At 60.6% G+C, this 451,096-nt stretch carries 436 protein-coding genes, 4 tRNA genes and 5 pseudogenes (2 of these 445 running past the window's edge); 214 read left to right on the forward strand and 231 right to left on the reverse strand.

Annotated features, from left to right (window positions below; genetic code table 11):
• Positions 1–1,321: the 3' portion of a SulP family inorganic anion transporter gene (locus RXV86_RS01905; protein WP_316297107.1), read on the forward strand. The gene continues 305 nt to the left of window position 1, outside the view; 1,321 of the gene's 1,626 nt are visible here — the last part of the coding sequence; its start codon lies off the left edge, out of view; its stop codon occupies positions 1,319–1,321.
• Between the two features lie 120 nt (positions 1,322–1,441).
• Here the strand turns inward: RXV86_RS01905 and RXV86_RS01910 are convergent, their stop codons facing one another.
• The 5 genes from RXV86_RS01910 to RXV86_RS01930 form a co-directional block, all read right to left on the reverse strand.
• Positions 1,442–2,368 (reverse strand): sterol desaturase family protein, encoded by a 927-nt coding sequence (locus tag RXV86_RS01910; RefSeq protein WP_316297108.1) that lies wholly within the window; start codon positions 2,366–2,368, stop codon positions 1,442–1,444.
• Complete coding sequence (locus RXV86_RS01915) at positions 2,365–2,760, reverse strand: hypothetical protein (RefSeq protein ID WP_316297109.1); 396 nt, start codon at positions 2,758–2,760, stop codon at positions 2,365–2,367. The genes RXV86_RS01910 and RXV86_RS01915 overlap by 4 nt, the downstream gene beginning before the upstream one ends.
• A gap of 248 nt (positions 2,761–3,008) precedes the next feature.
• Positions 3,009–3,464, reverse strand: a complete 456-nt coding sequence (locus RXV86_RS01920) for a hypothetical protein (protein ID WP_316297110.1) — start codon at positions 3,462–3,464, stop codon at positions 3,009–3,011.
• Positions 3,465–3,823: 359 nt separating this feature from the next.
• Complete coding sequence (locus tag RXV86_RS01925; RefSeq protein WP_316297111.1) at positions 3,824–4,207, reverse strand: hypothetical protein; 384 nt, start codon at positions 4,205–4,207, stop codon at positions 3,824–3,826.
• Between the two features lie 139 nt (positions 4,208–4,346).
• Positions 4,347–4,805 (reverse strand): TlpA disulfide reductase family protein, encoded by a 459-nt coding sequence (locus RXV86_RS01930; RefSeq protein WP_316298409.1) that lies wholly within the window; start codon positions 4,803–4,805, stop codon positions 4,347–4,349.
• Positions 4,806–4,979: 174 nt separating this feature from the next.
• Here RXV86_RS01930 and argH point away from each other — a divergent pair, with 174 nt between their 5' ends.
• From argH to RXV86_RS01950, 4 genes are all read left to right on the forward strand, one after another.
• Positions 4,980–6,389, forward strand: coding sequence for an argininosuccinate lyase (gene argH / locus RXV86_RS01935; protein WP_316297112.1), 1,410 nt, complete (start codon positions 4,980–4,982; stop codon positions 6,387–6,389).
• 4 nt (positions 6,390–6,393) lie between these two features.
• The gene (locus RXV86_RS01940) at positions 6,394–6,567 is read left to right on the forward strand and encodes a hypothetical protein (protein ID WP_316297113.1); all 174 of its coding nucleotides are present in this window, start codon (positions 6,394–6,396) and stop codon (positions 6,565–6,567) included.
• A gap of 132 nt (positions 6,568–6,699) precedes the next feature.
• On the forward strand, positions 6,700–7,965 hold the full coding sequence (lysA, locus tag RXV86_RS01945; RefSeq protein WP_316297114.1) for a diaminopimelate decarboxylase: 1,266 nt from the start codon (positions 6,700–6,702) through the stop codon (positions 7,963–7,965).
• A 36-nt stretch (positions 7,966–8,001) separates the two neighbouring features.
• Positions 8,002–10,611, forward strand: coding sequence for a TIGR02302 family protein (locus RXV86_RS01950; protein ID WP_316298410.1), 2,610 nt, complete (start codon positions 8,002–8,004; stop codon positions 10,609–10,611).
• 421 nt (positions 10,612–11,032) lie between these two features.
• Here RXV86_RS01950 and RXV86_RS01955 read toward each other — a convergent pair whose 3' ends face one another.
• Complete coding sequence (locus RXV86_RS01955; protein WP_316297115.1) at positions 11,033–11,947, reverse strand: zinc-ribbon domain-containing protein; 915 nt, start codon at positions 11,945–11,947, stop codon at positions 11,033–11,035.
• Positions 11,948–12,113: 166 nt separating this feature from the next.
• Between RXV86_RS01955 and RXV86_RS01960 the strand changes: the two genes are divergently transcribed.
• The 4 genes from RXV86_RS01960 (at position 12,114) to RXV86_RS01975 (ending at position 14,963) form a co-directional block, all read left to right on the forward strand.
• Positions 12,114–12,791: an ATP-binding cassette domain-containing protein gene (locus RXV86_RS01960; protein ID WP_316298412.1), complete on the forward strand. Its 678-nt coding sequence runs from the start codon at positions 12,114–12,116 to the stop codon at positions 12,789–12,791.
• 2 nt (positions 12,792–12,793) lie between these two features.
• Positions 12,794–13,693, forward strand: a complete 900-nt coding sequence (locus RXV86_RS01965; RefSeq protein ID WP_316298413.1) for an FtsX-like permease family protein — start codon at positions 12,794–12,796, stop codon at positions 13,691–13,693.
• Positions 13,693–14,457: a lysophospholipid acyltransferase family protein gene (locus RXV86_RS01970; RefSeq protein WP_316297116.1), complete on the forward strand. Its 765-nt coding sequence runs from the start codon at positions 13,693–13,695 to the stop codon at positions 14,455–14,457. The genes RXV86_RS01965 and RXV86_RS01970 overlap by 1 nt, the downstream gene beginning before the upstream one ends.
• A gap of 266 nt (positions 14,458–14,723) precedes the next feature.
• Positions 14,724–14,963, forward strand: coding sequence for a hypothetical protein (locus RXV86_RS01975; protein ID WP_316297117.1), 240 nt, complete (start codon positions 14,724–14,726; stop codon positions 14,961–14,963).
• 60 nt (positions 14,964–15,023) lie between these two features.
• Here RXV86_RS01975 and lpdA read toward each other — a convergent pair whose 3' ends face one another.
• The 8 genes from lpdA to sucC form a co-directional block, all read right to left on the reverse strand.
• The gene (gene lpdA, locus RXV86_RS01980) at positions 15,024–16,415 is read right to left on the reverse strand and encodes a dihydrolipoyl dehydrogenase (RefSeq protein ID WP_316297118.1); all 1,392 of its coding nucleotides are present in this window, start codon (positions 16,413–16,415) and stop codon (positions 15,024–15,026) included.
• A gap of 36 nt (positions 16,416–16,451) precedes the next feature.
• Positions 16,452–16,694: a hypothetical protein gene (locus RXV86_RS01985; protein WP_316297119.1), complete on the reverse strand. Its 243-nt coding sequence runs from the start codon at positions 16,692–16,694 to the stop codon at positions 16,452–16,454.
• A gap of 3 nt (positions 16,695–16,697) precedes the next feature.
• A complete protein-coding gene (odhB, locus tag RXV86_RS01990) occupies positions 16,698–18,206 on the reverse strand; it encodes a 2-oxoglutarate dehydrogenase complex dihydrolipoyllysine-residue succinyltransferase (RefSeq protein ID WP_316297120.1) in 1,509 nt (502 codons plus the stop codon).
• Positions 18,207–18,219: 13 nt separating this feature from the next.
• Entirely contained in the window at positions 18,220–21,189 is a 2,970-nt protein-coding gene (locus tag RXV86_RS01995; protein ID WP_316297121.1) for a 2-oxoglutarate dehydrogenase E1 component, read from the reverse strand.
• Entirely contained in the window at positions 21,186–21,689 is a 504-nt protein-coding gene (locus tag RXV86_RS02000) for a DUF805 domain-containing protein (protein WP_316297122.1), read from the reverse strand. Before RXV86_RS02000 ends, RXV86_RS01995 begins: the two co-directional genes overlap by 4 nt.
• Before the next feature lie 121 nt (positions 21,690–21,810).
• Positions 21,811–22,692 carry a succinate--CoA ligase subunit alpha gene (gene sucD / locus RXV86_RS02005; protein WP_316297123.1) on the reverse strand — a complete coding sequence of 294 codons (882 nt, stop codon included), beginning with the start codon at positions 22,690–22,692 and terminating at the stop codon, positions 21,811–21,813.
• Positions 22,693–22,701: 9 nt separating this feature from the next.
• The gene (locus RXV86_RS02010; RefSeq protein ID WP_316297124.1) at positions 22,702–23,766 is read right to left on the reverse strand and encodes a hypothetical protein; all 1,065 of its coding nucleotides are present in this window, start codon (positions 23,764–23,766) and stop codon (positions 22,702–22,704) included.
• Positions 23,767–23,857: 91 nt separating this feature from the next.
• A complete protein-coding gene (gene sucC, locus RXV86_RS02015) occupies positions 23,858–25,051 on the reverse strand; it encodes an ADP-forming succinate--CoA ligase subunit beta (RefSeq protein WP_316297125.1) in 1,194 nt (397 codons plus the stop codon).
• A gap of 270 nt (positions 25,052–25,321) precedes the next feature.
• On the opposite strand from sucC, the gene RXV86_RS02020 reads away from it, so the two are divergent.
• Complete coding sequence (locus RXV86_RS02020) at positions 25,322–25,933, forward strand: sulfotransferase family 2 domain-containing protein (RefSeq protein WP_316297126.1); 612 nt, start codon at positions 25,322–25,324, stop codon at positions 25,931–25,933.
• Positions 25,934–25,984: 51 nt separating this feature from the next.
• Here the strand turns inward: RXV86_RS02020 and mdh are convergent, their stop codons facing one another.
• Entirely contained in the window at positions 25,985–26,947 is a 963-nt protein-coding gene (gene mdh, locus RXV86_RS02025; RefSeq protein ID WP_316297127.1) for a malate dehydrogenase, read from the reverse strand.
• Positions 26,948–27,111: 164 nt separating this feature from the next.
• Here mdh and RXV86_RS02030 point away from each other — a divergent pair, with 164 nt between their 5' ends.
• Entirely contained in the window at positions 27,112–27,867 is a 756-nt protein-coding gene (locus RXV86_RS02030; protein WP_316298414.1) for a sulfite exporter TauE/SafE family protein, read from the forward strand.
• Positions 27,868–27,970: 103 nt separating this feature from the next.
• On the opposite strand, the pseudogene RXV86_RS02035 reads toward RXV86_RS02030, so the two are convergent.
• Positions 27,971–28,248, reverse strand: a pseudogene (locus tag RXV86_RS02035) (hypothetical protein).
• A gap of 316 nt (positions 28,249–28,564) precedes the next feature.
• Here RXV86_RS02035 and RXV86_RS02040 point away from each other — a divergent pair.
• The 11 genes from RXV86_RS02040 (at position 28,565) to RXV86_RS02090 (ending at position 39,743) form a co-directional block, all read left to right on the forward strand.
• Positions 28,565–29,410: a CoA ester lyase gene (locus tag RXV86_RS02040; RefSeq protein WP_316297128.1), complete on the forward strand. Its 846-nt coding sequence runs from the start codon at positions 28,565–28,567 to the stop codon at positions 29,408–29,410.
• Between the two features lie 42 nt (positions 29,411–29,452).
• Entirely contained in the window at positions 29,453–29,998 is a 546-nt protein-coding gene (locus RXV86_RS02045; RefSeq protein WP_316297129.1) for an NnrU family protein, read from the forward strand.
• A gap of 27 nt (positions 29,999–30,025) precedes the next feature.
• Positions 30,026–31,057: a MaoC family dehydratase gene (locus RXV86_RS02050; RefSeq protein WP_316297130.1), complete on the forward strand. Its 1,032-nt coding sequence runs from the start codon at positions 30,026–30,028 to the stop codon at positions 31,055–31,057.
• A 345-nt stretch (positions 31,058–31,402) separates the two neighbouring features.
• Complete coding sequence (sdhC, locus tag RXV86_RS02055; RefSeq protein WP_316297131.1) at positions 31,403–31,786, forward strand: succinate dehydrogenase, cytochrome b556 subunit; 384 nt, start codon at positions 31,403–31,405, stop codon at positions 31,784–31,786.
• Positions 31,787–31,797: 11 nt separating this feature from the next.
• Complete coding sequence (gene sdhD, locus RXV86_RS02060; protein ID WP_316297132.1) at positions 31,798–32,169, forward strand: succinate dehydrogenase, hydrophobic membrane anchor protein; 372 nt, start codon at positions 31,798–31,800, stop codon at positions 32,167–32,169.
• A 10-nt stretch (positions 32,170–32,179) separates the two neighbouring features.
• Positions 32,180–33,985: a succinate dehydrogenase flavoprotein subunit gene (gene sdhA, locus RXV86_RS02065; protein ID WP_316297133.1), complete on the forward strand. Its 1,806-nt coding sequence runs from the start codon at positions 32,180–32,182 to the stop codon at positions 33,983–33,985.
• Positions 33,985–34,305 carry a succinate dehydrogenase gene (locus tag RXV86_RS02070; protein ID WP_316297134.1) on the forward strand — a complete coding sequence of 107 codons (321 nt, stop codon included), beginning with the start codon at positions 33,985–33,987 and terminating at the stop codon, positions 34,303–34,305. The genes sdhA and RXV86_RS02070 overlap by 1 nt, the downstream gene beginning before the upstream one ends.
• Before the next feature lie 16 nt (positions 34,306–34,321).
• The gene (locus tag RXV86_RS02075; RefSeq protein WP_316297135.1) at positions 34,322–35,101 is read left to right on the forward strand and encodes a succinate dehydrogenase iron-sulfur subunit; all 780 of its coding nucleotides are present in this window, start codon (positions 34,322–34,324) and stop codon (positions 35,099–35,101) included.
• 175 nt (positions 35,102–35,276) lie between these two features.
• Positions 35,277–36,497, forward strand: a complete 1,221-nt coding sequence (locus tag RXV86_RS02080) for a pyridoxal phosphate-dependent aminotransferase (protein WP_316297136.1) — start codon at positions 35,277–35,279, stop codon at positions 36,495–36,497.
• Positions 36,498–36,528: 31 nt separating this feature from the next.
• A complete protein-coding gene (locus tag RXV86_RS02085) occupies positions 36,529–38,712 on the forward strand; it encodes a thiamine pyrophosphate-dependent enzyme (RefSeq protein WP_316297137.1) in 2,184 nt (727 codons plus the stop codon).
• Entirely contained in the window at positions 38,709–39,743 is a 1,035-nt protein-coding gene (locus RXV86_RS02090; protein ID WP_316297138.1) for an ACP S-malonyltransferase, read from the forward strand. Before RXV86_RS02085 ends, RXV86_RS02090 begins: the two co-directional genes overlap by 4 nt.
• A 4-nt stretch (positions 39,744–39,747) precedes the next feature.
• On the opposite strand, the gene RXV86_RS02095 is transcribed toward RXV86_RS02090, so the two are convergent.
• Genes RXV86_RS02095 through RXV86_RS02105 form a run of 3 tightly spaced genes read right to left on the reverse strand, consistent with a single transcriptional unit; the run spans position 39,748 to position 42,906 of the window.
• The gene (locus tag RXV86_RS02095) at positions 39,748–40,638 is read right to left on the reverse strand and encodes a LysR substrate-binding domain-containing protein (protein ID WP_316297139.1); all 891 of its coding nucleotides are present in this window, start codon (positions 40,636–40,638) and stop codon (positions 39,748–39,750) included.
• A 43-nt stretch (positions 40,639–40,681) separates the two neighbouring features.
• On the reverse strand, positions 40,682–41,707 hold the full coding sequence (gene tdh, locus RXV86_RS02100) for an L-threonine 3-dehydrogenase (RefSeq protein ID WP_316298415.1): 1,026 nt from the start codon (positions 41,705–41,707) through the stop codon (positions 40,682–40,684).
• A gap of 8 nt (positions 41,708–41,715) precedes the next feature.
• A complete protein-coding gene (locus RXV86_RS02105) occupies positions 41,716–42,906 on the reverse strand; it encodes a glycine C-acetyltransferase (RefSeq protein WP_316297140.1) in 1,191 nt (396 codons plus the stop codon).
• A gap of 93 nt (positions 42,907–42,999) precedes the next feature.
• On the opposite strand from RXV86_RS02105, the pseudogene RXV86_RS02110 reads away from it, so the two are divergent.
• A pseudogene (locus RXV86_RS02110) lies at positions 43,000–43,146 on the forward strand (IS3 family transposase); the annotation flags it as partial.
• Between the two features lie 82 nt (positions 43,147–43,228).
• Here the strand turns inward: RXV86_RS02110 and RXV86_RS02115 are convergent.
• The 12 genes and pseudogenes from RXV86_RS02115 to RXV86_RS02170 form a co-directional block, all read right to left on the reverse strand.
• Positions 43,229–44,206 (reverse strand): annotated as a pseudogene (locus RXV86_RS02115) (2-dehydropantoate 2-reductase).
• 17 nt (positions 44,207–44,223) lie between these two features.
• Positions 44,224–44,553: a hypothetical protein gene (locus RXV86_RS02120; RefSeq protein WP_316297141.1), complete on the reverse strand. Its 330-nt coding sequence runs from the start codon at positions 44,551–44,553 to the stop codon at positions 44,224–44,226.
• Between the two features lie 180 nt (positions 44,554–44,733).
• Positions 44,734–45,282: an AMP-binding protein gene (locus tag RXV86_RS02125; protein ID WP_316297142.1), complete on the reverse strand. Its 549-nt coding sequence runs from the start codon at positions 45,280–45,282 to the stop codon at positions 44,734–44,736.
• Positions 45,279–45,830 carry an AMP-binding protein gene (locus tag RXV86_RS02130; protein ID WP_316297143.1) on the reverse strand — a complete coding sequence of 184 codons (552 nt, stop codon included), beginning with the start codon at positions 45,828–45,830 and terminating at the stop codon, positions 45,279–45,281. Before RXV86_RS02130 ends, RXV86_RS02125 begins: the two co-directional genes overlap by 4 nt.
• Positions 45,793–47,376 carry a gamma-glutamyltransferase gene (locus RXV86_RS02135; protein ID WP_316297144.1) on the reverse strand — a complete coding sequence of 528 codons (1,584 nt, stop codon included), beginning with the start codon at positions 47,374–47,376 and terminating at the stop codon, positions 45,793–45,795. The genes RXV86_RS02130 and RXV86_RS02135 overlap by 38 nt, the downstream gene beginning before the upstream one ends.
• 139 nt (positions 47,377–47,515) lie before the next feature.
• Positions 47,516–48,499, reverse strand: coding sequence for a Gfo/Idh/MocA family oxidoreductase (locus RXV86_RS02140; protein WP_316297145.1), 984 nt, complete (start codon positions 48,497–48,499; stop codon positions 47,516–47,518).
• Complete coding sequence (locus RXV86_RS02145) at positions 48,489–49,439, reverse strand: acetamidase/formamidase family protein (protein WP_316297146.1); 951 nt, start codon at positions 49,437–49,439, stop codon at positions 48,489–48,491. The genes RXV86_RS02140 and RXV86_RS02145 overlap by 11 nt, the downstream gene beginning before the upstream one ends.
• Before the next feature lie 100 nt (positions 49,440–49,539).
• On the reverse strand, positions 49,540–51,135 hold the full coding sequence (locus RXV86_RS02150) for a gamma-glutamyltransferase family protein (protein ID WP_316297147.1): 1,596 nt from the start codon (positions 51,133–51,135) through the stop codon (positions 49,540–49,542).
• A gap of 470 nt (positions 51,136–51,605) precedes the next feature.
• Positions 51,606–53,168 (reverse strand): sulfatase-like hydrolase/transferase, encoded by a 1,563-nt coding sequence (locus tag RXV86_RS02155; protein ID WP_316297148.1) that lies wholly within the window; start codon positions 53,166–53,168, stop codon positions 51,606–51,608.
• 25 nt (positions 53,169–53,193) lie between these two features.
• Positions 53,194–55,530: a TRAP transporter fused permease subunit gene (locus tag RXV86_RS02160; protein ID WP_316297149.1), complete on the reverse strand. Its 2,337-nt coding sequence runs from the start codon at positions 55,528–55,530 to the stop codon at positions 53,194–53,196.
• Positions 55,531–55,614: 84 nt separating this feature from the next.
• The gene (locus tag RXV86_RS02165) at positions 55,615–56,661 is read right to left on the reverse strand and encodes a TAXI family TRAP transporter solute-binding subunit (protein WP_316297150.1); all 1,047 of its coding nucleotides are present in this window, start codon (positions 56,659–56,661) and stop codon (positions 55,615–55,617) included.
• Between the two features lie 83 nt (positions 56,662–56,744).
• A complete protein-coding gene (locus tag RXV86_RS02170; RefSeq protein WP_316297151.1) occupies positions 56,745–57,269 on the reverse strand; it encodes a MarR family transcriptional regulator in 525 nt (174 codons plus the stop codon).
• 160 nt (positions 57,270–57,429) lie between these two features.
• On the opposite strand from RXV86_RS02170, the gene RXV86_RS02175 reads away from it, so the two are divergent.
• From RXV86_RS02175 to RXV86_RS02190, 4 genes are read left to right on the forward strand one after another with little or no spacing between them, the layout of a single operon-like run.
• Positions 57,430–58,899 (forward strand): sulfatase-like hydrolase/transferase, encoded by a 1,470-nt coding sequence (locus tag RXV86_RS02175; RefSeq protein ID WP_316297152.1) that lies wholly within the window; start codon positions 57,430–57,432, stop codon positions 58,897–58,899.
• Positions 58,900–58,959: 60 nt separating this feature from the next.
• A complete protein-coding gene (locus tag RXV86_RS02180) occupies positions 58,960–59,709 on the forward strand; it encodes an SDR family oxidoreductase (protein WP_316297153.1) in 750 nt (249 codons plus the stop codon).
• 3 nt (positions 59,710–59,712) lie between these two features.
• Complete coding sequence (locus RXV86_RS02185) at positions 59,713–60,975, forward strand: alkyl/aryl-sulfatase (protein ID WP_316297154.1); 1,263 nt, start codon at positions 59,713–59,715, stop codon at positions 60,973–60,975.
• A 15-nt stretch (positions 60,976–60,990) separates the two neighbouring features.
• Complete coding sequence (locus tag RXV86_RS02190) at positions 60,991–61,290, forward strand: hypothetical protein (protein ID WP_316297155.1); 300 nt, start codon at positions 60,991–60,993, stop codon at positions 61,288–61,290.
• Between the two features lie 25 nt (positions 61,291–61,315).
• On the opposite strand, the gene RXV86_RS02195 is transcribed toward RXV86_RS02190, so the two are convergent.
• The 6 genes from RXV86_RS02195 to RXV86_RS02220 all read right to left on the reverse strand — a co-directional run bounded on the left by RXV86_RS02195 (position 61,316) and on the right by RXV86_RS02220 (position 66,499).
• Positions 61,316–61,405, reverse strand: a tRNA-Ser gene (locus RXV86_RS02195).
• Positions 61,406–61,533: 128 nt separating this feature from the next.
• Positions 61,534–63,078 carry an acetolactate synthase large subunit gene (locus tag RXV86_RS02200; protein ID WP_316297156.1) on the reverse strand — a complete coding sequence of 515 codons (1,545 nt, stop codon included), beginning with the start codon at positions 63,076–63,078 and terminating at the stop codon, positions 61,534–61,536.
• 376 nt (positions 63,079–63,454) lie between these two features.
• Positions 63,455–64,891: a siroheme synthase CysG gene (gene cysG, locus RXV86_RS02205; protein WP_316297157.1), complete on the reverse strand. Its 1,437-nt coding sequence runs from the start codon at positions 64,889–64,891 to the stop codon at positions 63,455–63,457.
• A gap of 225 nt (positions 64,892–65,116) precedes the next feature.
• Positions 65,117–65,335, reverse strand: coding sequence for a hypothetical protein (locus RXV86_RS02210; protein WP_316297158.1), 219 nt, complete (start codon positions 65,333–65,335; stop codon positions 65,117–65,119).
• Entirely contained in the window at positions 65,328–65,525 is a 198-nt protein-coding gene (locus RXV86_RS02215) for a hypothetical protein (protein ID WP_316297159.1), read from the reverse strand. Before RXV86_RS02215 ends, RXV86_RS02210 begins: the two co-directional genes overlap by 8 nt.
• Positions 65,525–66,499 (reverse strand): TauD/TfdA family dioxygenase, encoded by a 975-nt coding sequence (locus RXV86_RS02220; RefSeq protein ID WP_316297160.1) that lies wholly within the window; start codon positions 66,497–66,499, stop codon positions 65,525–65,527. The genes RXV86_RS02215 and RXV86_RS02220 overlap by 1 nt, the downstream gene beginning before the upstream one ends.
• Positions 66,500–66,703: 204 nt before the next feature.
• On the opposite strand from RXV86_RS02220, the gene dsrA reads away from it, so the two are divergent.
• From dsrA to RXV86_RS02295, 15 genes are all read left to right on the forward strand, one after another.
• Positions 66,704–68,002, forward strand: coding sequence for a dissimilatory-type sulfite reductase subunit alpha (gene dsrA / locus RXV86_RS02225; RefSeq protein WP_316297161.1), 1,299 nt, complete (start codon positions 66,704–66,706; stop codon positions 68,000–68,002).
• 75 nt (positions 68,003–68,077) lie between these two features.
• Positions 68,078–69,163, forward strand: a complete 1,086-nt coding sequence (gene dsrB, locus RXV86_RS02230) for a dissimilatory-type sulfite reductase subunit beta (protein WP_316297162.1) — start codon at positions 68,078–68,080, stop codon at positions 69,161–69,163.
• A 16-nt stretch (positions 69,164–69,179) separates the two neighbouring features.
• Entirely contained in the window at positions 69,180–69,572 is a 393-nt protein-coding gene (gene tusD, locus RXV86_RS02235) for a sulfurtransferase complex subunit TusD (RefSeq protein WP_316297163.1), read from the forward strand.
• A 12-nt stretch (positions 69,573–69,584) separates the two neighbouring features.
• Positions 69,585–69,992 carry a sulfurtransferase complex subunit TusC gene (gene tusC, locus RXV86_RS02240; protein WP_316297164.1) on the forward strand — a complete coding sequence of 136 codons (408 nt, stop codon included), beginning with the start codon at positions 69,585–69,587 and terminating at the stop codon, positions 69,990–69,992.
• Positions 69,993–70,003: 11 nt separating this feature from the next.
• On the forward strand, positions 70,004–70,312 hold the full coding sequence (gene tusB, locus RXV86_RS02245; RefSeq protein ID WP_316297165.1) for a sulfurtransferase complex subunit TusB: 309 nt from the start codon (positions 70,004–70,006) through the stop codon (positions 70,310–70,312).
• A 43-nt stretch (positions 70,313–70,355) separates the two neighbouring features.
• Positions 70,356–70,688, forward strand: coding sequence for a TusE/DsrC/DsvC family sulfur relay protein (locus tag RXV86_RS02250; RefSeq protein WP_316297166.1), 333 nt, complete (start codon positions 70,356–70,358; stop codon positions 70,686–70,688).
• A 97-nt stretch (positions 70,689–70,785) separates the two neighbouring features.
• Positions 70,786–71,508 (forward strand): respiratory nitrate reductase subunit gamma, encoded by a 723-nt coding sequence (locus RXV86_RS02255; RefSeq protein WP_316297167.1) that lies wholly within the window; start codon positions 70,786–70,788, stop codon positions 71,506–71,508.
• A 3-nt stretch (positions 71,509–71,511) separates the two neighbouring features.
• Positions 71,512–73,047, forward strand: a complete 1,536-nt coding sequence (gene dsrK, locus RXV86_RS02260; protein WP_316297168.1) for a sulfate reduction electron transfer complex DsrMKJOP subunit DsrK — start codon at positions 71,512–71,514, stop codon at positions 73,045–73,047.
• Positions 73,048–73,059: 12 nt separating this feature from the next.
• On the forward strand, positions 73,060–75,012 hold the full coding sequence (locus RXV86_RS02265) for an NAD(P)-binding protein (protein ID WP_316297169.1): 1,953 nt from the start codon (positions 73,060–73,062) through the stop codon (positions 75,010–75,012).
• A 45-nt stretch (positions 75,013–75,057) separates the two neighbouring features.
• Entirely contained in the window at positions 75,058–76,995 is a 1,938-nt protein-coding gene (locus RXV86_RS02270) for an NAD(P)-binding protein (RefSeq protein ID WP_316297170.1), read from the forward strand.
• 1 nt (position 76,996) lies between these two features.
• On the forward strand, positions 76,997–77,488 hold the full coding sequence (locus tag RXV86_RS02275; protein ID WP_316297171.1) for a hypothetical protein: 492 nt from the start codon (positions 76,997–76,999) through the stop codon (positions 77,486–77,488).
• Positions 77,485–78,297, forward strand: coding sequence for a sulfate reduction electron transfer complex DsrMKJOP subunit DsrO (gene dsrO, locus RXV86_RS02280; RefSeq protein WP_316297172.1), 813 nt, complete (start codon positions 77,485–77,487; stop codon positions 78,295–78,297). Before RXV86_RS02275 ends, dsrO begins: the two co-directional genes overlap by 4 nt.
• A gap of 13 nt (positions 78,298–78,310) precedes the next feature.
• A complete protein-coding gene (gene nrfD / locus RXV86_RS02285; protein WP_316297173.1) occupies positions 78,311–79,516 on the forward strand; it encodes an NrfD/PsrC family molybdoenzyme membrane anchor subunit in 1,206 nt (401 codons plus the stop codon).
• A gap of 75 nt (positions 79,517–79,591) precedes the next feature.
• Positions 79,592–80,605, forward strand: a complete 1,014-nt coding sequence (locus RXV86_RS02290; protein WP_316297174.1) for a glycosyl transferase family protein — start codon at positions 79,592–79,594, stop codon at positions 80,603–80,605.
• Positions 80,602–81,972: a cobyrinate a,c-diamide synthase gene (locus tag RXV86_RS02295; RefSeq protein WP_316297175.1), complete on the forward strand. Its 1,371-nt coding sequence runs from the start codon at positions 80,602–80,604 to the stop codon at positions 81,970–81,972. Before RXV86_RS02290 ends, RXV86_RS02295 begins: the two co-directional genes overlap by 4 nt.
• Before the next feature lie 116 nt (positions 81,973–82,088).
• Here the strand turns inward: RXV86_RS02295 and RXV86_RS02300 are convergent, their stop codons facing one another.
• The 3 genes from RXV86_RS02300 to RXV86_RS02310 form a co-directional block, all read right to left on the reverse strand.
• Positions 82,089–82,778, reverse strand: a complete 690-nt coding sequence (locus tag RXV86_RS02300; protein WP_316297176.1) for an SH3 domain-containing protein — start codon at positions 82,776–82,778, stop codon at positions 82,089–82,091.
• 250 nt (positions 82,779–83,028) lie between these two features.
• Positions 83,029–83,253, reverse strand: coding sequence for a sulfurtransferase TusA family protein (locus RXV86_RS02305; RefSeq protein WP_316297177.1), 225 nt, complete (start codon positions 83,251–83,253; stop codon positions 83,029–83,031).
• A 116-nt stretch (positions 83,254–83,369) separates the two neighbouring features.
• A complete protein-coding gene (locus RXV86_RS02310; RefSeq protein ID WP_316297178.1) occupies positions 83,370–83,873 on the reverse strand; it encodes a DsrE/DsrF/DrsH-like family protein in 504 nt (167 codons plus the stop codon).
• 179 nt (positions 83,874–84,052) lie between these two features.
• Here RXV86_RS02310 and RXV86_RS02315 point away from each other — a divergent pair, with 179 nt between their 5' ends.
• Positions 84,053–84,349 carry a metalloregulator ArsR/SmtB family transcription factor gene (locus RXV86_RS02315; protein ID WP_316297179.1) on the forward strand — a complete coding sequence of 99 codons (297 nt, stop codon included), beginning with the start codon at positions 84,053–84,055 and terminating at the stop codon, positions 84,347–84,349.
• A 140-nt stretch (positions 84,350–84,489) separates the two neighbouring features.
• Positions 84,490–85,581, forward strand: a complete 1,092-nt coding sequence (locus tag RXV86_RS02320) for a YeeE/YedE family protein (RefSeq protein ID WP_316297180.1) — start codon at positions 84,490–84,492, stop codon at positions 85,579–85,581.
• Positions 85,582–85,888: 307 nt separating this feature from the next.
• Here the strand turns inward: RXV86_RS02320 and RXV86_RS02325 are convergent, their stop codons facing one another.
• The 4 genes from RXV86_RS02325 to RXV86_RS02340 form a co-directional block, all read right to left on the reverse strand.
• Positions 85,889–87,049, reverse strand: coding sequence for an Mrp/NBP35 family ATP-binding protein (locus tag RXV86_RS02325; RefSeq protein ID WP_316297181.1), 1,161 nt, complete (start codon positions 87,047–87,049; stop codon positions 85,889–85,891).
• A gap of 74 nt (positions 87,050–87,123) precedes the next feature.
• Entirely contained in the window at positions 87,124–87,999 is an 876-nt protein-coding gene (locus RXV86_RS02330) for a DmsC/YnfH family molybdoenzyme membrane anchor subunit (RefSeq protein ID WP_316297182.1), read from the reverse strand.
• On the reverse strand, positions 87,999–88,730 hold the full coding sequence (locus tag RXV86_RS02335; protein WP_316297183.1) for a 4Fe-4S dicluster domain-containing protein: 732 nt from the start codon (positions 88,728–88,730) through the stop codon (positions 87,999–88,001). The genes RXV86_RS02330 and RXV86_RS02335 overlap by 1 nt, the downstream gene beginning before the upstream one ends.
• The gene (locus RXV86_RS02340) at positions 88,730–91,564 is read right to left on the reverse strand and encodes a molybdopterin oxidoreductase family protein (protein ID WP_316297184.1); all 2,835 of its coding nucleotides are present in this window, start codon (positions 91,562–91,564) and stop codon (positions 88,730–88,732) included. Before RXV86_RS02340 ends, RXV86_RS02335 begins: the two co-directional genes overlap by 1 nt.
• Positions 91,565–92,656: 1,092 nt before the next feature.
• Between RXV86_RS02340 and RXV86_RS02345 the strand changes: the two genes are divergently transcribed.
• Entirely contained in the window at positions 92,657–93,295 is a 639-nt protein-coding gene (locus RXV86_RS02345; protein ID WP_316298416.1) for a sugar transferase, read from the forward strand.
• A 14-nt stretch (positions 93,296–93,309) separates the two neighbouring features.
• On the opposite strand, the gene RXV86_RS02350 is transcribed toward RXV86_RS02345, so the two are convergent.
• Complete coding sequence (locus RXV86_RS02350; protein WP_316297185.1) at positions 93,310–94,485, reverse strand: glycosyltransferase family 4 protein; 1,176 nt, start codon at positions 94,483–94,485, stop codon at positions 93,310–93,312.
• A gap of 176 nt (positions 94,486–94,661) precedes the next feature.
• Here RXV86_RS02350 and RXV86_RS02355 point away from each other — a divergent pair, with 176 nt between their 5' ends.
• Positions 94,662–96,053 (forward strand): hypothetical protein, encoded by a 1,392-nt coding sequence (locus tag RXV86_RS02355; protein WP_316297186.1) that lies wholly within the window; start codon positions 94,662–94,664, stop codon positions 96,051–96,053.
• The gene (locus RXV86_RS02360; protein ID WP_316297187.1) at positions 96,053–97,336 is read left to right on the forward strand and encodes a glycosyltransferase family 4 protein; all 1,284 of its coding nucleotides are present in this window, start codon (positions 96,053–96,055) and stop codon (positions 97,334–97,336) included. Before RXV86_RS02355 ends, RXV86_RS02360 begins: the two co-directional genes overlap by 1 nt.
• A gap of 36 nt (positions 97,337–97,372) precedes the next feature.
• Here the strand turns inward: RXV86_RS02360 and RXV86_RS02365 are convergent, their stop codons facing one another.
• A complete protein-coding gene (locus RXV86_RS02365; RefSeq protein ID WP_316297188.1) occupies positions 97,373–97,885 on the reverse strand; it encodes a serine acetyltransferase in 513 nt (170 codons plus the stop codon).
• Between the two features lie 131 nt (positions 97,886–98,016).
• Here RXV86_RS02365 and RXV86_RS02370 point away from each other — a divergent pair, with 131 nt between their 5' ends.
• Entirely contained in the window at positions 98,017–100,245 is a 2,229-nt protein-coding gene (locus tag RXV86_RS02370; protein WP_316297189.1) for a calcium-binding protein, read from the forward strand.
• Positions 100,246–100,325: 80 nt separating this feature from the next.
• Here RXV86_RS02370 and epsE read toward each other — a convergent pair whose 3' ends face one another.
• Positions 100,326–101,582 carry an exopolysaccharide biosynthesis GT4 family glycosyltransferase EpsE gene (epsE, locus tag RXV86_RS02375; RefSeq protein ID WP_316297190.1) on the reverse strand — a complete coding sequence of 419 codons (1,257 nt, stop codon included), beginning with the start codon at positions 101,580–101,582 and terminating at the stop codon, positions 100,326–100,328.
• A gap of 160 nt (positions 101,583–101,742) precedes the next feature.
• Here epsE and RXV86_RS02380 point away from each other — a divergent pair, with 160 nt between their 5' ends.
• The 7 genes from RXV86_RS02380 (at position 101,743) to RXV86_RS02410 (ending at position 118,305) form a co-directional block, all read left to right on the forward strand.
• On the forward strand, positions 101,743–102,591 hold the full coding sequence (locus tag RXV86_RS02380; RefSeq protein ID WP_316297191.1) for a glycosyltransferase family 2 protein: 849 nt from the start codon (positions 101,743–101,745) through the stop codon (positions 102,589–102,591).
• On the forward strand, positions 102,588–103,952 hold the full coding sequence (locus RXV86_RS02385) for an oligosaccharide flippase family protein (RefSeq protein WP_316297192.1): 1,365 nt from the start codon (positions 102,588–102,590) through the stop codon (positions 103,950–103,952). Before RXV86_RS02380 ends, RXV86_RS02385 begins: the two co-directional genes overlap by 4 nt.
• A gap of 138 nt (positions 103,953–104,090) precedes the next feature.
• Positions 104,091–110,519 carry an SDR family NAD(P)-dependent oxidoreductase gene (locus tag RXV86_RS02390; protein ID WP_316297193.1) on the forward strand — a complete coding sequence of 2,143 codons (6,429 nt, stop codon included), beginning with the start codon at positions 104,091–104,093 and terminating at the stop codon, positions 110,517–110,519.
• A 1-nt stretch (position 110,520) separates the two neighbouring features.
• Entirely contained in the window at positions 110,521–111,525 is a 1,005-nt protein-coding gene (locus RXV86_RS02395) for a glycosyltransferase family 2 protein (protein WP_316297194.1), read from the forward strand.
• 1 nt (position 111,526) lies between these two features.
• The gene (locus RXV86_RS02400) at positions 111,527–116,023 is read left to right on the forward strand and encodes a MupA/Atu3671 family FMN-dependent luciferase-like monooxygenase (RefSeq protein ID WP_316297195.1); all 4,497 of its coding nucleotides are present in this window, start codon (positions 111,527–111,529) and stop codon (positions 116,021–116,023) included.
• 4 nt (positions 116,024–116,027) lie between these two features.
• Positions 116,028–116,738, forward strand: coding sequence for a 4'-phosphopantetheinyl transferase superfamily protein (locus tag RXV86_RS02405; protein WP_316297196.1), 711 nt, complete (start codon positions 116,028–116,030; stop codon positions 116,736–116,738).
• 250 nt (positions 116,739–116,988) lie between these two features.
• On the forward strand, positions 116,989–118,305 hold the full coding sequence (locus RXV86_RS02410) for a chain-length determining protein (RefSeq protein ID WP_316297197.1): 1,317 nt from the start codon (positions 116,989–116,991) through the stop codon (positions 118,303–118,305).
• A 289-nt stretch (positions 118,306–118,594) separates the two neighbouring features.
• Here RXV86_RS02410 and RXV86_RS02415 read toward each other — a convergent pair whose 3' ends face one another.
• The 6 genes from RXV86_RS02415 to RXV86_RS02440 form a co-directional block, all read right to left on the reverse strand.
• Entirely contained in the window at positions 118,595–119,749 is a 1,155-nt protein-coding gene (locus RXV86_RS02415; protein ID WP_316297198.1) for a CpsD/CapB family tyrosine-protein kinase, read from the reverse strand.
• A gap of 214 nt (positions 119,750–119,963) precedes the next feature.
• Positions 119,964–122,051 carry an NAD-dependent epimerase/dehydratase family protein gene (locus RXV86_RS02420; protein ID WP_316297199.1) on the reverse strand — a complete coding sequence of 696 codons (2,088 nt, stop codon included), beginning with the start codon at positions 122,049–122,051 and terminating at the stop codon, positions 119,964–119,966.
• A 14-nt stretch (positions 122,052–122,065) separates the two neighbouring features.
• Positions 122,066–123,043 carry a glycosyltransferase gene (locus RXV86_RS02425; RefSeq protein ID WP_316297200.1) on the reverse strand — a complete coding sequence of 326 codons (978 nt, stop codon included), beginning with the start codon at positions 123,041–123,043 and terminating at the stop codon, positions 122,066–122,068.
• Complete coding sequence (locus tag RXV86_RS02430) at positions 123,040–124,275, reverse strand: glycosyltransferase (RefSeq protein WP_316297201.1); 1,236 nt, start codon at positions 124,273–124,275, stop codon at positions 123,040–123,042. The genes RXV86_RS02425 and RXV86_RS02430 overlap by 4 nt, the downstream gene beginning before the upstream one ends.
• Positions 124,272–125,201, reverse strand: coding sequence for an NAD(P)-dependent oxidoreductase (locus tag RXV86_RS02435; protein ID WP_316297202.1), 930 nt, complete (start codon positions 125,199–125,201; stop codon positions 124,272–124,274). Before RXV86_RS02435 ends, RXV86_RS02430 begins: the two co-directional genes overlap by 4 nt.
• On the reverse strand, positions 125,192–126,307 hold the full coding sequence (locus RXV86_RS02440) for a Gfo/Idh/MocA family oxidoreductase (protein ID WP_316297203.1): 1,116 nt from the start codon (positions 126,305–126,307) through the stop codon (positions 125,192–125,194). The genes RXV86_RS02435 and RXV86_RS02440 overlap by 10 nt, the downstream gene beginning before the upstream one ends.
• A 217-nt stretch (positions 126,308–126,524) precedes the next feature.
• On the opposite strand from RXV86_RS02440, the gene RXV86_RS02445 reads away from it, so the two are divergent.
• Positions 126,525–127,280 (forward strand): WecB/TagA/CpsF family glycosyltransferase, encoded by a 756-nt coding sequence (locus tag RXV86_RS02445; RefSeq protein ID WP_316297204.1) that lies wholly within the window; start codon positions 126,525–126,527, stop codon positions 127,278–127,280.
• 36 nt (positions 127,281–127,316) lie between these two features.
• Here RXV86_RS02445 and RXV86_RS02450 read toward each other — a convergent pair whose 3' ends face one another.
• From RXV86_RS02450 to RXV86_RS02460, 3 genes are all read right to left on the reverse strand, one after another.
• The gene (locus tag RXV86_RS02450; protein ID WP_316297205.1) at positions 127,317–128,291 is read right to left on the reverse strand and encodes a hypothetical protein; all 975 of its coding nucleotides are present in this window, start codon (positions 128,289–128,291) and stop codon (positions 127,317–127,319) included.
• A complete protein-coding gene (locus tag RXV86_RS02455) occupies positions 128,285–129,100 on the reverse strand; it encodes a hypothetical protein (protein ID WP_316297206.1) in 816 nt (271 codons plus the stop codon). The genes RXV86_RS02450 and RXV86_RS02455 overlap by 7 nt, the downstream gene beginning before the upstream one ends.
• A 286-nt stretch (positions 129,101–129,386) precedes the next feature.
• Entirely contained in the window at positions 129,387–130,904 is a 1,518-nt protein-coding gene (locus RXV86_RS02460) for a calcium-binding protein (RefSeq protein WP_316297207.1), read from the reverse strand.
• A 326-nt stretch (positions 130,905–131,230) separates the two neighbouring features.
• Between RXV86_RS02460 and RXV86_RS02465 the strand changes: the two genes are divergently transcribed.
• The 8 genes from RXV86_RS02465 (at position 131,231) to RXV86_RS02500 (ending at position 137,839) form a co-directional block, all read left to right on the forward strand.
• Complete coding sequence (locus RXV86_RS02465; RefSeq protein ID WP_316297208.1) at positions 131,231–132,022, forward strand: crotonase/enoyl-CoA hydratase family protein; 792 nt, start codon at positions 131,231–131,233, stop codon at positions 132,020–132,022.
• A gap of 94 nt (positions 132,023–132,116) precedes the next feature.
• On the forward strand, positions 132,117–133,367 hold the full coding sequence (pcaF, locus tag RXV86_RS02470; RefSeq protein ID WP_316297209.1) for a 3-oxoadipyl-CoA thiolase: 1,251 nt from the start codon (positions 132,117–132,119) through the stop codon (positions 133,365–133,367).
• Between the two features lie 15 nt (positions 133,368–133,382).
• A complete protein-coding gene (gene paaA / locus RXV86_RS02475; protein WP_316297210.1) occupies positions 133,383–134,375 on the forward strand; it encodes a 1,2-phenylacetyl-CoA epoxidase subunit PaaA in 993 nt (330 codons plus the stop codon).
• Between the two features lie 94 nt (positions 134,376–134,469).
• A complete protein-coding gene (gene paaB, locus RXV86_RS02480) occupies positions 134,470–134,754 on the forward strand; it encodes a 1,2-phenylacetyl-CoA epoxidase subunit PaaB (RefSeq protein ID WP_316297211.1) in 285 nt (94 codons plus the stop codon).
• Entirely contained in the window at positions 134,754–135,521 is a 768-nt protein-coding gene (paaC, locus tag RXV86_RS02485) for a 1,2-phenylacetyl-CoA epoxidase subunit PaaC (RefSeq protein ID WP_316297212.1), read from the forward strand. The genes paaB and paaC overlap by 1 nt, the downstream gene beginning before the upstream one ends.
• A 6-nt stretch (positions 135,522–135,527) precedes the next feature.
• A complete protein-coding gene (paaD, locus tag RXV86_RS02490; protein ID WP_316298417.1) occupies positions 135,528–135,995 on the forward strand; it encodes a 1,2-phenylacetyl-CoA epoxidase subunit PaaD in 468 nt (155 codons plus the stop codon).
• Positions 135,996–136,008: 13 nt separating this feature from the next.
• Positions 136,009–137,076: a 2Fe-2S iron-sulfur cluster-binding protein gene (locus RXV86_RS02495; protein WP_316297213.1), complete on the forward strand. Its 1,068-nt coding sequence runs from the start codon at positions 136,009–136,011 to the stop codon at positions 137,074–137,076.
• A gap of 13 nt (positions 137,077–137,089) precedes the next feature.
• A complete protein-coding gene (locus RXV86_RS02500; protein WP_316297214.1) occupies positions 137,090–137,839 on the forward strand; it encodes a Phenylacetic acid catabolic protein in 750 nt (249 codons plus the stop codon).
• A gap of 87 nt (positions 137,840–137,926) precedes the next feature.
• On the opposite strand, the gene RXV86_RS02505 is transcribed toward RXV86_RS02500, so the two are convergent.
• From RXV86_RS02505 to paaG, 6 genes are all read right to left on the reverse strand, one after another.
• Positions 137,927–138,328: a hypothetical protein gene (locus tag RXV86_RS02505; protein WP_316297215.1), complete on the reverse strand. Its 402-nt coding sequence runs from the start codon at positions 138,326–138,328 to the stop codon at positions 137,927–137,929.
• A gap of 174 nt (positions 138,329–138,502) precedes the next feature.
• Positions 138,503–138,853: a hypothetical protein gene (locus RXV86_RS02510; RefSeq protein ID WP_316297216.1), complete on the reverse strand. Its 351-nt coding sequence runs from the start codon at positions 138,851–138,853 to the stop codon at positions 138,503–138,505.
• A gap of 226 nt (positions 138,854–139,079) precedes the next feature.
• A complete protein-coding gene (locus tag RXV86_RS02515) occupies positions 139,080–139,676 on the reverse strand; it encodes a TetR/AcrR family transcriptional regulator (RefSeq protein ID WP_316297217.1) in 597 nt (198 codons plus the stop codon).
• Positions 139,677–139,680: 4 nt separating this feature from the next.
• On the reverse strand, positions 139,681–140,991 hold the full coding sequence (paaK, locus tag RXV86_RS02520) for a phenylacetate--CoA ligase PaaK (RefSeq protein WP_316297218.1): 1,311 nt from the start codon (positions 140,989–140,991) through the stop codon (positions 139,681–139,683).
• A gap of 3 nt (positions 140,992–140,994) precedes the next feature.
• Positions 140,995–141,429: a hydroxyphenylacetyl-CoA thioesterase PaaI gene (paaI, locus tag RXV86_RS02525; protein WP_316298419.1), complete on the reverse strand. Its 435-nt coding sequence runs from the start codon at positions 141,427–141,429 to the stop codon at positions 140,995–140,997.
• A gap of 2 nt (positions 141,430–141,431) precedes the next feature.
• Complete coding sequence (gene paaG, locus RXV86_RS02530; RefSeq protein ID WP_316297219.1) at positions 141,432–142,217, reverse strand: 2-(1,2-epoxy-1,2-dihydrophenyl)acetyl-CoA isomerase PaaG; 786 nt, start codon at positions 142,215–142,217, stop codon at positions 141,432–141,434.
• Positions 142,218–142,391: 174 nt separating this feature from the next.
• On the opposite strand from paaG, the gene paaZ reads away from it, so the two are divergent.
• Together paaZ and RXV86_RS02540 are read left to right on the forward strand one after the other, a co-directional pair.
• A complete protein-coding gene (paaZ, locus tag RXV86_RS02535; protein ID WP_316297220.1) occupies positions 142,392–144,407 on the forward strand; it encodes a phenylacetic acid degradation bifunctional protein PaaZ in 2,016 nt (671 codons plus the stop codon).
• A gap of 61 nt (positions 144,408–144,468) precedes the next feature.
• Positions 144,469–145,242: a hypothetical protein gene (locus RXV86_RS02540; RefSeq protein ID WP_316297221.1), complete on the forward strand. Its 774-nt coding sequence runs from the start codon at positions 144,469–144,471 to the stop codon at positions 145,240–145,242.
• Between the two features lie 6 nt (positions 145,243–145,248).
• Here RXV86_RS02540 and RXV86_RS02545 read toward each other — a convergent pair whose 3' ends face one another.
• Positions 145,249–145,704 (reverse strand): Lrp/AsnC family transcriptional regulator, encoded by a 456-nt coding sequence (locus RXV86_RS02545; protein WP_316298420.1) that lies wholly within the window; start codon positions 145,702–145,704, stop codon positions 145,249–145,251.
• A 146-nt stretch (positions 145,705–145,850) separates the two neighbouring features.
• Here RXV86_RS02545 and RXV86_RS02550 point away from each other — a divergent pair, with 146 nt between their 5' ends.
• Complete coding sequence (locus RXV86_RS02550; RefSeq protein ID WP_316297222.1) at positions 145,851–145,994, forward strand: hypothetical protein; 144 nt, start codon at positions 145,851–145,853, stop codon at positions 145,992–145,994.
• A 49-nt stretch (positions 145,995–146,043) separates the two neighbouring features.
• On the opposite strand, the gene RXV86_RS02555 is transcribed toward RXV86_RS02550, so the two are convergent.
• The 6 genes from RXV86_RS02555 to RXV86_RS02580 form a co-directional block, all read right to left on the reverse strand.
• Positions 146,044–147,363: an FAD-dependent oxidoreductase gene (locus tag RXV86_RS02555; protein WP_316297223.1), complete on the reverse strand. Its 1,320-nt coding sequence runs from the start codon at positions 147,361–147,363 to the stop codon at positions 146,044–146,046.
• On the reverse strand, positions 147,356–150,187 hold the full coding sequence (locus RXV86_RS02560; RefSeq protein ID WP_316297224.1) for a hypothetical protein: 2,832 nt from the start codon (positions 150,185–150,187) through the stop codon (positions 147,356–147,358). The genes RXV86_RS02555 and RXV86_RS02560 overlap by 8 nt, the downstream gene beginning before the upstream one ends.
• Before the next feature lie 208 nt (positions 150,188–150,395).
• Positions 150,396–151,676 (reverse strand): O-acetylhomoserine aminocarboxypropyltransferase/cysteine synthase family protein, encoded by a 1,281-nt coding sequence (locus RXV86_RS02565; protein WP_316297225.1) that lies wholly within the window; start codon positions 151,674–151,676, stop codon positions 150,396–150,398.
• Between the two features lie 327 nt (positions 151,677–152,003).
• Positions 152,004–153,650, reverse strand: coding sequence for a U32 family peptidase C-terminal domain-containing protein (locus RXV86_RS02570; protein ID WP_316297226.1), 1,647 nt, complete (start codon positions 153,648–153,650; stop codon positions 152,004–152,006).
• Positions 153,651–153,882: 232 nt separating this feature from the next.
• A complete protein-coding gene (locus tag RXV86_RS02575) occupies positions 153,883–154,536 on the reverse strand; it encodes an AAA family ATPase (protein WP_316297227.1) in 654 nt (217 codons plus the stop codon).
• Positions 154,537–154,625: 89 nt separating this feature from the next.
• Positions 154,626–155,630: a hypothetical protein gene (locus RXV86_RS02580; protein ID WP_316297228.1), complete on the reverse strand. Its 1,005-nt coding sequence runs from the start codon at positions 155,628–155,630 to the stop codon at positions 154,626–154,628.
• Positions 155,631–155,731: 101 nt separating this feature from the next.
• Here RXV86_RS02580 and RXV86_RS02585 point away from each other — a divergent pair, with 101 nt between their 5' ends.
• Entirely contained in the window at positions 155,732–156,280 is a 549-nt protein-coding gene (locus RXV86_RS02585) for a hypothetical protein (RefSeq protein ID WP_316297229.1), read from the forward strand.
• On the opposite strand, the gene RXV86_RS02590 is transcribed toward RXV86_RS02585, so the two are convergent.
• Both RXV86_RS02590 and RXV86_RS02595 read right to left on the reverse strand, forming a co-directional pair.
• Positions 156,262–156,606, reverse strand: a complete 345-nt coding sequence (locus RXV86_RS02590) for a hypothetical protein (RefSeq protein WP_316297230.1) — start codon at positions 156,604–156,606, stop codon at positions 156,262–156,264. The genes RXV86_RS02585 and RXV86_RS02590 overlap by 19 nt on opposite strands.
• Positions 156,607–156,688: 82 nt before the next feature.
• On the reverse strand, positions 156,689–157,132 hold the full coding sequence (locus RXV86_RS02595; protein ID WP_316297231.1) for a DMT family transporter: 444 nt from the start codon (positions 157,130–157,132) through the stop codon (positions 156,689–156,691).
• Positions 157,133–157,434: 302 nt separating this feature from the next.
• Between RXV86_RS02595 and RXV86_RS02600 the strand changes: the two genes are divergently transcribed.
• The 5 genes from RXV86_RS02600 (at position 157,435) to RXV86_RS02620 (ending at position 162,114) form a co-directional block, all read left to right on the forward strand.
• Positions 157,435–157,608, forward strand: coding sequence for a ParB N-terminal domain-containing protein (locus RXV86_RS02600; RefSeq protein WP_316298422.1), 174 nt, complete (start codon positions 157,435–157,437; stop codon positions 157,606–157,608).
• Complete coding sequence (locus RXV86_RS02605; protein WP_316297232.1) at positions 157,605–158,705, forward strand: DNA modification methylase; 1,101 nt, start codon at positions 157,605–157,607, stop codon at positions 158,703–158,705. The genes RXV86_RS02600 and RXV86_RS02605 overlap by 4 nt, the downstream gene beginning before the upstream one ends.
• Positions 158,702–159,412 (forward strand): DUF5681 domain-containing protein, encoded by a 711-nt coding sequence (locus RXV86_RS02610; protein ID WP_316297233.1) that lies wholly within the window; start codon positions 158,702–158,704, stop codon positions 159,410–159,412. The genes RXV86_RS02605 and RXV86_RS02610 overlap by 4 nt, the downstream gene beginning before the upstream one ends.
• Positions 159,413–159,824: 412 nt before the next feature.
• On the forward strand, positions 159,825–161,465 hold the full coding sequence (locus RXV86_RS02615; protein ID WP_316297234.1) for a hypothetical protein: 1,641 nt from the start codon (positions 159,825–159,827) through the stop codon (positions 161,463–161,465).
• Entirely contained in the window at positions 161,452–162,114 is a 663-nt protein-coding gene (locus RXV86_RS02620; protein ID WP_316297235.1) for a hypothetical protein, read from the forward strand. Before RXV86_RS02615 ends, RXV86_RS02620 begins: the two co-directional genes overlap by 14 nt.
• A gap of 289 nt (positions 162,115–162,403) precedes the next feature.
• Here RXV86_RS02620 and RXV86_RS02625 read toward each other — a convergent pair whose 3' ends face one another.
• The gene (locus tag RXV86_RS02625) at positions 162,404–162,733 is read right to left on the reverse strand and encodes a multidrug efflux SMR transporter (protein ID WP_316297236.1); all 330 of its coding nucleotides are present in this window, start codon (positions 162,731–162,733) and stop codon (positions 162,404–162,406) included.
• A 431-nt stretch (positions 162,734–163,164) separates the two neighbouring features.
• Between RXV86_RS02625 and RXV86_RS02630 the strand changes: the two genes are divergently transcribed.
• The 3 genes from RXV86_RS02630 to RXV86_RS02640 all read left to right on the forward strand — a co-directional run bounded on the left by RXV86_RS02630 (position 163,165) and on the right by RXV86_RS02640 (position 164,999).
• The gene (locus RXV86_RS02630; protein ID WP_316297237.1) at positions 163,165–163,443 is read left to right on the forward strand and encodes a 2TM domain-containing protein; all 279 of its coding nucleotides are present in this window, start codon (positions 163,165–163,167) and stop codon (positions 163,441–163,443) included.
• 95 nt (positions 163,444–163,538) lie between these two features.
• A complete protein-coding gene (locus RXV86_RS02635) occupies positions 163,539–164,345 on the forward strand; it encodes a nitroreductase family protein (RefSeq protein ID WP_316297238.1) in 807 nt (268 codons plus the stop codon).
• A 144-nt stretch (positions 164,346–164,489) separates the two neighbouring features.
• Positions 164,490–164,999, forward strand: coding sequence for a hypothetical protein (locus tag RXV86_RS02640; RefSeq protein ID WP_316297239.1), 510 nt, complete (start codon positions 164,490–164,492; stop codon positions 164,997–164,999).
• 503 nt (positions 165,000–165,502) lie between these two features.
• On the opposite strand, the gene RXV86_RS02645 is transcribed toward RXV86_RS02640, so the two are convergent.
• From RXV86_RS02645 to RXV86_RS02660, 4 genes are all read right to left on the reverse strand, one after another.
• Positions 165,503–166,597, reverse strand: coding sequence for an isocitrate/isopropylmalate family dehydrogenase (locus tag RXV86_RS02645; RefSeq protein WP_316297240.1), 1,095 nt, complete (start codon positions 166,595–166,597; stop codon positions 165,503–165,505).
• 18 nt (positions 166,598–166,615) lie between these two features.
• Positions 166,616–167,632 carry a Gfo/Idh/MocA family oxidoreductase gene (locus RXV86_RS02650; RefSeq protein ID WP_316297242.1) on the reverse strand — a complete coding sequence of 339 codons (1,017 nt, stop codon included), beginning with the start codon at positions 167,630–167,632 and terminating at the stop codon, positions 166,616–166,618.
• On the reverse strand, positions 167,629–168,621 hold the full coding sequence (locus tag RXV86_RS02655; protein WP_316297243.1) for an SMP-30/gluconolactonase/LRE family protein: 993 nt from the start codon (positions 168,619–168,621) through the stop codon (positions 167,629–167,631). The genes RXV86_RS02650 and RXV86_RS02655 overlap by 4 nt, the downstream gene beginning before the upstream one ends.
• 258 nt (positions 168,622–168,879) lie before the next feature.
• The gene (locus RXV86_RS02660) at positions 168,880–169,764 is read right to left on the reverse strand and encodes a redoxin domain-containing protein (RefSeq protein ID WP_316297245.1); all 885 of its coding nucleotides are present in this window, start codon (positions 169,762–169,764) and stop codon (positions 168,880–168,882) included.
• 118 nt (positions 169,765–169,882) lie between these two features.
• Between RXV86_RS02660 and RXV86_RS02665 the strand changes: the two genes are divergently transcribed.
• From RXV86_RS02665 to RXV86_RS02695, 7 genes are all read left to right on the forward strand, one after another.
• Positions 169,883–170,434, forward strand: a complete 552-nt coding sequence (locus RXV86_RS02665; RefSeq protein ID WP_316297247.1) for a DUF302 domain-containing protein — start codon at positions 169,883–169,885, stop codon at positions 170,432–170,434.
• 52 nt (positions 170,435–170,486) lie between these two features.
• Positions 170,487–172,106 (forward strand): tetrathionate reductase family octaheme c-type cytochrome, encoded by a 1,620-nt coding sequence (locus RXV86_RS02670; protein WP_316297249.1) that lies wholly within the window; start codon positions 170,487–170,489, stop codon positions 172,104–172,106.
• A gap of 3 nt (positions 172,107–172,109) precedes the next feature.
• Complete coding sequence (locus RXV86_RS02675; protein ID WP_316297250.1) at positions 172,110–172,706, forward strand: cytochrome b/b6 domain-containing protein; 597 nt, start codon at positions 172,110–172,112, stop codon at positions 172,704–172,706.
• Between the two features lie 342 nt (positions 172,707–173,048).
• The gene (locus RXV86_RS02680; RefSeq protein ID WP_316297252.1) at positions 173,049–173,681 is read left to right on the forward strand and encodes a tyrosine-type recombinase/integrase; all 633 of its coding nucleotides are present in this window, start codon (positions 173,049–173,051) and stop codon (positions 173,679–173,681) included.
• Positions 173,682–173,874: 193 nt separating this feature from the next.
• Positions 173,875–174,144, forward strand: coding sequence for a DUF3489 domain-containing protein (locus RXV86_RS02685; protein WP_316297254.1), 270 nt, complete (start codon positions 173,875–173,877; stop codon positions 174,142–174,144).
• Positions 174,141–174,596, forward strand: coding sequence for a DUF2924 domain-containing protein (locus RXV86_RS02690; protein ID WP_316297256.1), 456 nt, complete (start codon positions 174,141–174,143; stop codon positions 174,594–174,596). Before RXV86_RS02685 ends, RXV86_RS02690 begins: the two co-directional genes overlap by 4 nt.
• Positions 174,597–174,771: 175 nt before the next feature.
• Positions 174,772–176,280: a recombinase family protein gene (locus RXV86_RS02695; protein WP_316297257.1), complete on the forward strand. Its 1,509-nt coding sequence runs from the start codon at positions 174,772–174,774 to the stop codon at positions 176,278–176,280.
• A 186-nt stretch (positions 176,281–176,466) separates the two neighbouring features.
• Here the strand turns inward: RXV86_RS02695 and RXV86_RS02700 are convergent.
• Positions 176,467–176,550 (reverse strand) — tRNA-Tyr (locus tag RXV86_RS02700).
• A 91-nt stretch (positions 176,551–176,641) separates the two neighbouring features.
• Here RXV86_RS02700 and rlmB point away from each other — a divergent pair.
• The 3 genes from rlmB (at position 176,642) to RXV86_RS02715 (ending at position 178,642) form a co-directional block, all read left to right on the forward strand.
• Positions 176,642–177,424, forward strand: coding sequence for a 23S rRNA (guanosine(2251)-2'-O)-methyltransferase RlmB (gene rlmB, locus RXV86_RS02705; RefSeq protein ID WP_316298424.1), 783 nt, complete (start codon positions 176,642–176,644; stop codon positions 177,422–177,424).
• Positions 177,425–177,519: 95 nt separating this feature from the next.
• Positions 177,520–177,987 carry a YHS domain-containing (seleno)protein gene (locus RXV86_RS02710; protein WP_316297259.1) on the forward strand — a complete coding sequence of 156 codons (468 nt, stop codon included), beginning with the start codon at positions 177,520–177,522 and terminating at the stop codon, positions 177,985–177,987.
• 181 nt (positions 177,988–178,168) lie between these two features.
• Complete coding sequence (locus tag RXV86_RS02715) at positions 178,169–178,642, forward strand: CoA-binding protein (RefSeq protein ID WP_316297260.1); 474 nt, start codon at positions 178,169–178,171, stop codon at positions 178,640–178,642.
• A 188-nt stretch (positions 178,643–178,830) separates the two neighbouring features.
• Here the strand turns inward: RXV86_RS02715 and RXV86_RS02720 are convergent, their stop codons facing one another.
• From RXV86_RS02720 to hisA, 5 genes are all read right to left on the reverse strand, one after another.
• Positions 178,831–179,142, reverse strand: coding sequence for a phosphoribosyl-ATP diphosphatase (locus RXV86_RS02720; protein WP_316297262.1), 312 nt, complete (start codon positions 179,140–179,142; stop codon positions 178,831–178,833).
• Positions 179,142–179,921 carry an imidazole glycerol phosphate synthase subunit HisF gene (gene hisF, locus RXV86_RS02725; protein ID WP_316297264.1) on the reverse strand — a complete coding sequence of 260 codons (780 nt, stop codon included), beginning with the start codon at positions 179,919–179,921 and terminating at the stop codon, positions 179,142–179,144. The genes RXV86_RS02720 and hisF overlap by 1 nt, the downstream gene beginning before the upstream one ends.
• A 75-nt stretch (positions 179,922–179,996) precedes the next feature.
• A complete protein-coding gene (locus RXV86_RS02730; RefSeq protein ID WP_316297266.1) occupies positions 179,997–180,338 on the reverse strand; it encodes a hypothetical protein in 342 nt (113 codons plus the stop codon).
• Positions 180,339–180,412: 74 nt separating this feature from the next.
• Positions 180,413–180,748 carry a hypothetical protein gene (locus RXV86_RS02735; protein WP_316297268.1) on the reverse strand — a complete coding sequence of 112 codons (336 nt, stop codon included), beginning with the start codon at positions 180,746–180,748 and terminating at the stop codon, positions 180,413–180,415.
• A gap of 15 nt (positions 180,749–180,763) precedes the next feature.
• Positions 180,764–181,486 (reverse strand): 1-(5-phosphoribosyl)-5-[(5-phosphoribosylamino)methylideneamino]imidazole-4-carboxamide isomerase, encoded by a 723-nt coding sequence (gene hisA, locus RXV86_RS02740; RefSeq protein WP_316297270.1) that lies wholly within the window; start codon positions 181,484–181,486, stop codon positions 180,764–180,766.
• 135 nt (positions 181,487–181,621) lie between these two features.
• On the opposite strand from hisA, the gene RXV86_RS02745 reads away from it, so the two are divergent.
• Both RXV86_RS02745 and RXV86_RS02750 read left to right on the forward strand, forming a co-directional pair.
• Positions 181,622–182,008 carry a DUF2147 domain-containing protein gene (locus RXV86_RS02745; protein ID WP_316297272.1) on the forward strand — a complete coding sequence of 129 codons (387 nt, stop codon included), beginning with the start codon at positions 181,622–181,624 and terminating at the stop codon, positions 182,006–182,008.
• Between the two features lie 146 nt (positions 182,009–182,154).
• Positions 182,155–182,535 carry a DUF2147 domain-containing protein gene (locus RXV86_RS02750; protein WP_316297274.1) on the forward strand — a complete coding sequence of 127 codons (381 nt, stop codon included), beginning with the start codon at positions 182,155–182,157 and terminating at the stop codon, positions 182,533–182,535.
• On the opposite strand, the gene hisH is transcribed toward RXV86_RS02750, so the two are convergent.
• Entirely contained in the window at positions 182,536–183,174 is a 639-nt protein-coding gene (gene hisH, locus RXV86_RS02755) for an imidazole glycerol phosphate synthase subunit HisH (RefSeq protein ID WP_316297276.1), read from the reverse strand.
• Positions 183,175–183,179: 5 nt separating this feature from the next.
• Complete coding sequence (gene hisB, locus RXV86_RS02760; protein WP_316297278.1) at positions 183,180–183,767, reverse strand: imidazoleglycerol-phosphate dehydratase HisB; 588 nt, start codon at positions 183,765–183,767, stop codon at positions 183,180–183,182.
• 262 nt (positions 183,768–184,029) lie between these two features.
• Between hisB and RXV86_RS02765 the strand changes: the two genes are divergently transcribed.
• Positions 184,030–185,841, forward strand: coding sequence for a hypothetical protein (locus tag RXV86_RS02765; protein ID WP_316297280.1), 1,812 nt, complete (start codon positions 184,030–184,032; stop codon positions 185,839–185,841).
• A 70-nt stretch (positions 185,842–185,911) separates the two neighbouring features.
• Positions 185,912–186,151, forward strand: a complete 240-nt coding sequence (locus tag RXV86_RS02770; protein WP_316297282.1) for an Lrp/AsnC ligand binding domain-containing protein — start codon at positions 185,912–185,914, stop codon at positions 186,149–186,151.
• Positions 186,152–186,248: 97 nt separating this feature from the next.
• Here the strand turns inward: RXV86_RS02770 and RXV86_RS02775 are convergent, their stop codons facing one another.
• The 5 genes from RXV86_RS02775 to RXV86_RS02795 all read right to left on the reverse strand — a co-directional run bounded on the left by RXV86_RS02775 (position 186,249) and on the right by RXV86_RS02795 (position 192,812).
• Entirely contained in the window at positions 186,249–187,133 is an 885-nt protein-coding gene (locus RXV86_RS02775; protein ID WP_316297284.1) for a metallophosphoesterase, read from the reverse strand.
• Between the two features lie 168 nt (positions 187,134–187,301).
• A tRNA-Gly gene (locus RXV86_RS02780) sits at positions 187,302–187,376 on the reverse strand.
• Between the two features lie 120 nt (positions 187,377–187,496).
• Complete coding sequence (locus RXV86_RS02785; protein WP_316297286.1) at positions 187,497–187,886, reverse strand: MAPEG family protein; 390 nt, start codon at positions 187,884–187,886, stop codon at positions 187,497–187,499.
• 80 nt (positions 187,887–187,966) lie between these two features.
• The gene (gene pyc / locus RXV86_RS02790) at positions 187,967–191,407 is read right to left on the reverse strand and encodes a pyruvate carboxylase (RefSeq protein ID WP_316297287.1); all 3,441 of its coding nucleotides are present in this window, start codon (positions 191,405–191,407) and stop codon (positions 187,967–187,969) included.
• Positions 191,408–191,657: 250 nt separating this feature from the next.
• Positions 191,658–192,812: an alpha-hydroxy acid oxidase gene (locus RXV86_RS02795; RefSeq protein ID WP_316297289.1), complete on the reverse strand. Its 1,155-nt coding sequence runs from the start codon at positions 192,810–192,812 to the stop codon at positions 191,658–191,660.
• A gap of 104 nt (positions 192,813–192,916) precedes the next feature.
• Between RXV86_RS02795 and RXV86_RS02800 the strand changes: the two genes are divergently transcribed.
• Positions 192,917–195,262: a UvrD-helicase domain-containing protein gene (locus tag RXV86_RS02800; protein ID WP_316297290.1), complete on the forward strand. Its 2,346-nt coding sequence runs from the start codon at positions 192,917–192,919 to the stop codon at positions 195,260–195,262.
• Positions 195,263–195,620: 358 nt separating this feature from the next.
• Here RXV86_RS02800 and RXV86_RS02805 read toward each other — a convergent pair whose 3' ends face one another.
• Positions 195,621–196,007, reverse strand: a complete 387-nt coding sequence (locus tag RXV86_RS02805) for a DUF1127 domain-containing protein (RefSeq protein ID WP_316297291.1) — start codon at positions 196,005–196,007, stop codon at positions 195,621–195,623.
• 102 nt (positions 196,008–196,109) lie between these two features.
• Here RXV86_RS02805 and RXV86_RS02810 point away from each other — a divergent pair, with 102 nt between their 5' ends.
• On the forward strand, positions 196,110–197,189 hold the full coding sequence (locus RXV86_RS02810; RefSeq protein WP_316297293.1) for an Mrp/NBP35 family ATP-binding protein: 1,080 nt from the start codon (positions 196,110–196,112) through the stop codon (positions 197,187–197,189).
• A 108-nt stretch (positions 197,190–197,297) separates the two neighbouring features.
• On the opposite strand, the pseudogene RXV86_RS22045 reads toward RXV86_RS02810, so the two are convergent.
• Positions 197,298–197,387 (reverse strand): annotated as a pseudogene (locus RXV86_RS22045) (hypothetical protein); the annotation flags it as partial.
• Between the two features lie 12 nt (positions 197,388–197,399).
• Positions 197,400–197,531, reverse strand: coding sequence for a hypothetical protein (locus RXV86_RS02815; RefSeq protein WP_316297294.1), 132 nt, complete (start codon positions 197,529–197,531; stop codon positions 197,400–197,402).
• A 760-nt stretch (positions 197,532–198,291) separates the two neighbouring features.
• Here RXV86_RS02815 and mraZ point away from each other — a divergent pair.
• Genes mraZ through murD form a run of 9 tightly spaced genes read left to right on the forward strand, consistent with a single transcriptional unit; the run spans position 198,292 to position 208,106 of the window.
• On the forward strand, positions 198,292–198,816 hold the full coding sequence (mraZ, locus tag RXV86_RS02820) for a division/cell wall cluster transcriptional repressor MraZ (protein ID WP_316297295.1): 525 nt from the start codon (positions 198,292–198,294) through the stop codon (positions 198,814–198,816).
• Positions 198,816–199,805: a 16S rRNA (cytosine(1402)-N(4))-methyltransferase RsmH gene (rsmH, locus tag RXV86_RS02825; protein ID WP_316298425.1), complete on the forward strand. Its 990-nt coding sequence runs from the start codon at positions 198,816–198,818 to the stop codon at positions 199,803–199,805. Before mraZ ends, rsmH begins: the two co-directional genes overlap by 1 nt.
• Positions 199,802–200,149 (forward strand): cell division protein FtsL, encoded by a 348-nt coding sequence (locus tag RXV86_RS02830; protein WP_316297296.1) that lies wholly within the window; start codon positions 199,802–199,804, stop codon positions 200,147–200,149. The genes rsmH and RXV86_RS02830 overlap by 4 nt, the downstream gene beginning before the upstream one ends.
• The gene (locus RXV86_RS02835) at positions 200,146–201,927 is read left to right on the forward strand and encodes a penicillin-binding protein 2 (RefSeq protein ID WP_316297297.1); all 1,782 of its coding nucleotides are present in this window, start codon (positions 200,146–200,148) and stop codon (positions 201,925–201,927) included. Before RXV86_RS02830 ends, RXV86_RS02835 begins: the two co-directional genes overlap by 4 nt.
• Before the next feature lie 25 nt (positions 201,928–201,952).
• Positions 201,953–203,437 (forward strand): UDP-N-acetylmuramoyl-L-alanyl-D-glutamate--2,6-diaminopimelate ligase, encoded by a 1,485-nt coding sequence (locus RXV86_RS02840; RefSeq protein ID WP_316297298.1) that lies wholly within the window; start codon positions 201,953–201,955, stop codon positions 203,435–203,437.
• Positions 203,434–204,858 (forward strand): UDP-N-acetylmuramoyl-tripeptide--D-alanyl-D-alanine ligase, encoded by a 1,425-nt coding sequence (murF, locus tag RXV86_RS02845; RefSeq protein ID WP_316297301.1) that lies wholly within the window; start codon positions 203,434–203,436, stop codon positions 204,856–204,858. Before RXV86_RS02840 ends, murF begins: the two co-directional genes overlap by 4 nt.
• Before the next feature lie 3 nt (positions 204,859–204,861).
• On the forward strand, positions 204,862–205,944 hold the full coding sequence (mraY, locus tag RXV86_RS02850; RefSeq protein ID WP_316297302.1) for a phospho-N-acetylmuramoyl-pentapeptide-transferase: 1,083 nt from the start codon (positions 204,862–204,864) through the stop codon (positions 205,942–205,944).
• Positions 205,945–206,000: 56 nt separating this feature from the next.
• The gene (locus RXV86_RS02855) at positions 206,001–206,660 is read left to right on the forward strand and encodes an SDR family NAD(P)-dependent oxidoreductase (protein WP_316297304.1); all 660 of its coding nucleotides are present in this window, start codon (positions 206,001–206,003) and stop codon (positions 206,658–206,660) included.
• Between the two features lie 48 nt (positions 206,661–206,708).
• Entirely contained in the window at positions 206,709–208,106 is a 1,398-nt protein-coding gene (murD, locus tag RXV86_RS02860) for a UDP-N-acetylmuramoyl-L-alanine--D-glutamate ligase (RefSeq protein ID WP_316297305.1), read from the forward strand.
• A 30-nt stretch (positions 208,107–208,136) separates the two neighbouring features.
• Here the strand turns inward: murD and RXV86_RS02865 are convergent, their stop codons facing one another.
• The 4 genes from RXV86_RS02865 to RXV86_RS02880 form a co-directional block, all read right to left on the reverse strand.
• Positions 208,137–208,811, reverse strand: coding sequence for a hypothetical protein (locus tag RXV86_RS02865; RefSeq protein ID WP_316297306.1), 675 nt, complete (start codon positions 208,809–208,811; stop codon positions 208,137–208,139).
• Between the two features lie 406 nt (positions 208,812–209,217).
• Positions 209,218–209,973, reverse strand: a complete 756-nt coding sequence (locus RXV86_RS02870) for a hypothetical protein (RefSeq protein ID WP_316297307.1) — start codon at positions 209,971–209,973, stop codon at positions 209,218–209,220.
• Positions 209,966–211,924 carry a DNA topoisomerase IV subunit B gene (gene parE / locus RXV86_RS02875; RefSeq protein ID WP_316297308.1) on the reverse strand — a complete coding sequence of 653 codons (1,959 nt, stop codon included), beginning with the start codon at positions 211,922–211,924 and terminating at the stop codon, positions 209,966–209,968. Before parE ends, RXV86_RS02870 begins: the two co-directional genes overlap by 8 nt.
• A gap of 138 nt (positions 211,925–212,062) precedes the next feature.
• Complete coding sequence (locus RXV86_RS02880) at positions 212,063–212,470, reverse strand: GFA family protein (RefSeq protein ID WP_316297309.1); 408 nt, start codon at positions 212,468–212,470, stop codon at positions 212,063–212,065.
• 356 nt (positions 212,471–212,826) lie between these two features.
• On the opposite strand from RXV86_RS02880, the gene RXV86_RS02885 reads away from it, so the two are divergent.
• The gene (locus tag RXV86_RS02885; protein ID WP_316297310.1) at positions 212,827–213,525 is read left to right on the forward strand and encodes a nitroreductase; all 699 of its coding nucleotides are present in this window, start codon (positions 212,827–212,829) and stop codon (positions 213,523–213,525) included.
• Between the two features lie 304 nt (positions 213,526–213,829).
• Positions 213,830–214,438, forward strand: a complete 609-nt coding sequence (locus tag RXV86_RS02890; RefSeq protein WP_316297312.1) for a peroxidase-related enzyme — start codon at positions 213,830–213,832, stop codon at positions 214,436–214,438.
• A 43-nt stretch (positions 214,439–214,481) separates the two neighbouring features.
• Here the strand turns inward: RXV86_RS02890 and RXV86_RS02895 are convergent, their stop codons facing one another.
• The 3 genes from RXV86_RS02895 to RXV86_RS02905 all read right to left on the reverse strand — a co-directional run bounded on the left by RXV86_RS02895 (position 214,482) and on the right by RXV86_RS02905 (position 216,332).
• Positions 214,482–214,904: a c-type cytochrome gene (locus RXV86_RS02895; protein ID WP_316297314.1), complete on the reverse strand. Its 423-nt coding sequence runs from the start codon at positions 214,902–214,904 to the stop codon at positions 214,482–214,484.
• 106 nt (positions 214,905–215,010) lie between these two features.
• Entirely contained in the window at positions 215,011–215,262 is a 252-nt protein-coding gene (locus RXV86_RS02900) for a hypothetical protein (protein WP_316297316.1), read from the reverse strand.
• A gap of 176 nt (positions 215,263–215,438) precedes the next feature.
• Positions 215,439–216,332 (reverse strand): alpha/beta hydrolase, encoded by an 894-nt coding sequence (locus RXV86_RS02905; RefSeq protein ID WP_316297318.1) that lies wholly within the window; start codon positions 216,330–216,332, stop codon positions 215,439–215,441.
• Between the two features lie 183 nt (positions 216,333–216,515).
• Between RXV86_RS02905 and ppk2 the strand changes: the two genes are divergently transcribed.
• Together ppk2 and RXV86_RS02915 are read left to right on the forward strand one after the other, a co-directional pair.
• Complete coding sequence (gene ppk2, locus RXV86_RS02910; protein ID WP_316297320.1) at positions 216,516–217,496, forward strand: polyphosphate kinase 2; 981 nt, start codon at positions 216,516–216,518, stop codon at positions 217,494–217,496.
• A 214-nt stretch (positions 217,497–217,710) separates the two neighbouring features.
• On the forward strand, positions 217,711–218,295 hold the full coding sequence (locus RXV86_RS02915; RefSeq protein ID WP_316297321.1) for a hypothetical protein: 585 nt from the start codon (positions 217,711–217,713) through the stop codon (positions 218,293–218,295).
• A 16-nt stretch (positions 218,296–218,311) separates the two neighbouring features.
• On the opposite strand, the gene RXV86_RS02920 is transcribed toward RXV86_RS02915, so the two are convergent.
• Positions 218,312–218,947 (reverse strand): TIGR02453 family protein, encoded by a 636-nt coding sequence (locus RXV86_RS02920; RefSeq protein WP_316297323.1) that lies wholly within the window; start codon positions 218,945–218,947, stop codon positions 218,312–218,314.
• Positions 218,948–219,042: 95 nt separating this feature from the next.
• On the opposite strand from RXV86_RS02920, the gene RXV86_RS02925 reads away from it, so the two are divergent.
• The 3 genes from RXV86_RS02925 (at position 219,043) to RXV86_RS02935 (ending at position 222,367) form a co-directional block, all read left to right on the forward strand.
• Entirely contained in the window at positions 219,043–219,684 is a 642-nt protein-coding gene (locus tag RXV86_RS02925) for a DUF1007 family protein (RefSeq protein WP_316298426.1), read from the forward strand.
• Complete coding sequence (locus tag RXV86_RS02930) at positions 219,681–220,604, forward strand: hypothetical protein (RefSeq protein ID WP_316297324.1); 924 nt, start codon at positions 219,681–219,683, stop codon at positions 220,602–220,604. Before RXV86_RS02925 ends, RXV86_RS02930 begins: the two co-directional genes overlap by 4 nt.
• 323 nt (positions 220,605–220,927) lie before the next feature.
• The gene (locus RXV86_RS02935) at positions 220,928–222,367 is read left to right on the forward strand and encodes an MATE family efflux transporter (RefSeq protein WP_316297325.1); all 1,440 of its coding nucleotides are present in this window, start codon (positions 220,928–220,930) and stop codon (positions 222,365–222,367) included.
• A gap of 213 nt (positions 222,368–222,580) precedes the next feature.
• Here the strand turns inward: RXV86_RS02935 and RXV86_RS02940 are convergent, their stop codons facing one another.
• From RXV86_RS02940 to RXV86_RS02960, 5 genes are all read right to left on the reverse strand, one after another.
• On the reverse strand, positions 222,581–223,090 hold the full coding sequence (locus RXV86_RS02940; protein WP_316298428.1) for a winged helix DNA-binding protein: 510 nt from the start codon (positions 223,088–223,090) through the stop codon (positions 222,581–222,583).
• Between the two features lie 190 nt (positions 223,091–223,280).
• Positions 223,281–226,421, reverse strand: coding sequence for an efflux RND transporter permease subunit (locus tag RXV86_RS02945; RefSeq protein WP_316297326.1), 3,141 nt, complete (start codon positions 226,419–226,421; stop codon positions 223,281–223,283).
• Complete coding sequence (locus RXV86_RS02950) at positions 226,421–227,731, reverse strand: HlyD family efflux transporter periplasmic adaptor subunit (protein ID WP_316297327.1); 1,311 nt, start codon at positions 227,729–227,731, stop codon at positions 226,421–226,423. Before RXV86_RS02950 ends, RXV86_RS02945 begins: the two co-directional genes overlap by 1 nt.
• 226 nt (positions 227,732–227,957) lie before the next feature.
• Entirely contained in the window at positions 227,958–228,245 is a 288-nt protein-coding gene (locus tag RXV86_RS02955; protein ID WP_316298430.1) for a succinate dehydrogenase assembly factor 2, read from the reverse strand.
• A gap of 10 nt (positions 228,246–228,255) precedes the next feature.
• Complete coding sequence (locus RXV86_RS02960) at positions 228,256–228,666, reverse strand: helix-turn-helix transcriptional regulator (RefSeq protein ID WP_316297328.1); 411 nt, start codon at positions 228,664–228,666, stop codon at positions 228,256–228,258.
• Between the two features lie 90 nt (positions 228,667–228,756).
• Here RXV86_RS02960 and RXV86_RS02965 point away from each other — a divergent pair, with 90 nt between their 5' ends.
• Positions 228,757–229,959, forward strand: a complete 1,203-nt coding sequence (locus RXV86_RS02965; protein ID WP_316297330.1) for a pyridoxal phosphate-dependent aminotransferase — start codon at positions 228,757–228,759, stop codon at positions 229,957–229,959.
• A gap of 162 nt (positions 229,960–230,121) precedes the next feature.
• Positions 230,122–230,523 carry a hypothetical protein gene (locus RXV86_RS02970; RefSeq protein ID WP_316297332.1) on the forward strand — a complete coding sequence of 134 codons (402 nt, stop codon included), beginning with the start codon at positions 230,122–230,124 and terminating at the stop codon, positions 230,521–230,523.
• Positions 230,524–230,670: 147 nt separating this feature from the next.
• On the opposite strand, the gene RXV86_RS02975 is transcribed toward RXV86_RS02970, so the two are convergent.
• Genes RXV86_RS02975 through RXV86_RS02990 form a run of 4 tightly spaced genes read right to left on the reverse strand, consistent with a single transcriptional unit; the run spans position 230,671 to position 234,001 of the window.
• Positions 230,671–231,354, reverse strand: coding sequence for a DUF1194 domain-containing protein (locus RXV86_RS02975; RefSeq protein ID WP_316297334.1), 684 nt, complete (start codon positions 231,352–231,354; stop codon positions 230,671–230,673).
• Positions 231,351–231,779 (reverse strand): VOC family protein, encoded by a 429-nt coding sequence (locus tag RXV86_RS02980; protein WP_316297336.1) that lies wholly within the window; start codon positions 231,777–231,779, stop codon positions 231,351–231,353. Before RXV86_RS02980 ends, RXV86_RS02975 begins: the two co-directional genes overlap by 4 nt.
• Before the next feature lie 15 nt (positions 231,780–231,794).
• Positions 231,795–233,276, reverse strand: a complete 1,482-nt coding sequence (locus RXV86_RS02985) for a hypothetical protein (RefSeq protein ID WP_316297338.1) — start codon at positions 233,274–233,276, stop codon at positions 231,795–231,797.
• The gene (locus RXV86_RS02990) at positions 233,225–234,001 is read right to left on the reverse strand and encodes a thymidylate synthase (protein WP_316297339.1); all 777 of its coding nucleotides are present in this window, start codon (positions 233,999–234,001) and stop codon (positions 233,225–233,227) included. Before RXV86_RS02990 ends, RXV86_RS02985 begins: the two co-directional genes overlap by 52 nt.
• Before the next feature lie 351 nt (positions 234,002–234,352).
• On the opposite strand from RXV86_RS02990, the gene thyX reads away from it, so the two are divergent.
• The 3 genes from thyX to RXV86_RS03005 all read left to right on the forward strand — a co-directional run bounded on the left by thyX (position 234,353) and on the right by RXV86_RS03005 (position 236,625).
• On the forward strand, positions 234,353–235,258 hold the full coding sequence (gene thyX, locus RXV86_RS02995) for an FAD-dependent thymidylate synthase (protein WP_316297341.1): 906 nt from the start codon (positions 234,353–234,355) through the stop codon (positions 235,256–235,258).
• 183 nt (positions 235,259–235,441) lie between these two features.
• Complete coding sequence (locus RXV86_RS03000) at positions 235,442–235,993, forward strand: nucleotide-binding protein (RefSeq protein WP_316297343.1); 552 nt, start codon at positions 235,442–235,444, stop codon at positions 235,991–235,993.
• Positions 235,994–236,199: 206 nt separating this feature from the next.
• Complete coding sequence (locus RXV86_RS03005; protein ID WP_316297345.1) at positions 236,200–236,625, forward strand: hypothetical protein; 426 nt, start codon at positions 236,200–236,202, stop codon at positions 236,623–236,625.
• 127 nt (positions 236,626–236,752) lie between these two features.
• On the opposite strand, the gene RXV86_RS03010 is transcribed toward RXV86_RS03005, so the two are convergent.
• Positions 236,753–236,959 (reverse strand): cold-shock protein, encoded by a 207-nt coding sequence (locus RXV86_RS03010; protein WP_316297346.1) that lies wholly within the window; start codon positions 236,957–236,959, stop codon positions 236,753–236,755.
• A 231-nt stretch (positions 236,960–237,190) separates the two neighbouring features.
• Here RXV86_RS03010 and RXV86_RS03015 point away from each other — a divergent pair, with 231 nt between their 5' ends.
• Positions 237,191–237,523 (forward strand): ArsC/Spx/MgsR family protein, encoded by a 333-nt coding sequence (locus RXV86_RS03015; RefSeq protein WP_316297347.1) that lies wholly within the window; start codon positions 237,191–237,193, stop codon positions 237,521–237,523.
• 4 nt (positions 237,524–237,527) lie between these two features.
• The gene (locus tag RXV86_RS03020; RefSeq protein ID WP_316297348.1) at positions 237,528–237,896 is read left to right on the forward strand and encodes a hypothetical protein; all 369 of its coding nucleotides are present in this window, start codon (positions 237,528–237,530) and stop codon (positions 237,894–237,896) included.
• A gap of 61 nt (positions 237,897–237,957) precedes the next feature.
• On the opposite strand, the gene RXV86_RS03025 is transcribed toward RXV86_RS03020, so the two are convergent.
• From RXV86_RS03025 to thrS, 5 genes are all read right to left on the reverse strand, one after another.
• Complete coding sequence (locus RXV86_RS03025) at positions 237,958–238,518, reverse strand: DoxX family protein (protein ID WP_316297349.1); 561 nt, start codon at positions 238,516–238,518, stop codon at positions 237,958–237,960.
• Entirely contained in the window at positions 238,515–239,279 is a 765-nt protein-coding gene (locus tag RXV86_RS03030) for a DNA-binding domain-containing protein (protein WP_316297350.1), read from the reverse strand. The genes RXV86_RS03025 and RXV86_RS03030 overlap by 4 nt, the downstream gene beginning before the upstream one ends.
• On the reverse strand, positions 239,276–240,130 hold the full coding sequence (locus RXV86_RS03035; protein ID WP_316297352.1) for a DUF692 domain-containing protein: 855 nt from the start codon (positions 240,128–240,130) through the stop codon (positions 239,276–239,278). The genes RXV86_RS03030 and RXV86_RS03035 overlap by 4 nt, the downstream gene beginning before the upstream one ends.
• Before the next feature lie 180 nt (positions 240,131–240,310).
• Entirely contained in the window at positions 240,311–240,613 is a 303-nt protein-coding gene (locus tag RXV86_RS03040; protein WP_316297354.1) for a DUF2282 domain-containing protein, read from the reverse strand.
• Positions 240,614–241,072: 459 nt separating this feature from the next.
• Positions 241,073–243,052, reverse strand: coding sequence for a threonine--tRNA ligase (gene thrS, locus RXV86_RS03045; RefSeq protein WP_316297355.1), 1,980 nt, complete (start codon positions 243,050–243,052; stop codon positions 241,073–241,075).
• Positions 243,053–243,191: 139 nt separating this feature from the next.
• On the opposite strand from thrS, the gene RXV86_RS03050 reads away from it, so the two are divergent.
• A complete protein-coding gene (locus RXV86_RS03050; protein WP_316297356.1) occupies positions 243,192–243,863 on the forward strand; it encodes a DNA-3-methyladenine glycosylase I in 672 nt (223 codons plus the stop codon).
• 16 nt (positions 243,864–243,879) lie between these two features.
• Here the strand turns inward: RXV86_RS03050 and RXV86_RS03055 are convergent, their stop codons facing one another.
• The gene (locus RXV86_RS03055; RefSeq protein ID WP_316297358.1) at positions 243,880–245,505 is read right to left on the reverse strand and encodes a thiamine pyrophosphate-binding protein; all 1,626 of its coding nucleotides are present in this window, start codon (positions 245,503–245,505) and stop codon (positions 243,880–243,882) included.
• A 306-nt stretch (positions 245,506–245,811) separates the two neighbouring features.
• On the opposite strand from RXV86_RS03055, the gene RXV86_RS03060 reads away from it, so the two are divergent.
• From RXV86_RS03060 to RXV86_RS03100, 9 genes are all read left to right on the forward strand, one after another.
• Positions 245,812–246,633: a creatininase family protein gene (locus RXV86_RS03060; RefSeq protein ID WP_316297360.1), complete on the forward strand. Its 822-nt coding sequence runs from the start codon at positions 245,812–245,814 to the stop codon at positions 246,631–246,633.
• Between the two features lie 54 nt (positions 246,634–246,687).
• On the forward strand, positions 246,688–247,434 hold the full coding sequence (locus tag RXV86_RS03065; RefSeq protein ID WP_316297362.1) for an alpha/beta hydrolase: 747 nt from the start codon (positions 246,688–246,690) through the stop codon (positions 247,432–247,434).
• Between the two features lie 2 nt (positions 247,435–247,436).
• Entirely contained in the window at positions 247,437–248,429 is a 993-nt protein-coding gene (locus RXV86_RS03070; RefSeq protein WP_316297364.1) for an alpha/beta fold hydrolase, read from the forward strand.
• A gap of 1 nt (position 248,430) precedes the next feature.
• Entirely contained in the window at positions 248,431–248,856 is a 426-nt protein-coding gene (locus RXV86_RS03075; protein ID WP_316297365.1) for a VOC family protein, read from the forward strand.
• 116 nt (positions 248,857–248,972) lie between these two features.
• The gene (locus tag RXV86_RS03080) at positions 248,973–249,638 is read left to right on the forward strand and encodes a hypothetical protein (protein WP_316297367.1); all 666 of its coding nucleotides are present in this window, start codon (positions 248,973–248,975) and stop codon (positions 249,636–249,638) included.
• Positions 249,639–249,691: 53 nt separating this feature from the next.
• Positions 249,692–250,303 (forward strand): hypothetical protein, encoded by a 612-nt coding sequence (locus RXV86_RS03085; RefSeq protein WP_316298431.1) that lies wholly within the window; start codon positions 249,692–249,694, stop codon positions 250,301–250,303.
• The gene (locus RXV86_RS03090) at positions 250,300–250,890 is read left to right on the forward strand and encodes a class I SAM-dependent methyltransferase (protein ID WP_316297369.1); all 591 of its coding nucleotides are present in this window, start codon (positions 250,300–250,302) and stop codon (positions 250,888–250,890) included. The genes RXV86_RS03085 and RXV86_RS03090 overlap by 4 nt, the downstream gene beginning before the upstream one ends.
• An 83-nt stretch (positions 250,891–250,973) precedes the next feature.
• Positions 250,974–251,684: an alpha/beta fold hydrolase gene (locus RXV86_RS03095; RefSeq protein ID WP_316298433.1), complete on the forward strand. Its 711-nt coding sequence runs from the start codon at positions 250,974–250,976 to the stop codon at positions 251,682–251,684.
• Positions 251,681–251,905, forward strand: coding sequence for a hypothetical protein (locus RXV86_RS03100; RefSeq protein WP_316297370.1), 225 nt, complete (start codon positions 251,681–251,683; stop codon positions 251,903–251,905). The genes RXV86_RS03095 and RXV86_RS03100 overlap by 4 nt, the downstream gene beginning before the upstream one ends.
• Before the next feature lie 21 nt (positions 251,906–251,926).
• Here the strand turns inward: RXV86_RS03100 and RXV86_RS03105 are convergent, their stop codons facing one another.
• The gene (locus RXV86_RS03105) at positions 251,927–252,493 is read right to left on the reverse strand and encodes a DUF6151 family protein (protein WP_316297371.1); all 567 of its coding nucleotides are present in this window, start codon (positions 252,491–252,493) and stop codon (positions 251,927–251,929) included.
• A gap of 12 nt (positions 252,494–252,505) precedes the next feature.
• Complete coding sequence (gene phaZ, locus RXV86_RS03110; protein WP_316297373.1) at positions 252,506–253,819, reverse strand: polyhydroxyalkanoate depolymerase; 1,314 nt, start codon at positions 253,817–253,819, stop codon at positions 252,506–252,508.
• A gap of 144 nt (positions 253,820–253,963) precedes the next feature.
• On the opposite strand from phaZ, the gene RXV86_RS03115 reads away from it, so the two are divergent.
• The 4 genes from RXV86_RS03115 to RXV86_RS03130 all read left to right on the forward strand — a co-directional run bounded on the left by RXV86_RS03115 (position 253,964) and on the right by RXV86_RS03130 (position 258,062).
• Positions 253,964–255,775, forward strand: a complete 1,812-nt coding sequence (locus RXV86_RS03115) for a class I poly(R)-hydroxyalkanoic acid synthase (protein ID WP_316297375.1) — start codon at positions 253,964–253,966, stop codon at positions 255,773–255,775.
• 132 nt (positions 255,776–255,907) lie between these two features.
• Positions 255,908–256,351, forward strand: coding sequence for a phasin family protein (locus RXV86_RS03120; RefSeq protein ID WP_316297377.1), 444 nt, complete (start codon positions 255,908–255,910; stop codon positions 256,349–256,351).
• Positions 256,352–256,524: 173 nt separating this feature from the next.
• Complete coding sequence (gene phaR / locus RXV86_RS03125) at positions 256,525–257,085, forward strand: polyhydroxyalkanoate synthesis repressor PhaR (protein ID WP_316297379.1); 561 nt, start codon at positions 256,525–256,527, stop codon at positions 257,083–257,085.
• A gap of 8 nt (positions 257,086–257,093) precedes the next feature.
• Entirely contained in the window at positions 257,094–258,062 is a 969-nt protein-coding gene (locus tag RXV86_RS03130) for a LysR family transcriptional regulator (RefSeq protein WP_316297381.1), read from the forward strand.
• Between the two features lie 60 nt (positions 258,063–258,122).
• On the opposite strand, the gene RXV86_RS03135 is transcribed toward RXV86_RS03130, so the two are convergent.
• Together RXV86_RS03135 and RXV86_RS03140 are read right to left on the reverse strand one after the other, a co-directional pair.
• Positions 258,123–259,022 carry an aminotransferase class IV gene (locus tag RXV86_RS03135; protein ID WP_316297383.1) on the reverse strand — a complete coding sequence of 300 codons (900 nt, stop codon included), beginning with the start codon at positions 259,020–259,022 and terminating at the stop codon, positions 258,123–258,125.
• Between the two features lie 85 nt (positions 259,023–259,107).
• Entirely contained in the window at positions 259,108–260,340 is a 1,233-nt protein-coding gene (locus tag RXV86_RS03140) for an aminotransferase class I/II-fold pyridoxal phosphate-dependent enzyme (protein ID WP_316297385.1), read from the reverse strand.
• Between the two features lie 156 nt (positions 260,341–260,496).
• Here RXV86_RS03140 and RXV86_RS03145 point away from each other — a divergent pair, with 156 nt between their 5' ends.
• Positions 260,497–260,754, forward strand: a complete 258-nt coding sequence (locus tag RXV86_RS03145) for a hypothetical protein (RefSeq protein WP_316297387.1) — start codon at positions 260,497–260,499, stop codon at positions 260,752–260,754.
• Positions 260,755–260,781: 27 nt separating this feature from the next.
• Here RXV86_RS03145 and RXV86_RS03150 read toward each other — a convergent pair whose 3' ends face one another.
• Complete coding sequence (locus RXV86_RS03150) at positions 260,782–261,558, reverse strand: HpcH/HpaI aldolase/citrate lyase family protein (protein WP_316297389.1); 777 nt, start codon at positions 261,556–261,558, stop codon at positions 260,782–260,784.
• 4 nt (positions 261,559–261,562) lie between these two features.
• The gene (locus RXV86_RS03155) at positions 261,563–262,981 is read right to left on the reverse strand and encodes a pyridoxal-dependent decarboxylase (protein ID WP_316297390.1); all 1,419 of its coding nucleotides are present in this window, start codon (positions 262,979–262,981) and stop codon (positions 261,563–261,565) included.
• Positions 262,982–263,143: 162 nt separating this feature from the next.
• Here RXV86_RS03155 and RXV86_RS03160 point away from each other — a divergent pair, with 162 nt between their 5' ends.
• Complete coding sequence (locus RXV86_RS03160; RefSeq protein ID WP_316297391.1) at positions 263,144–263,860, forward strand: transporter substrate-binding domain-containing protein; 717 nt, start codon at positions 263,144–263,146, stop codon at positions 263,858–263,860.
• A gap of 72 nt (positions 263,861–263,932) precedes the next feature.
• On the opposite strand, the gene RXV86_RS03165 is transcribed toward RXV86_RS03160, so the two are convergent.
• The 8 genes from RXV86_RS03165 to hmgA all read right to left on the reverse strand — a co-directional run bounded on the left by RXV86_RS03165 (position 263,933) and on the right by hmgA (position 272,389).
• On the reverse strand, positions 263,933–265,927 hold the full coding sequence (locus RXV86_RS03165; protein ID WP_316297394.1) for a cation:proton antiporter: 1,995 nt from the start codon (positions 265,925–265,927) through the stop codon (positions 263,933–263,935).
• 179 nt (positions 265,928–266,106) lie between these two features.
• A complete protein-coding gene (locus RXV86_RS03170; protein WP_316297396.1) occupies positions 266,107–266,301 on the reverse strand; it encodes a DUF2783 domain-containing protein in 195 nt (64 codons plus the stop codon).
• A gap of 5 nt (positions 266,302–266,306) precedes the next feature.
• Positions 266,307–267,929, reverse strand: a complete 1,623-nt coding sequence (locus RXV86_RS03175; protein ID WP_316297398.1) for an FAD-dependent oxidoreductase — start codon at positions 267,927–267,929, stop codon at positions 266,307–266,309.
• 119 nt (positions 267,930–268,048) lie between these two features.
• On the reverse strand, positions 268,049–268,999 hold the full coding sequence (locus tag RXV86_RS03180) for an MBL fold metallo-hydrolase (RefSeq protein WP_316297400.1): 951 nt from the start codon (positions 268,997–268,999) through the stop codon (positions 268,049–268,051).
• Positions 269,000–269,004: 5 nt separating this feature from the next.
• Positions 269,005–269,541: a dihydrofolate reductase family protein gene (locus tag RXV86_RS03185; protein ID WP_316297401.1), complete on the reverse strand. Its 537-nt coding sequence runs from the start codon at positions 269,539–269,541 to the stop codon at positions 269,005–269,007.
• A 4-nt stretch (positions 269,542–269,545) separates the two neighbouring features.
• Positions 269,546–270,802 carry a fumarylacetoacetase gene (fahA, locus tag RXV86_RS03190; RefSeq protein WP_316297404.1) on the reverse strand — a complete coding sequence of 419 codons (1,257 nt, stop codon included), beginning with the start codon at positions 270,800–270,802 and terminating at the stop codon, positions 269,546–269,548.
• Between the two features lie 40 nt (positions 270,803–270,842).
• The gene (locus tag RXV86_RS03195) at positions 270,843–271,034 is read right to left on the reverse strand and encodes a hypothetical protein (protein ID WP_316297406.1); all 192 of its coding nucleotides are present in this window, start codon (positions 271,032–271,034) and stop codon (positions 270,843–270,845) included.
• Positions 271,034–272,389 (reverse strand): homogentisate 1,2-dioxygenase, encoded by a 1,356-nt coding sequence (gene hmgA / locus RXV86_RS03200; RefSeq protein ID WP_316297408.1) that lies wholly within the window; start codon positions 272,387–272,389, stop codon positions 271,034–271,036. Before hmgA ends, RXV86_RS03195 begins: the two co-directional genes overlap by 1 nt.
• Before the next feature lie 151 nt (positions 272,390–272,540).
• On the opposite strand from hmgA, the gene RXV86_RS03205 reads away from it, so the two are divergent.
• Both RXV86_RS03205 and RXV86_RS03210 read left to right on the forward strand, forming a co-directional pair.
• Positions 272,541–273,017: a MarR family transcriptional regulator gene (locus tag RXV86_RS03205; RefSeq protein WP_316297409.1), complete on the forward strand. Its 477-nt coding sequence runs from the start codon at positions 272,541–272,543 to the stop codon at positions 273,015–273,017.
• 63 nt (positions 273,018–273,080) lie between these two features.
• On the forward strand, positions 273,081–273,941 hold the full coding sequence (locus RXV86_RS03210; RefSeq protein WP_316297411.1) for a DMT family transporter: 861 nt from the start codon (positions 273,081–273,083) through the stop codon (positions 273,939–273,941).
• 40 nt (positions 273,942–273,981) lie between these two features.
• On the opposite strand, the gene RXV86_RS03215 is transcribed toward RXV86_RS03210, so the two are convergent.
• Positions 273,982–274,299 carry a hypothetical protein gene (locus tag RXV86_RS03215; RefSeq protein ID WP_316297413.1) on the reverse strand — a complete coding sequence of 106 codons (318 nt, stop codon included), beginning with the start codon at positions 274,297–274,299 and terminating at the stop codon, positions 273,982–273,984.
• Between the two features lie 15 nt (positions 274,300–274,314).
• Positions 274,315–275,124: a division plane positioning ATPase MipZ gene (locus tag RXV86_RS03220; protein WP_316297415.1), complete on the reverse strand. Its 810-nt coding sequence runs from the start codon at positions 275,122–275,124 to the stop codon at positions 274,315–274,317.
• A gap of 235 nt (positions 275,125–275,359) precedes the next feature.
• Here RXV86_RS03220 and RXV86_RS03225 point away from each other — a divergent pair, with 235 nt between their 5' ends.
• Positions 275,360–277,033: an alkaline phosphatase PhoX gene (locus tag RXV86_RS03225; protein WP_316297416.1), complete on the forward strand. Its 1,674-nt coding sequence runs from the start codon at positions 275,360–275,362 to the stop codon at positions 277,031–277,033.
• 121 nt (positions 277,034–277,154) lie between these two features.
• Here RXV86_RS03225 and RXV86_RS03230 read toward each other — a convergent pair whose 3' ends face one another.
• Positions 277,155–278,225, reverse strand: coding sequence for a LysR substrate-binding domain-containing protein (locus RXV86_RS03230; RefSeq protein WP_316297417.1), 1,071 nt, complete (start codon positions 278,223–278,225; stop codon positions 277,155–277,157).
• On the opposite strand from RXV86_RS03230, the gene RXV86_RS03235 reads away from it, so the two are divergent.
• Positions 278,157–278,855 carry an SDR family oxidoreductase gene (locus RXV86_RS03235; RefSeq protein ID WP_316297418.1) on the forward strand — a complete coding sequence of 233 codons (699 nt, stop codon included), beginning with the start codon at positions 278,157–278,159 and terminating at the stop codon, positions 278,853–278,855. The genes RXV86_RS03230 and RXV86_RS03235 overlap by 69 nt on opposite strands.
• Positions 278,856–279,114: 259 nt before the next feature.
• Here RXV86_RS03235 and RXV86_RS03240 read toward each other — a convergent pair whose 3' ends face one another.
• Complete coding sequence (locus RXV86_RS03240) at positions 279,115–280,467, reverse strand: hypothetical protein (RefSeq protein ID WP_316297421.1); 1,353 nt, start codon at positions 280,465–280,467, stop codon at positions 279,115–279,117.
• A 202-nt stretch (positions 280,468–280,669) separates the two neighbouring features.
• Here RXV86_RS03240 and RXV86_RS03245 point away from each other — a divergent pair, with 202 nt between their 5' ends.
• The gene (locus RXV86_RS03245) at positions 280,670–281,392 is read left to right on the forward strand and encodes a transglycosylase SLT domain-containing protein (protein ID WP_316297422.1); all 723 of its coding nucleotides are present in this window, start codon (positions 280,670–280,672) and stop codon (positions 281,390–281,392) included.
• Positions 281,393–281,489: 97 nt separating this feature from the next.
• Positions 281,490–282,812, forward strand: a complete 1,323-nt coding sequence (gltX, locus tag RXV86_RS03250) for a glutamate--tRNA ligase (protein ID WP_316297424.1) — start codon at positions 281,490–281,492, stop codon at positions 282,810–282,812.
• Between the two features lie 72 nt (positions 282,813–282,884).
• On the opposite strand, the gene RXV86_RS03255 is transcribed toward gltX, so the two are convergent.
• Positions 282,885–283,634: a hypothetical protein gene (locus RXV86_RS03255; protein ID WP_316297425.1), complete on the reverse strand. Its 750-nt coding sequence runs from the start codon at positions 283,632–283,634 to the stop codon at positions 282,885–282,887.
• Between the two features lie 221 nt (positions 283,635–283,855).
• Between RXV86_RS03255 and RXV86_RS03260 the strand changes: the two genes are divergently transcribed.
• Together RXV86_RS03260 and RXV86_RS03265 are read left to right on the forward strand one after the other, a co-directional pair.
• Positions 283,856–285,247, forward strand: coding sequence for an MATE family efflux transporter (locus tag RXV86_RS03260; protein WP_316298435.1), 1,392 nt, complete (start codon positions 283,856–283,858; stop codon positions 285,245–285,247).
• Between the two features lie 261 nt (positions 285,248–285,508).
• Positions 285,509–287,434: an ABC transporter ATP-binding protein/permease gene (locus RXV86_RS03265; RefSeq protein WP_316297427.1), complete on the forward strand. Its 1,926-nt coding sequence runs from the start codon at positions 285,509–285,511 to the stop codon at positions 287,432–287,434.
• Positions 287,435–287,505: 71 nt separating this feature from the next.
• On the opposite strand, the gene RXV86_RS03270 is transcribed toward RXV86_RS03265, so the two are convergent.
• Together RXV86_RS03270 and RXV86_RS03275 are read right to left on the reverse strand one after the other, a co-directional pair.
• Positions 287,506–291,492 (reverse strand): efflux RND transporter permease subunit, encoded by a 3,987-nt coding sequence (locus RXV86_RS03270; protein WP_316297428.1) that lies wholly within the window; start codon positions 291,490–291,492, stop codon positions 287,506–287,508.
• A complete protein-coding gene (locus tag RXV86_RS03275; RefSeq protein WP_316297430.1) occupies positions 291,489–293,120 on the reverse strand; it encodes an efflux RND transporter periplasmic adaptor subunit in 1,632 nt (543 codons plus the stop codon). Before RXV86_RS03275 ends, RXV86_RS03270 begins: the two co-directional genes overlap by 4 nt.
• A 400-nt stretch (positions 293,121–293,520) precedes the next feature.
• On the opposite strand from RXV86_RS03275, the gene RXV86_RS03280 reads away from it, so the two are divergent.
• From RXV86_RS03280 to RXV86_RS03295, 4 genes are all read left to right on the forward strand, one after another.
• The gene (locus RXV86_RS03280; RefSeq protein ID WP_316297432.1) at positions 293,521–294,204 is read left to right on the forward strand and encodes a tetratricopeptide repeat protein; all 684 of its coding nucleotides are present in this window, start codon (positions 293,521–293,523) and stop codon (positions 294,202–294,204) included.
• A gap of 35 nt (positions 294,205–294,239) precedes the next feature.
• Entirely contained in the window at positions 294,240–295,625 is a 1,386-nt protein-coding gene (locus RXV86_RS03285) for a PQQ-binding-like beta-propeller repeat protein (RefSeq protein WP_316297434.1), read from the forward strand.
• Between the two features lie 48 nt (positions 295,626–295,673).
• On the forward strand, positions 295,674–297,128 hold the full coding sequence (der, locus tag RXV86_RS03290; protein ID WP_316297435.1) for a ribosome biogenesis GTPase Der: 1,455 nt from the start codon (positions 295,674–295,676) through the stop codon (positions 297,126–297,128).
• Positions 297,129–297,257: 129 nt separating this feature from the next.
• Positions 297,258–298,256, forward strand: coding sequence for a fatty acid desaturase (locus RXV86_RS03295; protein WP_316297437.1), 999 nt, complete (start codon positions 297,258–297,260; stop codon positions 298,254–298,256).
• 57 nt (positions 298,257–298,313) lie between these two features.
• Here RXV86_RS03295 and serS read toward each other — a convergent pair whose 3' ends face one another.
• Entirely contained in the window at positions 298,314–299,744 is a 1,431-nt protein-coding gene (gene serS / locus RXV86_RS03300) for a serine--tRNA ligase (protein WP_316297439.1), read from the reverse strand.
• A 222-nt stretch (positions 299,745–299,966) separates the two neighbouring features.
• Between serS and yajC the strand changes: the two genes are divergently transcribed.
• The 12 genes from yajC to RXV86_RS03360 all read left to right on the forward strand — a co-directional run bounded on the left by yajC (position 299,967) and on the right by RXV86_RS03360 (position 308,606).
• On the forward strand, positions 299,967–300,251 hold the full coding sequence (gene yajC, locus RXV86_RS03305; RefSeq protein WP_316297441.1) for a preprotein translocase subunit YajC: 285 nt from the start codon (positions 299,967–299,969) through the stop codon (positions 300,249–300,251).
• A 10-nt stretch (positions 300,252–300,261) separates the two neighbouring features.
• Complete coding sequence (locus tag RXV86_RS03310) at positions 300,262–300,717, forward strand: hypothetical protein (protein ID WP_316297443.1); 456 nt, start codon at positions 300,262–300,264, stop codon at positions 300,715–300,717.
• Positions 300,718–302,379, forward strand: a complete 1,662-nt coding sequence (gene secD, locus RXV86_RS03315; RefSeq protein ID WP_316297445.1) for a protein translocase subunit SecD — start codon at positions 300,718–300,720, stop codon at positions 302,377–302,379.
• A gap of 3 nt (positions 302,380–302,382) precedes the next feature.
• Positions 302,383–303,351: a protein translocase subunit SecF gene (secF, locus tag RXV86_RS03320; protein WP_316297447.1), complete on the forward strand. Its 969-nt coding sequence runs from the start codon at positions 302,383–302,385 to the stop codon at positions 303,349–303,351.
• The gene (locus RXV86_RS03325) at positions 303,351–304,109 is read left to right on the forward strand and encodes a sulfite exporter TauE/SafE family protein (protein ID WP_316297448.1); all 759 of its coding nucleotides are present in this window, start codon (positions 303,351–303,353) and stop codon (positions 304,107–304,109) included. The genes secF and RXV86_RS03325 overlap by 1 nt, the downstream gene beginning before the upstream one ends.
• A 5-nt stretch (positions 304,110–304,114) precedes the next feature.
• Positions 304,115–304,468 carry an Mth938-like domain-containing protein gene (locus RXV86_RS03330; RefSeq protein WP_316297451.1) on the forward strand — a complete coding sequence of 118 codons (354 nt, stop codon included), beginning with the start codon at positions 304,115–304,117 and terminating at the stop codon, positions 304,466–304,468.
• Positions 304,469–304,537: 69 nt separating this feature from the next.
• Positions 304,538–305,155: a heme ABC exporter ATP-binding protein CcmA gene (ccmA, locus tag RXV86_RS03335; protein ID WP_316297452.1), complete on the forward strand. Its 618-nt coding sequence runs from the start codon at positions 304,538–304,540 to the stop codon at positions 305,153–305,155.
• A complete protein-coding gene (ccmB, locus tag RXV86_RS03340; protein WP_316297453.1) occupies positions 305,152–305,808 on the forward strand; it encodes a heme exporter protein CcmB in 657 nt (218 codons plus the stop codon). The genes ccmA and ccmB overlap by 4 nt, the downstream gene beginning before the upstream one ends.
• A 155-nt stretch (positions 305,809–305,963) precedes the next feature.
• The gene (gene amrS, locus RXV86_RS03345) at positions 305,964–307,049 is read left to right on the forward strand and encodes an AmmeMemoRadiSam system radical SAM enzyme (RefSeq protein ID WP_316297454.1); all 1,086 of its coding nucleotides are present in this window, start codon (positions 305,964–305,966) and stop codon (positions 307,047–307,049) included.
• Between the two features lie 117 nt (positions 307,050–307,166).
• The gene (locus tag RXV86_RS03350; protein WP_316297455.1) at positions 307,167–307,904 is read left to right on the forward strand and encodes a heme ABC transporter permease; all 738 of its coding nucleotides are present in this window, start codon (positions 307,167–307,169) and stop codon (positions 307,902–307,904) included.
• Positions 307,901–308,059, forward strand: a complete 159-nt coding sequence (ccmD, locus tag RXV86_RS03355; protein WP_316297456.1) for a heme exporter protein CcmD — start codon at positions 307,901–307,903, stop codon at positions 308,057–308,059. The genes RXV86_RS03350 and ccmD overlap by 4 nt, the downstream gene beginning before the upstream one ends.
• Positions 308,052–308,606 (forward strand): DsbE family thiol:disulfide interchange protein, encoded by a 555-nt coding sequence (locus RXV86_RS03360; protein ID WP_316297458.1) that lies wholly within the window; start codon positions 308,052–308,054, stop codon positions 308,604–308,606. The genes ccmD and RXV86_RS03360 overlap by 8 nt, the downstream gene beginning before the upstream one ends.
• A gap of 39 nt (positions 308,607–308,645) precedes the next feature.
• On the opposite strand, the gene RXV86_RS03365 is transcribed toward RXV86_RS03360, so the two are convergent.
• From RXV86_RS03365 to RXV86_RS03410, 10 genes are all read right to left on the reverse strand, one after another.
• Positions 308,646–309,452 (reverse strand): ABC transporter permease subunit, encoded by an 807-nt coding sequence (locus RXV86_RS03365; RefSeq protein ID WP_316297459.1) that lies wholly within the window; start codon positions 309,450–309,452, stop codon positions 308,646–308,648.
• Positions 309,449–310,333: an ABC transporter permease subunit gene (locus RXV86_RS03370; RefSeq protein WP_316297460.1), complete on the reverse strand. Its 885-nt coding sequence runs from the start codon at positions 310,331–310,333 to the stop codon at positions 309,449–309,451. Before RXV86_RS03370 ends, RXV86_RS03365 begins: the two co-directional genes overlap by 4 nt.
• Positions 310,334–310,395: 62 nt before the next feature.
• Positions 310,396–311,109, reverse strand: a complete 714-nt coding sequence (locus tag RXV86_RS03375) for a transporter substrate-binding domain-containing protein (RefSeq protein ID WP_316297462.1) — start codon at positions 311,107–311,109, stop codon at positions 310,396–310,398.
• Between the two features lie 36 nt (positions 311,110–311,145).
• Positions 311,146–311,904 (reverse strand): transporter substrate-binding domain-containing protein, encoded by a 759-nt coding sequence (locus tag RXV86_RS03380; RefSeq protein ID WP_316297464.1) that lies wholly within the window; start codon positions 311,902–311,904, stop codon positions 311,146–311,148.
• Positions 311,901–312,689 (reverse strand): ATP-binding cassette domain-containing protein, encoded by a 789-nt coding sequence (locus RXV86_RS03385; protein WP_316297466.1) that lies wholly within the window; start codon positions 312,687–312,689, stop codon positions 311,901–311,903. The genes RXV86_RS03380 and RXV86_RS03385 overlap by 4 nt, the downstream gene beginning before the upstream one ends.
• A 135-nt stretch (positions 312,690–312,824) precedes the next feature.
• The gene (locus RXV86_RS03390; RefSeq protein ID WP_316297467.1) at positions 312,825–313,562 is read right to left on the reverse strand and encodes a PhnD/SsuA/transferrin family substrate-binding protein; all 738 of its coding nucleotides are present in this window, start codon (positions 313,560–313,562) and stop codon (positions 312,825–312,827) included.
• The gene (locus RXV86_RS03395; RefSeq protein WP_316297468.1) at positions 313,559–314,002 is read right to left on the reverse strand and encodes a TerB family tellurite resistance protein; all 444 of its coding nucleotides are present in this window, start codon (positions 314,000–314,002) and stop codon (positions 313,559–313,561) included. Before RXV86_RS03395 ends, RXV86_RS03390 begins: the two co-directional genes overlap by 4 nt.
• 4 nt (positions 314,003–314,006) lie before the next feature.
• Positions 314,007–314,456 carry a TerB family tellurite resistance protein gene (locus RXV86_RS03400; RefSeq protein WP_316297469.1) on the reverse strand — a complete coding sequence of 150 codons (450 nt, stop codon included), beginning with the start codon at positions 314,454–314,456 and terminating at the stop codon, positions 314,007–314,009.
• A 9-nt stretch (positions 314,457–314,465) separates the two neighbouring features.
• Complete coding sequence (locus RXV86_RS03405; protein WP_316297471.1) at positions 314,466–314,759, reverse strand: DUF1330 domain-containing protein; 294 nt, start codon at positions 314,757–314,759, stop codon at positions 314,466–314,468.
• A 62-nt stretch (positions 314,760–314,821) separates the two neighbouring features.
• On the reverse strand, positions 314,822–315,400 hold the full coding sequence (locus RXV86_RS03410; RefSeq protein ID WP_316297473.1) for a hypothetical protein: 579 nt from the start codon (positions 315,398–315,400) through the stop codon (positions 314,822–314,824).
• A 303-nt stretch (positions 315,401–315,703) separates the two neighbouring features.
• Here RXV86_RS03410 and RXV86_RS03415 point away from each other — a divergent pair, with 303 nt between their 5' ends.
• Positions 315,704–316,279, forward strand: coding sequence for a hypothetical protein (locus RXV86_RS03415; protein ID WP_316297475.1), 576 nt, complete (start codon positions 315,704–315,706; stop codon positions 316,277–316,279).
• A 3-nt stretch (positions 316,280–316,282) separates the two neighbouring features.
• Here the strand turns inward: RXV86_RS03415 and RXV86_RS03420 are convergent, their stop codons facing one another.
• From RXV86_RS03420 to RXV86_RS03430, 3 genes are all read right to left on the reverse strand, one after another.
• Positions 316,283–317,926: a CTP synthase gene (locus RXV86_RS03420; protein ID WP_316297476.1), complete on the reverse strand. Its 1,644-nt coding sequence runs from the start codon at positions 317,924–317,926 to the stop codon at positions 316,283–316,285.
• Between the two features lie 263 nt (positions 317,927–318,189).
• Positions 318,190–318,552 carry a preprotein translocase subunit SecG gene (gene secG / locus RXV86_RS03425; RefSeq protein WP_316297478.1) on the reverse strand — a complete coding sequence of 121 codons (363 nt, stop codon included), beginning with the start codon at positions 318,550–318,552 and terminating at the stop codon, positions 318,190–318,192.
• Between the two features lie 77 nt (positions 318,553–318,629).
• On the reverse strand, positions 318,630–319,025 hold the full coding sequence (locus RXV86_RS03430) for a DUF6524 family protein (protein WP_316297480.1): 396 nt from the start codon (positions 319,023–319,025) through the stop codon (positions 318,630–318,632).
• Between the two features lie 144 nt (positions 319,026–319,169).
• Here RXV86_RS03430 and RXV86_RS03435 point away from each other — a divergent pair, with 144 nt between their 5' ends.
• The 10 genes and pseudogenes from RXV86_RS03435 to RXV86_RS03480 form a co-directional block, all read left to right on the forward strand.
• Positions 319,170–320,465 (forward strand): adenylosuccinate synthase, encoded by a 1,296-nt coding sequence (locus tag RXV86_RS03435; RefSeq protein ID WP_316297481.1) that lies wholly within the window; start codon positions 319,170–319,172, stop codon positions 320,463–320,465.
• Positions 320,466–320,522: 57 nt separating this feature from the next.
• On the forward strand, positions 320,523–320,759 hold the full coding sequence (locus tag RXV86_RS03440; protein WP_316297483.1) for a DUF2842 domain-containing protein: 237 nt from the start codon (positions 320,523–320,525) through the stop codon (positions 320,757–320,759).
• 76 nt (positions 320,760–320,835) lie between these two features.
• Positions 320,836–321,918 (forward strand): ABC transporter ATP-binding protein, encoded by a 1,083-nt coding sequence (locus tag RXV86_RS03445; protein WP_316297484.1) that lies wholly within the window; start codon positions 320,836–320,838, stop codon positions 321,916–321,918.
• Positions 321,919–322,038: 120 nt separating this feature from the next.
• Complete coding sequence (locus tag RXV86_RS03450) at positions 322,039–323,082, forward strand: cobalt-precorrin-5B (C(1))-methyltransferase (protein ID WP_316297485.1); 1,044 nt, start codon at positions 322,039–322,041, stop codon at positions 323,080–323,082.
• Positions 323,079–323,810: a cobalt-precorrin-6A reductase gene (locus tag RXV86_RS03455; RefSeq protein ID WP_316297487.1), complete on the forward strand. Its 732-nt coding sequence runs from the start codon at positions 323,079–323,081 to the stop codon at positions 323,808–323,810. The genes RXV86_RS03450 and RXV86_RS03455 overlap by 4 nt, the downstream gene beginning before the upstream one ends.
• Positions 323,807–324,439, forward strand: coding sequence for a DNA-3-methyladenine glycosylase 2 family protein (locus RXV86_RS03460; protein WP_316297489.1), 633 nt, complete (start codon positions 323,807–323,809; stop codon positions 324,437–324,439). Before RXV86_RS03455 ends, RXV86_RS03460 begins: the two co-directional genes overlap by 4 nt.
• Entirely contained in the window at positions 324,436–325,101 is a 666-nt protein-coding gene (locus RXV86_RS03465; protein ID WP_316297491.1) for an alpha/beta fold hydrolase, read from the forward strand. Before RXV86_RS03460 ends, RXV86_RS03465 begins: the two co-directional genes overlap by 4 nt.
• Before the next feature lie 188 nt (positions 325,102–325,289).
• Entirely contained in the window at positions 325,290–325,634 is a 345-nt protein-coding gene (locus RXV86_RS03470) for a hypothetical protein (protein ID WP_316297492.1), read from the forward strand.
• Positions 325,635–325,653: 19 nt separating this feature from the next.
• The gene (locus tag RXV86_RS03475; RefSeq protein WP_316298436.1) at positions 325,654–326,913 is read left to right on the forward strand and encodes a terminase family protein; all 1,260 of its coding nucleotides are present in this window, start codon (positions 325,654–325,656) and stop codon (positions 326,911–326,913) included.
• 118 nt (positions 326,914–327,031) lie between these two features.
• Positions 327,032–327,229: pseudogene (locus RXV86_RS03480) on the forward strand (phage portal protein); the annotation flags it as partial.
• Positions 327,230–327,571: 342 nt separating this feature from the next.
• Here RXV86_RS03480 and RXV86_RS03485 read toward each other — a convergent pair.
• A complete protein-coding gene (locus tag RXV86_RS03485) occupies positions 327,572–327,910 on the reverse strand; it encodes a TraR/DksA C4-type zinc finger protein (RefSeq protein WP_316297493.1) in 339 nt (112 codons plus the stop codon).
• A gap of 85 nt (positions 327,911–327,995) precedes the next feature.
• Here RXV86_RS03485 and cysE point away from each other — a divergent pair, with 85 nt between their 5' ends.
• A complete protein-coding gene (gene cysE, locus RXV86_RS03490) occupies positions 327,996–328,805 on the forward strand; it encodes a serine O-acetyltransferase (RefSeq protein ID WP_316297495.1) in 810 nt (269 codons plus the stop codon).
• Positions 328,806–328,848: 43 nt separating this feature from the next.
• On the opposite strand, the gene RXV86_RS03495 is transcribed toward cysE, so the two are convergent.
• Entirely contained in the window at positions 328,849–330,222 is a 1,374-nt protein-coding gene (locus tag RXV86_RS03495) for a M20/M25/M40 family metallo-hydrolase (RefSeq protein ID WP_316297496.1), read from the reverse strand.
• Positions 330,223–330,481: 259 nt separating this feature from the next.
• Between RXV86_RS03495 and hemA the strand changes: the two genes are divergently transcribed.
• From hemA to ispG, 3 genes are all read left to right on the forward strand, one after another.
• On the forward strand, positions 330,482–331,705 hold the full coding sequence (gene hemA / locus RXV86_RS03500) for a 5-aminolevulinate synthase (protein ID WP_316297498.1): 1,224 nt from the start codon (positions 330,482–330,484) through the stop codon (positions 331,703–331,705).
• Positions 331,706–331,783: 78 nt separating this feature from the next.
• Positions 331,784–333,016, forward strand: coding sequence for a RodZ domain-containing protein (locus tag RXV86_RS03505; RefSeq protein ID WP_316297499.1), 1,233 nt, complete (start codon positions 331,784–331,786; stop codon positions 333,014–333,016).
• Between the two features lie 75 nt (positions 333,017–333,091).
• On the forward strand, positions 333,092–334,219 hold the full coding sequence (ispG, locus tag RXV86_RS03510) for a flavodoxin-dependent (E)-4-hydroxy-3-methylbut-2-enyl-diphosphate synthase (RefSeq protein ID WP_316297501.1): 1,128 nt from the start codon (positions 333,092–333,094) through the stop codon (positions 334,217–334,219).
• Here ispG and RXV86_RS03515 read toward each other — a convergent pair whose 3' ends face one another.
• Genes RXV86_RS03515 through RXV86_RS03525 form a run of 3 tightly spaced genes read right to left on the reverse strand, consistent with a single transcriptional unit; the run spans position 334,220 to position 336,834 of the window.
• Positions 334,220–334,723 (reverse strand): thioredoxin family protein, encoded by a 504-nt coding sequence (locus tag RXV86_RS03515; RefSeq protein ID WP_316297502.1) that lies wholly within the window; start codon positions 334,721–334,723, stop codon positions 334,220–334,222.
• A gap of 23 nt (positions 334,724–334,746) precedes the next feature.
• Positions 334,747–335,496, reverse strand: a complete 750-nt coding sequence (locus tag RXV86_RS03520) for a DsbA family protein (protein WP_316297503.1) — start codon at positions 335,494–335,496, stop codon at positions 334,747–334,749.
• 15 nt (positions 335,497–335,511) lie between these two features.
• Positions 335,512–336,834 (reverse strand): M48 family metalloprotease, encoded by a 1,323-nt coding sequence (locus RXV86_RS03525; protein ID WP_316297505.1) that lies wholly within the window; start codon positions 336,832–336,834, stop codon positions 335,512–335,514.
• Positions 336,835–336,903: 69 nt separating this feature from the next.
• Between RXV86_RS03525 and RXV86_RS03530 the strand changes: the two genes are divergently transcribed.
• The 6 genes from RXV86_RS03530 to RXV86_RS03555 all read left to right on the forward strand — a co-directional run bounded on the left by RXV86_RS03530 (position 336,904) and on the right by RXV86_RS03555 (position 345,507).
• Complete coding sequence (locus tag RXV86_RS03530; RefSeq protein ID WP_316297507.1) at positions 336,904–338,049, forward strand: aminotransferase class I/II-fold pyridoxal phosphate-dependent enzyme; 1,146 nt, start codon at positions 336,904–336,906, stop codon at positions 338,047–338,049.
• Between the two features lie 81 nt (positions 338,050–338,130).
• Positions 338,131–339,345 (forward strand): N-acetylmuramoyl-L-alanine amidase, encoded by a 1,215-nt coding sequence (locus RXV86_RS03535; protein ID WP_316297508.1) that lies wholly within the window; start codon positions 338,131–338,133, stop codon positions 339,343–339,345.
• Positions 339,346–339,450: 105 nt separating this feature from the next.
• The gene (locus tag RXV86_RS03540) at positions 339,451–341,964 is read left to right on the forward strand and encodes a PBP1A family penicillin-binding protein (RefSeq protein WP_316297509.1); all 2,514 of its coding nucleotides are present in this window, start codon (positions 339,451–339,453) and stop codon (positions 341,962–341,964) included.
• 100 nt (positions 341,965–342,064) lie between these two features.
• A complete protein-coding gene (prfB, locus tag RXV86_RS03545) occupies positions 342,065–343,192 on the forward strand; it encodes a peptide chain release factor 2 (protein ID WP_316297510.1) in 1,128 nt (375 codons plus the stop codon).
• Positions 343,193–343,256: 64 nt separating this feature from the next.
• Positions 343,257–344,678, forward strand: coding sequence for an amidase (locus tag RXV86_RS03550; protein WP_316297511.1), 1,422 nt, complete (start codon positions 343,257–343,259; stop codon positions 344,676–344,678).
• Positions 344,679–344,733: 55 nt separating this feature from the next.
• Positions 344,734–345,507, forward strand: a complete 774-nt coding sequence (locus RXV86_RS03555; protein WP_316297513.1) for a DUF2189 domain-containing protein — start codon at positions 344,734–344,736, stop codon at positions 345,505–345,507.
• Positions 345,508–345,513: 6 nt separating this feature from the next.
• Here RXV86_RS03555 and RXV86_RS03560 read toward each other — a convergent pair whose 3' ends face one another.
• Positions 345,514–346,317 carry a helix-turn-helix transcriptional regulator gene (locus RXV86_RS03560; RefSeq protein WP_316297515.1) on the reverse strand — a complete coding sequence of 268 codons (804 nt, stop codon included), beginning with the start codon at positions 346,315–346,317 and terminating at the stop codon, positions 345,514–345,516.
• 249 nt (positions 346,318–346,566) lie between these two features.
• Between RXV86_RS03560 and RXV86_RS03565 the strand changes: the two genes are divergently transcribed.
• On the forward strand, positions 346,567–346,926 hold the full coding sequence (locus RXV86_RS03565; protein ID WP_316297517.1) for a hypothetical protein: 360 nt from the start codon (positions 346,567–346,569) through the stop codon (positions 346,924–346,926).
• A gap of 116 nt (positions 346,927–347,042) precedes the next feature.
• Here the strand turns inward: RXV86_RS03565 and ilvN are convergent, their stop codons facing one another.
• From ilvN to RXV86_RS03610, 9 genes are all read right to left on the reverse strand, one after another.
• Positions 347,043–347,603 carry an acetolactate synthase small subunit gene (gene ilvN, locus RXV86_RS03570; RefSeq protein WP_316297518.1) on the reverse strand — a complete coding sequence of 187 codons (561 nt, stop codon included), beginning with the start codon at positions 347,601–347,603 and terminating at the stop codon, positions 347,043–347,045.
• Between the two features lie 38 nt (positions 347,604–347,641).
• Positions 347,642–349,396 carry an acetolactate synthase 3 large subunit gene (locus tag RXV86_RS03575; protein WP_316297519.1) on the reverse strand — a complete coding sequence of 585 codons (1,755 nt, stop codon included), beginning with the start codon at positions 349,394–349,396 and terminating at the stop codon, positions 347,642–347,644.
• Positions 349,397–349,917: 521 nt separating this feature from the next.
• The gene (locus RXV86_RS03580; RefSeq protein WP_316297520.1) at positions 349,918–350,730 is read right to left on the reverse strand and encodes an arginyltransferase; all 813 of its coding nucleotides are present in this window, start codon (positions 350,728–350,730) and stop codon (positions 349,918–349,920) included.
• Between the two features lie 325 nt (positions 350,731–351,055).
• Complete coding sequence (locus RXV86_RS03585; protein WP_316297521.1) at positions 351,056–351,847, reverse strand: SDR family oxidoreductase; 792 nt, start codon at positions 351,845–351,847, stop codon at positions 351,056–351,058.
• A 22-nt stretch (positions 351,848–351,869) separates the two neighbouring features.
• On the reverse strand, positions 351,870–352,667 hold the full coding sequence (locus RXV86_RS03590; RefSeq protein ID WP_316297522.1) for an SDR family NAD(P)-dependent oxidoreductase: 798 nt from the start codon (positions 352,665–352,667) through the stop codon (positions 351,870–351,872).
• Complete coding sequence (locus RXV86_RS03595) at positions 352,664–353,482, reverse strand: ABC transporter permease (RefSeq protein ID WP_316297523.1); 819 nt, start codon at positions 353,480–353,482, stop codon at positions 352,664–352,666. The genes RXV86_RS03590 and RXV86_RS03595 overlap by 4 nt, the downstream gene beginning before the upstream one ends.
• A gap of 9 nt (positions 353,483–353,491) precedes the next feature.
• Entirely contained in the window at positions 353,492–354,343 is an 852-nt protein-coding gene (locus RXV86_RS03600) for an ABC transporter permease (RefSeq protein WP_316297525.1), read from the reverse strand.
• A 22-nt stretch (positions 354,344–354,365) separates the two neighbouring features.
• Entirely contained in the window at positions 354,366–355,523 is a 1,158-nt protein-coding gene (locus RXV86_RS03605; RefSeq protein ID WP_316297527.1) for a spermidine/putrescine ABC transporter substrate-binding protein, read from the reverse strand.
• Between the two features lie 30 nt (positions 355,524–355,553).
• The gene (locus tag RXV86_RS03610; protein ID WP_316297529.1) at positions 355,554–356,675 is read right to left on the reverse strand and encodes an ABC transporter ATP-binding protein; all 1,122 of its coding nucleotides are present in this window, start codon (positions 356,673–356,675) and stop codon (positions 355,554–355,556) included.
• Between the two features lie 121 nt (positions 356,676–356,796).
• Here RXV86_RS03610 and RXV86_RS03615 point away from each other — a divergent pair, with 121 nt between their 5' ends.
• Complete coding sequence (locus RXV86_RS03615; protein WP_316297531.1) at positions 356,797–357,591, forward strand: helix-turn-helix transcriptional regulator; 795 nt, start codon at positions 356,797–356,799, stop codon at positions 357,589–357,591.
• 167 nt (positions 357,592–357,758) lie between these two features.
• Here the strand turns inward: RXV86_RS03615 and RXV86_RS03620 are convergent, their stop codons facing one another.
• From RXV86_RS03620 to RXV86_RS03630, 3 genes are all read right to left on the reverse strand, one after another.
• Complete coding sequence (locus RXV86_RS03620) at positions 357,759–358,205, reverse strand: RDD family protein (RefSeq protein WP_316297533.1); 447 nt, start codon at positions 358,203–358,205, stop codon at positions 357,759–357,761.
• 92 nt (positions 358,206–358,297) lie between these two features.
• Positions 358,298–358,750, reverse strand: a complete 453-nt coding sequence (locus tag RXV86_RS03625) for a DUF2852 domain-containing protein (RefSeq protein ID WP_316297536.1) — start codon at positions 358,748–358,750, stop codon at positions 358,298–358,300.
• A gap of 181 nt (positions 358,751–358,931) precedes the next feature.
• Entirely contained in the window at positions 358,932–359,393 is a 462-nt protein-coding gene (locus tag RXV86_RS03630) for a YbaK/EbsC family protein (protein WP_316297537.1), read from the reverse strand.
• A 50-nt stretch (positions 359,394–359,443) separates the two neighbouring features.
• On the opposite strand from RXV86_RS03630, the gene RXV86_RS03635 reads away from it, so the two are divergent.
• From RXV86_RS03635 to RXV86_RS03645, 3 genes are all read left to right on the forward strand, one after another.
• Entirely contained in the window at positions 359,444–359,839 is a 396-nt protein-coding gene (locus tag RXV86_RS03635; RefSeq protein ID WP_316297539.1) for a nuclear transport factor 2 family protein, read from the forward strand.
• A 62-nt stretch (positions 359,840–359,901) separates the two neighbouring features.
• Complete coding sequence (locus RXV86_RS03640; RefSeq protein ID WP_316297540.1) at positions 359,902–362,709, forward strand: glutamine-synthetase adenylyltransferase; 2,808 nt, start codon at positions 359,902–359,904, stop codon at positions 362,707–362,709.
• Complete coding sequence (locus RXV86_RS03645) at positions 362,706–362,966, forward strand: hypothetical protein (RefSeq protein WP_316297541.1); 261 nt, start codon at positions 362,706–362,708, stop codon at positions 362,964–362,966. Before RXV86_RS03640 ends, RXV86_RS03645 begins: the two co-directional genes overlap by 4 nt.
• Positions 362,967–363,143: 177 nt before the next feature.
• On the opposite strand, the gene RXV86_RS03650 is transcribed toward RXV86_RS03645, so the two are convergent.
• Positions 363,144–363,788 carry a bifunctional 4-hydroxy-2-oxoglutarate aldolase/2-dehydro-3-deoxy-phosphogluconate aldolase gene (locus RXV86_RS03650; RefSeq protein WP_316297542.1) on the reverse strand — a complete coding sequence of 215 codons (645 nt, stop codon included), beginning with the start codon at positions 363,786–363,788 and terminating at the stop codon, positions 363,144–363,146.
• Positions 363,785–365,605: a phosphogluconate dehydratase gene (gene edd, locus RXV86_RS03655; protein ID WP_316297544.1), complete on the reverse strand. Its 1,821-nt coding sequence runs from the start codon at positions 365,603–365,605 to the stop codon at positions 363,785–363,787. Before edd ends, RXV86_RS03650 begins: the two co-directional genes overlap by 4 nt.
• A gap of 241 nt (positions 365,606–365,846) precedes the next feature.
• Here edd and RXV86_RS03660 point away from each other — a divergent pair, with 241 nt between their 5' ends.
• Genes RXV86_RS03660 through RXV86_RS03670 form a run of 3 tightly spaced genes read left to right on the forward strand, consistent with a single transcriptional unit; the run spans position 365,847 to position 368,332 of the window.
• Positions 365,847–366,536 carry a DUF6778 family protein gene (locus tag RXV86_RS03660; protein WP_316297545.1) on the forward strand — a complete coding sequence of 230 codons (690 nt, stop codon included), beginning with the start codon at positions 365,847–365,849 and terminating at the stop codon, positions 366,534–366,536.
• A gap of 42 nt (positions 366,537–366,578) precedes the next feature.
• Positions 366,579–367,784, forward strand: a complete 1,206-nt coding sequence (locus RXV86_RS03665; protein ID WP_316297547.1) for an RSP_2647 family RNA methyltransferase — start codon at positions 366,579–366,581, stop codon at positions 367,782–367,784.
• Positions 367,781–368,332, forward strand: a complete 552-nt coding sequence (locus RXV86_RS03670; protein ID WP_316297549.1) for an RSP_2648 family PIN domain-containing protein — start codon at positions 367,781–367,783, stop codon at positions 368,330–368,332. The genes RXV86_RS03665 and RXV86_RS03670 overlap by 4 nt, the downstream gene beginning before the upstream one ends.
• Positions 368,333–368,483: 151 nt before the next feature.
• On the opposite strand, the gene RXV86_RS03675 is transcribed toward RXV86_RS03670, so the two are convergent.
• Genes RXV86_RS03675 through RXV86_RS03685 form a run of 3 tightly spaced genes read right to left on the reverse strand, consistent with a single transcriptional unit; the run spans position 368,484 to position 370,141 of the window.
• Positions 368,484–369,164 (reverse strand): M48 family metallopeptidase, encoded by a 681-nt coding sequence (locus RXV86_RS03675; protein WP_316297551.1) that lies wholly within the window; start codon positions 369,162–369,164, stop codon positions 368,484–368,486.
• Between the two features lie 36 nt (positions 369,165–369,200).
• On the reverse strand, positions 369,201–369,815 hold the full coding sequence (locus tag RXV86_RS03680; RefSeq protein ID WP_316297553.1) for a DedA family protein: 615 nt from the start codon (positions 369,813–369,815) through the stop codon (positions 369,201–369,203).
• Complete coding sequence (locus RXV86_RS03685; protein ID WP_316297554.1) at positions 369,812–370,141, reverse strand: hypothetical protein; 330 nt, start codon at positions 370,139–370,141, stop codon at positions 369,812–369,814. Before RXV86_RS03685 ends, RXV86_RS03680 begins: the two co-directional genes overlap by 4 nt.
• A gap of 109 nt (positions 370,142–370,250) precedes the next feature.
• On the opposite strand from RXV86_RS03685, the gene RXV86_RS03690 reads away from it, so the two are divergent.
• Positions 370,251–370,988 carry an Asp/Glu racemase gene (locus tag RXV86_RS03690; protein ID WP_316297556.1) on the forward strand — a complete coding sequence of 246 codons (738 nt, stop codon included), beginning with the start codon at positions 370,251–370,253 and terminating at the stop codon, positions 370,986–370,988.
• 881 nt (positions 370,989–371,869) lie between these two features.
• Here the strand turns inward: RXV86_RS03690 and RXV86_RS03695 are convergent.
• The 8 genes from RXV86_RS03695 to purB all read right to left on the reverse strand — a co-directional run bounded on the left by RXV86_RS03695 (position 371,870) and on the right by purB (position 379,293).
• On the reverse strand, positions 371,870–373,054 hold the full coding sequence (locus RXV86_RS03695; protein WP_316297558.1) for a VWA domain-containing protein: 1,185 nt from the start codon (positions 373,052–373,054) through the stop codon (positions 371,870–371,872).
• Positions 373,055–373,059: 5 nt separating this feature from the next.
• Complete coding sequence (locus tag RXV86_RS03700) at positions 373,060–373,224, reverse strand: hypothetical protein (RefSeq protein ID WP_316297559.1); 165 nt, start codon at positions 373,222–373,224, stop codon at positions 373,060–373,062.
• Between the two features lie 6 nt (positions 373,225–373,230).
• On the reverse strand, positions 373,231–374,601 hold the full coding sequence (locus RXV86_RS03705; RefSeq protein ID WP_316297560.1) for a DUF2927 domain-containing protein: 1,371 nt from the start codon (positions 374,599–374,601) through the stop codon (positions 373,231–373,233).
• A 425-nt stretch (positions 374,602–375,026) separates the two neighbouring features.
• Complete coding sequence (locus tag RXV86_RS03710) at positions 375,027–375,893, reverse strand: DMT family transporter (RefSeq protein ID WP_316297562.1); 867 nt, start codon at positions 375,891–375,893, stop codon at positions 375,027–375,029.
• 147 nt (positions 375,894–376,040) lie between these two features.
• A complete protein-coding gene (locus RXV86_RS03715; protein WP_316297563.1) occupies positions 376,041–377,054 on the reverse strand; it encodes a FliG C-terminal domain-containing protein in 1,014 nt (337 codons plus the stop codon).
• 185 nt (positions 377,055–377,239) lie between these two features.
• The gene (locus RXV86_RS03720; RefSeq protein ID WP_316297564.1) at positions 377,240–377,389 is read right to left on the reverse strand and encodes a hypothetical protein; all 150 of its coding nucleotides are present in this window, start codon (positions 377,387–377,389) and stop codon (positions 377,240–377,242) included.
• Between the two features lie 81 nt (positions 377,390–377,470).
• The gene (locus tag RXV86_RS03725) at positions 377,471–377,893 is read right to left on the reverse strand and encodes a DUF4405 domain-containing protein (RefSeq protein ID WP_316297567.1); all 423 of its coding nucleotides are present in this window, start codon (positions 377,891–377,893) and stop codon (positions 377,471–377,473) included.
• A 95-nt stretch (positions 377,894–377,988) separates the two neighbouring features.
• Positions 377,989–379,293, reverse strand: coding sequence for an adenylosuccinate lyase (gene purB, locus RXV86_RS03730; protein WP_316298437.1), 1,305 nt, complete (start codon positions 379,291–379,293; stop codon positions 377,989–377,991).
• 80 nt (positions 379,294–379,373) lie between these two features.
• Here purB and RXV86_RS03735 point away from each other — a divergent pair, with 80 nt between their 5' ends.
• Positions 379,374–379,724: a hypothetical protein gene (locus RXV86_RS03735; RefSeq protein WP_316297570.1), complete on the forward strand. Its 351-nt coding sequence runs from the start codon at positions 379,374–379,376 to the stop codon at positions 379,722–379,724.
• Between the two features lie 124 nt (positions 379,725–379,848).
• Positions 379,849–380,436, forward strand: coding sequence for a biotin transporter BioY (locus RXV86_RS03740; protein ID WP_316297572.1), 588 nt, complete (start codon positions 379,849–379,851; stop codon positions 380,434–380,436).
• Between the two features lie 79 nt (positions 380,437–380,515).
• On the opposite strand, the gene RXV86_RS03745 is transcribed toward RXV86_RS03740, so the two are convergent.
• The 3 genes from RXV86_RS03745 to dddP form a co-directional block, all read right to left on the reverse strand.
• Entirely contained in the window at positions 380,516–381,256 is a 741-nt protein-coding gene (locus RXV86_RS03745; RefSeq protein WP_316297573.1) for a DUF695 domain-containing protein, read from the reverse strand.
• An 88-nt stretch (positions 381,257–381,344) separates the two neighbouring features.
• Positions 381,345–382,562 (reverse strand): bifunctional alpha/beta hydrolase/OsmC family protein, encoded by a 1,218-nt coding sequence (locus tag RXV86_RS03750; RefSeq protein ID WP_316297575.1) that lies wholly within the window; start codon positions 382,560–382,562, stop codon positions 381,345–381,347.
• A gap of 122 nt (positions 382,563–382,684) precedes the next feature.
• Entirely contained in the window at positions 382,685–384,028 is a 1,344-nt protein-coding gene (dddP, locus tag RXV86_RS03755) for a dimethylsulfonioproprionate lyase DddP (RefSeq protein ID WP_316298438.1), read from the reverse strand.
• Positions 384,029–384,192: 164 nt separating this feature from the next.
• On the opposite strand from dddP, the gene RXV86_RS03760 reads away from it, so the two are divergent.
• A complete protein-coding gene (locus RXV86_RS03760; RefSeq protein ID WP_316297576.1) occupies positions 384,193–384,936 on the forward strand; it encodes a DUF3445 domain-containing protein in 744 nt (247 codons plus the stop codon).
• A 26-nt stretch (positions 384,937–384,962) separates the two neighbouring features.
• Here the strand turns inward: RXV86_RS03760 and RXV86_RS03765 are convergent, their stop codons facing one another.
• The 4 genes from RXV86_RS03765 to RXV86_RS03780 form a co-directional block, all read right to left on the reverse strand.
• Complete coding sequence (locus tag RXV86_RS03765; protein ID WP_316297577.1) at positions 384,963–385,394, reverse strand: glyoxalase superfamily protein; 432 nt, start codon at positions 385,392–385,394, stop codon at positions 384,963–384,965.
• Positions 385,395–385,580: 186 nt separating this feature from the next.
• Entirely contained in the window at positions 385,581–386,432 is an 852-nt protein-coding gene (locus RXV86_RS03770) for a hypothetical protein (protein ID WP_316297580.1), read from the reverse strand.
• A 160-nt stretch (positions 386,433–386,592) separates the two neighbouring features.
• The gene (locus RXV86_RS03775; RefSeq protein ID WP_316297581.1) at positions 386,593–387,399 is read right to left on the reverse strand and encodes a lytic murein transglycosylase; all 807 of its coding nucleotides are present in this window, start codon (positions 387,397–387,399) and stop codon (positions 386,593–386,595) included.
• 96 nt (positions 387,400–387,495) lie between these two features.
• Positions 387,496–388,311: a hypothetical protein gene (locus RXV86_RS03780; RefSeq protein ID WP_316297582.1), complete on the reverse strand. Its 816-nt coding sequence runs from the start codon at positions 388,309–388,311 to the stop codon at positions 387,496–387,498.
• A 317-nt stretch (positions 388,312–388,628) separates the two neighbouring features.
• Here RXV86_RS03780 and RXV86_RS03785 point away from each other — a divergent pair, with 317 nt between their 5' ends.
• Both RXV86_RS03785 and RXV86_RS03790 read left to right on the forward strand, forming a co-directional pair.
• On the forward strand, positions 388,629–389,177 hold the full coding sequence (locus tag RXV86_RS03785; protein ID WP_316297585.1) for a gamma carbonic anhydrase family protein: 549 nt from the start codon (positions 388,629–388,631) through the stop codon (positions 389,175–389,177).
• A 33-nt stretch (positions 389,178–389,210) separates the two neighbouring features.
• Positions 389,211–390,026: a zinc-dependent peptidase gene (locus RXV86_RS03790; RefSeq protein ID WP_316297588.1), complete on the forward strand. Its 816-nt coding sequence runs from the start codon at positions 389,211–389,213 to the stop codon at positions 390,024–390,026.
• 75 nt (positions 390,027–390,101) lie between these two features.
• Here RXV86_RS03790 and glnA read toward each other — a convergent pair whose 3' ends face one another.
• Both glnA and RXV86_RS03800 read right to left on the reverse strand, forming a co-directional pair.
• Positions 390,102–391,508 (reverse strand): type I glutamate--ammonia ligase, encoded by a 1,407-nt coding sequence (gene glnA / locus RXV86_RS03795; RefSeq protein WP_316297590.1) that lies wholly within the window; start codon positions 391,506–391,508, stop codon positions 390,102–390,104.
• Between the two features lie 54 nt (positions 391,509–391,562).
• Positions 391,563–391,901 carry a P-II family nitrogen regulator gene (locus RXV86_RS03800; RefSeq protein WP_316297591.1) on the reverse strand — a complete coding sequence of 113 codons (339 nt, stop codon included), beginning with the start codon at positions 391,899–391,901 and terminating at the stop codon, positions 391,563–391,565.
• A gap of 168 nt (positions 391,902–392,069) precedes the next feature.
• Between RXV86_RS03800 and RXV86_RS03805 the strand changes: the two genes are divergently transcribed.
• The gene (locus RXV86_RS03805) at positions 392,070–393,692 is read left to right on the forward strand and encodes an NAD(P)H-hydrate dehydratase (RefSeq protein ID WP_316297592.1); all 1,623 of its coding nucleotides are present in this window, start codon (positions 392,070–392,072) and stop codon (positions 393,690–393,692) included.
• Positions 393,693–393,724: 32 nt separating this feature from the next.
• On the opposite strand, the gene RXV86_RS03810 is transcribed toward RXV86_RS03805, so the two are convergent.
• Positions 393,725–394,213, reverse strand: a complete 489-nt coding sequence (locus RXV86_RS03810) for a Hint domain-containing protein (protein ID WP_316297593.1) — start codon at positions 394,211–394,213, stop codon at positions 393,725–393,727.
• 124 nt (positions 394,214–394,337) lie between these two features.
• Between RXV86_RS03810 and RXV86_RS03815 the strand changes: the two genes are divergently transcribed.
• Both RXV86_RS03815 and RXV86_RS03820 read left to right on the forward strand, forming a co-directional pair.
• A tRNA-Leu gene (locus tag RXV86_RS03815) sits at positions 394,338–394,422 on the forward strand.
• Between the two features lie 143 nt (positions 394,423–394,565).
• The gene (locus tag RXV86_RS03820) at positions 394,566–394,856 is read left to right on the forward strand and encodes a hypothetical protein (protein ID WP_316297595.1); all 291 of its coding nucleotides are present in this window, start codon (positions 394,566–394,568) and stop codon (positions 394,854–394,856) included.
• Between the two features lie 58 nt (positions 394,857–394,914).
• Here the strand turns inward: RXV86_RS03820 and RXV86_RS03825 are convergent, their stop codons facing one another.
• From RXV86_RS03825 to RXV86_RS03850, 6 genes are all read right to left on the reverse strand, one after another.
• Complete coding sequence (locus RXV86_RS03825; protein ID WP_316297597.1) at positions 394,915–395,598, reverse strand: DUF1045 domain-containing protein; 684 nt, start codon at positions 395,596–395,598, stop codon at positions 394,915–394,917.
• A 31-nt stretch (positions 395,599–395,629) separates the two neighbouring features.
• A complete protein-coding gene (locus RXV86_RS03830; RefSeq protein WP_316297600.1) occupies positions 395,630–396,796 on the reverse strand; it encodes a nucleotide sugar dehydrogenase in 1,167 nt (388 codons plus the stop codon).
• A gap of 120 nt (positions 396,797–396,916) precedes the next feature.
• Positions 396,917–397,726 (reverse strand): fructosamine kinase family protein, encoded by an 810-nt coding sequence (locus RXV86_RS03835; RefSeq protein ID WP_316297601.1) that lies wholly within the window; start codon positions 397,724–397,726, stop codon positions 396,917–396,919.
• Position 397,727: 1 nt separating this feature from the next.
• Positions 397,728–398,165 (reverse strand): type II 3-dehydroquinate dehydratase, encoded by a 438-nt coding sequence (gene aroQ / locus RXV86_RS03840; protein WP_316297602.1) that lies wholly within the window; start codon positions 398,163–398,165, stop codon positions 397,728–397,730.
• Between the two features lie 135 nt (positions 398,166–398,300).
• Positions 398,301–398,462 (reverse strand): hypothetical protein, encoded by a 162-nt coding sequence (locus tag RXV86_RS03845; RefSeq protein ID WP_316297604.1) that lies wholly within the window; start codon positions 398,460–398,462, stop codon positions 398,301–398,303.
• A 113-nt stretch (positions 398,463–398,575) separates the two neighbouring features.
• Positions 398,576–398,971: a carboxymuconolactone decarboxylase family protein gene (locus tag RXV86_RS03850; protein ID WP_316297605.1), complete on the reverse strand. Its 396-nt coding sequence runs from the start codon at positions 398,969–398,971 to the stop codon at positions 398,576–398,578.
• Positions 398,972–399,063: 92 nt separating this feature from the next.
• Here RXV86_RS03850 and RXV86_RS03855 point away from each other — a divergent pair, with 92 nt between their 5' ends.
• The gene (locus RXV86_RS03855; RefSeq protein ID WP_316297607.1) at positions 399,064–399,873 is read left to right on the forward strand and encodes a hypothetical protein; all 810 of its coding nucleotides are present in this window, start codon (positions 399,064–399,066) and stop codon (positions 399,871–399,873) included.
• Positions 399,874–400,005: 132 nt separating this feature from the next.
• On the opposite strand, the gene rpmE is transcribed toward RXV86_RS03855, so the two are convergent.
• From rpmE to RXV86_RS03870, 3 genes are all read right to left on the reverse strand, one after another.
• Positions 400,006–400,227 carry a 50S ribosomal protein L31 gene (gene rpmE / locus RXV86_RS03860; RefSeq protein ID WP_316297608.1) on the reverse strand — a complete coding sequence of 74 codons (222 nt, stop codon included), beginning with the start codon at positions 400,225–400,227 and terminating at the stop codon, positions 400,006–400,008.
• A gap of 11 nt (positions 400,228–400,238) precedes the next feature.
• The gene (gene rplS, locus RXV86_RS03865; protein ID WP_316297610.1) at positions 400,239–400,613 is read right to left on the reverse strand and encodes a 50S ribosomal protein L19; all 375 of its coding nucleotides are present in this window, start codon (positions 400,611–400,613) and stop codon (positions 400,239–400,241) included.
• A gap of 249 nt (positions 400,614–400,862) precedes the next feature.
• The gene (locus tag RXV86_RS03870) at positions 400,863–401,318 is read right to left on the reverse strand and encodes a MarR family winged helix-turn-helix transcriptional regulator (RefSeq protein WP_316297612.1); all 456 of its coding nucleotides are present in this window, start codon (positions 401,316–401,318) and stop codon (positions 400,863–400,865) included.
• Between the two features lie 117 nt (positions 401,319–401,435).
• On the opposite strand from RXV86_RS03870, the gene RXV86_RS03875 reads away from it, so the two are divergent.
• Both RXV86_RS03875 and RXV86_RS03880 read left to right on the forward strand, forming a co-directional pair.
• Positions 401,436–402,029 (forward strand): YceI family protein, encoded by a 594-nt coding sequence (locus RXV86_RS03875; RefSeq protein WP_316297614.1) that lies wholly within the window; start codon positions 401,436–401,438, stop codon positions 402,027–402,029.
• Positions 402,026–402,604 (forward strand): cytochrome b, encoded by a 579-nt coding sequence (locus tag RXV86_RS03880; RefSeq protein WP_316297616.1) that lies wholly within the window; start codon positions 402,026–402,028, stop codon positions 402,602–402,604. The genes RXV86_RS03875 and RXV86_RS03880 overlap by 4 nt, the downstream gene beginning before the upstream one ends.
• Here RXV86_RS03880 and trmD read toward each other — a convergent pair.
• Entirely contained in the window at positions 402,601–403,404 is an 804-nt protein-coding gene (trmD, locus tag RXV86_RS03885; RefSeq protein WP_316297617.1) for a tRNA (guanosine(37)-N1)-methyltransferase TrmD, read from the reverse strand. The genes RXV86_RS03880 and trmD overlap by 4 nt on opposite strands.
• Positions 403,405–403,663: 259 nt before the next feature.
• Positions 403,664–406,348 (reverse strand): aconitate hydratase AcnA, encoded by a 2,685-nt coding sequence (gene acnA / locus RXV86_RS03890; protein ID WP_316297618.1) that lies wholly within the window; start codon positions 406,346–406,348, stop codon positions 403,664–403,666.
• Between the two features lie 171 nt (positions 406,349–406,519).
• Here acnA and RXV86_RS03895 point away from each other — a divergent pair, with 171 nt between their 5' ends.
• From RXV86_RS03895 to RXV86_RS03905, 3 genes are all read left to right on the forward strand, one after another.
• A complete protein-coding gene (locus RXV86_RS03895) occupies positions 406,520–407,521 on the forward strand; it encodes a succinylglutamate desuccinylase/aspartoacylase family protein (RefSeq protein ID WP_316297619.1) in 1,002 nt (333 codons plus the stop codon).
• Complete coding sequence (locus RXV86_RS03900) at positions 407,518–408,708, forward strand: PatB family C-S lyase (RefSeq protein WP_316297621.1); 1,191 nt, start codon at positions 407,518–407,520, stop codon at positions 408,706–408,708. The genes RXV86_RS03895 and RXV86_RS03900 overlap by 4 nt, the downstream gene beginning before the upstream one ends.
• Positions 408,709–408,778: 70 nt before the next feature.
• Positions 408,779–409,474, forward strand: coding sequence for a DUF1223 domain-containing protein (locus tag RXV86_RS03905; protein WP_316297622.1), 696 nt, complete (start codon positions 408,779–408,781; stop codon positions 409,472–409,474).
• A gap of 163 nt (positions 409,475–409,637) precedes the next feature.
• Here the strand turns inward: RXV86_RS03905 and RXV86_RS03910 are convergent, their stop codons facing one another.
• Both RXV86_RS03910 and RXV86_RS03915 read right to left on the reverse strand, forming a co-directional pair.
• Positions 409,638–410,465, reverse strand: a complete 828-nt coding sequence (locus RXV86_RS03910; protein ID WP_316297624.1) for a trypsin-like serine protease — start codon at positions 410,463–410,465, stop codon at positions 409,638–409,640.
• Between the two features lie 92 nt (positions 410,466–410,557).
• Positions 410,558–411,397 carry a MoxR family ATPase gene (locus tag RXV86_RS03915; RefSeq protein WP_316297625.1) on the reverse strand — a complete coding sequence of 280 codons (840 nt, stop codon included), beginning with the start codon at positions 411,395–411,397 and terminating at the stop codon, positions 410,558–410,560.
• Positions 411,398–411,633: 236 nt separating this feature from the next.
• On the opposite strand from RXV86_RS03915, the gene dksA reads away from it, so the two are divergent.
• Together dksA and RXV86_RS03925 are read left to right on the forward strand one after the other, a co-directional pair.
• On the forward strand, positions 411,634–412,056 hold the full coding sequence (gene dksA / locus RXV86_RS03920) for an RNA polymerase-binding protein DksA (protein WP_316298439.1): 423 nt from the start codon (positions 411,634–411,636) through the stop codon (positions 412,054–412,056).
• A 97-nt stretch (positions 412,057–412,153) separates the two neighbouring features.
• Complete coding sequence (locus RXV86_RS03925) at positions 412,154–413,344, forward strand: FAD-dependent monooxygenase (protein ID WP_316297626.1); 1,191 nt, start codon at positions 412,154–412,156, stop codon at positions 413,342–413,344.
• Here RXV86_RS03925 and RXV86_RS03930 read toward each other — a convergent pair.
• The 6 genes from RXV86_RS03930 to eno form a co-directional block, all read right to left on the reverse strand.
• Complete coding sequence (locus tag RXV86_RS03930) at positions 413,341–413,550, reverse strand: hypothetical protein (RefSeq protein ID WP_316297627.1); 210 nt, start codon at positions 413,548–413,550, stop codon at positions 413,341–413,343. The genes RXV86_RS03925 and RXV86_RS03930 overlap by 4 nt on opposite strands.
• Before the next feature lie 93 nt (positions 413,551–413,643).
• Positions 413,644–414,081, reverse strand: coding sequence for a hypothetical protein (locus RXV86_RS03935; protein ID WP_316297629.1), 438 nt, complete (start codon positions 414,079–414,081; stop codon positions 413,644–413,646).
• 38 nt (positions 414,082–414,119) lie between these two features.
• Complete coding sequence (locus RXV86_RS03940) at positions 414,120–414,539, reverse strand: cupin domain-containing protein (RefSeq protein ID WP_316297631.1); 420 nt, start codon at positions 414,537–414,539, stop codon at positions 414,120–414,122.
• 58 nt (positions 414,540–414,597) lie between these two features.
• Positions 414,598–415,266: a haloacid dehalogenase type II gene (locus RXV86_RS03945; RefSeq protein ID WP_316297632.1), complete on the reverse strand. Its 669-nt coding sequence runs from the start codon at positions 415,264–415,266 to the stop codon at positions 414,598–414,600.
• Positions 415,267–415,285: 19 nt separating this feature from the next.
• Positions 415,286–415,984, reverse strand: coding sequence for a hypothetical protein (locus RXV86_RS03950; protein ID WP_316297633.1), 699 nt, complete (start codon positions 415,982–415,984; stop codon positions 415,286–415,288).
• 172 nt (positions 415,985–416,156) lie between these two features.
• Positions 416,157–417,431: a phosphopyruvate hydratase gene (gene eno, locus RXV86_RS03955; protein ID WP_316297634.1), complete on the reverse strand. Its 1,275-nt coding sequence runs from the start codon at positions 417,429–417,431 to the stop codon at positions 416,157–416,159.
• 211 nt (positions 417,432–417,642) lie between these two features.
• Here eno and RXV86_RS03960 point away from each other — a divergent pair, with 211 nt between their 5' ends.
• Positions 417,643–418,950 carry an FAD-binding oxidoreductase gene (locus tag RXV86_RS03960; RefSeq protein WP_316297636.1) on the forward strand — a complete coding sequence of 436 codons (1,308 nt, stop codon included), beginning with the start codon at positions 417,643–417,645 and terminating at the stop codon, positions 418,948–418,950.
• A gap of 242 nt (positions 418,951–419,192) precedes the next feature.
• Here RXV86_RS03960 and RXV86_RS03965 read toward each other — a convergent pair whose 3' ends face one another.
• The 4 genes from RXV86_RS03965 to RXV86_RS03980 all read right to left on the reverse strand — a co-directional run bounded on the left by RXV86_RS03965 (position 419,193) and on the right by RXV86_RS03980 (position 423,223).
• Positions 419,193–420,035 (reverse strand): PhzF family phenazine biosynthesis protein, encoded by an 843-nt coding sequence (locus tag RXV86_RS03965; RefSeq protein WP_316297637.1) that lies wholly within the window; start codon positions 420,033–420,035, stop codon positions 419,193–419,195.
• An 11-nt stretch (positions 420,036–420,046) separates the two neighbouring features.
• Positions 420,047–420,889 (reverse strand): PhzF family phenazine biosynthesis protein, encoded by an 843-nt coding sequence (locus RXV86_RS03970; protein WP_316297639.1) that lies wholly within the window; start codon positions 420,887–420,889, stop codon positions 420,047–420,049.
• A gap of 104 nt (positions 420,890–420,993) precedes the next feature.
• Positions 420,994–422,253: a sodium:proton antiporter gene (locus RXV86_RS03975; protein WP_316297642.1), complete on the reverse strand. Its 1,260-nt coding sequence runs from the start codon at positions 422,251–422,253 to the stop codon at positions 420,994–420,996.
• Between the two features lie 271 nt (positions 422,254–422,524).
• The gene (locus tag RXV86_RS03980; protein WP_316297644.1) at positions 422,525–423,223 is read right to left on the reverse strand and encodes an endonuclease/exonuclease/phosphatase family protein; all 699 of its coding nucleotides are present in this window, start codon (positions 423,221–423,223) and stop codon (positions 422,525–422,527) included.
• A 9-nt stretch (positions 423,224–423,232) separates the two neighbouring features.
• On the opposite strand from RXV86_RS03980, the gene RXV86_RS03985 reads away from it, so the two are divergent.
• Positions 423,233–423,961, forward strand: a complete 729-nt coding sequence (locus tag RXV86_RS03985) for a hypothetical protein (RefSeq protein ID WP_316297646.1) — start codon at positions 423,233–423,235, stop codon at positions 423,959–423,961.
• Positions 423,962–424,007: 46 nt separating this feature from the next.
• Positions 424,008–424,883 (forward strand): DMT family transporter, encoded by an 876-nt coding sequence (locus RXV86_RS03990; RefSeq protein ID WP_316297648.1) that lies wholly within the window; start codon positions 424,008–424,010, stop codon positions 424,881–424,883.
• A gap of 214 nt (positions 424,884–425,097) precedes the next feature.
• On the opposite strand, the gene RXV86_RS03995 is transcribed toward RXV86_RS03990, so the two are convergent.
• The 4 genes from RXV86_RS03995 to RXV86_RS04010 all read right to left on the reverse strand — a co-directional run bounded on the left by RXV86_RS03995 (position 425,098) and on the right by RXV86_RS04010 (position 428,553).
• Positions 425,098–426,516 carry a protein adenylyltransferase SelO family protein gene (locus RXV86_RS03995; RefSeq protein ID WP_316297649.1) on the reverse strand — a complete coding sequence of 473 codons (1,419 nt, stop codon included), beginning with the start codon at positions 426,514–426,516 and terminating at the stop codon, positions 425,098–425,100.
• 140 nt (positions 426,517–426,656) lie between these two features.
• Positions 426,657–427,103: a GNAT family N-acetyltransferase gene (locus tag RXV86_RS04000; protein ID WP_316297651.1), complete on the reverse strand. Its 447-nt coding sequence runs from the start codon at positions 427,101–427,103 to the stop codon at positions 426,657–426,659.
• Positions 427,100–427,618 carry a GrpB family protein gene (locus RXV86_RS04005; RefSeq protein WP_316297652.1) on the reverse strand — a complete coding sequence of 173 codons (519 nt, stop codon included), beginning with the start codon at positions 427,616–427,618 and terminating at the stop codon, positions 427,100–427,102. The genes RXV86_RS04000 and RXV86_RS04005 overlap by 4 nt, the downstream gene beginning before the upstream one ends.
• On the reverse strand, positions 427,618–428,553 hold the full coding sequence (locus RXV86_RS04010; RefSeq protein ID WP_316297654.1) for a nucleoside hydrolase: 936 nt from the start codon (positions 428,551–428,553) through the stop codon (positions 427,618–427,620). The genes RXV86_RS04005 and RXV86_RS04010 overlap by 1 nt, the downstream gene beginning before the upstream one ends.
• Positions 428,554–428,781: 228 nt before the next feature.
• Between RXV86_RS04010 and RXV86_RS04015 the strand changes: the two genes are divergently transcribed.
• Entirely contained in the window at positions 428,782–429,168 is a 387-nt protein-coding gene (locus RXV86_RS04015; RefSeq protein ID WP_316297656.1) for a hypothetical protein, read from the forward strand.
• Positions 429,169–429,192: 24 nt separating this feature from the next.
• Here the strand turns inward: RXV86_RS04015 and RXV86_RS04020 are convergent, their stop codons facing one another.
• The 4 genes from RXV86_RS04020 to mazG form a co-directional block, all read right to left on the reverse strand.
• Positions 429,193–429,633, reverse strand: coding sequence for an adenylyltransferase/cytidyltransferase family protein (locus RXV86_RS04020; protein WP_316297658.1), 441 nt, complete (start codon positions 429,631–429,633; stop codon positions 429,193–429,195).
• On the reverse strand, positions 429,630–430,559 hold the full coding sequence (locus RXV86_RS04025; protein ID WP_316297660.1) for a LicD family protein: 930 nt from the start codon (positions 430,557–430,559) through the stop codon (positions 429,630–429,632). Before RXV86_RS04025 ends, RXV86_RS04020 begins: the two co-directional genes overlap by 4 nt.
• A gap of 207 nt (positions 430,560–430,766) precedes the next feature.
• A complete protein-coding gene (locus RXV86_RS04030; RefSeq protein ID WP_316297661.1) occupies positions 430,767–431,765 on the reverse strand; it encodes a Fe(3+) ABC transporter substrate-binding protein in 999 nt (332 codons plus the stop codon).
• A gap of 171 nt (positions 431,766–431,936) precedes the next feature.
• Positions 431,937–432,758, reverse strand: coding sequence for a nucleoside triphosphate pyrophosphohydrolase (gene mazG, locus RXV86_RS04035; RefSeq protein ID WP_316297663.1), 822 nt, complete (start codon positions 432,756–432,758; stop codon positions 431,937–431,939).
• Between the two features lie 59 nt (positions 432,759–432,817).
• On the opposite strand from mazG, the gene RXV86_RS04040 reads away from it, so the two are divergent.
• The 4 genes from RXV86_RS04040 to RXV86_RS04055 all read left to right on the forward strand — a co-directional run bounded on the left by RXV86_RS04040 (position 432,818) and on the right by RXV86_RS04055 (position 436,789).
• Positions 432,818–433,981 carry a M20 aminoacylase family protein gene (locus RXV86_RS04040; RefSeq protein WP_316297665.1) on the forward strand — a complete coding sequence of 388 codons (1,164 nt, stop codon included), beginning with the start codon at positions 432,818–432,820 and terminating at the stop codon, positions 433,979–433,981.
• Positions 433,982–434,041: 60 nt separating this feature from the next.
• On the forward strand, positions 434,042–435,205 hold the full coding sequence (locus RXV86_RS04045; protein WP_316297667.1) for a M20 aminoacylase family protein: 1,164 nt from the start codon (positions 434,042–434,044) through the stop codon (positions 435,203–435,205).
• Positions 435,206–435,359: 154 nt separating this feature from the next.
• On the forward strand, positions 435,360–436,325 hold the full coding sequence (gene speB, locus RXV86_RS04050; RefSeq protein ID WP_316297670.1) for an agmatinase: 966 nt from the start codon (positions 435,360–435,362) through the stop codon (positions 436,323–436,325).
• A gap of 65 nt (positions 436,326–436,390) precedes the next feature.
• Positions 436,391–436,789 (forward strand): DUF1499 domain-containing protein, encoded by a 399-nt coding sequence (locus RXV86_RS04055; protein ID WP_316298441.1) that lies wholly within the window; start codon positions 436,391–436,393, stop codon positions 436,787–436,789.
• On the opposite strand, the gene RXV86_RS04060 is transcribed toward RXV86_RS04055, so the two are convergent.
• A complete protein-coding gene (locus tag RXV86_RS04060; RefSeq protein ID WP_316297671.1) occupies positions 436,721–437,020 on the reverse strand; it encodes a hypothetical protein in 300 nt (99 codons plus the stop codon). The two genes, RXV86_RS04055 and RXV86_RS04060, sit on opposite strands and share 69 nt — an antisense overlap.
• A gap of 93 nt (positions 437,021–437,113) precedes the next feature.
• Between RXV86_RS04060 and prfA the strand changes: the two genes are divergently transcribed.
• The 3 genes from prfA (at position 437,114) to RXV86_RS04075 (ending at position 439,860) form a co-directional block, all read left to right on the forward strand.
• Positions 437,114–438,163 carry a peptide chain release factor 1 gene (prfA, locus tag RXV86_RS04065; protein ID WP_316297673.1) on the forward strand — a complete coding sequence of 350 codons (1,050 nt, stop codon included), beginning with the start codon at positions 437,114–437,116 and terminating at the stop codon, positions 438,161–438,163.
• Positions 438,160–439,020: a peptide chain release factor N(5)-glutamine methyltransferase gene (gene prmC / locus RXV86_RS04070; RefSeq protein ID WP_316297674.1), complete on the forward strand. Its 861-nt coding sequence runs from the start codon at positions 438,160–438,162 to the stop codon at positions 439,018–439,020. Before prfA ends, prmC begins: the two co-directional genes overlap by 4 nt.
• A gap of 252 nt (positions 439,021–439,272) precedes the next feature.
• A complete protein-coding gene (locus RXV86_RS04075; RefSeq protein WP_316297675.1) occupies positions 439,273–439,860 on the forward strand; it encodes a DUF4167 domain-containing protein in 588 nt (195 codons plus the stop codon).
• Positions 439,861–439,863: 3 nt separating this feature from the next.
• On the opposite strand, the gene rsmA is transcribed toward RXV86_RS04075, so the two are convergent.
• The 6 genes from rsmA to lptF form a co-directional block, all read right to left on the reverse strand.
• Positions 439,864–440,706, reverse strand: coding sequence for a 16S rRNA (adenine(1518)-N(6)/adenine(1519)-N(6))-dimethyltransferase RsmA (gene rsmA / locus RXV86_RS04080; RefSeq protein WP_316298443.1), 843 nt, complete (start codon positions 440,704–440,706; stop codon positions 439,864–439,866).
• Between the two features lie 114 nt (positions 440,707–440,820).
• Entirely contained in the window at positions 440,821–441,804 is a 984-nt protein-coding gene (gene pdxA, locus RXV86_RS04085; protein ID WP_316297676.1) for a 4-hydroxythreonine-4-phosphate dehydrogenase PdxA, read from the reverse strand.
• Positions 441,801–443,030, reverse strand: a complete 1,230-nt coding sequence (locus RXV86_RS04090; protein ID WP_316297677.1) for a peptidylprolyl isomerase — start codon at positions 443,028–443,030, stop codon at positions 441,801–441,803. Before RXV86_RS04090 ends, pdxA begins: the two co-directional genes overlap by 4 nt.
• A gap of 66 nt (positions 443,031–443,096) precedes the next feature.
• The gene (locus RXV86_RS04095) at positions 443,097–445,304 is read right to left on the reverse strand and encodes an LPS assembly protein LptD (RefSeq protein ID WP_316297678.1); all 2,208 of its coding nucleotides are present in this window, start codon (positions 445,302–445,304) and stop codon (positions 443,097–443,099) included.
• Positions 445,301–446,398 (reverse strand): LPS export ABC transporter permease LptG, encoded by a 1,098-nt coding sequence (lptG, locus tag RXV86_RS04100; protein ID WP_316297680.1) that lies wholly within the window; start codon positions 446,396–446,398, stop codon positions 445,301–445,303. Before lptG ends, RXV86_RS04095 begins: the two co-directional genes overlap by 4 nt.
• Positions 446,395–447,540, reverse strand: coding sequence for an LPS export ABC transporter permease LptF (gene lptF, locus RXV86_RS04105; protein ID WP_316297682.1), 1,146 nt, complete (start codon positions 447,538–447,540; stop codon positions 446,395–446,397). Before lptF ends, lptG begins: the two co-directional genes overlap by 4 nt.
• A gap of 287 nt (positions 447,541–447,827) precedes the next feature.
• Here lptF and RXV86_RS04110 point away from each other — a divergent pair, with 287 nt between their 5' ends.
• Both RXV86_RS04110 and RXV86_RS04115 read left to right on the forward strand, forming a co-directional pair.
• Complete coding sequence (locus RXV86_RS04110; RefSeq protein WP_316297684.1) at positions 447,828–449,297, forward strand: leucyl aminopeptidase; 1,470 nt, start codon at positions 447,828–447,830, stop codon at positions 449,295–449,297.
• A gap of 9 nt (positions 449,298–449,306) precedes the next feature.
• Complete coding sequence (locus tag RXV86_RS04115) at positions 449,307–449,771, forward strand: DNA polymerase III subunit chi (RefSeq protein ID WP_316297685.1); 465 nt, start codon at positions 449,307–449,309, stop codon at positions 449,769–449,771.
• Between the two features lie 242 nt (positions 449,772–450,013).
• Here the strand turns inward: RXV86_RS04115 and RXV86_RS04120 are convergent, their stop codons facing one another.
• Positions 450,014–451,096, reverse strand: the 3' portion of a protein-coding gene (locus RXV86_RS04120) for an FAD-binding oxidoreductase (protein ID WP_316297686.1). It continues 228 nt past the right edge of the window; the window shows 1,083 of its 1,311 coding nt (coding positions 229–1,311); the start codon falls outside the window, past its right edge; its stop codon occupies positions 450,014–450,016.

Raw genomic sequence — 451,096 nt, forward strand, 5'->3', positions numbered from 1 at the left:
TGTCGAATACCTGTTTGCGACCGTTGTGTTGATGGGGATCTTGCAGCTCATCGCCGGGGCGATGCACTGGGGCAAGTTCATTCGGCTTGTGCCTCACCCGGTGATGCTGGGCTTTGTCAACGGACTGGCGATCGTGATTTTCCTGGCGCAGATGGGGCAGTTCAAGGTGCCCGGAAGCATGGAAAACACCGGCCATGGCATGGGCGGCGGTGAATGGCTTTCGGGTGGGCCACTGATGATGATGTTGGGCCTCGTGGCGCTGACCATGGCGATCATCTGGGTCATGCCGAAAATCTCCCGCGTCGTGCCTGCGCCGCTGGCCGGGATTGCGGTTGTCGCGGGGGTGGTGATTGCCACCGGGCTCGACGTGCCGCGGGTCGGCGATCTGGCCTCGATCAAGGGCGGTCTGCCTGCGTTCCATATCCCGTCTGTACCGCTTAACTGGGACACCTTCGAGATCATCCTGCCCTATGCGGTGATCCTGGCCGCCATCGGCCTGATTGAATCGCTGCTGACGCTGAACCTTGTGGGCGAGATGACCGGCAAGCGCGGCGGGGCCAGCCAGGAATGCCTGGCCCAAGGCGCGTCGAACGTGGTGACAGGGTTCTTTGGCGGCATGGGTGGTTGCGCGATGATCGGTCAGTCGATGATCAACGTGAAATCCGGTGGTCGGACGCGGATTGCCGGGGTGGCTGCGGCGCTTTTCCTGTTGCTGTTCATTCTTGTCGCCTCACCGCTGATCGAGCAGATCCCACTGGCGGCGCTTGTTGGTGTGATGTTCATGGTGGTGATCGGCACCTTTGCCTGGCATTCGATCAAGATCCTGGCGCGCGTGCCGCTGAACGATGCGTTCGTCACTCTGCTGGTGACGATTGTGACCGTGGCCTATGACCTTGCCATCGCGGTGGTTGTCGGCGTGATTGTCTCGGCGCTCAGCTATGCCTGGAACAATGCGCGGCGCATTCATGCGGATATTTATGAGCAGAAGAACGGGACCAAGGTGTACCGCCTTCAGGGGCCGCTTTTCTTTGGCTCCGCAGAAGGTTTTACCGAACTCTTCAACGTGGCGAATGACCCCGATGAAGTGGTCGTCGATTTTGCCGATAGCCGGGTGGTCGATCAATCCGCGCTGCAGGCCATCGAGGCGATTGCGGGAAAATACGAAGCGGCCGGAAAGCGTCTGCAACTGCGCCATCTGAGCCATGATTGCCACCAGCTTCTGACCAAGGCTGGCCACCTGATCGTTGATAGCGAGGATGACCCGGATTACGCGCTGGCGGTGGATTACGAAGTGCGCACCGGAATTTTGGGCGGGCACTGAAAAAGGCGCCCTCGGGCGTCCTGGCTACCCTCTATGACACCCTCGGGCGCCTTTTGGGGCGCGTGACCCGTGTTGGTTGCGCTTGGGACAAGGCCGGATGCTCTTCAGGATCAACTAAGCTCAGAACCCTGGCGTACCGCGATCCTCAGGGTACTCTGACAGGTGCCGCGCCTTGAGCGCCTCGGTCATCTCGCGCGAACCGTCATGGCTCCACCCGGGTGGGGCGAGGGCATAGGCGAGGCGTTGGCGCAGGGAAAGGCCGGGGCGGGCCATGTCGCGGAACATGGCAAACCATTCGTGGAAGGCGACGCGTAGCGGGTTGAAGGTGCCGAGGTTGTGGACCAGGCCATAATCGACTTTTTCGCCGTCATATTCGGGAACGAAGGTGCCGAACATCCGGTCCCAGATGATGAACACCCCGGCATAATTGGCGTCGAGATAGCGCGCGTTGCGGCCATGATGCACCCGGTGATGCGAGGGCGTGTTCATCACCGCCTCGAACCAGCGCGGCATGCGGGTGATCGCTTCGGTATGGATCCAGAACTGGTAGATCAGGTTGATGCCGCCAACGAAGATCACCATCGCCGGGTGGAACCCCAGAAGGATCAGCGGTGCACGCAACAGCCACATGCCGGTGAAAGTCCCGGTCCAGCTTTGCCGGAGTGCGGTCGAGAGGTTGTAGTGCTGTGAGCTGTGGTGGTTCACATGTTCGGCCCAGACCCAGCGCGAGCGGTGGGCGATGCGGTGATACCAGTAGTAGCGAAGGTCATCGAGCACGAAACACAGCGCCACAACTAACCACCCCGTACCAAGATTGAACAGGCTGTAGTCCCAGAGCCAGACGTAGAACCCATAGGCGACAAAGCCGAGTGCGATACCCGCAGCCACGTTGCCCGCCCCCATCAAAAGCGAGGTCAGGGCGTCGCGGGTTTCATAGCGCCCGCCGCGTCGTTTGATCACGATCCAAGTCAGCTCGACCAGGATGGCGGCAATGAAGAAGGGTACCGCATAATTCACGACATCAGGATAGGCCAGCTGGTCGGTCATGCGATCTCTCCAATTATCGGCTGCCAACGGGCGGCCTCGACCGGTTCGAGTGTCAGGTAGATATGTGGGGCGGTGAAGTCGGGCAGGTCGACGCGCAAACCGCGCGGTGTTCTGGCGACTTGGGCTCCGGCCAGATAGCGCGCGGTCGTGTCGGCTCCCATTGAAAAGACAATACCCTGCCCGCCCGAAGCGGTGCTGATCAGGGCGGCGTGACCGTCATGGCACGTCGTTGCCGAAATCGCGGCGTCATTCCCGAATTCGTCGTTCCAGGCGGCCAGGGCGGTTTGCTCATCGGCAATGATCAACTGGCGGCTGAGGCCGAGAAGGTGCAGCAGAATCACGATGCCCGCGATGCCGCCGACAACAAGTGGTAGCAGAATACTGAGTGGCATGATTACTCCTCCCGCGGCTATTTAATCGGTGCGGAAGGGTGGGTGTCAAAAGGCAACGTAGGGGAAGGCAACGACCTGAACATCCGGCTGCGCGTGCGCTGGTCAGCCTACTGCGTTGCCAAGCAAGCGATTGGCCGACGATCAGGACCAGTTTCGGCCCGTTATTCAAGGGCCTCAATGTGCCTGCAATCCGCAGCATTGGTTATGCTGAGGACGAGTCGGTCTTGCGCACGTTCAGATGGTGGCACCTAGAACTTCAACTCGTTCGCGATGCTTGGTTGCTTTTGAGTGGTCGACTTCTTTTTGGTTGTTTTCTTCTTTGTCGTCTTCTTCGGGGCGGTCTTCTTCCAGTAGAGGATATGGGCTTTGCCGATGCCCTTGTTGCGGACGAAGCGCACCTTCTGACCGTCGAGCGAAACCCACTGGCAATCCTTGTCCGTGGCACCACCGATTTTCATGATCCGACACACGGACCCGTGATTGAGCGCCCATGTGCCGGTCACCTTGCCGTGGACCTTGTGATGGCCGCTGAGGTTGCCGTTGCTATGCAGGCGTATCCAGTTACCGTGATTGTCATAAAGCCGCTTGCCGATGATGATCTTGAAGCTTTCGTATTTCTTGATCCGCTTAAACCCGGCGTCGACCGGTGAGCCGATGAATGAAATCGCAAGAGTCGCAGCTAAAACGAAAGAGAATATGCGCATAATAAATCCCCAGACACAGTGTTCTGCCTTTGGAGGCTAAACCCGGCATTGATTCGGGTCAAATGCGCAAAATAACAAGGAAAAAACGCTCCGTTTCCGGTCTGTGTATCAAGCCCAGAGTCGTACTCGCGGCGATTGCCACTGTGCTGTTGCGGCAGCAATTCCGGATGCGAGGCTGGCTGTCGGCTCGGTCCTGAAACCCGGTTTGCGAGGGGATTCAGGATCTGTCCCTGTACTTTGCCGGTCTGCTCCTCGTTACGCGTGGCAGGCCAGAACCCCTACACACCCTTCCGGGAAGGCCGGGAATTTATGATGGCCTTAACGTATCGGCGGTTGCTGTGCGGTATGAAACCGCAATATCAGAACTTCATCCTATACGTCATCGTATTGCCGCCCTTGGCGGGTTTGCGATGAAGACGGTTGCCGTCGAGCTCCAGCCTGTAGCAGGCACTGATCCGAAGGCTTCCGGCATTGCCCTTGTTGCACCAGGTCTTACCCTGCCAATACCATGTAGCAGTAAGCTTCGCGCCATCGACGGTGCCGGTTAGTTTGCCATTCCGATAGGCGATAAAAGAATCACCGCTTCTGTGTGTGGCTTCGTGGCCGACTACATTTTCCTGGAAATCGTCTTCGGTGAGAATCTGTAGTCGGGCTTTGAGCCCAATTCCGCCACCATCCCCGGAAATCGCGGGCATGGGTACGATCAACAGGGTAACAAAAGCAACTGAAAGAAAACGTCTCATCGATCACTCCTTTCACAAATGCGAGTTGCGCACGCAATTGTAGCACGAAGCTCCGCAAAAAGCAGTGGTTTGCGCGTAGGTATTGTTTGGGATGGCGGCTTGCACGCCCAGATTGCAATGCGTAATGCAGCGCGTTTTATTACATTTGCGGGCCGATCAAAGCCCGGACAATGGCCCGCCCGCTGTCCGAGCCCCAATCCGCGTCACCCACCATGCGGGCGATTTCAGTACCGTCGGGGGCAAGGATCACGGTGACAGGCAGTCCCAGAACGCCCATTTCACGGGCAAGTGCCTGTCTCGGGTCCTGATGCAGTGGCAGGTTGGTTACGCCGATCTCATCAAAGAATTTCTTCATCGCCTGCGGTTTGTTGCGGCCGGTAGCGATGGTTAGCACTTCGAACCTGTCGCCGCCGAACTCGGTCTGCAGCTCGGCCAGGCCGGGCATTTCCTTGCGGCATGGGGCGCACCAGGTGGCCCAGAAATTGACCAGAACATAGCGCCCATTGTGATCGGCGAGGGACGCCTTGCCACCGGTGGCGGTGTCATAGGGGGCGGTGCCTGCGGGTTTCGGGGCCGGGTGAAAGATGAGTTTTTTCATACTGCCCTCACGCAGGCCTTCCAAAGCGCCGTGATCGGCGGCGGCCTGCGGAATCGGCGTGGCCGGGTCGCGGAGGGCGACAAAGGCAACGGCGGCAATTGCGATTGCGGCGACAGCGGTATAAATCAGCGCGGAACGCGACATTTCTCAATCCTCATCCAGGGCCATCAGACCATGACCGATAAATCCTCCAACGCCCAGTCCTCGAACGCCATGTGGGGCGGACGTTTTGCCGCTGGGCCGGACGCGATCATGGAGGCAATCAATGCCTCGATCGGGTTCGATCAGCGTATGGCCAAGCAGGACATTGCCGGATCACGCGCCCATGCAGCCATGCTGGCCGCGACGGGCATCGTGAGTGATAGCGACGCCGAAGCGATGAGGGAAGGGCTGCTCACGGTCTTGTCAGAAATCGAGGGCGGCGCGTTCGAGTTTTCCACGGCACTTGAGGACATCCACATGAACGTGGAATCCCGGCTGAAGGATTTGATTGGTGAACCCGCCGGGCGTCTGCACACCGGGCGGTCGCGTAACGACCAGGTGGCGACAGATTTCAAGCTGTGGGTGCGCGACCAGATGGACGCGGTGATTTCGGGGGTCGAGGCGTTGATTGCGGCGCTGCTGGACCAGGCCGAGGCCGGGGCGGAGTGGGTGATGCCGGGCTTTACCCACCTGCAGACAGCGCAGCCGGTAACGTGGGGTCATCACATGATGGCCTATGTCGAGATGCTGGGCCGGGATCGCTCGCGGTTCACCGACGCGCGCAAGCGGATGAATGAAAGCCCGCTTGGCGCGGCGGCGTTGGCGGGCACGTCCTTTCCGATTGATCGCGAGATGACGGCGCAGGCGCTGGGGTTTGACCGGCCAGCGGCGAACTCTCTGGATGCGGTGTCGGATCGTGATTTTGCCCTGGAATTCTTAAGCTGCGCTTCGATCTGCGCCATGCATCTTAGCCGTTTTGCAGAGGAACTGGTGATCTGGTCTTCGGCGCAGTTCCGGTTCGTGACGCTTTCCGATCGGTTTTCGACCGGCTCGTCGATCATGCCGCAGAAGAAGAACCCGGATGCGGCGGAATTGATCCGGGCCAAGATTGGCCGCATCTTCGGGGCGAATGTCGCCCTGATGACGGTGATGAAAGGGCTGCCCTTGGCCTATTCCAAGGACATGCAGGAAGACAAGGAACAGGTGTTTGACGCTGCCGACAACCTGATGCTTGCGCTGGCGGCGATGGAAGGCATGGTCAAGGACATGTCGGCCAATCGTGCAGAACTGGCCGCGGCAGCAGGCAGCGGGTTTTCGACCGCGACTGACCTGGCCGACTGGTTGGTGCGGGCGCTCAACATGCCGTTCCGTGATGCCCACCACGTCACCGGCAGCCTTGTCGCTATGGCGGAAAGCCGCGGTTGCGATTTGCCGGATCTGACGCTTGCGGATATGCAGGGGGTGCACGGGGCGATCACTGAGGATGTGTTCTCGGTGCTGGGTGTCGAGAATTCGGTGGCCTCGCGCCTGTCTTATGGCGGTACGGCCCCGGCGCAGGTGCGTGCCCAGATTGCTCGTTGGCGCGCCGAAATGCAGGGGTGACGGCATGATCCGGATATTCGCAGTTCTGAACCTGTTGGCGCTGGCAGCCTGCGGCGCTGATGGTGAACCGGTGACACCGTCGATGAACACAACGGTCAGCATCACGTCCAGCGGTGTGGTCACCTCGACCGGAGTGACGGTGCGCAAGGGGCCAGTGACATTGGGCATGTCGCTCTGAAATCTGTTGACGGTCAGGAATGCTGACAGGGCAGAAGCCTCCGGCGGGGATATTTTTTGGCAAAAGGAAGACGCGGGTGCTTTAAAAAGGTGCCCTGTTTCGTTACGACCAGCGCGACAGGAGTGACGCGCCATGGACCATTTTCTTTACCGCGACGGTGAGCTTTACGCCGAGGAAGTCGCCATTGCCGAGATTGCAGCAGAGGTTGGTACGCCGTTCTATTGTTATTCTGCGGCGACGTTGGAGCGGCATTACCGGCTTTTTGACGAGGCGCTTGAAGGGACTGACCACCTAGTTTGCTATGCAATCAAGGCGGCCTCGAACCTCGCCATTCTGAAGCTTCTGGGCGACATGGGAGCCGGTATGGATGTGGTGTCGGGCGGGGAATATGCCCGGGCGCGTGCCGCTGGTGTGCCGGGTGAGCGGATCGTTTTCTCGGGGGTCGGCAAGACGGCAGACGAGATGCGCATGGCGCTGGAGGGCGGCATTCGCCAGTTCAATGTTGAGAGCGAGCCCGAAATGCTGGCGCTGAACGCAGTGGCGCTGGAGCTGGGTGTCAGGGCGCCGATCACCGTGCGGGTCAATCCCGACGTGGATGCCAAGACGCACGCCAAGATCGCCACGGGCAAGAGCGAGAACAAGTTCGGCATTCCGATCAGCAAGGCGCGCGCGGTTTATGCCGAGGCGGCCGGGTTGCCGGGGCTGGAAGTTGTCGGGATCGACGTCCATATCGGCTCGCAACTGACCGACCTAGCGCCGTTCCGCGAGGCTTATGAGAAAGTGGCGCTGCTGACCGAGGAGCTGCGCGAGGATGGCCATGATATCCGCCGTCTCGATCTGGGCGGCGGTTTGGGCATCCCCTACACCAATTCGAACGAGACCCCGCCCTTGCCGCGCGACTATGGCGCGATGATTAAGGAGACGCTGGGCCACCTGAACTGTGAAATCGAGATCGAGCCGGGTCGATTGGTGGCTGGCAATGCCGGGATCATGGTCAGCGGCGTGATCTACGTCAAAGAGGGCGACGGGCGCGATTTCCTGATCCTCGATGCGGCGATGAACGACCTGGTGCGGCCTGCGATGTATGACGCGCATCACGATATCGTGCCTGTAAAAGAGGCCGAGCCGGGGGTTGAGCCTGCGCGCTATGACATTGTCGGCCCTGTCTGTGAGACTGGCGATACCTTTGCCCGCGAGCGCGACATGAGTGTCATTCAGGCCGGCGACCTGGTGGCGTTCCGAAGCGCTGGAGCTTACGGTGCTGTGATGGCCAGCGAATACAATTCACGGCCCTTGATCCCCGAGGTTCTGGTCCGGGGTGATCAATTTGCGGTTATCCGCCGACGTCCGAGCTTGGAAGATATGCTTAACCGCGATAGCATTCCTGAGTGGCTCTGACGCACGCTGTCCGGGCCCTTCGCAACCCGGAGAAGGCTGATCGCCCGCAAGACCCGCCATCCCGTCCTTGATCGCCTGCGCTGGCCCATTGGCCTGACGCGGGCCGGCATGCTGGCCGAACAGGTGACGCGGGGCTTTTGGCCGGTGTGGTCGGTGGTGCTGGCAGTTCTGGGCGCGCTGATGCTGGGCGTGCAGGATCTGGTTGCACCCTGGGTGGTGTGGACGATTGCGGTTCTGGCTGCTCTTGCAGTGCTGGTTTTTGTCTTGCGCGGATTGTGGCGGTTCCATTGGCCGCACAGGGCCGAGGCGATCGAACGGCTCGACCGTACGATGCCTGGGCGGCCAATCCAGGCGGTGCTGGATGATCAGGTGATCGGGGCCGAGGATGCCGCATCACGCACGGTATGGCAGGCGCACCAGATGCGGATGCAAACCCGCGCCAGGATGGCGCGTGCCGTGAGGCCCGATCTGCGGGTGTCGGCGCGCGATCCGTTCGGTTTGCGGTACATGGCATTGCTGACGTTTCTTGTGGCACTGCTGTTCGGGTCGCTTTGGAAAGTGAGTAGCGTGAGTGAGCTGACTCCTGGAGGGGTGGCGCATGCCGCGGCAGGGCCAAGCTGGGAGGGTTGGGTCGAACCACCGTCCTATACAGGGTTGCCGGTGCTCTATCTGGCTGACATTGCCGAGGATGCGTTCGCGGCCCCATCGGGGAGCCGGATCACGTTGCGGCTGTATGGGGAGCCAGGAGCGTTCGACGTATCGGAAAGCCTATCGTCGGCACCGTTGCCGCAAACGAACGAGCCCACATCTGAGGGCTATGACTTCACGCTTGAACAATCGGGTGAGTTGAGCATCGATGGGCAGGGCGGGCGGCGCTGGCAGATAACCATGCTGCCCGACGCCATGCCCGAGATTGATGCAACCGGCCCGGCCGAGACCAGCGCGTTGGGAGCGTTCACCATGCCATTCTCGGCCCGCGACGATTACGAGGTGATGATGGCGCGAGCCACGATCACGCTCGACCTGGATCGGGTGGATCGGCGCTATGGGTTGAGCATGGATCCCGAACCGCGACCGCAGATCGATATCGACCTGCCGCTGCCCGTCGCTCGAAATCGGCAGGATTTCGAGGAGGTTCTGATTGAGGATTTCAGCGAGCATGCCTGGGCCAATCTGCCGGTGACCATCACCCTGAGCGCAGAGGATGCGGCCGGAAACATCGGCACAAGCCCGGCGCACGAGATCGACCTCGCTGCGCGGCATTTCTTTGACCCGATGGCTGCGGCGGTGATCGAACAGCGCCGCGACCTGTTGTGGAACCGCGACAATGCAGGCCGTGTGGCTCAGGTCATGCGCGCGATGACGCACCGGCCTGAGGGGCTGTTCAAGCGCGAAACAAATTACCTGCGTATGCGCTTCATTCTGCGCCGGATAGAGGCGTTGAGCGCTTATGGCGTGACGGATGAACAGCGCGACGAGATCGCCGAGGCGCTGTGGGAGTTGGCGCTGCAACTGGAAGAAGGCACGTTGGCCGATGCGCTGGAGCGGATGCGGCAAGCGCAGGAGCGGTTGAGTGAAGCGATGAAGAACGGGGCATCTGATGCCGAAATTGCCCGGCTGATGGAAGAGCTGCGCCAGGCGACGCGCGATTACATGCAGCAGCTGGAACGTCAGTTTGCCCAGGAAAACCGGGGTAACCAGACCGATCAGCCGGATCAGGGCCAGCGCGACGAAAATACAATGACCATGACCCAGGATGACATCCAGCGGATGATGGATCGTATCCAGGAACTGATGGAACAGGGGCGCATGGCTGAGGCACAACAGGCGTTGGATGAGTTCCAGCAGATGATGGAAAACATGCGCATGACCGAAGGCCAGGGTGGTCAAGGGCAATCGCCGGGCGAACAGGCGATGGAAGGGCTGAACGAGACGTTGCGCGAACAGCAGGGCCTTTCTGACCAAGCCTTCCGCGACCTTCAGGAACAGTTCAATCCCGGGGCCCGCGCGGGCGAAAGCCAGGGCAACGAAGGCCGCTCAGGCGGGCAGGGTCGCGGGCAAAGCCATGAGGGGCAGGGCGGCCAGGGGCAAGGTCAGGACGGCGAGGAGCAGGGCGGCGGCGGGCAGTCCGGCCCAGGGGGGCAGGATCTGGGACAATCGCTCGCTGATCGACAACAGGCGCTCAGACGCCAATTAGAACAGCAGCGCGGCGCACTGCCAGGGGCGGGTACCGAAGAAGGTGATGCCGCTCGAGATGCCCTAGACCGGGCGGGCCGGGCGATGGACGGGGCCGAGGACGCCTTGCGACGCGACGATCTGCCTGGTGCCATCGACAAGCAAGCCGAAGCGATGGAAAACCTGCGCGAAGGTATGCGCAATCTCGGCGAGGCACTGGCCCAGGGCCGGCGCGATCGCAATCAGGGCCAGCAAGGTCAAAACCCCGAGAATTTCGCCGGACAGGGTCAGACCGACCCGCTGGGCCGCAATCTCAAGGGGCAGATCGGAGATGGCGAGAACATGCTGCAAGGCGAAGATGTCTATCGCCGGGCGCGTGACCTTCTGGATGAAATCCGTCGCCGTTCGGGAGAGCAGACCCGCCCCGAGGAAGAGCGCAATTATTTGGAACGGTTGCTGGACCGGTTCTAGGCGGACGCTGCAAGGACCGATCGGTTTTTTACGAAATCTTAAATAGAATCGTGCCGAATGATGCCATGGACCAGCACATGCGCCATTCCCGCCGCCGCACTCTTCACCCCGCCGATGAGTTGGGTGACGTGCGTGACGCACTTCGTCGACTCAGGGCTAGGGAAACCGAATTGCGCCGGCAATTGCTGGAGGCGCCCGAAAGTTCTTCTGGAGACCGTTTCGAAGTGAGCATTCGCAGCCAACGGCGTCGCGTGCTCCCTAAAGAATGGTGGCCGAAAGACATCCTTGATCAGCCTGTCTTGTGGGACACCCGGACGTCCAAGATTGTAATGGTGCGAAAACGCGGCGCCCGCACCGTCGCGTCTAGGAAGCGATGATGCCATGCGGATTGAGCTTTTCTGACCCGGAAAAGCCGTTACTGTCAGTTGCCGCCGCTTTCCGAGGCCAGCCCGTCCAAGTAGCTGGTTAACCTCAACACCTGTTGATCCAGCCACTGTCGCCCATCGTTCACCAACGCCACGTATTGGTCGAGCACGCCCGACAATGTCGGAACCATTTCCGCCAGTTGCGGCGCGAACATGTAGAGCAGCAGGAAGGCCGCAAAGATCAGCAGCACGATGCTGAACCCGCGGGAAAATCCGCGTTTCTGGGTCGGGGCGGCCGCTTCGACGGCGCTTTCCGCCTCGGCTGATGCGACGCGTTCGGAATCCTTGCGCAGGGTCGAGTTGATTTCGTCAATGTCCGGAAGCAGGTCGCGGCGCGAGGCGTGATCGGCCAGCTCGTCCTCGGAGGCAAGCGCCTCTTGCTCCGACAGACCGCGAATGCGCGCCATGCGCACCCGGGCCTCGCGCTCACGGCGGCTGGCCTCGTCGCCCGGATCTTCCAGGCCGAGATCGGGTTGGGTTTCCAGGCCGCCAACTTCGGAAGCGCGGGCCTGCATTTCCTGTTCTGCCTCTTCGCGCAACACGTCGCGGACCTCGGGATCGAGCTCGCGGCGTTGCGGTTCGTGTTCCGATTCCGGGGTGGGTACGGGATCGGTGTCGGGCCAGTTTTGCGGCTCGGGTTCCGGGTCCGGCTCGGGTTCCGGCTCCGGTTCGAGCTCGGGTTCCGGCTGTGGCACGGGTTCCGGTTCGGCGACAGGCCCTTCGGCTTCCTCTTCCCAATGGGCATCATCCAGCGGACGACCCAGATCTTCGGCCAGTTCCCGGTCCTGGCTAGGATGTTTCTGAAACCAGGTGTCGCCGCAATTGGAGCATTGCACATCGCGACCCATCTCCGGGATGACGTCATCCGGGACTTCGTATTGTGCCCCGCAATTCGGACAGATTAACCGCATCGCGCCCTCAATTGCCGCTTTTGCGGCACTACCTTTTGATCATTAACATAGGGTTTAACCGGGTTCAGGGAAAGGTCAAAGAAAATGCGTGGTCTCGGTTGCCGCCGGATTGCAACTTTTCGGTCTCTGGGGCATGACAGGAACAGCGAAAAAGGAGGCTAGGCCTGTGATCGAGCTGGAAGACGTGGCTTACAGCTATGGTGGGGGGGAGCTTCTAAGCGGCATATCGCTTGATCTGCAGCCTGGCTCGTTCCATTTCCTGACCGGGCCGTCCGGGTCGGGCAAGACGACCTTTTTGAAATTGTGTTACGGCGCACTGATCCCGACAGCGGGGCAGGTGCGGCTGTTTGATACCGATGTGCGCAGTCTGAGCCGCGATGATGTGGCGCTTATGCGGCGTCGGATCGGGGTCGTACACCAGGATGTGCAGTTCCTTGATCATTTGCCGATGGCGGACAATGTGGCCTTGCCGCTGAGCGTATCGGGGCGCGGATCGCTGGATGAGGCTGCGAATCTGAAGGAGCTTCTTGGTTGGGTGGGGCTGCGCGCCCGCGCGGATGCCTTGCCGCCGGAACTGTCCGGTGGGGAACGGCAACGCGCGGCGCTGGCCCGGGCGGTGATCATGTCTCCCGATGTGATCCTGGCAGACGAACCGACCGGAAATGTTGATTGGGAGATGTCGCAGCGGTTGTTGCGCCTGCTGATCGAACTGAACCGGATGGGCAAGACGATCATGATCGCCACTCACGACTTGGCCCTGATCCGCGCCGCCAAGAGCCATGTTCAGGCCCGCGTGCTGCGGATTTCCAACCGGCGGCTGCATCTTGCGGGGGCTGATTTGTGAAGATGACCCCGGCAGACATAATCAACCTTGTCGTAGGCGACCCGCAGGCCGACCGGATGGTGCCGCCGACCGGGTTTACCGCCCGGTTAACGCTGTTTTCCGCCGGTGTAATGGCGTTTCTGGCAGTGTTTGCCATGGCGCTGTCGCTGGCCTCGGGGCGGCTGGCGGCGCGCTGGGGGGACGAGCTGGCCCGGTCGGCGACGTTGCGTATTTCCGCGCCCTCCGAGCAAATGGAGGCGCAGACCGCTGCGGCGCTGAAGGTGTTGGAGACCACAGCCGGGGTGGCCTCGGCCAGGGCGCTGACAAGTGACGAACAACGCGCGCTGCTTGAGCCGTGGTTCGGACCCGACATGCCGGTGGACACGCTGCCCATTCCGCAGTTAATCGAGATTACCGAGGATGAGAGGGGCTATGACCCGGCAGGCCTGCGCCACCGGCTGGCGGCGGAAGTACCCGGTGCGGTTCTGGATGACCATACGCGCTGGCGCAAGCCGCTGGTGACTGCGGCCTCGCGGCTGCGGGCGCTGGGCTGGCTGTCGATTGGGCTTATCTTCGCGGCGATGGCCGCGATGATCACACTGGCGGCCAATGCAGCGCTGGCGGCCAATGCCCAGGTGATCGCCGTGCTGCGCATTGTTGGCGCCAAGGATGCCTATATCGCCCAGGCCTTCGTGCGCCGTTATACTCTGCGCGCGCTGACCGGGGCGGCGATTGGCACCGGCGCGGGCTTGTTGGCGATGTTGATGCTGCCGTCGGCGCAGGAGGCGGGCGGGTTCCTGACAGGTTTGGGCTTTGCCGGCTGGCACTGGCTCTGGCCGCTGGTCATTCCTCCACTGGCGGCGATCGTAGCCTTTGCCGCGACACGGGCCGCCGCGCGGAGCACATTGAAAGGGTTGAGCTGATGATCCTCTGGCGCTGGCTGATGTCGATCCTGTTCGTCGTGGTAAACGCGGTGATGATGCTGATTCTGGGCATCCTGTTCTTTCCTTGGGCGGTGGTGTCCCCCAAAGGCGCGCTGACGGCGTGCAAGCTCTACACCTATTGGGTGCGGTTTGCCTGCCGCTGGCTAGTTGGTATTCGTTGGGAGGTCCGCGGCGAGATTCCGACCGAGGAGTGCCTGGTGGTGGCCAAGCACCAGTCCTTCCTGGATATCATCATGATCTTCCAAGCGGTGCCCAAGCCGCGCTTCATCATGAAACGCGAGCTTTTGTGGACCCCGATCATCGGGGTTTATGCTTGGCGGCTGGGCTGTGTGCCGGTGGCGCGCGGCAAGCGGGGTGCGGCGATCAAGAAGATGATGGCCGATATCGGCTCGGGGCGGGTCGCGCCGGGGCAGTTGGTGATCTATCCGCAGGGGACACGGGTCAGGCCGGGTGATTACCGCCCGTTCAAGGTGGGATCTTTCGTACTGTACAAACAACTGGCGCAGGCCTGCGTGCCAACCGCCACCAATGCCGGGCTTTACTGGCGTAAGGGAACGATGCTGCGCCTACCGGGCAGGGCGGTCATCGAGTTCCTGCCAACCATTCAGCCCGGGGTGGAGCAGGCCGATTTCATGGGGCAGCTTGAATACGAGATCGAGACCGGCTCGAACGCACTGATGCGCGAGGTAGGTTATGACGGTAACCTGCCGAAACCGGGGCAGGCGCAGGGTTCGGAGAGCTGACGATACACCTATAGGTTAAAAAGGGTCCGGCTGTGACCGCATTTTAGCCCGCATTTCATAGTTAACCGATCAGGCTATTTGTAATCCGTTGCAGGTTTGATCCTATGAAAAAACTCCTTTTCCTTTTCTTCGGCCTTACTGTGGTCGTGGCTTCCGCCACCACAGCCGACGCCCGCCGCAGTGCCGTTCCGGGCTAATCCGTGCAAGCGCTTGTCTTTGTCGCACCGACGAAAGTCCCTGGGGATGAGCGTACGTTGTCGTTATGCGTGCTGACAGAGACCCGATCGGTGGTTTTCAAAGGCGTGAACTATTGGCGCAGCGCAGAGAAATATGCGCTGGCCGGGAAGAGCTGTAATACCGAAAGCTACTTGGAGTTCGGGGCCGACAAAATGGCATCCACAGCTGACTCTGACCCAACAGACGAGATTGTCAGCCGAATGGTCCAGGACGCGCCGATGGCGGCCCATGACCTGATGATGTACGGCGTGAATCCGCGCAAATGCTGAAATACAAACAGGGCGGCCTTGGTGGGCCGCCCCGGTGTTTAATCCAATTGACTGGCTTTGTCAGCTGTGGATGGCCCCATTGCCACAGGCCAGCGCTGCCTCGCGCACGGCCTCGGAATAGGTCGGGTGGGCGTGGCAGGTGAGCGCAATGTCCTCGGCCGATGCGCCGAACTCCATCGCGACACAGATTTCGTGGATCATGTCACCTGCTGCCGGGCCAATGATAGCCGCGCCCAGAACGCGGTCGGTTTCGGGGTGCACGATCAGTTTGACGAAGCCGTCGCCCTGATGCACCGCCTTGGCGCGGGCGTTACCCATGAACATGAATTTGCCCACCTTGGGTTTTTTCATGCCGGCGGCTTTCAGCTCGGCTTCGGTTTGGCCAACGGTGGCGACCTCGGGGGTGGTGTAGACCACGCCGGGAATCACGCCATAGTTCACGTGACCATGCTTGCCCGCCAGAACCTCGGCCACGGCCATGCCTTCGTCTTCGGCCTTGTGGGCCAGCATTGGACCGGGGGTCACGTCACCGATGGCATAGATGCCGTCGATATTGGTCTTCCAATGGCTGTCGACGGCGATCTGGCCGCGCTCGGTGATCTGCAAGCCAAGAGCGTCAAGGCCCAGGCCGTCGGCGAAGGGTTTGCGCCCTGTTGCCACCAGCACGTAGTCGGCCTCGATGGTGACGTCATCGCCGCCTTTCTTGGGGGCGTAGGTGACTTTTGCCTTGGATTTCAGGGCCTCGGCGGATTTCACCGCTGCGCCAGTGATGATGTTGAGGCCCTGTTTTTCAAGGATGCGTTTGAAGGTGCGTTGCACGTCGGCGTCCATGCCGGGACAGACGGCGTCCATGTATTCGACCACGGTCACTTCTGCGCCCAGACGCTGATAGACTGATCCCAGTTCGAGGCCGATCACACCGGCGCCGATAACGATCATCTTTTTCGGTACCTTGGGCAGGGTCAGCGCGCCGGTCGAGCTGACAATGCGGTTTTCGTCGATTTCAACGCCGGGGATTGAGGCGGGTTCGGAGCCCGAGGCGATTACGATGTTCTTGGTCTCGTGCACGTCGTCGCCGACCTGTACCTTGCCGGGGGCGGGAATGGTGGCCCAGCCCTTGATCCAGTCGATCTTGTTCTTCTTGAACAGGAACTCGATACCACCGGTGTTCTGACCGATCACGTCGTCCTTGTAGGCCTGCATCTGCTTCCAATCGACCGAAGGGCTTTTACCCTTGAGGCCCATGTCGGCGAAATTGTGCTCGGCCTCGTGCAGCATATGGGTGGCATGCAGCAGCGCCTTGGAGGGGATACAGCCGACGTTGAGGCAGGTGCCACCCAACGTTTCGCGGCCTTCGACCACGGCGGTTTTCAGGCCCAGTTGGGCGCAGCGGATGGCCGACACATAGCCGCCGGGGCCTGCGCCGATGATGATCACGTCATAATTTGCCATGGGTCTTGATCCTTTGCAGTTTCGGCGGTTTCGCCGTTAGCTCGCGAGTTGGGAGAGGGTGGTAAATTCGGCCTCGCCGCAGCTTGCGCAACTGAGATAGGTGACGGATTTCCCGTCTTCGTCGCGCCGGGTTTTGGGCCAGCGCGGGGTGTCGGCCATGCTGTAGACCGGGGTTTTGCTGGTCCGCCCGTGCGGCCCGACCGAGGTGTCGGCGAAGGTTACATCCTCCGACGCCCCGCAGTTCGGGCAAGTGATGGTCGCACGGACGGGGATTGCCATCGTTTACAAATCCATCAACAACCGGCGCGGGTCTTCCAGCGCCTCCTTGACGCGGACGAGGAAGGTCACGGCGCCTTTGCCGTCGACGATGCGGTGGTCATAGGAGAGCGCGAGATACATCATCGGGCGGATCTTGATTTCGCCGTTGATCACCATCGGGCGGTCCTGGATCTTGTGCATGCCCAGGATGCCCGATTGCGGCGGGTTGAGGATGGGCGAGGACATCAGCGAGCCATAGACGCCACCATTGGAGATGGTGAAGGTGCCGCCCTGCATTTCGGCCATGGAAAGCTTGCCGTCGCGGGCGCGTTTGCCTTTCTCGGCAATCGACTTCTCGATGGTGGCAAAGGACATGCTGTCGGCGTCGCGAATGACCGGCACGACAAGGCCCTGGGGCGTGCCCGCGGCGATGCCCATGTGGACGAATTGCTTATAGACGATGTCGGTACCGTCGATTTCGGCGTTGACCTCGGGCACCTCTTTCAGCGCGTGGCAGCAGGCCTTGGTGAAGAAGGACATGAAGCCCAGGCGGACGCCGTGTTTCTTCTCGAATTCGGCCTTGTACTGGTTGCGCAGTTCCATCACCGGGCCCATGTCGACCTCGTTATAGGTGGTCAGGATCGCGGCGGTGTTCTGTGCATCCTTGAGGCGGCGGGCGATGGTCTGGCGCAGGCGGGTCATCTTGACCCGTTCCTCGCGGGCCTCATCCTCGGCGGCGACCGGTGCGCGCGGGGCCGCAGCCGGGGCTGCAGGGGCCGCGGGCACGGCGGCTGGGGCCGGAGCGGCGGCGGCCTTGGCCACGTCTTCCTTCATGATGCGACCGTCACGGCCGGTGCCCTGCACGTTGGCGGCGTCAATGCCTTTCTCGGCCATCATCTTTTCGGCCGAGGGCGCGTTGGCCACGTCCTTGGTCGGGGCGGGCGCAACGGTGGTTGAGGGGGCTGCGGGTGCAGGTGTTGCGCCTGCGGCAGCTGCAGCGCCTTGGGTGATCACAGCCAGTTTGGCCGTGGCATCGACGGTGCTGCCTTCCGGTGCGGTGATTTCAGCGAGAACACCAGCGGCAGGGCTGGGGACCTCGACAGAGACCTTGTCGGTTTCGAGTTCGCAGAGCATTTCGTCAGCCGTAACAGTGTCGCCCACGGCCTTGAACCAGGTTGAAACGGTGGCTTCGGTGACGCTTTCGCCCAGGGTGGGGACCATGACGTCAACCGACGCACCCCCTTCTGCCGCGGGCGCGGCGGCGGGTGCAGCAGCCGGTGCGGCCACGGCTTCGCCGCCCTCGGCGATCATTGCCAGCAGGGCATCAGCGCCGACGGTCTCGCCTTCGGCGGCGACGATTTCGCCCAATGTGCCAGCGGCGGGTGAGGGGACTTCGACCGTCACCTTGTCGGTTTCCAGCTCGCAGAGCATTTCATCGACCGCCACGGCTTCGCCGGGCTGTTTGAACCAAGTTGCCACCGTTGCTTCGGTAACGCTTTCGCCCAAAGTGGGGACGCGGACTTCGGTTGCCATGATCGTGGTTTCCTTACTTGATGGTCAGCGCGTCGTTCACGAGCGCTTCTTGTTGTGCTTTGTGCTGAGCGGCGAGGCCGGTTGCAGGCGAGGCCGAGGCCGGGCGACCGGCATAAGTCGGCCGCGTGTGCTTGGCCTTGATGCGTTGCAGCACCCATTCGATATTGGGTTCGATGAAGTTCCAGGCGCCCTGGTTCTTGGGTTCTTCCTGACACCAGACCATTTCGGCCTGCTTGAACCGTTCCAGTTCCTTGACCGCCGAGATCGCGGGGAAGGGATAGAACTGTTCAAAGCGCATCAGGTAGACATCGTCGATACCACGTGCGTCGCGCTCTTCCAGCAGGTCGTAATAGACTTTGCCGGAACACATCACGACGCGCTTGATGTCCTTGTCCTTCTTCAGTTTGGTGTCGGAGTTGCCTTTCTGGGCATCATCCCAGAGCACCCGGTGGAAGCTGGAACCGGTGGTGAAATCCTCGGTCTTCGAGATCGCCATCTTGTGGCGCAGAAGCGATTTCGGCGTCATCAGGACAAGCGGTTTGCGGAAAGACCGGTGCAGCTGCCGGCGCAAGATGTGGAAGTAGTTCGCTGGCGTGGTGCAGTTGGCAACGATCCAGTTGTCACCGCCGCACATCTGCAGGAAGCGTTCGAGGCGGGCCGAGCTGTGTTCCGGACCCTGGCCTTCGAAACCGTGCGGCAGAAGGACGACCAGACCGCTCATCCGCAGCCATTTCGCCTCGCCGGACGAGATGAACTGGTCGAACATGATCTGGGCTCCGTTGGCGAAGTCACCGAACTGGGCCTCCCACAGGGTCAGCGCATTCGGTTCGGCAAGGCTGTAGCCATATTCGAAGCCCAGGACCGCATATTCGCTGAGCATCGAGTCGATGACCTCGTATTGGGCCTGACCCTCGCGGATGTTGTTGAGCGGGTAGTATCGCTCTTCGGTGTCCTGGTCGATGAAGCCCGAGTGGCGCTGCGAGAAGGTGCCGCGGGTGGCGTCCTGCCCCGCAAGACGGACCGGGTAACCTTCGGTCATCAGGGAGCCGAAGGCCAGTGCTTCGCCGGTCGCCCAGTCAAAACCGGTCCCGTTGTCGAACATCGCCTGTTTGGTGTCGAGCAGGCGTTGCACGGTGCGGTGCAGCGGGAAACCTTCGGGCGCGCGGGTCAGGGCTTTGCCGACCTCTTCCATGGTTTCCGGCTTGATGGCGGTCTCGCCGCGCTGGTAGTCCTGATTGTTGCGGTCGAGGTGCGACCAGCGCCCGTCAAGCCAGTCGGCCTTGTTGGGTTTGTAGTCCTTGCCGGCCTCGAATTCGTCGTTGAGATAGGCTTGGAAGGCGGCCTTCATGTCCTCGATCTCGCCCTCGGGGATGAGACCGTCCTGAACAAGACGCTCGGTATAGAGCGACAGCGTGGTCTTGTGCTTCTTGATCCGCTTGTACATCAACGGGTTGGTGAACATCGGTTCGTCGCCTTCGTTGTGACCGAACCGGCGATAGCAGAACATGTCGATGACCACGTCGCGCCCGAATTTCTGGCGGAACTCGGTGGCAACCTTGGCGGCATGCACCACCGCCTCGGGATCGTCGCCGTTGACGTGGAAGATCGGCGCTTCGACCATGAGCGCAATGTCCGTGGGATAGGGCGACGAGCGCGAGAAGTGCGGCGCAGTGGTAAAGCCGATTTGGTTGTTCACAACCACGTGGATCGTGCCGCCGGTCTTGTGCCCCTTGAGCCCCGAGAGACCGAAACACTCGGCCACGACTCCCTGACCGGCGAAGGCCGCATCTCCGTGCAGCAACACCGGGATCACACTGGTGCGTTCGTCATCCTTGAACTGGTCCTGCTTGGCGCGGACCTTGCCGATGACCACCGGGTTCACGGCTTCGAGGTGGCTTGGGTTGGCGGTCAAAGACAGGTGCACCGAGTTGCCGTCGAATTCGCGATCCGAAGAGGCCCCAAGGTGGTATTTCACATCGCCCGAACCATCGACGTCTTCGGGTTTGAAGCTGCCGCCCTGGAATTCGTTGAAGATCGCGCGGTAGGGTTTGGCCATCACGTTGGCCAGCACCGACAGGCGGCCACGGTGGGGCATGCCGATGACGATTTCCTTGGCGCCAAGGCTGCCGCCGCGCTTGATGATCTGTTCCATGGCGGGGATCAGCGCCTCGCCACCATCAAGGCCGAACCGCTTGGTGCCCATGTATTTGACGTGCAGGAACTTCTCAAAGCCTTCGGCCTCGACCAGCTTGTTGAGGATCGCCTTGCGGCCCTCGCGGGTGAACTGGATTTCCTTGCCGTAGCCTTCGATTCGTTCTTTCAGCCACCCGGCTTGCTCAGGGTCTGAGATATGCATGTATTGCAGGGCGAAAGTGCCGCAATAGGTGCGCTTCACGATGTCGATGATCTGCCGCATGGTGGCGAAATCGAGGCCCAGAACCTTGTCGATAAATATCGGACGGTCCATGTCGGCATCCGAGAAGCCGTAGGAAATCGGGTCAAGCTCGGGATGAGCCTTGCCGGCGTTGTGCATGCCCAGCGGGTCGAGATCGGCGGCCAAGTGACCCCGGATACGATAGGCACGGATAATCATCAGAGCGCGAATGCTGTCCAGCACCGCCACGCGGATGGCGTCCTCGGAGGGTTTTGCGCCGGTCTCTTCGGCCTTGGCGCGGATCTTCTTCTCGACCGCCTTAGCATCTTTTTCGGGCGGCGGCGGAGCGGGCCATTCGCCGGTGAGCGCGTGAGTCAGTTCGTCGCTTGGCATCGGCGGCCAGTCGCTGCGCGCCCAGGAGGGCCCTGCGGCCTCGGCCTTCACGTCCGGTTCCTGATCGCCCATCTGGGCAAAGAAGGCCTGCCACGCTTCGTCGACCGCGTTCGGGTCATTGGCATAGCGCGCATACATCTGCTCCAGATACTCGGCATTGTGGCCTTGCATGAAGGAGGATGCGTGGAATTCACTGTTGTTGGATTGTTCGGTCATGGGTTCACCTCATGTGGGTTAGGACCGTATTTGTTGGGGCCGGGTTGGGAAGGTTTGAGGAAAAAGATGTTGAGCAATAGCCAACCGATGAAAAGTGCGATGACCGCCGCAGGCTGACCAATGAGGCCAACCAAAAGCATGTAGTCACCGCCTTGTTCAGAGAAGATTGCGGTGAACGTCATGAAAACAAAAAGAGATGCGACAAACGCGAAGGAGATAACAAGCAACCGGGGTACAGAAAGGTCACCCAAATCGAGGTTTCGTCTTACTCCTGCGGACGAGAAAACGTACAGCAGCCCAGCGTATGCGAACAACAAAACCACAGGGCCAAGTTTGCCGCTAGCCGCGAAGAAGAGATTCGGCCCCCAGAAGTAGGCATAGGTCGTAAAGAATCCGATTAGCAACACAGCACTGAAGCCATAATACTCACGACGAGAAGCCCGTCTAGAAAAGGCACACGTGTTTCGAACTTGATCGAAAAATTTGGGACTGGAAACCATCACAGAACTCCCGCCCGGACGACAGGCCGGGCAGCGCCCGACCCGCCCCATGGGCGGGCGCTTCGCACCCACCCCGGGCCGGGCGCTGCCCTAAGTTCGTATGTCCGGCGTTGCGCCATGTTTAACCAATCGCTTCCATAACAGCCTGGCCCAGATCGGCGGGGCTATCGGCCACAACGATCCCTGCGGCGCGCATGGCTTCGATCTTGTCTTCGGCACCACCTTTGCCACCAGCGACAATCGCGCCCGCGTGGCCCATGCGGCGGCCCGGAGGGGCGGTGCGACCGGCGATGAAGCCTGCAGTGGGCTTCCAGCGGCCCTTCTTTTTCTCGTCGATCAGGAATTGCGCGGCTTCTTCTTCGGCCGAACCACCGATTTCGCCAATCATGATGATCGACTGGGTTTCGTCATCGGCCAGGAACCATTCCAGCACGTCGATATGCTCGGTCCCTTTGATCGGATCGCCACCGATGCCGACAGCCGTGGACTGACCCAGACCCAGATCGGTGGTTTGCTTCACCGCCTCGTAGGTCAATGTGCCCGAGCGGCTGAGAACGCCAACCGAACCGCGCTTGTGGATGTGGCCCGGCATGATGCCGATCTTGCAGGCGTCGGGCGTGATCACACCGGGGCAGTTCGGGCCGACAAGAACGCTGTCGCTGTCCATCAGCGCTCGCTTGACCTTCATCATGTCGAGAACCGGGATGCCCTCGGTGATGCAGACGATCACTTCCATCTCGGCGTCGATCGCTTCGAGGATCGAGTCGGCGGCGAAAGGCGGAGGGACGTAGATCACCGAGGCATTGGCCTCGGTCACGTGCTTGGCCTCGTGTACCGAATTGAAGACCGGCAGGTCGAGATGGGTCATGCCACCCTTGCCTGGCGTCACGCCGCCGACCATCTTGGTGCCGTAGGCGATGGCCTGTTCGGAGTGGAATGTACCCTGAGAGCCGGTGAGGCCCTGACAGATGACTTTGGTGTTTTCGTCGATGAGGACTGCCATGTCGCTTCCCTAGTTTGGTTTTCGTTCGGCACCCGGGAGCCCCGGGGCGTGGAGAGGTTGCAGATTTTGCGCTTGGGTCTTGCCGCCGGGGGTTTTTCCGGGGGGAGTGGCCACGTCGCGCATGTCGAAAAGAGTTTCCCGGTCAGGGAACAGCCATTGCCGCAGTTGTTCGTTGCTGTCGGCGCATTGCGCGAGCACTTGGTCGCGTTGGGCCGGGGTAAGGCTGAGTCCGCGGCCCTGGTTGAGATAGGCATACACGAAACGCCGCGCAGCCCGCGTCATCCTTGCGTGACGGTCCGAACCGCGCTTGGAAACGCTGGTCGCCAGCCCGTTGAGCCGCCGCAGCACCCGCGAAGCCCGAAGCGACAGAGCCTCGTTCATGCGTTCAGGGCGCTTGAGATCGGTTGGGTCGATTCCTGCCACGGCACAGAAATCATCGACCACGTCATGACCCTTCATTACATCACGTTCGAACAGGCGGACCTCGACACGGTCCCGCCCAAGCACATCGACGAGATTGCGGATGTCATGATGATAATCCGGTGCTCCCCTTTTGGTCAGGAACGCCTCAAAGCTGTGTGACATGGCGTTGCGCAGCGTTTCCGAATACATGCTGGCCAGCCATTTGTCCTGACGACGGATATAGAGGACATATGTCACGTCGTCGAAATGCCGCAACATCAGGTCGTGCAAGGCTCTCATCGTGGCCTCAGGCCGCAGGTGGACCCAAATCTGCTCGCTGCTGATAACGAAACTGTCGCATCCCGGGGTACTGGCCTGCTCTGCCAGCCAGTCGTCGAAGCCTTCAACCATCCGGTCGAGTTCCTCGAGCGTGTGAAAGCGATGATGTCGGGCTGCCACCTGGTCTTTGAGCAGGCGCCGCGTTTTGCTCAAGGCATAGCGCATGTATTCGGGCTGTGCCCGGCCGAACGTCCCGGCTTTGAGATAGCGGGTGTAAAGGATGCCCTGGTCGATCAACTGTTGTCGGTTGACATTGAGAAACCGCTGGATCGACGTGGTGCCGGTCTTGGCTGTGCCTATGTGAACCACCGCCTTCATGTCTGCCAATTCCATGCATCACGGCATACGGGCTTCGTCCGGCAGGGCAAGATTGCCCGGCCGAAGTCAGCCCGAAAGCCGTTCACGTTATCGGCAAACGCGATTGTCACCCTTTGACCGCCTTGACGATCTTCTCGGCGCCATCCTTGAGGTCGTCGGCGGCGATCACGTCAACATCGCTGTTGTTGATGATGGCTTTGCCTTCTTCCACATTGGTGCCTTCGAGGCGGACAACCAGCGGAACCTGAAGTCCGACCTCTTTCACCGCGGCAACAACGCCCTCGGCGATCACGTCACAACGCATGATGCCGCCGAAGATGTTCACCAGGATGCCTTTGACCTGCGGGTCGCTGGTGATGATCTTGAACGCCTCGGTGACTTTCTCCTTGGTAGCACCACCGCCGACGTCGAGGAAGTTGGCGGGTTCGCTGCCGTAAAGCTTGATGATGTCCATCGTCGCCATGGCAAGGCCCGCACCGTTCACCATGCAGCCGATCTCACCATCCAGAGCGATGTAGTTGAGGTCGTATTTCGACGCTTCCAGTTCCTTTGGGTCTTCCTCGGTCACGTCGCGCAGTTCGGCCACATCGGGGTGGCGATGCACGGCGTTGCCGTCAAAGCTGACTTTGGCGTCCAGCACCTTGATGTTGCCCTTGTCGGTGATGATCAGCGGGTTGATTTCTAGCATCTCCATGTCCTTCTCGATGAAGGCTTTGTACAGCTGACCCATCAGTTGGACGCACTGCTTGACCTGCCCGCCGGTCAGACCCAGCGAAAAGGCGATGCGACGGCCGTGGAACGGCATGTATCCGGTGGCTGGATCGACGCTGAAGCTGAGGATCTTTTCCGGGGTTTCGGCGGCGACTTCTTCGATGTCCATGCCGCCCTCGGTCGAGCAGACGTAAGAGACGCGGCTGGTCTGGCGGTCCACCAGAAGGGCGAGGTAAAGCTCGCGCTCGATGCCCGAGCCGTCTTCGATATAGATGCGGTTGACCTGTTTGCCGGCCGGGCCGGTTTGGTGGGTCACAAGCGTGCGGCCCAGCATGCGCTTGGCTTCCAGTTCGGCTTCTTCCACCGACTTGGCCAGGCGTACACCGCCTTTTTCACCGGCGTCGGCCTCTTTGAAGGTGCCCTTGCCACGGCCACCGGCGTGAATTTGCGACTTTACCACCCAAAGGGGACCGTCCAGTTCGCCGGCGGCGGTTTTGGCGTCTTCGGCGCGGGTCACGACGCGGCCATCGGAAACCGGGGCCCCATAAGAGCGAAGAAGTGCCTTCGCCTGGTATTCGTGGATGTTCATCAGGCATACCTCAGGATTGCTGCGTTTGCAGCATTACTGTCATATGGTTTCTGTATCGCTAAGCAAAATTCCCCGAAAAACGGTAATTCTCGCGAATTATCCGTATTTGTGATCACGGGTAGAAAAAGCGTGATCACAAAACCCAATCCGCGACAGCCCGCCGCAGGTGGAAGGGGAATCGCCAACACCGGAAATTGGCGACCGAGTCTGAAGCTGGACTTCACCGTGGTCCTCATGCAAGCCTTTCCACGCAAACCGGAGACCCGCCCAATGCCCCTTGCCAGACTTGGCCAGACGCTTGTGTTTTTCGCCCATATACCGAAAACCGGCGGTACCAGCATCGAGACCTACCTTCGCTCCAAGGGGCAGGTGACGATGCACAGCGGGGTTGATTTGGAATGGCTGCCCTGTTCGCCTCAGCACATGCATGTCGAGCTGCATGGGGCACTATTGGAGCCCGGCTTTTGCGATTACACTTTCGCGGTTTTGCGCGACCCAGTGGAGCGGATGAAAAGCGAGTATCGTCATCGCTCCAAGCGTGCCAGCGACCGGGGAAAACATGTGGCCAGCTTTGACGAGTGGGCGCCGCGGGTTCTGAAACTGAGCCGCAACCAGCCCTATCTTTACGACAACCACCTGCGTCCGCAGACAGAATTTGTCACACCGGACATGCGGTTGTTCCGGCTCGAGGGTGGTCTCGACCCGGTCTATGACTGGATTGACACGTTGGGTGGCAACCCGGTGGTGCCGTCGCGGGACTGGAAGCGCAATCTCAGTCATGGCCAAGTCGAGGTGGCGCCCGAGACCGAGACGTTCATCCGGGGCTTCTATGCGATGGATTATGCGCTATTGGCAGACATTTCCGATACTGCCGGGGCATGAAAAAAGGGCGCCCGCGATGGGGCGCCCTTGAATTGCAGGTCGATTGAAGGATCAGGCCAGCGAGCCGTCGATTTCCTGGCAGGCTTTGACCAGACCCTTGACCGCGTCGACCGATTTGTCGAATTGGACGCGCTCGTCCTTGTTGAGCTTGATGTCGATGACTTTCTCGACACCGGCCGCGCCGATCACGGTCGGCACACCAACATAGAGACCATTCAGGCCGTATTCACCGTCACAATGGGCGGCGCAGGGCAGAACGCGTTTCTGGTCTTTCAGGTAGGCCTCGGCCATTTCGATGGCGCTGGTGGCAGGCGCGTAGTAGGCCGATCCGGTTTTTAGCAGTCCAACGATTTCGGCGCCGCCGTCACGGGTGCGCTGCTCGATGGCGTCCATCTTGTCCTGGCTGGTCCAGCCCATGTCGACGAGGTCGGGCAGTGGGATGCCACCGACGGTCGAGTAACGCGCCAGCGGCACCATGGTGTCGCCGTGGCCACCCAGAACGAAGGCGGTGACGTCGCGCATTGAAACGCCGAATTCTTCCGACAGGAAATGGCGATAACGGGCGCTGTCGAGAACGCCGGCCATGCCGCAGACCTTGGCGTGGGGCAGGCCGCTGAACTCACGCAGGGCCCAGACCATCGCGTCAAGCGGGTTGGTGATGCAGATGACGAAAGCGTCGGGGGCGTTGGCGGCAATGCCTTCGCCCACGGATTTCATGACCTTGAGGTTGATGCCGAGAAGGTCATCGCGGCTCATGCCGGGTTTGCGCGGCACACCCGCGGTGACGATGCAGACGTCGGCGCCTACGATGTCGGCATAGTCCTGGGTGCCCTTGAGCGAGGCGTCGAACCCTTCCGAGGGGCCGGATTCCGCAATGTCCAGTGCTTTGCCTTCGGGGATGCCTTCGGCAATGTCGAAGAGGACGATGTCGCCCAGCTCTTTCATTGCTGCCATATGGGCAAGGGTGCCGCCGATCATGCCTGCGCCGATAAGGGCGATTTTGGGTCTGGCCATGGGATCTTTCTCCGCTAGGGTTATTTTGTCGCGCACGGGGTTAGGCGTTTTAAGGCGCGGGCGCAAGGGCGCTGCAACGCAGCGTGGCGAGTTTGCGGGGCTATCGCAGCATGTCCTTTAGCGCTAAACCGGTTGTGAAACCGTTACTTAAGGACATCCGATCCGTGCCGTCGCTTGATCTCAGCTTTTTTGCGCTGGCCATCCCTGCCGTGGTCTTTGCCGGGGTGTCGAAGGGTGGTTTCGGTTCTGGTGCGGCTTTTGCTTCGGGCGCGATTCTGGCTCTGATCATGGAACCGGCAGCGGCCATCGGGCTGATGCTGCCGCTCTTGATGCTGATCGACCTGGCGACGCTGCGGCCGTTCTGGCGGAAATGGAACAGTGGCGAGGCGTGGTTGCTGATTGCCGGGTCGGTGCCGGGGATATTGCTTGGTGCACTGTTCTTTCGCGCGGCCAATGCTGATCACCTCCGGTTATTGATCGGTGGGATCGCGCTTTTGTTCGTGATCTGGCAGATCCTTGGGCGGGCAGGTCTGATCAAGCTCGCCCGGCATCCGTTTTCACGGGTGGGTGGGGCGATTGCCGGGGTCGTGGTTGGTTTCACCAGCTTTGTCGCCCATGCCGGCGGCCCGGCGGCGGCGGTCTACTTGTTGTCGAAGCCCCGTTCCAAGACCGAGTTCCAAGCGACGTCGGTTCTGGTTTTCTGGGTTAACAACCTGCTCAAGGCGGTTCCTTATGGCTGGCTGGGCATGTTCACGCTCGACACGCTTCACGCCGGGCTGTGGCTCGCGCCCTTCGCACTCTTGGGCACATGGCTGGGCGTGCGCGCCCATTTCGCCATCTCCGAACGGGCGTTTTTCGCGCTGACCTACGTGTTGCTGACTGTAACGGGATTGAAGTTGGTTTGGGATGGGCTCACGTAGTTGCGCCTGTCGCGCACTAGCAAGTTTTTTCATCCAACCACAAAGTCCTGGGGCGTGTTCGGGGTTGGCCCCTCACGCCATCGGTTTACCGCCTGCTCTTGGGTCAGGCGTCATTGCCCTTCGTCGGCAGCGCTTCGGCCAGGGTTTCGAAAGCCTGACCCGAAGCCACAAGGCAGGTCATCCCGTTGGGCATGGTCACGGTAATCGTCCAACTGCCACTTTCGTTGCTGGCAAAGGTTTCGACCACCGCATTGTTAGCGCCCAACCCGATCGATTGACGGGTTTCACCATATTTTCGGCCAGGCGGGTCACCACAACTTCGCGGGGTGCGCAATTGCTGCCTTGCGCGGTTGCAGCGGAAGGGCCCCCCGCAGAGGCCATCACACTCGTCAGCAGGGCGGCTTTCATCATCATTTTCATTGCATCAACCTTTCGTTGCGCTCGGCCATTGACAGTCACGCCCGGGTTCTCCGGCGACGATGGCCTTCTCAATCCGCGCTCAAAGCCGATGCATTTCCTGCGGCCATCCTGGGACTTTGACGCGTGTTGAAAAGGGTGGGGGACAGGTCTGAACACGGGGTTAATTTGGCGTGCGATGCCTCAAATGCGCATTTGATTCTGCGATGCAGCACGTTTTGCCTTGAACATTTACGGTCAAAAATGCTCTATCCGCGCAACATAATTACCGGAGAATCCCATGGACACCCCACGCCCTTACCGTTCCGTTCTCTATATCCCTGGCTCGAAAGAGCGGGCTTTGGAGAAAGCCCGTACCCTGCCGGTGGACGCGATCATCTTCGATCTCGAGGACGCTGTGACGCCTGATGCTAAGGTTGAAGCCCGCTCCACGTTGGCGGCCGCTCTGACAGAAGGCGGATATGGTGAGCGTGCGAAAATCGTTCGCATCAATGCGCTTGATACCGAATGGGGTATTGAGGATGCAAAGGCTGTAGCCAAGATGGAAGCCGATGCGGTGCTGCTGCCCAAGGTAAACAATGCGCTCGACGTGCAGGCGCTAGCCGACATCGTGGGCGACATGCCGATCTGGGCGATGATGGAAAGCTGCCATGGCATCTGGAACGCGATGGAAATCGCCGCCCATCCGCAGGTAAAAGGTTTTGTCGCTGGCACCAACGATCTGGCCAAGGAGTTGAACTGCCGCACCCGGGCCGACCGTCTGCCAATGATGACTTCGCTGCAAACGATGCTTTTGGCCGCCCGCGCCCACGGAGTTGTGGCGGTTGATGGCGTTTACAACCAATTCAAGGATGACGAAGGCCTCAAGGCGGAATGCGAACAGGGTCGTGATCTGGGCTTTGACGGCAAGACCCTGATCCACCCGGCGCAGGTCGACGTGACCAACGCGGCGTTTTCACCGTCCGAGGCCGAGATTGATCTGGCCCGCCGCCAGATCGAAGCCTTCGAAGCGGTCGAAGCCTCGGGGCAGGGGGTGGCCGTGGTCGATGGCAAGATCGTCGAGAACCTGCACGTGGAGACCGCCAAAAAAATCCTTGCCATGGCCAGCGCGATCGCGTCGCTGTAGTGTGCGCTTTAGCACACCGCCCCCACAATAGAGGTAGTACCCATGACCCTTCTCATCCTCGGCGTCCTGCTCTGGTTTGCAGCGCACCTGTTCAAACGCATTGCCCCCGGTATCCGTGAGCCGATGGGCGAGAAGGGTAAGGGGCCGGTTGCACTGGCGATCCTGACCTCGATCGTGCTGATGGTGATTGGGTATCGCATGGCAGATGGTCCGGTTTACTGGGGCCGCACGCCGATTCTGGCGGGGATCAACAACCTTTTGGTTCTGTTCTCGATTTACCTCTTCGCGGCCGATGGCATGAAGACTCGCGCCAAGGGTTGGTTTCGTAATCCGCAGCTCAGCGCCTTTACGATTTGGGCCGTTGCGCACCTGATCCCTAATGGCGACACGGAAAGCTTCGTCCTGTTCGGGGGGCTTACGGTCTGGGCCTTGATCAGCATGATCCTCCTCAACCGCGCCAACCCGCGCCCTGCACCGCCGCCCCCTGCGCCCATGGGCAAGGAAATTGGCGCCCTTGTCGGGGCCATCGGGGTCTATGGTGTCGTCGCCCTCATTCACAGCTGGCTGGGGTACAACCCGTTCGGCTGAAACAACATCTAAATGGAGTTCCAAAACATGGCCAAAACCAATCCGGGCCGGTTTTTTGAAGACTACACGCTGGGCCAAGTGATCGAACACGCGGTTCCGCGCACCGTGGGCGAGGGCGAACGTGCGCTCTATCACGCGCTCTACCCGGCACGTCATGCGCTTTACTCGTCGGACATGTTTGCCGCCGACAGTGGGCTCGATGGCAGCCCAATTGACGATCTGGCGGCGTTCCACGTGGTGTTTGGCAAGACGGTGCCGGATATTTCGTTGAATGCGGTCGCGAACCTTGGTTATGCCGAGGGCCGCTGGCTGAAGCCGGTCTACCCGGGTGACACACTGCGGTCCGTGAGCGAAGTTATTGGCCTGAAACAGAATTCCAATGGCAAATCCGGCGTAGTTTACGTCCGCACCCGCGGCCTCAACCAGATGGATGAGGTGGTGATGGAATATGTGCGCTGGGTCATGGTGCGCAAATCCAACCTTGATGCGCCTGCGCCGGAAACGACCATTCCCGAATTGAAGAAAACCCTGGCGGTCGATGATCTGAGCATCCCCGACGGGTTGGACTTCTCGAATTACGATTTCGTTCAGGCAGGTGAGCCGCATCGCTGGGGCGACTACGAGGCCGGCGAGGTGATCGACCATGTCGACGGCGTCACCATTGAGGAAGCTGAGCACATGATTGCCACGCGGCTGTGGCAGAACACCGCCAAAGTGCATTTCGATGCTACGTTCCGCCCCGACGGCCAGCGGCTGATCTATGGCGGCCATGTGATCTCGATGGCCCGCGCGCTCAGCTTCAATGGACTGGCCAATGCGCAGATGATCGTGGGGCTGAATGGTGGCGCCCATGCTAACCCGTGTTTCTCGGGTTTGACCGTGAAGGCATGGTCCGAGGTGCTGGACAAGGCCGAGACATCGGCCCCCGGTGTCGGCGCCATTCGCTTACGTTTGGTCGCGACTTCGGATGGGTCTGTGGGCGAACTGAAGGGTGAAGACGGAAAGTTTCTGCCGGGTGTCCTGTTGGATCTGGACTATTGGGCGTTGATGCCGACTTAAGGTATCGTTTTGTGATCACATAGCGGTGCATTGCGGGTAAGCTGCCTAACGATGGCTTGTTGCATCGCTGTGGCGGGCGATCGCCACGCGTAAGAGGGTACCTGTGCAAGCCGGTTTTCTTAGCTGCAGGCGTTGCATTTTGAAGCGTTTTAGATCGCGATTTCCATATATGTGATCACCGTTATCGCTACCGTGATCACAAATTACCAGAAAGACGAAAAATCTCGGAAAAAATCGTGCTGCAACTGCGAAGAGCACGTGACTCTTGTGGCAAAACCGTTATCAAAGGCGAAAGGGATTGCGCCTAGATAGGGCGCCTACCAATGATGAAAGGGAGAGATGCCCATGGCCCCCCAAAAACCGGTCGAGCGTCCGCTCAGCCCCCATATCCAGATTTACCGCCCGCAGATCACCTCGATCACTTCGATTCTGACCCGGATTACCGGCAACGCCATGATCGTGGCGGTGGCCATGATCGTCTGGTGGCTATTGGCTGCGTCCACGTCGGAGGCCTATTTCGCCACGGCCAACGCTTTCGTGACCTCTTGGTTCGGAAACCTGGTGCTGAGCCTGAGTGTGCTGGGCATCTGGTTTCACTACCTTGCCGGGCTGCGGCATCTCTATTTTGATGCAGGCCACGGGCTTGATATCGAAATGGCCGAGAAGCTGGGCATTGCCTGCATAGCCGGCTCGGTTGTCCTGACCATCATCACCCTTCTGATCGTGTAAGGAGAGAGACCATGCGTTACCTTACCGCCCGCAAACGCGCCGAAGGCAAAGGCGCCTCACATACCGGCACCGAACATCACTGGTACATGACCGTGTCTGCTGTTGGCCTGGCCTTCCTGATTCCGGCGTTCATCATTGTCGTCGGTCGCGCCATTGGCCAGGGGCACGAGGCTGTTCTTGCCACGTTTGCTCGGCCATTTCCGGCCATCCTGACCGGCTTGACGATTTTGGTCGGCATGCAGCACTTCCAGAAAGGTGCAACGATGATGATCGAGGACTACGCCCAGGGATCCACCCGCAAGGCGTTGATCATGCTGGTCATCGTGCTGAGCTGGACCATCACCGCCACCGGCCTTTTCGCGCTGGCCAAGATCGCACTCTGAGGAAAGACCCATGGCTGCATACGAATACGAAACACATGATTATGACGTGGTGGTTGTCGGCGCCGGTGGCGCGGGCCTGCGCGCCACGCTGGGTATGGCCGAACAGGGCCTGCGCACTGCCTGTGTGACAAAGGTGTTCCCGACCCGCTCGCATACGGTTGCGGCGCAGGGTGGTATTGCCGCATCGCTTTCCAACATGGGCCCGGACCACTGGCAGTGGCACATGTATGACACCGTCAAGGGGTCGGACTGGCTGGGCGATACGGATGCGATGGAATACCTTGCCCGTGAAGCGCCCAAGGCGGTTTACGAGCTGGAGCACTATGGTGTGCCATTCTCGCGCACCGAAGCGGGCAAGATTTACCAACGTCCGTTCGGCGGCCACACAACCGAATTCGGCGAAGGCCCTGCCGTGCAGCGGACCTGTGCTGCTGCCGACCGGACCGGCCACGCCATCCTGCACACGCTGTATGGTCAAAGCCTCAAGAACAACGCCGAATTCTATATCGAGTACTTCGCCGTTGACCTGATCATGTCCGAGGATGGTGTTTGTCAGGGTGTGGTCTGCTGGAAGCTTGATGACGGCACAATGCATGTCTTCAACGCCAAGACTGTTGTTCTGGCCACAGGCGGCTATGGACGCGCTTATTTCTCGTGCACGTCGGCCCATACCTGCACCGGCGACGGTGGTGGCATGGTGGCGCGTGCCGGCCTCGCGCTGGAAGACATGGAGTTTGTGCAGTTCCACCCGACTGGCATCTACGGTTCTGGCTGCCTGATCACCGAAGGCGCACGCGGCGAGGGTGGTTATCTGACGAACTCGGAAGGTGAACGGTTCATGGAGCGCTATGCGCCCCAGTACAAGGACCTTGCACCGCGCGACTATGTCAGCCGCTCTATGACCATGGAAATCCGCGAAGGCCGCGGCGTAGGCAAGGACGGTGATCACATTCATCTGAACCTGTCGCATCTTCCGGCCGAGGCGCTGGCCGAACGTCTGCCGGGCATTTCGGAAAGCGCCAAGATATTTGCCGGTGTCGACGTCACCAAGGAGCCGATCCCGGTTTTGCCGACCGTGCACTATAACATGGGCGGTATCCCGACCAACTATTGGGGCGAAGTCATCAACCCGACCAAGAAAGACCCCAACGCGATCGTTCCAGGCCTGATGGCAGTGGGCGAGGCGGGGTGCGCATCCGTTCACGGGGCGAACCGGCTCGGCTCGAACTCGCTGATTGACCTTGTGGTGTTTGGCCGCGCTGCTGCAATTCGCGCCGGACAGGTGGTTGATGCCGATGCGCCTGCCGCTGCTTACAACCAAGTCAGCGTTGACAAGGCGTTCGACCGGTTCGACGGGTTGCGCCACGCGCAAGGAGAAATCGCCACCGCCGACCTGCGGCTGGAGATGCAAAAAGCCATGCAATCGGACGCTGCCGTGTTCCGCACGTCGAAAACCCTGGCCGAGGGCGTCGAGAAGATGACCGCCATTGCCGTCAAGATGGACGACCTGAAGGTGACCGATACCTCGCTGGTATGGAACAGCGACCTGATGGAAACGTTGGAACTCACGAACCTGATGCCCAACGCCATGGCGACCATCGTCGGGGCCGAGGCGCGCAAGGAAAGCCGCGGCGCCCATGCGCACGAGGACTATACCGAGCGTGACGACAAGAAATGGCGCGTCCACACCATCGCCCATGTTGATGGCGCCGATGTGACCCTTTCCTATCGCGATGTGGTAAAGGACCCGCTGTCGACGGAAGAAGAGGGCGGTATCAGCCTCAAGAAGATCGCCCCTAAGGCACGGACGTTCTGATGCGCGCCCTTCTCGCCCTGATCGTATTGGCGGCTTTGCCCGCCTGCGAGGCGGCCCAGCAGGCCGCCGACGATCTGGCGCGGGACCGGGCCAAGACGGCCGTCAACGGCGTGGTTGCGGAGAGATTCCCCGGTTTCGATGCCAGCCCGGTCACCAATTGCGTGATCGAAGCGGCCTCGGCCCAGGAAATTCTGCAAATCGCAGGCAGCGCCGCTGCCGGGGCCAATGGCGAAGTCACCGAAATGGTGCTGCAGATCGCCAAACGCCCTGCCGCCACTCAATGTATTGCTCAGGCCAGCATCGTGCTGGCGCTCAGTTGATCGGAGGACCTGACTAATGGTTCAACTCACCCTCCCCAAGAACTCGAAGATGGTCACCGGCAAGACATGGCCGAAACCGTCCGGGTCCAATGTTCGCAAGTTCCAGATTTATCGCTGGAACCCCGACGATGGTCAGAACCCGCGGGTTGATACCTATTTCGTCGACATGGACGATTGCGGCCCGATGATCCTGGATGCGCTGATCCACATCAAGGACAAGATCGACGCGACGCTGACCTTCCGCCGGTCCTGCCGCGAAGGCATCTGCGGCTCCTGTGCGATGAACATTGACGGCATCAACACGCTGGCCTGTATCTATGGGATGGACGAGGTCAAGGGCGACACGGTCAAGATATACCCGCTGCCGCATATGCCGGTGGTCAAGGACCTGATCCCTGATCTGACCCATTTCTACGCCCAGCATGCCTCGATCATGCCGTGGCTGGAAACCAAGACCAACCGCCCGCAGAAAGAGTGGAAGCAGTCGATTGAAGACCGCAAGAAACTCGATGGCCTGTATGAATGCGTGATGTGTGCGTCGTGCTCGACCTCGTGCCCGTCTTATTGGTGGAACAGCGACCGGTATCTTGGCCCGGCGGCTCTGTTGCATGCTTATCGCTGGATCATCGATTCGCGGGATGAAGCAACGGGTGAGCGGCTGGACGATCTGGAAGATCCGTTCAAGCTTTATCGCTGTCATACCATCATGAACTGCGCCAAGACCTGTCCCAAGGGTTTGAACCCGGCCAAGGCAATTGCCGAGATCAAGCGGATGCAGCTCAACCGGGTCGTCTGACACCAGGATTGATCTTTTTTTTAGGGGTGTTGCCCTTTTCGGAGTCTCTCTGAAAAGGGCAGCCCCCTTTTTCTTTTTTGGGCGAGGGTGGATGAATCGTGACGAAATGGACCTGGTTTATTCCAGTTTAGGAGCTTTTATTCATGAGTAAACCGGGTAGCCTTTGATCAATCGCATGTTCGGAGTTGGGCAGATGCAGCAGGACATTCAAGGTTTTCACCCCTCGGACCGGGCAGCCTCGCTCAGCCTGTCTGAAATCGTCCAGATATCGGAGGCCGCAGCCCGGCTGCGCGCAGAAGGCAAGCCGGTTCTCAGCTTTGGCACCGGAGAGCCGGATTTCCCAACGCCACCCCATGTGATCGAGGCGGCCCACAAGGCGGCGCTCGACGGCAAGACGACCTATCCGGCTACGCAAGGGGTAGGGGAGCTACGCAATGCCATTGCCACGCGGGCCGGTTTCACGTGCGACCCGACCCAGGTGATCGTGTCGACCGGGGCCAAGCAGGTGCTGTCGAACGCCTTTCTGGCCAGCCTGAACCCGGGTGACGAGGTGATCGTCGCAGCGCCCTATTGGACCAGCTACCGCGACATTATTGAGTTCTGTCAGGGCAGGGTGGTTCCGGTTGCCTGTCCAATGGAAACCGGTTTCCTGCTGACGCCTGAGGCGCTGGAAGCAGCCATTACGGACAAGACCCGGTGGCTGCTCCTGAATACACCGGGCAACCCATCAGGGGCGATGTATTCCGAGGCCCAACTTGGGGCGTTGGCGGATGTGCTGCGGCGGCACCCCCATGTCTGGGTGATCGCTGACGAGATTTACCAGCATATCGCCTATCAACCCTTCACCAGCTTTGTGAATGCCGCGCCTGATCTGGCCGCGCGGGTGCTGATCGTGAATGGCGTGTCCAAGGCCCACGCCATGACCGGGTGGCGGCTGGGCTGGGGCATCGGGCCTGCTGACCTGATCCGAACCATGGTCGCGGTGCAGGGGCAGTCAACTTCGGGCGCGTGTTCGATCTCGCAGGCGGCGGCGCTGGCGGCGGTGACAGGCCCGCAAGATCACCTTGCCTCTCGAAATTCCGAGTTTCGCAGGCGCCGTGACTTTGTCGTCAAAGCTCTCAGCGACACACCCGGCCTTGACTGCCCAACGCCTCAGGGCGCGTTCTACGTCTACCCCTCTTGTCGAGGCGTGTTCGGTAAACGCCGACCTGATGGCAGGATGATCGAGGATGACGCGGCGTTCTGCGAATTCCTTTTGACCGAGGCGAACGTGGCGTTGGTGCCCGGCCGCGCTTTTGGTCTGGCGGGGCATTTCCGCCTGTCCTATGCCTATGCGATGGGCGAGTTACAGGAAGGGCTGGCCCGGATTGCGCGGGCTGTTAATACTCTGACCTGACGAGCGCAGGTGACCGATCAAGGAGACCCCGATGGATCGCGCGGATATTGTTGATGAGGCGTTTCGCAGGAAAGTTGCGGACGGGGATTTGCCCGGTGGTAAGCCTGCCTCTGGCCCGCTTGCCGCGCATGAGGCGGTCGAGATTTTCCGTGCGCAATGCCTGAGCCGAAACCTGGATCGCCGATCGCGTAAGATGCAGGCAGAGGGGCAGGGGTTTTACACCATCGGCTCGTCCGGGCACGAGGGGATGGCGGCGGTCGCAGCTGCCTTGCGTGCCGATGACATGGCGTTTCTGCATTACCGGGATGGGGCATTTCAGACCATGCGTGCAACCCAGCTACCGGGTATGACCCCAGCTTGGGATATGCTTTTGTCCTTTGCCACATCGCGCGAAGACCCGATGTCGGGTGGGCGGCACAAGGTGTTGGGTTCCAAGGCGTTGGCGATTCCACCGCAAACCTCAACCATTGCCAGCCACCTGCCTAAAGCGGTGGGCGCGGCCTATTCCGTGGGGCTGGCAAAGCGTCACCGACCCGAGCACCAAGTTATGGCCGATGATGGAATTGTCATGTGTTCCTTTGGCGATGCATCGTCTAACCATTCGACCGCGCAGGGGGCGATCAACACCGCCTGCTGGACCGCGTTCCAGTCGGTGCCGATGCCGTTGCTGTTTGTCTGCGAGGACAATGGCATCGGCATCTCGACCCGTACGCCGAAAGGGTGGGTTGCGGCGAATTACGCTGAAAAGCCGGGGTTAAAATACTTCCATGCCAACGGATTGGACATCTATGATACCTACCGCGTGGCACAGGAGGCCACCGACTATGTCCGGGAACGCCGTAAGCCCGCCTTCCTGCACCTGTCGCTGGTGCGGCTTTACGGGCATGCGGGGTCGGACCTGCAACAGGCCTATCTGAAGAAAGGCATTTTCGAGGGCTGGGAGGCGGATGATCCACTTTTGCATTCCGCGCGATTGTTGATCGACGGCGGGGTTCTGAGCGCCGACGACGTTCTGGCGATTTATCATGGCTGCGAGGATCAATGTTCGCGCGTGGCCGAAGAGGTGATCACCAGGCCACGTTTGAAAACCGCGGAGGAGGTTATGGCTTCGCTGATCCCGCCAGCGCGAGAGTGTGCGCCCAGCAACGGCCCCTCGGCCGAGGCTCGTGAGGCCACCTTTGGAAGTGATTTCAAACAGTTGGAGACGCCACAACCGATGTCTCGGTTGCTGAATTGGGCGCTGACTGATCTGATGCTGGAACATGGTGAAATCGTCATGATGGGCGAGGATGTTGGCACCAAGGGAGGGGTCTATGGTGTCACGCAGAAACTAGTCGACAGGTTCGGAGCGGACCGGATGATTGACACGCTTCTAGACGAGCAATCCATCCTTGGGTTGGCTATCGGCATGGCGCACAACGGTTTTGTTCCGATCCCGGAAATTCAGTTCCTGGCATATTTGCACAATGCCGAGGACCAGCTCAGGGGCGAGGCAGCGACCCTGCCGTTCTTCTCGAACGGACAGTTTACCAACCCAATGGTCCTGCGGATTGCGGGTCTCGGCTATCAAAAAGGTTTCGGCGGACATTTCCATAATGACAATTCATTGGCCGTGCTACGCGATATTCCCGGCGTGATCATTGCTTGTCCCAGCCGGGGCGATGACGGGGCAATGATGATGCGCGAATGCGTGCGGCTGGCGCGCGAGGAAAACCGCGTCGTGGTCGTGGTCGAACCGATTGCGCTTTACCCGATGCGCGACCTGATGGACGACAAGGATGGCGGCTGGATGCGCACCTATCCGTCGCCGGATCAGCGGATCGGTCTGGGTGAGGTAGGGGTTGAGGGCGACGGCCCGCTGGCGATCCTGACCTATGGCAATGGGCGCTATCTTTCGACACAGGCTGCAGCTGATCTGACAGCGGAAGGTATCGATACGCGGATCATCGACATGCGTTGGCTGGCACCGCTGCCGGTGGACGGGATCGTTGGCGCGTTGAAAGGGGCAAAGAAGGTTCTGATCGTTGATGAATGCCGCAGCACCGGCAGCCAGTCCGAGGCGCTGATGGCGATGCTGCAGGAACAGACCATCCTGCCGCATGCCCGCATCGCCGCCGAGGACAGTTTTATCGCCACTGGCCCGGCCTATGCAGCCACCATGCCGTCGCGTGGCAGTATCGTCGAGGCGGCCCGCAATCTGTGGAGCGCCAAATGAAACGGACCGCTGTTGTCGTTGCGCCCGGGCGCGGTACCTATAACCGGGACGGGCTGGGCTATTTCGCGCGCCATCATGCCGACAAATCGGGCCTGATGGTGCAGTTCGACGATTTCCGTCGCGAGGCCGGGCAGGAACCGCTGTCGGCGCTTGACGGCGCCGAGCGGTTTTCCGGGGCCAAATTTACAAGGGGCGACAATGCCTCCGGTCTGATCTATGCCTGTGCCTATGGGGACTTCCTGTCCATCAACCGGGATCGTTACGACATCCTGGCGGTGACTGGCAACTCGATGGGCTGGTATATTGCGCTTGCCTGCGCCGGGGCTCTGGATGCGATGGGTGGTCTCAACGTGGTCAACACCATGGGCAGGCTGATGCATCAGAACATGATCGGCGGGCAGCTTATCTATCCTTTCGCTGATGAAAACTGGGTGCCCATTCCAGGGCGGCGGGCCGAGGTTGAGGCCAAATTGGCCGAGATCAACGCCCGTGCGAACCATGTTCTGGACCTGTCGATTGATTTGGGCGGAATGCTGGTGCTGGCAGGTAATGAAGAGGGGCTGAGCGCTTTCGAGACTGAAATGCCGATGGTTCAGTCGCGCTATCCGATGCGTCTGCCGGGCCACGCGGGGTTCCACACTGCATTGCAGGCCCCCGTGGCCGATGCTGGACAAGCCCGACTAGGCCCCGATTTGTTCAATGGCCCTATCATTCCTTTGATCGACGGGCGTGGTGGTATTTGGCGACCGAAATCGAGCAACCCCAATGCCTTGCGGGAGTATACTCTTGGTCATCAGGTAACACGGGCCTATGATTTCACTGCCGCCATCCGCGTGGCCGCGCGCGAATTCATGCCAGACGTCTTCATCGTGCTTGGCCCCGGCACAACCCTTGGCGGGGCTTGCGCGCAAAGCCTGCTTTTGGCGTCCTGGCGGGGCATGGTGGATAAGGCCAGCTTCAAAGCGGAGCAGGACAACATACCGCGACTGTTTTCGATGGGGATGCCCGAGCAGCGCGCGCTGGTGGTCTAGGCCGTTATTGCCGGGCCGATTGCTTTCGAACCCAAGTTTCAAAGGCTACTATAGGGGGCGAGGCCGGACCCGCCTGGCGAACGAGATAGTAGCTTTTTCCGGTCGTCATCTCGGTGTCGTCCAAGCGGACAAGTTCGCCGCTGGACAGCTCCCTTGCGACCATCTGCACCGGCACGATTGCGGCCCCCAACGAGGCAATGGCGGCAGAAATCACCATCGAATGCTGATCGAAATACCGCCCTTCGAGCGGTGAGGTCTTGTGGATTCCGGCTTTCTCGATCCAGTCGGACCAAGCTCTAGGACGGCTGGTCAGGTGCAGCAAGGGCGCCTGCGAGAGATTGCCCGGATCATTCTCCATCCCATGGGCATAACGGAACTCGGGTGAGCAGACCGGCACGACTTTTTCGCCGAAAAGATGCAGCATCTGCGTTCCAGGCCAGTTTTCGCGGCCATAGTGAAACGCGAGGTCAACCGGTTCGTGGTCGAAATCGAACGGCACTAACCGAGTGGAGAAGGACAGCTCGATCTCGGGATGGCGGGCAAAGAAATCTGGCAGGCGCGGGATCAGCCAGAGATTGGCGAATGTCGGCAGAATACCGATTGAAAGTGCGGTTTTCCGCGCCCCGGCGGCCACCGCCTCTTGCACCGTTTTGCGCAGGCCGTTCAGGTCTGATGCAAGCCGGTCGGCGAAGTTCCGCCCCGCGGCGGTCAGAACCACACCCCGACCAACACGCAGGAAAAGGTCGAAGCCGAGGTCGGTTTCCAGCTCTCTGATCTTCTTGCTGATGGCACTTTGGGTCATGCCCAGTTCTTCTGCCGCTGCCGTGAAGCTTTCGTGGCGTGCGGCGGTTTCGAAACAGCGCAATTGCATCAGCTTGGGAAGACGAGCCGACATTTTTTCTCTCCATCATCCGGTCGCTCCTGACCTACGCTTGTCTCTAGGTCCAGTCCATTACCACCTTGCCTGCATCACCGGAGAGCATGGCGGCAAACCCGCTTTCGAAGTCGTCGATGGAGATGCGGTGGGTGATCAGGTCGGTCAGATCGAGCCCGGATTGCACCAGGGCAATCATCTTGTACCAGGTCTCAAACATTTCGCGACCATAGATGCCTTTGACCGTCAACATCTTGAAGATTATCTCGTTCCAGTCGACGGCGAACGCGGTTGGAGCGATACCCAGAAGCGCGATCTTGCCGCCATTGTTCATGCGCGAGATCATCTGGCGCATGGCGGCAGAGGCACCGGACATCTCCAATCCGACGTCGAAGCCCTCGGTCATGCCGATGTCGTCCATAACGTCGCGCAGCGTGTCTTGGGACACGTCCACCACGTGCTGCACTCCCATTCTGCGCGCCAGCTCAAGCCGGTAGGGTGCAATATCGGTGATCACCACCTTGCGTGCGCCCACCCGTTGCGCGACCAACGCGCCCATAATGCCGATGGGTCCGGCACCGGTGACCAAGACGTCTTCGCCCACCAGGTCAAAGCTAAGGGCGGTGTGAACCGCGTTGCCAAACGGGTCGAAGATGGCGGCGATTTCATCGGGGATGTCATCAGGGATCGGGACAACGTTGTTTTCCGGGATGCATAAGTATTCGGCAAAGGCCCCGGGCCGGTTGACGCCCACCCCTTGGGTGTTGCGGCACAGATGCCCCCGGCCTGCCCGACAATTGCGGCAGATGCCGCAGACGATATGGCCTTCACCCGAGACCCGGTGCCCGATGTTGAACTTGGTGGCTGCCTTGCCGCAATCGACGATCTCGCCGCAGAACTCGTGGCCGACAACCATGGGAACCGGCACAGTTTTGGCCGACCATTCGTCCCATTTCCAGATATGGACATCGGTACCGCAGATTGCCGATTTTCGAACCTTGATCAGCACCTCGTCCGGGCCTGGTTCCGGCACCGGAACGTATTCCATCCAGAGCCCTTCCTCGGGCTTTGCTTTCACCAGCGCTTTCATTTCGTTGCTCATGTCACGATCTCCATGTCGCGACCGACCTCGATGAAGGCGTCGATAGCGCGGTCAAGTTCATGGTGGCTGTGGGCCGCCGACATTTGGGTACGGATACGGTCCTGTCCGCGCGGCACAACCGGGAAGCTGAAAGGTGCAACATAAACGCCCTTTTTATCCAGTCGCACTGCCATCTCCTGTGCCAGTTTCGGATCGCGCAGCATCACCGGGATGATTGGATGTTCGCCGGGAAGCAGGTCAAACCCTGCCGCCGACATTCGGGCGCGAAAAAGGGTGGCGTTCTCCATCAGCCGGTCGCGGCGTTCAGTGCTGGCCTCGAGCATGTCCAGCACGGCAATCGAGGTCTGGGCAATCACCGGCGCCAGCGTGTTTGAGAACAGGTAGGGCCGCGAGCGTTGGCGCAGCCAATCCACCACCTCGGCGCGCGCGCAGGTATAGCCGCCCGAGGCCCCGCCAAGTGCCTTGCCCAGCGTGCCGGTGACGATGTCCACCCGACCCATGACGTCGCAATGCTCGATAGAACCGCGCCCAGTCTTGCCGACAAAGCCGACGGCGTGGCTGTCATCGACCATCACCATGGCATCGTATTTTTCGGCGAGGTCACAGATATGCGCCAGCTTGGCGATGTAGCCATCCATCGAGAAGACACCATCGGTCGCAATCATCCTGAACCGGGCGCCTTGGGCCGCCTGCAACTGGACCTCGAGATCCGCCATGTCGGAATTGGCGTAGCGGAAGCGTTTTGCCTTGCACAGCCGCACTCCGTCGATGATCGAGGCGTGGTTCAGCGCATCCGAAATGATTGCGTCCTCTTCACCCAGAAGAGTTTCGAACAACCCGGTATTGGCGTCAAAACAGCTAGAATAGAGAATGGTGTCTTCGAAACCGAGGAAGCGGGACAGGCGCGCTTCCAGTTCCTTGTGCTCTTCCTGTGTTCCGCAGATGAACCGTACCGAGGACATGCCGTAGCCATAGCGCGCCAGAGCCGCCCGGCCCGCCTCGATCAGCCCAGGATTACCGGAAAGACCCAGGTAGTTGTTGGCACACAGGTTGATCACCTCGCGACCCGTGTCCAGCGTCACGGTTCCCGCCTGTTTCGAGGCGATGACCCGTTCGCCTTTGTAAAGCCCGGCCTCGCGCAAACCATCCAGTTCGCCACGCAAATACTCAGTGAAGTTTACGGTCATGATTTCTCTCCAAAGGATGGGGTCGTCCATGTTTCTCACACCTTGCGTCCGGAACCCGCCATGCACAAGAGTTTGGGTTCGGCCAAGCCGTGTATGAGCCAGCGCGGAACTTGGCACGACAATGCTGTTGCCGAAAGCTTCTTCCAGCCATTGAAGTGGGAAAGGATCTGGGAGCGTGCATACCCAACGCGCTACGACACAAGGCAGGACGTGTTCGACTACATCGAAATGTTCCGCAACCGGATTTGCATGCGTACGAACGACTGAATGCTGCCACCCATTGACCTAAGAACAAGACAGGCAATGCCTTCAGGATCCGACTTCAGTACAACCCCGCCATTTTTGCGCGCAGCTGAACAAGGGCCAATACTGTGTCGATTGTCGGGGTCTCGGTTTTGGTCAACGACCCCAGTTCCTGCACCGCGGTAACAAGCGCATCGATCTCCATTGGGTGCCCGGCATCGAGGTCTTGCCACATCGAGGTTCGGTGCCCGCCAACGGCGGCTCCGTCATCGATCCGCCGTTCCACGTCAATGGGAAACTTCACCCCGAGCTTTTCGGCGACCTCTTATGCCTCGAGCATCATGCCACGTGCTACGGAGCGGGTGCCCGGATCGGTGCACAACACGTCGAGTGTAGCATGGGTGAGGGCCGAGATCGGGTTGAATGACAGGTTGCCCCACAGCTTAACCCAGATTTCGTCATGGATGCGCGGCCGGACGGGAGCCTTGAGCCCGGCCTTGGCCAGAGTCTGAGGCAGCGTCATGGCTCGATCCGACCGCGACCCGTCTGGTTCGCCCAGCAAAAACCGATTGCCCTCGATTTGCTTGATCACTCCTGGTTCGATCACTTCGCCTGCAGGGTATACGACACAACCCAATACGCGGTCGGGACCAAACCCATTCCACTGCGCGTCGCCTGGGTCAACCGAAGCAAGCCGGGTGCCCGCAAAGGGGCTGTCGTATTTGTGAAAATACCACCAAGGCACGCCGTTCACACCGCTGACAATCGTAGTCTGTTCACCAATCAGCGGTTGCATTTTTTCGACTATGGGCGGTACGGAATGCGCTTTTAGCGTGATGAACACATAATCCTGCTTGCCCAGGTCTTCCGGGTTGTCGGAGGCGTCCACTTCGACTGTGCTGCGTTCTCCCCCTTCCGAAACCAAGGTGAGCCCTTTTTTCTTCATCGCGGCCAGATGAGGACCGCGCGCAACGAGACTGACGTCGGCTCCGGCCTGCACCAGTTTTACCGCAAGGTAGCCGCCAATGGCGCCGGCGCCGAATATACCGATCTTCATTGCAGTATCCTCCGTGTTCAGCTGGTCAGGCCGCGTTTCTCAGCCATTCCAATCCGCTGAATCTTGCCGGTTGCGCCCTTGGGAATCTCATCAAGGATCACCACGGAACGCGGGACCTTGAAATTGGCGAGGTGTTGCGACGTGAAGTCACAAATGGCCCTTTCGTCGAGTTCGGAACCCTCTTTCAAGACCACTGCGGCTGCGATGTCTTCGCCCAGCTTGTCATGGGGCACCGCAAAACAGACGACCTGGGCAATCTCGGCATGGCTTAGCATCACGGCGTCGACTTCTAGCGGGCTGATTTTTTCACCACCACGGTTGATGATCTCTTTCAGGCGCCCGGTCAAGTTGAGATAGCCGTCCTCGTCAAACGCGCATTGGTCGCCGGAGCGAAATCATCTCTTTGCCTCGGCCATGATAAAGCCTGTTTCATTGGCCTTTGGATTGCCCTCGTAGCCCGGGGTCACATTGGGGCCGGAAATCACAATCTCGCCCGTGGCATGTTGATCCTGTAGCTTGTCTTCGGCTTAGTGCGCGATGCGCACCTCCGGTCCGGCCGCCACGCCAACCGATCCCGGCTTTTGGGCGCGCGGGGGAAGCGAGTTACAACACATCTGGTGTGTGGCCTCGGTCATGCCGTAGGCTTCGATCACCGGTGCGCCGAACGTGGAGACCAGAGCTTGCATGACAGGGGCTGAAAGCGAAGCCGACGACGATCGCAGGAACCGGAGGTTTGCATTGTCGATGATCTCACGGTTGCGTTCGGCCCGAGTCAGAATGGTCTGATGCAAGGTGGGGACGGCAGTGCACCACGTTGGCTTGACCGCCTCGAGTTGCGCAAAGAAGCGCAGCGCGTTGAAGCCAGGCGTACAGCATACCTGTGACCCGGCTGCAAACGACGCCGAAACTGCAGCTATCAGCCCATGGATATGAAACAGCGGCATAACGTTGAGACAGCGGTCATCCGGCGTCAGATCCTGGGAAGCCATGATGTTGCCAGCAGATGCGTGGATATTGGATTGCAGCAGAGGTACGATTTTCGGCCGCGACGTCGTGCCCGAGGTGTGCAGGATCAACGCAACATCGTCTTCCCCGGCGCGCTGTGGTCACATGGGGCAAGACCACCTGAGAACGAAAGCGTGAACGACCCCGCCGGATCGGCAGTGCTGAAAGATAGTCTTACGACGGCTATTCCGGCCTTGTTCGCCGCCGCAACGGCAGGACCGTCATAATCTTCAGCCACAACCAGCGCTTTGGCCTTCAGGTCTTCGAGGTAGAAATCATATTCTTCTTCACGGTAGGCGGGGTTAAGAGGCGCGGTGGTTGCCACTTGCGCAATGGTAAAAAAACCGGATGCCATTTCGGGCCCGTTTGGCAGAACGATTGCAACGCGGTCCCCGCGTCCGCTCCCGAACCCATGCAGGGTTTTAGTGACCTGCGATGACAGATCGCGCAAACCGCCATAGCTGAGCCACTCGCGGTCTGGTGCGCCGATGGCAAGAGCGGTTGCGTCGCGGTCGATAATCGGGGCGGAAACAGTTCGGCTCGTGTCTTGCTCCTTGGCATTCCTGATTTTCTTTTCAAGCTCAGACGGCATAGGCAAGACCATCTGAGCGTGGGTCATTAGCAGCTTCGATCACCCCGCTCTGGTGGCGAACAATCGCTCCTGCATGCCCCATCAGGCTTGAATATGCTGACAGCATTTCCACCTGGTGACCCGCAGCGCTGAGCTGCTCCACCAGCTCAGGATCGAAATTGGCTTCAAGTTTGAGACTTGTCGTGTCGTCCCCCCAAGTCTTTCCCAAAAGCCACCGAGGAGAGCTAATTGCTTCCTGAAGTGGCATTCCGAACTGTGCATAGCGCGAAAAAACCGCGGCTTGGGTTTGTGGCTGACCTTCGCCCCCCATTGTCCCATAGGACATTACACGCCCGTCGTCCAGCACCGCCAACGCCGGGTTGAGTGTGTGGAACGGCCGCTTGCCCGGAGCGAGTTGGTTTGGTCCTTGGCTCAAGCTGAACCCGGCGCCACGGTTCTGGAACGTGACGCCGGTTTCGGGACAGATCAGCCCGCTGCCGAATTCCCAGAACACGCTCTGAATGAAACTGACGACCGTGCCGTTCTGATCTGCCGCACCCATCCAAATTGTGTCGCCCTGTTTGGCCTCGTGCGGCCAGGCCAGCGCTGCGTCCGGGTCGATTGCCGCCGCCATGCGATCAAGAGTTTTGCCGTCAAGAAACGACTGTGCCGGGGCGCTCATTGTTGCGGGGTCGCCAAGTTCCGAATTGCGCAGGATGAATGCCTGCTTGGTGGCTTCGACTAGCCCATGGATATGAGCAAAGCTCTCACCCCGAGTGATACCCAGACGGTCGAACACTCCGAGAATGGCCAGTGAGGACATGCCCTGCGTCGGTGGACCAATGTTATAAAGTGTTCCCAGCGACGTGGAAATCTTGAGCGGTGCTTGCTGTTCGGCACTGTAGGCATTGAAATCGGCCAGTCTCAGCGGACTGCCCTGAGCTTCGAGAAACTGAGCGTGAGCTGCGGCAATATCGCCATGATAATAGCTTGCGCTATCCTCGCCAATCGCCGCTAAGGTTCCGCCCAGGGCGGCTTGAACCAGGCGATGCCCTGCCTCGGGAGCGCGCGCCTCTACTAGGTACACATCGCCAAATCCTGGAACATCGCGCAGCCCGTCGAGCTTCTCGCCGGTCGTCACCGATTGGTTTCGGGTCACGGCTACGCCTGTTCTGGCCAGATCAATCGCCGGGCTAAGCAATTCCGCCAGCGGCATTCGCCGCGCCGGATCAATCAGCTCCAGTGCCGCCTGCCAGCCGCCTACCGTGCCCGGTACTGTCAGCGCCGCCAACGCGCCGCGCGCTGGTATTGCCTTTTCGTGCCCGCGCTCCGCATACCATTTGGGCGTGGCAAGCCCAGCGGCTTGACCACAGGCCGAAATCGCCACAGGTGCCTTTCCCTTTCGGTGGATCAGCCAAAATCCATCCCCACCGATTCCATTCATGTGTGGGTAAACGACAGCAATCGCCGCCGCTGCGGCCACCATCGCCTCGATGGCGGTTCCTCCGGCATCGAGAACATCCGCACCAATTTTGGTTGCCACGCGATGCGGGGCAGTCATCCCACCTGTCACGCCCAGAGCAGTTTCGATCATCGTTCAATCCGTGTTTTCGCACCTGGACGGGCATGCCTTCGGTGCCGCGATTACGGGCAAGAATGCCCCTTTCTTGCGGTTTTACAAGTGAAGCCTCGTCGCAGGCTATTTGTGAAACACGTCAGGGCTACTGCTGCGGTCAGGGCGTTCCTGCCAGCATCGCCTCAACCAGCTTTTGTATACGCAGCGCCTCTTCGGGTGTGGCCAAACGATTAGGTTTCCCTTCAATGCACAGGCGCAGATCATCAAGCTGCGCCTTCAGGCTGGCCGCTCTCGGATCCTCGGGCCGTTCCCTGACTTCGGTAAACTCGCCTCCATCTGACATGGCATCGACATAAAAATCGGTGATGCGCCTGCTGGCACGCGAGCCCTTGATTGTCAGTTCCTGGCGGTCCGGCTGTGCACCGCCAACACTGGCCATGATCGTCACTGGCCGACCATCCGACGTTTCAAGCCGGGCCTGCATATGGGTTTCGCATAGGGCAGGATCGGCCGGATAGGATGGACGCGCCCAAACAACAGAAAGCGGCCCGAGGATGCGTTCCGAAAAAAACAGGAAGTGCGAAATTACTTCACGGGTCATACCGCCCTCGGCGCGGAACCTCAGCCAATCCGCCGCCTTCTGCCATTCCCGCGGCCAGGCGCCATAGGTGACGACGATATCGACACCGACAAGCTCACCCAGCATCCCACTTTTGGCCGCGTGTGATACATCGGTCATCGCCGCGCCTGCCGCTTGGGTAAAGTTGACAGCAGCGGGAACCCCGAAGGCGGCCAAGCGGGCGACAAGGTCTTCACTTTCACTAACATTCACGCCCAACGGTTTCTCAAGAAACACAGCTTTTCCCGCAGCAGCAGCAGCGAGAGCATAGGCTTTTCGTGGCTCTGGCGGACAGGACAGATACACCAGATCAGCAGCCGCAATCGCACTGTCCGCGTCTTTTGAGATTTCCGCATCAGGGGCCATCCGCAAAGCCAACTCGCAGGCTCGCGGGTCGGGATCCCATAATGCAACAGGTTGATATCCCTCGTGGCGAAGCATGTGTTCAAGCATCCGCCGCCCCATGATCCCCAAGCCAACAACCGCAGTCTTCAAAGCCAATCCCTCCAGATCATTCCACATGTCCAGCCAACAAGTTGGTATCCATCATCATATGTATCCCCTTGTTGCCATTTACTGTTTGCGTCACCCTCAGGTCACCTGCTAGCGAACACAACATGTAAGCGTCTTCGCTCCCAAGTCCGGTGCGCTCGACGATCCATTCGATCATGTCCCTCAATGCCATTTCAACGCAGCGGTCCAGATCTTCGTGCATCCCCATGGTGATCAGGTGCGTCGGGGTTTGGGCCCGGGGGTAACTAAGCTTCATATCATTTCGAACAGTAAGTCGGAACGTCCCTTCCAGAGCGGTTTCGATTGCCGTTACACAGACTTCGCCATCTCCCTGTGCACCATGCCCGTCGCCACACCAGAACATCGCGCCTTCGGTGTGCACCGGCAGGTAAAGCGTCGTGCCCGCGACAAGTTCCTTGTTGTCGATGTTGCCACCATGTGCCCTGGGCTGGATTGTTGAAATGCGACCCCAGTTCGAAGGTGGTGCCACGGCCATCACTCCGAAAAACGGTTTTAGCGGCAGCGCAAGTCCCCAGGACAGCCGGGCCTGCATTTCGTCCCGATCAAGAGGTATCGTAACAACCCGGCTTGTTTGGAAATCGTCCGGTAATGTGCCCGCCAGAGGGCGTATCAGGTTCCAACCCCAATCCTGACGAAGCGCGACGTCAATTATCTGAACTTCCAAAACATCCCCGGGTTTCGCCCCTGCGACTGCCACGGGCCCGGTCAGGATGTGGCCTGGCAGCTGACGGGGTGAACGAGCGTGTATTTCCAAGAGTTCAGGCGGAATATGGAAACCAGCATCCAAAGGAGGGATTTGATCAGGTCCTCCAGATACCGTCTCTATGGTTACCGTGTCTCCGCTTTGAATTTCAATCGCAGGGGCAATGGCCGCATCAAAGTACCCCCATACACAAGTTTCGGGGCTGGCGCATAGTCGATGTGTCATGGAGCCTATCCTGAAGAATTGTGACCCTTACCGTGGCAAGCGCTCACCAGCAGCGCAACAAAATAGTTCACTGGAAATCAGACACTGCGCGCGACTTGGATCAAAATCCGACAGCCGCACCGTCTTTGCGTGGATCAGAGCCGCCGGCATAGCCGCCGCCCGGCAGGCGGTGAACAAGTTGAGCTCCGCCAAACCCAAAGGCGGAATCGGGCTCTTCCATTGCGAGGCGATGCCCTAACCCTTCCAGCTCGTCCAGGGTCTGCGTTGTCATCGTGGTTTCGCAAGCCACACCAAGCCCTTGCGTGAACCGCCAGCGCGGCGCATCTGCAGCCATTTGCGGATCCTGCCCCCAAAGCTGCGTGCGCAATACCATCTGCACGTGCCCCTGGGGCTGCATCGGGCCGCCCATAACGCCAAAACTCATGATTGGACTGGTTTTCCCCATGAGGAAACCGGGGATGATCGTGTGGAACGGACGTTTGCCGGGACCGACTGCATTGGGGCTGGCGCGATCAAGCGAGAATCCCCAACCTCGGTTCTGCAGGTGAATCCCGGTCTCAGGAACAGTCACACCCGAGCCAAACCCGGCATAGTTGGACTGAATGTATGACACCATCATGCCCGACGCATCCGCAGTGCTCAGATAAACCGTACCCCCGCGTTTCGGAGCGCCGGAACCAAAGTCCTGCGCCCTCGACGGATCAATCAGCCTGGCGCGCGCCGCAAGATAGTCATCATCCAGCAGATCATCGGGTGACACAGCTTTCATGTGCGCAATATCCCCCAAATAGCCATGGGTATCAGCCAAGGCCAGTTTCATCGCCTCGATCTGAAGATGAACAGCACGCGGGTCGTCTGCGTCAAGCTCGCGAATATCGGTGTGGCTCAGAATGCCAAGCGCCATCAGCGCCGCAATGCCCTGACCGTTGGGTGGGATTTCGTGCAGCGTGACATCATCAAACCTTTTCGAAATCGTACCGCACCAGTCCGGGCGGTGCGATGCCAGATCCCGAGAAGTCATCACCCCGCCGTGGGCCTTGGAAAACGCAACAATTGCGTCCGCGATTTGGCCTTCGTAAAAGGCCTTGCCCTTGGTTTCAGCAATCAATCTCAAGCTGCGCGCAAGCGCCCGGTTGGTAAACCGTTCTCCGGCAACAGGGGCCTCGCCCTTTGGCAAAAACGTTTCCGCAAATCCCGGCTGATCAGCCAACTGCTCACCACCCCGTGCCCAAAGTTGAGCAATCTTGGGGGACACCGGAAACCCACGCTCGGCGTACCCGATGGCCGGTTCAAACAAGGTTTGGAAGGGCAATGATCCAAATTTCTCGGATATCTCGACCCAAGCGGATACTGCGCCGGGCACTGTTACGCTGTTCCAGCCGTGCATCGGCATTTCATCACGCCCGGCAAATTTTTTAAATGACCAAGCCTCAGGAGCCCGGCCCGAGGCATTCAAGCCGTGTAGGTGCTTGCCATCCCAAAGAATCGCAAACGCGTCGGAACCGACCCCGTTGCCTGTTGGCTCGACTACGGCCAAAGTGATCGCTGTGGCCACGGCCGCGTCCGCAGCGTTGCCTCCGCGGGCAATCATCGAGAGCCCCGCCTGTGCTGCCAGCGGTTGCGAGGTGGCCACTATGTTGTCTGCCAAGACAGCCGAGCGACGTGAATTGTATTGCTGTGAAGAACACAAATGCATCCTTTTGGCCTTTCAGATTGTAGTCATGCGATCGCATTTAACTTTCGAGTGGTTTCTTGTCTCAGATGGCTAACCCGGTCAGATTACCCAAATAGACTTGGAGTTACCCACGCAAATTCTGATCTGACATCCTAGAAAGAACGGCAATGCCAGAACAGCATCGTCACTCCGAAGGTCGCCATCGTCAACGTCTGATTGTCGCGGGTTCCCTAGCCGGACATCGTCTAGTTTCCGCGTGATTTTCGCCAGCTCAATCAGATGCATCATACACCAAAATGCGCTCTGACCGGCCAGTCGTTGCGCCAGGCGTCAATTACAGGCGTGTGGATGGAACAAGGCGATGGCCAAACCGCGGCAACGGATGCAATGGGTCGATACTATTTGAAAGTCGCCATAGGTTACTTGCTTGGAGAGCCAATGTTCCGGCTTGCCAGCACAGAGGCCTTGAATTGGGTTGGGCGATCCAGACGTCACGCTATCCGGTCTGCCTGAGGGCTTTCGTCCATTTGTGCGATCAGATGGTGGATCAGGCGTTCGGACAGATGTGCCTTAACTGTCTGATGTTCGGCACTGTCCCAAAGATTGTTGGTCTCATGCGGATCGTCGACGAGATCATAAAGCTCGCCCCAGGGCTGGTCGTGGTAGACGGTGTATTTCCACGACTTGGTGAGCAGGCTGCGCACCCGCGCAGGAGATTCGAAGCCAAGCCGTTTGCCGCCGTCATTGTATTCGATCAGCGTCTCGTCGCGCGGGCCTTCGGCGCCAGCTATGGCTGACAGGAAGCTTTTTCCCTGATTGCCGTTGAAAGGTTCAAGCCCGGCGCGATCAAGGATGGTGGCGGAGAGGTCGACGGTTGAACACAGGGCATCGCTGACAGCGGCGGTGCGATGTGCGGGGTCACTCCAGATGAATGGCACCTGTGTGATTGCACGGAAGGGCAGAGCGCCTTTCAGGAGCATGTTGAAATCACCCAGATAGTCGCCGTGATCGGAATTGTAACAGATGACAGTGTTGTCGAGCTGACCACTGTCCTCGAGCGCGCCTATGATCTCACCCACCGCGTCGTCGATGAAGGCCATCATGCCGGCGGTTAGGGCCATGGCTTCCTTGATTTGCTGATCGTCCAGCATCATCGCTGTTTGCGGGGTTGTCTGGCCACCATCGCCTTTCCAGTTGTCGTGCAACCACTGCATTGGTGGCGTCGGGTTCTTGTGGGCTTCGTAAGGTAGCGTCACTTCAAAATCCTCGGGTCTGTACATATCCCAGTATTTGCCCGGTGGATTGAACGGGTGATGCGGGTCGGGGAAGCTGACGAAGGCGAAGAACGGGGCGTCTTCGCCGGAGCGCGAAGTGATGTAGTTGATGGCGCTGTCGCGGATATAGGCGGTTGGGTAGAGCTCTTCCGGGATCGGGGTGCGATAGGCCTGCGGACAGGAATAGTTGTGCGATAGCTGGTTGGCATCGTCCTGAAGCGCCCGCCAGTCGGGCGCGGTTTCACGGAACCATTGCTGGTAGTGCCCGCCGCAGCGGTCACCGTGCGAGGTGACCATGTCGACATGGTTGTAGCCATAATAGGGCGTCTTGATTTTGTAGCGGCCGTCGCCATCGTATTGGGCCGGTTCTTCTTCGTAATGGGCGATCGGCGCACGTTTCCAGGCATCGGGTTTGGCCGTGATTTCTTCCCGTGTTTTGCCCATGGGGGGCAGGTTGGTGAAGGGTTGAAGGTGGCTTTTGCCGATCGCAGCGGTGTGATAGCCCGCCCCGGCCAGAAGATCGACGAATGTATTGGCGTTTTCCGGCAGGACGCAGCCGTTGAAGCGCAACCCATGCAGGCTGGGATAGCGTCCGGTCAGAAGCGAGGCTCGGTTTGGCATGCAGACGGGCGAAGCGACGTGGAAATTGTCGAACCGGGTGCCGCGTGCGGCGATGGCGTCGATGTTGGGTGTTTTCAGGACCGGATGGCCATAGCACCCCAACCAGTCGGCGCGCTGTTGATCGGTGATCAGGAACAGGAAGTTGGGGCGTTTTGTCATTGTCGGTCCATGGCCTTATGTTGCATCAGGCCGATAGTTCGCGTTGGGCACTGAAGTGGTGCAGCGCAAGAAGGGCGATGGCAACGGCGATGCCAGCGAAATGGATCAATTCGGGGCGCATCAGCACCGCGACGGCTGTTGTGAGCCGCAGGCCGATCCATAAACTGGAAAGCGGCTTGGCATCATATCCGGCCAGGGCGCTGGCCACCAGGTAGAGCGCCAGAAAAAGCCTGGCCAGCAGCCAAAGGAGCGCGCCGGTTTGGACCCCGTTCTCATACCCGGGCAAGGTGGCACCCGAGGGGCTGGACGGGTCGATCAGGGCCTGATCGATCAACAGCAGTTCCGGGTAGAAGGCAAAGACAAAGGGAATGGCGAACATCACGATGCCCGAGCGCACGGCGCTGAACCCTGTCGCCATCGGTTCGGCCCGGGTGATGGTCGAGGCGGCGAACGCGGCCAGAGCCACCGGCGGGGTGATGGCTGAGGCAACGGCAAAGTAGAAGATGAACATATGCGCCGTGAAGGTTGCGATCCCCAGCCCGATCAGAAGCGGCCCCATCAAAAGCGCGACGTTCACATAGGCGGGCACAGCGGGCATGCCCATCCCGAGCAGAACTGCCAGCAGCATGGTGATCACCAGCGCGATGAACTGGAACATGACCGAGCCGCCACCGCCTAGGTCGAAGGACAAAAGGAAGCGCAGAACGTCGATGGCGACGAATTTCGACAAGCCGGTGAAGTTCAGGCACACGTCGATTACGGTGACGGCCAGGAACATCAAGTAGAGCGTCGAAATGGTGATACCGGATTCTGCCAACGCATCCAGAACCTTGCGGGGCCGTGCGCGAAAATCCTTGTCGAGAAACAGCAGGACCAGCACGAATAGTGCCGCCCACCAGCCTGTTGCGCCCGCGTCCCCGGCAGCGTTCTGGTAGATCTGCAACAGCCAGGGCAGGTAAGTCACGCGGCAGCGCTCGCCTTCGATCACCGCCTCGGCACCCAATAGCCAGCCCATTGTGCCACAACCGACCATGTCCTTAGGCGTCAGCAGTAGTATGAGGATCAGCAAGATCGGCAGCAGGATCTGGCACAGGTGCAGGATGTCTTCGCCGGTGACGCGCATGTCGTCGGTCAGCGTGCCGATGGCCTGGATCCCCTGTTTGCGGGCCTGGAACGAGGCGCTGAGAAACAGGCAGACGAAATACGCGATTGCTGGAAGGGTCGCTGCTACGATCACGTCGCCGTAAGGCACAGCCGTCATCGCCGCGAGGATGAAAGCCGCCACACCCATGACCGGGGGCATGATTGAGCCACCGGAGGAGGCTGCCGCCTCCATCCCGCCTGCGAAGACCTTGGAAAAGCCGCGCTTGATCATCATCGGGATGGTCAGCACGCCAGTCGAGAGCACGTTCACCACCGGTCCGCCCGAGATGGTGCCGAACATGGCCGAGCTGACAATCGCGGCATGGGCGGGGCCGCCGCGCAATTGGCGGGTCCAGCGGAAGGCCAGCTTGATCAGGGTCTGGCCGCCGGCGGATTTTCCGAACAGCGCGCCGAGAATGATATAGGGAAAGACCACGTTCATGATGACATTCATGAACCGCCCCAGAATACCCGAGGCTGTGTTGACCAGCGCATCATGCACATTGGGCACGCCGTCCAGGAAGGTTCTGGGCTCTCCGCCCAGCTTGGTCATCAGGTACTTGTTGATGTCGTCGGGCCCATGGAAGTACCACACCAGCACGGTGCCGATGGTGTAAAGCGCGATGAGGATCGAGACCAGCACCAGCGGCAGGCCCCAGACCTTGATGTTATAGCCCAGGAACACCAGCATCGACGCGCCCATGATCGCCACCAGCCAAACGCCGGTTGTGGCAACGCATTTGGGGTCTTCCACCGTGTCGGGCGCAGGGAGGCCCATGGTTTCGGCAAATTCGATTTCGGCCTTGAGGGTTTCGGCCATGATTCGGGCGCGTTCACCGGTGATGGTGTCGATCAGGCAGACGCTGTCGATTTCGACCAGGTAGGTTAGTGAAATCGCTGCTGCCGAGATGACCAGCGCGATATCCATGAAGGCGCCGAACCAGGCTCGCGACGTGCCCTTCCAGGCCCGCCACATTGAGTGTTTCAGAGCCACAACCAGCATCATGATGAAGAACACGATCGGGTAGAACCATTCGGTCGCAAAGGCCCGGGTCTTGAGTTTTTCGATGCCGGTAAGCGTCTGCCACATTTCGTCCCAGCCGGGGATGACCGGGGTGCTGTTGATGACCCCGAGGATGACAAAGACCAGGGCCAGAACATAAACGGCCCGATTGGGAAAAACCAAGGCTGTTGCCTCGCGTTCCGACGTGTCAGTCATGGTTCACCCGTGTGATGAATCGGCGATGGAGTTTCAGGGCGCCGCCACATAGTGCGGCGCCCAACTGTTCACTTTGGGCGCGGCTTATTCGGCCACCGCGCAATCGTCGAGTTCGTAACCCGCATCACGCCAGGCACGGGCTGCAGCCGGGTGGTACTTGAGCGGGTTTTTCCCGCACATGCCGAGCATCGGGAAGTTGAAATTGGCGGAATTACCGTAAGGTGCCTTGGCGATCAGATCGTCGACAGTGGCGGCATAGGCCGACACCAATTCGTAAACCAAATCACTGTCCATGTCCTTGTGCACGACGTTGCCGCCAATGGTTGCAAAGGCGCGGAACGTGTCATCTTCGGAAACGAAGGTCCAGTCATCACCCATCGTGGCCTGCAGGTCAGCAAGAGGCATTGTGAAGGGGGCGCTGCCCGGGGCGACCATGTATTTTTGCATGGCTTCGCTTTCATAGGCTGCCTTGGGCATTGACCAGCCGGTCATCTTGCCTGCCGCGGTCACGGTTGTCAGACGGCTGCCCGGGAACAGTTCTGGCAGGACCACCGCGTCCGGTTCACCGCTGCTGACAAGGGCGGAACCCTGGCCCCAGTTGGTCTGCATGCCTTCATAACCTTCTCCGTCCTTCAAACCGGTGATGATCTGGATCATGCTACGGGCGTTGGTTAATGCGCCGCCACGGGGCGGACCGTTATAGATCTTGCGCCCCTTGATATCGTCCCAGCCATTGATGCCTTTGGCGTCATAGGCGTAGAGGAAGAAGATCCCGAGCGTGAACGGGTTGATCGCCCGCAGGTTCCCGGCCAGTTCGGCCCCTTTTTCCTTTCCGAGCGAGCCGTACGGCCCGACGCCCCGGCTCATCAGGAAGGGCAGGATGTAGGGCGTGCCGGCAATGTCAGTTTTGCCTTCGGCCACGTTCTGGATTGAATTGGTCAGGGTTTGACCATCGGCAAGCTGAATGTTGGCGATACCCTTGGTCCCGGCGACTTCCGCCATGTGGGCCGGCGACAGGTGGGTTGCGCCACCCGGGCTTGCCGTTTCGGCGGTCAGATTGGCCTGGGCAAAGGCGCCTGTCGCTAGAGTCGTTGCTGCGGCCAGTGCCGCAATCAGTTTCATGGGTTTCATCATTTCCTCCCTGATTGAGAAACCATTTCAAATAGCTTTGTTCTGCGCGGTGTCACACTAGCGCGGTTTTGCTGCGTCTGTTGTTATGCATGCGCCGCCACAGTGTCGTTTTCCTGTGATTTGTCCTTTGTGTCGGGTTTCTGATTTTTTGCATCCGCCAGCGGCCCGGCCACGTCATTGACCAGATCCAGCAGGCGTTTGAGATCGTGGAAATCCTTACGGGTCAGCTGATCGGTAATTTGCTTTATAGCTTGCTGTGCCCGGGGCCAAATCCGCTCGAACAATTCGACCCCGCTGGGGGTGAGGGATATGACCTTGCGGCGCCGGTTGGCAGGGTCGTCGCGCCGTTCGATGTATCCCTTTTTCTCAAGCGCCGTTGCCGCCCGGCTGCCATGGGCCGGATCAATCGAGGTGCGCCGAGTGATAAAGGCAAGGTGGCAACTGCCGAAGCGGGCCACAGAAAACAGCAGACGCCATTCCAGAACCGGCAGGTTTTCGCCCCGCAGCACGTCGCGCGCCACGATGCGCTGAACCTTGCTGGTAAACCCCGTGGCGCGAACGATGATGAAATCGTCAACGTCGTCTTCCGGTATCAGTGCGTCGTGCAAGCGGGCGCCCCTCCAAGAATCGAACCTTCCTCCGACGATATATGGCAAGTGCAATATATGGCAAGTGCAATATTGTTTCTTGATTTGCCAGGGCCGGGCGCTAGTCTGGCTAAGCCTGCCGCATACGGGGGCGCATGGCACCACGCTGAAAGGACCGCCAATGACACGCCCAAATATCCTTTTGTTCATGGCTGATAATCAGCCCGCCGATCTGCTGGGTTGTTATGGCAATGACGAGGTGCACACGCCGCATCTGGATGGGATGGCGCGGCGCGGTGTACGGTTTGACAGCGCCTATTGCGTCAATGCAATGTGTTCACCCTGTCGGGCGTCGGTCCTGACCGGGCTGATGCCAAGCCAGCACGGGATCCATAATTGGCTGGATGACAAGTTATTGGATCACTGGCCGACGAACTGGTCTGCGATCGGAGAGTTTGCCAATATCCCCACAATCATCAAGCAAGCAGGCTATGCCACTGCATTGATAGGCAAATTCCACCTTGGGGTGCCGTTCGTGCCGCAGCTGGCCTTTGATCATTGGGTGACCTTTCCGCACGGCCACACGACCAGTTTTTACGGTAATGAGGTGATCGACCAGGAAGAGCGGTATCGATTCGAGGGGCATACGGTGGATTACTTCACCGACAAGACCATCGAATATCTGGAACATAGAGCAGGGCAGGACGACCCGTTCTTTGCCTTTGTTCCCTACAACGGGCCTTACGGCCATTGGCCGGCGATCAAGGGACGGTCTGAAACCGAGTTTGCTGCGCTTTATGATGACACCGACATGCATTCGGTCCCGCGCGAAGGGCTATCGAGCGACGTGTTGGAACGGTTCGGGCTGCGGGTGGCTGAAGGTGGTGTGCGTGAACAGTTCAAGGGCCCGCTTTTGTTACCCAACAATGTTGAAAGCCTGCGGAACTATTTTGCCCAGGTCAGCCTGATCGATAGCGGGGTTGGGCGCATCCTGGCAACGTTGGAACGGCTCAAACTCGATGACGACACCATCGTGATCTACACTTCGGATCATGGGTTCTCGCTGGGCCATAACGGTGTCTGGGGGCACGGGGCAGCTGCGTTTCCGGCGAGCGCGCATCGGCCATCTTATCATATCCCGCTTATCATTTCGGGCGGCGGTTTGGAGGAGAATATCGTGCATGATGGGTTGGTCAGCCAGATTGATCTGTTTCCGACTCTGGCTGCGCTTGTCGGGGCGGAGAGAGCCCGACCGAGCCTGCAAAGCCCGGCGCGTGATCTGGGACCGGTGTTGCGAGGTGAAGAGGCGGAAGGCGCGGACGCGGTATTTTACGAACAGGAAGAGACGCGCGCGATCCGCACCCGCGAATGGCTGTATGCGATGCGGTTCAAGGGGTCGGAAACATACCCGATGGAAGATGAGATGTATTGTCTGACGGATGATCCGCGGGAGAAAGCCAACCTGATCCGGGCACCCGAATTCGCGGAGAAAGCAGCCGAGTTACGCGACCGGATTACCACGTTTTTCGATGCCTACACCGCACCCGCCTACGATTTGTGGCAGGGCGGTGCCGCGAAATCCAACGTGACCTTTGCCGGACTTTGGCAGGATGCTTGGGGCGAGGGTTGGGCACCGGAGTTTTCGGGATGATGCTGAGTGCAAAGATATGATGTCGACGTCAATCATGGAGGGGTTGGTATGAGGGTTGCATTGACGGGAGGAGCAAGCGGTATAGGTGCGGCGCTGGCTGCGAAGATGAAGGCGCAGGGACATGCCGTTACCAGTTTTGACATCGCCGAGCCCGAGGGTGTTGATGAATGGATCGAGACGGATCTCAGTGATCCGGTATCGATAGAACGCGCGCTGAGGGTGGTGGAGGGGCCGTTTGATGCGCTGATCAACAATGCAGGCCTGCCGCCGCGCGAAGGGCAGGCGGAACTGGTGTTGCGGGTGAATTGGTTTGGCTTCCAACAGTTTCTCGATGGCATGTTGGACAAGCTTGGAGAGGGCGCAGCAATCGTCAACACGGCGTCACGTGCCGGAGCGATGTGGCGCGATAACCTGAAAGAGGTGCAGGCGTTGCGCGCCATTGGGATCGACGGGCTGGCTGATTTCGTCACTGAGTACGCGATTGATGCCACCCGGGCTTATAACCTGTCGAAAGAGGCGGTGATCGTGATGACCTTGGCCCGCGCCGAGGAGATGATCAAACGCGGCTTGCGGATGAACTCGGTCAGCCCCGCCGCCGTGAGCACCGGCATTCTGGATGACTTCGTCAAGGCCTTCGGGCCACGGGTTGCGGCCAATATCGCCCGCGCCGGTCGGGCGGGGACAGCAGAGGAGGTGGCTAATCTCGTGACTTTTCTGGCTTCTCCAGAGTCGGGCTGGATCAAGGGGCAGAACATTGCCATCGACGGCGGCATGAGTGCGATGGCGATAAGCGACACATTGGAGCTGTAGGTTATGGCAAACGAGAAACTGGTTCATCACAACGACACGCAATTTCGTAAGGGCATAGTCGAGCTTTGCCCCGGATTTTTTTCAGCCGTGGGCTATGCCGCTTCGACCCAGCACATGGTTGTGGGCGACAGAACGGTCACGATCATTGATACCTCGGAAAGCACCGGAGCAGCCAAGAACGTACTGGCAGCTTTTCGCAACATCACAGACAAACCGGTTGGCCGGATCATTTATACCCACAGCCACCGCGACCACATCTCGGGCACAACAGTTTTTGCCGAGGATCGCAATGTGCCGATCTATGCCCACCACGGCTTTATTTCGGACCTCGTGGCGCAAAACGCCGAAAGGATCGCCCCGAACAAGGCACTCGGGCGACGTACGATGGCACAGTTCGGCATAGGCCTGACACCTCAGCAACGTATCAGTCTGGGCTGCGGGCCTGGGGATCGCCCTATGGAGGGATTGGGGGCCGGTTTCATTCCGCCAACGCACATGATCACGCAGGCTCAGAGTTTGGATCTGGACGGCATGCAGGCGGAGGTGATTTTTGCGCCGGGTGAGACACCGGACCATATCGCGCTGTGGTTCCCTGAAACGCGGGTGCTGATTCCCGGCGATAACTGGTATCATGCCTTCCCGAACCTTTATGCCATTCGCGGCACGCCGTACCGTGATTTCCAGGATTGGGCCGACACGCTGGCGATGCTGGAACGTCTGGGTGCCGAGGTGATGGCACCGGGTCATACGCAGCCTGTTTTTGGCACCGAAACCATCTCGGAAGTTCTCACGACGACGCGCGCGGCCATTTTGCATGTCATGCAACATACTTCGGACGGTATGGACGCGGGTTTATCGCTAGATGATATCGCGGCCTCGATTGCGCTTCCGCCTGAGATTGCCAACAAACCATGGCTTGGAGAGTTTTACGGTAAAGCCAGCTGGTCCGCCCGGGCTTTTGCGGTCGGAACACTTGGCTGGTACGACGGAAACCCCACCCATCTTGGCACCCTGTCGTCCAAATCGCGGGCAGAGCATATGGCCGCGCTTGCAGGCGGCTCGAAGGCGCTGCTGCGCGCCGCCAAGACCAGCAACGATCCACAATGGACGCTGGAACTTTGCGATCATCTTCTGGCTTTGGGTGAAGATGCAGGTGCCCTGAAGGCTGAGACAATGGAGTCGCTCGCCGAAGACGAAGTGAACGCAACGTCGCGCAACAGCTACCTTTGGGAAGCCAAACGCCTGCGAGAGGGCGACGATTCATGACCGGCGTCAGGCGCATTGGCTGAACTGTTGCCGATGGCTTCGTTCGAGAAGCCCGGCCATGAACGGCAGTTTCTCAAGTTTTGCCAATGCCCTTTTCGCCATCGCCGAGTGACCGCTCTGCACCCATCGCGACAGGTGTCAAAATCCGCGGCAACGGTGAAAGCGCGCTCGGTACAGGCTTCAATTGCACTCGTTGCCAGCATCGGCTTCGCTGAAATTGTGACCATCCTGGGCTTGGATTGGCGTTACGGTGAAAACTCGGTCTTACAGTGGTATCGAGCGTGGTATGCCAAGTTGAACCTGGTTTTTTCTTAAGTATCAGAAGTTAGCTCGAATTTAGTGGCGGAGACGAAGGGATTCGAACCCTCGATACCGTTCCCGGTATACTCCCTTAGCAGGGGAGCGCCTTCGACCACTCGGCCACGTCTCCGTCGACCCGTTTAGCGATCTGAAAAAGGAGGGGCAAGGGCCGATTTTGCATTTCCCTAGTGAAACGTTCGTGAAATTCGAGATAACCGCCGATTTCCGGGTGGTATGGGTTCTGCGGTTCGGGATGGCTCACATGACCGCTTCGATCAGAAAAGGCCCGGGGGTGGCCATGGCCAACGAGATCGCTTTTCTTAGCTCCGTGGCCTCACTCACCTGCCGCGCAGCAACGCCATATCCTTCGGCGAGAGCAACCCAGCCGATTGACGGATTGCCCAGGTCCATCAGCGGGTCGGAGTTTTCGTCCGGCTCGCCAGCGCCGATCTTGGACATTTCGTTCGACAGGATCTTGTAGCGCCGATTCGACAAGATCAGAACGGTGATGTTCATACCGGCGCGCGCCATGGTCCACAGTGCCTGGAGCGTGTAGCTGGCCGATCCGTCGCCGATGACTGCCAGAACAGGGCGGTTGGGGCAGGCGGCGGCGCAGCCGATGGCCAGTGGCATGCCATAGCCGATCGAGCCACCGCGATTGTTGAGCCAGTCATGGGCAGGCGCGGAGGCGCAGGCGGGGTATAGGCTGGTACCATTGGTGACGGATTCGTCGGCAACGATGGCATTTTCGGGCAGGCCATTGGCCACCGCAGCGCCTAGGGCCTCGGGCGTGATCGGGCCGGTTGGGATCGGGGGCAGGGCCAGTTTTTGTGGTTCGGCGATACTGGCGTCCAACTCGTCGGCCAGCACGGAAAGAGCGGTTTCGACATCGGCTTCGGCGGGGCAAAGTGTTGTTATCTCGCATGTTTCTGGCAAGAGGGCGCTGGGGCGTTCGGGGTATGCAAAAAATGCGACCGGTGCACGAGCCCCGGCCAGCACGGCCTGTTTGGCACCTTCTAGTGTGGCAATGGCTGCGTCGATCTGGAACGGGATGCGAGCCAGCCCCGGCAAACCGCCGCCGCGAGAGCAGCGGGCGGTTGCGGCCTCGGCGAGAAGGGTGGCTCCGGTCTTGGCGGCGATGGCCTGAGCCAGCTCCTGCATGCGACGGGTGATATGGGGGGCGCCAAGGAGCAGATAGGCACCGGGAGTTTGCAGAGCCTTGGCCGCCTGGGACACGGCGGCGGGGTCGGGGGCGTCAAGGGAAGGTATTTCGATGGCAGGCTGGTTGTCCGGCGCGGCCTCGGACCAGGCCACGTCATTGGGCATGATCAACGTGCCAATCCCCTTCACCCCGCTCTGGATGTCACGCAGCAGGTCGCCGGTGACCCGGGCAATGTCGGCGGGCTCGGTCAGGGTCGCGACCGTCTTGCTGACCGGCCCGGCCAGCCCGGCAATATCCGAGGTCAGTGGCGCGTCATGAGCGATGTGGGCCACAGCGTGTTCGCCCACGATATTGAGAACCGGCATCGCTGCCTTGCGCGCATTATGCAGGTTTGCCAAGCCGTTAGCGAGACCAGGACCCAGATGCAGCAGGGTTGCGGCAGGGCGTCCCGACATCCGGGCGTAGCCATCGGCGGCCCCGGTGGCGACCCCTTCGAAAAGGCATAGATGATTGGCGATGCGCCCGTCTCGGGTGAGCGCCGCGACAAGGTGCATTTCCGTAGTGCCGGGGTTGGAGAAACAGACTTTGATACCGTTTTCGATCAACACATCGGCCAGGGCGTCGGCGCCGTTGTAAGACATCTGCAAATCCTTTCCCGAAGGGCGTGGTTCCTGCGCAGCCTGACGTAACAGCTTGGCGGGATCAATCGCAAAGCACCGGAGGCGTAGAGGGAGAGGGCGGGCCAATTCTGAATGGGAGCTTTCGTTGCCGTCCGGTCAGGTTAACGCGAGAATTTAACCGAAAAGAAAGGGGCTGGTATCCGTCTGCTTTCTGTCGGCTATCTGTCTGGCGCTCGGTCGGGCAGGGAATCGTCAGGGATTGGGTTAACGCGCCGTTCGCTGCGCGTCACTGCGGCGTCACCAGCGAGTCATGTGGGCAAAGCGAAGCCCCCCGGCGACGCCGAAGGCGGGCGTAAAGCCTCACCCCGGCGTCGCTGTCAGGCGGCACATCCCCTGTTCATATATCCAGCGCGCGGGTCGAGGCGAGGCTCATGTCGTGCAGCCGGTCCTCAAGGCTCGGGTTAAGCGTGTCCCGCAGGGTCACAACCGAGCCGACAATGATCATTGCCGGGCCTTTGAGCTCAGCCTCTTCGACCGCGTCGTCTATTTCGCCAAGCGTACCGGTGACCACCCGCTGCTCAGGGCGGGTACCGTTCTCGACTACCGCCACCGGTGTGGCCATGTCGACGCCGCGATCCTCGAAGCCTTCGACAAGGGCATCCAGTGAGGAAAGCCCCATGTAGATCGCCACGGTCTGCGATGGCCGGGACAGAACATCCCAGTCGAGTCCGAGTACGCCGCCACGGCCATGGGCCGTGATCAGCACGCAGGATTGGGCATGATCGCGATGGGTCAGCGGAATACCGGCATAGGCACCGCAGCCGACGGCAGCGGTGATGCCGGGCACCACCTGGCAGCGAATTCCATTTTCTGCCAGTGCGGCAATTTCTTCGCCGCCACGGCCAAAGACGAAGGGGTCGCCGCCCTTGAGGCGCAGCACCCGGTTGCCCTCTTTCGCCAGCCGCACCATCAGGGCGGAAATGTCTTCCTGTTCCATGGTGTGATTGGACGGGGCCTTGCCGACATAGATGCGTTCGGCGTCACGGCGCACCAGGTTGAGGATGCCGTCACCGATCAGCCGGTCATAAAGCACCACGTCGGCGCGTTGCATCAGGCGCAGGGCGCGGAAGGTCAGCAGGTCCGGATCGCCGGGGCCGGCCCCGACGAGATAGACTTCGCCCATTGCCGGCGCATCGCTGTTGGCAGCCTCGTCGAGATCGGATTCGATCTGGACGCGGGCGCGGTCTTCGTCCCCGGCAAGGTAGAAATCCCCGGCCGGACCTTCGATCATGGTTTCCCAGAAGCGGCGGCGGTCGCGGCCATCGGGCAGGGCGTCGGCGATTTTCTGGCGGAAGCTGCCGGTAAAGCGGGCCAGACGGCCAAAGATCGCCGGGACGCTCGATTCGATCCGGGCGCGCAAGATGCGGCCGATCACCGGTGCGGCGCCGCCGGTGGAGATGGCCACCACGATAGGGGCGCGGTCGACTACCGAGGGTGTGATGAAATCGCACATCGCAGGCACGTCGGCGACGTTGCACAGCACCTTCTCGGCGCGGCTCCAATCCCAGAGGCGCTGGTCGCGCTCTTCCAGTTCCGAGGCACCGTAGACGATGATTGAGCGGGCGACATCCGCTTGCGTGGGCAGGCGGGCATGGTGGGTGACGTTTTCGTGGTCGAACAGCAGCTGCATTTCCGGATGCGGGTCGGGTTCGAACACCTCGACATGGGCCCCGGCGGACAGGGCGCGTTCAACCCGGCGCGCAGCCACGGTTTCGCCGCCATCGACCAGCACGGTCTTGCCTTTGATGCCAAAGAAGATGGGAAGGTTGTCCATTGGTCGTGCCTTCAAGATTCAGTCCGGCGGTGAGTTGTGCCGGGAGATTTCGGTTATCCAGCACGGGCAGCTTCAGCTGACCGGGCCGCGCCCGACCCTCCCCCCTGGAGGGCGCTTTTGCAACCGGGCGTCTGGATGTGCGGTATCTGTTTATATCGACCGGGTGCGTAGTGAAACCGTGACTAAGCGCCCACCCAGGGTCGGTCGCGACCCTCCGTTTCTGAATCAGCCGTCCGTGCTCAAATCCGCCGCCTCAATCAGCGCCGCCGCGAGGTTGCGGGCGGCCTCACCATCGAGGTCGATCTGGGTGATACGTTTGCCTTCGCGCAGGATCAATCGGGTCATTTTCATTCCAGATGGAAAAGTGACCTCGCGAACCTGGGCCTTGCGGGTATAGGGCAGATCAAAGGCGGCAATTTCGCGGAAGACCTCGCCGTCACTCATAGTCGAGCCCCCGGGTGAATGCCGCCTCGAGCTGCCATTCCCATTTGCGCGGGGTGTCGCGGTAATCGGGTTTCAGGTCGAACTCCATGAACACCTCGCCCGAGGCGCCAAGGTGTTGGACCAGTTTTTCCAGTTCGGCAAAGCTGGTGACATCGGGGTGGCCGATGATCAGGTCGCTGAGTTTCGCCATCAGATCTCTCCTACTCGGTTGTGGAACCGGACCCGGAACATCACGCGGGTGAGATCCGTGTCGGCGCCATTTTCAAAAGGTGTGCGCGTGTGCAGCACGTTGTTGTTCAGAACCCCCTGGCCGGGTTGCAGCCGCGCGCGCAAGGCCAAGGGGTCGCCTTTGGCCAGATAGTTGCGCAGCCAGGCCTCGGCTTCAAGCGTGACCGGGTCGTCGCGCCACGAAATCGAGCGGGTGCGGGCAGTGTAGCGCATCTGCATCCGGCCGGTCTGCGGGTCGGGATAGAAGACCGGGCCGACCGAGACCGGGCGAACCGAGCCGTCCTTTTCGACGTTTTCCGGGATGGCCATTGCCTGGGGGTGCATCAGGGCGCGCAGGTATTCGGGATGTGCGTCGCGCAGGCGGATATAGATGATCTCGTGGTCGAGGATGTCATTGGTGCCGCCTTCGGCAGCCTGGACCATGCAATGCAGCACGAAGCCCGAGATCAGGTTGTCGGGTGCATTATAATAGCCGTCGGTGTGCCAGTTGATGCCGCGGCTGGTGTAGGGAATGAAGCCGCGCTGCTCGGGGGTGTCGCTGACTCGCAGGGCGACGATGCCCTGTTCGCCTTCGGAGCGGTGGGCCTCGGCAATGCGCAACCCGAAAGCGTCGGCAAAACCGCGCAATTGGCGCCGCACGGTGGAATCATCTGTTTCTGCTGGGGCCGAATAGACGGCAAAATTGCTCTCCTGACAGCGCCGAATGACTTCTTTTCGCTCGGATTCGGAGGGGTTTGCGAGGTCAGAAAGGGCCACCGGGGCCTCGCTCAGGCATTTTTCTGCCCTGCTCAATTTTGTCGCACGCCACGCCAGATAACCGGCATCCGAGTCCAGGTTCGCCCAGTCAAATTCTTGATTTGCTTTAGTTTTATCTGACATGGGCGCTTCCTTTTTGTTGCATCTTACATGTATTTTTTGTTTCGGATGCTGCGACAAAGTAGTATAAAGGACATCTGGTAGTGCTTTTATTTTTTACATTCGTTTATTGTAATGTATAGATGAAAAGAGCACATGCCATGCTGGCTCGGGTCTGGGAGCTTCCCGGAGACGGCGATCCTTAACCGGATCGCAATCTTTGAGGAAGATTTTCACCAAGCCGAACCCGGCCGGTATAACCGCAGCTAGATCTGGGAGGATGTTGTGAAAGACGGCGACGCGAACAAAACTGTAGACGGTAAGGATGTCCATCCGACGCCCCACCTTGACGCACTGGAAGACGGCCCCTGGCCGAGCTTCGTAACAGGCCTGAAGCGCCTGCGTGACGAGGGCACGGAAAGCAACCGACGCATCATGAATGACCTGATGGGTCAGCTGAACCACTCGTACGAGAAGCGCCTTGGCTTCTGGAAGGGTGGCGCGGTTTCGGTGCTTGGCTATGGCGGCGGTGTAATCCCGCGCTTCTCGGAAGTGGCCGAGCAGTTCCCGGAATCGAAAGAATTCCACACGCTGCGCGTCATGCCGCCGGCGGGTTTCCACTATGACACCAATATCCTGCGTCAGATGTGCGATGTCTGGGAAAAGCACGGCTCGGGCCTGATTGCCTTCCACGGCCAGTCTGGCGACATCATGTTCCAGGGCTGTTCGACCGAGGCAACCCAGACCGCCTTTGATGAGCTCAATGAGATGGGCTTTGACCTTGGCGGCGCCGGCCCGGCCCTGCGGACCGCGATGTCCTGCGTCGGCCACGCCCGTTGCGAGCAGAGCTGCTATGACGAGGTGCGCGCGCACCGTTCGATCATCAACCTGCTTCTGGACGAAATGCACCGTCCGGCATTGCCCTACAAGTTCAAGTTCAAGTTCTCGGGCTGCGCCAACGACTGTGTGAACGCGATCCACCGCGCCGACTTTGCCGTGATCGGCACCTGGCGCGATGAAATCAAGATCAACCAGGACGAAGTCAAGAAGCACATCGAGAAGGTGGGCCGCAAATACACCATCGACACCGTTGTCAGCATGTGCCCGACCCGGGCGATTTCGCTGAACGACGATGACACGATGGAAATCGACAACCCCAGCTGCGTGCGCTGCATGCACTGCATCAACGTCATGACCAAGGCCCTGAGCCCGGGTGATGACCGCGGGATTTCGATCATGATCGGCGGCAAGCGCTCGCTCAAGATCGGCGACCTGATGGGCATCATGGTGGTACCGTTCATGAAGCTGGAAACCGACGAAGACTTTGAGAAGCTTGAAGAATTCGCGGAAAACGTTGTTGAGTTCTTTGCTGACAACGCGCTTGAGCACGAGCGTGTGGGTGAAACCATCGACCGCATCGGTTTGCCGGCCTTCCTTGAGGCGCTGGAGATCGAGGTCGACCCGAACATGGTCAACCACCCGACAACTTCCAGCTATGTGCGGACCGACGATTTCGACGAAGAAGCCGAAAAATGGTTCGAGCGCAAAGCGCAGGAAGCAGGCCTTCAGATCAGCGCCGAGTAATCGGCGCCGACACCTTGGTTTTCTAAATTACACCTGCCGCCCGGGAAAAAACGGCGGCAGGGATGGAGGAGAGACATGACAGACGCAGCAGCAGTAAAACCGCGGATGCCCGATGAAGTAGGGGTCCCCGATCCGTTCCCTTACATGCACCCGGTGATGAAAAAGAACTATGGCAACTGGGACTGGCATGACCGCCCGCGCCCTGGCGTTCTGCACCACGTTTCCAAATCGGGCGACGAGATCTGGACCGTTCGGGCCGGTACTCAGCGTCAGATGGACGTGTTCACCATTCGCAAGCTCTGTGACATCGGTGACGAATATGCCGACGGCCACGTTCGGTTCACCACCCGGTCGAACATCGAGTACCTGCTCGACGACGAAGCCAAGGTAAACCCGCTGATCGAAAAGCTGGGTCAAGAGGGCTTCCCGGTGGGCGGCACCGGCGCGTCCGTGTCGATGGTCAGCCACACCCAGGGCTGGTTGCACTGTGACATTCCCGGCACTGACGCTTCGGGCGTTGTGAAGGGCCTGATGGACCTGCTGCACAAGGACTTTATCGAGGAAAAGATGCCGAACCGCGTTCGCATCACCACCTCGTGCTGCCAGATCAACTGTGGTGGTCAGGGCGATATTGCGATCAACGTGCAATACACCAAGCCGCCGAAAATCAATCACGACCTGGTCGCAAACGTTTGTGAGCGCCCCGCCGTTGTGGCCCGTTGCCCCGTTGCAGCGATCCGCCCCGCGATGGTGAACGGCAAGCCGTCGCTTGAAGTGGACGAAAAGAAATGCGTCTGCTGCGGTGCCTGCTACCCGCCGTGCCCGCCGATGCAGATCAACGGTGACGACTCCACCAAGATCGCCATCTGGGTTGGTGGTAAGCACTCGAACGCACGCAGCAAACCGACGTTCCACAAGCTGGCCGTCGCCAACCTGCCCAACAACGCACCGCACTGGCCGGAAGTGACCGCCGTCGTTCGCAAGATCGTCGACGCCTACAAAGCCGACGCCAAGCATTGGGAGCGTATGGGTGAGTGGATCGAACGTATCGGTTGGAACCGGTTCTTCGAGATGACCGACATGGCGTTCACCAAGCACCACCTCGACACCTGGACCGGTGCGCGTAAATCGATGAACATGTCGGCGCACATCCACTTCTAAGATACGGAGAATACAGGTGAAATTCGGAGTAGTTGTCAGCGAAGGCCCCTATACCCACCAGGCGGTGGATTCGGCTTATCGCTTTGTCACAGCCGCCATCGAGAAGGGGCACGAGGTTCCTCGTGTCTTCTTCTACCACGATGGGGTGAATGTCTCGACCCGCCTGTCGGTTCCGCCGCAGGACGAGCGTAACATCCAGCAAAACTGGAGTGCGCTGGCCAAGGAGCACAACATCGATCTGGTGGTGTGCATCGCGGCGGCCCAACGGCGCGGCATTCTCGATGAGAATGAAGCCAACCGTCAGGGTAAGGACGCCAACAACATTGCCGAGGGGTTCCGGATTTCCGGCCTGGGGCAGCTGATCGAAATGGGTATCCAGACGGACCGTCTGGTGACCTTCGGCGACTAAGGGGGAATTGAAATGTCCGATACAAAGAAATTCCTCTACGTGAACCGCAAGGCGCCCTATGGCACGATCTATGCGCTGGAAGCGCTTGAGGTTGTGCTGATCGGTGCTGCGTTCGAGCAGGATGTGGAACTGGCGTTTCTGGATGACGGTGTTTTCCAGCTGACCAAGGGTCAGAAGACCGACGGCATTGGCATGAAGAACTTTTCCCCGACCTTCCGGGCGCTGGGCGACTATGAGGTCACCAAGCTCTATGTCGAAAAGGAAAGCCTGGACGAGCGCGGCCTGACGGCGGACGATCTACAGGAAATCATGTGGGAAGACGAAGATGATGATTGGGAAGAGAAACCCTCGATCCGCATCGTCAGCCGTGCTGAGATGGCCGACGTGATGGCCAATCAGGACGTGGTTCTGAGCTTCTGAGGGGAAGAGAGATGGCAACGCTACATACAGTCAACAAATCACCCTTCATGACGCAGACTCTGCTGAGCTGCCTCAACCACGCCAAGGACGGCGACGCGATCCTGATGATCGAGGACGGTGTCTATGGTGGCATGGCGGGTACCGGTCTGAGCGACGCGGTTGCGGCGCGAACCGGAGCTGTGAAGATCTGCGTGCTGAGCGAAGACCTCGAAGCACGCGGACTTGCGGCAGAGCGCCTTATGGAAGGTGTCAGCGCAGTAGGATATGATGGGTTTGTAGATCTGGTCGCGGAAAACGACCGGACGCAGAACTGGCTTTAAATGAACAGCCCGTTTGCGGGCAGGATATCTAAGGAGAAATAACATGGCATATGACGTGAACGGCACCGCCGTTGAGCATGACGAGGAAGGCTACATCACCAACCTGAGTGAGTGGAGCAAAGAGCTGGCAGACGTGATCGCCGACGCGGAAAGCATCGAAATGACCGAAGAGCACTGGGCCGTCGTCAACTTCCTGCGGGAATACTATGACGAATACCAGATCGCTCCCGCCGTGCGCGTTCTGATCAAGGCGATCAAGAAGTCGATGGGTCCGGACGTGGGCAACAACAAGTACATGTACGAGCTGTTCCCCTATGGCCCGGCCAAGCAAGCCTGTAAAATTGCTGGCCTGCCCAAGCCGACCGGCTGCGTCTGATCGCACCAGACATTCTTTCCGGCCGGGCAGGGGCCTGGCCGGAATGCAAAAGCTTTAAAATTCAGAAGCTTACGCGAATACTACGGGAGGAGTCCGCGTGATCTCTGCCATCTACGCCATTCTGTTCTATGTCGCGACCATTCTATTGGTTGTCGGTGTGGCAATGAAAATCCGCAAATACGCGCGCACCCCGGCCCCGTTGAAAATCCCGACGACGCCGGCACCGACGACGCGCGGCGGCGTGGTTCTGCGCATGGCGCGCGAAGTCATCTTCTTTGAAAGCCTGTTCAAGTCGAACAAGTGGATCTGGCTGTTTGGCTGGACGTTCCACATGGGCATGTGGCTGGTTCTGATCCGCCACATCCGGTATTTCCAATACGATGTGTCGTGGTGGGTTGGACTTGCGCAACCCTTTGGCACCTATGCCAGTTTTGCCATGCTGTTTGGCCTGCTGGGCCTGTGGGCACGCCGCGTGCTGGTCGAGCGTATTCGTTACATCACCAACCCCAGCGATCATCTAATGCTGGCGCTGTTGGTGGCGATCGTGGGCAGCGGCATGATGATGCGTTTCGTTGTTCACACCGATATCATTCAGGTCAAGGCCTTCATGCTGGGCCTGATGCGGCTGCGCATTGAAACCTTGCCGAGCGATCCGATCTTGCTGGTGCATCTGGGCGCGGTCGCCGTGCTGATGATCATCTTCCCGATCTCGAAACTGCTGCACGCGCCGGGCGTCTTCTTCAGCCCGACCCGCAACCAGGTCGATAACCCGCGCGAAGTGCGCCACATCGCCCCCTGGGCCAAGAAACTGGAGGGTTGAGACATGGCGGCTGATGGTAACGACATCCCCAAGATGGAACACCCGCTGGAAATTCCCAAGCTGAAGTGCGGGGCGATGGAAGGGCTGAAACCGTTCATTGCGGCTCCCGAACACCAGGAGCCGCTGGGTTTCCCCGGGGAGCTGGTCGAGAACTGGAAAGAGGTCGCGTTGGCCAAGATGAAGGACATCGCGGAAAAAAACCGCGCTTTCCAGGTCTATCTTGATACCTGCGTGAAATGTGGCGCCTGCACCGACAAGTGCCACTACTTCCTGGGCACTGGTGACCCGAAAAACATGCCAGTGGCGCGTCAGGACCTGCTGCGCAGTGTCTATCGCCGCTACTTCACCTTCGCGGGCAAATACTTCCCGTCGCTGGTGGGCGCGCGTGACCTGACCGAAGAAGTCCTGCAGGAGTGGTATTCCTATTACCACCAATGCTCCGAATGCCGCCGGTGCAGCGTGTTCTGCCCCTATGGCATCGACACCGCCGAGATAACCATGGCGGCGCGCGATATCCTGGCCGCGGTCGGGATCGGGCAGAAGTATTCCAACGAGATCATCGGCAAGGTCCATGACATCGGCAACAACCTTGGTCTGAACGCCAAGGCGCTGGGCGCGACGCTGGAAGATCTGGAAGAAGAGATTGAAGACGACACCGGCGTGTCGGTGCGCATCCCGCTGGACGAGAAGGGCGCCGATATCCTTCTGATCACGCCAAGCGCGGATTTCTTTGCCGAACCGCATATCGACGGTCTGCTGGGCTATGCCAAGGTGTTCCACGAGGCCGGGGTCAGCTGGACGGTGTCGTCCTATGCTTCGGAAGCGGCCAACTTTGGCATGTTCATCGGTAACTATGAGAACATGCGCGAGATCAGCCTGCGGATCCGCAAGGCGGCGCAGGATCTGGGCGTGAAGCGGATCGTGTTCGGCGAATGCGGTCACGCCTGGCGGGTGGCCTACAGCTTCCTCAACACGCTGGCAGGGCCGTTCGATTTCCTGGATCAGAACTATCCGATCCCGCAGCATATTCTGGAATTCACTTGGGATGAGATCCAGAAGGGCACGCTGACCTTCGACAAGAGCCAGAACGATCACATGAAGCTGACCTATCACGACAGCTGCAACGTGGCGCGTGCGTCCCGCATGGGCACCGAGCCGGGCGGTCAATTCGAAATTCCGCGTAACGTGATCAAGGCTGTGTGTAACAACTATTATGACATGGATCGTCAGACCACTCACGAAAGCACTCTGTGTTGCGGCGGCGGCGGCGGCCTGTTGACCGACGACCTGATGGATCTGCGCAAGAAGGGGGCCAGCCCCCGGATGACCGCGCTGCAACAGGTCACAGAAGAGCATGGCGTAACCCACATGGCGGCTATTTGCGCGATCTGCAAAACGCAGTTCGGCAAGGTGATGCCGGACTATGGTTATGACATGGACAGCATCGTTTCGGTGCACCAACTGGTTTCGAACGCAATCGTCCTGACGGGTCAGGATGGTGCGGAGGAGGACGAAACCGAAGCCGCCGAAGAAACGTAAGGGAGAGAAATCATGGATGGTGAAAAGTCGCTGACATTCCGCCGGTACGAAGAGGGCGAGACCCCGGACGATTGGGACCTCGAGGAAAAGATTTTCCAACAGGACACGACCTACAAGTGCCCGACCTACATCCACCGCACGCCGCCCTGCCAGGGATCGTGCCCGGCGGGTGAGGACATTCGCGGCTGGCTGAACATCGTTCGTGGTATCGAAAAGCCCCCGGTGGATGCCGATGGCAACGAGATGGACTGGAAGGACTATGCCTTTCTGCGCTCCACCGATGCCAACCCGTTCCCGGCGATCATGGGTCGGGTCTGCCCGGCGCCGTGCCAGGATGGCTGTAATCGCAACGAAGTCGAACAGAATGTCGGCATCAACGCGGTTGAGCATTTCATCGGCGACCATGCGCTGGAAACCAATCTGCCGTTGCGGTCCCCTGGGGCCGATACCGGCAAGAGCATTGCCCTGATCGGTGGCGGTATTGCTTCGCTGACCGCCGCTTACCAGCTGCGCCGCATGGGCCACGCGGCCACTATCTTTGAAGCCCACAGCAAGCTGGGCGGGATGATGCGCTATGGCATTCCGGGTTACCGGACGCCGCGCGACGTGCTGGATGGCGAGATTCAGCGGGTTCTGGACATGGGGGTCGAGGTCAAGACCGGTGTGAAGATCGGTGTTGATATCAGCCTTGCCAAACTGGAAGAAGATTACGACGCCGTGTTCGTCGGCATCGGGGCCCAGTCGGGCACGCCGATCCCGATCCCCGGCGCGGACAAGGCCAGCAACTGTATCACCGGTGTCGCCTTTCTTGAGGCGTTCAACGATGGCCGGTTGCAGCATGGCGCGCAGAAGGTTCTGGTCATCGGTGGTGGCGATACCGCGATGGACGTGGCCGCCGTTGCCCGCCGTCTCGGCCATATCGAGCACAGCCACGAGCAGGATCGTCCGGAATTTGTTGTTCTGGGTCACACCGCGCATGACGTGGCCACGGTTGCCAAGCGTGACGGTGCCGACGTGAAGGTGATCTATCGCCGCCCGGTTGACAAGATGCCTGCCACCGAGATGGAAGTGAAACACGTCCGCGAAGAGGGTGTGGAAATTCACGGCTCGCTGGTGCCGGTGGAGGTTGTGCTGGGCGACGATGGTCGCGCCCGCGCGCTGAAGGTTGCCAAGGCCGACTGGTCCTCGGGCAAGATGGAGATGATTGAAGGCAGCGAACACGAGATCGAGGCCGATCTGATCGTGGCCGCCATCGGTCAGGCCGGTGATCTGAAAGGTATGGAAGAGCTGGACAACGGGTGGGGGCTTGTGAATGCCAACGCCAATTACCAGTGGCCGGACCGTGAGAACATCTTTGTTGCCGGTGACATCATCAAGCCGCACTTGCTGACCACCGCTGTGGGGCAGGCGTCGATTGCCGCCAAGGCGATTGATCAGTTCCTCAAGGGGGAGAAGCAGGGCAAGCCGCCCAAGGTCAACGTGCACCACTTCAACCTGTTGGAAAAGCTGAAGGAAACCAATCAGGCACCGACTGAGTATGCGCATGCGCAGACCGACGGCACCGACAGCGCCGAGTGGGCCGTGCACAATTACGAGGATCGCGCCGCGAACCAGATCGTGCCGGCGGACGAGCTGTTCCTGGGTCATTGGGAACATGATGCCCGGTTCGACCGCAAGTCGATCGAGATCGGTCCCGAGGCGGTTCTGGGTCACTTTGGTGAGCGGATCGAAGCCCCCAATGACGAAGAAGCCCGCAAAGAAGCCGACCGCTGCATGAGTTGTGGCATGTGCTTTGAGTGCGACAACTGTGTGATCTACTGCCCGCAGGACGCGGTGCACCGGGTCAAGAAATCCGACCGGACGACCGGCCGCTATGTGGATACCGACTATTCGAAATGTATCGGTTGTCACATCTGTGCCGATGTCTGTCCGAGCGGTTACATCAAGATGGGTCTGGGCGAGTAACACTCGCCCATTCGGCCCCCACGCAACGCGAAAGACTGAACCAACATGACCGAGCAGCCACTCACATTCCGGCGCTTTGAAGAAGGCGAAACCGCCGACGATTGGAATCTGGAAGAAAAGATCTTCAATGCCGACACGTCGCACAAGTGCCCGACCTACGTGCACAAGACGCCGCCGTGCCAGGGGTCGTGCCCGTCAGGCCACGAAATTCGTGGCTGGCTGGCGATTGCGCGCGGCATGGACAAACCACCGGTCGAGGGCATGGAATGGCAGGAATATGCGTTCCAGCGGATGGTCAGTGCCAACCCGTTCCCGGCCACAATGGGCCGGGTATGCCCCGCGCCCTGCGAAGCGGGCTGCAACCGCAACGAGGTCGACGACTATGTCGGCATCAACGCGGTTGAGCAGTATGTCGGCGACTGGGCCAACGAAAACGGCGTCAAGATGGGCGCGCCGGGGGCCTCGACCGGCCGCAAGGTTGCGGTGATCGGCGGCGGGCCTGCCGGTCTGGCGGCGGCCTATTACCTGCGCCTGGATGGTCACGACGTGTCGCTGTTCGAAGCACATGACAAGTTGGGCGGTATGATGCGGTACGGTATTCCGGAATACCGGACACCGCGCGCCATGCTGGACAGCGAAATCGACCGGATCATCGACATGGGCGTGGACGTTCACGTGAACACCCGCGTGGGCACGGACGTGACAGTCGAGAAACTGGAAGATGCGTTTGATGCGATTTTTTGGGCGATGGGTGCCCAGAACGGCCGGCCGTTGCCCATTCCGGGCTGGGAAGGCACCGAAAACTGCATCAACGGGATCGAGTTCCTGGACGCGTTCAACCAGGGCTATGTGCTTGGTACTGCTCAGAAAGTCGTGGTCGTCGGCGGTGGCGATACCTCGATCGACGTCGCCAGCGTGGCGCGGCGCCTGGGGCATATCACCGAAGTGAAGCCGTCGGAACACCCTGACGGAACGCTGATCGACTGGACAGCGCATGACGTGGCCGGGTCGGTGACGCGTGACGGGATGAAGGCGACGCTGACCTCGCTGTTCCCGGTGGAAGAAATGACCGCTGCCGAGCGCGAGCGCGAAGATGCCAAGCGCGAAGGTATCGACATCAAGGGCGGGGTGATGCCGCTTGAGGTGCTGAAGGACGATCAGGGTCGGGCAAGGGCGCTGAAAATGTGCGAATGCACCATGAAGGGCATGGTTCCCGAGCCGGTGGAAGGCACCGAGTTCGAGATCGAATGCGATATAGTCATCGCCGCCATCGGTCAGATGGGCGATTTCACCGGGCTGGACGGCCTGGGCAGCGAACGTGGGTTCATCGACGTTGATGGGGCCTACAAGGTCAAGGGCCGTGACAAGCATTTCGCCGGGGGCGACATCCTGAAGCCGCATCTTCTGACCACGGCGATTGGCCATGGCCGGATCGGGGCCGACGTGATCACCGACTTCCTGGATGATGGGAATATCACCAAGCGGCCCAAGGTTGACGTGCATCATTTCAGCCTGATGGAAGAGCTGCAACAGCGCGGGCGCGAGCCTGGGGTCTATGAAAAGGGTCAGAAGCGCGGAACCGATTCCGCAGCGAACGCGATCCACAACTACGAGGATCGGTCGAGCAATCAGATCGTTCCGCATGACGAGCTTTACAAGGGGCATTTCGAGTTTGTGAAACGCGAAGTGCGCGACGAGGTGCACATCGAGGCCAAGGACGTTCTTGGCAATTTCGAAGAGCGCATCATCGGTCTGAGTGAAGAGCAGGCGCAGAAGGAAGGCGAGCGTTGCATGTCCTGCGGGATGTGTTTCGAATGCGACAACTGCGTGATCTTCTGCCCGCAGGATGCTGTGCATCGGGTCAAGAAATCCGACCGTACCGTCGGCCGCTACGTTTATACCGACTATACCGCCTGTATCGGCTGTCATATCTGCGCGGATGTGTGCCCGACGGGCTATATCAAGATGGGACTGGGGGAATAACATGGCACGTCTGGCCGCTTTTCTGGTTTTTGTCCTGTCGCTTGCCGGGACGGCGCAAGCCGGGTCATTGTTGCCCGAAATTCCGAAAGCGACCGGGGAAGCCCATGCCGAGGGTAATGAGTTTTGGCGCAAGAACCACATGGACATGATGCAGCATGACCGTGATCTGACTCTTCGCATGGGCGAGAGGGACATCGAGGCGAGCCTGAAAGAGTGTTTTGAGTGCCACGCGGTCAAGGACGATCATGGCACGCCGGTAACCTATTCGAATGACAAGCATTTCTGCCGGGTTTGCCATGACTATGCCGCCGTGAAGGTGGATTGCTTCATGTGCCACCGCTCGACCCCGGACGGGGTGGATGAAAATGCCCAAGAGGGCAATTCCCACGCCGGTCTGATGAGCAGGCCGGAAGGGGATGCCGGGGAAGTCGCAGGGTATCTTGAGCGTGTTAAGCGCCCCGCGCGGCGCAACATGATGGAGGCAGGCGAATGAAGTTCCGTATGCCCGCAGAAAAGCCCATGGACAGCAAGCAGCCGCCTGCGGCCCGGGCTCAGGCGAAGAAGACGAACAAGGCCGAGATGACCCGGCGTGACCTGCTGCGCAGCGGTGCCGCCGTGGCGACGGCAACACTGGCCCCCGGCGTGACGCTGATGGCCTTTGGGGGATCGCCCGCCGAGGCCGCCGCTGCGGACGCCGGCAAGCGGTGGGGCCTGTTGATCGACGTCAGCAAATGCCAGGAAGATTGCAACGGCTGCGTCCAGGCCTGTTCCGAGGAAAACGGCTGGGAAAGCACCGGCCATCCTGAAACGGATGCGCAGTGGATCCGCAAGGTCACGCTGAAGAATACGGCCACCGGGCATACGCAAAGCATGCCGATGATGTGCCAGCATTGCGAAAGCCCGCCCTGCGTGGATGTTTGCCCGACAGGTGCCAGCATGAAACGTGCCGACGGGATCGTGTTGGTCGACAAGCACACCTGCATCGGCTGCCGCTACTGCATGATGGCCTGCCCGTTCAAGGCGCGGTCTTTCGTGCATGAGCCGGTGGTGAACCAGAAAAGCCACGCCCCGCGCGGGCAGGGCACGGTGGAAAGCTGCACCCTGTGTGTACACCGGGTGGACAAGGGTGGTACGCCAGCTTGTGTCGAGGCCTGCGCGGCCGCCGGGCACGACGCGATCATCTTTGGCGATCTCAAGGATCCCAACAGCGAAATCTCAAAACGGCTGGCGGAGTATCCGTCGGTAGCGCTGCGCCCCGATCTCAATGTGAACCCCGGGGTTCGTTACAGCAACTTCGGTTAAGGGGGCGTCGATCATGGCAATGGACCGGACTATCTATCGCGAGATCAAGGCCACGGGCGGGGTGTGGAGCCTTGCCATTCTGCTGGGAGCCTTTGTGGCTGCCGCCATGGGCTCGGTCATCTATGTCGAACATCACGGCCATATTGTGACCGGCATGAACAATTCGGTCGTCTGGGGCCTGCCGCATGTGTTTGCGATCTTTTTGATCGTGGCGGCGTCAGGAGCGTTGAACGCCGCCTCGATTGCCTCGGTGTTTGGCCAGGCGCCGTACAAGCCGATTGCGCGGCTCTCAGCGGTTCTGGCGATGTCTCTTCTGGTTGGGGGGCTTGCCGTTCTGGTGCTGGACCTCGGTCGTCCGGATCGCCTGCTGGTGGCGATGACCACCTATAATTTCAAGTCGATCTTCAGCTGGAACATCTACCTCTATACCGGGTTCCTAGCGGTGGTTGCTGCGTATCTGTTCGTGCAGATGAGCCGGATCGATTACAAATACGTCCGCATTGTCGGTACTGCGGCCTTCCTGTGGCGGCTGGCGTTGACCACAGGTACCGGCTCGATCTTTGGCTGGCTGGTGGCGCGCCCGGGTTATGACGCGGCGATCATGGCACCGCTCTTTATCGCCATGTCGTTCAGCTTTGGTCTGGCGATGTTCATCCTGGTTCTGACTATGCTGTTCAAACTGTCGGGCCGTAAATTCGGCAGTGGTCTGCGGTTGCGGATGGGCAATCTGCTGGCGCTGTTTGCGGCGGCTGTTCTCTATTTCACCATCGTGCAGCACCTGACCGCGATGTATGCCGCAGAGCATGCCGGGTTTGAACGGTTCATCCTGCTGGAAGGCGGGCATGTGACCTTCCTGTTCTGGGTGGTGCAGGTGTTGATCGGGGGCATCCTGCCGATTGCGCTGATCTATCTGCCGACCATCCGTGACAGCGATTCCGAACCGGTCTGGGCGTCGGTTTTTGTTGTCATTGGCGGGCTGGCGCAGGTTTATGTGATCGTTGTCGGCGGGCAGCTCTACCCGATGGAGGTCTTCCCGGGTTACGAGGTGACGGCCAGCGCCTTTGGTGATGGCGAGATTGCCAGCTATGCGCCGAAATGGAGCGAGGTTGTTCTGGGCCTTGGCGGTGTTGCAATCTCGCTTCTGGCGGTGGGGGCTGCGGCCAAGTTTTTGCGCATCCTGCCGACGAACCTGACCGAGGTGAACGTACCGCAGGATTGATCCCCCCTTGCGAAAGGGGCGCTTGCGCCCTTATCTGCGGGGGCAAGAAGCGTGACCGGCAATAAGGGACATGTGATGACCGCGCAGACACAGCACCCGTTTTCGAAATTCGTGGCCATCCTGGGCCGCGGCAAGACCAAACAGCGTCATCTGACGCTGGAGGAAAGCCGCGAGGCGATGGAGATGCTCTTGCGCGGCGAGGCGGTGCCGGAGCAGATCGGCGCCTTTCTGATGCTTTTGCGCCTGAAAGAGGAAGCCCCGAGCGAGATTGCGGGGTTCGCCATGGGCACCCAAGCGACGTTCGAATTGCCGGATGATCTTCCTCCGGTCGATATCGACTGGTCGTCTTATGCCGGTAAGCGCATCCAGCTGCCGTGGTACATGCTGAGCGTGCTGGCGATGGTGAACGGCGGGCATAGCGTGCTGATGCATGGCACCGAAGGCCATACGCCGGGACGGGTCTATACCAGCGAGGTGCTTGAGTATCTGGGCCTGCCAATTGCGGGGTCTCTGGATGAAGCGGCAGCGCAAATCCGAGAGAACAAGTTCGCTTATGTGCCGCTGGAAGTTATGAGCCCGACGCTGCGCGACATGATCAACCTGCGCCCGGTCCTGGGCTTGCGCAGCCCGGTGCACTCGTTCTCGCGCATGCTGAACCCGCTCAACGCCAAGACAGTGATGGTGGGGATTTTCCACCGGGGCTTCATGGATATCCATGCTGGCGCGGCGCAGATGATGGGCATGGAGAACATGGGTGTGTTCCGCGGCGAAGGCGGCGAAGTGGAACGCCGGCCGAACAAGCCGACTCAGGTCTGGATGACCCATGGCGACGACGAGCCGGTGGTCGAAACTTGGCCGCAGCTTTTGCCCGACGGTCACCAGCCCCCCGACGAAGAGATGGACCTCAAGCGCCTGGTCGATGTCTGGACCGGCAAGGAAGAAGACTCCTATGCTATGGCATCCATCACGGGCACCATTGCCGTGACCCTGCGCACCATGGGTAAGGCGGGTTCGATGGCGGAAGCCGAAGAGATGGCCCAGACCATCTGGGCTGCACGCGACAAGGGCTTTTTGCCCTTGAAGGCATGAGCAGTTTTCCCAGATTCATGATCTCGGCGGCGCACAAGTCGTCGGGGAAAACCGTGGTCTCGATGGGGCTGTCGGCGGCGTTGCAGGCGGCTGGGGATGATCTGGCGACCTTCAAGAAGGGGCCGGACTATATTGACCCGATGTGGTTGGGCGCGGCCAGCGGGCGGCCCTGTTACAACCTTGATTTCAACGCGATGGAACACGAGGAAATCCGTGGGTTTTTTGCGTCACGCGCGCGGGCGCTGAACCTGATCGAAGCCAACAAGGGGCTCTATGACGGGATGGCGCCGGATGGCTCGGATGCCAACGCGGCTTTGGCGAAACTGCTGGACTTGCCAGTGGTGCTGGTGATCGACACATTGGGCCTGAGCCGTGGGATTGCGCCGCTGTTGATGGGCTACCAGGCGTTTGATCCAGACGTAAACATCGCCGGTGTGATCCTCAACAAAGTGGGCGGAGCGCGCCATGAAGGCAAGCTGCGCCGTGCCGTCGAGACCTATTCCGGTCTGCCGGTGTTGGGCGCAGTGTGGCGCAATGCCGAACTGGAAATTGGCGAGCGGCATCTGGGACTGACCACGCCGAACGAGACCAGCGACCGTGATGCAGTGATCGAGCGGATTGGCCGGGTTGTTGGCAGTTCGGTAGAGCTCGATGGTCTTCGGGATCTGGCCGCGACTGCGTCGGACATGGAAGGCGTCGAGATGCCGAGACCGTCCGTCAGGACCGGAGAGGGGCTGCGTGTGGGTTATGCTCGCGATGCGGCGTTTGGCTTCTATTACCCTGACGACCTTGAAGATTTCGAGGCCGCTGGTGCCGAGATGGTGCCGATCGACATGATCAACGATGCCAAACTACCAGACGTGGACGCCTTGTTTATCGGCGGCGGTTTCCCCGAGATGCGGGCGGCAGAGCTGTCAGCAAATGCGAGCATGCGGGCCTCGGTCAAGGCGGCGCTGGAGGGCGGATTGCCGGCCTATGCCGAGTGCGGCGGGCTGATGTATCTGAGCGAAGGCATCGACTGGGGCGAAGACCGCCACGAGATGGTGGGGTTCATCCCGGGGCGGTCGACCATGCACCGCGTGCCGCAGGGACGGGGGCTGGTGCGCTATGACTGCACCGAGGCCAACCCGTGGGGCAGCGCGGGCCGCGAGATCAGGGCACATGAGTTTCACTATGCCTCGCTTGACGGGGTGCCTGAGGGGCTGACCTGGGCCCGCAAGATCACCCGGGGGCATGGCACGGATGGCAAGCGTGACGCGATTGTGAAGGCCAATACCGTGGCCGGGTTTATCCATCTGCGCAGCACGGGGCAGGTGCCTTGGGTGCCGGGATTCCTCGGGTTTGCGCAGAAGTGCAAAGCCGGGTGAACTTCGCAGACAGTATGCGGTCGCCCTGAGAGCGGGATTGCTTTGCGTGGTCAAATTCTGTTTCGATATGCCCGCATCATGGGGTGATTTCTGTCCAATCAGGTTACCGGTTCGGATCAATCGCCGGCTATGAATACCGTCATTTGCCAGGAACCGTTTTTGTAGGCGAAAAAAGCCCGGTAATCGACGGCTGACCTGAGATAGTCGCCGTGCGTGTAGCCCGTTGTTCCATTGACGAGCCTAACCCTCTGGAACGGTGTACCCTCTCCTTCTTCCAGCAAGGTAACGATGTCATAACTCAGGCGGGTAATGACAGGGCTGGTCAAGGTAGGTTGGCTGCGAAGCGCGACGCGATCACCTGTTACAAAATAGGTTTCAAAAGGATCGGCTGTTTCCGGCAAATCCACTGACCAAGTGTAAGGCGCAACAAAAACTGTCCCGTTTTCCTGGAACCGCCCGCCAAGCCGAAGTGTTTTTTCCAATTCTGCCCAGTTTTCCGCTCGCATTTTTGATGCCAGGTGGCGGTATTCATCTGACAGATTGTCAGGGTTCACGGTTAGTTTTTCCCGCAATGCGTCGCGACCGGCTGTTCCTCCGAAACTGAGGTGGATGTCCTTGCTTGCCTGACGGACGACATACTCCACGTCGCGCCGCTCAATTGCCTTCAAGAGTTGGTCGCGAAAAGCGGAAAAGCTTTGACTTGTCGGCCCTTCATCAACGGGGGGCGCGCGGAGCGACTGCGCCGAAATGATCGTGGATACTGAGGTGGCAAGTGCGAGGACAGTTGCGAAAAGAGTCTTCTTCATGCGCCATGGATACCATGTAGCGCACAATTGCTGCAACGATGACGGAAAAATCACTCGTTGTCGGTCTCCACGCTAACACGGATTTATTACCGCTACAGCATTGGTCGATCAGGGCGCGGATGGAATCTTGGCAAACGTTGATCATTTGTTGACCTTGGTTCACCCCCGGTCAGCGGTGAACTTTGCAAAAAAAAGAAAACCCCGCCGCGAGAGTCGCGCCGGGGCTTTCAATTTCAACAGGTTCGAGCGATCAGGTGCGCTTGATTTCGAACGTGTAGACATCGCCTTCCGAGCCTTGGCTCAGCAGTTCGTTGCCGGTCTGATTGCAGAAGGCTGCGAAGTCGGCAACCGAGCCGGGGTCGGTGGCCTGGATTTCAAGCACCTGGCCGGCGCTCATGCCTTTGAGGGCTTTCTTTGCTTTCAGAATCGGGAGCGGGCAGTTCAGGCCCTTTGCGTCCAGAGTTTGGTCAGCCATGGGAATATCTCCTCCGTATGAGATGGTTGTTTGATGAGGGTTAAGCCCGAACCAGACCTACTGCGCAACTGGTCATAGCAGCGCATGCAGGCGTGACTGGTCAGGACCTGGCCGGTTTAGATGAACAGATTGATGTCCGACTTGAGTGCGGTTTCCATATAGGTGGCCGCGCCGCCGATTTCCATTTCGTCCAGCATGTCGGCACGGTCGTATTCAAACAGATCGAGCGTCATCTGGCAGCCGATCATGCGAATGTCGAGATCGACAGAGGCTTCGCGCAGATCTTCGATCGAGGCGACGCCTTTCTTCTTCATCAGGTTCTTCATCATGCCGCCGGCCATGCTGCCCATGCCGGGAAGCATGCTGAGCATGTTGGGCATCGCCATGTGGCCACCCATCATCGGCATTTCCATCGCGGCGTTGCCGAGCGGGGTGAATTTCAGGTTCAGATCTTTCTTCAACAGCGGCAGGCCATAGAAGGTGAAGAACATGGTCACGTCCACGTCCATTGCCGCCGCAGTGGTGCCAAGGATGAAGGGCGGGTAAGCCCAGTCCAGCGACCCCTTGGTGATGATGATCGACATGCTCTTGGCATTGTCCAGATCGCTGTTATCCAGCATAGCGCTTCCTCCGAGAAAGGTTCCAACATTTGAATATTACAATATTGGGTGAAGAAATCGAGTCAATCTTGTGTATTATTGCTGAAAATCTTGCGTTTTTATGCTTGTTTTCGGCAGTCGTAGGGATTTAGGCTTTTGAAACAGGGTACTTGGCTGCCCTAGAGGAGAGTAGGCGTCACATGGATTTGAGCGTTCTTGAGGAGAATTCCACCAAGGCCAGCGCGCTTTTACGGGTGATGTCGAACGAAAAGCGGCTGATGATCCTTTGCAACCTCTTGGACGGGGAGCGTTCGGTCCAGCAATTGCAGGAAGCAACCGGGCTGGGGCAGTCGACTGTCAGCCAGCAGCTGGCCGTGATGCGGGGCGAGCGGATCGTGAAGCATCGGCGCGAGGCGCAATCCGTATTCTATGAAATCGACAGCCCCGAGGCGGCGGCGCTGCTGGAAACCCTGCACGGCATTTACTGCGGGGCTTGATTACCTCAAACACCAATGAAATGGGGCGCACGGGAGCGAGGTGCTTTGTTGTGTCATCCGAAAAAATCACATATGCTAATTTGTGATTGGGAGGGCCCGGGTGTGCGAACGGCGCGGGCAAATGCATCGAGGGAGAAACGATGATCGACGCATGGAAGGAAGTCGCGGTTGAGAACGCGGCAATGTATATCGGCGTGGGCGGATTGCTGATCGGGTTGGTATTTGGTGCGATCCTGGTGCGGACGAATTTCTGCACCATGGGGTCGCTGTCGGATATTGCGAATTTCGGAGATTGGCGGCGGTTCCGGTCGTGGCTGACGGCGATTGCGGTGGCGATGATCGGGGTGTTCTGGATTGAGCGGACCGGCTTTGCCGACATGACGGCAAGTCTTTACCTGTCACCGAGGCTGATGTGGGGCGGCCATATCGCCGGTGGGCTGGTGTTCGGTATCGGCATGGTTCTGGCCGGTGGCTGCGTGTCGAAAAACCTGGCCCGTGCGGGCGGAGGTGACATACGCTCGCTTATCGTTTTATGGCTGATCGGTGGTACCGCCTATATGACCATCGGCGGGCTTTTCGCCGAAAGCCGGGTGGCATTCATCGATGCCACCAGTACCGACCTGTCTGCACTGGGGGCTCAGGATCAGGCCCTGGATACGATCCTGGCTTCGGCAACCGGGCTATCGGCGAGCATGGCGCAGTTAATCACCGTGGTCGTTCTGGCCGGTGGGATGCTGGTTTATGCCTTCTCAGACAAAGGGTTCCGCAGCTCGCCCACGCATGTGATCGCGGGGATTGGTATCGGGCTCTTGGTGGTTGCAGGCTGGGTTCTTACGGCGTTCACATTTGACGAGTTTGCCGACAACCCGACGCTGGCCTCGCTGAGCTATGTCCGCCCGGCGGGCGACAGTATCGACTATTTCATGCGCTATACCGCCGACAAGATTCCGGGTTTTGCGGTGACCACGACGGTCGGGGCGCTGTTTGGGGCGTTCTTCATGTCGCTGGCGCTGGGCAAGTTTCACCTGGCAACGTTTTCGAACCCCCAGGATACCATTCTCAACCTCGTTGGGGCCGGGATGATGGGGGTTGGCGGTGTGACCGCACTGGGTTGCACAGTTGGGCAGGCCGTGACCGGGTTTTCGACCCTGGCGCTGGGCTCGCTGATCACCTTCCTGGCCATTATCGTTGGCGGGTTGATCGGGCTGAAAGCGATGGAGCGGTTCATCTGAGCGTCACTCTTAACCAAATCTGAACGGAACGCCCCGGAGGGTTAATCACCCTCCGGGGCGGTTTCTTTTGGGCGCTGGCACCTGTCTGCTTTCTGTCCGGCATCTGTCGGGCGTTCGGTGGGGCATGGATTGGTTAGGGAATGGGTTAATGGCGCGTGCGGTGGGGTAAGCTGGGTGTAGTGGTTTCGAATTGGCTGCGCCAATCCGACCGGTTGGGGGGCGCTGCCCCCCAGACCCCCCGGGATATTTCTGGCAAGAGGAAGGGGCGCGCCGGATTCGACTTCGGCCCGCCTTATGTTTTTGATGCTTACTCGTCGTCGGTTTCCGGGAACATCCGGGCCGCCACGTTCAGCGCGATCTTTTTGTAGAGCGCGGTGTGGGTGCTGTCGGGTTGGCTGACCACCACTGGCGTGCCGGCGTCCGAGTTTTCGCGGATGTCCATGTGCAGCGGGATCGCACCGAGGAAGGGTACGCCTAGGCGGCGGGCGTCTTCTTCTGCTCCGCCATGGCCGAAGATGTCCGACGGCTTGCCGCAATGGGGGCAGATGAAGGTGCTCATGTTTTCGATGATGCCATAGATCGGCACGTCGACATTCTTGAACATGTTGAGCCCCTTGCGGGCGTCGATCAGCGCCAGGTCCTGCGGGGTCGAGACGATCACCGCGCCGGTCAACGGCGTTTGTTGCGCCATGGTCAATTGCGCGTCACCGGTGCCCGGGGGCATGTCGAGGACGAGGACGTCGAGCCCGCCCCAGTCGACCTCACGGGTGAACTGCATCAGGGCCGAGACGACCATGGGACCGCGCCAGATGACCGGGTTTTCCTCTTCCATGAAGAAGCCCATCGACATGACCTTGATGCCGTATTTCTCGATCGGGAAGACGCGGTCGCCTTCGATGCGGGGCTGCTCGTGGATGCCCATCAGCTTGGGCGCGGAGGGGCCGTAGATGTCGGCGTCGAGCAGGCCGACGCGGAAGCCCAAGGTGGACAGGGCCAGAGCGATGTTGGTCGAGCAGGTCGATTTACCGACGCCGCCCTTGCCCGAGGCCACGGCGAGGATCGCCTTGATACCGGGGATCGGTTCCATCTCGGGGCGGTTGTCGGGGCCCTTGGCCTCGGTCGGGCGTTTCTTGAGGCGCGGGATCGTGGTCGGGGTGCTGGGGGCTGTTGCAGGCGCGGGCGCGGCGGCGACCTTGCCGGTCTGCGATGCAGGAGCCGCATCGGATTTGTCTGAGGTCAGGACCACTAGCACATGATCGACCCCGTCGAGCGGTTTGATCTTGTCTTCGATCGCCTGCTGGATGGCGGGCAAATCGCCGGAGAAGCCTTCGGGGACGTGCACCGGGATGATGACCTTGCCGTCCTCCATCGCGATTTCGTTTGCGACGATCATACCGGACATCACGAGGTTCGGGTGGACCCCGGCGACGGGGATGGTTTGTAGGCGGGCGAGGATGACTTTTTTCATCGGATAGGTCTCTTTCGTTCGCACGGAAAAACGGAGGCCGGGCGTGAGACCCGGCCTCTTTGATATAGGATTGATTACTTGCCGTAGTAGAGGCGGACCACGTGGGCGGCCTCGGCAAAGAAGAGCCAGCGGGCGGCCAGAAGGCCGATCAGGTGCAGTACGATCATCAACAGGCCCATCATGTGACCCACCGGGAAGGCAAAGATGATCAGCACTGGTATCACCACGGCGCAAAGTAGGGCAATGACACGCAGTTTCAGCGCGTGCTTGCGACCCACGTCATAAGCCATTTCATGTAGCAGGTAGTTCTGCCCGGAATGGGGTGGTTCGAGCAGGCGGGTCTTGCCGATGCGCCCGAGGCCGGTGGCAGTTTCCAGCGTGCTGTCGCCGGTGGCACCCTTGGCGTCACCCTGCATCCAGGCAATGATCTGGAGCGCGCCGAGAGCGATAAGGAATGCCGCAGCGGCCTTGAGCGAGTTGCTGAGCATCGCGCCACCCGCGAGGGCGAAGAGCAGGAAGATGATCGGCGTCAGCGGCGTGTTCCAGCGCGGAACGGTCTTGAGCTGGGTGTAGATCATCGAGGTGGTAAACACCGTGATCAGGGCAAAGATCGCCCCGAGGATGCCAAAGGCCTGAAGTCTCATCGTGTCGAGGAAGACCTGTTCAAAGGCGTAGGGCGCCATGACCAGCAGGGTGAGCACGGCCATGATGCCTTCGCGGCTGAGCCAGCTGGAGCGCCATTGCGAGAAGGCCTTGATCGCGTTCTTCTTGTTGCCGAGGTGGAAGGTTGAGGCGAGCAGACCGCCGACGGCCATGCCATAGCCCAACAGGTAGAAGACGAAAGCCGTCATGCCACCAACGGGCGGCAGGCCAAGGCCGAGAAAAGCCAGAAGCCCGAAGCCGAGACCGGAAAAGGCGGTGAAAAGGATTACAGAGGGTGCCGGATGCATCAGATGGCCTCCAGTGCTTTGTCGAGCCAGGCAAGGAAGCCTTTGGGCTCGGTATTGGTTCCGTTGAGGGGCGCGTCGCCGGGCGTGTCCTTGGGACGCGGCGGCAAGTATTTGTTGACCGGCTTGGTGCCCATTTCGGGCATCAGGTCCATACCACCGCGTTCGGCGCTGAGTTTGCTGACCGTCGAGTTCGGGTCGTTGAAATCGCCAAAGTGCCGGGCCCCGGCGGGGCAGGTGCGCACGCAGGCGGGAACGCGGTCTTCTTCCGGCAGGTTCTCGTTATAGATCCGGTCGACGCAGAGCGTGCATTTCTTCATCACCCCGGCGGCAAGGTCGAGTTCCCGTGCGCCGTAAGGGCAGGCCCAGGCGCAGAGACCGCAGCCCATGCAATCGTTTTCGTTGACCAGAACGATGCCATCCTCGGCCCGCTTGTAGCTGGCCCCGGTGGGGCAGACGGTGACGCAGGGCGCGTCCTCGCAATGCAGGCAGGATTTGGGGAAGTGGACCGTTTGGGAACAGCCGCTTGCGGGCTGTGCCTCGAAGGTGTGCACGCGGTTGAGAAAACTGCCGTGCGGTTCGGCACCATAGGCGTCCTGGTCCGACAGGGGCACACCGTAGTTCGAGGTGTTCCATTCCTTGCAGTTCACCACGCAGGCGTGACAGCCGACGCAGGTATCAAGGTCGATGGCGAGACCGAGCTTTTTCTCGGTCGATGCGGGAAGCGTTGTCATTAGAATTCCTCCCCGTAGGCGACATCTTCGGGGCCTTGACCCACCGGTGACTTATGCGCGGGATGTGCCGGTTCGGACACGTTGGTATCGCCCGGCGGTGCCTTTTCGATCTTGACCCGCAGGTCGAACCAGGCGGCCTGACCCGTGACCGGGTCTGAGTTGGCCCAGCGACGTCCGTCGCCCTTGGGCGGCAGAAGTTCATTGATCAAGTGGTTGAGAAGGAAGCCTTTTGTGGCCTCCTGCGCATCCTCGGACAGGGCCCATGCGCCGCGCTTTTTGCCGATGGCGTTCCACGTCCAGACGGTGTTTTCGTTCAAGGCATCCATCCGGGCGACCTGACATTTGATCTTGCCATGGGTTGAGGTCACATAGGCCCAGTCGTCGTCTTCGCTAAAGCCGTTTTCTTCCCAGATCTTGGTGGGAACATAGAGCTTGTTGACGCCGGTGATCTGGCGCAGCCACGCGTTTTGGCTGCCCCACGAGTGATACATGTGCATCGGACGCTGGGTCAGGGCGTGGATCGGGTATTCATCCTTGTCGACCATGGTCTCTTCGATGGGTTCATACCATTCGGGCAGGGGCGTCATGGTTGCCTTGACCTGCTCGCGCAGGTGTTCCGGCGGCTGGATGTCGCCATGGCCTTCGGCGGCGCGTTGCAGTTTGCGCATCGGTTCAAGGTAAAGGTTGAAGACGTAGGGCGCGGCCTTGTCGAAGAGGCCGATTTCGACCGCCCAATCCTGGTAATGCTGGTTCCACGGTTTGTAGAACTGGGCATTTTCCGGGATGTGGTTGATCCAGAAGCCACCGTTTTCGATGTATTTTTCCAGCTGTTTCGGGTTCGGAGCGCCGCGACCGTTTTGGTCGCCATCTTCGCCACGGAAACCGGCCAGGGGGCCGACGCCGGGGCGACGTTCGTGGCTGACGATATAGTCGGCGTAATCGGCGTATTTCTGGCTGCCGTCATCGTTGACGAAACCGGGCAGGCCAAGACGGCCGCCAAGGTCACACAGCGCCGATTGGAAACCTTTGACGTCGCGGTCGGGTTCGACCACGGGCCAGCGAATGCTGTCGGCGGCGGCTTCGGCCTCGCAGATCGGACGATCCAAGAGCGAGATACAGTCGTGACGTTCCAGGTAAGTGGTGTCGGGCAGAACGAGGTCTGCGAAGGCCACCGTTTCCGAGCTATAGGCGTCGGAATAGATGAAATGCGGGATCACGTAGTCACCGTTTTCGTCCCGATCGGTCAGCATCTTGATGACCTCGGTGGTGTTCATGGTCGAGTTCCATGCCATGTTCGCCATGTACATGAACAGCGTGTCGATCTTGTAAGGATCGCCCGCGTGGGCGTTCGAGATGACCATATGCATGAGGCCGTGGGCGCTGAACGGGTTCTCCCAAGTAAAGGCCTTGTCGATCCGCTTGGCGCTGCCATCTTCGTTAATCAGAAGATCCTCGGGGCCCATCGGGTAGCCCAGGTGCGGACCATCCAGCGGCTTGCCGGGGGTCACGCCTGCGTGGGGCTTGGGGTGGGCCTCGGGCGGCTTGGGGTAGGGCGGTTTGAAGCGGAAGCCGCCGGGAACCTCGACCGAGCCGAGCAGGATCTGCAGCATGTGCAGGGCGCGGGCGGTTTGGAAGCCGTTCGAGTGGGCCGAGATTCCGCGCATCGAGTGGAAGGAGACCGGGCGACCGATCATCTTGGAATGCTTCTCGCCCTTCCAGTCGGTCCATTCGACGTCGAGTTCGATTTCCTCGTCAAAAGCGACGCGGGCCAGTTCGGCGGCGGTGGATTTGATCTTTTCTGCGGTCAGGCCGCATTGCGCAGCGATGTTTTCCGGCGCGTATTGCTCGTCGAGGTATTTCTCGGCCAGAAGCTGGAACGCGGGTTTAAAGGTGATGCCGCCCTTGCGGATGTTGCCAGCAAGGTCGGGCATGACGCCTTTCTTGTCATATTTTGCCGCTTTGCCGGTGGCGCGGTCGATGACCTGCGGGGTGCCGTCCTTGTCGCGCAGGAACAGGCCATAATCGGCGTCTTCGGGGTTGTCGTTCACCAGGAAGCCCGAGTTGGTGTAGCGGCTGAGGTAGTTGAGGTCGACCTTGCCGGCCTTCAGCAGTTCGTGAATCATCGCCATGATGAAGAGGCCATCGGTGCCTGGTGTGATACCGATCCAGTCGTCGGCGATGGCGTTATAGCCCGAGCGGATCGGGTTGACGCCGATGACACGGCCACCGCGGGATTTCAGTTTGCCAAGGCCGATCTTGATCGGGTTGCTGTCGTGGTCTTCGGCGACGCCGAAGATCATGAAGAGCTTGGTACGGTCCCAATCGGGTTGGCCGAACTCCCAGAAGGCGCCGCCCATGGTGTAGATGCCGCCAGCGGCCATGTTGACCGAGCAGAAACCGCCGTGAGCGGCATAGTTCGGGGTGCCGAACGCTTGCGCCCAGAAGGAGGTGAAGCTCTGCGACTGGTCGCGACCGGTGAAGAAGGCCAGTTTCTCGGGGGCCTTTTCACGCAGCGGGGCCAGCCAGCCCTCGGCGATGGTGTAGGCCTCTTCCCAGGAGATTTCCTCGAACTCGCCCGAGCCACGCGGGCCGACACGTTTCAGAGGCGCGCGCAGGCGCGAGGGGGCATAGTGCTGCATGATGCCCGCGCTGCCCTTGGCGCAGAGCACGCCCTGGTTCACCGGGTGATCGCGGTTGCCCTCGATGTATTTGACCTTGCCGTCCTGCATGTGGACGTTGATGCCGCAACGGCAGGCGCACATATAACATGTCGTCTTGCGCACCTCGTCCGAAACCTTGGGAGAGGGGCGCGCCGCCACCTTCGTATCCGTCATGAGAGTCCCTGTCTTGAGCTTTGGTATCTTTATATTTGCATATGACGATACATTAGTCATGTCGTCAAAGATTCACAAAAGGATTAGTTGACGCGGGGGGAGAATTGTAAGGCCAGAGTGCAAAGCCCATCGGGCCAGATGGTAATGCATTGAAAACCAATGGTTTTATTATTGGTGCGCCAGAAATGGCGGTGTCAGGGGCGCGCTGGGAGCGGCAAACTGCCCCATGGAGGGGCGGATGTGGCGATTCGTCGTAATTGTCGGCGAAAACGAATCAAATTCAATGGAACCGTGGGCACAATGGCAAAAATGAGGCGGGTTTTCAGGGCGGTGGGGTTCACGTTTTGCGTGTCGCGGTGAACACGCCGGGCGCGACCCTCCCATGGCGCAACGGGCGGCGGAGGCGGTAGAAAAATCCACATACGTGTGGAGGGAAACTTCGGCAAAAAGCCGCATTTTGGGACTGCGACGAAAAGTTTTTCCAATACATTTCAACGGGTTTTGCGAAATTAATCTTTGGGAATTGTTTCCTGTGCGGGAATGCCCCGGTGATTTTCCTTGCATTGTTTCGCCCGGGTTCACAATTAACGCTCAGGTACTCTGGTGAGGGCTATTCGGACGTACCGTTGGGACCGACCAGGTCCGCGTGTGTTCTCCCGCGTTTTGCCCCGAGATGCGGGATTGCTCTTGACTAGGGGGCCGTGCCGAAAACCGGTTCGGATTCGCCGGGCCTTTACGTGAAGGCCGCTCTCCTAAAAGTTGAAATTTATGGAGAAAATTTGACTTTTAGGCGCGTTGTGCCTTAATTTGAACATATCCAGACGCTGTAGAGCGACAGTTTTACCGACCACCTTTAGGGGCTGAAGGGGCGGGGCGCTACGGGGAACGGAACGTGCAATGTCCATGGACATTCGCGGGCGACAAGCCAACGCAGGCCCTGCTGCCTAGTGGGTTAAAATTGGTGTTAAGCCGTGCCGCGGACGTATCGCGGTACGCGGATGCTTGTCGGATCGTGTGTGTCTGCCACTTGGGGAAGTGATCGTGAACGAAAGGGTGAGTTCCAGACTGGACGTGAGCAGGCTGAAAGGCCTGATGGAGACGTCCGAGCCGAAACGCCGGGGCGCGATTGTCTATCGGCGCGGATTCAAGCGCATGCTTGATGTTCTGATCGTTTTGGCCGCGCTGCCGGCGACGCTGGCACTGCTTGTGCCGCTGATGGCGATCATCGCGCTGGATGGACGTTCGCCGGTCTACATTCAAAAACGGTTGGGTAAGGACGGTCGGGTGTTCCGGATGTTCAAACTGCGGTCGATGGTGGCAGGGGCCGATCAGATCCTTGAAGAGTATCTCGAGCGCAACCCGGAGGCCCGCAAGGAATGGGACCGGACGCAGAAGCTGAAATCCGATCCGCGGATCACCGGATTCGGGACGTTCATTCGCAAGACCTCGCTCGATGAATTGCCGCAGCTTATCAACGTGTTGTTCGGTAGCATGTCGCTGGTCGGGCCGCGCCCGATGATGGTGCAGCAAAAAGAGCTTTACCCCGGCGCCGCCTATTTCGAAATGCGCCCGGGTATTACCGGCTTCTGGCAGGTCAGTGAGCGCAATGAAACCAGCTTTGCCGAGCGGGCCCATTTCGACACAGCCTACTTCCGGCGCATGTCGCTGGTGACGGATGTGAAGGTGTTGGCGCAGACGGTGAAAGTGGTGTTTCGCGCCACCGGCCATTGATAAGAGGATAGGGGTTAAATGTTTGGTATTGCTTTTGTTTTGCTGAGCTTGTGCTCGATCAACGCAATTGTCCTTTGTGCCCAGGCTTGCCAGTTGAGCGTGGAATCAAATGCGGCGCGGGAAGAGGACCGCAGGCGCGCGTAGGCCGCCGGGTCGTCGAGATAACGGATCACCGTTTCGGCAAAATCCGCAGGCCCCGATCCGGAGGGCAACGGATGGCCAGAGACGCCATCCTGAACCGGAACCCCGCCAACATCCAGACAAAGCGATGGCAGGCCATGGGCCGCAGCCTCGCAAAAGGCAAAACCATAGCTTTCGAAACTCGGTTGGATCAGGAAATGTGCGCCTGCCAGCGCGGCATTGAGTTCAGCCACCTGATCCGAGTCGGATTTATCGAGCATTCCTAATGGTGCGACATGCTCGTTCCTGTGAAACTCGGGCGGGGTGGCGCCAATCACGGTGAGCCGTGCGTCGAAGCCGCGCGCGCGCAGGTCTTTCATCGTGTCAAAGGCCAGTGGCCCGCCCTTGGCAAACCAGTCGCGGCCGATCACCAGCAGGTTCAGCGGGTCATTGCGGGAAATGGGCGGCGCAGCAGGTGGCGGACCGGGATCGTCGATATTGGCGCCCCAGGGCAGGACGTAGGCCGCGCCCTCGGGGAGATCATAAAGCGCCTCGGCCTCGCGTTTGAGCCAGGGCGAGGGGCAGAGCATCAAGTCGAGCGCGGAAAAGATGCGCCGTTCGGCCCTGAGCGTCAGCGGGTCGAACAGATGGCGCGAGATCCAGGACGAGCCGAAGCTCTGACCGATTTCCGAGCGTTTATAGACCGTCGGCGTGGCGTCCGAGGTGAAGACCGACACCATGCCGGGCGGCGGGGCGATGCGCGACAGCGACTGAAAGGAATAGGCGCAGAAAACCGCGTCATAGCCGCCTTGCGCCAATTCCCGGTTGATCGGCGCGGAGATGACCCGGGCCAGCGCAAGGTGCATTCGCCAACGCAGGCGCAGCTGGGCCGCATCCGACATGGCATAGATCGCGCGGCGCACCGGTTCGGCCAGACCCCAGCTATGCGGCAGGATCGTCACATCGGCATATTCCGACAAGGCGTTGAAAATGCGGGCATTGCCGCCCGAGTAGGGTAGGGCATGTTCCGGCGAGATGTCGCACAGGTAGGCAATTTTCAGACGCGCCATTCGCAGGGCCCCGTCACAGTTACGTTGTTGATTTCCTAGCCGCGCCAGTGGTCGGAAATGCGCTTGATTGTTGGCCTTTCCATGACAATTGCAATGCAAAGCATGAGACAGCGGCTTTGACGGCTGCTAAACTGCGTCAAACGATCAGGAATAAGACCGGGACAAAGAGCAGTCGCATGGGAGCGCCGAACACACTTGCCTTTCTGGTCCTGGCGGTCTGGCCGCTGGTGTCATTTGCGCTGTTCCGCAAGCTTGATACGGGCCGCGCGATCATCTGGTCGTTGCTTCTGGGCTATCTGTTCCTGCCGCCGCCGCCTGCGGTGTTCGATTTCCCGCTGATGCCGCCTCTGTCGAAACAGACCATGCCACCGGTGATTGCATTTCTGATCGTGTTCTTCATGCGCGGCCGCGAGATGACCCTGTTTCCGCGCTCGAACGTGGCCAAATTGTTGATGCTGGTCTTCGTGATCAGCCCGCTGGCAACGGTACTGACCAATGGCGAGCCGGTTTTCTGGGGCCGTGTGGGGCTTCCGGCGCTCAGGATAATCGAGGCGATTTCGTTGATGGTGCAGCAGGGGATGCTGCTTTTGCCCTTCATCTTGGCGCGCAATTTCCTGAGTGCCCCCGATGATCAGCGCGATTTGCTTTTTGCGCTGGTGGCGGCGGGGCTGGTCTATTCTCTTCCGATGCTGATCGAGGTGCGGCTGAGCCCGCAGCTCAACATCTGGATTTACGGCTATTTCCAACACAGTTTCGATCAGATGGTGCGGTTTGGCGGCTTCCGGCCCATCGTGTTCCTGTATCACGGGCTGTGGGTGGCGTTTTTTGCCCTGACGGTTGTGGCCGCGGCGGCGGCGCTGTGGCGTGGCAGCGAGGGGGGGATGAAGTCGTTCGCCTTCGGCGCCACGGGATACATGTGGGTGGTTCTGGTGCTGTGCAAATCGGTGGCCTCGATCGGCTATTCGCTGGTGCTGGTGCCGCTTGTCGCCTTTGCCGGGCGGACGCTGCAATTCCGGCTGGCCGCAACGCTGGCGCTTTTGGCGTTGGCCTATCCGGCGATGCGGGGGGCGGACCTGGTGCCGACGACATGGCTGGTGGAACAGGCGTCGGCCATCGACACGGACCGCGCGGCGTCGCTGGAGTTTCGCTTTGACAATGAACAGGTTCTGCTGGACCGGGCGCGGGAAAAGCCGGTCTTTGGCTGGGGCAGCTGGGGGCGCAACCATATCCTCGATCCGGTGTCGGGCGAGATCCTGACCGTGACCGACGGGCGCTGGGTGATCACCATCGGGGTTTACGGCTGGGTTGGGTTCCTGGCCGAGTTCGGGCTTCTGGCCTGGCCGCTGCTGCTCTTGGCGGTGCGCAGTCACGGGGTCGAACGCGGCGAGATTTCGCCGTGGCTGGGGCCGTTGGCACTGATCCTGGGGTTCAACCTGTTCGATCTGTTGCCCAATGCGACGATCACTACACTGACCTTCCTGATCTCGGGGATGATGCTGGGCTATATCGAAGGCAAGATGCCGGACCGGGCGCGGAGGCGTGACAGCAAGCTCAGGAGCATGATGTGATGGGGCGGCCCCGCGTTCTGGTGATTGCCGAGGCCGCCAACCCGGAATGGGTGTCGGTGCCCTTGGTCGGCTGGTCGCTGGCCACGGCGCTGCGCGCGGTGGCCGATGTGCATATCGTTACCCATATCCGTAATCGCGAGGCGTTCTTGCGCGCTGGTGAGGTCGAGGGCGAGACATTCACCGCAATCGACAGCGAGGCTGTGGCGCGGCCGTTGTGGAAGCTGGGCGAGAGGCTGCGGATGGGGCAGGGTAAGGGCTGGACCATACTGCAGGCGATTGCGGCGCTGAGCTATCCCTATTTCGAGCGGCTGGTCTGGCGGCAGTTCGGCGATGCGCTAAGGGCGGGGGAATATGACCTCGTGCATCGGGTGACACCGCTGTCGCCGACGGTGACCTCGCCCTTGGCCAGGCGCTGTGCGCGGGTGGGCGTGCCGTTCGTGATCGGGCCGCTGAATGGCGGTGTGCCCTGGCCCAGGGGGTTCGATGCCGAGCGGCGCCGGGAACGCGAGTACCTGTCTTATTTGCGCGGTGCCTACAAGCTGTTGCCGGGACGTGGAGTAACCCTGCGCCATGCCAGTGCCATCGTTGTGGGGTCGCGCCACACCGAGAACGAGATCCCGGCGCGGTATCGCGATAAATGCGTGTATATCCCGGAAAATGCAATTGACCCCAAGCGGTTCTCGCGGCTGGCGGCGCCCGATCCGGGTGTGCTCAGGGCCTGTTTTCTGGGCCGGATGGTGCCTTACAAAGGGCCGGACATGCTGCTTGAGGCGGCGCTGCCTTTGCTTCAGGCAGGGGCCATGCAGATCGACATGGTGGGGGATGGCCCGATGCTGGAGGGGCTGAAAGCCTTTGCCGCCGAGCATGGGATCGAGGCGGCGGTGAGGTTCCATGGCTGGCTGGCACATGAGGCGGTGCAGGACGTGCTGGCCGGCAGTCACATTCTGAGTTTCCCGTCGGTGCGTGAATTCGGTGGTGGTGTTGTTCTCGAGGCGATGGCGCTGGGGGTGGTGCCCCTGATCGTCGACTATGCCGGACCTGGGGAACTGGTGGATGGCGAGGTCGGGGTGAAGGTGCCGATCGGTTCGAGAGACGCGGTCGTTTCGGGGTTCCGCCGGGCGCTTGAACAATTATCCGGCGACCCTGCCGCGCTGGCCCCGATTGCGGCGCGGGCCCGCGTACGGGTGGAGGAGGGCTTTACCTGGGCGCGCAAGGCCGAGCAGATCGGCACGGTCTATGATTGGGTGTTGGACCGGGGCCCGCGACCGGCACCTTTCGGCTGATACGCGCCGCCGCCAGGTGGCGCATAACTGGTAAATTCAGAGCTCTGTCTGAGAAATCACCCGCGCCGGAATGCCGGCGACGGTGGTGCCCGCTGGCACGTCATTTGTCACGACGGCATTGGCCCCAATCCGGGCGTGATCGCCCACGGTAAGCGGGCCGATCAGCTTGGCCCCTGCGCCAATATCGACATGCCCCCCCAAAACCACAGGCCCGGCCAGCGTGACTTGCTGAAAGATCAGGCAGTTCACTCCGATTTGCGCCTCGGGATGGACGATGATGCCCGTTGGATGGGTCAACAGCAGCCCGCCGCCGATCTGGCAGTTGAGGTGCAGCTCGGTTTGCGTCATCAGCGACCAGAACCAATGCGACATCACCCAGTATCTGGCGGCCAGCCCGCCGAGACCCCCGCCGCGTGCCCGTGCTGCCTGATAGCGGCGGATCGAGCGCAACAGTTTGCGCCCCGGGTCCCAGAACCTTTGTACCGTCTCGCGGCTCCAATCCGGGGTCGTGGCCGAGATATTGTCGTCCGGGTTTGGGCGCGCGGTCATGCGTGGGGCTCCGAAAACACTGATATTCCGGGCGGATAACGCGGATTTTCCCGCAATGCCCGGGCGCAGCCTTGCAAGAATTCACCAAAGGCGCAACAGTCTTGCCACCGGTGAAAAGGAAACGCGCTGCAATGGGAAAACGGCTCAGCACCCTTCTGGCGGTCTGGTTGATCGGGGTTTTGGCCGGCAAATACGCGGTTGCCGATATGCGTGCCCCCCGCTTTGTTGAAAATGCGCCGACGCCTCATGTGCGAGCAGGCGGTGAGATGATGGTTTCCCGTTGGATCGCCGGGAGGACCAAGACCGCCCCGGTGGGGACGGTAACGAAAATCGCGGCCAGCTCACCGGAACCTGCGCCGGATAAGCCCGAAACCACCGCGCCTTCGAGCGGAGCCGGCCTCGCGGTCGGTCTGGCTGATCCATCTCTGGCAATGGGCCTGAACGGGATAGCCGACTGGTCGACGCAACAACCCTTCATCGACATCATGAAAACGGCGCGGCCCTGGCTGGGCCACGAGGCGGCAAATTGGGGGGCATGGAACGCCGAACGGCTGCAGGCGGGCGGATTTCTGGACGAACACGGCTGGGTGCGCGCGCTGCCGCCCGGGGTTGACCGGGTCGAGAGCTTTCTTCTGACCGACCAGGACAAGCGGGCCACCGCGATGCAGGGCCGCTACCGGGTGCGCTGGCAGGGCGAAGGCAAGCTGCGCATCGGCGGCCGGGCGCGCAACAGGCGCTATGGTGAAAACGAGGCCTGGTTCGACTATTCCCCCAACGATGGCGAGGTGGTGCTCACCCTCAGCAAGGTAGCCGGCGACGGCAACCATATTCGCGACATCGAGATCATACGCGAAGACCATATCGTGCTGCATGATCTGGGGGTTGTGTTCAACCCGGGATGGATCGAGCGGATTGCCGATTTGCGGATGGTGCGTTTCATGGACTGGATGCTGACCAACGGCTCGCCGGTGACCAGCTGGAACGAGCGCCCGGAAATCAGGGATTTCAGCTATGTCTGGCGTGGGGTGCCGGCCGAGGTGATGATCGATCTTGCCAACCTGATCGGGGCGGACCCCTGGTTTTGCATGCCGCATGCCGCCGACGATGCCTATGTCACCCGTTTTGCCGAGATGGTGCGCGACCGGCTGGACCCGCGCTTGAAGGCGCATGTGGAATATTCCAACGAGGTGTGGAATTTCATTTTCCCCCAGTCACATTGGGCGGCCGAGAAGGCCCGGGCGCGCTGGGGTGACGCCGCGGACGGTGATGGTTGGATGCAATATGCCGGCCTGCGCGGGGCTGAGGTGATGCAGCTCTGGAGCGAGGTTTTCGGTGATTTCGCCGCGGCGCGGCTGGTGCGGGTTGCCGCGGTTCAGACCGGCTGGATGGGATTGGAAGAACCCTTCCTGGAGGCGCCCCTGTGGCAGAAGGAAAAGGGCGGCGAAGCCCCGGTTCGGTATTTCGACGCCTACGCGGTTTCGGGTTATTTCGGTTTTGAGACTGAAAACGATGAATCGGGGCGCTTACCCGAGTTGCGCCAGTGGATGGACATGAGCCGTGAGGCGGCGGAAACCGAGGCCCGGGCCAGCGGGCTGCAACGTCGGGCGCTTGAGGCCGCGGTGGAACCGGTGCAATTCGACCAGGCCGTCCCGCTGGCCGCTCGGGCGCTGAAAGAGGGCGCGCTAGAGGAGTTGAGCGATGTGTTTTGGCCCTATCACGCGCGGGTGGCGCGGCGGCACGGGTTGCAACTGATAATGTATGAAGGTGGCAGTCACATTGTGGCCCACGGCTCAGCGGTAGAGGACGAAGACCTGTCCGCATTCTTCGCGGTGCTGAGCTATTCCCGGGAAGTGGGAGAGTTATACACGGTATTGCTGGAGCGCTGGGCGGCACTGGAGGCCGGTCCGTTCAACGCCTTTGTCGACGTGGCACGCAGCTCGCGGCATGGCAGTTGGGGCGCGTTGCGCCATTTGCAGGATGACAACCCGCGCTGGGCGGCCCTGATGGCGCGCAATGCGGTGCCGCTTCGGGGGGCGGCCACGCGCGATGCGGGAACCTTTCTGCATGGGGTATTGCGTCAGGGCGGCGGTACGGTGGAAGGCACGGTGGAAGAGGATATCCTTGTGGGCGGGCCCGGCGACGATCTGTTGATCAGCCACGGTGGTGCCGATTACATGGATGGCGGCGAAGGGCGTGACATTGCCCGGCTTGTGGGCAGTCGCGATGATTACAGCTTTGCAATGGAGGGCGGACGCTTGCTGGCTGCCGGCCCCGGGGGCGATGTCCGGATGCGGGGGGTCGAGTTGCTGGAATTCGCTGCGAATCCTGGACGGCAATACCGGCTGGATTTGCCCGAGTAGTCGCTTGCGGACGGGGCAGAACGAGTATTTGAACCAAGAAAGAGAGACGGTGCGCCTGGGGTCTCTTGCTTTTCAAAGCTTTACGCCGAGCCTTGGCGGGGCGCGTCCTTTTGCGCGTCAAGTATCCCAGCAATCAGGGTCTGCGCCCCGCGCGTAGAGGAGAACCCGGCCTCGATCCGGGTCCGCCCGGCCTTGGACAGCGCCAGACAGCGGGTGGGATCATTGGCCAAGGCGGCGATGGCATCGGCCAGCAGGTCCGGGCGTTTGGGCGGTACCAGAAGCCCGTCGCGGCCCGAGGTGATCAGCTCTGGCACGCCGCCCGCATCAGTGCCGATGGTGGGCAGACCCATCGACATGGCCTCCATATAGGCCACGCCGAGCGGCTCGTGCCAGCTGGCCAGGACAAAGATATGCGCCGTCTGCAATTTCCCTCGCACCGCGTCACCGTCGATGGCGCCGAGAAGCGTGGCGTGGTCCTGAAGATTGAGGCGGCGCAGTTCTGATTGCAGTTCGGCATGAAATCCCGATCCGCCGGCGTCGTCTTCACCGGCGATTTCGAGACGCGCGTCGATGCCACGGTCGCGAAGGTCGCGGACCGCCTGAAGCAGGTCCTGGTGCCCCTTGACCACGTTGAGCCGCCCGCAGGAGAAAACCCGCAGCGGACCATCAGGGGAGGGCGGTTCATAGGAGGTATCGCGTTGCAGGACCTCGGTATCGACACCCATCGGTTGCAGGTAGAGCCGGGGCGGCAGGTCGTCACCAAGCTCGGCCTCAAGCTCGCGGGTGAGTTTGCGGGTGATGACGGTGCCAAAGGCGGCATTGCGCCATTTGAAGCCCTGGCCGGGGCCATAATCCGACAAAGGTCCGTGCAGGGTCAGCGAATAGTCGAGACCCCAAGTCCGTTTCGCCAGTGCCGTGATCAGCGCGGCCCGGCCGCAGGAATGGGCATGGACATGGGTGATGCCCTGCGCGTGGCAGGCCAGCGCAAGGCGGCGGGCGGCGGGCAGCGAGATCAGCACATCGCGGGCGAAAGCACTGCCCTCGCGTTTCAGGTCACTCCAGAGGGCGCGCAGTGGCAGGCGCGGCAGGGCCAGGGTGGCATTCCCCGGGGACATGTCGCCGAGGTAGGTTGTGCGCGAAATCGCCTCGTCCGACCAGTCATGGGAAATTAATCCGGGTGGTGGTGGTCTGGTGCTAAATAACGTCACACTGACGCCCAATTTCTGTAGTTCAAGAACCTCGCGCCAAAAGAAAATATGGGTCTGCCCCGGGAATTGCGGTATCAGAATGCCGAGCGAATGGGGCGATCGAACAGGGAAGGAAACTGGTTCGGGCACAGGTTCGGACAAGATGCGCGCTTTCGTAGGGAAAGAGAGATTGCGAGCTGAGAGTGGTGACAGAGCAAACTGACGTGGTGCAAACCTGCACCGAGTTGTGGGCCAAGGGCAAGAGCCCGTACGAGCCGGCCCGCACAGAAAGGCAGACAATATGCCGGGGATGAGTGTGGTTATCCCCGCCGCGAACGAGGGTGCGTATATCGGGCGTTGCCTTGACGCGATGTTGGCATCGGACCCGAAGCCGGGCGCCGGATCTGGCTCGATTGCCTTGCCGATGCCGGTCGAGGTGATCGTTGTCGCCAATGGCTGCAGCGATGACACGGCGGCGATCGCCCGGGCACGTGCACCGCATTTCCGTGCCATGGGCTGGGATTTCAAGGTGTTGGAGTTGGGCGCCGTGGGCAAACCCGGGGCGCTGAACGCGGGCGACAGGGCCGCGAAGTTCGGTGCGCGGGTTTACCTGGATGCCGATGTGGTGGTGTCAAAGCCGCTGCTGGACATGGTGGGCCGCGCCCTGCAGACGCGCAGACCGGTGCTGGTGAGCGGGCAGGTGCGGATAGCCACGCCTCAGAAAGCCATTAGCAAGCTTTATGCAAAAACCTATGAACGTGTTCCATTCATGACCTATGGCGTGCCTGCTTGCGGGCTGTTCGCGGTGAACGAACTGGGCCGGCAACGCTGGCGGGATTGGCCCGAGATCATCTCGGACGACACCTTTGCGCGGCTGAACTTCGCCGCGGATGAGAGAATCGGCGTCGGAGCCTGTTACCTGTGGCCAATTGTCGAAGGCTGGGACCGTCTCGTCCGGGTACGCGCACGGCAGAACGCCGGCGTGCGTGAGGTGATGAAGAAGTTCCCCGATCTGAAAAAAAATGACGACAAGCCGCGATTGGGTTTGATTGGGGTGTTGGGCCTGGCATTGCGCAACCCGCCCAGTTTCGCGGTCTATGCCGGGGTGGCACTGGCCACCAAGTTCCGGCGCGGGGACGGGTGGACCCGTGGGCGATGAGCCTGGTTGCCCGCATCACCAAGGGGGAGTCACTTGTGGCCCGCGCGATCAGAAGCGCGGGTTTGACCGTTTTCGGCTTTGGCACAAGTCAGGTGTTGCGGCTGGCGTCGAACCTGATCCTGACGCGAATCCTGTTCCCCGAGGCCTTCGGGATGATGGCGCTGATCACCGTTTTCCTGATGGGGCTGAACATGTTTTCGGACGTGGGTGTGACGCCCGCGATCATGCAGAGCAAGCGTGGCGACGAGGAAGATTTTCTCAACACCGCTTGGACGATCCAGGTGATCCGCGGCTTCAGTCTGTTTGTTGTGGCCTGTTCCATCGCATGGCCGGTGAGCGTGTTTTATGGCGTGCCTGACCTGGCGCTGATGTTGCCGGTGAGTGCACTGACGCTGATCCTAACGGGGTTTAACCCGACAAGGTTGGATAGCGCGCAACGGCATTTGAAGGTTGGGCGGCTGACCATACTCGACATCGTCAACCAGGTGTTCGGCATTGTGGCGGCGGTTGTTTTGGCCCTGATGTGGCAATCGGTCTGGGCGCTGGTGATCTCTGGCGTGATTGGAGCAGCGGTCCAACTAATTGTTTATAATGTGTTTTTGCCGGGGAAGACGAACCGGTTCCGCTGGGAGAAACCCGCCGCGCAGGAGCTGATCAATTTCGGCAAATGGATATTCCTGAGCACGGTGGCGGGGTTTCTGCTGTCCCAGGCTGACAAGCTGATCATCGGGAAATACCTGCCGCTTGATCAGTTCGGGGTCTACAATATCGGGTTCTTTTTGGCCTCCTTCCCGCTGTTGATGGGGGGCGTTTTGGTTCGTCGCGTCCTGATCCCGATTTACCGGGAATGGCCGCCAAACGAGGCACCAGAGAATTTCGCCAAGCTGCGCAAGATGCGTTTTGCGGTGTCTGGCGCGTTGCTGGTGCTGTTGGCCATTCTGGCGCTTGGGGGCGTGTGGATTGTCGAGCTTCTATATGATCCACGCTATGTGATGGCCGGGGCGGTGACGGTGGTGATTGCCTGTATGCAGATCCCGCAGATCATTGCGCTGACCTATGATCAGGCGGCGCTGGCTGCGGGGGATTCAAAACGGTTCTTCGTGCTGGCAGCGTCCAAGGCCGCGATGATGGTGATTTGCCTGATCGTCGGGCTTGAAATGGCCGGTCTGATCGGCGCGCTGGTGGGGCAGGGCGTGGCGATGCTGCTGGTCTACCCGGTGGTGATCTGGCTCAGCCGCAGCACCGGGGCGTGGGATGGGCTGCACGATCTGAGCCTTGCATTGCTGGGCCTGGGCCTGATCGCACTTGCCTTATTTGTTAACGCTGAGGCCATTTCAGAGCTGGCTGTGACCGCAATTTAACGAAAATTGTCTCCAAACTGGAAACAATGGGGAAGAATCCTGCAACATTCACGCTGAATTTTCGCCCGAAGGCCCTAATATAACCATTATCTCGTGGGATGTTTCATTCCAACTGTAGGGACCTGGGACGAATTTTTCATGACGCAAGGCAGCGATCTGTTCGAACCCGCCGAGAGTGATATCGCGATCGTCGGGATGGCGGCGCATCTTCCGGGGGCGTCGAATATCGCGGAATACTGGCGGAACCTGCGCGATGGTGTGGAATCGATCCACCGGTTGAGCGAGGAGGAATTGCGCGCGGCCGGTGTGCCCGAGGCGATGCTGAACCGACCCGACTACGTGCCCGTTGCCGCGCTATTGGATCGGTTCGAGGAATTCGACGGGGATTTCTTTGGCTTTTCGCCGAAGGAAAGCGCCATCCTCGACCCGCAGCACCGGCAATTCCTGGAGATTGCCTGGGAAGGGTTTGAGAATGCTGGGCATATGCCAGAGAATTTCGATGGTCCGATCGGGATTTTCGCGGGCTGCGGCATGGGCAGCTATTTCTACTTCAACATTTGCTCGAACCCGGGGCTTGTGGACGACGTTGGCATGTTCCTTCTGCGCCATACCGGAAATGATAAGGATTTCTTATCAACGCGGGTAAGCCATGTATTTGACCTGAAAGGGCCGTCGATTTCTTTGCAGACGGCCTGTTCGACGTCGCTTGTTGCCACGCATTATGCGGCGCAATCGCTTTTGAACGGTGAATGCGACATGGCCTTGGCGGGGGGCGTGACGATCGAACTGCCTCAGGGACACGGCTATGTCTTCAAGGAAGGCGAAATCCTGTCACCGGACGGGCATTGCCACGCGTTCGATGCGGATGCGCAGGGAACCGTGTTCGGGTCCGGGGCCGGGGTTGTCGTCCTGCGGCGGCTGGAAGATGCGCTCCGTGATGGCGATCATATCCACGCGGTGATCAAAGGCTCGGCGGTCAACAATGATGGTGCGGCCAAGGCCGGATATCTGGCGCCGTCGGTCGACGGGCAGGCGGCGGCAGTGGCCGAGGCGCAGGCGATTGCCGGAGTGTCTGCCGAAACGGTGGATTATGTGGAATGCCATGGCACCGGCACTTATCTGGGTGATCCGATCGAGGTCGCGGCTTTAACCGAAGCATTCCGCAAGACAACGGAAAGGACTGGTTACTGTCGGATTGGCTCGGTCAAGACCAATATCGGCCATCTGGATACGGCGGCGGGCGTTGCCAGCCTGATCAAGGCATCGCTGGCGCTGGAGCATAAACAGATGCCGCCAAGCCTGCATTTCAACGCGCCCAACCCGGCGATTGATTTCGAGTATTCGCCTTTCCTGGTGAATGATCGTCTGACCCGGTGGGAGCGCGGCGACAGCCCGCGCCGGGCCGGGGTGAACTCGCTGGGTGTTGGGGGCACCAATGCCCACGTGATTTTGGAAGAGGCGCCGGAGCGGGAGGAGAGCGAAGAGAGCGACTGGCCGTTCCAGTTGCTGGTTGTGTCGGGGCGGACCAAGGCGGCGCTGGATGACAATGCGCGCGCGTTGGCGGCGCATCTGCGAGAGACTGACGATCCGCTTGCCGACGTGGCCTGGACCCTGAAACAGGGGCGGCGCGCGTTTGAAAAGAGGCGGGTCGTCGTTGCGGATAGTGCAGCGCAAGCGGCTGATTTACTGGAAGAAAACAACCCGCGCCTGGTGTTTGAACATGGGGTGATCGGGGATGACCCCGAGGTGGTCTTCATGTTCCCCGGTGGCGGAGCGCAATATGCCGGGATGGCCCGCGACATTTACGAGACCGAGCCGGTCTTCGCCGAATGGATGGATCGCGGGCTGAAGGTTTTGCAGCCGCGGCTGGACTATGACCTAAAGTCGCTTTGGTTGCCCGAGCCGGGTGACGAGGCGGCGGCGGACGAGGCGCTGAAGAAACCCTCGGTTCAACTGCCGCTGATCATGATCACCGAATACGCGCTGGCGCAGCTCTGGATGAGCTGGGGCGTGAAACCGGATGTGCTGGTTGGCCACTCCATGGGCGAGAACACTGCGGCCTGTCTGGCCGGGGTTATGTCGTTTGAGGATTGTATTGGCCTCGTGCATCTGCGCGGCTCGCTGTTTGATACGGTGCCGGAAGGCGGGATGCTGTCGGTCAGCCTGCCTGCGGAAGAGTTGACGACCTGGTTGGGTGAAGAACTTGACCTGGCTGGCGTGAACGGGCCGGGGCTGAGCGTGGCCAGCGGGCCTCAGGCGGCATTGGATGATCTGCAGAAAAGGCTGGAAGCGGCGGACATCGACTCTCAGCGCATCCAGATCGACATCGCGGCCCATAGCCGGATGCTGGAGCCCATTCTGGGGCGGTTTGGCGATTACCTGCGGGCAATCGATCTCAAACCGCCGGTAATTCCGTTCCTGTCCAATCGCACCGGGCAGGTGATCAGCGATGCCGAGGCCATGGACCCGGACTATTGGGTACGGCATTTGCGCGGCACGGTTCTGTTTGCTGATTGCATTGATACACTCTCGCAGCGGCGCGAAAGAATCTATGTGGAAATGGGTCCGGGTAAAGCCCTGTCGTCCTTGGCCGCACAGCATTCCGAGGTGAAGCGCGATCAGGTGGTTTCGGTCCTGCGCCATCCCGATGAAGACATGCCGGATGACGAGTACTTCATCGCTCAACTTGGCCGCATCTGGGCCATGGGCTGCGATTTCGACTGGTCGCAGATCTGGGGCGAGGCGCGGCGCAATCGAGTTGAGCTGCCGACTTATGCGTTCCAGCGCAAACCCTATTTCATTGAGCCAGGCGAGGCCCGGGCCGAGGCGGTGCCGTCGCATTTGATGCGTCAGGGTGACGTGGAAGATTGGGGTTATGTCCCGGCGTGGAAGCCGGTGGCGGCTGATTGCGATGTCGATGTGGACACGCTGGAAGACGCGCCGAATGAGCGTTGGCTGGTGTTTGTAGATGATACCGGGTTGGGCCGGGCGACTGTGGAGCGTCTGAAAACCGCCGGTCAGGAAGTGAAATGCGTCCGTGCCGGTGATGCCTTTGGCCGCGATGGGGAGGGCGGGTATATCCTGTCGCCCGAGCGTGGTCGCGAGGGCTATGACCAGTTGGTAGGCGATCTGGGCGAGTGGCATCCAACGAGGATCGCGCATTTCTGGCCGGTGACGCGGGGCGAGGATCATCGCCCGGGTTCGAGCTTCTTCCATCGCAACCAGGAGCAGGGGTTCTATGCCCTGATGTTCCTGGCTCAGGCGATGGGCGAGGCGAATTGGCCGGGCTGTCATATTGCCGTGTTCACGACGGGTGCAGCGGATGTGAAGGGCGTGGGCCTGGATTATCCCGAGAAGCTGACCTTGCGGGGGCCGGTCAAGGTGATCCCCAAGGAATTGCCGGGGATGACCGTGTCGACGCTGGATCTGGAGCTGCCCGAAGGCAAGCGTGACGGGCTGGCGCCATTGCTCGAGCGGGTCTTAGAAGAACTCTTTGCGGTGCCCGGGAATGCGGTGGCGGCGCTGCGCGGGGCGCGGCGGTTTGAACAGGTGTTTCGTGGGGCGGCGTTGAAGGCGGACATGCCGGAGGGGATGTTCCGCGAGGATGGTGTTTACCTGATCACCGGCGGGTTTGGCGGCATTGGCCTGACATTGGCCGAGCGTATTATCCACGATCACGGCGCGCGAGTTGTGCTGATGGCGCGGACGTCCTTGCCGTCGCGCGAGAATTGGGACGATCACAAGCGCCGCTTCGGGGCGCACGATGCCACCTCGCAGCGGATCGAAGCCGTTGAGCGGCTGGAAGCGCTGGGCGGGCAGGTTATGGTTGTTTCTGCCGACGTGTCCAACGTGGAAGACATGCGTGGCGCGTTGGAGCAGGTGTCGCTGCGGTTCGGGGCGGTGAATGGGGTGATCCATGCCGCCGGCGTGATCGCCGACGAGCCGCTGATGACCAAGAGCCCGGCTACGGCCGAGGATGTGTTCACACCGAAAATTCATGGCGTGCAAGTGCTGGAACAGCTGTTCCCGGATGGGGCTTTGGACTTCCTTGTGCTGTTTTCGTCATCGTCCACCGTGACGGCTCCGGCGGGGCAGATCGACTATGTCGCGGCCAATGAGTACCTGAATGGCTATGCCAAGGCGCGGGCCGGGGACAAGACCCGTGTGCTGTCGCTGAACTGGGGAATTTGGGCCGAGGTTGGCATGGCGGCGGATGCGTTGGGCGTGACCAAGGCGGAACCGGATCAGAGCGAGGTATCGATCGATCAGCCGCTGTTGGATGTGGCGACATTTGATCGCGATGGGAACCGGATGTTCAAGCGGAATCTATCGACGGCGGATTGGATCATTGGCGAACACCGCACCCGTGAAAACGAAGCATTGATGCCGGGCACCGGTTACATCGAGATCGCCGCACAAGCGCTTGAGGCACAAGGGGAAAGCGGAAGTTTTGAAGTCCGCGATCTGTATTTCCTGCGCCCCCTTGACCTGCATGATGGTGTGAGCCGCGAGATGCGGGTGACGTTGGAACGCAGTGAGCTTGGCTATGATTTGAAAGTGGCGTCAGCGCGCGAGATTGACGACCGGGTCGGCTTTGAGACCAATGCGCAGGGCGAATTGTCGTTGCTGCCGCTGCGTGAGGCTTTGCCGGTTGATTTGGCCGCGTTGGAGGCGCGTTGCGAGACCGTTGAGATTTCTGAAGCCGGGCGCACGCTGCGCTCGCCGCAAGAGGCGCATCTGAATTTCGGTGCGCATTGGCGGGTGCTGCATCGCGTGGCGCTGGGCAACGGTGAAGGCGTGGCACGATTGGCATTGGCGCCGGGGTTGGATGAGGTGGGGTACCTGCTGCATCCGGGGCTTTTGGACTTGGCGACAGGCTGGGCGATGAAACTGATCGACGGCTACGGGGGGCGGCACCTTTGGGCGCCTGTGTCTTACGGCGCCGTCAGGGTTTACCGGGCGCTGCCCCGTGAGATCGTTTCTTGGGTCCGCAATGGCGGCGAAAACCGTGCCGATGCGGGCGCGGCCAGCTTTGATGTGACGATCTGTGACATCGATGGGAATGTCTGTGTCGAGGTTCTGGGGTTCTCGATCCGGCGACTGGAAAGCGAAGGTGTTCTGACCGGAGGGGCGGTGAAAGCGTCCGAACTGGATTTCCCGGATGCGGAGGAAAACCGGCCGCTGTCGCCTGCGGAAGAGCGGTTGCGGCACAACCTTAGCCAAGGGATCAAGCCTGAAGAAGGGGCCGAGGCCTTCATGCGGGTGCTGGCAATGGGCAAACCCCAGGTGGTGGTGTCGTCGCTGTCGCTACCCGATTTGGTGGCGCAGGCCGAAGCGGAAGCGCCGGACGAAGGTGAGCCCCAGACCTTTGGGCGGCCAGATCTTGAGAATGACTATGTCGCGCCGGAAGGGGCGATCGAGGAAAAGCTGGCGCAGTTCTGGAGCGAATTGCTGGGCGTCACCGAAGTGGGTGCCGAGGACAATTTCTTCGATCTTGGTGGGCATTCGCTGATCGCGGTGCGGCTGTTTGCGATGGTCAAGAAACAGTGGGCGGTGGAATTCCCGATCTCGGTCCTGTTCGAGGCGCCAACCATTCGCGCTTGCGCAGAAATGATTGCAGCCGAAGGAGTTAGTGCCGAAAGTTCAAGCGGGGTTGGCGCGATTGCCCCTGCCAAGCAGGAACGTCGCTTTACCCATCTGGTGCCGATGCACCAGGGCGAAGGCGGACCACGGCGGCCGTTCTTCCTGGTTGCCGGCATGTTCGGCAACGTGTTGAACCTGCGCCACCTGGCGCATCTTCTGGGGACGGACCGGCCGTTCTATGGGTTGCAGGCCAAGGGGCTGTTGGGCGACGAGGCCCCGCATGACTCGGTCACCGAAGCGGCGCGCGACTACCTGGCCGAGATTCGGCAGGTGCAGGCAAACGGCCCATACATGTTGGGCGGGTTCTCGGGCGGTGGGATCATCGCATACGAGATGGCCCAACAATTGAAAGCGGCCGGTGAAGAGGTGTCGTGGCTGGTGATGCTGGATACGCCGCTGCCGCAGCGACGTCCGTTGACGGGTCGCGACCGGATGGCGATCCAGTTGCACGAGTTAAAGGCAGGTGGCTTTGCCTATCCATTCAAATGGCTGGCGCGGCGGGTCGCCTGGGAGTTTGCCAAGCGGCGCAAGAGTGACGCAGAAGTGTCTGAGAATGCGGAGGTTTCCTTCCATAACTCGGCAATTGAGCAGGCCTTCCTTGGTGCGGTGGCGCAATATCAGGTCAAGCCCTGGGATGGGCCGCTGGCGCTGTTCCGCCCGCCCTTGGTGGGGAAATGGCAGGTTGCGCCCGAACGCCTGGTCAGCTCGGAACGGGCTTACGTGACCAGCGACAATGATTGGACCCCGTTGGCGCCGCTGATCGAGGTGGTCGAGGTGCCGGGCGATCACGATAGCATGGTGCTGGAGCCCAATGTGCGGGTGCTGGCGGCACGGATGAAACGGGCAATCGAAGATGCCGAGAACCCCGGCCTGCGGGCCGGGCGGGTGGCGGCATTGCCCAAACGGATCGAGGCGGCGGAATAGCATGGCACGAATCCTGACCATTGTTCTCAACTACCGCACACCCGAAATGACACTCGGCGCGGTCGAGGCTGCGCTCAGAGAGATGCAGACGTTGGACGGCGAGATCGTGATCGTCGACAACGACAGCGGCGATGGCTCGCATGAGGCGCTGGTCGCGGGTGTGGCCGAAAAGGGCTGGGATATCCGGGTGCTGCAATCGGGGCGCAATGGTGGGTTTGGTGCGGGCAACAATTTCGGTATCCGCGCCGGGATGAGCGACGGATCAAAACCCGACTATTACTATATCCTCAATTCGGACGCGTTCCCCGATGAAGGTTCGATCTGTATCTTGTTGCAATACCTCGAAAAACACCGCGACGTGGGGTTCGCCGGAAGCTACATCCACGGACCCGAACGCGACACCCATGTGACGGCGTTTCGGTTCCCGTCGATCCAGTCGGAATTCGAAGGATCGGCGCGGTTCGGGCCGGTGACACGGATGCTGGCGGATCACGTGGTGCCTCTACCGGTGCCTGAGCAGGCGCAGGCGGTGGATTGGCTGGCGGGTGCGAGCATGATGATGCGGGCCGAGGTGCTGGAAGAGATCGGGCTCTTTGACGAGACGTTCTTCCTGTATTTCGAGGAAACCGACCTGTGTCGGCGGGCGAAACTGGCTGGGTGGCCGACGCATTATGTGCGCGATAGCCGGGTGACGCATATCGGTTCGGTCAGCACTGGCATGAAGGAATGGAACCGCGTGCCGGAATACTGGTTTGACTCACGCTGGCATTATTTTGTGAAGAACCATGGGTGGTTATACGCCGTACTTGCCACGTTTGCACATCTGACCGGGGGGGTGATCCATCGGGCGCGGGTGCTGTTGCAGCGCAAGGACCTGGGTGATCCGCCGGGGTTTTTGCGTCATTTGCTGGCGCATGATCTGCGGGCGCTGTTGCGGCGCCGGAAGAAGCATTCGAATGAAAATGGAAACGCGCTGAACCGAACCTCTTTCGGGGAAGGAAAGTAACATGTCTCAGGTATTCGTGATCATCGGCAATGAGAGCCTGGCGGTGCAATGCGGCGAGAAGGCGCTTGCCCATGGTGATACGTTGGCGGCGATGGTGACCCGCAATGATGAGGTGGCGAAATGGGCTACGGGCAAGGGCGTGCCGGTCATTACTGCTGGTGACGGGCTGGCCGAACGACTGAGCGGTGTTGCGCATGACTGGCTTTTATCGATTGCCAATCTGGACATGCTGCCGGAAGCCGTGCTGACTCTGCCGAGGCGGGGAGCGGTGAACTTTCACGATGGACCGTTGCCGCGCTATGCCGGGTTGAACGCGCCGGTTTGGGCGATGCTGGAGGGTGAGACCACCCACGGGATCACCTGGCACATGATGGCGGCAGGCGCAGATAAGGGCGCGATCGTTGAGCGGGCTGCGTTTGATATTACGTCAAATGACACGGCGTTGACTCTGAATACCAAGGCCTATGAGGCGGCTATCGGGTCGTTTGACGATCTGCTTGAGAAGCTGACGATGGCCGAAGTTCCTGTGGAGGAACAAGATCTTGCCGGGCGAAGCTATTTTGGCAAACTGAAGCGACCTGCTGCTGCAGGGCGGATTGAATTCGACCAACCTGCTGCCGACGTGGTTCGGAAGGTGCGGGCCTTGGATCATGGGCCTTATTGGAACCCGCTGGTGAAGCCGAAGATCGAGGCCGGCGGGCAGGTGCTTTTGGTTGGATCGGCGGAATTGTCCGGTGATCTGGTGGAAACTGCGCCGGGGACGGTTGTTGATGTCGACGATCAGCGCGTGACAGTGGCCTGCAATGAGGGAGCGGTTGTGCTGTCCGCGGTGACGGCGATCTGCGGCGGCGAGGTTGTTCTGCCTGCGCTGGTGGAGCAGGGCGATGTGCTTACCTCTCCTGACGCAGATGCGCGCCCGGCGTTGGACGATGCGATGGCTTTGGCGGCCAAGGGGGATGCCCATTGGCGGAGGCGGTTGAAGGAGATTGTTCCGGCCGAACTGCCGGGGGCCACGGGTGACGCGGGCGAGGTAAAGAAGATTGCGCTTGGAGCCGAGGTTGCACCCGAACTGGTTTTGGGGATGGTTGCGGCATTGGCCGAGCACGGGGTGGCTGACCTGGCTTTTGGTGGCGGGGAGTCTCGCGCCGAAGGCTATGTAAGCCATTGGGTGCCTGTGCGCGCCGGGGACGACCTGGATATCGCGCGGAAGATGCCCTGCTTTGCATTGGATCTGCAGGCGCGCGATGCGGAGATGGGCCGGGTCGCGATGCCGACTATCGGGTTATCCGAGGCGGGACACGTTCCCGGGACGGCGATGACTATTACACCGGGCGCGCTGAGCTATGACTCTGGTCGTGTGAGCTCGGTGCTGGCTGACCTCTGGGTCAAACGGCTGGAGCATGTGGCGAAGACCGGCGATGTTGACGCCCCGATGCCGGAGAGCGAGCGCGAGTTGGTGCTGAACGGCTGGAATGCGACCGTGGCGCAATATGACGCCGAACTGTGCGTGCATCAGGCGTTCGAGGAGCAGGTTGCCAGAACACCGGAGGCCACGGCGCTGGTGTTCGAGGGCGAAAGTCTGAGCTATGGCGAGTTGAATGCGCGCGCCAACAAGGTTGCGCATGTGCTGCGCCAGATGGGTGTGGAACCGGGCACGCTGGTGGGATTGGCCAGCGAGCGGAGCACGCATATGCTTGTTGGCGCCCTGGGTGTTCTGAAGGCAGGCGGGGCGTATGTGCCGCTTGACCCGAATTACCCGGCGGATCGGATTGCGCTTTATGTCGAGGATAGCGGTGCGCCGGTGATCGTGACGACCGGAGCGACACGGGGCGCTCTTCCGGCCTCTACGGCAGCCTCGCTGGTGCTTGATAGCGACCCGAGGATTGCGGAGGCACCCGAAGGCAATGTCGACAGCGGGGTGACGGGCGAGGACCTTGCCTATCTGATTTATACCAGCGGGTCGACCGGGCGTCCCAAGGGGGTGATGGTCGAACATCGCAACGTGTCGAATTTCTTTACCGGCATGGACGGGCGGATCGCCCATGATGAGGGTGCTGTCTGGCTGGCGGTGACGAGCCTCAGCTTCGATATCTCGGTTCTGGAGCTGTTCTGGACCCTGGCGCGGGGCTTCAAGCTGGTGCTGTCGGGTGATGAAAGCCGCAGCCTGGTCAGTGACGGGCGCATCGCCATGACCGACAAGGGCATGGAGTTCGGCCTGTTCTACTGGGGCAATGATGATGGCCCGGGCAAGCGCAAGTATCACATGTTGCTGGAAGGGGCGAAGTTTGCCGACGCCAACGGGTTCAGTGCGGTTTGGACCCCCGAGCGGCATTTCGCGGCCTTTGGCGGACCCTATCCGAACCCGTCGGTGACCGGGGCGGCGGTGGCCGCCGTGACCAAGAATATCAGCGTGCGATCAGGTTCGGTCGTGGCACCGCTGCACCATCCGCTACGGATTGCAGAGGAATGGTCGGTAATCGATAACCTGACCGAGGGACGCGCGGGGTTGGGCATTGCCAGCGGATGGCAGCCGGATGATTTCGTGCTGCGTCCCGAAAATGCGCCGCCCAACAACAAAGCCGCGATGTTTGACACGATCGAGAAGATCCGCGCGCTGTGGCGCGGCGAAACGGTCGAGTTCGACAACGGCAATGGCAAGGAGTGCGCGACGCTGACCCAGCCGCGGCCGGTGTCGAAGGAACTGCCGGTGTGGCTTACCATCGCTGGCAATCCACAGACCTGGAAAGAGGCGGGCGAGATTGGTGCCAATGTGCTGACCCATCTGTTGGGTCAGTCGATTGACGAGGTGGCGGGCAAGATCGAGATCTACCACCAAGCGCTGCGCGACAATGGTTATGACCCCGAGGATTTCACGGTCACCTTGATGCTGCACACCTACGTGGCCGAGACACGCGAGAAGGCGCGGGAGGTGGCACGGGGTCCGATGAAGGACTACCTCGCAGCAGCTGCGGTGCTGATCAAGCAATATGCCTGGACCTTCCCGGCGTTCAAGCGGCCCAAGGGGGTGGACAACCCGTTCGAGCTCGACCTTGAAGTGCTGACCGAGGAAGACATGGAAGGGATCCTTGAGTTCGCCTTCCTGCGCTATTTCGAGGATTCAGGTTTGTTCGGGACGGTTGAGGATTGTCTGGACCGGGTCGAGCAGTTGAAACGCATCGGGGTAACCGAGATCGGCTGTCTGATTGACTATGGCATCGACAGTCAGATGGTGTTGAATTCGCTGCCGCTCTTGGCCGAGGTACACAAGCGCGCCAACGAAGCGGCGCATGTCGCCGAGGGCGATTACTCGATCGCGGCGCAGATTGTGCGCCATGGGGTGACCCATATGCAATGCACGCCGAGCCTGGCCCGGATGATCGGGATGAACGAAGAGGCGCGCATGGCGCTAGGTCGGGTGAAACACCTGATGATCGGGGGCGAGGCGTTGCCGGGTGCGCTGGTCGAAGAGTTCGCAGCTCTGACGAATGCCAGCGTCGAGAACATGTACGGGCCAACCGAGACAACAATCTGGTCAACGACGGAAACCGCCAGTGTGGGCGAGGGGGTAGTGAATATCGGCAAGCCCATCTCCAATACGCAGGTCTATGTGTTCGACGAGAGTGGCGCGCCCTCTCCGGTCGGCGTTCCCGGTGAGTTGATGATCGGCGGGGCCGGGGTAACGCGGGGCTATTGGCAGCGCGACGACCTGACCGCCGAGCGGTTTGTCGAAAACCCGTATCATGGCGGGCGGATGTACAAGACCGGCGATCTGGTGCGCTGGCGGGCTGATGGGAAACTGGATTTCCTTGGCCGGGCCGATACGCAGGTCAAGCTGCGCGGCTATCGCATCGAGCTTGGCGAGATTGAGACCCGGTTGAATGAACAGCCGGGCGTGAAACAGGCCGTGGTGATGGCGCGCGAAGATTCGCCTGGCGATGTGCGATTGGTGGCCTATCTGCTGGCCGAGCGTGCCCCGGACGAGGCGGCGTTGAAGGCGGACTTGGGGCGTGACCTGCCCGAGTTCATGGTGCCGAGCCATTTCGTGCGGCTGGAAGAACTTCCGCTGACGCCGAACAAGAAGGTGGATCGCAAGGCGCTGCCGGCTCCGATGCGGGTGATGGCACCTGCCGCAGCCTCCGAGAAGAAGCTGCATGAGGCGGGATCCGTCGAAGCACACATCTCGAGCGTTTGGACCCATGTTTTGGGGGTCGATCACATCGGCGCCAAGGACAGTTTCTTTGACCTCGGCGGGCATTCGCTGTTGGCGGTGTCGGCGCATCGGGAAATCCGCGAGCTTTGCGGTGTGCCGCGCCTCGCGATCACCGACATTTTCCGCTTCCCAACGTTGGCTGGATTGGCCCAGCGGGTGCGTGATCTGAGTGAGGGGGCAGAGGCCCCGGAACCGGCAAAGGCCGCTGAAGTCGCGGTGGAGGAGCGCAGCGATACTATGTCCCGCCGTCGTGATATGCGGGCGCGGCGCAGGATGGCAAGGGCCTGACGATATGGCGCTGGATCTCACCAGGATGTCGATGCTCGAGGGCGCGGTGCAAGCCGCGGCGCCCCGGGAGGTGAGCGTGGTGTGTACCGATCCAAGGCTGAGTGTGCCCGACGGCGAGGTGTTCTATTCTGAGGCTGTGTCCATGGCCAGGGCGGTGCCGAAACGGCGGACAGAGTTCTTTGCCGGACGCCTGGCGGCGCATCGGGCGATGGCGCGGCGTGGGTTTCCGGCCAGTCCCGTGCCGATGGGCCGCGACCGAGCCCCGAAATGGCCCACCGATCTTGTTGGGTCGATCTCGCATTGTGACGCGGCCTGCGTTGCGGTGGTGGGCGCGCGCGAGCGCTATCGCTCGCTTGCAGTGGACCTGGAACCGGATGAGCCGCTGCCGGAAGATATACTGCCGATGGTCTGTCTGCCGCGGGAGCGTGAGTGGCTGGCCAGGCTGCCGCAAGACCAGCGCGGCCGCATGGCGAGGGTGATTTTTTCTGCCAAGGAATGTGCCTACAAACTGCAATATCCGATCACGAGAAAGGTGTTGGATTTCAGCGATGTGGAAGTCCAACTTGACCCGGAAGCCGGGCGGTTCGAGATAACTGTCGCGCCAGGCATCAACCCGTTTGGTGACAAAACGCCGCTCTGTGGTCGGTTCGGTCAGGAGGTAGGGGTCATGTTTTGCATGATGTATGCGCTTCAAGATATTGGTAAAATGAAATAAATAATTAAAAACATTCACAGTTTCAAGTTGCCGGGGTGGAAACGATCTGTTTCTGGCAAAATTGTGAAAAAAGTGGCGAAATTTGGGCAGACCGCCTATATTGGCATGGTCCGCCCCAGGGTTTGGCAGTGCTGGCTGCCGATCATGTGACACCCGCGTACGCGGGGCCATGGCAACACGGGGCGGACACGAGATCAGCCTAATTCCTGCGGGGGCAGGGAATTTCGCACGAGACAACGGAGTTTGGACGATGGGCCAGATTCAGTCACTTGCAGATTTCCTGAGCATGGTGCGTCGGCGCATCCTGTTGATTGTGGCTGTCCTGATGATCGGGACCGCCGTCACGATTGCCTGGACATTGGGACAGCCGAAAATCTATGAGGCCATCGCAGTTGCCCAGATCGAAAGCCCGACGGTACGCGATACCGGAAGCTCGACGCCGGGAGCCACAACGAATGGTACTGACCACCGGCTGCGCATTCTCGAACAGAAGCTGATGGCGCGGGACAACCTGGTGGGGCTTGTCGAAAACTATGGCCTCTATGCCAACACCGGATTCTCGACCGGGCTGAAGGTGGCGACGCTGCGCGAGGCGGTGCGCTTGACCCAGATCACTGATCAGACGGCGACATTCGGGGCGTCGCGGGTGCCGACCGGCATGATGATTGCCGTAACCCATTCCGAACCGGTGATCGCTGCCGAGCTGGCCAATGATTTCCTCGATCAGCTTGTCAGCCTGAACCGCGAACGGCGGACCGCGGCGGCGCAGCAGAACCTGACCTTCTTCCAGGCCGAGGCGACACGGGTCGAGGCCGAGATACGCGCGTTGGAGGCGCGGATCGCAAGCTTCAAGGAGCAGAACGCGGCCTATCTGCCCACCGGGATCGCAGCGCAGCGTGACGAGCTGGGCGCGCTGAAAACCACGCTGTTGGAGCTGGAGCAGAAATTCATCGAACTGGACGCCGGCCGGTCGCGTCAACGCGCCGAAGTGATCGAGCGGCAAAGCGCGCTGTTGCGCGAGCAGGAAGCCCTGATCCAGGCACGGATTGACGAGATCAACCGCAATATCGCCGGGGCTCCCGAGGTCGATCGCCAGTTCGGCATCCTGACCCGGGAGATGGAACAGCTGCAAGAGCAGCATAGTGTCATCACCCGCCGCGCGACCGAGGCCGAAATGGGGCAGCAGCTGACCAGTCAGGACCAGTTCGAGCGGATCGAGGTGCTTGAAAGCGCATTGGTGCCTGAAAACCCGGTGTCGGGATCGCGCAAGAAAAAGGCGGCACTGGGGGCGATCCTGAGCGGAGTCCTGGGGGTTGGGCTTGCTTTCCTGCTGGAGATGATGAACCCGGTGATCCGCACGCCGGCGCAATTGGAACGGCAGCTGGACGTCAAAGCGGTGATTGCCATTCCGAAGCTGACGACGAAGAGCGACAGGCGGAGCAAGCGCTTTGTACTGCTGGTGGCGCTGGCGGCTGTGCTGGCAGTGATCTGGACCAGCGCCACGGCGATGCGCAACGGGGCGATGTCGGTGATCGGAATGATTGCCGGGCGGGTCAGCAAGGTTTGAAGTCCGGGATTGCACGGTGGTGAACTGCGGCCTGTTGGCATGCGTTTCTCTATTGCAGACATGGCCTGTGTGGTGCGGCGGGGGCGGCCATTCAAACACCAGGCCAACCTCTTCCTCTTGCCCTAAATATCCCCGGGGGTCTGGGGGGCAGCGCCCCCCAGCCGGTCGGGTTGCGAAGCAATTCGAAAGCCCGCTTGAGGCCAGAAACACCCGTGCTCAATGCTTGGTCGGGAGAGGCCGGGCGAAACAGTTTGAAAAAATCAGAGTCACGGGTTTTGCTCGAAACGCGTTAATAACCGTAGGTATAGCCGGTGCGGCCTTCGTTTTCGGCCTGGTTCAGAACCACGCCTAGGAGCGGCACATCATCACCGATCCGGCGCATTGCCTCGTGGACTTCATCCGCGGTGGTGCTGCCGCCACCAACCACCATCAATACACCGTCGAAGTATTTCTTGAAGGCGATGACATCGTCATAGGCCAGCGCCGGAGGCAGGTCATAGAGCACCACGTCGGGGTCCAGCTCTTGCATCATGCGGGCAAAGGCATCATCCGTGCGCGGATCCTGGAACATCTCTGAGGCATAGGCTTCGACCCGATCATTTAGGCCGACGGCAAGGTTGTTGCCGATGTTCAGGGCATTGCGACCCAGGCGGATGAAATGATCATGTACGCTGCTGGCACCGGAGAGAAAATCGCCCATCGAGCCAGGATTGGCGGCACCAAGCACCGAGGCCACAGATGGGTTGCGCATGTCCATGTCCATCAGCACCGTGCGCATGGATTCGTAGCGAGACAGGGAAATCGCCAGGTTCACCGCGGTGAAGGTCTTGCCACAATCGCGGGTGGGCGAGGTCACAGCGACGCGTTTCCAGTCATTGTCATAAAGCGTCTGCACCAGCCTCGTGCGCAGCACGTCGAAAGCGCCATGGGCCGGATCGTGGCGCCCGGCGGTGATGATCAGGTTGCGTTCCAGATGTGCCGGGTCGACCGGGATCGAGGCAAGGTGGGACCACGTTTCTCCAACCTGTGATTCCGTGAGGGTGTTAGGTTCTGGCTCCGGTTCGGGTTGCGTCTCCGGCTCGGTTTCGGGGTTAGCGTCCATTTCCGACGGTTGATCCATATTCGGAGAATCCGAAGCCGCACCGCCGAACAGCACCTCGTGATCAACCTCGGGGACCTGCTGTTCGATCTGTGTGGCGGCGTCGCTGGTGGCAAAGCTTTCTTCGGCAGCCAGGGTGGCCTCGGTCATCGGGTCGAGTTCGGGATGCCATTCTCCGGATACCTCGGCCATGGGGGCATCCGACGTGACATTCGGAAGATCTAGGATTTCGGGCGCGGCATGCGGAGTGTCACGGTTGGCAATCTCGGCGATGAGACGTTCGCGTTCGGGGCTGCGGGTGCGGCGGCGGGATTTGCGGGTGAAACGGGGGCGATCATCAGACATGGGTGGCCCTCCGGTATTTGCCCGGCGAAACGAACTTGGAAATGACCGGTTTGCTGCCTGTCACGGTATCCACTCGTCTGTTGTGCCTCATGCGGGGGCGTGCCCACCGCGGTGTCGGTTGGTCCCAATATAGGGCCGTCAATTCTAATTGCCTTCAATATGCAAGGAAATCAGGCCAAATTATGCCACATGGGTGGTTTTTTGCAAATCACGATCAGAAGCCGAGCAGGCCTGCCCGGGTGATGGCCCGGTCGATGAAGCGGGCGCGGTCGGCTTCGGGTTGCCAGCCCAGAACCTGTTTGGCACGGGTATTGTCGAAGGGGGAATAATGCGCGCGGCTTTTCCAATCCTTGAGCGAGGGGCGATTGAGGCCCTTACGGCGCAACACCTTGGTCTTCAGGAAAAATTTCACTGCGTCCGAGGCAAAGAAAGGCCAGAACGGGCCAGACGAGACCTTGATCCGCGCGCCCAGCTTGTCGTGGATGGCGTCAAAATAATCGCGGGCAGAGAGCATTGGTTCGCCGGAGAGGTTGAAGCTTTGACCTATGGCTTCGGGGACTTCGATCATCCGCACCAGTGCCTCGGCGGTGTCCTCGATCAGGGCGAAGGGCAGGATATGTTTGCCGTTGCCCCAGATTTTCACCGCGCCGGCGCCGTGCCAGCGCCCGATGCCCCAATGTTGCAGCGGGCCCCCGTGGCCGACGACGATGGCCGGGCGGGCGATGACGAGAGGCAGGCCATCGGCCTTGTGCATCTCCATCAGGCAGCGTTCGCATTCGGCCTTGGAGCGGGCGTAGATGTTGCGGTCTTCGATGTCGCCGAAGGGGGTGTCCTCGGTGATCGTGACCGAGGGGTCGGACATGTCGTAAGAGGCGATGGTGCCGGTATAGACGAGGCGTTCAACACCTGCGGATTGGGCAGCGCGGGCGACGCGCAGGGCGGTGCCGACATCGTTTTCAAGCGCGGCCTCCCAGGTGTCGTCCATGGATTTGGCCAGGTTAAAAACGTACTTGATGCCCTGCATCGCCTCTGTCAGTGCATCCTCGTCATAGAGCGAGGCGGAATAGGTTTCGACATGGTTGGCGATGTCGTCGAAGGGGCCGGTTTTGCCGCGCGACACGACCCGCACGTCGATGCCGCGCGAGACCAGCTTGCGGGTCAGCGCCCGGCCGATGAAGCCGGTGCCACCGATCACCATGGCGGTGGGTTTGGGTGTTCCTTTGGGATTCGGTTGAGGCAACTCGGCGGCCATGAGCGCCAGGGCGCCGTCGATGGATTGCATGACCTGCGTGGCCGACGCACCGGAGAAGCGCGGGTCGGGTTTGCCCGACTGGACCGCGGAATAGACTCCGCTGCAGAGGCCCCGGAACGAGAGGCCATAGGGGGATTTCTGGTTGAGCGAGGCCAGTTGGCGGGCAGCGTTTCGGCTGCCTTCGCGCAGATGCTGCCAGCTTTGGGAGAGTTCGGCGCGCAAGGGATTCAGCACCAGATCCGACGTGTTGGCGGAGGCGGTGGTCAGCGTGTCGTTGGCGTAGTCGAGCCGCGCCATTGCAGAACTGCCCCGGATCACCAGAGAGCGGTCGTCATGGGTCTCAACCAGACTGAGCGTGATGTTGAGATCGACATCGCCAGCGCGGGCCATAATGCGGATACCTTGCGGGCGAGTACCGCCGCCGGGGATGTCGACAGGTTTTGACGTTTCAAGATGCTGTACGGCAACCGGTCCGAACAGGTCCTGCGCAAAGGCAAAGAGGTGTGGGCCGAGTTCCAAAAGGAGGTTGCGGCTTTCTTGCATAAGCCAGATGCCGTAGGGGCCGGCGCGCAACGGTCCGAGCGGGAAGGCCCAGGTAATGTCGGCGGTGGAGATACGGCCAAGTTTCCCTTGTGTGATCAGGTGCTTGAGGCGTGCGTAGGCGGGAATGCCAAGGAAGTTGTGCCCGGCGTTGAACTGGACATTTCGGGCTTGGGCTGCGGCTTCGATCTCCGCCGTCTCGCTACCCGACAGTGCGACGGGTTTTTCGACAAGGACATGCACGCCCGCCTGGATGCATTGCAGCGCAATGGCGTGGTGCAGATGCGGTGGGGTGCAAATATGTACGGCATCCACGGCTCCGGCGGCGAGCATTTCCGAAAGGTCAGTGTAGGCCTCGATCCCGTAGCCCATGGCGAACCCCTGCGCGGCGCTGGAAGACGTGTCGCAGACGGCGGTCAGGCGGGTGCCGCGCGTGGCGCGGATTGCATCGGCATGCCAGGTTGAAATGTAACCGGCGCCGATGATGCCAACCTTGATTTGATCCGACATGGGTGCACAACCTCTTATTTATACTCGATAATTTCCATTTCATGGCCGAGGCGCTTGCGCTTGCGGTAGCGCATGACTCCGACCAGGTTGGGGAATTTCGAGAGGAACAGCAGCACCGAATGGTGCAGCGATGTTTTGAGCGGAAGACCCGCCTTGCGCAGACCTTCGACGGTGCGGATGTAGGATCCGAGATAGAGCAGCAGGACAAACAGCAGCAGCCAGCCCGACATCACCGCGCCAACGATCAAAAAGAAGGGCAAGACCCCGCCAAACAACCAGACGCGGCGGCGCTCGTTGCGAAAATGGGTCGGGTGCAGATCACCGACTTGACCAAAACCGTGGCCCGATCGGATGGCGCGCTGCCACCATTGCGAGAAGTGCAACATGGCGGCGTCGTGATGGGTCATTGGGATTGGCAGGCGATGAACGCGGTGGCCGGATTTGCGAACTCGAACACAGAATTCGTCGTCTTCCGCAGCGATGACACGCGGGTTGAAGCCCTCGAGTTGGGCAAAGAGTACGCGGCGCACCATCATGTCACCGCCGCAGGCGTCGATATCGCCCGCCGGGCGGTGCCATTCGAAATCGCACATGGCGTTGTAGACGCTGGCCTCTGGGTGCAGTTCCGCGCGCCACCCCGTGACGATGCCGATGTCGGGAGTGTCATCAAGGGCTTGGGCCGCGTGGGTCAGCCAGCCAGGTTCCAATGTGCAGTCGCCATCGACGAATTGCACGTAGTCGGGTGGGTTTGGGCCGCGGTTCAGCGCCTCGAAGCCAGCGTTGCGGGCGCGCGCGGCGGTGAAGGGTTCGGTCGTGTCGAGAAGGACGATTTCGGCCCCGGCTTTGCGGGCCTCTTCGACGGAATTGTCGGTGGAGCCAGAATCGACGTAGACCAGCCGCGTGGCCTCTCCCTGCATTGAGGCGAGGCAGTTGATCAGCCGCTGGCCTTCGTTGCGGCCAATGATGACGGCGCCGATGGTTGATCCGGTCATGGTTGGGCCTCGGGTCGTTTTGCGGGCGTTTCACCCTGTGCATAGGCGGTGAAGAGATGGGCGAGGCGGGCCGCCTCGGTGTGGCTGGTGAACTCGGCTTGCACCATGGCACGGCCCGCGCGGCCCATTTCGGACGCCTTGTCAGGGTCTTGCAGGATTTGTGTGGTAGCGTCGGCGAGCGCCTTTGCGTCGCCAGGGGGCACGAGCAGGCCGGAGATGCCGTGCTCGACCAGTTCGGGGATGCCGGCGATGCGGGTGGTCAGGACCGGGACTTCGGCGGCCATGGCCTCCATCAGCACCACAGGAACGCCCTCGGCAAAGGAAGGCAGGACCAGAAGGTCGGTTTCCTTGAGAAGCGCGGCGACCTCGGATTGCGAGCGGTAGCCCATGAAGTCGATGTCATGGGGCAGGGTTGCCGCCAGTTTCTCCAACGCCACGCGATCAGGGCCGTCGCCAACGATGGCAAGCGAGAGGTCGGACAGGTCCATGCCTTTCATCGCGTCGAACAGGACGGGCAGGCCTTTTACGGCGGCGAGGCGGCCGACAAAGAGCATCTGGGTGCCGCGTTGGCGGGGTTCGGGTGTGTAGCGGTCGGGATCGACGCCACAATGGATGATGTGGAGCTTTTGCCAGTACTCGGCATCGGAGAAGGCCATGGCTTGCGAGCGGCAGAATTCCGAGATGCAGGAGACGAAGGCGGCGCGTTTGATTTTTTCGTCCAATCGCCAGCGGATCGGTTCGAAAAAAATGTCCGGCCCGTGCAGGGTGAAGCTGTAGGGGATACCTGAAAGTTCGGAGGCCAGCATCGCCACGGTACACGACGATTTGGCGATGTGGTTGTGCAGGTGGGTCGCGCCGATGGTCTGCACGTGGCGAGCCAGAACGGCGGCCTCGACGAAGTAGATCAACTGGTAGAGCGTGGGCTTGATACCGCCGGGAGAGGTTTTCAGGGCCAGTTTGAGAGCCTTGAAATACCGAATTGGATTGCGTGCAAGCCGCTGTAAGTGCGTCGAAGTCAGGTGGAGGGGCCGTTTGGTAGCCTCGAGCACGTGGAAGGTGTTTGCGGCCTCGATACGTTGCTCCTCGCCGACATGGTGTTCGGTTCCGGTGCGGCGAATTGAACAGGTTTCGACCTCGAGCCCGTGGTCGCGCAGGGCGGCAACCTCGCGCTGGATGAAGGTGTCGGTGGCGCGGGGGTATTCGCCGGTGAGATAGGCAATGCGCAGGGTCATGGGCTGGCCTCTTGCGCTGTTTGCAGAGCGTCGGACCAGGGTGCGGGGGACCAGTTGAGGTCGGCCTTGGCGCGCGTGTTGGAATAGGTTTTGGGGCCAAAGCGGGCCGTGAGCGTGCGGGGTTGCAACAGACCCGGCAGGCGGATTGGCAGAGGGCGAAAGAGTCGACCGATGAATGCGGGGATCTGCCGGGGGAAGGGCAGTTGGGTTCCGGGCGCACCTGGGCCGAGCGCAGTCAGGAAGGCGCGGGCATTGGGCAGATTGTCGGAGACGAGGTTTATGGCGCGTTTGCCCTCCGGGGCCGGAGTTTCTGCGGCGTGGATCAGCGCCCGGGCGCAGGATTCTATGTCGATCACGGGGATCTGCGTGGCGTCGCCCATACGTAAGAAGATCGGGCCGAGTTGTTGTCCGAGATGGGCGTTCCACAGGCGGTTTGGCCCGAACACCGCGCCGGGCCGGGCGATCCAGGTTTCAATTTCCGCATCATTGAGCAGAGCTTCTTGAGCGATTTTGGACTGGGCGTAGGCATCGCGGGTTTCGGGGTGCGGATCGAGCGTGGTGTCCTCGGATATGGCCCGCGCATCGGCGTCGTAGACCGCGATGGAGCTGAGCAGGACGAGGCGGGGTTTGGTTTCCGCCATGGCCGCGACGAGATTGCGGGTGGCGGCGAGCGTGTCACGCTGGGCAAGTGCCGGGTCGCCGGACATTGAGGAGGCGGTGTGGATTACCACATCTGATCCAGTGATAGATTTGATAAGATAATCTGCATCAGATGAGAGGTCACAGGTGATCTGTTCGACACCCTCGGGGAAGGTTGCGGCGCTGCGGATCAGGGCGCGCACCTGGTGGCCGCGCGCAATGGCGGCGTCAACGCAGGCGCGACCGATGAACCCACCGGCGCCGGTGATGGTGATGGTCAGACCCATGGCATCGGCTCCATTGGGTCACAGCGCGAGGTGATGTCAACCGCGCCCGAGGTTCCGGCGTTCTGGATGGCGAGGGTGACCTCGGTCAGGTGCAGGGCGAAATCGCCTGCGATGCGCGAGGGTTTGCCGGCGGCGATGGCGTCGAGCATTTCTGCCGGACCGAGAGCGAAATTCATCGCGGCGGCACCGGAACGTTTGACGTGCGGGTGGGTTTTCTCCTTTGGTTTCAAACGTTTGCCGATGGGGTGTTCCAGCAGGCGGCGGCGGATGCGGAAGCGTTTGTGGAACCGTACCGGTGCGGCGTTGTTCCAGGCTTCCTTGACCTGCAGGTAGCCATCATCGCCGATGACGCGGATGCGGTGGTCATGCGGGGCGGTGATGGAACAGGTTAGCCGCGCCACGGGGCCGTTTTCGAAAAACAGCGTTGCGACCGAGAAATCCGGCGTGCCGGAGATGCCGCGCTTGTCGGGCAGCGTTTCCGCCGAGGCGGCGACCACGTGGGTGACCGGGCCGAACATGGCGATGAGCCAGCTGAGATAATACCCGGCGTGTTCCAGCGTACAGCCGGTTTTGAATTCATCCTCATAGGGCCATGGCGCGCCGGAGACTGAGCGCCAGCCCTCGAGCGGGGCTTGCGGGATGAAGCCGTCGTCAAGCTCGGCATAGACAAGGCGGGGGGTGCCTGCTGTGCCGTTGCGGGCGGATGCGATCAGGATCTGGGCGGCCTCGGACAGGACCGAAGAGGGGGCCGAGGCCAGTTGCAGGTCTTTCGATGCAGCAAGGGCCACGAGATCGCGCGCCTCGGGTATGTCGAGCGTCATCGGCTTTTCGCAAAAGACATGGCGGCCCGCATTGAGTGCTGCACGGTTGATTTCGGCATGGGACGAGGGGTTGGTGAGATTCAGCGCGAGGCCATCAGCGGGCAGGACCGCAAGGGCGGCATTGAGCGTGTCGAAGGCAGGAATGCCGTGATGGGCAGTAAACTGGCTTAACCTTGTGGTGTCGCGATCAAAGGCGCCGACTAACTTGATATGGGGGAAGGTTTTTAATCCGGCCATGTAGAGATCTGCAACGAAGCCACAACCGATAAGAAGAACTGAACTCATGCGAAACCTCCCGTGATACGGGAGCGCGCCCCGGATTGCGCCGGGGGGATGTCGGTTTGGATGGACATATGTGCTGCCTTTGCCATCTCGCTTGGTGACCTTGAGAACACATAAAATGGGCAATACTACGGCAGGTCACCGTAAAACCGTGGTTTTTCCGGGTTTGTGCCATGAAAAGAGGGCATATTCCAGTGAGCATGGCCTTGGGAGAAACCGAGTGAAATTCCGCATCAAGTCGACAGAGATCGAGGTGAACCTGCCTGACGCGGCGGCCTTGCTTGCGGAAGTAGGGCAGCGGTTCGAGGCCGGGACAGGCTTTGCCCTGGCGACGATCAACCTGGATCACTTGGTGAAACTGCGCAGCTCGGAGGTGTTTGCCGACGCCTACGCGGCGCAGGACTTGGTGGTGGCGGACGGCAATCCGATTGTCTGGCTCGGGCGGCTCGCAGGTCGTGACCTGTCGCTTGTGCCTGGCTCGGACATGGTGCTGCCGCTGGCGCGGCTGGCGGCAGAGAAAGGCGTCAAGGTTGGCCTGGTGGGCTCGACCGAGCAGAGCCTGGCGCGGGCCGGGGATGAAATGCAACGGCTTGTGCCCGGCCTGGAGGTCGCCGCGAAGATTGCGCCGCCGATGGGGTTTGATCCACAAGGGCCGGGCGCTGAACAGGTGTTTGCGGGGCTTGAGGCGGCCGGTGTCGGCCTGGTGTTTCTGGCTCTGGGGGCGCCCAAGCAGGAGATTCTGGCCGCGCGTGGGCGCGAGCAGTTGGCAGGCATTGGATTTGCCAGCATCGGGGCGGGACTGGATTTTCTGTCCGGAGCCCAAAAGCGTGCGCCGAAATGGGTGCGGGCGATTGCGATGGAATGGGCCTGGCGGATGCTGTCGGCTCCGGGTCGGCTGGTGCCGCGCTACGCCAGGTGTTTCGCCATTCTGCCGGGGCATATGTGGCGGTCTTTGAAGATGCGTTCCACGCGGTGACCGCGGGACGGCGCTCCTGCCGGCGCAGGCCATGGTTTAGGGCTTTGACGGTCCGATACCCAGTTCCATTTCGACGAGTTCGGCAATCATCTCATAGTTATGGATGACAAGTGGGTGGATGTTCGCCGGGACGGCGTAATCCCTGGGCAATGGCATGCGGTACATACCGGAATAGGTTGCCATACCTGCAAGGAAATTCAGCGTATCGGTGGCATGAGGCGCGTTGTCGATATAGAGATCTGTTGCCTTGATACCCGAAAGTTCGGTCTCGGTCAGGAGACGCGAGATGATCGGGCCGACCGGGACCGAGATGATGTTGATATCCGGACGCGCGGCGACAAGTGCCGCGTGATAGTCGTCCCACCAATCGCTGAAGTCGTCGAGGACATAGTCGTGATAGGCCGCAAGCTCGGCCGGGCTGGGGGGGAAGGATTCGTTGGCGATGAATGTCGCCATGTCGGGCCAGTTCTCGTAGATGTAGATGTCTATGCCGGGTTCCCGTTCACTCACCCAGTCGATGAGTTCGATCGTGAATTCAACGGCTGACTTTCTGTGCCCGGGATATGCGGCGTCGGGTGACTGAAACTGGATGAAATTCGCAGGTGTTAGCAGAATGGTGTCGAAATTTGCGGCCGCGAAACTTTGGACATCGGAATTCCAATCCGGGATCCCCGGGAGCCCCCATTGTCCAGTTGGCGGCAGGGTGGCCACGTGGCCTGGCAGAAACCCATATTGGCCTGAAAAACCATAGCCATGGCCCGCAGCCTGAGCCAGTTGGTTGATCCAGTACGGAACCTTGGTTTCAATCAGGCTATGCCCGAAGATATAGGTTTTCATTTTCGTGCGTTTGGGTGCAGCATCAGGCGTCCCTTCCGACGCCGTGTTGCCGGCGCCGGTGGCAATTTTCATCCCCGCGCTGTCGATCAATTGATCGGTCCGGTCCGCATCCGTGAAGATGTAGCCGTTGGTCGCGGCCAACATGTAGCTGAGAAACAAGTAAAGGCTTAACATTTGGAAGTTCCCTCAAGCGGCGCGATGTTTTGCCATCCGCATAATTCTGCATAGCAGGCTGGATTCGTATCCGTCGGAAGCGTCATGGCAAGCCTTATGTCCCGAAATTTCTGAGCACGCCGTTTTTCACGCCAGTGCTTGATGCCGGACCGGGTAATCTCCGTTACGGCTGTCTTCAAAGGCAGTCGGGAATGCCATTTTTTCTGCATGTACCTAAGGCATTGACTGAAGTCTTCACCAAGTGTGTCGTGGAATCCATCATTATGGATCACCGGAAGCGACACCGAGTAGCACCCTTTGTTTTGGCCAAGGGCGGTCTGCACGATATCGGTTCCATAGAGGTGAAAGTTTGGAAGCTTCTCGTCAAATCGCAACCCGGCGTCACGCCGCATGACAATCATCAATTCATCATAGCTTTGAATCGGAACCGGTTTCGTAGGGACCCGTCCAACGATCTGTCCGAGAGAGGTCGACCATACGGGCCCGAAGACCGTGCCGTATTCATCGACGCCGACCGGTCCGAGCAGAGCCCAATCGGGATCCAGAGCTTCAACCTCTGCGACGCGCTTCTGAAGCAGTTCAGACCAACCAACTGGCAGGTAAACGTCATGATGGACAAAGACGATGATTTCGGCGTCGCTCAACTCGAGACCGCGATTGTAAGCAATGGATGCCGAAGGCGCATCTTGTATGACGTGCAGCTGGTGGCTGTCATTTAACAGACAGGGAGAAGCCTTCAGGTTGAAGCCCAAGATGTCTTGATTGTGGCTCGCAACAACAAGAGCAATGCTTTTCGATTGACTGGACATGTAAATGATCCTTTTGCCTTGTTGATCAACGACCAAGACGCATATCTCTTGCGTGCTTGGTATACGCCAAGGTTTGACCATCATCAAATTCGACGCGCGCCATTTCTGTGGACAGCTGAGTGGTGTTTTCAGGTGTATCGCCAACCAGCGCCAGCCGGAGATTATTCATTCTGATGTGCCGCTCTGAAATGATACAGCCCGGATTTCGCACAAGCCGAGAAACTCAAAAGCGCCCCGGCTACGGTGTAGGCGGGGCGCTTCAATGGGTCTGACCGGTGCCGTCACGTCAGGCCGCCGCTTCTACCGTCGCAATTGACGACGCGGAAACATCTGCCGCAGTCACGCCAGCCAAATGCGCCACGAGTATCCCGTCAAGCAATACGCGCACCAAGTCAAACGGCGCGTCCACGTCGTCTTCGAGAACGATTTCACCAGCCCCCGCGTACCCTGCCGGGACCATGATCACGACGGTATCTTCGCCATCCGTATAGTCGGTGATGTAAGGGGGATCGATATCCTCGTTGGTGCCGTCGACCCAGGTTCCGGTGACAAAGGTATCCGCACCCGCGCCACCGGTGGCGCCATCGCGGCTTCCGAGGATTAGTGTGTCGTCCCCGTCTCCGCCGATCAATGTATCGAATTCTTGGTCGTCTTCGCCGCCATCCAGCACGTTGTTGGTGCCATCGATGACATCGTTCCCGGCCCCGCCTTCCATGTAGTCGGCACCAAGTCCACCCAGCAAGGTGTCATCACCGGCTTCACCGTACAGTGTGTCGTCCCCGGAAAGGCCCTCAAGCGTGTTTGCGCCGTCATCCCCGGTCAGCAACTGGCCCTCTGCGCTTTCACCGCCGCCTTCGGTTCCTCCTTCGGTTCCGCCTTCGGAACCACCTTCCGAGCCGCCTTCGGTCCCACCGCCGGTGCCGTCCGCTGCGACCACGGAAATGGCCGCCATGGGTACGTCGGCCGCGGTTATACCCGGCAATTGCGCAACCACGGCGCCATCAAGCAGAACATTCACGCCGTCGCTTGTATCTTCAAGCGTGACATCGCCTGCGCCGCCGTAACCATCCAGTGTCGTAATGACGAGGGAATCGCTGCCATTCATGAAATCTGTGATGACTGGGGCGGCGTTGCCTCCGCTGTCGTGATAGACCCAGCTCCCGGTGTGGAACACGTCGTCACCGTCCCCGCCGGTGCCCGTATCGTTGTTGCCGAGGATCAGCACGTCGTCATCTTCCTCGCCGTCAAGCGCATCGGCGTCGTAATCATCGAAACCGTCGCTCAGAACACCTTGCGTCCCATCAAGCGTATCATTGCCCGCGCCGCCCGAGATCACATCCAGCCCTTCCCAGCCCAGAAGCAGGTCATGCCCGCCGCCGCCGTCAATAGTGTCATGGCCGGTGCTGCCTTCGACGGTGTCATCCCCGTCCCCCATGGTGAAGGCATTGTTGCCGCCGGCATCGGTCGCGTGGTCGTTCCCGGCACCACCATCGATCGTATCGTCGCCAACGCCGCCTTCGATCGTGTCATCCCCGGCTCCGCCACGGATCACGTCATTGTCTTCTTCGCCATCAAGAAAATCGTTTCCGGTGCCGCCTTCGATGGTGTCTTCTTCGTCACCACCCATGATCGTGTCATCTCCGGCCAGCCCGAGAAGCAGGTCCGGTCCTGCGCCACCGATGAGTTCATCGTCGCCTTCGGTTCCTTCGCCCGAGCCGCCTTCTTCGCCTCCGCCACTGCCGTCGCCGAGGTCGAAAAGAAATCCAAGCGCAAGCACGCCCAAAAGAATAAACAGTTCAGTCATCATGACATCCTTTGCGAGCCCCACACGAAATCGACATATTTTTGACTAATTTTCAATAAGTTAATCGGCGCATTGTCCGCCGATATCGCAACAATATTGATCGAAAACAGAAGATTGTTTTGGATTGTCAGATAATCGACATAATGTTGCCGCAATTGCTTTTCCGGATCTTGCTGAATGTGTTCGATACCGGGGCCGGCCGGGTCGATCTGACAGGTATGAAATCGCCCGTGGCAACCTGTTGCCAGAAACGGTCGTGATTTGCACCGTTTCGTTGCGAGTTCGCGGCAGAGCGGGCAGGGTATGTGACAAAGGGAGGATCTGTGATGGCCGTTCGGATCGAGAAAAACGGGGCGGTGTGGACGGTGATCCATTCGCGGCCAGAAGCGCGTAACGCGATGGATACGGCGAGTGCGCGGGCCTTGTACGAGGCGTTTCTTGCGTTTGACGCGGATGAGACGGCCTCGGTTGCGGTGTTCTGGGGCGAAGGAGGGGCGTTTTGTGCGGGGTTCGACCTGAAACAGGTGTCAGAACTGGATGAAACCCATGTCGAACAAGTGCTGGCTTTTCCCGAAGAGGGGCAAGTGCCGGGCCCGATGGGGCCGTCGCGATTGGACCTCAGCAAGCCGGTGATTGCAGCGATCGAAGGCCCGGCAGTGGCCGGCGGCATGGAACTGGCCGCGTGGTGTGACATGCGGGTGATGGCCGAAACTGCGTTCATGGGGGTGTTCTGTCGGCGCTGGGGGGTGCCATTAATTGATGGTGGCACCGTGCGGTTGCCGAGGCTGGTGGGGGAAGGCCGGGCAATGGACTTGATCCTGAGCGGGCGCAAGGTTGAGGCCGAGGAGGCGTTGCGGATCGGCTTGTGTGAATACGTGGTGCCCGAGGGGCAGGCGCGGACGAAGGCCGAAGCGTTGGCGCAGGAGATTGCGCGGTTTCCGCAGGGGTGTATGCGGGCAGATCGGGCCTCGGCCCGGGGGCAGGCAGGGTTGAGTGAACGCGAGGCGCTGCGGCAGGAATGGCAGGGTGGCAAGGGAATGGTGGCTGCCGATGGGGCCGCCGGCGCGGCGCGCTTTGCCGGGGGCAGGGGGCGCGGCGGGGATTTTGAGGAAATCTGAGATCAACGCGTAATATGTTACGTATACCCATATTAATTGTTCACTTGTGTAACAAAAAGCTTGCGTCGAATCGCTTTGATGCGTATTTCCGACCATGCGGTCGGGTATTCCTACGCCCGATAGAACAGGAGACAAAGAATTGACCGACGCGTTTATTTGCGATGCAACCCGTACGCCAATTGGCCGCTATGGCGGAGCCTTGTCATCGGTTCGGGCGGATGACCTTGCCGCGCTGCCGATTGCGGCGCTGGTGGAGCGCAATCCCCAGGTGGATTGGGCCAGCGTGGATGATGTTTACTACGGCAGCGCCAACCAGGCAGGCGAAGACAACCGTAACGTGGCCCGCATGGCCGCGTTGTTGGCCGGGTTGCCGGTGGATGTGCCGGGTGTGACCGTGAACCGTCTGTGCGCGTCCGGCATGGACGCGGTGGGCATGGCGTCCCGCGCGATCAAGTCGGGCGATCAGGATATGTGCATTGCGGGCGGTGTAGAGAGCATGAGCCGCGCACCTTTCGTGATGCCCAAGGCGACCAGCGCCTTTACCCGGGCCAATGCGGTTTATGACACCACCATTGGCTGGCGCTTTGTCAATTCGAAGATGGAAAAGATGTATGGCATTGATTCCATGCCACAAACTGCTGACAACGTGGCCGCCGACTGGGGAGTGAGCCGCGAGGATCAGGACGCCATGGCTGCGCGGAGCCAGGCCCGTTGGGCGGCAGCGCAGGAAGCAGGTCTTTTTGCTGAAGAGATCACGCCGGTCACCATCCCGCAGCGCAAGGGCGACCCGATTGTCGTGGATACCGACGAGCATCCGCGCCCGGGCACCGGGGTGGACAAGTTGGCCAAGTTGCGTGGCGTCAATGGCCCCGATCTGAGTGTGACCGCGGGCAATGCCAGCGGCGTGAATGATGGTGCCGCGGCGCTGTTGATTGCCAGCGGCGAGGCGGCCGAAAAGAACGGGTTGAAGCCGATGGCGCGGATCGTGGCGATGGCCTCGGCCGGGGTTGAACCGCGGGTGATGGGAATTGGCCCGTCACCGGCCAGCCAGAAGGTTCTGGCGCGCGCCGGGCTCACCATCGACCAGATGGATGTGATAGAATTGAACGAAGCCTTTGCAAGCCAAGGTCTGGCGACGCTGCGCGAGCTTGGCGTGGCCGATGGCGCGGCGCATGTGAATGCGCAGGGCGGTGCGATTGCGCTGGGCCATCCGCTGGGCATGTCGGGGGCACGGCTGGTGATGACGGCGGCGTATCAGTTGCGCCGCAATCAAGGGAAATACGCGCTTTGCACCATGTGTGTGGGCGTGGGTCAGGGCGCGGCTCTGATCTTGGAACGGGTCTGAGGAGGATTACGCGACATGTATGCACAGATGATCAAGACCGCGAAGTCAGGTGTTCACAAGCGTGAGGACATGACCGAGCAGGAACGCGAGTTTCAGGACAAGATCGACAACGATATCAAGATCGAGCCGCGCGACTGGATGCCGGATGATTACCGGATGACGCTGATCCGTCAGATCGGTCAGCACGCGCATTCCGAAGTGGTTGGACAGCTGCCCGAGGGCAACTGGATCACCCGCGCACCGTCGTTGGAGCGCAAGGCGATCCTGCTGGCCAAGGTGCAGGATGAGGCGGGGCATGGGCTGTATCTTTACAGTGCTGCCGAGACGCTGGGCGAAAGCCGGGACGAACTGGTCCGTCTGCTGCATGAAGGCAAGATGAAGTATTCGTCGATCTTCAACTATCCGACGCTGAACTGGGCCGATATTGGCGCGGTGGGCTGGCTGGTTGATGGCGCGGCGATTGTGAACCAGGTGGCGTTGCAGCGGACCTCTTACGGTCCTTACTCTCGTGCGATGGTGCGGATCTGCAAGGAAGAGAGCTTCCATGCGCGTCAGGGGTATGACGCGATCCGGGCGATGGCGTTCGGTACGCGGGAGCAGAAGAAAATGGCACAGGATGCTTTGAACCGGATGTGGTTCCCTTGCCTGATGATGTTCGGCCCGTCGGATGCGGACTCGGTGCATGGCGAACAGTCGATGGCGTGGAAGATCAAGATCAAATCCAACGATGAACTGCGCCAGCAATATGTCGACCAGACCATCCCGCAGATTGAGTATCTGGGCCTCGACCTTCCGGACGACGGCATCAAGTGGAACGAGGAAACCGGGCATTACGACTTCAACATGCCCGACTGGACAGAGTTCTTCGATGTGATCAAGGGCAATGGCCCGTGCAACCGGGACCGGCTGCGTGATCGGGTTGCGGCCTGGGATGATGGTGAATGGGTGCGCGATGGGTTGCTTGCCCACGCCGAGAAACGTGCCGCGCGGAAGATGGCGGCAGAGTAACCGACGACCTGCTCTTCCGCCTTTGCAGGCGGTCTTGCGAGGCGCACCCGTCAGGGGGCGAAGAGCGGTGTTTTGAATTTGAAAGGGAAGAGACATGAAAAACGAATGGCCCCTTTGGGAAGTTTTCATCCGTGGTCAACACGGGCTGAGCCACCGTCACGTGGGCAGTCTGCATGCGCCGGACGATGAAACCGCGATCCGCAATGCGCGTGATGTCTATACGCGGCGCAACGAGGGTGTGAGCATCTGGGTTGTGGAAGCCAAGCATATCTCGGCCACCGCGCCGGGCGAGAAAGGCCCGCTGTTTGAGCCTTCGGAATCAAAGGTTTACCGCCACCCGACCTTCTATGACATCCCCGAAGAAGTGGGGCATATGTGATGGCTGGCGTCGATCAAGAGGCCCTGTTCGAGTTCCTGCTGCGGATGGGCGACAACACGTTGATCCTGGGCCACCGGGTCAGCGAATGGTGCGGCCATGCGCCGGTGCTGGAAGAAGACATTGCGCTGGCCAACACCGCGCTGGACCTGATCGGTCAGACGCAGATGTGGCTGGGCCTTGCGGGCGAGGTTGAGGGCAAGGGCCGTTCGGCGGATGACCTCGCCTTTCTGCGCGACGCCTGGGATTTCCGCAACGCGCTGATGCTGGAACTGCCCAATGGAGATTTCGGTCAGACCCTGATGCGTCAGTTCCTGTTTGATGCGTGGCAGGTTGTCATGCTGGGACGTCTGATGCAGTCGAGCGACGAGCGCGTCGCGGCGATTGCGGCCAAGGCCAGCAAGGAAGCGGCCTATCACGTCGAGCGCTCGGGCCACACGGTTGTAGGCCTTGGCGATGGCACCGAAGTGAGCCATGCCAAGATGCAGGAGGCGCTGGATTACCTTTATCCATACGTCGGCGAATTGTTTGCCGATGACGCCGTGGATCAGGCGATGGCCGAGGCGGGGATTGCCCCGAGCCTGGAAAGCCTGCGCGAGGAATATGACGCGTTGGTTGGCCGTGTTCTGGCCGAGGCGACACTGACCATCCCTGCGGGCAGCTATGTCCACAAGGGCGGGCGCAATGGACGCATTCATACCGAGCATCTGGGTCATTTGCTGACGTCGATGCAGTGGTTGCAACGGGCCTATCCCGGGGCAAGCTGGTAAGCAATGATGGACGGCGTTGAGGTCAGTACGGAACAGGTCTGGGAGTGGCTTAGTGCGCTTCCCGACCCCGAAATCCCGGTGATCAGCCTGGTTGAGCTGGGCATCGTGCGCGGTGTCGACTGGGACGGGGATGCCTGTGTTGTCACGGTGACGCCGACCTATTCGGGATGTCCGGCAACCTCGATGATCGAACGTGACATCGAGGCCGAGCTTAACGCTCGTGGCATCGAGAAAGTGGTCTTGAGGCGGGCGCTTGCCCCGGCCTGGACCACCGATTGGATGACCGACGAAGCGCGTGCCAAGCTGGAAGCCTATGGCATCGCGCCGCCGCAAGCTGCCGGGGGGCCGAAACGCTGCCCGCAATGTCAAAGCGAAAACCTGGAACGGATCAGCCAGTTTGGCTCGACCCCTTGCAAGGCGCAGTGGCGCTGCAAGGACTGCCTGGAACCGTTCGAATATTTCAAGTGCATCTGAGGAGAACTCTGGAATGGCACAGTTTCACGACCTGAAGGTCACCGACATTCACCGCACGATCCGCGATGCGGTCGTCTTGACGCTGGAACCCGAAAGCTGGGACGCGTTCGATTTCACCCAAGGCCAGTACCTGACCTTCCGCCGGGATTTTGACGGACAGGAGCTGCGCCGGTCCTATTCGATCTGTGCAGGCAAGCACGAAGGCAAGTTGCAGGTTGGCATCAAGCGGGTTGATGGCGGGGCGTTTTCGACCTGGGCCAATGAAGAGCTAAACGTGGGCGAGACCCTGCAGGCGATGTCGCCAATGGGCGGGTTTTTCACGCCGCTCGATGCGGGCGCCGAAAAGCAATACCTGGGCTTTGCCGGAGGATCGGGGATTACGCCGGTGCTGTCGATCATCAAGACGACGCTGGAGGCCGAGCCGAAATCGACCTTCACGCTGGCTTACGCCAACAAGGGCGTGGCGAGCATCATGTTCCGTGAGGAACTGGAAGACCTGAAGAACGAATACCTTGGTCGCCTGAGCGTGATTCACGTGTTGGAGCAGGACGCGCAGGAAATTGATCTGTTCACCGGGATGGTGACGGAAGAGAAATGTGCCCAGCTGTTCCGCACTTGGATCGATGTCGAGAGCGTGGACACCGCGTTTATCTGTGGGCCAGAGCCGATGATGCTGGGCATTGCCAAGGCGCTGCGCGATCACGGGTTGGATGACAGCCAGATCAAGTTCGAGTTGTTCGCCAGCGCCCAGCCGGGGCAGTTGAAAAAGCCGGTGCGTTCGAAAGAAGCGGGCAAGACCGCCAACCAGGCGGAAATGGCGATTACGCTCGATGGCTCTACCCAGACGATCAGCGTCTCGAAGGACGTCACCGTTCTGGATGCGGCGATGGAGAACGCCATGGACGCGCCCTATGCCTGCAAGGCGGGGGTCTGTTCGACCTGCCGCTGCCGCGTGATCGAAGGCGAGGTCGAGATGGTGGCGAACCACGCGCTGGAAGATTACGAGGTCGAGAAGGGCTATGTTCTGTCCTGTCAGGCCTATCCGGTGACCGACCGTGTCGTCGTCGATTACGATCAGTAAGGGGGGCAAGAACATGGACGATATGAGCATTCAGGACTACCTGGCGCAGGGTGGCAAGCTGACCAACCCGACCAATGTGCCGCCACGCTATCGCGCCGAGCTGATGAAGCTGATGACGACATTCGTCGACAGCGAGTTGGCGGGGGCTGCGGGGTTTGCCGATGTGATCAATGCAGGGCCCGGGATCAAGGAACGGATTGCGGCGGCCAAGATCGTGCTGGAAAAGACCGACAATGCCGACAAGGTGTTGAAAGTCATGGGAGAATTTGGCGTCGATCAGGATCGGTATGCCAATCACCACCCGTGGACCGCAAGGCTGGAGCGTGGCGCTGATATCGGCGCGACCCGCAGCGAGCATGACATGCGGCTGGCGGTTTTCAACTATCCGCTGGAAGGCTGGGGCGATGCGGTGGTGATGAACCTGTTAATGGGCACCGCAGTGGGTACCCAGATGCAGGATTTCACCAAGGTGAGCTATCAGCCGCTGGCCGAAGCATTCCGTGAGGTTGCCCCGGTCGAAGCGCGCCACGCCGAACTGGCTGAAGAGGGGCTGGAACGGCTGTTGGGCGAGGGTCAGAAGGATGCGCTGCAAGCGAGCGTGGACTATTGGTGGCCACGCGTCGCGCGCAGCTTTGGCAGTGGTGAGACGTTCGAGGCGCTGAATGCCATGGGGTTGCGCCACACACCCGGTGACGTGCTGAAATCCGGCTGGCAAGAGCGCGCAAGCGCGATCCTGTCGCGCCACGGGTTGAGCGCCAGGTAATGCGGAACAGAAGATCGTAATCTGAGACAGAAATCGAAATGAGGCGCATCACGTCGATGCGCCTCACTTCAATTCGGGGCTTTTCCTTCAACTGTCAGTGTTGCCCGTGGGCGGTGGTGGGGGCGTGGGGTTCTGTGTCGGGATGGTCGGCACGAACGGGGCGCGGCTGTTCCACAACATACCGGTACCGACGCCGAAATCGAGCGTGTTGGTTTGCAGATCAAATCCCACAGTCGCATCGACATAGATGTTGTGGTCGAGATAGGCGGCGCCGATGGCCGGGCGGAAACTTTGGGTTTCAAACTTGTAGTCGATGCCAAGCGACGCTGCCGGCTTATTGCGGCGATTGTTGGAAAACACCCGCAACCCCACGGCGGTATCGCCATTCGACAGGATCGTAATGCCAAAGCCGAAGGCCGGATCCGCCAGGGAAGCGGTCGGGCAGGCCAAGGCGGCGGTCAGGGCGAAGGTCAGGGAAATGCGTTTCATGATAACCTCGGGTCGAAATGTACAGGTCTGCTGTCAGTGGAAAATATTGACCCAGTAGTCAAAAATTCGAACCGATCTGTCAAGCCATCGCCAAGGCGGGTATTCCGGACCCGAGCACAGAAATTACCGCGTCCGAAACGGGGTTTCGGGCGCGGCACAATTTGCCAAAGCCGCCTAGAACTGACCCCAGCCGCCGACGCCTAAACCAAAGTCGATGCCCTGTGCGCCAAAGTCATACCCGATGCTGACATCGCCGTAGACATCGTCATCAAGATAGGCGGCCCCGATATTGGGACGCAGGCTTTGCGATCCGATCTTGTAGTCTAGACCGATTGACAGGGCGCCATTCCGGGGGGCGTCATCGGAAAAGACCCGAGCGCCGACGGCAACATCACTGCTGCCGCCGCCAAAGACGTAGGACAGGCCAAAGCCAAAGGCCGGGTCGGCCTTGACGGATTGGGCGGTAAGGGCGGTCGTCACGGCCACGCCAATGGCAAGGATGGGGGCAAGTCTGGAGTATTTCATCTCGATGGTCCTCTGTTGCTATGGCATCGGGCCAGTAGAAAGGTCCGATGCGTTTTGTGCCAATTGTACGTGGGGCGCCGAGAGTTCCGTCGCAAAACAGGTGGCGGAAACTGGCCATGGCACGGTATCAGAGGTGCGGAAAATCGCCGACGGGGATGCGGACGCGGCGCCGATGTGGGGCGGAGCCGCGGCCCTGCTTCGGCCGCTGGTTTGACAACGGTGGTGTTTAGAGGGCTGGCAGGCCGCCCAAGGTCATGTTGCTGACAAGGCGGGCATAGTCGTGCCGCGCGGCGCCGTCGGCACCGGGGTTCCACATGTAAAACCAGTTGAGCATGCCGAAGACGGACATGGTGGCCGCGCGCAGCCTGACCGGGTCGCTAGCCAGCGTGTCGGGCGCGACCTGGGCCAGGATATTGGATAGAAACTGCACCATATCCCGTTGATATCCCACCAGGATCTTCTGCTGCTCTGGCGGTAGTGCGCCCAGACCCGAGCTTTGCACCCGGTGTTCGTCATCCGCGCCCTGATAGGCCAAAAGGATTTCGAGTACGGTGGCGTGCAGCGCCTGGGCCGGGTCCTTTCCATTCAGATCGACACCGCAGACCCGGTCGCGCAGCTCGCGCAGGTAAGTCTCGAGAATGTCGAAAAGCAGCGCGTCCTTGCTGTCATAGTAATGGTAGATATTGGCCTTTGAGATTCCGCATTCGCGTGCCAGAAGCGACATGGAGGCGCGGTCGAACCCCTGGTCGGCGAACACCTTGGCCGCCGACTTCAGGATCTGACCGCGTTTCTGGTCGTGGTCTTTTGCGATCGTCCGCGCCAAGGGATCAACCCTTGTTGCGGTTGTCGATCACGCGCACCGCCTTGCCTTGGGATCGGGCCACCTCGCCGGGTTTGCCGACGATGATCTCGGTCGAGACGCCAACGATGTCCTTGATACGCTTGGTCAGCATCCGCGCAGCAGCGGTTTTGCTGAGTTCATCGGTGCTGTCCGGCGCGGCCTCGACGAAGACGCGCATGCCGTCCATGCGGCCGGACTTGTAGAGTTCGATCTGGTAGTAGGGGGCCAAGCCACCGGTGGCCATCACCTGCTCCTCGATCTGGGAGGGGAAGACGTTGACGCCGCGCAGGATGATCATGTCATCGCTGCGGCCGGTGATTTTCTCCATCCGACGCATCGAGCGTGCCGTACCGGGCAAGAGCCGGGTCAGGTCGCGGGTACGGTAGCGGATCATCGGCAGGCCTTCCTTGGTGAGCGTGGTGAAGACCAGTTCGCCCATCTCGCCATCGGGCAGGACTTCGCCTGTCTGCGGGTCGATGATCTCGGGATAGAAATGGTCTTCCCAGATTACCGGGCCGTCTTTGGTTTCGACGCACTCATTGGCGACGCCGGGGCCCATAATTTCGGAAAGTCCATAGATATCAACAGCATGCATGTCAAAGGCATCTTCGACCTCCTTGCGCATGGCGTCGGTCCAAGGCTCGGCCCCGAAGACGCCGACGGAGAGCGACGTGTCGCGCGGATCAAGCCCCTGTTTGTGATACTGCTCAAGAATGTTGAGCATGTAGGACGGCGTCACCATGATGCCGTCCGGGCGGAAATCCTCGATCAGGCCGACCTGTTTCTCCGTCTGGCCGCCACCCATCGGGACCACGGTCGCACCAAGACGTTCGATACCGTAATGCGCGCCGAGGCCGCCGGTGAAGAGGCCATAGCCGTAGGCGTTATGTACCATGTCGCCCTTGCGCAGGCCGGCGGCGCGCAGGGATCGGGCACCAAGGTCGGCCCAGTTGTCGATATCGGTCTTGGTGTAGCCGACAACAGTGGGCTTGCCGGTGGTGCCGGAAGACGCGTGGATGCGGATGATCTCGCTGCGCGGCACGGCGAACAGGCCGAAGGGATAGTTGTCGCGCAAGTCGTTTTTGTAGGTAAATGGGAACTTCGCAAGGTCCGACAGTTGTTGCATGTCATCGGGATGCACACCGGCCTCGTCGAAGCGTTGTTTGAACATCGCTACGTTGTCATAGGCGTGACGGACCGACCATTTCAGGCGCTCAAGCTGAGTGCTGCGGATTTCGTCGATCGAGGCAATTTCGATCGGATCAAGGTCGGCCTTGTTGGGGCTGAGGTCTTTCATGGCTTACTCCTCCTCTTCGGGGAAATTCTGGCCCTTGATCGCGCGCGAACAGCCGCGCATTTCGGCGATCTTCTGGCCGTGTTGATTGGTGACTGAAATGTCATAGATGCCAGAACGTCCTGCCAGGCTGGTCTCGCATCCGCGAGCGGTGAGCGTATCGCCAAGATGGCCCGGCGAGATGAAGCTGATCGTGTTGTGTTGCGCAACAGTGGCTTGGTTGCGGCTGTTACAGGCAAAGGCGAAGGTGCTGTCGGCCAGTGCAAAAATCACGCCGCCGTGGCAAATATCGTGACCGTTGCAATGGTGTCTCTCGACGATCATCGACATTTCGGCGCTGCCTTCGTCAACGGCGTCGAGCGTCATGCCGAACCACGGTGAGGCTTTGTCATTGGCCCACATGGCGGCGGCCGATTTCTCGGCGCGTTGTTTCGGTGTCAGGCTCATTCGCCTTTGAACTCCGGCGCGCGTTTGTCGAGGAAAGCGGCGACGCCTTCGGCGTAATCCGCGCTTTCGCCGCAGGCTTTCATCAAATCGGCCTCAAGTTCGAGATGGGATTCGAAATCGTTCATGTTGGCGGCGTGGATGGCGCGTTTGGTGGCACCATAGCCGAAGGTCGGGCCAGTTGCGAAACCGGCGGCCAACTTGCGGGCCTCGTCCATCAATTGATCATCGGGCAGGCATTGCCAGATCAGGCCCCAATCGGCGGCCTGTTGCGCCGGCAGCGGCATGGCCGTGAGGGCCAGGGCCTTGGCGCGGGCCTCGCCCAGAAGGCGGGTGAGGTGCCAGGACCCACCAGTGTCGGGGATAAGGCCGACCTTGGAGAAACTTTGGATGAATTTGGCGGACTCACTGGCCAGAACGATGTCACAGGCCAGCGCCACGGAAGAGCCGGCTCCAGCGGCCACACCATTGACGGCGCAGATCACAGGGCAATCAAGTGAGCGGATGCTGCGCACCAGCGGGGCCCAGAAATTGCGTACGGTGGCGCCAAGGTCAGGCGGGCCATCCATGGCGCGCGGATCGCGGTTGCCGAGATCCTGACCGGCGCAAAAGCCACGGCCCGACCCGGTGAGCAGGACCGCGCGTTTTTTGTCGTCGCGGGCGGATTCGAGGGCGGAGCGCAGGGCGCCATGCATTTCCTCGTTGAAGGAATTGAGCTTGTCAGGGCGATTGAGGGCGATTTCCACCCAGTCGCCGTGATCAGTTATCAGAACCGTATCGCTCATCGCTGTCCTCCCAAACGCGTTGCCTGACTCTGATCTTGCATAAACCGAACGGTTGGTCAATAAAAGAGACGTCGCGCTTTCCGGCTGAGAGCAGGAGCGGGGGCCAGCCCCCGCACCCCCGGGATATTTTCAGCAAGAGGAAGAAGCACGGGATTTTTGGGAGAGGAAACGGACATGGGTTTGCAGCAGGTTGAGAGCTTTGTCGCTGGGGAGTGGGTGAAGCCGGGAGCTGGGGCGCGGGCGATTGCCAGCGCGATTACCGGCGAGGTGATTGCCGAGGCCGGGAATAATGCACTGAACACCGGCGCGATGTTGGATTACGCGGTGAATGTGGGCGGTCCAAGCTTGCGTGCGATGACGTTTCATGACCGGGCGCGGATGCTGAAGGCGCTGGCGATGTATCTGAGTGAGCGCAAACAGGCGCTCTATGACCTGTCGTTTCTGACCGGGGCAACCCAGAGTGACCATCTGATCGACGTGGATGGCGGCATTGGGACGATGTTCGTGTTTGCCTCGAAGGGGCGGCGCGAGATGCCCGACGGACAGGTTTACCTGGATGGCGACCTGGAGATGTTGAGCCGCAATGGCACTTTCCAGGGGATGCATGTCTGCACCCCGTTGCAGGGGGTTGCGGTGCATATCAACGCCTTCAACTTCCCGGTCTGGGGCATGCTGGAGAAGCTGGCACCGACGATTCTGGCGGGCGTACCGGCGATCGTGAAACCGGCGACGACCACCTGTTACGTGACCGAGCTGGCGGTCAAGATGATGCTGGAAAGCGGCATCCTGCCCAAGGGCGCGCTGCAATTCGTGGCCGGTGGTCTGGGCGATATGCTGGATCGGTTGGGGGCGCAGGATGCGGTGGCGTTTACCGGGTCTGCTGATACGGCGCTGAAGCTGCGCTCGAACCCGGTGTTCATGCGCAATTCGGTGCGGTTTGCCTCGGAACAGGACAGTCTGAATGCCTCGATCCTGGGACCGGATGCAGGGCCGGGGACGGCGGAGTTCGACCTGTTCGTCAAGGAGGTCAGCCGCGAGATGACCACCAAGGCAGGGCAGAAATGCACCGCGATTCGGCGAATAATTGCGCCGGAAGGGGTGGTTCAGCCGGTGATCGAGGCGCTGTCAGCACGGCTTGCCAAGACGGTGATTGGCGATCCGCGTGAGGAGGGCACCCGGATGGGGGCGCTGGTCAGCGAAGGGCAGAAACGCGATGTTCTGGAGAAGGCAGCGCTGATTGGCAGCGAGGCGGAACGGGTGTTTGGCTCCGATGATCTGCCGATGGACGGCAAGGGCGGGTTCGTGAACCCGATGCTGTTTCATTGTGCCGATCCCGACAAGGCAGAACGCGTACATGACACCGAGGCCTTTGGTCCGGTGTCGACCGTGATGGGCTATCGCGATCTGGATCACGCGGTGGCTTTGGCCAATCGCGGCGGCGGGTCTCTGGTGACCTCGCTGATCACGCGTGATGGCGACGTGGCGCGGCAAGTGGTGCTGGGGGCCGGCGCGTGGCACGGGCGGGTTTACATCAACAACGCCGACAGCATGAAGGAATCGACCGGGCACGGTAGCCCGATGCCGCATATGGTGCATGGCGGGCCGGGGCGCGCGGGCGGCGGTGAAGAGCTGGGTGGTGTGCGCGGTGTGAAGCACTACATGCAGCGCACGGCGGTGCAGGGCAGCCCGGACATCCTGACCGCGATCGGCCAGAAATGGGTGCCCGGCGCGGCAGAAATCGAAGGTCCGGCGCATCCGTTTACACGCCGCTTTGGCGATCTGGCAATTGGCGAGACGATCCACACGAAAGCTCGTGAAGTCACCATGGAGGATATCGAGCATTTCGCGAATTTCACCGGTGATACCTTCTATGCCCACATGGACGAGGAGGCGGCCAAGCGAAATCCGTTCTTCCCTGGCCGGGTGGCGCATGGCTACCTGCTTTTGAGTTTTGCCGCCGGACTGTTCGTGGAGCCGAACGAGGGGCCGGTTCTGGCCAATACCGGGCTTGATGGGTTGCGCTTCATGAAGCCGGTTGAGGCGGGTCATAGCATTGCCGCGCGTCTGACGGTGAAACACAAAACGCCGCGTAATGATGAGTATGGCGAAGTGCGCTGGCACGTGACCCTGACCAACCAGGATGGGGATATGGTGGCAGAGTATGAGCTGCTGACGATGGTGGCGTATTGAGGGATGGTGCGTGAAATCACGCACCCTACACGTGGGGGCCGGCGGCTGATATAAGGCCGTTATGGAACGCGAAGAAAACACTGCATATCAGACGGTTCTGGAACAACTCTTGGCCTGTGGGCCGCTCAAGACCTGGTCGCTGATCGTCACCATTTTGGGCGATCTGGCGGCGGGCGATGGCGCGCGGGTGCCGGGACCTGTGATCACCCAGCTGACCGAGCCGATGGGGGTGAAACCCGAAGCATTGCGGGTGGCGATCCACCGGCTCAGGCGCGATGGCTGGATAACCTCGGAACGCGACGGGCGGACCTCGCTCTACGGGCTGACGGCGCATGGCCGGGCGTTGACCCGCGCGGTATCGGACCGGGTTTACGGTTGCGAAGCCGAGCCGGTGGCGGGCTGGCATATCGTGATTGCACAGGCCGCCGAGGCGATGCAGGCGCTGGACCATCCCGACATGATCGTTATCGGGCCGCGGGTGGCCTTGTTGCCGGGGGATACGGATGAGATACCTGCGAACATTTTGGCCTGGAGGGCCGAGCCCGCAGAAGTGCCAGATTGGGTCAGGGATATTGCCGCGCCTGAAGGGCTGGAGGCGGCCTACAAAGCTTTGCGTGAAGCGCTGGAGGCAGTACTGGTTCTGGACCTGCCCACGGCGGCAGGGCCGCGCGCGGTGTTGCGCCTGTTGGCCTTGCACCAGTGGCGGCGGTTGGTGCTGCGCCACGGGGCCGGGGTTGATGCGTTGATGGGGCCAGAATGGAACGGGGCGAAATGCAGAGCGCGGATCGGAACCGTGTTGGCACTATTGTCGCGCCCGGACCCGGCAGAACTGTAGAGTACGTCACACCGGCAGAGGGGCGTCGGCCTTGAGCTGATCCATGACGATCTGGGAATGCACGCGGGCGACCGCTTCGTGGGGCAGGAGCACCTCGTGAATCAGTCGGTTCAGGGCGGCGAGGTCTTCAGAATAGATCCGCAAAAGCAGGTCGGCGTCGCCGGTCAGAGTCCAGGCACTGGTGATCTCGGGGCGCAGTTCAATGAGGCGGAAGAAGCTCTTGGCCTGTTCGGGGTCGTGGGTGGAAAGCTGGACCTGAACAAAGGCCTGCACCGAGAGGCCGAGCTGCAGCGGATCGAGCCGTACGGTGGTGCCCCGTATTAGACCCGATGCTTCGAGCCGTTGGCGGCGGCGTCCTGCCTGGGACGGCGAGAGGTTGAGCAGTTCGCCCAACTCTTGCGCGGTGAGGTGGGCGTTTTTCTGCAAGGCCGCCAGAAGCCGGGAATCGGTGTCATCGAGCATATGCTTCATTCTCGCGTGTTTTTCTCATTATGTGCGGAAATGTCGTGACATTCCAGAAAATGTACTGGTTTTGATGCGAAAATCCCGGAGTGCCGGATGTCGGGAGTGAGCCTGTTGAAACCGTGTGGGGCAGGCGCTGCCACCACGTGGGGCGCTGGTATGGGCGTCTTCGTGCAGGGGGGCAGCTGCCCGATGACGAGCGTGCCTTTCTGGCCGCGATGATGGCCATCGATGTGGACTACGACCCGACGTCAAGCTGGCTGGAGATCGAGGTCGTCGGCACGCTGTAAGGCATGCTGATGCGTGAGTGTCTCAAGCCGGGATGATCCGGGGTGCGGTCTATGGGCGCTGCGGGGAAAGCCTGTCGTCGCCCAGGCCGCGAAGGCCCTGAGCCTGGAGGTTTGTGACCAGCGCCTCGGTGTCGATGCCCTGGACCGGGATGCCGTCCTGCAGGGCCATTGCGGCGGCGGTACCCGTGGCCTGACCCATGGCCATGCATTGCGGCATACCGCGCACCGAGGCAAAGGCGACATCGTCGGCCGAGACGATGCGACCGGCGAACAGAAGGTTGCTGATCCTGCGCGGTACAAGGGCGCGGAAGGGGATGGTGTAATAGGCGCCATCCGCGACAATCGCGTCATGGGTCATCGTGCTGTCGCTGCGCATCACATCGTCAACCGGGTTGTCACAGGCAACTACACCGTCGCGAAACTTGGTGGCGCGGGCGAGATCGGTGCCGGTGATCTGGTAGAGCCCTTCCAACTTGCGGGTTTCACGCACCCCGACGGTGGGTCCGAGCTGGGTCATGCAAGCGGTTTCAAACCCCGGGACCTCGTCGATCAGAAAACGCGACAGGGCATGGCAGCGGCGACGGCCCTCTTGGGTGGCGCGGGTAACATTGGCTGGGTTGGTGCCGTCTACATCACGGATCACCACCGAGTTGCAGAACACGGTGCCCGCGTGGAAACCCTTCATCAGGTAGAGCTTGGACAGGTCGGGGTGCAGTCGGCCCGATGCGATCCCTCGCGCGGCATGGGCAGTGAAATAGGGATCGTTTTCGGCAAAAACCCGGGTCCAATCAGCGCCTTCTATCAGGAAGGTGAGTGTGACGCCCATCATCGCGCCACTGGCATCTCCCAGCCGGTAGGGCACCCCGGCCTTGGCCGAGATGTCACCATCACCGGAACAATCGATGACAATCCCAGGCTTGATTGATTGCAGCCCGTGGCGGTCAGCAACGCGAACCGATTTGATCCGATTGCCGTCCATTTCGGGGTCAAGCGCCAGGGTGCCGAGACGCAGGTCGATGCTGGCCACTTCCAGCATGTCGAACATGGTCAGAGTGGCGATCTCGGGATCGTAGAGGATTTCGGGGCCGAAATTGTCCAATGTGCACGGGCGTTTCTCCGCCGCTGGCGGCTGCATTGTGAAGAGCCGTTCCGACAGGTCCTTCATCAGCCCGCCGACAGAGGTGCCACATGGGTAGGCGGCGCCCCAGGGCATGCCGGGGCAAGCGGACATGACGCCGCCGACCTTCTGTCCAGCTTCGATCAGGCAGGTGGAATAGCCGTGACGTGCGGCGGCCAATGCAGCGCCGAATCCGGCGGTGCCACCGCCAATGACAAGGACATCGGGAGAGGGGGTGGAAGGATCAGCCACGCGGCATCTTGAGGATCACGTTGCGGCCGTTCTTGGTATAGCGCAGTTCTGTGTCGCGGATCGACGAGACCCTGCCGCCATCAAGCCGGTCGCCAACCTTTACTTTTTTGTAACGGCCGTTCGACAGGCGCACCAGGGCGCGACGGGAACTGGGTTTGCCATAGACACCGATCAGGTTGATTTTTCGCAGGTTGATCTGGTTGCGCACTGTGGCGGCCTTGGCCACAGATGTTTTCGACGGCGCGGCGGGTTTGACAACCTGCTTGCTCGGCACGGCGGCGGCAACGCGGGTGGTCTCGGCCGGATCAGAGTTCTTGCGGGCGTGTTCGACCTTCTTGGCAAAGTTCGAGGGGCGCGGTTTCGGCTTGGTCGAGACGGCCACGGCGTATCGCGTGCCGGTTTCGACCGTTTGTTCGCCTTCCTGCTCTGCCTCTTGCTTTGCCGCGTCGGCGGTTTGCGTGTTGTCCTCGGGTTTCTTGTCTTCCGGTTTGTCGGCTTCGACCTGGGCCAAGGGATGCGCCGGGCGTGCCTTGGGGCGTTTCGACGCCAGCTCGGCCCGGGTCAGCCCGCCAAGGGTTTCACGCTCGCTGATCTCGACCAGGCCCTCGGGACGGGGCTTGGGGCGAACCCCGGCAAAGCGTTCCTGCTGGGCGGCGTCAACGGCAGGAGTTTGGGTCTGATCGACATCTTGGCGCAGCCGTGCCTGCACGGCGGGCGGGATTTCCGTGGGACGTCCCGTGAATACCATGAATCCTTCGGGACTGAGCGCACCTTCGGCGCGGGCTACCACGAGGCCACGGTCGTCGAGATCGAAACGAGTGCCACGGGCGGCGGGCAGCGGTACGCGGGCCATGGCGAAATCGGTGGTCAGTGCGGCAGATGCAGGCAGCGCCACGGCGTCCTGTTCATCGACGCGAGGGTCGATCGAGGTGACATAGAGGTTGTCGAGGCCAAGCTGATCGGGCAGTTGCGGCGCCTGCGGTGCACGCTGCCAGACGCCGGTCACTGCGTAGCGCGCCTGGGCTTCCCTTTCGGTCAGCGCATGTGGCAGGGTTGGTTGCAGCGGGCGGAGTTCGGGCACAGCATCCGGTTCCGGCGTTGCCAGCGACGCTGTTTCAACCTGTTGCTCAGGCGCGGTCGGCACCATGGCCTCTTCGCCTTCGACCAAGAGTTCATCGATAACGTCGTCCGGAAGGGTGGTGATTTGCGTTTCCGGCGGCGCGCCAAAGAAGCGTGACAGGCCTTCGTCCATAAAGATCGAAGCCCAGGCGGCCACACCAGCGAGGAACAGCAGAAGCACCGCCGAAAGAGCCAGCCCGAGATAACGGGGCTTGCCGCCCACGGCGCGTTTTTGCTTTTCCGGTTTGCGGGCGCCGAACACGGTCATCCGCTGGCGTTCGTTTTCCCGTTCAGCCTCGGTCTTGCGGCGTGTGTTGTCCCGAGCGGTTTCGCGTTCGGCGGCGCGGCGGGCCGAGCGGGCGGCCATCGAACTGCGGACACCGTTGGCCAGCCCCGAGGCGGCCTGACTGCTGTGACGCCCCAACACGGCAAGGCGGGTTTCTCGTGGAGCCACCGGATCTGAAACGGTCGGGTCTTCGAACGTGTTGTCGTCTTCCTCGTAATAGCCCGCCTCGGAGGAGAATGCGTCTGGCTGATCCTCGATATGGTCTCCGGCGAAGGCGGCGGGCAGGGGCGGGACCGCGTCGATGTCATCGAGTTCGTCTAGGTTGCCATAGGGCTCGGGCGTTGCCTCGATCATCGGGGCGGCCGGTTCGTCGGCGTCTGGCAGCGGGATGGAGGGTGCCGTCAGATCCTCGGTCCCGCGACGTATGCCGCCGAGGGCCGGGGCAGCGAGCTCGGCGTCATCGTCACGCGTGGCGCGCATCGTCGAAAACGCCGGGAGCGGGCCGGTTTCGTCAGTTTCCGTGTCATCGGTGGCTGGCAGCGAGGTGGCGGTTTCCGCCGCGTCGTCGACGTCTTCGCTTGGCAGTGTGTCCGACAGGATGGCTGCCTTGGCAGGCAGATCGATTTCTTCGGCTTCCGCTTCGCCGTCATCGCGGGCATGGCCGAACATGATGGCTGGTTCCGGCTCGCATTCCGGCTCAGTTTCGGTTGCGGCGGTGGGCTCGGCTTCCGGTTCGACGGGCGTCTCGGGGGGGTGGGCCGGATCGGTTTCGGACTTCGTTACTGCAGCTTGTGCATCTTCTACCGCATCTTCCTCGGCGGCACCCTCGTTTTCCGCAGCGTCGACCTCGTCGCCGGGATCAGGCAGCCGAGCGACGCCAGTAACATGGATGGCTGCCATGTCGCGTTGCACCTGTTCGTCCTCAGGTAGAATAGTGGTGGCGTTTTCAGCGGCTCCGAAGAACGGTTCACCGGCGAACTGGCCGGCATCGGGAAGGGCGACAAAGCTGACCGGATTGAACCCATGGGTCTGGGCAAACCCTTCGGCCTCGGCCAGGGTTTCGCGGGCCACGGCGGCAACAAGAGTGCGATCCCCGTCCACCGACCAGTCAAAAGCCAGATCATCGACCGGATAGGGTGTGGCACCTTCGAGCGCGTCATGCACCGCCTGATGCCGTTCGTCCTCGGTGGTGATTCCGAGATCGAGAGACAGGAACTTGATCTGATCGTTGGGGACAATCAGCTTGGTGGTGAAATCGGGGCTGTCGATCTGGGCGGCGGTATCGCGCAGTACCGCCAGTGCACCGGCCAAATCCGGGGAATCCAGCGCGACCTCGCCCACCCGGTTCCAGCCGGGGAACGCCCTGTGCAGCAGGGAGATGCCCTCAAACGAGAGCGAAAGCGCGAAATTCGGTTTCATTGCCGGGGCTTTAGCACTCTTTACGGTCTGATGGGAGTCTGTCCCGTCATTGGTTAATTTTTCCGCAGCATGCCGCCAAGGTAAAGCGGTTTTGCGGCGTTTTGCGGGTGCTTGTTGGGGATATGGGGAGGAAGACCGGTTTTTTCAACGAAAAACCCGGCAGGGAGGGCCTGCCGGGTCGGGTCATTTCAGCGGTTTTGCGCCGGATTCAACCGTGCGCTGTGTTGAGCGCCTGATCGAGGTCGGCGATCAGGTCGTCGGCGTCCTCGATCCCGATAGAGATTCGCACCACCTCGGGGCCGGCACCGGCTGCCTGTTGCTGTTCGGGCGTCAGCTGCCGGTGGGTGGTCGAGGCTGAGTGAATCACCAGAGAGCGCGCATCGCCGAGGTTGGCGACATGGCTGAACAGTTCCAGACTGTCGACGAACTTGACGCAGGCGTCATAGCCACCCTTAAGCGCCACGGTAAACAGGCCGCCGGCCCCCTTGGGACAGATCCGTTCGACCCGGTCATTGTAGGGGGACGAGGGCAGGCCAGCATAGGTGACAGCGGCGACGTGGGGATGTTGTTCCAGCCATGCGGCGACCTTGCCGGCGTTTTCCACGTGGCGTTGCATCCGCAAGCTGAGGGTTTCGATACCCATAAGGGTATAGTGTGCCGCTTGCGGGTTCATCGTCATGCCGAGGTCGCGCAGACCAACGGCGATGCCGTGGAAGGTAAAGGCCAGCGGGCCGAAGGTCTCGTGGAACTTGAGCCCGTGGTAGGCGGGTTCAGGTTCGCTGAGCGACGGGAACTTGCCCGACGCCGACCAGTCGAAATTCCCCGAATCGACGACACAGCCACCCATCACCGTGCCGGTGCCGGTGAGATATTTGGTGGTCGAATGCACCACCAGCGTGGCGCCGAGTTCGATCGGGCGGCAGAGATAGGGCGTGGCCGAGGTGTTGTCGACGATCAGCGGCAGCCCGGCTTTGTCGGCGATATCGGCCAGTGCTCTGATGTCAGCGATATGACCGCCCGGGTTGGCAATCGTTTCCGTGAAGATCGCCTGGGTATCGCTGTCGACCGCTGCTGCCACTGCATCATAGTCGTCGATGTCGACGAATTTTGCCGTCCAGCCGAAGCGCTTGATCGTCTGGCTGAACTGGGTGACCGAACCGCCGTAAAGCCGGTTCGACGTCACGAAGTTTTTGCCCGGCGCCATAAGTGGGAATAGTGCCATGATCTGGGCGGCGTGACCTGACGAGCAGCAGACCGCGCCCTGGCCCCCCTCAAGTGTGGCAATACGTTCCTGCAGCACGGCAACGGTGGGGTTGGTCAGGCGCGAGTAGATATAGCCCACTTCCTGAAGGTTGAAGAGCGCCGCGGCGTGATCGGCATCGCGGAATACGTAAGCCGTTGTCTGGTAAATCGGTGTCTGCCGCGCCCCGGTGGCGGGGTCGGGGCGTGCGCCCGCGTGAATTTGCAGCGTGTCGAAGCCGTAAGCCATGTCTGGCCCTCCCTGGATATTATGTCGCAGGCGACCCTAGGGGATATGGATCGGCACGACAACTGGGATGAAGAGAGGAAAGAAGGGGATTGCCGCCTTCCGATTGAAGTTGGATCAGTTTTCAGCGTGCACGCTGAAAACAGCGCGTTTGTTCCGCAGATTGATGTGTGGTGACCTGCAACGAGGTTTCCAATTGCTTGCGCAATCCGACCGGCTGGGGGGCCAGCCCCCCAGACCCCCCGGGATATTTCTGGCAAAAGGAAGAGGTGGGCGGCGGCACGCGAACGTATGTGAGCAGGCAAAACAAAACCCTGTTCTGCGCAGCGTTCAGCCGGTTTGTTTGAGCGTCGTTGCCTCGGCGCGGCTGAGTTGTTCGCCCTGTTTGCGCATCAACAGGACCTCGCGGGCGGCGGCATACTGATCGTCGTGCCAGAAGATCAGGCAGCCGTTGCAGCCCTTGCCACAGCAGCCCTCGGTGCCGACGCGGTTGGTTTTGAAGCGCCGCTCCGAGCCGCCTTCGCCGATTTCCGCAACCAGCGCGTCACGGCGTTTTTCATAGGCCTTGTCGTTGCGGGTGCTTTTCATTTCAAGGCCCTGGGTCAGTTTATCAAGGCGGATTCGGGCCCATTGCTCATCGGTCAGGGCGCGTTCCTTGCGCAGCACCGAAAAGGCCGGGAAGCGGGCGCGCAACTCGTCGATGTCTTCGTGATCGAAGAGCAAAAACGGCAGGCGGATCACGGTTTTCGTACTGCCATGCACTACGTCGAGCCGTTCGCCATCGCTGGCACGTTCGAAATCATAGGCGCGCAAGAGCACGGTTTCGCGGGCGATGGGGGAGACGAATTCCAAGACTTCACCCGCTTCCAGCTTGTTCTTGACCTCGACCAGGAAGGCATCGTCGGTGACTTCGGTCACGACACCGGCGTATTCCCATTGGGCGATGGCGGCCGTGTGTTCGTAGTCATGAGCGTAGTTGGTCAACCGGCCTTCGTGGAAGGCAAGCGTGTAGCCGCGATTCCCCACCGCTTCGAGTTCGCGCATGTAGGGTTTCGGGTCCCAACCCTCAGGGTCTTCGTACCAGTCGTCGATCGCCATGCGGTAGGCGCGGGCGACAATGGCGGCGTAGTATTCGGATTTGCCGCGGCCCTCGACCTTGAGGGAATCCACGCCGATTTTCAGGTATTCATCGAGTTTCGGCATGATGCAGAGATCGCGCGAATTGAGGATGTAGGAGCCGCGATCATCCTCTTCGATCGGCATCAACTCGCCGGGGCGGCAGCCTTCTTCGAGCAGGAATTCGAACAGATCGGCGTTGTCCTCGGTGATGGTGATTTCTTCACGGGTGCCGTCTTTCAACCGCAGCTTCAAACCGTAGTTCCAGCGGCAGGAATTGGCGCAGGCACCCTGATTGGCGCCGCGTTCGGCCATGAAATTCGAGAGCAAACAGCGGCCCGAGTAGGTCATGCACATGGCGCCGTGAATGAAGGCCTCTAACTTGATATCAGGACATTTTTCGCGGATTTCGACCAGTTCGGTGTAGGACACCTCGCGCGCCAGAACGACCAGTTCGGCGCCTTGGGCTTTCCAGAAGTCCACCGAAAGCCAGGAGCAGATATTGGCCTGGGTCGAGATGTGCAACGGCAGTTCGGGCGCCCGGTCGCGCACGTATTGGAACACGCCCGGATCGGCGATGATCAGCCCGTCGGGTTTCACCTTGCGGACCGTGTCGATGTATTCATCGAGCTTGGGAATGTCCTTGTTATGGGAAAACAGGTTCAGTGTCAGGTAAGCGCGCCGCCCGTGGGCGTGGCAGAACTCGACCCCTTCGATGACCTCTTCGAGGCTGAACTCGGATTTGGTGCGCAGGGACATGTCGGGCGTGCCGAGATAGACGGCATCGGCGCCATAAAGCACGGCCATCTTGAGTTTGCGCAGGTTGCCCGCAGGCATCAGGAGTTCGGATTTGGTCTGCATGAGTCATACCGCCGCGACGTGAAGGGGACGCCGGGGTTTAGATGATTTTTTGGCAGATGTTAAATGAAAAGAGCACCCCAAGGCAGGAGGCCGCGCAATTTTGATCCAACCCTGCGTGTGCCTCGATACACGGTTGCGACCAAAGGCTGCCGGTGGCCCGTCGTGCAGGGAAACTCCGGTTTGAGCCGAAAGCGGTCGTGAGGCGACCGAAGTTGTAGAGCGCTACAAGAGGTCACAAGCCTAATGATACTTTGATTTGTTCAGCGCACTGCTGAGGAGATGCGTTTTCCGTGTGAACCTCGAAATCATAAGGCATTTGTTCATGGACTCGCTCATACTGCCAGCGGGCGAGTCCGGGAACGCGGTCGCCTCGCAGTCGTTCTCTTTCTTCAAGAACGTCGAGCGGCGCAAATACTGCGACTAAGAAGAAATCAAATGGTCTTAAGAGCTTTCGATACTCCGCAAGGGTCGGGGCATCTCCGGTGTCTGTGTTTCCAAACAGCACGTCATCAACGATCAAGTTGTTTCCGGCCTTGGCCATTGCAGCAACGGAGTGGCGCATTCCAGTGAGTGTACGCTCGGCGATCACGCCGGTTTTGGCGATTGTTGAAGCCTTTCCGTTTTCGATGTGCTGTTCAAAACTCAATCCCTCTGGATGATTGTGATACCGCTCTGGCATCATCGCCAGAAATGCATCCATCTCGACATGAAGAAACGGCTTAGACACAGTGTTTTGAAGAGCTTTTGCAATCGAGCTTTTCCCTGAGCTTCCAACGCCATTTAGAAGAACAACCTTAGTCAATATTAACCTGCCCGATCTGCCTCTTGAGAACAGAGTAGATGGAATGGTTTCTTCGGGCAACGGCGGCCAAGTCCGAAGAGCCACCTTTCATTTCCGGAACGGGAACTGGTGGAAAGAGGTAAATCATCCCATTTGCCGGGCATCAATTCAAAGGAGATGGCGGAGGCTATGGCCTAGCGCATCCAGAACCCGGCCTTCTTGATCCGGTTGCGGATCGCCTGTTCGCGCCGCGGCAGGTCGTTTTGATCGAACATGTCACGCACCTTGCGTCCGCGGCCCTGGTAGACGGTGCGCTTGATCGCATCATACTGCTTAAGCACTTTCTTGATCTTGTTTGGCGCGGCGACCTCTTCCAGCGCGGCGACCACGTGATCGGCTTCGCGAGCGTACAGCATCGGAAAGAGCCGATAATGGCAGCTTGTCATACCATCGAGATAGCCCTTGGGCAGGGTGTCGCGGCCTCCGCCCAGCGCGTGGATCACCAAGGGCAGGGCGACCTGGTCAAGCCAGGGATCGAGCTCCTGGCACACCAGTTCCTCGGGGGCGTCGTCGCGAATGGCCAGCGCGTATTCGAGAAAGCGGTCACCAAAGACACGAGGGCATTCGTAGAAGAAGAACCCGGCGTTGAAATAGAGGTAGCGCCGCCAGTATTCGTCGGGTTGTTTCAGGTCGAGCGAGCTTTCGAAGTCGAGTCCGAACTTGTCATAGAGCGATTTCCAGATCTGGGTGTAGCCGGGGCCATAGAGCTCCAGCTTGGGCCAGGTGCCTTCGCGGCGCATCGATGCGGTGGGACGTGAGAAATCGAAAGGTATGTCGGTCAATTCGCCGGTGATCAGCGTGTCGGTGTCGAAAAACACGAAGGGTTCGCCCTCGGGCAGGGCGGTAAGGCCCTCGATCTTGTTGCCGTAAGGGTATTTCTCACCGAAATGTTTGTTCTCGAAGGGGACAATTTCCGCCTCAAGCCTTTCAAGCGCCCGGATTACGTCGCTATTGCCGATCCGCGGGTCACGTGACCAGCGCGGGCCTGGCTGGGGCTCGGCCACAATTAGGCGGCCACTGAAATCAGGGGAAAATTGTCGCAGGGACGCGGCGAAAAGCAGGGCCTCGTATTGCAATCGGCCCGCCTGGCCGACGATCATGATGTTGAAGGGTTGGCGTGTGGGGGCGTTTGCGGCCATTATTGTCCCTGCCGTTTGCTGCTCGGTGGAAGTATAAAACGGAACGCGCCCGGTGACAAAGAGGGCGAAACGGATTTTTTTACAAGGAAAGGGGTTATTTCATGTTCGATATTATCCTGATCATGATTGCGCTTGGGCTGGGTGCCGCCGGTGGTGGAGGATCATCCACCCAAAGCGCCTCTGTCGCACCGGATACCGCGCCGACAGACAATGGCCTGCTGAGCGGAACGGACGAGGGAACCGCTGAGGCCAGCGCCCCGGCGGCGGGCAACTACGTGGCCGAGCCGCAAGTGCCCAGCGGCAAGTTTACAACCGCAACCGAGATCAAGCCGATCATGGGGGCGACCAAGGGCAATTGGGTGGCTGTGCGGGAATATGATGGCAATGACCTAGTGTACTTTACCCATCTGCTGTCGTGGCGTTGTGGCCTTGTGGGGGTAAAGTATTCGATCAATGGCGGGCCGGTGCAGAACTGGCCGCTTGCCCCTTGTCAGGTGGACACGGCGCAGCCCAACGCGATTCCGACAGATGCGCAGATTTACGCGGTGCATCCGCTGAAATCGGTGGAGCGGCTGGATGTGGAGATCATCTATGACGATCTGAGCCGCGATAGCGCCAGTTTTGCGCGAAATCAGGTGTTGATGCCCTGAGATGGCGAATGCGCGGTGGTGACGTAGTTGTCATCCGAATACTGGATGCCGAGGGACAGGAAGCAGGGCTGCGCCAGGTGCTGGCGCAGCCCTGCCTCGAGGTCATGTAAGAGTGCCTTGGTGAAGACAGCGTCGCGATGTGGCTTGGTCAGCAGCGAGACGCTCAGCAGGCAATGGCTGTGATGAAAGATATCCGCGGGATAGGCCCGGCCCTTGCATTCGCCCGATCCCGCATCATGGCGCAGGATGATCTGTTCGATCTCGCGCAGGAGTGCCTTGGCATCGAGGTTCAGATCGCTTGAGTATCTCAGTTCGGAATGAGGCATGGGTTCGCGCTTCCACGGTGGGTCGGTTGAGACCTGTTCTGGCATGCAGTTGGGGGAATCCCAAGCGATTTGCGGCCCGCGCCTAACGGAAAGTCACCAGGTAGACGCCGGCGATCACCAGTGCCGCCCCGGTGGCCTTGCCGAGCGTCATCGCACTTGCGGGCACACCAAACAAGCCGAAATAGCCGAATGCCATGCCCGCCAGCACCTGCCCCGACACCAGCAGAACGAAAAACGCGCCGATTCCGATCTTGGGGATCAGGAAGCTTGAGCCGATGATCATGCCGGCACTCATGACCCCGGCAGTTAGCAGCCAGAACGGCAGGGAGGTGATTTTCTGAAATTGTTCGGCGCGACTGCCGGTAGCGAATGCGATGACGATTGACGCGATCAGCGCTATTGCAAAGAACGGGACATTGGCCATGGGGGCCGAGCCGAGGATCCTTGCCGTCTGTGAAATCATCGGAAGATAAATCGAAATAATTGCGCCCATGAACAACGCCAATCCGATCAGGTGCATGGCCATAATTTCCTCCCCAGTCGTAAACCTATGATCCGGCACCATAGCATTGGTGGGTAAGAAAATCTAAAGCGCTCCGGCGACAGGTGGCCGGTTTAGCCTTGCGCTTGTTTGGAAAAACTGTCGGGACAAGCCGCCGCCGATGAGGCCGTAGCGCCCCGAAGTTGCCGATACGAGCGTCGCCCCGAATGCGTGAGGCGACCCGAACTCACCACAAAATGGAACCGCCGAGGGCGCAGCGTCTGGTTGCAGGAGCTCTTGGCGAAGCAAAGGACGAACGTATGACGTACCAAGTCTAATATATCGCGATCCGTGATCTCAAGCCCTGGGACCGGAATGCCCGGACCCATTCGAAGAAACAGGTCCGCCAGATTGCGGACAGTATCGAGAGTTTCGGGTTCACCAACCCGGTGCTGATTGATGAGCATCGAACAATCCCTGCCGGGCATGGCCGGGTGGAGGGGCAAAGCTTCTGGGCATGACCGAGGTGCCATGCCTGCGGCTGGACTATATGAGCGAGGACGAGAAACGGGCATACGTGCTGGCGGACAACAAACTGGCGCTGAATGTCGGCTGGGACGAGGACCTGTTGGCAGCCGAACTCGGGGCGCTGATGTCGGCCGATCTCGAGTTTGACGTCTCGGTGACTGGGTTCTCTATCCCCGAGATCGATGGATTGATGGACGCGGTGGCACCGGAAGACCCGGGAGATCCCGAAGACGACGTGGTTCCGGACCTGGCGCTGGCGCGGGTGCAGCCTGGTGGTATCTGGCAGCTGGGCCGGCATCGCCTGGTTTGCGGCGATGCGCTGGACGCGGATGTGATTGTCGCCCTGATGGAAGATGCTGAGGCCCGGATGGTGTTTAGCGATCCGCCCTACAATGTGGCGATCGACGGCCATGTCGGTAACTCGGGCAAGATCCAGCACCGTGAGTTTACCATGGCCTCGGGCGAGATGAGCCGACAGGAGTTCACCACCTTCCTGGGAACCGCGTTCCGCAACCTCGCTGATCACAGCACCGATGGCTCAATCCACTTCATCTGCATGGGTTGGTGGCACATGTCAGAGATGCTGGCGGCTGGGCAGGGCGTCTATGACGGGATGAAGAACCTGAATGTCTGGGCCAAGGACAATAGCGGAATGGGAACGTTTTATCGCTCACGCCGCGAGCTGACCTTCGTGTTCAGGAAGGGCAGGGCGCCGCATCTCAACAATTTCGAACTCGGTCAGCTTGGGCGTTACCGCACCAACGTCTGGGAGTATCGCGGGGCCAGCAGTCGCCACGGTAATCGCATGGAAGAACTGGCACTGCACCCGACAGTGAAGCCGGTGCAAATGATCGCGGGTGCCATCCGGGATGTGTCTGCCCGCGGTGACATTGTGCTCGGTATCTTCGGTGGCTCCGGTTCAACGCTGATCGCCGCTGAGAAGACCGGGCGGCGTGGGTACCTCTGTGAGCTTGACCCGATCTATTGCGATCGCATTCTGGCGCGGTGGGAAAGCTTCGCGAAGGACGAGGCCGAGCAGTTGGTCTGCTGTTGGCCGCAAGAGGTTCAAGTGCAGGAGGCCGAGAAATGAGCGAGAGCGACAAGAAGACCAGCAGAGCTCTGGTCGCCAGGCCCGGCTATGAGGTCGGTTACAGCAAGCCCCCAGCACACAGCCGGTTCAAGCCCGGCCAGTCTGGCAATCCCTGCGGCCGCCCCAAGGGTGCAAAGAACAAGCGGCCGGCGCTGAATGAGGAACGTCTCAAGGACATCATTCTGGATGAGGCCTATCGCGAGATCTCGGTGCGTGACGGCAACCGGAATGCCACCGTGCCGATGGCACAGGCGGTGATCCGCGCGATGTCGGTGAAGGCCGCCAAGGGAGATCATCGTTCGCAGCGTTTCTTTGCCGAGCTACTGGCATCAACCGAAAGAGCCAACCGAACCCTGCATGACCAGTGGCTCAACACGGCGATGGACTACAAGATCGAATGGGAGCGGGAGTTGCGGCGGCGCGAGGCCCTGGGGATCACCGACTTGCCGGAACCCTTGCCGCATCCTGACCACGTCAAGATCGACTTCAGGGCCGGGACTGCCTGCATCATGGGACCGATGTCGCCGGAAGAAAAAGCCGAATGGGATGATCTGGCGCGGACCAAGCAGGTTCTTGAAGAAAAAATCGGTGACCTGACCGAGGTTCTGGCGGCCGAGGAAGACGAAGATGAGCGCGCGGACATCCAGCGGCACATCCGACTTGGTCAGGAAAGCCTGGATCTCATCAAAAAGGTCATTCCGGATTGATATCTGGGAGATTGTGCAGAAACAGAAGGCGGCGGTTCCTTAGACCTCCGCCTTCAGTGTGATCTACAGTATGATGTGGTCGTTGGGCGCGAGCTTTTGGAAACAAACAAAGGCGGCTTTTGCCCCAAACCGGTCATTTGAAAATGTTGCAGCGAAAGCCCGGTTTGAGCCCATAGTTCAGGATGCTGCGGAACACATGAATTAGTAAGATTGGCGGACTGCGGACATTCTCTGCAGGTGCAAAATAAGCCTACGCAAAAATGGAAGGCAGCCATTTAGGCCGAAGAACGTCGCCCTGAGGTCCATGGCCGTTGCTATTGGTTTTCCAACCGCATTGACGCAGATCATAACTGCCCCGCATTGGGTACCTTAGGTTTAATGCCGATCATGGCGCATAGAAAGGCTCGACTACATGTCGCGTATTATCGGATTCGTCTTATTCCTGATCTCATTCGGCGCCCCTGCTGCAGTGGCACAGCAACAGATATCCGCTGGAGACTTTGGCGGTGCCTGTATTGGGCCGGAGCGAACATGCAACGAAGGTGTTTGCGGACCCTTAGTGCTTTGTGTGTCCTGCGGGTTGGCGGGCCAACCGGTCTGCATCGGCTCGAACGGCCGCCCCTATTGTACCTTTCCGACCTACGGCTATCGCCCGATGGAAATTGGTGGGCGCCTTCAGTATTGTCTGACCGTCGATACCGAAGATTGCGGCCAGATTGGCCTGCCCGCCTGCGACAACGGTGATGCGCCATTTTGCCGCCAGGGTGTCCCGATGCAAGTGATGGGGCGCGGCACCTTTTGTCAGGCTTGTGGCGATTTTGGGCAAGCCTGTTGCCCGGACACAGCCTACCCCTGTGATTATGGGACCTGCCAGAACAACATCTGTCTGCCGGACACCAATGGCCGAGGGCAAGTCGGCGCGCTTTCACCCACATCGCGAGGCAGTCAACCAAGTCCGGCTGAGATTCGTTCGGCGTTGGACGACTGCCGACTGGCCGATGCGCGTGCCTTGCTGGCCGCTTTGCCAAACGAATCCCCCGAATTTGACGATCTGGCCGCTAGCGTCTCCCGCGCCATTCGACGTGAAAACGATGTACGCATTCTTTATGACGATGCTCAAGCCAAGGTGTCTGAGGCCCGTGTACACCTTCAGGCTGACCGCATCGAAGAGGCCGCCTTGGCCTTTGCATTGACGGAAAACCTTCTGAAAGAAGCGCAGCGTACGTCCACTTGCCCGCTGACCATCGCGACGATAGAGGAGGCAATTGCGATTAACAGCCGCAATGGGGCCAAAACCTTTGCTGCGATTGATTTGCGGCTCGCCGCCGACCACATCAGCTTTTGCAACTTCGATCAGGCTGGAGACCTGCTTGAGGCCTTGCCAACAAATGAACCAGGCAAGGCCGCCTTGCAGGCACAGTTAGACGCAGCACTGGACCGCGAAAGCCGTGTGATCGAGATGTATCGTGCTGCGCAAAATCTAAATTCTCTTGGAAAGACACGCATGACCGACAATGATTTTGCGGGCGCTGCCGACCTCTTTGCCGAGGCCCGCGAAGGGTTTCTCAAGGCGCGGCAACTGACCGAATGCCTCGAACACCGTGAAGTCATAACCGAAGCAATCGCCGTCACAGGGCGCAATCTGGACAGAGCGCAGACCAGATCGAATTCGACAGATTTTAGTCTTCCTGATCGCTACACGCCAGCGACAGATGTACCCAAATCTCGTGCCGATCCGACGCTCGTCGACAACCACCCCTGCCTAGATCCGTCAGCTAAGCGTGACGCTTATGTGAAGGGCTATTCTGGAATGGGCGGCGGTGGAAGCTCCTTTGATCTTAAGGGGCGATTCATCTGCGGCTTCAATGGCAGTTTCACGATGCTATCGGACGGTATGTTGATCGGCTATGTCTGCACGAGAGACGGACAGAGGTACAGCAGTTGCGAGGTGGATTGGGCCGAAACTATCAGCTCGGAGGGGGCCGTACATGACGGATACGTCTACCGCTACCGCGATAATTCAAGCTGGATCGTGGTGCATGCGGATGACTAAGGCTTTAGCGCTGGCGGCGTTTCTGATAGCAGCTGCGCCCGTTGCACGGGCGGAAATCTGCGCCTATCTTGGAGCCACCGAAAATTTCAACCAGATTGATTATTGCGTCAGTTCGATGCTCACGTCTCAGGGCAGTAGTACATATGGGCCGGACAATCTGTTCGACTTCAGCGACGCGAGCGCGTGGTGCGAAGGCGTACGCGGCCCGGGTATCGGAGAATTGGTTTCGCTGCGCATCGACAATGGCGGTCCGTTCCGGCGGTTCCTGATAGAAAACGGCTACGGGAAGTCCAGCGATACGTTTACGCGCAACGCCCGCCCCCGAACTATCGAGATTCGCACAAATACTGGGGTGCGATTCCGGCATGTACTTGAAGACACGAGCTTCGAACAAATGGTGTTTCTTCCCCGGCCCGATACCTACGAAACGCTGCAAATCCGTGTCATCGATGCTTATCCTGGCACCCTCTACCAAGATTTGTGCATCAGTACGATCCTCGTAGATTTCGACTATGAAAAATACTTGGAATACAAGGAAGATACGGTCCCGTCCGCCGCGGCCCCTCCAACCGTTGATCACAACTCTTCGCCCGATCCGACCCTACCCGCGCCGGCAATTGAAGATCTACCGGCCCTGCCATCGCTGTGATCTTGGCTGTCAACTAAGCGTTTGATGACAACCTATTAAACGGTGACGTCCTGTGTCCCGTCTGGTTGGATGAACTAACGGCTGGTTTGGTGAGGCTCCGCCGCAGCACCAAGACATCTGACGGAGGTCAGCAATGGGCCGCGAGCGACGCCAAAGCCCAGGGTGCGCGCGAGGATGCCGCTGCACCGCCGCATGTCGGCTTCGAGCCCATTATGCCAAATTCTGAACCAATCATGCCTAACCACACAAGGCGGCTTTTGCCAAGTAACATACCTCCGAGCCACGAGACCTAACCACTCGCTGACGATGACAAGGCATTTAGCACAATCACTCCAGCAAGGATCAGACCAATCCCGAGATAGGCAAACCCATCAAGCGTCTGGCCGAATGCAATAGCACCCAAAAGCGTAACGCCTGCAATTCCACCCCCGGCCCAGACCGAATAAGCAATCCCAACCGGCATGGATCGAACCACAAGTGACATAACGTAGAAGGCCACTCCAAAGCAGATGAGCGTTAAGCCCGAATAGCTTAGCTTGGTGAACCCGTCCGAAAGCTTGAGCGTCGCAGTTGCGAGAATTTCAACTGCGATTCCAAATGATAACAGTATCCAGTGCATGGGCATTCCTCCTAAAGGCGCACGACACTGACCTCTTGCGACCAGATATGTCATAGGTCGCGAGCACATTTGATCCATGTCAGTTATTCGACGTGTTGATTGACCGCGGTCGCGTAAAGCCGTGTTTTCGAGTGCTGATCTAAACCTCTGTTTATCGGATAGCAGGTGCGCAGTTTCCAAACATTGAGTTGTATCAAGAACCCGTCGGGTCCTTTCACAGGTCAGGTGCATCTGGCTGTGAAAACCGTCACCAAACTAGCAAAGTTACCGTCCATTGGCGTCATGGCAGGCGTGTCGTTTATCCCTGTTTCGCTGGTGATTCACAAAGTGCTGAAGCGGCGGCAGAAATGCCATTTCATTGATCTCCCTCATAGTGAGAGAAAGCCGCGACGATGTACAATTCGTTGGATTTTTCAAGAAAGGAATAAGTTATGCAACGAACTGACGCATACGCGGCGGCCAAAAGGCGCGCCGAAGCCAAATACGGATTTTTCGTTCACATCGCGGTTTACGCAGTTGTCATGCTTCTGCTTCTGGTCATCAACCTTCTGACGGCACCAAACACCCTCTGGTTCATTTGGCCGCTGATCGGTTGGGGGCTGGCCGTGGCCCTGCACGGGTTGCGGGTTTTCGCGCTGTCCGACAGGAACGCGATCATCGAAGCCATGACCGAACGTGAATTGCGCGATCACAAACCAAGCGACGCCTGAGTTTCGATCACGGTTTCAAACCCGTTGGTTGACGGCTCTTGCGAAGGCAACGCCGCCTCGTGATGGAACACGCGAACAAGGATTGGAGGAATACCATGTCTGGAACCCCAAATGCCCTGAGTGAAATGAAGAACCTCGACCATGTCGTGGTTACGAAAGACGAACGCCCGAACCCATCCTTCAAGCAAAGCGCCCTACCCGGCTTCAAGAAAACGGTGCAGGGACGGCGCGCCATCCGGATCTTTGACGGCGAGCCGCTTCCCGAGGAGGTGATGCGCGATTGCCTGCGCGACGCAACGCTCGCCCCCAGTTCTTCGAACCTGCAATGTTACGAGCTCTACTGGGTGCGCGACGACGAGAAGAAAAAGCAGATGGCGGCGCTCTGCCTTGGTCAGCCGGGGGCCGAAACCGCGGGGGACATCGTCGTTGTCGTCTCGCGCGTGGACGACTGGAAATCGCACCATGCGAAACTGACCAGGATCATGACCGATGACGGCAAGAAGCCGATGAAAGGTCCGGTTCTGGACTACTATGAAAACGTGGTCCCGATGCTGATGAAAACGGATCGCTGGGGCTTCAACAACCTCAAACGCCGGTTGATGTTCTGGTACCGGCGCAGAACCGAGCCAACACCGAACGGGCCGGTACGGCGCGCCGACCACCGCGTCTATGGCACGCTGCAGGCCAGCTTGGCGGCGGAAAACCTGATGCTGTCGATTGCGGCCCATGGCTATGAATCCTGTCCGATGGGCGGGATCGACAAACGCGGCATTGGCGCGCTTCTGGGCCTTCCCGAAACCGCCGAAGTCGTCATGGTGATTGGCGTGGGCACCGGCAAGCCCGAGGGCCTGTTCAGTGCGCGCGTTCGCCTGCCATTCCACGATCTGGTCAAGGAAGTGTAAGGCACGTTTCCATTGGGGGCACTCCGACCTTCAAACGGAACGCCCCACGTTTGCAATCGCGCCCGGCGAGGTGATTCTGGCATAGATTTGTCTTGCGCTCCACCGTGATCGGTCACGTAACGCTCGAAACAGGAGAATGGCAGTATGCCTCGGATATTCTGGTTCATCTTCACTGCAATGCTGGCATCCTGGCTGGCCATGAACCTCTGGACGGTGCCACAGATCGAGGCGCTGTCCGGCGGATTGCGCCTGCTCGACATGCGGTTTACAGGCTATTCGTTTGATGAGGCGCAAACCTTCCTGGCCGCGATCGGTGACAAGGGTGCGGGCTTGTATCTTGGCACGCAGTTTTGGCTGGACATGATCTTCCCGCCGCTCCTGGGCGCGGTTCTCTTCCTCTCCTACCGTTGGCTGTTCCCCGGCTGGCCCGGGTTGATCATCGGCTCCGTGTCGCTGATTTATGTCGCGGTCGATTACCTTGAGAATTTCGCGATTGCCGTGATGTTGCGCACCGGTGCCGAAAACCTGACGGTCGAAATGGTGGCCGCGGCCAACCAATGGACCATACTCAAGTGGAGCTTTGCACTGGTCGGGCTCGTGATCCTAATTGTTGGACTTCTCCTAGTCGTGCGTCGGCGCAGGTTCTCGGACTGATTTGGCGATCCAGAAGGTGACAGAATTTTGAGAATGTTTAGTGAAACAAGCGGTGCTACAAATTGCGACATGAAGATAGGCTTCTTTGAACTGATCTGCACCATACGAGCCAGGCGCCAAAAAGTCGGTTTTGTCCTGCATTGCCGACCGCGGACAACGGGTCGATATCGCAGGTGCAGCGAATGGCCGGTTCGGTGAAGCTGCACTGCGGCGTGACCCGACACGATGAATGGCTCGTAAGGGCCGGAAGCGCCAATTGAGCGTCGATGGTCGAGCGGCAGATTTGTCCCGCTTAGCTGACGTTAGTGATGTGTGCGGCTAACGGCTGCTATGCAGGACATTTCTGCCGTTCGCTAAACATAGGCAATGCGTGCTCCCGCAGGGGTGATATCGACAAGATCGCCGATTAGTCGAGACTGCGGCAAATTACCAAACGGAACTGGTTCGAGCGAAAATGCAAAGACACAGCCTAGTTTTGCCTGATTGGCGCATCACTTGTTGCCTCAACTACCTGTGCCTGCCAACAGCGATAGGATTTCATTTGTGACCGCTCGTGTTCCCATGTCACCGCAAAATTCCATCGGGCGCAGGCGGTTGGCCGCAAAGCCTTCCTCGACACCGCGGTCCAGAATTGTGGCCGCGTCGTCATAGCGTCCATCCCCCGATATCTCGGCTAGATATTCCAGCATCAACACACCCGAGAGGATGGCGGCCAGAGGATTGGCCTTATCGCGTCCCATGATGTCCGGTGCGCTGCCGTGTGCGGGTTGGAACAGCCCGGTGGCATCACCGATTTCCGCGCAGGCGGCCATGCCCATGCCGCCAACCAGCCCTCCGGCCAGATCAGAGAGGATGTCGCCAAACATATTTTCCATGACCATGACATCAAAGTCCCATGGGTTTCGGATCAGGTTCAACGCCTGCGCATCAACATAATTGTAACCTGTTTCCACTTCTGGGTATTCCGGCGCGACCTCATCATAGATTTTGCGGAAGAACGCCATCGACTGGAACACATTGGCTTTGTCGACACAGGTCAGCCGCCCGGGCTTGCCGTGTGCCTTTCGCTTTTCGGCCAGCCGGAACCCGAAGTGCATCAGCTTTTCCGTCGTTGTGCGGGTGATGCGCAACGTGTCGCGCACCTCGTCGTCGCCTATGATCTGGCTGCGTCCGTGGACGGCGGCGGAATAGAATAGCCCCTCGGTCGATTCCCGCAGGATTATCATGTCGATATTGGCCGCGCGCGGATCGGCTAGCCGTTGCGGTGCGTTGGGGTAGGCTTTGACCGGGCGAACCCCTGCGTACAGCCCGTAAATGTCGCGCAACCTCAGATGCGGACTTATCTCGGTGCCATCGGCGTGGCGCACGGCGGGCAGCCCAATGGCACCGAGAAAGATCGCATCGGCTTTGCCTGCCCGATCTTCACCGCCGGGTTCGATATCACTCCCGGTTTCCTTGAAGTAACCGGCACCCGCCGGGATATCGTCATAGGTCAGCTCAGGCGCACCGGCAGCTTTGACGGCCACGTTAACAACGGCAACCGTTGCATCCGCCACTTCGACGCCGATCCCGTCGCCCTTTATCAGCGCTATTTTCATTGGTTCGGGCCCAATCCTCTATAAGTCGATCCAACTGCCGGTCTCAGCCGAGGAATAGATCGCGTTTTCCTGTTCGATCACCGGAAGATAGTCCCCGGCGAGGTTTTCCAATGCGCTCCCATCTAGCAGGGCACGCGCAACGTGGTTCTGCAATTCGTAGACGCAATCACCGCCGAACCCTGCATGCGTGCTGGGTGCCAGAATTTCTCGTTTTTCCCGCTCGCCAAAGAACCGCAGATGCACCGAACCGTCGCCCCTGAGATCAATCGTGCCCTTGGTGCCTTCGATCAACGCCTCGCCCATCGTGCAGCGCGCGTTCTCGGCCGCGTGATCCAGCAAGCGGTTGCCATCAAACAAGGCGCGGGCGCCGTTTTTGTAAGAAAACAATATGAATCCGGCATCCTCGCCCTTGATGGTGGGATTAATCCTGCGCAGATCGGCAAAGACCGCCTGAGGTTCTCCGATCAGGAAGCGGAAGGTGTCAACCCAATGCACCGCAGTCTCGTGAATGAGGAATTTCTCCATTTGCTGAAAATAGGGTTGGCGGTCCAGATAGGCACGGTCGCCCTGGCCGTCACCCGGGCGCAGGCGGAAGCTGAGTTGCAGAACGTCGCCGATGGCACCCGCCTCAAGCTGGGCCTTGATCACCCGATACCATGGCTGGAACCGGAAGTTTTCGTGCACCACGACGGGAATTCCGGCCTCATGCGACAGTTGCTCTGCCTCGCGTGCTTCCTCGATACCGAGGCAAAAGGGTTTCTGACATATGACCAGCATTGGGCCAGCGGCAAGCGCCTGACGGATAAGTGCTAAGTGGGTCGGCGGCGGGGTGATGATGTCGACGATATCGGGCATCACCTCGGCCAGCATCCTGCCCGGATCGTCATAGGCGGCCAGACCCGTGGCGCGGGCTGCTGCAATATCCCGGTCGACCGAAGCCGCCAGGACTACGCCATCGACCCGAGACCAGGCGTCATAGTGAAAGCGGCTGAAATACCCGGCCCCGATGCAACCGACTTTCAATAGCTCGGTCACGTTGGCACCTTGAAGTTTTCGATCCGCGAAGACGCAAGCCAATCCCAGTGATAGGGCCGGAGACCCGGGATGTCGGATCGGAATGTGGCGATTTCCCTGCCCAGCAGACATCCCAAGTATACGGTTTTCAGGTCGTCGCCACCAAAAGCAGCACTGGAGATATTCTTGAGCTTTGAGCCGAAGGTCTTGGCCAGGTGCGGACGTCCCATCTCGCCCGCGTGATAGGCTGTCTCGACACGCTCGAGCGCATCCGGCGCGGCATCCTGCAGTATGATCTGTTGCTGGCCGTCGCGACCGACGCGAATGACCCGGTTGCTGACGATGGAGGTGATCCAGATGCCTCCGTCCGCATCGAAAGTCAGCCCGTCCGGATAGGTCCCATGCCCGAATTCGGCCACCACTGTTTTGTTCGTCGACGATCCCTTCTTACCGAGATCAAAACGCGTCAGTCGCCGGGCAAAGGTTTCGTTCACGTACAGCTGCCCGGTTTCCGGGTGGATCAGGCATTCGTTGGTGTAGCCAAGCCCGTCCGCCACGATACGTGCGTCTAATCCGTCTATTAGTACAACGAACCCATCGTCGCAATCGGCGCGGTACCCAAGAGCGCGTGGTTTTCGCCGTGTGCTGACCGTGACCCAGATGCGCCCGTCTCCATCGACATGCACGTAGTTGGTTGGCGGCAGCGGCAATCCACCGACGTCACGCAGAACCGGTGTCAGGGTTCCATCCGGATCGAGCCGGTAAACGCCGCCATCATCCTCACCAAGATGCGCAAGCAACCAACCGCCATCAGGCAGAATGGCAATCCCGTTGGGTTTGGGTTTGAACGTCCCGGCCGCCAGCACGCTATGCTGTCTCCCATCCGGAAAGATCAGTGTCACGCCCCCGCGCCAATCTGCGACATGTAGAACCTGGTCAGAGGTGCATAGCACACATTCAGGGCGATGCAGGTCGGTTCCAACGAAATCGATTTGATCGAATGTGATCATGCGCCTGCAGCCGTTGAGGTCAGTGATTGCGCCACTTTGCTTTGGCTCACGATCTGCGACAAGCCCAAATTTTATCACCTCAAGCTAGGGTTTGGAGCGGCCATTCGCTGCGCTTGCCATTGATGGCGGCCAAGCGGACGTCGCTGCCATCTGTAGACAATTGATCAACTGTGGCTTCCGGTCCAAAGTAGAATTTAGCGGAATCAGAATTGAACGGCCTCTTTATACATCTTGGAAACGCGATCTGTACTGGGAACCCTAATCTGTATTTCTGATCAATGAGAGATACGCTTTCCAGTTTTCCACTGGTCCGAAACTGGCAAACACGACCCTCCCATCGCCATTGAGAACAAATGTCGTCGGGAAAACCCGCGCCATAGCGCGGTCCTCTATTTCGCTGCCATCGGCTAGACGGAAAACGGTGTCGTCAGGATCTTGATGCCCGGAGTCGTGCAGCGGTAAAGTGAGATTCTGCTGCGTCAACCACCGTTTAGAACGGCTCAGTGGTTCGCGGGTTTGCAAAAGTATGAAGAGGACATTCTTTTCATCCGCAAGGCTCTTGCTAAGAGCGGCGATACCGGGAAGTTCCGCTTTGCAGGGCGGGCACCAGCTCCCCCAAAAATGCAAGAACACGGTTTTGCCCCGGAGGTCGGAAAGCTTGATTTGCCGCCCCTCGGCCGAGTGAAACACGATATCGGGAAACACAGAGCCGCGATGAACGCCGGTGTCGGGCGCGGTTTCCTCTGGGTCAGCCGCAAGCCGCCACGAGGTGTTCCACGCTTCCAGATCAAGAACGACCCTGTCATTGACCGCGTAGATGTGGCAGGGCTGTTCGGTATGCTGGCGACACAAGCTTATGGCGTGCTTTTCGGCGAACTCCATCGTTGGGCTGTCGGACGCCCAACCCCAGGCACCTCCGGGCGCAATTGCAAAGGCACGGTCGGGAACGGCCTGCTGATACTCGGCGAAGGCGTTCTGCGCTGCTGAGGGAAGAACCTTGTCCGATGCCGGATCCGCCACGGCTTGTAGACCGGTGATCAGCGTTAGACCGATCATCGCCGCCAGCCGGTATGGCAAAGACGCAGAACTCATAGGCTGTAGCATTTCAGCACCAGTCATCTGAGACATCGCCTGCTTTGTCATATATCAAATCCCGAATATTTTGAATCATTAATATACAGCGAGAGAACAAAGCCGCAATGCTGCAATACAGGCGGCGCGACGGGTGCGGCGAGCATCCGTTCCTTTGATGGAGAGTGAAATGCTGAAGATCATTACTGGATTTGTTGCCGGTCTGGTGCTTTTTGCCGGTCTTGGTTGGCAATATGGCGGAAGCCTTATGGTCAAAGAATATCCGAGCCCGTATGGGCTGGAAGAGACCGTCGCACGCATCCAGCACAATATTGAGGCGACAGGGAAAGGTTGGACCTTGTCCGGTCTCCGTAGCCCCTCAAACGCCATCCGCAAGCTAGGGGCGACAGTGCCCAATGTCTTGTTGGTTGAGGCTTGCAGCACCGACTATTCGAAACCGATTATCAAGGCGCGTGAGACGCGTATTCTTTCAATCCTGATGCCATGTACCATCACCGTGTACGAGGATGATGAAGGCGAGGTTTTCATCGGCATGCTGAACACCGCGTTAATGGGGCGGCTGTTCGGCGCCGAGGTGACGGCGATAATGAAGAATGTCGCCGCCGACCAAGCGCAGTTTATCAACTTCGATCCGAATAAACCGACACCGAAAATCATTCCGCCGGCGAATTCGGGGGCCCCAAAATCGGGGGCAGGTATTCAGGAACTTGGCGGCTGCTGACATCGACGCCGCGCGGCCCGACCCGAACGGAGAGGGCGAAGAGGACAGAAACATGAAACGTAACATTGCAATTTCTAGGCTCTGCGCATTCGCGGCCTGGCTTCTGGCCGCTACAGCGCTGATTGGAGCTGCGGCAGGTGTCACGGCCCAAGAGGTGACACAGAGTAAGATTTCGACGGCTGATCACTCAAAATTTGCGGAGCTGGAAGGCCCGTTCGCCACCGGCCCCGACGTCACCAAGATTTGTCTTAGTTGCCACACCGAGGCGGCCTCGCAAATTCACCAAACCAAGCACTGGAACTGGGACGTTGTGAACCCGGCATCGGGTGAGCGTCTGGGTAAGCGCAATGTCATCAACAATTTTTGCGGATCGATCGTCTCGAACGAGCCGCGCTGCACCAGTTGCCACATCGGTTACGGCTGGAAGGATGACACTTTCGACTTTGCAGCACAGGAGAACGTCGATTGCCTGGTCTGCCACGACCAGACCGGCAAGTACCGAAAATTCCCCGCAGGCGCCGGGCATCCGGTCTATGAGCCGAAGGAATGGCCCGGTGGTAGTGGACGCTTTATCGAACCGGTCAGCCTTGCCGAAGTGGCTAAGAACGTCGGCCCCACCTCGCGGCGGACCTGTGGCACCTGCCACTTCCTTGGTGGCGGTGGCAATGCCGTCAAACACGGCGACCTGGATATGTCCTTGCTAGAACCGGGGAAATATCTCGACGTGCACATGAGCCCGGACAGGCTCGATTTTACCTGTTCAAAGTGCCACGGCGGCGACAATCACCTTGTGCAGGGCAGCCGCTATACAACGAATGCCAAAGACTTGTCCGGCATCGACATTCCAGGCCGAACCGATGGTAGCCGGGCGACCTGTGAATCCTGCCACGGTCTGACACCGCATTCGGCGTCGGCCAATGCCAAGCTCAACGACCACACTGACGTTCTGGCCTGTCAGACCTGCCATATTCCGGCTTTTGCCAGAGGTGGTTATCCCACCAAGATGTGGTGGGACTGGTCGACTGCTGGTGAAACCACGCCAGAAGGCAAGCCAGTCAAGCGTCACGACGAAGACGGGCTCGAAATCTACAGCGGCATGAAGGGTGATTTTGCCTGGGGTGACCATGTTGTACCGGAATACCGTTGGTTCGACGGCACGGTCGACTACACCCTGTTCGGTGATCAAGTGACCGGGGATGAGCTTGTCGAGATCAATGACTATGGCGGGAAGCCGGGTGATGACAAATCGCGCATCTGGCCGTTCAAGGTCATGCGCGGCAAACAGGCCTATGATGTGGGCAACCAGACTCTTGCTGTTGTGCATACTTTCGGCAAAGACGACACCGCGTTCTGGACCAACTACGACTGGGACAAGGCGGTTGAAGCTGGCATGAAAGCCGCCGGAGCGGAGTACAGCGGCGAGTTGGGTTTTGTTGAAACGGAAATGGCCTGGCCCATCAGCCATATGACAGCGCCGAAAGAAGATGCTCTTGAATGCGAGGCCTGTCACAGCGCCAAGAGCCGTCTGGCCAGCGTGCCGGGCCTCTATATTCCGGGCTTTAGCCGGTTCGGCATGCTCGACACGATTGCCTGGATCGTGGCGGCCCTGACGCTGGCCGGTGTACTTGGACATGGCGCGCTGCGCTACTGGATGAGCCGCAAGGAGGGCTGATCAATGCAACGGATTTATATCTTCAAACGCTTCGAGCGCTTCTGGCATTGGTCGCAGGCGGCTCTGATAACTACCATGGGTGTAACCGGGTTCGAGGTGCACGGTACCTACCGTTGGCTTGGCTATGAAACCGCGCAGGAGGTGCACACCACCGCTGCCTGGGCGCTGATCACACTATGGGTATTTGCCATCTTCTGGCATTTCACCACTGGTGAATGGAAGCAGTATGTTCCGACGACAGACAAGCTGGCGGCAATGCTGCGCTATTACCTGACCGGCATCTTCAGCCACGCGCCGCACCCGTTCCGACAGACCCAGCTGCAAAAGCACAATCCGCTACAGCGGCTGGCGTATCTCTTCGTCAAGTTGCTAATCAATCCGCTGATTTGGATCTCGGGGTTGTTCTATCTCTACTATCCGCAGTGGGGGGCTTGGGGACTTGACTGGATACCGCTGGCCTCGGTGGCCTTTGTCCATCTTGTGACAGCTTTCCTGATGGTTATCTTCTTCATCGTGCATGTCTACTTCGCCACTACCGGCCATACTCCTGTAGCTCATATCAAGGCGATGATTACCGGATATGAAGAGGTTGAAGAATAGTCCAGAAAGGTAAGGTGGGACTTAGATTCGTTCTCTGGAGGAAATCTTTGCCGGAACCACATTGTGTTGCCACGGAAAACGTCATTGCCCGTAGCAACTCGCTGACCCGCCAGTTCGCCAATCTGGCCATATGTTTAGCCCGTTGCGAATGACCATTCACCGCCCTTCGCAACGGATGCTACGCAGCAGAAATCGACTGGTTTGGGCTCGTTCCGGCCGTTCGCTGCGTTTGAGGTGAAGGTCTGGGTCACCGAAGGAACCAGCCATTTGATCAATTGGTAGAATGCGTCGGTTGACGCGGTGTCGATGCCTGGAGCGGGAGGGACGGATGGTGGACGATCGATGTCCAAAATTCAACTTCCTGCCCTCAAACCAAAACGTCCGGCCTGGAACAAAGGCCGACTGATCGGCCAGAAACGCCCGCTTCTTGCCAAACAGGTCTGGGCCATCCGCGCCCGGCTGGAACTTGTGGGCAATCTCAGGGACCTGGCGCTCTTTAATCTTGCGATCGATAGCAAGCTGCGAGGTTGTGACCTCGTTCGTCTCAAAGTCACTGATCTCGTTGTCGGTGACCGAGTTCGCGAACGCGTGACTGTTGTCCAAAGCAAGACGCAAAGGCCGGTTCAATTCGAAGTGTCGGAGAACACCCGCGACTCCATCCGGAATTGGATGTGTCGCCCCGAGATGCTTGGATGTTTCTTCCTGTTCCCAAGCCGGTTCCACCAACGACCACACATCTCAACCCGGCAGTATGCGCGTCTGGTCCGGGACTGGGTGGCCACGATTGGTCTGGATCCAAGCGGCTACGGGACGCATTCTCTGAGGCGCACCAAGGCGGCGCTGATCTACCGCAAGACGGGCAATCTGCGCGCTGTTCAGCTCTTGCTTGGCCATACCAAGGTGGACAGTACGGTGCGATACCTAGGCGTTGAGTTGGAAGACGCACTGAGCATTGCGGAACGGATCGATATTTGAGGATCAGGCGGGCGGCAGCCGCCGCCCACCATTCCTCGCGTTTGATTGTCGGTTGGTTGTCGGTCTTCTGCTGGACTTCCGGGCAAGGGTGAGCGTCACTGACGTCGTTGAACGAATTGAGTCTCCCGCCCGGAATGCCGGGCATTGGTCAGTACGGGGCGCGAGAATGCCCCGCGACCAGAAGGAGATCTAGATGACCGATCAACCCACAGAGAACCTTACTTCCGATCCCGCTAAGCACAGATCGGCGAGGTCAGCTCCCAAGCCCAAGACCGAAATGCTGCGCAAACTCTTGGCGCGCCGCACCGGGGCAACAGTTGTGCAGATCCAAAAGCAGTTGGGCTGGCAGCCGCATACGATACGCGCGGCGATCTCGCGACTGCGGTCGTCAGGCGTACCTGTCGAGCTTGACCGGTCGGGCAGGGTGGCCCGCTACCGTATTATGCCCGGGGAAGGCCAATGACGTCGACCGTGACCGCCCCCGACATCTGCCGACTAGCAGAAGCCGACGCCGCAACGCTGCGCCAGATCTGGCAGGAGACCAAGGGCACCGCGCCGCCCAAAACCTTTACCGCGCGACTGATGCGGCTGGCGCTGGCTTGGGATGCGCAGGCTGCCCTTTCGGGTGGTGAACCGGCCGGAACGCGTCGCGCGTGGAGCCGGGTCATCCGGGCCCGGATTGACTCGCGTTCCCCGAAAAGCCGCGGGGGTGCCGTGCCAGCAACGGTTGGTGATGGCACCCGCATCTTGAAGGACTGGGGCGGGAAGATGCATGAAGTGGTGATCACAGCGGATTGCGGTGCTACTTGGAACGGCCAGAGTTACTCCTCGCTGTCGGCGGTGGCGAGGGCGATGACCGGGACCAACCGCAACGGGCCCAAGTTCTTTGGTTTGCGCGAGGTCGCAATGCAATGATCCGCCAACGCTGCGCCATCTACACCCGCAAGTCGACCGAGGAGGGGCTGGAGCAGGACTTCAACTCGCTGCATGCGCAGCGGGAAGCCTGTCGGCCTATATCCTCAGCCAAAAGCATGAGGGCTGGGCAGAGCTCTCTGATCGCTATGACGATGGCGGGTTCTCCGGCGGATCCATGGACCGACCCGGACTCACACAATTGCTCAACGATGTGGAGGCGGGCCGTGTCGACGTCATCGTTGTCTACAAGGTGGACCGCCTGACCCGGTCGCTGACGGATTTTGCCAAGATGGTCGATCTCTTCGACGGGGCAGGGGTGTCGTTCGTGTCGGTCACCCAAGCCTTCAATACGACATCGTCTATGGGTCGCCTGACCTTAAACGTCCTATTGTCATTCGCCCAGTTCGAGCGCGAGGTGACGGCTGAGCGTATCCGGGACAAGGTTGCATCTTCCAAACGTAAGGGGATGTGGATGGGGGGTGCGGTGCCAATGGGGTACGACGTCAACGACAAAGCCTTGATTGCTAGCCCGGTTGAGGCCGAAGCGATCCGCACCATATTTGCCGAGTATCTGGCGGTCGGATCGGTACGCGAACTGTCCGACAGGCTCGACGCGCTCGGTATCGTCAGCAAACGCCGAACCGACCGGTACGGGCGCAGGACGGGTGGTACGTCCTTCTCGCGCGGTGCGCTCTACAACATCCTGCGTAACCCCATCTACATCGGGAAGACCCGTCATAAGGATGAGCTCTATGATGGGTTACATGAGGCCATCATCGACGATGCTACCTGGCAGCAGGTGCAGGAACTGCTTGCAAACCACGGTGGCAAGAAGATCGCAACGTCCCGACGGTCGGCTCGGCGCCTGCTGGATGGGCTGCTCTTTGATTCCGTAGGCCGTCCAATGCGCACGACCTACGCCATCAAGTCGACGCGCTCGGGCGGAACAGCCCAATCGCAGCGGTACTGGTATTACACGTCAAAGCCATCCGGCTCAGACGACCAAGACAGTATCGATCGACTTCCCGCCGGAGAAGTTGAGCGGCTGGTTCTGCGTGGGCTCAAGAACCACCTGGACGATCAGTCATGGCTGACCCGGCAGATCAGATTGGCAGCCGATTTGGATCCGTCTTCGATTACCAAGATCCTCCGGGCGGCGGATTCTCTGAGAAACCAGATTGCAGATGAGGGTGAACACCCAGATGAACAGCATCTCTCCGGCTTGGTTGATCGCATTGATTTATCAAAGGGACAGTTTTGTGTTCGGTTGGATCTAGGTGCGTTACTGCCAACTGAGAAAGCGAAGCTACCGATCCATGCCGCCTTCGAGGTCCAGTTCCAGAAGCGCCAGACCGGACGGGCGAGGCCGATCATCATTGCGCCGCCCGATGCACCTCAGCCGGATCAGGGCCTTATCAACCTTGTAGCTGATGCGAGACGGTGGTCGGCCGACCTTCTTGACGGAACGTCCAGCACCATCCGCCAGATCGAAGACTGCGAAGGGCTCCGAAGTGGATCGGTCAGTCGCATCCTGCCACTTGCCTGGCTAGCACCGGATATCTCAACGGCCATTCTCGAAGGCCGTCAGCCACAACATCTTACAGCAAAGAAGTTGCGTAGCCTTCGAGAACTACCGCCGGACTGGCATGAACAGCGCAAGATTCTGGGCTTTCCGCATCAATAGAGCATCCAGGCCTGCCCCAAGACCTCACGCGCGAATGCCCCGCTGAGACTTCTCTCAATATCGCGGAGAAATGGCCTTGAACAGAGACGAAATGTGAGGTCTCTGCTGCCGCTACCCCTCGTAACTCACGGAAAGTTAAACACTATCCAGAGAAGGTGTGTCCGGTATGGTTTTGTGGAGACTGAGTGGTGGGCGACCCTGGAATCGAACCAGGCGTGCGTCTCCGCGAGGGAGTTACAGTCCCCTGCCACACCTTGCGGCCTGTCGCCCACTGAGGGGGGTGATTACTGTGGGTTCCCGGGGTCGTCAACAGGAAAATCTCGTGATATTGGCGCTAGATCAAAAGGGGCGCGGGATGGCCATGAAGAAACCAAGCTGGGTGATCGACAAGGAAAAGGCGCGGCGCAAGGCAGCGGATGAAACCGTGTGGCTGTTCGGGTTGCATGCGGTGCGCGATGCGTTGATGAACCCGGCCCGGAAAAAGCTGCGCCTGGTGGTGACCAAGAACGCTGCCGACAAGCTGGCGGATGCGATTGCTGTTGGCGGGATCAAACCGGAAATGTCCGATCCGCGCAGGTTTGCCGCGCCGCTTGACCCGCAATCGGTGCACCAGGGGGCGGCGCTGGAAGTGAAACCGCTGGATTGGGGGCGGATGAGCGATGTCTGCGCCGGCGTGCCGGGGCGGGTGCCGCTGGTGGTGATGCTGGACCGTGTCACTGATCCGCATAATGTCGGCGCGATCCTGCGCTCGGCCGAGGTGTTCGGAGCGCTGGCAGTGATTGCGCCAAGGCACCATTCGGCGCCGGAAACCGGGGCGCTGGCCAAGACCGCCAGCGGAGCGCTGGAGCGCCAGCCGTATTTCCGGGTGCGCAATCTGGCTCAGGCGATCGAGGAATTGCAGGCGATGGGTTACCTGGTGCTAGGGCTGGATGGCGAGGTTGACGAGAGCATCGAAGCGGCGCTTGAGGGGCAGCAGGAACAGCCGGTGGCGCTGGTCCTTGGGGCCGAGGGACCGGGGCTGCGGCAGAAAACCCGAGAGACTTGCGACAAGTTGGTGAAAATCCGCTTTGCCGGCGAATTCGGCTCGCTCAATGTATCGAATGCTGCGGCGATCGCGCTTTATGCGGCGGGACGGCGGGGCTGAAACAAAAGCGCACGGGCCTTCACAAACGCGTGGAAGAGGTTTTCTCGGCGCAAAGCCGCCGCCATTCTTTGGGCACAACCCAAGGAGAGGTGCCCATGCTGACACGACGTTCCCTGATTTTCACAACCGCCGCCGCGGTGACATTACCAATTGCCGGATTGGCCCTGCGCCCGGCCCGCGCGGGCACCGCGTCAGTGTTTAACACCGACGGTATCGCCATCAACGGTTTCGATCCGGTGGCATATTTCACGGAACGCACCCATGTGTCCGGGAACGAGACCGTTATTCAAGACTGGATGGGGGCCGTCTGGCGATTTTCCAGCGAGGAAAATCGCGATCTGTTTGCCGCTGATCCCGCGGCCTATGCGCCGCAATACGGCGGTTATTGCGCTTATGCGATGGCGAACGGCTACATTGCCAAGACCGACCCCGACGCATGGACGATCCACAGCGGCAAGCTTTACCTGAACTATGACCTGCGGGTGCGCGAGCTTTGGAGCCAGGACATCGAAGGGTTCGTCGCACGGGCCGATAAGAACTGGCCCGGCATTCTGAATGGCTGAAAGCCGCTGTTCACAAGTTCTTTACAACCCCTTCATATCGTCAAAATCAGCTCTACATAGAGTAGCGAAGGGCAGACACGGAACTCCTGCCCTTCCATTCACTGTCCCTCGTTCCGTGACTGGCGCCCGGGTTTTGCTCCGGGCGCTTTTTTTTGTGCAGTGGGACGGGTAAGGGTGGGGTATGAGCGAATCTTATACTGACAAGCATCTGCGCGATGTGCTGTCGCGGACCAGGACCATTGCAGTGGTCGGCGTGTCCATGAACGAAGTGCGGCCAAGCTATTACGTGGCGCGGTATTTGGGGCTGAAAGGCTACAAGGTGGTTCCCATAAATCCGGGCCATGCCGGCAAGATTCTGTTTGGCGAAACCGTGCGCGCCAGCTTGAGTGAGGTGGAGGGTAAGGTCGACATGGTCGATATCTTCCGCCGATCCGAGGCGGTGCCCCCGATTGTCGACGAGGCGCTGGAGGCGTTTCCAGAGTTGCAGACGATATGGATGCAGATTGGGGTGGAACATGCGGAGGCCGCCGAGGTGGCGCGGGCGCGGGGGGTGGACGTGATCATGAACCGCTGCCCCAAGATCGAATATCAGCGGCTTTTTGGTGAGCTACGCATGGGTGGCTTCAACACGGGCGTGATTTCCTCGAAATTGTGAAACCGATCAGAAAATGCTATCAGTGGGGGGAAGTCTCGAACCAATCTGCAAAAGCTGGGGAGGAAAGAATGCGGATTACCAAGTTTGTTCTGGCATGGGTTTTCGCGGCGGTTTCAATGGTCGCCGCCGGTTGTGCGCAGCAGGAAGAACCGGTGCCGTACGCCTACGACGGCTCGGATTGATCTGAGCTATTTTTGACGTCTGGCCTTTTCGGCAAGGCCGGATTGGTGTTGACGACGGGCGAGTTCACTCATCACGTCGCTGAGGGGTACGCCGCGCGATTTAAGCATCACGAGCAGGTGGAAGAGCACGTCTGCGGCTTCGGAGGTGAGGCCGGCTCGGTCGCTCTTGACCGCTTCGATGATGGCCTCGATGGCCTCTTCTCCAAACTTTTCGGCCACTTTTTCGGGACCTTTCGCCAGCAATTTGGCGGTCCAGCTTTCATCGGGCGAGGCGGCAGCGCGGGAGGCAACGATCTGTTCAAGTTCTTCGAGGGTCATCATTCGATCCTCATTGGTATGCCCGCGGCGGCCATGTGTTCCTTGGCCTCGCGGATGGTGTAATCGCCGAAATGGAAGATCGAGGCGGCCAGCACAGCCGAGGCGCCGCCTTTGGTGACGCCGTCAACCAGGTGGTCAAGCGTGCCGACCCCGCCCGAGGCGATCACCGGTACGTTCACCGCGTTGGAAATGGTGCGGGTCAGAGGCAAATTGAACCCGGCACGGGTGCCGTCTCGGTCCATCGAAGTGAGCAGGATTTCCCCGGCGCCTTTTTCGACCACCGTCTTGGCAAATTCGACCGCGTCGATGCCGGTAGGTTTGCGGCCGCCATGGGTAAAGATTTCCCAGCGGATGCCATTGCCGTCAGCATCGGTTTCCACGGTCTTGGCGTCGATGGCGACGACGATGCATTGGCTGCCGAACTGGTCGGCGGCCTCGGCCACGACGTCTGGGTTGGCGACGGCGGCAGAGTTGAAACTGACCTTGTCGGCGCCTGCGAGCAGGAGAGCACGGACATCCGCGGGTGTGCGCACGCCACCACCAACGGTGAGCGGGATGTAGCATTGCTCGGCGGTGCGCTGAACCACGTCGAACATGGTGGCGCGGTTTTCATGGGTTGCGGTGATATCGAGAAAGCAAAGCTCATCGGCACCTGCGGCATCATAGGCGCGGGCGGATTCGACAGGATCTCCGGCATCGACGAGATCGACGAAATTCACGCCCTTGACCACGCGGCCGTCGGCGACGTCGAGACAGGGGATGATACGGGTTTTCAACATATGAGCGCCCCAAGCGGTTGGTTGGCGCCTCTATGCCAAGAAACCGGTTGTTGGGCAATGACCAGAGTGGCGCGTTCACGCGGCGCGGCGGTTCTGCGTGCTTTCGATCAGGTAGGCGAGGATCGCAAGTGGGATGCCGGCGAGGATGTAAAGCTTGGCGGCAAGGGTGCTGATCGGGTTGAGGTTGTTGAAAAACGCAGCCATGCCGGTGCCGCCGATGCAGGCTTTGTGCGCCTTCATCAGGTGGCCGTCGCAGCCCAGCATCGGGATGATCACCAGCGCCACGCAGATCACCGCCACCCAGCCACCCCAAAAAAGCATCGCGCGGGGCAGGAGGTTTTTCAGGTCACGGGCGATGACGACGGCAACGATGGCGGGCATGCCGAAAAAGAAAGACAATAGCAGATCGCTGAGCATCGGGCTGCCTTGGGCTTGAAAAGGACTGCCCGCATTATGGCGCATAGGCGAGGGCCGTCAATCGTCGGGGCGTGCTAGGTCTTGTGACGCTCGCGGCGGATGATGACGGAGATGCCCGAGAGGATCAGCATCGCCGGGGTGATCGCCATGATGGCCAGAAGGTTGTAGAAATAGACTGAGACCAACCCGTTCGACATCGCCCCGAGAGCGGGGATCGAACACTGGGTCCACGGGGTATCACCGCCGCCCTCGCAGGTGAGGTCAGTGAGCGTCAGGCCCAGATTGATCACAAACATCACCAGCGGAAGGATTACCAACCAGCGCAGGGCGCCCTTGGCTGTACGGTTCACGGCCCAGGCGGCCGCCAGCGGCAGGGCCAGGAGCAGGATCATGATGGAGGTTTCGTTCATCCTGGCCTCGTTCAATCAGTTACGCAGCGCATTTAGCGCCTCTTGCAGGTCAAGCGCCCCGTCGTAGAGCGCGCGCCCCGAGATGGCACCGTTGAGGGGCGCATCGCAGTCGCGCAGGGCGATGATGTCATACAGCGAACTGACACCGCCCGAGGCGATGACCGGGATCGAGACGGCATTGGCAAGCGCGGCGGTGGCGTCGACATTCGGGCCCTGCATGGCGCCATCACGCATGATGTCGGTATAGATGATCGCGGCAACGCCTGCGTCCTCGAAGCTGCGGGCGAGGTCGGTGGCATCGACGTCGGTTTCCTCGGCCCAGCCCTTGGTAGCAACTTTCCCGTGACGCGCATCGATGCCGACGGCGACTTTGCCGGGGAATTCGCGCGCAGCTTCGCGCACGAGGTCGGGGTTTTCGACAGCCACGGTGCCGAGGATAACACGGGCTAACCCCTTGTCGATCCAGCGCTCGATGGTGGCCATGTCGCGAATGCCGCCACCAAGCTGGGCAGGGACCTTGGTTTGTTCAAGGATCGCTTCGACCGGGGCGGCATTGACCGGCTCACCCGCAAAGGCGCCGTTCAGGTCGACAAGGTGCAACCATTCGCAGCCCGCATTGACAAACTCCAGCGCCTGGGCGGCAGGGTTTTCGTTGAACACGGTTTCGCGCTCCATTTCACCATGCACAAGGCGCACGGCACGGCCATCCTTGAGGTCGATCGCGGGGTAGAGGATCATGGGGTAAGCCCTTCGGTCAATGTTGCGCGCCCTTTGGCACGGGTTCGCCCGGAATGCAATGTGACCTCAAGTCAGGCTTGATCGAAAACTGAGGTTAGGTGAGGATCGTTGGGACAATCAGGGAGGACTAGTGAGATGAAAAAGGTTCTGGCTCTTGGAGCGGCGCTTTGCATGAGCGCAGGTGTGGCTATGGCCGACCCTGCGGTGGGCACCTGGAAAACTGAGGTCGATGATGGGTCCTATGCTCATATCAACATGACCAAATGCGGCTCGAATGTTTGCGGGACCATCGCGCGAACATTCAATTCGGGTGGCGAATACAATTCGCCTAACAAGGGCAAGCAGTTGGTGCGCTCAATGAAGCCCAATGGCGATGGCAGCTACAACGGCAAGGTGTGGCGCCCGTCGAATGACAAGATTTACATCGGCAAAATGACGGTCAGCGGCAACAAGCTGAAGCTGAAGGGCTGTGTCGCGGGCGGGCTGCTGTGTTCCAGTCAGACCTGGAAGCGGGTCAACTGAGCCACCGGCAACTGTTCGCCGAGCCTGTCGAGATGCAGGCCCGCGAGTTGAAACACGCGTAGGATGCCTTACATTTAAGTGTGTCCGGGCATAAGGCCCAGGCGCGCGCTTCCCGTTTAGGGAGCAACGAGCGGAGGGTGTCGAAAATGCGGCTTCTGCTGGTATTTCTTTTAACGGTGTTCGCGGTTCCTGCCGTTGCAGACAAAGCAACGGGTGTGTGGCTGACCGGGCCGGACGGCAAGGGTCAGGTGGGGCATGTCCGTCTTGCCCCCTGCGGTCAAGCTTTATGCGGCAAGGTTCTGAGCGCCTATGACCGAAACGGAAAAGCGGTGCGCACCCGCAATGTCGGCAAACGCGTGATCTGGGGGCTGCAGCCCGTCGGTGGCGGCGAATACTCCGGATTGATGTATGTCAGCGCGGTGGGCAAAAACGTCAAAGGCACATTTCGTGTGTCCGGCCGATCAATGACCGTGCGCGGCTGTCTGGGCGTGATCTGTCAAAGCCAAGTCTGGACAAAACTCGATTAATCAGGGCCGCCAGTTCAGGAAGTTGGCGATCATCCGCAATCCGGTGGCTGCGCTTTTTTCCGGGTGGAACTGGGTTCCGACCATGTTGTCGCGTCCGACGATGGCAGTGATTGCCCCACCGTAGTCCGCATGCGCCAAGAGGTGCGCCGAGTCCGCGACGCGGAAATGGTAGGAATGTACGAAATAGGCGTGGTTGCCCGTCTCGATCCCGTCAAAGACCGGGTGGGCGTGGTCGAGGACCAGATCGTTCCAACCCATATGTGGGACTTTCAGCGATGCGTCCGACGGGGTGATATGCACCACCTCGCCACCAATCCAATCAAAACCGGGGGTTTCGGTATATTCCAACCCACGGGTCGCCATCATCTGCATGCCGATGCAGATGCCCATGAAGGGTTTTGCCTGTTTGATCACGGACTCTTCTATCGCCTCGAACACGCCGCGATGATCAAACAAGGCCGCACGACAGGCCGGGAAGGCACCATCGCCGGGCAGGACGACACGCTCGGCGGCGCGGATCACGTCAGGGTCAGATGTAACGATAACGTCGCCCGCGCCGGTTTCACGCGCCATGCGCTGGAATGCCTTTTCGGCCGAGTGCAGGTTGCCGCTCTCGTAATCTACAATTGCCGTGACCATGGGCGTTACAGCGCCCCCTTGGTCGAGGGGATCGAATCGGCCTTGCGCGGATCGGTTTCCAGCGCGTCGCGCAGGGCGCGGGCGACGGCCTTGAAGGCTGCCTCAGCGATGTGGTGCGAGTTGAAACCGTGCAGTTGGTCGACATGCAGCGTGATGCCGCCATGAGTGCTGAACGCCTGGAAGAATTCGCGCACCAGTTCGGTGTCGAACGTGCCGATTTTTGGCGTGGGGAGATCCACGTTCCAGATCAGGTAGGGGCGGCCCGACAGGTCGAGCGCGGCGCGCACCTGGGCGTCATCCATCGGCAGGTGGCAAGAGCCGTAGCGCACGATGCCTTTCTTGTCGCCCATTGCCTGGGTCAGGGCCTGGCCGATGGCGATGCCCACATCCTCGACCGTGTGGTGATCGTCGATATGCAGGTCGCCCAAGCAGCGCACCGTCATGTCGATCAGAGAATGGCGCGCCAGCTGGTCCAGCATGTGATCGAAAAACCCGACACCGGTTTCATTGTCATAGGCTCCGGTTCCGTCGAGATTGATCTCGACGCTGATGTCGGTTTCCGCGGTCCTGCGGGTCACTTTTGCGCTGCGCATGGGGCACCTCTTTGGCCGTGTTGCGCGCACCTTATAGGGCGGGTGTGTCGAGGTTCCAAGCGGGCAGGGCAGGGTGGGGCGAAATGCGCCCGTCAGCGTGACATTTTGAATTGCCGCGATTCGGGCGTAGGCTGTGCGAATTACACTTTTTTGGGGAATTTCGAACATGGGTTTGAGGGTGACGCATTTGGGTGGATTGGGCGTTGTTTTGTTGACGCTGATAGGGTGCACGAAGCCGGAAGGGCCGTTCCGCAAAGCGTTCATGAGCGAGGAGATTTGCGCCAAGCCACACGATCTGGGTGCAAGCAACCGTGAGATCACGAAGCCCGAACACCATCACCGCTGCCCGTTGCAGAATCACCTGCTGCCGGGTGCAAGTGAGGCCCGCAAGTCGCGTGCGGAGTTTGAGCGAGCCACCGCCGAGGCGCTGGCCGAGGCCGAGGTCACGGGAGAGGCGTCCAAGGTGGTTTCGGTCAAAATGGCGATGCCGGACGAAAACTGGCCCGCCCTGGCCGAGGTTAACGGTGCAGACCTGAAGCGCGGCGATGAATACGACCTGGCCTTTGTCGAGTTGAACGACGAGGGCGTACAGTACCTAGACCGGCAGATGGACGCGCTGGTGGCGCATCTGCGGCGGCAGGACCGGGCGGGGGTGCAGAATTACGTGGTGGCCTTCGTCCATGGCTGGCGCCACAACGCGCAGCTGCGCGACGGGGACGTGGTCAAGTTCCGCAGATTGCTGGCCTATTCACGCGCCGCGCTGAACACACGCTGCATCGTCGAAGGGACATACTGCAACGCCGCCGTGACCGGAGTGTTCATCGGCTGGAACGGTCAGTTGGTGAAGGAAGGCGATAGTGATCTCAAACCTGATCAGGGCGCGCCGACGGGGATCGCAGGTCTGTTGCCGGCGCTGACCTTCTGGAACCGTTGGGATGTGAGCTGCCGACTTGGGGATGGGCGCCGAAGCTGCCAGGTGCCGCCCGCCGGTGATGTGGCTTCGCCGCTCAGGGGCGTTCTAGACAAGATCAAGACACCGCTGCGGTTACGTCAGGGGGATACGAAGGCTGACAAGCTCCTGATTTTCGGCCATTCCATGGGTGGCAACATGTTGGCCACCATGTTGAAAGAAGAGGCCATCCAACGGGTCAGAAATCATCCGCGCGGGGGGCGTTTGAAGCCGCTGGTTGGGGATTTGGTGGTGCTGCTCAATCCGGCGGCTGAGGCCACCAATTGGGTTGAGATTCAACAGGCCGAGCGCGCCCGAGTAGGGTTCAAAGAAAATGAAAATCGCCTGACCTGCTGGAACCCTGAAACTCAAACTTCTGACTGCAGCCCGGAGGAACACAGAAAGCTGGCCGAATGGTACCGGCTATACCCGGTCGATCAGCGTCCGGTGATGGTGTCACTGACCTCGGCGGCAAACTGGGGGACTTTGCGGGTCAAGAACCGGGCGGTGGAACATGACACGGCGACGGGGCGGATCTTTCCCTTTGCCCGCAAGGTCGAAGGCCAGAGCAAACGCGAAGTGGTGACAGCGATCGGGCATCTGACACCCAACTATGCCTCTCGCACGGCGCTTTTCCCCGATGCAATTGCCGCGGGAACCTCGCATGAAGTCGCCGTTCTGGAGGGCGCTGTCGGATCAAGGGCACGCTACCGCTCACGTTATCCCAATGCAGCAATTCCCGAGGCCTCGTGGTGCGCGCCTGCTCATGGCTGGTTGCGCGGCACCCGCGAGGATTGGGACAATGGCGGCACGGTGGCGAACTGGGACACGGGCTATCGTGCGGATGGGTCGCGAATCAGGAACGCGCCCAATATCGGCGGGCCGGCCAACAAGGCGCGTATTCAGTGGCGTCAATCGATGAATCTGCGCGGTAACGTAGGGGCGCTCAGCGTTTCACCGGGCACCAGCCCGTTCTGGAATGTGCGGGCGCTGGATACAGCGATCCGCAACCATGCGGCCTGGGCCAATTACCCGGTCTGGTGCGCGCTCAACCAGATGGTTTTGGATGATGTGACGGCCAAGGTCGCAGCGCCTGTTGAGAACCCTGCGTCCGAGCAGGAGTAGGCGGCATGGTATCTTGTGCCCGGCGCATTGACATGCAAGTTTGCAGTCACGTTCAAGAAGGGACTCTGACATGACCACTTGTGTCTTCGTGCAACTGCGCTGCAAACCCGGCACCACTTACAAGGTGGCCGAGGACATCGTGCTGCGCGAGATCCATTCCGAGCTGTTTTCGACCAGCGGCGAATACGACCTTCTGATGAAGCTTTACATTCCGAAGGATGCGGATGTGGGCAAGTTCATCAATGAAAAGCTGCTGACGATTGACGGGATCGAACGGTCACTGACAACGCTGACGTTCAACGCATTTTGATAGCGGCACGATTTGAGGCTGCCGTGCGACAATAGAACCAACTTGCTGATCGAAAACGCAACCCGGCGCGTGCCGCCTTATCACCGGACTTACAGTCTTACCCGCGGTTTTTGAGCTGGGGTGCCGGGCCAAGATCGGTCTGGCCCGCAGGCTTCGCGGCCACAGGTTGGGGAACGGGTTGTGCCGGCAGAGCCTCGCCCGGCGCCGGAGCCGGTGTAACCCGCGCCTGACCCATGTTGTGAGGTTGGTCGCGGTTAGGCAGCACCGCTTTACGGCCCTCGTCAGTCAGCAGGAACACCTGGCCATCCTCGATCACCACGGTACTGAGGTCATGGCCGAAGGCGGAACCAGTGTCGATGTCGACCCGGTTACCGTAGTGGCTGACCGAGTAGACCGGGGTGTGGCCGTGAATGATCAGGGCGCCGTGGTCCAGGTGTGATTGGTGGAACTCGTCTCGAATCCAGATCAGATCATCCTCGACCTGCTCTTGAAGCGGTACTCCGGGTTTCACGCCTGCGTGGCAAAAAAAGAGCCCTTCCATCCGATAGAAGGGCAGGAGGTCTTCCAGGTATTCGACATGTTCCTGTGGGACGGCGGTCCGGGCGGCGCGGTGCATGGCATCGGCTGGCAGAGTGGTGTCGACGCCGTAACTTTCCAATGCAGTTAAACCGCCGATGCGCGGGTGCAGCCATTCCAGATCGGTGCGCAGGCGATGGTCGCGCGCGGACGGGGTCTGCAGGTAGAGGGCCATCATCCGGTCATGGTTGCCCTTGAGCACGATCCAGGGCTGGCCTTCGGCCTGTCCCTGCATCAGGAGCTCGATCACCTTGCGGCTGTTGGCGCCACGATCGACCAGGTCGCCAAGGTGGATCACTAGGGCTGCGTCATCGCCGGTCTCGACACGGTCCTGCTCGATCAGCATATGGGCGTGCTGCAGCTTGCGAAGCTGGCCGTGAATGTCGCCGATGGCATAGGCGCGCATGGAGTGGGATCCTTGGCGTTGGGCGGGTCGTTAACAGGTAAATAGTTGCAGCAGTAACTTAGCCGCTGGAGGCGGAAATGAAAAGTGTTGTGCGCGCATGGCGGCCATGTGAAGAGCTGGAAAAGAGAAAGGCCACCCGAAGGTGGCCATCTCTACCGAGTTGGTAATTGGAGCGGGCGAGGCGATTCGAACGCCCGACCCTAACCTTGGCAAGGTTATGCTCTACCCCTGAGCTACGCCCGCTTCCTTGGGTAGCGCGGAGATATGAAATCTGGCCGGGGGCTGCAAGAGGAAAAATGCACCCTTGGCCAAATTTATTTTTCGTCAGCGCGTATTTCCTTGATCTGGCTTGGCAATCGACGATCAGATCATGGCGTGCGCGATGTTGGCCAGTGCCGCGACGATCAGCATCAAAAACGTCAGCACCATGCCCAATTGCCGGATCGATACGATCTGGGGTGAACGGCCAAAGCCATAGGCATGCATCAGACGCCCGATCAGCAGAGCGCTGCCGAGCAAATGAATGGTCCAGCCTGGCGCACCCTGTAATTCCGCGAGAGCCAGAAGGATCACCCCCATGGGCGCGTACTCGGCGCAGTTGGCCTGCGCCCTCATTGCCTTGATCACGCCTTTGTCACCGCCATCTCCGACGGAAACTTTAGCCTCCAGCCGGGCTCGGATCACTCTCCAACTGAGCGCGACCAGGAGAAGAGCCAGAAGCCCGGCATAGAGCGGGGTGACGGTGAGAGACATCGGGGATCCTCCTGAAATGAAACACCCGGCCAGCTTGGCGGCGGACCGGGTGTTTGAAAAGCGCGACGTTGCGGGTGGCGTTATTCCAATTCCACCAACAAGTCTTTTGCGTCGATTTGGCCGCCGGCGTGGACGTGGACGGCTTTGACGGTTGCGTTGCGTTCGGCGTGGATGCCGGTTTCCATTTTCATCGCTTCGATGGTGAGCAGGAGGTCGCCCTCGTGGACCTGTTGGCCGGCGGTGACGGCAACGGAGGCGACAACGCCGGGCATCGGTGCGCCGATATGGTTGGCGTTGCCATCCTCGGCCTTGGGCCGCTGGGCGGTTTGCGACTTGACCAGGCGGTTGGGCACGCGGATCACGCGGGGCTGGCCGTTGAGTTCGAAGAAGACTTTGACCTCGCCATCCTCGTTGGTTTCACCGATCGCCTGCAGGCGGATTTCAAGGGTTTTGCCCGGATCGATCTCGGCGCTGATCTCTTCGCCGGGCTCCATCCCATAGAAGAAGCTGCGGGTCGGCAGGGTGCGGACCGGGCCATAGAGCCGATGGCGGCCCATGTAATCAAGGAAGACCTTGGGATACATCAAATAGCCGTTGAGGTCCTCGTCATCGACCTTGAAGCCTTCCAGCTCGGCGCTGAGCTTGGTGCGCTCCGCTTCCAGGTCGACCGGCTCAAGGTGTTTGCCCGGGCGTTCGGTGTTGGGTTTCTCGTCCTTCAGGACTTTCGAAACAATGGTTTCGGGGAAACCGCCCGGGGGCTGACCGAGATTGCCGCGCATCATGTCGACGACCGAGTCGGGGAAGGCGACCTCGGTTTCGGGGTCTTCGACATCATCGCGGGTCAGGTTCTGGGAGACCATCATCAACGCCATGTCGCCCACCACCTTGGAGGATGGCGTCACTTTGACGATGTCCCCGAACATCCGGTTCACGTCGGCATAGGTCTGGGCGACCTCGTGCCAGCGTTCTTCCAGGCCAAGGCTGCGCGCCTGCGCCTTGAGGTTGGTAAACTGTCCGCCAGGCATTTCGTGCAGGTAAACCTCAGAGGCGGGGGCCTGAAGGCCGGATTCGAACGCCGCATACTGGGCGCGCACCCCTTCCCAATAGTTCGACAGCTCGCGGATTGCTGTGATGTCGAGCCCTGTGTCCCGTTCGGTATTGGCCAGACCCTCGACGATTGAGCCGAGGCAGGCCTGTGATGTGCCGCCCGAGAAGGCGTCCATGGCGGCATCGGCGGCATCGACACCGGCATCGGCGGCGGCGAGAATGGTGGCCCCGGCAATGCCGGACGTGTCATGGGTGTGGAAGTGAATCGGCAGTCCGACCTCTTCCTTCAGCGCCTTGATCAGCACCCGCGCGGCGGCGGGTTTCAGAAGGCCCGCCATGTCTTTCAGCCCCAGAACATGGGCGCCGGCGGCCTCAAGCTCCTTGGCCATGCCAACATAGTATTTCAGGTCGTACTTGGCCCTGTCGGGGTTGAGGATATCACCGGTGTAACAGATCGCCGCTTCGCAGATCTTGCCATTCTCGACAACAGAATCCATGGCGACGCGCATGTTCTCGACCCAGTTGAGGCTGTCGAAGACCCGGAACACGTCGATGCCGGTCACGGCGGCTTGGCGGACGAACTCCTGCACCACGTTGTCGGGATAGTTGGTGTAGCCCACACCGTTGCTGGCACGCAGCAGCATCTGGGTCAGCAGGTTTGGCACCCGTTCGCGCAGGTCGCGCAGGCGCTGCCACGGGCATTCCTGCAGGAAGCGATAGGCCACGTCGAAGGTGGCGCCGCCCCAGCATTCAACAGAGAACAGTTGCGGCAGGTTGGCGGCATAGGTCGGCGCGACCTTGATCATGTCATGGGACCGCATCCGGGTGGCCAGCAGAGACTGATGCCCGTCGCGCATGGTGGTGTCGGTCATCAGCAGTTGTTTTTGCGCCTTCATCCACTCGGCAACGGCCTGCGGGCCCTGTTCGTCGAGGATCTGCTTGGTGCCGGGTGCGGGATCGGCCCGGTTTGCGGGCGGCTTGGGCGCCTTGAGGTCGGCGGGTGGCGTCGGGCGATCCTGGGTCTCGGGGTGCCCGTTGACGCTGATATCGGCGATATAGGTCAAAACCTTGGTGCCCCGGTCGCGACGCTTCTTGAAGCGGAACAGTTCGGGCGTCTCATCAATGAAGGTGGTGGTGTATTCATTGCCCAGGAATGTGGGGTGCTTCAGCAGGTTCTCGACAAAGGCGATGTTGGTGCTGACGCCCCGGATGCGGAACTCGCGCAGGGCGCGGTCCATGCGGGAAATAGCAGTCTCAGGGGTCTGCGCCCAGGCCGTGATCTTGGTCAGTAGGCTGTCGTAATAGCGCGTGATCACCCCGCCGGAATAGGCGGTGCCGCCGTCAAGGCGGATGCCCATGCCGGTGGCGCTGCGATACGCCGTGATGCGGCCGTAATCGGGGATGAAGTTGTTTTGCGGATCTTCGGTGGTGACCCGGCATTGCAAAGCGTGACCGTTGAGGCGCACATGATCCTGATCGGATTTGCCAGTAGCCTCGGCGATGGTTTTGCCTTCTGCGATCAGGATTTGCGCCCGGACGATGTCGATGCCAGTGACTTCTTCGGTGACGGTATGTTCAACCTGCACGCGCGGGTTCACTTCGATGAAGTAGAACTGGCCCGATTCCATATCCATCAGAAACTCGACCGTGCCGGCGCATTCATAGTTTGCGTGTTTGCAGATCTTGTAGCCAAGCTCGCAGATCTCCTTGCGCTGCAACTCGCTGAGATACGGGGCGGGCGCGCGTTCCACGACCTTTTGGTTGCGGCGCTGAACCGAGCAGTCGCGCTCGTAAAGGTGATACATGCCGCCATGCTTGTCACCGAGGATCTGAACCTCGACATGGCGGGCGCGGGTGATCATTTTCTCAAGATAGCCCTCGCCGTTGCCAAAGGCGGCCTCGGCCTCGCGGCGGCCTTCCAGGACCTTTTCCTCGACCTCGTCTTCGCCATGGATCGGGCGCATGCCGCGCCCGCCGCCGCCCCAGGAGGCCTTGAGCATAAGCGGATAGCCAATCTCAGCCGCTTCCTGGCGGATCGCATCCATGTCATCGCCCAGCACCTCTGTCGCCGGGATCACCGGGACGCCGGCCTCGATGGCGACACGCCGGGCGCTGGCCTTATCACCGAGCGCCCGCATGGTCTCGGCCTTCGGCCCGATGAAGGTGATGCCGTTGGCCGCACAGGCATCGACGAAATCGGGGTTTTCCGACAAAAGGCCATAGCCCGGATGGATCGCATCTGCGCCGCATTCGCGGGCGACGCGGATGATCTCGTCAATGCTCAGATAAGCCGCCACCGGCCCTAGACCTTCGCCGATGCGATAGGCTTCGTCAGCCTTGAACCGGTGCAGGCTCAGCTTGTCCTCCTCGGCAAAGACCGCCACCGTGCGCTTGCCCATCTCGTTGGCAGCGCGCATCACGCGGATCGCGATCTCGCCTCGGTTGGCAATAAGGATTTTCTGAAACTCTGGCATTGGCAATGGCCCTCCGGGTCTGTCAGCTCAGGCATGGATATGCGGTGTGCTAACGTGCGGAATGGAGGGCTTGCAAGGGATGCAATCGCTACCATGCAATATTTCTGTAACATTTCGTTCGCGGTTGGGTCCGCCCGACATTTTGTTGCGCAGGGAGGGGTGGGGACGAAAAAATGCTTTGCCGTGGATGATTGTCAGGCGGTGATCGCTCGGGTCGTGCGGTTCGAGAATCGTTTTGGCGGTCTGGTTGTCAGGTGGTGAAATGGTCCGGCAGAGGCAGCAGGCGCGGGGGCAAGTCACGCAAATGCTCGATCCCGATCTGGCCCAGGTTGGCTTGGAGGTCCTTTTCGAAAATGTCAGCCAGGTGGTCGGGGCCGGCGTCCCCAAGCGCGCCAAGGGCATAATGCCAGGCGCGGCCCATCATCACGAAATCGGCGCCCAAGGACAGCGCCCGCAGGATGTCGAGCCCGCCCTCGATACCGCTGTCAAAGATGATCGGCAGCGGCGTGGCCTTGCGCATGGCGGGCAGCATCTCGATTGTCGATGGCGCGGCATCGAATTGACGTCCGGCGTGGTTGGAAATCCAGAGGCCGTCGATGCCTTCGTTCTCCAGCCCATTGGCCTGTTCGGGGTCGAGAACGCCTTTGAGGACCAGCGGGCCATCCCACAGATCGCGCACCCGCCGGACATAGTCGAGATCGGGCGCGGTACGCAGCAGATAACCTATATGTTCAGTCGAGGGCAGGGATTTGCGGTTCTTGGCATAGGTTTCGATCATCCGCAGGCGCGGGCGGCCATTCCGGGCCGTGGCCAGCGCCCAGGCCGGGCATTGTGCGACTTGCCACAGGATACGCGGTGTTAGGCTGGGCGGCTGTGTCAGGCCGGAGCGGGTTTGGCGTTCGCGGCGTGAAGCCACGGGGATGTCGACCGTCATGGCAAGACCGTAAAACCCTGCATTTTTTGCGCGCATCAGCATATCACGCAGGATTTCCGGGTCTTTGGGCGCGTAGAGCTGAAACCAGGCACTGTCATCCAACGCGGGCGCAACATGTTCAGGCGTCTGGGCCGCGACTGTGGACAATGTATAGGGAATGCCCACCCTTGTCGCGGTTTCCGCCAGTTTGCGTTCCGCATCCGGCCACATCAGGCCAGACATGCCCACAGGTGCGATTCCAAACGGTAGCTTGTAATCCCTGTCGAAAAGCTTAACGCCCAGATCGGGCATCATCGGGCCGCGCAGAACCGAAGGCATGAAGCGCACCTGATCCAGCATCTCGCGGTTGCGTCTGAGCGTGGCTTCACCCCCGGTACCGCTATCGAGGTATTCGAAGACGAAATGCGGAATGCGGCGGCGGGCGCGGGCCCTGAGATCGCTGAGGCCGGGGTATCTGGTGTGCAGGTCCATGCATCGTATTGATGGCGCAGGCGGGCGTTTTGTCCACAGGATTTAGCGGAACAAGGCGCGAACATCTCTTTATCTTGAGAGGATCAGGCGCTAGTTTGGTGCCCATGAGCAGTTTTGACGAATCCGAAGCCTTTGAAGGGGCCTCTCTTGCCGCGCGCGCGATGGCAGCGCGGGGGCATCCGTATTTGAACGAATTGAACCCTGCACAACGCGACGCAGTCGAGGCGTTGGACGGGCCAGTTTTGATGCTCGCCGGGGCGGGCACGGGCAAGACCAAGGCGCTGACCACGCGGATCGTGCATTTGCTGAACACCGGTAAGGCGCGGCCGAACGAAATCCTGGCGGTGACCTTCACCAACAAGGCCGCGCGCGAGATGAAGGAACGCGTGGGCCGAATGCTGGGGCAGGCGATCGAAGGCATGCCGTGGCTGGGCACATTCCATGCGATTTGTGTGAAACTGCTGCGCCGTCACGCCGAGCTGGTCGGGCTGAAATCGAACTTCACCATTCTGGATACGGACGATCAGCTTCGCCTGCTAAAGCAGCTGATTGCATTGGAAAATATCGACGACAAACGCTGGCCCGCGCGGATGCTGGCGGGGATCATCGACAATTGGAAAAACCGCGCGTGGACGCCGGAGAAGGTTCCGGCCAGTGAGGCGAGTGCCTATAACCAGCGTGGGGTCGAGATTTATGCACAGTACCAGGCGCGGTTGAAAGAGCTGAACGCTGTGGATTTTGGCGACCTGTTGTTGCATGTGGTTGAAATTTTCCGGGCACATCAAGATGTTCTGGAGCAATATCAGCGTTGGTTCCGCTATATCCTTGTCGACGAATACCAAGATACCAACGTCGCCCAATACCTGTGGCTGCGGCTGCTGGCCGGGGCGCATAAGAACATCTGCTGCGTCGGTGACGATGACCAGTCAATCTATGGCTGGCGCGGGGCCGAAGTGGGCAACATCCTGCGATTCGAAAAGGATTTCCCCGGCGCCAAGGTGGTGCGGCTGGAGCAGAATTACCGCTCGACTCCGCATATCCTGGGTGCGGCGGGGGGCGTGATCCGGGGCAATGAAAGCCGTCTGGGCAAGGAGCTGTGGACCGAGAAGGATGGCGGCGAGAAGGTCCGGCTGATCGGCCATTGGGATGGCGAGGAAGAGGCGCGTTGGATCGGCGATGAGTTGGAATCACTCCAGCGTGGAACGCGAGGGTTGGAGCCGAAGTCTCTGGAAGACATGGCAATTCTGGTGCGGGCTTCACACCAGATGCGGGCGTTTGAGGACAGGTTCCTGACCATTGGGTTGCCCTATCGGGTGATCGGCGGGCCGCGGTTTTACGAGCGGATGGAGATTCGTGATGCCATGGCCTATTTCCGGCTGGTGGTCTCGCCAGATGATGATCTGGCGTTCGAACGCATCGTCAATACGCCCAAGCGCGGGTTGGGTGATGTGGCGCAAAAGAAGATCCAATATGCTGCACGTAGCAACGGTGTGTCGCTTGTGGATGGGGCGAGAATCCTGCTCGATTCCAAGGGTTTGGGCGGTAAAGGTGCTGTTGAACTTGGCCGCTTGATCGAGGGGCTGGAGCGCTGGCGACGGATGGTGGGCAGCCCGGATAGGAGTCATGTGGAACTGGCCGAGATCATCCTTGATGAATCGGGCTACACCACCATGTGGCAGAACGACAAGACGCCGGAGGCGCCGGGGCGGCTGGAGAATCTCAAGGAACTGGTCAAGGCGCTGGAGGCGTTTGAAAACCTGCAGGGATTCCTCGAACATATCAGCCTGGTGATGGACAATGACCAGGCTGATGGGGATGAAAAGGTCTCGATCATGACCCTGCACGCGGCCAAGGGGCTGGAGTTTCCCGCCGTGTTTTTACCGGGTTGGGAAGATGGTTTGTTCCCCTCGCAGAGATCGATGGATGAAAGTGGAATCAAAGGCTTAGAAGAGGAACGTCGCCTGGCCTACGTGGGGATTACGCGGGCCGAGGAGCTGTGTACGATCAGCTTTGCGGGCAATCGGCGGCTCTATGGGCAGTGGCAGAGCGCGATGCCGTCACGCTTCATTGATGAATTGCCCGAGCAGCATGTTGAAGTGCTGACCCCGCCGGGGCTGTATGGCGGGGGGTATGGCGCGGCGAATCCGGTGGGCGGCGGGCTTGAGGCCCGTGTGGCCGAGGCCAATGTCTATAACTCCCCGGGCTGGAAGCGGATGCAGGACCGGATCAAGGACCGCCCCGTAAGCCAGCCAAAAGAAAGCAGAAATCAGGTCATCGATCTGGATGCGGTGTCCTCGCACGTGATGGGCGAACGGGTGTTCCACCAGAAGTTCGGCTATGGCGAAATCATCGGCATCGAGGGTGACAAGCTGGAGATCGCTTTCGACAAAGCCGGCACCAAGAAGGTGATCTCCAAGTTCGTCAGCGGCGCCGACGACATCCCGTTCTGAGCATTGGTTAACGGCACCGTACGGTCGGTGCCAAGGGGGCTGGACTCCGTCTGCTATCTGTCGGGTATCTGTCGGGCGTTTTTGCCTTCACCTGTTAACGACACCAAAGCTTAACGCGGCGCGCGTTGATCTCGGGTTTCCCAAAAAATGGGCGCTGGTGCTGTTGTGGGTCGGAAAAGAGAAAACGGCGGCGCCAGGGAGGAGGGCACCGCCGTTTCTTTTTTTGCACCGGAAACAGGGAGGAGGAAGTCCCGATGCAATTCAAATTTTGTGGCGGCGGAGCCTAGGGAGGAGGAACGGCTCCACCGCCAGAACACAGGACCCTCAAAGGGAGGAGGGAGGGACCTGATCCTTAATCTTATCCCCGCGAACCGTAGACCGACTCGTAGGCTGCGGCTTGCGCGCTTTGACCCGAGAAGCCCAGATCTGTGCGTTCGCGGTCGCTGAGGTTGGACAGTTCCGCAAGGGTGCGGCGGTACAACCGGTAACGGGCAAAACGCTCGGTCAGGGATTCGATGGCAGAGACAATCCCGGTTGCACCAACGGAGATGCGTTCCGCGACTGCCTGGTTTGTGCTCACATATGCCATGATGGCCATCCTTTTGCGTTTCGCTTCATTCGATGGGAGGAAGATAGGGTTATGCTGCAGGTGCGAAAACCCCCGTTTTGGAATTGCTGCTATGCAGCATTTGCATACGTAACCTTGCGGAAAGTTGATGGGAAACAAGCGTTTGAGGATTAACATGCGGCAAAGATGTGCAATTCGCGTGAAAGATGTGCAATTCACTTGAAATCCCCGGAAAAACCGACAGGTTCTGTCAGACTTTGAAAAAAGGGAATCCGACCGATGGGCACCACGCGCGAGACAATTCTTGAAGAGCTGAACCGAATCCAACTGCCTGAGGGCGGCACGCTGGTGTCCAAGGACATGATCAAGGCGCTGAATGTCGATGGCGACCAGGTGAGATTCGTCATCGAGGCCGCAACACCCGAGGATGCCAGCAAGATGGAAGCGATCCGCGAGGCGGCAGTCAAGATTGTTGGCGCGCTGGACGGGGTGTCCGGTGTCTCAGCGGTCCTGACGGCGCATGGACCGTCGCAGCAGCAGCAGGCCGCACCGCCGCCGAACCTGAAGGTTGGGCAGCACCCGCAGCCGCAGGAAGGGAAGATCCTGCCGCCGGGAGTGAAGAAGATCATCGCCGTGGGCTCTGGCAAAGGCGGGGTGGGCAAATCCACCGTGTCGGCCAACATTGCGGTGGCGCTGGCCAAGGCTGGCAAGAAGGTCGGGTTGTTGGACGCGGATATATATGGACCGAGCCAGCCGCGAATGATGGGCATTCATCAGCGCCCGCAGGGCGACCCGGAAGGCAAGCTACTGCCGCCTGAGGCCTATGGCATCAAGGTGATGTCGATCGGGCTTTTGCTGGAAGAGGGCCAGGCGGTTGTGTGGCGCGGGCCGATGCTGATCGGGACGTTGCAGCAGTTTCTGACGGATGTGAACTGGGGTGAGCTGGATGTTCTGGTGGTCGACCTGCCGCCGGGGACGGGGGATGTGCTGTTGACCCTGGGCCAGAAAAGCGAGCTTTCCGGCGTGGTGATGGTGAGCACGCCGCAGGATGTGGCGTTGATCGACGCGCGCAAGGGCATCGATATGCTCAACAAGATGGATATCCCGGTCATCGGGATGGTGGAGAACATGAGCGTCTATCATTGCCCCAAATGCGGCCATGAAGAGCATGTGTTTGGTCATGGCGGCGTGAAGGCCGAGGCCGAGAAGATCGGCGCACCCCTGCTGGCGCAACTGCCGATTGACCTGGAAACCCGCGTGGGCGGTGACGAGGGTCGCCCGGTGGCTGCGGGCGAGGGTGTGATGGCCGGGGCCTATGCGGCGTTGGCTGGCAAGTTGATCGCGGGCGGGGTCGTCTGAGATCAAGCCGGGGCCCGCGTCAGGGCTCCCACCCATTGAGCTGTTGATCAAGGCGGTGCTGTGGTGGTTGCCCACCCCGCCCGGACGCGGGGGCGACAATTGCAGCCGTCAATCCCACCGGAAGAACCAGTAGCGACTGTTTTGCAGACCGGAGGTGTGCACAGTGCTGGAGCCCGTGCCCTGATCGACGATGTCGTTACAGTATTCGTACTAATCGATCGCCAGGGCGATGGCTGAGTCGCGGGTGATCGGAGGGGTTTTGTCGTGAAACTCAACCGCGTCATGCGTGAATACCATGGGCACGGCGCCGAACCGGCCACGCCATGTGGGGAAAGCGGCCACGTGATGGGCGGCCGGATTGATCAGTTGCTGGCGATCAGCATGAACAGGGCAATCAGAAAACGCATGAGCAATAGGCCGGTTTGGGCGGGGGTTTATAGGAGGGGCCGACATGGGCGGGCAATGGGCAGCGCGTGGGAACGCATGGGACGTGGCATGGGAAATCGTGGGATCGATCCGGGATTTGGGTCAAAAACTCGAATCAAACCGGCTTGAATGGCCGCGATTCGCGCGGAAAAGTGGCTGGAATCGGTCGGATTTGCTGGATATATGAGGCGTGTCGCGGAAAAAATGGGAAATCGTGGGAAGTTTTTTGACGTTCACTCTGGTTACTAGATGTAGTGGGTGGTTGCCGCGAGTTCCGCTAGGTTCGGTGCCATTTTGGTCAAATTAACCCCTATATCTTGTTCTGGAGGGGGTCCTGAAACAAGATGATGTGCCGTAATCCCGTAAAAAACAGTTGATACCCATGAATTCCCACGCTATCCCTGTATTCAAGATGAGGACGGGAATTAAGGGGCACCAAACGACCCCGAAACAAAAAACTCCCTAAGTCAGGTTTCATACAGGCACCCGCTTCATCCGAAACGAAGAGATCCGGCGCGCGGGCGAGCAGACATCCCCCCAGGTGGCGCGCGCAGCTGGACACCCCGCATAGCGGGACGAGGGCGGCGGATCGATCAGTGGCAGCAGATCGATCCGCCGTTTCCGTTTTCAAGCCCCGGATGTTCCGGGCGCAAGAGGTAAAGAGGACCAAGGGACAGTGGGCCGCAGGTTCAGAGGTGAAAGCCACCACAAGGTGGATGCGAAAGGCAGGGTGTCTATCCCGGCCTCGTTTCGCCGTGTGCTTGAGGCTGGAGATCCCGATTGGACCGAGGGGCTGAACCCGAACCTGGTGATCGTTTACGGAGATCACCGCCGCAATTACCTTGAATGTTACACGATGGAAGCCATCGACGAGGTCGATGACAAGATCGCAGCGCTGCCGCGCGGCTCGATGGAGCGGCGGATGTTGCAGCGGATGTTCCATGGGCAGAGCTTTCCGACAAACGTGGACGAGACCGGGCGGCTGGTGCTGCCGGCGAAGCTGCGCGAGAAGATCGAGCTGGACAAAGAGGCGTTCTTTATAGCGGCGGGCGACACGTTCCAGATCTGGAAGCCCGAGACCTATGAAGAAGAGGAACTGTCGCGGACCGAGGCCTGGCTGGACGAATTGCCGGATGATTTCGATCCATTGATCTATCTGGATCAGGCCAAGGATCAGGCCGGCGGCGGAGACGGCGCATGATGGCGGAGGAGGTCGAGACCATGGCCGACGCTCCGCATATCCCTGTCTTGTTGCGCCCGCTGATGCGGGCGATTGCACCTGTAAAGGGGACTTGGCTGGATGGCACCTTTGGTGCGGGCGGTTATTCACGGGCGTTGCTGGAGGCCGGGGCCGAAAAGGTAATCGGTGTCGATCGCGATCCGCTGGCCTTTGAGATGGCGGCGGGCTGGATCGGCGAGTATGGCGACCGGCTAGAGCTGGTGCAGGGGACGTTTTCCAAGCTGGATGAATATGGCAGCGATCTCGACGGGGTTGTGCTGGATCTGGGGGTGAGCTCGATGCAGCTCGATCAGGCCGAGCGCGGGTTTTCCTTCATGGCGGATGGGCCGCTGGACATGCGGATGAGCCAGGAGGGCACAAGCGCCGAGGATATTGTCAACGCGGCCGAAGAAGGCGCATTGGCGGATATACTCTATCACTACGGCGAGGAGCGGGCGAGCCGCCGGATTGCCCGAAATATCGTCCGGGCGCGGGCAGAAGAACGGATCATATCCACGCTGCAACTGGTCGAGATCATTGAGAAATCCTTGCCCAGGCCGAAACCTGGTCAGAGCCATCCCGCAACGCGGTCTTTCCAGGCGCTGCGGATCGCGGTGAACGATGAATACGGCGAGTTGGTTGCCGGGCTGGAAGCGGCCGAGCGGGCGTTGAAACCGGGTGGGCAACTGGCGGTGGTGACGTTTCATTCGATCGAGGATCGAATGGTGAAGAGGTTTTTCCAGGCCAAGGCGAGCACGGGAGGCGGCAGCCGATACGCACCGGAGATTACCCGCGAGCCGCAATTCACGGTCAAGAACCGCAAGGCCATCGGGCCAGATGAGCAGGAATTGGAGGAAAACCCGCGCAGTCGCAGCGCCAAGCTGCGGGTTGGCGTGCGCACCGAGGCCGCGGCGGGGCCGGTGGACAGAAAGGCAATTGGTATGCCGCATTTGGGGAGAACGCGCATATGAAAAGCCTGCTTTACGTGATCACGTCGCTGTTGGTGATCGGGCTGGCCTTTTGGGCTTATCACGAGAATTACAAAACCCAGGAAGCCCTGGGTGAAACCGACGATCTGCGCCGCGATATTGGCGAGCAGCGCGCCCGGCTGGGGATGTTGCGTGCCGAATGGGCCTATCTGAACCGGCCCGACCGGCTGCGCGAGTTGGCCGAGATCAATTTCGAGCGCCTGGGCCTGTTGCCGCTGGCCCCGGATCAGTTTGGTCGCGTCGATCAGGTGAGCTACCCGGCGCAGAAGACGCTGCTGAATCTTGAAAACGCCGTAGATGTCTCGAGCGACGGAGGTGAGGAATGATCCGCACACCGCTGCGCCCGTTGGCCCGTATTCTCGAAGCCCGTGCCAAGGGTGAAAACCCCGACGCGATCGAACGCGAAAACACCCGTCAGCGCCATGAGGAAATGCACGAAGGGTCCCGCGCCCGCGCCGAGGGGCGCCTGCTGGTTCTGGGGGTGGTGTTTTTCTGCGCCTATGGTGTGATCGGCACACGCATGGGGATGATGGCCAATTCCGAACCGGTCGAGCCGCGTGCAGCGGCCAGCGCGGCACAGATCATTGCCCAGCGGGCCGACATCGTCGACCGTCACGGGCGGGTGCTGGCGACGAATTTCGAAACCCACAGCCTTTATGCCCATCCCCAGAACATGATCGAGCCCAAGCGTGTGGCCGGGGAACTGGCGGCAATCTTCCCGGATCTCAAGCGGGAGCGGCTGATGAAGGACTTCACCGGCAAGCGCAAGTTCGTCTGGGTGAAGAAGAAGATCAGCCCCGAGCAGAAACAGGCGGTGCATGATATCGGCGACCCCGGATTGCTGTTTGGCCCGCGCGAGATGCGGCTTTACCCCAATGGCAAGCTGGCGGCCCACGTGATGGGCGGAGCCAGTTTCGGCAAGGAAGGGGTGGACGCGGCCGAAGTGATCGGCGTGGCCGGCGTGGAAAAGATCAAGGACGGGTTCCTGCGCGATCCGGCCGAGGCGGGCAAGCCGCTGCAATTGTCGCTCGACCTGACGGTGCAGGCGGCATCCGAGCGGGTGCTCTACGGTGGCATGAAGCTGATGAATGCCAAGGGCGCGGCTGCTGTGTTGATGGATGTGCACACCGGCGAGGTGATCAGCATGGTTAGCCTGCCGGATTTCGACCCCAATGACCGGCCGCAGGTGCTGACCGAGGGCGATGCCTCGGACTCTCCGCTGTTCAATCGGGCGGTGCAGGGGGTTTACGAGTTGGGTTCGACCTTCAAGATTTTCACGGTGGCGCAGGCGATGGAACTGGGTCTCGTAAACCCGTCGACCCCGATCAACACCCGCGGGCCACTCAAGTGGGGTAAGCACAAGATCCGGGATTTTCGTAATTATGGCAACGAGTTGAGCACCACCAAGGTGATCGTCAAAAGCTCGAATATCGGCACCGCAAGGATTGCCCAGATGATCGGCGCCAAGCGACAGAAAGAGTTTCTGGGGGCGCTGGGCCTGTTGGAACGCTCGCCGCTGGAGATCGTCGAGGCCAAGGGCTCGACCCCGCTGGCGCCGCCGAAATGGTCGGAGATTTCGACCATGACAATCTCTTATGGCCACGGGCTGTCGGTCAGCCCGATGCATCTGGCCGCGGGTTATGCGGCGATTGCCAATGGCGGGACACGCATCGTGCCGACGATCCTGAAACGCGACGGTCCGCAATATGGCGAGCGGGTGATGAGCGAGCAGGTGGCCGCGGCGAGCCGTGATATGCTGCGCAAGGTGGTGACAGAAGGCACCGCCAGTTTCGGAGACGTGCCCGGCTATGCCGTAGGCGGCAAGACCGGCACCGCCGACAAACCGAAACCGCGCGGCGGCTATTACAAGGACAAGGTAATTGCCACCTTCGCCAGCATGTTCCCGGCGCATGACCCGAAATACGTGCTGATCGTGACGCTGGATGAACCCGAAACCCATGTGATGGGCGAGACGCGGCGCACGGCGGGTTGGACTGCGGTGCCGGTGGCGGCGGAAATGATCAACCGGGTGGCCCCGCTGCTGGGGCTGAGGCCACAGGTTGAGCCCGGGCAATTGGCTGGTATAACGCTGACATCGAATTAAGCCAAAACGCAGGGCAGGTGGGCAGATGGGCGATCGGGCGAAAACGCTGAGCGAATTGGGCCTGACCGCCTTCGCTGGCCGGGACGCGATAGTAACCGGGCTGGCGGTGGATAGCCGCGAGGTCAAGGACGGCTATCTCTTTGCCGCTTTGCCCGGCACGCGGGTACATGGTGGCGAGTTCATCCAATACGCGCTGCGCATGGGGGCGGGGGCGATTCTGACCGATGCGACAGGTGCGCAGATTGCCGAGAAAGAGTTGGCCGCGAGTGACGCGGCGCTGGTCGTGAGCGAAGATCCGCGTCAGGTGCTGGCCTATACCGCCGCATTGTGGTTCGGGGCGCAGCCCAGGACGATGATCGCGGTGACGGGGACCAACGGCAAGACATCTGTTGCCAGTTTTGCCCGGATGATCTGGGCCGAGCTGGAACATGAGGCGATCAATCTTGGAACCACGGGGGTTGAGGGGGCGTGGAGCGCGCCGCTGGCCCATACCACACCCGAACCGATCACGCTGCATCGGGTTCTGGCCGAAGCGGTGGAAAACGGCGTGACCCATGCGGCGATGGAGGCGTCTTCGCATGGGCTCGCACAAAGGCGGCTCGATGGGGTGCACCTCATGGCCGCCGGGTTCACCAACTTCACCCAGGATCATCTGGATTATCACGACAGTTTTGACGAGTATTTCGACGCCAAGGCGGGGCTTTTTCGTCGGGTGCTGCCCGATGAGGGCGTGGCGGTTATCAATATCGATGATCCGCGTGGCCCGGACATGGCGGCAATTGCCGGGGGTCGGGGCCAGCAGGTTATGGCCGTGGGGCGGACCGAGGGCTCGGATATTCATCTGACCGCGCAAAGATTCGATGCGACCGGGCAGGAAGTGTTTTTCTCGTGGAAACAGAAGGGGTTCCGCGCCTATCTTCCGCTCATAGGCGGGTTCCAGGCCGAGAACGTGCTGCTGGCTGCCGGGCTGGTGATTGCCTGCGGAGAAGAGCCCGAGCGGGTGTTCGAGACGCTGGAACACATGGGTGGCGTGCGCGGGCGGATGGAACTGGCAGCGCAGCGCGGTAACGGTGCGGCGGTTTTCGTGGATTACGCCCATACGCCGGACGCGGTGGAGACGGCGTTGAAGGCGATGCGTCCCCACGTGCCGGGGCGGATCATTGCCATTGTCGGTGCCGGCGGCGACAGGGATGCCGGGAAGCGGCCCTTGATGGGGCGTGCGGCGGCCGAGAACGCCGACGTGGTGATCGTGACGGATGACAATCCGAGGGGCGAGGACCCAGGCCTGATCCGGGCGGCTGTGATGGAAGGCTGCCCCGAGGCCAACGAGGTGGGAGACCGGGCCGAGGCCATCCTGCGCGGGGTTGATTTGCTGCAACCCGGCGATGCGCTGTTGATTGCGGGCAAGGGTCACGAGACCGGGCAGATCGTGGGCGACGATGTGCTGCCGTTTGATGACGTGGAACAGGCCAGCGTGGCGGTGGCGGCGCTGGAAGGGGGGCTGGCATGAGCTTGTGGACCAGCGCCGAGGCCGCGGAGGCCACAGGTGGACGTGCGGTGGGTGAATGGGTTGTGGATGGCGTGTCGATTGATACCCGCACGATCAAGGCCGGCGACCTCTTCGTGGCGTTGAAGGCGGCGCGCGATGGCCATGATTTCGTTGCGCAGGCGTTGGACAAGGGGGCAGCGGCGGCTTTGGTGTCCCGAGTGCCCGAGGGCGTGGCCGAGGATGCGCCGCTGTTGATCGTGGATGATGTGTTGGCGGCGCTGGAGGCAATGGGCCGCGCGGCACGGGCACGGACGGATGCACGGGTTGTTGCCGTGACCGGGTCGGTCGGGAAGACCTCGACCAAGGAGATGCTGCGCGAGGTATTGAAGCGGCAGGGCCGATGCCATGCGGCGGAGGCCTCATACAATAACCAATGGGGTGTGCCGCTGACATTGGCGCGGATGCCGGTGGATACGGAGTATGCCGTGATTGAGATCGGCATGAACCACCCCGGCGAGATTGCCCCTTTGGCAAGGATGGCGCGGCCGCATGTGGCGATGATCACCACCGTGGCGCCGGCCCATATGGAAGCCTTTGAAAGCATTGAAGGGATTGCCCATGAGAAGGCGGCAATTCTGGACGGGCTGGAGCCCGGTGGGACTGCGGTTCTGAACGCGGATCTGGGGACGACGCCGATCCTGACCAGCAAAGCGGATGCGGTGGGTGCGGTGAAAGTGATGTTTGGCGAGGCCGCCGAGGACTACCGGCTGGAGCGGGTATCGTTGGTCGATGAGACCACGATTTGCGAGGCACAGGTGGGGGATATGTCGATCCTCTACAAGATTTCCACCGCCGGGCGGCATTTCGCGATGAACGGGTTGGGGGTGCTGGCCGTGGCCGAGGCACTGGGCGCGGATCGCGACATTGCGGCCACCGATCTGGCCCATTGGCAGCCGCCTGCGGGGCGGGGTGCACGCGAGCGGATCGTGCTGGATGATGCAGTAAGAGCAGAGCTGCAGCTGGTGGATGATGCCTATAATGCAAACCCGACTTCGATGGCGGCTTCTCTTGAGGTTCTGGCCGCCGCGACACCGCAAGACCCGAAAACTGGCCGACGCGTGGCGATTCTGGGTGATATGCTGGAGTTAGGACCGACCGAGGCGGAAGACCACGCAGGAATGGCCACTTTAGCCTGGATGGCATCCATTGATGCGGTGCATTGTGTTGGACCGCGCATGCGGCACCTGTTCGATGCGCTTGATCCAGTAAGACGTGGCGAGTGGGTCGAGACTGCCGACGAGATGGTGAGGCGTGTTCAACAGCTTGTTCGTGCTGGCGACATTGTCTTGGTCAAAGGTTCGCTCGGGTCAAAAGTCAGCCTTGTCGTTGACGCGATCCGAAAAATGGGCCATCCGGCCCGGAACAATGATGGGGACGCGTAACGCATGTTGTATTGGTTGACGGCACTCAGCGATGGCGGGGATTTCTTTAACCTCTTCCGCTATATCACCTTCCGGGCCGGGGGGGCGTTCCTGACGGCGCTGCTCTTTGGGTTTCTGTTCGGGCCGCCGCTGATCAACGTGTTGCGCAAGCGCCAGGGCAAGGGACAACCGATTCGCGACGATGGCCCCGAGGGACATTTCGAGAAGGCGGGCACGCCGACCATGGGCGGGCTGCTGATCGTTGGCGCGCTTCTGACCTCGACGCTTCTCTGGGCGCGGCTGGATAATCCGTTTGTCTGGTTGGTGCTGTTTGTGACCATGTCTTTTGCCGCCATCGGGTTCGCCGATGACTATGCCAAGGTGAGCAAGCAGACCACCGCAGGCGTGTCCGGTAAGATACGGCTATTACTGGGATTTCTGATCTCGGGCATCGCCGCCTACTGGGCCACGATGTACCACCCGGAGGCGTTGCAATACAAAGTGGCGCTGCCGGTGTTCAAGGACACGCTGATCAATTTCGGGTACCTGTTCATCCCCTTCGGGATCATTGTCATCGTCGGGGCCGCCAATGCGGTGAACCTGACCGATGGTCTGGACGGGCTGGCGATCATGCCGGTGATGATTGCCGCCGGGACGCTGGGTGTGATTGCCTATGCGGTGGGCCGGGTCGACTTTACCGAATATCTGGACGTGCATTACGTGCCGGGCACCGGTGAGATCCTGATCTTTACCGCTGGTATCTTTGGCGGCGGCCTTGGCTTTTTGTGGTACAACGCGCCGCCGGCGGCAGTGTTCATGGGTGACACCGGGTCGCTGGCGCTGGGTGGCGCACTGGGCGCGATTGCGGTGGCGACCAAGCACGAGATCGTTCTGGCCATTGTCGGTGGGCTTTTCGTGGTTGAGGCGCTGAGCGTGATCATCCAGGTGCTGTATTTCAAACGTACCGGCAAGCGGGTGTTCCTGATGGCGCCGATCCATCACCATTACGAGAAAAAGGGCTGGGCCGAGCCGCAGATCGTGATCCGGTTCTGGATCATCTCGCTGATCCTCGCCATGATCGGGCTGGCGACGCTGAAGGTTCGGTAGTCGCGCTTCCGCCTTTACGGGCGGTCTCGCTGGGGGAACTCACTGGGGGAACTCACATGGCACGCAGGGCGTTGGTGACAGGCGGAAATCGAGGCATCGGCAGGGCCGTTGCGGCTGGGCTGGTGCGACGTGGCCATGACGTGGTGATCGGTGCGCGCGATGGCGCCAAGGGGGCCAAAGTGGCCGCCGATATCGGGGCGACCCATGTTGTGCTTGACCTCGACCGTCCCGAGACCATCGCGGCAGGGCTGGAGGGGATCACCGGCTTTGACATCCTGATCAACAATGCCGGGGTGCTGTTTGAGCGACCGATGCTGTCCAACCCGGGTGATTTTGCCTCGTCCATGGCGGTGATGGTGCAGGCGCCCTACGAGTTGATCCGGCTTTTAAGCCCGCGCATGGCACAGTTGCGATATGGGCGGATCGTCAATGTCTCGTCTGACTGGGGCAGTTTTTCCGAAGGGCTGGGCGGGCCGGGCGCCTATGGCGTGGCCAAGGCGGCGTTGAATGCGCTGACGGTGACGGTGGCCCGCGAATTGCCCAGCTGTGTCAAGGTCAACGCCATGTGCCCGGGCTGGGTCCGCACCCGGATGGGCGGCACCGGGGCCAGCCGCAGTCCCGAGGAGGGCGCGGAAACCGCGTTGTGGCTTGCAGCCCTGCCCGAGGACGGGCCGACGGGCGGTTTCTTCCGCGATCAAACGCCATTGGACTGGTGAGGTGCGGCGATTTGCGCTAGCCCTTTGGGTCAAGCAAAGGAGTTGCGCATGATCCCTGTGAGAGGTGTTGAAGGGGCAAGGCTGGTCGTGTTGGGCCTTGGCCGGTCGGGATTGTCGGCGGCGCGGGCCTTGCGCGCGGGCGGGGCCGACGTGGCGTGCTGGGACGACAATGTCCAGGCGCGCGAGGCGGCGGAAGGTGAAGGGTTTCAATGTGTTGACCTGATGAAGCCGGGGGCGTGCGAGGGGGTGTCGTCACTGATCGTCAGCCCCGGAATTCCGCATCTTTACCCTGAGCCCAACCGGGTGATTGCCGCGGCCTGGGCGGCGGGTGTGCCGGTGGACAATGACATCGGGTTGTTCTTCCGGTCTCTCGGAGGCCGCGAATGGGACCATTTCGACGTGATGCCCCGGGTGGTGGCGGTGACCGGGTCGAACGGGAAATCGACCACCTCGGCGCTGATCCACCACGTGTTGGAAGAGGCCGGGCGTGACAGCCAATTGGCCGGGAATATTGGCCGTGGCGTGCTTGATATCGACCCGCCGGGCGATGGCGGGGTCGTGGTTCTTGAACTGTCGTCCTACCAGACCGACCTGGCGCGCAGTCTGACGCCGGACGTCGCTGTATTCACCAATCTTTCGCCCGATCACCTGGACCGACACGGCGGCATGGGCGGGTATTTCGCCGCCAAGCGCCGGCTGTTCGCCGAGGGTGGACCGGATCGCGCCGTGATCGGCGTGGACGAGATCGAGGGGCAGTATCTGGCAAACCAGTTAGCGGAAGGTAAATCCGACGACCGGGTGATCGACGTATCGGTGGAACGCAAGCTGTCGGGGCCGGGATGGCATGTGTTTGCCAAGAAAGGGTTTCTGTCGGAGTACCGCAAGGGGCGGCAGGTGGGCTCGATTGACCTGCGCTCTGTGGCGGGCTTGCCGGGGTCGCACAACCACCAGAATGCCTGCTGCGCCTACGCGGTGTGCCGCTCACTGGGGCTGGCGCCGCGCGAGATTGAGCAGGGATTCCAGAGCTTTGGCGGGCTGCCGCATCGCTCGCAGCTGGTGGGTGAGAAGGACGGTGTGCGGTTCGTGAATGATTCCAAGGCCACCAATGTCGAGGCGGCGGTGAAGGCCTTGCAGGCGTTTGACAAGGTGCGTTGGATCTGTGGCGGGCTGGAGAAGGAAGGCGGGGTTTCCGGGCTTCTTGAGGCCGCTGGATCGGTTGAGAAAGCCTATGTCATCGGCCGCGAGGCGGCCGGGTTTGCCCTGCAATTGCAAGGGGTTGAGGCCGAGGTCTGCGGGGATATGGCGACGGCCGTGGCCCGGGCATCCGAGGAGGCGCAGGCAGGGGAGGTTGTGCTCTTGGCCCCGGCGGCGGCGTCGTTCGACCAGTATGACAGCTTTGAAAAACGCGGTGAACATTTCATGGAGGAAGTGCACAAGCTGTTGTGAGCGGTGGTGGGATGAAATCCCACCCTACGGCTACTGGCAAATGCCCTTGGTCTGGGCGCCATCCCAAGGGATGGTGATGTCCTTGGGGATGCGCAGCTTGCCCAGCGGGAAGGCCGATTTCAACAGGGATTCCAGTCGCTTGGTGCGGGGCGCCTGCGGGTCGAGCGCGGTGCAGCAGACATATTCCTCGACGATGCTGGCCTGCTGTTCATAGGCATAGTCGAGGAACTTGGTTTTCGTATTGATATCATAGAGATAGGGGTCTTCGCCCCATTCGTGCTCATTGGCGGATTTGATCGGGGTATATCCGGTGATCTCGCGGTTCTGCCATTGCCAGACATGGGTCAGTTCGTGGGCGAACAGCATGGCGGCGAAGAGGTACATACTCTCCGGGTAGCCATGCAAATAATCCTTTGAAAAATAGGGTTTAGCGTAGAAAACCTTGTTGTGAATCGCCACTGCGGCGGGGCCGACGGTGATGGTTTCACTCGTGGGTTCGGGCCAGATCCGCTCGCGACAGGCGAGGCGCGGGCGTTTTTGGCGTTTATAGGTGACCTTGCCGATGATCGCGCCGTCGTTGAAACGGATGCGGTCGGTGGTGATGGTCTCGCTAAAGAGCTGATGCGCAAAGGATTTTTCGCCCGGGGTGAGCGGGCGGGCGCAGGCGGAGAGCAGCAGAAGGGTGAGGAAGAGGGTGACTCGCATGGGTGGGAGTTTATGGGGAGTTGCGGCATCGTGCGAGGGGGTTAATGGGGGGATTTAACCGAAAATTAACAGGCTGGTATCCGTCTGCTTCCTGTCGGCTATCTGTCGGGCGTTCGGTGGGGCAGGGTTTGGGTAGGGAATGGGTTAAGGGGGTGTGCGGTGGTGCCGGGCTGAACCCCGGCCTACGTGGCGGGCAACAGAGGGTCGCGCCCGGCCACGAGGGTGGGCGTGGGTCTGTTTGGCGCTGGGGGGTGTCTGGTTGATCGGGTGTCGGATGGGGCGACGCTCCCGGCATTTCGCGCCCGCCCTGGGGGGCGGGGTCGGGCGCGAACCGGTTCGCAAGCGATCCGGGTGTGCTAGTTATTCAGCTGAGAATAGGATGGGGCTGACAAGCTAGGCGGTCCTTTTACCATGTTAAGTATGGTATCAACGGGTCCCAGATGGTGAGCTGTAGAACCCGCAAAAGCAAATCTATACTAGGTATTAATAGAAGCAAGTAGCCAACTGTCGCAAATGTTAGGCAGATGACGAGTAATGGTCGGCGCTTTCGGCTCTCCCTGAAATAGGTTTCGCGTAAGATTGAAAGGAGTACATTTTCGTGCCTTTTTTTGGCTTCACTAAAATTCACACGATCGTACCCTACAAGTTTTTGATTTCTATCTTCCTTAATTAGTTCGTTTTTCCCGCTGCCTGCCCAAGAAGCTTCTTGCCAAAACAAGTCCCAATCATCCGTGTAATACTTCCCGTCTATGGTCAGCGGATCAAATTTGGAATGGTGGATTTCCTGATGTAGGCGAAGGAAAGTTCCAGCCGTCCCGTATTTCAAGAAATAGTCTGCGTAGCCTTGGCTAGTTTCGGAAACTTTGATCGCGTACGGTCTAAATATCCGATAGAAAGTGTTTGCCGCGGCAAGGAGTAAAAAGCCGAAGAAAATGAACCGGACTCGGCTTTCAGAATCGAGGAAAAAGGTAGTTTTTACTTCGTTTGTGAGGTTTTCAAACTCCAAATGATCGGTAACGTAGTCGTTAAAGAGAACGGCGTACCCAATTATTGGCACCAGAAACGAAGCTTTAGCGGCGTACCCGTTTAGGAACTCTGAATAGTCATCCCATGTGAAATTGTACGAGAACACCGACCATCTGAGCTTTATCCACTCAAACATCCAACTCCTCCACGAACCGGGCGTTCTCCTGAATGTACTGGAACCGCAGCTCGGGTTTCTTGCCCATCAGGCGTTCCACAAGGTCGCCGGTTTCGCCGGGTTCGTCCTCGTCTATGGTGACGCGGATCAGGGTGCGGGTGGCGGGGTCCATGGTGGTTTCCTTGAGGTCCTTGGCGTCCATCTCGCCCAGACCTTTGAAGCGTTGCACGTCGATCTTGCCCTTGCCGCCAAGGCCCTTTGCCATGACCTCGTCCTTTTCCGCGTCCGAGGTGACGTAGACGCGTTTTGCGCCCTGGGTCAGGCGGTAGAGGGGCGGGCAGGCGAGGTAGAGGTGGCCGTGGTCGATCAGCGGGCGCATCTGGGTGAAGAAGAAGGTCATCAACAGGGCGGCGATATGGGCGCCGTCGACATCCGCATCGGTCATGATGATGATCTTTTCATAGCGCAGATCATCGAGGTTGAACTTGGTGCCCATGCCGCAGCCGAGGCTTTCGCAGAGGTCGGAGATTTCGGCGTTGGAGCCTAGTTTTGAGCTGGCCGCGCCCAGCACGTTGAGGATCTTGCCCTTGAGCGGCAGCAGCGCCTGGGTTTTGCGGTTGCGCGCGCCCTTGCCGGAGCCACCGGCGCTATCACCCTCGACGATGAACAATTCGGTACCGGCGCGGTCGGAGTTGGAGCAATCGGTGAGCTTGCCGGGCAGGCGCAGGCGTTTGGTCGCCGATTTACGGGCGGTTTCCTTTTCCTGGCGGCGGCGCAGGCGTTCCTCGGCGCGCAGCACGAGGAAATCGAGGATCGCGCCGGCGGATCTGGTGTTGGACGCCAGCCAGTGGTCGAAATGGTCGCGCACCGAGTTTTCGACCAGGCGTTGGGCCTCGACGGTGGCGAGGCGGTCCTTGGTCTGGCCGACAAATTCGGGTTCGGAGATGAAGCAGGACACGAGGGCGCAGCCGCCGGAGGTGAGGTCATCGCGGGTGATCTGGGCGGCCTTGCGGTTCGAGGCAAGCTCGCCGTAAGCCTTGATGCCCTTGAGGATCGCGGCCCAGAACCCGGCGACATGGGTGCCGCCCTCGGGGGTGGGGACGGTGTTACAGTAGGACTGGATGAAGCCATCCCTTGAAGGCGTCCAGTTGATCGCCCATTCGACCTTGCCCGGGGTGCCGAATTTTTCCTTGAAGTCGACGGCGCCGGCGAAGGGGGCTTCGGCGTAGGTGGAGGCGGCGCCGAGGGTTTCGCGCAGGTAATCCGACAGGCCGCCGGGGAAGTGGAAGGTGGCCTCGGTTGGCGTCTCGCCGTCGTCGATGGCGGATTTCCAGCGGATTTCGACGCCGGAGAAGAGGTAGGCCTTGGAGCGTATGGATTTGAACAGGCGGGCGGGTTTGAACCGGTGCTTGCCGAAGATTTGGTCGTCGGCATGGAAGGTGACGGTGGTGCCGCGCCGGTTGGGGGCGGTGCCGACTTTCTCGACCGGGCCAAGGGGCAGGCCGCGCGAGAAGCGTTGCTCGTAGACTTCCTTGTTGCGGGCGACCTGGACGACCATCGAGTCGCTGAGGGCGTTGACCACCGAGGCGCCGACGCCATGCAGACCGCCAGAGGTCTGATAGGCCTTGCCGGAGAACTTGCCGCCCGCATGCAGGGTGCAGAGGATGACTTCCAAAGCGGACTTGTCGGGGAATTTCGGGTGCGGGTCTACGGGGATGCCACGACCGTTGTCGCGGATGGTGATCGAATAATCCTCGTGCAGCTCGACCTCGATCCGGTTGGCGAAACCGGCGACGGCCTCGTCCATGGAGTTGTCGAGCACTTCGGCGACGAGGTGATGCAGCGCGCGCTCGTCGGTGCCACCGATATACATGCCGGGGCGTTTGCGGACAGGTTCGAGGCCTTCGAGGACTTCGATGCTGTCGGCGTTGTAGTCACCGCCGTGGGCGGGGGAGAGAAGATCGTCGGCCATATGCTGCTCTTTTTGTCTTGGTTGGCGTCATTATGGCAGAGGGGGGCGGGTGGGGGAAGATGCCTGTTGGTCTGTTTCGGGGCGGCAAGAGGCTGTGGAACCTCCAGAGCACTGATTTCCTCTGGAGGCTGACCGTGCTTAGCCCGGCATTTTCTCGAAGGCCGGAATTCCGTCTTCGAGGACGGTCGCTTTCATCTTGCTCGACGTGTAGACATTTACCTTCGGGGCGAACTCTTCGTGTTCGTTGATGACACCGGCGCGTATGCCGAGCATGCCTTCGCGGGAAGAATTCTGCGTGAACAGCGGTGTTCCACAATTGCTGCAGAAATGCTTGGTCATTGTGCTGCCGGCATCCGAGCTGTGCTGGAAGGTTTTTGGCGTGCCGGTGATCTTCACATCGTCCTGTTTCATGAACATCAGTGTGGCATAGGCGCTCCCCGTGGAATGTCGGCACGCGGTACAGTGGCAGTTCGCCATGACTGGCACATCACCATCGGCTTCGAATGAGATGTCGCCACAGAGGCATTGTCCGGTAAGCTTTGTCATTGGGTTCCTTTCGCGTTTCGCAACATTGCCATGACGACACTAGGGCAATGGCGATAATCATCAAGGTCAGAGCAAAGGATTGAACGACTGGGTTCCAGCATTGAAGCTGACGCCAACCTTCGTTGGTGCGCTCACTGCTGTTGATAACCACAACTTGAACGGGGAACCGCGTGCTCCCTCCCGATACCGTGCAACCAACACGGGGTAGAATGACTGCTGAGCGGGAGTAGCCGAAGCAGGCGACAGACCACTCGCAAGAGGTGGGAGTGGTTCTGAGTCACATCTGACGCAAGGAAACATGTGACCCCGGCACCCGATCATGGGTAACTGCCCTGAAGCGACGAAAGGGCAGAATTATGGAAGTATCACAGGCGATGCTGGAGCGGCGCAGCATCCGGGGCTTTACCGACAAGCCGGTGCCAAAAGAGCTTTTGGAAGAGATCATTGCGCTGGCCAACCGGGCGCCGTCGTCGATGAACACCCAGCCGTGGCATTTTCACGTCCTGACCGGCGAGGTGCTGGAGAAGGTGCGGCAGGGCAATTGCGAGCGGATGCTGGGAGGGATCCCGCCGCAACGCGAGATCAAGGATCATGGGGCCTATGACGGGGTGCATCGCGAGCGCCAGATCGAGATCGCGGTGCAGTTGTTCGAGGCGATGGGGATCGAGCGCCATGACAAGGAAAAGCGGCAGGATTGGGTGATGCGCGGGTTTCGCCAGTTCGATGCGCCGGTGTCGGTGGTGGTGACGTTCGACCGGTCGTTGGAAGACAATGGAACGATTGCGCATTTCGACCTGGGTGCAGTGACCTATGGCTTGGTTCTGGCGGCGTGGGATCGCGGCCTGGGCGCGGTGATCAACGGGCAGGGGATCATGCAGTCGCCGGTGGTGCGCGAACATGCAGGGATACCCGAGGATGAAGTGATCCTGACCTGCGTGGCGCTGGGCTGGCCGGATGAGAGTTTTGCGGCCAATAGCGTGAAGTCACGGCGCAGGCCGGTTGAGAACACGGCGCGTTTCGTTGGGTTTGGAGAGGCGGCGGACTCGCAGGGTTAGGCAGTTAAAGTGGTTTTTGTCCGCTATTGGCCTGGAGCTGACTTTCGAATTGCTTACGCAATCCGACCGGCTGGGGGGCCAGCCCCCCAGACCCCCCGGGATATTTCTGGCAAGAGGAAGAGGTGGACCGGGGTGTTGGAATGACCGCTTGAGGCCAAGTCCGGCCTTCGTAAAAGCATCGTTTGCTCCCCGCAAAAGTCTTGCCACCGGACTTTCCAATGGCATCACGGCGGGCAGAAACCGCATGACCCCGGCACTTGGACGTGACAGGCTGTGCCCTGAACAGCAAGGAAAGGGATGGCCCATGAGCTGGATCGACGTGGTGCCCTATGCGGCCGCCAAGGGCAAGCTGAAGAAGCTGTATGACCGGGTGAAAGGTCCGGATGACAACGTGGACAACATCATGATGGCACATTCGTTGCGGCCACATTCGATGGAAGGCCACATGGCGATCTACAAATACGTGCTGCATCACAGCGGCAACACGCTGCCCAAGTGGTTTCTGGAATGCCTCGGCGTCTGGGTCAGTTCGCTGAATGATTGCGCCTATTGTGTCGAGCATCATTTTGCCGGGATGAAACGGTTGTTGGCCGACGATACACGTGCCGAGGCGCTGCGCGCAGCGATCGAGAAACGGGATATGGCACAGGCTCCGTTGGACGCGCGCGAGGTTGCGGCGATGGCATATGCCCGCGTGCTGACCGACGCCCCGGCAAGATTGGGCGTGGGCGACATCGCGGCGCTGCGCGAGGCCGGGTTTGACGATGGCGAGATTTTGGAGATCAACCAGGTCAGCGCCTATTTCTCTTACGCCAATCGCACGGTTCTGGGCTTGGGGGTGAATACCCAAGGTGACATCATCGGGTTGAGCCCGAACAATTCGGATGATCCGGATGATTGGTCACATCGTTAGCAGGTTGCGCGACGACCGGGGCCGCCGCGCGTGATTTGCGCCGCTATTTCTGGATCGACTCGATATAGTCGGCAAGCACCATGACACGTCCACGGACAAAGAGTTCTTTGCCATAGGTCCCGTACTGATCGCCGGCTTCGGTCATGAAGCGGTCGCCCCAGACCGGCATGCCACCGGCCCAATCGGGCATGGCGCTGCCATGTGCGCCGACGCCGGTCCGTCCGTCAATCACCCGAACGACGTGAAGCATCGGGAACGAGCCGTCGGCGTTCACGGTCAGTTGGGTCAGGTCGGGCGCGGCTGTTTTCATCACGCTGGACAGCGGGCCGTTTCCGGTTCCGTCAAGGCCGTGGCAGACGGCGCAGGAATTGCGGAACTCGGCTTCCCCTGCGGTTTCGGCAATTGCGGCCGATCCGAGCAGGCAGAGCGAGATTGCGGCAAGCGGTGTGATCATTTTCGAAAACATTTTTCCTCCTCCAAACAAACTGCTTTGCAAAACCCTGTGATCACTGGTTAACCACGGTGTCATTATCGCGGTTTTCGGGGAAAAATGCCTTGATGCCCGTCAAAACCTACTTGGTACAGCGAAGAAGCCAGGCATTAAGTAACAAGCTCGCCTGCACTGTGATCGTGGCATTGAAATAGCCTTTGCGCTTGATCGTTTGGCTTGGATTCAATGGAATGACTAACGTATCGGCTGTGGTGAGCCCATAGCCAATTGCCACCGTATCAATAGCTGTTTCCGCCGTGATCGCGTAGCTGTTTCGGTAATCGTTGGAACCTTTGATTGTTACGAAGGTTGTGACTTCGGTTTCACCGATCACCAGAGTGAATTCTTTTTGCCGGTTTATTCACTTGAAGCTCTCGTCGTCACTAAATCCAATGACATCTTCAACAACGCAATTGAACGGTTCCGCAGATGACGCTCCGATTGGGGCGAATATAAGGGGCAGGGCGGAAAGATAAGACAAGAGGGTTTTCATGCTTGGGATATGCATTTTCATTTCTCGTGGTCACGTTTGCCAAACCAGGCAAGGATCGCCTGGGCCACCGCCCCCGGTTTCTGGTGACAGACCCAGTGGTCCGCTTCGGCGATGGTGACGCGGGTGAGCTGCGGGGTATACGCCTCGAGCCCATGGGTGGTTTCGGGCAAAAGCGCGGTGTCTCCATCGGCCCAGATCAGCAGGTGAGGTTGTGGCACAGTGAAGCGCGAGGGCGGGAATTCCAACGGTGGATCAATAGGTTCTCCCGGTCGCGCCACAGCCAGCGGCGAGGCGCGATACCAGTTAATCATGCCCCGCAGGCGCCCGGGGCGGGACCATTCGTGCAGATAGGCGGCGCGGATGTCCGGGGTCATCCAGTCAAGGCTCATCTTGGCGGAGAACAGCGACATCAACCGCTCGAAACCATTGGCCGAGAGGATGTCTTCGGCGTCCGGGCGGCGCAGGAACTCGATATATTGCGACGCTTCTGACTGTGCGCTGCCAGCAGCCAGTTCCCGTTGGAACGGGGCGGGGTGGACGCCGTTGACGATGATCAGGCGCGACACCAGATCGGGTTGTGTCATGGCCAGGCCATAGGCCACCGCCGCGCCCCAGTCATGACCCAGCACGCAGCAGGGGCCAAGATCCAGGGCGGCCATCAGGGCGGCCATGTCGCCGATCAGCTTGCCCGCAGTGTAATCAACCACTTCGGGCGGCGCCCAGCTTTGGCCATAGCCGCGCTGATCCGGGGCGATGACGTGGAAGTGATCCGACAGCAGGGGGGCGAGATCGGCAAATGCTGCAGAATACTCGGGGAAGCCATGCAGCATCAGGAGCGGCGGCAACGAAGGATCGCCCCAAGTCAGATAGTGAAACCGCTGTCCCGCAAGGGTGATGAAATGGCTTTGCATGGGGTCAGGGTAGGAGGGTGGGACACATCCCGGCAAGGGGCCAGTTCATGTCGTGACGTCAGGTCGGAATTTGCGCCAAAATGCCGCTCATACTGCGAAGACTGAAGTTTTTGTTGATGCGGATCAAAGCGAAAATTCCCGGGCCGTGCTAGGCGGGCGAGTGACTATTATCAGGAGACGCACATGACAACAGCCCGTAGCACGAAACAGACCAATTCCGCAGCCAAGCCGGCAGGGAAACCGGCCACCGCCGCCGAGAATCCGGAGGCCGCCGCAGCCCCAGCCGAGATCGAAACGGCCCCCCTCAAGGCCGTGACCCCGGACGAGGCGCGCCGTGCGTTTGAGACCGGTGAATACCCCTACAAGGACAAGATGGGGAGAGGCGAATACGAACGCCAGAAAGCGGCGCTTCAGGCCGAGCTGTTGAAAGTGCAGCTCTGGACCCAGGACACCGGCCAGAAATTTGTCATGCTGTTCGAGGGCCGTGACGCAGCCGGCAAGGGTGGTACGATCAAGCGATTTACCGAACACCTGAACCCACGTTCGGCGCGCGTCGTGGCGTTGAACAAGCCAACCGACGAGGAAAAGGGCCAGTGGTATTTCCAGCGTTACATCAACCATCTGCCGACCGAGGGCGAGATCGTTCTTTATGACCGCTCGTGGTACAACCGCGCCGGCGTGGAACGGGTGATGAGCTTCTGCGAGCCGCATGAATACCTTGAGTTCATGCGCCAGACGCCCGATTTCGAACGGATGCTGACGCGCTCGGGGATCCGGCTATACAAGTACTGGTTCTCGGTCACCCGGGACGAACAACGCCGCCGCTTTGCCAGCCGCGAGACGGACCCGTTGAAACAGTGGAAGCTGAGCCCGATCGACAAGGCGTCGCTGGACAAATGGGACGATTATACCGAGGCCAAGGAGGCGATGTTCTTTTACACCGATACGGCAGATGCGCCGTGGACGGTGGTCAAGTCCAACGACAAGAAGCGCGCGCGCCTGGCCTGCATGCGGCATTTCCTGGCGAGCGTGGATTATCCGGGTAAGGACTTTGATGTGGTCGGGCGGCCTGATCCGCTGCTCGTGTCGTCGGCCAATCATGTGATTCACCGGTCAGATCACATCCTTGGCACAGCGTTGCACCCGGATCAGCGGAGGAGCTAAGGGGGCTGATCCGACGTGAGCAACGTGAACGCGCCACGCGCAGGGCAACCTGTGCGTGGCGTTTTTTTATGTGATGCGCGCTTGGTTTGCCGCATTTCAAGAAAGCGACCGAAAATTCCCCAATTTCTGCCCTTTTTTTGCGTCCCTTAGAGGGGCACGGAAAAAGCAGGTGAACCAAATGCCAAAGCGCAAGGGAAAGTTCCGTAACAAGTATATGCAGGTAAAAACAGTTGAAACCGGACAGGATGAGACCTGTCTCATTGCCCGCGAGGCAAAGGGTGGCCAGGCGGTGCCACGAGCGATGGAGCTTGTGTTCACGTTTGCCGGTGTGCTGGCGATATTCGACGGGTTGGTCATTGCCTATTTTGCGATCAGTCCGGGGAGCGCGCAGTTGATGGGCGGGTCGATCATGCCCGCCGCGGGTTTAGTGGCGCTGGGGCTTGCCTTCTATGCCTTTGGTTCACGCGGATTTTGCCGACAGGTCAAGGTTGACCTGAAAGAAAACAAGATCGCTTTTGGCCGGGTCAACAGCAACAACGTCGGCCGGATCAAGACCGAGTTTTCACTGGATGAGATCGAGAGCCTCTATGTTAAACGCTCTGAAGACGAGGCGGGCAAGGCGGGATTGATGCTGCGCAAAAGCGGGCGTCATGCACCCTATGTCCTTCTGGAGGGCGCGGCAGCCGAGCTTGCCCCCCTGCATGAGGGGATTTGCGACATGATCGGCAGGTCCGCCAAGGTGCAGGTGAAACGTCCGGTACGTCATCGCACGTCCAGCAGGACGCCGCTTCCGGTCTGAGGTTCGGGACCTGTTTTCAGGTGCCGAGCGCGGAGGAAAGCGCCTGCTGCAGCGGCCAAAGCCGGGTGAAGTCCTGTTCCAACCGTCCCGGCAGGCCGAGGGGCGGAGTTTCATAGTCAAACCACACCGCAAGCGATTTGCGCCGGGCGAGATCGGCCAGCGGATCATCGGGCGTGATCGGCGCGGCAGGTCGTTTCAACTCGGGATCAGACAGGCGGGCGCCTTGGGTTAGCAGAGCCGTGACTGCGGACAGAAGTGCCGCGCCCTGGCCGGGCAGGTTGGCGCGGTATGCGGCCAGCGCCTTTTTATCGAACCCCATGCGACCGGCGCCTGCGGTGACATAGTCGGGTGAGATGCCGAAGAACCACTGCCCGCCATCCGCCGAGGTCCAGAGCAGGTGCAGATGGGTGTGATAGGGTGTCTTGTCCTTGGAAAACCGCACATCGCGATGTGGGCGGAAGAGTTTGGTGATTGTGCGCTGTCCGGTGAGACGGGTCAGGCGGGCGGCCATGTCTTCGAGAAGAAGCAGGGCCGGGGCCTTGAGCTGGCTGTCATAAGTGGTTTTGTTGGCGTTGAACCAATCGCGGGTGTTGTTGCCGGACAACGCGCGCAGGAAATCAAGCGTATCGGGGATCAGGCGGTCGAAACTCATATGCACTCTCCAGTCTTTCGCGAAGTATAGCGCAAATCCGCGCAGCCCGCGCGCCCCGGATGGTGCCACCCAGGCAGAGGCGGTATCCAGTGGATATGAAACGATTCCTGCAAACCTGTGCCACGCTGGCCTGCGTCGCCCTGCCTTCGGTGGCGACCGCGCATCCGCATATCTTTATCGAAACCGGGCTGAAGCCGGTTCTGGACGACACGGGCCGGTTGATCGGGATCGAGGTGAGCTGGCGCTATGACGAGCTTTATTCGCTGCTGGTGCTGGAGGACAAAGGGCTTGATCACGATTATGACGGCAAACTGACCGAAGACGAGATGAGCCGTCTCAAAGGGTTCGACCAGAACTGGGTCGACGGGTATGCCGGGGACCTTTTCATCCATCAGGGCGAAGCCGAGCTGACCCTTGGCCCGCCCGAGGGGCGCGGCACCAGTTTCGAGGATGGCAAGATCACCAGTATTCATTACCGTCGGATCGAGGGGGCGGCACCCGGTCACCCCTGGCTGTTGCAGGCCTATGACCCGACCTATTACACCGCCTATGACCTTGGCCTAGGGGTGGATGCACCCGAGGGCTGCGAGGTGAAAGTGACCCAGGCCGATCTGGATCGGGCCTATACCCTGGTGGAAGAGGCGCTTTATGCCACACCGGCCGATCCCGAGGGCAATTTTCCCGAAGTGGGTGAAGCCTTTGCCGACAAGGTGGAGTTGTCATGCGTCAGCGGATGACGCGCGGCCTGATGCTGCTGCCGCTGGTTCTGGGGTTGGGACTGGCAATCTGGCTGTGGGGCTTTGGTGGGTTTGCCACGCTCGAGATCTGGGCCGCCGAGGGCCAGCGCGAGGTGCAGAACGCCATGGCGCGGATGTTGCGGCGGTTGCGCGGCGGCGATGCGGCGGCGCTGGCCGGGTTGATGTGGCTGTGCTTTGCCTACGGGTTCTTTCACGCGGCCGCGCCGGGGCATGGCAAGCTGCTCATTGGTGGTTACGGGCTGGGCCGGCGGGTGCCGATGCTGCGGCTGAGTTCGTTGGCGCTGGTGTCGTCGCTGGCCCAGGCTGCCACGGCGGTCGTGCTGGTTTATGCCGGGGTATTCGTCTTCAACTGGACACGGCAAAGGATGGTGGACACGGCAGATCGGTTGCTCGAGCCGGTGTCCTACGGTGCGATTGCCGTGGTCGGGCTGTGGCTGGTGATCCGTGGTGCAAGGCGGCTTTGGGCGGCCTGGCGCGAGGCGCAGGCGCATTCCGGGCCGGGGCACCATACGCATGAGGATGGCAGCTGTTCCTGTGGCCATAAGCACGGGATCACTTTGGACGAGGCGACGCATGTGCATTCCTTGCGCGACGCGGCGGTCCTGATTGGCTCGGTGGCGATCCGGCCCTGCACCGGAGCGGTGTTTCTGCTGATCCTGACCTGGCGGATGGGGATCGACCTGGCCGGGATTGCGGGGGCCTTTGTCATGGGGCTGGGCACGGCGAGCGTGACCGTGACGGTGGCGGTGTTGTCGGTCACGATGCGCGAAGGGGCGCTGGGCCAGGTAATGGGCGGGCCGGGGGCGGCGCGGGTTGCCGCGGGGATCGAGCTATTGGCCGGGCTGCTGGTGGCAGTGGTGGCAACGCAATTGGCGCTGTCGGCGCTGTCGCTGCTGTGAGCCTTTGGCGGCGGTGAGCGTGGCGCGGTTGGATTTGAGTATTTGCGCAAAGAAAGAGGGGCGGGGTTAACTCCGCATTAAGGTTAATCGTTCATGCTGATTGTGCGGTACAGGCTGGAGAGCCGATGACCGCCAAAGGAAGAGCCCACGGGCTTGGTGGCTTCGTTCTGGGCAAGGCCTGGAACGGGGCTGTCACCTGGTGGCAACTGTGTCTCTTTCTTTGTCCAAATACTCATTTCCACTGGTGCGGTTGAAACTGCGGCGGGAATGGTGCCGCTACGCTGACACTTGCTCCGGGGACAGGGCGGGCGTAAGGCTGGCCCATGAGCGAAGTGATGTCATATCGCGGCCATTTCAGGGCCATCCTGCTGTTGGGGCTGCCCTTGATTGGCGGCAACCTGGCGCAGTTTGCGATCACCTTCACCGATACACTGATGCTCGGCTGGTATGATGTCGAGGTGCTCGCCGGGCAGGTCCTGGCCGGCATGCTGCTTTTCGAGCTGTTCCTGTTTGGCAGTGGCGCCGCGATCGCGGTGATGCCGCTGGTGGCCGAGGCCGAGGCATCGGGCGACGACGTGCAGGTGCGCCGGGTTACCCGCATGGGGCTGTGGGTGTCGCTGGTATTTGCTCTGCTGTTCCTGCCGGTTTTCCTTTGGTCGGGGCCGATTTTCCTGTGGCTGGGGCAGGAGCCAAAAGTGGTTGAGGTGGCGGTCGATTACCTGTGGATTGCCGGCTATGGTGTGATCTTTGCGCTGTTGGGGATGGTGTTGAAAAGCTATCTCTCGGCGCTGGAGCGGACCGGTGTGGTGCTGTGGGGCACGGTGGCCTCGGCAGTGGTCAATGCGTTGGCGAATTACGCGTTGATCTTCGGCCATTGGGGGGCGCCCGAGATGGGAATCAAGGGGGCGGCGGTGGCGTCTCTGGTGTCGCAGGCGGCGCTTTTCTTTGCGCTGCTTGGCTACGTGATCTGGGGGTTGGGGCAGCGCAGCCTGTTTGCGCGGATTTGGCGCGCCGACTGGGGGGCAATGTGGCTGGTGATACGGCTGGGCCTGCCGATCGGGTTTACCAACCTGGCCGAGGTCAGTCTGTTTGCCGCCAGTGGCGTGATGATGGGCTGGCTGGGGGCGATCCCGCTGGCGGCCCACGGCATCGTGTTGCAGATCGCCTCGGCCACCTTCATGGTGCACTTGGCCCTGTCGAGTGCCGCGACGGTGAGGGCGGGTCGTGCGGTAGGGCGTGGCGATCCGGTTGGTTTGCGCCGCGGTGGTGTGATGGTTGTCAGCCTGTCGATGGTGCTGGCGCTGATGGCGGTGGTGCTGTTCGTGGTCTGGCCCGAAGCATTGATCGGGGTGTTCCTGGATCCGCATGACCCGCGCCGGGGCGAGGTTCTGGCCGTCGGCGTCGTGCTGATGGTGATGGCGGCCCTGTTCCAGCTTGTGGACGCAGCCCAGGTTATGGCGCTGGGGCTGCTCAGGGGCGTGAAGGACACCAAGGTGCCGATGCTCATGGCGGTGGTGGCCTATTGGGTGATCGGTGTGCCGGCCAGCTATGTGCTTGGGTTTGTGCTTGGATATGAAGGCGTTGGTGTCTGGCTGGGCCTGGTGATCGGGCTTGCGGTGGCCGCGACGCTGTTGATGTGGCGGTTCTGGATGCGGGCAATGCCTGCGGCTCTGCCAGAAAGCGTGGCGAGGGGTGAGATTGATGTCCCTACAGCGCGCGAAGATGTGGCCCCTATCGGTTCAAATCTGACCGGCCGCTTGTGACCGGGTCAACCCGGGGAGGGGGCCATCATCTCCCTCGAATTGGGTTTGCAGCCGTTTTCACCTGTCTGTGCATCAGCGAGGGGCCGGCAGCGGCGAGGTGTGTCGCCGCTTCGCCGCGCGTCAGCGCAGCGCTACCAGAAGCTAAACGGAGGCCGGGAGAAGCGAACCCCTTTGCGGCGACGCTGTCAGGCGGCGCAACCTCTGCGCCTGCACTCAATAAATATAGCGGATCTGATCGGTCCAATAACGTTCGACCCGGCGCAGGGCGGTGGTGATGTCATCCAGCCCCTCAGGGTTGAGCACGCCGCGCGAGACCAGGCCTTCGGCGTGGCGACCGAAGCGTGTGCCGACGATGTCGCGGATGTTGCGGCCCTTTTCGGTCAGCCGCACCCGGACCGAGCGGCGGTCGATCTCGCAACGCTGGTGATGCATGAAGCCCATGTCGACCAGTTTCTTGAGATTGTAGCTGACATTGCTGCCCTGATAGTAGCCGCGCGATTTCAGCTCGCCTGCCGTGACCTCGTTGTCGCCGATATTGAACAGAAGCAGCGCCTGTACCGCGTTGATCTCAAGGATGCCGACCCGTTCGAATTCGTCCTTGATCACATCAAGGAGCAGGCGGTGCAGCCGTTCGACCAGCGACAGCGCCTCGAGATAACCTGTGATGAAACCTGCTTCGGTGCCGTCGCTCAGCGACGGCGGCGTGTTGGGGTTTTTGCTCATTGGGGTATGAATGCTCATTCATGTCTCCGTCGAAACTGCTCGGATTGGAAACTGGAGCAAAAAGCCGAAAAATCCGTTAAATCCTGAACGGTGTTCGCTAAAAAGCGAGGTAATTGCGGACCGGCAAGCGTCGGTTTGGCCGGGCAGGGTGAGTACGGTCGCGCATGTCAGGCTGACACGGGCCGTGATCTCAGGTTGGGGCCTGCCCAGAGGGCACCGGTTCCTGCGGCGGTTCAGGTTTCCCACTCGACGCCCGGATCAGGCCCAGGTCCTGCAGGACAGCCAGCGCCGCCGGGGTGACGAACAGCGCCAGGAGCGTCGCCGCGGTCAGGCCGAAGGCAAGGCTGGCAACGATCGGACGGAGGAACTGCGCCTGTGTGCTTTGTTCGAACAGCAGCGGCCCGAGTCCGACAACGGTTGTCAGCGAGGTCAGGAAAATCGCCCGGAACCGGTCGCGCACCGCCTTCTGTCCGGCGGCAATCATGTCTTCGCCTGCCGCCAGCCGGTCCTTCATGAACCCGGCCAGCAGGATCGAGTCGTTGACCACCACGCCTGCCAATGTCGCCAGCCCGACCAGGCTGGGCAGCGAGATCTGAAGCCCGAGTGCCATATGCCCCCACATCACGCCGACAAGGCTGAGCGGGATGGCCACCACCACGACAGCGGGCTGGATGAAACTGCGGAACTGGAAGGCCAGGATCAGGTAGACCCCGATCAGCCCGATCAGCATGTTTCGAGTCAGCGATGACCCGGTGGTCGCGGTATCTTCGGCCTCGCCCATGATGGTGACGGCGATCGCGGGGCGTTTTTCGGCAAGCTTGGGGAGGTAGTCCGCCTTCAGCGCCATCATCAATTCGCGGGCATTGGCCACCGAGGGGTTGATCGAGCCCTGCACCGCCACAGTGCGTTGCCCGTCCACCCGGTTGATCACGGCAAACCCGCGCCCCTGCCTGACATCGGCCACCGCCGTCAATGGGATCAGCGCGCCATCGGGCCCGGGAATGCGCAGCCCGAGGATGTCCTGCAGGGTGGTGCGGTTTTTTTCGGACAACCGTGCCACCACGTCGAGCGGGCCCAGCCCGTCGCGCACTTCCAGCGGGGTGTCGCCGCGAAACCCGGCGCGCAATTCGGTGGCAACGGCCTGGGCCGATACGCCAAGCGCCGAGGCGGCAGAGGGCCGCATGGTGACGATGAATTCGGACTTGCCCGGCTGCAGGTCGAAGCTCACGTCGCGAACCCCTTCGAAGTCGCGAAAGAACTTGCGCATTTCCTTGGCGGTGGTGCGAAGATCATCGAGGTTTTCACCCTGCAGCCGGATGTCGATCGGTTTGCCGCCCGCGCCGCGCTCTTTGTCGGTGATGCGAAAGGCGGCCATGTCGGGCATCGGGCCGACCAGCTTTTTCCAGCGGTCGATGATCGCGGTTACCTCGGTGTTGCGGGTGCCCGCGGGCAACAGTTTGGCGCTGATCGTCGCCATATGTGCGCCGACCTCGGGCGTGTCGGCATTGGCGCTGTAGGTCACGGTGTAGCTCTGGACCAGCGGCTGGCTCTCGGGCTGTTTCGGGGTCAGCTCGGTATTCATCTTGTCCAGCGCCTTGACCACCTTGGCAACCCGCTGTTCGGTCCGTTCCAGCGGTGAGCCCTGCACCAGGAGCAGGCGCGCTTCGACGGTGTCGCTTTCGAGTTGCGGGAAGCTCTGATACTTGATGAAGCCGCCGGTATAGGGGGCCAGCGAGAACAGCACCAGGAACCCCGCCAGCCCGAGCGTGAAGTAGCGATACCGCAAGCTGAGCCCCGAGAGCGGCACAACCACCCGATCGCGCAGCGCGGTGAAACCCGCATTGACGGCGCGCGACAGGCGATTGGGGCGCAGATTGCCCGACAACGAATGCCGCATGTGGTGTGGCAGGATCAGGAAGGCTTCGATCAGGCTGACGATCAGCGTCATCACCAGAACGATGGGGATGTATTTCAGCACCGCGCCGATCCGCCCGTCCATAAAGGCCAGCGGGCCGACGATCATCACCGTCGTGAGGAACGAGGCGACCACGCCCGGTGCCACCTGGCGCGCGCCGTTCACCGCCGCCTCGATTGCGGTTTCGCCGGCTTGGCGGCGGCGCACGATGTTTTCGGAAATCACGATGGCATCGTCCATCAGCAGCCCGATGGCCACCAGCAGCGCCACCATGGTCATCATGTTGATGGTAAAGCCGAACAGCTGCATCACGAAGATTGTACCGAGGAAGGACACCGGCAAACCCATCGCCACCCAGAACGAGAAGCGGAAACCGAAGAACAGCCACATCACCGCAAACACCAGGATCAGGCCCTGAACGCCGTTTTCGGCGATTATGCGCAACCGATCGCGGATGTTCATCGTCGAATCCTGCGAGATCGCCAATTCGATATTGCCCGGCGCCACGGCTTGTTCATGCTCGAGGATCCTGTTCAGCGCCGCCTTGACCCGCAGAGCGTCCTGCGCCGCGGTCTTGCTGACCTGGATGATCGCGGCGCGTTTGCCATTGTAATAGGCCGCCTGCGCCGGGTCGGCGAAGACCTCGGTGATCGTGGCGACCTCGCCCAGGGTGATGGATGCGCCGCTGGGGGATGCGGTTAGAACGATGGCGGAAAAATCACCGATGCTGCGTTTTTCGCCGAGAAACCGGATCGACGCCTCGCCCTGGCGACCGGCCAGCGACCCGGCCGGCATATCAAGGCTGTTGCGGGTCAGGATGGGAGAGATGTCGGCGATGCTGACCCCGTGGCGCTCGAGCGCGGCGGCATCGAAGCTGATGGCAATCTCGCGATCCGAGAACCCGGCGATGCTGACCTGTGAAATTGCCGGATCAGCCCGCAGGCGTTCTGCCAGGGTGTCGGCATAGGACAGCAGGACCTTCGGGTCTTGGGGGCCGGTCACCGCGACCGAGGCGACCGAGGCCACACGCTCTACCACGCGGGTGATCGGATCGTCGGCGCGGTCGGGAAAGGTGCCGATCCCGTCAATCGCCGCCTTCAGATCGTTGTGAAACCGCGTCATGTCGCGGCCTTCGATGATCTCGGCGGTGATCACCGCCATGTTGTCGCGCGACAGGCAGGACAATTCATTCAAGTTGTCGATGGCACGCAGCGGGTCCTCGGCCACCTGGCAGATTCCGGTTTCCACTTCGGCCGGCGAGGCCCCGGGATAGCCGACACGGAACTCGACCACGGAGGGCGGGGTCAGCGGGAAGGTGTCACGCTGTAACGTGGGCAATGCGGCAAGGCCCAGAATCAACAGCGCCAGCATCAGGATATTGGCCGCTGTCGGGTGAACGGCGAACAGGCGGATCATCACTTGGTCCCCTTGCTCTTGTCCCTGGCTTGCCCGGAGGCAGTGGCGGTGATCTGGGACAGGAGCTTCTTGTCCTCGACCGGTTTCACCTTCATGCCGGGCACTGCAACCGAGGGATCGCTGACGACCAGCTTGTCGCCTTCGGCCAACCCGTCGCTCACCACCGCGATACCGCCGACCGTATAGCCGATCTTGACCGCACGTTTCTCCAGCGTGCCCTCCGTGGATACAACAAGCGCCTTGCCGCCGCGCACCGCGTCGACCGGAGCTACCAGCGCCGGTCGTTTTGGCGCCATCAGGATGACCTCGACAAAGGTGTTGCGCCGCAGCGGCGGTCGTTTGCCCACTTCGGCCTGTCCATAAGGATCATCGATCCGCACAACGATGGCGGTGCTTTGGGTGCGTGGATCAATCGCTTCGCCGACCCGATCGACCCGGGCCTTCCAGATCACCGAATGGCCCGGAGCTGTCAGCCGCACCCGGGCCTTGAGATCGAGCACTGTCGAGCCGTCCTGCGCCGCCCGCAGCAGCGGGCCGATCCGCCCGATTGAAAACTGCGCCGCGACCTCGGCGGCCTCGATCCCTTCGGCCATCACCAGGGTTTGGCCGCGCGTCACAAATTGCCCCAGTTCCGCCGACACCTCGCCGATGCGGATGTCATAGGGCGCCCGGATCTCGGCAAATTCGAGCGACCGTTCAACCGCGGAGCGCTGGGCCGCGAGAACATCCCGCTCGGCTGCGTTCAGAGCCAGCAGGTTCTCGACCTCGACCACCTTGGCCCGGGCCGCCAGCTCCGCGCGCCGCGCGGTGTCTAGCCTCGTTTGCGTTGCCACGCCTTCACTGGCGAGCTTTTCCTGGCGTGCGAGTTCGGCCCGGCTCAGTTCGAGATCCGCGGCGACGATGTCCTGGGTCGCGGCAAGTGTCTTGTCCTTGATGGCAAGGGCCGCGATCTGGGCGTCGATCTGGGTCAGGGACAGTTGCAGATCGGTATCGTCGAGCCTCAGAAGAACGGACCCCGACGTTGCCACCTCGCCATTTGCCAGGTTAGGGGCGGTTTCGATGACTTCGCCTTCAACGCGCGCCACGGCACGCCATTCCCGTGCTGGGGTGACGGTTCCGAACCCGCTGACCCGGGGCAACAGCTCGACCGGAGCCATAGTGATGACGCGCACCGCGGTCGGTGGCCGTTTCTTTTCCTTCGCCGCGGGCGGTTGCTTGAGGTTTTCCGAAAAGGCTACCGTCAAGGCACCAAGTAGCACGGGGATGGTAAATGCCAGCAATCGCAGGATAATTCTGATCGCACCGGACATGTGGCCATTTCCTTTCGTTGCGGCGGTCTAAGCCGTTCTACCTGTGGCACATATAGCTGACCACAAAGTCGCCTGGCCCGCAAAGGCAACATCGCGAAAGCAGCGCGCAAATTGCCGCGCATCCTGTATGCAACGTGCCAATCGGCATAGGTTGGTCAGGGCAGGCGCGGTTGGGCGCCATTCAGGCATTGTACGGCAATACGTTGGAACGGCCGCGAAAGCGCGGTCAGCTGTCGTTGCCAATCACCGCGCGGATGCCGCTGACAAGCGGGGCATGCGCCGCCGGTGGCGCAGTCTGGCCCGAGACCCATTGATAGAGGTCCTGGTCGTTCTCGGTCAGCAGCGCATCATAGGCGTTGAGCGCGGCTTCATCCATGTCTTCGAGACGCGCGGCGGCGAAACGCATCAGGATCAGGTCCATTTCCTTGGTGCCGCGGCGCATCGAGCGCATGTGCAGGCGTTTGATCCGCGAGGCGCGGGTTTCGTTCTCGGGGCGCGATTCCGGCTGGGGCATCAGGGCGGGATCAGACAAGGCCGTTCTCCTTGGCCACGCTTGCCAGGCGTTTTTCCAGTGCACCGAGCCGATTGGCGGTTTTGTTGGCGCGGGCCTTGAGCTCGCGGATCTCGGTGAGGATGTCACGGATATCGCCGCTGGTGGCGGTCGCGTCATTGGCATCGGGGGCCTCGACCCCGTCGCCGATCCCCTCGAGAAGCCACGTGAGGGAGACATTCAGAACACCGGCCAGCATCTGCAGCTTATTGGCGCGCGGCTCACTCATGTCGTTTTCCCAGCCCTGCAGCGTGCTGAGCTTGATGCCAAGCCGCTTGGCCAGGGTTTTCTGGGTCATACCAGTAGCCTCGCGGGCACCGGTCACACGGTCGCCGAACGTGCTGGAATCGGCGTCGAACCAGCCGTCTTGAAGAACATCGCTCATTCAGGGCTCCTTTCACCCGTTCATGCTTGATCGGGCTTCGGGCGCAACTTATGACACGAGGTGAGAAATTACAAACAAGGGGCCGACATCATGGGATTTCTTTCCGACACGCTTGCACGTGTGAAGCCGTCGCCGACGATTGCGGTCTCGAACCTGGCGGCCGAGCTGAAAGCGGCGGGTCAGGATGTGATCGGCCTTGGGGCAGGAGAGCCCGATTTCGACACGCCCGAACATATCAAGGCAGCGGGAATCCGGGCCATCGAAGAGGGCAAGACCAAGTATACGGCGGTGGATGGCATTCCCGAGCTGAAAGCGGCGATCTGCGCCAAGTTCAAGCGTGACAACGGGCTGGATTATGAGCCCGCGCAGGTCAGCGTCGGGACCGGGGGCAAGCAGATTCTCTACAATGCGCTGATGGCGACCCTGAACCCAGGTGATGAGGTTGTGATTCCGGCGCCCTATTGGGTGAGCTACCCAGACATGGTGCTGCTGGCGGGCGGGACACCGGTTTCGGTTGAGGCGACGCTGGAAAACAATTTCAAGCTCAGTCCTGAGCAGTTGGAGGCGGCGATCACGCCGAAAACCAAGTGGCTCATCTTCAACTCGCCGTCGAATCCGACCGGGGCGGGGTATACAAGCGACGAATTGAAGGGGTTGACCGATGTGCTGATGCGGCACCCGCATGTCTGGGTGATGACCGATGACATGTACGAGCACCTGGCCTATGACGATTTCGTTTTCTGCACCCCGGCAGAGGTGGAGCCGGGGCTTTATGAACGCACGTTGACCTGTAACGGGGTCAGCAAGGCCTATGCGATGACCGGCTGGCGGATCGGCTATGCGGCTGGGCCGAAAGAGCTGATCGCGGCGATGCGCAAGATCCAGTCGCAGAGCACATCGAACCCCTGTTCTGTGTCGCAATGGGCTGCGGTCGAGGCATTGAACGGGAGCCATGATTTCATTGCCGAGAACAACGCGGTGTTTGTCCGCCGGCGCGATCTGGTTGTGCGGATGCTGAGCGAGATTGACGGCATCACCTGCCCAGTGCCGGAGGGGGCGTTCTATGTCTATCCGTCGATCGCCGGGTTGATTGGAAAAACCAGCGCCAAAGGCACGGTGATTGAGAATGACGAGGTGTTTGCCAAGGCGCTTCTTGAAGAAAGTGGCGTGGCGGTGGTGTTCGGAGCGGCCTTTGGGCTGTCGCCGAATTTCCGGGTGAGCTATGCGACCTCGGATGCGGCGCTGGAAGAGGCCTGCTCGCGCATTCAGAGTTTCTGTGCCGGATTAACCTGAGCCTTGGGAACGCGGTGAGTCGCGGGCAGGGAATTTCCCCCTTGCGTTGCATGAGGGGGCTGCGGCACTGTTCCGACAGGTATAAATGGGTGGTCACTGCTTTAGGTGCATGGTGAAATACGACGGAAAAACAACGATCTGGCCCCAGGGAGGGCGAACCGGATGAGTGGCGATCTGCCCGAGTATTACTTCCGTGTCCGTGAAAACGGCGCCTTCGTTTTTCGTGTCGACACGGAAAACCGCCAGCGCCGGATCGAGATGGATCAGATCGCCGTGGTCAACACCCGCAATGGCGAGATCCGCCCGCAAGGCGCGCGCCAGCTGTCCGATGAGGACATGACGGCCATCAGGGGCTGGATGGAAGAGCGTCAGGCGGTTCTGGCCGAGCGCGACATCGACGATATCCTGCGGGCGGTGGATTACCTGAACCTGACAACCCATTGGGCCCAGTCTCGGGCCAGCGATGAACAGCTCGAAGAGGTGACCGATGCGCTTCTGCTGGCGATGCATGACCTGCGCTCGGTTCTGGTGCGCAAGAAAGCGGATCGGTTGCTGAAGGATTAAGGGTAGAGGAGCCGCCCGAGAGCGCCGCCCACCCACCCGCCCCGACGCTCCCGGGCGGCGTTGCGCCCGGTTTGAGACCTGCCGGGTGAGGTGATGCCGGAGCCTCCGGCGGGAGTATTTTTCACAAAGAAAGAGCAGCCGGCTTGGTCAGCGCATCGAGATCGCCTGCTGGGTCAGTTCGCGCAGTAATTTGCGGGTCATGGCGGCCTTGTAGTTGGAGAAGTCGCGGGCGGTTTCGGTGAAGGCGCCGGGACCGGTGATGACATTGGCGCGGAAATATGCGGTGAGGCGGGTGGTCTCGGACGGGTCGGGGTGGCCGATGACGAGGGCGTTAATCGTGATGTCATTGGTCTGCGCGACGGCGCGGAGCGGGCCGGGGCGAGGGCCGGTGTTGGAGCGACCATCGCCGGAGATATCGAGGGTGCGTTGCCAGCAGCGGCGGGAGGCCAGGCTTCGGATACCATGGCGCATGGCGTCCCCGAGGGCGGTGGCCGGGGGCATTGCCGCGCGCGGGGCGGTTTCGATCCGGGTGGTGGCGCTTTCCAGCGCATTGGCCGAGGTCATGGCCTGCCAGGGCAGGATCGTGCGGGTGCTGCCCTGGTCGCTCCATTCATAGACCATCAGGTCTACCGGCGTTTCGGGCCGGGCGAGGATCGCCTGCACAACCCGCGGATCGCGCAGGGCACCGGCGAGGCCATTTCTTTGCAGCGCATAGTCGCGGCTGTCGACCGAGCCTGAGACATCGAGCGCCAGGGCAATGGCGAGGCGGCATTCGGCCTGGGCTGTGCCAGGCGCCGACAGCAAAACGACAATGAGAAGGGTGCGGATCACCAGTGACCGGTGTTTTCCATGCTGGCCCAGGGTTCGGCTGGCGCGAGCGGCTCACCCTCTTGCAGAAGTTCGACCGAGATATTGTCGGGGCTGCGGATGAAGGCCATACGGCCATCACGGGGCGGGCGGTTGATGGTGACGCCATTGTCCATCAGGTGCTGGCACATCTCGTAGATATTGCCGACCTCGTATGCGAGGTGGCCGAAATGGCGGCTGTCCGACGGCAGCCCGTCATCGCCATCCCAGTTATAGGTTAGCTCGACCGGGCATTCGGGCTGATCCGGCGGCGCCATGAAGATCAGCGAGAACCGGCCCTGTTCGTAATCGGAGTGGCGGGTCTTCACCAGGCCAAGCAGCTCGAAAAAGGCGATAGTGGCGTCGAGGTCTTTGACCCGGACCATGGTGTGGAGATATTTCAGATGCATGACGCGGCCCCTGGCTTAGAAGTTTGATTTGAAGCCAATAGACAATGTCAGTTCGTCGGTGTCAAAGCGCCCGACATTTGATTGCGTCTCGCGGGCGTGCAGGGTGAGCGTGGGGGAAAATCCGCCGAAGTCGTAATCTTCGAAATGAGCAGAAACCATGCCGTGGAGTGTGGTGTCCTTGCGGCCGCCAGGCACAAGGAAAAAGCCGACGCGGTAGTCATAATAGTGCGAAAAGGATGCGCCAAGGATGAAGCTGATGCGTGCGGGTCCGAGGTTTTTCGCGGGCTCATAGGCGACATAGCCCGATGCCAGCTCCTGGCGCAGGTTAATCGCCGTGGCGGCAGTGGCTGCAAGGCTGATTCCGTAGCTGAGGCGGTCAGCGTTGGCCAGTTGATGGCTCATTTCCACCTGGATCGCGGCGGTATCAGAGCTTGAGCCGGTGCGATAATCGCGGTGTTCGAGACGAAATTTGAGTTTGATCGCGTGAGAGTCGGACAGGCTGAGAAGCCGCGCAACACTGGCCTTTGCCGTGTGATAATAGAGATTGCCGGCAAAGTGGCTTTGGCCATAGGTCAGGGCCAGTTGGGTTTGGCCATTGCCGCGGGGCCGATCGGGGCGAACGCCATTGCGCATCGTATGAACGATGCCAAGCGAAAAGAAACTGCTGGAGAAATCGCGACCGGTCAGCGGCGGAACCGTCGCCGGTCCAGTCGCCAGAAGCCTTTTGGCCGCTGATGACAGGGTCACTTGCTTGGCAAAGGCCCGGAAGGCGAGTTGGGTTTCAGAGTTCTTGGTCCGCGCCAGCCGGTAGCTTGCGTTGATCTTGCCGGTCGAGATGGCGCCGGAAAGCGCCATGGCCGAAGGTGAGAGGATGCCAGCAGGCAGATCGGTGCCGTCGATTTCGTTTTCCGGATCGCCGGCGCCGGAGTTGACGTTGTTTGTCGGCGCTACCGAAAACTGCAGCCGGATCTGCCAGGGATTGTCCGCCCGCAGGTGTTTGAAATCGGCAATCGCGAGTTGGTGCAGTTTTTCGTTCGGGACGTGGTCGATCGAACGGCGCAGCCAGTATTGCGCCAGGGTATAGCGCTTTTGCTGGAGGGCGAATTTGGCGGCAAGTTGCGCGGTGGTGTAGCGATCCTGGGGGTGTTCGGAATAGCGAAACGCATAACCGGCGGCCTTGCGCCCCAATCTGTTGTCGCCGAGCTGCTGATAGGCAAGGGCGATGATGTAATAGGCTTGGGCATCCTTGGGATTGGCCTGCAACAAACCGCGGGCCAGTTGGACCGCCAGGTCAAATTCACCCTTTGCCAGGGCATCACGCGCGGCGGCCCGGGTTTGCGGAATGGTAAGCGTAACGCTGTCTGCCTGTACGCTGGGAGCCGCGGCACAACCAAAACAAAAGGCGAGTGCCGCGGCCCTGAGCAGAGCCTCGATGCGCGGGTGCATCAGGGTCTTACTGCGCCGCAAATTGTCGCGCTTGCGCCCGGTGTGCCACATTGGTCGAGCACGTAGACGCCGTATTCCTCTTCATTATCGTAGCCGAGCGGGTTACCGGGGCCATCCCATTCGTCCAGGCGAATGCCACCCGCCACGCTTTCGGCGTTCGGCCCTCCGAAGAGGCCCGCGTACGTCCCGATGGATTGCCCGACGACCCCGGAATACTCAATTGAGCCCGTGAACGAGCCGTCATCGGCAATATCGGTGGCAATCAGAGCCAGATCGGGCAAAGCGATCGCGTAATCGGCAAGGGTCCGGTTATAGATGCCACCGTTGACCGAGTTGTCGGCAAAGTTGGCATTGATAAAGATTTCACCGGTGACAACCGCCGCCTGGCTGGGCAGGAGCGAGGGATCGGTACCACCGGGCACTGGCAGCAGGTCGGCCCCCGGGGCGTCGACATTGGTTAGCCCGACATAGCTACCGGCATAAGAGACCTGGCCGGTCGCGGGAGTGTAGGCGCCATCGCGCTCATAGTACGCGCCGCCGAAATACCGGTTGAACTGACCGCCCGACACAACGAGAGCGCCGCGCACCGAGCCGGAATTCCCGGATTCCATCACGAAGGCCGTGACATGCCGGTCAAGCGGGTCGTGCTGAACGGTGTAGGCCTGATAGCCGGGAACATCGAGCGCGGGGTTACGGGTGTAGACGGCAGAAAATGGAATATTGTCCAGATTGATGCCTTCGACGGTGATGGTCCCGCTTCCGGGGGTATAGGCCACGTTGGTGACGTTGCCAGCAACGTCGGCCGGTATCGTGTCGCTTCCTGTGCCGGTCCCTGTGCCGGTTCCTGTTCCCGTGCCGCTTGTAAACGGATTCGTACTGCCACACCCTGTTGCAAACAGTGCGCCTGCAAGTAGGAAAACCAATCGCATGCCTTGCATGATTTCTGCCTCGGTTGTTTTGTTTTCGCCAGAATCGTGCTGGTGGTGTTGAAAGTCAATTCACGGCTGCGGTTCGGGGCTGATTTTGTGGCACCTGTGGGCAGAATGTCCCGGTTTCTTGTGGTTTCGGCGGGGGATGTCTCAAGATATAGTGAAATCGAACCGATTCCGTGACAAAGGATGCCAAGAATGAGTGTGACCCCCGAGCAGCAGGCCGAAATCGACGAGCTGCGCAACCAGCCAAATCAGACCCTGCGCGCGGTGAGCGAGGGCATGGAGGCGCATCTCTACAAGGCGATCCCGGTTCTGGACCATGGGTTCGTGCGGGTGATCGATTATATGGGCGACGATGCGGCGATCTGTCAGGCCGCAAGGGTCAGCTACGGCAAGGGCACCAAGAGCGTGCAGAATGACGAGGGGCTGATCCGTTACCTGATGCGGCACTGGCATTCGACCCCGTTCGAGATGTGCGAAATCAAGCTGCATGTGAAACTGCCGGTGTTCGTGGCGCGGCAATGGATCCGGCACCGGACGGCGAATGTGAACGAATACTCGGCGCGCTACTCGATCCTGGATCGCGAGTTCTACATGCCCGCGCCTGAGCACATCAATGCGCAGTCGGTGGTGAACAACCAGGGGCGGGGCGAATTGTTGTCGCCGGAAGATACCGCCCGTGTGCTGGAGATGCTGAAGGGTGACGCGGCGCGGTGCTATGACAACTACCAGACGTTGATCGACGAGGACGGGATCGGGCTTGCCCGCGAACTCGCCCGGATGAACCTGCCGGCGAATATCTATACCCAGTGGTACTGGAAGGTGGACCTGCACAACCTCTTGCACTTCCTGCGGCTGCGGGCGGATGCCCATGCGCAGTATGAAATCCGGGTCTATGCCGATGCGATCTGTAACGTGGTCGCCGACTGGGTGCCGTTCGCGTTCAAGGCGTTCGAGGATTACCGGATGGGCGCGGTGACGATGTCGGCCCAGATGATGGAGTGTTTGCGGCGGATGCTGAAGGGCGAAGCGGTGACCAAGGAGAACTCTGGCATGTCCGTGCGGGAATGGCGGGAGTTTGAGGGGGTTTTGGAGGGGTGAAAAGTTTAGAGCTATTGGACGACCGAGAACAAGTTTTGACTGATCTTGGAGAGATAATAAGCAAAGCTGACGATTTGAACAGGTCCGACTACCACGCATTGAAACAATGGAGAGATGAGGTGGTAGACTTATTGCAGTCTAGTTTTGTTGAATCAGAGGTGGAGGCTGATTTTCTAAAGCAAAATGTTATTAGAATCACAGCGGTCAAGATGGGTGGTGGCACAGTCCGAACCGTCGGGCGCTGATAGTGAGGAAACAAAACGCGAGAGGAGAGAACCAACGGACAATAAGAAAGTGTTCATCGTGCATGGTCACGATGATGCTTTGAAGCAATCAGTCGCACGGACAATTGAAAAGCTTGGGCTAGAACCGGTCATTCTTAGTGAGAAGCCCAATAGCGGCAGAACAGTTATAGAGAAGTTTGAGCACAATGCCGATGTGGGATTCGCCATTGTCCTAATGACGGCAGATGATTGTGCGCGAAATAAGAAGGCGGACAATGGTCAAGAAGAGTTAAGGGCGCGTCAGAATGTAGTTCTAGAATTGGGCTATTTTTTTGGATCACTTGGTCGCGACCGCGTTTTCGTCCTCAAGGAGAAAGATGTCAGCGAACCAAGCGATATTCTTGGGATAGTTTACGAACCAGTAGATCCGTCCGGGAATTGGAAGCTTTCGTTGGCCAAAGAACTCAAGAACGCAAATTATGTGATTGACGCAAACAGCTTACTAAGTTGATTTTTGGAAGACGTGTTCCGAAAATATTGAATGCGCAGCTTTGCTGCGCACGCGCCCGACCCGCCCCATGGGCGGGCGCGTTCCGCACCCACCCCGGGCGGGGCGCGTGGGGGCAGGTTGAGAGCGGGGTTTTGTGTCTGTAGGGTGGAATGGTGGGTTGAAAACCCACCCTACGCTGGCCTTGGAAGGCAGGGGATACAAAAGCGATGCACTTATCCGACGAGACGTTGGAGGTTCTGGCCGGGCTGATCACCGGAGAGAGCGGGATCACGCCGGGCAAGGACGGGCCGGAGCTGGCGAACTTCTTTGACAACCGCGCCGAATGGGAGCCGTTCGGGGCCGGGTTTCCGCCCAAGGGCGAGTATGTGCGCGAGCGGCTTGGCGTCTTCAACGGCTCGCCGCGGTTGAAGAAATTCGTCGAGCGGGCGTTTGAGGCCGAAGAAGACGGCGTGCTCTGGCCGGACAACGCGGCGGTGCATTTCGCGCCGGTGCTGGCGCGCGATGGCTATGGGCTGCGCAAGGTGCGGCGCGCGCCGATCCCCTATGGCGCTACGGTGATCCCGGCCAAGGATGTCTACGAGGTGGTGCGGCTGGAGACACCGCCGCCACGGCGCGTTCCGCACAGTTCATGACGCAGGCACCCGCTGTCCCGGGGCAGAGGGAGACGCGACAGAAAACCGAACCATCTGCCCGTGGGCATGAAAGGCTGCGTGGCGCTGGAAAAGCTTTTGGTCGGGCGTCAGGGTCGCCCCTGGCGGTTCAGAGAAGCTTGAGATCGCCCGCCATCTGGCGGCCGTCGCGACCGTCGACCAGTTCGTAGCTGACCTTCTGATTGTCCGCGAGCCCGGTCAGGCCCGAGCGTTCGACCGCAGAGATATGCACGAACACGTCCGAGCCGCCTTCTTCGGGTTCGATAAAGCCGAACCCTTTTTGAGTGTTGAACCATTTCACGGTGCCGTTGGGCATGGCTCCCGTCTCCTTCAATTTAAGTTGCCGGTCCGGGAATTGCGGGCCGGTCCATGCGGGTCGTCCTGCCGGATACCGGGTTCATTTTGACTGCGGGATCGTCACGTGGCAGGGCAACCTGAGGTGGATGATTGCACTCTTGCGGCAAAAAGCAAGGAAAAGAGGGGTGATCGCCGGTTTTTGAACGGGTAAGCAGGGGGCAAGAGGCCACGTGTGATGAAAGGATGAGCGGTGGAGCTTTACGGGTTGAAGAATTGTGATACGTGCCGCAAGGCTTTGAAAGCGTTGCAGAATGCGGGCAATGAAGTGGTGTTGCGCGACGTCCGGGCGGAAGGGATGGCCGATACGCTGCGTGATCGGGCGCTGGCGGAATTCGGCGACAAACTGCTCAATACGCGCTCGACCACCTGGCGGGGGTTGAGCGAGGAAGAGCGTGCAAAAGCCCCGGAGGTGCTTTTGGCCGAACACCCGGCCTTGATGAAGCGGCCCTTGATTGTGGTGGGGGACAATCTCTATCTGGGATGGGACAAGACGGTGCAAGGGGCACTGTTGCAGGAGGACTGAGAATATGCGCAACGCGGCATTGATGCTTGGGGTCATCGGCGGATTGCTCGCCATGGTGGTGGGGTTTTTCGGCTATGGCTACACCGAAGCGATTGCCACCCATGGCGAGATCCGCGGGATTGCCGAGCAGGTGGAAAATCCGCAGCTGATCCGGGTCACCAGTTTCCTGGCACCGCTGTTGGCGATTGCCGGCGGCGCGATGGCCAAAATCCGGGCGCTGTGGGGTGGGGCGCTGATGTTGATTGCAGGGGGGCTGATGTATTTCGGCTTCGGCTTTGGCGTCTTCACCATGTTCCCGATCGGGTTCTGCATCATCGGCGGCTTGCTGGCATTGGCGGCCGGGAAGCCGGATGAGCCGAAGGCGCATTTTTGAGAGGTGAGGAGCGGAGTTCCCCCCGCACCCCCGAGGTATTTCTGGTCAAATGAAGGGCGGGTTAGTTGTCCGTATCCGGTTTGGGTGCCAATAGGCGGTCGAGCGACAGGGGGCCTGCGCCCTTGATGACGAGGATGACCAGCAGGAAGACCCAGAGGCTGCGTTGATCCATCAGCAGGCTGGAGGCGCCGTTGTCGAACCAGGCGCCGATGGTTTTCGCCTCGCCAATGACGCCGTGGCCGTAGAGGTCGGTGAGCGTCTGCACGGCGACGAAGCCGATCATGCCGAGCGCAGCCAGGCGGGTGAGCAGGCCCAGGACAATGAGGGCTGGCAGGATGAACTCGGCCCAGGTGCCGGCAAGGGCCACGGCCCAGTGAAAAATGCCCAGTTGCGAGCTGTCATAGCCCACCTGCTCGAATGCTTTGGGGAATATCTGGCCATAGGCGCCAGCGGATGGGGAAAACAGGCCGAGGATGCCGTCCCCCAGTTTGGTCAGGGCGGATTTCCAGAAATACATCAGCAGGATGGCGGCAAAGAGAAAGCGCGCCAGCGTCGGGATCAGCCAGTCGGCGCGGTCAAGACGGGTGGCGAGGGCGTTGTGGAGCGAGATCAGGGAATTCATGCCGTATCTTTCAGTTGGGCGCTGGCGAGCGCGTTGTCTTGCAGGAGAAGCGAAAGCAGAGTCGAGAGGTCGAACTCGGCTGCTTCGACGCTGGCGGCCTCGACTGCGGCGCCGAGGGGATCGCCCTTGGCGATATGAGTGACGAAGGCCGCGCCGCCTTCGGGCAGGAGACGCGGTTGCGGGTCATACTCGGGGCGGGTGATCAGCACGTCCTGCGCCCGGTGCGGTGGCTGTGGCGCGTCGTCTTCTGTGTTGAAAAGCCAGATGCCGTGGATCGGCCAGGGCGAGCGGATCAACCGTATTGCCGGGGCAAGGGCCAGCGACAGGCGCGGCAGGTCCTCGGGTGGGGTGGTCGAGAAGACACCAGGGTCAAGCGGGGCGTGGTCGGCAGAATTGTAGCTATCGACAAGCGCGCGTTCGAGACGGGCAGTGTCGGGCAGGTAGCCCAGGTGCGCCAGCGGTTCGAATTTTTCGAGGAAGGCGGGGAAATCCGCACCGTAGTTGGACAGGATCGGTGAGGTTGGCGGATGAGCGCGGTAGTAATGACCGGCGAGGCCGGTGAAATTCTCTGTGCCGATCAGCTTGCGGATCACCGGGAAGGTCTGCTCCAGCGCCTCGATCAGCGAGACGAAGACGTTGTTGCGATAGACCGAGAAGCGCCGACCGGCGGGTGCGCCGCGGCCATCAAGCAAGTTCGGCGGAGCGGGCTGCGTCGGATCAAGGATGGCATCGTGGAACTGGGTCTGGCGCGAGGCGGTCATGCGGGCACCTTTTGCAAGGCATCTGCAGCGCGGGTGGCCTCGGCGGCCAGTATGGGCCAGTCAGGAACGTCGTTGTCCCATTCGATCAGGGCAGGCAGGGGGCCGGATTTGGAAAGAGTGTAGTCGAGAAGCGCCCAAACCGGTTCGTCGACTTCCCGGCCATGGCTGTCGATCAGAAGCGGGCGGCCGTGATCGTCCTCTTCGGTGTCATGTCCGGCGAGGTGCAGCTCGCCAACGCGGTGCAACGGAAAGGCGTCGATGTATTCCTGCGGTGAAAAGCCCAGGTTGGTGGCCGAGATGAAGACGTTGTTCACGTCCAGAAGCAGGCCGCATCCGGTGCGTTTGGCGATTTCATTGAGGAAATCGGGCTCCGACCAGGTGCTTTCTGCAAAGGCCAGGTAGGAGGACGGGTTTTCCAGAAGCATGGGGCGGCCAATAGTGTTTTGAAGCTCGTCGATATGGTCGGCGACGCGAGTCAGCGTGGCATCGGTATAGGGCACGGGCAGCAGGTCGTTCAGAAAGGCGCTTTCATGGGTCGACCAGGCAAGATGTTCGGAAAAGCTGGCCGGGTTGAGCCAGTCGCAGAGATGTTTCAGGCGCGCCAAGTGATCCGGGTCGAGCCGGTCTTCGCCGCCGATCGACAGGCCAACGCCGTGAACGGAAATCGGGAAGCGGTCTGACAGGTGGCGGATCTGGGCGATGGGGCGGCCACCGGCGCCCATGTAATTCTCGGCATGCACTTCGAGCCAGCCCACTGGCGCCGGATTGGACATGATGTCCGCGTAGTGCTGTGGCTTGTAGCCAACACCCGGGGTTGCGGGCAGCGTGTTGATGCGGGTCTGGTCAAGCATGCGTGTCGCCGTCAGTGTTATTGTGGCCGGGGCGGCCAAATGGGGATGAGATGCCGCTCCCGGCCTGTCGGTTTAAGTGGTGCCGCGTTTTGCATGGGGGCAGACGGCGCCGGATACTCATACCGCACAACTGGATCCCCGCCCGCTTAGCAGCGCAGGCGAGCGGGGCGAGGGGTTGGTTTAGGACGGCAGGTCGCGGCTCAGCTCTTCGAGCGAGCCCATGCGCGCGGTGCCGTCTGCCATGGCCGGCAGTTCCATCGCGGTGCAGCTACCTGCATCGACAAGTTTAAAGGCGTTGCCTTGGTAGTCGACGGTCGAGCTGCCTGCGCAGGTTGTGCCTGCACCGGCTTTGCAGTCATTCTGACCGGCCAGCGAAACGCCGTAACATTTCTCTTTTTCAGCCGCGGTCGCGGTGGTGGCGTGGCTGGCCAGAGCGGTGGCAACGGCGCCTGCAATGGCAACGGTCTTGAAGGTATTCGACATGGGGTTTTCCTTTCGTGTCGCTAAATCTGATCGCGCTTTGTTGCGATGAGAGAAACGTAGCTGTGGGGATGCGTCACGGGCCACTCACGAGGGCGTGTATCACGGATGCGTCAGAATGGCGCGGCCCTGTGTGAGGAAATGAAACAGAAGGGAACGATTAACTCTTTGAAAAGGCAGGGTTTCGCTGTTTGACTTGGTGGCTTGGGCGAGGCTTACAGGGCTGGAATGTTACAAATCTCCCAACAGATGATCTGTCCCCGGATGAAGGTGCATGCGGTTGCGTGAACCCGGGTGAGGCCCGCCTTTTGGTTACGGCACCCGCCCGGAAGGAAATCCGATGGCGAAAAAACAGAGGAATGGCGCGGGGCGGCCAGAGTTGGTCTTGAGTATCTAGATCAAGAACGAAAACAGGCGCCGAGCCGGAGCCAGACGCCTGTTTGGTTTCGGATTTAAATCCGCTCAGTGCAGGTCGGGCGGTGTGGCTTCGCTGCCCAGGATGGCAAGAACCTCGTTCAGTGACTGAACCTTGGTTTGCTTTTCACCCAGGCGGCGGACCGTCACGGTCTTCTCTTCGACCTCGCGGTGGCCGATGGCGAGGATGACCGGAACCTTGGCCAGCGAATGTTCTCGGACCTTGTAATTGATCTTCTCGTTCCGAAGGTCGGCCTCGGCGCGGACACCCGCGGCCTTGAGCTGTTCGACCACTTCGAGCGCGTAATCGTCGGCCTCGGACACGATGGTGGAAACCACCACCTGACGCGGGGCGAGCCACATCGGCAGCTTGCCGGCGTGTTCCTCGATCAGGATACCGATGAAGCGTTCGAAACTGCCCAGTGTTGCCCGGTGCAGCATGTAGGGGCGGTGTTTGTCACCGTCCGCGCCGATGAAGCTTGCGCCAAGCCGTTCCGGCAGGTTCGGGTCAACTTGGAAGGTGCCGCATTGCCAGACCCGGCCGATGGCGTCGGTCAGGTAGAAGTCGAGCTTGGGTCCATAGAAGGCGCCGTCGCCGGGTTCGAGTGTGTAGTCGCGGCCGACGGCCTTGATGGCGTTTTCAAGCGCGCCTTCAACATAGTCCCAGCTTTCGTCGGTACCGACCCGTTTTTCCGGACGGGTGGCGAACTTGATCTCGAACTCGGGGAAGCCCAATTCGCGATAGATATCGGCGAGGAAGTCGATGAAGCGGGCGCATTCCTCTTGAATCTGGTCCTCGGTGCAGAAGATGTGGGCGTCGTCCTGGGTAAAGCCGCGCACGCGCATGATGCCATGCAATGCGCCCGAGGGTTCGAACCGGGCGCAGGAGCCGAACTCGGCCAGCCGCAGCGGCAGGTCGCGATAGCTCTTGAGGCCCTGGTTGAACACCTGAACGTGGCAGGGGCAGTTCATCGGTTTCAACGCGTTGATCCGGGTCTGGTCCTTGTTCTTGGTACTGGCATCGTCGTTTTCGCCGTCGCGGCTTTCATCCACTTCGACGATAAACATGTGATGCTGGTACTTGTCCCAGTGGCCCGAGGCCTCCCACAGTTTGCGGTCGACCACTTGGGGCGTGTTGATTTCCTGATAGCCACCGCCGCGCTGTTTGCGGCGCATGTAATCCTGCAGCTCGGTGTAAACGGTCCAGCCGTTGGGGTGCCAGAACACCTGGCCGGGGGCTTCTTCCTGCATGTGGAACAGGTCCATTTCCTTGGCCAGCTTGCGGTGATCGCGCTTGGCGGCCTCTTCCAGCATGTTGAGATATTTGCGCAGGTCTTCCTTGTTCTTGAAACCCACGCCATAGATGCGTTGCAGCATCGCCTTGGAGCTGTCACCGCGCCAATAGGCACCGGCGACGCTCATCAGTTTGAAGGCGTCGGCGGGCAGTTGCCCGGTATGTTGCAGGTGCGGGCCGCGGCAGAGATCCTGCCAGTCGCCGTGCCAGTACATGCGTAGCGGCTCGTCACCGGGAATGGCGTCGATCAGCTCGATCTTGTAGGGCTCATGGGTGCCGCGATAGTGCTCGATCGCGCGCGGACGTTCCCAGACCTCGGTACGGACGGGGTCGCGAAGATTGATGATGGCTTTCATCTTCTTCTCGATCTCGCCCAGGTCTTCGGGGGTGAAAGGTTCTTCCCGGTCGAAATCGTAATACCAGCCGTTTTCGATCACCGGGCCGATGGTGACCTTGACGTCCGGCCAAAGTTCCTGGACCGCGCGCGCCATCACGTGGGCAAAGTCGTGGCGGATCAGCTCGAGCGCCTGTTCGTCATCCTTCAGCGTGTGGATGGCGATGGAGGCGTCGGCGTCGATCGGCCATTGCAGATCGTAATGCGCGCCGTTGACGGTGGCGGAAATGGCTTTCTTGCCAAGGCTGTTCGAAATGCTGGCGGCCACTTCGGCAGGGGTTATGCCTGCGTCGTAATCGCGCGAATTGCCATCGGGGAAGGTCAGGGAAATCTGGCTCATTGGCCGTCTCCTCGTCAGTTTGGCGCCCACGAAACGCCCGGTTGCGGGAAATATGTGAAGTGTGGTGGCCCTCATATGGCCGTTGTCCCTATAGTGGTCAAGTGGAGTTGTGACGCCCAGGGGACGCAGGGAGGGAATGATGCATAGATATGACGAGATCTTAGCCATGGCGGCTGAGCGCAAAGGCGGGTTTGGTGCGGTTCTCGAGGATATTCCGATACCAAAGACGGCAGCGGAGATCGCAGACATTCCGGATGCGCAGTGGTTGGCGTCGATGGCCGAGGGGATATTCCAAACCGGGTTGGCCTGGACCGTGGTGCGAAACAAGTGGCCGGGGATCGTGGAGGCGTTTCACGGTTTCGATGTGGCTAAACTCGCGATGATGTCTGACGAGTGGTACGACGAATTGCTGGCGGATACGCGGATCATCCGCTCGGCGCCCAAGGTGCGCGCCATTCAGCAGAACGCGGTGTTCATTCAGGAGGTCACGGCAGAGGTGGGCGGATTTGGCCGTAAAGTTGCTAATTGGCCGAAAGAGGATTTTGCCGGTCTGGTGCAATGGCTGAAAAAGAGCGGTTCACGGCTGGGCGGGCAGGTTGGTGCCTATTCCATGCGGCGGATGGGGGTGGACAGTTTCATCATGTCCGGCAGCGTTGTGGCCCGGTTGGTGGCCGAAGGGGTAGTGAGCAAATCGCCCACGTCACAGAAGGATTGGGCCGCGGTGCAGGCGGCGTTCAACACATGGGTCGAGCAATCCGGCGAGAGCCTGACCACGATCAGCCGGGTCTTGGCGAAGAGTATCGATGTCTAGAGGTGCTTGAAGCGGGTTAAATACGCATGCGCGGTACATCATGCGGGTCGAGATGCAGCTCGATCAGGGCCGGGCCGGAGGTGTGGCCGCGCAGCGTGTCGATTGCGGCCTCCAGATCGGAGTCGGAACGGACCTCGACGCCAATGCCGCCCAGCGCGGTCGCGGTGGCCGCGAAGGAAGGCCATTCGAAAACGGACAGCGCCGGGTCCATCTTGCGGTCGAGGAACTGGATATGTTCGGCGCCATAGGCGGCATCATTGGCGACGATCACGGTGAGGTTCAGCCCCATGCGCACCGCCGTATTGAATTCGTTGATGCCGCCCATCATGAAGCCGCCGTCACCGGTAAAGAGCACGGTGGGGCGATCAGGCTGGGCCACGGCAGCGCCGATGGCTTCTTGCAGGCCCAGGCCGATGGAGCCGAAATTGACGGTGGGCACAAAGCTGTGCGGGTCGGGGGCGGAGATGCGGCACCAGACTTCGGTCATGAAGCGGCCACCATCGGTGACGAGGATGCGGTCCTTTGGGAACAGTGCTTCCAGGCGTTCCAGGGCGTGAACAAAGTTGATGTAGCCGTCGCCGGTCTTGTTGGGGCCGGCGGGGTGGGCGGTGAGTTCTTCGATATCCAGATCACGGGTAAAGCCACTGGAGGGGATTTCGGCCTCGTCCAGCCAATAGACGATGGTTTCGGCGGTCAGCCCGGCATCGGCGATCAGCGCGGCATCAGGGTGGAGGCCGCCGCCGATTGCAGTCGGGTTGACGTCGACCTGGACGATCCGCTTTCCTTTCATCAGCTTGCCCTGATCGGTGGTGAAGTCATGCAGGCTGGCGCCGAAGCAGATGATACAATCGGACTGGGCGATCAGGTCATAGGCGGCGGGCGTTGAGAGCGTACCGAACATGTCGATATTGTAGGGGTGCTCGTTGAAGAGGCCCTTGGCCTTGAGCGTGGTGGCGAGTGGGGCCTCGAGCCGGTCGGCCAGTTTGACCAACTGGTCACGGGCAGCAACGGCACCGGCCCCGGCAAGGATCAGGGGGCGACGGGCCGAGGCGATCATGCCGATGGCGTTGTCGAGCGTGTCTCCTTCGGCGACGCCGCCGGGATTGGTGAAGACATCGAGAACATGCTTTTCGTGGGTTGTTTTCTCCCACATGAAATCAGCGGGCATGTTCAGGACAATGGGACGGCGCTCGACCTGGGCACGGTAGACGGCGCGGGCGACGTCCTTTGACGCGGTGGCGGGGCTGCGGAGTTGTTCGAAGCCAGCACCCGAAGCCTTGGCCAGCTCACGCTGGTCGATGCCTTGCAGGTGGCGGGGATTGTCGACCGGGGTGTCGCCTGCCAGGAGCACCATGGGGACATGTCCGCGGGCACCTTCGGTGAGAGCCGTGACGCAGTTGGTCAATGCCGGGCCATGGGTCACGGTTGCGACACCCAGTTTGCCGCAAACATGTGTGTAGGCCAGCGCCATCAGGACCGAGCTGCCTTCATTCGCGGCGGGCACGAACCGGCCGTCATGGTCCCGCACATAGCTGTCGACCATGAAGAGGTTGGCGTCGCCCATCAGACCGAAGAGCGTATCGACCCCGTGATCGGCAAGGGCCTTGGCGATGGATTGGTGGACGTGGATATCGGCAGTCATCGTGGCTGTCTCCTGTTGCGCTGAGGTGTTGATAACGCAAGGAGGGTGCGGGGATTGTCTGTTCTTTGATGTTTTTCAGAAAGTTTTGCGAGATATTTGCGAAATCGGCGAATTTTATGCGTGAACTGCGCGTGGCAATCCTTTGGGATGAAATCCCCGCATTGATGCCGGGATACGCAGCCGCGTCGGGTCGCGCCGTGTGGCGGGGCAGTCCTGCGACGGCGCGCTTGTCAGGGTTCGGGCACCCCGGCATGATGCGCGAAATGGATCGGCGGGACCGGTCAGGGCCAAAAGGGGAGAGGGCAAATGAGCGAAGTGATGTGGGAACGGCTGAAAGCGCATGAGTTGCGCGCACTGGCCGAGCAGGACGCGGTGGTTATCCTGCCGGTGGCCTCGATCGAACAGCACGGGCCGCATCTGCCCACGATGGTGGATACACGGCTGGGTCTGGAGATAGCCCGGCGAGCTGCGATATTGGCCAGCGACACGCGCCCGGTTGTTGTGGCGCCGGTGATGTGGGCCGGGCTGAGCGAGCATCACATGCCCTTTGGTGGCACGCTGACCCTGAGCCATGCGACGTTCCGGGCGGTGCTGCGCGATCTGGTCATGGCGCTGGCGCGCCACGGCTTCCGTGACATCGTGATTTCCAACAGCCATGGCGGCAATATCATCGCCTGCCAGCAGTTCATCGATGAGGTGGCACCGGAAATGCCGGAGGTGACACTTGTTTTCACCTGCTACCCGATGGAGGCGCAGGAGGAATACAAGGCGATCCTTGAGGATCAGGAAAGCATGGCCCATGCCTGCGAGGCCGAAACCTCGATGATGATGGCGCTGGAGCCGGACCTGGTGGATGACAGCGCGCTGGACGAAATTGCCCAGGTGGCGGACGGGCCGCGGTTCCTCAAGACAGGCAAGGCCGGGTATCGCTGGCGGCCCTTTGCCCATATGACCGCCAACGGGCTGGCGGGTGATCCGACCCGCGCCAATGCCGAGAAAGGGGTAAGGCTGATCGAGGTGGGAGCCGAGGCGGTGGCCAACTTGATCCGCGATCCTGAAACTTTTTCCCCGGCGCGCGACCTGCGCGGCGCGGGCACCGCAGGGGTGGCGTTTCGGCGTGACGAGTGAAATGGTGGCCGCGAAGACGCGTATTGCGCGAGGCATCACAGGAGCAAGCAACAAGTGAGTGACACTCTCGACACCCCGCAGGGGCGGCAATTGGCCTATCACAAGACCGAGGGACAGGGGCCGTGCGTGATCTTCTGTGGCGGACTGAAATCGGACATGGAAGGCACCAAGGCGGTGTATCTGGAGAACTGGGCCAGGGCGCGGGGGCAGGCCTATTTGCGGTTCGACTATTCCGGGCATGGCGAAAGCTCGGAACAGTTCACCGATGGCTGCATTGGCGATTGGCACGAGGATACGCTGGCGGCGGTGGATGCGCTGACCCAGGGTCCGATCGTGGTGGTGGGATCCTCCATGGGCGGTTGGCAGGCGCTTCTTTTGGCGCGTGAACGACCCGAGCGGATTGCGGGCATGGTGGGGATCGCGGCGGCCCCGGATTTCACCGAGGATGGCTATTGGGCGGAGTTCAGCGACGAGCAGAAACGCGCACTGCAAGAGGTCGGCCATGTGGAGCTGCCCAGCGATTACATGGAGCCTTACATTATCACCAAGCGGATGATCGAGGACGGGCGCAAGCAGTTGGTTTTGCGCGATAAACTGGAACTTCCATTCCCGGTGCGCCTGTTGCAGGGCACCGATGACACGGCGGTACCGGTGGCGACCGCGGTTCGGCTGCTCGAGCATGCCGAAGGGCCGGATATGCGGCTCACGGTGGTGAAAGATGCCGATCACAGTTTCTCGGACAAGCGTTGTCTGGGGCTGATCGAGGCGGCGATCGAAAACATATTGAAAAATGGCGGATAGAAATGCGGGTATTTGGTAAGTGGTTGGGGCGGTTCCTGCTCCTAATCGCGGTGATTGGTGCGGGGGCCTGGACCTTTGGACCTTATGTGCCGGTGGAGGTGAATGTGCAGTTCGATGAGCGCAAGTTCGGCGAAGGGGTGCAGGTCTATTTCGAAAGCGTGGAATCGCAGTTAGACGACATCACCGAGGGCGTGGAAAAGCGGGTGGTCTGGGCCGGGGGCACCGAGGTGAAGACCGATATCGCGGTGCTGTATGTGCACGGGTTTTCCGCCACGAGCCAGGAATTGCGCCCGGTGCCGGACCGGGTGGCCGAGGAATTTGGCGCCAACTTGGTCTTCACCCGGCTGCGCGGGCACGGGCGGCCCGGCGATGCGCTGGGCGAGGCCCGGGTGGAGGACTGGATGGCGGATGTGGCCGAGGCGCTGGCCGCCGCGCGCACGGTGGGCCGCGAGGTGATCGTGATTGCCACCTCGACCGGCTGCACGCTGGTCTCGGAGGCGTTGCTGCAGCCGGGAATGGCCGAGGGCGTGAAGGCGGTGGCCTATGTCTCGCCGAATTTCGCCATCAATGACGACAAGGCCTGGATCCTGACATTGCCGGGCGCGCGCTATTGGGTGCCTTTGCTGGCGGGCAGGGAGCGTGCGTGGGAGCCATCGAGCGATCTGGTGGCGAAATACTGGACCTCGCGCTATCCAATGCAGGCGGCGATCACGCTGGCCGCACTGGTCAAACATGCCGCCGCACAGGATTATTCAGCGGTCAGTGTACCGGGGTTGTTCTATTTCTCGGACGGCGACACGGTGGTGCGGGCCGGGGAAACCCATCGCGTGGCGGGCCAGTGGGGGGCCGATCATGGCGGGCTGGCGACGGTGGAGATGCTGCCGGATGACGCGCAGGTGGTGGACAATCGCCACGTGATCGCCGGTTACATCGCCTCGCCGGACAACACCGAGGCGACAATTCAAGTGATCCTGAGCTGGCTGGAGGGTCTGTGAGATGGAGCAGAGGATCTCGCTGATCACGCTGGGCGTGGACGACACGGAGCGTTCGACGGCGTTCTACACGGCGCTGGGTTGGACCCGGGTCGAGGCGCAGGACGGGGTCGTGGCGTTTGATCTGATCGGACAGACACTGGGTCTATATCCGCGTGCCAAGCTGGCCGAGGATATGGGGCTGCCGGAAGAAGCGTTGGGACACGGGGCGATGACCCTGTCATACAATGTACCCGAGAAAGGCGAGGTGGCACTGGTTCTGGCGGCAGCGCGCGACGCTGGCGCTAAGGTGTTGAAAGAAGCGGCCGACGTGTTCTGGGGCGGGCATCACGGCTATTTTGCCGACCCCGACGGGCATGTCTGGGAAGTGGCATTCAACCCGTTTTCGCAACTACGCGAGGATGGGGCGTTTCGCTGGAACGGCTTTTGAACGCCGTCATCATCCCGATTTGATCGCGAGCAATCAGACGCATTCAGGGGGCCGCTTCTAAACCCGTCAGGATTTGTGCTACACTCAACACACGGAAACAAGCGGAGGCTGTCGCAATGGGGTTCAAACATGCTTTTGAACCGGCCGCAAAGCTGGTCGCTGTCGGGATCCTTGGGCTGGTGTTTGTTTTTAGTGGTGTGGACGATCTTGCAGCGGATGGCGGTGGGTCGGAAAATACAGAGAAATCAACAACTAAGGCACCAGTAAAAAAGAAGACGTCGAAAACGAAAACACCCGCGAACGCGCAGGAAACACGGACGCTGATCAGGGAAACCGATAAAGAGATCAAGAAACTTCACGTCGACATCAGAACCCGAAATGTCATGTGCATCGATGGCAGCGCGAAAGCATCGAAGAGGAACCAAACCGAAATCGACAAGATCAACAAGCAGCGCGCGGGTTGGCAAAAAGAGATCAAGAAAAAGAAAAACAAGCTGACAAGGATGAAAAGCCGGCTGAGATCGGGGCGAAATACCGATGGCTCAAAAATGACAAAGAGCCAGAAGCGCAACCTCGAAAGAGAGACCCAGGATTTGGGAGATGAAATTCACCGGCTGGAGTTGCGTGACAAGGATGGTCGCAAGGAGATAAAGAAACTGCGAACGAGGATGCGTGAACGCGACAACAAAGTATACAAGTGTCATATCGAAAACCGCAAAACAGATGCCAAGATCGACAAGCTTGAGAAAAAGAAAAAGGCCCTCAAGGCGAAGCTGAATTAGGTATAGATAACCCCTTTGGCCGCTCCGGAGCCGTGATGCGCAGACCCAAAAGCATGTGGAGCCTCGAGACGCTGGGGCGGGTGCGGCTGAGCAAGTATTTCTACATGCGTGAGTTTCTTTATTCCGAGATTGGGAATTTCCACGAGTTGCAGAACATTCCCGATGATCCGGACCTGGCGATTGAGAACGGTCGGGCGTTCTGCACTGCACTGCTGGACCCGATGGAAGAGACGTTCGGTCGGGTGGCGGTTCGGTCGGGGTATCGCTCGAGGGCGCTGAACCGGTTTGGAAATGAGAACGATCTGAACTGCGCGCGCAATGACAACCCGCTGGAATGCCATATCTGGGACTGGGCCAGTGGCAGTGCGGCAGTGGCCGGGGCCAGCATCGTTATCCCGTGGTTTGCTGATCAATACGAGGCCGGGCGGGACTGGCGCGACCTGGCGTGGTGGATGCATGACCATCTGCCCTATTCCGAGATCTGGTTCTTTCCCAAGCTCTGTGCCTTCAACCTTGTGTGGCGACCGGAGCCTTGGCGGACGATTTCGAGCTATGTCGCGCCGCGGGGCATGCTACTCAGGCGCGGTGAGGAGCCGGAAGAGCGCGCGGATGCGCGGCGCGCACGTTATGAGGATTTTCCGGCGTTTCGAGGGCTTGTACTGTGAAATCGCTGCACGCAGTCTATCAAGAACACGCCGTACAGTTTGATCGCGACCGAGACAAGCGCTTGTTCGAGAAAGGGTGGTTGCACCGGTTCGCTGCAATCTTGCCGGATGGTGGGCGGGTGTTGGATCTTGGATGCGGAAGCGGGCGACCGATGGCGGACCACCTGCTTGGGCTGGGTTTTGATCTGACCGGCGTGGATTTTGCCGGGAGGATGATCGATTTGGCGCGCGAAAGGTTTCCCGATGCGCGCTGGATCGAAGCCGACATGCGCGAGTTTGACCTGGAGGAGCGGTTCGATGGGGTGTTGGGGTGGAATTCGTTCTTTCACCTGACCGCCACGGAGCAGCGGCAAGTGCTTCCCAGGATGGCGGCGCATCTCGTGGATGGAGGGGCATTGCTGTTGAGCGTTGGACCAAGCGCCGGGGAGGCTTGGGGGCAAGTTGCGGGGCAACCGGTTTACCATGCCAGCTTGTCGATCGAGGAGTATGAGGCGATCCTGAACCGTTTCGGCATGCAATCGGTTGACTTCGTGCCCGAGGATCCGGAATGCAACGGGCATTCGGTACTGTTGGCGCAAAAGGGATGATCCTTGCGTCACTGGCGGGATTGGCGGTTGACGCCGCCGGGCCACATGCCAAGTTGGGCCAAGGTTACGAGGCGGGAATCCCCATGAGCGAACCAATGGTTCTGGTGCCTGGCATGATGTGCGATGCGCGGCTTTACGGCCCGCAGATCGAGACGTTGAGCCGCGAGATGAACGTTACCGTGGCCTGCACCACGCGGGGCGAGCGGATCGAGGAGATCGCCAGCAATATCCTGGGCGGGTTGCCGCAGAAGTTCGCTCTGGCTGGGCTGAGCATGGGCGGGATCATTGCCATGGAGATTCTGCGCCGGGCGCCGGATCGGGTCACAAGGTTGTGCCTGATGGATACCAACCCGCTGGCCGAGACACCGCGGAGTGCCGCCGCGTATGAACCGATGATCGTTGGCGTCAAGGCGGGCAAGCTTGACGAGGTGATGCGCGGCTTTCTGCGCCCCGAAGCTCTGGCACCGGGGCCGGGGCGGGTGGCGGTTCTGAACCTGATGAGCGAAATGGCGCGTGATCTGGGGCCCGAGGTATTTCTGCGTCAGGTCCGGGCGTTGCAGCGGCGGCGCGATCAGCAGGGCACGTTGCGCAAGTGCAAGGTGCCCACATTGGTGATGTGCGGGGCGCATGATGCGCTGACCCCACCCAAGCGCCATACGTTCATGGCCGAGCTGATCCCTTATGCAAAGCTGGAGATCATCGACGAGGCCGGCCATGTGCCGACGCTGGAGACACCGGAGATCGTGACCGGGTTGCTGCGCGAATGGATGGGGCAGCCTTTCGTTCTGAAATGAAACGGCGTGGCTGGGATGCGGTTTGGGTGCGTGTCCGGGCGGTGCGGATGTGGGCTCGGCGGCGCCTGCCTCCGGGGGTGCGGCTTGCCGTCGGGCTGGCGCTGATCGTGGGTGGTGCGTTCGGGTTTTTGCCTGTTCTCGGGTTCTGGATGATTCCGCTGGGCCTGGCGGTGGCGGCGGCAGATGTGTTGCCGATCTGGCGGTGGTTTCGCGGGCGGTGAATGGTGGGGTGAAACCCCACCCTACGATGGGGTTGCGGCCTTGCGTTCTTCCTTGGTCAGGATCATCGGCGCGGTGACGGTGGTGCCGTCGTCGTTGAAAAGCGGCGTTTTGCGCCAGCGGCCCGTGAGGTTGGCGGCAAGCATCTTGGACAGGATGCGCCACATGATGCGGGGGGCGCCCTCGTGGCCGGATTTGCCGTTTTCACCGGGGACATGGACGCGGCCGATGAGCGGGCCGAGCGCGGTGGTGTTCGACAGGCGGTTGGCCATTATGCCGACAAAGGCGGTGCGCGGTGGGCGCGGCGAGTTGAAAAGCGGCACCCCGCAGCAGGACGCGTACCAGCGGTAGAGGCCCTTGCCCGAGAGCTGCATCAGGGCGAGGTGTTCGGCGCCTTGGGTGATTGTCAGGTGATCGACCGTGGTTTGCCACAGCGCGACCCCGTCACCGGGATCGGGCTGGCCCAGGTGGATGGCGGCGGCGCGGCAATCGGCGCAGTGGCAGGTGATATGATTTCCGGCGCGCGGCGAGGGAACGTCGAGCCGGCCCTGCAGCTTACCACAGGCGCAGGAGAGCCCGATTTTCGGCATGAGATCAGACCTTTACGCGGCGGCGTTCTTGTTCGCCGGTTTCTTGGTTTTGGCCTTCTTTGCCGCCGGTTTGCCGGGGGTGGCACGGGCGGGCGCGTCGGAATTGGCATCGATAAATTCGATCACCAGCGGGCGGATGTTGTTGCGCCAGCTGGAGCCGGCGAAAATACCGTAGTGACCAGCGCCGGGTTCGACATGGCTGGCCTTTTTCTCGTCCGGCAGGCCGGTGCAGAGATCGAGCGCGGCGATGCACTGACCGGGGGCCGAGATGTCATCCTTCTCGCCCTCGACCGTCTTCACGGCAACTGTGGTGATCGCGCCGATATCGATCTTGTGACCGTCGACGACAAATTCGTTCTTGGCGATCTCGCGGTTCTTGAAGACCCGTTCGACGGTGGAGAGGTAGAATTCGGCCGTCATGTCCATCACTGCGAGGTATTCGTCGTAGAACCGGTTGTGCGGGTCGTGATCACCCGCCTCGCCGCGCATGACGCGCATGATCTGGTCCTGGAAGGCCTTGGAGTGACGATCTGAGTTCATTGACATGAACGAGGCCAGCTGCAGCAGGCCCGGGTAGACCATGCGGCCGACGCCCTTGTATTTGAAGCCGACGCGTTGGATCGCGGTTTCGGCCAGCTGGCCCATGGTGACGCGGTCGCCGAAATCGGTGACATCTGTGGCTGCTGCGTCGGGGTCGATCGGCCCGCCGATGAGGGTGAGTGAACGCGGCTGCGCCTCGGGGTCCTGTTCGGCCAAGTAGGCCGTGGCGGCGAGCGTCAGCGGAGCGGGCTGGCAGACGGCGATGACATGGGTGTCAGGGCCGAGTTCCTTCATGAAGTCGACGAGGTAGAGGGTGTAATCCTCGACGTCGAACTTGCCTTCGGACACCGGGATGTCGCGGGCATTGTGCCAGTCTGTAATGTAAACTTCACAATCGACCAGTAGAGATTTCACAGTCGAGCGCAGAAGGGTGGCATAGTGACCGGACATCGGCGCAACCAGAAGAACCTTGCGCGGGTTGGGTTTGCGGCCCACGACGTTGAAATGGATCAGATCGCCAAAGGGGCGTTCAACCACATGTTCGATATTGACCAGGTGGTCCTTGCCATCGGGGCAGACGAAGGTGCGGATGCCCCAGTCTGGTTTGACGACCATGCGCTGGAACGTGCGTTCGGTAACCTCGCCCCAGGCGGCCATCCATTGCAACCCAGGGTTGGGAATCATCGAAAACATCGGGTAAGAGGAGAGCGAAAGCGCCGTCGCGCCAAACCACTGATTCGCGTTGCGGAGGGATTCCATCAGGTCGTAGGTGGCCATATAGCGCATGCGCGTTTCCTTCTTCTTTTGTAATAGGGCTTTGCTGGAAGGCTGCCCAACGTCCGTCCGTGGCCCCTCCAACCGCAGACGAATTGATTTTGTGGTGCAGCATAGTATGCTGCATGGCAGCGAGGATAGGAAAGATTTATTAAGATGACAACAAAAGACGATGTCGCACCCGACATGGTGGGCAATTTGTCCGCGGATAAGATGACCCAGAACCTCGCCCGTGTTGAGGAGCTCTCGCAGCGGTTGATTGCGGCGCTTTCGAGCCGCAAGCCGCCAAATTCGGCGTTGAATGGCCCGGACCAGGAGCTGTTTGCCCGTGCCGCCGGGTCGTATTGGCAGGAAATGCTGTCCGATCCGGCCAAGATGTTCGAGAAACAGGTCGAATACTGGGGCAAGACGGTCACCCATTTCATGGAGGCGCACAGCCATTTCCTGACCGGGGCGGACGGGGATGACGCGGTGGACGGCCAGCCGAAGGACCGGCGGTTTTCCAACCCGCTGTGGCACAGCAACCCGTATTTCCAGCTGGTTAAAAAACAATACGAGACCAATGCCGAGGCGATCCGTGATGCGGTGGCCGAGGTTGACGACCTGAGCGAGACCGACCGCAAGCGGCTGAACTATTTCTCGAATCAGATCGTCGACATGATGTGCCCGACCAATTTCCTCGGCACAAACCCGGATGCGCTGGAGCGCGCGGTCGAGACCGAAGGTGAATCCCTGGTGCAGGGGTTGGAAAACCTGGTCGCTGACCTTGAGCGCAACAATGGCGAGATGCTGGTGCGGCTGGCCGATGAAAGCGCGTTTGAGCTGGGCCGCAATGTGGCCACGGCGGAAGGCGAGGTGGTGTTCCGCAACCACATGATGGAGCTGATCCAGTATTCGCCCACGACCGACAAGGTGCATGCCACGCCTGTCGTCCTGTTCCCGCCGTGGATCAACAAGTTCTACATCCTCGACCTGAAGGAACAGAACAGCCTTATCCGCTGGATCGTGGATCAGGGCTATACGCTGTTTGTGGTCAGCTGGTTCAACCCGGGCTCAGAGGACCGCGACATTGGCATGGATGACTACGTCGAGACCGGGTTTCTTGAGGCGGTACGGGTGGCCAAGGAGATCACCGGCCAGAAACAGGTTAACGCCATCGGTTATTGCATCGCCGGGACGACGCTGAACCTGACGCTGGCGCTGATGAAAAAGCGCAAGGACAAGTCAATCAAGTCGGCCACCTTCTTTACCGCGCTGACGGACTTTTCCGACCAGGGTGAGTTTGTTCCGTTCCTGCAGGATGACTTCATCGACGGGATCGAGGCGGAAGTGAACGAGATCGGCGTGCTGCGCTCGTTCATCATGAGTCGCACCATGTCCTATCTGCGCTCGAACGACCTGATCTATCAGCCGGCGATCAAGAGCTACATGATGGGCGAGACACCGCCGGCGTTCGACCTTTTGTTCTGGAATGGCGACAGCACCAACCTGCCGGCGCGGATGACGGTGGAGTATCTGCGCAAGCTGTGTCAGCGCAACGAGTTCGTTACCACCGGCATGGAACTGTTGGGCGAGACCCTGCATATCAAGGACGTGGATGTGCCGTTCTGCGCCATCACCTGCGAGACCGATCACATTGCGGCAGCCAAGGATTGTTACCGGGGTGTGCAGCAGGCGGGGTCGAAGAACAAGACCTTCATCCTGAGTCAGTCAGGCCATATCGCGGGCATCGTCAACCCGCCCTCCAAGAAGAAATACGGGCACTATACCAACGAGGATCTGAGCCTGGAATTTGGCGACTGGAAGGAGAGCGCCGATTTCCACGAAGGGTCGTGGTGGCCGCGCTGGGAAAGCTGGCTGCGCAAGCGTTCGGGCAAGAAGGTTGAGGCGCGGAATCCGGGTGATTCTGGCTATGATGTTATCGCTCCGGCACCAGGATCCTATGTGACTAAGGTGCCAAAGGTCTGAATTTAAAGGGAATCGTAGATTTTTTCTGCGGCGCAGCAAAATAAACTTGAAATGCTGCGCTGCAGAATGCATATTGTTTGCAGAAGACGAAACGCGCTCCTCCCCGCGCATTGAACTGCAAGGAATATTGAAATGGCAAAAGCACAAGATCTGAACACCCTGATGAAAGACATGATGGGTGCCTTCCCGGTGGACACAGCCGCCTTTGAAAAATCGTTCAAAACCCAAGCCGACCTGAGCGAAAAGCTGTCGGGTGTTGCTCTGGAAGCTGCCGAGAAATCGACCGAGATTTCCAGCAAGTGGACCAAAGACACCCTGGCCAAGCTGGCCGACATGTCGAAAGCCAAAACCGATCCGGCCGACTATGCCAAGGCCATGACCGATTTCGCATCGGCCACCGCCGAGGTTGCTGCCGAGAACATGGCTGCCTTCGCTGAAGTTGCGAAAAAAGTCCAAAGCGAAACTGTTGAGCTGCTGATGGCGGCTGGCAAAGACGCTGGCGAAGAAGCTTCGGCTGCTGTGAAAAAAGCCACCGCAGACGTGACTGCAGCGGCCAAGAAAGCCACTGCAAAGTAAGTCGCCCTCCCGGCGAACAGCATCTCGCGCTCCATCTCTCCCTCTCCTCCCTTAATGGGGCGCCGAGCATGTGAAGGGCAGGTCGTAAAGACCTGCCCTTTCTTTTTTTTCTGCAACAGCGTAAGCTTTGCTGCAGTGCTGCATTCAGGCGGGATTCCAGGGGAGGATTTTTCGTGGCCGATAATGATAAGCCATTGTTGATTAAGCGTTATGCAAGCCGTCGCTTGTACAATACCGAGACCTCGGATTACGTGACTCTGGAGGATATTGCCGGGTTCATCCGCGATGGGCGCGAGGTTCAGATCGTCGATTTGAAGTCGGGTGACGATCTGACGCGGCAATACCTTCTGCAGATCATCGCCGAGCATGAAAGCCGCGGTGAAAATGTTCTGCCGGTCAGTGTGCTGAATGATCTGGTGCGCAGTTATACCAACCAGGCGACCAGTGTGGTGCCGCAGTTCCTGCAGGCCAGTTTCGAGATGCTTCGCGACGGCCAATCCAAGATGATGGAAAATATCGGCACAATGAACCCGATGGCCAAGATGCCAGGGTTCGAGGCGATGCAGGCACAGCAGGAGGCCTTTATGAAGGCGATGACCGGGGCCTGGGCCGGAGGGACTGCGCCGACGTCGGACAATGAACCCAAGGCCGAAGAAGATGGTGACCAGCCGCTTGACGAGATCAAGCAGCAGTTGGCCGATCTTCAGGCGAAACTGTCGAAACTGAGCAAATAGCGCGCGACATGGCAACGCTGGGCCCCGGCAAGATCACGCTTTGGGGAATCGAGGTGTTCGTCGCCACCGCTGAGGAACGCTCGATCTCGGCGGCTGCACGGCGGCTGGGGGCGTCCCCTTCGGCGGTGTCGCAGCAATTGACCAACCTGGAAAACGCCATGGGCGTCGAGCTGATGGTGCGCAATGCGCGGCCGATGCGGCTGACACCGGCGGGCGAGATGTTCCGCCACCGGGCGCAGAGCATCCTGAATGAGGCAGCGCAGGCGCGGGCCGAGTTGACCCAGAAGGACATGAGCGCGCTGACGCGGTTCCGGCTGGGTATGATCGAGGATTTCGAGGCAGATGTGACACCAGCCTTGCTGGCGCAGCTGGGGGGTGAGTTGCAGAACTGTCAGTTCCTGCTGGAAACCGGGGCGAGCCATGTCCTCTATGACCAGCTGGACACGCGGGCGCTGGACATGATCGTGGCCGCCGAGATGGGGGCCCCGGCGGATTGGATGGAGGTGCATCCGATTCTGGAGGATGGGTTTGTGGTGGCCGCGCCCAAGGGGGCGGTGGATGCCGGCGGCAACGTGCGACAGCAGCTGCAGAACCTGCCCTTCGTGCAATACACCACGCGGCATCTGATGGGGCGCCTGATTGGCGATCACCTGGCGCGACAGCGGCTGCGGGTGGAGCATCGCTTTGAGCTCGACAGTTATCATGCGATCCTGGCGCTGGTTGGGCAGGGAGCGGGCTGGACCATCCTGACGCCGCTGGCCCTGATGCGGGCGCGGCGGTTTGCCGATCAGCTCGATGTGCTGGAACTGCCCTTTGCACCGCTGAGCCGCACGATCAGCCTGACTGCGCGGCAAGGGATTCTGCAGGACATGCCGGGGCAGGTGGCAGATGCATTGCGGCCGATTTTGCAGGCCGCGGTGATTGATCCGGCGGTTGAGGCTTATCCATTTATTGCGGATGTGCTGCGGCTGCGGTGAGGGGCAAGGATTTTCGAAAATCCTTGGGAAGCGCCTTCGAAGGCGCTTTTTACCGGTGAGTCAGTAGGTGATCGGTTGGCTCAGATCGCCGCGTTCGAGCAAAGCAAAATAATCTGCGCGTAGGGATCTGGCCACCGGGCCGGGGGAATCGTTGGAAAAGACCCGGTCATCCACCCGTGTCACCGGGATGGCGCCGCCACCGGATGAGGACATGAAGACCTCGTCCGCCTCCATCAGCTCGGCCAGTGGCAGGGGGCGGGTTTCGACGGCCAGGCCACGGGCCTCACAGAGTTCAATCATGGTGCGCCGCGTGATGCCGTGTAGCACGCCGTGATCGGATGTGACGATCGTATTCCCCTTGAGGGCAAAGATGTTGAAGCCCGGGCCTTCTGTGACGTTGCCATCGTGATCGAGAAGCGCGGTGTTGTCGAAGCCGGCCTGTTTGGCCTCGAGAAGGCCGGTAGTGAAATCGCCCCAATGGTAGTTCTTGGCGCGGGGATTGACGCTGTCCTCGGGGATGCGGCGAGAGGATTTGGAGATCCACAGGTGGACGCCGCGCTCAGCCAGTTCGGGCTTTGCGATATGCACGTAAGGCACGCACCAGGCGTAGAAATGGTTGGCGCAGTCGCGCGGGTCGCGGGAACCGGCGACCATTGGAACGCCGCGCGAGGCAACCATGGAGACATAGGATTGACGCAGGCCAGAGCGGGCGACCATGCGGTGCAGGATGGTCGTGATCTCTTCGGGTGTCTGGGGAATGGTCAGCTGGAGCGCGGCGAGGGATTGGCGGAAGCGGGCCAAGTAGTCGGGCAGGCGGAAGAAACTGCCGTTCCAAACGGGGACCACGTCATAGGTGATGTCGGAATGGGTCAGGCCCCAGTCGAGGACCGAGATTTTCGCGTCGGCCACGGGGATGATCTGGCCGTCCATCCAGGCGGCACCCTTGGTGAAATCCGGCATCGAAGCCTCGCGGTTTGTTGGGCGCGAGCGTGGCAGATGTCTGGGGGGCTGGCAAGCGGAGGTGCGTGAAATCACGCACCCTACATTAGGTGCCGTAGGCCCGGCTGTTGGCCATGACATCGCCCGCTGCGTTGGTCAGGGCCTCGGCGAGCCATGAACAATCTTCGAGCGTCAGGCGGGCAGGCAGGCGGACGTCGCAGGCGCGCATCAGCATTTTGCGGGTCTGGGGCAGTTCGGGGGCGCCGCCGGGGATGAATTGCCAGTTCCAGAAGGCGCGGGCGTTGTCAGTGGAAAGCCCAAAGACCTGGACCTTGACGCCGCGGGCCTGTGCGGCGGACGCGAAGGCGCGGGTTTGGTCATCGGTCAGCCCCATGAGGTTGAATTGAATCGAATCCGGGGCGCGGTCCTCGGGGGACAGTTTATCCGGGACCGAAAGCCAGGGCGAGGCGTTCAGCAGAGCCGCCACGTGGTCATGATTGCGGCGGCCATCGCGGACGCGGCGGGGAACCTCGGCCAGCTGCGGGCGCAGAACGGCGGCCGAGAGGTTGCCGAGGCGCAGGTTGTAGAGCGGCAGTTTGTTTTGCCAGCGGGCAAAGGCCTGTACCAGCTCGGCCGAGTTGTCGCCGGGGGGCATGTGCTTTTGCCAGTTGTGCTCATAGGCGCCGGACATGATCACGGCACGAGCGACAAGGTCGGCGTCGTCGGTGATCAGGATGCCGCCTTCGCCGGAATTCAGCAGTTTGTAGGACTGGAACGAGAAACAGCCGACGCGCCCAATGGTGCCGATTTTGCGACCGTGCCATTCTGTGCCAAGCGAATGGGCGGCGTCTTCGACCACGGGAATGTTGCGATCGTTGCAGAGGGCCATGATCGCGTCCATGTCCGAGGTATGGCCGCGCATGTGGCTGACGATGACGGCAGAGATGTCTTCGTCGAGCCGGACGGCAAAATCTTCGATGTCGATGCGATAGTTCTCGCCCACCTCGCAGAGCACGGGGACGCAGTCGGCATGGACGACCGAAGACGGTACAGCGGCAAAGGTGAAACCGGGGATCAGCACACGAGCGTCGCGAGGCAGGTCGAGCGCCTTGAGCGACAGGAAAAGGGCCGCCGAGCAGGACGAGACGGCAAGCGCGTACTTCACGCCCATCATCGCCGCAAATTCGCGTTCCAGGAGGGCCACGGGGGCGTCTTCGGGGGCGGTGTAGCGGAAGAGGTCCCCGGAGGAGAGCAGGCGTTCGATCTCGGCCCGGGCCGAAGCCGGGATGGGTTCGGCGTCATAGACATTGGGGGCGGGGGATTGCGCTTGGATGTTCATGGCTTTTCGGTTTTTCTGAATAAGGCTTTCAGGAAATCTAAATCAAAGAGGTGGACGGGGGAAGGATTATTTTTGTGTCAGATTGCCCCAAGTGGCCGGTGGGCAAGCGCTTTGTGCAGGGGGAGGGGACGCCTTGCGACGTGCATCTTCGCAAGGATGAAGGAAGTACTTCGGGGCCTGAGAACCGTTGGGGGTGCAAGGCAATTAAATTGCGGGGAGGCGATTTCGCTGCTTGGCTGGCAGGTGCCGACCAGGCAGAGTGATCCCGAGATGAAGCCCGCATCCCAATCGGCGTTGATCGATGAACTGGACGGCGATTTGCCCGCGGGTGTGCGCGCCGCGGCGCGCCCGTCGAAGCCAGGCTCAGGTGCCGGGCAGGGCGGCAAGGGCTGCGCGGGTAGCGGCGCTTTTTGAAGCGGCGTAGTTTGGCCGAGACATGGCTTAACCCAAACGCTCGGTCCAGCGGTTGCGAAGTGCGCGCGCGGCTTTGGCGAAGAGGACGACGTCGATGCCTACGGCGATCACCTGTGCACCCCAATCGAGGTAGGTTTGCGCGGTGTCGTCGTTGAGCGCCAGAATGCAAGGCGCCTTCCCCGCGGCAGCGGTTCGTTTCAGGATGTCTTGGATAGCTGCTTCCACGTCAGGGTGCCCGGCATTGCCGGGATGGCCCATGTCCGCCGACAAATCCGCCGGGCCGATGAATACGCCATCGACACCATCCACAGCGAGAATGTCATCGAGGTTTTCCATCCCTTTCACGGTTTCGACCTGCACCAGCAGGCAGACCTGATCATTGGCGGTGGTGACGTAATCGGGGATTGCGGAATAGCCGGTGGCCCGGGCACCGGCGCCGCCCATACCGCGGAAGCCATCCGGGGGGTAGCGCATCGCACGGGCGAGATAATCGGTCTGTTCGGCAGTCTCGACCATTGGGACCAGGATTGTCTGGCACCCGGCATCGAGAACCTGTTTTATGATCCAGTCGCTGCCGATGGGGATGCGGACGATGGCCTCGGACTGGCTGTTCTGGATCGCGTGAATCTGCTGCGACATCGAACTGATGTCATAGGGGGAGTGCTCGCCATCGATGGTCAGCCAGTCGAATCCGGCAGTGGCGAGAATTTCGGTGGCATAAGCATCGCCGAACGACGCCCAGCATCCGATCTGGGTTTTGCCCTCCTTTAGGGCCTGTTTGAAGCGGTTCACAGGGGCGGGCATGGGCTTAGTCCTTCGATGTGGTGGCGGCGATCTCGAGGATCACGTCATGGGCGGTCTGGATGTCATCGCGAGTGCAGTCAAACTGACCCGCCGTAAAGCGGATGACAAGGTCGCCATTTGTGCGGGTTTGCGTGAGGTAGATACGGCCATCGTCGTTTATGGCATTGATCAGGCGCTGGTTCAGGTCATCGAGGTTCGATGCGCCGGCGGGCGCGAAGCGGAAGGTGAAGAGCGCCAGGACCGGGTCGGTCGTGATCTCGAAATCGGGTTTGGCGCGGAGTTGCTCGGCCAATTCCTGGGTCCAGGAGACATGATTTCTGAGCATCTGGCGCAGCCCGTCGAGACCATAGGCGCGGATCAGGAACCAGAGTTTCAGGGCGCGGAAGCGACGGCCAAGGGGCACGGACCATTCGGAATAGTTGATGATGCCGTTTTGCCCATGGGTTTTGAGGTATTCCGGCTGGATCGCCAGCGTGCGGGTGAGATCCTCGGGCGAGCGAATGAAATGGGCCGAGAGGTCGAACTGGGTGCCGAGCCATTTATGCGGGTTGAGCACCACGCTATCGGCGCGCTCGACCCCTTGCCACAGGGAGCGAAACTCGGGGCAGATCATCGCCGAGCCGGCCCAGGCGGCATCGACATGGGTGTAGAGGTTGAACTCCTCGGCCACGTCCATGACGGCGGCGATGTCGTCGCAGGCACCGGTGCCGGTGCCGCCGGTGCAGGCGATGATCCCGGCGGGCAGGTACCCGTCGGAGATGTCCTGTTCGATGGCGGTGCTTAGGGCGTTGGGGTCCATGGATCGTAGAGGGCCTTGTGTGGGAATGCGCACAAGGTTGGCCTCGCCGATGCCGGAGATCCAGATGGCGCGGTCGATGGAGGTGTGGACTTCGGAAGAGGCATAGACGCGCAGGGTCTTCTGGCCGGGCAGGCCGGAGGCGTTACCATCCCAATTCAGGGCGCGTTCGCGCATGGTGAGCACGGCGGCCAGCGTGGCTGAGCTGGCGCTGTCCTGGATGACACCGTGAAACCCGGTGGGCAGGCCGAGGCCCTGGCGCAGCCAGTCCATCATCCGGGTTTCCATCTCGGTCGCCGCTGGCGAGGTCTGCCACAGCATGCATTGCGCTGCGGTGGCCGCGATCAGGTTGTCGGCCAGTACTGCCGCGGGGGAGGCGTTCGAGGGAAAATAGGCGAAGAAACGCGGGTGCTGCCAATGGGTCATGCCGGGCATGACGATGGTTTCGAAATCCGAAAGGATGTCTTCGATGGGCTGCGGCGCATCGGGCGGGGCAGTCGGCAGTTGCGCGGCAATCTCACCCGGTTTGGTCTGGGCTCGCACGGGGCGCTCGCGAAGGGTGGCGTGGTAGTTCGCCGCCCAGTCGGCCGCCCATTTGCCCCATTTCGGAAAATCGCTCCAGCGCATGATGTTCTCCATTTAGTTAACATGTAAACTACAGGACTCGCGACGTGCTGGCAAGAGTGGCTTGAAGCCGGGGCGGGATCAAGGCGGTGAAGGCGTAATCGTGTTAGAATCGAACCTGTTACCAATGATGGAGGATTGACGAACGAAGGAGGAGGAGAAGTTATGAGAACGTTGATCTTGATCGCAATGCTGGGATTTGCCCAGGTCGCGCAGGCCGACGGCTTGCGGATTGGGACCGAGGGCGCTCAGCCGCCCTACAATTTCGTCGAAAACGGCGAGGTGCGGGGCTTTGAGCGTGAAATGGGAGACATGGTTTGTGCGCGGATGAAGCTGGACTGTACGTGGCAGGTCGTTGCGCCGGATGCTCTGTTACCGGGACTGGCCGAGGCGCGTTATGACGTCGTGATCTCGGCGGTTCCGACCGACGCCGCGCTGGGTGAAAGCCTCGCGCAGACGCAGCCTTATGTGATGCCCGATATTGTTGCGAGCATTCACCTTGCTGGAAAGAAATTCGAAATGGGCAGCGGTCGCATGGTTGCGATCCCGGGGTTCGACGTGGAGACGTGGTCGAAACTCTCGGGACGGAACGCCGAAATGTTCGAGTCGTCCGATGCGGCATTGCAGGCGCTGCGCGATGGTGAGGTGGATCTGGTCGTCGGGCCACGTGCGGTGTTGGCCCCGGTCGTAGCCGAGGCCGATGGAATGTTCGACTACATGTACGAAGCCCAAAGCTATGCGCCGGGATATGCAGCGGTATTCCGCGAAGATGATGTCGACCGGCGCTTTGCCTTCGAGGATATGCTGTTCGACATGAGTAAGGACGGCAGCCTCCGCGAGCTGGTTTTCAAATGGTTCGGGCATGGTGCCAATCCCGGCTAGGCTGGTCGCCGAATGAGGGCTCTCCGGATGCCGTTCAGCCGGTGTCCGGAGAGTCCCGATCGGTTTTCTGATTCAACCGCCGTCGGCGTTGGTCGACGGCAAGGGCGGTAAGTCGTCCGTGTCCTTGCCTTCAAGGATTGCCACGATACGCGCGTTGAGAGCCGGTTCCAGGACATCGCGCAGGGCGCGGATGGTATCGATATAGGGCTGGTTCTCATGCGCCGGAATCGCCGGGTCGTAGGCGTCGGCGACGGCCAGCATGGTCCGGCGGTCGACCGCGTTGAACTCGTCTATCACGGTTTCGGCGACCTCACGCGGGATGCTCAGGGCTTCGAGGGTCGAGCGGCTCATCCTGAGGGTGCTGTCATAGGTTTCGCGGATGATGTCGCGGCAGCCCGCGTGCCACAGGTCATAGACATGGTTGCGGTCCATAGCGCGGGCGATGACATGCACGCCTGGATAGTTCGCGGTGACGTATCGGGTCAGTTCGGTGATCTGATCCTTGCCGTCGATGGCGATGACAAAGATCTTGGCCTCATCGATCCCGGCGGCGTGCAAGAGGTCGGGACGGGTAGCGTCGCCATAGTAGTGTTTGACCCCGAAACGGGCGAGGATGTCGAGCTGGGCCGAACTGAAATCGATCACCGTGGTATGAAAACCCGCGGCCTCGAGCACGCGGTTGACGAGGCCGCCGACCCGACCCGCACCTGCGATCAGGATGTGGCTATCGCCAGGCATTTCATCGGCCTCGCGGTCGTCTCCACCAGCGTAGCGCGGGGCAATGACGCGGTCGTAAAGGATAAAGAGCGCTGGGGTGAGCAGCATCGACAGCGCCACCACAAGGAGGAGCTGATCGGCGATGGGGGCGGGGATCACCTTGTTGGCGACGGTGAAGGAAAGCAGGACAAAACCGAATTCGCCCGCCTGGGCGAGGCCGAGGCCGAAAAGCCATTTGTCGGACCCCCGTAGGGAAAAGATGCGGGCCAGGATCAACAGGATCAGCGATTTCAACGCCATCAGGCCGAGGGTAAGGGCGAATATGGTGCCGATGTTCTCATAGAGCAGGGCAAAGTTGATACCTGCCCCGACGGTCATGAAGAACAGGCCCAGAAGCAGGCCCTTGAACGGGTCGATGTCGCTTTCCAGCTCGTGGCGGTATTCGGAATTGGCCAGCACCACGCCGGCGAGGAACGTGCCGAGGGCAGGCGACAGACCGACGAGGCTCATCAGCAGGGCAATGCCAATCACCATCATCAGGGCGGCGGCGGTGAAAAGTTCGCGCAGGTTGGCGGCCGAGATGAAGCGAAAGATCGGTGAGGTAAGATAAGAGCCGCCGACGATCACCGCGCCGATGGCACCGAGCGTGACAAGCGCGGTTTGCCAGCCGTTGAGCCCGTCGACCAGGGAGAGGCCGGAGCCGTGGTCGCCGTCGCTGTGATCGTCGCCGCCATGGCTGTCCACGGGAGCGGCGTGAGGGTCGCCAACCGGGGCCGTGACATGGGTTGCCGGCGCGGCATGGTCGGTCACATGGGCACCCGCCGCGTCCATCAGCTCGGGCATGGCCAGCAGCGGAATAAAGGCCAGCATGGGGATGACGGCGATGTCCTGGGTCAGCAAGACCGAGAAGCTGGACTGGCCGCCGTCAGATTTCATCAAACCCTTTTCATTCAAGGTTTGCAGGACGATGGCGGTTGAAGAGAGGGCAAAGACAAGACCGATGGCAAGGGCGATGGTCCAGGGTTGCCCGAGGAGCATTGCCACGCCCATGACCGCCAGCGTGGTCAAGCTGACCTGCCCGCCGCCAAGGCCCAACAGCCGATGGCGCATCTGCCAGAGCAGCTTCGGCTCCAGCTCGAGGCCGACGAGGAAGAGCATCATCACCACGCCAAATTCGGCGAAATGCTGTAGCGAAATCACGTCGACATTCAGCAACGCCAAGGCCGGGGAGATAACGATCCCGGCGATGAGATAGCCAAGAACCGAGCCAAGCCCCAGCCGCGAAGCGATGGGCACGGCGACGACACCGGCAATAAGAAAGATGAAGGCGAGGAGGAGAAAATCGGTCATCGGTCACTTGTCCTGTTTGCGCGCTGAACAAGTGAACCCCGCGGCTGGAACTTCCGCAAGGGTCGTTCACTCGCAATTGGTGCCAAATCGACGATCGCGGTCGGACGAAAAAGGCCGCGCCAGGAAATGGCACGGCCTTTGGATTTTGCTGATGTCGCGGACTGCGTAAGGTACGTGGGTTACGCTTTTTGCCTGGCGGCCTCGATGGCGGCCGACAGCACCTCGCGGTCGCCGATATGGTTGGCGAGCATCAGGATCAGCCGGGCATTGAGCGCGTCGCTTTCTTCTTTCGAGAGCGGCTCATGCGCGGCCAGAAGTTCGGCGTAGAAATCATCGGCACCGGTGATATTCGGGGTCAGGTTGAGATCGGTCATGGGTCTTACTCCTTGCCGGTGGTGCGGCGCAGGGCGGCGCGGAAGAGGTTTTCGTTCCAGACATCGCGGCGCGCGGCCACGTGTTGGTCCGGGCGGATCAGGTAGACACCGCTGTCGGCATCGCCGAGGTAGCGCTGTTTCAGGGCCAAGGTCTTGTCGTCCTTGACCGAGAGTGCGAGCCGGGTGACCGTGATGCCGTCCTCTTCGAACTCATCGGGCGCCTCGGCGTCGATGGTCAGAAGGGTGAAGCGGTCCGCCAGTTGTGGCAGCAGGAAGTCATCACCCAACGGCACGTCGGGGCAGGGTGAGCCGGGACGGGTGCGTGCCGGGCCGCCTTCGAGCGCGTCGGCCGAATTGAGCGGCGAGCCGTCATAGGTGCAGGGCACCGACAGGCGGCCCGAGTTCACCAGTGGGCGGGCGAACTCGTAATGCTCGGACAGGTCCAGCACCGCATCGCGCAGGATTCGCGACATGTCCGACTTGGGCGTGATGAAGTCGGTCGAGCGGGTGGAGTTGAGAATATTCTCGTCGGCGCCGTGAACCCGCTCGTAGTCATAGCTGTCGAGCAGGCTTTCGGGGGCCTTGCCGTCCATGATCAGTTTGAGCTTCCACACCAGGTTGTCGGTGTCTTGCAGCCCCGAGTTGGCCCCGCGGGCGCCAAAGGGTGAGACCTGGTGAGCAGCGTCACCGGCAAAGATCACCCGGCCGTGGTGGAAGCTTTCCATCCGGCGGCATTGGAAGGTGTAGATCGACGACCATTCCAGCTCGTATTGCAGATCCTCACCGAGCATGGCGCGCAGGCGCTTGTCGATGTTCTCGGGCTTGAGCTCTTCGTCCTTGTCGATGTCCCAGCCGAGCTGGAAGTCGATGCGCCAAACATTGTCGGGCTGTTTATGCAGCAGCGCCGACTGGCCCTTGTTGAAGGGCGGGTCGAACCAGAACCAGCGCTCGGTCGGGAACTCGGCATCCATGATCACGTCGGCGATCAGGAAGTTGTCCTCGAAGATGCGGCCGATGAAGTCGAGCCCCATCATCTTGCGGGTGGCCGAATTGGCGCCGTCACAGGCGATTAGCCACTCGGCCTCGACCATGTAGGGGCCGTCGGGGGTGTCGACTTCCATGCGGACAAAGTCGTCATGGGTACCGATGGCCTCGACCCGGTTCTTGCCGCGAATTTCGATCGGTGCGCCCTGGCCCTGAAGCTCGCGGATGCGGTTCACCATGTATTCTTCGAAATAGTATTGCTGGAGGTTGATAAATGCCGGGAATTCATGGCCGTCTTCGGGCAGGAGATCGAAGGCATAGACCTGACGTTCGTCAAAGAAGACCTTGCCGAGATTCCATTCAACGCCTTTCTCGACCATTTCCTTGCCACAGCCGAGCCGGTCGAGGATTTCCAGCGGGCGCTTGGCATAGCAGACTGCGCGCGAGCCGAATGAGACCTTGTCATTGTCATCGAGGATGACCACAGGCACGCCATTCTGGGCCAGGTCGATGGCCGCGCCGAGCCCGATGGGCCCCGCACCGATGATGATCACCGGGTGGCGGACGGGGGTTTCGGTGTCTTGGTCCGATGACCGCTCATATGGGTAGAGCGGGATTTCGAAAATCTTGTTCTGTTCGGTCATGGTCTCTCCTCCGGGCATCTTCTGGGGCAACTCTTGGGGGGATCATGCCACCCAAGAGTTTCGGTTTACTTGATCTGCGTCAGGCAGGGCGCGGATACGATTTTTCGCGAAAAATCGGGTTAGCCCTGTAGTGCTGCCCACATGTCGAGATCGCGCTGGGCGGTCCAGATGCGGGGCGTGTCGATGCCGCGGGCCTCGTCATAGGCGCGCGCGACGTTGAAGGGCAGGCAGTGTTCGTAGATCGCGTAGTCGGCGAATTTCGGGTCGCACTCGGCGCGCACGGCGTCCCAGGCTTCCTTGAGCGAGCCACCGCGAGCGGCAACCTTGGCCGCGGGGCGGTAGGTACTTTCGACGAAATCGCGGGTGTTTTCGATGGCGGCGTTCACCATCTCCTTGCCGACCAAAGCGTCGCCACGGCCGGGGGCGATGGCGTCGACGTCGAAGGAGGCAATGTTATCAAGTGTCTGGCCCCATTCGTTAAAGTGGCCGTCGCCGCAATAGCAGGCCGAGTGGTATTCGACGATGTCACCGGTGAACATGACGTTTTCATCCGGCACGTGGATGACGATGTCGCCTGCCGTGTGGGCGCGGCCCAGGTGCATCAGGTCGATGCGACGGTTGCCGAGATAAACGGTCATGTCTTCGCTGAAGGTCGTCGTCGGGTAGGTCAGGCCGGGGATGCTTTCGTGGCCTTCGAACAGGCGCGGGAAACGTTGGAATTCGCTGTCCCAGTCTTCCTGACCACGTTCCACCACCATGGCGCGGGCGGCGTCGCCCATGATGATCTGATCAGCGCCATAGGCGCTGGCACCCAGCACGCGCACGGCGTGATAGTGGGTGAGAACAACGTGTGAGATCGGTTTGTCGGTCACTTCGCGGACCTTCTCGATCACCTTGTTGGCCAGACGGGGCGTGGCCTGGGCCTCGACAATCATGACACTGTCGTCGCCGATGATGACTCCGGAGTTGGGGTCGCCCTCGGCGGTGAAGGCCCACAGGTCCTTGCCCACCTCTTCGAAGGTGATGTTCTTTTCGGTCATGTCGCCTTGGGATGCGAATGCTTTTGCCATTGTGTTCAGTCCTTGTTCGCGTAGTCGATTTGAAGCATGCCGCCGCCGTGTTCCCGGCTGGAGACATATGTGAGGTTGTGTTGTCGGCCCGGCGAGAAAAGCGGGCGTCCGCCGCCGAGGATGGTCGGCATGACGAAGACCCGAAGTTCGTCAAACATGCCCGCATCCAGCGCGGCGCGTTGGGTTTTACCGCCGCCCATCACCCAGACTTTTTTGTGCCCGGCCTGTGCGATGGCGTCTTTCAAGGTGTCGATGTCACCGGCGGCGGTGACATGGTCGTTCGTGTAGCCCGGTTGGCGCGTCAGCACATAGTTGGCGCGATCACCATAAGGCCAGCCCCAGCCCAACACCTGTTCATGGGTGGTGCGCCCGGTGATGAGCGCGTCGATACCGGCGATGAAGTCGCCATAGCCACCATCGCCCCCGTCAGTGGCGACCGCTTCGTTGAACGGATCGAGCCATTCGACGCTGCCGTCCGGTGTCGCGATGAACCCGTCAAGGCTCATCGCGATGTAACCGACATATGTTGGGCGTTTGGTCAATGGATCACCGTTTGAATGGGTCTTCGAGGGCCGGGATCACGGTGCCGGTGCAGTCTCCGAAGCCGATGGTGTAACCGTCGCCCTTGACCGCCCCGCGTAGGGTGAGGGTGTCACCGTCTTCGAGGAAGGTGCGGGTCTCGCCGGTATCCAGTGTCAGGGGTTCCTTACCGCCCCAACTGAGTTCCAGAAGCGAGCCGCGTTCGGGTTTGGTCGGACCCGAGATGGTGCCCGAGCCCAGAAGATCGCCGGGGTTCATCGGGGTGCCTGCGCTGGTGTGGTGTGCCAGCTGTTGCGCTGCCGAGTAATACATCTGATTGTAGTTGGTTTCTGCGATGGTGGTGGCGTCCTTGCCTTCGGGGGCCAGGGTGACGGACAGGTCGATGTCATAGAGCATCGGACCGGTGTCCTTGAGGTGATCCAGCAGCTCGAACTCACGTTCGGGAGCGTCGCAGCGGAAGGGTTCCAAGGCGTCTTTGCTCACGATCCAAGGCGAGATCGAGGTGGCAGTGGCCTTGGCCTGGAACGGGCCGAGGGGTTGGTACTCCCAGGCCTGTATGTCGCGTGCGGACCAGTCGTTCAGCAGCACGTAGCCGAAGATGTTGGCGTCGGCCTCGTCCACGGTGATCGGTCCGTCGGAGGCGGTGCCGACAATCGCGCCCATTTCCAGTTCGAGATCAAAGCGGCGACAGGGCAAGAAGGCGGGCATCTCGTGATCGGGCGATTTCAACTGACCCCAGGGGCGGCGGATGTCGGTACCCGAGACGACAACCGAGCTGGCGCGGCCATTATAGCCGATGGGAATGTGCAGCCAGTTGGGCGGCAGGGCGTTTTCGGCGCCCCGGAACATGGTGCCGACATTGGTGGCGTGGTGGCGACCGGCGTAGAAGTCGGTGTATTCGCTGACCAGGAAGGGCAGGTGCAGTTCGGCGTCCGATTGCGGCACCAGAAGGTCGGCGGCGCGGTCCTGATCGGGGGAGCCGTCAGCTAGGATCTGGGTCAGGCGCTGACGCAGGATGGACCAGAGTTCCGGGCCTTCCTCCATCACTTCGTTCCAGAACGGCACATCGAACAGCGGATCCTCAGAAAGGGAGATCAGGCCGACTTCTTCGGCGCGTTGGCAATCGAGGATCATGTCGCCGATGGCGACGCCGCAGCGCGGGTCGAGATCGGCGGTCGAGAAGACGCCGTAGGGCAGGTTGTTGAGCGGGAACGGGTGGGCGGCGTCATTGGCCGAAGTTACCCAGGATTTTTGAAGGGTCATGTTTTGTCCTTGTCGTGGAAGGTGCGTGCAAGACCACACCCTACTTTGTTTTTTTCGCTGGCGTCTCGCGAATGAAGCCGGTTTGCCCGCGTTCCATGCCACGAAGGTCGTGGCCGGGGCCTTTGCCATAGCGGTCAGGGCGGTTGCGCACAAACTTTTGCCACCAAGCATAGAGAACCGCGCCTATGAAGAGCGCATTTAACGCGAGAAAGAGATACCCCAGATACTCCATCACTTCTTGCCCGGGGTGCCGTCGAATTTCTTCTCCAGATCGCTCCAGCAGTCGATGTAATCATCCTGCATCGGTGCCTCGGAGCCAGCAAAGGCGGTGAGGTGTTGCGGGAAGCGGGTTTCGAACATGAAAGACATCGTGTTTTCAAGCTTGTCCGGCCCGAGGTTCGAGTTCGAGGCGCCTTCGAAAGCGTTCTTGTCGGGGCCGTGGGGGATCATCATGTTGTGCAGGCTCATGCCGCCGGGGATGAAGCCCTGCGGCTTGGCATCATACTGGCCATAAATGTTGCCCATCAACTCGGACATGATGTTCTTGTGATACCACGGCGGGCGGAACGTGTCTTCGGCCACCATCCAGCGTTCGCGGAATAGCACGAAGTCGATATTGGCGGTGCCGGGCACGCCGGAGGGCGCGGTGAGCACGGTAAAGATCGATGGATCGGGGTGATCGAACAGGATCGCGCCAACCGGACAATATGTCCGCAAATCATACTTGTAGGGGGCGTAGTTGCCGTGCCACGCCACCACGTCGAGCGGCGATTGGTCGATATGTGTGATGTGGAACTGGCCGCACCATTTGATCGTGACGGTGGACGGGGTCTCGCGATCCTCAAAGCAGGCCACCGGGGCCTTGAAGTCGCGCGGGTTAGCCAGTGCATTGGCACCGATTGGACCGCGGCCCGGAAGCTCGAATTTCTCGCCGTAGTTTTCGCAGACAAAGCCGCGCGCAGGACCTTCGAGCACTTCGACGCGGTAGAGGAGGCCACGCGGCAGAATGGCGATTTCCTTGGGTTCAATGTCGATGATGCCGAGTTCCGTGGCAAAGCGCAGGCGGCCTTCTTGCGGCACGACCAGCAACTCGGAATCGGCCGAGAAGAAGTATTCATCCTTCATCGACTCGGTCACGAGATAGGTGTGGGTGGCCATGCCGACCTGGGTATTCACGTCGCCGGCGGTGGTCATGGTGCGCATGCCAGTGAGCCAGGTGAGCGGCGCGTCGACCATCGGGATCGGGTCCCAGCGGTATTGACCCAATGAGGCCACGTCCGGGTCGACATTCGGGGCCGACTTCCAATAAGGCAAGTCGATCTTGGTGTAGCGGTGCGAGTGTTTCACCGAAGGCCGAATCCGATAGGTCCAGGTGCGTTCCGGAGGATGTGCCGTGAAGGCAGTGCCCGAAAGCTGCTCGCCGTAGAGCCCATAGTTGCATTTCTGCGGGCTGTTCATGCCCTGGGGCAGAGCGCCGGGCAGGGCTTCAGTCTCGAAATCATTGGCGAAACCGGGCATATAGCCTTCGTGTGGCCCGGGCACGGATGGCGCCTGGGTCATGTGATGTGGGAAAGTCTGTTTGTTCATCGCGCGTCTCCAGTAGAGTCGTTGCGCAGTTAACAGTTGTGTATGTAACTAACAACGACCAAAATGACTGAAAGCAGCATAAAGCGTTTTTCGATTCTCTGGCGGGGCGATTTGCGTAAGATGCGCGAAGAGGTTGGCCGGAGGGTGAGATTTGTCGAAGATCAGCATCAGCGAATTGGGTGAGGCCGGGACCGCGGACGAGTTCGATCTGCAAAATTTCTTGCCTTATCTGCTCAACCAGGCGGCCGAGGTCAGTTCACTGGCGTTCCAGAAGATTTACAAGGATCGTTACGGCATGTTGCGCACCGAGTGGCGGGTGTTGTTTCACCTGGGCATCTATGGGCGGATGACCGCCAAGGAGATCGGTGACCGGTCGAAAATGCACAAGACCAAGATCAGCAGGGCAGTGGCGAAACTGGCCGAACGTCGCTTTCTTACCCGCGAGCGGGACGAAGCAGATCGAAGGTTGGAATTCTTGGAACTGACGGCAGCGGGGCGGAAGGCCTATCGCGACCTGCGGGAAGTGGCGCTCGAGTATGATCTGGAGCTGGCGTCGCAGTTTTCGCCCGAGGAGGCTGAGACGTTGCGGCGACTGTTGCACAAGCTGGCGGGCAACATGGATGGTTGACCCGGCCATGCCTGATGCATGTCCCACCGCAGGAACTGGGCATGACCTGCGGAGCGCTGAGCGTTGAGCGATCAGGTAAAGGGATTGCTGATCACGCTGGTGGCGGTGCTGTTCGTGGTGCCGGATTCGCTGTTCGTGCGGTTGATCGGGGCTGAGCCGCTGGTGATTTCCTTTTGGCGGGGTGGGATTTCAGGGGCGCTGATCCTGGCCTGGATCGTGGTGACGCAAGGGGTGCGGCCGATTCGCGAGGTGATGGGGACCGGGTGGTACGGGGTTTTGTTCGCCTTTGCGACCGGCGTGTCGGGGGTTTTCTTTGTCTTGGCCGTCAGCATGACCAGCGTGGCCAACGTGGTGCTGATCATTGCGGCGATGCCGGTTTTTGCCGCCGTTTACAGTCGGATTTTCCTGGCAGAGCCGATCCGGGCACGGATGCTGATTACCATTGCTGTGGTGGCGATGGGGCTGGCGGTGATCGCTTATGGGTCGGGCGAGACGGAACACGCCCATTGGAAGGGCGATCTGATGGCGCTTTTGGTGACGGCGCTGTTCCCGGCGGGGCTGACGGCGGCGCGCAAGGTGCGGCATGTGTCGATGGTCCCGGCGGTGGCGCTGGGCTATTTGGTGGTTTCGGCTGGATTGGCGCTGTTCGTGTCGCCCTGGGCGGTGCCGGAGGGGAAATGGCTGCTGGTCGGGCTGCACGGGGCGTTCATCACGGTGAGCGCCGTGGGCTTGGCGTTGGGGCCACGCTATATCCCGAGTGCAGAGGTGGGCCTGCTGATCCTGCTGGAGTCGGTTTTGGCGCCGCTTCTGGTCTGGGCGGTGATCGATGAGCATCCGGGGCGCTATGCCCTGATCGGAGGGGCGATTGTGGTGGGGGCGCTGGCCATGTCGAACGTCGTTGCCCTGCGGCGCGGTCAGCAATGAGTATTTGGACAAAGAAAGAGGGGCGGGTTTACTCAATTGTTTAGGGTGTTGGCTCTCGCTGGACGGTTTCAGTTCCAAAATGCTTGCGGAAGATGTCTTCGACCGCCCGAAAATGGCGATCTAGCGTGAAATCTTGCGTCTCAATTGTCGGAACCAGATTAGCCGGGTTCACGCATTCAGGGCCTTCGAAATCAATTAACATCTGGTCGGTGGCGTACATGATTTTCGCGAAAGTAGAAGCGTCAATCACGGGGAAGACGACAAGGAACGCCGACGTTGGAACAAAGCCACCGATGCCGGGAATTACGATGGTGTCGTAAGCGGCGCATTCCAGCAACTCGAGTGATGTTTTGGTCAATTGAGTCGTTTAATGTCAGAAATCCACGCTGACCCCGGGCAGGTTCAGCGCCTTCATCAGGTCGCGTAGCTCCTGTCGAGCGGCGACGTTGGAGATGTTGAGTTGCTTGACGCCGATATCCTTGAGATCGAGCAGGGTCAGACCTCGGGGAAAAAGCTCGCGGAAGATCACGCGTTCGTTGAACCCCGGTGCGGTGCGGAAGCCAATGCGCTTGGAGAGTTTCTCCAGGGCGCGCTGCATCTTTTCCTTGTTGACCATGCGCTGGGCGCCCAGCCGGTTGCGGACCACGATCCAGTCGATCGGCTTGAGGCCGGCCTGGGCGCGCAATTGGCGCGCCGACCAGACCATCTCGGAATAGACAGACGGGCCGAGGATGGTTTCACCGTCGCTGTCGATACGGGCCAGCAGGTCGAAATCGACAAAGCTGTCATTCAAGGGCGTAATTAGGGTGTCGGCCAGCGAATGCGCCACCTGGCTCAGACGTGTATGCGAACCGGGACAGTCGATCAGGATAAAATCATTGTCGGGGTCGAGCGTCGCCACGGCGGCCGAAAGCCTGTGGTCATAGATGTTCTCGCCGGGTTTCAGCGCCGATTTGTCGATCTCGGGCAGGTCGTGATAATCAGCACTGGGCAGCTCGAGCCCGGTTTTGGCCAGGAACTTGTTGCGGTTCTCGGCGTAGCGGCCGAAAGTCTTTTGACGAAGGTCCAGATCGAGCGCCGAAATCGAGTGCCCCATCCGCGCCAGTGCAGTGGCGACGTGCATTGAAACGGTGGATTTGCCCGCACCGCCTTTTTCGTTCCCGACAACGATGATATGCGCCATTGTCCCGCTTGCCCCTTTTGTGCCGCGCCTTTGGTCCCCGCGCGGTTTGTCTTTGGCGGGCAGTATATGCCGCGGAGCATGACTTGGAAAGCGCGCGTTAAGGGGAAATTCCGGTGCAGGTGGGCGGTGTGGAGTTGCCGGTTTGGCTGGCACCTGGCCGTCATGATTGACCGCTAAAGGGGTTCACGCATAGCATCACGCATTGGTTGAAAAAACAAAAAGGGGGGTATCCGCGATGCGGAGCAAAGCGATTTTGACGGGTGTTGCGCTGGGTGCCATGCTGGCGACAGGGGCCCTGGCCGACGCACCGACCCTGGTGCGGGTGGCGACCATGCCGGAAGGTGCCGAGGTCACGGGATTGGCCAGCAACGCCGAGGGCGAGCTGTTTTTGAATGCACAGCATCCCGGCGGCAAGAATACGCTGAAGGGCGATGCCCCGACGGCGACGCTGGGCTATGTGGCGGGGTATGACCCGAGCACGGCCAGCATGGAATTGCCGCCCGAAGATGCGCGCGGGATGGTGCAGGTCGCAAGCGGTGAATACGTGACATTCGGCAAGGCAGGCGACACGCTGGGTTCAGGCCAGGTGCTGGGCGGGGTCTATGACGTATCGGGCCAATTGATGTACGTATCGAACGCACCGGACTTCAACGGGTTCGTGCCGACGGGTGATGACAGTGCCTGGCTTTATACCGGCTGGGAGGGCGCAGGCCGCGAGGGCGCCAGCGCTGTCAGCAAGATCAAGCTGATGCGCCAGGGCGGTAAGTGGCAGGCTGATCTGAAACAGTCGAACATGATGGATCTGTCGCCGGTTGATGGCTTGTCGGTTCTGTGCTCCGGCACGGTGACGCCCTGGGGCACGCCGCTGATGGCGGAGGAGTATTTCTTCTACAACACGGCCGTGTGGAACCATCCGCGCAATCATGACGAGGATGAAAAGGCCAGTTTCCGTGGCGGCAACGATATCACCTATATCAAGCCCAAGAACATGGCACGCTACCTGGGCAAGATGGGAAACCCTTATCGTTACGGCTACCTCGTTGAGGTGTTGGAACCTGAGGGCGAGGGTACCCTGGTCAAGCGTTACGCCACCGGACGGTTGAGCCATGAAACGGCGGCGATCATGCCGGATAACCGTACGCTTTACATGAGTGATGATGACAGCGCGGCCTATGCCCACAAGGAGTACAATACCGCCTCGGGTGGGGTGCTGTTCAAATTCGTTGCCGACAAGCCGGGCGATCTGAGTTCCGGGGCGCTTTATGCCGCGAAGATGACTCAGGACGGCACGGACGATCCGCAGGTGGCGGGATTCGACGTCGAGTGGATCGAACTGGGTCATGCCAGCGAGGCTGAGATCGCGGCATGGATTGCCGAGTATGATGGGATCGAGGTGAGAGATTATGTCGAAGGGCAGAGCAACTACGTCTCGGATGCGGAAATCCGGGCGTATGCGTTGGGCACGGCAAAAGACGCGCGCGCGGCCTTCTTGGAATCACGGCGGACGGCGGCAGCGATGGGCGCCACCAATGAATGGGATAAGCTGGAAGGGGTGACCAATCGCGGCAACGTGGTCTATGTTGCGGCTTCGGCGCTGAAATACACTATGGACAAGGGCTGGGGTCACAAGGATTGGTCCACAGGCGCGATGGACGAAGGCGATCAGGGCGCTATTGCGCTGGTGGCTGAGGGTTGCGGTGGCACCTATCGCGCGGTGACGGGCGAGGATTACAATATCACCCGGCTGGAACCTTACGTGATTGGCATGACCAATGACGACGGGTCCTGCGATGCGGATCGGCCGGCCAACCCGGACAATATACTGGCGATGGCGGACGGCACGCTGCTTATTGGCGAGGACGCCGGCAAGAAGCGGCATGAGCTCGACATGTTGTGGTTGGTGAAGTGAGGGACGGGATTTGATCCGGGTTTCGTAAGACGTGTGGAGGCCTATGGCTTGAGGTGAAAGCCGGCGAAAAAAGAACCCGCACGGCGTCCTCTCTATGTCGGCTCAAAGCCAGCATCGGCGCCTATGACATATCGAAGGCGAAGCCACGCGAAGCCTGAGACAACAACCAGTCCACAACGACCTTCGTCGCCGGAGGGGATGTTCGTTTATCCGGCCACAGAACGTGAAAACCCGTGCTAGGGTCGGTGGGTAACTGCCACAGCTCGGTTAGCGTGCCCGCTGCGAGGGCGTCCTGCGCCAGAAGCCGCGGTGCAAGCGCGATGCCTTGGTTTTGGGTGGCGGCATCCAGCGCCAGGGTGGTCTGGTTGAAGCTCAGCACCGGCGCGGGGGCGGTCAGTTTTGCCCGCGAAAAAGCAAGGTCCCAATGGGCGTGACCGTCCTCAATTAGAGGTAAAGTGCTGAATTCCTTGATGGTTTTGGGTTGGGGTAGGGTGGCGACCAGTGTCGGAGAGGCCACGGCGACAAGATCAAGCGGGGCGAGTTGGTGATGATTGAAGCTGTTGCCCTCCGGCGCCTTGCCCTGGCGGATCGCGACATTCACCGCGTCACGGGCGAAATCGGTCAACCCTTCCGAGGCGACGGTGCGCAGCTCGATCCCCGGGTGTGCGGCATGGAACGCCGCTAGCCGGGGCACCAACCATTTCGAGGCCAGCGAGGGCGGCACCGAGAGCGTGATCCGATCGCGTTTCGGGGCCAGCCGGGCAGTGGCGGCGTCGATGATGGCCAGCCCCTCGGAAACCGAGGCATGATAGCGTCGCCCGGTATCGGTCAGCGCAAGGCCACGCGGCAGGCGAGTGAATAGGCGATGGCCTAGATCGGCTTCGAGCCGGCGGACCTGTTGCGCTACCGCGCCCTGGGTGAGATTCAGCTCTTCGGCGGCGGCGCGAAAGGTCAGGTGGCGAGCGGCAGCGTCGAACATGCGAAGAGCGTTGAGGTTGGGATTGCGCATACGGTGCTTTGTTGAGGGTGTAGAGATTCTACTGTCTTGGGCGATGAGAGATGATTGGTCAAGCAGGGATTCCGGACCAATACTGGGACAAACTGGATCGAAAGGAATACGGATATGACTAAGGTGGCACTGATCACGGCAGGTGGTAGCGGCATGGGTGCGGACGCAGCGCGGCGCCTGCATGAAGACGGTTTCGAAATCGCGATCCTGTCATCAAGTGGCAAGGGTGAGGCGCTGGCCAAGGAGCTGGGCGGGGTTGGCGTGACCGGCTCGAACCTGGTGACCGAAGACCTTCAGTCACTGGTCGACAAGGCGGTGAAGACATGGGGCCGGATCGACGTTGTGGTGAACTCGGCCGGCCACGGACCCAAGGGTGATATCCTCGATATGACCGACGAGGAATACCACAAAGGAATGGACGTCTATCTGATGAACGTGATCCGGCCCGCGCGCATGGTGGCGCCGATCATGGCCAAACAAGGTGGCGGCACGATCATCAATATCTCGACCTTTGCCGTTTTCGAACCGGATCCGCTGTTTCCCACCAGCGGCATCTTTCGCGCCGGGTTGGCGAGTTTTACCAAGCTGTTCTCGGACAAGATGGCGGCCGATAACGTGCGGATGAACAACGTGTTGCCGGGCTTCATCGACAGTCTGCCGGAAACCGAGGACCGCAAGGCACGTATCCCAATGGGGCGTTACGGACATGCGCAAGAAGTGTCTGGACTGATCTCCTACCTGGCAAGCAACGACGCGGCTTACGTCACCGGGCAGAATATCCGCATCGATGGCGGGCTGACTCGCGCGGTTTGAACCTCGCACCGTAGCGGCCGTTTGGTGCGTCATTTGCCAGACAGATACGCCTCTGGCGCGGAGGACTTGAGTATCTGGCCAAGAAAGCGAAGTCAGCAGATGGTCTCTTTCTTGGCCCAAACATTCATTGTCATGAAAGGGTCGATCGGTGCTTGCTGTTCAACCGAAATGCGGGTGGTGCAGACCGCCGAGCGTGAGCTCGGCGCAGCCTTAACCAGCCGATGCTGTCAGGCCGCACAATACCCGCTGCAGCAATTTGTCAGTCGAAGCTTTGCACCCCCCCCGGAGTATAGAACCGCAATCCGTGTGGCGAGAAGGCAATGGTGGTGCCTTTCATGATCTCGTCGGCAAAATAGCGTGCGATGGCGAGGCGGGCGGTCATCAGCCCGCGGCGGACCAGGGTTTTGCGCATCGGCAGCGGCGCGTTGTTCTCGGCGGCCATGGCGGCCTGGGCCCAAACCAGTGGGTGCAGCTCATAGAGATATTCCGCCAGGATCCAGTCAAGGGCTTCATGGATGCGGGATCGGGTTTTGCGCAGGATGTCAGGGGCATCGTCAGGTGCACGCGAGGGGGCCATGGAAATCGCCGCAAAGGCCGCCAGCAGGTTAGCGAAATGCTGGCCTGGGTGATGCGCTAGGATATCGCGCATGCCGTCGAGAAAGAAGTCGATATCGACGATGCGGGCGGTGCCGGGGTCAATCCGGAGAGCGTCCATGAAGACCCAAGCATAGGCTCCGTTGCCCCATGTCTCGGTCGTGAGGGCGGTGATGCGGCGGGCCTCGAGTTCCAGCTGGTCGTAAGAGCCATGCCATCGCGGCAGCAGGTGATTGCCGAGCGCCCGCATCGGGCGCGGGTTCCCCGGATCGAGGGTGATCAGCGCCTCGTATTGATCGGCGATCTTGACCGCAGGCAGAGGGCGGGCTGCAAGAAGGGCGCAGCGCGCTGCCGCCAGCAATGGAGCGTCGGGGGTTACCACGTCATAATCCGCCAGGATTTCGGACGCGCGGTCGAAATGGGCCTCGAACAGCGAGAGGTTCTTCTCCGGGATCTCGTGCGGCCAGTCGCCGCCGCGCCAGGCCCAGCCGATATCGGCGTGGGCCAGGGCCACGATTACCGCCAGGGGATATTCGCCGGGTTCTTCCTCGAGCACCTCTTCCAGCGCTTCGATTCCGTCGAGTACCGGGTTGGCGCCGTCCATGATGGCGTCTTCCATATAATGCACCACGTCTGAACGGGCCCCGTAGCACAATAATTCGGCGTGGCTCATAGCGCAGGGGGTGGCCTCGCGCCGGATGTCGACTTCCTTGATCAGCTTGGAGAGCTCGTCCCAACGGTCCTGGCGGGCGAGGAACTGGCCGTAATCCTGAACGGCGGCGCGCGAAGTTTCCTCGTCGCTTTCCGAGGCCACGGGCAGGATCAGTTGCCGTTCCAGGCGTTCCGCAAGTTCCTTGTCGAGCAGTTGATTGGCGGTGAGCGCATCGGCCAGCTTGCGGCTGGGTGTGGGCGACCGTCCCGGCAGGGTTGCGCGGACCTTTTTCTGCACCCGGGACGGCATGGTTCTAAGTGCACGGGTCAGGCCGCTGGGCAGAGGCAGGTTGGCGGGAAATTTCATACACCACTCCGGGAACGATTTATCGCAGTTTTATGACCGGGCTTTCGGGCCAAAAAACGGCAGGTCGTGGGGGATTTCCGGGAATTGCTGGAACAGGTTTGCGGCAACGGATGTTTGCCGCGGGGGGTAGATTTGCAAATTCAGGTAAAATCGGGCTTGATGACAGGGTTTGAACGAGATGCGCCATGTCTGGGGGGACAGGATGCGGATTGCTGTTGTTTTGTTGGCGCTCGCGCTGGGTTGTCCTCCGGGTGCGGGCCTGTCGGAAGAGGTGAGCAAGCTGGCCGTTGCGGCGACGCAAGCGGCGGGCGATGTGCCCGCGCGGTTGCGCCCCCGTGCGCGGCTGGGGGTCTTGCCGAATGCGCGCTGGGCGCATCGGCCCGGTGCCGACCTGTGGACGCGCGCGGCGATGGTGGCGATGCAGGGCCATGGCGCGCCACTGATCAAGATGGTGCCGGGGGACATTCGCAATTGGTGCCCCGCCTATCCGCAAGCGGGCCCGGACCAGCGCGGCGCCTTCTGGGTCGGGTTTATGTCGGCACTGGCCAAGCATGAGAGCACCTATCGTGCGGATGCGGTGGGCGGCGGGGGCCTGTGGTACGGGCTGCTCCAGATTCTGCCAGCCACGGCACGGGGCTACAGATGCAGGGCGCGTTCGGGCGAGGCGTTGAAGGACGGGGCGGCGAACCTGAGCTGTGCGATCCGGATTATGGCGGTGACGGTGCCGCGCGACGGGGTGGTGCATGGCTATACCAAGGCGAAGAAGCGTCGCTGGCGCGGGGTGTCTGCGGATTGGGGGCCAATGCGCTCGTCCAAAAAGCGCGCGGATATGGCCGGTTGGTTAAGGAAGCAGAGTTATTGCAAGTCGACGCGGACGATCCGGCCGGTTTTGCGACCCGAAGGGTTGGCGATGCAAAAGGGATGAACGGAATGGCGCTCAGTCAATGCGCGCCCTACGTCTCCAACTGGACAATGCGCGCGCTTCGTGGGAAAGGGCGGGCCGACAGTTATAGGAGGCCTTGATGGTCACGACACGTTTTGCCCCGTCGCCCACCGGATATATCCATGTGGGTAACCTGCGCACTGCGCTGATGAACTACCTGATCGCGCGCAAGGCCGGTGGTGAGTTCATCCTGCGGATCGATGACACTGATCCCGAGCGCTCGAAGGAAGAATATGTCGATGCGATCAAGCAGGACCTGGAATGGCTGGGTCTGACCTGGGACCGGGTTGAGCGTCAGTCGGAGCGATTGGACCGCTATGCCGAGGCCGCCGACAGGCTACGCGAGATGGGCCGGTTCTATGAATGTTTCGAAAGTCCGACCGAGCTGGATCTGAAGCGCAAAAAGCAACTGAACATGGGCAAGCCGCCTGTGTATGACCGGGCCGCGCTTGACCTTTCTGAAGATGACAAGGCGAAGCTGCGTGAAGAGCGCGGTGGCTATTGGCGTTTCAAGCTCGATCAGGAGCGGATCGAGTGGAAAGACGGCATTGTAGGGGACATCTCGATTGACGCGGCATCGGTCAGTGACCCGGTGCTGATCCGGGCCGATGGGCAGGTGCTCTACACGCTGGCCTCGGTGGTGGACGATACCGAGATGGGCGTGACCCACGTGGTGCGCGGCGCTGATCACGTGACCAACACGGCGACACAGATCCAGATCATCGCGGCGCTGGGCGGCAACGTGCCCGAGTTTGCCCACCATTCACTGCTGACCGGGCCGCAGGGCGAGGCGCTGTCGAAGCGTCTGGGTACACTTTCGTTGCGCGATCTGCGGGCACAGGGGATCGAGCCGATGGCCCTGCTGAGCCTGATGGCGCGGCTGGGGTCGAGTGATCCCATTGAGTTGCAGATGGAGATGTCGACGTTGATCGACGGGTTCGAGATTGGTCATTTCGGCACGGCGTCGACCAAGTTCGACGAAGCCGACCTGAGGCCGCTCACCGCCAAGGTGCTGCATGGTACGGCGCTGGAGGATGCGGCGGCGGACCTGATGGCGGCGGGTGTGCCGGACGATCTGGCCGCGCCGTTCTGGGCGGTGGTCCGCGAGAATATCGAAACCCGCGCCGATATCGCCAAATGGTGGGCGATCTGTCGTGACGGGGCCGAGCCGGTGATCGAGGACGACGATGCCGAGTTCGTCGTCGAGGCCATGTCCATGCTGCCCGACGGGCCGTTTGATGGCGACAGCTGGGGCAACTGGACCAGGGCCGTGAAAGACGCCACCGGGCGCAAGGGGCGCGGATTGTTCATGCCGCTCAGGAAGGCGCTGACGGGGATGAGCCACGGACCCGACATGGGCGCACTGTTGCCGCTGTTGCAGGTGATCCGGGCAAAAGGATAACCGGCCACGCAATACGCAGCCAGTAGTGTTTTTCGGTTTGAGCGCGCGGGGGATTCCCGCGCGCTGTTTGTTTTACGGCTTGAAGACCTTGCGCACATAGACCGGGATGTCGAGCACGGCGACAACCTTGGCGGTGCCCAGAAGATCAGCCGCGTCGGCGATGCTGTTGGTCAATTCAATCGTTCCGGCCATGGGCTTGCCCAGCCCGTCGCTCTGCTGCACGTCGACCATTTGCTGATAGTCGAAGATGCGGATGACCGTCGGGTCGGCGGTCGAATAGAGCTTGGCCTTGGACGGCGACCAACCGCGCCGCCCGGTGGTGAAGCCGAGCTTCAGTTCGAGCTTACCGTCAGCCATCATGGCGACCCAGTGGTCGGTGCGGGCTTGCTTGCCGTCGGCGCCATCGTCGCGTGTGGTGGCGCGGGTGATGTCGGCGGCCATGGCGTTGCCATAGGGCAGAAGGTCCGGCGCGGTCGAGTAGACGCGCATGACATAAAGCCGGATGCCCTTGCCATCAGTTTCCTTGGCGAGCGCCAGCAGCGCCACGCCTTTGGACACTGACGGTGTCAGCGGTTTGCCTTCTGCATCAAGGGCCACGGCCCGGTCCTCGAACCCGATCAGCATATTCGCGCCCTTCATCGGCCCTTTTGGAAAGGCGATGGCGGTCCAGCCGTCGGGCATGCGGGCCTGAAGGGCCTCGGCATCCGTGCTGAGGCCAAGCAGAACCCGGCTATCGACATTGGAGCCGACAAGGGTCTGTGCTTCCAGCGCCGATGCCAGCGGTGCAAGCACAAGAGCAAGCACGGCTACGGTGGATTTCACGTTGAAAAACAGGCGTTTTATTGAATCTCCTCCTTTGGATTGGAAATGCCACTTTGTCCCCACCGGGTTCTGACTCAGTGATATTTGAAAGCTCCCAGACGCCCGATGGCGACACCGGCATTGTACCGCTCGTGGTGCATTTTGACGTTGATGCCGGTCAAGCGCGGGGTTGCCATCGGTGGGCAAAGCTGCGTTCCATGAGCGGGCGCGAAGGGCAACTCATGGCAAATGATCGGGCGAAATTTCTTCAAGGCTCGCTGATGCGGCATATCGCGGTGATGTCGCTGACCTCGTCCGTGGGGTTAATGGCGGTGTTTCTGGTCGATCTGGTGGACATGGTCTTCATCTCGATGCTGGGCCGGGACGAATTGGCGGCAGCGGTGGGGTATTCCGGCGCTGTATTGTTTTTCACCACCTCTTTCGGCATCGGAATGGCAATTGCGGCAGGCGCCCTGGTGGCTCGCGCGCTGGGATCGGGGGATGCCGCTCTGGCGCGTCAGCGGGCGACGACGTCATTAATATATGCTATTGTATTTGGGGCGATTTTTGCAGGCATCGTGTGGTGGAACATTCCCGCATTGGCGGCGTTGATGGGCGCGACGGGGGCAACTCTGGAATTGGCGACCGGGTATCTGCAGATCATCATTCCGAGCTTGCCGCTTTTGATGCTGGGCATGGTGGGTGGCGCGATCCTTAGAGCGCATGGCGATGCGCGCCGCTCAATGATGGCGACGCTTTATGGCGGTGGTGTCAACGCGGTGCTGGATCCGATCCTGATCTTTGCGCTGTCGCTGGATCTGACCGGGGCGGCGCTGGCCACGGTGGCGGCGCGGGTGACGATTGCTCTGGCGTCGCTCGTTCCGCTGATCCGTCATCACGGCGGTTTGGAACGGCCCGGAGCACGGGCCTTTGCGGTGGATTTCCCGGGATTGGCCGCGATTGCTGCGCCAGCGATCCTGACACAGTTGGCGACACCAGTGGGGCAGGCCTATGTCACACGCGCCATGGCGCAGTTCGGTGAGGACGCTGTGGCGGGCATGGCGATTATTGGCCGGGTGATGCCGGTGGCCTTTGCGGTGATCTTTGCCCTGTCGGGCGCAATTGGCCCGGTCTTGGGACAGAATTTCGGAGCCGGGCGGCTGAAGCGGGTGCTGGTCGGATTTCGTGAGGGAATCGTGTTTACCGGTGCCGTTGTTCTGTTGGTGTCCGGGGTTTTGTTTCTGGTGCGCGCACCGCTCGCGGACCTGTTTGGAGCCGCAGGGCTGGCGCGGGAGCTGGTTTACCTGTTCTGCGGACCGCTGGCGCTGCTTTTCTTTTTCAACGGCATCCTGTTCGTGGCCAACGCGGCGTTCAACAACCTGGGCCATCCGTTCTATTCGACCTGGTTGAACTGGGGCCGACATACATTGGGGACCATCCCTTTTGTTATCGTGGGGGCGGCGCTTTGGGGTGCAAAAGGGGTGCTGATCGGGCAGGCGGTCGGGGGTGTTGTTTTCGGGGTTTTGGCGGTGGTGCTGGCCTTGCGGGTGATCCTGCGGGGCGGGCGGACGCATCGCCACGAGCCTTATGCACGGCAGGCGCGGCTTTTCGCGATGTTCACGTTGAAACGGTGAAGGTCGGTTTCTGGCCCCAAACGGTCATTCCAACAACCCGGTCCACCTCTTCCTCTTGCCAGAAATATCCCGGGGGGTCTGGGGGGCTGGCCCCCCAGCCGGTCGGATTGCGCAAGCAATTCGAAAGCCAACACCAGGCCAAAGCCGGACCGACCTGTCAGGGTCAATAGTGCATTCAGTCTGATTTGATCCGCACGGCATCTGGTAAGTCGGGCGAATGCCGCCTATCTACAAACTCTTGGTATTTCGAAGGACGGTGGGATGCGGCGCGCGCGGAGCTATACGGATGCAAATCTGAAGAACGAGCGGATTTCGGGCTGGCGCACGATCCGCCGGGTGGCACCGTACCTGTGGCCCCGAGAGCATCCCTGGGTGAAGCAGCGGGTGGTGCTGGCGATGCTGGCGCTCTTGCTGTCCAAGGTGGTCGCGGTCTTTACCCCGGTGCTTTACAAATGGGCGGTGGATGCCTTGGCCGAAACCGGGGCCAGCGAGCTGATGCTGGGCGCGGTCGGGTTGACGTTGGCCTATGGTCTGGCGCGGTTGATGGCGAACGGGTTTCAGCAGCTGCGCGATGCGATTTTCGCCGCCGTGGGGCAGCGGGCGCTGCGGCAACTGGCGCTGGAGACTTTCCAGCATATTCACCAGCTTTCGATGCGCTATCACATCACCCGCAAGACCGGCGGGCTGAGCCGGATCATCGAGCGGGGCGTGAAGGGAGTCGAGTTTCTTTTGCGCTTCCTGCTGTTTTCCATCGGGCCGCTGGTGCTGGAACTGCTGATGATCGCGGGGATCTTGTTCTTCCTTTTTGACGCCTGGTACCTGGCGGCGGTGGCGGTGACGATTGCGCTTTATGTCTGGTTCACCTTCAAGGTAACGGAATGGCGGGTGCAACTGCGCCGCGAGATGAATGACCAGGATACGGATGCCAATCAGAAAGCGATCGACAGCCTGCTGAACTTTGAAACGGTCAAGTATTTCGGCGCCGAAGAGCGCGAGGCGAAACGCTATGACAGTTCGATGGCGAAATATGCCCAAGCGGCGTTGAAAACGGCGTATTCGCTGGCATTTCTGAACTTTGGTCAGGCCTTTCTGATCACCGGTGGGCTGGTGATCGTGATGGTTATGGCCGCCATTGGCGTGGAACAGGGGCATCTGACCGTAGGCGATTTCGTCATGGTCAACGCCTACATGATCCAGATCACCATGCCGCTCAATTTCCTTGGAACGGTTTATCGCGAAATCCGGCAGGCGCTTGTGGATATGGGCGAGATGTTCGACCTGTTGGAGCAACCGGCCGAGGTGGCGGACAAGCCGGGCGCCAAGCCGTTGGATGTCAATGGCGGGAAGGTTGCATTGAATGACGTGCAGTTTGCCTATGAGCCTGACCGGCCGATCCTGAAGGGCGTGAGCCTGGATGTGCCGGCGGGGCAGACCGTTGCCATCGTGGGATCGTCCGGGTCAGGCAAATCGACCATCGGACGGCTGCTGTTCCGGTTTTATGACGTGTCGGGCGGGGCCTTGGAGATCGACGGGCAGGATGTACGCGATGTGACCCAGAAAAGCCTGCATGACGCGATTGGCGTGGTGCCGCAGGACACGGTGCTGTTCAACGATACGATCCGCTACAACATCGGCTATGGCCGTGACGGCGCCACGGATGACGAGATCGTCGAAGCGGCAAAGGCGGCGCAGATCCACGAGTTCATCCAGGGCCTGCCGGATGGCTATGACACCACGGTGGGTGAACGCGGTTTGAAATTGTCGGGTGGTGAGAAACAGCGGGTGGGGATTGCCCGGACGCTGTTGAAAAACCCGCCGATCCTTCTGTTGGACGAGGCGACAAGTGCGCTGGATACCGAGACCGAGCAGGAGATTCAGGGCGCACTGAAACGGGCCGGACAGGGGCGTACGGTGATCACCATTGCCCACCGTCTGAGCACGATTGCGGATGCTGATCGGATCATCGTGCTGGAAAACGGCGAGATCGTCGAAGAGGGCGCGCATGCCGATCTATTGGGTCGTGACGGGCGCTATGCTTCGCTTTGGGCGCGGCAGGCGGCGGAACGTGAGGATGTTCCCCTCGGGCCGCGCGCGGTGCCCGGTCCTGACCCGGAAGAGGCTGGCGAAAGTGGCGCGACCGGGAACCTTCCGGCGGATGGCAAGTGGCGCTGGGTGCCTAACGGGTAGCCAGCCATTCTCCGGTTTAGGTCCTAAAGTCCCTGGTTTTACGTGTTGCTACCCTGTGGCTGTGCCCGTGCTCATTCGGCCGCGCGGACGTTGTCGTCGTCTTTTGGCTCGTTGTCGGGATCGTCGGAACTGGGTTGGCTTGCTGCGGCCTTTTCCCGGTCTTGCGTCTCCGCTGTTGCCTGTGGCGTTTCGGTTTCGTTGTCCACGGGCGCCTCTTGTGACGCTGGTGTCACCAGTTTGCCGGCACGTGCCAGAACACCCTGCACGTCGGTGAACGCGACCGCCTGGTCGTCTTCTTCTTCGGGTTGGAAGGCGCGGGTTTCGTCTTCCCAGTTCTCGGGCCAGATCAGTTCTGGTGCCTGAATGCGTTTCGCGGCGCGGCGCAAGGCCCAATCCTGGGCGGCACGCGAGGCGCGGCCCATCGAGAGCATCTTGAGCAGACGGGCAAGCCAGCCGGCATAGGTCGAAAGCCAGACGCGCAGCGCCAGCATCGAAGGGGTGAAAACCAGCGTCAGGACCGTGGCAATGCCGAGGCCAAAAACAACGGCGGTGGCCAGTTGTTTCCACCAAAGGGAAGTCGGGCTGTCGATGGTGTAGCCGCCAAAGAAGAAATCAAGGCTGAGGCCGAACATCATCGGGGCGAGGCCGGCCATGGTGGTGATGGTGGTCAGCAGCACGGGGCGGATGCGGTCCTCGGCGGTGCGGATGATCGCCTCGATCCGGGGCATGTAACCGGAATACTCCTGGTAGGTGTCGATCAGAACGATGTTGTTGTTCACGACAATTCCGGCAAGCGCGACGATGCCGGTGCCGGTCATGATGATCGAGAAGGTTTGATCCATCACCAGCATGCCGATCAGAACGCCTGTGGTCGAGAGGACCACTGCGAGAAGCACCAACACCGAATTGTAGAAACTGTTGAACTGCGCCAGGAGGATGATGAACATCAGCCCCAGGGCCCCCGCGAATGCCGAGGTCAGGAAGGCCTGGCTCTCGGCCTGGTCGTCCTGATCTCCAGTCCATTCCCAGCCGATATTGGCCGGGAAGGGCGAGGTCTCAAGCCATCTTGTCAGGGTTTCGATGCGTTCGTTGGCGTTGACGGGCGACATCTGCAATTCATCGTTTCGCAATCCGTCGGCGAGCTCGACAACGTTTAGGTCCGCGCTGGGCTCGAGGCGCAACCATTCGTTCCTGTCGAATGGTGACTGGATGATGCTGTCGAGCCCATGTGCCGTTTCGGGCCACTCGGTCGCCAGCCCAAGGATGTTGCCGTCTGAGTCAGTGATACGGAACATACCGTTTCCGACACCGGCCTTGACGTCGAAATAGCGTTGCTGGTCGGTGCGGTTGATTTCGGCAAGTTTGGCGACGGGTTTGCGGCTGATGAAATTCGAGAGCGGCACAAGACCTTCGGTGGTGCGCAGTTTGAGACTGTCGAGGGTCGAGAGCACGCGGTCTTCGTCCGGGAGGCGCATGCGGATTTCGATTTCCTCGTCCGAACTGTCGACGCGCATGGTGTCGAGCAGCAGGCCACGGGTGACCAGCTGAACCATGCCGCCGACGGTGGCGACATCGGCACCGTAGCGCCCGGCCTTTTCGACATCGACGTCGATCTGCCAGTCGATGCCGGGCAGAGGCAGGGTGTCTTCGACCAGTTGCAGGCCAGCGGTTTCATCGAACCGGGTGCGGGCGATCTGGGTGGCCTCGATCAGGTCATCCCAGTTGTCACCCTTGACGCGAAGGTGCACAGGTTTTGCCGATGCGGGGCCGCGGGACTGGGCGAGGATCTCGATCTTGATGCCGGGGATCTGTTCCAGCGCGGCGGTCAGTTCGTCAATGATCAGATCGCCATCGTAATCGGCGGCCTTGATGTTGCGCATCACCGTGAAGTCGATCAGCGGAATGGTGAACCACGGCTCCTTGGCATCGGGGCGGTCGCCCCAGGCGATGGTTTCAAGCTGGACCTGGCCGATCGTGTCGTTGGGCGGCTGGGCTCCGCCGGTGTTGTTGTTCAGGCCGCCATCGCCAGAGAAGGCAAAGGCGTTCTCGATACCGGGATGGGCGAGGACGATCTTTTCGACCTCGTTGACCAGCGCGTCCTTCTGGGCAATCGACAAGTTGCCGCGGGCGCGAACATAGACGATGGCCTGTTCCGGTTCGGATTCGACGAAGAATTCGACGCCCTTGTTGTTGGCACCGTAGTAAGCGAACACCTGCATCACCACGAAGATCACGGCAACGATGGTGACAAGCGGCATGATCGGGTTGCCGGCGATGATCTTGATCATCCAGCCGAAGGGAGTGCGTTTGCGCCCGTCCCGGGGCGGTTTGCGGCGTGTGTATTTGGCGGCCCCAACGGTGATCGAGCTGAGCACGGAGCCCAGCAGGAAAATGGCAATGCCGGGCAAAAAGGCGGTGAAACCGGAGAGTGGCGTGGACCCGTCAAACAAGTGGTCGGGGTTCAGGGTGGCGCGCGCGCCAAGGTAGATCAGGAACAGCGAGGGCGGTACTAGCAGGACCCGGATGGTCCAGTGCACATGACCGCGTAGCCAGTTCGAACTGTTGGAGAACTTGCGCGTCATGCGACCGGTTACACCGCCCATGACCGGCAGGTAGATCAGCGCCACCACCAGCGAGGCCGACAGCACGAAGATCAGCGTGACCGGCAGCATGCCCATGAACTGGCCAGGAACGCCGGGCCAGAACAGCATCGGCAGGAAGGCACACAGCGTGGTGGCGGTGGAGCTGACCACCGGCCAAAACATACGCTTGGCGGCCTCGACATAGGCGTGCATCGGGCCGACCCCGGCCGAGATGCGTTTGTCGGCAAATTCGACGACAACGATGGCTCCGTCGACCAGCATACCCACGGCAAGGATCAGGCCGAACATGACGATGTTGGATACCGAAATGCCCATCAAGGCCAGGAGGGCAAAGCAGAGAAGGAAGGATGTGGGAATGGCAAACCCGACGAGCAGGGCAGGGCGGATGCCAAGAGCGGCCAGGACCACGATCATTACCAGCGCGATGGCGGTCAGGACCGAGCCTTCGAGCTGATCAATCATCGAACCGACAACACGGGATTGGTCATTCGACGTACCAAGCTGCACGGCGGCGCGCAGTTCAGTCGGCCAGGTCTTGTCGGCGGAATGGACCACCTCTTTGACCTCGTCGGCCATATCGAGGAGGTTGAAGCCTTTGCGTTTGACCACTTGAAGAGCGACGGTGGTTTCGCCGTTGAAACGGGCGGTGGAGGTGCGATCCTCAAACGTCAGCCGAATTTCGGCCAGATCACCAAGGGTGACAACGCGGTCACCGTTGGTTTTCACGGGCAAGGAGTAGACATCCTGCGGTTCGTCGAAACTGGAAGGGATCTTCACCGCGAAGGTGCCGGTGGCGGTGTCGACTTCTCCTGCCGGGATTAGCTGGTTGTTGTTGCGCACGACGTTGATCAATTCGCCCGCGGTGACGTTGTAGCTTTCGAGCTTCAGCGGGTCGATCACGACCTCGAGCATTTCGTCGCGGTTGCCCACGATCCCGGCCTCGAGCACGGCGTCGAGCGATTCGAGCCGGTCCTGAAGGTCCTTGGCAATGCGGTTCATCGTACGTTCAGGCACGGCGCCGGTGAGGTTGACGATCAGGACCGGGAATTCAGAGAAATTGATCTCGTTGATGGAGTATTTCTCGAACCCGTCGGGGAATTTTCCCTCGGCGGTGTTCATTGCCTCACGCACTTCGGCCATGGTGGCCTGCTTGTCCCAGCCGAACTCGAACTCGATGAAGATACCGGCATAGTTCTCGGCGGCGGTGGCCGACATCTGTTTCAGCCCGTCGATATCCGCGAGCTCGGTTTCCATCACCTTGACCAGCAGGGTTTCGCTGTCAGCGGCAGAAATGCCGGGGAAGGGGACCGAGACGAAGAGGCCCGGGATCTGGATGTCGGGTTCGCCTTCCTTGGGCAGGTTGGCATAGGCAAAACCGCCAACCAGCAGCGACAGAGCGATGAACGCAAGGATCATCCGCGCCCGCGAGGCTGCCCAGTCGACGATGCCGGTCATTGGCCGGGCTCCTGATAGGAGGCTCGCACTGGTACGCCGTCAACAACGTATTCCTGACCGATCACGATCACGTCCGCCTTGTCGGGTAGGCCGGTGATCCAGACACCTTGGGCGGTGTCGCGCAGCAGGGTGACGGGCTGGAACAGGGCGTGTTTGGCCGAGTCGACGATGCGCACGCCAAGATCGCCGTTGTCATCGAGCGTCAGGGCGCTCTGCGGCACAAGGTGGGCCGGGGCGCCATCCGAGGCGATAGCAAGCTCGACAGTCTGGCCGTCGCGGATGGCCAATGCGCGGTTGGGGACCTCGATCTCGACCCGGAAGGTGCGAGTCAAGGGATCGGCCGAGCGCGACAGGAAGGTGACGCGGCCGGTCAGTTCCTCGCCGGTGGTCAGGTGGGCCCCGGCGCGCGAGCCGACAGCGACGCGGGTGATTTCGGTTTCGGGAACGAAACCCACCAGTTTGATCGGGTCGAGCTGGATCACCGTGGCGCAGACGGCACCGGGTTGGAGCAGCGCACCCAGCTCGGCAGTGTCAGTTTCAAGCAGGCCTTCGAACGGGGCGACAATATCGAGCCGCGAAATCTCTTTTTCGGCAGCGGCGACACCGGCCTCGGCGGACTGCACCCCGGCCTGGCTGTTGAGGATGCCCGATTGAGCGGTTTTTACCCCGGCTTGCGCCGATTTCACCGAGGCTTCGGCCTGGGTGATGTTGGCCTCGGCACCGGCGATGCCAACCCGAGCCTGGGTGATGCCTGCCTTGGCCTGGGTGACGCTTGCGCCGGCCTGGGTGACGCCGGCAGCCGCCTGGGTGACACCGGCCTTGGCCTGGGTCACACCGGCATGGGCCTGGGTCACGCCGCCCTCGGCAGCGCGCATCGCGGCCTCGGCAGAAGCGACGCGCGTGTCGGAGGCATAGCCGTCCTCGCGCAGCTTAACCGCCGCATTATAGTTGATCTCGGCCTCGACAAGGCGGGCTTTGGCGGTGGTCAGTTGGGCGGCGGCGGTTTCCAACTGGGCCTCGGCCGAAGCGCGTTGCGCCTTGGCGTTTTCCAACTGGGCGATACTGCTTTCTAGCTGGGCCCGGTTGCTTTCCAGCTGGGCATGGCTGCCTTCGAGCTGCGCACGGGCGCTTTCTAGCTGGGCACGGGCGGTGTCGAGCTGTGCTTCGGCCCGGGGCAGTTGCGCCTCGGCTTCCGGGATACGGGCCTGGGCCTCGGCGCGACGGGCGCGGGCCTCGGCCAGAGATGCGGCGCGGGTGCCGGGATCGAGGCGACAGAGAAGTTCACCCTCTTCGACAAACGCACCCTTGCGCAGCGGATCGGAGATCACGAGGCCCGAGGTTTCGGCACGCACCGAAACCTGGCGCGCGGCCTCGGTCTGACCGCGCAGGATGACGGCGCTATTGATGATCCGGGCCTGGGAATGGATGGCGACCACGCCTACCGGTGCTTCCGCAGTGACGTCGCCGCCTTGACCCTGGGCGGGAGCCGCATCGGTTACAGGAACGGTAGAGGAGGCATCCGTTGGGGATTCGCCGCGTGCCAGCGCCAAAAGCGTTTCCCGATCAATGATCAGGAAATAGAGAAAGGCCGAGACCAGCAAAGCGGTAAGGAGCGGCAATATTCGCATCAAATTTCCCTGTAAACGCGCGTTTGAAACTGTCGAGTCTGAATTAGGGCAAACCGGCTGACTTGCAAGGACAAAGGCCTGCAATGGCCCGAGTGGGTAGTGTTTTCAGTCGAGACGACGCTTGGATATCGTGTTTTCTCCGGTGTTGCAGGCATATGCCGCCCAAAACTGAACTCGTCAGTTCAGTTTAAGCGCGGTGCGGCTGCGTGACAAGCGGTGCCGGTTTGCAAAAAGCGGGATGTGACACGGTTGTCGCGACAAGTCGCGCCCGTGTTTTCACCGGCTGGTTGCTGCCAACCGGCGAGGGTGGGGGGATCGGCATCGGGATGCGGTGCGGCAGCCCTTGGCAGGGCCGGGAGGCTGGGGTAAGAGGGGCGAAACACATCAAGGGGGCGCGCGGGTGAGCGAGACCGACAGTTTCATTGAAGAAGTGACCGAGGAAGTGCGGCGCGACCGATTGTTCGGGTTGATGCGGCGCTATGGCTGGATTGCGGTTCTGGCGGTTCTGCTGCTGGTGGGCGGTGCCGCCTATAACGAGTGGAGCAAAGCCAAGACGCGGGCCCAGGCCGAGGCCACCGGGGACGCGATGATCGCGGCGCTGCGCGACAACGATCCGTTGAAACGTGCGGTGGCTTTGGGCGAGTTGGACTCCGAAAGCCCTGGCGCGCGCGCCGTGGCGGTGATGTTAGCTGCAGGAGAGCAGGTTACGACCGGTGATTTTGACCTGGCCGCCAAGGCGCTGCAGACCCTGGTCGATGATGGCGAGCTACCACTCGTCTATCGGCAAGTTGCCGGGTTCAAGCGGTTGATGATCCTGGGCAGTGATCTGAGCGTTGAAGACCGGCGCAAGGGTTACGAGGCGCTGATCGGACCGGGCTCGCAGCTAAGGTTGCTCGCAGAAGAGCAACTTGCGCTGATCGACATCGAAACCGGAGAGACCAAGGCAGCTGCAGAGCGGTTGCAGGCGATCATCAGTGATGCGGAAGCGACGCCGGGCTTGCGTCAGCGCGCATCTCAGTTGATGGTGGCAATGGGCGTTGAGCCCGAGCTGATCCCGGGAACGCAGGGTGAGGCGGATCAATAACGGCCGCGAAGGCCGATAAGGACGAGGGTGAGGCCATGACACGGGCATTCATGACAGGATCAGGCAAAAACGCAGAACAAGCACGGCCGCGCGGTTGGTTGTCCGGCAGCGTGGCGGTCGGGCTTGGCCTGACAATCATGTTGTCGGCGTGCGAAAAGCGCGAGGAAATCCTGCCCGGCAAACGCGAGCATCTGCGCGCGATCATGGAAGACGATGCCGGCGCAGCCAATGATGTGGTGCCCGAGAACCGAACCCTGCCGGTGAAGCTTGGCAAAACCACCACCAACAAGGCCTGGACGCAGCGCCATGGCACGCCCGAGACACGTACGGACCACCCGGCCTTTTCCGGTGCGATGCAAATGCTTTGGAGCGCCAGGATCGGGGCCGGCGAAAACCGCCGCCACCGGATCGTGGCCGATCCGGTCGTCGCCGGCAGCCGGGTCTTCACATTGGATTCCGAGGCCACCGTGGCGGCAACGGCCACAGATGGCACCGCGGTCTGGAGTGTCGACCTGCGCCCGGAAGGTGAGGGCAGCAAGGATGCCACAGGCGGAGGGTTGGCCTATGCCAAGGGGTCGCTCTTTGTCACGTCGGGGTTTGGTCGATTGACCGCGTTGGACGTGAAGACCGGCGAGGTGCAATGGACCCAGCGGCTGGGCGAGACGGCCACGGGCGCGCCTACCGTCAAGAACGGCGTCGTTTTCCTGACCGCGGGCGACAACACCGCCTGGGCCGTGAACGCGGAAAGCGGCCGGATCGAGTGGCAGCTTGATGCCACACCGAGCCGCAACAACGTGCTGGGGGCTCCGGCACCTGCGGTGAACGACCAGGTGGCGATTTTCGCCTTTGGCTCGGGCGAGGTGCAAGCGGCATTCCGTGGTGGCGGGTTGCGCGTCTGGGACGCAGTGATTTCGGGACAGCGCCCGGCGCTGGCGCGCACACGGGTTTCTGACATAACCGGCGACCCGGTGATCGCGGGCCAGAACGTCTATGTCGGTAGCCATTCCGGCCGCCTGGTGGCGATGAAAGCCTCGACCGGCGAGCGGCTGTGGACCGCAAATGAAGGCGCGATGAACCCGGTCTGGGTGGCCGGTAGATCGGTCTTCCTGGTGACAGACCGCAACGAGCTGGTGCGGCTGGATGCCGAGGACGGCAGCCGGATCTGGGGCACGGAGTTGCCCTTGTTCGTCAAGGATCGTCCGCGTCGCCAGAAAGAGATCTTCGCCCATTACGGCCCGGTCATGGCCGGTGGCAAGCTGATCGTGGCCAGCAATGATGGCGTGATTCGGAAATATGAACCGTCTTCGGGCGAGCTGGTTGGGACGGCGGAAATCCCTGGCGGGGCCACCACAAACCCGGTTTTTGCCGGTGGCGTGATGTATGTGGTGTCGACCAAGGGCGAGCTTTACGCTTTCCGTTGAGCCAAAGCTGGTATATCGGGGCGGCTTGATCGCCTTGGAGCATGAAAGATGAGCTTTACCCTGGCCATCGTGGGACGCCCGAACGTGGGCAAGTCCACGCTGTTCAACCGCCTTGTTGGCAAACGCCTGGCGCTGGTCGATGACCAGCCCGGGGTGACGCGTGACCTGCGCGAAGGTGCCGCCAAGCTGGGTGATCTGAAATTCACGGTGATCGACACGGCCGGGCTGGAAGAGGCCACCGACGACAGCCTGCAGGGGCGGATGCGACGGTTGACCGAACGCGCAGTGGACATGGCCGATATCTGCCTGTTCATGATTGATGCACGCGCCGGGGTGACGCCGTCTGACGAGGTGTTTGCCGATATTCTGCGCAAACGGAGCGCCCATGTGATCCTGGCTGCCAACAAGGCCGAGGGATCGGCGGCGGATGCAGGGGTCTACGAGGCTTTCGGGCTTGGGCTGGGCGAGCCGATCCGGCTGTCGGCGGAGCATGGCGAGGGTCTCAATGAGCTTTACTCGGTGTTGATGCCGCTGGCCGATGAATATGCCGAGCGTGAAGACGAACAGACACCGGAAACAGAAGTCGACATCTCAGAAGACGACGACGAAGCGGGTTTCGTCATGCCGACTGCTTCCAAGCCGTTGCAGATTGCGGTGGTGGGGCGGCCCAATGCCGGGAAATCGACCCTGATCAACAAGATACTGGGCGAAGATCGTCTGTTGACGGGCCCGGAAGCGGGGATCACGCGAGACGCGATTTCGCTGAAGCTCGACTGGGACGGGTTGCCGGTACGGGTGTTCGATACCGCCGGGATGCGCAAGAAAGCCAAGGTGCAGGACAAGCTCGAAAAGCTGTCCGTCTCGGACGGGTTGCGGGCGGTGAAGTTTGCCGAAGTGGTGGTCGTGCTGCTGGATGCGGCGATTCCGTTCGAGCAGCAGGATTTGCGGATTGCCGACCTGGCCGAACGGGAAGGCCGCGCGGTGGTCGTTGCCGTCAACAAGTGGGATGTGGAAGACGAAAAGCAGCAGAAGCTGCGTGACTTGAAGGAAGCATTCGAACGGTTGTTGCCGCAGCTGAAGGGCGCGCCGCTGATCACCGTGTCGGCCAAAACCGGCCGCGGGCTGGACCGGCTCAAGGGCGCGGTCCTGCGCGCCTATGAGGTGTGGAACCGGCGGGTGCCAACGGCGCAGCTCAATCGCTGGCTCACCGGCATGGTCGAGGCCCATCCACCGCCCGCGCCCCAGGGCAAACGGATCAAGCTGCGTTACATGACCCAGGCCAAGACACGACCGCCGGGCTTTGTGGTGATGTGCAGTCACCCCGACAAGATGCCAGCGAGTTACACACGCTACCTGGTCAACGGGCTGCGGGTGGATTTCGATATGCCGGGTACGCCGATCCGTCTGACCATGCGGTCACAATCGGACAAGAACCCCTATAAGGGCCGCAAGAAGGCGGGGCCTTCGAAGCTGCGCAAGCACAAGCAAGGGCGGCGCGACTAGGGCACGCGGTGCGAACTGCAACCAAAGGGCTGGTTTTGATGGCTTTTTTTTCCGTGGTTCTCCCGTTAACGTTGTCCTTGCAGACGCTTTGTCTGTCAGTCTGATTTCCACGACTGGTCTGGGGGGATGATGGAAGAAATGAATATTCGCGAGTTTTCAAGACGTTACACGAAAAAAGACAATGCAATCGCCTGGCGCGAGACTGTGGTGACCGTGCTGGCCTACGCGGTGTTCATCGCATTGGCGGTGGCCTATGTGCATGTCTGGTGGGTGGTGGTGCCCGCGACGGTTCTGGCCGGGTTGATGGGGGTGCGGATATATATGATCCAGCACGACTGTATGCACGGAGCGTTTTTCACGTCGAAACGGCTAAATGACGTGTTGGGCGAGGTGTTGTCTCCGGTCTCGCTGAGCCCTTATGTGGCGACGAAATACAATCACAACCTGCACCATGCCTTTGTCGGCAATCTGGATCATCGCGAGGCGTTTGAGATCGACATCATGACGGTGGACGAGTACCGAAACGCGCCGATACTGCGAAAGCTGTGGTACCGGTTCTATCGCAGCAGGTTCACGCTTTTGGTGGTAGGCCCCTTCGTGCTCTACCTGATCCTGCGACGGTTCCCGCGCAACGGGATCAAGACCGGGGTGAAATGGGTGGTCCTGCATGACGCGATGGTGCTGGGCTACTTCGCCTTCATGTACTGGATGGCCGGTTGGGCCGGGGTTCTGGTCCTCTTGGGGTCAATCTATGTGGGTTCGACCTTTGGCGCAGTCATCCCTTACGTGGTGCATAATTTCGAGCAGGTCTATTGGGGGCGAAAACCCGAATATACCTATCAGAAAGGCGCGCTGGAGGGTTCGTCCGTGCTGCGCTTTGGCGACTGGTTCGACCGGTTGACGTTGAACATCGCCTATCACGACCTACATCACCTGAACGCCAATATCCCGGCCTACCGATTGAAGCATTGTTACGAAGAATCGGGCGATCTGCTGCACAGCTACGAGATCGGGTTTTTCGAGGCGATGAGTTGTTACGGCTGGAAGCTCTATGACGAGGAGGCGCACAAGATGGTGCGGTTCTCGGCGGCAAGGCTGCCGGGGGCAGCGGGGACACCGGCCGAATAAAAAAAGCGGCCCCGCGTATGGGGCCGCTCGTCACGACTTGGCGCGGCGCCTCTCGTATTACACCAACTCGCCCAAAGCGGTCAGGCGGGTCTTGCCGCGCAGATACATTTGCAGAGCCTCGGGCAGGTCGACCGAGCCGTCTTCCTGCTGGCCGTTTTCCAGCACCGCGATCAGGCAGCGGCCGACGGCGAGGCCGGAGCCGTTCAGGGTATGAACGAATTGCGGTTTGCCGCCCTCGGCGGGTTTGAACCGGGCGTTCATCCGACGGGCCTGAAAATCACCGCAGACCGAGACCGAGCTGATCTCGCGATAGGTGTTCTGACCGGGCAGCCAGACCTCGATGTCGTGGGTTCGTTGTGCGCCAAAGCCCATGTCACCGGTACAGAGAACGATGGTGCGATAGGGCAGGCCCAGCTTTTCCAAGATGCCTTCGGCGCATTTGGTCATGCGGTCAAGCTCGTCGCGGCTGTTATCCGGGTGGGTGATCGAGACCATTTCGACCTTTTCGAACTGGTGCTGGCGCAGCATGCCCGACGTGTCGCGCCCGGCGCTGCCGGCTTCCGAGCGGAAACATTGCGAATGGGCGCAGTAGCGCTGGGGCAGGGTGGCTTCGTCGACGGTTTCACCGTTGACGATGTTGGTCAGCGTCACCTCGGACGTGGGGATCAACCAAAGCTCCTCGCTTGTAGGCGCCCGTTCGTAGATCTCTTCGACGACATCTTCGAGTTTCGCGCCGCCATTGCAGAGTTTGTCTATGTCGGATGGAGCTTTGTACTCAGTCAAAGCTTCTTTTCCAAGTTTCGTTCGTCCACCTAGTGTCGCGCCAAAGTAGGAATCTTCCGCAAACTTTGGTAGCTGCCCAGTTCCGTACATCATGTCATTGCGCACCAGCACCGGAGCCCAGGTCTCGGTCAACCCGTTTTCCTCGATATGGGTGTCGATCATGAACTGTGCCAGGGCGCGATGGATTCGGGCGATGGCGCCTTGCAGGACGACGAAGCGGCTACCGCTGAGTTTGGCGGCCAGTTCGAAATTCATGCCGGGTTTTACCCCATCGAGCTCATAGTGTTCCTTGGCAGTGAACCCCATCTCGCGGGGTGTACCCCATCGATGGATTTCGACGTTGTCGTCTTCGTCTGCGCCAATCGGCACGTCCTCGAACGCGAGGTTGGGGATGGTTTCAAGGACGGCGGTCAGTTGCCGGTCGAGGTCCTTGGCCTCGGTCTGCATTGCGGCGACCTCGGCTTTCTTGGCGGCGACCTCTTCGCGCAGGCGGTTGAACTCGTCGTCATTGCCGGCGGCCTTTGCGGCACCAATGGCCTTTGCTGCTTTGTTCTGATCTGCCTGGGCAGTTTCGGCAGCGAGGATCTTGGCGCGCCGCGCCTCGTCCAGTTCAAGGATCGACGACGACATCGGCGCATCCCCGCGGCGGGCGATTGCCGCGTCAAAGGCGGCGGGGTTTTCGCGGATGGCACGGATGTCATGCATCGGTCTTGTCCTTTTGAATCGGGTTATCAGTGCGGGCCTTATGGCCGATTTTGGGGGGGATGGTAAACGGGGGATTGAAATGGGGCCAAATGGTGGGTTGAAAACCCACCCTACGCAGGGAAAACCGGGGTCGCGGGGATTGCAAAGGCCTATGCTAGAGCATAGGTTCCGCCAAACCCGCGCGGGGGGTGCCGCGCCAGACACATTCGGAAAGGATTTCCCATGGAAGGCGCTGCCTCTCTTCTCCCGCTTATTCTGATTTTCGGGATCATGTATTTCCTGCTGATCCGCCCACAGCAGAAGAAGATGAAAGAACACCAGACCATGGTCGAAGCGCTACGCCGGGGTGACCAGGTTATCACCCAGGGTGGGATCGTCGGCAAGGTGACCAAGGTCAAGGACGATGGCGAGGTCATGGTCGAAATCGCCGACGGGGTGCAGATCCGCGTGATCAAGCACACCATTGCCCAGGTTCTGAACAAGACCGAACCGGCAGCCAACGCCTAAGGGGGCAGGTGTGTTTCGCGTCCTTGCAACTGTATCGTCGGTTCTGTTTGCGGCCTTTGCGGCGCAGGCGGATGAGTGCGATGGCGCGTTTACGCTGTTGGCGTGGACCGGGCAGGGCAGCGATTACACCGAAGCCGAGATAAGCGATGCGGGGAATTTTGCAGGGCCTGCATTGGCGACGGCGACGGATGTTGCCGCTGCCGAACTGGTCACGGACTATGCCGGGTCCCCCGCCGTCAAGGTGGTCCTGACGGAGGATGCGGCAGAGCGGTTTGCGCAAGCCACGGCCGGGATGATTGGCAAGCCAATGGCGATCGTGGCCCGGGGACGGGTTCTGAGTGCGCCAATTGTACAGGACCGGATCGCTGGAGGTCAGATGATCGTGACCGGCGGGTTCGACCGAAACGAGGCAAGGGCCTTGATGGCGACGTTTGACGCCTGTGGCGCCGAGCAGGAGAAACAATAGATGCTTCAGATTGATAGCTGGAAGCGCGTGCTGATCTGGCTCACCGTCGTGGTGGGTATGGTGCTGGCGCTACCTAACGGGTTCTACACGCGGGTCGAAACCCACAACGATGCGGTCAAGGCGCTGGAAGATGGCGGCGCCGCGCCGGGACTGGAAGACCAGGTGGCGCTTTGGCCAAGCTGGCTGCCCTCCGGGCTGGTCAATCTGGGGCTCGATCTGCGGGGCGGGGCGCACCTGTTGGCCGAGGTCAAGGTCGAGGATGTCTACAAGGCGCGGATCAAGAGCATGTGGCCGGAAATCCGCGACATGCTGCGCGAAGAGCGGGCCACGATTGGCACGATCCGGCTGCAGCCAAGCGCCGAAGATATGCTGAAGATCAAGATTTCCAAGGCCGAGCAGGTGCAGGAGGCCGCAGGCCTGGTGCGCGGGCTGTCACGCCCGGTGGTTAGCCTGACCGGGGCCGGGGCGTCGGATATAGAAGTGAGCGTCGACGGCGACCAGGTGGTGGTGCAGTTGAGCGAAGCCGAGAAGGTGGCCACCGATGACCGCACCGTGCGCCAGGCGCTGGAGATCATCCGCAACCGGATCGACGAGGTCGGCACCCGTGAGCCGACGATCCAGCGCCAAGGTGCCAAGCGTATCCTGATCCAGGTGCCGGGCATTGGCAGCGCCGGGGAGTTGAAACGCATCATCGGAACCACGGCGCAGCTGACCTTTCAGCCAGTTGTCACCCGGACGACGGATGAAACCACACGTGTTGGTGCAGGAGAAGAACTGCTTCCCGATCGCAATGACAAAGATGTCTTCTACGTGCTGGAATCGGCGCCGGTTGTAACCGGTGAAGACCTGGTCGATGCCCAGCCAAGCTTTGATCAGAACGGATTGCCGGCGGTGACGTTTCGGTTCGATCCCTCTGGCGCGCGTCGATTTGGTGACTATACGGCAGAGAACATCGGCAATCCCTTCGCCATCGTGCTGGATGGCAAGGTGGTAAGCGCGCCGACGATCCAGAGCCACATTCCGGGCGGATCGGGGATAATCACCGGGCGGTTCACGCTGGAGGAAAGCACCGAACTGGCGGTTCTGCTGCGGGCAGGTGCCTTGCCAGCGGGCCTGACCTTCGAGGAAGAGCGGACCATCGGGCCGGAACTGGGTGCCGACAGTATCGAGGCGGGCAAGATCGCCTGTATCGTGGCGTTTGTCGGGGTGCTGATCTTCATGTTCCTGAGCTATGGCACCTTTGGCCTGTTTGCCAATATCGCGCTGATCGTCAACGTGGGGCTGATCTTTGGTCTGCTGAGCCTGATCGGGGCGACACTGACCCTGCCGGGGATTGCCGGGATCGTATTGACCATCGGGATGGCGGTGGACGCCAACGTTCTGGTGTTCGAACGGATCCGCGAGGAGTTGAAGACCGCCAAAGGGCCGGCGCGGGCGATTGACCTGGGCTATGAAAAGGCCCTGAGCGCGATTATTGACGCCAACATCACCACCTTCATCACCGCCGTGATCCTTTACGCGGTGGGATCGGGGCCTGTGAGGGGCTTCTCGATCACGCTGGGGATCGGCATCCTGACCTCGGTCTTCACGGCCATTTTCGTAACCCGCCTGATCGTGGTGATGTGGTTTGAACGCCGCCGCCCGAAAACGCTGGAGGTATAAGCCATGCGTCTGAGACTTGTACCCAAGAACACCAAATGGGACTTTTTCGACTGGTCCGGCGTTACGCTTGGGGCGTCGGTTCTCGCGGTGATAGCATCGGTGGTGCTGGCTGTGTTGGTGGGGCTCAACTTCGGCATCGATTTTCGCGGCGGGACGATGATCCGCACCGAAAGCGCGCAGCCGATCGATATTGGAGACTACCGTGATGCGATTGCGCCGCTTGATCTGGGTGACGTGACCATCACTGAAGTATTCGATCCCAATTTCGATGCAGATCAGAACGTGGCCTTGATCCGGATTCAGGCCCAGGAGGGCGGCGAGAGTGTATCAGCCGAACTAACCGAGGCGGTCGAAGCCGGCTTGAAGACCGTGGCGCCGGACATCCGTTTTGTCGGGGTCGAATCGGTGAGCCCGAAAGTATCGGGAGAATTGATCATGACCGCGGTTTACGCGGTGCTGATGGCGATTGCTGCCGTGCTGGTCTATATCTGGCTGCGCTTTGAGTGGCAGTTCGCGGTGGGCGCCGTAGCGGCGCTTGTGCATGACGTGGTAATCACCATCGGGGTGTTCTCGATCCTGCAGATTCGGTTCGACCTGGCGATCATCGCGGCGCTTCTGACCATTGTTGGTTACTCTCTCAACGATACCGTGGTCGTTTTCGACCGGGTGCGCGAGAACCTGCGTAAATACAAGAAGATGGACCTCAAGGAGGTTCTGAACCTGTCGATCAACGAGACCCTGAGCCGAACGGTGATGACCTCGGTCACCACGCTTTTGGCGCTGGGTTCACTCTATGTGCTGGGCGGCGACGTGATCCGCGGTTTCGTCTTCGCGATGATCATGGGTGTAGTGATCGGGACCTATTCGTCGGTCTTCGTGGCCTCGGTCATCCTGCTGCGGCTTGGAGTCAAGCGGGACTGGTCCAAGACAGATGGCGGCGCGGGCACGCAATTTGCCAACATCGATGCCTGATGGCTGAGGCGCTGACCCAGGCGCTGGCCATTCCCGGCATCGCCTGGGTCTTTGTCGCCGCCTTTGTATCAGGGATCGTGCGCGGTTTTGCCGGTTTTGGCACCGCGATGATCTTCCTGCCGGTGGCAGCGCAGGTGCTGGAGCCGATCTGGGCCGTGACCGTATTGGCGGTGATGGACATGATCGGGCCGCTTCCCGCCATTCCACGGGCTTTGAAAGACGGGCATCCGCGGGACCTGTTGCGATTGGCGGTCGGTGCCATGTTGGCCTTGCCCTTGGGATTGGCCGTACTGTTCGCGGTCGACCCATCGGTGTTCAAGGTGGCGGTGTCGCTGTTAAGTCTGGGTCTTCTGGCGGCGCTGATCTCGGGGCTGCGCTATCGCGGCGAACTGACCAAACCCATGGTCTATGGCACCGGGGCAATGGCGGGGTTCCTGGGCGGCGCTGTGGCTATTCCAGGGCCGCCGGTGATCCTTTTGTACATGGCAAGCCCGCATCCGGCGCAGGTGGTGCGGGCCAACAACACCGTGTTCCTGTTCAGCTATGACATTCTGATGCTGATCGGGTTGGCGATTGGTGGCAAGCTTCTGGTCGGGTCGGTTGTGCTTGGCCTGATCACCGCCTTGCCCTATCTGGCAGGCAACCTGACCGGCGGCTGGCTGTTCCGGCCGGGGTTGGAACGGGTCTATCGCTGGGTCGCCTATGCAATCATTGCCACCTCGGCCCTGTCGGGGTTGTGGTCGGTTATCGGAGGATAAAGCGGATGCAGATCAACGAGATCGAAATGGGTGGGTTGAAACCCATTGAAGGCTATGGGCCGGGGTTTTTCCGCGTTGGCGGCGAAGTGCTGCAAGGCCCGGTTCTGGTCACTCCCGAAGGGCCCGGGGGCTGGAATGGCCTGGAAGATCGGGAGACCGTTTTGGCGCTCGCCGGAGAGATCGATGTGATCCTGTTTGGCATGGGCGAAGAGATTGCGCTCTTGCCCGGTGATTTACGCGAGGCCATTGAAAGGGCCGGCATGGGGGCGGAAGTCATGAGTACATCTGCGGCCTGCCGGACCTGGAATATCCTGGCCGCCGAGGGACGGCGTGTGGCGCTGGCGGCGGTGCCGATCTGACCTGACGTGGGTCAAGGCGCGGCAAGAAGATGGGTTTAGTCTGGGCGAAGCTTGGGATAAGGCGGACGCATGGTACTTGAGGTCACGGATCTGGCGGTTGCGCGGGGCGGCATTCCCGTTCTGGAGGGGCTGAGTTTTCGGCTCGAACCGGGGCGGGCGTTGATTTTGCGCGGGCCCAATGGGATTGGCAAGACGACCCTGCTCAGGACTATTGCCGGGTTGCAGCCTGCCTTGAAGGGCACGATCGGGCTGGACCGCGAGGCGATGGCCTATGCCGCCCACGCGGACGGGATCAAATCAACCCTGAGCGTCGAGGAAAACCTGGCGTTTTGGGCCAGTGTGTTTGGCACCGGGAGCATTTCCGGTGCATTGAACGGATTTGCCTTGAACGAGTTGAAGCGGCGTCCTGCGGGCGCGTTGTCTGCCGGGCAGAAGCGCCGGCTTGGCCTGGCGCGTTTGCTTGTGACCGGGCGGCCGGTCTGGGTGCTGGACGAACCGACGGTGTCTCTTGACGTGGAGGCGGTGGCGATGTTCGGTGCCGCCATCCGGGCGCATCTCGCGGATGGTGGCATGGCGCTAATTGCGACCCATATCGACCTCGGTCTGGATGAGGCCGAGGTTTTCGACGTGGGGCCGTTCAAGGCCAAGGCCCCGGCGCCGGAGAATTTCGACGAGGTATTCCTGTGATCGCGCTTCTGATTCGCGACTTGCGGCTGGCCATTCGTGCCGGCGGGGGCTTTGGCCTTGGCCTTGCGTTCTTTCTGATCGTGGTGGTGCTGGTGCCGTTTGGTGTCGGGCCGGAAACCGGACTGTTGGCGCGGATTGCGCCGGGGATTTTGTGGTTGGGTGCTCTCTTGGCCTGCCTGTTGTCGCTGGATCGAATCTTTGCGCTCGATTGGGAAGATGGCTCACTGGATCTGGTGGCGACCTCGCCCTTGCCGCTGGAGGGGATCGTTTCGATCAAAGCGTTGGCGCATTGGCTGACCACCGGCCTGCCGCTGGTGGTGGCGACTCCGTTGTTCGGATTGCTGTTGAGTCTGCCGGTGGCGGGCTATGTGCCGATGGTGTTGTCGCTGCTTATTGGCACGCCCGCGCTGAGTGTGATTGGAACCTTTGGCGCGGCGCTGACCGTGGGGTTGAAGCGCGGTGGGCTATTGTTGAGCCTGTTGGTATTGCCGCTCTACGTCCCGACACTGATTTTCGGCGCCGAGATGGCGCGGCGTGGAGCCGAGGGGCTGGAGACGACCACGCCCATGATGATGCTGGCGGGGATCAGTTTTGGGGTGATGGCGTTGCTGCCCTTTGCTTCTGCTGCGGTGTTGCGGGTGAACCTGCGCTGAAGCGTTTGGTTTGACGACATGAGCAAGGGTCCAGCCGATGGCCCTTACGCACCAAATGTGCACCGCGCCCCCCGGTAAATCCTCAGTCAGATGAAGGGGCGAGCGGTTTTGCAATTTGGCGTGGCGTACCTAGATTGAGGGGAGGAGACAGCCCCATGAGCAATGTTGCACGATATTGGCGGATGGATGAGGACGGGCGGATCGTCTGTGAGCTTTGCCCGAGATTCTGTGCGCTGCGCGAAGGACAGCGAGGCATGTGTTTCGTGCGGATGCGCAAAGACGACCAGTTGATCCTGGATACCTACGGACGCTCATCCGGGTTCTGCATTGATCCGATCGAAAAGAAGCCGCTAAGCCATTTTCTACCGGGGACACCAGTGCTGAGTTTCGGCACGGCTGGCTGCAATCTGGCCTGCAAATTCTGCCAGAACCACGAGATGTCGACGAGCCGCGACACGGACATGCTGAGCCAGGAGGCGAGCGCCGAGTTGATTGCGTCCTATGCTGCGAATGCCGGGTGTCGGTCAGTCGCGTACACTTACAATGATCCGGTGATTTTCCTGGAATACGCGGTGGACATTGCCGAGGCTTGCCGGGTGCGCGGGGTAAAAAACGTGGCAGTGACGGCCGGTTACATAAGCGAGGCGGCGCGGCCCGAGTTTTTCCATGCGATGGATGCAGCCAATATCGATCTGAAAGGCTTTACCGAGCGGTTCTACAGGAAGCTGACCGGGGCGGAGATGGCGCCGGTGCTTGATAGTATCGCCTATGCGGTGAACGAGACTGGCTGCTGGGTCGAACTGACCGTGTTGCTGATTCCAGGTGAGAATGACAGCCCTGGCGAAATTGCCGGGATGTGCCGCTGGGTGGTGGAGAATTGCGGGTCGGACGTGCCGGTACATTTCACCGCCTTCACGCCGCAACACAGGTTGATGGACCGGGACAAGACGCCGGTGGACAGCCTGCTCAGGGCGCGGGCAATTGCCAAAGACATCGGGGTGAACCACGCCTATATCGGCAATGTGCATCACGTGGAGGCGCAGTCGAGCTATTGCACGGGCTGTGGCAAAAGGGTGATAGAGCGTGACTGGCATTTGCTGTCGGATTGGCAGTTGGACGGGCAAGGGCGCTGCAAAGCTTGTGGCATGCAGATGCCCGGTGTGTTTGATGGCCCGCCGGGCGATTGGGGGCGCAAGAGGCGGCCAGTGCGATTGGTGGACAACGACGCTGTTGCCCGGTGATGGGATTGTGATCCGATCAGGGCTGGAAAACCGCGCCGATTTAAGGCAGATCAAGGCGGTGCTTGTCCGGCACGATAAACCGGACGGCAACATGATCAAAAATGTCAGGAATGGCGCATGAATCTCAACGCGCTTTGGGAATACGCGAACCCGCTGAAATTTATCCGGACGACGGAACGGGCCTTACCCTATTTCGCCGCCTTGGCGTTTGTCTGCCTTGTTGGCGGGCTGGTCTGGGGGTTCTTCTTTACCCCGGATGATTACCGCCAGGGGTCGACCGTCAAGATCTTCTACATCCACGTGCCAAGCGCGATGATGGCGATCAATGTCTGGGCGATGATGCTGGTGACGTCACTGGTCTGGCTAGTGAGGCGTCACCATGTCAGCGCGCTGGCGGCGCGTGCCGCCGCCCCGATCGGGGCGACGATGACGGTGATTGCGCTGGCCACAGGGGCCATCTGGGGCCAACCGATGTGGGGCACCTGGTGGGCGTGGGATCCGCGGCTGACCTCGTTTCTGATCCTGTTCCTGTTCTATCTTGGTTACATGGCGCTGTGGTCGGCGATTGAGAATGACGATACGGCGGCGGACTTGACCAGCGTGCTGTGTCTGGTGGGGTCGGTCTTTGCAATCCTCAGCCGTTATGCGGTGAATTTCTGGAACCAGGGACTGCATCAGGGGGCGTCGCTGAGCCTCGACAACGAAGAAAACGTGGCGGATGTGTTCTGGTATCCGGCACTGGTAACGATTGCCGGGTTCGTGTTTCTGTTCATCGTTCTGGTAATCATTCGCACCAATACGGAAATTCGCGCCCGCCGGATGCGCGCGCTATTGGCACGGGAGCGCTTGGGATGATGCCGGATCTGGGAAAATACGCCGAGGCGGTTTTGACCTCGTATGCAGTGTCGCTGGGGCTGATCGCGGTGTTGATCTTCGCGTCGGTCATGCGGTCGCTCAAGGTCAAGGCCGAGCTTGAAGACGTTGAGACGCGGAGGTCGAACGATGGCTAAGGTAAGTCCTTTGATGGTGGCGCCGCCGCTGGTTTTTGCAGCCCTTGCAGGGTTGTTTTTCTGGGGGATGGCACGCGAAGATGCCGATGTGTTGCCGTCGCAGTTGATCGGCAAGCCAGTGCCTCCGGTGGAACTGTCGCAGCTGGGGCCGACGCCCTTGCTGACCAATGAGGTGCTGGCCGAGCCTGGGGTGAAGCTGGTGAATTTCTGGGGCACCTGGTGTGTGGCTTGCCGGGCCGAGCACCCGACGCTGCTGTGGATGAGGGACAATCTGGATGTGCCGCTGCATGGGATCAATTTTGACGATACCACGGCGCGGGCGCTGGCCTATCTGGAAGAGGATGGCAACCCGTTTGCGGCCCTGGGTGAGGCCAAGACGGCACGGACAAAGATTGACTGGGGCGTCTACGGCGCGCCCGAAACCTTCATCATCGATGCCAATGGGATTGTGGTGTTGCGATGGGCCGGACCAATCACCAAACGGGTGCTGGAAAGCGATATCCTGCCGGCGATCGAAAAAGCCAAGGCGGCTGGCAGCGGAAGCTGACCACGAGTTTTCACGGCAATGCGAGACCCGGCTGCGCAGTCAGCGTATCAGGTTGGGGCGGATGCGCAGCTTGCGGCGTTTTTCCTGCGGCAGGTGCCGATTGAGCCTGGCGTTGATCAATCCGAAAATCCCGATGATGCAGAGCGTCAGCAGGATGAAATACCCTGCCAGTATCGGGTAGGGGATGAACGGGTTGAAAGTTTTGTCGGCGAAATAGTTGGCATAGTAGAGCGCATCGCCGCGTTGCTGCCAGGCCGGGAAGCCGGAGAAGAATACCAGCGTCGTGGCATGGAACAGGAAGATCGCCTCGTTTGTATAGGCGGGCCAGGCCAGCCGCATGGCGGTGGGCCAGATGATGCGGCGAAAGCGGGGATAGCCGGTGAAGCCATAGGCATCTGCCGCCTCGACATCGCCTTTGGGGACCGAGCGCAGGGCGCCGTAGAAGATCTCACCCGAATAGGCGGCGGTGTTGAAGAACAGCACCACCAGCGCGCCCAGCCACGCAGCAGTGAAGGGGGTGAAGATCGGTGCGACCGACTTCAGGCTGAGAAACAGGAAATAGCCGAAGAAGAACTGCACGAAGAGTGGTGAGCCGCGGAAGATGAAGATGAACCATTCCGCCGGTTTGCGCAGCAGCGGGTTGTGTGTGCTTTTGGCAAGGGCCAGAGCGTTGGCGAGGAAGAACCCGGCGGCGAGGGCCAAAACTCCGAAGTAGATGTTCCACAACAGCCCCGAGCCGATCAGGGTGAACTGTTGGCACAGGGTGAAATCGTCCTTGGGCAGCAGGCGTTCGCCATGGCCCAGACTGCGAAGACCGTAGTCCTGGATCGTTTGCCAGCAGCTCATGCGCCCGCCTTTCTCAGCGCTTCGCCGCCGGTGGTGGCCTGGCCGCGCGAGAGTTTCTGGGTGAGCCGCTCCAACGCGATTTCAGAGATGCGGGTAAAGATCAGGTAGAAGACCAGAAGCGCGAGGAAATACCACATGCGCCAGTCGCCATGGGCATAATCGCTGTAGCGTGCAAGCTTGGCGCCGCCCAACTCGCGGGCCCAGTAAACGATGTCTTCGACGCCCAGAAGGAACAGCAGCGGGGTGGCTTTGATCAAAACCATCCAGAGATTGGAGAGGCCCGGTAGGGCGTAGATCCACATCTGCGGCACGAGGATGCGCCAGAAGGCCTGGTGGTGGGTCATGCCATAGGCTTCGGCGGTTTCGATCTGGGCTCGTGGTACAGAGCGCATGGCGCCAAAAAGAACGTTGGCCGCGAAGGCGCCGAAGACGATAGCGAAGGTCAGGACCGCGAGCGAAAAGCCGTAGGTTTCATGCACCCATTGGGGCGAACTGCCCAGGGGGAGTTTCGCTGCATCACAGACGACGAAATCATTGCCCTGTCGGATTGGCTCGGTCCAGTCAGGGCATTTGACCTTGTGGCGGGTCCATTCGAACATCTGGTCCAGCGCGATAACGAAGAAGAGGAAGAAGGCGATGTCAGGCACGCCGCGCACGATGGCTATATAGGTCTTGCCGATCCAAGACAGAGGGGCAAAGCGGGCGCGGGCGGACATGGCGCCGAGAAAGCCAAAGAGAAGCGCCGTGGGCGCCGTGATGGCAAGAAGCAGTAACACGGTGCCAAGCGACCAATAAAGCGACATGTGCTTGCCCGTGGTCAGGTAGCACGACAGCCATTTCAGGCCTTCTAGGGTTGTCGGATCGGCGCAGTAGGAAAACATGTGTGCTTTCGTGGATTAGGGTGCACATGACTGCGCACCCTATGGTTTCTTTCAGGATCGGATTAGAAGCCCGGGCCGATTTCCCATTTGGCCAGCAGAGCGTTCAGCGTTCCGTCATCCTTCATCGACTGGATCGCCGCGTCGAACTTGGCTTTCATCTCGCCATCGCTTTCGCGCACGCCCATGCCGACGCCGCCGCCGATCAGCTCTTCCTGCTCCATCAGCATCAGGTCGGCGTTTTCCTGCGCGATGGGCGAGAGATAGGCCTTGTCGGCGAGAACCGCGTCGGCCTCGCCATTGCGAACTGCGGCGATGGTTTCGTCTGGTGTGGCGAACTCGACCAGGGTGGCGCCCGACGACGCGATGAAGGCGGCCTGGATCGTGTTGGTTTGCGCGGCTATGACGCCGCCCGCGATATCCGCGTCCATCGACAGGGCCATGTAGGCCGAGGGATCGGGCTGGGTGTAGTTCTGGGTGAAGTCGATCACCTCGTCACGCTCGGCGGTGATCGACATGCCGGCGATGATGGTGTCGTAGTTGCCCGATACGAGGTTGGGAATGATGCTGTCCCATTCGTTGGTGACCCATTCACAGGTCAGTTCGGCGCGTTTGCACAGCTCGTCGCCCAACTCGCGCTCGAAGCCGTCAACTTCGCCCGCGTCATTGATGAAGTTATACGGAGGGTAGGCGCCCTCGGTGCCCATGCGGACGGTATCGGCCATGGCCATTCCGGCGGTAAGCGCCAGGGCGGCGGTGGTCAGGATCAGTTTTTTCATGTGATTGCTCCCTTGGTTTGATTGATTGGTAGTTAGTCAGATGTCACGGTTGTCGGCGAACCATTTGGCGTTGAGCCGCTTGAGCGTACCGTCGGACCGAAGCTGGGCCAGACCGGTGTTGAATTGGTTGCGCAAGGTGGTGTCCTGCTTGCGGAACCCCGCCGCCGCGCCTCCGGCCTCGATCACTTCGGTGCCTAGTATGGCGAGCGTGCGGCTGGTGCGATAGACCAGCGGTTCGAGATAGTCGGGACTGCCGAAGGTGATGTCGGCGGCCCCATCAAGCACCGCATCGAGCGCCTTGCGGGCGGTGGCATAGGTTTCGACCCGTAATCCGAGGGTCCGTAGGTGGTCCTCGTGTATGGTGTTTTCCTGCACCGCGATCAGGCTGCCGTGTGGTGACTGGAAGGTGTGGGCACCGACATACATGCCGGTGGCGCCATCGTCGGAGGGGAAATACTCGGTGCCGAAGGCGATCTGACGCGCCCGTGACGGAGTGATGGCCATACCGGCCATGATCACGTCGAAATCACCGGCCAGAAGATCGGGGATCATGGTGGCCCAGTCGGTGATGACCCAGATGACAGATAGACCCCGGGCGGCGCAGATGGCTTTGCCGAGGTCGACCTCGAATCCTTGCAGGTTGCCGTTTTTGTCGAGCGAATTGTAGGGCGGGAAGGCACCTTCGGTGGCGATGCGGATCGTCGGCATCGGTGGCTCTTCCACGGTGGTTGCCAGTGACGGGCTGGCGAGCGACGCGCCAAGAAGCGTCAAGGCATGGCGGCGGGTCAGGCTCATGCATGCACCGTCGAACTGAGAAAGCCCTTGAGCCGTTCGGATTTCGGGCTGCCGAAGAGCGTGTTGGGCGCGCCCTGTTCTTCGACAAGGCCCTCGTGCAGAAAGATAACCTGATCCGAGACATCGGAGGCCAGTTTCATGTCGTGGGTGACGATCATCATGGTCCGGCCCTCGATGGCCAGATCCTTGATAACCTTGACAACTTCCTGTTCAAGCTCGGGGTCAAGCGCCGAGGTCGGTTCGTCAAACAAAAGCGCCTGAGGCTCCATCGCCAACGCCCGGGCTATGGCGGCGCGCTGTTGCTGGCCACCCGAAAGCTGTGCGGGAAAGGCATCGCATTTGTCCCCGATGCCGACCTTATCGAGATAGCGGCGCGCAGAGGCTTCGGCCTCGGCTTTGTCGCGGCCAAGCACTGTGACCGGGGCCTCCATCACGTTTTGCAGAATTGTCAGGTGGGCCCAGAGATTGAACTGTTGAAACACCATCGACAGGTTGGTGCGGATGCGCAGAACCTGTTTGGGATCGGCAGGACGGCGGTGATGGCCGGTGCCTTTCCATTTGACCGGTTCGCCATTGAACAGGATCTCACCCTGTTGGCTGTCTTCAAGCAGGTTGGCACAGCGCAAAATGGTCGATTTACCCGAGCCCGACGAACCGATGAGCGAGACAACGTCTCCTTTGTGGGCGGTGATGTCGACGCCCTTAATCACCTCGAGCGCGCCGTAAGCCTTGTGCAGGTTTCGGATTTCGATGACGGGCGGCGTGGTGGCGTCGGGTTGGGGCACGGGTGGGTTTGGAACTCTTGTTGCAGCAGCTTCCGACAGAGTAGGGCGGAAAAATCCATGTTTTGCAACGAAGAATCGCTGTGACTGCCCTAGGGGAAGGCAGGTTTGCAAAAGGTGGAAGCAGTCGGCGGCGCCTCAGAGATTTGGTGCAGGCGCCAAAGGCTGTTCGAGATAGTGGCTCGCGGGGATGTGGGAGAGGCCCTTGAGATGGAGCGTGGAACGGATTTCGGCGGGAAGATCAATGATCGCTTGGGATACGGCATCGAAGATTGGCGCGGGGTCGCGGCTAACCGCAGTGATCAGGGGCAGGCCAGGGGTGGGTGTGGTCGCCGCAATGACCTGAAGGGAGGTTGCGAAAGGGTCATGTCGTTGGATGAATTGCCATGTAACGGCATCGACCGCGGCGAAATCAGCCTGACCCTCGGCCACAGCGAGGGCCGAGGCGCGGTGCGCCCCGGATTGCTGGAGCGGACCGAAGTGAAGTCCCAGTTCGGCCATGTGCGCGTAAGGAGCGGCCCAGCCGGATTGGGACAACGGTTCGTTGTAGGCGAAGCGTTTGCCGGCGTAGTCCGCGAGAGAGCTGGGGCCGTTGGAACGGGCGATGAAGAGCGAGCGATAGTAGCCGGGCCGGCAACCAGCGAGGCCATAATCCGGCGTGCCAACCAAGGTGACATTGGGGTGCAGGCGGGCACGGTAGGGCAGGCCGCAAGTCTGGGCCAGAAGCAGGTCGGGGGATTGCCAGACCTGCCAGAGCTCCGAGGAGCGGGTCAGGGTTTGTGGGCCGTATTCCAGACGTGCTCGAATAGCGGCCCACAGCGCATCGTTGGCAGCGGCGGTCTCGGCCCGGTCATACATGGGCAGGCTGGCGATCACGCGCTTCGACCTTCGGCAGCGTGTCGTGCGCGGGCGCTTTCGCGGTCATTGATGCCAAGAAGGTTGGCGATGACCCGCATTGAGCTGTCTTCGTGATCGTCGCGGGTGCCATCTGCCAGCACCACGGCCCACATGGACTGAAGCACGCCAACGCGCTCCTCATGCGGCACGGCGTCCTTGATGGCCCGGGTGAAACGGACGGTGTCGGGGGCCTCGGATTCGAGCGTTTCAGCCTTGGCGCGCAGGTCCGCCACCTCGAAGGGGGAAAGACCAAAACGGTCAGAAAGGATTGTGTCGATCTGCCGGATCTCGATCTCGGCATAATCGCCATCCGACCGGGCCAGGCGCACCAGCAGTGCGGCCAAGGCCAGACGGGCGTCATCATCGGCCAACGGGGCGGGAGAGGGCGTGGTCAGTCGGCGCAGGAATTCGGCGAACATTGAATCAGTCCTTGGGGACGGAGGCAGCGGCGCGGGCGGCGGCGTTGTCATCCTCGCTGAGGCCGAGCGCAGCGCAGGTGGCGTTGATGACGCTAAGCTCTTCGGGGCGTTCAAGCCCGTCGGCCTGAAGCACTTGCCACAGGGCGCGCAAAGTATCGAGTCGGCCTTCATGCGAAACGGTTTCGCGGATCAGTGCGGCGAAGCTTTTAGTGTCGGGAGCCAGTGCTTCGAGTCGTTCGCAGGTGGCGCGCATCTTTGCGGCCTCGATCGGGCCGATGCCATTGGCACGTGCCAGCGTGCGGTCAATGCGTTGGATTTCTTCGACCCGGTAACTGTCGTCGGATTTGGCAACCCGAACCATGAGGGCGCCAAGCGCCAGTTTGGCGTCGGGTTCGGGCAAGGGTTCCGGTTTTGGAGCAGAAAACGCGGACAAGATACGTTGTACGATGGGCATGAGTGTTGGTTATCCGTCGTAGCCTTCGATGATGACGATATCGCCGGTCGAGACCGCCTCGCGGATCGCCTTGGCGGCTTGGTATCCGGCAGACTCATAGCAGTCCAGCGCCGCCTGGTAGGACGGAAATTCGATCACCACGTTGCGCGAACGTGAACTGCCTTCGGGATTGGTGAACTGCCCGCCGCGTACCAGGAACCGAGCGCCATACTCGGCGAAAGGTGCAGCATTTGCCGCGACATAGTCTTTGTAGGTTTCGAGGTCGTCAACATCGACCCGCCCGATCCAGTAGCCCTTTGCCATATGCGGCCTCCCTTTGGTTCTTACGCCGGATGCTGCGCCGGTCGCGGCGCAGGGTCAAGCGCCTAACCGGTCAACTGCCCTTTGTCGAAGGCCAGATTGTCGATCGAGATGCCTTGCGGGTCATCGTTGAGGATTAGGATGCCTGCAATATCAGGGACATTGCCGCGTCGGACGAACCCGAAGCTTTCTTCTGACAGTGCGCCGATTCGCAGGCGGGTAATTTCCGTACCGTCCCGGCGGAGGAAAGAGATATCCAGCGTTCCGTCCTCACCGCCGCGCAAGTCAAAGGCAATCGCCGCCTGATCATTGTCGAACTCTATGGCAATGGCGCCTTCACCGACAGCTTCGGTGCGGGGGAAAGCGCCCGGGCCGTGGCCCTGAATTACTGTGGTCGGCCCGATCTTCATTGCCCCAAGGGTCGCCCCGGGCGCACCTGGAATGGCGGTTAACGGGGAAAGGGCAGGTCCGGTGACCCGGTCGTAGTCGCCGGAATATGACAGGGACTGACCGGCAAACCGTTCGCCAAATCGGGCACCGGGGCGAACCAGAAGATCGTCGATCGGATGTCCGATTCCAAGCGAACTGCGCACGTCCTCGAAGGTAATCACGTGGGCCAGGGCAAGCTGGTCACGAGATACCAAACAGACCGGATCGTCGCACGGAGGCGGGTTGGTTTGAGCCCCCGCTGTTGGCGGTAGAACGGCGGCAATACCCAATGAAAAACAAACAATGCTTTGTCGGATCATGCCAAACAGAATAGCACATTTTGCAACAAACCGTTGGGGGTGCTGGCTGAGATCGGTCACGATTCCGCAGTCCGGCCACAATTGCTCCGCTTTTTCGGCGTTTTACCTCGCTAGATTTCCCGCTGACCATACCTTCTTGGATGCGCAGTCGGGGGCTGCATCGAAGCAAGGCAGAAAACAACGCAGGAAATGGACTGCATGTCACAAGAAGAATTCAGCGGCCTGAACCGTGAAGAACAGCTCAAACACGTACAAAGCGCGTCGGTGGACGAGCGCAACGAGATCATGCGCGCCTATGATTGGGAACAATACCCCGAGGCCGTTCTGGGCTGGATTTCCGCGCAAAAGGGAATAACGCTGAATACCGCTTTGCTCGCGTTCTTCAAGGGAGATCCGTGGCGGTTCAATTACCTGCCCAAGCGGGATGTCGGCGCGGAATTCCGTAGCACCGCGAGCCTGCTTGATTCGATCTGTCAGCGGATCAATGCCGGGTTTTACCTTCCCGGCGCGGATCAACCCTGTGAGATTGGTTTGCGGAAGCTCGATAAGTGGGTCGAGAACCAAAGGCGCGACCAACGCACCCATCGTCGCGGCCGTTGGGTGATCGAGGCAGAGGTTCTGGACCCGATACTGACCTGCAAGCGCAGGGCGATGGAGAATGAACTGCGCCGCGAGGCGGAGGCCGAGGTAGCAGAGGCCACCCCTGCGGCACCGATAGAGAGTCGCAGCAGGGGGTTTTCGCTGAAAAAACTGGCCGGCGCGTTGACCGGGTAACCGTTAGACCAGGCGCGATGTTTCCACAGCGGCGCGCACGAAATCAGCAAAGAGCGGGTGCGGTGCGAAGGGCTTGGATTTGAGCTCGGGGTGAAACTGCACCCCGATGAACCACGGGTGATCCTGCCATTCGACGATCTCGGGCAGGCGGCCATCGGGTGACATGCCCGAGAAGGTCAGGCCGCATTTCTCCAGCTTGTCCCGATACTTGATGTCCACTTCGTACCGGTGGCGGTGACGCTCCTCGATGGCGGTACTGCCATAGACCTCGGCCACTTTCGAGCCTTCGGTGAGGGCCGCGTCATAGGCACCCAGACGCATCGTACCGCCCTTGTCATCGTTGGCCTTGCGCTTGACCGTGTAGTTGCCCTGCACCCATTCCTTGAGGTGGTAGACTACCGGGGTGAAGCGTTTTTTACCCGCCTCGTGGTCGAATTCTTCCGAGCCTGCATCCTTGATCCCGGCCTTGTTGCGCGCGGCCTCGATCACCGCCATCTGCATCCCGAGGCAGATGCCCAGGTAAGGCACATTGCGTTCGCGGGCGAATTGCGCGGCCTTGATCTTGCCCTCGGTGCCGCGCTCGCCAAAGCCACCGGGCACGAGAATGGCGTGGTAGCCTTCGAGATAGGGGGCGGCGTCCTCGGCATCAAATACCTCGGCATCGACCCAGTCGACGTTGACCTTGACCCGGTTGGCCATACCGCCATGGGTCAGGGCCTCTTTGATCGACTTATAGGCATCTTCAAGCTGGGTGTATTTGCCGACAATGGCGATGTTGACTTCGCCATCGACGTTGTGCAGTCGGTCCGCGACGTCTTCCCAGATCGTGAGGTCAGGTTTAGGGGCTGGCGAGATCTGAAACGCGTCCAGTACCGCCTGGTCGAGGCCGACATTGTGATAGGCCAGCGGGGCTTCGTAGATCGACTTGAGGTCATAGGCGGGGATCACCGCCTCGGGACGGACATTACAGAACAGCGCGATCTTTGCGCGTTCCTTTTCCGGGATCGGTTGTTCCGAGCGACAGACCAAAACGTCCGGCTGGAGGCCGATGGAGCGCAGTTCTTTAACGCTGTGCTGGGTCGGTTTGGTTTTCAACTCGCCCGAGGCCGCGAGGTAAGGCAGCAGGGTGAGGTGCATGAAGATGCACTGACCTGGAGCTTTGTCCTGGCTGAACTGACGGATGGCTTCGAAAAATGGCAAGCCCTCGATATCGCCGACCGTACCGCCGATCTCGCAGAGCATGAAATCGACTTCGTCATCGCCGATTTCTATGAATTCCTTGATCTCGTTGGTGACGTGGGGGATGACCTGAATGGTCTTGCCGAGGTAATCGCCACGCCGCTCTTTCTCAAGAACGTCGGTATAGATACGGCCAGAAGAGACCGAGTCGGTCTTGCGGGCGGGCACGCCGGTAAAACGTTCGTAGTGGCCGAGGTCGAGATCGGTTTCGGCTCCATCATCGGTGACGAAAACCTCGCCATGTTCAAACGGCGACATGGTTCCGGGATCGACGTTGAGATAAGGGTCGAGCTTGCGCAGGCGGACCGAGAAGCCGCGGGCCTGAAGCAAAGCGCCAAGCGCCGCCGAAGCGAGGCCTTTCCCAAGTGAAGAAACAACCCCGCCGGTGATGAATACGTAGCGCGCCATGTGGTCGGTGATCCCCCGTGAACGGCCTTTGCTGGCCGAAATATTGCCTGCCCGACGGGTCCGAATGACCCCTCGCTCACGGGGTTTAAGATATACAGGATTCGCTTGTCCTTGGCAACCGGACCGCAAGATGATGTTGTTGGTTTTTCAACTTCATCAACAGGTTGTGGTTGTGCGAGGGGGCGAAAACCTGTCTGCAAAAGCCCCGTGCGTCTTTTGCAGCGGCCCGAAGGCCAGTTTCAGATGGTGCCGCGCGACTGGTGTCAGTCGGCGCGCGGGACAAGCGGTGCGTTGTCGCCATTGCCCGGCGGCAGTAAGCTGTCGCCTTCGAGCGTGGGTGTTGCCGGGGCAGATTCCTCGGCGGCCGGACGATCACCGAGCCGATCCATGACCGAGGTGCCTGCGGAGTTCTTTGCCGCGATCAGCGTCAGCGAGATCGAGGTGATGATAAACCCGATCGCCAGGATCCAGGTTACCCGGCCAAGGGCCGTTGCCGCGCCACGCGCCGAAACCGCGCCACCGCCGCCGCCCATGCCGAGGCCGCCCCCTTCAGAGCGTTGCATCAGCACCACGCCGATCAGGGCGAGGGCTAGAAGAAGGTGGATGATGAGAACGACGTTTTCCATGTGCGGACCGGCCTTACAAAGCTATCTCGCGGCTATGTAGGGTAAAGGTCCGGGTGGTGCAAGTCATGAGACGGTATTCATTCGTCCACATCGTCCATGTCGGCCTGACCCGAGAGGGCGCGACGGACATGGCTCCAGCTGAGGCCGATTCCCAGCACCGCGGACAGGGCCAGGATGCCGATCCAGGTGTTCTGGGTGGTGTTTTCCAGCGTCAGCCAGCCCCAGTCGTAAAGCACCCAGAGAAGCGCACCGACGACGGCGAGGACCAGGAGCATGCCAAACGTGCCGATCGAGCGCAGGGTGGCGCGGAGATAGATGATGTAGCCGACCAGCAGGAGCAGGCCGAAGAGCAGGGTCAGCGGCATCTGTTCCGCATAATTGGCCTGCGCCCAGTGGACAAAGTTCCATTCGGTCGGATTGAACGTGGCGGCCAGAAGAAAAAACGCAAAGAGCCAGCGAAGCAGGAAGCCCATGTTGCACCTCGGAGGAGTTATTTGGACCTATAGAGGCAGGGAGTTTCGCGCTTGTCCAGCCGATGCGGCGAATTTGCGGTTTCGCCCGGGGCAGGGCCGCTATATACCGGCGCGGGTTTTCAAAGAAAGACGCAAAGGATCGTCATGGCCAACGTAGTCGTCGTCGGCGCCCAATGGGGCGATGAAGGTAAAGGCAAGATCGTGGACTGGCTGAGCGAGCGGGCGGATGTGATCTGTCGCTTCCAGGGCGGGCACAATGCCGGCCACACGCTGGTGATCGACGGCGAGGTCTACAAGCTTCATGCGTTGCCCTCGGGCGTGGTACGTGGCGGCAAGCTGAGCGTCATCGGCAATGGCGTGGTGCTGGATCCGTGGAACCTGCTGGGCGAGATTGAGACGATCACCGCGCAGGGTGTCGAGATTTCGCCCGAGACGCTGATGATTGCAGAGAACACGCCGCTGATTCTGCCGTTCCATGGCGAGCTGGACCGGGCGCGGGAAGAGGCTGCCAGCAAGGGCACCAAGATCGGCACCACCGGGCGCGGCATCGGCCCGTGTTACGAGGACAAGGTGGGGCGCCGGGCGATCCGGGTGGCGGATCTGGCGGATGATGCGACGCTGGAGGCGCGGGTTGATCGGGCGCTGCAGCACCATGATCCGCTGCGCAAGGGGCTTGGGGTTGCGCCGATTGATCGCGATGATTTGCTGGTGCAACTGCGTGAGATTGCTCCGAAAATCATGAAATACGCAGCACCCGTGTGGAAGGTGCTGAACGAGAAGCGCAAGACCGGTAAGCGGATCCTGTTCGAAGGCGCCCAAGGCGCGCTTTTGGACATCGATTTCGGCACATATCCGTTTGTGACCTCGTCGAACGTGATCGCTGGCCAAGCGGCGACCGGAGTTGGCGTGGGGCCAGGTGCGGTCGACTACGTGCTGGGGATCGTCAAGGCTTATACCACCCGCGTGGGTGAGGGGCCGTTCCCGACCGAGCTGTTTGACGCGGATGGCCAACGTCTGGGCGAGCGGGGTCACGAGTTCGGCACCACCACCGGGCGTCAGCGGCGCTGCGGCTGGTTTGATGCCTGTCTGTTGCGGCAGACCTGCGCCACCAGCGGCGTCAGCGGTATCGCCCTGACCAAGCTTGATGTGCTTGACGGGTTCGAGACGCTGAAAATCTGCATCGGGTACGAACTCGATGGAAAACGATTGGACTACCTGCCGACGGCCGCCGATCAACAGACCCGTTGCACGCCGATCTACGAGGAACTGCCAGGGTGGAGCGAATCGACCGAAGGGGCGCGCAGCTGGGCCGATCTGCCGGCCAATGCGGTGAAATACGTGCGCCGTGTGGAGGAACTGATCGACTGTCCTGTGGCGCTTGTATCGACCAGCCCGGAACGTGAGGACACGATCCTGGTAACCGATCCGTTCGCCGATTGAGCGGGACAGGTTTTTTCGCGAAAATCGGAGTGCGTCCGGTTTCAGACGGAGGACTGAATGTTCGAGAAACTGTCCTATAAGGCGCGCAGACGGTGGGCGTTGATTGTTCTGGTCGTTGGTATGCCGCTTTACATCGTGGCTTGTGTCAGCGTGTTGGGCGCGCTGAACCGTCCGCCGTTCTGGCTGGAATTGTTGGTTTACGTCGGGTTGGGGTTGGCGTGGATTTTGCCCTTCAAGGGGCTGTTCAAGGGGATCGGGCAGTCTGACCCGGATGCACCGGTCGATGATGAGTGATGCTTGCGGCAGTAATTTCGGGCTGTTAAGCATCGCTCGATACCCGATTGTTTTCATCGGAAACCCATGAGGCGCCATGAGCATCCCTGTTCCAAGGCTTGAAATCCGCCATATACGCCGCGCCTTCGATGGCCGCGCGGTGGTGGATGACGTGTCGCTCAGGGTGATGCCGGGGCGGGTGACCTGCCTGCTGGGCCCCTCGGGTTGCGGCAAGTCGACCACGCTGCGGATGATCGCCGGGGTCGAGATGCAGGATTCGGGCGAGATCTATGTCGACGGCAAGCTGATCTGCGACACGGTGTTTCGCATCCCGCCCGAGCGGCGCCATATTGGGTTGATGTTCCAGGATTTTGCCCTGTTCCCACATCTGAGCGTGGCCGACAACGTAGCCTTCGGCTTGAAGGGTGGGCGCGACGAAAAACGTGGGCGGGTCGAGGAACTGCTGGGTGAAGTTGGGCTGTCGCGTTTCATCGACGCCTTTCCGCATGAGTTGTCCGGAGGAGAACAGCAGCGGGTGGCGCTGGCGCGCGCGCTGGCGCCGAGGCCTGGGATCATGTTGATGGACGAGCCGTTTTCCGGGCTCGACAACCGGCTCAGAGATGACATTCGCGATCTGACTTTGGATGTTTTGAAACAGGAAGATGCTGCCGTTCTTCTGGTCACGCATGAGCCGGAAGAGGCGATGCGGATGGCCGACGAGATCGCGCTGATGCGCGACGGGAGAATCGTGCAGCAAGGTGCGCCCTATAACATCTACAACGCGCCGATCGACAAGTCCGCAGTGGCTTTTTTCAGTGATATCAACGTGATCCGGGGAAAAGTTCAGGGCGCGTTGACGGATACGCCCTTTGGCCAGTTTCTGGCGCCCGGGGTGCCGGACGGGCAGGAGGTGGAGATTGTCATCCGCCCGCAGCACCTGAAAATCGACTTTGATCGGGGCGGGCGCGGACCCGATCCGACGCCGCAGGATGGGGTGCCGGCGCGGGGTGTGGTGGAACGGGCGCGCTTCATGGGCAGCGAGAGCCTTGTGGAGTTTCGCATGGATCATGACGGGTCGGTGCTGAAGGCGACCGTGCCGAATGTGTTCCTGCCCAGCCCCGGCAAGGCGCTGTGGCTGACGATCCGGCGGGATCGGTGTTTCGTGTTCCCGGTGCGCTAGCATTCCTGGAAAGCGCAGGAGTGGGGCGTTGCCCCACATCCCGAGGTATTTGTTGGTCAAATGAAGGGGCTGGATGCGTTTTGCTGGCGTGTGTCGTGCGGGGAGCTATAGTCCGATCTCATGAGTGATGACGGGAAAACCTTGCGGCGGGGCTGGACCACCGGGGCCTGCGCGACGGCGGCAACCAAGGCAGCGTTGATGGCGCTGTGGGGCGAAGGGTTTCCTGAGAGAGTGCGGATCACCTTGCCCAGGGGAGAGCGGCCGGAATTCGAGATTGCGTATGCCGAGGCGAGCGAAGGTTGGGCTGAAGCCGGGGTAATCAAGGATGCAGGTGATGATCCGGATGTGACCCATGGGGCGATGATCCGGGCGCGGGTTGAGGCGTCTCCCGACGGGGTTTGTTTCGAGGCCGGGGAGGGTGTTGGCACCGTGACCAAGCCGGGGTTGCCGGTGGCGGTGGGGGAGCCTGCAATCAACCCGGTGCCACGGCAGATGATGCAGGGTATTGTGGAGGAGATGGCGGCGCGGCTAGGACAGAGCCCGGATGTTAAGATCACAGTCTCGGTGCCGGAGGGGAAGGCGCTGGCGCAGAAGACCTGGAATCCAAGGCTTGGGATCAGCGGAGGGCTGTCGATCCTGGGTACAACCGGGATTGTACGGCCGTTTTCCTGTGCGGCCTGGATCGCTTCGATCCATCGCGGGGTGGATGTGGCACGGGCGACGGGGGTGCGCCACGTAGCCGGATGCACGGGTGCGACCAGTGAACGGGTTGTTCAGGGGCTCTATGGGTTGGACGATAGCGCGATGATCGACATGGGCGACTTCGCTGGGGGAATGCTGAAATACCTGGCCAAGCATCCGGTTGAGCGGGTGACCATCGGCGGCGGGATTGGCAAGATCACCAAACTGGCGCAGGGGGCATGGGATTTGCATTCGAAACGCAGCCAGGTGGATTTCGATGCTTTGGCCGGGATGGTCGGGGTGGATGGTGTGGCGCGGGCCAATACGGCGCTGGAGGCTTTTGAGATTGTCGGGGCGCCGCTGGCTGCGAAGGTTGCCGAGGCGGCGCTGACACAGGTTCAGGCGCGGTTCGGGGGCGAGATGCGCTTCGACATCGTGGTGATCGACCGGGATGGTAAAATCATTGCGAGGGCGGGTGCGTGACGCTTTTGTTGCTGGCCGGGACAGCGGAGGCGCGGGAGATTGCATCGCGCATTGCCGAAGAGGGTGTGCAGGCGGTGGCGTCCTTTGCCGGGGCGACCAAGGCACCGGCGGTATTGGACCTGCCCATGCGTTCCGGTGGGTTTGGCGGTAAAGACGGATTTCGCAAATACTTGCGCGAAGAGAGGATCAGCGCGGTGCTGGATGCAACCCATCCGTTTGCAGCGCGGATTTCAGAACGGACAGCGCGGGTCTGCGGCGAGCTTGGCTTGCCATTATGCCTGGTGTTGCGTCCGGCGTGGGAGCCGACGGCGAAGGATGATTGGGTATCCTTGAAGGATGAAACGGATGCCATGAACCATGTTCCGGAAGGGGCGGTGGTATTTCTGGCGACCGGGCGGCAGCGGTTGGAGAAGTTTGCCGGACTGGTGGGACGCCGGGTGATCTGTCGTGTGGTTGATCCGCAGCAGGATGCGTTTCCGTTCGAAAATGGCGAATACCTGGTGGGGCGGCCTTCCGAGGATGTGGCCGAGGAGGAGGCATTGTTTCAACGCCACGACGTGGAGTGGCTGATCGCGCGCAATGCCGGGGGGCAGGCGGCGCGGGCCAAGCTGGAGGCGGCACGAAATCTGGGGATTCGGGTGGGGTTGATCGAGAGGCCTGCGCCGCCGCAGGGCATCAGCGTTCAGACGGTCGATGCGGCACTGGATTGGGTGAGAGGTCTACCATGAGCGTTGGGCGGGTGATCCGAGGGTCGGATTGCGTGGCCGAGGGAGCGAAATGGCTCGAGGCGCGCGACGAGGGGATGGCCCGGGCGCTGCTGGCGATTGACGAGGTGCCGCTCAGGCTTCGGCCGGACGGGTTCGCTCAGTTGCTGAGCGCGATTGTCAGCCAGCAGGTCAGTGTCGCCAGCGCCAATGCAATCTGGGCACGGGTGCAGGCGGCCGGGTTGAATGATCCCGCGCGGGTGGCCGGGGCAGACGATGAGGCGCTGCGGGCGGTGGGCTTGAGTCGGCCAAAGGTGCGCTATGCGCGGGCGTTGGCGATGGCCGGGATCGACTATCCGGCGTTGCGGGAAATGCCGAGTGACGAAGTGATCAAGACGCTTGTTGCGGTGCCCGGGATCGGGCTGTGGACGGCGGAGATCTATGCAATGTTCAGCCTGGGCCGGGCGGACGTGTTCGCGCCGGGAGATCTGGCGCTGCAGGAAGCGGCGAAGGTGCTCTATGGTTTGAAGGAACGGCCCAAGGAAAAGGCGTTCCGCGAGATGGCCTTGAGATGGTCGCCCTGGCGGTCGGTTGCAGCCCGGGTGCTGTGGGCCTATTACCGTGTGGCAAAAGACAGGGAAGGGATCCGATGACACGAGTATTGCAGGCCGGGCGCAAAGCGCCGGTATCGGGGATGACGCGCTCGGTTGTGGTGTTTCTGCATGGCTATGGTGCCAACGGGGCCGACCTGTTGGGACTGGCCGATCCGCTGGGTGAACATCTGCCTGATACGCTTTTTGTGGCGCCGGACGCGCCAGAGAACTGCCCGGGCGTGCCCTTTGGCTATCAATGGTTCCCAATCCCCTGGATCGACGGGTCTTCGGAAGAAGAGGCCGAGCGGGGTATGCAGGCGGCTGTCGAGGATCTGGATGCATTCCTGGATGCGTTGTTGGTGGATGAGGATCTGCTGCCTGAGCAGATGGTCCTGTTCGGCTTCAGCCAGGGCACGATGATGAGTCTGCATGTGGCGCCGCGTCGCGAGGACGAGATTGCCGGGATCGTTGCCTTTTCGGGGCGGATCATGTCGCCGGAACTGCTGGCGGATGCGGCGGTGTCGAAGCCGCCGGTGTTGCTGGTGCATGGGGACATGGATGACGTGGTGCCACCCGCATCGCTGCCGCAGGCGGCAGAGGCGCTGCAAGGCGCCGGGTTCACGGAAGTGTATGCTCATGTGATGAAGGGCACTGGTCATGGGATTGCGCCCGATGGGCTGTCGGTGGCGCTGGCCTTCATGCGAGACAAGCTGGGGCTTTGAGGTCAAAGGTTAATCCTTGATCCGGGCACCGGGCGGTTCATGTGGGGAGGGATTTGACCCACCGCGCGGTCCGGCCTAGAGTCCATGACATGCTGGAAGAAATGGGCAACGGCCCCGGGGAAACCCGGCGGCCGTTTTTCATTTTGCATGCGGGCGGAGGAGAGACCCACATGAGGCAATAGACCTATATGGCAATCGACCAGATGATCCCGGACGAAAGACGACGCCTGTCCCGGGCCATCGCGACGCTGGAACACCAGCTAAGCGACCTGGGGCAGGCTTTGATGACATTGAAACGCGATATCGAGGCCGGCCAGATCACGCGGCTGGGAGGCGCCGACCCCCTGGTGGCGGAGATTCGGCAATGGCTGGAGATTGCGTTGGAACTGGAGATGCAGCTTGGAAAATTCAGCAAGACCGAACGGCGGGACGGCGGTGTTCCCGCGCTCAATCTCAACGAGGCCCGATCTCGGATTGGGTGCCGCCTGGATCGCCTCAGAAGGGCGCGATGTCCAGGACGACTTCCTGAATGAGTTGAGCGAGGCAGAGCCAATAGCTCTGCCTTTTTTGTTCGAATTCTGGGCGATGGAGCATCAATTGCCGCCTGAGGGCGATTGGCGAACATGGGTAATCATGGGTGGACGCGGGGCGGGCAAGACCCGGGCCGGGGCGGAATGGGTGCGCGCGCAAGTGGAAGGCGCGCGACCGCAGGACAAGGGGGTGTGTCATCGGCTGGCATTGATCGGCGAGACGGTGGATCAGGTTCGTGAGGTGATGGTGTTTGGTGAAAGCGGCATCCTGGCCTGTTCGCCGCCCGACCGGCGCCCCGAGTGGCAGGCCGGGCGTAAACGTCTGATTTGGCCCAACGGGGCGGTGGCGCATGTGTTTTCCGCGCATGATCCGGAAGGGTTGCGCGGACCACAGTTTGACGGGGCCTGGGTTGATGAGCTGGCCAAGTGGAAGAAGGCGCGCGAGATCTGGGACATGCTGCAATTTGGCTTGCGGTTGGGGGATAATCCACGGGTTTGCGTCACGACAACGCCGCGCAACGTCAGGGTTTTGAAGGACATTTTGAAGATGCCGTCGACGGCAATCACGTCAGCGCCGACCGAGGCCAATGCCGCCAACCTGGCGGCCGGGTTCCTCGATGAGGTCAAGGCACGTTACGCGGGCACGCGGCTGGGGCGGCAGGAATTGGAAGGGGTCTTGCTGGAAGATGTGGAAGGGGCGCTGTGGACGGCCCCGGCATTGGAGTCGGCGCGGGTGGAGGCACCGCCCGAGTTGGACCGGATCGTGGTGGCGGTGGACCCGCCAGTGACGGGCCACGCGGGTAGCGACGAATGTGGGATCGTGGTGGTGGGCGCGGTGACGCGCGGGCCAGTGCAGAACTGGAAGGCCTATGTGCTGGATGATGCCAGCGTCAGCGCGGCGACCCCTGCGACCTGGGCCAAGGCAGCAATTGCGGCAATGGAACAATTCGGCGCCGAGCGTCTGGTGGCCGAGGTGAACCAGGGCGGTGATCTGGTAGAGAGCGTGATCCGGCAGGTTGACCCGCTGGTGCCGCTCAAGAAGGTGCATGCCGCGAGGGGCAAGTCGGCGCGGGCCGAACCGGTGGCGGCACTTTATGAACAGGGACGGGTGCATCACATGCGCGGGCTTGGCGAACTGGAGGACCAGATGTGTGCCATGACGGTGCAGGGATACGAAGGCAAGGGCAGCCCCGACCGGGTGGATGCGCTGGTCTGGGCCTTGACCGATCTGATGATCGAACGAGCTGCAAAATGGCGCCATCCGCAGGTGCGCGCGGTCTAGTTCATTTTTCTTAAAGATTTAAAGCAATGATGCCTCTCGATCCGGACATGATCCCGGAAACGAGATGAGGGCCCGTGTGTAACACATTGGTCAGGCAAGACAAATCGAGGAGAGGCGGATGGCGGTTTTTGATTTCTTCAAGGCGCGTGAGCAACAGGTGCCCGAGCAGAAAGCCAGCGCAACGGGGCGTGTCATGGCTTATCACGGGGCGGGCCGCGTGGCCTGGAGCCCGCGTGATGTGGTGTCGCTGACCCGGACCGGGTTCAACGGTAATCCTGTGGGATTCCGTGCGGTCAAAATGATCGCCGAGGCGGCTGAGGGGATCGGGCTGCGGCCATTGAGCCCATGCCATGTCCGCGTGGAGGCAGAAAGCGACGGAGCGTTGTCAGTCAGCTGGATCAGACGGACACGGATTGGCGGCGATACCTGGGAGGGGATCGAGGTGCCTTTGGGCGAAGAGAGCGAATCCTATGTTGTCCGGGTCGTGAAGGGTGATGCGGTTTTGCGTGAGGTGCTGCTTGGAATGCCGAACTGGTCATATTCCGTCGCAGCGCAGGCCGAGGACGCCATTGCCGGGGGCTACGAAATCCAAGTGGCGCAGGTGTCGGCGCTGTATGGCCCGGGGGCGATTGCAGCGCTTAGTATGAGCGCCTGAGGTCTAGCCCGAGGCACAGGAGATACAACGCGTCACGGCTGGATCGAATGCAAGCCTGCCGGGCGCGATTTCTTCACCGCAATCCTCACAATAGCCGAATTCGTCTTCGTCCATCCGTGTGAGTGCAGCCCGCAGGCATGAGTCTTCGGCATCGCGTCGCGCCTGTGTTGCCCGGGCCATGGCTTGGTTCTGAAGCGCGTCCATCCGTGACAACCGCCCGACGGACTGTTGATCCAGTTCGACCGTTTTCTGACCGTCCTGACCCAAGGTGTTTTCGTTCCTCAACTCGGCCAGGCGGGTCTCGATCAATTGGCGGAAGCGTGAGAGTTCGGCATTATTCAAATCGCTTATCCCCGTGTTCACGGCTTTGCATTTGGTCTAAAGCCCCTATCTAGGGTAGAGTGACCGCCAAAGAGGGTGAATGCAAATGGCTGAAACGCGCAAAAATCTGGCCGAGCTTGATCCGGTCTGGGCCCAACTGGTCGAAGAGGCCGAGAAGGCCGTCAAGGACGAGCCGCTTCTGGGCGGGCTGATTCATTCCAGTGTGCTCTATCATGGCTCGCTTAAACGCGCCTTGTCCTATCGGATTTCGATGAAACTGGCCTCGGGGGACATGCCCGAGCAGTTGATCCGGGAAATCTGTGACGAGGCGCATGATTCCGATCCTTCGCTGGAACTGGCGGCGCGCGCGGATATCGCCGCGGTGTTTGATCGTGATCCTGCGTGCCATCGCTTCCTGCAACCGCTTTTGTTTTTCAAAGGCTTCCAAGCGGTGCAAGCCTATCGCGTGGCGCATTGGCTGTGGAACACAGGGCGCAAGGACCTGGCGTATTTCCTCCAAATGCGTGTGTCCGAGGTATTTAGCATCGACATTCACCCCGCCGCCAAGATCGGCAAGGGGCTGATGATCGACCATGCCCATTCCATTGTGATCGGCGAAACGGCGGTGGTGGGGGACAATGTCTCGCTATTGCATTCGGTTACTTTGGGCGGGACCGGTAAGGAAGACGAAGACCGGCATCCCAAAATTGGGAATGGCGTTCTGATCGGCGCCGGAGCCAAGGTTCTGGGCAATATCAAGGTGGGCAATTGCTCGCGCATTGCAGCTGGTTCGGTAGTGCTGACCGAGGTGCCCGCTCAGAAGACCGTGGCCGGGGTGCCGGCACGGATCGTGGGCGAGGCCGGCTGCGATCAGCCGGCGATCACCATGGACCAAGTTTTGAAGAGTGGCCCTTAAGCCACTGGGATAAAGTGAAGAAGGGCGTTCTTTTGAGCGCCTTTTACGTCGTGAGCGCGTCAAGGATGCGCGCCCAGCTACGCATGCCCTTGTGGAAGCTTTCCATGTTGTATTTCTCGTTCGGTGAATGAATCTGGTCATCGTCGCGGCCAAAGCCGATTAGCATCGAATCCATCCCTAGAAGTTCCTTGAAATATCCGGCAATCGGGATCGATCCGCCGCAGCCGATATAGGCCGCCTTGTCAGGCCATTCGTCTGAGAGAGCGTTCAGAGCTTTTTCAAATGCCGGGTTTTCCACAGACATTTGCGACGCGGCGGATCCCTTTTCGGTACGATAATCCACCGTGAATCCATCCGGCAGCTTGCTTTCAAGGTAGGTGCGGAAGGATTTGCGGATCGCATCCGGGTCCTGCGTGCCGACCAGCCGGAAGCTGAGCTTGGCACTGGCCTCGCTGGGCAGAACGGTCTTGAAACCATCGCCAGTATAGCCGCCCCAAATCCCGTTCACATCACAGGTTGGGCGCGACCAGATCTGTTCCAGCGGTGTGCGGTCCTGCTCGCCCGCCGGTTCTTTCAATCCGACATCGCCGAGAAATGTCTCGTGATCGAAATTCAGACCTTGCCATTGGGCCCTGATCGCGTCGGACAGTTCCGGCACACCATCGTAGAAGCCAGGCAGGGTGATCCGCCCGGTGTCATCCTGAAGCCCGGCCAGGATGTTTGACAAAACTCGAATGGGGTTCATCGCCAGACCGCCATACATGCCCGAATGGAGATCCCGAGACGGGCCGGTGATGGTGAAATCTTCACCCAGAAGCCCGCGTAGCATGGTGGTGATCGCCGGCACCTTGCTCTCAAACAGGCCTGTGTCGCAGATTAAGGCGATGTCAGCGGTCAATTCTTCGGCGTTTTCCTCGAGGAATGGCACAAGGGAAGGGGACCCGGATTCCTCCTCGCCTTCGAAGAGGAAGGTGATGCGGCACGGCAGGCTGCCATGCTCGGCTGTCCACGCCCGGCAGGCCTCGACAAAGGTCATCAACTGCCCCTTGTCATCTGAACTGCCGCGTCCACGGATCACTGTGCCCTGATCGGTCTCTTCCAGCGCGGGGTCAAACGGATCACGGTCCCACAGGTCCAGCGGGTCCACCGGCTGCACATCGTAATGGCCGTAAAACAGCAGGTGCGGCCCGTCGCCTTCGACATGGCCCACCACCATTGGGTGTCCGGCGGTCGGGCGTTTCGAGGCATCTACCCCGAGACTCTGCAGATCCGCCACAAGCCAATCGGCGGCGGCATCGCAATCGGCCTTGTAGGCCGGGTCGGTCGAAACAGATGGGATGCGAAGAAGATCAAAAAGTCGGTTCGTGGCGGCCGACAGATCGGAATCGAGGCGGGAAAGAACGGGGTCAAGTGTCATGGAGGGCTCCGGTTCGGTGTCAGCCGGACTGTATCAGTGGGAATATCGGTGTCCAGCAGACCGTCGCGGAACGGAAAAAGCCGTGAGAATGAAAAAACCTTGATATCGGTCAATTATCCAGGTCGCGGCAAATTGTAACCTGTTCTCAAGGAATCGGCTGGGATATACCAGTCGGAATATGCGAACAGGGCGTGAGGCCCTTTTTTGGTGGGGCCTGACAAACCGCTTGCTAAAAAACATGACTTGAAGGGGATGTCGCGTGGACTATACGGCTCAGTTGGACAAAGCGATCAATCAATTGCACGAAGAAGGTCGTTATCGGACTTTCATTGATATTGAACGCGAAAAAGGCAACTTCCCGCATGCCATGTGGCGGCGTCCGGACGGCAGTGAGCAGCCGATCACCGTTTGGTGCGGCAACGATTACCTTGGCATGGGGCAGCACCCGACGGTGATTGCCGCGATGCACGAAGCCATCGATGCCACTGGCGCCGGTTCGGGCGGGACTCGCAACATTTCCGGCACTACCGTCTATCACAAGCGGCTCGAGGCCGAACTGGCCGATCTGCACGGCAAAGAGGCGGCGTTGATCTTTACCTCTGCCTATATCGCCAATGATGCGACGCTTTCGACCCTGCCCAAACTGTTCCCCGGCCTGATTATCTATTCGGATGCGTTGAACCATGCCTCGATGATCGAAGGGGTGCGCCGCAACGGCGGCAACAAGCGTATCTTCCGTCACAACGATGTTGAACATCTGCGCGAGTTGCTCGAGGCCGACGATCCCGCGGCACCCAAGCTGATAGCCTTTGAATCGGTTTATTCTATGGACGGTGATTTCGGCCCTATCGAGGAAATCTGCGATCTGGCGGATGAGTTCAATGCACTGACCTATATCGACGAAGTTCACGCGGTGGGCATGTATGGCCCGCGCGGGGCAGGAATTGCCGAACGTGACCGCCTGATGCACCGTCTCGACATCATCAATGGCACCCTGGCCAAGGCCTATGGCGTCATGGGCGGCTATATCGCCGCTTCGGCCAAGATGGTGGATGCAATCCGCTCCTATGCTCCTGGCTTCATCTTCTCGACCTCGCTTGCTCCGGCTATTGCGGCGGGTGCTACAGCCAGCGTGAAACACTTGAAATCGGATCAGGCCCTGCGTGAAAAGCACCAGGAGCAGGCAAAGATCCTCAAAACTCGCCTCAAGGGTCTGGGCTTGCCGATCATCGACCACGGTTCGCATATCGTGCCGGTGATTGTGGGCGATCCAGTGCATACCAAGAAGCTCAGCGACATGCTGCTTGAGAACTATGGTATTTATGTTCAACCGATCAATTTCCCGACCGTGCCGCGCGGCACCGAGCGTCTTCGCTTTACCCCATCTCCAGTGCACGGACCCGACGAGATGGACAAGCTGGTCAGGGCCATGGACGAGCTGTGGTCGCATTGTGCGCTGAATCGTGCCGAAATGACCGCCTGATCGGGTGGAGATATCCACAGGCACTTGCTTTATGCTATGGATATGCCATGAGAAATCACGAGTCGCCCTAGGGATGAGGTGCGATTCGGTTTTGAATGGGGCAGGGTGATGATCGGGCGCAAATGCAAGCGCGAAGCGACGACCGAAACCGTTGAACCGAAATGGTTCGACGATTTCGACCTGCGCCTTGGCGATGTGATGCGCGGCGAACGTGCCACGTTGGGCAAATCGCTACTTGATGTTCAGCGTGATCTGCGGATCAAAGCCGCTTATATCGCCGCCATCGAAAACGCCGACCCCTCCGCCTTTGATACACCGGGCTTCATTGCCGGTTATGTACGCTCTTATGCGCGTTATCTGGGCATGGACCCGGATAAGGCCTTTGCTGCTTTCTGTGCAGAAAGCGGGTTCTCGACGGCCCACGGCATGTCAGCCGCTGCTTCGACAATCCGCAAGCCCGAGGATGATATCCGTGGCAGCGGCCTTGGCCGGGCCGAGCAAGACCCGCTGATAAGTGGCGGACTGGGATATGTATCGGCCGCTGATGGTATCCTGTCGCGGATTGATCCGCGCGCCGTCGGCTCGCTGATTGTGCTCTGTGCCCTAATCGGCGCGCTGGGCTTTGGTGGTTGGACAGTCCTGAATGAGGTGCAGCGTGTCCAGGTCGCCCCGGTTGAACATACACCGACCGTTCTGGCCGAACTAGATCCGCTGGCATCCGTTGCCCCTGCACAGCCGGATTCTTCTGCCGCAAGCACAGCTATGGGTGTGTTTTCACCTCCCGCTGATGCGCTGGATCGGCTCTATCGCCCGCAAGCTCTGGACGAGCCGGTGCTGGTGGCGCGTGATGCGCCGATCTCGACGCTCGACCCGTCCTCGATCGGGACCTTTGCACGCGAAGAAGCCACGCCTGCGCCGCAGATGGCCGCAGCGGACTCGGCTCCGGCAACTCCGCAAGTAATTGCCGATCGTCCGCAAGGGGTGACTTTGTTCGCCGTGCGCCCGGCCTGGATAAAGGTTAGTGCTGCGGACGGTACAGTTCTATTCGAGAAAACTCTGGATGCAGGAGAGGAATACGAGGTTCCTGCAGGAGCGCAATCACCGGTTCTGCGCGCTGGAATGTCAGGGTCGATTTATTTCGAGGTGGACGGCGATCTTTACGGTCCGGCCGGGCAGGGCACAAAAACAGTGCGTAACTTGTCTATGGCGCGGGCTGATCTTGTCGAAAACTACCAGCTTGCCGATTTCTCCCAGGATCCAGAGTTGTCGCGGGTTGTTGAGGCATTGGGTCTGCAAACACCGCAAGAGTGACCGGCTGACATTGCAGCGCCTACAAAGGCGGTCTATCTACATCCCGACAACGTGATCAGCCGGAAAGAACCGTCCATGACGCATAACCCCGTCCGCCCGTGGCGCGATATCGAACGTCGTAAAAGCCGCCAGATTTACGTGGGCAACGTTCCGGTTGGGGGCGATGCGCCGATTGCCGTGCAGACTATGACCAACACACCGACTACGGACGTGGCTGCCACCGTGGCGCAGATCCAGGCCGCTGCTGAGGCAGGTGCCGACCTGGTGCGAGTCTCGGTCCCCGACGAGGCCTCGTCCAAGGCGCTGAAGGAGATCGTGGCGGAAAGCCCGGTGCCGATCATTGCTGATATACACTTTCACTATCGCCGCGGCATCGAAGCCGCGGAAGCCGGAGCCGCCTGCCTGCGGATCAACCCCGGCAATATCGGCAGCGAGGACCGGGTGCGTGAGGTGATCGCGGCTGCACGGGACCACAAGTGCTCGATCCGGATCGGGGTCAATGCCGGTAGCCTGGAAAAGCATCTGCTTGATAAATATGGCGAACCTTGCCCGGCGGCGATGGTTGAGAGTGGACTCGACCATATCCGTATCCTGCAGGACCATGATTTCCACGAGTTCAAGATTTCGCTCAAGGCGTCAGATGTTTTCATGACCGCCGCCGCCTATCAGCAACTGGCCGACGCCACCGATGCGCCGCTCCACATCGGTGTGACCGAAGCAGGCGGCTTCGTGTCGGGCACGATCAAGAGCGCCATTGGCCTGGGCAATCTACTATGGTCCGGGATCGGTGACACGCTTCGCGTGTCGTTGTCCGCGGACCCGGTGGAGGAGGTTAAGGTCGGGTTTGAAATCCTCAAATCCCTTGGTCTGCGTCATCGCGGGGTGAACATCATTTCCTGCCCGTCCTGCGCCCGTCAGGGGTTCGATGTGATCAAGACGGTGGAGACACTGGAAAACCGGTTGGCGCATATCCACACGCCAATGAGCCTGTCGATCATCGGCTGCGTGGTGAATGGTCCGGGTGAGGCATTGATGACCGATGTCGGGTTCACCGGCGGCGGGGCTGGCGCAGGCATGGTCTATCTGGCAGGCAAGCAGGATCATAAGCTCGACAACGAAAAGATGGTCGATCACATTGTGGAACTGGTCGAGAACCGGGCCGCCGAAATCGATGCCGCTGGGAAGGCCGGGAGCGAGGCTTGATCACTGGCCGGTGCGGTTCGCGAGATAGCGCTCCAGAACCGACTTCGGCATATGGCCGCGCAGCATCATCTTTGGAAAGACGTAGAAGGGAAGAGTGTCCGCCCCCATGATGCGGGCTAGCTCAGCATGGGTGTCTGTGTCCAGAAAACCAACGCGGAAATTGTACTGCGAAGACAAAGCTTCAAGCTCTCGCTTGGCGCGATTACAGTGGGCGCAACCGGGGCCAATGAATAGCGCGATGCGTTGCTCTGCGTTCTCAGGGCCGATACCCGGCAGGGTAGCGTCGAACAGGGTGCCTGACCATCTTCGGATCAGCTCCAGATCGCTGGCAATGTCGTCTTCATAGAGCGAGGGCGTCGGTTCGTGACGCTCCAGCAGTTCCGGAACAGAGGACAGTACCGCGCGAATCTCGGCGTGGAAAATTGCCCGCTCCACGTCTGTCAGTTTGGTGAAATCGGTATCTGCCCCGGCCGCCTTGGCATGGATCGCGCCACAAATAGCCAAGGCTGCAAGTGTTGCGCTTGGCCTCACTGGTTCCGAACGTCGGCAACTAGACCCTGCATGCTTGCCAGCGGCAAGTAGCCACGCAACAGCTGGTCTCCGATCACGAATGTCGGGGTGCCGTTGATCTGCATCTGCTGACCTAGGGAACGGTTGGCGGTGATGACCATGTTGACTTCGTCCGAATCCATCCGCGCGATCACCTCGTCGGCGTCCAGGCCGAGCGTGTTGGCGAGGCGGTGCAGCACAGGTGTCTCGGGCTTGCCCTTGAGTTTGATCAACGCCTCGGAGGCGGACTTGTAGGCGTCGTCCCCGGCAATTTGGCGCACGGCGATGGCGAATTGCGACGATCGGACGCTGTCTTCGCCCAGAATCGGGAATTCCTTGACGATGATGCGGATATTGCCGTCCTGGGAAATCAGCGCGGCGACCTCGTCATGGGCCTTGCGGCAATAGCCACAGCGGTAATCGACAAACTCGACCATGGTGATGTCGCCATTTAGGTTGCCCCCGGCCCAACTGTCCGGGTCATTGAAAAGGGCCTGACCGTGGGCGGCCACAAGCGTCTTGTCGTCAATCGCCTGCTGGGCGGCATCGCGCTGCTCCAATACGGCAACCGCTTCCATGATGACTTCGGGGTTATCGAGCAGATAGGCTCGAATCTCGGCGCGGAACGCCGCCCGTTCGGCATCTGTCATATCATTGAGGTCAAAGCTCTGTGCCGGACCGGCAAAAGCCAGTCCCAAGGCAAGAGCGGCGGCAAAATGGCGTTTCATTTCAAGCGTCTCCATTCATTTCTTTTGCGCGGCTTCTGAGGCTAAGAGCACATCCTGGGCCCTTTGCCAACCGGTGGAACCGCGCGGCAAAATGCCCGCGGCGCGTTTGGCGTGAATGCCCGCATCCTTCATCCTACCCTGAAGTGCGTAGCGCTCGGCAGTGACAAGCGATGCCATACCGGGGTTCTTCAGCTTGGCATAGGATTGCGCCAAGTCGCGCAAGACCCGGGCGTCACGACCGTCACGGGCGCGCGACTTTTCCAGCATAGGCAGAGCAGCCTTGGCGTTTCCGCTGACCAAAAGTGCGTGACCATAGCTGCCCAGAATAAGAGCGTCCTTGGGGGCAAGAGATATGGCTGTTTTGTAAGCCTTCAGCGCTCGGCCCACGTTGCGACTTTCAAGCAAAATCTGGCCATGAAGCTCATGGTAGAACGGATCACGCGGCCTGAGCGACAGAAGCTGTTGCATTGTCTTGAGCGCCTTGGCGGTATTGCTGTCGCGGTGATATGAGACGGCAAGGCGCATCAGTCGGATATCCTGGCCCGCGCTTTCGGCCGCGCGCTTGCGGGTCCATTTCGGAGCGCGTTGAAATGCGGAAAGTTTGCCTTGTGCGCGCGAAAACCAATAGTCCATGTTCGGGTTCGCTTTGGTTCTGCCTTCGTAGGCTTCGGCAATCGCCTTGATGTGACGCAAGCGGTCACGTGATAACGGGTGGGTTCGGGCATAGGGATCTTGCCGTGCCGCCGAAACCAGTTCCTGACCCGAGAATATCTGCATCAGGCGCACGGCGCCCTGAGGGTCGACACCACCTCGTACCATGAACCGAAGCGCGGATTGGTCTGCCGAGCTTTCTTCGGCCCGGGTGTGCCCCATGAAGGCGCGGCTTGCTGAACTGGCGATACCGATGCCGAGCGCGCCTGCGGCGCTGGAGTCGGCGCCTCCGGCGATCGCGGCGGCTGCCAGGGCCATGCCGATTCCAGCAACGGTCTTGGCACTGCGAGCATTCACCATGCGACGCGCAATGTGACCATTGGCGATATGAGCCGCCTCATGGGCGATAACAGCCTGCAATTCGGCGGCGGTCTTGACCTTGGTCACCAGGCCCGAGTGCAGGAATATGTGACGGCTGTCGATGACGAAGGCATTCAAGGTACGATCATCGATTATCAGTATCTTGACCCTTGACGGTGACAGACCGGCGGCAGTCAGCACCGGTTTCGCCAGTTGTTTTAGCGCATGTTCGATATCAGGGTCGCGCAGCAATGTGACGGCCTGCGCGGGCAGGGTGGTAACCGTGAAAAAAGCCACGGTGACGAGAAGGCTGAGAACACGCTGCATTGACGGCAGGCTCCGATCCCTGTGTAAAGCCTTAGAAACAGGCCAGTGGGCATTGATAGGAACAAATTCATGCGGAACTCAAGGCGCGGCGCGGTTGATCCCTTTATTGTGATGGATGTCATGGAAGCTGCCCGCAAAGCCGAAGAGGCCGGGCACCACGTCATCCACATGGAGGTGGGCCAGCCCAGTACACCGGCCCCAGAGGGCGCACGTTCAGCATTGTCGCGAGCAATGGAGGCGGAATCTCTTGGTTATTCCGTGGCGCTGGGCCTGCCAGAATTGCGGTCGCGGATCGCCAAGTCCTATGGAGAACGGCACAATGTTGATCTGAACCCCGAGCGGGTCATCGTCACGCCGGGCTCGTCCGGGGCCTTCATCCTGGCCTTTACCGCGCTGTTTGATGCCGGGGACCGGGTGGGCATAGGTGAGCCGGGATACCCGTCCTATCGGCAGATTCTCCGGGCGCTTGATATCGAACCGGTCGGTATTGCGACCCGGGCGGAAAACCGCCTGCAACCGGTACCGAAGGATATCGAGGGGCTCGATCTGCAGGGGCTGATGGTGGCCTCACCTGCGAATCCATCCGGTACGATGCTGGATCGCGCGGCCATGACGGGCCTGATCGAGGCCTGTCACGCGAAAGGCGCGGCCTTCATCAGTGACGAGATTTACCACGGTATCGAATACGAAAAAAAGGCCGTGACCGCGCTGGAAATCACTGACGAGACCTATGTGATCAACTCATTCTCGAAGTATTACTCGATGACAGGCTGGCGCGTGGGCTGGATGGTGGTGCCCGAGGATCACGTCAGGTTGATCGAGCGGCTGGCCCAGAACATGTTCATCTGTGCGCCGCACGCCTCGCAGGTGGCGGCACTTGCGGCGATGGACTGTGACGAGGAACTTCAGCGGAACCTTGATGTCTATCGCGAAAATCGTGCCTTGATGTTAGAAGGCCTGCCCAAGGCCGGGTTTGACAAGATCGCGCCACCAGATGGGGCGTTCTATGTCTATGCAGATGTGTCAGACATCACCGACGACAGTTTAGGATTTGCCGCCGAAATTCTGGAAAAAGCCGGGGTCGCGGTCACACCAGGACTGGATTTCGACCCGGAACGTGGCGGCGGTACGTTGCGGTTTTCTTATGCCCGCGCAACCGAGGATATCCGCGAAGGGCTGAGAAGGTTGAAGGGCTTCATGGCGTTACGCGGATGATTTCCGCTGGTTGGCACGGGGTTGATTTTCAATCCAGTGTTGATCGGATAAAGTGGTGCAAACAGCCTGTATGGCGAGGATATGAGCGGATTAATCAGGATCGTTTCGGCACTTGCCCTGTGCCTGTGGGCTACCTTTGTGGGGGCGCAAGGGTTTTCGGGATTGGCCAAGGTCGACCCGACACACAGTCGGATCGAGGATCAGCGTGGTGGGGCCGTGTTGCGCCTGGGGCTAAGTCAGGGCGTGCCGCACCGGGTGTTCACCCTTGGTGAGCCGGATCGGCTGATCCTTGATTTCGCCGAAGTGGACTGGACCGGTCTGGATGCCGAGGCATTGGCTGCGGCCGAAGGGGTTGTCGAGGTGCGTTTTGGCGGATTCCGCCCGGGTTGGTCACGAATGGTGATCGACCTTGCCCGCCCAATGGTCATCGATACGGTAGACCTGCGGGTTGACGATGAAACGGGCAAAGCCAAATTCGAGCTGTTCCTCGCCCGCGCCACGGCCGACGAGTTCAAGGCGGCCTCGTCGCCACCGTTGATGCCCGATTGGGCCGGGCCGCCAACGGTGACCTATGTCCCGCGCGAGGATGACGACCGTCTGCGGGTTCTGATCGACCCGGGTCATGGGGGGATCGATCCCGGCGCAGAACGGAACGGTGAGCAAGAAAAGAACCTGATGCTGCTTTTTGCCTTCGATCTGCGCGACGCCCTTCTCCGGGTTGACGGTATCGATGTGATGTTGACCCGCGAGGATGATAGCTTTGTCTCGCTTGAAAGGCGGGTTGCGATTGCCCATCAGGCAGGCGCTGACATCTTCCTGTCTCTGCACGCCGACACTCTGAGCGAGGGGCGTGCCCACGGCGCAGCCATCTACACGCTCGACAAGGAGGCCAGCGATGAGGCCAGTGCGTTGCTGGCCGAGCGCCACAACCGGGCCGACATGCTGGCCGGGGTCGATCTCACCGGCAGTGATGACGTTATTGCCGATATCCTGTTTGACCTGGCGCGGCTTGAGACGCGCCCCAGAACCTTGGCGCTTGCCAAAGCGATGGTGGAAGGTCTGGATGCTGCGGAAGTTCCACTCAACCGCCGACCGCATCGCACCGCAGCGTTTTCGGTGTTGAAGGCGGCTGACATCCCGTCGGTTTTGCTCGAGATCGGGTTCATTTCCAGTGATCGCGATCTCAAGAATTTGACCGACCCGCTGTGGCGGAGGCGCGCGGCCGAGGCACTGCGTGATGCGATTCAGGCCTGGATCATATCAGATCAGGCCGCCCGCGATCTGGTGCGACAGTGAAAAGAAGCTGTGGATGGCGGAATCCAGCCAATACTGCGCGGGTTTGTGTTTTGACGGCAGGGGTTACGATACCTATATAAGCGACAGAAGCGGCAGGGGACGCGCGTGATCCGATTCATCCTTTCATCCTTGGGCGGTCTTTTCAGCATGGTGACGCTGGGGTTGATGATGATTGCCCTGGCGATTGGCGCAGTGTTCTGGGTCTATGGTCGCGATCTGCCCAGCCACGAGAGCCTTGCGCAGTACACCCCGCCGACGATCAGCCGGATTTACTCCGGCGAGGGTCGGATCATCGATGAATTTGCCCGTGAGCGACGTCTGTTCGTACCGGCCGAGGATATTCCCGACCTGGTCAAACAGGCCTTCATCAGCGCCGAAGACAAGAATTTCTACAGCCATGGCGGCTATGACATGCGCGGCATCCTCTCGGCCATACTCGAGGCGGTGCGTTCGCGCGGGGGCAACGTGCGCGGGGCCTCGACAATCACCCAGCAGGTGATGAAGAACTTCCTTCTTTCCGGTGACCGCCGGATCGAGCGCAAGATCAAGGAAATCATCCTGGCCACACGGCTTGAGGAAACCCTGAGCAAGGACCAGATTCTTGAGCTTTACATGAACGAGATTTTCCTCGGTCAGAATTCCTATGGCGTGGCCGCTGCGGCGCAGACCTATTTCAACAAGACCCTCTCGGAACTGGCCCCGCACGAGGCGGCAACGCTGGCCTCGCTGCCCAAGGCGCCGTCGCAATTCCATCCGGTTCGCAAGAAAGAACGCCTGATGTCACGGCGTAATTTCGTACTGAAGGAGATGATGGAGAACGGGTATATCACCCAGACGGTTTATCAGGCCGAGCGTGAATTGCCGCTGAAGACGGTGCAGAACGGTGATTATGAGAGCTTCAAAACGGCCCTGCCGCCGCGCGATTATTTCACCGATGAAATCCGCCGTCAGCTGAGCCGGAATTTCGGTGAGGAAGAGTTCTTTTCCGGCGGGATGAGCGTGCGCGCCACCATCGATCCCGAGATGCAGAAACTCGCGGCGGCTTCGTTGCAGCGTCAACTGGAGCAATACGACCGTGGCACGGGCCTCTGGCTTGGCACTGGTAAGACCATTCCGAGTGATCAATTGGACAATTGGCGAGAGGCGCTGGCCGAGGTTAAGGTGTCGCGCGACATTGCGCTGGAATCGCAGTGGTTCCCTGCAGTCGTGCTGTCGGTCGGGGATCAACAGCTTGGTCTTGGTATCGAAGGCTGGCAGGAGGGCGAGCCAGAGCCGGTGGTGCCGCGCAAGGACATCGCCTGGATGAAGGGTAGTTTCCACGACAACTTCAAACCAGGTGACGTGGTCCATGTACGCCACATGACGTCGGGTAAAAACGGTGAGGGTGACTTCATCCGCTGGACCCTGCGGCAGGTGCCCGAGGTACAAGGCGGCTTTGTGGCCATGGACGTCAATTCGGGCCGCGTGATCGCGATGCAGGGTGGGTTTTCGTATCAGAACTCGGTCTTCAACCGAGCGACCCAGGCGCGGCGGCAACCCGGTTCGTCCTTCAAACCCTTCGTCTATGCCTCAGCGCTGGACAGCGGCTATACACCCGCGACGATCGTCGTGGACGCCCCGATCGAGATCAACACACCGCAAGGGGTCTGGCGTCCTAAAAACGCTTCGCACCAATTCTATGGCCCGACCCCTTTGCGCACGGGGATCGAGAAGTCGCGGAACCTGATGACCATCCGTTTGGCGGAAGAGGTTGGCATGGATGTTGTCGCCGATTACGCCGAACGCTTTGGCGTTTACGAACGTATGGGACAGTTCCTGGCCAACGCGTTGGGTTCGGAGGAAACCACGCTCTTCAAGATGGTTGCGGCCTATGCTATGTTTGCCAATGGTGGCCAACGGGTAGAACCCACTTTGGTCGACCGGGTGCAAAACCGCTATGGCAAGACAGTATACCGCCATGACAACCGGGAATGCCCGAATTGTGACAACCCGACGATCCCGCGCGATAGGAGCCCGGACATCACCTCGGACCGAGAGCGGGTCATGAACGCGGTCACGGCGTACCAGCTGACCTCGATGATGCAGGGCGTTGTCGACCGTGGCACAGCGGCGAAATCGGTCAATCTGCCGGTGCCTGTGGCGGGCAAAACCGGCACCACCAACGACGCCAAGGACGTGTGGTTCATCGGCTTTACTTCGAACATCGTAGCAGGTTGCTATATCGGCTATGACACGCCGAAATCGATGGGGCGGGGAGCTTCGGGCGGCGGTATGTGCGGCCCGGTGTTTCAACGCTTCATGTCAAAGGCGACCAAGAAATACGGCGGTGGCAAATTCCGCGTGCCCGAAGAGTGCATGTTCTTGAAGATCGACCGTTTCAGCGGTGCGCGGCTTGGTGATGATGCCGGTGGTGCAAACGTTGTTTCGGAGTGTTTCCGCGAAGGCGAAGAGCCGATTTTTGGTATCACCTTTGACGGCGGCTTTGCCATGGGCTCGAACCTTCCGCTGTTCCAGGAGGCAACCGATGGTGGTAAACAGGTTACCACTTCGACCGGTAAGAAGGCCGTGGTCGGTCCCAAGGCAAGTTTCGGCACGCTGAGTTCCGGCGGGCTCTACTGATCAGGTTCGAGAAGGTGGGTTGGAGCCCACCCTACGGCTTGCCGCTGCGGCGTGGCTGGTTTATCACCCGGGTTCAACCCGAAAAGCCGGAAAGACGACCATGCGCGCCGAAACCCAAAACTCTGTTGACGAGATCGAGAAATCCCTGGGCCTTCTGCAACAGCGGATGGATTGGGAAACCGTTGAACATCGGTTGGAGGAATTCAACGCTCGTGTTGAGGACCCAACCCTGTGGGACGATCCGAAAAACGCGCAAAAGTTGATGCGCGAGCGGCAGATGCTGGTCGACGCGCTTGAGACCTATAAATCTATTCGCCGGGATCTTGATGACAATGTTGAGCTCATTGAACTGGGTGAGATGGAAGAGGACGAAGAGGTCGTGGCTGAAGCCGTGGCAGCGATCAAGGCGCTGGCGATCAGGGCTGCCGAGAAGGAGCTCGAAGCGCTTCTGGACGGTGAGGCTGACGCCAACGACACGTTCCTTGAAATCAACTCGGGTGCGGGTGGCACGGAAAGCTGCGACTGGGCTTCGATGCTGGCAAGGATGTATGTCCGCTGGGCCGAGAAGAAGGGTTACAAGGTCGAGTTGCAATCGACATCGCCCGGAGAGGAGGCGGGCATAAAGTCCGCGACGTACAAGATCTCCGGTCACAATGCTTATGGGTGGCTGAAATCGGAAAGCGGCGTGCACCGGCTGGTGCGGATTTCACCCTTTGACAGTGCCGCCAAGCGTCATACCAGCTTTACGTCGGTCAAGGTTTATCCGGTGGTAGACGACAATATCGAGATCGAGGTCAATCCGGCCGATATCCGCATCGACACCTACCGGTCGTCCGGCGCTGGCGGGCAACACGTCAACACCACCGACTCGGCGGTGCGCATCACTCACCACCCCACGGGTATCGTGGTGACCAGTTCGGAAAAGTCCCAGCACCAGAACCGCGACATAGCCATGAAAGCGCTGAAATCGCGGCTCTATCAGATGGAATTAGACAAGCGTTCGGCGTTGGTGAACGACATCCATGAAAGCGCAGGCGATGCCGGCTGGGGCAATCAGATCCGCTCATATGTTCTGCAGCCCTACCAGATGGTCAAGGACCTGCGTACCAACCACGAAACCTCGGACACCAAGGGGGTTCTCGACGGTGATCTGGACGGGTTCATGGCGGCGACGTTGGCCTTGAACGTGAGCGGCAAGAGCCGGGCCGAAGCACAGGGCGACGAATGATCAAATCTATCTTGCATTGGGTGTTGGGGAGAATAGCCTGAGCGAGACGTGCGGGGAGGGAGCAATGAGCGATTTTCTAGAAAAAGAGGCGTTGGACCAAAGCGCGGCGTTGGAAGCGGGCGAGATCAGCGTCGAAGAGCTGATGAAGCTGACGCTGGATCGGATCGAGGCGGTAAACGGGGACGTCAACGCCGTCGTCGCTCTGCGCGACCGAGACGAGCTGTTGGCCGAGGCTCGCGCCGCCGATGCCGCCCCCCGTAAAGGTTGGATGCATGGCCTGCCCATCGCAGTCAAGGACCTGGCCAATGTCAAAGGCCTTCCAACGACGCTGGGCGTGCCCGCGCTGGCAAATGCGATTGCGGAAGAAGATGAGATCATGGTGGCACGGATGCGCGCCGCCGGTGCGATCTTCATCGGCAAGACCAACGTGCCGCAACTGGGCCTTGGGTCGCATTCCTTCAATGAACTTTATGGCACCACCCGCAACCCCTATGATTTGTCGGTTTCCGCAGGTGGGTCTTCGGGGGGCGCAGCTGCGGCACTGGCTGCGCGTATGGTCTCTATCGCCGACGGATCCGACATGATGGGCAGCCTGCGCAATCCGGCGGCCTGGAACAACGTCTACGGCCTCCGCCCCTCTTGGGCGCGCGTGCCAAGCGAACCTAAGGGCGAAATGTTCCTGCATCAATTGGCAACCCTTGGCCCGATGGCGCGTAGTCCGCGGGATGTAGCTGCGCTTTTGGACGTGCAATCGGGTCCTGACAAACGCCAGCCGCATGGTTGTAGCTATGATGCCGTGTCGCCGCTGATCGGTGCACCCGTCAATGGCATGCGGGTCGGTTGGCTGCGGGATTGGGGCGGGGCCTATCCAATGGAGGAAGATCTCCTCGACACCAGCGAGGCGGCGCTGAATATCTTTGACGATCTTGGCATTGAAGTCGAACTTGTCGATCCTCCGTTTGATGCGGCGCTCATCTGGGATTCCTGGATCAAGCTGCGCTCGTGGGCGGTCTCGGGCAGCGCGGATGTGCTTTATGCTTCGCCTGCGATGCGGGACGAGCTCAAACCGGAATCGATCTGGGAAATCGAGCGCGGCTTGAGCCTGTCGGCCAAGGACGTACATCAGGCCAGCCTGATCCGCTCGCAGTGGTTCACCCGCGTGAATGAGCTTTTTGCTACCTACGACGCGCTTTTGCTGCCTACAACGCAGGTCTGGCCTTTTGCCCAGGAGAAGCGCTTCCCGGAAGAGGTCGCAGGCCGCAAGATGGACACGTATCACCGCTGGATGGAAGTCGTGATTCCGGTCAGCCTGCTTGGGTTGCCGTGTCTTAGCGTGCCCGCCGGGTTTGGCCCCAATGGCCTGCCTGCCGGGCTTCAGGTTTTCGGCCCGCGCGGTAGCGACAGCAAGATGCTGCAGATCGGCCAGGCTTGGCACGAAGCCACCGATTTCGCTGCAAGGCGACCATCGATCCTTCACGACGCTTGAATTGTTAGCGAAAACACTGTCTCATTCCTAAAAAACAGTATTCTAGGGAGGAGACATGGAGGAAACGCTCGAACATGGTGTGCCCGAACTCCGGGCCATCAGGTTTCCCATGCTGGTCGAAGCGTTGAAACGGGGATGGGCCGACATGGTTCGATCACCCCTTTACAGTTTTATGTTTGCCAGTGCCTATGTCGCAATCGGCCTTGTATTGGCCTATGTCACCTGGCTCACAGGTCAGACCTATTGGCTGATCTTTGCCGCCGTGGGTTTTCCTCTGGTAGGTCCCTTTGCTGCCTGCGGATTCTACGAAGTGTCGCGGTGTCTGGAAAAGGGCGAAAAGCTTGACCCGGCCTTTGTCTGTGGGGTTGTGATCCGGCAAGGCAAACGTCAGTTGCCGTCGCTATGTGCCATCATTATCATGGTGTTCCTTTTCTGGTTCTTCATCGCGCACATGATCTTTGCCCTGTTCCTAGGGCTGTCGACGATGACCAACGTGTCCAGTTCATACGAAATCTACACGACGACGGATGGTCTGATGATGCTGGCGGTGGGCACGATCGTGGGCGCGGCATTTGCCATGCTTCTGTTCATGATCACGGTGATATCCATGCCGCTTTTGCATGATCGTGAAGTGGATTTCGTGACCGCAATGATCACTAGTTTCCAGACGGTTATGAAGAACCCGGTGCCGATGATCTTCTGGGCGCTGATCATCTCGCTGTTGACCTTCATTGCCATGATCCCCGCCTTTTTGGGACTGTACCTTGCGTTGCCGCTCTTGGGCCATGCCAGTTGGCATCTATACGATCAGATCGCCATCCGCGAATAACGCCTCCTACCTGAACGGCACGTCCAAGTTTAACAGCTTCGCGTGGAAGGGGTGAAGGTCTTCCCGGTGTACCATGCCGCCATGACGGGCAGTCTGGCGTACAGCGGACAGACTATTGTGGATGTGCTCGTAAACCATGCGTGCCGCGCGTCGCCCGTTCAAGCTTTCACGGACGGTTCGGGTGGCGTAGCCTTCCCAGAAGTTGTTGTCATAGGATGACACTCGGGACAGGAAGTTGAATGAGCAGGTTAACGCCCTATGGCGCGCTACCAGTGCGGCAACTCCTTGTTCCTGGCGCAGAACCACACCGCGGAACTCGCGGCTGCGTGCATCGGTTTTCAGGCCCTGCTGGCGCATCGCCTCTTTCGGTTCATAGCCACGAATGAAACAGAAACCATCCCGCCGAAAAACATAAACCAATCCAACGACGAACATCTGGTCATTGACAAAGCTGGGGCGGCTAAATCGATAGAACCCCGAAGGGAACTCTTCCTCAGTTACCTCGATCGACCCATGACCCAGGAATTCGGAGACCGCAGGATGGCTTAGCAAATCGGTTTGCCGGAGTTCGATGGCCTCAACCGGCTCGAGTAGAATGCGCGCGTCCACGTCGAAGAATAGACAAATTCTGTGCAGCACATCTGGCCGTGGAAAACTTTCACCGGACAAGTAGCGGTTGTATTGAGTTCGATTGATTCCAAGCTTGCGGCATAATCCGGCGATCGACGGGTATTGCCCCGACAACTGACGCAGATTGGCGCCGAAAATGCTCCGAAGTTCGGCTGGATCCATTTGGGTCGGCGTGTTCATCCCAGACACTGTGACTCCCTGTATTTTTTCGGCTATTTGGTTTTTCTTTTGGCCGATTCTCCCCTCATCCTAACAGAGAATATCAAAAAGGTGACGCATTTGTGCGTCGATGGTGACGCTGAATAACGTCATTTTTCTGTCGATGTGTCACATTATTGAGCAGGCGCGACACTTTATTAGTGGTTTGCAACCTATAGTAATTTAAGAAAAATCACGTGCACGGAAGGATTAATAACTGCGGGGCGCGGAATGTTTGGAGTTGTACTTTGGAGTAGCAAGGATGATCACAAGGCCGTGATCTGGTGCGAGGATCACGGCGATCTGGCGTTTTATAGTGGCGCGGGCGAGAACGTGTTTGACGGCGGTGGTTTGGACGCCGGAGACTTGGTCCGATTCAAACTTTCGGAGGGGCGAGATATGCGTGTGGTGACCAATCCGCAATTGGTGGCCGAACAACATTATCCAGGACTTGCCGAAAGCCTGGCGTCGAAACGCACCCCGGGTACGCCGCAAACTGCTGTGACGGAGATTTCACGCCGGGAGGCGCGCGGCAACGGCAACGTTGTGCAATTTGACCCACACTTCGGAACCAAGCGTAAAGCCTCCTGACTGTTCGGCGTTGCGCCGGACGAGGGGGCACCACTTTGGCGATGTAGTATTGTTGGGTTCCGGCGCTTCGCCCGAGCCTGGTTAACAGACAGGGCGAAACGCGTTGTTTTTTTAACTCAAACGCCGCGCGACAGGGCCGCAACGCCGGTGCGCGCCACTTCAATAAGACCCAATGGGCGCATCAATTCCGCAAAGGCATCGATTTTTTCGGGCGCTCCAGTGATCTCGAAGACAAAGCTTTCCAACGTGCTGTCAACCACATTAGCACGGAAAATGTCCGCTAGGCGCAGCGCTTCGACCCGTTTGTCACCTTCGCCCTGGACCTTGATCAGGGCCAGTTCGCGCTCGACTGCGGCACCTTCAACCGTCAGATCATGAACCTCGTGCACCGGCACGATGCGCCCGAGCTGGGCTTTGATCTGCTCAATCACCTGCGGGGTGCCATTGGTGACGATGGTGATCCGGCTGGTGTGGCCGGTGTGATCCACCTCTGCCACGGTCAGGCTTTCAATATTGTAGCCACGCCCGGAAAACAGCCCGATCACGCGGGCGAGAACACCAGGTTCGTTGTCAACCACAACGGCGATAGTGTGGCTTTCGCTCACATCGCTGAACGAGGGGCGTAGGTTGTAGGCCGAGTGTTTTGTCGAGCCTTTTTTGATTTTTAGTGCTGACATATGAACAATTCCTTATTCACGCGTTCCTGTATCAAAGCTCAGACCAGAACGGCCCCGGAAGACCCGATGGCGTCCTGTGTGCTGGCGTCGCCCAGGAGCATCTTGTTGTGCGGCTCGCCCGACGGGATCATCGGGAAGCAGTTTTCATGCTTCTCGACCATCACGTCCATGATGACCGGCCCGTCATAAGCGATCATTTCCTTGATCGCCTCGTCCAGATCGGCAGGGTTGTCGACCTTGATCCCCTTGGCGCCAAAGGCCTCGGCCAGCTTGACGAAATCGGGCAAGGCCTCGGACCAGCTGTGCGAATAGCGCTCGCCGTGCAGCAGTTCCTGCCATTGCCGCACCATGCCAAGGCGTTCATTGTTCAGGATGAACTGCTTGACCGGCAGGCGGAACTGTACTGCGGTGCCCATTTCCTGCATGTTCATCAACCAGCTGGCCTCGCCGGCGACGTTGATGACAAGGCTTTCCGGGTGAGCCATTTGCACGCCCACGGAGGCTGGCAGGCCATAGCCCATTGTACCCAGGCCGCCTGAGGTCATCCAGCGGTTGGGATCCTCGAACCCCAGGAACTGGGCCGCCCACATCTGGTGTTGACCCACCTCGGTGCAGACATAGCGGTCCATGTCCTTGGTCAGGGCTTCGAGCCGTTGCAGCGCGTATTGCGGTTTGATCAACCTGTCGGAGTTCGAGAAATTCAGACAGTCGACTGTCTTCCAGTCATTGATCTGCGACCACCATTTCTGAAGCGAGTCCTTGTTGGTTTTGCGGCCGCGCGCTTTCCAGACTTTCAGAATGTCTTCAAGCACATGGCCGACATCGCCGACGATCGGGATATCCGCCTTGATGATCTTGTTGATCGAACTTGGGTCGATGTCGATATGGGCCTTGATCGAGTTCGGGCTGAAGGCATCGACCAGACCAGTGATCCGGTCGTCGAACCGTGCCCCGATGTTGATCATCAGGTCGCATCCATGCATCGCCATATTGGCCTCGTAGAGACCGTGCATACCCAGCATGCCGAGCCAGTTCTTTCCACTGGCAGGGTAAGCGCCCAGACCCATCAGGGTCGAGGTGATCGGAAAGCCGGTGGCATCGACCAATTCGCGCAACAGCTGGCTTGCCGCTGTCCCTGAATTGATCACGCCGCCGCCGGTGTAGAAGATCGGTTTCTTCGCTTTTTCAAGCGCTTCGACCAGTTCGGTGATCGCCTCCATGTCGCCTTTGACCTGCGGTTGGTAATGGCCCAAGTCCGCCTTCTGCGGCGGGGTATAGGTGCCCGAGGCGAACTGCACGTCCTTCGGGATGTCGATCAACACCGGACCGGGGCGGCCCGAGGTGGCGACGTGGAAGGCCTCGTGAATGGTGCTCGACAGCTCGCCGGTTTCCTTGACCAGCCAGTTGTGTTTGGTGCAGGCGCGGGTGATGCCGACGGTGTCGGCCTCCTGGAAAGCGTCGTTGCCGATCATGAAAGTCGGAACCTGGCCCGAGAAAACCACCAACGGGATCGAATCCATCAGGGCATCCGTAATGCCGGTGACGGCATTTGTTGCGCCAGGGCCAGAGGTTACCAGCGCGACGCCGGGTTTACCGGTCGATCTGGCATAACCTTCGGCGGCGTGGATGGCGCCTTGTTCGTGGCGCACGAGCACGTGACGGATGTCGTTCTGCTGAAAGATTTCGTCATAAATCGGTAGCACAGCCCCGCCGGGATAGCCGAATACGACTTCCACGCCCTGATCCTTGAGGGCTTGGACCAGCATTTTTGCTCCGGACATTTGACGTGTCATTTTTCTAAGGCTCCGTCTAACACATTGCTTTGGCGCATAAAAAAGCCCCCGATCTGGCGGGGGCGCATGGGTGGGAACATCGGTTCCGGTTAACGGCCCATGCGCGGTTTTCCTACAAGTACGACCACATTGGCCATGTTGAACACTCCTTCATGCGTGGGCGGACATTAGGGGGGTGATCCGGGGGCGTCAACCGCAAAGGATGTGAAAATCATGTCGCGAGAGGGAAATTCTGCGACATATTGTTGCGCCAAACGGGGCGCGGTGCGAATGAAATGGAAAATCAAGCAGCAAAACCCGCGAAAATGAGGGGCGAGTCGATGTGTCCAGCCATGCGACGGGAAATTTAGCGAGCGTTCCATCAGGAAGTGTGAAGTTAATGGCGTGATTTATCACAGATCCTTGGGGCTGGAATCGGTCTGCTATCTGTCGGGCATTTTTGCCGGGCCACGTTAACCGGAAATTAGGTTAATCGAGCGCGCGGCGGGGGTGCGTGTTGAAAATCCACCCTGAAAATCGGATCAGCGGCGCATGTCCGGCAGCGAGATATTGGCGACCTGCTCGGCGATGGGATCGGTCGAGAGCGGGTGCTGCGCCGCGGAAAACACCTCGGGGTCGTCCAGCACTTGCCATTCGCCGTTCTGGTAGACCTCGAGTCCCGAGAATTTGGCCTTGTAGCCCATTTTCGGAGACCCCGGAACCCAGTAACCGAGATAGACATAAGGCAGGTTGGCTTCGCGGGCGATCTCGACGTGGTCGAGAATGATATGGGTGCCAAGTGAATTGCGCGCCAGGTCGGGATCGAAGAAGGAATAGACGAGGGACAGGCCATCTTCGAGCACGTCTGTCAGGCAGACGGCAGAAAGGGCGCTGGTGTCGCGGTCGGCATATTCGATGACGCGGCTGCGGATCGGGGTTTCCTCGATCATCGCGGCAAATTCGAACACGTCCATGTCGGCCATGCCGCCATCGGCGTGGCGGCTGTCGAGGTAGCGGCGGAAGAGGGCGTATTGATCCTCGGTCGCCCAGGGCGAGGTGGCGCGGCGCTCAAGTTGCGCGTTGCGTTTGGCGACGCGTTTCTGGCTGCGCGAGGGTTCAAAACGGTCGACACGAATACGCGCGGACAGGCAGGCGGCGCATTCGGCGCAGGACGGGCGGTAGAGCACGTTCTGCGAGCGGCGGAAGCCCTGTTTCGAGAGGGTGTCATTGAGTTTCTGCGCGCTTTCACCTTGCAGCGCGGTAAACAGTTTCCGCTCCATCCGGCCCTCGAGATAGGGGCACGGCTGGGGGGCGGTCACATAGAATTGCGGTGCAAGTGGAAGTGTATGGCGCATCGGTTCGGAGGTTCAAAAAAGTCCAAGGAACGATAGCAAGTGTGGATATGATGTCAAAGCATTGATTAAAATTGGCGTTAAGGGTGGCTTGCGGTCATTCGCGTCTCTTGCGGCGAATGGCGGCTTTGAACCCTCATTGCTCAATGCTGCGCCAAGCGTGAACTGGTGCGAAGCGCGTATTGCTGCCATTGCTGGCTGAGCAAACGACTCCAAGCTGACAGCCCCTCAGATACCCTTCAATGTCACTGTGGAGGATACCAAAAGAATGCAAAAGTCACGCTCGGCTAACTCGCACACAGATCGACAGGAGCTTCGTTCGACCGTATTAGCCTTTCGCGTACCAGCCGTTGTCAACGTAAGTGGCATTGCCATTCACGAAACTGGCTTCGTCAGATGACAAGAACACCACGGCTGCCGCGACTTCTTCGGGATAGCAAATGCGGCCCTGCGTTGCGGCCATACCGGAATCTTCCCATTCTTGGCCTGCAGCGTCCAGTTCGGCAATTTCCTTAAGACCATGGGCAGTCTCGACAAAGCCGGGGCAAACGGCATTACAGCGGATGCCGGCGTCGCGGTACTCGGTCGATATGGTGCGGGCCAGTTGCAAAACCGCCCCTTTGGACATGCAATAAACGGATTCCAGCGCATAGCCCAGTTCAGCGGCAATCGACGAGGTGATGACGATGGAGCCACCGCCCGAGGCGCTCATATCCTTGACCGCACGACGGCAGGTCAGGAAGGCGGATTTTACATTCACATCCATCAGCCAGTCATATTCGTCTTCGGTGGTTTCGTGCAGCGGTTTCACGATGATGGTGCCCGCGTGGTTGAACAAGACATTGTAAGGGCCAAAGGTTTCTATCGCGGCGTCAAAGGCGGCGTTGATCTTGGCATCCTTGGTCACATCGGCATGAAAGAACGCGGCCTCGCCGCCTGCTTCGCGGATCATCTCGACAGTTTTCTGCGCCTCTTCATCCTGAATATCAAAGATGCTGACCTTGGCGCCCTCTTCGGCAAAGGCCAGCGCAGTGGCCCGGCCCATGCCTGTGGCACCGCCAGTGATGACCGCGATTTTGCCTGCCAGACGGCCGTTCGGGGATTTTGTACTTTGGGTCATGGGGTGATCTCCAAGCGGAATTTTAGATGCATTCGCCACCATCAATGACCAGCGCATGCCCGGTCATGAAGGTAGACATGTCAGAGGCCAGAAACAGGATTGAATCGGCGATTTCACTGGTTGTGCCCCAGCGGCCCATCGGAATGGTGCGGGAGACATAGTCTTCGAGCTTTTCGCGCCCGCCCATCTGGGTTTCGAACCCCGCATTAAACGGCGTATCGATGAAACCGGGGCACAGAGCGTTGAACCGGATGTTTTCCTTGGCATAGTCGGCGGCCATTTGTCGGGTCATTGCCACAACCGCGTGTTTGGTGGTGGCATAGGCGATCATTTCGCGGTCGTATTGCACGCCCGAATTTGACGAGGTGATGATGATGCTGCCGCCCCTTTGCGCCCGCATATGCCCGATGGTCGCGCGGGCCGCGATGAAATGCGATCTGACGTTCAGTTGCCAGGACCGATCCATGCCCTCAATAGGAACCTGTTCCAGATTGCCCTCGATCTGATAGCCCGCGTGCGAGTGCAGCACATCGATGCGACCGAAATCTTGCACGATTTGGTCAATCTGGTCAGCAACCGCAGCATCGTCGGTCACATCAAGCCCGGCTGCAACGGCGTCGATCCCTTCGGCCTGTAACGCATCGAAAACCTGCGCCGCCTTGCCGCCATCCAGGTCGGTCACAACCACCCGCGCGCCGTGCCGGGCCATTGCCATCGCCCCTGCACGTCCGATGCCTGACCCGGCGCCGGTGACCAGGGCGACCTTGCCCTCCAGCAGAGGAAAGGCGGTGGGGGCATTGGTTGCTTGTGCCAGGCTCATTTCGATTTCCTGCCCCCGCGTTGTAGCAACAATTGCGCCGTGATCAGCATCAACAGGGACACGCCCAGAACCATCGTGCCGATGGCGTTGATTTCCGGCGTGACGCCACGACGGATCGACGAGAATACATAGATTGGCAAGGTGGTTTCGGACCCGGCGACGAAGAAGGCGATGATGAAGTCATCAAAGCTGAACGTGAAGCTGAGCAGGAACCCGGCCAGGATTGCCGGAAAGATCATCGGCAATGTCACCTGCCGAAACGTGCCCATTGGCGTGGCGTAGAGGTCCGAGGAGGCCTCGGTCAATGCGCGGTCCATGCCGGCAAGGCGGGCACGCACGATGATAACCACAAGCGCCATCAGAAACATCGTGTGTGCCGCAATCAGCGACCCCATGCCCATGCGCAGCTTGGGCGGTTTGAACCCATCGGGCCAGATTGCGGCGATCAGCGGGTTCAGCTGATCGAATACCGTGACCAGCCCGATCAGGGTGGCAATCCCGATCACGATGCCGGGGATCATGACGGCGATGTAGATCAGCATGTCAAACGCGGTGCGCAGTGGACCTTTGATCCCTTGTAGGGCGACGGCGGCCATGGTGCCAAAGACGCTGGCACATAGCGCCGAAGTAAAGGCGACGATCAGGCTGGTTTCCAGTGCATCCATGACAAACGGGTTGGACAGAGCCTTGCCGTACCATTTGGTTGAAAAGCCCTGTAGCTGGCTTGCGTGGCGTCCGGCGTTGAAACTGAACAGCGCGATCACGCCGATGGGGATGTAAAGGAACAGGTAAACGAAAACGGCATAGAGTCTCATCGGGTTCCCTCACATGATCGACACGTCTTCGCGGCTTGCGCCGAGACGAGAGATAAGCCGCATGTAGACCGTGACCGTGATCAGCATGACCACCACAAGTGTCACCGCCACCGCCGAGCCATAGGCCCAGTTGCGGGATTGCAGGAAGAGATCGACCAAGGCATTGCCGACAAAAAAGACCTTGCCGCCGCCCAGAAGTGCCGGGATCAGGTATTCCCCCATCAACAGGATGAACACCAGCATGCAACCGGTCGCGATACCTGGAATTGACAATGGCAGCGTGATTTGCAGGAAGGTGCGCCAGGGTTTGGCACCCAGATCTGATGAGGCCTCAAGCAGGCCCTTGTCGAGCTTGTCGAGGCTGACAAAAATCGGGAACACCATCAGCGGCAGATAGCCATAGATGATGCCTATCAGAACGGCAAAAGGCGTGTTGATCAGACGAACGCCCTCAATCCCCACCCATTCCAATAGCGCAGGGATACCGCGCCCGCCCAGCAGGAAGATCCAGGCGTAGCTTCGGATGAGGATTGAGGTCCAAAAGGGAACGATGACCAGCACAAGCAGGATCGTTTTCCATTTCGGGTTCGCCTTTACAGCCAAAAAATAGGCCAGCGGATAGGCAATCAACAATGCAGACAACGTGCCAATCGGGGCCAGAGTCATCGTATTCTTGAACGCCGCCCAGCGGGCCGGGAGATTAGCATATTGTTCAAAGGAGAAAGCGAGCACGACGCCACCAGACGGTGCTCGCTCTCCGAAGCTGAAGATGAAAACAACAGTCAGCGGTATGATCAGCATCACCAGAAACCAGGTTCCGGCGGGTGCCAACAATAGCCAATTGCGGGTACGCCGCGTCATGTTGTTTTCATCCCGATCCTGATCAGGCCGACTTGAAACGCGCCATCAATTCGGCACGGTTCGGATCGGTCAGGGTTACGGCGGCACCGAATTCGAGCGGATCAAGCAGCTCTTGCGCCGGGAACAGGATCGGGTCGTTCTTCAACGCATCCGGCAACAGATCATAGGTGCGTGAATCGGCGGTCGGATACCCATGGGCCAGCACCTCCTTGGCGTTGACCTGTGGATCCAGCAGGAAGTTGATCAGGGCATAGCCCGCCGCCTTGCGTTCCGAACTTTTCGGGATCGCATAATAGTCGCTCCAGATCTCACCACCTTCGGCGCCCAGAACATAGTGAATTTCGGGCATGTCGGTGTTGAGTTGCTTGCCATCGCCCGACCAGCAAATCGTTAGCCAGGCATCGCCATTGCGCATCGACGGCTGATAATCGGACGTGATCGCGAACAAATGTGGCTTCACTGCAATCAGCAGTTTTTCGGCATCTGCCAGCTCTTTTTCGTCGACCGAATTGAACGAATAGCCATGATAGTTCAGCGCGCTGCCAATCGTGGTCAGCTGATAGTCATGCACAATTGTGCGACCCGAGAACTTGTCCATCGTGATATCGAAGAACTCTTTCCACGATGAAATCGGCTTGCCGCCATTGTGCTTGGTGTTGACCGCCATGCCGGTCGAGCCCCAGTTCTTGGGCACGGCATAAAGCCTTCCATCGACCGATCCGGCCTCGGCATAACGCGGATCAAAGGCCGAAGCGTCGTAGTTGGGCAGCATGCTGGTATCCAGCGGCTCAATCAGGCCCTCCTTGACGTAGTCTTCGATCGTGTAGTTGGTCGGCACGTAGACATCCCAACCGGTCGCGCCGGCCTGCAGCTTGGCCAGCATTTCTTCGTTCGAGCCGAATACATTGACCTGCACATGCGCGCCGGTGGCCTCGGTAAAGGCATCAAAGTTTGCGGCGTCGTGGTAGTTCGGCCAAGTGGCGACGACAACACGGTCGCCGATGTCACCTGCAAAAGCCGGGGTTGGACGCAAACCGGGAACCGTTGCGCCCAGGACAGCCGTCGCAGCGCCCAGCCCTGTCACATTCAGAAAATGGCGACGTGTGATCGAGCCTTTCCTGTAGCTTTCCAGCTTTTCCATGAATTCCTTCTTGGAGATGTGGTCGATGTCTTTTGTCATTGAATTTACTCCCTTTAGTTGCGGTCTTTGCTAGTTTCGGTCGAGGATAAGCGCCGCGCTCGCCTCCCAGGACACAGTCGCCTTGTCGCCTACATCAAAGGCACCTTCGGCCAATTCTGACTGCCTTGGTGACAGCACCAGAAAATCGCCAAGGGTTTCGTGGTTCACCAGGTATTCAGTGTGTTCTCCCAGAAAAATCCGGTTGTGCAATTCGACGGGAATCCCATCACCCTGATGATGCAGCTTCATCTGCTCGGGACGCACGCTGATGGAAACATCTTGCCCCCTGGTCAGGTCTCCCCCGGGGGTTCCCTGCATGCTCATTCCGTTATCCAACTCAACCGTCGCCAGTTCACCGCTCAGATCAGATACTGTTCCATCAAAAAAATTCGAGGTTCCGACGAAATCGGCGACATAGCGTGAATTGGGTCGGTCATAGAGCTCTTGCGGGCTGCCAATCTGAACAATTCGACCCTCTCGCATGATGCAAATGCGGTCACTCATCGAAAGAGCTTCTTCCTGATCGTGGGTAACCAGAACAAAGGTGATGCCGAGCTGGCGTTGCAAATCCTGCAACTCGATCTGCATTTCCTTGCGCAGTTTTCGGTCCAGCGCCGCCATGGGTTCGTCCAGCAGTAAAAGCTTTGGCTCATTGATGATAGCGCGGGCCAATGCAACGCGTTGTTGCTGCCCACCCGACATTTCCCAGGTCCTGCGATCTTCAAACCCGCCAAGTTGCACGACATCCAGCGCCTTGCTGACCTTTTCGGCAATCTGCGTTTTGGGAAGACGCGGACGGCGTTGACGCAAGCCATATCCGATGTTTTGTGCAACCGTCATATGCGGGAACAAGGCGTACTGTTGGAAAACCATGTTCACGGGCCGGTGGTGTGCATCCAGCGCATTCACCACTTCGCCATCCAGCAAAACATCACCCTCTGTAGGGGCTTCAAACCCGGCCAGCATGCGAAGCGCCGTAGTTTTTCCGCACCCGGATGGGCCGAGGAAAGACAGGAATTCACCCTCGCCAATCGACAGGTTCAAGTCGCTGGCTGCCAGCACATCGCCAAAGCGTTTGGAAACGCCTTTCAGTTCGGCAATCGCCTTTTTGTCCGTCGGCTGCGAAACCCCGACGTATCCCCCATCTTCCATTTATCTCTATCTTTTTCCGATTTGTTGAATACTATCGATATTGAGAAAACTGTAAGAAAAAGTGATTTAGCTGTATATACCACAAATTTAGTATACCAAACAGAGTGGCGGGAAATGGTGCATGAAGACCTTGATCAAGGCGACAGGAACGCTCATCGATGCAATCGGAACCGAGAGTTTCGCACAAGCCTTATCCGATGCTCTGACAGGGATCGCTTCGGTCGACTATACTGTCGTCTTCGGATACCTTGGGGCCGCCCGCCCGATGGATCTGTTCGACGACTTTCCAAGAGGAAAACGCAAGGTTTTCGTCGAGGATTATCAGGAAGGTCCTTACCTTCTTGATCCTTTCTATCTGGCCTGTGGCAACCAGGTTGTTCCCGGTCTTTACAGGATCAAAGACCTGGCACCCGATCGTTTCTTTCAGGGCGAGTATTTTCGAAGCTACTATGCGCGCACAGGCCTGGCCGAAGAGATCGGCTATTTCATTGAAATGCCCGACAACGCGATTGTTGTGGTCTCCCTTATGCGGGCCCAAAAAGCGTTTTCCGCGAAAGAGTTTCGTCAACTCGGCGAGTTCTGGCCGGTGGTGCAGGCAGCTTGCCAACGTCATTGGGGCGACCTTGCCATTCAATTCGGCGTAGACGCAGATAACTCTTCAGATGAAAGCTTGCACCAAAGCGTGGAGCTTGCTTTCACCAGTTTTGGAGAGGGGGTTCTTACCCCCAGGGAGCGACAGGTGGTCGAATACACCCTCAAAGGGCATTCTGCCGACGCTGTGGGGCGCATCCTTGAGATTTCTCCTGGAACCGTGCGCATCCACCGACGAAACGTGTACTCCAAACTCCAGATCAGGTCTCAAGGCGAACTGTTCTCCAAATTCATCGACACCTTGGTGACAGGAGGCAGTTCTTGAGGAACCGGGACAAACGCAGAAGTCAAATCTCACACTTGTTCTGACGTCAGCGAAGCGCAACAAGCGGCCATTGGAGCAGTCGCAGCGAAAGTTCACTAAGTCCCGCAGAGCCGCAATTGAAACCAACCGCAGCTAAAGCCCGCTCAAAGGCTGAAAGCTGCCGTTCTTTATCGGCCCGCCCGGCGATTTATGGCGACTGTGCCCAGGATGTTGTCGGTCAGTCCCTGCGCCCGCGGCGATGTGGCCATAAGAACCATCGAAAGCACCTGCACCGGGAAGAATGTGAAGGACAACATGAACCCCAATGTATGGGCAAACGCATCGCCCAGGGAAAACCGGGTGCCGTCGGCGTTGCGGAACTCGATCGCGAGGAAGCGCATCGCCGGGGTGGCGGACCAGTTGGCGAGCGAAATGGCGCGGTAGGCAAAGTTCAGCAGCCACCATGTGGGAATGATCAGTAGCGCCGCCAATCCAAGCGTCAGAACTACCAGGATTACGCTGATCACAAGCAGTAGAGCGGTATCCATCAGGAAGGCGAGAAACCGCTTGAGCGGAACGTCCCTATAGAATTCCGGTTGGAAATGCGGGTCGGGAAGGCGCCAGTCGGGTGTCATGGGAGGGTGTTTATCAGTAAGGCCGGGTAAGGGGCACGTGAAAATGCCCGGCCCGGGGGAGGGCCGGGCCGGGAGGGGAGTACGCGTGGGACTTACGCGTCTTCCTTCTTGGGTTCGTCTTGTTCGACCGGTTCGTTATCCGAGACAGCGGCCTCGGCGGCGCGCTCTTCCATGAAGGCGTCGAACTCGGTCTTGTCCTTGGCGTCACGCAGACGTTGCAGGAAGGCCTCGAACTGGCCCTGTTCGTCTTCGAGACGACGCAGGGTTTCCTGTTTGTAGGCGTCGAACGCCGAGTTGCCCGAACTGCGCGTGGCGTGGAAGTGGGCGTGGCGGCGATGATGGCGGCGGCTGCAGGAACCATTGAACATGCGTTTGCTCCAGATCATGTAGAAGAGAAGGGCGAGGCCGACAGGCCAGATGAAGATGAACCCGAGGATCATGGCGACGATCCAGGCGCCTTTGCCCTTGTCGTCAAGCCAGGCCTCGGCGCGGCGGAACCAACCCATCGGTTGAGAGGTTTCGGCGGCGGGGGCGGCGGTGGTCATGTGTGTCTCCTATGTCTAATCGTTTCCGGTGAAGGCGGGAATGTGAATGCCTTTCACATTGCCAAGATTGGCATGGGGAGGGGGTTTGGCAAGGGTCAATGTGAATGTTTTTTACATTTTATTTGAAAATGGATTGTTATCAACGGGTTGTGCGTTTGGTTTTCGCGAAACCCCGGGCTGCTCAGGTGGTGAAGTTGGTTATGGTGGCCCCGGAGAGACGCTCGAGGTCAGCAGGAGAGACCGAAAACACGTGGCGCGGTGTGCCTGCGGCGGCCCAGACCAGGGTGAAATCGGTCAGCCGGGGATCGAGGAAGGCGCGGATCGGATTGAGATGACCGACGGGGGCGACACCACCGATAGCAAAACCGGTCTGCGCGCGGATCAGCGCGGCATCGGCCTTGCCCAGAGCTTCGCCTGCCAGTGCGGTGGCCTTGGCGGGATCGACCTGATTGCCGCCGGCGGTGATGAACAGGATGGCCTCGCCACTGTCTTCTCCGCGAAAGATGATCGACTTGGCAATCTGGTCGACCTCGACGCCCAACTCGTCGGCGGCCATCTGGGCGGTGCGGGCCTCGCCGGTTTCCAGGACAATGGCCGAGATGCCTTCGAGGGCGGATTGCACCCGTTTGAGCGATTTCGACATGAGGCGGGCCTTTCGTTGACTTGCCGGGCTGAGGCGGCAATGGTTTGCCGATGCAGGATAATTCAGAAATCGCACCCCCGACAATTGCAGAAATGCTGGCGCTGGAAGAGGTGGTGTGGCGGGCCCTGGTCACGGGGGATCGTAATGCGGATCACGACATGCTGTTGCCCGAATTCCTGGGCGTTTACCCGGATGGGTTTGCCGGACGTGACGATCATTCCGGTCAGTTGGAGGCCGGGCCGAGCGTTGCCAGCTACGATCTGAGCAAGGCGCGGCTGCTGCCGGTAGGGCAGGATCACGTGATGCTGTGCTACCTGGCGCGTTTCCGACGGGTTGGAGTGCGCGAGAATGAAGCGATGTATGTCAGCTCGCTGTGGCAGCGCGGGCCGGAGGGGTGGCGCAACCTGTTTAGCCAGGACACGCCGGTCGGGCCGGGGGTTCCCTGATACGCGCCGCGCCTTTGCGTTAAGTCATTGACCTTGCGAGAGTGGGCCGCCAAATGTCGGCCATGGATTTTGTATCGCGTATCACCCGCCTGCCGCATGCGTTCGAGCCCGAAAGAGGCCGCGACGCATTGGAACATGTGCCCGACCTGTCGGACGATCTGGCCGCGTTGATCAAAGGGGCGGGGGGATGCTCGCCCTATCTGAGCGGGTTGATGGCCAAGGAAGGCGCCTGGCTGACACCGGCGTTCGAGAACCCCGAGGCGGCGCTGGAGGCGGAATTTGACCGGTTACGGGCAATTTCGATCGGTGAGGCCGGGGGTGACCTGGGCGACGAGATGCGCCGGGCCAAGCGGCGGGTGGCGCTGATGATTGCCCTGGCGGACCTGGGCGGGGTCTGGCCGTTGGAGCAGGTGACGGGACGATTAACGGATTTTGCCGACCTGGTGGTCGGGTTGGCGTTTCGCGAGGCGTTGAAGCCCGAGATCCGGCGCGGAAAGCTGCCGGGCGCGACGATGGAGGAGCTGGACCAATCAGGGGGCTGGGTGGCGCTGGCGATGGGCAAGATGGGGGCCGGGGAGTTGAACTACTCGTCCGATGTCGACCTGATCTGCCTGTTCGACGAAACCCGGTTTCAGCCGGATGATTTCCACGATGCGCGCTCTTCTCTGGTGCGGGCGACGCGAAAGATGTCGGGGCTTCTCAATGATTTGACCGGCGAAGGTTATGTATTTCGCACCGATCTGCGGCTGCGTCCCGACCCCGCGGTCACCCCGGTCTGCATGGCGATGGAGGCGGCCGAGCGCTATTACGAGAGTCTGGGGCGGACCTGGGAACGCGCGGCTTACATCAAGGCGCGGCCCTGTGCCGGCGACGTGGAAGCAGGCGCGCGGTTCCTGCATGCGCTAAAACCCTTCATCTGGCGCAAGCATCTGGATTTTGCCGCCATTCGCGATGCCCATGATATGCGGCTCAGGATTCGCGAACACAAAGGGCTGGGCGGGGCGATCACCCTACCGGGGCATGACATGAAGCTGGGCCGCGGCGGCATTCGTGAGATCGAGTTCTTCACCCAGACCCGACAGATCATTGCCGGTGGGCGTGATCCCGACCTGCGGGTGCGCGGCACGGTCGAGGGGTTGTCCCTGCTGGCGCAGAAGGGCTGGGTCGAACAGGCCCATGCTGACACGCTGACCGATCATTACAGGGCCCATCGCGAGGTCGAGCACCGCATCCAGATGGTCAACGACGCCCAGACCCACCGTCTGCCCAAGACGGAAGAGGGAATTGCCCGGATCGCGGCGATGATGGGGGTGGAGCAAGCCGTGTTCGAGCAGCGGCTGCACGAGCGGCTGGAAGAGGTGCACGAGCTGACCGAGGGGTTCTTTGCCCCTGATGCGGGCGCGGCGCGAGCGGAGACGGAAGAAGATGGGCATGACCGCGAAATCCTGGCGCGCTGGCCGTCCTACCCGGCGCTGCGCTCGGCGCGGGCGGTGGAGATTTTTGACCGGTTGCGTCCGGAAATCCTGCGCCGGTTGAAGGACAGCGCCCATCCGGAAGAGGCGTTGATCGCCTTTGACGGGTTTCTCAAGGGGTTGCCTGCTGGGGTGCAGTTGTTTTCACTGTTCGAGGCCAACCCGCCGCTGGTGGACCTGCTGGTGGATATCGTCGGCACCGCGCCTGCGCTGGCGCGTTACCTGGCGCGGCATTCAGGGGTGTTCGATGCGGTAATCGGCGGCGATTTCTTCGCCCCTTGGCCGGGCGGTGCGACCCTGACCGAGGAACTGACCGGCAAGCTGGCCAATGAGAACGATTACGAGGACCGGCTGGACCGGGTGCGGCGCTGGGCCAAGGAATGGCGGTTTCGGGTGGGCGTGCACCACTTGCGCGGATTGATCGACGCCGAAGAGGCAGGACGGCAATATGCTGACGTCGCAGATGCCTCGCTCAGGGCGCTGTGGCCGGTGGTGGTGGAACAGTTCGCCGCCAAGCATGGCGATCCGCCGGGGCGCGGGGCCTGCGTGTTGGGCATGGGCAGCCTGGGGGCGCAAAGGTTGAATGCGGAATCCGATCTGGACCTGATCGTGATTTACGACCCGGGCGAGGCCGAGATGTCCGACGGTCGCCGTCCGCTGGCTGTGCGTCCGTATTATGCCCGGCTGACCCAGGCGATGATCACGGCGATGACCGCGCCGATGGCCGAGGGCAAACTTTACGAGGTTGATATGCGGTTGCGCCCGTCCGGCAACCAGGGGCCGGTGGCGACAAGCTGGGCTTCGTTCCGGGCTTACCAGAGCGATGAGGCCTGGGCCTGGGAACACCTGGCGATGACGCGGGCACGGGTGGTGACCGGCGATGAAAGCCTGGGGGCCGATATCGAATCGTTTCGGGTTGCGCTGCTCAGGGAGAAGGGGCGCGACCGCGATGCGGTATTGCGTGGGCTGGGTGACATGCGCAACCGGATAGCGGCGGCGAAGGGGGCTAGCGGGCGATGGGCTGCCAAGTTGGGTCCGGGGCGGTTGCAGGATGTGGAACTGTGTGCACAGGCCGGGGCGTTGATCGGCGGCGTGGCCGAACGCGATATCGGCGCGGCACTGGATGGCGGTGTCGCAATCGGATGGCTAACGGACGCGGACAGAGCGGCATTGGGTGCGGCATACGGGCTTTGCTGGAAGGTGCAGGGGGTCTCAAAGCTGTTGACCGAGAAACCCGTGGCTGAGGACGAGATCGGAACAGGGGGCGCGGCAATGCTGTTGCGTGAAACGGGATGCGAAAGCATGGACGCGCTGGCCGCGCAATTGGACGAGCGGTGCGGCGCCGCGGCAGAGGTGATCGACACCGCCATCGCGCGTGGCCTCGAGGCGGCGTCATGAAAGGCGACGCGCTGGACCCCAAGGCGCTGATCCGCGAGGCCTATCGCATGGAGGTGGGGCCGCCGGAATGCCGGGTGATCTTCCTGGATTGGGCACTGAGCCTGCCTGAAGGGACCGACCCGAAGGCGGCGATCGTGCAGCTGCTGCAACGCTATGGGGCGGATGAGACACATCCGATGACGCAGGTGCTGCACGAGGGGTTGGCCAAGGCCGAACGCACCGGGCGGCGCGGCGGACGGCGCGGTCGTTTGCGGTGACCGGGCAGCTTTTGGCCTGGGGCTGGCTTTCGAATTGCTTGCGCAATCCGACCGGCTGGGGGGCCAGCCCCCCAGACCCCCTGGGATATTTCTGGCAAGAGGAAGAGGTGGACCGGGGTGTTGGAATGACCGCTTCAGGCCAAGGGCCGCTGCAATGCCAAGCATTGCCGGTCGCCCTCAGCCGTTTGACAGGGCCGCGGCGTCGCGTGCCAGAGCCTCGATGGCGTCCCAATCGCCGTCCGCAATCAGCGATTTTGGGGCAACCCAGCTGCCACCCACGCAGGCGACGTTTTTCAGCGACAGGTAATCGGCCACGTTCTTTGGCGACACGCCGCCGGTGGGGCAGAAGGTGATCTGGGGCAGGGGCGCGCCGATGGCCTTGAGCGCAGGGGCGCCGCCCGAGGCTTCGGCCGGGAAGAATTTCTGCACGCTGTAGCCGCGTTCCAGAAGGCGCATGGCTTCGGTCGCGGTGGCGGCCCCGGGCAGGAGCGGCAGGTCGGCCTCTTCACAGGCGCCGAGCAGACGGTCGGTGGCGCCGGGGGAGACGGCAAACTGTGCACCCGCGTCTTTGGCGGCCTGAACATCCGAAGGGGTCAGCACGGTACCTGCGCCGGGAATGCCGCCGGGGATTGCCGCCATTTCGCGGATACAGTCGAGCGCTGCGGCGGTGCGCAGGGTGACCTCGAGCACAGGCAGGCCGCCCGAGACGAGGGCCTGGGCCAGGGGGGCCGCGTCTTTGGCGTCATCGAGCACGATGACCGGGATCACGGGGGCGGTGCGGCAGAGTTTCAGGGCGGCTTGGCTCATGTCCTGCGGAGTCATGTTTCACCTTTGAAAAGAGGGCTGGCACCCTGAGTGGCCGGGGTTGCGTTGTCGCGAAACAGCGAAAACAGCTCGCGGCCGGTGCCAGTGTGGCTGGTGGCCAGGTCGGCGGTGTCGGGTGTTCGGTTTTCAAAATCCGGGGCGAGGTTGTCGAGACTGCCATGTTCCGCGTCGAGCCGGATTGGGTCACCGTCGCGGACACGGGCAAGTGGACCCTGCGCCATGGTCTCGGGTGAGAGGTGGATGGCGGCGGGGATGCGGCCCGAGGCACCGGACATGCGACCATCGGTGACAAGGGCGATCTTATAGCCGCGGTCCTGCAGAACGCTGAGTGTGGGGGTGAGGCCGTGGACTTCGGGCATACCGTTGGCCTGGGGGCCGTGGAATCGCAGCACGATTGCGGCGTCGCCGTCGAGCGTGCCGGCCTTGAAGGCGTCGATCACGGCGTCCTGGGTTTCGAATACCCGGGCGGGGGCCTCGATCAGGCGGTGTTCGGGTTTGACCGCCGAGAGCTTGATGATGCTTTGTCCGAGGTTGCCAGTCAGGTGTTTGAGACCGCCGGTCGGTTGGAACGGGTCGGACTGAGGGCGCAGGATCTTGTCATTCAGGCTGCTGGTAGATCCCGGAACCCATGCAAGAGGCTTATTCAAGGGCAATTGCGGATCCTGCGTGTAGCGGCCAAGGCCGGGGCCGGCGACGGTTTGCACGTCCTCATGAACCAGCCCGGCATCGAGCAGTTGGGCAATCAGAAAGCCAAGGCCTCCAGCGGCGTGGAAATGGTTCACGTCAGCCAGACCATTGGGATAGACCCGCGCAAGCAGGGGCGCTGCCTCGGACAGGTCGGCAAAATCCTGCAGCGTCAGGATGATGCCGAAGGCGCGCGCCATGGCAGGCAAATGCAGCACGAGGTTGGTCGAGCCGCCGGTGGCCATCAACCCGACAATGCCGTTGACGAAGGCGCGCTCGTCCATGATCTCGTAAAGCGGGCGGTAGCTGTCGCCAAGGGCGGTTTGGGTCAGAATTGTTTCGGTGCCCGCATCGGTCAGGGCGTGGCGCAGCGGAGTGTCGGGGGAAACGAAGGAGGCGCCGGGCAGGTGCAGGCCCATGATTTCCATCAGCATCTGGTTGGAATTGGCGGTGCCATAGAAAGTGCAGGTGCCCGGCCCGTGATAGGCGGCCATCTCGGCCTGCATCAGGGCGGCGCGGTCGGTTTCACCGGCAGCGAAGGCTTTGCGCACCTTGGCCTTCTCGTCATTGGGCAGTCCCGAGGTCATCGGACCTGAGGGCAGGAAGATCATTGGCAGGTGGGCGAATGCCCCGGCGGCCATCACCAGCCCCGGCACGATCTTGTCACAGGTGCCAAGCATGGCCACTGCGTCGAAGGTGTTGTGGGACAGGGCCACGGATGCGGCCAGCGCGATCACATCGCGGGAAAACAACGACAGTTCCATGCCGTCCTGTCCCTGGGTGACGCCGTCGCACATCGCCGGAACCCCACCGGCAACCTGGGCCGTGGCACCCATGCGACGGGCAATATCCTTGATCCGGGCAGGGTAGCTTTCGAACGGGGCGTGGGCCGAAAGCATGTCGTTATAGGCGGTGATGATGCCGAGGTTGGGGGCACGGGTGGTCGCCAGCCGGTCCTGATCGCCGCCCATTGCCGCGTAGGCGTGGGCCTGGTTCGAGCAGGTCAGGTGGGCGCGGGCGGGGCCATCCTCGGCTGCGCGGCGCATGGCGGCGAGGTAGGTTTCGCGGCCCGGGCGCGAGCGTGCGACGATGCGGTCGGTGACCTCGAGAACGGTTTTGTTCACTGCCATATCTGCGTTTCCTGACCCCGATGTCGTTTAATGTGCCTCGCTTTAGCAGAGCGCGTTGGCGCTAACAATCAGGCAATCTGCCCCTGTGTTCTGTTGCAGGAAAGACTCAAGACGCTTTGAAACAAGGAAAGAACACCGCATTTCCCCGGATTGACCGCGGCAATGTCAAAAATTTGTCTCAATTCGAACCGATCCTCGCAGGCGCATCTCAGAACAGGGCAAAAGCCCGAGGAGGAAGAGCATGAAATATGTTCGTATGGTTGCATTGATTGGCATGGGACTGGCCGTTTCGGGTTGTGCCACAGTGGATACCGCATCGCGGAACGCGCCGTTCGAGGCCCCGAGCGCGGCTGCGATAACCCCGTCGATGAAGGTTGAATCCTACCAGATCCGGGTTCCCAACAGTCTGAAAGTCTCCGAAGCCAACCTGTATTACCCGTCAGGTGACATCGTTTGGCGCGGCGAGCCGCTGGGCAATCGCCACAGCCAAGTACAGAAGATCTTTGAAGACAGCTTGGCACGCGGTGCCGCCGGTTCGAACGGCAAGGTGCCGGTCCTGGTGGATATCGAAGTGACCCGGTTCCACGCGCTGACCGAAAAGGCGCGCTATACCGTGGGTGGCCGTCACGAAATTCACTTCACGATGAATTTTCTCAATCCCGAAACCCGCCAGCCAGTGGCCGAACCGCGCAAGGTCGACGCGACCTTCAAAGCCTTTGGCGGCGCACGGGCCGTGGCCGCCGAACAGAACGGCGTGACCCAGAAGAGCCGGATCAGCAATCACCTGGCCGGTCTGTTCCAGAAGGAACTTGGGATTGGTGCCGCGGCTCGGAACACCGCACCGCCACAACCGATCGCGATGCAGGACACCGCCGTGACGCGCAACGCGACGCCGCTTCTCAGCGGGAATAACACAAGCAGCCTCTACTAAGACCTCTTTCACCGGGACAGTGAATCGACTAAGGGGACGGCTATGCAGCCGTCCCCTTATCCTTTTGTCCGCCTGAAACCGAAGATCGACACGCGCAAGATCCGCTTTGGCAGCCCTTGGGTGTTCGCCAGCGAGGTTGTCAGCGACCGTCGCACCAAGAAGCTGCCGCTGGGCAGCCTGGCGGTGTTGCAGGATGCCGAACGCCGTGACCTTGGGGTTGTGGCGGTCAATTCGGGGTCCAAGATATTTTGCCGGATGCTGGATCGTGATCCAGGCGCGGTGATTGACGGTGCGTGGCTTGAAGCACGGCTGGCGCGGGCGCTGGACTTGCGCGCGCGTCTGTATGATGCGCCGTTCTATCGGTTGGTGCATGCCGAGGCGGACGGTTTGCCCGGGGTGGTGATCGACCGGTTTGGCGATGTTGCGGTGGTGCAGCCCAACGCGGCCTGGGCGGAAGCGCTGTTGCCGGAACTGGGCGAGGCGTTGAAACGCGTCACGGGCGTCACTTGCGTGATCAAGAATGCCAGCGGTCGCGCCAGGACGCTGGAAGGGCTGGATAACGGGCACGAGGTGCTGTTTGGGTCTGCGCCTGTTGCGCCGGTGCCGGTGGAGATGAATGGCGCGACCTATATGGCCGACCTGATGGGCGGGCAGAAGACCGGACTGTTTTTTGATCAGCGCGACAACCACAGGTTCGCAGCGAAGCTCAGCAAGGGAGCACGGGTTTTGGACGTGTTTTCCCATGTGGGCGGGTTTGGCCTGGCCGCTCTGGCCGGGGGCGCAGAGAGTGCGTTGGCCGTGGACGGATCAGAAGCTGCGTTGACACTGGCGGCGCAGGGGGCCGAGAAGATGGGCGCGACGGATCGGTTTGCCACCCGCAAGGGCGATGCGTTCGAAGTCTTGACGGCGTTGGCTGACGAGGGAGCGCAGTTCGACGTTGTAATCTGTGATCCGCCGGCCTTTGCACCGAGCAAACAGGCGCTGGACAAGGGGCTGCGCGCTTATGAACGGGTGGCACGGCTGGCGGCGCCGCTGGTGGCTGACGGCGGCTATCTGGGCCTGTGTTCCTGTTCCCATGCGGCGGACCTGTCGAAGTTCCGCGGCGCATGCACGCGCGGCATCGGCCGGGCCGGGCGCCCCGGACAAACGGCGCAGATCATCCACACCGGGTTTGCCGGGCCAGATCATCCGCTGATGCCGCAACTGGCGGAGTCGGGGTATCTGAAGGCCCTGTTCTATCGGCTGTGAGGGCGGTTCTCGACACTTGCGTGATCTATCCCACGGTCATGCGCGAAATGCTGCTTGGCGTGGCGGCGACCGGGGCGTTTGAGCCGTTGTGGTCGGAACGTATCCTCGAAGAATGGGCGTTGGCCGCCAGGAAGCTGGGGCCGGGTGGCGAGGTCCAGGCGCGCGGCGAGGCGGCGTTGGTGGGTGCCCGGTGGCCGAAAGCGATTGTAACGTGGAAACCGTCTCTGGAAGATCGGCTGTGGCTGCCGGATGCGGCGGATGTGCATGTGCTGGCGGCAGCGATTGCCGGGTCGGCGGATGTGATCGTGACGCTGAACGCCAAAGACTTCCCGCGCGGGGTTCTGGCCGAGGAAGGGGTGAGCCGATCCGATCCGGATCACTTCCTGCTGGGCTATTGGCAGGCGGATCAGGACGGGATCAATGCTGTGGCCGGGAATGTACTGGCCGAGGCGCGGCGATTATCCGGCGAACCTTGGAGCGCGCGGGCCCTGTTGAAAAAGGCACGGTTGCCGCGGCTGGCGAAGGCAGTGAGTGCGGCGCTGGATTGAGAGCCGCCCCCACGGCGCAACGCCCACCCGCCCCGTTGCGCCGTGGGGGCGGGGATTGTTTTGCAAAGGACAGTGTTTTGCGGTTGGGGACGGAGCGAGGGGCCAGCCCCTCGCGCTCCTCAGGATATTTCCGGTGAGATGAAGAGGCGGATCAGGACCACTTCTGATCGAGCGCGTTAATGGCCTTGATGCGCTCGGGGGTCTTGGGATGGCTGAGGAGCCAGGCGGGGGCGGCCCCGGCGTTGGATTGGGTGAGCTTTTCCAGCTTTTCGAACAGCGATTTCTGTGGGGCAGTGCCGATGCCGGCCTTGGTCAGCAGGGCGGCGGCGTATTCGTCAGCCTCGTATTCATCCGAGCGCGACAGGCGGGCGGCAAGCAGCGTGGTGATGAAGTTGGCGAGATAGCCGCCGACACCGGGGATGAAGCGCGACAACACCATGGCGAGGGCGGTCCGCAGCGCGTTCTGACCGGAAAAGTCGATCATCCGGCGGCGTGAATGGCCCAGGGCCACATGGCCCAGTTCATGGGCGATGACCGAGGCCAGTTCTTCGCCGGTGACTTCGCCGAGGCGGTATTTGTCGTAAAACCCCCGGGTCAGGAAGATACGCCCGTCCGGCGCGGCAAGGCCGTTGACCGGCTGGATCTCGTAGAGATGCACCCGGATGCGGGGCAGATCAAGGGCGCGCGCCATCTGGTCGAAAAGCGGTTTCAGCGACGGATCGGCCAGCTCGGTCGATTGCGCGTCAAGCTGGCGCGCCATGCGCCAGGCCGAGAAGCGCCACATGAACAGCCCATAAAGAACGGCGAGCAGGATCGGGGTGAAACGGATCATGGGTCAGATATGGGGCAGGCGACGCCGGGGGGCAAGTCAGAGGTTGGCAGTCTCTTTGCGGTGATGCTCGCGGACGACATGGCGCAGCCACAACCCCGTGACCAGCATCAGGGCAAGACCGGCCAGCAACCCGCTGATGTCACCGGCAAATTGCGCGACGGCAGCAATGTTGTGGCTGAACCCGTAGCCGAGGCCGACATAAAGAGACACCCAGACCAACTCACCGGCCGCGCCCCAAACGGTGAAGCGGAGCCAGTTCAGCCCGGCAGCCCCGGCGGCGAAATTTACGTACGGACCCAGCGGGCTGAACAGCCAACGGCTGAGAAAGACACCGATGCCGCCGCCGCGCTGCAACAGATCGCGAGCCCTGGTCAGGATGGCGGCCCGCCTGGGGTAGCGGTCGATCAGGCGATAGAGCGCGGATTGACCACCACGGCCGAGGAAAAACCCGATCTGGTCACCAAAGATAGCCCCGGCAAGGGCGGCGGCGGATACCAGAGGCAGGTCAAGATCGCCGCTGGCTGCAAACCCGCCGGCGGTCAGCATCACCAGGGATGCCGGAACCGGCAAGGCCAGGCAACTGGCAAGCGTGATCAGCCCCAAGAGCGGCGCGCCGTATTGGCCCAGAAGGTTTAGCGCCCAGCTGGTCATTTGCTATCCTGGAGAATGCCGGAAAGCTCTTCGATGATCTGAGACACGGGCACGTTGCGACTTCGGGCAATCTCGGCCAGGGTGGGGCGGTCTCCGGGAGGTATGTCGAGAAAGTCTGCAATCTCGTGCGGCGGCAGGCCCCAGGAATGGGCAACATAGCCCGGGGTCATCCAGGGTTCGGGTGTCAGGTTGCGATGCGCCGGATCAGACCAGTAGATCGTGAACATTGCCAGGCGGATCACGAAGAACAGCGTCACCGCGCTTGCCGCCAGGAAGATGACAAAAACGATACGGTGTTTGTGCCAGAGAAGGCGGATGGCGGACATGGGCGGGCTCCTTGTGGGTGAGAGTGCCCATGATTGCCGTTGGGCTGCAAGGGCGATTGACTGGTCCCGGTTTCCTGTCAGAGTGCCGATGACATTCGGGGGCGGGTACATGACGCTGACATATTCACTTGATCGGGGCTATGGCGGGCAGGGGCGGTTGGGGTTGATTGTGTTGTCAACCGACGAGACGCTGGAAAACGAGGCGCGCCAGATCCTGGCCGGGCAGCCGGTGAGCCTGTTGCATGCACGTATCCCGGCGCAGGCCGAGGTGACACCAGAGGCGTTGAAAACCATGGAAGATCATATGGTTGGGACAGCGTCCTTGTTGCCCCAGGGTATGGACGTGGTGGGTTATGGCTGCACCTCAGGGGCGACGGTGATTGGGCCGGATCGGGTGGCTGATTTGATCTGCCAGGTGCAGGGCGAGGCGGCGGTGACCAATCCGCTGAGCGCAGTGATTGCCAGTTTGCAGGCCTTGCGGTCCCGGCGGATTGCTTTGCTCACGCCATATGTTGAAAGCGTGAATGCTCCGCTGGTGACAGCATTGAGGGCGGAAGGGATTGAGGTGCTGACCCAGGCGAGTTTCAACCAGAGCGATGATTGGAGCGTGGCACGGATTGCCGAGGCCGATACGCTGGCGGCGATTGAAACCCTGGGCAAGACGGAAGGCTGCGACGCCGTGTTCGCCAGTTGCACCAACCTGCGGGTGCTGGGCGTGCTGGAACAGGCCGAGGCGGCGACCGGCCTGCCGGTGATCTCGTCCAACCTGGCATTGATCTGGCACATGCTGCGACTTGGCGGGATTGACGCTAAGGGATGGGCGCCGGGGCGGTTGTTTGGGGTTTGACAGCGGGTGAAGCCATTCACCTCGCCCAATACCGTTGCCTGCAATTGCTGACAAAGCTGCCGCCGAACCTTTTCGGAGGCTTCTTCGCTTCGTATGAGTCCTCGTTGGCATGTTGATCCACGTCAAGGGGGCACAATTGCCTTCTTTCTAGCATCAAAACAAGATTACTAGGGAGTGGACCATGGGATATCTAAGACAAGCGTTGCTGATCGCGTTGATGCTAGTCACCTCAGTCGCAAACGCAGAGACACGCACGAAACTCTATTCGAAAGGAAGCTGGTCTCTTTACAAGGTTGATGGATTTGTCGTCCGCGAAAAACGCGGAATCTCTAAGCACAACAACGCGTGTGTGGCGGAAGTGAAGGCTGCAAAAGGCCTTTTGAGAATAGCAGCCTCGCGATCCGGGTGGATTGTAGTTCAAGTCAGTTCGCAAAATTGGAAATTCAGAGCCCGCAAAAGCAGTTTTCAGTTAAAGTCCGGAGGCGCCACTTCGGTTTTGAGCGGTTCGACGTATTCTGGAAGTATGATACAGCACATCGGAGGGCACACTGGGAACATGATTACACAGCTTTTCTTGATCAAATTACTTGGTTCAGGAACCATAAACATAATCGACAACAAGAGAAGAACGATCGCAAAGTTCCCCCTTTCCGGTTACGTTGCCGTCATGGAAAGAACTCTATCATGTGCGGGTATGAAAATGCCGTAGTCCGTCACGGCCCTACACGATTGGTAGGCAGCATTTTGGGGGCTCGAAGAGGTAGGTTTCGCCAGCGCAGGTCAACTGATGGCTGTTATGGGCTCTCGCAGGACATTGATAGTTACTCCAAAGAACGACAGCAAAGCGTAAACCGGATTTGGCCCCATGAGGCGAGCGGTACTCAGCGTGTCAGCTCGCGCATGCCTTCTTCGATACCCTTGAGGGTCATCGGCACCATTCGGTCCTCGAAAATCTCTTTCACCATGCCGATGGAATGGGTGTAGCCCCAGTGCTTTTCCGGCACCGGGTTGATCCACATATGGCTGGGCCATTGCTCGCGGGCGCGTTGCAGCCAAAGCTGGCCGGGCTCGGCATTCCAGTGTTCATTGGCGCCGCCGGGATAGGCGATCTCGTACGGCGACATCGACGCGTCGCCGACGAAAATGCATTTGTAATCAGGGCCATAGGTGTGCAGCACGTCCCAGGTTGGGATTTGTTCGTCCCAGCGGCGGCGGTTGTCGCGCCAGACGCCTTCATACAGGCAATTGTGGAAGTAATAGTATTCCAGGTGCTTGAATTCGGACTTCGCCGCCGAAAAGAGTTCCTCAACCAGCTTGATATGGGGGTCCATTGAGCCACCAATATCCAGAAACAGGACCACCTTGACCGCGTTGCGCCGCTCGGGCCGGGTTTTGACGTCAAGATAGCCATGTTCGGCGGTGGCGCGGATGGTACCGTCGAGGTCCAACTCGTCATGGGCCCCGTCACGGGCCCAGCGGCGCAGGCGTTTCAGGGCCACCTTGATGTTGCGGGTGCCCAGTTCGACGTCGCCGTCGAGGTTCTTGAATTCGCGCTTGTCCCAGACCTTGACCGCGCGTTGGTGGCGGCTTTCCTTCTGGCCGATGCGCACCCCTTCGGGGTTGTAGCCATAGGCACCGAACGGCGATGTGCCTGCGGTGCCGATCCACTTGTTGCCGCCTTGGTGGCGGCCTTCCTGTTCCTTCAGGCGCTCCTTGAGCGTCTCCATCAGCTTGTCAAAACCGCCAAGCGCCTCGATCTCGGCCATTTCCTCGGGGCTGAGGTGCTTTTCGGCAAGTTTTTCGAGCCAGTCGCCGGGGATGTTCACGGCCTCCAGAACGTCTGAAATCGAGATGTTCTCGATCCCCTTGAAGGCGGCGGCGAAGGCGCGGTCGAACTTGTCGAGGTTGCGTTCGTCCTTCACCATGGCCGAGCGGGCGAGGTAGTAGAACCCGTCGACATCATAGGTCACCATGCCGGTCGACATCGCCTCGAGAAAGGTCAGGTATTCGCGCAAGCTGACCGGGATGCCTTCCTTGCGCAGGGAGTCAAAGAAAGGCAGGAACATCCGCCTCAGCCCCCCTGACGCAGGATCAAGATATTGATGATCAAGGCGATGATGGCGAAAACGATGCCGTAGACGGCACCGTATTGGGCCATGTCGAGCCCTTTGCCTTCGCGTTTCTTGGCTTGGTAGATGCCAAATAGCACCCCCAAAGCGGCCGCAATCCAGACCATGTGTATTTACCCGCGTTTTCCCTTCAGCGGGTTGAGCGCGCCGATTTCGCGCATTTTTGCACGCACGGCCCAATCCGCGCCAAATCCGTAACGTGCCCAGCCGAGACTGTCCAGTCGAACGGTCGCAGCCTCCGAGGCGCGACCGGTGAGTTCAAGCGCCTCGGCCCGCATCAGCATCAGCGTCGACAGCAGTGCGGCATTCTCGTGGCGTGATGCGATTGGAATGGCGCGGTTGACATAAGCCAACGCGCTGCGGCCATCGCCCTGGGTCAGGGCATGGGCGGCCAGCTGGCTGGCGACATAGGCGCGATGAAGCGTGGTGTGGGGCGAGGCGGCGTAGAACCGGTCCGCAGTCTGGAAGTGACCCAGGGCGGCCTCGGTATCCGTGGCGACGGACAAACGCCCGACGGCATAATGGGCGAATGCGCGGCGATGATCCTGCCAGCCCAGCGATTGGGCGATACCCAGTGCCTGACGCGCGGCGTTGCGACGTTGTTTGTGATTGGCACCGGGGCCAAGCGCGGTCTGGATCGCCCTGATCCAGCTGCGTGGGGTGGGGGCCGGGCGTTGTGTCGGCATGGCTTCGCCGCCGGGGTTGAGCCGGGCCAGGATGGCGGGCAGCCGCGCGGCGACCTGGCGGCGGGTCATACCGTTATACAATTCCGGCGCGTAATAGGCGCGCAGGATCAGCATGTCGAATCCGGTCAAGACCGTATGAACATTGTCATCATTGAAGACCGAATCCGGCAGGCGGTAGAGATCGTTGAGCGGACCGATGGCCTGGGCCAGTTCCTCGTGCAGGCAATCGCGCACCTCTTGCGGGCTGGCATCCGACGGTACAAACACTGCCATCTGCTCGCGCGACCGCAGAAGGCCCCAGTTGGCCCGCGCACTGCGCCGGGCGGCGCGGTATTGCGAAATATCGGTGATGTTGGGCACCACGAAACAGGCGGCATGGGGCAGATTCTTGCGGATCTGCGCCCGGGTCACGGCCTGGATGGTGATATTGGCGTGCTCGGACCGGGTCATCGAAACGCGCAACCCGGCCTCGGTATTGAGGCGATAGATCAGCCGGGCCAGATCCGGCATCAGCGTGGCGGGGGCAGCCCCGGTCACGCGGATCGAGATGGGTTGTTCGAACCTGGTGAAGACCGGCAATTCACGGCCCGATTCCAAACGGAAGGCCAGTTCAAGGAAATCGCGGCTTATATCGGCATTCGAGCGGCGTGGTTGAACCGGAGTCGGGGTCGAGAAGGTCTTGACCGGGGGCAGGGCGCTCATCGCGGCTGGTTGCGCCGCGCGCGAGGCCTGATCTGGTATCGCGCCGGGCATACAGCCGACAAGCAACAGGCAAAAAGGAAGCAGATGATTGCGCATGAGCTACCCTTTGCCCAGCCAGGAAATCAATGAGATCTGCTTCTGTGGCCCGGATAGAGTCATGATGAGTGTCAGGCGTCGGGACGTGCCCACTTTGGTCGGTTCGGCCGACAGCGGAGCCAGCGGGGCAAGTTCAGTGCGCCCGTCATCGTTACACATATCCCGATCCGCGCACAAACGACGCACAAGGGTATCGGGCACCAAGTCATTGGCTTCCACGTTTCTCGATCCTGCCTATTCTTTTCTTTGGAAGAACTTGTGCCTTCCTTTCCTGACGTCCTTAAGGAGCAAATAAGGCGAAAAAGTGGCGACGCATCCAAGGTGCGGGTCCGGTCAGTGAAGGCAATATTTTATCGCATAAAGTCAAATGCTTGGCGTGCGTCTTTGATGCAACACACTTGTCCGGACATAAATGGTGCCTTGGATCAGTCGGGCTTGATGACGGTTTCGCGATACCAGACATAGATACCCGCCCCGGCGATGATCAGTCCGCCCAGGATGGTCAGAGTGTCGGGGAAATCTCCGAATATGGTGGCGCCGTAGAAGGTGGAAAACACCAGTCCAAAATAGGCAAACGGCGCCAGCATACCGGCTTCGCCCGCCATCAATGCCCGTATCAGGGCCAGTTGCCCGGCGGTGCCGCAGAGCGCGATGGCGAGCATGACGATGAGGTCTCCCGGCGCCACGGGCTGCCAGAAGAACGGCACGGCGGCCGAAAGGGCGATCGCGCCGAACAGGGCGGTGTAGAACAGCGAGGTCCAGGCGTCCTCGTCTCGGCCGACAAAGCGGGTGGTGAGCGCATAGGCCGAGTAGCAGATCGCCGCGCCCAGCGGCAAGAGCGAGTAGAGGGTGAAGACATCGGCCCCGGGGCGGATCACCAGAAAGGCGCCAATGCAGGCGGCGAGAATGGCGAAGGCCCGGCGCAGACCGAATGTTTCGCCCAGAAACACGGCGGCGCCCAGGGTGATGAACAGCGGGTTGGTGGACATGATCGCTGCCGCCTCGGCCAGGCCGATATTAGAGATGCCGAAGAAGAACAACACAGTGGCACACATCAGATAGACCGAGCGGGCCAGCTGTAGTTTCGGGTAACGGGTGCGCAGCACGCTGCGCAGACGCGGCAGGACCAGGATGAACACCACCAGGGTCTGGCCCAGGTAGCGGGCCCAGAGGGTCGGCATCGTGCCGATCCGACCGGCCAGAAGCTTGGCCAGCGCGTCCATCGACGAGAACATGAAGATGGCGGCGATCATCAACAGGATCGCAGTGGCCTTGGGCGAGAGGCTGCGCATCGTGGGCTTCCGGTGTGGTGGCGCGCGCCAACCGGATGGCTGGGGCGCATTTCCGGCGACCCTATGCCGGGCAAGGCGGGCTGTCCAGCACCTGCGCCGCTTGGCGTGACCACGATTTTTCTTCCGAAAATCGGGCCGCGGCGGGTGCTATTCCTCCTCCTCTTCTTCGGGGTCGAGAAAGGTGATTTCGCCATTTGCCTGCAAATCGCGGATGGTGCTCACAACCGAATTCATCGCTGCTTCGCCATCCTTGGGTTTTATCTTGCCGCGTTCCCCGGCTTCTTCGCGCATGTTCTCGGCCATGCGTTTGGAAATGTTGTCGAAAATGAATTCGACCGCGTGTTTCATCGCGGGGTCTTCAGTGGCCATGGCATAAGCAAGTGCGATAAAAAGGGCATCGGGATCGGCGTCGCGGGTGATCTTGGGGGCGTCCAGCGGCGCAACCCTTTTGGGGATGTCCGGGAAGGTGAAGATCGCCTTGCGAACCTTCTGACTGAACTCGGCGGCGTCTTCGTCGAGCGCGGTCAGCACCTCGTCGCGTTTGCCGGCCTCGGTTATGTTGAGGATCGAGCCGAGCCGCGCTTCGGGGTCTTCGTCAAATGCGCGGAGCGGCTGCATTTCGAATTGGGCCGCCAGCGACAGACCAATTCGGTCGACGGCTTCGGGGGTGACAGCTCCGGTCAGCGACACCGCATAGGTTATACGCCGGGCACGGCCACCCGGGATTTTGCCCAGTAGCTCGGCTGCCTTCTGGACCGGTAGTTTCGACAGCAGCACGGCCGACACTTCGGTGCTTTCACGCTCGATCACCTCTACCAGCCTTTCAGTTTCCAGTTCGCGGATGAAACCCCAGGGATCGCCGGTCTGGCGCACCCCGGCCTCCTTGCGCAGACGGGCGGCGGTCTGCGGTGATATGCGGCCATCCAAGGCGGTGAGCGCCCCAGCCAAGCCACGGGGGAAGGTCAGGCCCATGCGCTCAAGCTCATCGGCAAATTCACCCACCACCTGTTCCAGCGTGGGGCGGTCGATATAGCGCATCGCGCCCATCTGCTGGGTCAGGGCGGTCTGCAAGTCGTCGGGCAGTTCGGCCAGCGGTACTTCGGCTCCTTCCTGCATCAGGAACCGCACGATGATCGCGGCCTTCTGGCGGCGGTCGAGCATGGCGGGCAGGGAAGAGGCGGGCGCGGCGAGTTGTGCAAGCGGTTGCAAGGCGGCGTGTCCATGGCAGTTGAAGCTATGCCAAAAACCTAGTGCGCGAGGGTAAAGAAGTTCTGAAAAATCGGTTCAAGAAGACAAAGACCCGGAGGGGTCCGAGCCTTGCCTGCATGAATTGGAAACTGGGAGTGTCAGCTTGAGACTTGTGGCACGCAGGTACCGGTTGCCATGTCCATCACCATGCCTTCGGCACAGGACATTGCGTGTTGCTCATGGGCCGGGCAGGCCAATGCCAGCGAGGGGGCCAGGATCAGGGCGATAACGGCCAGGGTCGTTTTCATCATGTGTCCTTTCGCGGTTGAGATGCCGTAAAGGTAGCATGCAAAGGGGGGCGAGGCGATCACGAAAACGTGAGGCCATCGTCAGGCAAGCCAGAACTCCCGCTTGAAATAGCTGTTCAGGTCGACCAGCCAGCTTGTCGGGGGAAGATCAAGAATGGCGGTTGCAATCAACAGGACGACGATGCCGAGCACCAGCACCATCTCGGTCCGGTTGCCATAGGGGTGAACGCGGGTGCCGCCAAGAAGGTTGCGATAGATCGGTATGTGCAGCACCAGATGCCAGACTGCAGCCAGCGAAAACCAAAGCGCTGCGCCCAAGTGGATAGCTTCCCAAGTGCCGCGATCAAGGCCGATGAACTGCCAGGATGTTTCACGCGCAATTCTGCCGGATGGGCCAATTGTCAGGACAACGCCGCTGACCAGCATGGTCAGAAACCCCAACGTCACGCCGAAAGCCGCCAAGGCGCGTTTGGAAAACGGGGCGCGTTTCGGTTGATCGGACATGTGAAAACTCCGCGCAATCGGAAAGACTGCGCGGAGTATCGTGGCTTTGCTTCCGGGTGTCGTTGACCGCGGTCAATTCCGGTGTGATCAGCGGCTTAATCTTTGAAGACGCGGGCGAAGATCGTGTCGACGTGCTTGGTGTGGTAGCCCATGTCAAATTTTTCGTTGATGCCATCAACGCCCAGGGCGGCGACAACATCAGCGTCGGCCAGAAGCTGTTCCTGGAAATCGACCCGCTCTTCCCAGACCTTGAGTGCGTTGCGCTGGACCATGGAATAGGCGTCTTCGCGGCTGACACCGGCCTGGGTAAGGGCCAGCAGCACACGTTGCGACATCACCAGACCCGGGAACTTGTTCATGTTGTCGAGCATGTTCTCGGGGAAGATCAGCATCTTTTCGACCACGCCGGCAAGACGGTGCAGGGCGAAATCAAGCGTGATGGTGGCGTCCGGGCCGATGCCGCGTTCAACCGAGCTGTGGCTGATGTCACGTTCATGCCATAGGGCGACGTTTTCCATCGCCGGGATCACGGTCATGCGAACAAGACGGGCGAGGCCGGTCAGGTTCTCGGTCAGGACCGGGTTTTTCTTGTGTGGCATCGCCGAGGAGCCCTTTTGGCCCATCGAGAAGAATTCGGCCCCTTCCAGCACTTCGGTGCGCTGCATGTGGCGGATTTCCACGGCGATGTTCTCGATCGACGAGGCAATGACGCCGAGGGTGGCGAAGAACATGGCGTGGCGGTCTCGCGGAATGACTTGGGTGCTGATCGGTTCCGGGCGCAGGCCGAGCTGTTCGCAGACATGGTCTTCGACCGCTGGGTCGATATTTGCGAATGTTCCAACTGCGCCGGAAATCGCGCCGGTGGCGACCTCCCAGCGGGCCTTTTCCAGGCGGTTCTTGTTACGGTCCATTTCGGCATAGAAACGGGCAAAGGTCAGGCCCATGGTGGTGGGTTCGGCGTGGATGCCGTGGCTGCGGCCGACGCGGACGGTGTCCTTGTGTTCATACGCGCGGGTTTTCAGGGCGGCGAGCACGCGGTCCATGCCTGTCAGAAGGATATCGGCGGCGCGCACGAGCTGCACGTTGAGTGTGGTATCGAGCACGTCCGAGCTTGTCATACCCTGGTGCACGAAGCGGGCCTCTTCGCTGCCCACGTGTTCGGCCAGGTGGGTCAGGAAGGCGATGACGTCGTGTTTGGTGACGGCCTCGATTTCGTCGATGCGGGCGACATCGAATTCCACATCCTTGGCTTTCCACACGGCCTCGGCATTTTCGCGCGGGATCACGCCCAGATCGGCCATGGCATCGCAGGCATGGGCCTCGATCTCGTACCAGATGCGGAACTTGGTGGCGGGTTCCCAGATGGCAACCATATCGGGACGGGCATAGCGGGGGATCATGTTGACGCCTTCGTGATTATGAGCAGGGTTCGGCGCGGTCATAAACTGCGGGGGCGTAGACCTCAAGGGAAGCGAAGCAGGTGAGACGGGTTGCTATGGTTCTGGTCGCTGCATTTATCGGTCAGGGCGTTGCCGCGGACGCTTGGCGCGCCATGAGCGGTCAGCAGATTCTTGAAGAGCTGACCGACCGCGAGCTGGTTTATGACGGGGGCGCATGGCAGCGGTTTAATGCCTCGGGCCGAACGCTTTACAACGCGGGGACCGACAGTTGGGGATATTGGAGCGTGCGCGGCGACCAGTATTGCAGCCAATGGCCGCCCGATGCCTTTTGGGCCTGTTATGACATGGCAATGGATGGCGAGCGATTTCGTTTTGTCGATGCGTTTGGAAACGTGAGCGCAGGCACCCGAAAACCCGTCAAGGGGGAATAATCGGCAAAAGTTGACCTTACGTCATGCTGCGGTGCAGCTTTCGACTTGCATGCGGTTGTGTGCTGTTGCAGAAAACGCTGCGAACAGATGACATCCAACGGAGGAAAGTAAGTTGGCAACATCCATGACGAACAAGGTCCTTGTCGAGACCTTCGGCGCAGAACAGGGTGCCGCCCTGCGCGCCAAGCAGGCCATTCTGGTGCTGGCGGGCATCGCGATTCTGGCGATTGCCGCCAAGATCAAGGTGCCGATGTGGCCGGTACCGATCACCATGGGGACCTTTGCGGTTCTGGGGCTGGGCGCCGCCTATGGCCCGCGTTTGGGTCTGGTGACGATCCTGGGCTACATGATCGTCGGCGCGCTGGGCTTTGACGTGTTTGCCAACTCGTCGGCCGAGAAATTCGGCCTGACCTACATGATGGGCGGAACCGGTGGCTATCTGGTGGGATACGTGCTTGCCACCCTGGCGCTGGGCGCGCTCGCGCAGCGTGGCTGGGACCGCTCGGTTCTGTGGATGGCGCTGGCCATGCTGATCGGCAACGCGCTGATTTACCTGCCGGGTCTGGCGTGGCTGGGTCAACTGTATGGCTGGGACAAGCCGATACTGGCCTGGGGCCTGACACCGTTCCTGGTGGGTGACGCGATCAAACTAATTCTGGCAGCGATGATCCTGCCGGCAGCGTGGAAGCTCGTGGGCAAAGCTCGCGGCTGATCCGAGCTCGAGAATTGCGAACGCCCGGGCCGCATCGCAGCCCGGGCGTTTTTTTTGGCGGTGCGTGCAAGCACACACCCTACAGTTTGACCATCTCGCATTCCCAGCCGTCATAGCGGCCTACTGCGCCATCGAGCGCGCCGACGATCATGTCGGTGACAAGGTCGATGCCATGCGGCGCGTCCTCGCGCCAGAACCGGAGCTGGGTGGCGCCGTCCTGTTCTTTGATACTGTCGAGCAGGAAGCCCTCGGCGCTGGCGGCCTCGGCAAATTGGCCGGCGGTGGGTGCGTCGGGGAAGGTGGCGTAATGGTCGATGCGGCGGCGTTGATCCAGGCGGTCACCGGCGGCTTGAAGCTGCATCAGCTGGGCGCGGTTGCGGATCTGCTGGAAGGCGGAAGGCGCGGGGTAGAGGTAGCCGCGATAGACCTCCCATTCGAGATCAGTGCGGGCACCGATCTCCATTGCATAGTTGGAATGGGCCTGCTGAAAATCCAAGAGCGCCGTCTTGGCCGCACCGCCATCGCGGAAATAGGCGAAGAAGTCGCGCATGCCGTCATGGGTGACGCGGCCGGCAAAGATGCCGCTCTGGGCATCGATCACTTTCGACAGGTCATCCTCGAGGGCGGCGAGGGGATCGAACTCTTCCTGGCTGGAGAGGCCGCTGGGTTTGGGCGATTTCATCTTGACCGAAACATAGACGCAGTCGGTATGGCCCTGCACCGGGGCGCGTTCGCCCAGGGAGAGGTTGACGAAGCAGGAGGACGGTTTGCCGTCGACCCGGCCGAAGTAGAAATCCCAATAATCTTGTGCGTTTTCCATGGGGTGTGTTTAGGGCATTTGTTGCGGGGAAGGGAATGTCCTAGTTGCCGCAGGGGCCGAGGGGAGAGGTGCGCTATGAAAGCGCACCTTACGCTGGTGCCATCACCGTGACGATTTCGGAGGAACGTTCCAGTGTGCGGTGCACCGGGCATTTGTCGGCGATTTCCATCAGGCGGGCGCGTTGGTCGTCACTCAGATCGCCCACCAGGGTGATTTCGCGGCGGAACTCGTCGATCTTGTCGCGCGAGCCGGCGGTGGCGTCCTGAGCGTGGACCTTGGCGTGATGCACATCGACGCTGACGTGATCGAGCGGCCAGCCCTTGCGCCGGGCATACATGCGGATCGTCATCGATGTGCATGCACCAAGCCCGGCCGAGACGAAACCATAGGGCGACATGCCTTTGTTGGTACCGCCGTAGGCCAGCGGTTCGTCGGCCAGCGCATGGTGCATCGGGCCAGAGGCAATGTCCTGCAGGAAACCGTTCGGATCCGCCTCGGTCACACGGGTTATGCCTTCCGGTGCGCCGGGGGGCGGGGCGGGGGGTGTCAGGTCAAGGTAATGGGCGGCCCAGGCGGCGATCACGCCTGCGGCGTATTCGGCATCATGCATGTCCGAGATCAGGTGATCGGCCTTGTCGAGGGTGACGAAGCTTTTGGGATGTTTGGCGGTCATGAATATGTCCGCGGCATTCTCGATGGCGACGATACTGTCGCGCGGCGCGTGCAGCACCAGAAGTGCCTTTTTCAGATGGGCCACGGCCTGTTCCAAGTCATGTTTCGAAATGTCTTCGATAAACTGGCGCTTGATGGTGAAGGGGCGGCCGCCAAGATCGACCTGGGCTTCACCCTCGCGGCAAATGGTTTCGATACTGTCCGAGAAATTCTCGGTTACATGGGCCGGATCGAAGGGGGCGCCGATCGTGACGACGGCGCGGGACGACGGGATGTCCCTGGCAGCGCGCAGAACAGCGGCGCCCCCCAGAGAGTGGCCGATCAGCATGTCAGGGGCGAGGTTTTGCCCCTCAAGCCAGCCAGCGGCTGCGCGCAGGTCTTCGAGATTGGTGGCGAAGGAGGTGTTGGCGAACTCGCCTTCGCTGTGTCCAAGCCCGGTGAAATCGAAGCGCAGCACGGCGATACCTGCCGCCGCAAGGCGCTGGGCTATTCGGCGGGCGGCAGGGATGTCCTTGGAGCAGGTGAAACAGTGGGCGAAAAGTGCCGTGGCCAAATGCGGGCCGGAGGGCCGATCGAGACGGGCGGCCAGTTCCAGGCCGTCGTGGCCGGTGAAGGTGATCTTTTCGGTGGGCATTTGAGTCATCCTCTCGCGGTGTTGGCGAGAGGGTGGGGCGGACGGGCGTGAAGTTCAAGTGTGGTTACAGGGGGATGACAGGGGTGTGAGGGAAGGTGCGTGAAATCACGCACCCTACGGGGTCAGGCTTCGCCCATCAGCACCGGGTCAAATGGGTACGTCGTCAGATTCTCGTACCCGATCTCGGTGATCAGCACCTGATCTTCGATCTTGATCGAGAAGTCACCACCGTCGGCGGCCACCAGCGCCTCGACGCAGAGCACCATGCCAGGCTCGAGCGCATAATCGTAGCTGCCTTTGACGTACTGATCCTCGTAGGCCACCAGCGGCCATTCATCGCATAGCCCGACACCGTGCATCTTGCAGCCGTATTTCCACTTGTCGAATTGTGCATCCAGCTTGTGCCCGTTCTTGACCAAATCCTCAATTGTGACTCCGGGCTTCAACAAGGCCATGTTGGTCATGATATGCTCGTGAGCGTGGCGCATGGCGTAAATCATCGCGTTGCTGGGCTTTTCATCACCAATCCAGAAGGTGCGCGAGATGTCGGTGCAGATACCGTAGGGGCCAATGAGGTCGGTGTCATAGGCGATGATTTCATTGTTCTGCACGATGCGGGGGCCGCATTCCTGAAACCACGGGTTGGTGCGCGGACCCGAGGTCAGAAGCCGGGTTTCGATCCATTCGCCGCCGCGCTTGATGTTCTCGGCATGCAGTACGGACCAGATGTCATCTTCAGATGTGTTGCCAAGTGGGACGTTTTCGTAGGCAAACTTTTCCATCGCTGCCATTGAGCGTTCACAAGAAACGACCGAGCAGCGCATGGCAAGGATCTCATCTTCCCCTTTGACCGAGCGGGCCTTTTCCGTGGCTTCCTCGCCTTCCATGATCTCGAAACCCTGGGCTTCCAGCGCGCGCAACCCGTGCAGCATGATCTTGTCCACGCCCAGCCGCTTGTTGCCGCCCGAGTGTTCCTCGATCAGGGTGCGGACCTCGTTCGAGAATTTGTCGGCGGCGATGTCGATCTTGTCACCGCGGTCGAAGTAAAACAGGTCGGCACCCGAGCGAACCTCGCGCACCAGCGGGTTGAACTCGGTCAGGAAGGGCGAGTTCTTGTAATCCCAGATCACCATGTAGCCATCGGCGCAAAGCAGTACGGCGCGGAACGGATTGTGGGTGTTCCAGAGCTGCATGTTGGTGGTGTCGGTGGCGTAGCGGATGTTCAGGGGGTCGAACATCAGAAGGCCGCCATAGCCGCGGTCAACAACGTGCTGGGTCAGGCGTTTCCAGCGGTATTTGCGCATCCGTTCGAGATTGGGCAGCGCCAACCCGACCGCTTCCCATTCGCGAAACGCCAGTTGGGTCGGGCCGATCTCGATCCGGTTGTTGTCATTGGGGGTGCCATCGCCCAGGCGGTCGCCGCGGTTCGGGTCGATTTTGCGGATGTCGCGGTAATGGTCGGTCATGGTGTTGATCTCGGTGAAGGCTGAATTGAACTGCCATGGATGCTGGGCCGGGAATGACGCGACTGCATGTAGAAAACCGACCTGATTGGGTGTCGTTTTCGCCATGTTTTGCGGCAATGGAATCCGGTCTTTTCATCGCGGGATTGCGGGTCTAGGGTCGCGCCATGATCCTTCAACGCTCCATTCCTTATGACCCGCTGACACCGATGCCTTTGCCCGGGATATCCCCACTCGACAAGGCGGATTGGATCACGGTGGACGATGCCTATAACGGGCAGATGGAAGAGCGCGGGCGGCTGATCCGCGAGGCGCGGGACGCGGTGATCGCGCTGGAAGAAAGCGCGCGGCCGGCAGCAGAGGAACTTTTGGATGAGGTGATCCGCGCGGCATTGGAAAAGCCCGGGTTTGCCTACAAGAACAAAGTTATGATGCGCCCCGATGGTGGGGCAGTGAAGGTAGACCGCGCAGACCCGCTGGGCACCCTTGGCCAGTTGGTTCAGGAAGATTTCTGCATTCTTGAAAAGCAAGGTGACGAGCATGTGCTGACCGGCGCGGTGCTGTGCTTTCCGGCCAGTTGGAGCCTTGATGAGAAATTCATGAAACCACTGATCGGGATCCATGTGCCGGTGGCGAGTTATGACGACAATATCGCCCGCCGGGTGCAGCGCCTGTTTGACGGGGTGCGGGTGGAGCGCCCGATGTGGCGGTTCAACGTGCTTTGGTATGCGGATGCGACCCTTCACCAGCCGCGTCGCGAGGCAAATCGGCGCGCGGAACGGGGCGCGCACGAAGCGCAGTTCCTGCGTTCGGAAAAACAGACCATCCGGCGGTTGCCCGAGACCGAGGCGGTTGTCTTTGGGATCCACACGTATGTCTTGCGTGAAGAGGATGTGGCGAAGCGGGGGTGAGGCCCGCTTCGACCGTGCTTAAACGCCTAGGCCGCGAAAAGCGACAGGTGCGGGGTGCCGTCCGAGGTCTTGTCGACGGTCACGCCCTGGGCGTTCACCGTGCAACTGACCTGTTTGCGCCAGTTCGAGAAATGGCGCGAGGTGACAACATCGACCGGTGCGTCAAACGCGAGGGTCAAGCGCCAGAAGCCGCCGGTGCCCTCAGAGGCAGATTTGATCCGACCGGTGAAGGGGTGTGACAGGTAGCGCCCGCGCACGTGCTGGCCGATCTGCCAGCGAGCCGGGTTGTCCCAGGCCGCGGCGGCACGTGCTGTGTTCCAGTCGCGGTGGCCATGCTGGCGTGCCACGGTTTCAAGTGCCGTGGCATGGGCCATGGGCGCGCCGGATTCCTGCATAGTTGCGCGCAAGCGGCGGGCCTGAGCCTTGAGCTCGGCAATGGTGGGTGTTCCTTGTGTCATCTTTCTGTTCCCGTGGTCATCTGTGACAGGCGGGGTCCGCATTGCCGCCGCTCGTGACCGATGGGTCAGAGTGACTTGAATACGCAGGACTTCACCAATGCCGATTGGCCGCGGACGGCTGGGGCCTGCACCCGCGCCACGAGATAGGGACGCAAGTGTGGTCTGTCAATGCTAAGGGACCAGGGGTCAGTCCAGCAGGCTGCCGTAAAGTTCGTATTCCGCTTTGTCGAAGCGGTTAAGGTAACGCGCCATCGGTGCGCGGGTCCGAATGCGCTTCAGCCGCTCGTAGGGGTCCGCCTCAGGGGTGGCCGAGACCTGGCGGACGAATTCGGCGCCCTGCGTCACGGTTTCGATCATCGTGTTGGCGCTGGCCATCATTGCCTGCCAAATCACGCTGGTCTGGGCCTGATCGTTGCGCACGGCGTTCCGGTAGGCCTCTCGCAGGCGATGGAAGCCGGCGTCGATCCGCGGGGCGGCGGCCACCTCGGCCACGGCGTCGGGGATCAACGTGTTATCGCCGGACAGATCGGTGAGAGCCGCGCTGGGTGATTCATCTGTGGCGGTTTGGTAGCCGTTGGTTTCAACCGGCATTTCGAAAGAGATCAACTCCTGCAACCCGCCTGCAATCTGGTCGAGGAACTCCGTGTCGAGCGCATTGGGGAAGGCTGCCCGGAAAACCGTGTCATAGGGCATCTCATCATAGGTGCGGGCCAGGATCTGTTCGCTGAGCTGTGCGCAGAAAACCGCGGCTTCTTCGCCTTCGGGGTGATCGGGATCGATACCGGTGGCAATCACCAGGCTGTAGGGTGCATTCTCGGATTCGGGTTCATCGGGGACCGTTTCCGGCGCAACCCAGGCCAGGCCGATGCGCAGAGATTCGATCTCTACGATCACGAGGTCATCGTGGTCGAAAGTCACAGAGCGGCGGCCGGTGCTTTTGGTGCGCAGCGACTGTTCGAATTCGTCGACGATGTCTCCGAACTTCAACGCAGGTTTTTGCGTGTAGATGGCTGCTACGATATTCGTCTCAACGGACATTGGGCCCTCTGGCGGGGTTGCTGTGTTATTACTCCCCCATAAGGCGAGATGAATCCGTCGAAATTTGGGCAAATTTGTCGTAAATCTGTGGAAGATGGCCCGGAAAACTGGGCTAGTGACGGGTGCGTTCTGTCCAAGTTCGCACCCGTCTGGAGGCGGATCAGCCGTCGATCTTGGCGCCCATGATGGCGAGCGATTGCTGGTAAACCGAGGCGGCGTTCCATTCCTTGAGCACACGGTAATTGTGGCTGCCCTTCTGGTAACCTTGGCCCGGTTTCCAGCCTTTCTTGCGCAGGTAGTTCGCGGTAGAGGCGAGCGCGTCGGCTTGGTTGTAGAAATCGACCCGGCCGTCACCGTTGCCGTCAACACCGTATTTCAGGGCGTTGCCTGGCAGGAATTGGGTGTGGCCCAGCTCGCCATGTTTGGCACCCTTGGTGCCGGGCGAAATCGAGCCTCGATCAATCAGTTTCAGCGCGCCGATGGCATGAGGGCGGAAGAAATCCGAGCGGCGGCAGTCATAGGTTAGGGTAACGATGGCCGAGACCACATTGGAGTTGCCCATGAACCCGCCAAACGCTGTTTCCATGCCATGGATAGCGATCAGCACGCCGGCAGGCACGCCGAAACTCTTTTCCAGGCTGGCGTAGAACGCCGGGTTCCGGGCTTTGCGCTTCCGCCCTTGGGCGATGATCGTATTGGTGCCGCGCACTTTCATGAATTTGTCGAGGCTGTACTTGAAGCTTTTCTGGTTGCGGTCGGCGACGATGGTCGCCTTGGCATAGCTGGTGCCAGCCAGTGCCTGAAGGCCACGCTTCTTGACTCCGGCCTTCTTGGCCTCCTTGGCGAAATCGGCCTTCCAGGCGTTGAAGCCCGAAGAGTTGTTGCCGCAATTGGCGGCGAGTGCCGGCGTAGCCAGCAAGGCGGTAAGTGCAAGGCCTGCAAGAGAAAGACGGGAAAAGGAAATCATGATGGTTCTCCGAAAACTGGTTCTCGGAGAGATGTTAAAGCGCGCCGCGTGGGGGGCAAGCGATTTCGCACGGTGTGCGCTGATGATGTTCGCGCTTTAGAACAGCAACCTGAACAGAACGTCGGTGCCGCCATTGGCATGCAGGATGGCCAGACCGCCAACTGCGGCCAGAACCCGAGCCGTGGTGGCAAAATCACCGCCACGGTTGAGGTTGAAGGCAAACATGATCCACGCCAGCGGAACCGAGAAGATTGCGACCAAGGCCGTCATGATCCATGTTGTAATCCGCAGAGGTAGTGACGCAGGGTTCTGGCTGACTTCGGATTCGGCCTCCTCCTCCCCATTCGGATTCAAGAGTTTGCGAGACTCTTCGCGGTCAAAGTTCCAGTTGTCAAAGTCAGAAAACGTAACTTCGTTGGGAATGACCAAGGGGGATTCCTGCGGCAGCAGTCGTACGCGCTCGATCTGATCGTATGTAGGTCCGGTTCTGACGCGGCGCGGAATAACGGGAAAAACGGCCAAGATGAATTGACGTGCGGGTACAGGAAGCTCCTTGCCCAGCCAGGTTACGGAGTCTGCTTTCAAGTCTCGCGCCAGCACCGCCAAAACAACTGCAAGGATCGACTTCGCAGACGAATGCGCCGGGTTTTCAGGGTCGTTTGCATTCAGTATGGGTTTGACCGTGACCCGCAGTTTGGTGGTCTCGGAGTCGCCATTTCCGATCTTGAGCCACAAAACAAGATTGTCACAAACGATCTCGAGGTTCGAAGGGTCGGGGTTTGTGACCGACACAACCGTTTGGTTGTTGTCAGCGAGGTAGTATCTAAGACTGGATTCAACGAACGGGTCATCAATCCGCGGGGGCTCCGCAAATAACAATCCGCCGGTGAATACGGAAAGCTCGATGGACATGGCTTCCTCTGATGAGAGTTTTGTTCACCCGAGGATCGCCCGCTTGCGTGAAGAAATCGGGGCGCAATTCGAACCAAATTGTGGTTAAATGCTGAGCGGTTCGAAACAGTCTGTTTCCAGATTGGATTAGATTTCGGCGTTCGGACAGACATGAAGGCGACCAAGAAGAACAGCCAGGAGGCTGCGGTAATCGCGTTCGAATGTGTCGGACCCTCTGGAATTTGGGTAGTGCAAGGTCCAGACTGGCGCGTTTGGGATGGCCGAGATGCGTCGTTTCCTAGTAGGTTGAAACAAATCCACTGCGTGAAAGGACGCCAATGCCCCATATCGGACCGGACGTGATCCTTGATAAACCCGCTCTGGTCCATGACAGCGCCCAGCTATATGGCAAGGTCTATGTCGGGCCCGGCGCCTCGATCTGGCCCAACGTTGTGACCCGGGCTGAGATGTACGAGATTCGCATCGGGGCGCGCAGCAACATCCAGGATTTCGTAATGATCCATGTGGGATCGTTCACCCCGACCATCGTCGGTGAGGATTGTTCGATCACCCATCACGTAACGCTGCATGGTTGTGAGATCGGCGACCGTTGTCTGATCGGGATCAACGCGACAATCATGGATGGCGCCAAGATCGGGGCGAATTCTATCGTCGCCGGGCATTCGATTGTCACCGAAAATGCCGAGTTTCCCGAAAACTCGGTGATTGCCGGGGTGCCCGCGAAGCTTGTGGCGACACGCGATTGCGGGGAGAAAAACCTGGGCAACGCTCGGTTTTACGAGATGAATGCGCGCAATTATGCGGAAGGGCGGGACCGGTTGAGTGATGAGCAGGTGGCGCAATTGACGGCGTTGTTTGGCGGATGACTGGTGGTGGCTTTTTGAGAGGGTGAGGCAGTCATGCCGCTTTTGATTTTTCTCGGGTTTGTGGTGCTTATTGCCGGATACCTTGGCTATCGGGCCTTGACGCGACGGCGGAAACGCCAGTCTTTGCTGGCCACGCCGCTGAGTGATCATCAACGGCGCATCATTGACGAACAGGTGCCGATCCTGCGCCGGCTGCCGTCCGAACTGCATCGCAATCTGGAGGGCAGGGTCAACGTCTTCCTGAACCAGGTGCGGTTTCACGGGTGCGACGGGTTAGAATTGACCGAAGAGATGGAGTTGTCCATTGCCGTGCAGGCCTGCCTTCTCGTGGTGAACAGTGACACGTGGTATGACGGCCTGACGACGATCCTGGTCTACCCTTTTGCGTTCAAGTCAAAGCAGGCCAAGCAGGACGGCTATGTCGTGTTCGAGGAGGAGAGCGTGCGGTTGGGTGAAAGCTGGCGGCACGGGCCGGTGATACTGTCCTGGGCGCACAGCGAACAAGGGGCGATTAACGATGTCGATGGGCAAAACCTGGTTTTGCATGAATTTGCCCACAAGCTTGACGAGCTGACCGGCGAGGCAAATGGCATTCCGCTTCTCGGGAAGGGGCACAGTTTCACCGAGTGGGAAAATGTGTTCGTCAAAGCCTACAAAACCCATGTGGCAAATGTCGAGAAGGGGCGCAAAACCGTGATCGACGCCTATGGGGCAACAAACTATGAAGAGTTCTTTGCCGTTTCGATCGAGGTTTTCTTTGAAAGGCCGCTGGCCCTGTTTCGGGAGGAACCCGAGGTTTATGCGCAACTGTCGAAATTGCTGCGACTGGATCCGAAGGTCTGGGGGTAAGGGCGCCGGCCACGAGCCGCAAAAGCAAAAGGGCACCTCGAAAGGCGCCCTTTCGTTCATTCTATCCGGATCGGATTAGCAGCTGTAGTACATGCCGAATTCGACGGGGTGCGGTGTGTGCTCGAAAAGCTCAACCTCTTCCATCTTCAGCGTGATGTAACCGTCGATCTGGTCTTTGGTGAACACGTCGCCAGCCAGCAGGAAGTCATGATCAGCAGCCAGGCTGTCCAGGGCTTCGCGAAGCGAACCACAGACGGTCGGGATGTCGGCAAGCTCTTCGGCAGGCAGATCGTACAGGTTCTTATCCATCGCCTCACCCGGATCGATCTTGTTCTTGATACCGTCAAGACCGGCCATCAGGAGTGCAGCAAAGCACAGGTAGGGGTTTGCCGCGGGATCGGGGAAGCGAGCCTCGACGCGCTTGGCTTTGGGCGACTCGGTCCATGGGATCCGCACACAACCCGAACGGTTACGGGCCGAATAGGCGCGCAGCACGGGAGCTTCAAAGCCCGGGATCAGGCGTTTGTAGCTGTTGGTCGACGGGTTGGTGAAGGCGTTCAGCGTCTTGGCGTGCTTCAGGATGCCACCGATGAAATAGAGCGCTTCCTGGCTCAGGTCGGCGTATTTGTCACCGGCAAAGAGCGGCTTGCCGTCTTTCCAGATCGACATGTTGACGTGCATGCCGGTGCCGTTGTCGCCATAGATCGGCTTCGGCATGAAGGTGGCCGATTTGCCGTAGGCGGCGGCCACGTTGTGGATCACGTATTTGTACTTCTGCAGCTCGTCGGCCTGTTTGGTCAGCGAATCGAAGATCAGGCCCAGCTCGTGCTGGCACGAGGCCACTTCGTGGTGGTGCTTGTCGACCTTCATGCCCAGGCGCTTCATCGTTGACAGCATTTCCGAGCGGATGTCCTGCGCGTCGTCGATCGGGTTCACGGGGAAGTAGCCGCCCTTCATGCCCGGACGGTGGCCCGAGTTGCCCATTTCATATTCGGTGTCGGTGTTCCACGAGCCGTCGATTGCATCAACTTCGTAGGAGACCTTGTTGATCTTGTTCTCGAAACGGACGTCGTCGAACAGGAAGAATTCAGCTTCCGGGCCCATGTAGGCCGCGTCACCGATGCCAGACGACTTGAGGTAGGCCTCGGCCTTCTGGGCGGTGCCGCGCGGGTCGCGGTTGTAGTGTTCGCCGGTATCGGGCTCGACGATCGAGCAGTGCACGCAGAGCGTTTTCTCGGCATAGAACGGGTCGATATAGGCGCTGGCCGGATCGACGATCAGTTTCATGTCCGAGTTTTCGATGGATTTCCAGCCGGCGATCGAGGAGCCGTCGAACATGAAGCCCTCTTCGAGGAAGTCTTCGTCGACCAGGTCCACGTCCACGGTCACGTGCTGCAGCTTGCCGCGCACATCGGTGAAGCGGATATCGACGTAAGCGACATCTTCGTCTTTCATCAGCTTGAGAACGTCGTTGATGTTCATTCCCTATTCCCTTTCGTTCCTTGGGGTATGTCTTTGAATGTCTGTCTTGGTGGCTTAGAGTGCTTCCGGGCCGCTCTCGCCGGTGCGGATGCGGATCGCCTGTTCGACCGGGCTGACAAAGATCTTGCCGTCGCCGATCTTGTCGGTCTTGGCCGCATCAATGATCGCCTCGATGGCGGCGTCGACCTGATCGGCTTCGAGCACGACTTCAAGTTTCACCTTGGGCAGGAAGTCGACCACGTATTCGGCGCCGCGGTAAAGCTCGGTGTGACCCTTCTGGCGGCCGAAGCCCTTGACCTCGATCACCGAGAGCCCCTGGACGCCGACGTCCTGCAACGCTTCCTTGACCTCGTCGAGCTTGAACGGCTTGATGATGGCTTCGATCTTTTTCATGGGGCTCCCTCCGGCATATCCTTGGGCCGGGTTGGACCACTTCCCTTCGGGGGACACAATTGGATAGGGTTGGGGCAGGCGATGCTGCAGGCGCGAAATGTAGAGTTTGCCTAAATTTTAGGCATATTGCCCGCTGGGTGGGCAGAATTGAATCGACGAGGTGACATCATGACCGAATTGCTGACCGCGGCGCAGATGCGGGCGATTGAAATGGCGGCCATCGAGTCGGGTGAGGTGACCGGGCTTGAGCTGATGGAACGCGCCGGGCAGGGCGTCGTAGAGGCGGTGTTCGAGGAATGGCCAGAACTGGCGAAGACCTCGCACCGGGCGGTGGTCCTGTGCGGACCGGGCAACAATGGTGGCGACGGGTTTGTCGTGGCGCGGTTGTTGAAAGAATGGGGCTGGGAGGTTGAGGTGTTTCTCTATGGGGATGCTTCGAGGCTGCCTCGGGACGCGCGAGTGAATTGTGAGCGGTGGTTGGAGATGGGGGAGGTGCGGCCAATTCGGGAAATGCTTGATGCTGCCGAAATAATGGATGTTTTCATCGACGCAGGGTTCGGGACTGGGTTGACCCGTCGCCTCCCTATCGAATTTGAGAAAGTCTTCTCTACACAGCTGTCGCAGTTGGCAAAGCGTCTCTTTTCACGGTCTGTTTCAGTTGACATGCCGTCTGGTGTCTGTTCGGACAGCGGTAAGGCAATAAACGATCTGTCATTGATGACAGACTTGCTTGTGACATTTCATCGTGCGAAATGCGGAACTTATTTGGGCATGCCTTATTCACCCAAAAAAATCTGTGCCGTAGACATCGGTTTAGAACCCTTTGCAGTGGATCCAGAAACTTCAGAGGAGGAAGGGGCCTTCTTTGCCGCAGAACTGGTGTCTCCTAAGTTGGGAACTGTGAGCGACTACCCTGTGAAGCTGCTAACAAGAGAAAACGCGGAATCACCGGAAGACCTCCCAAAATTCTATGCCGATCATAAATTTGATTACGGTCATGCGCTGATCCTGTCGGGTAGCTGCGGAAAAACCGGCGCGGCACGTTTGGCGGCACGGGGTGCGCTCAGGATCGGGGCAGGGCTGGTGACGCTGGGGGTGCCGGGATCGGCGCAGATGGAGGTCGCGTCGCACGTCACATCGATCATGCTGAGGCGGGCCGGAACGCCCGACGAACTGACCGGGGTGCTGCAGGATGGGCGGCTCAATGCGGTCTGTATCGGGCCGGGGTTGGGGGTGGACAGGGCGCGCGCGTTGGTCGAGGTGACGGTGCGTGCAGGGCACACACCCTACGTGGTGTTGGATGCCGACGCGCTGACGGCGTTTGAAGGCGAGCCGGAAGTATTGTTTTCGCTGTTGCACGAGGGCTGTGTGCTGACCCCGCATGGGGGCGAGTTCAGGCGCCTGTTTCCCGATATTGCCGAAAAGCTGGCTGCGCCAGCTACCAAGGGCCCGGCCTATTCCAAGGTGGATGCGACCCGCGAGGCGGCGGCGCGGGCAGGCTGCGTGGTGCTCTACAAGGGTCCGGATACAGTGATTGCGAGCCCTGATGGGCAATGCAGCATCAATTCTGCGCATTACGAGCGCGCGGTACCATGGTTGGCGACGGCAGGGTCGGGCGATGTGCTGGCCGGTTTCATCACCGGGCTCTTGGCGCGGGGGTTCTCACCCATGCAGGCGGCGGAGACGGCAGCGTGGCTGCACGTGGAATGCGCGCTGAGTTTCGGCCCCGGGCTGATTGCCGAAGATATCCCCGAGGAACTGCCCAAGGTGTTTCGGGCGTTGGGGGTGTGAAGCAGGTGGCGGGCTGAAGCCCGCCCCAGGGATTACGCGGCGTTTCGCAGAGGTTCCCGGGCCTCACAGGCCAGCTCCATGCCGTCGACATAGAGAATATGCAGCGCATCGAAATGCAGCTGGATCAAGGTCAGCGTTTGTCGCCCCGTTGAGCGGATGAATTCACCATCGGCCAGTTGGCCAATCGTCGTCAGCGCCTGATCACGCCCGAACATGGTTTGCGCACGGCAGTCGCGCACCAGCACCTGTTGATGCACGGGCAGAACCACGTCGCAATCCGGGCGGTCCGGACCCAGAGCGCCGGCCTCCACCGTCACGGTGTCGCAAACGATCTCGACGACCTTGATCCCTTGCAGGACGACCAGGCCGCTGTCGCGGCTGATGATCCGGTCGCCGGGCGAAAGGAATTCGGCCGGAAGGGCACCATCAAGGGTCAGGATCATGCTGCCGCGCGGATACCCCGGCACCATGTCCGCCACACAAGGCGGGGTCCGCGCATGCCCCGAAGGAACTGGTTTCATTGGGCGTCCTGCTCTGGTTGCCTTGGATGGTCTTTTTGGAAACGATAGCCAAACATTTCGTGAATGTCGTGAGCTTTTTCCACTCGCCATGGCGGGCGGGCTTTGCTATCACGCGCCTCGGAACGCGGATGTGGCGGAATTGGTAGACGCACCAGATTTAGGTTCTGGCGCCGCGAGGCGTGGGGGTTCGAGTCCCTTCATCCGCACCACTTCCCAGCAGTTTATTCAGCTTTCACTCTAGCCGAGGGCACGGCGCCGTTAACCGTTTTGTTAAAAAGCAAGACAAATTCGCTTCAACATTGTGTATGTTTCTAGTGGGAAGGGGCGCCCACCAGCCGAGTGAGAGTTTGTCATGAAAATCAACGCCGTCATCGTTTCCGCCGCTACCCTTTTCGGTCTGGTAGGGTCCGCTGCCGCAAAGACCACCATCAACGTCAGCTGCTATCGCGGCCCGTTGGAGGCGGTGATCTGGGATCGGGCAAACCCTAAATTCGTCGACTCACTGGTGTCGCAAGGCTACAGCAGCGCCACCGCCAGCGTATTGGCCGATAGCATTTGCCGGAATCCCGGGCTGGTGGCCAACCCGGACCGGATCGGGCCGGCCATACGTGCCATGATCGCAGCAACCCCGAAAGACGGTTGATCACGGGGCAAGCCGGCGTTGCTCGCAGAGTTGTTGAAGTCCCGATTGCCTGCCGGTCTCAGCCGCAAAGTTTGTGGCGCGAGATCAGGCGGAATTTGCCGTCCGGGGCCTCGCCAAACAGGCAAAGCTCGTGGATTATCAACGGCGCGGGGAGAAGCGGGCTGAGCTGAGAGCGCAGCGCAGCCATCACCAGGTCGGCCTGGGCCCGGGGCAGGCGGCCGGTGAGGGTTAAGTGAAAGCGGAAGTCTTCGAGAACGTAAGGGTAACCCCACCGTATCAAGTTGCCTTCCTGCGACGGCCTGAGGCCTTTGCCGCGGCGGCGCGAAAGCTCGGCCTCAGACGGCTGAGCACGATGGTGGTCGAGACCACGCAGGATCGCGGCCGCCAGATCGGAAAGCGCAGATGTGTCCCCCACGGGGGTCAGCGCCAGAAAGCCACCCAGGCGGGCCAGACCAAGACCAGCCAGTGTTACCGGTGCCAGTTCGCGACAAAGCGACTCGAGGTCGGATGCAAGTGTTTCCCTGTCCGACCCGGGGGACAGGGTAAAGGGTGGCCGGATCGTGGCGTGAAAGCCATATTTGCGCGGCGCGCGGGTAATCTCTTCGATGGGCAGGTCGGCCACATCGGGATGATCGCAGCGCTTTCCTGAAACGGCGTCCCAGCCTAGCCAGCGTGCCCCGAAATCGGCCAGCGCCCCGGGTTCGGGGGTGTAATAGACAGCGTAGCGCGTGAAATCCATCATTGAAGTGCTCTGCTGCCTTGTCCTGTCCGCCCTAGTCGTCGTGGAACAAGTCGCGGGTAAAGATCTTGTCGGTGACGTCGGAAATACCGTCGTCGATGCGATTGGCCACGATCAGATCTGCGTCGCGTTTAAAAGCATCGAGATCGCGATAAACCTTCGAGTTGAAAAAATGCTCTTCGGTCATCACCGGCTCATAAACGATTACCTCGATTCCCTTGGCCTTGATCCGCTTCATGATGCCCTGGATCGAGCTGTGCCGAAAATTGTCCGATCCGGTCTTCATCACCAGCCGGTAGATGCCGACAACCTTAGGGGCGGTGTTGACGATGCGCTCAGCGAGGAAATCCTTGCGCGTATTGTTGGCATTGACGATGGCGCCGATCAGGTTCTGCGGCACCTCGGAATAATTCGCCAGAAGCTGCTTGGTATCCTTGGGCAGGCAGTAGCCGCCGTAACCGAAAGAGGGATTGTTGTAGTGGCTGCCGATGCGCGGGTCGAGCCCGACCCCTTCGATGATCTGTCTGCTGTCCATGCCATAGCGCATGGCGTAGCTGTCGAGTTCGTTGAAATAGGCCACGCGCATGGCAAGGTAGGTATTCGAGAAAAGCTTGATCGCCTCGGCCTCGGAACTGTCGGTCAGCAGAACCGGGACGTCCTTGTCGGCTGCGCCTTCGACCAGCAGGTCGGCAAATTGCTGGCCGCGCGGGCCCTGATCGCCGACGACGATGCGGCTTGGGTGCAGGTTGTCGTAAAGTGCATGGCCTTCGCGCAGGAATTCCGGCGAGAAGATGATCCGGTCAGTGGCGTATTCGTCGCGCAGACCAGCGACGTAACCGACGGGAACGGTGGATTTGATCACCACGGTGCAATCGGGGTTGTTGATCAGCACCTTGCCCAGCACCGCCTCGATGCTGGACGTGTCGAAGAAGTTGGTCTTGGGATCATAGTTGGTGGGGGTTGCGATGATGACGATGTCGCTGCCGCGATAGGCGTCGGTTCCGCGAACGGTGGCAGTGAAGTTCAGATCGGGAAGGGCCAGGAACTGAGATAGTTCGGTGTCTTCCAGCGGGCATGCGCGGCGGTTGAGCATATCGACCCGCGATTGGACCAGATCCACGCCGGTAACGTCGTGGTTCTGCGCCAGCAAGACGGCATTAGCGAGGCCGACATAGCCCAGCCCGGCAACTGCGATTTTCATGGCGTCGTTCCTGTAGTTCTTTGTCTGTGCCCGTTTTTCTTTTGTTTGTTTTACCGGAGAATGGGGCGGAAAATAAGAGCAAGCTAAGGCGATTTCGGGAAATCGTGCTATTTGGCCGCTTCAGGTGGGGATCTGCTCAATCAGACGCTGCAAAAGACCGTGATAACCCGCGCCAAAGAGGCGCACGTGCACGATGGCCGGCCAGAGCTGATAAATTGCCCGGCGCGTGACCCAGTCGCCGGTGGGTGTACCGTAATGCTCAAAGAAGGCCTGGCTGGGCCGACCGAAGAGAGACAACATCGCGAGGTCAACTTCGCCATGGCCAAAGTAGCAGGCCGGGTCGATCAGGGCCGAGATGCGGGGGCCATCCACCATGACATTTCCGGACCAGAGATCACCGTGCAGCAGACTGGCCGGCGGGTTGGAGGGTAGGTGATGGGGCAGGACGCGGGCGATGCGCTCAAGGTCGGGGCGGAACGCCGAGGGCAGTTGAGGAAGGTTTGCCAACAACCTGTTTTCGGACCAGAATTTCGGCCAGGTGTCGTGCTGTGTGTTGAGGATGGGTACAGGGCCGAAGGCGTAGTCCCGGTGCCAGCCATAGCGGGGCCCGGTGGTGGCATGCAGTATTGCGAGATGGGCGCCGAGATCGCCCCATGCGGGGGCGTTCAACCCGCCGGATTCAGGCAAATCTTCAAGGATGAGGGCGCTGTCGCTATGGGCAAGAACCTGTGGGGCCGGGGTGCCGCTGGCACGAATGGCGCGCAACATGGCGGCCTCGCTCGACGGGGCGGGACCGGATTTGACCACGACGGTGGTGTTGTCGGCGAGGTGCAGGCGCAGGACTTCGCTAAGGTCGCCGCCATGCAGCGGCGTGATCCGTGTAACAGGTTGGCCCAGAAGGGTTTTGGCCTCTTGTGCCAGCTTGTGCATGTTAGCCCAGCAGGCTGCCCATCCGGCGCATGGCGAGCGCGTAACCCTCGACGCCGAATCCGGCAATCACCCCGTCGGCGCGGTGGCTGACATAGGAGTGGTGGCGGAAGGCTTCTCGCTTGTGAACCTGGCTGATATGGACCTCAAGCACGGGGCCGTCAAAGGTATTGAGTGCATCCAGAACGGCGACCGAGGTGTGGGTCAGCGCAGCCGGGTTGATGATGATCCCGGCCGCGTTTTCACGCGCCTCGTGGACCCAGTCGACGATCTGACCCTCGTGGTTGGACTGCTTGAGATCAACCGTCAGACCGAACTCTTTACCAACGCGGGCACAGGATTTCTCAACATCTTCAAGGGTTTCATGGCCGTATATCTCCGGCTCGCGCTTGCCCAGAAGGTTGAGATTGGGACCGTTCAGAATGGTGATCAGCTTGCTCATAACGCCTGTCCTTTTTTGGCTTTATGCGGGCAAGGCGGGGGGGCTGGCAAGGTGGGCGCAAAAAGCAGGGGCCGGGCTGTGGCGCAAACGCCCGCCCGGCCCCTGTTCGTGGTCCGCGGAGTGGTTGACTGTGGTTCAGCCGTTGGTCGAGAGGCCCGCGAAGGTGCGGTGCAGCATCTCGGCCTTGTTTAGACCGGAGCGGCGGAGCTGCGCGTCGGTCATGTCGCCGATGGCGACGTCGTTGAAATTGCGGGTGCCCGGCAAGAACCGGGCGGCGAATGCGCGAAAGCTGGTCATGATGCACGTTCCTTGGGCATGTGTTTGTTCTGTGGTTCACATAAGGCCGGTTCGTGCGCCTGAGAACCACCAAAGGCGGAAACCCCGTTATGCACGTGCAGCATGACGCACGGTTAGGCTTTGAACGCGTCGTCCACTGGAACCTGCAGCGCGTTGACCAGCGCGTTGGTCTGGTTGGCCATGCCGATCACGTCGAGAAGTTCGTTGTACATGGCGTCATCCATGCCTTTGGCACGGGCGGAGGCCGTGTGGGAATGGCAGCAGTACTCGCAGGCATTGCTGGCCGAGACGGCGATATAGATCATCTCCTTGACCAGCGGATCGAGCGCACCGGGGCCCATGATGCCCTTGAGATCGTTCCACACGGTTTCCAGCCGGTCAGGGTTATGGGCCAGAGCGCGCCAGAAATTGTTGACGTAATCGGTGCCGCGGGTGGCGCGGATGTCGGCGAAAACCTCTTCCGCCTTGGGCGAGAGCTCTTCGTCGGTCAGAAGGGGGACGGTGGCCATTGGGGGTTCCTTATTGTTGAATGTTTTTGAACTCTGGATTCCATCAAAGATAGTAGCGATAGTCCTCCAGATGATTATGAGGCCGAACGACATTGACCCCTAAAGAAAAACTTTTTTATCTGCTAGACCGCCAATCGACCTGCACTGTGTCATTTTGGCTCTTCCTGAACGACTATGAGGAGACCATTGATCTATTCTATTTTGGGTTACAATTGGCTCACCACACCGACCGGTCAGCGCTAGCAGCCAGCAAGGCGCTTCTCCTAGTTGAGACAGATGAAAAAAAGCGCGCAAAGTTGGAAGCGACGATTGAAAATCCCGATAGATCGGTGAAGCGATACTCTGAGTTCGCAAGACTAAACTCAAAGAACATGACCACGAACATTGTTGATGGGTTTCTATGGTATGTTTCTCAAATCATTCAAGAATGCATGCGGCGACGGCCTGAGATCGTGAAATCTGGTGAAACTCTTCGAGTTGAGGAAGTTTTTGATTTTGCTAGTCGCAAGGAGATTGTCGATTACCTAATCGACCGAAAGATCAATAAGCTATCTTACGGAGGTTTGAAACAAGTAGAGAAGTTCATCTTTGACGCCTTGGGTATCGAGATGTTTGAAAATGAAGAAGACCGTAGGCTGCTGAAAATCTTCACTGAGATGAGGAATATTCATGCTCATAACCGTGGTCGTATTAATAAGATCTTTCTAGATCGTGTAGGGCAATGCGAAGACCTCGGTTTCAAATTTGTTGAAGGAAAACAAACAGGATTCGACTATGACGACTTGGTTCGTTTATCGACAGCGTGCCTGAAAACCGCGCATTCGCTGGACAACAAAGCCGCAAAGAAGTTTCGAATTGCAAAAAAACGCGTTTCAACCTGGCAGAAATCTAGCGATACTTAGTCTATAACACCTAGCCTTCTTTCAAGTGTCCGCATGTCATTAGGCCGCAGACCGGTCGGTTTGTCAAAGCGACAAAAGAAAACCGCCGCCCGGGTGGGCGACGGTTCAGCATGGTCCAACAATGGTTTTGGCTTAGAAACCAAGACCTTCGTACTTTTTCTTGAACTTCGACACGCGGCCGCCGGCGTCGAGCAGGCGGGTACCGCCACCGGTCCAGGCCGGGTGCACGGTGGGGTCGATATCAAGCGCCAGGGTGTCGCCTTCGGCGCCCCAGGTCGATTTCATCTTGATGATGGTGCCATCGGTCATCTTGACGTCGATGATGTGATAGTCGGGATGAATATCTTTTTTCATGGATCGACTCCTCAGGCTTTCTTGGGCTTGTAATGGGTGTCTTCCGCGATACGGGCCGATTTGCCGCGACGCGAACGCAGGTAGTAGAGCTTGGCGCGGCGGACACGGCCGCGGCGGACAACCTCGATACTGTCGATGTTGGTCGAGTGCAGCGGGAAAACCCGCTCAACGCCTTCACCGAAGGAAATCTTGCGAACGGTGAACGAACCGGCAATGCCCGAGCCGTTGTTACGGCTGATGCAGACGCCTTCGTAGTTCTGCACGCGCGAGCGCGAGCCTTCGGTCACCTTGAAGCCGACGCGAATGGTATCGCCAGCCTTGAAATCGGGGATGTTTTTCCCCAGCGAGGCGATTTGTTCGGCCTCGAGTTCTGCGATCAGGTCCATTGACCTAACTCCTTGATCTGCTTGCGGTTTATTCCGCAAAGGTTGCTGCCGTCCAAGAGCTCCGCGTCTTCGTCGGGTCCGTAGATACGCCCGCGGGAGTTAAGCCGTCGTTTCTTTTCCGGATCTGCCGGTGGATTGCTGCACGGAAGGACGCGCCCACAAGCAAGACCGCCCGCGCGCCGAATCCGGCACCGGACGCGCGGGGTATAGGGGTATTAGCCCAATGGATCAAGCACTATCGGCCGGTTTCTACGGCTCAAGGCCTTTGAAACCGGGCACCAGGGCCTGCAGTCCCTGAATCAAGCCTTGCCTTGCATGCGCAGGTACCTTGTCTTCGATCTCGGAGAGCATCAGTCCGCCATAAACCTCCCACATGCGCAGCCGCAGGTCGCGGCCCGCGTCTGTGATGGTCAGGATGCGGCCGCGGCGGTCTTCGGGGGCGGGGCATTGGGTGACAAGCCCGTCATCGACCATGCGCTTGAGCGTGCGCGACAGGTTGGCCTGATCGAACAGGCTTCCGCGTTCAAGCTGGTTCTGGCGCATGCCTTGCGGGTTGCGCTCCAGCCCCCAAAGCACGTCGTACCACGCGGCCGGGGGCAGGCCTGCGCGGCGCAGTTCGGTTTCGAACCGCTGGGTCACTGTTTTGTGGGCAATGTTCAGCAGAACCCAGATCAGTGTGGTTTCGGAATTCGGTTTCTTGTCCATTTCACGTTTTCGTTATGGCTCGGGATTGGGGTTTGCGAAAGGTTGTAAATTAGATACATGCACATGTATCTAATTTAGGCGCCCGAATGCGGGCATGCAATCGAAAAGGAAAACATCATGAAACATCTGCTGACGGGCACCGTTCTGGGCCTTGCGATGACAACGGCGGCTTCGGCCGAGATTTACAAGTTCGATCCCGGCCACACCGAGATTCGCTTCTACTATAACCACGCCGGCCTGTCCGAGCAGTCGGGGCAGTGGAAGGTGATCGGCGGCGAGGTCGATTTCGATCCGGCAAATGTCGAAGCCACCAGAGTGACCGTCACCGTAGACCCGGCCAGCGTTGATACCGGTGTGACCGCGCTGGACGATCACCTGAAGTCGGCGGATTTCTTTGATGTGGAGAAATTCCCGGAAATCACCTTCACCTCGACCAGTGTCACCCAGACCGATGAACAAACCATTACCCTGGTGGGCGATCTGACGATCAAGGACAATTCCAAGCCGATGACTATGTCGTTCACGCTGAACCACAATGGTGTGCACCCGCTGGGCGAGTTCTTTGACTACTACAAAGGTCAGTGGATCGGCGTGCAGGGCACGGGCGACATGCTGCGCTCGGACTACGGGGTGGGCATGTTCGCGCCGGTGACCTCGGATGAAGTGCGGCTCGAGATTTCGGCCGAGATGCGTGCCGGGGGCTGGGAGTGAACCTGAAGATAAAAAACAGCGCCGGAAGCTGGGGGCTTCCGGCGCGTCTGCTGCACTGGGCCGTGGCGGGCATAATCCTTTTCCTACTGGGGCTTGGCACGTGGATGACCTATGCGGTCGAGGATGTGCTGGAGCAGCTGAAACTGGTTCAGATACACAAGAGCTGGGGCTTTGTGGTGTTCATTCTGGCGCTGCTCAGGATCGTCTGGCGGTTGATGAACCGGCAGACACCAGCCTTGCCCGATAGCATGTCGCCGCTGGAGCGGCTGGCCGCCCATGGCGGGCATCTGGGGCTTTATGGTCTGATGATCGTGATGCCGGTGTCAGGCTGGCTTATGGCTTCGGCGTCACCCTTGCAGGACCGGTTCGGCGTTAAAAACAAGGTGTTCGACTGGTTCGAGATGTATGATCCGTTCGTGCCCGGCAGTGAGGCGCTGAGTGAGGCGTTTGCACAGGTGCATTTCTGGGCGGCGATTGCGCTGGGTCTGCTGTTGCTGGGCCATGCGGGCGCGGCGTTGTGGCATCATTTCGTGCGGCGCGACGACGTGCTGCGGCGGATGACCTTCGGGCGCTAGCTATCGCCTTTGTTTTCAAGGGCCTTCCACAGGTCGGGGCGGCGTGTGCGGGTGATCTCTTCTGACTGCGCGCGCCGCCACTTGGCGATCTCGCCATGGTGGCCGGACGTCAGAACATCGGGGATTGTGCGGCCCTGCCACTCGGCGGGGCGGGTGTATTGAGGATGTTCCAGCAAGCCATTGGAAAAGCTTTCTTCTTCGGCTGACTCAGCATTGCCCAGCACGCCGGGCAGGAGCCGCACGGTGGCGTCCAGCATGGCCTGCGCGGCGATCTCGCCACCGGTGAGGACAAAATCACCAAGGCTGATTTCCTGGATGGCATAGTGGTCGAGCACCCGCTGGTCGACGCCTTCAAACCGGCCACAGAGGAAGGTGACACCGGGGCCACGCGCCAGTTGCCGCGCCATGGCCTGATCAAACGGGCGGCCGCGCGGGGAAAGATAGAATAGTGGCAAGGGGTTACGGGTCAGCTTGCGGGTGTGTTCGATGGCGTTGCCGAGCACGTCAGCGCGCAGCACCATGCCAGCGCCGCCGCCGGCGGGGGTGTCATCGACATTGCGATGCTTGCCAATCCCGAAGGGACGCAGGTCGACCGTATCGAGCTGCCAGATTCCGTCACGCAGCGCCTTGCCGGTCAAGCTCTCCCCAAGAACGCCGGGAAAAGCGTTTGGAAACAGGGTGATAACCTGTGCGGTCCAGGCATGGGCCAAGCGCTCATCCTGCATCAGAGCGCGTGGTTTCAGGCTCGCGGTGATGGATTTGCGGCCGTGGGATTTGCTGGGTTTGGATGCGTCGCTCATGGGGCTGTCATAGGCCAAGGTTGGTGAGGGGTAAAGCCATCGTTCCACTGGGTTAACACCGCGAATTAACAGAAAATTAAGGGGCTGGCATCCGTCTGCACCCTGTCGGGTATCTGTCTGGCGTTCGGTGGGGCAGGGTTTGGTTAGGAAATGGGTAAATGGAGCGTGCGGTTGCGTAGGGAAAAAGCAAGCCCCGATCGAGGTGACCGGGGCTTGCTGGTTTTGTCAGGGCAAGGTGCGCGAAATGCGCCCCTACGGGTTAGCTTTTGGCGAGGTTGCGCAGCACGTAGTGCAGCACGCCGCCATGTTCGATGTATTCGATCTCGATTGCGGTATCGATCCGGCACTTGAGGGTGATCTCTTTCACCGAGCCGTCCGCCATGGTGATGGTGCAGGGCACTTCCTGTAGCGGCTGGATGGTGTCGAGACCGGAGATCGAAACCGTTTCCTCGCCGGTCAGGCCCAGCGATTTGCGGCTGTCGCCACCGGTGAATTCGAACGGGATCACGCCCATACCAACCAGGTTGGAGCGGTGGATACGTTCAAACGACTCGGCGATGACGGCCTTGACGCCCAGAAGTGCGGTGCCCTTTGCGGCCCAGTCACGCGACGAGCCTGCGCCGTATTGTTCGCCGCCGAAGACGACCAGAGGCGTGCCCGCGGCCTGATGCGCCATGGCGGCGTCGTAGATCGAGGTCTGCGCGCCATCGGGGCCCTTGGTGTAGCCGCCTTCGACCCCGTCAAGCATCTCGTTCTTGATGCGGATGTTGGCGAAGGTGCCGCGCATCATCACCTCGTGGTTGCCACGGCGCGAGCCATAGGAGTTGAATTCGCGAACGGGCACCTGACGGTCGATCAGGTACTGACCGGCGGGGGTGCTGTCGGCAAAGCCACCGGCAGGCGAGATGTGGTCGGTGGTGACCATGTCGCCCAGAACCGCGAGAACGCGGGCGTTTTCAAGGTTGCTGATCGTGCCCGGCTCGGAGCCCATGTTCTGGAAGTAGGGCGGATTCTGGATGTAGGTCGATGCCGAGGGCCAGTCATAGGTTTCGGCGTCGGTGGTTTCCACGCCCTGCCATTTCTCGTCGCCCTTGAAGACGTCGGCATACTTCGACTGGAATGCTTCGCGGGTGACGGTTTCGGCCACGAGGTCGGCGACCTCTTGCGTGGTCGGCCAGATGTCTTTGAGGTAGACGTCTTTTCCATCCGGGGTCTGGGCGATCACATCCGTTGCCAGGTTGATGTCCATGGTGCCAGCCAGCGCGTAGGCCACCACGAGGGGCGGCGAGGCGAGGTAGTTGGCACGGACGTCCGGCGAGATGCGGCCTTCGAAGTTGCGGTTGCCCGAGAGTACCGAAGTGGCAACGAGGTCGCCTTCGGCGATGGCTTCGCTGAGTTCCTTCTGGATCGGGCCAGAGTTGCCGATACAGGTGGTGCAGCCATAACCAACCAGGTTGAAGCCAACCGCGTCGAGGTCTTTTTGCAGGTCCGCCGCTTCGAGATAGGCGCTCACGACTTGGCTCCCGGGGGCCAGCGAGGTCTTGACCCAGGGTTTGCGGTTGAGGCCGAGGGCCGCCGCCTTGCGTGCCACGAGGCCCGCGCCGATCATCACGTAGGGGTTCGAGGTGTTGGTGCAGGACGTGATCGAGGCGATCACCACGTCGCCCGACGACAGGGTGTAGTCTTCGCCGGCAACCGCGACTTCCTTGTCCATCGGGCGCTTGAAAGTCTCTTCCATTTCCTTGGCAAAGGCCGATTTGGCGTTTGTCAGGGCGACGTAATCCTGCGGGCGCTTGGGGCCCGAGATGGCGGGCACGATGGTGCCCATGTCGAGTTCCAGCGTGTCGGTGTAGATCGGGCTGTAATCGGCATCACGCCAGAAGCCGTTTTCCTTGGCGTAAGCTTCGACCAGGGCGATACGGTCTTCGTCGCGGCCGGTGGTGCGCAGGTAGCGCAGGGTTTCGCCGTCGATCGGGAAGAAGCCACAGGTGGCGCCGTATTCGGGGGCCATGTTGGCGATGGTGGCACGGTCGGCCAGCGGCAGCACGTCGAGGCCGGGGCCATAGAATTCGACGAATTTGCTGACCACGCCTTTTTCGCGCAGCATTTCCACGACCTTGAGCACGAGGTCGGTACCAGTGGTGCCTTCCATCATTTCGCCGGTCAGTTTGAAGCCGACAACCTCGGGGATCAGCATCGAGATCGGCTGACCCAGCATCGCGGCCTCGGCCTCGATCCCGCCAACGCCCCAGCCCAGAACGGCCATGCCGTTGACCATGGTGGTGTGGCTGTCGGTGCCGACAAGCGTGTCGGGGTAGGCGACTTGGGCGCCGTTCTGGTCCGCATCGGTCCAGACGGTCTGCGCCAGGTATTCCAGGTTCACCTGGTGGCAGATCCCGGTGCCGGGCGGCACAACGCGGAAGTTGTTGAAGGCGGTCTGACCCCATTTGAGGAAGGTGTACCGCTCCATGTTGCGTTCGTATTCGCGGTCCACGTTCATCTGGAAGGCGCGCGGGTTGCCGAATTCGTCAATCATGACCGAGTGGTCGATCACCAGGTCGACGGGAACCAGCGGGTTGATCTTGGCTGCCGAGCCTTTGAGCCCGACGATACCGTCACGCATGGCAGCGAGGTCGACCACGGCGGGAACGCCGGTGAAGTCCTGCATCAGAACGCGGGCCGGGCGATAGGCGATCTCACGCGGGTTTTTACCGCCCTTGGCGCCCCATTCGGCGAAGGCCTTGATGTCATCGACGCTGACGGTCTTGCCATCCTCGAAGCGCAGCATGTTTTCCAGCACGACCTTCAGAGCGGCGGGCAGGTTGGAAAAGTCGCCCAGTCCGGCCTCTTGGGCCGCGGGGATCGAGTAGTAATCAATGGATTGCGACCCGACGCTCAGCGTCTTGCGGGTTTTGGCGGTATCCTGTCCAACGGTGATGGGCATTGAGGCCTCCGGCTTGAAAAATGGGAATTCGTCGGGGCTGCTTTTGAACCATCGGGGGCGGGGGATCAAGGGGAGGGCTGAATTTTTTGTATACTATTGCACACAAAATGCCGGTTTGTTGACATTGCCCGGTCGGCAGCCTTTGCTGAACCAAGGCGTTCGGGGGTGGATATGAGCGGCAGTTTGATCTCGTCAGAAGTGGATTTCGACAACACGGGCAAGCATGTGGGATTCCTGCGGCTGCCGCATTCGGTGCATCACAGCGCCTATGGGTTCATCCCGGTGCCGGTGGTGTCGGTGCGGGGCGCAGAGGGGCCGGTGGTGTTGCTGGTGGCCGGGAACCACGGCGATGAATACGAGGGGCAGGTCGCACTGTCGCGCCTGGCGCAGGAGTTGCGGCCCGAGGATGTAACCGGCCAGGTGATCATCCTGACGATGGCGAATTTCCCGGCGGCGCAGGCCGGGAAACGGGTGTCGCCGGTGGATGAGGGAAATCTGAACAGATCCTTTCCCGGCGCGCCCCATGGCAGCCCGACCGAGATGATGGCGCATTACATCGAAGAGGTGCTGTTGCCGCGTTGCGATTACGCGGTGGACCTGCATTCGGGTGGCTCGTCGCTGTTCTATCCGGCGACGTTGTTGCGCGGGCAGGGCTGGGACAAGGACGAGGCCAAGGCCATTAAGCGAATGCAGGAGGCGTTTGATCTGCCTTACGCTTGGGTGTTTCAGGGCGGCGGCGGGCCGAGTTCGACCGCGCGGACCCTGATGGGTGGGGCCAATCGCAAGGGTGTGGTCGCGGTTATGACCGAGCTGGGCGGCGGTGGGGCGGTGACGCCCGATATCCTTGCTGATACCGAGCGGGGCCTGCGGCGCTGGCTGCACGGGATGGGATGTTTGCCAGGATATCAGCCGGACGGCGCGCGCGGGACGCGGGAGCTGAAATCCGTGGGGCTGGTCTATGCCTATGATGCAGGCGTGTTCGAGCCGTTGAAAGAGATCGGAGAGGATGTGTGCGAGGGGGACGTGATCGGGTTTGTTCACACGCCCGAGACACCCTGGGCCGAGGCGGTCGAGATCAAGGCACAGGCGGCGGGCGTGGTGATGGCGCTGCGGGTCATGGGGCGGTGCGCGCGTGGGGATGCGCTGTTCCAGGTTGGGGTGGACCTGGCATGAACTTCGACGAAGAGATCGACCGGCGCGCAGTTCCGGCGTTGAAATGGCATGGCATGGTACTGGGCGAGGGCAATGAGCACATTTTCCCGGCAGGGGTGGCGGATATGGACTTCCGCGCGCCGGACTCTGTACGGGCCGCGATGCAGGCGCGGCTGGATCATGGCGTGTTTGGCTATGAGACGGTGCAGCCGGACCTGATGCCGGCGCTTTGCGATTGGATGGAGGGCCGACATGGCTGGGACATCGATCCGGGCCATATCCTGCGGGCACCCAATATCCTCAATGCGCTGGCGATTGCGGCCTCGATCTTTACCGAACCGGGCGACGCGGTGATCGTGCAGCCGCCGGTGTTTTTCGATTTCTTCGATATTCTGAACGAGAACCATCGCGAGATCGTCGAGAACCCGCTGGTGCTGCGCGATGGGCGCTATGTGATGGATTTCGACGATCTGGAGGCCAAGACGGCGCGTAGAGACGTGAAGATGATCTATCTCTGCAATCCGCATAACCCGATGGGGCGGGTGTGGACGCGCGAGGAATTGACCCGGTTGGGGGACATCTGTGCCGAAAACGGGGTGATCGTGGTCAGCGACGAGATGCATGGCGACCTGGTGTTGCCCGGGAGGGAGGCCTATGTGCCGTTCGCCGCGCTGGGCGAGGCCTATGCGCAGAATTCCATTACCTGCCTTTCTCCTGCGAAAACCTTCAATATTGCGTCCTGTTCCAGCGCTTTCACGGTTGTGCCGGATGCGGCGTGGCGCAAGGCGTTCCAAGTGGAAAACTCGCGCCTGACGGTGAACAAGAACAATGGTTTCGCCAATGTCGCCATGGTGGCCGCGTGGCGCGAAGGCGGCGAATGGCTGGACGCGGTGCTGGTCTATTTAGATCAGAACCTTGCGCTGATGCGGGAGCGGATCAGCGAAATGAATGGGGTCGGGATGATCGAACCCGAAGCGGGGTTCCTGGCCTGGGTGGATTTTCGTGAATTGGGATTGGCCCCCAAGGCGCTGACGGCACTTCTAAAGGGCAAAGCCGGTTGGGCACCGACGCGGGGCGAGGCGTTCGGGCCGGGCGGAGAGGGTTTTGCCCGGGTAAACTTTGCCTGCCGACGCAAGACGCTGGCGGCGGCGCTGGATCGGTTGGAGGCGGCATTGGCCGCAGCTCACCTGTCACTCGCAAAACCTTGATTGGTTATTTCAACTTTTGCCCCGTAAGACATTGAATGTGATGAACGGCTGGGGGATCGGAGCGATCATGATGCGATGGATGGTAGGATTGGCGGCGCTGTGGCTGGGATTGGCCGGGGCAGCGATGGCCGAGGGCAAAAAGCCGGTGATCCTGGTGGAACTGTTCACCAGCCAGGGCTGCTCCAGCTGTCCGCCAGCGGATGCCTTCCTGCATGAACTAGCCAAGCGCTCCGATGTGGTCGCACTGTCTCTGCATGTGGATTACTGGGACTATATCGGCTGGAAGGATGTCTTTGCCGACAAGAAGTTTACCTTGCGCCAGCATGGCTATGCTCAGGCCGGTAAGCGGCGCTCGGTCTATACGCCACAGATGATCATTCACGGGCAGGATCACGTGGTGGGCAATCACCCGATGGATGTGACCGATTTGATCAAAGCCTATCAGAAACGGGCACAGCCGGTTGCGCTGAAGGTGGTGCGTCAGGGAGGACAGGTGATGATCCGGGCTGACGGTAAGGGCAAGGGGCCGATGGTCGTACAGCTGGTGCGGTTCGAGCCGCGCGTCACAGTCGATATTCGCCGGGGCGAGAATGCCGGGCGCAGGATCAGCTATGCCAACGTGGTGCGTCAGTGGGACGTGATCGGCGAATGGGACGGGCGGGCGCCTTTGGAGATGAAAGTGCTGGCCGAGGGCAAGCTGCCGGTGGCGGTTGTGGTTCAGAAAAAGGGCTTTGGTCCGGTTGTGGCGGCAGCGCGGGTGGAATAGCAGTCTTTGCCAATTCGACAGGGCGCAAAATGCACCGCGCCTGGTCGCCGTTTTTTGGCTGGGGGACGCTGTCCCCCCAGACCCCCTCCAGACCCCCAGAAGAATTTTTGGTCAAATGAAGCGTGAAAACGTTGTCGGACTTTGTGGTCGAAGTTGACCTGCATCAGTTGCCCATCAGGATTTCCGTTTCAACCGCGTCGCGTAGCCGGAACCATGGCGCAAAGCGCGTTGTCATCGGCGCGGTAGCGGCGCTGACGGCGGTGGTTGTACCGAGCAGGAAAGTACCGGTCTGGCCCAGACCGTCGGTGCCCACCCAGAGAAGCGGTGCACCGGAATCGCCGGGCATGGCCGAGCAGGCGGCCAGCAACTGGCCGGAGACCGGTAAAGGATGATCACAATCGTGCGCCACGCGCAGCACGTGTGGGGACAGGCTGGCATAGCCGGGCATCAGCGCTGTGCCTTGCGTACTTGCCCGCAACCGGCCGCCGAACAGCCGGATCGTGCCGAAACGGTTGCCCAGCGGCTCTGACAGGATCAGCAGGGCCCAGTCATGGCTGGGGGTGATACGGAGCCGGGGGGCAGCGGTGTCGATCTGGGGTGCAAGGATGATGCTGTCCACCCCGGACGTGGCAAGGCCCTGACCGCGCTGATAGCCGGGTACGAACTGCAAGCTTTCGGCCGGGATCCAGCGTTTGCGGGTGGCATTCCACAGGCAATGGGCGGCGGTCAGGACGGTGCGGTTTGAGACCAGTGTGCCGGTGCAGTGGCTGCGCAGATCGCCGCTGGCATAGTTCACCCGGCCAATGGCGGACCATTGCGGATCGCTGGCATCGACGATCTCGCGGGCACGGATGGCATCACAGCCGATCGCGCGGGTGTTGCCGAGGCTGCAGATGCCGTCGAGTGCTGGCGAGAAAGCGGCCTCTTGCGCCATCGCGGTGACGCCCATGGCAAGCCATGTCAACAGAATGTGCAGGAGGTGGGCGCGCATATTCAGCCTTCCGGTCAGCGTTATCCGCAATTAGCGGTGTTTCGCGCCGCGAAGGCAAGGGCCGGGCAAAGGAACGCCCGGCGCCACGAGTTTTACCGTTGCGAGCGGGCCATGAAGGCAAGGCGCTCGAACAGATGCACGTCCTGTTCGTTCTTTAACAGGGCGCCGTGCAGTTTGGGCAGGGCGGCCTTGCCATCGCGTTTGATGTCCTCGGGGCCGAGGTCTTCGGCCAGCAGAAGCTTGAGCCAATCGAGCACTTCCGAGGTTGAGGGTTTCTTCTTCAGGCCCGGGGTTTCGCGGACCTCGTAAAACTGGGTCAGGGCGGTGGTCAGCAGGTGTTCCTTCACGCCCGGATGGTGCACCTCGACGATGGCGCGCATCGTGTCGTGATCGGGGAATCGGATGTAGTGGAAGAAACAGCGGCGCAGGAACGCGTCGGGAAGTTCCTTTTCGTTGTTCGAGGTGATGATCACGATCGGGCGGACCTTGGCCTTGATCGTCTCGCCGGTCTCGTAGACGTGGAACTCCATCTTGTCGAGTTCCTGAAGCAGGTCGTTGGGGAATTCGATATCGGCCTTGTCGATTTCATCGATCAGCAGGACGACTTTTTCTTCGGCCTCGAAGGCCTCCCAGAGTTTGCCGCGCTTGATGTAGTTGGCCACGTCGTTGACCTTTTCATCACCGAGTTGGCTGTCGCGCAGGCGCGAGACGGCATCGTATTCATAGAGGCCCTGTTGCGCCTTGGTGGTGGATTTGATGTTCCATTCGATCATCTTGAGGCCAAGCGCCTCGGAGACCTGGCGGGCCAGTTCGGTCTTGCCGGTGCCGGGCTCGCCCTTGACCAGAAGCGGGCGTTCAAGGGTCACGGCGGCGTTGACCGCTACCTTCAAGTCGTCCGTGGCGACATATGCATCGGTGCCTTCGAATCTCATTTTTCAGCGCGTCCTAAACGATGATCAGTTCGGCGCACCCTAACGGAGCCACAAAGTCACCGCAATGTGATGTTATCCGGCCGGTGAAAATGGCATGTAACGGGTTGAGCTTACTATGATGTTCACTTCCGATGAGATTCAGGTTTTCGGGTAGTGACAATCATCGTGGAGGCGAGTATGAGGCAGCGCAGAGAGGGGTGCCAATGACTGAACTTGGCGAAAAACTGGGAGCCGACATGAAAGCAGAAACTTTTCTGCCCGATGATTACCGTCCCGCTGAGGACGAACCTTTTATGAACGAGCGTCAGCTCGAATATTTCCGCCGCAAATTGGTGACTTGGCGCGAGGAACTGCTGGATGGCAGTCGCGACACGATCGAAGGTCTGCAGGAGCAAACTCGCAATATTCCCGACGTGGCCGACCGTGCCAGCGAAGAGACCGACCGGGCGCTGGAACTGCGCACCCGTGACCGTCAGCGCAAGCTGGTTGCCAAGATCGACGGCGCGCTGCGCCGCATCGACGAAGGTGAATACGGCTATTGTGAAGTGACCGGCGAGCCGATTTCGCTGAAACGGCTGGATGCACGACCGATTGCGACCATGAGCCTTGAGGCCCAGGAACAGCATGAGCGGCGAGAAAAGGTACATCGGGACGATTGATGCGCGCCTTTAGCGTGACGATAAACCTCATCCCGAAAGGGTGAATTGATAGACGCCGGGGCTTCCGCTCCGGCGTTTTTCGTATGACACTGGAAAAATGGGTATGTTGGCAGGAATGCGGGCCACGGTGATCGGGGCCGGAATTGGTGGGTTGGTGGCCGCGCGGGCGCTGGCGCTCAGGGGCGCGCATGTGAAGGTGCTGGAACAGGCGCCGGAAATTTCCGAAGTGGGGGCGGGGTTGCAACTGAGTCCGAACGCGGTGGCGGTGCTGCGTGGCATCGGGCTGGAAGACCGGCTGTTGAATGCGGGCGCGGTGCAGGCGCAGGAGGTGCGGCTGGTCGACTACAAGGGCGGCGATGTGGTGCGGCTCGACCTGTCGCGGCTCAAGGATCAGAGCTATTACTTCATGCACCGGGCCGACCTTATTGCCATGTTGGAGAAAGGCGCGCGCGATGCCGGGGTCGAGATCGAACTCAACGCCCGGGTCGAGCGGATCGAGGACAGGCCGGACGGTGCTACGGCCTTCATGGAAGACGGTAGCGAGCGCCATGCCGACCTGATCGTCGGCGCGGATGGCTTGCATTCGAAACTGCGCGAGGTGTTGAACGGGAAGGAAGAGCCGTTCTTTACCGGCCAGGTGGCCTGGCGGGCGACCATTCCCAACACGATGGGGCGCGGCCCCGAGGCGATGGTGCATATGGGGCCGGGGCGGCACTTGGTGTGCTATCCGTTGCGCGGGGGCGAATTGGTCAATCTGGTTGCCGTGCAGGAGCGGCGCGGCTGGGTCGAGGAGGGCTGGAACCGGCGCGATGACCCGGCCAACCTGCGCGCGGCGTTCGCGGATTTTGCCCCGCGGGTGCAGGCGATGCTTGAGAAGATCGACGATGTCTACCTGTGGGGGCTGTTCCGCCACGAGGTCGCCAAGCGCTGGCATGGCCAGCATGTGGCGATCCTGGGCGACGCGGCACACCCGACCCTGCCATTCATGGCGCAGGGTGCGGCGATGGCGATGGAGGATGCCTGGGTCATGGCCGCCTCGCTGTCCGGCGCCGAGAGCATTCCGGTGGGACTGGCGCTTTACCAGGAGCGGCGGATCAAGCGGGCCACAAGGGTGATCAACACCGCCACGGACAATGCCTGGAAATATCACCTGAGTTTCCCGCCGCTGCGCTTTGCCGCCCATACGGTGATGCGGATCGGGGGCACGCTGTTTCCGGAAAAGATGCTGCGCCAGTTCGACTGGCTTTACACGTTCGACGTGACCAAGGGGGCGTCGGGCGGGTTTTAATCCTTTGGCTCGCAGCCGATCCCGTTGCCGTCGGCATCCAGCCCATAGATGTCCTCGCCGACAACCTTGACCGGTCCTTCTACATAGGCCGGGCCGTTTCCGTTTCCGCCGGCACAATCGACGTCCGAAGCGATGGGCACGCAGGCGCCGGAGTAGTTCGGGTCGCAGCCCGTCGCAAAGGCGGTGCCGGGAAGGGTGATGACCATGAAAAGGGTAAGGCGCAGCATCGGGTTTGGTTCAACGTGGTTAACTAACCCTTAATAGATGAGCTGGTGCGTTCATCTTTTCAAGCTGAGCAGTCAGACTGTTCGGCTTTCGTTGGCGGCCATGATGCCCAGCGGTACGATGTTCGGATCGCTACAGCGTGATGGGCGCGCGGGGCCGAAATAGGTCTGATTTCGCAGGCTGCCACGGGTTTCGATCAGGCAGATGCGGTCACCCACCTGCACATGAGTGGTGAATTGGCGCAATGTGACCGGGACGATGCGGTCCTCGGCAATCCGGGCAGTGATGCGGACACGCGCGTTCGTGCGGCTGGAGACCGAGGTGACACTGTGCACCGTGGCCGTGTGATAGCCGACGCGTTCGACTGGATCGAAGAAGCGGAAACCGCCGATCAGCACGCAGCCTATGCCGACAATGGCGATATTGCGGATTTCCTTCCCGTGAATGGCCCACCAGGTGGTCAGGCGCCCCTTAGGATTGTGTGACTTCATGATCCAAATATGGGGGGTCATGAAACCGTGAATAAGTGCCGATTTGGAAACAATCTGTTTCAGGTGATGTCAAAGCCGGGCTCGGCCAGGATGAAGTGTTCGAACTGGAAGCCGGGGCTGACGGTGCAGCCGACGAGGGTGTAAGCCCCTGTTGTTTCGGCCTTTTGCCAGTGATGCGGTGGAACGATCAACTGCGGTTCCTGGCCCGAGAGCACGTTTGGGCCAAGGGTCAGGTCTCGGCGCGGTCCGTCCATTGTTTCCGATATGGAAAGAATGAGCGGCGCGCCGGCGTAGAAATGCCAGATCTCGGCGGCGTCGACCTTGTGCCAGTGGCTGTGCTCGCCTTCGCGCAGCAGGAAGTAGATGCAGGTGCCCGCAGCGCGGCCGTCACCGCTGGCCACCCAGGTCTGGCGATAATGGCCACCTTCGGGGTGGGGCTGCAGCTTCAGGTGTCTGATAATGCGATCGGCCTCGGTCATGGGGCGAGCCTAGGCAAGGCGGTGCAGGCGGGCAAGGGGTAGCGGGGTGATCCCCGCCCTACGCAAGCTGCGCAGCCAGGTCGTTGAAATCGCGGGCGGTGATGTCCCAATCGGACTCGGCCACGAGGTCGGCGGTCTGATCGGGGCCGTGCTCGGTGAGGCGGGGGATGAAGGCGGTTTTCAGACCCGCGGCGCGGGCGGCGTGCAGGTCGTTATTGTGGGCGGCGACCATCATGACCTCTGAGGGCGGCAGGCGCAGAGCGCTACAGGAGGCGAGGTAGACCGCCGGTTTGGGTTTGTAGTCGCGGGCCAGTTCCGCGCCGAGGATGCAATCCCATGGCAATTGGGCATAGCGCGCCAGCCGGGTCATCAGAGCGATGGAGCCGTTGGAGCAGGGGGCGATGATGTGGGACTGTTTCAATTGTGCCAGGCCGGGCACCACGTCAATCCAGGGGTCGAGCCGCTCCCATGCGGTATTGAGACTGTCCGGGGCCGTAACGTTGTGGCGGGCGGCGACACGATGGAGGTTTTCGAGGTGCAGATCGTCAAGCGGGACATAGCCGCGCCCGCCGTCGCGAATGCGCGTCATCGCCGGGTCGTATTCGGCGCGCCACTCGGTGGCGAATTGCAGGGCGTCAACCTGCGGCAGCGTGGCGGCCACGTCGCGGGCGACGGAGTTGCGCCAATCCACGCAGGTGCCGAAAACGTCGAAGATGAGGGCGCGCATCGCGGTTTGCCTTCAGAGTTCACTGCATCTGGACTTCGTATTCCGGGTGGCAGGTTTCGGCCTCGGGTGTATGCAGGCAGGCCGTCATCGCGTCGGCCACGACGCCCGGGGCCGGGTAGCCAGCAAATTGCGGATGGGCGCGGGCGGCTTCGATACGGGCCTTGGCGTCGTCGGGGCGATGGGCATGAATAAGCGCCAGCGCGGTCATCAGGTTGATGAAGATCGGCATGTCATCGTTTGAGGCGGCAATGGCGGCATCGGCGATGGGCAGGAGAACCGACAGGTATTGTTCGTCGCCCCAGCTTTTGTCGAGATCATATTGGTAGCCGCCATACATCAGCAGGAAACGCTGCACCGGGTTGAGCAGTTCCAGCCGCATTTCCAACAAATGGGCCCGCAGGTAACGGGATTTGCCCTCGAGCGCCTTCCACGCGTCGGAGGCGACGATCTCTTCCAGCGTGGCGGGATCGATGCCGTCAAAGCCCCAGTAGAGCGGGATGCCGGATTTCGGGCACACCGGCAGGCGGGTGATGAAGTCACATGAGGTAATGGAACGCAAAGACAGGGTGCCGCGACCGGTCGACGAACAGGACGGCGATTCGATCGCCGGGGCGGTTTCATCCCAGATCGGGCAGGCCAGGTCGACGTTGATCGGCGAGCCTGCGGTGGCGGGCTGCACCATGAGCGTAAAAAGAAAAGCGGTGATGAGTTTGCGCATCGTCGGATCCCCAGAGTGTCAGAGGGCAGGATAAGCGCATAACGGCAACCGAAGGAAGCCCGGAAATCCCGCCCCGGATGGGGAAGGTGAAATGATTGTCCTGAGCGTATCCGGCAAGGTCAGGACACCGAGCGCAGGACCGTCAACGGCCCCGCGCCCGGCGTGGGTGTGATTATTTCAGGATCGAGCGGCCTGCGTATTCGGCGACCTCGCCCAGGGCTTCCTCGATGCGGATCAGCTGATTGTATTTGGCCAGCCGGTCCGAGCGGGCGAGCGAACCGGTCTTGATCTGTCCGCAATTGGTGGCGACGGCGAGGTCGGCGATGGTGGCGTCTTCGGTTTCGCCCGAACGGTGCGACATGACGTTGGTCATGCCGGCGCGATGCGCCATGTCGACGGCTTTGAGGGTTTCTGTGAGCGAGCCGATCTGGTTGACCTTGACCAGCATCGAGTTGGCGCAGCCGCGCTCAATGCCCATGGCGAGACGTTCGGGGTTGGTGACGAAAAGGTCGTCGCCCACGAGCTGGACCTTGCCGCCCAAAGTGTCGGTCAAGGCCTTCCAGCCGTCCCAGTCATCCTCGGAACAGCCATCTTCGATGGAAATGATCGGGTAGTCGGCGCACAGCGCTTCGAGGTAGGCGACGTTTTCGTCAGAAGTGAGGATTTTTCCTTCACCGGCAAAGACATATTTGCCGTCCTTGAAGTATTCGGTGGCGGCACAGTCGAGCGCGAGGTGGATGTCGTCGCCGGGTTTGTAGCCAGCTTTCTCGATGCTCTTCAGCACAAAATCCAGCGCATCGCGAGTCGAGGCGATGTTGGGCGCAAAGCCGCCTTCGTCGCCGATTCCGGTGGAAAGCCCTGCGGCGGAGAGCTCTTTCTTGAGGGTGTGGAAGACCTCGGCGCCCATGCGGGCGGCATCACGAATATTGGTAGCCGACACCGGCATGATCATGAATTCCTGGATGTCGATCGGGTTGTCGGCGTGCTCGCCGCCATTGATGATGTTCATCATCGGAACCGGCAGGATGCGGGCCGAAGTGCCGCCGACATAGCGGAACAGCGGTTGGGTGGTGTAATCGGCGGCGGCCTTGGCCGCGGCGAGGCTTACGCCAAGGATAGCGTTGGCGCCAAGGCGGCCCTTGTTGGCAGTGCCGTCAAGCTCGATCATTGCCTCGTCCAGCAGGACCTGTTCGGTGGCATCCATGCCGACGAGTTCTTCGGCAATTTCGCCATTCACGGCGGCGCAGGCTTCGAGCACACCCTTGCCCATGTAGCGGGACTTGTCTCCGTCACGTTTTTCAACGGCCTCGTAGGCACCGGTCGAAGCGCCCGAGGGCACGGCGGCGCGGCCCATGGTGCCATCTTCGAGGATCACGTCGACCTCGACCGTGGGGTTGCCCCGGCTGTCGAGGATTTCGCGGGCGTGGATGTCGATGATGGTGCTCATGTGGGTGGTGTCCCTTGGGTGTGTAAATGCCAGTGTTGAGGCGGGTTTTAGAGGGGTTTCCCGGTGAGGGAAAGGGTTGGGGATGCGTCAAGTTAGCGCTAACAGCAAGAGTTAGCGCTAATTGTCTGGAACGTTAGCGCTAATTCTTTTTCATCCCGGGCGTGACGGCGGAAAACAGGACAGCTAGGCTGCGGTGAAACGGGAGTGCGGGATGGAACTGATCACAGAACCCTATTGGTGGCAGGACGGGGCAGAGCTGCCGCCGGTTTGCCACGATGTACCTGCCAAGGCGGATATGGTGGTTGTCGGCGCCGGGTTCACCGGGCTGGGCGCAGCGCTGGCGGCGGCGGAAAAGGGTGCCGAAGTGGTCGTGTTTGACGCAGGTCAGCCGGGACAGGGGGCGAGTACGCGCAACGGCGGGATGATCGGTGCGCCGCATCGGCCAGAGTTTGTGCAGGAATTGAAGACCTATGGCCGCGATCTGGCGGTGCGGATCGTGCGCGAGGGGGCCGAGGGCTATGCCCATACGCGCGCGCTGCACGAGGCTTCGGGGGTGTTTCAGCATACCGGGCGTGTGCAGATGGCCTTTACCCGGGCGCATTTCGAGGCGATGGCCGAACGGGTGCGATTGATCCATGAACTCGCACCGCAGGAGACGCGGCTGTTGAACCGGGAGGAGTTGCAGGACCATATCCGATCGGATCTTTATTTCGGCGGGCTCTATTACCCCGATCACGGGGCGGTGCAGCCACGGCTGGCGCATGACGGGTTGATGAAACGCGCCCGCGACGCCGGGGTAACGATCTGCGCCGAATGTGCGGTGACGGCGATGAAGCCCGAAGGGGACGGGTTTCGCCTGACCACCGAGGCCGGGGAGATCAGGGCGCGGCGGCTGGTCTGGGCGACGAATGGCTATACCGGGTTGCAGAGCCGATGGCTGGCGCGGCGGATATTCCGGGTGCCGAGTTTCATCATCGCTACCGAGGAATTGCCAGAGGGGGTGATTGACCGTCTGGCGCCGGGGCGACGGATGATGGTGGAAAGCCGGGCGCGACATTCCTATTTCCGGCCCTCGCCAGATGGGAAAAGGATCATCTTTGGCGGGCGAGCGGCGCTGGTGTCGATTGACGAGCGCGAGGCCGCACGTCGGCTGCAACGGACCATGGCCGAGATATGGCCGGAGGCGGCGGAGTGGAAATTGAGCCATAGCTGGCAGGGCTGGTTGGGCTTTACCTTTGCGCGCAACCCGTATGTGGGCAGCCACGAGGGGGTGCATTTCGCCTATGGCTACAGCGGCAATGGCGTGGCCCTGTCGCCCTGGCTGGGGCGCAAGGCGGCGCTCCGGGCCATGGGCGATCCGGAAGGGACGACGGCCTTTGCCGAGACACGGCTGGAAAGCCGACCCTACCATATCGGCGGAACGCCGTGGTTCATGGCATTGGCCTCGCCGTGGTGGCGGTTCGTGGTCGACGCGCGCGAGACAGCGCGGGCACGGCGGGATCGGGAGATGCGGCGGTAGGTTTGGGCTTGCTGCGGACACTGAGGTGAAGCCGTGCGCTGGCCGACCCGCGGGGTGGCGACCCAACATTTCAGCATGGCGCTTTACCCCGGCCTCATCCAAAGAGCCTCACTGTTTCGCATGACCTCACCCGATCGCCTTCCCTCGGGGGCGGGTTGGCGATCGCACGGCGGCGCGGGCGCCTTGATTCCGTGCAGGTTTCTCGTGGCCAATGTCCGTTCAAGGCCAAAATCACCGCTTGCTCAGAGCAACAGCTCTCCCTGCATCATCGGACAGGCGGCACCCGAGATGGTGACCGCCGTACCGTCGGTGGCAACCCCGATCCGTGACGGGCGGCCCATGTCCTCGCCTTGCCACAGGGTAAAGCTTTGATCTGTGCCATGGATCCGCGCCAGCAACGCGCCAAGCGTGGCGCTGGCCGAGCCGGTGGCGGGGTCCTCGGGGATATTGTCGAGCGGCGCGAACATGCGGGCATGGATGGCGTCTGGTCCGCGCCAGTAGCAGAACTGGGCAAAATCGAGCGCACCGGGGTATTTCGCGTTGCCCACACGGAAGGCAGCGATGTCGGGGGTGGCTGCGGAAAGCGCCGCACGGCTGGTCAGTTCGGTGAACGTGAAGGGCAGACCGAGCGTGGCCATGACCGGGGCGTGACTTGTGGTTTCGATCTGTTCGGTCGGCAGTGTCAACGCGGCGCCGACTTCGTCCACCGTGGGGTGGGCGAGGGTCTCCAAAGGGGCCGAGGTGGTGAAGCGGGCCGCATCGGGTGTCGCATGGGTGTGGATCGGGCCGATGCCGAGTTCCAGCACCATATCGGGGCCGTGCCCCATGCGCGCCAATGCCACGGCGGTGCCGATGGTGGGGTGGCCGGCAAAGGGCACCTCCATCGTCGGGGTGAAGATGCGGACGCGGGCGGTGTGGGCCGGATCGGCGGGCGGGTAGATGAAGGTGGTTTCCGAGTAGTTGAACTCGGCTGCGATCTTCTGCAACGCGTCCTCGGGCAAGGTGGTCGCATCTGGGACAACGGCCAAGGGGTTGCCACCGAAAGGGGTGTCGGTGAAGACATCAAACGTCTGGTAGCGGGTCATGGTTTTGTCCTTCAAAGCAGCAATTGGCCGGTGCGGATCCGGCAGGCGTTGCCCGAAACGGTAACGCCGCTGGGGTCGGTGGCAAGGGTGATGCGCGAGGGGCGGCCCATCTCGACGCCCTGCGTCAGGGTGAAGTTTTGCGGGTCGCCGGTTGAATGGGCAAGCAGAGCGGCCAGCGTAGCGGCGGCGGAGCCGGTGGCGGCGTCCTCGGGGTTGCCTGAGAGGGGGGCGAACATGCGGGCATAGGTGCGGTCATCTTCCATGCACCACGTGTACTGGGCGAAATCCATGGCGTTGGGGAGGGCTGCGCGACCTTCGGCCATGGCGTTTGTGTTTACTTCGATACGTGACAGCGCCGCGCGGTCGCGGAGCCGGGTCAGCACCACGGGGCGACCCAGAGAGGCGATGGTTGGCGGATGGGGAGAGGTCTCCAGCATGTCTTGCGGAAGGTTAAGGATACGCGCGATCAGGGCCGGGGTGGGATGGCCGAGAATGTCGAGCGGGGTGTTGGTGGTGAAGCTGGCTGACTTGGCGTCGGCGCGGACGGACACCGGGCCGATGCCCAGTTCCAGCACCATGTCGGAGCCATGGCCCATGCCCGCCAGGGCGACGGCGGTGCCGATCACGGGATGCCCGGCGAAGGGAAGTTCTTGCGTGGTTTTGAAAATGCGCACGCGGGCAGTGTGGGTCGGATCATCGGGCGGGAAGACGAAGGTGGTTTCCGAGTAGTTGAATTCGGCTGCGATCTTCTGCAACGCGTCCTCGGACAGGGCGGTTGCATCGGGGATCACCGCGAGCGGGTTGCCAGCGAAGGGCGTGTCAGTGAAGACATCGTAAGTAAGGTAGCGCGTCATGGCCCGTCCGGTCGCGGCTTGGATCCTGCCAAGCATAGACGCGCGACAAGGCCGTGCGCCATGGCGTTTTCGTGATGGTCAGGATTTCGAGACGTGATGGGGTGTTACACCAGGTCCGGCTCGCGTCCGACGCGATTGGCCACGCGGGTAATGGTCAGGCCCTGCACCACGATCGAGAAGATCACGATCACGTAGGTGATGGTCAGGATCATCGGCTTCCACTCGTTATCGGGCAGCGACAACGCCAGCGCGACCGAGATACCGCCCTTGAGGCCACCCCAGGTCATGATCGGGATGACTCCGCGGGAAAACTCGCGGAAGGGTTTCAACGCCAGCACCGGTACGGCGACGGCGGCAAGACGTGCGACCAGCGCCAGAGCGATGCAGAGCACAGCGGTGACAAGGTAATCCATCTCAAAGGCCACGGCAAAGACCTCGAAACCGATGAGCAGGAAGAGCACGGCGTTGAGAATCTCGTCGATCAGTTTCCAGAAGGCATCGACATAATGGCGGGTTTCCTCGCTCATCCCGTGCTTGGCGCCGATATCGCCAATGAGCAAGCCAGCGCAGACCGCCATGATCGGGGCCGAGAAATGCAAGTAGACCGAAAGCTGGTAGCCGCCAAAGGCCAGCGCCAGGGTGAGCAGCACCTCGAGCGAGTAATCATCGATCAGCCGCATGATGCGGAAGGTGAGCCAGCCCAGGATGAGGCCGAGTACGGCACCGCCCACGGCTTCTTGCAGGAACAGCTTTACCGCGCCCATCAGCGCGCTGTCATGGGCGCCGTGATCACCGCCCATGGCCGGGAAGGCCAATCCGACCAGCACCAGGAAGACGACATAGCCGACACCATCGTTGAACAGCGATTCTCCGGCGATCTTGGTTTCGAGCGACTTGCGCAAGTTGGCCTCGCGCAGCACACCCAGCACGGCGACCGGGTCGGTGGGGGAAATCAGCGCGCCAAAGACCAGCGCGATCAGGATCGGTGCGCCGGTCAGCGCAGAAAAGCCCAAGCCAACGATCAAGGTCGACAGACCCACGCCGATGGTGGCCATCAGGAAAACCAGCCGCCACTGTTCGCGCAGGTCGGAGATCTTCACATGCAGCGCCCCGGCAAACAGGAGCAGCCCCAGCATGCCTTCCAAAAGCGCATCCGAGAAATCGATCCCGGTGATGATGGCGCGTGAGGTCTCGGCGATGGTCAGCACGGGCCAGATCAGATCGGTGATCAGCACCCCGAAACTGGCAAACAGCGCCACGACAAGGATGCCGATGGCGCCCGGTAGTTTCAGAACCAGGTGGTTGATCGCGCCGAATATCGCGGCCAGCACGATAAGAAGCGAGGTAATCTGTAAAAGATCCATGGGGTTACCCTGTACGCTGCGGTGTCCGGGATGGCCCTAGCACGGGCGCGCCGGTTTTCAAAGCGAGAGGGTGTCGCATTTGGCTTTTCGCGCCGTGATGGCGGCGGTGCGGGGCTGGCCAGGCTGGAATTGAGTATTTACGCCAAGAAAGAGAGCCGGTCCCTGGTCTCTTTCTTGATCCAAATACTCAAATCCCGAAATCAGATCCCAGCGCAACCGCTGCGCATGGATTGATAGGATCGTTGCCGCGCCGCCCGAGCAGCGCAACCTTTCACTTGCGGGCAAGGTCCGCCCAGATCGGCAGGTGATCCGAGGCGACGCGGGCCGGCCGGGCAGTATGGCTGCCGTGATCCAGTGCCCGCAGCTCGGAGGACAGGGCGAACCGGTCCAGCGCTGCGACCGGGCGCGGCGAGGGGAAGCTGGGACGTTCCGGCAGGATGGTCAGGCCGGGCGTAGCCTGATCCAGCGCCCGCGCGGGGCCCCATTCGTTGAAATCGCCGGCCAGCACCGTGGGCATCGGCTCCAATTTTTGCAGGTGGCGCATGACCGCTGCCAGCTGCAACAGCCGGTAGCGGCGAATCAGCCCCAGATGCAGCCCCAGCACCCGGAGCGGGCCGATCGGGGTCATCAGGTCGGCGCGGATGGCGCCGCGCGGCTCCAGCCCCGGCAGTTCGATATGCGCCGTGTTCAATGTGGTTACACCGGAACGGAGCAGCATCGCATTTCCATGCCAGCCGAGCGACCCGCCCGGTTCGCCGAAATGCGCCACCCGCCAGCCATCGGCTTCGGCCATTTCGTGCGGCAGGGCGGCAGGGCGCGGCGGCAGACGTTTGTCGGCCTCCTGCAGAACAACCACCGCGGCCTTCAGGTTGCCGATCACCGAAAGCGTGCGGTCGGGGCGTCTGCGCAGGTCGATGCCGACGCATTTCTGCAGGTTGTAGCTTGCAATTCTGATCTGCTCTGCCTTCATCTGGTCTATATGCAAGGCAAAAGCGGGGATGTCACGAGGGTGCTACGCGATCAGTCCTATCTGACCTGGGCAATCTGGGCGGTTCTGTTGATCATGGCGGCCGACGCGCTGATTGCAGGACGGTTCTCGGTGGCCTTTGTGGCGCTGGCCACGCTAGCCTTGTCGCTGGTGCCGGTCATCTACGCGCGCTGGGCCGAGATCCACGTCCCCTCGTCCTTCATGCTGCTGGTGGTGGCCTTTGTCGGCGGCACGCTGTTTCTTGGCGAGGTCTATGATTTTTACGAGCGGTTCTGGTGGTGGGATATCGCCATGCACGGCGCCAGCGCGCTGGGATTCGGCCTGATCGGGTTCGTGCTGGTGTTCATGATGTTTCAGGGTAATCGCTTTGCCGCGCCGCACGGGGCAGTGGCGTTTTTCGGGTTCTGTTTCGGAATGGCGATCGGCGTGGGCTGGGAGATTTTCGAGTTCGGTATGGATCAGCTGTTTGGGTTGAACATGCAGAAATCGGGACTGAACGACACGATGGGTGACCTGATCGTCGATTTCTTCGGCGCAGGTATCGGGGCGATGGCCGGTTGGGCCTATCTGCGTGGACGGCATGCGGCGGGGCTACAGCGGCTGATTGGCGAGTTCATCGAGAAGAATCCGCGCCTGTTCCAGCATCAGCATCAGAATCGGCCCGGCGCACAGGGCAAGGACACACGGCAAACCGAATTGGAACGCAACGACGCGGATTGACCTTTCACCGCCTTTGCCCCCTTGTTGACGCGAAAGGGAGGCAATCATGGAACGCAAAGACCACGTGGATGCGGCCGGTGCCGCCGCGATGATCCTGTTCGCCTTTCTGCTTGGGTTCAACCAGGTGGTGATCAAGGTCTCGACCGGCGGGTTCCAGCCGGTGTTCCTGGCCGGGTTGCGTTCGGTTGGCGCGGTGGTGGCGATCTGGGCCTGGATGCGCTGGCGAGGCATCGCGATTCGCATCCCGCATGAGGCGCGGGTCGGCGCGCTCCTGCTCGGGCTGCTCTTTACCGCCGAGTTCATATTTCTCTACCTGTCGCTCGATCGCACCAGCGTCGGGCGGGCCTCGATCATTTTCTATTCGATGCCGGTTTTCGTGGCGATCGGGGCGCATCTGATGATCGCAGGCGAACGGTTGAACACTGTACGTGCCTTGGGGCTGTTGCTGGCGATGGGCGGCGTAGTCTGGGTGATGAGCGACCAAGGTGCTGGTCAGGGCGATATCCTGGGGGACGTGATGGCGCTCCTGGCAGCGATGTCCTGGGCCGGGATTGCCTTGGTGGTGCGGGTGACGCCGCTGGAGCGGGTGGCCCCGGAGGTGCAGCTGTTCTCGCAACTCATCATTTCGGCGGTGCTGCTGATGATCGCGGCGCTGTTCTTTGGCCCTTTCATCCGTGATCTGCAGCCGATCCACTGGGCGGGATATGCCTTTCAGACTCTTGCGATCGCCAGTTTCGGCTATCTCTTCTGGTTCTTCCTGATGAAACGCTACCCGGCCTCGGGCGTGGCGTCGTTTTCCTTCCTGTCTCCGGTCTTCGGCGTCGGCCTTGGCTGGCTCTTCCTGAACGAGGCGGTGGGCCCCGAGATCATCGGTGGCTTGATGCTGGTGGCGGTGGGGATCACCCTGATCAACCGCCGCTGACAAGGGCTGTTCAGCAAGGAGCATTCCGGGCAAGAGGAACCCAAACGACGCTGCTCTTTCTTGGTTCAAATACTCATTCCCACCCAGCCAACCCGCCACAACGGTTCAATCAAAGCGGCCGCCGGGCGCCAGCCCGGCGCCAGCAGGTACCATGCAGGGCCGAGCGTAGCGAGGCCCCCGGCGACGCCGTCAGGTGGCGCAAATCCTTGGAAACTCAGGTGCCGCAGAAGGTCTGGCGCACGCGTTCGCTGTCCGTCGGGGGGCGGGTCAGGTCCAACGCGTCCGGTTGATCGTCATAGGGGCGGGCCAGCACCGCCGTCAGGCGGTGGAACGGGGCGAAATCGCCCGCCACGGCGGATTGGATCATTTCCTCGACACGGTGATTGCGCGGGATGAAGGCAGGGTTGACGCGCGCCATCAGAGCACGCGGGTCAGGCTCAGAGGCAATGCGGGCCTGCCAGCGGGTCTCCCAGGCATCGAACGTATTTCGATCCGAGAACTGGTCGCGGGCCGACGATGTGGCGATAGCCCTGAACGCGTTGGTGAAATCGGCTCCGTCTGTCGCCATCAGGGTCAGAAGATCCTCGATCAGAGCGCGATCCTCGGGGTCGGGGTTAGAAAGCCCCAGCTTGGCGCCAAACCGGGTCAGCCAGGCGTGCTCGATCCGGGTGGGCATCGAATGGACGAGGGTGGTGAAATCCTCGACCGCTTTGTCCTGGTCCGGGCAGAGCGGGATCAGGGTGTTGGCCAGTTGCGCCATGTTCCAGACGATGACGCGGGCCTGGTTGGAATAGGCATAGCGGCCATGACGGTCGATCGAGGAAAACACCGTGTCGGGGTGGTAGTCGTCGATGAAGGCGCAGGGCCCATAGTCGATGGTTTCGCCCGACAGCGTGGTGTTGTCGGTGTTCATTACCCCGTGGATGAAACCCACCGACATCCAAGCCGCCACCAGCGCCGCCTGCCTGTCGATCACGGCAGAGAGCAGGTCATTCGGGGTTTCGACATCGGGGTAGTGGCGGGTGCGGGTGTAGTCGAAAAGCGCCTGCAGGGCCTTGGTGTCGCCACGGGCAGCGAAGAACTGAAAGGTGCCAACGCGGATATGTGACGCTGCCACCCGGGTCAGCACTGCGCCGGGCAGGGCGGTTTCACGCTGTACGGTCTCGCCGGTTGTCACCGCGGCGAGGGCGCGGGTGGTGGGGATGGTGAGCGCATGCATCGCCTCGGAGACCACGTATTCGCGCAAGACGGGCCCGAGCCACGCCCTGCCATCGCCGCCGCGCGAATAGGGGGTGCGGCCGGAGCCCTTGAGTTGAATGTCGAAACGGGTGCCGGTCTTGTCGGTGACCTCGCCCAGAAGCAGGGCGCGACCGTCGCCGAGCTGGGGCACGAAATTGCCGAACTGGTGACCGGCATAGGCCTGCGCCAGCGGATCGGCCCCTTGGGGCGTCTCGTTTCCGGCGAAGACGCGGGCCATGTCCTCGGGCGGGCCGGGGGCGATGCCCAGGCTTTCGGCGAGGGTGTCATTGAAGGCGATCAACTGCGGCGCCGCCACCGGCGCGGCCGGCTGGCGGCTGTGGAAATGCGGTGGCAGGCTGGCGTAGCTGTTGGAAAAGGGGATCGAGAGCGTCATGGGATGAATATAACTCTAACGCGCATGTTTTCCAGCCAGGAGTGAGGACCGGCCTCGTCGTCCATTGGTCGCTCGGACCAACGGCGCAACCAAGGACGACCCTCCGAGGCATTTGTGGTCAAATGAAGCGTTGCACCGGGTCAGGCGGTGCGAGTCATCAGGTGGTATTTGTCGCGCGGTTTGAAACCCGCGCGCTGGTAGAGCCGTTGGGCCGCTTCGTCATCGCGGTCGACCTCGAGGTGCAACGCCTTGATCCCGTGGCTCTCCAGCGCGGGCAGAAGCGAGAGCAGCACCTCGCTGCCCATGCCACGGCCGCGGACACGCTCGCGGATGAAGAACTCGTCGATGAAGCCGTCCATGCCGCCCATTTCGACCGAGTAGCCAAAGGAGATGATGATATAGCCGACGGGGGCCACGCGCGGGCCGATCAGGTAGGCGACACCGTGAGGGATGCCTTCGAGAAGCGGCATCAGGGCGGCGTTGCGCCCATCTTGCGTGGTCTCGATGCCGCTAAATACATGGTAGGCGGCAACAAGGGCTTCGAGTTTGGGCAGGTCGTCGGGGCGGGCGAGTTGAAGGGTGCTCATGAGATCGGGCTTTCCATAAGAAGGGCGCGGGCCTCGAGCGTGTCGATCAGCGCGGATTTGCAGGCGCCATATGCGGCGTGGTCGTTGGGGTGTTCGCCAAGGCAGCGGGCCTTGGTGGCGCCGTAGGCAGCCCGGACATGGCTGTCGCGGCGCAGGAGGTCGCGGAAGGCAAGATGCCTTTTAATCTCGGCTGAGCCCTGTTCGTAGCAATGGGCCTGGACCTGGCGTGTTCCGCAAGCATGGTCGCGGTGCAGGTAGGTGCGGCCCGGCAGCCCGAAATTGCCCATCCATTCAAAGCCGGCCGATTCGAGGGCAGGACGTTTTGCATCAAGCGCGGCGTGGGAGGTAACGACCGGCAGGAGGTCGATCACCGGTTTCGCCGTCAACCCGCGCACCGAGGTCGAGCCGATATGGTGGATCTCGATGCAGGCGGAACCGAGGAGGTCTGTCAGTTCCTTGATCAGTACCTCGGCTTGTTTCGGCCAAAGCGGATTGTAGGGCGTGAGCGGCGGCATCATAGGCGGGCGAGCCGCTCGGTCAGAAGGGCAAAGAAACCGTCGGCGTCGATGTCCCCCATGAAGGTGGCGTTGGGAGCGCGATCGGTAACGCCCCACCAGTCGGCGACGGTCATGCCCATGGTCAGCTCGGAATGGGTTTCGATCTCGACGTTGATATGGCGGCCCGAAAAGAGGCCCGGTTGCAGCAGGTAAGCGGTGACGCAGGGATCATGCAGCGGGGCACCGGCGGAGCCGTATTTTTCCTTGTCGAACCGTTCGAAGAAATCGGTCATCTGGGCGACGGCGATGCCTACGGGGGTGCCAAGGGCGCGGAACGCGTCGTTGCGCGGTTTCGTGACCAGTGCCTTGTGGGTTACATCGAGCGGCATTACGGTGATAGGAACGCCAGATTTAAAAACGATATGAGCGGCTTGCGGGTCGACGTAAATGTTGAACTCGGCGGCCGGAGTGATGTTGCCGACCTCGAAATAGGCACCACCCATGAGGACGATTTCAGCCACCCGTTCCATGATGTCCGGTGCCTTTTCAAACGCCATGGCGATGTTGGTGAGCGGGCCCAGCGGACAGAGGGTGACCATGCCGGGATCATGGGCACGCAGCGTGTCGATGATGAAGTCGACGGCGTGCTGGTCCTGCAGGGACATTTCCGGGTCCGGTAGATCGGGGCCGTCAAGGCCGGTTTTACCATGAACATGCTCGGCCGTGACCAGATCGCGGCCCAGGGGACGGTCGCATCCGGCAAAGACCATTACATCAGGTTTGCCTGCCAACTCACAGACAATACGCGCATTTTTAGACGTTAGGGGCAGGGGAACATTGCCTGCGACACATGTGATGCCCAGCACGTCAATCTCGTCCGGACTGGCCAGAGCCAGAAGGATGGCGACGGCATCGTCCTGGCCCGGATCGGTGTCGATGATAATCTTGCGCATGTGGCGTGGTTCCCTGCTGCCCTCGGGGGGACCATGACCAAGGGCGCCGGGATTGTCCACCATGGGAGGTGGCGGGTTTCCGCCCTGTCGGTGTGATTGGTTGGTGGCCCGGATCGGGAGGCCGGACTTGCCACACCGCGCGAACCGTGTTGCACTGGGCAAGGTTGCCCGTTGCGGGCGAGATCGCCGATTGTTTGAACAGATTTGAATCAGGGAAGGTAGTGCAGAATGTCGGATCGGACAGCCCGAAACGGGATCATTGCGGTGATGGTTTTCGCCATCGGAACAATGGGGGGCATGTGGGGTTCCCCGGCAACGGCGGGTAGCAAAAAAATCCTGATATCGGAGGGAGGCACGCCGGGGGCGACCTTGCATTTGGCGGGCAGCCTGAAAGGGGTGGGCAAGAAAAAGAAACAGCGTCTGTCGGTGAAAAAGCGGAGTGGGCCAGGGGTGGCCTCGGCCGGCGGCGGCACTGTGAAGGGGTTCAAAGGCAGCGATGAAGAGTTGCAGGCGGTGAAGACACGCAGGAGGCTGGGTGTATCAACTACCGCGGGGGGCACCCCGGAGGGTTTCAAAGGCAGCGATGAGGAGTTGCAGGTGAAGGGGCGGAACTGAAACCTGCCGAAGCGGAAAAGGGGATCAGCCGTCGGAGAGTTTGGGGAAGTGACCTGCGGCGGCCATTTCGCCCAGGGTCTTCTTGACCTTGGTGCTGGAAATCGACGGCGTACGCGGCAGGTAATGCACAGTACAATGCTCTGAGAGCGCATCGAATTTACCGGTCCAATCGTCGCCCATGACGAAGGTATCGACCTCGTATTTGTGGATATCTCCGGGTTTCTGCTCCCAGTCATTTTCCGGGAAAACGTCATCAACATAACGGCAAGCAAGCAGGATTTCGGCCCGGTGCTCGTAGGGGATGACGGTTTTCTTGCCCTTGATGGCGTTGAATTCGTCCGACGAGCAACCGACGATCAACCGGTCGCCCATCGCGGCCATGCGCTGCAAGAGACGGACATGGCCGACATGAAACAGGTCGAACGTGCCGTAGGTCAGAATGGTTTTGGGATGCGGGGCGCTCATGCGGCCTGCTCCGCGTGATCGAGCGCGTTTTTGAACACGGCGAAGCGGCGGTTGGCATGGGCCCAGTTGAAGGCAAAGCCCGGGTCGGGATGTTTCCAGCCGTCACCATAATTGACCGCAAGCATCGCTTCGGGATCTTTCGGGATCGGCAGGCCGGTGGTTTCGCAGGGTTTCAGCGGAAAGACCTGATCTTCGGTCAGGTCGCCGCAGGTGTGCGGATAGACATAGACCTGCCCTTCATCCACCCAGGCTGGGAAAAGGTCGACATTGTAGCCGCCAGAGGCCTTGAGCTTCATCGTGCCGGGGTTGGTGGGCTGGCGTTCGGACAGAAAGCCCGCGTTTTGCAGCAATTCTCGGGTCTTTTTCCATTGCTCGACGGCTTCGACGGTCGAGGAGGCATCAAGCCGGATGGCGAGGTCGACATCGTCGTCATGGGCAATCAGCGCCTTGTCGCGTACCGCGCCCAGGAGGGTGCCGGAGTTGAGGAACACCTCGGAGCCGACGGCCTTGAGATTTGACATGACCTGTTCGATATCAGCCCAGACCTCGGCCTGGTTCATCGTGCCGAAGGCGGAATGGAAGTGCAGCCCTTCAAGCTCTTTCCGATCACGCACGGAATACGTCAGAACCTGTTGGAATTGCTGATACTTCTCGATCTTGCCGTCTTCGAGCCGGGCGCGAAACAGGCGGTAGAGCGGTTTTTGGGCGCGCCGCGGGCGGCCGCCGCGGGCGATGATCGCCAGAATGGTGGCTTCGAGGAACTCGGGCGAGGTGTGATCCTTGGCGGCATCAGCCATTTCGCCCAGTTCGATGACAATTGCGCGGGCCTTGTAGCCGTCGCGTGGCGCGATGATCTGGGACAAGGCGCGGCGGCGCAATTGCTCGATCCGGGCGGCAAACGGGCCGTCCACAGGTGCTTTGTTCATCGAGGTTACCTGTTACGTTTTTGTTTTATCACTGCTTTGCGCGGAATCTACAGCGCAAAGGTGAAAATAGATACAGGCAAATTCGATTGGATAGCCGTCCGTGGCCGGAATGAAACGGCCAAAAAAAGACCGGGCCGCAAGTCTGGGAGGCATCTTGCGGCCCGGGGACGGGGTTGCGTGAAAGCAACGACGTTCTTGGTCAGGGGATCAGCCGTCGAAATCGACTTCTTCAACCAGCTTGAGGGCGTCGGGGCGCATGCGGGCGATGTCCATCAGGTCGGCCTCGTCCGGGGCAAAGCTGCCCCAACTGGCAACCAGGTCCGACGGTGGTGTGCCGGGCGCAATCGGGTATTCGTAATTCGTTTCGGCATAGATCTGCTGTGCCTTGGGTGAGGCCAGGAACTCCATGAATTTGATCGCATTTTCCTTGTTCGGAGCTGCCCCGGTCATGGCGACGCCCGAGATGTTCACATGTGCGCCGCCGTTTTCAAAGGTGGGAAACAGCAGGCGCACCGAGTCGGCCCAGGCCTGTTGCTCTTCGTTTTTCAGCATCGCGCCCATGTAATAGGTGTTGCCGATCGAAATGTCGCATTCGCCGGCCCAGATCGCCTTGATCTGAGCGCGATCATTGCCCTGCGGCTTGCGGGCGAGGTTGGCCTTGAGGCCCTTGAGCCATTCGCGGGTGGCCTCGGCGCCGTGGTGGTGAAGGTAGGCGGCGGTCAGCGCCACGTTATAGGGGTGGGTGCCCGAGCGGGTGCAGATGCGGCCCTTCCACTTGGGATCGACAAGGTCTTCGTAGGTGGTGATGTCGGCATCCGCGACGCGGTCCTTGGAGGCATAGACCACGCGGGCGCGGGTGGTCAGGGTCCACCAGTGACCGTCCGGGTCGTGGAAGGCGGGGGGGACATTGGCGCTGAGCGTGGCGCTGGTAACCGGCTGGGTCAGACCAGCCTCGACCATCGCGGCCATGCGCGCGGCATCGACGGTGAAGATCAGGTCGGCAGGCGAGCGTTTGCCCTCGGCCGTGAGACGTTCGACCATACCTTTCTTCATATAGGCGACGTTGACGTTAATGCCGGTTTCGGCCTCGAAGGCGTCCGTGAGCGGGGCAAGCAGTTCGGGCTGGCGGTAGGAATAGACATTGACGTCGTCGGCGAGGGCCGGTGCGGCCGCAAGGGTGGCGGCCAAGGTGAGGCGGGTGAACATGCGCGGTCTCCGTATTGAGGTGTTCGTTGCGGATTTTAAACCTGAGTAAATTACTTGGGTCAATACCTGAGTTGAAAGCTTAGGTATTTGACTTGGATCAAGAGAGTGAGGGGCCAACCCCTCGCGCTCCCCGAGGCATTTGCAGTCAAATGAAGAAATAGTTTCAGAAGGTTATGAGACGTTCTTCTCGTCCATCTTGGCCTGATTCCAGAGCGCGTCCATCTCTTGGAGGTCGCTGTCGGAGGGGGTTTTACCCTGTTCGGACAGAAGGGATTCGATGCGTTCGAAGCGGCGCGTGAACTTGGCATTGGCGGCGCGCAGCGCTGATTCGGGGTCAATGTCGAGGTGGCGGGCGAGGTTGGCGATGACGAAGAGCAGGTCACCGAACTCTTCGAAGGTCTCCTCTGCTGTGAGGGTGGCGCGGGCCTCGTGCAGTTCGTTGGCTTCTTCGACGATCTTGTCGATCACCTGATCCGTGGAGGGCCAGTCAAAGCCAACACGGGCGGCGCGTTTCTGCAGTTTGACGGCACGCAGCAGGGCTGGCAAACCCACGGCAACGCCATCGAGTGTGCCTTTTTGCGCCTTGGAAGCGCGTTCAGCGGCCTTGATGGTTTCCCAATCGACGGTTTGCTGCTCGGCAGATTTGTCCCGGCTTTCGTTACCAAAGACATGCGGGTGACGCGCCACCATCTTGTCCGACATGGTGTCGGCGACCTGATCAAAGGTGAAATGGCCCGCTTCTTCGGCCATCTGGGCGTGGAACACGGATTGGAACAGCAGATCGCCCAGCTCGCCCTTCAGTTCTTGCCAGGCCTCGCGTTCAATCGCGTCTGCGACCTCGTAGGCCTCTTCGATCGTGTAGGGAGCGATGGTGGCAAAACTCTGTTCGATGTCCCACGGGCAGCCATGATCGGGGTCGCGCAGGGCCCGCATGATTTCCAGCAGGCGCGGCATGCCGCCATGTGGGTCGTGGATCAGGTCGTTATCGGGCATTGCGGTGGGGTCCTTTCTGGGGTTCTAGTTGTGGCCGGAGAGCGAAAGGGAGTCCAGTCATGGCCGTAATCAATCGTATTGCAGGGTTTGCCGAGGAGATGGCCGGGTGGCGGCGGCATTTGCACATGAACCCCGAGTTGGGGCTGGACTGTCATCAGACGGCGGCCTTTGTTGTGGAGCGGTTGCGAGAGTTCGGCGTCGACGAGATTCACGAGGGCATCGCGCGCAGCGGTGTCGTTGCAGTGATCAACGGTACGGGCGAGGGGCCGGTGACGGGATTGCGCGCGGACATGGACGCGCTGCCGATGCAGGAGGAAACCGGCGCCGAGTGGGCCTCGCAAGTTGAGGGACGGATGCATGCCTGCGGTCATGACGGGCATACGGCGATGCTGCTGGGCGCGGCGAAATACCTGTCCGAGACACGCAATTTCGGCGGCAAGGCAGTGCTGATCTTCCAGCCGGCGGAAGAGACCATCGGCGGTGGGCGGATCATGGTGGAAGAGGGCATGATGGACCGGTTCGACGTGGGCGAGGTCTATGCGCTTCATACCGATCCGTTTGGTGGTGCTGGAGAGTTCCGCACGAGAACCGGGCCTTTGCTGGCGGCGGTGGATGATTTTGAGATTTTCCTGACTGGCAAGGGCGGGCATGCAGCCTACCCGGACGCCTGTATTGATCCGCTTCCGGCAGCGGCGGCGATTTTGCAGGCGATGCAGACGGTGGTGAGCCGCAACGTGAAGCCGCTGGACGAATTGGTGGTTTCGGTGACGCAGATTCACGGCGGCAGCGCGATGAACATCATCCCCGAAAGCGCCTATCTGGCAGGCACCGTGCGCAGTTTCAGCCCCGCGGTGCGCGACATGGCCGAGAAGCGGATTGGCGAGATTGTGACGGCGCAGGCCAGCGTGTACGGGGTTGAGGCGCGGCTGGACTATCAACGCAACTACCCGGCGACGGTGAACCACGGCGCGCAGACCGAAAAAGGCGCAGAGATTGCTCGCGAGGTGGCAGGTGAGGACAACGTGCTGACCGCGCTGCCACCTGAGATGGGAGCCGAGGATTTTTCCTATATGCTTGAGGCGCGGCCGGGGGCGTTTTTCTTCCTGGGGCAGGGGGTCGGGCCGTCAGTGCATCACCCCGAGTTCGATTTCAACGATGAGGTGGCGCCTGTGGGGGCGAGCTTCTTTGCCCGCTTGATCGAGCGGCATCATCCCGTGGGGTAAGACTTGCCCGCCCGACGCATTTGGGCTTGAGTTGGCGGCGGAGCATTGGAGGGACCTATCATGGCTGTGATCAACAGAATTGCCGGGCTGGCGGACGAGATGACCGCATGGCGGCGTCACATTCACGAGAATCCCGAGTTGGGACGCGACTGTCACCAAACGGCGGCTTTCGTAGTGGAGCGGTTGAAGGAGTTCGGGATCACCGATATTACCACCGGCTGGGCCGAAAGCGGCGTGGTCGCGGTGATCGAGGGGCAGGGCGACGGTCCGACGATCGGGCTGCGCGCGGATATGGATGCGCTGCCGATTCTAGAGGAAACCGGCCTTGATTATGCATCGAAAGTGCCCGGCAAGATGCATGCCTGTGGCCATGACGGGCATACGGCGATGCTGCTGGGGGCAGCGAAATACCTGTCGGAGACGCGCAATTTCGCGGGCCGTGCAGTGTTGCTGTTTCAGCCCGACGAGGAAGGTGGCGGCGGCGGCGAGGTCATGGTGCAGGAAGGTGTCATGGACAAATACGCCATCGACGAGGTTTACGGCATTCACAACGGGCCGGGCCTGCCCACGGGCATGATCGGCACCGCGCCGGGGCCGTTGATGGCAGCGGCGGATTCCTTCTACATCGACATTCAAGGCAGCGGCGGCCATGGGGCCGAACCGCACGAAACGGTGGACCCGGTGGTGGCGGCCGTGAGCATCGTGCAGGCGTTCCAGACCATCGTTAGTCGGAACAATGATGCGCAGAAGCGGCTGGTGATTTCGGTCACGCAGATCAACACCGGCACGGCCAGCAACATCATCCCGGATACCGCGCGAATTTGCGGTACGGTGCGCTGTTTCGATGCAGAGGTGCGTGACATGGTCGAGCGCCGGATGGGCGAGATCGTGGCAGGGCAGGCGGCGAGCTTCGGTGTCGAGGCGGTGCTGGACTATGACCGTGGTTATCCGCCGACGGTAAATGATGTCGACAAGGCGCGGTTTGCGGCAGAGGTTGCGCGCGATGTTGTCGGAGCCGATCAGGTGGAGGGCAACGCGCGCCCGATCATGGCGGCCGAGGATTTTTCCTACATGCTGGAGGCGCGGCCCGGAGCCTATGCCTTTGTCGGCAACGGGGTCGAGGGCGCGACGGTGCATCACCCGAAATACGATTTCAACGACGAGATCGCGCCGGTGGGGGCGTCGTTCCTGGCGCGGCTGGTCGAGAAGGCGGCGCCTCTGTAAGCTGAGAGACCACGCCCGCGAGGGGCAATGCCCATCCCGTCGACGGAAGGTATGCGAAGCGATCACCGAGAGTGCCCGCCCCGTGGCCCCGCGCGGGTGGGGTTGACCTTTGGTGGGCTTCCGGCACAATTTGATCAAATTTTTGGAGGGCGACATGGCGCTGGAAGATTCGAAGAACTATGTGGACGAAGCCTTTACCCGGACCAACGACCGGGGGGTGAGTTTCGAGAACACCTTTGGCGGGGCGACGTCGTTTCTGCGGCGGCGTTACACCAAGGACTTGTCAGGGGTGGATATTGCCGTGACCGGCGTGCCGTTCGACCAGGCGGTGACAAACCGCCCCGGCACACGGCTGGGCCCGCGGGCGATCCGCGAGGCGAGTGCCTTGCAGAGCCCGGATGCGCCTTATGGCTGGGGGTATAATCCGTTGGAGGAACTGAGCATCGTCGATTACGGCGATGTGGCGTTTGACTATGCCAATATCCCGGCGTTTCCCGATGCGTTGACGGCGCATATTCGCGGCATACTTGAGGCAGGCGCGGCGAGCGTGACGCTGGGCGGGGATCACTATATTTCGTTTCCGATTCTAAAGGCTTATGCCGAGAAGTTTGGGCCCATTTCGCTGATCCAGGTGGATGCGCACACGGATACCTGGGCCGACGATGACATGTCCCGGGTGGATCATGGGACGATGTTTTACAAGGCGGTGAAAAGCGGGATCGTGGACCCGAAGACATCGGTGCAGATCGGAATCCGGACGCATAACGACGACACACTGGGCGTGAATATCATCGACGCCCGCGAGGTGCACGAGAAGGGCCCGGCAGCGGCGGCGGAGAAGGCGCGCGCGATTGTTGCGGATCGGCCGGTTTACCTGAGCTTTGACATTGATGGGCTGGACCCGGGGGTTGCGCCGGGAACGGGCACTCCGGTTTGGGGTGGCCTGAGTTCTGGTCAGGCGGCGATCCTGCTGCGCGACCTGGCCGGGATCAACCTGGTTGGCGGCGACATCGTCGAGGTATCACCACCGTTTGATCCCAGCGGAGCAACGGCCATCGCCGGTGCCCATGTGGCGATGGAGATCATCTGTCTTTGGGGCTGGACGCGGCGTCAGGCTTGATGTGGTATCGAATGCCGGTCAGGTCGGGGTGAGTATTTGTGCAAAGAAAGAGAGCGGGATTGGGAATGGTCATTGTCTGGGTCTTTCTGGCGGTTGTCGTGCTGTTTGGGGCCTATGTGCGCCTGGCGCCCAGTGATGTGGGCCGGTGGCATGTGCCGCCGAAAGGCGAGTTGCGCGACAAGGATTTCCAGAACGGAGCGATCCGGGTGGTGCAGGCCGGACCGGATGGGCTGGCGCGGATGGGCGAGATTGCCGGAGGCTGGCCGCGCACGAAACTTCTGGCCGGGTCTGTCGCTGAGGGCATGGTGACCTATGTCACGCGGACTGCTTTCTGGGGATTTCCGGATTACACCACGGTGCAGATCGGTGAGGGGCAGTTGGTGCTCTATGCCCGCTCACGATTTGGACGGCGTGATATGGGCGTCAACCGGGACCGACTGGAGGCGTGGCTCAAGCAGTTGTGAGGTGGTGCAGCCGTCCTCGACCTTGCGCCACATCGGCACGTTCAGCGACATCTGGCATTGGGCGGTGAACATCTTGCCGTCGACATGGAGGCAGATCTTCTCGCCAAGATCGACGCGACCACCTGTTGAATCGGTGCAATAGCAATCGATCGTCTTGCCATTATTTTGAATGTCAGCCAGCGCCGGGAATGCGGCGAGCCCGAGTGCGAGAGGGATCAGAAGCCGTTTCATAGTATAAGTATAGCATGATGAATCCGTGCGGGGAATGTCGCCAAAAAGCGCAGGCGGCTTGACGCTGGCACCGGGATGGGAGAGAGACGGGCCATGGTTCCATTGGACAGATTAGAGCAGATCACCGGCCGGTTTGAGTACCTCGAGGCGCAGATGGCCGAGGGCGGCGGGGATATTGCAAAACTCGCCAAGGAGTATTCCGATCTGCGGCCCGTGGTGGAGCAGATTGCCGACTATCGCCTGCTTCTGGATGATATTGCCGAGGCCGAGGCGATGTTGGCCGACCCCGAGATGAAGGAATTGGCCGAGGAGGAATTGCCGGAGTTGCGGGCGCGCCTGCCAGAGGCCGAGGACGCCTTGCAACTGGCGCTGTTGCCGAAGGATGCGGCAGACGCGCGGCCTGCGTTGGTCGAGATCAGGCCGGGGACCGGGGGCGACGAGGCGGCGTTGTTTGCCGGCGACCTGCTGCGGATGTATCAGCGCTATGCCGAGGGCAGGGGCTGGAAGTTCGAAATCCTTGAGCAAAGCCTGAGCGAATTGGGTGGGATCAAGGAGGTGGTCGCGCGGGTGTCGGGCGAAAACGTCTTTGCCCGGCTGAAGTTCGAGAGCGGCGTGCACCGGGTGCAGAGGGTGCCCGAAACCGAAAGCGGTGGGCGTATTCATACCAGTGCGGCAACGGTGGCGGTGCTGCCCGAGGCCGAGGATGTGGATATCGCGATTGATGCGGGTGACATCCGGATCGACACGATGCGGGCCTCGGGGTCCGGGGGGCAGCACGTGAACACCACCGATTCCGCCGTCAGGATCACCCATATTCCGTCGGGCATCATGGTGACCTCTTCCGAGAAATCGCAGCACCGGAACCGGGAGATCGCAATGCAGGTGCTGAAAACCCGGCTTTTCGACATGGAACGGCAGCGCGCCGCAGACGAACGGGCGGCGGATCGCAAGGCGCAGGTGGGCTCCGGCGACCGGTCGGAACGCATTCGGACGTATAATTTCCCGCAAGGACGGATGACCGATCATCGGATCAACCTGACGCTTTACAAGCTGGATGCGGTGATGGGCGGTGATCTCGACGAGATCGTCGATGCGCTGACCGCAGATCATCAGGCGTGCCTTCTGGCGGAGATGGAAGGGTGATCGGACGTGACGGCGCGGTCGCGCTGACAGTGCGCGACGGGTTGGCAGGGCTGACCCGGTATTTCAGGGATGGTGGGATCGAGACGCCGGGTACGGATGCGCGGCTGTTGCTGGCGCATGTTTTACAAGTCGAGCCAGGCCGGTTGATCATCATGGCAGACGATCCGCTGAAGGAGGCGGCGCTGGAGAGGGCCTATGTGCTTGGGGCACGGCGGCGGGATCGGGAGCCGATGTCGCATATCCTGGGTGGGCGCGAGTTCTATGGGCGCTGGCTCGAGGTAACTGGCGATGTGCTGGACCCCCGGCCCGAGACCGAGACGCTGATTGAAGCAGCGTTGCGGAAGCCGTTCAACGAGGTTCTGGACCTTGGCACCGGATCGGGCGCGATATTGGTGAGCTTGCTGGCCGAGAAAGGCGAAGCGACAGGGATTGGAACCGATTTGTCGGGGCGGGCGCTGGCGGTCGCGGAGAAGAACGCTGAGGCCCTTGGCGTTGGAGAACGCGCAGGATTTCTGGAGAGTGATTGGTACGCTGGTGTGGCCGGTCAGTTCGACCTGATTGTGTCGAACCCGCCATATATCGCGGCGGATGAAATGCCGGGGCTGGCGCCGGAACTTGCCCATGAACCGCGCATGGCGCTGACCGACGAAGCGGACGGTTTTAGCGCCTACCGGATCATTGCCCAGGAAGCGCCAGAGCACCTGCTGCCCAATGGCCGGTTGATGGTAGAGATCGGGCCGACACAGGGGGCGGTGGTGGCGGCGATGTTCCGTGAGGCCGGGTTTGACAGTGTAGAGATTCTGCCCGATCTGGATGGGCGGGATCGGGTCGTGGCGGGGGTAAAGCCGCGCGAATAGGACCGAAAAGCCACGCCAGGCGGCGAAAACACGCGGATTTGTACCCTATTGGCACAGTTAGCCCTTGTTAATCCCTCTCTGGCATGGTTACTCAGGGGCATCAAGACGGTGGATGGCCCTTGGCCGGTCCCGCTCGATACCAAGCCAGACAGTTTGCACCCGGCAAGAATGCGCAAAGCGCGTGTCGGAGCGGCAAAGCCCGTTCAACTCCTTGAACACGCTTAGAGAACCCGTAGGGAACCCAGAGAAGACATGAGATCATCCAAGAACCGCTCGCGGTCGAACAAAAACCGCAACCGTTCCGGCGGCAATATCGGCAACATCATGAACCGGGTGTTTGACAGCTCGGGGCCGGAAGGCAAGGTGCGCGGCACGCCGCAGCAGATCATTGACAAATACAACCAATTGGCGCGCGACGCGCAGCTGTCGGGTGACCGCGTGGCGCTGGAAAACTTCCAGCAGCACGCCGAGCATTACCAGCGCATGCTGAGTGCGGCGCAACGCGAGCTTGAAGCGCGGCGCGAGCAGCAGGAACAGCAGAACCGCGAGCGCCAGGCCGAACGCGATCGTGAGCGTGCCGCCCGCCAGGAGCGCGAGTCAAATGGCGGTCAGCCGGCCGACAAGGTTCAGGGCAAGGATCAGGCCAAGGATCCGGGCGCAACCCCGCAGCCCGACGTGATCGAGCCGGTCGACAGCGATGGCGACAGCGGATTGGTGGAAACACCGGAAGCAGCAGCGTCCAAGCCGGAGGCTGAGAAAAAGCCGAAACCCCGGACGCGGCGCAAACCTAAAAAGGTTGAAAGCGGCGAAGGCAATGAGGGCAACGAGGCGGCCGAGTAAGGTTCAGCCTTCCGCCACGATGCGGGCCAGCGCACAGAATTGCTCCAGGGACACGGTCTCTGCACGCGCCGTCGGGTCAATCCCGGCGGCGCGTAGCTTTTCTTCGACATCTCCCCCCAGGCCCTTGAGGCTGGCCCGCAGCATCTTGCGGCGCTGATTGAACCCCATGGCGACCACGCGTTCCAGGACCTTGGGATCGGCAGGGAAGCGCGGTTCGGGCAGGGCGGTGAGGTGGACCACGGCGGACGAGACCTTGGGCGGCGGGGTGAAGGCCTGAGGTGGCAGGCTCATCACGATGCGGGCGTCGCAGCGCCATTGCGCCAGGATGGCGAGACGACCATAGGTCTTGCCGCCGGGCTGGGCGACGATACGTTCGGCCACCTCGCGTTGGAACATCAGGGTGAGCGACTGCCAGAAAGGTGGCCACCGGGGCGGGGTGAGCCAGCGCACCAGCAGTTCGGTGCCCACGTTATAGGGCAAGTTGGCTGCAATGCGGATGGGCGGGGTCAGGTGGGTCAGCGGGTCGACTTCGAGTGCGTCACCGTTGATGATCTCGAGCTGGCCGGGATAGGCGGCGGCGATCTCTTCCAGGGCGGGGAGGCAGCGGGCATCCTTTTCGATGGCAAGGACACGACGGGCACCCTCGGCCAGAAGACCTCGGGTCAGGCCGCCGGGGCCAGGGCCGATTTCAAGAACGTCGCAGTCGGATAGTTCCCCAGCCGAACGGGCGATCTTGGCGGTGAGGTTGAGATCAAGCAGGAAGTTCTGGCCCAGCGATTTACGGGCGGAAAGGCCGTGGTTGGCGATCACCTCGCGCAGGGGGGGGAGCGGGTCAATCGGCATTATTGACTCCCTGGCCGGGAAGCCGTTTCGAAACGGCTTCAACAAGCGGCTTCGAAGCCGCTTTGAACGCGATTTTGAAATCGCGCGGGCAAGGATTTTCGAAAATCCTTGCGGTGTTCATGTCGAGGCTCCAGCCATGCGCCAGGCCACTTTCAGGGCCTCGATGGTGGAAGAGGGATTGGCCACACCGGTGCCGGCGATATCGAAGGCGGTGCCATGATCGGGCGAGGTGCGAATGAAGGGCAGGCCGAGGGTGACATTCACCCCGCGGTCGAAATCCAGCGTCTTGATCGGGATCAGTGCCTGATCGTGATAGGCGCAGACTGCCGCATCGTAACGCGCCCTTGCGGCGGCGTGAAACATCGTGTCGGCGGGCAGGGGGCCGAGCAGGTCGAAACCTTCGCTGCGCATCTGGTCCAGCAGAGGCCCCATCCAGCGCAGCTCATCATCGCCCATGGCGCCGCCTTCGCCGGCATGGGGGTTGAGACCGGCCACGGCAATGCGTGGGGTGGCGATGCCGAATTGCGTGATCAACCCGTTGCGGGTGATCTCGATGGTCTCGCGCAGCAGCTCCGGGGTGAGCGCCGCGGGCACGTCGCGCAGAGCGATATGGATGGTGGCGGGGACGACGCGCAACTGCTCGGAGGCCAACATCATCACCACCCGCGCGCAACCGCCGAGATGGGCCAGGTATTCGGTATGGCCGGGAAAGGCGAACCCGGCGCCGTCCTTCAACGCCTTTTTGTGAATCGGCAGGGTACAGACGGCCGAGGCGGCGCCGGATTTGGCCAGGTCAACCGCGCGGGCGATGACGTCAATCACCCCTTGGGCGTTCTCTGCCGAGGGCTGTCCCGGTGTGGCCGGGGCGGCAAAGCTGTGACGCAGGACCGGCAACCCGTGGCTCATGGCGGCGCGCGCTTCGGCCGGGTCCGCGATTTCGATGATTGCCGACCCGGCAGGCAGGTGGGTGGGATCGCCGATCCAGAACAATTCAAGCGTGCCGTTCAGCACATCGCAGGCCTTAATGGCCAGTTCCGGCCCGATCCCGGCGGGTTCGCCGCATGTCAGAGCGATCGGGGCCGGGCGTGCACCGGGGCTCATTTCTCGATGATGCGCGCCTCGGAGCGCAGCTGTTCGAGATACCCGTCAGCAAAGCTTTGCAGGCGGCGGTTCTGCAGGGATAGCTCGATTTGGCCGGGCTCGAGTTCCTCGGCGATCTTGGGCGTGCGGCCGCAAAGCATCAGGAAGACAAGGGTCTGCCCACCCGCGCGGGTCAGGTTGGTCGAGACCTCGTGCTTGTCGAGCTTGGCCAGTTCCAGCGCGATATCCTGGGGAATTTCGCCGGGTTTCTTGGCGCCGCGCTCGAGCACCTCTTCGGGCTGGCCCTTGGCGATGCCGTAGAGATCATCGCAGGTGTCGATCCGGTCGCGGGTTTTCTTGGCGGTGGCCAGGGCCTGCGGAGTGCGGCCGCCGTCGATGTAATAGGCGGCATATTCGATGGCCGAATACTCCGGCGCGGGGGCCTTGCCCTCTTCGATGGCGCGCAGCTGGAACAGCGCGATGGCACCGGAGATCGGGATCGGTTTGGTTACCTGGCCGGGGGCAAGGCCGAGGATCTGGCCCTGGATCGCCGGCGGCAGCTTATTGATCGGCATCCAGTTGACTTTGCCGCCGCGGCCGCGGGTTGGTGCGGCCGAGTAATTGCGCGCAGCCCGGGCAAAGGCCGAGATCGTGGTGATCTGCGAAATCTCGTTGGCGCGGGCCTCGGCGCGGTCTTCCTGGCCGGGTTTCACGGGGATGTAAATCTCGGAGATCAGCACCCGCACACCGCTGGCGGCGTTCGATGCCAGGGCGCGCTCGACGTCGGCCTTGCCGACCTGTATTCGCGGCCCGAACTTTGCCCGCACCAGGTGGCGCCATGCCACGCCGGAGTGAATAAAGTCACGGTAGGTTTCCCGCGCAACGCCCGCACTTTCGAGTGCCTTGACGAACTGATCGTTGGTCATGTTGGCTCGACCGGCGAATTCTTCCATGCCGGCCTCCAGATCCTCGGCGCCGACTTCCAGACCGTGCGCCTCGGCGGCGTCGAGCTTGAGCCGTTCTTCGATCAGCTGTTTGCGGGCCTCTTCATTGGCATTGCCGGGGGCGCGGAACAGTTGCAGCATACGCGCACGTTGTTGCAGCTCGTAATGGGTAATGACCTTGTCATTGACCTTTACCGCCGGAGCAAAAAGGTTTTGCGCTGTGGCCATATCCGGGGTCAGACCGGCCAGCGTAAGCGTGGCGGCGGTCATCAGTGAGAAGAAAAATCTGGCGATCCGGGTCATCCTGCCTGTCCTGTCGTGCTTTGCCGTTTCCGGCCCTCAATTAACGTTACCTGTCGTCCCTGCGCCCTAGAAGCCGCATTTGCGGGTATAGCTTTTGTCGCGTGTCTTCGCGCTGAACCCCTTGAGCCCGACGGTAACGCTGAAATCCGTCGATGGGGTCAGAATAACGGAGGAAGTGAAGCGACGCGAGACCGAAAGATCAATCTCGACACATTCATTGCGATATTGCAGGCCCATGCCCGCTTCGGCAGCTGTTTTGGAGACCACATCATAGCGAACATTGGCGCTTCCGGTCCAGTGACGCGACAGCCGGTAGAGCCCGTCAACGGACCATTCCGATACCGTTGAGGCGCGGTCTTCGGCAGGGTCGGCGCCAAGCCAGACATAGCTGGCGCCGACCGCCAGTTTGGGGCTTTGCCAACCGGCGCGGGCTTCGCCCTTGGCGAGATCGAACTGGGCGTCGAAAAGCGCCCGCGCGGTCAGCGACAACCCGTTCTGCGAATGCATCTGACCGGCAACCAGCAAATCCGATGTCGTTCCGCGCAAGCCGGAGGTGGCGGTGAAATTGTTGTCGGCGGTTGTGCGGGTGACCTGGCCGAATGTCAGGCTGGATTGCAGGCCCTTGGGACCGTAGCGGGTCCAACTGACGCCATAGGCCGTAACCAGACCGCGTTCGCGGCGGTCGGTGGCGGGAAATCGTGACAGCGACATCAGGTTGCCTTCGTCAAACTCGACCCGGGTGCTTTCGTCATTGGCGACGTTGGAATTGCTGCCGCCGGACCAGGCCAGTTGTACCATCGGCTCGACGATGTGGGTAGCACCGCCAGGGGTGATGCGGGACCAGGGCCAGCGCAGCGATATGGCGGCCATTGGTGTGACCTGGGTGGCGCTGGCGGGGCGGGTGATGTCGTCACCGGTGTAGAAGCTGTCGATGGCAACCCCGGCCTGAAACCCGAGACGTAAACCCGGCCCGACAGTCCAGGTGTTGAGCCACAGGGCCTGGGCTTCGAGCTGGGTGACATCGCGCCCATCGACCACTGCGCCCGAGATCGGATCGACATCTGGGCCGTCGACCCCGAGGCTGGAGGAGCGGAAATGCGAATGTGCGCCGGCGGAAACCCGGAATTCGCCTCCGAAGCGCGGGAAAAAGCGTCGTTCATAGGTGAAATCACCGATGACCGACGGCATGGTTGATTGGCTCTCGTTCACCCGCAAGGTGTGGTAATGGGTCAGCGCCGCTCGGATATATTCATCGCGGCGCACGCGGGTGACGGCGATTTCGCTGTCGAGCCGGTCCTTATCGGAAAAGTCGTAGGCCAGCAGGTAGGATTTGTCGGTGGCCAGCTCGAGATCGAAGCTGAGCTTGAATCCACGTTTGAGATCGAACAGACCCCAGCCGAAAATGTAGCCGCGATACTCGTCAGTGGTCAGGTCATCGTCGCTGATCGCGCCTTCAAAGGTGATCCGGCCAGTACGGAAGGCCTGGCGATAGCGCAGCTCCAGGGTTTTGGTGTTGGGCGACAGGTAAGGCGTGATGGTCAGGTCGCGGTGATCGCCCAAGCGGATGAAATACGGAATCTTGATGCCGGTACCGAGATCGGAATTGCCGCGCAGCTTGGGGATCAGGAAACCGGTGGCGCGATCCAGCGTGGGGTCGGGCAGGCGCAGGCGCGGCAGGTAGAAGATGGGCACGTCCAGAACGCGAAGCTGAGCATCCTCGAAATAAAGCTGGCGCTCGACCTGGTCATGGATCACCTTGCGCGCGCGGATCTGCCAGAGCGGCGGGCGATTGTCGTTGCAAACCCGGCAGGCGGTGACCGAGGCCTTGTACATCTGGGTGTAGCGCCCGTTCACCCGGTTGAGCTGATGGGCGGCAAGCTGCACCTGCTGGTTCAGCACCATGCGCGCACCGGTCAACAGCGCGTTGTGAAACTGTGGGTCCATCTGGGCCTGGTTGGCGAGCACAAGCACATCCTGGCCCTGCTGGATGGTGATCGGGCCTTCGATCACAAGCTGGTCGGCGGTGCGGTCATAGGTAATGCGGCGGGCCTTGATACGGGTGTCGCCATGCAGCGCCTCGACATTGCCGGTGGCGACAAGCGTTGTCTTGCCCTGCAAGAAGACCTGGTCGGCCACGAGCACGGCCGCGCCCGAAGGCGGCGGGGTCGGCGTTTGGGTCTGTGCCGCCCCGGGTGATGCAAGCAGCAGCACGCAGATCAGGGCCACGGTGATGGTCCAAAACGGCACGACGAGGGCGAGGAAAACGCGGGTCATCCGTCCTCCGTGTGCAATAAGAGCCCCATGCCCAGCATGGCGGCGGCCATGGGAGGCGCCCAGGCGGCCAGAAAAACCGGTATCTGGCCGTTTTCCCCCAGAATCTGGGCAAAGTTACGGATATAGTAGAGGCCAAAGCCCAGCAGCAGAGAGACAAGCACTGCGACCCCGATCCCGCCGGCGCGTACATGGCGCATGGTGAAGGCGGCACCGATCAGCACCATCGCCACCAGGAAAAGCGGCCGGGCCAGCTCCATCTGCAACCAGACAAGGTGGCGGCGCGCCGAGAAGCCGGCCTGTTCCAGCTGCGAGATGAACCGCGGCAGATCCCACACCGAGATTGCGTTGGGCTTGCCGAAACTGTCGCGGATACGGTCCTGGGTCAGCGTCGAAGGAAGCTCCATACGGTCATGAATTTGTGCCGCCGCTTCGGGGTTGGCGCCGCCCGCCAGCGGCCAGGTTTTGGCGTCGCGCAACAGCCAGGCGCCATCGGTCAGTTCGGCTTCTTCCGCTTCGATCCGGGTAACCGGGCCACCGCCCGGTGCATAGCTGAGGAAGGTCACGTCATAGAGCACTGTAGCGTGCGGGTTGGCCGAGGTGGCACGGATCACGGTCTGGCCCTCGGGACCGCCCTGGCGCAGCCACAAGCCTTCGGACGAGATCGACAGCACGTCGTCGCTGCCGGTTTTGTACCCTTGGAACAGCTCGTGATAGCGTTTCGAAGTGGCGGCGACGATCGGGTTCATCATGGTGACGGCCAGCCCGCCGATGATCAGCGCCACCATCACCGGTGCCAAGAGTGCCCTGAGCCCCGACCGGCCGACGGCGCGCACCACCACAAGTTCGGAACTGCGCGCGAGGCTGACGAACAACGCGACGGTGGACAGGATCATCACCAGCGGCAGGATTTGGTTGATGCTTTCCGGTGTGCCCAGAAGCGTCAGGCCGATGATATCGGCCATGCTGGCCTCGGTTCCGTCAAGACGGCGGACCTGTTCGATCAGATCGATCAGCGCCTGCAGCAGGAAGAAGACGGTGAGCAGGCCAAGGAAGATCCAGAGGAACCGGCGGGCGAAATAGAGATGCAGTTTCATGTCACACCTCCGGCCATCTGGGGCGAGCGGCGTGGGCCTTTGCTCTGACGCGACCGCCCGGACCAGGCCAGAAGCGTGCTTGCGACACCAAGGCCGAGCAATGCTGGCAGGTAGATCATTGGCCACAGGTCGGGGTTTGCGCGCACCGGCTCTGTAACCATGCCTTCGATAAGCTTGAGCAGAACCAGAACGATGACGGCGGCGACGATCTGCCGCCAGACGCCGAACCGGCTGAACCCGCCCACCAGAAGCATGGCAAAGCCGATCAGCGCGGCGGCGATGCTGAACAGGGGCTGGCTGAACCTTTGATGCAGGATTTCGGCAATGGCGCCCGGAGCGGTGGCTTTCGCCCGCACGGCGATCCCTTGGGGATCGTTGATTAACTCGCGGGTAAAGGCGTGGGTTTCGTGATAGACGCTTGCCGCACCCGGGTCGATCAGGGAGCTGATGTCATAGGAGAAATCCGAGAAATGCGTGGTGAAAAGCCGGCCGGATTTGCGAACGAAGGTCTGTGACAACCCATCGACCATCACCAGTTTCGAGGTTTCGCCATCGCGCACAACATAGGCCGTGGTGGCGGTATGGATCTGGCTTTCACCCGGGTCGCGCCGGTCCGAGAGGAACACGTCTTCGAGCGCACCTTCCGGCGTGATTTCGCGAATGTAAAAGGTCACGCCCTCGGACGGGTGCAGAAAGGTGCCCTCGGTCAGAAGCTTGGCGGTGATGTTGCGCGACACTTCGATCCGGCGCTCGGCGAATTGCGACAGGGATGCGGGGACCAGGTAATGCGCCAGGACCGACAGCATCAGCGCTACGATCAGCCCGAATACCAGGACCGGCCGCGCCAGCCGCCAGGGGGAAAACCCGGTGGCCTGCATCACCGTCAGCTCGCTTTCCGAACTGAGCCGATTGGTGACATAGACCGCTGCGGCAAACCCGGCCACGGGCAACACCATCTGGATCACGCCAGGCAGCAGAAGGGCGGTGAATTCGGCAAAGACAAAGGCAGTTTGACCATCGCCGATCAAGGCATCGAACAGCTTGACCGCGCGATTGATCCAATAGACCAACACCAGCACCAGCGAGAAGAACCCGAACAGCACCAGGAGTTGCGACAGTATGTACCTGTCGAATCTGGCCAAACCTGTTTCCCCCTAGGCTGCACGACAACAAGATGTTGCGGGCAACCTACTGCAAACGGGCAGGGAGGGTAAACTGCTAAAGCACCGGGGCGGACGGTCCTGCCCGGCCTTTTGGGCAAAGCGTTGCCGAGAGGCGAAGGTGGCACTTTGGGCGGCAGGTCCGGCGCCTGGCGCGGGTTGGCGCCATACCGCCACGAATGCCGAGTTGCACGAAAGGGGAGAAACCGCTTAGGAAGTGGCGAGGGAAACGCGCCGGGTGGGCGCGACAGGAAAACAGGGAGCGCGCCATGGGCACGATTTTGCAATTCAGTTTTGCCGAGACCGATCTGGACAGGATCGCCGAGGCCACCGGACGGGTGGCTATCACGGTGGATGCGGCGGGGCGCATGAACCCAGCGGCGCGGCGGGTCAATCGCCTGACCAAAGGGGCGTTGAAACGCATGGTCGAGAGCAAGGCATGGTCCAAGGTCAAACCCGGTCAATTGTGCAGCCTGGCCTATCCTGCTGGACTGGCCGCCGAGGCGGTGGATGTGGTCAAACTCGACCGGACCGCGCCGGTGATTGAGGCCCGCAAAGCGGGCGCAGCGCTGGCCAAGGCGCTGGGCAAGGCCGAGCTTTTGTTGATGCTGGGCAATCTGGTGCGGGGCCACGAGGTGGCGGCCGGGCTGGCACTGCGCGCCTATGGGTTCGAAACGCACAAGACCGCCGAGGCCGAGGCCACAGGTGCGGTCCAGGTGATGAGCGCCAAGCCCGATGAGATGAAAGCGGCCTGTGCCGCGCCCCTGGCGGTCGCCGAGGGGGTGCATTTCACCCGAGACCTGACCAATGAACCGGCCAACCACCTGACCACGACAAGTTTTGCCGAGCGGCTGGTGGAGATGCAAAAGCTGGGCCTCAAGGTCGAGGTGCTGGACGAGGATGAGCTGCAAAAGCTTGGCATGGCCAGCCTGCTCTCGGTCGGCCATGGCAGCGACAGCCCGTCGAAAGTTGTTGTCATGCAATGGCTTGGCGGCAAGAAGGGCGATGCGCCGCTGGCCCTGATCGGCAAGGGGGTGGTGTTTGATACCGGCGGGATTTCCCTGAAACCCGCCGCCGGTATGGAAGACATGACCATGGATATGGGCGGGGCCGGGGTCGTGGCAGGCGTGATGAAGACGCTGGCGTTGCGCGGGTCCAAGGCCAATGTCGTCGGTCTTGTCGGGCTGGTGGAAAACATGCCCTCGGCGCGGGCGACCCGGCCAGGCGACGTGGTGGCCTCGATGAAGGGCGACACGATCGAGGTGATCAACACCGATGCCGAGGGACGTTTGGTGCTGTGCGACGTGATGTGGTACGCGCAGGAACGGTTCCAGCCGGTGGGCATGGTCGACCTGGCGACTCTCACGGGGGCGATCATCATCGGGCTGGGGCACGAGAATGCCGGGGTGTTCTCGAATGACGATGCCTTCTGCAAGGATTTCCTCAAGGCGGCGGAGGCCGAGGGCGAGGGCGCCTGGCGGATGCCGCTGGGCCAGGCCTATGACGACATGCTGAAATCGCGTATTGCCGATATGAAGAATGTTGGCGGGCGGCCCGCCGGGTCGGTGACGGCGGCGCAGTTTCTGAAACGCTTCGTCAAGGACGAGACGCCTTGGGTTCACCTGGATATTGCCGGGGTGGCCTCGGTCAAGGCGGAGACCACCTACGCGCCGAAGGGGGCGACCGGTTGGGGGGTGATGGCGCTCAACCGGATGGTGGCGGATCACTACGAAAGCTAGAGTACGCTTATGGGCGAGGTTTTCTTTTATCACCTGACTCGGCGACCGCTTGAGGCGGTCCTGCCCGACCTGCTGGAACGCTCTCGCGGGCGGGGGTGGAAAGTATTGGTGCGGGGCCGCGATGCGGGCCGGATGGAATGGCTTGATCAGAAACTGTGGCTGGGCCCGGAAGAAAGCTTCCTGGCCCATGGCATAGCTGGCGGTGAACATGATGTGCTGCAACCGGTGCTGTTGAGTGCCGGGTCCGAAAATGGCAATGGCGCGGAATGCCTGATGGCCGTGGACGGCGCCGAGGTCAGTGCCGAGGAAGTTGACGCACTGGATCGGGTTTGCATCCTGTTTGATGGCAATGACCCCGATGCCGTGGCCCAAGCCCGGACGCAGTGGAAGGGGCTGACCGACGCAGGGTGCGCCGCGCAATACTGGTCCGAGGAAAGCGGGCGCTGGGAGATGAAGGCGCAGGCGGGGGGATGATTTTCAGACCCTGTTTCTGGCGTCGCTGTCGGAGCCTCCGGCGGGGATATTTGGGGCAAGAGGAAGTAACGGAGTATTAACCTTTTTTCCCAAAGGATGTACTCACGGTACAGGCGGGGACGCCGATGACCGTGCAAGGGGAAGGCTTACGTCTTTTCTTGGGGGGGAAGCGCCAGTTTCCCCTCTTCCTCTTGCTTGAAGTATCCCGGGGGTCTGGGGGCTGGCCCCCAGCCTTGCCCGCTTCACACACCCAGACGGTCGCGCAGGGCATACCATGTCATCGCTAGTGTCAGCAGAGGTGAGCGCATGGTCGGGCCGCCCGGGAAGGGGCGGCAGGGGATGCGGGCCATGGTGTCAAAGCCCGAGGCGTCACCCTGGATCGCTCGGGCCATCAGCATACCGGCATGGGTGGCGGTGCCAACTCCATGGCCGGAGTAGCCCGAGGCCGAAAGGATGTTCTGACCAACCCGCGCAAGGTAGGGCAGGCGGCGCATTGTGATCGCCAGCGTGCCGCCCCAGGTATAGTCGAACGGGATGTCAGCGAGATGCGGAAACATGTCGGCCATGGGTTTGCGCACCGTACGGTCGATGTCGGGGAACCGGTAGCCATAGGATTCACCGCCGCCGAAAAGCAGGCGTTTGTCGGCGCTGAGGCGGAAATAATTGATCACGAACTTGGTGTCGGCGACGGCGACATCCTGCGCCAGCACGCGAACGGCATCGTCGCCCAGGGGTGGGGTGGCGGCGATGAAATTGTTGATCGGCATCACCCGCGCCGCGACTTTGCGGTTCAACCCTCCGAGATAGCCGTTGGCAGCAAGGATCACGTGTTTAGCCTTGATCTTGCCGCCGTCGGTCCAGACCTCGTTCGGCTGACCCGAGAGACCTTCCTTGACCTGGTGCACATGAGAGCGCTCGTAGATGCGTGCCCCGGCTGCATGAGCGGCGCGGGCAAGACCGAGGGCGAAGTTCAGCGGATGCAGGTGGCCCGCACCCATGTCGAGCGAACCGCCAACGTATCTCGGTGAGGGGCAGACGGCCTGCATGTCCGTGTGATCAAGCGGGGTAATCTTGTTGTAGCCATACACCGTTTGCAGATGTTCGACATAGCCATGCTCATGCGCCACCTCGCGGGCGTTGAACCCGGCATGAGCGATACCCGGTTTCAGGTCGCAATCGATCTTGTGCCGCGCGACGAGCGATTTGACCAGGTCCTTGGAGTCCTCTGCCAGTTGCCAGAGATGGCGGGCGTCATCGGTGCCCATGAGCTTTTCAATGAAGGTTTGCTCCTGGCGCTGGCCCGAGCCCAGATGCCCGCCATTGCG

Origin of the sequence: Aliisedimentitalea sp. MJ-SS2 (genome assembly GCF_032586155.1) — a bacterium.
Taxonomy (GTDB): Bacteria; Pseudomonadota; Alphaproteobacteria; order Rhodobacterales; family Rhodobacteraceae; genus JAWHTC01.

What these genes read in the sequence shown, in the direction of transcription:
- RXV86_RS03680 (WP_316297553.1), bottom strand. Translation starts at nt 369,815, where the DNA reads ATGACCAGCTGGGCGCTAAACCTTCTGGGCCAATACGGCGCGCCGCTC.
- RXV86_RS03965 (WP_316297637.1), bottom strand. Translation starts at nt 420,035, where the DNA reads ATGACCCGCTACCAGACGTTTGATGTCTTCACCGACACCCCTTTCGGT.
- RXV86_RS02640 (WP_316297239.1), top strand. Translation starts at nt 164,490, where the DNA reads ATGCCTCGGATATTCTGGTTCATCTTCACTGCAATGCTGGCATCCTGG.
- RXV86_RS02765 (WP_316297280.1), top strand. Translation starts at nt 184,030, where the DNA reads ATGAGCGAGGAGATTTGCGCCAAGCCACACGATCTGGGTGCAAGCAAC.
- RXV86_RS02305 (WP_316297177.1), bottom strand. Translation starts at nt 83,253, where the DNA reads ATGGCTGACCAAACTCTGGACGCAAAGGGCCTGAACTGCCCGCTCCCG.
- RXV86_RS02270 (WP_316297170.1), top strand. Translation starts at nt 75,058, where the DNA reads ATGACCGAGCAGCCACTCACATTCCGGCGCTTTGAAGAAGGCGAAACC.
- RXV86_RS02040 (WP_316297128.1), top strand. Translation starts at nt 28,565, where the DNA reads ATGGACACCCCACGCCCTTACCGTTCCGTTCTCTATATCCCTGGCTCG.
- RXV86_RS02800 (WP_316297290.1), top strand. Translation starts at nt 192,917, where the DNA reads ATGAGCAGTTTTGACGAATCCGAAGCCTTTGAAGGGGCCTCTCTTGCC.
- sdhA (WP_316297133.1), top strand. Translation starts at nt 32,180, where the DNA reads ATGGCTGCATACGAATACGAAACACATGATTATGACGTGGTGGTTGTC.
- RXV86_RS02665 (WP_316297247.1), top strand. Translation starts at nt 169,883, where the DNA reads ATGCTGAAGATCATTACTGGATTTGTTGCCGGTCTGGTGCTTTTTGCC.
- RXV86_RS03365 (WP_316297459.1), bottom strand. Translation starts at nt 309,452, where the DNA reads ATGAGCTGCTGGCAAACGATCCAGGACTACGGTCTTCGCAGTCTGGGC.
- RXV86_RS02685 (WP_316297254.1), top strand. Translation starts at nt 173,875, where the DNA reads ATGACCGATCAACCCACAGAGAACCTTACTTCCGATCCCGCTAAGCAC.
- RXV86_RS03980 (WP_316297644.1), bottom strand. Translation starts at nt 423,223, where the DNA reads ATGAAGGCAGAGCAGATCAGAATTGCAAGCTACAACCTGCAGAAATGC.
- RXV86_RS03780 (WP_316297582.1), bottom strand. Translation starts at nt 388,311, where the DNA reads ATGTCCATCGAGCTTTCCGTATTCACCGGCGGATTGTTATTTGCGGAG.
- RXV86_RS03580 (WP_316297520.1), bottom strand. Translation starts at nt 350,730, where the DNA reads ATGCGCCATACACTTCCACTTGCACCGCAATTCTATGTGACCGCCCCC.
- RXV86_RS03195 (WP_316297406.1), bottom strand. Translation starts at nt 271,034, where the DNA reads ATGGAGTATCTGGGGTATCTCTTTCTCGCGTTAAATGCGCTCTTCATA.
- RXV86_RS02275 (WP_316297171.1), top strand. Translation starts at nt 76,997, where the DNA reads ATGGCACGTCTGGCCGCTTTTCTGGTTTTTGTCCTGTCGCTTGCCGGG.
- RXV86_RS02370 (WP_316297189.1), top strand. Translation starts at nt 98,017, where the DNA reads ATGGGAAAACGGCTCAGCACCCTTCTGGCGGTCTGGTTGATCGGGGTT.
- murD (WP_316297305.1), top strand. Translation starts at nt 206,709, where the DNA reads ATGATCCCTGTGAGAGGTGTTGAAGGGGCAAGGCTGGTCGTGTTGGGC.
- RXV86_RS02710 (WP_316297259.1), top strand. Translation starts at nt 177,520, where the DNA reads ATGCTGACACGACGTTCCCTGATTTTCACAACCGCCGCCGCGGTGACA.
- RXV86_RS03830 (WP_316297600.1), bottom strand. Translation starts at nt 396,796, where the DNA reads ATGAAAATCGCAGTTGCCGGGCTGGGCTATGTCGGCCTCGCTAATGCC.
- murF (WP_316297301.1), top strand. Translation starts at nt 203,434, where the DNA reads ATGAGCTTGTGGACCAGCGCCGAGGCCGCGGAGGCCACAGGTGGACGT.
- RXV86_RS02150 (WP_316297147.1), bottom strand. Translation starts at nt 51,135, where the DNA reads ATGCATTTGTGTTCTTCACAGCAATACAATTCACGTCGCTCGGCTGTC.
- RXV86_RS02625 (WP_316297236.1), bottom strand. Translation starts at nt 162,733, where the DNA reads ATGCACTGGATACTGTTATCATTTGGAATCGCAGTTGAAATTCTCGCA.
- mraY (WP_316297302.1), top strand. Translation starts at nt 204,862, where the DNA reads ATGTTGTATTGGTTGACGGCACTCAGCGATGGCGGGGATTTCTTTAAC.
- RXV86_RS02175 (WP_316297152.1), top strand. Translation starts at nt 57,430, where the DNA reads ATGACACGCCCAAATATCCTTTTGTTCATGGCTGATAATCAGCCCGCC.
- RXV86_RS03590 (WP_316297522.1), bottom strand. Translation starts at nt 352,667, where the DNA reads ATGAGCCTGGCACAAGCAACCAATGCCCCCACCGCCTTTCCTCTGCTG.
- RXV86_RS03435 (WP_316297481.1), top strand. Translation starts at nt 319,170, where the DNA reads ATGGCCAACGTAGTCGTCGTCGGCGCCCAATGGGGCGATGAAGGTAAA.
- RXV86_RS03405 (WP_316297471.1), bottom strand. Translation starts at nt 314,759, where the DNA reads ATGGCAAAGGGCTACTGGATCGGGCGGGTCGATGTTGACGACCTCGAA.
- RXV86_RS02090 (WP_316297138.1), top strand. Translation starts at nt 38,709, where the DNA reads ATGAAACGGACCGCTGTTGTCGTTGCGCCCGGGCGCGGTACCTATAAC.
- RXV86_RS03675 (WP_316297551.1), bottom strand. Translation starts at nt 369,164, where the DNA reads ATGATCCGTTTCACCCCGATCCTGCTCGCCGTTCTTTATGGGCTGTTC.
- RXV86_RS03915 (WP_316297625.1), bottom strand. Translation starts at nt 411,397, where the DNA reads ATGAGATTCGAAGGCACCGATGCATATGTCGCCACGGACGACTTGAAG.
- RXV86_RS02000 (WP_316297122.1), bottom strand. Translation starts at nt 21,689, where the DNA reads ATGGTTTCCAGTCCCAAATTTTTCGATCAAGTTCGAAACACGTGTGCC.
- RXV86_RS04025 (WP_316297660.1), bottom strand. Translation starts at nt 430,559, where the DNA reads ATGAACAAAGCACCTGTGGACGGCCCGTTTGCCGCCCGGATCGAGCAA.
- RXV86_RS03035 (WP_316297352.1), bottom strand. Translation starts at nt 240,130, where the DNA reads ATGCTTGACCAGACCCGCATCAACACGCTGCCCGCAACCCCGGGTGTT.
- paaD (WP_316298417.1), top strand. Translation starts at nt 135,528, where the DNA reads ATGGACGGCGTTGAGGTCAGTACGGAACAGGTCTGGGAGTGGCTTAGT.
- amrS (WP_316297454.1), top strand. Translation starts at nt 305,964, where the DNA reads ATGAGCAATGTTGCACGATATTGGCGGATGGATGAGGACGGGCGGATC.
- RXV86_RS02070 (WP_316297134.1), top strand. Translation starts at nt 33,985, where the DNA reads ATGCGCGCCCTTCTCGCCCTGATCGTATTGGCGGCTTTGCCCGCCTGC.
- aroQ (WP_316297602.1), bottom strand. Translation starts at nt 398,165, where the DNA reads ATGAGCAAGCTGATCACCATTCTGAACGGTCCCAATCTCAACCTTCTG.
- purB (WP_316298437.1), bottom strand. Translation starts at nt 379,293, where the DNA reads ATGATCCCCCGCTATGCCCGTCCCGATATGGTTGCCATCTGGGAACCC.
- RXV86_RS03765 (WP_316297577.1), bottom strand. Translation starts at nt 385,394, where the DNA reads ATGACACAAGGAACACCCACCATTGCCGAGCTCAAGGCTCAGGCCCGC.
- RXV86_RS02965 (WP_316297330.1), top strand. Translation starts at nt 228,757, where the DNA reads ATGGGATTTCTTTCCGACACGCTTGCACGTGTGAAGCCGTCGCCGACG.
- RXV86_RS02165 (WP_316297150.1), bottom strand. Translation starts at nt 56,661, where the DNA reads ATGAAACCCATGAAACTGATTGCGGCACTGGCCGCAGCAACGACTCTA.
- RXV86_RS03760 (WP_316297576.1), top strand. Translation starts at nt 384,193, where the DNA reads ATGATCCTTCAACGCTCCATTCCTTATGACCCGCTGACACCGATGCCT.
- RXV86_RS02545 (WP_316298420.1), bottom strand. Translation starts at nt 145,704, where the DNA reads ATGCTCGATGACACCGATTCCCGGCTTCTGGCGGCCTTGCAGAAAAAC.
- RXV86_RS02215 (WP_316297159.1), bottom strand. Translation starts at nt 65,525, where the DNA reads ATGGCGAAACTCAGCGACCTGATCATCGGCCACCCCGATGTCACCAGC.
- RXV86_RS02510 (WP_316297216.1), bottom strand. Translation starts at nt 138,853, where the DNA reads ATGAAATACTCCAGACTTGCCCCCATCCTTGCCATTGGCGTGGCCGTG.
- RXV86_RS02570 (WP_316297226.1), bottom strand. Translation starts at nt 153,650, where the DNA reads ATGCAGACCAAATCCGAACTCCTGATGCCTGCGGGCAACCTGCGCAAA.
- RXV86_RS02595 (WP_316297231.1), bottom strand. Translation starts at nt 157,132, where the DNA reads ATGGCCATGCACCTGATCGGATTGGCGTTGTTCATGGGCGCAATTATT.
- RXV86_RS01955 (WP_316297115.1), bottom strand. Translation starts at nt 11,947, where the DNA reads ATGCGGTTAATCTGTCCGAATTGCGGGGCACAATACGAAGTCCCGGAT.
- RXV86_RS02690 (WP_316297256.1), top strand. Translation starts at nt 174,141, where the DNA reads ATGACGTCGACCGTGACCGCCCCCGACATCTGCCGACTAGCAGAAGCC.
- RXV86_RS02585 (WP_316297229.1), top strand. Translation starts at nt 155,732, where the DNA reads ATGTTCGATATTATCCTGATCATGATTGCGCTTGGGCTGGGTGCCGCC.
- sdhD (WP_316297132.1), top strand. Translation starts at nt 31,798, where the DNA reads ATGCGTTACCTTACCGCCCGCAAACGCGCCGAAGGCAAAGGCGCCTCA.
- RXV86_RS02835 (WP_316297297.1), top strand. Translation starts at nt 200,146, where the DNA reads ATGATCCGCACACCGCTGCGCCCGTTGGCCCGTATTCTCGAAGCCCGT.
- RXV86_RS03155 (WP_316297390.1), bottom strand. Translation starts at nt 262,981, where the DNA reads ATGCGCTGGAGCGATTTTCCGAAATGGGGCAAATGGGCGGCCGACTGG.
- RXV86_RS04040 (WP_316297665.1), top strand. Translation starts at nt 432,818, where the DNA reads ATGGCCGTAATCAATCGTATTGCAGGGTTTGCCGAGGAGATGGCCGGG.
- RXV86_RS03395 (WP_316297468.1), bottom strand. Translation starts at nt 314,002, where the DNA reads ATGTTCGCCGAATTCCTGCGCCGACTGACCACGCCCTCTCCCGCCCCG.
- RXV86_RS03245 (WP_316297422.1), top strand. Translation starts at nt 280,670, where the DNA reads ATGCGGATTGCTGTTGTTTTGTTGGCGCTCGCGCTGGGTTGTCCTCCG.
- RXV86_RS02605 (WP_316297232.1), top strand. Translation starts at nt 157,605, where the DNA reads ATGACCGAGGTGCCATGCCTGCGGCTGGACTATATGAGCGAGGACGAG.
- RXV86_RS04020 (WP_316297658.1), bottom strand. Translation starts at nt 429,633, where the DNA reads ATGAGCGCCCCGCATCCCAAAACCATTCTGACCTACGGCACGTTCGAC.
- secD (WP_316297445.1), top strand. Translation starts at nt 300,718, where the DNA reads ATGCTTCAGATTGATAGCTGGAAGCGCGTGCTGATCTGGCTCACCGTC.
- parE (WP_316297308.1), bottom strand. Translation starts at nt 211,924, where the DNA reads ATGGCCGACGATCTTCTCTCCCCCGCCCACGGCGGTGACTACAACGCC.
- RXV86_RS03230 (WP_316297417.1), bottom strand. Translation starts at nt 278,225, where the DNA reads ATGCAGGCGCCGCGCTGCGTCCGCACCCATGCCGCTACCACCTGCCGT.
- RXV86_RS03060 (WP_316297360.1), top strand. Translation starts at nt 245,812, where the DNA reads ATGAGCGAAGTGATGTGGGAACGGCTGAAAGCGCATGAGTTGCGCGCA.
- lpdA (WP_316297118.1), bottom strand. Translation starts at nt 16,415, where the DNA reads ATGGCAAATTATGACGTGATCATCATCGGCGCAGGCCCCGGCGGCTAT.
- RXV86_RS02630 (WP_316297237.1), top strand. Translation starts at nt 163,165, where the DNA reads ATGCAACGAACTGACGCATACGCGGCGGCCAAAAGGCGCGCCGAAGCC.
- RXV86_RS03620 (WP_316297533.1), bottom strand. Translation starts at nt 358,205, where the DNA reads ATGACACCCGACTGGCGCCTTCCCGACCCGCATTTCCAACCGGAATTC.
- RXV86_RS04010 (WP_316297654.1), bottom strand. Translation starts at nt 428,553, where the DNA reads ATGCGCAAGATTATCATCGACACCGATCCGGGCCAGGACGATGCCGTC.
- RXV86_RS03990 (WP_316297648.1), top strand. Translation starts at nt 424,008, where the DNA reads ATGGAACGCAAAGACCACGTGGATGCGGCCGGTGCCGCCGCGATGATC.
- RXV86_RS03160 (WP_316297391.1), top strand. Translation starts at nt 263,144, where the DNA reads ATGAGAACGTTGATCTTGATCGCAATGCTGGGATTTGCCCAGGTCGCG.
- phaZ (WP_316297373.1), bottom strand. Translation starts at nt 253,819, where the DNA reads ATGCGCTATATGGCCACCTACGACCTGATGGAATCCCTCCGCAACGCG.
- RXV86_RS03285 (WP_316297434.1), top strand. Translation starts at nt 294,240, where the DNA reads ATGACACGGGCATTCATGACAGGATCAGGCAAAAACGCAGAACAAGCA.
- RXV86_RS03225 (WP_316297416.1), top strand. Translation starts at nt 275,360, where the DNA reads ATGCGGAGCAAAGCGATTTTGACGGGTGTTGCGCTGGGTGCCATGCTG.
- RXV86_RS03640 (WP_316297540.1), top strand. Translation starts at nt 359,902, where the DNA reads ATGGATTTTGTATCGCGTATCACCCGCCTGCCGCATGCGTTCGAGCCC.
- RXV86_RS02350 (WP_316297185.1), bottom strand. Translation starts at nt 94,485, where the DNA reads ATGGCGCGTCTGAAAATTGCCTACCTGTGCGACATCTCGCCGGAACAT.
- eno (WP_316297634.1), bottom strand. Translation starts at nt 417,431, where the DNA reads ATGAGCACCATCATCGACATCCACGCCCGCGAAATCCTCGACAGCCGG.
- serS (WP_316297439.1), bottom strand. Translation starts at nt 299,744, where the DNA reads ATGCATGACATCCGTGCCATCCGCGAAAACCCCGCCGCCTTTGACGCG.
- RXV86_RS02840 (WP_316297298.1), top strand. Translation starts at nt 201,953, where the DNA reads ATGGGCGATCGGGCGAAAACGCTGAGCGAATTGGGCCTGACCGCCTTC.
- RXV86_RS02785 (WP_316297286.1), bottom strand. Translation starts at nt 187,886, where the DNA reads ATGTCTCTCACCGTCACCCCGCTCTATGCCGGGCTTCTGGCTCTTCTC.
- RXV86_RS03440 (WP_316297483.1), top strand. Translation starts at nt 320,523, where the DNA reads ATGTTCGAGAAACTGTCCTATAAGGCGCGCAGACGGTGGGCGTTGATT.
- RXV86_RS01940 (WP_316297113.1), top strand. Translation starts at nt 6,394, where the DNA reads ATGATCCGGATATTCGCAGTTCTGAACCTGTTGGCGCTGGCAGCCTGC.
- RXV86_RS02620 (WP_316297235.1), top strand. Translation starts at nt 161,452, where the DNA reads ATGCGGATGACTAAGGCTTTAGCGCTGGCGGCGTTTCTGATAGCAGCT.
- RXV86_RS03810 (WP_316297593.1), bottom strand. Translation starts at nt 394,213, where the DNA reads ATGAAACCAGTTCCTTCGGGGCATGCGCGGACCCCGCCTTGTGTGGCG.
- RXV86_RS03010 (WP_316297346.1), bottom strand. Translation starts at nt 236,959, where the DNA reads ATGCCCAACGGCACCGTGAAATGGTTCAACACTCAAAAAGGGTTCGGC.
- RXV86_RS02210 (WP_316297158.1), bottom strand. Translation starts at nt 65,335, where the DNA reads ATGAGTGACGGCGAGGTCTTCCGCGAAATTGCCGCCTTTGATCTGCCC.
- RXV86_RS03950 (WP_316297633.1), bottom strand. Translation starts at nt 415,984, where the DNA reads ATGCGCAAACTCATCACCGCTTTTCTTTTTACGCTCATGGTGCAGCCC.
- RXV86_RS04015 (WP_316297656.1), top strand. Translation starts at nt 428,782, where the DNA reads ATGTCGGATCGGACAGCCCGAAACGGGATCATTGCGGTGATGGTTTTC.
- RXV86_RS02935 (WP_316297325.1), top strand. Translation starts at nt 220,928, where the DNA reads ATGAGCGAAGTGATGTCATATCGCGGCCATTTCAGGGCCATCCTGCTG.
- RXV86_RS02920 (WP_316297323.1), bottom strand. Translation starts at nt 218,947, where the DNA reads ATGAGTTTCGACCGCCTGATCCCCGATACGCTTGATTTCCTGCGCGCG.
- RXV86_RS02320 (WP_316297180.1), top strand. Translation starts at nt 84,490, where the DNA reads ATGATCGACGCATGGAAGGAAGTCGCGGTTGAGAACGCGGCAATGTAT.
- RXV86_RS03595 (WP_316297523.1), bottom strand. Translation starts at nt 353,482, where the DNA reads ATGAGACTCTATGCCGTTTTCGTTTACCTGTTCCTTTACATCCCCATC.
- RXV86_RS02925 (WP_316298426.1), top strand. Translation starts at nt 219,043, where the DNA reads ATGAAACGATTCCTGCAAACCTGTGCCACGCTGGCCTGCGTCGCCCTG.
- RXV86_RS03220 (WP_316297415.1), bottom strand. Translation starts at nt 275,124, where the DNA reads ATGGCGCATATCATCGTTGTCGGGAACGAAAAAGGCGGTGCGGGCAAA.
- RXV86_RS03100 (WP_316297370.1), top strand. Translation starts at nt 251,681, where the DNA reads ATGAAACGGCGTGGCTGGGATGCGGTTTGGGTGCGTGTCCGGGCGGTG.
- RXV86_RS03805 (WP_316297592.1), top strand. Translation starts at nt 392,070, where the DNA reads ATGACCGAATTGCTGACCGCGGCGCAGATGCGGGCGATTGAAATGGCG.
- RXV86_RS02635 (WP_316297238.1), top strand. Translation starts at nt 163,539, where the DNA reads ATGTCTGGAACCCCAAATGCCCTGAGTGAAATGAAGAACCTCGACCAT.
- RXV86_RS03460 (WP_316297489.1), top strand. Translation starts at nt 323,807, where the DNA reads ATGAGCGTTGGGCGGGTGATCCGAGGGTCGGATTGCGTGGCCGAGGGA.
- RXV86_RS04045 (WP_316297667.1), top strand. Translation starts at nt 434,042, where the DNA reads ATGGCTGTGATCAACAGAATTGCCGGGCTGGCGGACGAGATGACCGCA.
- sucC (WP_316297125.1), bottom strand. Translation starts at nt 25,051, where the DNA reads ATGAACATCCACGAATACCAGGCGAAGGCACTTCTTCGCTCTTATGGG.
- RXV86_RS03945 (WP_316297632.1), bottom strand. Translation starts at nt 415,266, where the DNA reads ATGCGCGCCCTCATCTTCGACGTTTTCGGCACCTGCGTGGATTGGCGC.
- RXV86_RS02345 (WP_316298416.1), top strand. Translation starts at nt 92,657, where the DNA reads ATGGAGACGTCCGAGCCGAAACGCCGGGGCGCGATTGTCTATCGGCGC.
- RXV86_RS02290 (WP_316297174.1), top strand. Translation starts at nt 79,592, where the DNA reads ATGACCGCGCAGACACAGCACCCGTTTTCGAAATTCGTGGCCATCCTG.
- paaB (WP_316297211.1), top strand. Translation starts at nt 134,470, where the DNA reads ATGAAAAACGAATGGCCCCTTTGGGAAGTTTTCATCCGTGGTCAACAC.
- RXV86_RS03935 (WP_316297629.1), bottom strand. Translation starts at nt 414,081, where the DNA reads ATGACCCCCCATATTTGGATCATGAAGTCACACAATCCTAAGGGGCGC.
- RXV86_RS03710 (WP_316297562.1), bottom strand. Translation starts at nt 375,893, where the DNA reads ATGCGCAGCCTCTCGCCCAAGGCCACTGCGATCCTGTTGATGATCGCC.
- sucD (WP_316297123.1), bottom strand. Translation starts at nt 22,692, where the DNA reads ATGGCAGTCCTCATCGACGAAAACACCAAAGTCATCTGTCAGGGCCTC.
- RXV86_RS02560 (WP_316297224.1), bottom strand. Translation starts at nt 150,187, where the DNA reads ATGAAACCGAATTTCGCGCTTTCGCTCTCGTTTGAGGGCATCTCCCTG.
- lysA (WP_316297114.1), top strand. Translation starts at nt 6,700, where the DNA reads ATGGACCATTTTCTTTACCGCGACGGTGAGCTTTACGCCGAGGAAGTC.
- RXV86_RS03095 (WP_316298433.1), top strand. Translation starts at nt 250,974, where the DNA reads ATGAGCGAACCAATGGTTCTGGTGCCTGGCATGATGTGCGATGCGCGG.
- RXV86_RS02775 (WP_316297284.1), bottom strand. Translation starts at nt 187,133, where the DNA reads ATGCGCGCCTATGCCATCGGCGACATTCACGGCCAGCTTCGCAAGCTG.
- RXV86_RS03625 (WP_316297536.1), bottom strand. Translation starts at nt 358,750, where the DNA reads ATGACCACCGCCGCCCCCGCCGCCGAAACCTCTCAACCGATGGGTTGG.
- RXV86_RS02940 (WP_316298428.1), bottom strand. Translation starts at nt 223,090, where the DNA reads ATGAGCAAAAACCCCAACACGCCGCCGTCGCTGAGCGACGGCACCGAA.
- RXV86_RS03690 (WP_316297556.1), top strand. Translation starts at nt 370,251, where the DNA reads ATGACGCTGACATATTCACTTGATCGGGGCTATGGCGGGCAGGGGCGG.
- RXV86_RS02805 (WP_316297291.1), bottom strand. Translation starts at nt 196,007, where the DNA reads ATGTTAATCCTCAAACGCTTGTTTCCCATCAACTTTCCGCAAGGTTAC.
- RXV86_RS02440 (WP_316297203.1), bottom strand. Translation starts at nt 126,307, where the DNA reads ATGAGTTCAGTTCTTCTTATCGGTTGTGGCTTCGTTGCAGATCTCTAC.
- ispG (WP_316297501.1), top strand. Translation starts at nt 333,092, where the DNA reads ATGACGCATAACCCCGTCCGCCCGTGGCGCGATATCGAACGTCGTAAA.
- prfB (WP_316297510.1), top strand. Translation starts at nt 342,065, where the DNA reads ATGCGCGCCGAAACCCAAAACTCTGTTGACGAGATCGAGAAATCCCTG.
- ilvN (WP_316297518.1), bottom strand. Translation starts at nt 347,603, where the DNA reads ATGTCAGCACTAAAAATCAAAAAAGGCTCGACAAAACACTCGGCCTAC.
- RXV86_RS01985 (WP_316297119.1), bottom strand. Translation starts at nt 16,694, where the DNA reads ATGGCAATCCCCGTCCGTGCGACCATCACTTGCCCGAACTGCGGGGCG.
- RXV86_RS02830 (WP_316297296.1), top strand. Translation starts at nt 199,802, where the DNA reads ATGAAAAGCCTGCTTTACGTGATCACGTCGCTGTTGGTGATCGGGCTG.
- RXV86_RS02580 (WP_316297228.1), bottom strand. Translation starts at nt 155,630, where the DNA reads ATGGCCGCAAACGCCCCCACACGCCAACCCTTCAACATCATGATCGTC.
- RXV86_RS03170 (WP_316297396.1), bottom strand. Translation starts at nt 266,301, where the DNA reads ATGACCGATCTCAACCTGACCCCGAATATCACCGGTGCCGATGATTTC.
- RXV86_RS03150 (WP_316297389.1), bottom strand. Translation starts at nt 261,558, where the DNA reads ATGCCCGCCCCTGTGAACCGCTTCAAACAGGCCCTAAAGGAGGGCAAA.
- RXV86_RS03665 (WP_316297547.1), top strand. Translation starts at nt 366,579, where the DNA reads ATGCAGCCGTCCCCTTATCCTTTTGTCCGCCTGAAACCGAAGATCGAC.
- RXV86_RS02855 (WP_316297304.1), top strand. Translation starts at nt 206,001, where the DNA reads ATGGCACGCAGGGCGTTGGTGACAGGCGGAAATCGAGGCATCGGCAGG.
- RXV86_RS03790 (WP_316297588.1), top strand. Translation starts at nt 389,211, where the DNA reads ATGCCGCTTTTGATTTTTCTCGGGTTTGTGGTGCTTATTGCCGGATAC.
- RXV86_RS04060 (WP_316297671.1), bottom strand. Translation starts at nt 437,020, where the DNA reads ATGAAACGGCTTCTGATCCCTCTCGCACTCGGGCTCGCCGCATTCCCG.
- RXV86_RS02140 (WP_316297145.1), bottom strand. Translation starts at nt 48,499, where the DNA reads ATGTGGAATGATCTGGAGGGATTGGCTTTGAAGACTGCGGTTGTTGGC.
- RXV86_RS02380 (WP_316297191.1), top strand. Translation starts at nt 101,743, where the DNA reads ATGAGTGTGGTTATCCCCGCCGCGAACGAGGGTGCGTATATCGGGCGT.
- RXV86_RS03350 (WP_316297455.1), top strand. Translation starts at nt 307,167, where the DNA reads ATGAATCTCAACGCGCTTTGGGAATACGCGAACCCGCTGAAATTTATC.
- RXV86_RS03720 (WP_316297564.1), bottom strand. Translation starts at nt 377,389, where the DNA reads ATGAAAACGACCCTGGCCGTTATCGCCCTGATCCTGGCCCCCTCGCTG.
- RXV86_RS03330 (WP_316297451.1), top strand. Translation starts at nt 304,115, where the DNA reads ATGCAGATCAACGAGATCGAAATGGGTGGGTTGAAACCCATTGAAGGC.
- RXV86_RS03070 (WP_316297364.1), top strand. Translation starts at nt 247,437, where the DNA reads ATGCGGGTATTTGGTAAGTGGTTGGGGCGGTTCCTGCTCCTAATCGCG.
- RXV86_RS02200 (WP_316297156.1), bottom strand. Translation starts at nt 63,078, where the DNA reads ATGTCTTACAACGGCGCCGACGCCCTGGCCGATGTGTTGATCGAAAAC.
- RXV86_RS02295 (WP_316297175.1), top strand. Translation starts at nt 80,602, where the DNA reads ATGAGCAGTTTTCCCAGATTCATGATCTCGGCGGCGCACAAGTCGTCG.
- RXV86_RS03630 (WP_316297537.1), bottom strand. Translation starts at nt 359,393, where the DNA reads ATGTCGAAATCGCTCAAACGGGTGCAATCCGCCCTCGAAGGCATCTCG.
- RXV86_RS03565 (WP_316297517.1), top strand. Translation starts at nt 346,567, where the DNA reads ATGTTTGGAGTTGTACTTTGGAGTAGCAAGGATGATCACAAGGCCGTG.
- RXV86_RS04075 (WP_316297675.1), top strand. Translation starts at nt 439,273, where the DNA reads ATGAGATCATCCAAGAACCGCTCGCGGTCGAACAAAAACCGCAACCGT.
- thrS (WP_316297355.1), bottom strand. Translation starts at nt 243,052, where the DNA reads ATGAGCCAGATTTCCCTGACCTTCCCCGATGGCAATTCGCGCGATTAC.
- RXV86_RS03995 (WP_316297649.1), bottom strand. Translation starts at nt 426,516, where the DNA reads ATGACGCTCTCGATCCCCTTTTCCAACAGCTACGCCAGCCTGCCACCG.
- paaZ (WP_316297220.1), top strand. Translation starts at nt 142,392, where the DNA reads ATGGGTTTGCAGCAGGTTGAGAGCTTTGTCGCTGGGGAGTGGGTGAAG.
- RXV86_RS02360 (WP_316297187.1), top strand. Translation starts at nt 96,053, where the DNA reads ATGGGGCGGCCCCGCGTTCTGGTGATTGCCGAGGCCGCCAACCCGGAA.
- RXV86_RS03430 (WP_316297480.1), bottom strand. Translation starts at nt 319,025, where the DNA reads ATGGGCTTCCTGCTTCGCTGGCTCTTTGCGTTTTTTCTTCTGGCCGCC.
- mdh (WP_316297127.1), bottom strand. Translation starts at nt 26,947, where the DNA reads ATGGCCAGACCCAAAATCGCCCTTATCGGCGCAGGCATGATCGGCGGC.
- RXV86_RS02010 (WP_316297124.1), bottom strand. Translation starts at nt 23,766, where the DNA reads ATGGAATTGGCAGACATGAAGGCGGTGGTTCACATAGGCACAGCCAAG.
- RXV86_RS03495 (WP_316297496.1), bottom strand. Translation starts at nt 330,222, where the DNA reads ATGACACTTGACCCCGTTCTTTCCCGCCTCGATTCCGATCTGTCGGCC.
- secF (WP_316297447.1), top strand. Translation starts at nt 302,383, where the DNA reads ATGCGTCTGAGACTTGTACCCAAGAACACCAAATGGGACTTTTTCGAC.
- RXV86_RS03660 (WP_316297545.1), top strand. Translation starts at nt 365,847, where the DNA reads ATGAAATATGTTCGTATGGTTGCATTGATTGGCATGGGACTGGCCGTT.
- RXV86_RS03960 (WP_316297636.1), top strand. Translation starts at nt 417,643, where the DNA reads ATGGAACTGATCACAGAACCCTATTGGTGGCAGGACGGGGCAGAGCTG.
- RXV86_RS03825 (WP_316297597.1), bottom strand. Translation starts at nt 395,598, where the DNA reads ATGATGGATTTCACGCGCTACGCTGTCTATTACACCCCCGAACCCGGG.
- RXV86_RS02395 (WP_316297194.1), top strand. Translation starts at nt 110,521, where the DNA reads ATGGCACGAATCCTGACCATTGTTCTCAACTACCGCACACCCGAAATG.
- RXV86_RS03520 (WP_316297503.1), bottom strand. Translation starts at nt 335,496, where the DNA reads ATGAAACGCCATTTTGCCGCCGCTCTTGCCTTGGGACTGGCTTTTGCC.
- RXV86_RS03550 (WP_316297511.1), top strand. Translation starts at nt 343,257, where the DNA reads ATGAGCGATTTTCTAGAAAAAGAGGCGTTGGACCAAAGCGCGGCGTTG.
- RXV86_RS03265 (WP_316297427.1), top strand. Translation starts at nt 285,509, where the DNA reads ATGCGGCGCGCGCGGAGCTATACGGATGCAAATCTGAAGAACGAGCGG.
- prfA (WP_316297673.1), top strand. Translation starts at nt 437,114, where the DNA reads ATGGTTCCATTGGACAGATTAGAGCAGATCACCGGCCGGTTTGAGTAC.
- ccmA (WP_316297452.1), top strand. Translation starts at nt 304,538, where the DNA reads ATGGTACTTGAGGTCACGGATCTGGCGGTTGCGCGGGGCGGCATTCCC.
- RXV86_RS02890 (WP_316297312.1), top strand. Translation starts at nt 213,830, where the DNA reads ATGAGCTGGATCGACGTGGTGCCCTATGCGGCCGCCAAGGGCAAGCTG.
- RXV86_RS03695 (WP_316297558.1), bottom strand. Translation starts at nt 373,054, where the DNA reads ATGTTCCTGCCTTTCTTTGACTCCCTGCGCAAGGAAGGCATCCCGGTC.
- RXV86_RS03375 (WP_316297462.1), bottom strand. Translation starts at nt 311,109, where the DNA reads ATGAAAAAACTGATCCTGACCACCGCCGCCCTGGCGCTTACCGCCGGA.
- RXV86_RS01910 (WP_316297108.1), bottom strand. Translation starts at nt 2,368, where the DNA reads ATGACCGACCAGCTGGCCTATCCTGATGTCGTGAATTATGCGGTACCC.
- RXV86_RS04110 (WP_316297684.1), top strand. Translation starts at nt 447,828, where the DNA reads ATGGGCACGATTTTGCAATTCAGTTTTGCCGAGACCGATCTGGACAGG.
- ccmD (WP_316297456.1), top strand. Translation starts at nt 307,901, where the DNA reads ATGATGCCGGATCTGGGAAAATACGCCGAGGCGGTTTTGACCTCGTAT.
- RXV86_RS02745 (WP_316297272.1), top strand. Translation starts at nt 181,622, where the DNA reads ATGAAAAAGGTTCTGGCTCTTGGAGCGGCGCTTTGCATGAGCGCAGGT.
- RXV86_RS02340 (WP_316297184.1), bottom strand. Translation starts at nt 91,564, where the DNA reads ATGACGGATACGAAGGTGGCGGCGCGCCCCTCTCCCAAGGTTTCGGAC.
- RXV86_RS03165 (WP_316297394.1), bottom strand. Translation starts at nt 265,927, where the DNA reads ATGACCGATTTTCTCCTCCTCGCCTTCATCTTTCTTATTGCCGGTGTC.
- RXV86_RS02505 (WP_316297215.1), bottom strand. Translation starts at nt 138,328, where the DNA reads ATGAAACGCATTTCCCTGACCTTCGCCCTGACCGCCGCCTTGGCCTGC.
- RXV86_RS02955 (WP_316298430.1), bottom strand. Translation starts at nt 228,245, where the DNA reads ATGCCCCAGCCGGAATCGCGCCCCGAGAACGAAACCCGCGCCTCGCGG.
- hisB (WP_316297278.1), bottom strand. Translation starts at nt 183,767, where the DNA reads ATGCGCAGCGCAAAAGTGACCCGCAGGACCGCGGAAACCGACATCAGC.
- RXV86_RS02450 (WP_316297205.1), bottom strand. Translation starts at nt 128,291, where the DNA reads ATGTTAAGCCTTTACTTGTTTCTCAGCTACATGTTGGCCGCGACCAAC.
- RXV86_RS02865 (WP_316297306.1), bottom strand. Translation starts at nt 208,811, where the DNA reads ATGCGAGTCACCCTCTTCCTCACCCTTCTGCTGCTCTCCGCCTGCGCC.
- paaK (WP_316297218.1), bottom strand. Translation starts at nt 140,991, where the DNA reads ATGAAAGACCTCAGCCCCAACAAGGCCGACCTTGATCCGATCGAAATT.
- dsrK (WP_316297168.1), top strand. Translation starts at nt 71,512, where the DNA reads ATGGCGGCTGATGGTAACGACATCCCCAAGATGGAACACCCGCTGGAA.
- RXV86_RS03800 (WP_316297591.1), bottom strand. Translation starts at nt 391,901, where the DNA reads ATGAAAAAGATCGAAGCCATCATCAAGCCGTTCAAGCTCGACGAGGTC.
- RXV86_RS02095 (WP_316297139.1), bottom strand. Translation starts at nt 40,638, where the DNA reads ATGTCGGCTCGTCTTCCCAAGCTGATGCAATTGCGCTGTTTCGAAACC.
- RXV86_RS03020 (WP_316297348.1), top strand. Translation starts at nt 237,528, where the DNA reads ATGCGCAACGCGGCATTGATGCTTGGGGTCATCGGCGGATTGCTCGCC.
- rpmE (WP_316297608.1), bottom strand. Translation starts at nt 400,227, where the DNA reads ATGAAAAAAGATATTCATCCCGACTATCACATCATCGACGTCAAGATG.
- RXV86_RS03180 (WP_316297400.1), bottom strand. Translation starts at nt 268,999, where the DNA reads ATGGCAAAAGCATTCGCATCCCAAGGCGACATGACCGAAAAGAACATC.
- RXV86_RS03130 (WP_316297381.1), top strand. Translation starts at nt 257,094, where the DNA reads ATGGCAACGCTGGGCCCCGGCAAGATCACGCTTTGGGGAATCGAGGTG.
- RXV86_RS02540 (WP_316297221.1), top strand. Translation starts at nt 144,469, where the DNA reads ATGGAACGCGAAGAAAACACTGCATATCAGACGGTTCTGGAACAACTC.
- trmD (WP_316297617.1), bottom strand. Translation starts at nt 403,404, where the DNA reads ATGAGCGACGCATCCAAACCCAGCAAATCCCACGGCCGCAAATCCATC.
- RXV86_RS03930 (WP_316297627.1), bottom strand. Translation starts at nt 413,550, where the DNA reads ATGGTCATCACCCTTCCCGGCACCGCCTTTGCGACGGGCTGCGACCCG.
- RXV86_RS02390 (WP_316297193.1), top strand. Translation starts at nt 104,091, where the DNA reads ATGACGCAAGGCAGCGATCTGTTCGAACCCGCCGAGAGTGATATCGCG.
- sdhC (WP_316297131.1), top strand. Translation starts at nt 31,403, where the DNA reads ATGGCCCCCCAAAAACCGGTCGAGCGTCCGCTCAGCCCCCATATCCAG.
- pdxA (WP_316297676.1), bottom strand. Translation starts at nt 441,804, where the DNA reads ATGAGCCCCGGTGCACGCCCGGCCCCGATCGCTCTGACATGCGGCGAA.
- RXV86_RS03575 (WP_316297519.1), bottom strand. Translation starts at nt 349,396, where the DNA reads ATGACACGTCAAATGTCCGGAGCAAAAATGCTGGTCCAAGCCCTCAAG.
- RXV86_RS03080 (WP_316297367.1), top strand. Translation starts at nt 248,973, where the DNA reads ATGGGGTTCAAACATGCTTTTGAACCGGCCGCAAAGCTGGTCGCTGTC.
- glnA (WP_316297590.1), bottom strand. Translation starts at nt 391,508, where the DNA reads ATGAACATCAACGACGTTCTCAAGCTGATGAAAGACGAAGATGTCGCT.
- RXV86_RS02950 (WP_316297327.1), bottom strand. Translation starts at nt 227,731, where the DNA reads ATGTCCGGTGCGATCAGAATTATCCTGCGATTGCTGGCATTTACCATC.
- RXV86_RS02905 (WP_316297318.1), bottom strand. Translation starts at nt 216,332, where the DNA reads ATGCAAAGCCATTTCATCACCCTTGCGGGACAGCGGTTTCACTATCTG.
- RXV86_RS02695 (WP_316297257.1), top strand. Translation starts at nt 174,772, where the DNA reads ATGGACCGACCCGGACTCACACAATTGCTCAACGATGTGGAGGCGGGC.
- RXV86_RS02660 (WP_316297245.1), bottom strand. Translation starts at nt 169,764, where the DNA reads ATGACAAAGCAGGCGATGTCTCAGATGACTGGTGCTGAAATGCTACAG.
- RXV86_RS02495 (WP_316297213.1), top strand. Translation starts at nt 136,009, where the DNA reads ATGGCACAGTTTCACGACCTGAAGGTCACCGACATTCACCGCACGATC.
- RXV86_RS02945 (WP_316297326.1), bottom strand. Translation starts at nt 226,421, where the DNA reads ATGATCCGCCTGTTCGCCGTTCACCCGACAGCGGCCAATATCCTGATG.
- RXV86_RS02315 (WP_316297179.1), top strand. Translation starts at nt 84,053, where the DNA reads ATGGATTTGAGCGTTCTTGAGGAGAATTCCACCAAGGCCAGCGCGCTT.
- dsrB (WP_316297162.1), top strand. Translation starts at nt 68,078, where the DNA reads ATGACAGACGCAGCAGCAGTAAAACCGCGGATGCCCGATGAAGTAGGG.
- RXV86_RS02460 (WP_316297207.1), bottom strand. Translation starts at nt 130,904, where the DNA reads ATGACTGAACTGTTTATTCTTTTGGGCGTGCTTGCGCTTGGATTTCTT.
- RXV86_RS02300 (WP_316297176.1), bottom strand. Translation starts at nt 82,778, where the DNA reads ATGAAGAAGACTCTTTTCGCAACTGTCCTCGCACTTGCCACCTCAGTA.
- rplS (WP_316297610.1), bottom strand. Translation starts at nt 400,613, where the DNA reads ATGGACCTGATCGCAGAACTCGAGGCCGAACAAATCGCCTCGCTGGGG.
- RXV86_RS03120 (WP_316297377.1), top strand. Translation starts at nt 255,908, where the DNA reads ATGGCAAAAGCACAAGATCTGAACACCCTGATGAAAGACATGATGGGT.
- RXV86_RS02970 (WP_316297332.1), top strand. Translation starts at nt 230,122, where the DNA reads ATGAGTGGCGATCTGCCCGAGTATTACTTCCGTGTCCGTGAAAACGGC.
- RXV86_RS02960 (WP_316297328.1), bottom strand. Translation starts at nt 228,666, where the DNA reads ATGAGCGATGTTCTTCAAGACGGCTGGTTCGACGCCGATTCCAGCACG.
- RXV86_RS02085 (WP_316297137.1), top strand. Translation starts at nt 36,529, where the DNA reads ATGGATCGCGCGGATATTGTTGATGAGGCGTTTCGCAGGAAAGTTGCG.
- RXV86_RS02735 (WP_316297268.1), bottom strand. Translation starts at nt 180,748, where the DNA reads ATGAACGAAACCTCCATCATGATCCTGCTCCTGGCCCTGCCGCTGGCG.
- paaG (WP_316297219.1), bottom strand. Translation starts at nt 142,217, where the DNA reads ATGAGCGATACGGTTCTGATAACTGATCACGGCGACTGGGTGGAAATC.
- RXV86_RS02420 (WP_316297199.1), bottom strand. Translation starts at nt 122,051, where the DNA reads ATGTCGGATCAAATCAAGGTTGGCATCATCGGCGCCGGTTACATTTCA.
- RXV86_RS03370 (WP_316297460.1), bottom strand. Translation starts at nt 310,333, where the DNA reads ATGTTTTCCTACTGCGCCGATCCGACAACCCTAGAAGGCCTGAAATGG.
- RXV86_RS04090 (WP_316297677.1), bottom strand. Translation starts at nt 443,030, where the DNA reads ATGACCCGGATCGCCAGATTTTTCTTCTCACTGATGACCGCCGCCACG.
- paaC (WP_316297212.1), top strand. Translation starts at nt 134,754, where the DNA reads ATGGCTGGCGTCGATCAAGAGGCCCTGTTCGAGTTCCTGCTGCGGATG.
- yajC (WP_316297441.1), top strand. Translation starts at nt 299,967, where the DNA reads ATGGAAGGCGCTGCCTCTCTTCTCCCGCTTATTCTGATTTTCGGGATC.
- RXV86_RS02610 (WP_316297233.1), top strand. Translation starts at nt 158,702, where the DNA reads ATGAGCGAGAGCGACAAGAAGACCAGCAGAGCTCTGGTCGCCAGGCCC.
- gltX (WP_316297424.1), top strand. Translation starts at nt 281,490, where the DNA reads ATGGTCACGACACGTTTTGCCCCGTCGCCCACCGGATATATCCATGTG.
- RXV86_RS02045 (WP_316297129.1), top strand. Translation starts at nt 29,453, where the DNA reads ATGACCCTTCTCATCCTCGGCGTCCTGCTCTGGTTTGCAGCGCACCTG.
- RXV86_RS03925 (WP_316297626.1), top strand. Translation starts at nt 412,154, where the DNA reads ATGGGTATGTTGGCAGGAATGCGGGCCACGGTGATCGGGGCCGGAATT.
- RXV86_RS03235 (WP_316297418.1), top strand. Translation starts at nt 278,157, where the DNA reads ATGACTAAGGTGGCACTGATCACGGCAGGTGGTAGCGGCATGGGTGCG.
- RXV86_RS02795 (WP_316297289.1), bottom strand. Translation starts at nt 192,812, where the DNA reads ATGGACCTGCACACCAGATACCCCGGCCTCAGCGATCTCAGGGCCCGC.
- speB (WP_316297670.1), top strand. Translation starts at nt 435,360, where the DNA reads ATGGCGCTGGAAGATTCGAAGAACTATGTGGACGAAGCCTTTACCCGG.
- RXV86_RS02810 (WP_316297293.1), top strand. Translation starts at nt 196,110, where the DNA reads ATGGGCACCACGCGCGAGACAATTCTTGAAGAGCTGAACCGAATCCAA.
- RXV86_RS03535 (WP_316297508.1), top strand. Translation starts at nt 338,131, where the DNA reads ATGAGCGGATTAATCAGGATCGTTTCGGCACTTGCCCTGTGCCTGTGG.
- tdh (WP_316298415.1), bottom strand. Translation starts at nt 41,707, where the DNA reads ATGAAAGCGCTGGTGAAAGCAAAGCCCGAGGAAGGGCTCTGGATGGAA.
- RXV86_RS03470 (WP_316297492.1), top strand. Translation starts at nt 325,290, where the DNA reads ATGGCAATCGACCAGATGATCCCGGACGAAAGACGACGCCTGTCCCGG.
- RXV86_RS03845 (WP_316297604.1), bottom strand. Translation starts at nt 398,462, where the DNA reads ATGACCAGCTTTCGCGCATTCGCCGCCCGGTTCTTGCCGGGCACCCGC.
- RXV86_RS03175 (WP_316297398.1), bottom strand. Translation starts at nt 267,929, where the DNA reads ATGACCGAACAGAACAAGATTTTCGAAATCCCGCTCTACCCATATGAG.
- RXV86_RS02385 (WP_316297192.1), top strand. Translation starts at nt 102,588, where the DNA reads ATGAGCCTGGTTGCCCGCATCACCAAGGGGGAGTCACTTGTGGCCCGC.
- RXV86_RS04055 (WP_316298441.1), top strand. Translation starts at nt 436,391, where the DNA reads ATGGTCATTGTCTGGGTCTTTCTGGCGGTTGTCGTGCTGTTTGGGGCC.
- dsrO (WP_316297172.1), top strand. Translation starts at nt 77,485, where the DNA reads ATGAAGTTCCGTATGCCCGCAGAAAAGCCCATGGACAGCAAGCAGCCG.
- RXV86_RS02020 (WP_316297126.1), top strand. Translation starts at nt 25,322, where the DNA reads ATGCCCCTTGCCAGACTTGGCCAGACGCTTGTGTTTTTCGCCCATATA.
- RXV86_RS02645 (WP_316297240.1), bottom strand. Translation starts at nt 166,597, where the DNA reads ATGAAAATAGCGCTGATAAAGGGCGACGGGATCGGCGTCGAAGTGGCG.
- RXV86_RS03975 (WP_316297642.1), bottom strand. Translation starts at nt 422,253, where the DNA reads ATGGATCTTTTACAGATTACCTCGCTTCTTATCGTGCTGGCCGCGATA.
- RXV86_RS03635 (WP_316297539.1), top strand. Translation starts at nt 359,444, where the DNA reads ATGCAGGATAATTCAGAAATCGCACCCCCGACAATTGCAGAAATGCTG.
- RXV86_RS02715 (WP_316297260.1), top strand. Translation starts at nt 178,169, where the DNA reads ATGAGCGAATCTTATACTGACAAGCATCTGCGCGATGTGCTGTCGCGG.
- acnA (WP_316297618.1), bottom strand. Translation starts at nt 406,348, where the DNA reads ATGCCCATCACCGTTGGACAGGATACCGCCAAAACCCGCAAGACGCTG.
- RXV86_RS02185 (WP_316297154.1), top strand. Translation starts at nt 59,713, where the DNA reads ATGGCAAACGAGAAACTGGTTCATCACAACGACACGCAATTTCGTAAG.
- der (WP_316297435.1), top strand. Translation starts at nt 295,674, where the DNA reads ATGAGCTTTACCCTGGCCATCGTGGGACGCCCGAACGTGGGCAAGTCC.
- RXV86_RS02670 (WP_316297249.1), top strand. Translation starts at nt 170,487, where the DNA reads ATGAAACGTAACATTGCAATTTCTAGGCTCTGCGCATTCGCGGCCTGG.
- RXV86_RS02930 (WP_316297324.1), top strand. Translation starts at nt 219,681, where the DNA reads ATGACGCGCGGCCTGATGCTGCTGCCGCTGGTTCTGGGGTTGGGACTG.
- RXV86_RS03085 (WP_316298431.1), top strand. Translation starts at nt 249,692, where the DNA reads ATGTGGAGCCTCGAGACGCTGGGGCGGGTGCGGCTGAGCAAGTATTTC.
- RXV86_RS02400 (WP_316297195.1), top strand. Translation starts at nt 111,527, where the DNA reads ATGTCTCAGGTATTCGTGATCATCGGCAATGAGAGCCTGGCGGTGCAA.
- RXV86_RS02430 (WP_316297201.1), bottom strand. Translation starts at nt 124,275, where the DNA reads ATGACCCTGCGCATTGCCTATCTCACCGGCGAATACCCCCGCGCCACC.
- RXV86_RS03140 (WP_316297385.1), bottom strand. Translation starts at nt 260,340, where the DNA reads ATGAACATCCAAGCGCAATCCCCCGCCCCCAATGTCTATGACGCCGAA.
- RXV86_RS03910 (WP_316297624.1), bottom strand. Translation starts at nt 410,465, where the DNA reads ATGCGCGCCCACCTCCTGCACATTCTGTTGACATGGCTTGCCATGGGC.
- RXV86_RS02500 (WP_316297214.1), top strand. Translation starts at nt 137,090, where the DNA reads ATGGACGATATGAGCATTCAGGACTACCTGGCGCAGGGTGGCAAGCTG.
- RXV86_RS02880 (WP_316297309.1), bottom strand. Translation starts at nt 212,470, where the DNA reads ATGACAAAGCTTACCGGACAATGCCTCTGTGGCGACATCTCATTCGAA.
- RXV86_RS04005 (WP_316297652.1), bottom strand. Translation starts at nt 427,618, where the DNA reads ATGCCGCCGCTCACGCCCTACAATCCGCTTTGGCCGAAACAAGCCGAG.
- RXV86_RS03940 (WP_316297631.1), bottom strand. Translation starts at nt 414,539, where the DNA reads ATGACCGAGGCCGATCGCATTATCAGACACCTGAAGCTGCAGCCCCAC.
- RXV86_RS03380 (WP_316297464.1), bottom strand. Translation starts at nt 311,904, where the DNA reads ATGAGCCTGACCCGCCGCCATGCCTTGACGCTTCTTGGCGCGTCGCTC.
- RXV86_RS03610 (WP_316297529.1), bottom strand. Translation starts at nt 356,675, where the DNA reads ATGGAAGATGGGGGATACGTCGGGGTTTCGCAGCCGACGGACAAAAAG.
- RXV86_RS03715 (WP_316297563.1), bottom strand. Translation starts at nt 377,054, where the DNA reads ATGCTCGACCGCCGCCAGAAGGCCGCGATCATCGTGCGGTTCCTGATG.
- hmgA (WP_316297408.1), bottom strand. Translation starts at nt 272,389, where the DNA reads ATGAACAAACAGACTTTCCCACATCACATGACCCAGGCGCCATCCGTG.
- RXV86_RS02655 (WP_316297243.1), bottom strand. Translation starts at nt 168,621, where the DNA reads ATGATCACATTCGATCAAATCGATTTCGTTGGAACCGACCTGCATCGC.
- RXV86_RS02870 (WP_316297307.1), bottom strand. Translation starts at nt 209,973, where the DNA reads ATGTTTGAGTGGATAAAGCTCAGATGGTCGGTGTTCTCGTACAATTTC.
- ppk2 (WP_316297320.1), top strand. Translation starts at nt 216,516, where the DNA reads ATGACAACAGCCCGTAGCACGAAACAGACCAATTCCGCAGCCAAGCCG.
- argH (WP_316297112.1), top strand. Translation starts at nt 4,980, where the DNA reads ATGACCGATAAATCCTCCAACGCCCAGTCCTCGAACGCCATGTGGGGC.
- RXV86_RS02455 (WP_316297206.1), bottom strand. Translation starts at nt 129,100, where the DNA reads ATGTCCAGTCAATCGAAAAGCATTGCTCTTGTTGTTGCGAGCCACAAT.
- RXV86_RS03325 (WP_316297448.1), top strand. Translation starts at nt 303,351, where the DNA reads ATGGCTGAGGCGCTGACCCAGGCGCTGGCCATTCCCGGCATCGCCTGG.
- RXV86_RS03685 (WP_316297554.1), bottom strand. Translation starts at nt 370,141, where the DNA reads ATGTCCGCCATCCGCCTTCTCTGGCACAAACACCGTATCGTTTTTGTC.
- RXV86_RS03115 (WP_316297375.1), top strand. Translation starts at nt 253,964, where the DNA reads ATGACAACAAAAGACGATGTCGCACCCGACATGGTGGGCAATTTGTCC.
- hisH (WP_316297276.1), bottom strand. Translation starts at nt 183,174, where the DNA reads ATGGTCACGGCAATTGTAGATTACGAGAGCGGCAACCTGCACTCGGCC.
- RXV86_RS03445 (WP_316297484.1), top strand. Translation starts at nt 320,836, where the DNA reads ATGAGCATCCCTGTTCCAAGGCTTGAAATCCGCCATATACGCCGCGCC.
- RXV86_RS03645 (WP_316297541.1), top strand. Translation starts at nt 362,706, where the DNA reads ATGAAAGGCGACGCGCTGGACCCCAAGGCGCTGATCCGCGAGGCCTAT.
- RXV86_RS03605 (WP_316297527.1), bottom strand. Translation starts at nt 355,523, where the DNA reads ATGACAAAAGACATCGACCACATCTCCAAGAAGGAATTCATGGAAAAG.
- RXV86_RS03450 (WP_316297485.1), top strand. Translation starts at nt 322,039, where the DNA reads ATGAGTGATGACGGGAAAACCTTGCGGCGGGGCTGGACCACCGGGGCC.
- RXV86_RS03530 (WP_316297507.1), top strand. Translation starts at nt 336,904, where the DNA reads ATGCGGAACTCAAGGCGCGGCGCGGTTGATCCCTTTATTGTGATGGAT.
- RXV86_RS01925 (WP_316297111.1), bottom strand. Translation starts at nt 4,207, where the DNA reads ATGAGACGTTTTCTTTCAGTTGCTTTTGTTACCCTGTTGATCGTACCC.
- RXV86_RS03850 (WP_316297605.1), bottom strand. Translation starts at nt 398,971, where the DNA reads ATGGCCACCGTCCCCCTTCTGACCGACGAAGAGCTCTCGCCCAAGGCG.
- RXV86_RS03055 (WP_316297358.1), bottom strand. Translation starts at nt 245,505, where the DNA reads ATGACTGCCGATATCCACGTCCACCAATCCATCGCCAAGGCCCTTGCC.
- tusC (WP_316297164.1), top strand. Translation starts at nt 69,585, where the DNA reads ATGTCCGATACAAAGAAATTCCTCTACGTGAACCGCAAGGCGCCCTAT.
- RXV86_RS03560 (WP_316297515.1), bottom strand. Translation starts at nt 346,317, where the DNA reads ATGAACACGCCGACCCAAATGGATCCAGCCGAACTTCGGAGCATTTTC.
- RXV86_RS02425 (WP_316297200.1), bottom strand. Translation starts at nt 123,043, where the DNA reads ATGACCGGATCAACCATCGGCGCCGTCATCATTGGCCGCAACGAAGGC.
- RXV86_RS02615 (WP_316297234.1), top strand. Translation starts at nt 159,825, where the DNA reads ATGTCGCGTATTATCGGATTCGTCTTATTCCTGATCTCATTCGGCGCC.
- RXV86_RS02680 (WP_316297252.1), top strand. Translation starts at nt 173,049, where the DNA reads ATGTCCAAAATTCAACTTCCTGCCCTCAAACCAAAACGTCCGGCCTGG.
- RXV86_RS02980 (WP_316297336.1), bottom strand. Translation starts at nt 231,779, where the DNA reads ATGCATCTGAAATATCTCCACACCATGGTCCGGGTCAAAGACCTCGAC.
- fahA (WP_316297404.1), bottom strand. Translation starts at nt 270,802, where the DNA reads ATGACCCTTCAAAAATCCTGGGTAACTTCGGCCAATGACGCCGCCCAC.
- RXV86_RS04000 (WP_316297651.1), bottom strand. Translation starts at nt 427,103, where the DNA reads ATGAGCACCCTTCAACTCGCCCGCCCCGACGACCTGCCCAAACTCGAA.
- pcaF (WP_316297209.1), top strand. Translation starts at nt 132,117, where the DNA reads ATGCGGTCGGGTATTCCTACGCCCGATAGAACAGGAGACAAAGAATTG.
- rlmB (WP_316298424.1), top strand. Translation starts at nt 176,642, where the DNA reads ATGAAGAAACCAAGCTGGGTGATCGACAAGGAAAAGGCGCGGCGCAAG.
- RXV86_RS02590 (WP_316297230.1), bottom strand. Translation starts at nt 156,606, where the DNA reads ATGCCTCATTCCGAACTGAGATACTCAAGCGATCTGAACCTCGATGCC.
- RXV86_RS03785 (WP_316297585.1), top strand. Translation starts at nt 388,629, where the DNA reads ATGCCCCATATCGGACCGGACGTGATCCTTGATAAACCCGCTCTGGTC.
- RXV86_RS02265 (WP_316297169.1), top strand. Translation starts at nt 73,060, where the DNA reads ATGGATGGTGAAAAGTCGCTGACATTCCGCCGGTACGAAGAGGGCGAG.
- RXV86_RS02410 (WP_316297197.1), top strand. Translation starts at nt 116,989, where the DNA reads ATGGGCCAGATTCAGTCACTTGCAGATTTCCTGAGCATGGTGCGTCGG.
- dddP (WP_316298438.1), bottom strand. Translation starts at nt 384,028, where the DNA reads ATGACCGACCATTACCGCGACATCCGCAAAATCGACCCGAACCGCGGC.
- RXV86_RS03895 (WP_316297619.1), top strand. Translation starts at nt 406,520, where the DNA reads ATGAGCGGCAGTTTGATCTCGTCAGAAGTGGATTTCGACAACACGGGC.
- secG (WP_316297478.1), bottom strand. Translation starts at nt 318,552, where the DNA reads ATGGAAAACGTCGTTCTCATCATCCACCTTCTTCTAGCCCTCGCCCTG.
- RXV86_RS02365 (WP_316297188.1), bottom strand. Translation starts at nt 97,885, where the DNA reads ATGACCGCGCGCCCAAACCCGGACGACAATATCTCGGCCACGACCCCG.
- RXV86_RS02720 (WP_316297262.1), bottom strand. Translation starts at nt 179,142, where the DNA reads ATGACCCTCGAAGAACTTGAACAGATCGTTGCCTCCCGCGCTGCCGCC.
- mazG (WP_316297663.1), bottom strand. Translation starts at nt 432,758, where the DNA reads ATGCCCGATAACGACCTGATCCACGACCCACATGGCGGCATGCCGCGC.
- RXV86_RS03555 (WP_316297513.1), top strand. Translation starts at nt 344,734, where the DNA reads ATGGAGGAAACGCTCGAACATGGTGTGCCCGAACTCCGGGCCATCAGG.
- RXV86_RS03820 (WP_316297595.1), top strand. Translation starts at nt 394,566, where the DNA reads ATGAAAATCAACGCCGTCATCGTTTCCGCCGCTACCCTTTTCGGTCTG.
- RXV86_RS03725 (WP_316297567.1), bottom strand. Translation starts at nt 377,893, where the DNA reads ATGTCCGATCAACCGAAACGCGCCCCGTTTTCCAAACGCGCCTTGGCG.
- cysE (WP_316297495.1), top strand. Translation starts at nt 327,996, where the DNA reads ATGGCTGAAACGCGCAAAAATCTGGCCGAGCTTGATCCGGTCTGGGCC.
- odhB (WP_316297120.1), bottom strand. Translation starts at nt 18,206, where the DNA reads ATGGCAACCGAAGTCCGCGTCCCCACTTTGGGCGAAAGCGTTACCGAA.
- RXV86_RS03600 (WP_316297525.1), bottom strand. Translation starts at nt 354,343, where the DNA reads ATGACGCGGCGTACCCGCAATTGGCTATTGTTGGCACCCGCCGGAACC.
- RXV86_RS02435 (WP_316297202.1), bottom strand. Translation starts at nt 125,201, where the DNA reads ATGGGTCTGACCATCACCATCACCGGCGCCGGTGGGTTCATCGGTCGC.
- RXV86_RS03775 (WP_316297581.1), bottom strand. Translation starts at nt 387,399, where the DNA reads ATGATTTCCTTTTCCCGTCTTTCTCTTGCAGGCCTTGCACTTACCGCC.
- RXV86_RS03270 (WP_316297428.1), bottom strand. Translation starts at nt 291,492, where the DNA reads ATGACCGGCATCGTCGACTGGGCAGCCTCGCGGGCGCGGATGATCCTT.
- dksA (WP_316298439.1), top strand. Translation starts at nt 411,634, where the DNA reads ATGAAAGCAGAAACTTTTCTGCCCGATGATTACCGTCCCGCTGAGGAC.
- RXV86_RS03145 (WP_316297387.1), top strand. Translation starts at nt 260,497, where the DNA reads ATGAAGGAAGTACTTCGGGGCCTGAGAACCGTTGGGGGTGCAAGGCAA.
- RXV86_RS02335 (WP_316297183.1), bottom strand. Translation starts at nt 88,730, where the DNA reads ATGACAACGCTTCCCGCATCGACCGAGAAAAAGCTCGGTCTCGCCATC.
- RXV86_RS03465 (WP_316297491.1), top strand. Translation starts at nt 324,436, where the DNA reads ATGACACGAGTATTGCAGGCCGGGCGCAAAGCGCCGGTATCGGGGATG.
- RXV86_RS02250 (WP_316297166.1), top strand. Translation starts at nt 70,356, where the DNA reads ATGGCATATGACGTGAACGGCACCGCCGTTGAGCATGACGAGGAAGGC.
- RXV86_RS02895 (WP_316297314.1), bottom strand. Translation starts at nt 214,904, where the DNA reads ATGTTTTCGAAAATGATCACACCGCTTGCCGCAATCTCGCTCTGCCTG.
- RXV86_RS03420 (WP_316297476.1), bottom strand. Translation starts at nt 317,926, where the DNA reads ATGGCGCGCTACGTATTCATCACCGGCGGGGTTGTTTCTTCACTTGGG.
- RXV86_RS03135 (WP_316297383.1), bottom strand. Translation starts at nt 259,022, where the DNA reads ATGCCGGATTTCACCAAGGGTGCCGCCTGGATGGACGGCCAGATCATC.
- RXV86_RS02325 (WP_316297181.1), bottom strand. Translation starts at nt 87,049, where the DNA reads ATGAAAAAAGTCATCCTCGCCCGCCTACAAACCATCCCCGTCGCCGGG.
- RXV86_RS03770 (WP_316297580.1), bottom strand. Translation starts at nt 386,432, where the DNA reads ATGTCCGTTGAGACGAATATCGTAGCAGCCATCTACACGCAAAAACCT.
- RXV86_RS03705 (WP_316297560.1), bottom strand. Translation starts at nt 374,601, where the DNA reads ATGCGCAATCATCTGCTTCCTTTTTGCCTGTTGCTTGTCGGCTGTATG.
- RXV86_RS02885 (WP_316297310.1), top strand. Translation starts at nt 212,827, where the DNA reads ATGGAAGTATCACAGGCGATGCTGGAGCGGCGCAGCATCCGGGGCTTT.
- RXV86_RS03275 (WP_316297430.1), bottom strand. Translation starts at nt 293,120, where the DNA reads ATGCGAATATTGCCGCTCCTTACCGCTTTGCTGGTCTCGGCCTTTCTC.
- RXV86_RS02770 (WP_316297282.1), top strand. Translation starts at nt 185,912, where the DNA reads ATGACCACTTGTGTCTTCGTGCAACTGCGCTGCAAACCCGGCACCACT.
- RXV86_RS02915 (WP_316297321.1), top strand. Translation starts at nt 217,711, where the DNA reads ATGCAGGTAAAAACAGTTGAAACCGGACAGGATGAGACCTGTCTCATT.
- RXV86_RS02135 (WP_316297144.1), bottom strand. Translation starts at nt 47,376, where the DNA reads ATGATCGAAACTGCTCTGGGCGTGACAGGTGGGATGACTGCCCCGCAT.
- RXV86_RS03750 (WP_316297575.1), bottom strand. Translation starts at nt 382,562, where the DNA reads ATGCCCACCGAAAAGATCACCTTCACCGGCCACGACGGCCTGGAACTG.
- RXV86_RS03400 (WP_316297469.1), bottom strand. Translation starts at nt 314,456, where the DNA reads ATGCCCATCGTACAACGTATCTTGTCCGCGTTTTCTGCTCCAAAACCG.
- RXV86_RS02330 (WP_316297182.1), bottom strand. Translation starts at nt 87,999, where the DNA reads ATGCATCCGGCACCCTCTGTAATCCTTTTCACCGCCTTTTCCGGTCTC.
- RXV86_RS04115 (WP_316297685.1), top strand. Translation starts at nt 449,307, where the DNA reads ATGGGCGAGGTTTTCTTTTATCACCTGACTCGGCGACCGCTTGAGGCG.
- RXV86_RS03900 (WP_316297621.1), top strand. Translation starts at nt 407,518, where the DNA reads ATGAACTTCGACGAAGAGATCGACCGGCGCGCAGTTCCGGCGTTGAAA.
- RXV86_RS02675 (WP_316297250.1), top strand. Translation starts at nt 172,110, where the DNA reads ATGCAACGGATTTATATCTTCAAACGCTTCGAGCGCTTCTGGCATTGG.
- RXV86_RS02565 (WP_316297225.1), bottom strand. Translation starts at nt 151,676, where the DNA reads ATGGCTTACGGCTTCGACACGCTGCAAATTCACGCGGGCGCACGCCCC.
- RXV86_RS03075 (WP_316297365.1), top strand. Translation starts at nt 248,431, where the DNA reads ATGGAGCAGAGGATCTCGCTGATCACGCTGGGCGTGGACGACACGGAG.
- RXV86_RS02050 (WP_316297130.1), top strand. Translation starts at nt 30,026, where the DNA reads ATGGCCAAAACCAATCCGGGCCGGTTTTTTGAAGACTACACGCTGGGC.
- RXV86_RS03700 (WP_316297559.1), bottom strand. Translation starts at nt 373,224, where the DNA reads ATGGTCTGGATTGCGGCCGCTTTGGGGGTGCTATTTGGCATCTACCAA.
- RXV86_RS02465 (WP_316297208.1), top strand. Translation starts at nt 131,231, where the DNA reads ATGGCCGTTCGGATCGAGAAAAACGGGGCGGTGTGGACGGTGATCCAT.
- RXV86_RS03985 (WP_316297646.1), top strand. Translation starts at nt 423,233, where the DNA reads ATGCAAGGCAAAAGCGGGGATGTCACGAGGGTGCTACGCGATCAGTCC.
- RXV86_RS03295 (WP_316297437.1), top strand. Translation starts at nt 297,258, where the DNA reads ATGGAAGAAATGAATATTCGCGAGTTTTCAAGACGTTACACGAAAAAA.
- RXV86_RS01915 (WP_316297109.1), bottom strand. Translation starts at nt 2,760, where the DNA reads ATGCCACTCAGTATTCTGCTACCACTTGTTGTCGGCGGCATCGCGGGC.
- RXV86_RS03240 (WP_316297421.1), bottom strand. Translation starts at nt 280,467, where the DNA reads ATGAAATTTCCCGCCAACCTGCCTCTGCCCAGCGGCCTGACCCGTGCA.
- RXV86_RS03970 (WP_316297639.1), bottom strand. Translation starts at nt 420,889, where the DNA reads ATGACGCGCTACCTTACTTACGATGTCTTCACTGACACGCCCTTCGCT.
- RXV86_RS03835 (WP_316297601.1), bottom strand. Translation starts at nt 397,726, where the DNA reads ATGCACAAGCTGGCACAAGAGGCCAAAACCCTTCTGGGCCAACCTGTT.
- paaA (WP_316297210.1), top strand. Translation starts at nt 133,383, where the DNA reads ATGTATGCACAGATGATCAAGACCGCGAAGTCAGGTGTTCACAAGCGT.
- RXV86_RS02310 (WP_316297178.1), bottom strand. Translation starts at nt 83,873, where the DNA reads ATGCTGGATAACAGCGATCTGGACAATGCCAAGAGCATGTCGATCATC.
- RXV86_RS03360 (WP_316297458.1), top strand. Translation starts at nt 308,052, where the DNA reads ATGGCTAAGGTAAGTCCTTTGATGGTGGCGCCGCCGCTGGTTTTTGCA.
- RXV86_RS02155 (WP_316297148.1), bottom strand. Translation starts at nt 53,168, where the DNA reads ATGACAAAACGCCCCAACTTCCTGTTCCTGATCACCGATCAACAGCGC.
- RXV86_RS04095 (WP_316297678.1), bottom strand. Translation starts at nt 445,304, where the DNA reads ATGACCCGCGTTTTCCTCGCCCTCGTCGTGCCGTTTTGGACCATCACC.
- rsmH (WP_316298425.1), top strand. Translation starts at nt 198,816, where the DNA reads ATGGCGGAGGAGGTCGAGACCATGGCCGACGCTCCGCATATCCCTGTC.
- RXV86_RS03585 (WP_316297521.1), bottom strand. Translation starts at nt 351,847, where the DNA reads ATGACCCAAAGTACAAAATCCCCGAACGGCCGTCTGGCAGGCAAAATC.
- RXV86_RS01970 (WP_316297116.1), top strand. Translation starts at nt 13,693, where the DNA reads ATGATCCTCTGGCGCTGGCTGATGTCGATCCTGTTCGTCGTGGTAAAC.
- RXV86_RS03740 (WP_316297572.1), top strand. Translation starts at nt 379,849, where the DNA reads ATGACGAACAAGGTCCTTGTCGAGACCTTCGGCGCAGAACAGGGTGCC.
- RXV86_RS03870 (WP_316297612.1), bottom strand. Translation starts at nt 401,318, where the DNA reads ATGGACAAGAAACCGAATTCCGAAACCACACTGATCTGGGTTCTGCTG.
- RXV86_RS02075 (WP_316297135.1), top strand. Translation starts at nt 34,322, where the DNA reads ATGGTTCAACTCACCCTCCCCAAGAACTCGAAGATGGTCACCGGCAAG.
- RXV86_RS02750 (WP_316297274.1), top strand. Translation starts at nt 182,155, where the DNA reads ATGCGGCTTCTGCTGGTATTTCTTTTAACGGTGTTCGCGGTTCCTGCC.
- RXV86_RS02160 (WP_316297149.1), bottom strand. Translation starts at nt 55,530, where the DNA reads ATGACTGACACGTCGGAACGCGAGGCAACAGCCTTGGTTTTTCCCAAT.
- RXV86_RS03615 (WP_316297531.1), top strand. Translation starts at nt 356,797, where the DNA reads ATGAAGACCTTGATCAAGGCGACAGGAACGCTCATCGATGCAATCGGA.
- RXV86_RS01920 (WP_316297110.1), bottom strand. Translation starts at nt 3,464, where the DNA reads ATGCGCATATTCTCTTTCGTTTTAGCTGCGACTCTTGCGATTTCATTC.
- RXV86_RS03525 (WP_316297505.1), bottom strand. Translation starts at nt 336,834, where the DNA reads ATGCAGCGTGTTCTCAGCCTTCTCGTCACCGTGGCTTTTTTCACGGTT.
- RXV86_RS01930 (WP_316298409.1), bottom strand. Translation starts at nt 4,805, where the DNA reads ATGAAAAAACTCATCTTTCACCCGGCCCCGAAACCCGCAGGCACCGCC.
- RXV86_RS03030 (WP_316297350.1), bottom strand. Translation starts at nt 239,279, where the DNA reads ATGACCGCCTCGCGCCAGACCCAGTTCCACGATGCCATCCTTGATCCG.
- RXV86_RS02130 (WP_316297143.1), bottom strand. Translation starts at nt 45,830, where the DNA reads ATGACCCACGCTCAGATGGTCTTGCCTATGCCGTCTGAGCTTGAAAAG.
- RXV86_RS03905 (WP_316297622.1), top strand. Translation starts at nt 408,779, where the DNA reads ATGCGATGGATGGTAGGATTGGCGGCGCTGTGGCTGGGATTGGCCGGG.
- RXV86_RS02080 (WP_316297136.1), top strand. Translation starts at nt 35,277, where the DNA reads ATGTTCGGAGTTGGGCAGATGCAGCAGGACATTCAAGGTTTTCACCCC.
- RXV86_RS02145 (WP_316297146.1), bottom strand. Translation starts at nt 49,439, where the DNA reads ATGACACATCGACTATGCGCCAGCCCCGAAACTTGTGTATGGGGGTAC.
- RXV86_RS03415 (WP_316297475.1), top strand. Translation starts at nt 315,704, where the DNA reads ATGTCACAAGAAGAATTCAGCGGCCTGAACCGTGAAGAACAGCTCAAA.
- RXV86_RS03650 (WP_316297542.1), bottom strand. Translation starts at nt 363,788, where the DNA reads ATGACTCCGCAGGACATGAGCCAAGCCGCCCTGAAACTCTGCCGCACC.
- edd (WP_316297544.1), bottom strand. Translation starts at nt 365,605, where the DNA reads ATGGCAGTGAACAAAACCGTTCTCGAGGTCACCGACCGCATCGTCGCA.
- nrfD (WP_316297173.1), top strand. Translation starts at nt 78,311, where the DNA reads ATGGCAATGGACCGGACTATCTATCGCGAGATCAAGGCCACGGGCGGG.
- RXV86_RS02415 (WP_316297198.1), bottom strand. Translation starts at nt 119,749, where the DNA reads ATGTCTGATGATCGCCCCCGTTTCACCCGCAAATCCCGCCGCCGCACC.
- RXV86_RS02985 (WP_316297338.1), bottom strand. Translation starts at nt 233,276, where the DNA reads ATGTGGCACACCGGGCGCAAGCGCGACAATTTGCGGCGCAGTAAGACC.
- RXV86_RS04030 (WP_316297661.1), bottom strand. Translation starts at nt 431,765, where the DNA reads ATGTTCACCCGCCTCACCTTGGCCGCCACCCTTGCGGCCGCACCGGCC.
- RXV86_RS03050 (WP_316297356.1), top strand. Translation starts at nt 243,192, where the DNA reads ATGCATAGATATGACGAGATCTTAGCCATGGCGGCTGAGCGCAAAGGC.
- RXV86_RS02405 (WP_316297196.1), top strand. Translation starts at nt 116,028, where the DNA reads ATGGCGCTGGATCTCACCAGGATGTCGATGCTCGAGGGCGCGGTGCAA.
- RXV86_RS02730 (WP_316297266.1), bottom strand. Translation starts at nt 180,338, where the DNA reads ATGCTCAGCGATCTGCTATTGTCTTTCTTTTTCGGCATGCCCGCCATC.
- tusB (WP_316297165.1), top strand. Translation starts at nt 70,004, where the DNA reads ATGGCAACGCTACATACAGTCAACAAATCACCCTTCATGACGCAGACT.
- cysG (WP_316297157.1), bottom strand. Translation starts at nt 64,891, where the DNA reads ATGGACAACCTTCCCATCTTCTTTGGCATCAAAGGCAAGACCGTGCTG.
- RXV86_RS02355 (WP_316297186.1), top strand. Translation starts at nt 94,662, where the DNA reads ATGGGAGCGCCGAACACACTTGCCTTTCTGGTCCTGGCGGTCTGGCCG.
- RXV86_RS03005 (WP_316297345.1), top strand. Translation starts at nt 236,200, where the DNA reads ATGCACTTATCCGACGAGACGTTGGAGGTTCTGGCCGGGCTGATCACC.
- hisA (WP_316297270.1), bottom strand. Translation starts at nt 181,486, where the DNA reads ATGATCCTCTACCCCGCGATCGACCTCAAGGATGGCCGTGCCGTGCGC.
- RXV86_RS03260 (WP_316298435.1), top strand. Translation starts at nt 283,856, where the DNA reads ATGGCAAATGATCGGGCGAAATTTCTTCAAGGCTCGCTGATGCGGCAT.
- thyX (WP_316297341.1), top strand. Translation starts at nt 234,353, where the DNA reads ATGAGTGTGACCCCCGAGCAGCAGGCCGAAATCGACGAGCTGCGCAAC.
- RXV86_RS03745 (WP_316297573.1), bottom strand. Translation starts at nt 381,256, where the DNA reads ATGGAAAACGCACAAGATTATTGGGATTTCTACTTCGGCCGGGTCGAC.
- hisF (WP_316297264.1), bottom strand. Translation starts at nt 179,921, where the DNA reads ATGTTGAAAACCCGTATCATCCCCTGTCTCGACGTCGCCGACGGCCGC.
- RXV86_RS03025 (WP_316297349.1), bottom strand. Translation starts at nt 238,518, where the DNA reads ATGAATTCCCTGATCTCGCTCCACAACGCCCTCGCCACCCGTCTTGAC.
- RXV86_RS03000 (WP_316297343.1), top strand. Translation starts at nt 235,442, where the DNA reads ATGTTATTAGAATCACAGCGGTCAAGATGGGTGGTGGCACAGTCCGAA.
- RXV86_RS03040 (WP_316297354.1), bottom strand. Translation starts at nt 240,613, where the DNA reads ATGTCGAATACCTTCAAGACCGTTGCCATTGCAGGCGCCGTTGCCACC.
- RXV86_RS01995 (WP_316297121.1), bottom strand. Translation starts at nt 21,189, where the DNA reads ATGACCGAACAATCCAACAACAGTGAATTCCACGCATCCTCCTTCATG.
- RXV86_RS01965 (WP_316298413.1), top strand. Translation starts at nt 12,794, where the DNA reads ATGACCCCGGCAGACATAATCAACCTTGTCGTAGGCGACCCGCAGGCC.
- pyc (WP_316297287.1), bottom strand. Translation starts at nt 191,407, where the DNA reads ATGCCAGAGTTTCAGAAAATCCTTATTGCCAACCGAGGCGAGATCGCG.
- lptG (WP_316297680.1), bottom strand. Translation starts at nt 446,398, where the DNA reads ATGAAACTGCATCTCTATTTCGCCCGCCGGTTCCTCTGGATCTTCCTT.
- RXV86_RS03875 (WP_316297614.1), top strand. Translation starts at nt 401,436, where the DNA reads ATGAAACATCTGCTGACGGGCACCGTTCTGGGCCTTGCGATGACAACG.
- RXV86_RS02105 (WP_316297140.1), bottom strand. Translation starts at nt 42,906, where the DNA reads ATGACCGTAAACTTCACTGAGTATTTGCGTGGCGAACTGGATGGTTTG.
- RXV86_RS03105 (WP_316297371.1), bottom strand. Translation starts at nt 252,493, where the DNA reads ATGCCGAAAATCGGGCTCTCCTGCGCCTGTGGTAAGCTGCAGGGCCGG.